Source organism: Enterobacter cloacae complex sp. IR5459, assembly GCF_049238005.1.
GTDB lineage: Bacteria > Pseudomonadota > Gammaproteobacteria > Enterobacterales > Enterobacteriaceae > Enterobacter > Enterobacter hormaechei_C.
On the sequence record NZ_JBMKIG010000002.1, the window covers coordinates 115,344 to 573,864 of the forward strand.

Sequence of the window (458,521 nt, forward strand, 5' to 3'; positions counted from 1 at the left end):
TGAAATATTCCTTTGCGATGGGCAACGCGGCGGAAAGCATCAAAGAAATCAGCCGCTACAGCACTGACGACAACAACCATCAGGGCGCGCTGAACGTCATTCAGGCCGTGCTCGACAACCACTCTCCTTTCGACGTCTGATCCTTTCCTCGCCGGAGTCCTGCTCCGGCACCCTCACTCATTTTCCCGTCCTGTGGCGCAGGTCAAGTTTTTAAACTTGCATTAACTTATTTTTAACTTAAAGTATCGCTTGTAGACATTTTTACTTTCGAATGAAAGATGCGAGGCAGTTATGACCTTTACCAGTGAAACCTTGCCGGCGGATCACAAAGCGGCAATCCGTCAGTTGAAACGTGAGTTACGCGCGCAGATCGGCGACGTGCAGGCGGTGTTCGACAAGCTCAGCGACAGCATTGCCACCCGCGTGGCGGAAATTAACGCCCTCAAAAATAAAGGGGAATCCGTCTGGCCGGTAATTCCGTTTAACGATGTGAAAAACGGCACGATTACCGACGCGCAGCGCGAGGCCGTTAAGCGCCGCGGCTGCGCGGTGATTAAAGGTCACTTCCCGCGCGAGCAGGCGCTGGCGTGGGATCAGTCGATGCTCGACTACCTCGATCTGAACAAGTTTGACGAGGTGTACAAAGGGCCAGGCGATAACTTCTTCGGCACCCTGACCGCCTCCCGTCCGGAGATTTACCCGATCTACTGGTCGCAGGCGCAAATGCAGGCGCGCCAGAGCGAAGAAATGGCGCAGGTGCAGTCGTTCCTGAACCGCTTATGGACGTTCGAGAGCAACGGCAAGCAGTGGTTCGACCCGGACGTGAGCGTGATTTACCCGGATCGTATCCGCCGCCGTCCGCCGGGAACCACCTCGAAGGGACTCGGCGCGCATACCGACTCCGGCGCGCTGGAGCGCTGGCTGCTGCCTGCCTACCAGCAGGTCTTTGCCCGCGTGTTTGACGGCAACGTTGAGAAATACGATCCGTGGAACGCCGCGCATCGTACCGAAGTGGAAGAGTATACCGTCGATAACACCACCAAATGCTCGGTGTTCCGCACCTTCCAGGGCTGGACGGCGCTGTCGGACATGATCCCCGGTCAGGGGCTGCTGCACGTGGTGCCGCTCCCGGAAGCAATGGCCTATATTCTGCTGCGTCCGCTGCTGGACGACGTGCCGGAGGACGAGCTGTGCGGCGTGGCGCCGGGGCGCGTGCTGCCGGTTTCCGAGAAGTGGCACCCGCTGCTTATCGAGGCGCTGACCAGCATTCCTGCGCTGGAGGCGGGTGATTCGGTGTGGTGGCACTGCGATGTGATCCACTCCGTCGCGCCGGTGGATAATCAGCAGGGCTGGGGCAACGTGATGTATATCCCCGCCGCACCGATGTGCGAGAAGAACCTCGCCTATGCGAAGAAGGTCAAGGAAGCGCTGGAGACCGGCGCGTCGCCGGGAGACTTCCCGCGCGAGGATTATGAAAAAACCTGGCAGGACCGCTTTACCGTGAACGATCTCAACATCCACGGCAAACGCGCGCTGGGCATGGTCTAGCTGTCGTACAGCCCTTCCCGCTCCACGGCGGTGCGTCGTTTCCCCTGACGTATCCGCCGTACCGATTCCCGCACGGCCAGCGTGCCGTTCAGCAGCAATGTGCCCACCGGCGCGTCCGGGCGCATGAGCCGCTGCTGGAGCATGTGTACCGCTTCCGTTCCCAGCTCATCGCGGGGAACATGCACGGCCGTTAATGGAACATCCTGAATCGCCGCCAGGTTAAAGCCGTCGATGCTCATCACCGAGACGTCCTGCGGCACGCGCAGGCCGTGGTTTTGTAATGCGCTGATGGTGCCCGCCGCCATAAAGTCGCCGCCAACCAGGAACGCCGTCGGCATGTCTTTTCCCTGCTGCTGATTTAGCCAATCGCTCACCAGCTGCTCCGTCTCTCTGGCGCTGAAGCTCGGCACCACCAGCAGATCGCGCTTGTCGTTGAACGCCAGGTTGTGGGACTGCCACGCGTCGCGGATCCCCGACAGGCGCAGCTCCATCGTGTAGCGACGCAGGCACAGCACGTTCATCACCTCGCGGTGCCCCATCTCGAACAGGTACTCCGCCGCCCGCTCGCCGATGGCGCGGTGATCCGGCGCAACGGCAGGCAGACGCATGCGGCGGTCCCGGCAGTTAATCAGCATGCAGGGTTTGCCCACGTCTACCGCCAGATCGTGGATGTGCGGATCGTCAATACCGAGAAGAATGGCCGCCTGGGTGTCCGGCTCGTTCATCCGCGCCAGAAACAGCTGGGCGTCGCTGTCGTTCTCCTCCAGCGCGCAGTAGCGCAACCGGACCTCGTGGGAGGCAAGTGCTTTGCTCACGCTCTGGATCACGCGGTAGTAAAAGATGTCGGACCGCTCGTCAAACGCCCGCTGCGGGGCAAAAACCACCAGGCTGTTAAGCAGCAGACGCCCTGCCGCCATGCCGTCCATTACCCCCAGCTCGCGCGCGCACGCCAGCACCTTTGCACGCGCTTTTTCGCTGGTATTCGCTTTCCCCGCCAGCACCCGCGACACGGTGCTGATGGAGAGCTGCGTGCGGGACGCGATTTCGGTGATTTTTAGCCTTTTGTCCATTTTGTGATCTGGCTCCATTTGCGAAATGAAAAAATTTTCATAGCGTGTTTGTCAGGAAATAACTGGCATGAATGCCATCATGCCAGAGTGTTTTCGTCGGTTATGAGAAATTTTGCACAAAATCCACTTTTGCCCACTCATTTTCTTCCTTAAGGTGAACTTGTCACACAGCTTCCATACTAGTTGTATAGCAACTTAAGCATTATAAGCGGATAGAAATCAAAGGCATAACAATCTGTGTGACACCTGAAACTCCGTCCCCTTACCGTCCGTCTTGTGGAGAATAAAATGAGTCAGGACATCAATAACACCATTGCGACAAGCAAAACCCGTCGCGTCATCAAGAACCTGCGCTGGTACGTGCTGGTGCTGTTTTTGCTGGGCGTCACCGTTAACTACATCACCCGAAATTCCTTAGGTATTCTCGCTCCGGAGCTAAAAGAGAGCCTCGGGATCACCACAGAGCAGTACTCCTGGATCGTTGGCGCCTTCCAGATCGCCTATACCATTTTCCAGCCCCTGTGCGGCTGGCTGATTGACGTCATTGGCCTGAAGATTGGCTTTATGGTCTGCGCCGGGATCTGGGCGCTGATGTGTATTTTCCACGCGGGCGCCGGAAGCTGGCTGCACCTGGCCATACTGCGCTTCTTTATGGGGGCTTCAGAGGCCGCCGCCACCCCGGCGAACGCCAAAACCATCGGTGAATGGTTCCCGAAATCAGAGCGTCCCGTTGCCGCCGGCTGGGCGGGCGTGGGCTTCTCCATCGGCGCGATGCTGGCTCCGCCTATCATCTACTTTGCTCACGCCTCGTTCGGCTGGCAGGGGGCGTTCATGTTTACCGGCGTGCTGGCGCTGCTGTGGGTGATCCTCTGGTGGGCGTTCTACCACAACCCCGAGCAGCACCCGAACCTGAGCAAGGACGAGCTGGCGTTTATCAAGCAGGATAACGAACCAGCGCCGGTCAAATTGCCCTTCCTGACCGCGCTGAAAACCGTTTCAAAAAACAAACGTTTCTACGGTATCGCCATTCCGGCCTTTATGGCAGAACCCGCCTGGGCGGTGCTGAGCTTCTGGGTGCCGCTGTACCTCGCCAAAGAGCACGGCATGGACCTGAAGCAGATTGCGATGTTTGCCTGGCTGCCGTTCCTCGCCGCCGACCTCGGCAGCGTGGCGAGCGGCTACCTGACGCGTCTGTATACCCGCCTGTTCGGCTGCTCCCGCGTGAACTCGGTTGTCGCCAGCTCCGTGACCGGCGCGTTCCTGATGATCTCGCTGGCCATCGTGGCCATTACCCGCGACCCGTATATCACCATCGTGCTGATCTCCATCGGCGGCTTCGGGCACCAGATCATCTCCTGCATGCTCAGCGCCCTGGTCGTGGAGTCATTCGACAAAGGCCAGATGGCGACCGTCAACGGCATGCGTGGCTCGGCGGCGTGGATCGCCAGCTTCCTGTTCTCGCTGTTAATCGGTGTGACCGCCGACAAAATCGGCTTTAACCCGCTCTTTATCGCCATGGGGTTCTTTGACCTGATTGGCGCTCTCTTCCTGGTAGCATTTATTGCTGAACGTCGCGCGAAGCGCGCCTGATAGTGGATGTATTGCATATGAAAACCCTGAAAAACTGGACCCTTGATACGCAGTCGGCAAACCATCTGGAACTGCTGGTCGATAGCCAGCACCGCCTGTGCCTGTATGTGCTGGAAGAGAACCTGTTCCGCGTGCTGATCAAGCGTAAAGGCGAGCTGGCGCTGGACCGCACCTGGAGCATCGCACCGGAAAAAGACGTGCCGTGGGAAGGTCGCCGTCGTGACGATATCAGCGGCTTCTCCTGCCCCGCCTGGACGCTGACGCAGCAGGACGATACGTTAACCGTGGCAACCGAGCAGCTGCGCGTCACCGTCCACCAGCCGCTGTGGCTGGAGTGGCACTACCGCAATGACGCGGGCGAGTGGCAGCCGCTGGTCAATGACCGCCCGACCAGCGCCTACCTGCTGAACGCCCATGGTGACGGCGTGGCGCACTATCTCAGCCGCCGTAAGGATGAACGTTTTTACGGTCTGGGTGAGAAAGCGGGCGATTTACAGCGCAACGGCAAACGCTACGAGATGCGTAACCTGGACGCGATGGGCTATAACGCGGCCAGCACCGACCCGCTCTACAAGCACATCCCGTTCACCCTCACCCGTCGCGACGACGTGAGCTACGGTCTGTTCTACGATAACCTGAGCAGCTGCTGGCTGGATCTGGGTAACGAGATCGACAACTATCACACCGCCTACCGCCGCTGGCAGGCGGAAGCGGGCGATATCGACTACTACATCTTTACCGGCAGGCGCGTGCTGGACGTCACCAAAGCCTTCGTGCGCCTGACGGGGAAAGCGCTGTTCGGACCGAAATGGAGCCTGGGCTACAGCGGCTCGACCATGCACTACACCGACGCGCCGGACGCGCAAAACCAGCTGATGAACTTCATCCGCCTGTGCGATGAGCATGCCATTCCGTGCGACTCGTTCCAGCTCTCCTCCGGCTATACCTCGATTAACGGCAAGCGCTACGTCTTTAACTGGAACTACGACAAAGTGCCGCAGCCGAAGGTGATGAGCCAGGCGTTCCACGACGCGGGGCTGCGGCTTGCGGCCAACATCAAGCCTTGTCTGTTGCAGGATCATCCCCGCTACGGCGAAGTGGCGGAACGCGGTCTGTTCATTCGTGATTCAGAAACCGATGCGCCTGAACGTTCCAGCTTCTGGGATGACGAAGGATCGCACCTCGACTTCACCAACCCGCAGACGGTGCAGTGGTGGCAGAACGGCGTGACCACGCAGCTGCTGGAGATGGGCATCGACTCCACCTGGAACGACAACAACGAGTATGAAGTGTGGGACGGGGAAGCGCGCTGCTATGGCTTCGGCAAGGAGATAGCCATCAAGCATATTCGCCCGGTGATGCCGCTGCTGATGATGCGCGCCTCGCTGGAAGCGCAGCAGCGCTTTGCGCCGGAAAAGCGTCCGTATCTGATCTCCCGCTCCGGCTGCGCCGGGATGCAGCGCTACGTCCAGACCTGGAGCGGCGACAACCGCACCAACTGGGACACCCTGCGTTATAACATCCGTATGGGGCTGGGCATGAGCCTGTCCGGGCTGTTCAACGTCGGGCACGACGTCGGCGGTTTCTCCGGCGACAAGCCGGACGCCGAGCTGTTCGTGCGCTGGGTGCAGAACGGCGTGATGCACCCGCGCTTTACCATTCACTCGTGGAACGATGACCACACGGTGAACGAGCCGTGGATGTTTCCGGGCGTCACGCCTGCCATCCGCGGCGCGATTGAGCTGCGCTACCGCCTGCTGCCGTATCTTTACACCCTGCTCTGGCAGGCGCACGCCGACGACGAACCGATGCTGCGCCCGACCTTCCTCGACCACGAGCACGATGCGCAAACCTTCAAAGAGTGCGACGACTTCCTGCTGGGCCGCGACCTGCTGGTTGCCAGCGTCGTCGAAGCCGGGCAGCGCGAGCGCCGCGTCTGGCTGCCGGATAACGAAACCGGCTGGTACGATTTTTACACCCACGCGTGGTATGCGGGCGGGCAAGCGATCGTCCTTGATGCGCCGCTGGAAAAACTGCCGCTGCTGGTGCGCGCCGGGGCCGGTCTGCCGCTCAGCGAGCGCATCCGTCACGTGAGCGCCGATAAAGACGATACCCGTGAGCTGAAGCTGTTCCCGGTGAAAGGCGTCGGCACAACCTCGGGGCTGCTGTTTGAAGACGACGGTGAAAGCTGGGGCTACCTGAACGGCAATGCGCTGTGGGTGGAATGGGAAATGGTGTGCGATGGCGCAACCATCAACCTGAAGGTGAACGCTCGCGGCGACTATCGTCCGGCATGGAAGGCGCTGAAGGTATCATTACCGGCGGGGGAAAAACGTACGCTGCGGGTGAATGGAGTTGAAGGGGGCGAGTGGGTGGTGTAGTGCGGCCTGTAGCCCTCACCCTAACCCTCTCCCACAGGGAGAGGGGATAAAATGTAGGCCGGGTAAGGCGAAGCCGCCACCCGGCTATTTTTTAACTCTCGATACCTTTACTGCGCAGGTAATCTTCGTAGTTACCGGTGAAGTCCACCACGCGCTCTGGCGTAATTTCGATCACGCGGGTCGCCAGCGAGCTGACGAACTCACGGTCGTGAGAGACGAAGATCAGGGTGCCCTGATACATCTCCAGCGCCATGTTCAGGGATTCGATCGATTCCATATCCAGGTGGTTAGTCGGTTCGTCCATCACCAGAATATTCGGTTTTTCCATCATCAGCTTGCCGAACAACATACGGCCCTTTTCACCACCGGAGAGCACTTTGGCGGGCTTTTTGATGTCGTCCTGGCTGAACAGCAGACGCCCCAGAATGCTGCGTACCGCCTGCTCATCGTCGCCTTCCTGCTTCCACTGGCTCATCCAGTCGAAGACAGTCAGATCGTTTTCGAATTCATATTCATGGTCCTGCGCGTAGTAACCAATCTGCGCGTTTTCAGACCATTTCACGGTTCCGTTGTCCGGTTGCAGTTCACCCACCAGGGTTTTCAGCATAGTGGATTTACCCACGCCGTTGGCGCCGAGGATGGCAATCTTCTCGCCCACTTCCAGCAGCAGGTTGAAGTTTTTGAACAGCGGGCCTTCATCGAAGCCTTTGGTGAGGGCTTCCACTTCCAGCGCGTTACGGAACAGCTTCTTGTCCTGCTCGAAGCGGATGAACGGGTTCTGACGGCTGGAGGCTTTAACCTCTTCCAGCTTGATTTTGTCGATCTGTCGCGCACGCGAGGTCGCCTGACGCGACTTAGAGGCGTTGGCGCTGAAGCGGCTGACGAAGGATTGCAGGTCCGCAATCTGCGCTTTCTTCTTGGCGTTGTCGGCCAGCAGACGTTCACGTGCCTGGGTTGCCGCCGTCATGTACTCATCGTAGTTGCCCGGATAAACGCGCAGCTCGCCGTAGTCCAGATCCGCCATGTGGGTACATACCATGTTCAGGAAATGACGGTCGTGCGAAATGATGATCATGGTGCTGTCGCGATCGTTCAGCGTCTGCTCCAGCCAGCGGATGGTGTCGATGTCCAGGTTGTTCGTTGGTTCGTCGAGCAGCAGGATGTCCGGGTTAGAGAACAGCGCCTGCGCCAGCAGCACACGCAGCTTCCAGCCTGGCGCGACTTCGCTCATCGGGCCGTAATGCTGTTCAACCGGAATGCCGACGCCCAGCAGCAGCTCGCCCGCACGCGCTTCCGCAGAGTAGCCGTCCATTTCGCCGTATTGCGTTTCCAGGTCGGCCACTTTGTAACCGTCTTCTTCGCTCATCTCAGCGAGACCGTAGATACGATCGCGCTCCTGCTTCACTTCCCACAGCTCCGCGTGCCCCATGATCACGGTGTCGAGCACGGTGAACTCTTCGAAGGCGAACTGATCCTGACGCAGCTTACCGATGCGCTCGTTAGGGTCGAGCGACACGTTACCGAGCGTTGGCTCCAGGTCACCGCCGAGGATCTTCATAAAGGTGGATTTTCCGCTACCGTTGGCACCAATCAGGCCGTAACGGTTGCCGCCGCCAAATTTGACGGAAATATTTTCGAACAGCGGCTTACTGCCAAACTGCATAGTGATATTGTTGCAAAGAAGCAAAATTGATATTCTCTCGTAAGTGATTGAAAGGAATAGATTATGCAAAAACAAAACGGGTTAGCATTCAGTTACATAAGATTCTCAAGCAAGAAGCAAGAACAAGGTGACTCAGTTCGTCGTCAGACTGAACTTGCTGAGAAGTACGCACAGGCGAATAATTTAATTCTATCAGAAAAGAACTTCCAAGACTTGGGGATCTCTGCATTCAAAGAAGGCAACAGAGCATCTTTGGCTGACATGCTTCAAGCTATCGAACAAGGTTCTATCTCTCCAGGCTCAACGATCATTATCGAATCACTCGACCGATTGAGTCGTAGAGGCATCGACGTAACACAACAGATCATCAAGCAGATTCTACAGCATCAAGTTTATATCGCTTCCCTCGTCGATGGGCTTTTGCTGAACAGAGAATCAGTAAACGACTTAGTAAGCGTGATTAGAATCGCGCTGGCTGCTGACCTTGCTCACAAAGAATCCGAGAAGAAATCTCAACGACTGAGAGAGACAAAAGGACAACAACGTCAACGAGCATTGAACGGTGAAGTTATCAACAAATCATTACCATTTTGGTTAGAACGAAAAGACAACGCTTATGTTTTTTCTGACAGACTCGACGCGGTGAAAAGAATAATCGAACTCAAGAAGAAAGGTCTTGGCAATAATAAAATAGCCAAGACTCTGAATGATGAAGAATTTGCCCCGCTACGTTCTGCTGGCTGGAATCATACGACTGTTGCAAAGACGATTAAATCAGTTGCTCTTTACGGTGCATATCAAACAACTGAAACGACAAAAGATCGTAAAGTCATTCTTCTGGATATTGTCGAAGATTATTATCCTGCCGTTATAAGCAAAGAAGAATTCATGTTGCTTCAATCTGATCAGAAACAGAATAAACCCGGATATAAGTCAGAAAAGAACGCTTTCACAGGTTTGCTCAAGCATGAATGTGGAGGTGCTCTTGTTAGAAAATTTCATACAGTCAGTGGCAAAGTATATGAATATCACGTTTGTGCAAACGCTCGCGATGGAAAATGTAGCGTAACGCAGAACTTTAAAAATATTGAAACCGCGATGTTTAAAATTCTTCGTGAACTAAAGATGGAAAAGAAAACATCACTCGACGCAACTTTATTACAAGAACGCTCCGATGTTCAGGAAAAGATTCAAGATCTGAACAATATGCTACTCAGTATGAAGAAAGTTCCTGCAAGTGTTTTGCAGACAATTGGCAGTCTTGAAGATAAGTTACAGGCGCTCGACCAAGCTATTACAGAACAAAACAACAGGGTTATGAACGAGCAATCAGTTGATTTGAACCTGTTGCAGGAGGTGCAAGATCCTGTTGAATTAAACATGATGCTTAAACGTGTGATAAGAGAAATCACCGTTTTCAATCTGAAAAAGTCATGGAGAATAAAAGTGTCGTACATCAATGGACATTCACAGAGCTTCCGATGGGATTCTAAGAATATCAGTTTTAAATCTGACACGGAAAAACTATTGGATTTCATGAACTCCGAAAGGGAAGAAGAATAAAGCCGGGATAATGCTTCACCTCCTCGGCAGGACTTATACGATATCTCCGAGTTAAACAAGGAGATATCATGAGAAGAATTGACTTGATTTTTATTATCAGTCTTGCGTTGTTGTGTAGTATCAATGTTTAATCAAAGGGAGCATATGCTCCCTTTTTCATTTATAGCTATCGTAAGTTCCAGTTCTTAGAACTTCGGTAACACGTCGAGCGCGATTAGGTGTTTGTTTAGCCCATCTGCTGTTCAGTGCTTCGTCTGCTGCATTCTGATAATCACCGATTTCGAGATAACCGATCATTTTCTTGAACTGTAGAACACCTTGAACACCAAGTTGGAAGCACATATTAACCAGTGCTGTTCGTCTGATGATATCAAGAGAAGTATAAACGTTGATAAGCTCGGTTCTTCCGATTTGTTTGATCGTTTGGTTGATATCAATTTCCAGAATCTGACGTGATTCTTGCTTGTTGATATAACCGTAATGACCAGTGCCTACAAGTTTATCAAGTTGTCTGATTGCTTCATCTTTAGACGGAGATTTAGTCAGAAGATGTCCAACTCCGATTGTCCAATATCCTTCGGTATCTTTATAAATCGTGAGTTTTTCACCTTCGTCATAGATAATCATATCTGTTATGTTCATAGAGCCTCTTATAAATAAGTGAATAAACCTATATTTATGAGGATTCTATGCTTAGTAAGAATATCAAAATCACCGATGTTAAATTAACGTCGAACGCACCGTTTTTCTCTAACAGAGCAATCAGCGGTAAATTTCAAAAACGATTCACCGGTGTTCAGTTCTTTGAACTTGAATTCAGTCTGAATTATCAATCAGAACAAACAGCAGAAGTAAAACGCTTTATCGCTATGCATCAACAATCACAACCATTTGAATTTGACTTGAGCTATCAAACGAAATACGAAGGAACAGCCCAAGGACTTCTACGCTCACAACAGAACGCAGCACCAGGAGCGCGTCAGGTGACTCTAGGAACGTTTGCAGGTGTTCTTGAAGCAGGAACAATAGTTCAGTTTCAAAATCACTCCAAGCTTTATACCGTTACGGAGGACGTACAGACTGGAGGTCAGTTAAAACTGTTTCCGAATCTTCGTGCTCAAGTTCAGCTTGGTGAAGAAATCAAATACAGATCTCCTAAAGGTCGATTCGTACTGACTAACGAAAGTTATCCGCTTGATATTAAATCGCTGAGTAAACTTCAACTTAAAGCAACAGAGGTTATCTAATGAATATTAAAGAAAGATTTGCTGAACTCTGCAAAGACGCTGAATTTATCAGCGCTTATAACGATTTTAACGGAACTAATCTTACCGTTCTGGATCAGTCTCAGTTATTCAGTGTAGGCACGTTGTTTCACCTTGTTACGATCAAGATGAAAAACAACACTGAGTTGTTACTTACTGATGCGTATTACGATATCGAATACAAAGCGAAGAATTATATCGCCACTGGTGACTTTACTGATATCAGCACAATCGATGAAGAAAAAGAAATCAACAACAACGGAATGTCAGTTAAGCTAGCTAACGTGAGAACTGAGTATATCAACTTAGTCAGAACGAAACAGCTTGATACAGCCGAAGTTAATATTGATATATGTTTTCTGAGTCCTGAAACAGGCAAAGTAAGAGAGAGTTTTAATCTGTTCAATGGTGAGATCGATAAGCTCACGATTAACATTGACTATGATGATAACGAATCGAAGAACGAAACCGAAGTTCAACTGAACTCTATCTGGGCTGTTCTCGAAAAATCAGCACGAAACCATGCGTCTGATGGTGTTCACAGAAGCTATAAAGGATCAGAGAACGATTCATTCTTTTCAAGAATCGGTAAATGGAATTCCGAGCAAAAGTGGACCAGCAAGAAGTAAGAACGAAAAAAGGGCATATCAATTGATATGCCCTTTTTATTTGGGAATTTGATTATGCACGTTTGCATAAGAAGTTAATGCCGTTGTGCTTATACATCTGATTAGACATACGACCTGCACCTGAATTACCAGATTCAGATATACGGGCGTTATACATGTTATCAGAATGAATTCCTCTGAGAGTCTCAGAGAATTTATAATCATCACGAGTAGGAGTAATACCAGAACGAACGTACATAAAGCTATCGTTATAATCAAATAAACGATAGCTTTTACCGTTAGAGGCATCACAGATATATTCAGAAGGCTTTTCTAAAGAAACAAGAGCGTTTGTTCTACGTTCGAAATTCTCCGTGTGACGTGCTGATACGTTATAAGGGTCGTTGTATTCGTTCCATGATTTAACAGCACTGACACAACAAAGCACAGCTATGCCGACCGCTAGAACACGATAGATAAATTTTTCATGTTTAGGATTATCAAGACTTAGAGTTTTTAGTTTGAGTTTCATTTTTTATTCCTTTGAGTCTGCACTGAGTAACAAACAACTGTCTGTTATCAGATTGAATTATATAACTGGGTGTATTATCAAAATAAGTTCGAAGATAATCGACCCCGTCACGTCTGTTTATACTCGCGTCATAACCGTTTATAACAACGTCATGCAATAGACCACTGAATCGTTCTCTGTTATTAGCACGATAGAAAAAGAACCAGTTATAATCTGCAACTTCTGAGTGAATAAGATTTCTGTCTTGCTTATCGACTCGGTAAATCGTGAAGCAATCGTATCGGACCGCCTGTGAGGACACAAGCAGAAGCCCTACTGACAAGACGGCGCTTATCAAGAAGATAATTTTAAATATTTTTATCATATTATTTTTAAAAAGTTAGATTTTTAGATGATCCTGCTGAGAAAGTGCTTGACAAAAAATTTTTTAGTTTCTTCTAGACGTCCGAAACGCCGAGATGTTTCGAGCGCTCAGCCTTTTTCTCGCGTATGAAAATCCAAATCGTGTTCAGTTCATCATCAATAGACAGGGACTATCCCGGATTCCTCCCGCTGTAGAGATAAATACTGAGATAAACCCTTATTCCCTCTACACTTGGAGATATTTAATGGCTCGTAAAACTTATGTAAGCATGACTGAAATGGCTAAACGTTATGGTTATACCCTCAACGCTATCAAGAGCTGGCGTGCAGAAGGACTGCCCTACTCTGATAACCCTTCTGGTATTCCAGAAGACGAAGGCACTTTATGGATTGTTCAGAACAAAATTAACCCAATGCGAAATATGTCCATCAAGGACGAATTCGAACGAGAAAAACTCCGTGAACAGGTGGCTAAAGCTGACTTGGCAACTTATGCAGCGAAAGAAAAATCTGGTGAATTAATCCCAGTTGATTATGTTCAAGCTGAGTTGAACCGTTTTTGTTCACAACTGAAAGACAAAATCAGGTTAATGCCAAAGAAACACGCTTTGGAGATTCTCGAATCTGCCGTTTCAGTTGAAGAACTTCGTGATTGTCTGAAAGAGAAAATCGACCAGACGTTACGCGAGATTGACAGTTTGTTTGAAGAGCCTGAGTTGCAGGACAACTCCTCAGACGAGTACAAAGATAAGACAGAGAATGATACCGAGATTGACCTTGATTAAGGGAGCGATGCTCCCTTATCGCGTAGCACTTTTGAAGGTCTGTTTAAGACGGTTGATAGGGACGCGATCTGGTAAAAGATGTCGGTTTTGTATACCATAACATTTCATTAAATCATGATTACAAAGGATTTGATGGCAGTTGTAATGAGATTCAACGCGATGCATCATCGTGTAGGTTCTTTTCAAAGCACATTTGCAGTTTGCACACTGATGGTCAAATTTTGTCATAGATACTTCCTCTAAAACTGTATTTATACACTGTGCACGTTGATGAGATATTACTCTGCATAAACTTGATTTCATGCTTTATAAGTTTTATTGAGCCTCACAAAATGATAGATTATCCTATGTGAATACAAACAGTTATAACCGACAGATTAATGGGTTGAGGACGTAATGGACAATGAACTGAAAAAACTTATACACGCATTCAGAAATGCTCTCGTTATGGCTGCGGATACACATTCATTTGGGTGTTTCAATATGCCAAGATGGTCAGAGTTAAACAGTTTTCCGCATGGTTGCTGTGACTTAGCAAGTAATTTTCTGGCTCAATATCTAACAGATCATGGATATGAGCCTGAAATAATTTGGTTTGAATGCTGCGAAGAATTAAACAAATACATCAAATCACACGTAGTAGTTAGGATTAACGATTACTATGTTGATTTAACTCGAAATCAATTTGATGATCATAATGGAAGAGTATTGATTGAAGACAAATTCGGTTCCATTCCACGATTGATTAAACAAATAAAATCAATGAACTCAAATAATGTTGAGGATAGAAATATCAATATTAATACATTTAATTCAAGTGGATATGAACTCTATAACTATATCAAAAAAATTGCGAATAATTTGATTAACTAAGTAAAGTTGTTTTGAAAAGGAAAAGAACCATTATTGGAAGTTTATTAACCATGTTGGTTTTATAATCTAAAAACAATGTGATTGTTGAGAAGAAAATGAACAATAATAAAATGAAGCAACAAATAAATGAATTGTCATCTTATGTTCTGGACAAGACAATCAAAAAAGAGAAGGCATGTCTCTACATGAGTGCATATCTTTGCGCACTTATCAATGACAACATGAAAATAACCGCAAGATTGATTTCTGGGTCACTTGTTATAAGAAACACAAAGATTTTCTCACATGAGCCTATACTGCCGATAATTACTTCGGGGAGCAATTATACGGGAGAATGGGATGGTCATGCTTGGGTTGAGGTCGCTGGATATATATGCGATTTATCAATCTTTTGTACAATTTTTTCCAAAAGTACATCAACTGAATTGCAGAATGTTTTCATGCAAACATTTGATAGATACTATGAATTCTTAATCGCACCAAGAGAAAAACTAGAAGCAGCAGATATTTGCTATAAAGAATGCGAAGAATTAGGTAATGAACAAATAGATATTCTGATTCACTCAGGGATCAAATCAGGTATCTTAGTCAATCCAGAATGATTACAGAGGATAAAATGGAAGCAAATACTTTTATCGACCGTTTTTTTTATAGTTCTTATGAATTGACAGATTTTCGTCACGTTGGCGAACGAGACATTAACTCATTGTATACATTTCTGAATTTACTCCATTCTCTGAATGATCGTTTCAGCAAGGAATTTGGGATAACTCAATTGGCTAAAAGGCCAGAGTTTAAATTATTACGTTTGATACGCAATTACTTTCAACATGTAGGGGATGTGGATGAATTCCGTCTATTTCAGACTCGTGATGCCATTTTGACTTCACATATGGAAATGATCATCATCCCAACAGCTTTAGTAGCTCGTGCCATCGAAAGCTTTCGAAACCAACCACATAATAAGAAAGATCCAGTACGGGCTGAAAAAGAACTTTCATCCATTGCATCAGCTATCAGCGATTTTGAATATCTTTGTGATAATACGGATCTTTTTAGAGAAAACCCTCCTTTTTGTGATACTGATAATACCTATTACTTTGGTTTTGACCTTTATAAATCCGTGTATAATATTACCAATATCGTAGCAGATATATGCAGAGAAACGGATGAGTTTGCAATAAAAAAATGCATTCAAGAGCTTGAAAAAGAATACACCGAAATGAATAACATACCAAAAGAAAATATGTTATTACTTGCGGGAAGTCCACCACCACTACTAACGACACAAGGTTTTGTGTTTCCTAAAAGGGATAGATAAATTAAAGTAATTATAGGTCGCATAGACTTTCTTTTACTAAATATTGTTGATTGCTATTATATTTTAATAGCAATCAACAATTGATTTTCATATTGCTTTGGTCGGCTTTGAAATTTCAATTTTCACAATTAATAGTTCTTCGTCAAAAGATAATTTATCACCCTTCATTACTTTTCTCATAGCGCTGTTCTCATTTTCGAGAGCAGCGTTTTTTAGTTTTAAGGCTTCAATCTCCTTTCTCAATTCTTCCAATTCGTTGGTGATAACATCAACTTTCTGTTCAGTAGGAAATTCAATTTCTTCTTTAATCTCTACAAAACTACCAACATATTGCTGAACAAAGTTATCGGTGTCTTTTTTGTGAATCATAGTCAAGTCTGAACCTAAAGCTTTCCAGTTACGACCTTCACAGCAAACGATCACAGCTTTTGTCATATCACTTGAATAAGCAACGATAGCAGGCTTGTCGTTCAGTTCTGACATACCGATTTGGAATTTACGCATATCTTTTACAGTCAAAGCGTTCTCAACTTTGCTTAACATCTTTGCTCTGATGTTACGGTGAATATCAGTAAAGCTGCCGATAAAAGTTTTCAGCGTGTTACGGTTGTTAGTCATTTCGTTAGTTTTAACGATTTTTTTATTCAAGCTAACGTTAGTAGTTCCGTTCAAGTTTTCAAAGATTGAGAAATTCATTTTATTATCCTTCTTTTTTAGTTGTTCTGATGTTCATGCGGTCGCAATATTTTTTCATACTCGATGGAGAAATATCAAACTCTCGGCAGATTGCTCTGAATGAATCGCCGTTATCAAGTTTCGTTTCGATAACGAGCTTAGATGGATATTTAGATTTTTTCATAGTGTTCACCTTTTTGATGTGTTGAAAAAAGAGCGCTCTTGCGAGCGCTTCAAACTTTAAGGAATTTTAAATGAACTTGCTGTTCACATAGCTATTTTATATCGGCTATTCGATAACGTAAACAAACGAGAGAACATAACGAGGAAAGAAGAAACTCTCATTTGCTTTCATAGACTGTTTATACATCTCGGTGATAGTCGTAAACAACTTGGTAAAATAATTTTCGGTACAGCACTGAATGATCAAAATCAATCGGAGCAAGCGCATCGATGCACTGATAAAACGCATCGATAGCGCATCGATGCATCCCGGAGAAGCGCATGGACCCTAGAAAAAATCGCCCTATAAGAACAATTGGATAAAGATGATATGGAAGGATGTACAAGCAGTAAACACTATAAACCAAAGCGAAGCGACAAAGATGTGAGCGAAGCGAACTGGCGAAGCCATAATTAATAACATTAGCGCGAAGCGCGACAGATAGAAGTTAATCCATATCGCTATGATCATAGATATTGAACTTGATGATCAGTAATTATTACTAGATACGATTATTAGCGCTTCGCGCGTTCGCTGACGCTCACAATATTGTTTTCTGATCATAATCAATAACTTCTAACTGCATTATAACCAGATCTGAAAATCAGATAAACTTAATGATCGTTATTTAAATCAGATAGCGTTAGTGAGTTCTCCTTCGCTATCGCTACGTCGAACGGGCAAGCCCCGTCTTTGATAGAGATCTGGTCGTTATCGTCTTTACTGACCTTATCGTCCCTCCTCGCTTCTCCCTGCTCTACTGACCATCTTGATACACCTGTTCATCTAAACCAGCCAGATTGAACCTGATGCATCCTGCTTTGATACCGACCTTGATTGTTGTCGCTTCGCCTACGGCTCGCTATCACTGTTATTGAATCAGACCAATAGAGATTCCTAGTTTACTAAATACAAGTGTTATTCAGAAAAACATCTGAATGCCAATCACTTACATCAAACTTTAAGGAATCTCAAAATGTACAAAAGAACTATCAACAACATAACTTACAAAACCCGTTCTGAACTGAACTCTGAGCCAACCGGTTTCAGCGTTTATAAAACCGTTTTCAGTATCAACAATGAATCATTCGTTTATTTCGGCAAACAAGCTTTCAACGGTCAGCCTGATATGTCGTATATCGGTTCTGGTTGCAGAGTTCAGGAAAAACTCGCTGAAATGAACGACTCAGATATCGTTTATAAAATCGTTCTACAGAATTTTGAATCTGAACAAGAAGCGTATGACTTCGAATCTGAATGCATTCAATCAGCACGCAAAGCGGAAGTTAATATTTTAAATATCTCTAAAGGAAACTCCGGTGGTAAGGTCTTTGACAAAATGACAGAAGAACAAATTAAACAGCGAAACGCGAAAATCTCCGCTTCTATGATGGGTCACGAAGTCTCTGATGAAACTCGTCGTAAAATCTCAGAAGCAAAATCTGGTCAGACTCGCTCTGATGATACGAAACAAAAAATCGGTGATGCTCTACGCGGTCGCAAAACTGGTCCTAAATCAGAAGAAACCAAACGCAGAATGTCAGAAGCACAGAAAGCACGTCACGCTAACAAGGAGACAGCGAATGTCTAAGACTCAACAATTTCTAAGACCCGTATTAATCGCGCTAGCTATTGTGGGCGCTTTCAGTCTTACAGCTTGCATCAACAGCACAGTAAGCATCAATCAAGTTAAAACACGTTATGTTGTTTGTAATACACAGGATTACAACCCTGCGACTGCCTCAGAAGACATCAAGCTTTGTCGTCTTGGTCTATCAACTAACAAATAAAAAGGGAGCACTAGCTCCCTTTTCGGTATCTATCGTATATCAATTCTCGCGTGATAACTTTTGTTAAGTTCTTCCATCAAATCAATCAAGATTCTCTGAATCTTCCTATCTTTGAACTGAAAACAGTCAAACATAGCTCTAATCGTTATCCTCTTTGCTCTATGACCTAACATCACGGAAACGTTCGGTATAAAGAGTTTCAGCGTTATGAACTTACCACATCGACTAATATCGAAATCGTGATTCCACTCAGGAGGAATCACGAGTTGCATATGATTTTTCATCGACAGTTATCGAATAACCAGACAGTAGTTTTCATCGATTTGTTCACGTTATTTTTATAGACGTAGAAATATCCTGTTTCGTCTTTGCCTTTCGCAAACGATGTCCACGTTGTTCCTTTTGTTTCTTCTGAGAAAATTGTTCCGTTATCTGCTGTTTTATCCAGCGCAGGGGATTTTTCTTCGAGACTAATACCTGAGGAAATAACAAAACTATTCCCTTTATCAATCACAGTTGTATTCTGTTTGAGATTATATTTCTCAAGCATTTCACCTTCGATCTGATGATACAGAGTCATATCGCAAGTTCTTACTTCATTAGCTAATGCTGAACAAGAAGCAAGAGAAAGAGCAATAGAGATTATATGTTTCATTGTGAATCCTTGTTTAAATTAACACAGCGTAAAAATTGGTCTTTGATATATGCAGATGATTTTCCATTCATCTGCTTACTGAATAATGCAAAGTCTCCTTCCGAGCGATTAAAGATAATTACGCTTATATCGGCAGGTTTTTTATTAGCAGATTTTGATTTCAAAAGTTTCTCGATGTTATCGATACCGAAAGCTTGATTAATAATTTTTTTAGCTTCAACAACATCAACAGTTTCGACAACGGTATATTTCTCAATGTTCGCTTTTACACGACGAACAACAGAACAAGGAACTTCATGTTTTTCTGCAAGCTCACGTTCAGAGATTTCAGTCCCAGCGTTTAAATCAAAAGCAATTTTGTTTTCAACAGTCAGTTCAGTTTTCATTTCGTTGTTCCCCGTGTTTCGATGAATTGAACTTTAACAGGCGGAAATCCAGATGCAAGCGACCTCTAAAACAATTTATGGATTATTTCATAAATACAGTCAGAGGTGAATATGACAAACTTAGAAAAACTCAAAAAAATTATAAAGGCATCAAAGACTTTTATTATGCCTCCTGCTGATTACACCCCGTCAGAATGGGTTGAACAGAACTTAATCTTCCCTGATGGACCATACGCTGATCAGCCAATGCGACTTTTCGAATTTCAGCGCGGAATGATTGACGCTATCAAAGGCAAGAAGAAGAAAATCGTTCTTATGACTTCTGCGCAGATCGGCAAAACGACGATTCTGAACGGTGTTCTGTTCTATAAATCAGCTACAGATCCAGGCAATGCGGGGGTTCTACAGTCTACAGCGAAAGAAACGACACAATGGCTCAGTGGTAAAATTAAACCGATGATTGACGCATCCGAAGAGATGCAAAAAATCGTTACTGATAAGAATGACAGAAACGCAGTTAATAACACCAGTCAGATTCAGCTACGAAATGGTGGTTTCTGGTATTTCATGAGTTTGAACTCCCCTTCTCACTTGCGCGGTAAAACTCTGCCATTGCTTCTGCTTGATGAAGTTGATGCTGTCGATACTGATACAGAAGAAGGCAATCCGATAATGATTGCCGAACAGCGTGCAACAACTTTCGGTTCAGACGCCCGAATCTTTATCAGTTCGACGCCTACTGGCAAATACGGTGCTATCAATACCCAATATGAAGCATCCGATAGACGTAAATTCCATATCGATTGTCCTCATTGCGATCATTCTCATGAGATTGTTTGGGAAAACATCAAATTCGATTGGATTAAACAAGATGGCAAATCAGTACCAGATCCAGAAACTGCGCGTCTTGAATGTCCTTCTTGTAATGAAACAATCACAGAAGCACAACGGGCAAGAGCATTAGCAAACGGTAATTGGATTGTGACTAATCCAGAATCTGATACAGCAGGATTCCATGTTAGTCGTTTGTATAGTCCTATGAGTTCAATAAAGTCCGTTGTTGAAGATTTCAAAAATGCTTATCAAACATTCAGTTTGTCAACGTTCTATAACACCGTTTTAGGATTGCCTTTTGATGATCTGAACGAGGATGTGGAAATCAGTAAATTAAACGTACTGAAAACTGATATCGGTATTCGTAATATTCCAGAAGATTGTTTGTTCATGACAGCTGGTGTTGACCAACAGCAAGACCGTTTAGAAATAACTCTGATGGGTCATAACGAACGAACCGTTTATATTCTTGCACATCGTAGCTTTATGACAATGAACGCTGAGGTTATCGATTCTCCTGCTTATAAAGAATTGCTTGCATACGTGAAAGCACCGTTCAGAACAGCTTCGGGAAGAAAGGTTCCTTTAGCGTGGGTAAACGTCGATAGCTCAAACGGTCGAGCGACTAAAACAATCTATCGTTTCTGCTCTCAGTGGACAAACCTGAAAGCAATTAAAGGTGCCAGCTCTGTTGATGCCCCTTATGTTCCAACGAAAATCACGAAAACCGGTGGTTATGAACTTTATATGATTGGTGTTAACCAAGGAAAAAACTTAGTTCGTGAACTGCTAAACAGAAGCGTGAAATCTGGAAATACACCAGTCAGAGTCGAAATCTCTGATGATGTTCCAGATGATTACTGCGAACAGCTTATGTCCGAAGAATTAAAACGCTCTGGTAATACCGTTCGTTGGGTTATTAAACAAGGCGGCGTCCGAAACGAAGGTCTGGACTGTTTCAACTACGGTTATTGTGCTCGCTTACAAGTGCTTGAAAAAATCAAATGGCATGAATGGCGCAAGATGCAAGCAAAAGAGATAGCCAAAAACGAACAGGACGATGCTACTGAAGTTATTGACGATGTTGAATACGAACATAAAGAAGAACAAGAAAACAAGCCACAGCGTGTTAAGGCTCGTCCTCCTGTTCGTCGTCAGAATAAAACTAAGCGTGGATGGCTTAACTAAATAAAGAATATTACAGAGAGGATATCCCATGAAAGAAATTTTCATCGGTGAAAAACTGGAATTAACTAATCCTCAAGGTGCATCTGTTCAAATTGGCTCTAAAGAAACTGTTCTTTTCGAACAAGAAAATTGCCCCGAAAATATCGGGGTTGATTCTTCTGAATTCATTGAAGGTGTTTTCTCTATTGTTATTTTTGAAGATGGCTCCTTGCTGTCTAATGAGTTAATTAAAGTTAAATCGCCGTTTAACGAAAAATCAAAGAAACAACAGCTTCGAGAAATGATTAACGACCTAGACAAAGTTATTCAATATCGTCTGACTTCTAATGAAGAAGCAATTCAGCAAATGAGTATTAACGGAAAATCTTTCGTTTATGAAACTCTTGATTCTCTGCTGAATGCTCGTAAGAAATTTTTATCTCAGCTTAATTCTATTGTTCAAGCTGAAAACGAAGCGAAAGGAAAATCTCCTATCGTTACGATTAAAGCGAGGTTTAAAAATCCATCATGAATTGGAATCCAATGACATGGTTTCGTAATAAACAGAAACTAGTAAAACGTGTAAAACATAAAAAACTGGTCGTTGATAACAGTCAAGCTTTTGGTAATGACCTGAAGAGAATGATTGGTCCTGTAACTTCTCGTCTTGATGATGATTTTCAACAGAACCTGATTCGAACTGCAACGATTAACAACGATATCAGAACAAGCGGTGATAATCTTCGTGCGATGTCTCGAACTATCAGCATTAACACACCTATGGGTAAACGTGCTGTTCAGTATCAAGTTGACAACGTTATCGGTGAAGGTATTAATCCTCAGCCTCGTCTTTTGACAGCTAAAGGAAAACCTAACGTTCAACTGAATACTCTGATTGATGATCACTTTAAAATGTGGTCAAGCAAGCCTAAGAAATTCAGCAAAAACGGACGTATTAACTGGCGTCGTTTTCAAGAACTGGTCGAACGTTCGCGTTTTATCGACGGTGAAGTTTTCATTCAGATTCACGAAACTCCTGTTGATTTTAAAATTAGCATTATCGAATCTGCTCGTTGTAAATTCGGTGATAGAGAGCAAACGGAAGACGGTTATATCTTAGATGGTATTGAATACGACCAAGACGATTGTCCTATTCGTTATTGGTTCTCTGAAATTGATGCAATGACCCAAACAGAGAAAGGCGGTTCATATTCTGTTCCTGCGAACGAGATTATTCACTATTACAGAGAATTATTCCCGGATCAACGCAGAGGCATTCCAGAGGCTGTAGCGAATATTGACACGATGAATCAATATAACGCGTTTACTTTCTCAACTCTGGTGCAAAAACGTGCTGCTGCAAGTTCTATGGGCTTCATCACTCAAGATAAAGACTCACAAGAAAACTTGGATCTTGGTCTTGAAGATAACGAAGGCGATTATGTTGAGCCTGATATTATTCAAGAATTCGAAGCTGGTACGATTAACAAATTGCCTGCTGGTTATGATATTAAGCAATTTAGCTCAACTCAGGGCGGTGATGATTTCTTAAACTTCACAGAACGCTTAGAAGACCATCTGTCTATGGGATACGGTTTCTATAAGCAAGGTTGGAAAGGTGATACCAGTAACATTAACTATTCTGCTGCTCGCTTCGGTGATCAAGCTCAACGTGTAATGTTTAAGTCTGTTCAACGAAATCTGAAAGAGCAAGTTTTTGAAGCTATTTTTGAACGCTGGTTACAATGGATGATTCTGAACGAAGAATTACCAATTCGTATGACTGGTGTTAATTCCGTGATGCTTCAAATCACTTGGACATTCCCTAAATGGGAATCTATCGACCCACTTAAAGATACTCAGAAAGATGTTATGGACGTTGAGAACGGATTTAAATCTGCTGCTGACGTTATTATTAGTCGTAGTGAAGATCCAGAAAGCGTGTTCAGTCAGATTGAACAAGAGAGAACAAGATATGTGCCTAAATACGATAACCAAATTAAAGTGGCTTCTGCGCCTGCTGAATTGGCTGGCGAAGCACAAATAGAAGTTGCTGAAATTAATTCGGATAACACCTCGGAATAATACTAAATACTTTCGTAATCAAAAGAGACTCTTCGGAGTCTCTATTAATTGAGGATAAAAATGCTACGTCTAAAACGTGAATACACAGTTTCCGACGTTACTGAAACCGATGGTATTTTTGAAATTGCATTCAGTTCTGAAACTCCTGTTGAGCGTCAGATTGAAGATGAAAACGGATATCCAATTACTGTTAATGAAATTCTAGTTCACGAGGGTCCTCATAATGCTGACCTGATTCGAATTAATAACGGTGCTGCTTTGCTGTTTAACCATAATTTCGATAATCATCTCGGTAAAGTAATTCCTGGTTCTGTTCGAATCGATGCAGACCGTATCGGTCGTGCAAAAGTCCAATTCAGCAAATTTGGCGAATTGGCAAATGAAGTTCGTGAGAAAGTCAAAGAAGGTACGATTTCTAAAATCTCTTTCGGTTATGACCTGAACGAATATGAACTTCAAGGTGAAAATCTTATGGTGACTCTGTGGTCTCCTTATGAGATTTCGTTTGTAACTGTTCCTGCTGACGATTCCGTTGGTTTGGGAAGACTTCTAAATACAAGTAACAAAAGCGAAGTAAAGATTCGCGAAAAATCTAATTTAACAAATAAAGGAAATAAACGAATGAAACGTTTTGAAGAAATGACCGCAGAAGACATCGTTGAAATGGCGATTGAAGAACTGACTGATATGTCTATCGACGAAATCGAATCTCTGACTGATGAAGCTCGTGCTAAACGCGAAGAAATTCTTGAAGAAGACAAAGTTGAAGCTGAAAACGCTGGTGATGATGCTGTAAATGCAACTGACGATTCTCCTGAAGCTGTTCCTGCTCTTGATGAACTGACAGAAGAAGAACGCGAAGAAGAAACAGAAGAAATTCTGGAAGTAGCAGAACGCTATAAAGTTCCGCAGAAAGATGTTGCAAAAGCAATTGCTAAAGGCATGACCGCTCGCGCATTTAAACGCTCTATTAAACCTAACAAAGCTCCTACGGTGATTCGTAAAATGACTAAAGATACTAAAGTAAATCTGGAAAATAAATTTGACCTTGGTGATGCTGTTCGCTCTATGATGGCTGGTAAAGCTGTTCGCGGTGCTGCTGCTGAATATACTCAGGAAATGACTCGTAAGCGTCTGCAACGTGGTCAGAACGTTTCAACCGGTATCTATCTGCCAGTTAATGCTCTGTCTCAGAAACGCGCTATTAACACTGTTTCTACTGTATCAAGCGTACAACAAGAAGTTCAGCGTTATGATTCATTCGTTGAAATGCTTCTGAAAGATACCGTAGCTGATAAGCTGGGAATGAACTTCCTGACTGGTCTGACTACTCCGATTTCTGTTCCTAAGCAGACTAAATCCTCTGTTGAAGCATTCGGTTTCGTTGACGAAAACGGTGAATCTCCAGAAGGTGAAAGCACTTTCACCAACATTCAGTTCATGCCTAAGACATTTACTGGTGGTAACCCGATTTCTCGTCAAGCTCTGCTGACTATGCCTAATCTGGGAAGCTTCATCTCTGATCACATCGTTAAGCACTCACGCGCTAAACTGGAAGGTCTGATGTTCGGTTCTATTACCGATTCTAAAGCTCCTGAGTCAATCGTTGCTCAGTTAGTCGCTCAGAAAATGGGAATGACCTACAAAGAATTCATCGTTGAAGCTGCAAAAGCTAAAGGCAACGGCGTTTCAATGGACGTTTTCAAATATCTGATTTCTGCTGCTCTTGAAGGTGATCTGAAAACCACTCTGCGTGATGCAAACGTTGCTGGTTATATCATCGACGACATGAACAAAATCGGTGGACAGGACGTTATCGGATCCGGTCTGGTGAAAGATGGTCAGGTTATCGCTGGTGACTTCTCCGCTGTTACTGTTGCTGAGTGGGAAGGTCTTGCACTTGACCTGGACGACACAACTTACCGTAACAAAGGTGCTGTTGTTCCACGTGTTTGGGCTGACATCGACTGGAAAGTTTGTGCTGATGATCGTCTGTTCCTTTACGAAAAAGGTACTCCAGCAGAAGTTAAAGCTGCTCAGAAAGCATCTGCTTAATCTTAATTGATTAACTCAAGGGACTCCGAAAGGGGTCCCTTTTTTCGTTTCTGGACTAAATAAAATAAAAAGGAGACATCATGATTTTCCCATACACAGAAAAACAGAAAAAAGCTTTTCTGACTCGATTTGGTCAGAAAGTTACGATTAATCAAACTGAAAGACTTGCTATCGTAGAAACTCAGATTCTAAACGAAAACGGTCAAGTCAGTGAAACTTTATACATAACGACCGACGCTCTCTGGATCACACAGGATGACATTGTAGAACTTTTTGATAATACGTATCGAGTTGCTTATGTCGTCAGGGACGGCTCTGGTTTAGTCGATGGATATCTATCATTAACAAACGACGAAGGAAGTAAATATGTCTAATATGCCAAGACTCGGTATTAAACGCTCTTTAGAGAAATATCTTCAAAGTCAAAATATCAAATACGTTCAAGACGCTTTCACGACAGGAGTTAAAAAAGAAGTTCAAGTTATGATTCCTGAGATGCAAGAAGAATATACTCGAATTGGTCTTAATTCGAAACTTGCTTGTGTTTTAAATATCACATTTGATGTTTTCTCGGAGATTAATGAAACTGGTGTTCATGAAGCAGTTTATAAAATTGTTACTCTGAGTCCCGACTCTGCTTATCTGAGAGAATTTAAAATCAATAAAATTTACCCAAGTTCGAGTTTCACAAGTTATTCAAATGAAAGTTCCGACGGTAACGTAAGTGCTCAAGTTGTTTTAACTCTCGAATATTTCATGTGAGGATCTATGAAACAAAAAGATATGTTTCTTGGCAATTACGTAAAAGTTGCCGTTAACAAAACAACCGATGTTGAGAATCCGAGCTATTACGATCCTGGATATATCGAAGCTGGGTCTATTGCTTCTTTTCCTCAAATCGGAATTAAAAAAGCTGTAGTCCAAATGGAAGATTACAGAGAAGATTTTACGAATAAACTTTCAAGTGATGTTCAAATTGACGATGTTAATATTGCCGTCTATGAAACGGATGATGAATTTGTTCAAACTCTTGAAGATGCTTTGTTGAATAAGTCCGTAGTTCGTTTACGAGCGCTTTACGTTGTTGACGAAGATGAATATGCCGAACGTTCTCATGCTGGTTTATATCATATCTTCGACACTTACGTTACAAAAAAACAAGTATCAGGCGGTGATAACTCTGCTGTTGTTAAAACCTTTACTCTAAGTCCTGAAGGTAAATTAACAACTGGTTATGCAGAATTCGGACGTCCTCTATATCTTGGTGAATTCGGTGTTGGTGCAGGAACAGAAGATATTCCGGGTGTGGGTGATTTTGGTAAATTATCCGGTAACAGATGGATAACTGTTGATGCTGATAACACTGGAAACCCATTCTCTCAAGATACAGCTTCTATGGCTATTCAGCATCCAACTGGACAAGGTTGGGAACTGATCGGAACGTCTGTCGGTGATTCAGCTCTGAGAGTAAGAAACAAACAGTTTAATCCTGATGGTTCGATTAAACAAAGCAAGTGGATAAAAGTCTATACAGAATCTGAAAAGCCAACAACGAAAGAAATCGGTGCATTGTCTATCGAAGGTGGGACAATCACAGGTTCACTTACGATTAATAATAAACTGACTGTTAAAGAAATCTCCGCTACAACTGCAACAATTAAAACTCTAAATACAACAGTAATCAATTCTGATTCGGTAAAAGTCAAAGGTGCAGAAGTCTATTCACCGAGCAACAAACCGAAACCGATTGATATTAATTGCGTTGCATTAGGTGAAATCCTCGACGCAGGAGAATTCTGATAACACGGAAGTTGTTAATCAACTGGAGACTGAAATGGCTAATAATAAAGTCAAACACTATAGAACAAAAGTTGCAGGACGTAAGCCTGATCCTGCAAAACTTGAAGAAGGTGAAATCGCTATTAACTTAACTGATAAGAAAGTTTTCACGAAAGTGGGAACTTCTATCGTTAATATTGCAAACGGTGCAGATGCTATCGTCGAAGGCGGTCAGACTTTCACAGGCAAAGTAACAGCAAAAGAAACAAACACCGAAAACGCTACTCTGAAAAGTTCCGATGAATCTGCAATTCGATTTTTTGACGAATTCGATAAAGAGAAAGCTACTATCAAAGCTCCTAAACAAACAGACGGTTCAGGCTCTTTAGGAATCACGGTAAAGAACGGTTCAGCAAGTGACACTAAGAACACGTTTATTCTAAACGGTGACGGGACAATCGATCTCCCTGCTTCTCCTAGTAAGAAATCAAACGCTACTCGTAAAGACTATGTTGATTCAGAAGTTAAGAAAGTTTCTGATAAAGTTGACAGTGTTAATAAAACTCTGAATACAAAGATTGACGCTAACGATAAAAAAGCTACAGACAATCTTAATACTGCAAAAACTGAAATTAACGCAAGAATTGATTCATTAGGCGATGGAAATACCGAACTTGCAAAAAATAAAGTAAGCAAAGCTGGCGACACAATGACCGGAAATCTTACTATTGCAACTCCTGGTGATACGATTCTTAAATTGAAACAAACTGAGATTCGTTCAAACGCTGATAACGATTTGGTTATCGGTGCTCCTAAGCGAGGAATTTTCTTTAGACCGGATATTTCAAGCGATAATCAACAGATGGTTCTTGATACTGCGGGAACACTGCAAGTTGACCGTGTTTTGGTTCGTTCTGTACAAAGCACATCGGCAGGCGCTTTAACTCGTAAAGACTATGTTGATGGACAGATTAAACCAGTATCTGATAAAGCCACTGCTGCTGATAAAAAAGCAACTGATGCTTTGAATAACGTTAACGCTGCTGTAAATGGTAAAGTTAATAAAGCTGGTGACACAATGACAGGTCTGTTAACAGCGAATCAGGGTGTTTCTGTGAATTCATCCGGAAACACCAAAACGAACGGTATCTATCCAGGTAACGGTGACGGTTCGACATGGGAAACATGCAACGTTGACATCAAATCATGGTATGGAGTAGGAATTCGCTCCGATCTCGGAGACGGGAAAAGAACTGTAGTTATTAATGCCCGAACGGGTGACGTTAGCACAAAAGGAACATTCGCATCCGATACTAGTGTTAGGTCTCCTCGCGCTGACATTGACGTAATTTATCGCAGAAACGGAACAACGTTTGTTGCTAATGACGGTAACTTGAATCTTGCATTTTCTGGCGGATCACATCCTTCGGGATTTAAAAATGGATATCTTCTTGAACAAATCAAGGGATTCTTGGATACGAAACCGACGTTCAAGCAAAGTTTGGGTGCTAATAGACAGTTAAACGATGTAAGGGAGCCAGGATTCTATTATCAAGACGCAAACGTAAATACGTCCGCAGCGCTGAATTATCCCGAAAATAACGCAGGATCATTAGAAGTTTATCAGGCAGCGGGTATTATTCAGATTTATCGAGTATATAACACCGGACGAAGTTATCAGAGAGCGTTTTATAGTAACGGTCCTTGGACTGCATGGACGAGAAACTTTTCTTATGGTGATCCAGCTCTTGCTGTAGGATATACAGGCGTTTCGGGACTGGGTAATAACTCTATTGCAATCGGTGACAACGATACAGGATTCAGACAAGTCAGCGACGGTGTTCTTGAAGTTGTTTCTAATAGTCAACGTGTTGGACAATTCACAACTGGTCATGCATATTTTGATAAAGATGTAACAGGTCCTGCGATTATTGCTAGAAACGGATCAATTTATTCAAGAGGTGACGGAAACAGTCATTTTTGGTTACAGACAAGTAATGGAACAGAGAAAGGCGTTATCTACGCAGGTGCAGATAAAGTTATTCATTATCGCTGTAATGGTGGTCGTCACGAATTTGAAAACACGATTCAAGCAAACGGTGGTGTTACAGTTCCTAACAACGGTTCGATTAACTTTAACAAAGCGGGTGCAAACCCAAGAAATATGAGAATATTTCATGCTGGTGATGCATCAAGAGGTGGTCGTTTGGAAATTTCAGGCGAATCGTCTTACATTGCATATTTCGAAGAACGTCCTAACAACTCTCATGTTATATCATTTAATGGTGATGTTACAGTGGGCGGCGGAGTGACTGTTCCTAGAATGACATCTAACGGGCAAGTTCTATCAAACGCGAATGGTGCCGCGGTTAGAATAAACTCAAGCGCTGCTAATCAGGCGATTTATCTTCACGGAACAAGAGCCGGTGTTAACGCATTCTATGTCGGTTGTGGTGGTTCTGATAACACGGTGACTTTCCATAACTATGTATGGAACACGACAATTCTTCTTCGTCAGAATGACATTTATTTCAACAGAGATGTCTACGGTGAAGGAAACGGCAACTTTAACAACGTTTATATTCGTTCAGACGAAAGACTGAAAAAGAATTTCAGAACGATTGAAAACGCAGTTGATAAAGTTTCTAAACTTACTGGTTATGTCTATGACAAGAAGAAATCATTAACCGATTCTGAATATTCATCAACAGAAGCTGGTGTTATCGCTCAAGAACTCCAGAAAGTTCTTCCTGAAGCTGTAATAGAAAACAATGATATTCTGAATGTTTCTTCCGCTGGTGTTAACGCTTTGTTAATCAACGCAATCAACGAACTTTCGGCTCGACTGAAAAAACTTGAGGGAGAAAAATAATGGCAGTAGTTAATGCTCCTGGTTGGATTGGTGAATCTGCTGCTCAGGAAACTGGGCAGCGTTGGATGAAAGAAGCTGGTGCTGCATTACGCATCAGTGTTCCTTTCTGGATGTCACAGATGGCCGGACAATCAAAAGAAATTACAATCACGTTGGGTGCCAATCACAACTATGACCGAAACGACCTGATTAATAAACTTCGTGCTTTGGGTGCAACTCCAGCAGTCGTTGTCATTTCTGGTGATCTGGTTGCCCAGAATACGGGAGTTCCTTGTTTAGAATTTCCATCAAATCTTCCAAATGCATATGTAACGCTTCGAGTTAACGCGACAATTTACGGTCGAGGAGGAGCTGGTATTAGTAATGGCCAGACTTCGGGTCAAGCTGGCGGACCTTGTATTCTGAACAGTATCGGAACAAAACTTCGCATCGAAAACAACGGAGCAATATGTGGTGGAGGCGGTGGTGGAGGTGGCGCACGTCCGGGACAGAATATGGTATCTGCCGGTTCTGGTGGTCGTCCATTTGGTCCGGCTGGTATAGCTGGAGGTCGAGATTCAAAAGACGGTTATGCAGCTACATTGACAGCGCCTGGTGCAACTCCACCAAAAACTCGTTACGGAACTACTGGCGGGGCTGGCGGTGACGTAGGACGTCCTGGTGCTTCTGGCACTAATGACGGTGGTAAAATTACAAATTATCCCGGTGGTGCAGCAGGTGCAGCACTATATGGTTCTGCTCCAACTTGGACAAAACTCGGTAATATCTACGGGTCACGTTTATAAATTTTTCTAATAAAAATTCCATATCTAAATATAGTTGTTATTAATTAATAAAGGAAATTAAAATGCAAAAAGATATTTTCGCTGGCTCATACGTTAGCGTTTATTACAACTCTGATATCACCAACTCTGATATCAATTCTCAGGACTTTGTTGAAATTCCTGAAACTGGTGCATTCCCTCAGACTGGTATCGAGCGTGAAGTAATTACTGCTCCTAACTATACTCACAAATATAGTCGTAAACTGCTAGGTCGTGGCTCTGTTCCTGATATCGACTTAACCGTTAACTATATTCCAGGCTCTATTCATGATCAGCTTTTCCAGCTTGCAGAAGATGGCAAACGTGGTCAGTTCAAGATTGTCTATTGGATGGATGCTGGTCGTGAAGTTGGTGTTGCGACTGTTTACAACGGATTCTTGGCTTCTGCAACTCGTTCAGGTGGTGAGACCGAAGTTACTGCACAGCAAATGACTCTGAGTGTTGATGGTGGTCCAGTTGCTTCTGGTATTGTCGATAAGACTTCAACTGGTTCAGAAGAATAATCAGTATATTGGTTAAAAAGGACTCCTCGTGAGTCCTTTTTTTGGTTCTAAATAAAGTCAGAGGTGAAATATGTTCAAATTCCAATCTGACTTATCAAAATTATTAAATCGATATATCAACAAGAAACACCAGTTCGGTCAAAACGACTGCAATATTCTGGTTGCTGATTATATCGATATGCTTTACGGAACAGACTATGTTTCGAAAATGAAAGACCAATACAGCGATATCGTTGAAGGTCTAAGACTTTGTAAAAAACTTGTAGGATTCAATAACGTTCTCGAAGCGTGTGAAAAACATCTTGAGCAATCAGAAACGATTGAAACAGGCTCAGTTATTCTTATCAAACAGAAACACGGCAGACGTATCTATTATTCAGCAAGTATTGTTATTAACGAAAAAGTAATCACGGTTCATGATGATGTCTATCAAGTAATGAATATAAAAGACGTCGATTATGAATTAATTTATAATAGGAGAAAATAATGGCTGTTATTGCTATTGGTGCAATTATCGCGGGTGCTTCTGCTGCTGCTGCTGCATACGTCGCGGGTGCTTCTCTCGCTATTTCCATCGGTATTGGTATTGCTGTTGCTGCTCTGTCAGGCTTAACAAGTTATATGGCGACTCAACAGAACGTTCCTCGAATAGATAGCACAGACACCGCAACGACATTAGGAACGACATCTGATCCGACAACTGTTATTCCTGCTTTGTATGGTTCAACTCGTTCAGGAACAATCAACGTTTGGAAATCTGTTGGTAAAGACACAACTTATCTTGTTCAGATTTTTGCAGTCAGTGAAGGACAAATCGACTGTTTCAGAAACCTGTACATGGATAATAAAAAAATTCTGACTGATTCAGAATACAGAGATGGAATCGTAAGCAAAGGCAATATTCGCGAAGAATACAGAAACTTTGTTGAAGTTGAATTCTCAGTTGGTTCTCCAAATGGTCACGTTTTCAGTCTTGCTCAAAAATACATCGGTAAAGATCCAGATCTTGGCTGGCCTGATACTGCAACTGGTAATAACGTTTCTGCTGTCTGTGTTGTTATGCGCAAACGTAACAAAGATCTGCAAAACCAAGCTGATATCCTTCAGCCTAACAGTCAAGTAGCAGTTGATGTTAATGGTCTATTAGTTAACGATCTGCCTACAGGACGAAGAACAGCTTCAAGAAATGGTCCAAGTCAGTTACTGGATTATATTACTAATGAACGTTACGGTCTGGGAATTCCTCTTGACTTAGTGAATCTTGATTCTTTCAAATACGCTGCTGATTATGCAGTTGCTAATAACATGTTCTCGGATGGTGCTCCTGATCCGAATGCTTCATTCAAAGAGAATATTCTCCAGATGGCTCAGTCGTTCAACGCATTGGTATTTCCATCGTTTGGCAAAATGACTTGTAAGATTGACGGACCTGATGTTGTTGCTTATGACTTTGATGAAAACACAATCACTGCTGGAACTGTTTCGTTATCATCCGGTGGTTCTGAAAATTATTACAACACTCTGAACTTAACTTATCTGAATCCAGAAGCTGATTATTCTCCGACTGTTCTGAGATATCCTTCTGATACTGTGAATGATGCAACGATTGCTAAAGATAAACGTATTATCGCGAAAGACGTGAAATACAACTTTGTGAAATCGAAAGAGCAACTTGATATTCTTGGTTCAATCGAACGTAACAAATCACTGTTGAAACAAACAATCAGTTTCTCAACGTCAGACGCTTATACCGTTCAGATCTGGGACGTTATCAGGGTTAACATGAAAGAACTGAATCTGACAGATTCATTATGGCGTGTTCAGAATATCTCACGTTCAATGGAAAAAGGTTCGTCTGGTCAAATCACGATTACGGCAACTGAGTATATCGAAGAAGTCTATACAAATCTTGACTACGCGAAAGACCCGAATAACAACGGTTCAAATATTCCTAACGAAGGATATCTGATTCCACCTCGTGATCTGAAAGTATCAAGTGTGGCTGAAACTGCTATCGGAAGAACTTTCAAAGTTGAGTGGAATTGTGACGAGGATTATAACCGTTCAGGTTTCTACGTTCAGTATGCAGTTTCTGGAACTGATCAGTGGTATCAAGCGGGCTTCACGTCAAGTTTCTGGTTCATGATTATGAACATGGACATCACTCAGAAATACGATATCAGAGTTTGTTCGGCTGGTGTGTTCTATACGTCTGATTGGGTTTATCTGCGTGATACTAATCCTGAAATCGGTTATGACTTACCAAGCGTAACAGGATTGCGCCTAGTGAACGCTGTTGAAAATGCAACGACCACTACTGCTAATCAGTTTGAATTCGCCTGGGACGACCAGAGCGCTCGGAAATTCACTGTTAACAATACACAGCAGACTTTCAGCGAAGTATTTCAATATTATCTGATTGAAATCACTGGTAAGAAAACTGTTTCGTACAGAACTAAAGACCTGAGTTTCATCTATGATTTCAGAATGAACCAAGCAAATGGTCTGAGTCGTGAGATTACTTTCAAAATCACCGCTGTAGGTCATGGTGGAATGAAATCTCCTGCTGTTCAGTTGAAAGTTCGAAACAATCAAGCTCCAGCGATTAAAGGCTTCCAAGCTTTGTCTGGTCCTGGATTACTGATGTGTTCATGGGAAGACCCATTAGAAAACAATATTCCAGACTACGCTGGAACTGCTGTTCAAGTTGCAAACGATCAGAACTTCACTGATATCGTTGAAAGTTTTCAGAGTTCAAGTCAGTTCTTGGATAACTTCAATCTGAAAGACGGTACTTATTATGCGCGTGCCGCATGGTATGACGTTTTCGGAACAGAAGATGCAATCTGGTCACAGCCTATTTTTGTTGATATGAAATGGCAAGTTGATTGGAATGACCAAGATATTGCTCAGTTGGAAGACTTGCTGAATCTTGATAAGAAACTGCAAGAATCAATTGATGATTCATACGCACTTGCGAAAGAATATACTGATAAAACAGTTGTTCAATCTCAAAAAGACACGTTAGCGCAAGCTGACAAAAACATGAATTCAAAAATTGAAACTCTGCATACAACCGTAACAAACGAACGTGATGGTGCTATTAGTCAGGCTATTAAAAGTGTTCAAGCGGATTATAACGATAAGTTCACAAAGACAAACGCGAAAATAACCGAAGTTGAAAAAACTCAGGCTAATGATCGTCAAGCTACTGCCGAATCTATCAAACAAGTTCGCGCTGAAACTGATTCGAAAGTTGCAACTGTAAGTCAACAATCAAAAGCTGAAATCGACCGTGTTACTGGAACGATTAACAGTAAATGGGCTGTTCAGACTAACGCTGATGGTGTTGTTGCAGGTATTAGCATGTTGGCGACTAACGACCCGAACGGTACTAAGTCCTCAAGCATTATCTTTAACGCTGATAAGATTGCTATTACAAATAATAACACTCGTCCTAATGCTGTTCCTCCTTTCATGGTGCATAACAACAAGGTTTATCTGCAAGATGCAATGATTCGTGATGCTTCTATCGGATCTGCGAAAATTGCTGATGCGTCGATTAATAACGCGAAGATTGCAAACGCAAGTATTAACGATGCGAAGATTCAAAACGCAAGTATCACAGGAGCCAAGATTGTTAACGGTTCTATCGATAACGCGAAAATCGGTAATCAGATTAACTCCGACACATGGAATGGTTCAACTGCTGGTTGGATGATTAACAAAAACGGACAAGCAACGTTTAATAACGTAACTGTTCGAGGACGTGTTGAAGCTAATGAAGGTTATTTCAGAGGCAAAATTGAAGCCAATGATGGTTATTTCAGAGGAACTGTATACGCTGAACACATCGAAGGTGACGTTATGATGGCCGAAGGTGATACTTTCAGTATGGTTTATCAACCAGTTTCAGGAAATAGAGCCGACGCAGGGGATCACCATGTATTTTGGATCACAGGTGAAAACTACGACAGAATTATGGACACGAACTTAACATTGTTCATTCAGTGTGCGGAACGAAACAGATTTAGTCTCGTTGTTAAAACTCCTGGCAAAGCAGATCTTGTGTATTTCTTCAAAGATACCGGAAACAACGGTGGAAACTGGACAAATGGACTTCGAGGAATAACTATTCCAGCTGCTGGTAAAGGACAACGAAATCAGATTGTTGTTCGAATTGATGCAAATCGCGCGGCATCAAAATTTATTGTTGCTCCTCAGTTCGTAACACCTTTGACTAACGATAGACAAGTTCCCGACTATTCAACGTCAGGTGCTGCTAACGCTGCTCGTGAAAAATCATACATAGCTTTCTTCCGTAAAGGTGCGAACCTGATTCAGATGTAACTTCTAAATAAAGACAAGGAGGTCTTTAATAGGAGATTGAAAATGGTTATTGATATTGCAACCGTTATCGCTCTTTTGACTGCTGTAGGTGCTCTTGTAGGATGGGTCTGGAAGGAATTTCAGACCAAGACACAACAAAACATCATACTTGAGAACCGAATTTCTAGAATTGAACGTGACATTTCTATTAATGAAGTTAAACGCGACTTTGTTAATAGCTTCGTCAAAGATTTGAAAAGTGATTTGAAGGAGAGTAAATCAGAAATGAGAAAGCTTGAAGATAAAATTCGTGAGATGAAAGCGGATCGATAAGTGAAACGCAAAGATATACCAAAATATAAACAAGAACTTTTCAAGAAGCAGAAAGGAGTTTGTCCTTTATCGCAATTAAAGATCGAGGACGTCAATAAAGCCCATCTTGACCACGACCATATACTTGAAGGTCCTAACGCAGGACGTTGCAGAGGTTTATTAATCGCTCAAGCAAACGTTCTTGAAGGACGAATCAAACATCAATTTAAACGCTCTGGTCTTGATGGAAAAATTGATTACCTTACGTTCTTGAAAAATCTTGTTCTGTATCTCGAAAAAGATTACAGCATGAATCCTACACATCCACAGTTAATAACAGATTTGAAGAAGCAATTTAGAAGAAAATCGCTTACTGAGATGAAGCAAACACTGAGAGGTTACAACACAGAAAAGAAACAAAAGAAAGAACTCGAAATTCTCTATAACAAACATATAAAGGCGACCTATGAAACCGACGAAATTCGAAAAGTTTCTACAGGTAATGAAAAAGCTCGCTAATAAGCCAAAAGAGTATTTGATAATTTTATTTCTTCTTACTCTGACTTACAACACTGTTCTGGTTCCAATTCTCGTGACTTTTGATATTCAAGCTCCGAAAATGGTGCTTATCACAGAGGAACACGCCAGAACAATAGGCTCATTATTACTCATAGGAACAAACTAATGGCAAAACTTGGTGGAGTTAAAAAAGACCTCGACAAATGGAAAATTAAAGAATCTGATCAGTTCTCAAAACGAGTAACTAAAGCGTCTAAGCTCGCTTCGGTCGAGTTACAGCGAAAGATTAATAGAGATGTTGAAGGTGCTGTTAACTTCACCAAGAACGCTGTCGGATTTAAATTCAAAGTCACCAAAACAGGCACAGAAAACAGAATTTTTATCAAAGATACTCAAGCTGAATATCTAGGTCAGCTTATCGACGATAACAAAGCATTCAATAAGTATGTTCCAACTGGTGTTAGAGGTTCGAAAAACCAATTCGGTAACATTCCCGGATTAAAGACTCGTCGAAATCTCGAATCTGTTAAACAGAACAAAGATGGTAAAACAAGAACGATTCTTATCAAAACGAATGTTAAACAACAGAATAAACGTGTTATCGCTATCTTTAAGCGTCATCAAACCCGTAAGAAAACTATTGGTTCATGGACAAAAATCTCTGATGATATTCACAAAAACGTTCTACGTGTTGCGAAACTGAAACGCTAAATATAAGAAAAGGAGAAAACAATGGAATTCGATTATTACAGCGTTGAAGAACTCAAGAGCATTTTTATCAACGGAAAACACACTGAATCTATGACTGTGCCGTACAACGTTGAAGATATCAAAGAGAAACGTTTTAAAAAGAAACTTCTGAATGAAAATCAAGTTTTCATTCTATCAACTCGCAAAATTAAGCCAGTTCATCACTTCAAAGAAAAGCAGAAAGTCAGCATTCAAGGACCATTCTTAGAAGATACAGCCCAATGTTTCATGAACTTCGAATTTATGCACAAAGGACATCGTATGTTAGGCTATGCTTTTCAATTCATCTAAGGACTCCGCAAGGGGTCCTTTTTTGGTTTATAAATAACGTTAACACTCACTAATTCTAAAGGTATACAAATGAATATTGAAAATATGCTTGGCGCTTTAACTGCAAAGCGTGAACACGTAGAACTGAAAGGTTTTAAATTCTATGCTCGTCCTATGTCTGTTCTCGAATACGGTATGTATTTCGCATCAAATGAAAAAGAATCTGATAAAGATGATCAGATGATTCTACGCTGCATTGAAAATGAATCAGGTGAACCAGTTTTCACAGATATCAAACAAGTTCAGAGTCTTTATACAAACGTTCGTTTTGCTCTGACCGCTCTGATTTCAAAGGTTAGCTTTACTCAACTGACCGCAGAAGAAACAGAAAAGAAATAAGGCAGAATCCGTATAAGACATTTCAGTTAAGAGCAATTCTTCGCAGGGGATTATCTCCTCAAGAAATTAAAGATTTGTCTTTACGAGAATTCTATGAACTTTGGTTTTTCGATACGTATATTGAGCCTCAGAGTCCTATTCTGAATGATTTTTATCAAGCTCGTCTGACTCACACAATTTTTGCTAATAATCCGAATCTTACTTCGGACGGCAGAAAGAAACTGAACATGAAAGATTTCTATATGATTAAAGAAAAAGTTTTCAAGTCTAACGAAGAAATCGAACAAGAACGTAAAGAAGCCGAAGAAGCCAATCGAGAAAAAATATTATCGATGTATGATCCGAAATTAATCGCGAAGGCGAAAAAGAGAACAAAACAAAATGGCTAATTCAAGATATGACGTAACGATTAACGCTGATAATAAGGGTCTATCAACAGCGGTTAATAAATCAATGGACGAACTGAACAAACTGGATTCCGTAGCAAACGGTCTGTTCAGTAATCTTACAGGACCCTTGAATAATCTCAGAGGCGGATTGAACACGATTAACACGATGTCGCCTGCTCTGAGAGGACTAGGACTTGCCGGACTTGCTGCTGGCGCTGGTCTTGCTGCAATTAATAAAGCCTCATCAACTGTTAACACTCTTAATGAAATCAGCACAAACACTGGTGTTTCTATTGAGATGCTTCAAAAACTTCAAAAAGAATTTAAAGCAACAGGAATGGAAGTTGAGAAGTTTGGAGATATTAACAAAGATGCACTTGACCATATTGGCGATTCTCTTCGAAATGCAGGCGGTGGTGTTGCTGACGATCTGAAAGAATGGGGAATCGGTCTTGAAACATTAGCAAAATATTCAAGTGATGCTGAAGGCGGTATTAAAGCTGTTATCGATGTTTACTATAAGATGCAACAAGCAGGAAAATCCAAAGCTGAAATAACAAACGTTATGGAAACTATGGCGTCGGATGCTTCACATCTTATCACAACATTAGAACAATACGGTTCATCACAAGAAGCTCTGAATGCTATTAACAGTCAAGGCGCTGGTATCACATCCGAAATGGCCGAGAAATATGCCGAATTCGATAGAAATGTTAAAACACTTTCTAGCAATGTTGATACTTTAATTGTTGAAGGTGTTACACCTCTTGTTAGTGAACTTAACGAACTTTGGGAAATTGCAAACAGAGATTGGACCGAAGCTGATATTTGGGATGCTCTGAAACATTTCTGGTATGATGGTGATACTCCTCTTGCTAAATTTAACCGTTATGTTGATGGAATTCCTCAAGATGATCCTCGATATTCAACTTCCGCAAAAGCTCAACTTGCACAATTAAAAGCTCAAGCTGACGGATTAAACAAAGATATTAAGAAAGCTGTTGATGATGCCGAACAACAGACAAAAAATCTTAAAGACTTAAAAGAAAAGCAAGATAAAAAAGCTGCTGAGGATGCTAAGACCGCTGCCGATAAAGCTGCAAGAGAACAAGAACAAGCCGCAGCAAAAGCTAAGGCTGCATACGATAAGATGATGTCCGAGCGTGCTAGTTATCTCCAGACTATGACACAAACTGATATTGCTATTATCTCACAGGGCGCTCGTGGTGTTGCTTCACAGATGAATCAGATGCAACAGACGCTTGCGAATATCGATAAGCTTCAATCTAAGGGAATTATCTCTCTTGAACAAGCAACAGCAAGACGTAATCAACTAATGGCAAATTCTTCTAAAGAATTTAAAGACCAGTTGACTATGAATCCTGATGATATAGGTGAAATTGCGCAAGGCGTTGAACAAGCATATCAGATGCAGTTAGAACAGCTTTATGCAAAACAGAAACAGGGTCTTGTAAGCACTCAAGAATATAACAGTCAGTTAGAAGCGATTGAACAGGATCATCAATCGAAAATGTCTGTAATTCAGGATATCGATGCAAACTCAGTTAATACCAAGAATCTTGACGCTTTAGGTTTTGCGACTGATGAACAGATGATGGCTCTAAGAGAACAGCAATTGGAAGAACAGATTGCACGTTACAAAGAACAGAACCAACAGATGTACGATGCAGGATTAATCAGTCATGAAGAATTTTTGAAACAGAAAGAAACTCTTGATAAGGCTTATTCAGTTAAATCAAAAGCTATCGCTCTGGCAGAAATTCAAACCAAAATGCAGATGTATGATGGATTCGCACAAGGTATGTCAGGTGTTATCAGTGGCATCGCTGGTGAAAATAGTAAAGCTGCTCAAGCTGCATTCGCAGTAGCTAAAGGAACGTCTATTGCAACCGGTATGTTAAACGCTTATGAGTCTGCGACTACTGCAATGGCTAAGTATCCAGGACCTCTTGGTTACGCTCTGGCTGCTTCGTCTTATGCTCAAGTTATCGGACAAGTCATGCAGATGAAATCTGTTGGATTAACAGGTATGGCTCACGATGGTCTGAGTGAAGTTCCTCGCGAAGGAACATGGCTGCTTGATGGTGGTGAGCGTGTTGTGGATCAGAGAACCAACGGTGATCTAAAAGATTTCTTGGATAATAACAAGGATACGGGAGGTCAACAGACAATTGACGCTAGTATTCATATCAATGGCAACGTTACCGATCAGAAATGGTTCGCTGAACAATTGAAGAAACAGCAAAAAACAATTTCGTCTATTGTTCAAGACCAGAACAGACGCAAACTGTGATACATCAAAGGGAGCTTTCGCTCCCTTTTTATGGTCTTGATTTTGTCGCTATGAAACTGCATAGTGACGTTGCTGGTAACTAACACGGAGAGATTCCTGCGAAAAGTGTGATAAACGCGGCATTATGCCACAATTCCGAATTGAGATCCCGTGTTGCAGTAATCCACTAAACTTTAACAAAATCGAAAAAAATGTGATTTCGTACACATCTGAATTCCCAGTTAACGGGAATGCACATATAATGCGCTCCCATTACCGATTCAGACTTATCAACTCATCGCCAGAATGGCTTAGATACCTCGCATAACATGAACATGAAATTAACAACGCTTTTTGCGGCGGCGTTAGCCGTAGTAGGTTTTTGTAAGACCGCGTCTGCGGTGACGTATCCCCTGCCGACAGACGGAAGTCGTCTGGTGGGTGAAAACCAGGTGGTGACGGTGCCGGAAGGTAACACTCAGCCGCTGGAATACTTCGCGGCGCAGTATCAGCTCGGCCTGTCTAACATGCTGGAAGCGAACCCGGGCGTTGACCCGTATCTGCCGAAAGCGGGTACCGTACTCAACATTCCACAGCAGCTGATCCTGCCGGATACCGTGCACGAAGGTATCGTAATTAACAGCGCCGAAATGCGTCTGTATTACTACCCGAAAGGCACCAACACCGTGATCGTTCTGCCTATCGGTATCGGTCAGTTGGGTAAAGACACCCCGCTGAACTGGACCACCAAAGTGGAGCGTAAGAAAGCGGGCCCAACCTGGACGCCGACCGCCAAAATGCACGCTGAGTACATTGCTGCCGGTGAACCGCTGCCAGCCGTTGTGCCTGCCGGCCCGGATAACCCGATGGGTCTGTACGCGCTGTACATTGGTCGTCTGTATGCCATCCACGGTACAAACGCCAACTTCGGTATCGGCCTGCGCGTAAGCCACGGCTGCGTGCGTCTGCGTAATGAAGACATCAAATTCCTGTTCGATAACGTGCCGGTTGGTACGCGCGTGCAGTTCATTAACGAACCGGTGAAAGCGACGTCAGAGCCGGACGGCAGCCGTTACATTGAAGTGCATAACCCGCTGTCCACCAGCGAAGATCAGATCAACAACAACGAAATCGTACCGATTAAGCTGACCAGCGCGGTGCAGTCCGTCACCTCTCAGGCGGATGTTGACACGACCATCGTTGACCAGGCGATTCAGAACCGTTCCGGTATGCCGGTGCGTTTAAACTAATCGTGATAATTAAAAAAGCGGACCTTGAAGTCCGCTTTTTTTTATCCGTTATTCACGATAACGATGCCGCCATGGTCATAGCGATAGTGACAATGGGCGTACTCCAGCGGCGTACCATCTTCCAGATAGATCACCTGCTCTACCTCCAGCACCGGGTCGGTTGGCTCGCAGACAAGGTGCTGCATATCCAGCGCACTGGGCTTCAGCGCCCGCACCACACGATACGATCCCATGATCTTCAGCCCCAGCGTCTCCTGCACATACCGGAATACCGAACTTTCAAGATGGGTTTTGTTCAGACCGGGGACCAGATTGAGCGGCATTACCGTGGCGTCCAGAGACATCGGCTCACCGTTCAGTAAACGCAGACGGATAAAGTCATAGATCGGCGTATCCGGATTTATCATCAGCGATGCCTGCTCTTTCTCGTTCGGGAAACGCAGTTCGAAGTGCACAACCTGGCTCGTCACCGTGCCTAAATGTTCCCAGGTTTTGGTCGCCCCGAAGTAGTCGCTGCCGGAGAGATCCCACTGGGAAAGCTGGAGGAAATTTTTGCGGATGAACGTGCCCTGCCCCTGTCGGGTATAGACCAGCCCTTCAACAATCAGCTGGCGCATCGCCTGCTGAATGGTCATCCGGCTGGTGCTGAACTCCGCCGCCAGCGCGAACTGGTCCGGCAGCGGTTCATTGGCGGCGTACTGCTGGCTGATGATGCGTTTTTTAATTTCCCGCGCTATGGTGATGTACTTCGCCGCCATCGTCCTTCCTTAAATTAGTGTTCTGTCCCGCTGTTTTTTAAAGCCACTCGCTCGGCAACTTTGAGGAAAGGCAGGTAGAAGAATACACCAAATACGATGATTGCCAACTGCACCACCACCGCCCGCCAGTCCCCCGCCGTCGCCAGCCAGGCGCTGAGGATCGGCGGGGTCGTCCACGGGATCATCACCACGCAGCGCGACATGAACCCCAGCGTGGTACAGAGCCACGCAAAGTAAATCCCGATAGCAGGCAGCAGCACAAACGGGATCATAAGCGGCAGGTTAAAGACTATCGGCAGGCCGAAAATCACCGGCTCGTTGATGTTAAACAGACCCGGCGCCAGCGACAGACGCGCCACCTGCTTCGCTGATTTCTGTCTTGAGAAGATGAAGATAGCGATCAGCAATGAGATTGTGCTGCCCGTCCCGCCCACCATGCCAAAGGTCGGCACAAAGATGTTGTTGATGATGTGCGGGATCGGCTGGCCGTTGGCGAAGGCCAGCATGTTCTCGTTGGTATTGATCAGCAGGAACGGCTCCAGCACCACGCTGTTGACCACCGACTGATGAATACCGAGCGTGAACAGGAAGTTACCGAAGCTGTAGATGAAAATCGTCCCGGGCAGACTGGTGTTGATCAGCCGCAGCGGCTGCTGAATAAATGTCGTAATGAGATGGATCAGATCCGTGTGCAGCACGTTCGCCAGTATGGCCGCCAGCACCGCAAACAGGGAGAGCGTGAGGATCGTCGGGATCAGCGCGGTAAAGGATTTACTCACCGCTGGCGGTACGTTCTCCCCGAGCGAAATGTGCAGCGCCTTCAGCCGTGAAATGGCGATAAACAGCTCGGTTGAGAGCAGCCCAATCAGCACCCCGGCGAAAATCCCGGTGGAGCCAATATTGGTGAACGTCAGAACCTGGGTGACGTTCACCGTGGCGTCGCTGCCGACGGGAGTAATCTGTAAGCGCATCGGCATCATGATAATGAAACTGCTGACGGCGATAACCACTGCCGAGACCGGATTGTCGAAATCTTTGTTGCGCGCCAGCGACCAGGCGATCATCGGGGCCAGCAGCAGCGCGGCGATGTTCAGCGTGCCGTTGATAATCGCCTCGCCCCACACCTTAAACTGCGTAAGCGTGTCGCCCGCAAAAATCCACGGGAACACCACGTTATTCACCAGCACCGCCAGACCGGCAAGGATGAAAATCGGCATTACCGTGGCGAAGGCATCGCGAAGGGAGCGAAGATGCACCTGGTTTGCCAGGCGCGCCGAGAACTCTACAAATTTATCGACAAAAGACTGCATGTGCGGTGTTATTTTTGTTTCAGACATAGCGGAGTGTTCCCATTAATCAGTCACAAAAACGGCCCGGCAGCGTACGGCTTACATCTCGCGTCCGTTGGTATGGATAACCTGTTTTAACCACGCGTAGCTCTTCTTCGGCACGCGCTTCAGGTCTTTCAGGTCGTGATTTTCACGGTTGACGTAGACCACGCCGTAGCGCTTGCGCATGTCACCCTGCGAGCTGAGAATGTCAATCAACCCCCAGCCGAGATAGCCCATCACCTCTGCCCCATCCTCGAATATTGCCGCTTTCATCGCCTCGATGTGCGCCCGGTGGTAGTCGATGCGGTAGGTATCCTCAATCGGATTCACGCCATCCCAGGACTCAATCACCCCAATACCGTTCTCAATCGGGAATACCGGCATCCGCCAGTCGTTGGCGTAGCGGGTGATGATGGTGCGAAAGCCCAGCGGATCGATCTGCCAGTTCCACTCGGTGGCCTTCAGGTACGGATTGTTTTTCTCGCCGTGCAGCAGGTAATAGTTAACCGGCGTGCCTTCCGGGATGGCATCGCTGTCCAGCGTTTTGCTGGCGTAGTAGCTGAAGGCCATAAAGTCGTTCTTCGTGCGCGCAAACAGCGCGAGATCGTCTGCGCGGTAGATATCGCCGAAGCCCTCCTGCTCCACCACCGCCATTACCGCCGGGCTGTAGCCCTGGCCCGCGAAGACGCGCAGCAGGTTCTGGTTGAGGAATTCGTCGTACTGCTGGGCGCAGAAGATATCGCGCGGTTTGCAGGTGGCCGGATAAATCAGCTGGTGCGCCAGCATGCCGCCCATCAGCTTGCCCGGCTTAGTCTGGTGCAGGTATTCGGTCAGAGTCATGTGCGCCACCATCGCATGGTGCTGAAGCTCATACAGCTCACGCAGGGTTTGCTCACCTTTCATGTAACCGGAAATGCGAAAAGCTTCCGGCATATGGAAAATGTTCTGCTCGTTGAAGGTCAGCCAGTACTTCACCCGGTCAGCGAAGCAGTCGATCATCTTTTTGCCGTAGCGGATAAAGGCGTCCACCACGCGGCGATCGTTGAAGCCGTTGTACTCCTGCGCCAGCGCCAGCGGCATATCGAAGTGGTAGAGACAGACCATCGGCTCGATACCGCGGGCGAGCAAATCGTCAATAAAGCGGTCGTAAAAGGCGATGCCCTCGTCGTTGAACTCGCCGTCACCCTGCGGGCAGATGCGGCTCCAGGAGATCTGGAAGCGGTAGCAGTTCATGCCCAGATCCTGCATCAGGTCGAAATCTTCCCGGTAGCGGTGGTAGGAGTCGGTCGCCACTTTCCAGTCAGAGATGTTTTCACCGGCTTCCCGAATGTCATACACCGACATCCCCTTCCCGCCCTCATTCCAGGCCCCTTCCGTCTGCATGCTGGATACCGAGTTGCCCCATAAAAAGTTGGCTGGCAGTGATTTGTTCATGGTTGCTCCCTTTATGCCTAGTCATTTAAATTTCATGACTAGGCATATAGGCGAAGATGAAATGTCGATCAAAGGTGTGGATCGTTTTTTGTGAGGTTGATGGAAATAAAAAGCCCCGGCAGTTGCCGAGGCTAAGTTCCTGTTTAACGTTTAAAGCCCGCTTTCGGCTGCAACTTTTGCCTGGGCAATTGCTCCGGCATTGAATATGGGATGCTCATAGTTGTCGGTGACATCACGAACCCTGTATATCTTCCATGCGCCAGCCTCACGACGAACGAATACCTGCAACTCTACTTTTCCGCCGTTTTCTCTCCCGATCCAGACTGGCATAACCTCACCTCCCATAAACGATTTGGCTGGCCCGACATTTAACGCCGACACCCAGGCGGGATCATAGTCCTGCGCATAAGCGAAGTAATCAGATCCAAGCAGGTCTTGTTCGGGTATCGACTCTATATCATCCAGTCTCTTAATCGTGTCAGCAGAGACATATACGCGCAGATCAGACGGCGAATATTCATTGTCGCTACTTGTAAGTGACATCAGATACGTGGCGTAAAAAGAATGTACTCGCGTCGGCGCGCTCTGTTCCGGCTTAACTGAGCAAGCTGAGAGCAAGCATACGCCTAACACTATTGCGGCTCGCATCAATTCATCCTGTATATTTTGAAAGTCGGTTGAGCTGCGCGATACCCTGGACCAGGGTACATGCTGCGCTGTCGGAAATCGGAGATCCATTGTGTCCCATCATACATTGTCATATGCCCACTGGAGTTTCCTCCCGGATAAGGTTGGATCACTGCGACATCACCGCTCAATAATGTTGAACCCGGCGGGACTTCACGAAATCCCGCCCGCAATAATGATGGCCCATAATCTTTTGCGTTTAGCGTTCTCTCCAGACGAATGCCGCCTGCCGCTATAGCCTCTCTGGTAAAAGTCGCACATTCGTTATGCGAACGACCAAGAGCGTGTGACCGGAGGTGTGAAATAGCAACATCTTTATTCCAACTCATTCTTAGTTCCCTTAAGTAAGTAAGAACGGAATTATTGTGCCAGTCATTAACCTGATGTTGGTTAAATAATGCTTAAATTTGTCCGGCCAAAATATTAATTTCGCGCCCAATAAAAAGGCCGGATTCGCTGCGCGGATCCGGCCAGAGTCATCGCGGTTAAAAGATTATCCGCGCGGGGCGTCGCCAAAGACGCTGTAGTCTGGCAGCCGCACCTGCTGATACGGCTCCCAGCCGCCGCCGAGGGCTTTGTAGAGCGCCACCAGATCGAGCGCGCTTTGCACCTGCGCCTGCGCGCGCTGCTGCTCGGCCTGCGCCAGCTGCCGCTGGGCGTCCAGCACGTCGATAAAGCTGGCGATCCCCTGACGATAGCTGTCGCTCGCCAGGTCAAAGGCGTTTTGCAGGGCATCAATGATTTTCGCCAGGCCCGCTTCACGCTGCTGGTCGGTGCGATAGCTCACCAGCGCGTTTTCAACGTCGCCGAGCGCCGTCAGCACCGTCTGACGATAGTCCAGCACCGCCGCCCCCTGCTGCGCGCGCGCCACCTTAACGCTGGAGACCAGCCGACCGCCCTGGAAAATCGGTATGGAAACCTGCGGGCCAAAGCTGTAGAAGTGGCTGCTCCAGTCGGTTAGCCAGTTGGATTCGCTGTTGCGCAAGCCAAACTGCCCGGAGAGGGTAAAGCTCGGGAACAGCTCTGCCACCGAGACGCCAATCTGCGCCGTGGCGGCATGGAGATTCGCCTCCGCTTCGCGCACGTCCGGGCGACGGCGTGCGAGGGTGGACGGAATACCGGTCTGCACAATATCCGGCAGGGCAGGCATCGGCTGTACGGATTGCAGTTCGGCATCCAGCGCCCCCGGCGGCTTACCAAGGAGGATCGCCAGCCCGTTCATCGCCTGGCGTTCCTGCGCCTGATACTGCGGCAGCTGCGCTTCAAGATTGCCCAGCTGCGCCCGGGCGTTCTCCACGTCCATCTGCGGCGACAGCCCGCCCCGCTGGCGGCTTTCGGTCAGATCCAGCGTCTGCTGTGCGCTTTCAATTTGCGTATTAAGCGTGGCAATGATGCTCTGCGCCCCACGCAGCTGTAGCCACGCCCGCGCCACTTCGGCTTCCAGCGAGACCAGCGCATCGTTACGCTGCTCGATCGCTGCCCGCTGCTGCGCCTCGGCCGCTTCTACCTGACGGCGCACCTTGCCCCACAGGTCGATTTCCCACTGGGCGTCGAAGCTGCCCTGATAGAGGTTAATCGGCTGCGTCAGCGGGCCTAACGCGCCCCGCAGTTCAGGATCGACATTATTCAACTGGTCGTACACACCGTGGGATTTTAGCTCCCCTTCCAGCCCAAGCTGCTGGCGCGTCGCCTGCACATTGCCATTCACCGACGGGAAAAACGCCCCGCCGTCCTGGTTAATCTGTTCGCGCGCCCCGGCAATGCGTAATACGGTTTGCTGTAGCGTCAGATTTCCGGCGATGGCGCGTTCAATCAGGCTGTCGAGCTGCGGCGAGCCGAAGGTTTTCCACCAGCGCGGGTTAGTGGCGGCGGAGGAAGTTTGCGATTTCACCGCGCTGTCGCCCTTATCGTTCCAGTGCGTGGTGGCGAGCGGTGCAGGCTGTTGGTAGTCCGGCCCGACGGCGCAACCCACCAGCAGCATCATTATCATCAGGGGGTGTAAACGTCTGTGTATCATCAGTGTGCTCCTGCACTCCCCTCGCTCTTAACCGGCGAGAGCAATAAACAAAACGGAATCAGTAATAAGGCCACCGCGCTCAGAATGGTGAAGACGTCAATGTAGGCCAGAAAGCGCGACTGCTCGATCATCGTCTGGTACATCCGTCCGGTGGCAATGCCGGTCGGATCGCCCACCTGAGTGGTGAAGTTCTGGATCGCCTGGGCGCTTTCGCGAATCGCCAGCTGGAACTGCTCGTTAAACGGCGAAGCGTGGTAAGCCAGATGCGCGCTGTGCGCCTGCGAGCGCTCGGTGATCGCCGCCGTCGAGAGCGAAATCCCAATCGAGCCGGCCACGTTGCGGAACATGGTAAACAGCGCCGCCGCGTCGGCGTTAAGCCGCCTCGGGATCGAGATAAAAGCAATGGTGGTAAGGGGCACAAACAGGAACCCCAGTCCAATCGACTGAGCGCTGCGGAATAGCACCAGCGTTTCGAAATCGATATCCGGCGTCAGCGTGCGGGACCAGAAGAACGACACCGCCAGGCAGGTAAAGCCGAAGGCGATGATCCAGCGCGTCTGCACCACCGGCATCAGCTTCAGCACCAGCGGGATGGTCAGCACAATCAGCACCGCGCCGGGCGAGAGCACCAGCCCGGACCAGGTGGCGGTATAGCCCAAATCCTGCTGCGCCAGCTGCGGAATTACCACCGAACTGCCGTACAGGATCATCGCCATCCCCGCCATCAGCAGGTTGGAGATCGCAAAGTTGCGGTCCTTCATACAGTGCAGATCCACCACCGGCTTTCTGGCATACATCAGCCAGTAGATCGCGCCGATAATACCGACCAGCGTCAGTACTGCGAAGGTGCGGATAAAGTTCGAATAAAACCAGTCATCATCTTCGCCCCGGTCGAGCATCACCTGCAAACAGCCAAGACCGAGGGCGATCAGGCCGATCCCCGTCCAGTCGACGGTGAGCTTCTCTTCCGACTTTTTCTCCCACGGCGGATCTTCCAGCAGCTGATAGATGGCCAGCACCGTCACAATCCCTACCGGGATATTGATAAAGAACACCCAGCGCCAGGAGTAGTTATCGGTGATCCAGCCCCCCAGCGTGGGGCCGAGCACCGGCGCGACGATAATGGCAATGGATGAAAGGCCAAAGGCTTTGCCCCTGTCCTCCGGCTTAAAGTAGTCGAGTAGCACCGACTGCTGGGTAGGCTGCAACCCGCCGCCAAAGAACCCCTGCATCACGCGGAACAGGATGATTTGCCATAGCTCGGTGGCGATACCGCACAGGAACGAGCAGATGGTGAACATCACAATGCAGATCAGGAAGAACTGTTTGCGGCCAAACAGGCGGCTGAGAAAGGCCGAAATCGGCAGCACGATGCCGTTCGCCACCAGGTAGCTGGTGAGCACCCAGGTGGATTCGTCATAGCTGGCCGAGAGCGACCCCGCGACGTGGGGCAGCGCCACGTTGACGATGGTGGTGTCCAGAATTTCCATAAACACCGCCAGGGTGACCACAATCGCCACCGCCCACGGGTTACTGGCGGGCTTCCAGTTATCGTGGCTGTGATCCGTCATTCCACGGTGACCTTCGGTTCAACCGACAGCCCCAGCGGCAGCGGCTTGTTCGGATCCAGCCCTTTATCAATGACGATTTTCACCGGCACGCGCTGAACGATCTTCACAAAGTTACCGGTGGCGTTTTCCGACGGGAAGGCGGAGAAGCGCGAGCCGCTGCCCTGCTGGATGCTGTCGATATGGCCTTCCAGCTCCATATCCGGCCAGGCATCGACGGACACGGTCACTTTGTCGCCCGGCTTCATGCGCTCAAGCTGCGACTCCTTGAAGTTCGCCACCACCCACACGTTCGGGGAAACCAGCGAGAACAGCGCCGTACCTGCCTGCACCAGCGTACCGGGCTGGACGTTGCGTTTGGTGACAAAACCGTCGAACGGGGCGCGGACTTCGGTATAAGAGAGATTCAGGTTGGCGGTTTCCAGCTGCGCTCTGGCCTGATCGACCTGGCGTTCGCGCGCTTCGACGTTGGTCTCCTGCTGGCGAATTTGCAGCTGTACCTGCTCCGCCACTTCCAGCTGCGCCTGCGCGCTGGCAAGGCCAGCCTGGGCACTGCGCAGCTGAGCGTTCGCGGCATCGATACTTTGTTGTGTGGTCGCACGCGGGTCAACGCCGCGCTGACGGCGGTACTCCGCCTGCGCGTTGGCCATATCCGCCTGGGCTTTCAGTACCTGGGCTTTGGCTTCATCGCGCTGGGCGGGATATTGCACTTTCGAGAGCGCCAGCTGCGCCTGCGCCTGATGCAGCTGCGCAACCGCCAGCCCAAGCTGGGCCTGGGCCTGATCGCGCTGGGCGGTGGTATCACGCGGATCGATCACCACCAGCACATCCCCTTTCTTCACGCGCTGGTTATCCCGCACGCGAAGTTCGGTGACGTAGCCTGCCGTTTTTGGGGCAATGGTTACAACGTCGCCGTCGGTGAAGGCGTCGTCGGTGGTCTCTTCGTTACGGGTTAAAAACCACCAGACCAGCGCCACGATCACCATCACGATGACCACGATGCCAAGGATAATTAACGGTTTTTTGCCCGGGCGCTTGCGCTCGTTATTGTTTTGATCCTGCTCGTCAGCAGGTGGGTTTTGATCTTCTGCCATAGTTCAGCAACGGTCCTGTCAGTGAGCGGCATCACACTATGCCGTTCACTAAAGCTAGGACGTTGCTATACATTTGCCAGGAAAAACTGACAAATTGCGCACTATATGAGAAGGAATAGTCCGAAACCGACCGCCGCTGACCAGAGCAGCATCGGGATTGACCATACATGGAAGCGCCACCAGATGCGGCGATCGTTGGCCATCCGCAGGGCGATGAGGTTAGCCAGCGAGCCGGGCAGCAGCCCAAAGCCGCCGACGTTGACCGCCCACGCCAGCAGTACCGTAGGGGGAACATAGTTAAGCAGCAAAATGGTGGACGGCACGTTACTGATCACCTGCGAGAGACCAATCGCCGTCAGCCATAATCCCGGCTGCGACAGACCGCCAACGCTATGGAGAACGTTCTGCAATACCGGGAGCTGGATCAGCAGATGGACGTCAATAAACATCGCCATAAACACCAGCAGCAGCGTCCAGTCAACGCTCACCAGCACCCGCCGGGCGAGGAACAGGAAGCCACACGCCACCAGCAGCGCGCCAGCCAGCGCCTGGTTTAACTCCAGCGCGATAAGAAAAACGATATACAGCCCCAGGCAGCTCCAGACGAGACGCGGCTGCCACTGGGGCCCGGTTGTACCGCTGTGGTACTGCAACGATTTATTCGGGAAAGCAAACCAGCCCACCGCCAGCAGCGACGCCACGATCGCCAGCGCCAACGGCGCCATCTGCCCGGTAAATGCGGTAAACGACAGGCCGGAGCGTCCCCACAGCAGAATGTTCTGCGGGTTACCGATCGGCGTGAGCAGCGAGCCCGCATTGACGGCCAGCGCTTCAAAGATAATCAGACGGGTAACCGGTATTTCGCACAGCTTACGCAGCGTGAGCGTAAGCGGCACCACGATAAACAACGCCACGTCATTAGTGAGAAACGTCGACAGCAGCGCCGCCGAAAAGACCATGAACAGGGCCAGCTTGCGCTCGGTGGCGAAGCGGCGCACCATTTTGCGCCCCAGCACGTCAAAATAGCCGCTCAGCTCCACGCCTTTGGTGAGCATCATCAAACCGCTCAGGGTAATAATGGTGCGCCAGTCTATGGCCGCCGGCCAGGTGTGCGGCGTGAAGGGCACAAAGACGCTGAGCCCAACGCCAGTGATAAGTAAAAGATGGAAAAAGCGATCGCGTTTCAGGGCCTGCAAGCCGGGGATGTTCATTCAGCGGAGGGACCGTATTTGAGCGTAAATTCGCGGAACTTCACCAGCGTCTCTTCGCTGACGTGGTGTTCCATACCTTCGGCATCCCGACGGGCAATTTCCGGGCTGACGCCCAGTACCAGTAAAAAATTCTCGACGATCTGATGGCGCTCGCGGCTCTCCTGCGCCAGTTTTTCGCCTTCAGCGGTGAGAAACACCCCGCGCCAGGGGATCATCTCGATCAGCCCGACCGACGCCAGACGTTTTAACATTTTGGCAACGGTTGGCTGCGACACCCCAAGGCGTGCGGCCATATCCACCTGGCGCGCTTCTCCAACCTCACGAATCAGATCAGAGATCAGTTCGACATAATCATCAATCAGCTCCCGGCGATGCGCCTCGCGCACCTGGCGGAAGCCTTCCACATGCTCTTCAACGTTCACCAGTTGCGTCGTTTTTTTTGTTGTTGGCTTACCTGCGCGACGGTTCATTGTGCTTCCTCAATGGGGTTGACGCTTCCAGCGCCCTGTAACGGAGCGCACATTGTAAACCATAGCTCTACAAGCACAAAAAATTAACGAATTAGCCATAGCTATACAATATAGCCTGTGCTATATCTGTATGTAATGCAGTCACCCTTCACGGATCGAAGGGATCATGAATCAGGAGGTCTTATGAATGAATTCAAGAGGTGTATGAACGTGTTTACCCACTCTCCTTTTAAAGTGCGCCTGATGCTGTTGAACATGCTGTGCGATATGTTTAACGCCAAACCCCAGCAGGACGACAACTCTTCCCACTAAGCGGCGTCGCGGTACGCCGCTTCATTTTCCTGTCACACTTTCGCTGTAAGCTGGCCTGTTCCCGATTATTTTTGCGTATTTGCAGCCCCCTTCGCAAAACATCTGTTTAGCAACTGTTGACCTTAATTCACGCTCGCACTATCTTCTTGCAGCCCTGCACAATTTGCGGCTCGCTGAAGCGGACCTCTCATTCCCTTTCCACGCACTGTCCGGCAGGCTTTGACCCTTGACGCCAGGGTGAGCACATGGCGTTTTCGTGATAGTGATCTATGAACGTAACCCTGATTGATACACTTGTTACCCGCAGCCGGGGCTTAAGCCCGTGGACGGGATTCTATTTTTTGCAATCGCTGTTGATTAACTTTGCTCTTGGCTACCCCTTTAGCCTGCTTTATGCCGTCGGGTTCACCTGTATTCTTCACCTTCTCTGGCGAAGCGCACCGCGCGTGCAGAAGGTGCTTATCGGGATTTGTTCTCTGGTTGCTGCCGCCTATTTCCCGTTTGGCCAGGCCTATGGCGCGCCAAACTTTAATACCCTGCTGGCGCTCCACTCCACCAATATGGAAGAGTCCACAGAGATCCTGACGATCTTTCCGTGGTACAACTACGTGGTTGGCCTTTTCATTTTTGCCCTCGGCGTGATTGCGGTTCGCCGTAAGCCCGTCGGGAAAAAGGCATGGGGTAAAATTGAAAGCCTGTGTCTGGCCTTTAGCGTGGTGACGTTTTTTGTTGCGCCGGTACAAAATCTGGCCTGGGGCGGCGTGTTTAAGCTTAAAGATACCGGGTATCCGGTGTTTCGCTTCGTCAAAGACGTGGTGGTGAATAACGAGGAAGTGCTCGACGAGCAGGCACGTATGGCCGAGCTTTCCACCATGAAAGACACCTGGAACGTGCTGGCGGTGAAACCGAAGTATCACACCTACGTGGTGGTGATCGGAGAAAGCGCGCGTCGCGATGCGCTCGGCGCGTTTGGCGGTCACTGGGATAACACGCCGTTTGCCAGCGCCGTTAACGGTACGCTGTTTACCGACTACGTGGCGGCCAGCGGCTCGACGCAGAAATCACTCGGTCTGACGCTCAACCGCGTGGTGGATGGAAAACCGCAGTTTCAGGATAATTTTGTCACCCTGGCCAACCGGGCAGGTTTTCAGACATGGTGGTTCTCTAACCAGGGACAGATCGGCGAATATGATACCGCCATCGCCAGCATCGCGAAGCGTGCCGACGAGGTACAGTTCCTGAAAAGCGGTGATTTCGAAGCCGATAAAAACACAAAAGATGAAGCGTTGCTAAAAATGACGGCGCAGGTCTTTGCTACTCAGCGCACCCAGCCGCAGCTGATTGTCCTGCACCTGATGGGGTCACACCCGCAGGCATGCGATCGTACCGGGGGAAAATATGCGGAGTTTGTGCAATCCAAAGAGACGTCCTGCTACCTCTACACCATGACGCAAACCGACGATCTGCTCAGCAAGCTGTACGGGCAGCTGCGCAACAGCGGCGACAGCTTCTCGATGGTCTATTTCTCTGACCACGGCCTGGCGTTTAAGGAGCGCGGTAAAGAGGTGCAGTATCTGGCCCACGATGACAAGTTCCAGCAGAACTTCCAGGTACCGTTTATGGTGCTGTCGAGTGATGACAAAACGCATCGCATTATAAAAGCGCGCCGTTCCGCGAACGATTTCCTGAAATTCTTCTCACAGTGGACGGGGATTAAGGCGAAAGAGATAAAAAATGATTACCCGTTTATCTCCGGGAAGAAGGGCCCGCCAGTTTACATTACCAACTTTAAGTTACAGAAAGTCGACTATAACCATCTTGGGACGGATATTTTCGATATTAAGAGTAAGTGATCTCTGCCGTTTCGTGCGGGCTGATGCCCTCACCCTGGCCCTCTCCCACGGGGAGAGGGTACAAACAAAAAAAATCCGCCTCAAAGGGCGGATTTTTTACTGGCTCACCGAAGTGATTAGAAGCGGTAACCTACGCCCGCGATCCAGGTACCAACGTCAACGTTGCGGATACGGCTCTGCTCATAGGAGAAGTCCAGAGCAACGTTTTCGATTGGGTTGAACTGCATACCTGCGCCATAGGAGAAACCATAGTCGCTGTTGCTTGCAGTACGGTTCAGACCCTGATTTTCGGTCTGCTGGAATTTACCGTAGCCAACACCTACAACACCGTAGATGCTTGCCCAGTCATTCAGGCGGTAAGCAGGACCCGCGGTGATGCCGTAGTACTGACCTTTATTGTAAGAGCCATTTTCAGTACGATCTTTCTCGGTGTAAGTGAAAGAACCGATCACACCCAGCGGGTTGTTGTCTTGCTCGTAACGGTACTTCAGGTTGAAACCGTTGGTTTTGTTCATCACGCCCTGCATATCGCTCTGAGCGTAACCACCAGTTACAGTAGAAGTTGCCGCTACAGCGGTACCTGCGGAAACAGCCAGAACAGCTGCCAGTGCTGAAAGACATGCAATTTTTTTCATAACCACCTCAAATGTGCTTCAAGTAAGTCCGTAAGTTTTAAATATATCAAAAAAATCTGTGAAACTCTTTGTCATTCACGATGTCTAATGCGACCTTTCCTGTAACAGAACATTTCCAGCACCAGCTATCTTGTTAAAATAACTCCAGATTTTCACCGTCAAACGCTAATAGTGCGCGTCATCGCCAGAAAGTTCATCCAGATTATTCCTAATCTTTCAGGCGATAAAAGCATCAACCTTTCCTCATTTTACGGATTTTCCCTGGATTTTTTTCAACAGTAGCTCAACCGTCGCAGCTTATTTCCATTACACTGCCACTTTTACCTCTTTTGACAAAAATTGACAGGAGAAAGGATGCCAGGTTTACCCCGTAAATCGTCGGTCTGGATGCCGGTGGCAGTCATACTTATCGCGATGATGTCCATACAAAGCGGCGCGTCGCTGGCAAAATCGCTGTTTCCGCTGGTTGGTGCGCCCGGCGTCACGGCGCTGCGTATCGCATTAGGCACCCTCATCCTCGTGGTTATCTTTAAACCCTGGCGGCTACGGTTTAAAAAGGAGCAGCGACTGCCTTTGCTTTTTTATGGGCTGGCACTGGGAGGGATGAACTACATGTTCTATCTCTCTATTCAGACTATCCCGCTGGGGATCGCGGTCGCGCTTGAATTTACCGGCCCGCTGGCGGTTGCCCTCTTATCTTCTCGTCGTCCGGTAGATTTTATCTGGGTCATACTGGCCGTACTGGGGCTATGGTTCCTGCTGCCGCTCGGGCAAAGCGTTTCACAAATCGATTTGACAGGGGCAGCTCTGGCGCTGGGCGCGGGGGCATGCTGGGCGGTGTATATTCTCACTGGCCAGCGTGCGGGCGAAGAGCACGGCCCCGCGACGGTCGCCTTAGGCTCACTAATTGCCGCCGTAATCTTTGTCCCAATCGGAATGGCACAAGCGACAGACTCAATATGGCAGTGGTCAATCCTGCCGGTTGGTCTGGCGGTTGCCATTCTCTCTACGGCCCTGCCCTACTCTCTGGAGATGATCGCCCTGACGCGCCTGCCCACACGCATTTTTGGTACGCTCATGAGCATGGAGCCCGCGCTGGCCGCCATCTCAGGAATGATTTTCCTCGGTGAAACCCTGACCCTGGTACAAACGCTGGCGCTCTGTTCCATTATCGCGGCGTCAATGGGCTCCACCCTGACCATGCGCCCGGAACCTAAAGTGCAAAAAATCGATCTCAACTAGGCCTTAAATTCTGCATGGCTAACCCGCCATGCAGAATATACGCCTCGTCAGTACTTCAAATAATTTCTTACAAACTATCTTGTATTGCCAAAATATTTCACCTGCCCGGCTTCCCGAAGAATGAATTAAGATTGATCTGTATCAACTTTAATAAACTAATTATTTTTCAATCAGTTGATAATACAATCTTATTTTCACTATTAAACCAATAGGCAGAGCCAAACCGCAGAGAAAAAATCCGGTGCTATACTTAGTCCCGTAATTACCTGGGACACAAACATCAAGAGGATATGAGATTATGAGTACCGCTAAACTGGTGAAAACGAAAGCGTCTAATCTGCTTTATACCCGTAACGATGTATCGGATAGCGATAAAAAAGCGACCATTGAGCTGCTGAATCGCCAGGTGGTCCAGTTCATCGATCTTTCGCTGATCACCAAACAGGCTCACTGGAATATGCGCGGTGCAAACTTTATTGCCGTTCATGAAATGCTGGATGGCTTCCGCACAGCACTGGTGACTCACCTGGATACCATGGCCGAACGTGCCGTACAGCTGGGTGGCGTGGCACTGGGTACCACACAGGTGATCAACAGCAAAACGCCATTGAAAAGCTATCCGCTGGATATCCATACCGTTCAGGATCACCTGAAAGAGCTGGCGGACCGCTACGCGATTGTGGCGAACGATGTTCGTAAAGCGATTGGCGAAGCCAAAGATGAAGATACTGCTGATATCTTCACTGCCGCATCACGTGACCTGGATCAGTTCCTGTGGTTCATTGAGTCCAACATCGAATAATCCCTGCGGATTTTCCGAATAACCCTCGCCCCTGGCGGGGGTTTTGCACATTTATGGTGCGCACTTTTGCCCGCAACGGCCGCAAAAGTGAATAAAATGTAATAATCACCTCACACAACCGTTAACGGAAGATTGTTTTTTCGTCAGATTCTGCGCTAAATATCCCCCTGTCAGAAGACCTTAACGAAGCGCACCAAAACGGTGCTCCATTCTGGTGCAACCTGGCAGGATTGCCACGCTTTTCGTGCAATGCGTGACATCATCCCCTTTGCAAAACAACAGCTTGTAAAACTGGCATGATTTTTTCATTGTGCCTGAGGTTCTCGCAGGGGATCGCCCCGTGGATATAAAAGGAAATGCTATGAAGTCTGTATTAAAAGTTTCACTGGCTGCACTTACCCTGGCGTTTGCGGTGTCCTCGCAGGCTGCCGACAAACTGGTTGTGGCGACGGACACGGCGTTCGTACCGTTTGAATTTAAACAGGGTGATAAATACGTTGGTTTTGACGTGGATCTGTGGGCCGCTGTCGCAAAAGAACTCAAACTGGATTACACCCTGAAGCCAATGGACTTCAGCGGCATTATCCCGGCACTGCAAACCAAAAACGTTGACCTGGCGCTGGCAGGCATCACCATTACCGAAGAGCGTAAAAAGGCCATCGATTTCTCTGACGGCTACTACAAAAGCGGCCTGCTGGTGATGGTGAAAGCGGATAACAACGACGTGAAAAGCGTGAAAGATCTCGACGGTAAAGTGGTCGCCGTGAAGAGCGGTACCGGCTCAGTTGATTACGCGAAAGCCAACATCAAAACCAAAGACCTGCGTCAGTTCCCGAACATCGACAACGCTTACATGGAACTGGGCACCAACCGCGCGGATGCGGTGCTGCACGATACGCCTAACATCCTGTACTTCATCAAAACTGCCGGTAACGGCAAGTTCAAAGCGGTAGGTGATTCTCTGGAAGCTCAGCAGTACGGTATTGCATTCCCGAAAGGCAGCGACGACCTGCGTAACAAAGTTAACGGCGCGCTGAAAACCCTGAAAGAGAACGGCACCTATAACGAAATCTACAAAAAATGGTTCGGTACCGAGCCTAAATAATTTCACCTGACTTCAGGTTTGTAACGCCCGGTGGCGCTTAAGCTTACCGGGCCTACGTTTTTCGTTTTTCACCACGGTATACAGGAATACATCATGCAGTTTGACTGGAGCGCCATCTGGCCTGCCATTCCACTCTTGCTTGAAGGCGCTAAAATGACCCTGTGGATTTCGGTCCTCGGTCTGGTTGGCGGGTTGATTATCGGTCTGGTGGCCGGTTTCGCCCGCACCTATGGTGGCTGGATTGCAAATCACATCGCACTGGTTTTCATCGAAGTGATCCGCGGCACACCCATTGTGGTGCAGGTCATGTTCATCTACTTCGCCCTGCCGATGGCCTTCACCGACCTGCGCATCGACCCGTTCAGCGCCGCCGTTGTCACCATCATGATCAACTCCGGCGCCTACATTGCGGAAATTACCCGCGGTGCGGTGCTGTCGATTCATAAAGGATTCAGTGAAGCTGGCCTGGCGTTAGGTCTTTCCCGTCGCGAAACGATCCGCCACGTTATTCTGCCGCTGGCGCTGCGCCGCATGCTGCCGCCGCTGGGTAACCAGTGGATCATCAGCATCAAAGACACCTCGCTGTTTATTGTTATCGGCGTGGCCGAGCTGACCCGTCAGGGCCAGGAGATCATCGCGGGTAACTTCCGCGCCCTGGAAATCTGGAGTGCGGTCGCCGTTGTCTACCTGATTATCACGCTTGTCCTGAGCTTTGTTCTGCGTCGTCTTGAAAGAAGGATGAAAATCCTGTGATTGAATTTAAAAACGTTTCCAAGCACTTTGGCCCAACCCAGGTGTTGCACAATATCGATTTGAACATCAGGCAGGGCGAAGTGGTGGTGATCATCGGGCCGTCCGGTTCCGGTAAATCCACCCTGCTGCGCTGCATTAACAAGCTTGAGGAGATCACCAGCGGCGATTTGATCGTCGATGGTCTGAAGGTTAACGATCCGAAAGTGGACGAGCGCCTGATCCGCCAGGAAGCGGGCATGGTGTTCCAGCAGTTCTACCTGTTCCCGCACCTCACGGCGCTGGAAAACGTGATGTTTGGTCCTCTGCGCGTGCGCGGGGCCAGCAAAGCGGCAGCGGAAGCGCTGGCAAAAGATCTGCTGGCGAAGGTTGGTCTGGCGGAGCGTGCCCACCACTATCCTTCCGAGCTGTCCGGCGGCCAGCAGCAGCGCGTGGCCATTGCCCGTGCGCTGGCGGTGAAGCCAAAGATGATGCTGTTCGATGAGCCAACGTCGGCTCTCGACCCGGAGCTGCGTCACGAAGTGCTGAAAGTTATGCAGGATCTGGCGGAAGAAGGCATGACGATGGTCATCGTTACCCACGAAATCGGCTTTGCCGAAAAAGTGGCGTCCCGTCTGATCTTCATTGATAAGGGCCGCATCGCGGAAGACGGTAATCCGCAGACGCTGATTGCGAGCCCACCAAGCCAGCGCCTTCAGGAGTTCCTGCAACACGTCTCCTGATAACCACACACAGAGCCGGGCATGCCCGGCTTTTTTATGCCGGATTGTTCCCAAAAACTCCCCTCCGCTCCGCGCGCTCTATACTTATCATTTTGCACGATATTTTTGTCGGAGGACGCCGTGCCGTGGATCCTGTTACTCCTGTTTAGCCTGTTTAGCGCGCCGTCGCTCGCCGTAACCCTTCCCGGCGTCACCACCGGAGCCACCGCCAGCCAGCAAAATGCGCCGCCAGAGCCAGACGCTGAAAAGAAAAAAGCCGCTTACGGCGCGCTTGCCGACGTGCTTGAGAACGACACGTCACGGCAGGAGCTGATCGATCAGCTGAGGAAGGTGGCCGCCACGCCGCCTCAGGATCCGGTTCCAGCTGTTGCGCCGCCGGAAGCCGAAGAAGAAAAAACGGTGCTGGAAAACGTCACCGACATCAGTCGCCGCTACGGGGAAGCCCTGTCGTCGCGTTTTGCCCAGCTCTATCGCAACCTGGTTGGCACCTCACATAAGCCTTTTAATCCTCACACCTTTTCCGCCGCCGCCACCCAGTTTGCTATTCTGGCTGGCGCCGTCTTCATTTTTTACTGGCTGTTGCGCCTGTCTGTCTGGCCGCTTTACCGGAAAATGGGACAGTGGGGACGCAAAAAGAATCAGCATAAAAGCAGCTGGCTGCATCTTCCGGCAATGATTACCGGGGCGTTTGTCATCGATTTGCTGCTGCTGGCCCTGACGCTGTTTGTCGGTCAGCTGCTGGCTGACCGCCTTAATACTGGAAACAAAACCATCGCGTTTCAGCAGGGACTGTTCCTCAATGCGTTTGCCCTGATTGAGTTCTTTAAAGCCCTCCTGCGGTTGATCTTCTGCCCGCGCGTGCCGGACCTTCGCCCCTTCGCCATTTCGGATCAGAGCGCCAAATACTGGGCGGTGCGGCTTAGCGTGCTGAGCGGGTTGATCGGTTATGGCTTGTTGGTTGCCGTGCCGATTATTTCCAACCAGGTTAACGTGCAGTTCGGGGCGCTGGCGAACGTGCTGATCATGCTGTGCATTACCGTCTGGGCGCTGTACCTCATCTTCCACAATAAAAAAGCGATCACCGACAGCCTGCTGCACCTGGCCGATCGCTCCCTCTCCTTTTTCAGCCTCTTTATTCGCGCCTTTGCGCTGGTGTGGCACTGGCTGGCCAGCGCCTATTTTATTGTGCTCTGTTTCTTCTCCCTGTTCGACCCGGGCAATAGCCTGAAATTTATGATGGGGGCGACGTTCAAAAGCCTGGCGATTATCGGCATCGCGGCCTTTGTCTCTGGCCTGCTTTCCCGCTGGCTGTCGAAAACGATCACCCTGTCGCCGCAGGTTCAGCGTAACTACCCGGAACTGCAAAAGCGGGTGAATGGCTGGATGACCGTATCCCTGAAGGTGGCGCGTATTCTGACGGTCTGCGTGGCAATTATGCTGCTGTTGAACGCGTGGGGGCTGTTTGATTTCTGGAACTGGCTGCATAACGGCGCGGGGGAAAAGACCGTTGATATTCTTATTCGTATCGCGCTGATCCTGTTTTTCTCCGCCGTCGGCTGGACGCTGCTGGCAAGCCTTATCGAAAACCGTCTGGTGTCGGATGTCCACGGCAGGCCGCTACCGAGCGCCCGCGCCCGCACGCTGCTAACCCTGTGCCGCAACGCGCTGGCGGTGATCATCAGTACCATCACCATCATGATTGTGCTGTCGGAAATCGGCGTGAATATCGCCCCGCTGCTGGCGGGTGCCGGTGCGCTGGGGCTGGCGATCTCCTTCGGTTCTCAGACGCTGGTGAAGGATATTATCACCGGCATTTTTATCCAGTTTGAGAACGGGATGAATACCGGGGATCTGGTGACCATCGGTCCGCTCACCGGCACGGTCGAGAGGATGTCCATTCGCTCCGTCGGCGTGCGTCAGGATACCGGCGCGTACCACATTATTCCGTGGTCATCGATCACCACCTTTGCCAACTTTGTGCGCGGCATTGGTTCGGTGGTGGCGAATTATGATGTCGATCGTCACGAAGATGCAGATAAGGCGAAGCAGGCGCTGCGGGATGCGGTGAACGAACTGATGGAGATGGAGGATATTCGCGGGCTGGTGATTGGTGAACCATCGTTCGCGGGCATCGTCGGGCTGACGAACACTGCCTTTACCCTGCGCGTGTCGTTCACCACCCAGCCGCTGAAGCAGTGGACGGTGCGCTTCGCCCTCGACAGCATGGTGAAAAAACACTTCGATCTGGCGAACGTGAGAGCGCCGGTGCAGACGTATCAGGTATTGTCGCCGCCCGCTTCGCCGCTCCCTCCGCAGGAGCCGACGCTGTAAACGAGCCGGGTGGCGGCTTCGCCTTACCCGGCCAGAGAAACGATTATTTGCGGCGTTTGTTATCGTCCATAAAGGACCAGGCAATAAAGCGGCTCTGCTTCTGGCCCTGCGCCATCTCTTTTTTAACCACTTTCACCGCGCCGACGTCGGTCAGCGCGCGGTAAAGCGGCGGCAGGTTATCGCCACGGGAGACCAGCGTGGTAAACCATTTCACCTGACGACCGAAGCCCTTACTCTCGGCAATCATGCGCAGAATAAATGCCACTTCCCCGCCCTCGCACCACAGCTCCTGCTGCTGGCCGCCAAAGTTCAGCGCGCCATCTTCAGCCTGGCCCAGGTTACGCCGCTTGCGTTCACTTCCCGCACGAGCGGAGGCGGCGGAGTCGTGGAATGGCGGGTTGCACAGGGTGGCATCATATTGTTCGTTCTTATGAATAATGCCGTTGAAAATAGCAGCGGCATCCTTCTGACGACGCAGACGAACGGCCCGGCTTAACCCCGGGTTAGCGTTGATAATGGCCTGCGCGCTGGCGAAGGCCTCGGCACCGATCTCGCTACCGGTAAACCGCCACTGATATTCATGTGCGCCTATCAGGGGGTAGATCAGGTTCGCGCCCGTACCGATATCAAGCACGGTGGCCTGTTTTGGCACCACGCCGCCATTGTCATCCGCCAGCAGATCGGCAAGATGATGGACGTAATCCGCACGTCCTGGCACCGGTGGGCAGAGAAAGCCATCCGGGATGTCCCAGTGCGTAACGCCATAAAAATGGGCCAGCAGCGCTTTGTTCAGCGTCTTAACCGCCAGCGGATCGGCAAAGTTTACCGACGGTTCACCGGCTGGTGTCTGAACAATAAAATCCTGCAATTCCGGGCAGCTCAGGCACAGGGCTTTCATGTCGTAGCGGCTACGGTGGCGGTTACGCGGGTGCAATCCCGGCTTTTGGGAAGTCATGGCATTCTCCTTTAAACAGCCGCGTAAGATACCCTGTGACGGCGCGGGGGTAAATATCTGTCTGAGACGCACAAAAAAACGACAAAAATCAGCGACCTGTATGTCTATGATCTGTCAACAAATTGTCAGAATTTATCGTTCAAAAAATAAGCAGATCATCATCAAATTTTTGCGCTAAATCACACGCGTCAGGCTTCTAAACTTAAGAGGAATCACCTGTTGTTTCCCCTGAGGATGTGATTATGAAAAAATATCTGACCTTTATTATTGCGGGTGCGCTGGCAGGCGCATCGTTCTCAGCCTGGTCCGTTCAACCTCTGACAGACAGCAACGATACCAGCCAGCTACGTGCGGCGGGGACGGTCTCTGTCAGCCGGGCAAGCAACCTTGATGACCTTCAGGACAAGCTGGCCGAAAAAGCGCGTCAGGAAGGGGCTAAAGGCTTCGTGGTGAACGCTGCCGGTGGCGATAACCATATGTACGGCACCGCGACCATCTATAAATAATCGATTTCCTTCCCACACTGCATCTGCCAGGCAGATGCAGTTCTCATTCCCTTCCTTCGCCTTGACTGTGCGTTTTTTAACCCCATATTAAGATGAATGGCTTAAACAGATCAGGAGAACATGATGGCTTCCGGCTGGGCGAATGACGACGCCGTTAACGAACAGATCAACAGTGCTATTGAAGATGCGGTCGCGCGTGCTCGCGGTGAAATTCCACGCGGCGAAAGTTTGACGGAATGCGAAGAGTGCGGAGATCCGATTCCTGAGGCACGGCGTAAAGCCATTCCTGGCGTACGGCTATGTATTGCCTGTCAGCAGGAGAAAGATTCGAAAAATGCGACACATTCAGGATATAATCGCAGAGGATCGAAAGACAGCCAGTTACGTTGACTTTCCTTTACCGAAGTTAACCGCGCCAGCCGTTTACTTTACGCTCACGACTTTTAGCGAAACGCGTAGCAAATCGTGCCCTTCCGATGGCTTCTGTAAAGCGCATCCACAAGAAGTGTCAATTCCGCTTCTGAATTTATTAATAATCAATAAGTTATTTGTCATTCAATTTTTTTGAGCAACCACGTCAATTCTCTTCGATTTTATCTTCCGCTAAAAACCGTGATACTTATCACATCGACGGAACATCGTCCCTTTAACAGAATAACCTGCGAGAATTGACCTATGAAAACCATCAAATATGCTGTTGCCGCTGTTGCCCTGTCCGCTCTCTCTTTCGGCGCTTTCGCCGTAGAGCCAGTCTCCTCTACTCAGGCACAGGATCTGAACAAAATCGGGGTGGTGAGTGCTGAAGGCGCGACCACGCTGGACGGTCTGGAAGCCAAACTGGCGGAAAAAGCAGCCGCTGCCGGCGCAAGTGGATACACCATCACCTCCACTAACGGTAATAACAAACTGAGCGGTACCGCGGTTATCTACAAGTAATCGAACGAATTATGCTCCACCCTCACCCTACCCTCTGGTGAGATGCTCCAACCCTCATTGACCCTGTTGTTGTTACCCTTGTTTGCCCGTCCGCCACTGGACGGGCTTTTTTTGCTTAAAACGACTGCGCCACGCGCTGCAACCCGGCGTCCACGGACGCCACTTCCCCTGCCGCCAGCAGACAGCAGGCCATTTGCAGCTTGATAGACTGCGGAACCGGCACCTTTCCGGCCAGACACTCTACGATCCAGTGCGCGGTGACTTGCGGATCTTTCGACTCAGGCAGGATCACATCGCTGTTCTCTTCCCCACGTTCCAGCACGACCCACGTCCCGGCAGGCTCAATCAGCATCAGCTGTGGACAACGCTGCGGGTTGGCATAAACCTCCCCTTCCGTCCCGTGCATCAGCAGCGCCCGCCCGCCGATTTCGGCAAAAAATTGTCCGACCCGCGTCACGTACTCCGGATGGGAGACGCTGGAAAGACGTAGCGCGGCGTCTTCGGCAAACGGCGTCGCCAGCTTCGCCAGGGTGTGGGCGCTGTTACGTACTCCCATTCGCCATCGCATGTCCAGCTGCTTTTCCAGCGGCGGGCAGAGCGCGCGCACGGGAATATAGACCGGCTGGTTCCCCTCCAGTTTGGCCTGCGCCTGGCCAGCATGGAGAGTAGGTTCGATGCCTAATAATTCCAGAATGGTTTCTGTCAGCACGCGCGTTGGATCTTCGCTCACGCCATGCACCACCACCGGGAAACCGAGTTTCTGCAACAGAATAGCCAGCAGCGGCGTGAGGTTTGCCTGCTTACGCGCGCCATTGTAGGTCGGGATCACTATCGGCATCGGCTTCGTGACGGGCGGGGTTAAACGCATCGTCTGCGACTGCATGGCCTCATAAAAACCCCGCATCTCCGCCTCACCTTCCCCTTTGATGCGCAACGCAATCAGAATGCCGCCCATTTCCAGCTCCGGCACGTCGCCATTCAGCATATGCGTGTACAACGCACGGGCCGTTTCCTGGTCCAGATCGCGAGCATGGTTTTTCCCACGCCCTACCTCTTTGATAATTTTGCGGTAATCCACGACATTTCTCCTGACAGCATCATCTTGTTAACAATATAGCCCGATGGACACGCACCCGATAGTGTTTTGTGATCATTATCAACCTGCTGTTTTCAGATAAAAAAATAAACTCAAGCATTATTTGCAATATTTGTGATTGGGACAAAAGATTCGTCTCTGTCCTTTTTTTGATTAAATAAACATCGAAAAGTCATTAAAGGTCAACGGTGAAAACGTCCAGGCAACGTTTTTGCCAGAAACATATCGGGATTTACTATGAACAAGGTTGCATTAGGGTTGTTTATCGCCGCAACGGTGGGATGTTCTGCATCTGCATTTGCGGCAACCAACGGTGAAGGGCAGATTAATTTCACCGGAGAAATTATCGATTCTGCTTGCCAGGTCGTGAATGGATTAAGTAATCCATTAGATGTTCAGTTGGGAAAAGTATCTAAAACGGTATTTACCGGTGCAGGCTCTACCAGCACATTAACGAAGTTTGATATTAAGTTAACCAATTGTCCGGAAACCGTAACCTCGGCAGCGATTAACTTCGGTGGTACCCCGGATGCGGATAATAATGCCGCGCTGGCGTTAACGCCCGATACCGATGCGGCTACCGGTGTGGCTATTCAGCTGGTTGACACGTCCGGGCAGCCTGTCAGCCTGTATACCCCTTCGAAGCAATATCCTTTAGCCTCCGGCACGGCGGTTAACGATCTGGAGTTCGGTGCGCGTTATATTCAAACCCAGGCGGCAGTCACCGCGGGCCCTGCTAACTCTGTATCAACCTTCACCGTTATTTATAACTGATCTTATCAATCCTGAGATATTAATGCTTTTGCGAGCATTAATATCTCATCTTTTTATTGAGAAATCTTTATGCGCCACGGTTATTTACTGAGCATTCTTTTACTGGTAGCAGCCTCGGCACAGGCGGGGGTCGTGATTAATGGCACCCGGCTGGTCTATCAGGGAGATAAAAAGGAATCATCTCTCGGTCTTTCAAACCCGGATACCACGGATTATCTGGTGCAGTCCTGGGTCGATTCTGGCGGTAAAAACCAGGCCAAAGCCCCGTTCCTGATCACCCCGCCGCTTTTTCGACTGGATGCGAAAGAGGATAACGTCCTGCGCGTAGTCCGTACGGGAGGAAATTTACCGGAAGACAGGGAATCTCTGTACTGGCTGAATATTAAAGCGATCCCGTCCTCGAAGCATGTCGAAGGGGTAAATACGCTGCAAATTGCCATTAATACCCGCATTAAATTGCTCTATCGCCCGTCAGCGGTAAAAGGCAGACCAGAAGATGTGGCCGATAAACTTGAATGGCATCGCGAAGGGAATGATTTAGTGGTGAATAATCCCACACCTTTCTTTATGAATTTTCAGACCGTCACCCTGAATGGACAGAAAGTCAAAAAAGCAACCTGGGCTGTGCCGAAAACTGAAACGCATTTTGCTTTACCTGGCAACGTCGGAGGTTCTACCGTCGCGTATTCCATTATTACCGATTACGGCAGCATCAGTCAGACATGGTCTAAACCCGTTCATTAATCGTATTACCCGGTAATAAAATCATCATGTACAGCCATAAAAAGCCGTTCACCTGCCGATTTTCGTCATTGCTGATGGCTATTTGTTGCCTGGCAATGGCGATCTTTGCGCAGCAGGTTTTGGCTGATGATTATTTTAACCCTGCCCTGCTGGACATTGATAACCCGCAGCAGGGAAAGACCGATCTGTCTGTCTATGAAAAAGGTCCCGGCCAGGCACCAGGTAAATATCAGGTCGCGATCTTTATCAATAACAATAAAATTGATACCCGCGACGTGACCTTCAACTTAGTTAAAGATCCACAGGGCACCAGCACGCTCCAGCCTTGTTTTACACTGGACGAATTAAAGAGCCTCGGGATCAAAACGCAAAAATATCCGCAGCTGAGAGCAGAAGGTCAGTGCGCCGATCTACACGCCATCCCTTCGGCATCCGCGACCTTTCGCGTGCGCAATCAGCAGCTGCTGCTGAGCATTCCGCAAAAGGCGCTCGGTCAGGTACCTCGCGGTTACATCGACCCGAAAGAGTTTGACGAAGGGATCAACGCGGGCCTGCTTAATTACAGCGTCAACGCCAGCCAGAGCCATGCGCGCCAGCAGGGTGAAGAGAATAGCAGCAGCCAGTACGTTAACCTGCGTCCCGGCTTCAACATCGGGGCATGGCGCGTTCGTAACTACTCCACCTGGAATCGCAGCACCACGGGTCATGAGGAGGAACAGAAATTCACCTCCGTTTATACCTATGCGCAACGCGATATTGTGGCGATGAAAAGTGACGTGACGGTGGGCCAAAGCACCTCACCTTCCGACCTTTTTGACAGCGTCCCCTATACCGGCGTGGAGCTAAAATCCGACAGCGACATGCTGCCGGACAGCGAGAAAGGCTATGCCCCTATTATTCGCGGCAGCGCCCACAGTAACGCGCAGGTGGTGGTACGCCAGAACGGTTACATCATTTATCAGAACACGGTCGCCCCCGGCGCGTTCGAAATTAACGATCTCTACCCCACCGGCAGCAGCGGCGATCTCCAGGTCACCGTGAAAGAGACCGACGGCAGCGAAAGCCATTTCGTCGTGCCGTTTGCCTCCGTGCCGGTATTGCAGCGTGAAAAAAATCTGCGCTACAGCGTGACTGCCGGACGCTACCGTTCTTATGACAACGACGTCGAGAAGACCCCGTTTGCCCAGGGCAGCGCCATCTACGGTTTACCCTACGGTTTCACCGCCTACGGTGGCGTGCAGCAGAGCAGCCATTACCAGTCTCAGGCGGCTGGCGTCGGGAAAAACATGGGCGATTTAGGCGCCTTTTCCATTGACGTGACCCGCGCGAAGGCCCTGTTGAAAAAACAGCAGGCCAGCAAAGGCCAGTCGTGGCGCGTGCGCTATAGCAAAGACATCGCCCGGTCAGGCACCAATTTCTCGCTGGCCGGCTATCGCTATAACAGCAAAGGGTTTTACACCCTGGACGACACCATGGAGTCATATACCCGCTCCGACAACTGGTCTGCACCGCAGCAGCGCCGCGCCCGAACCGAAGCCACCATCGACCAGACGCTGCCGGAAGGCTGGGGATCCGTCACCCTGAGCATGGTGAAAGAGACGTACTGGAGTCAGAGCCAGAACATGACCTCGATGAGCGTCAGCTACAACAATAGCTGGCACGGGGTGAGCTACAGCCTCAGCTACAGCATGAACAAAAACACCCAGGACAGCGATGAAGACGGTAACGAGGTGACAAACGACAACCAGTTCTCGCTGAGCGTCTCGGTGCCGCTGGACCGCTGGATGCATAACACCTGGGCCACCTACAACCTGAACAACACCAAAGACGGCACGACGCAGAACATCGGCCTGAACGGCACGGCGCTGAAAGAGGACAACCTGAACTGGAACATCCAGGAAGGGCTGAGCAGCATCGGCAGCGGTAACTCCACCAGCATCAACGCCGATTACAAAGCGACATATGGCGAAGTGAGCGCAGGCGTCAGTCAGGATAAGTATCAGCAGACCCTGAACGTCGGTTTGCAGGGCGGCGTGGTTGCCCATGCGAACGGAATAACCCTGAGCCAGCCGCTCGGTGACACCATCGCGCTGGTGAAAGCGCCGGGCACGCACGGAACCCATATCACAAACCAGACGGGCGTCGAGACCGATTTCCGCGGCTACACCGTCGTGCCGTTTGTTACCGCGTATCGCCACAACACCATCGCGCTGGATACCGAAACGCTACCGGACAACGCCGACGTCACCCACGCGGCGCAGATCGTGACGCCAACCCGCGGGGCCGTGGTGCGCGCCAGCTTTAACACCCGCGTGGGTAACCGCGTCCTGATGACGCTTACGCAAAAGGGTAAACCGCTGCCCTTCGGCGCAACGGTCACCACCGAGGATAAGGACAGCGAATTTATTGTCGGCAATGACGGCCAGACCTACCTCTCTGGTCTGCCGCAGCAAGGGCATCTCAACGTTTCCTGGGGACAGGGGGCGAACGAGCACTGCGTCGCTGACTATGCGCTAACGGATGAGAAAGAGAAAACCAGCATCATTAACGCTGCCGCGCAGTGTCACTGATCCACCGTTCAGGCTAACGATTATGCAAATGATTAAACAGTGCTTTTTCTTACTGGTTCTGGGAACCGCCGCGTTATTTATGCCGCATGCGAAGGCGACCTGTACTACCCCAGACCTGCCGAAAATGATCAACGTGGCCTCTATCTCCGTTCCCACGACGCTGGCCGTTGGCGAAACGATCCCGGGTACAGAGCAGAGCGTTCATGTTGCCGGGCACTGCGATCAGAGTATCGACAGCGGACTGGAAATTGTCTCGTGTTACTACGGTACCGGAGCGGAAATTCCGGGGCTGAAGGGAGTATACGAATCCGGCGTACCGGGTGTCGGGGTCGCATTGATGAACGATCAGGGTCAGCGAATCAGCGGAGCAGGCGGAGTACAGTGCGATTCACGCGGAACGCCTGTTGGCTATGTTTCTGGCGATGGCACACAGTCGTTTAACTTTGACGTCACGCTTGAACTGGTCAAAACAAGCGACGCCGTGACCTCCGGCACGCTGGTGCAGTCTCAGACCGAATTCGGCATTGGCGTTTTCGGTCACGAAGGGATCGGCAGCCCTAACCATATTGCGTATGCAGGTAACGTCATTTTGCATCAGGTCACCTGCTCTGTTTCGCCAAAAAATCTCACCGTTAATTTGGGTGATTTTCCCGTCAGTGATTTTATGAGCGTGGGTTTTTTATCCAGCCCCGCTCAAACGTTTAATATCACCGTTAACTGTGACACAACCGTTCAGCCTGAGCTAAAAATCACCAGTGCTAACGGCTACGAGACGGCATTCGAGGGGGTGATCAAACTGACGAAGCAGACAGGCATGGCAACGGGCGTCGGGGTGAGAATGCTGTTTGATGACCGCATTGCGACCTTTGATACCTACGTCAACACTCAAAGCCAGGCCGTTGCCAATGAAACGCTGGAGATCCCCTTTCAGGTTCGCTACGAGCAGATCAACGATGTGGTGACGCCCGGCCCCGCCAACACCGTAGCAACCATCACTCTCGCCTATAAGTGACCAACATGAAAAAGACAATCGCGTTTCTGACGATGGGCTTACTGGCCCAGGCCCACGCAGACGATATTCAGATCCAGATGACGGGAAATATTTACGCCAATACCTGCATCATTGACAGCGCCAGCCGCAACCTGACGGTGGACTTAGGCCAGACGGTGTCGGGCAGTTTTAAAGACGTGGGGGATACCGGCGAGTGGAAAGACTTTTCCCTGTCAGTATCGCACTGTCCTGCCACGCTGGCGCTTGCCACGGCCTTTTTCTATGGCCAGGCAGACAGCGTGCATCCGACCAAATTTGCCAATATCGGCAGCGCAAAGGGGCTGGCGCTGGAGCTGGCAGACCGGCAGGACAAAATACTGATTGCCCCGCAGGCCGCCTTTAACGCCGCCATCAATCCGAGCGACCACACGGCAACCTTTCCCCTGTCCGCGCGCTACTACGCCACCTCAATGCCCGTCACTGCCGGGACGTTCAGCAGCGTGATTCAGGTGACATTCACTTACCAGTAGGACCGCGCCTCTTTGCACGGATGCTTTTTGTACACCCGGCAGAGGGTTTTGCCGGGCGTTTTTTTACCTCCGGCACTTCTGGCTGCTCAATCGGGAAGATCGGCAGCGCATTCAGCAGCCGTTGGCCGTAGTTTTTGGTGAGCAGTCGTTTGTCATAAATCACCACCTCGCCCCAGCAGCCGTGGCTACGGATCAAACGCCCGACCTGCTGAATAAGGTTAAACGACGCCGCAGGCAGGCTTTGCACTTCAAACGGATAACGGTTCAGGCTTTTCAGCCATTCGCCTTCGGTGATCACCACCGGGCTGTCGATGGGCGGGAAGGCAATTTTATGGATATGCACCTGCGTCAGGTAGTCACCTTTCAAATCAAGCCCTTCCGCAAAGGACTGTAACCCCACCAGTACGCTGCGCTCGCCGTTATCAATGCGTTTACGGTGGGTTTCCACCAGCCGATAGCGCGGCTGATCGCCCTGCACCAGCAGGAGCAAGCGCAGATCGGTGACGTGCTCCAGGAAGCGTTGCATAGCGCGGCCGCTGGCAAACAGCACCAGCATACCGGGGTATTTTTTACTCTCAACCTGCTCGCGGAAGTAGGCCGCCATTTCCGCAATATGCTGCTCTACGTTATCGATAAGCGGCTCATAGTTCATGCGCGGGATCACCAGCTTGCCCTGCTCACAGTGGTTGAACGGCGAGTCCAGGGCCACAAAACGGTCCCCCGCTTTCTCTTTCAGGCCGCTCATTTCCTGCAACCTTGAGAAGCTGTTCAGTGAACGCAGGGTCGCCGATGTCACTACCACGTGCGGCACGCTGCGCCAGATCAGCTTTTCCAGCTGATCGGCCACGCGGATGCCCACGCAGTGGAAGAAAAGATGTACCTGCCCGTCTCGCACTTCGCGGGTGGCCCACTTTGTCACCGGCGCGCCGGACGCCTGCGCCATTGAGGCCAGCCGCCAGAGTTTGCTCTGCGCCTCAAACATGCCCAGCGCGCGGTTCATTTGCAGCAGAATGCGGTGCAAACGCACCACGTCATGGGTACCGGTTTTCTCGCTGAGATCATTTAAGAACATCTCCGCCAGCCCGCGCAGCTTTTCAAGGTGCTTCGCCAGCTGCTGACAAATTTCCATCACTTCCTGCGGCAACTCCCCCATCGCAAAGCGGTGTTCCGCCTCCTGGGTGGCGGGGAGATACAGGTTAAGAATGTTATTCAGCGAGGCGATGAGGCCGTACACCTCTTCACAGTGCTCGCTCAACCGCTCCGGAACCGCCAGCGGCGGCGTGGTTTTCGGGCGGAACTGCTCCATGCAGGTTGCCACCAGCTTACAGAACAGATCCAGTTGCAGGCGAAACCACGGGGCGGTAATTTCCGCGCTCATCTCCAGCGCATCCCGCGCCACGTCGGGCAGATGATGACCTTCATCGAGCACCAGCAGCAGGTTTTTGGGCTCCGGCAGGACCGCTTCACTCTCCAGTGCGGCCATCACCAGCGCATGGTTGGCGACAACCACCTCCGCTTCCTGAATCTCACGCCGGGCAACAAAGAAAGGGCATTCGCGGTAGTAGTGACAGTTGCGGTTCAGGCAGCTCGCTTTATCGGTGCTGAGCCTGCGCCACAGGTCGTCGCCGATCGCCTGGCTGGTGTGATCCCGCAGGCCGTCCCACCTGTAGCTGTCGAGATCGGCCTTCAGCTTTGCGCACTGCTCCTGCTCCGCCTTGTTGTTTGGCGTCAGCTCGTCATCAAGAAACGCGAGCAGATCCTGCTGGGCGGGTTCACTGCTGGCCAGCGCCGCCAGATTTCGCGGGCAGACGTAGCGCCCGCGACCAAAGGCGGCGGTGAAGCGTAAATCGGGGATAATTTTGCGCAGCAGCGGCAAATCTTTGCTGAAGATCTGATCCTGCAAGGCCACGTTGGCGGTGCTGACCACCAGCGTTTTGTCCTCCTCCCGCGCGATGGCGATGCCGGGAATGAGATACGACAGGGTTTTCCCGACGCCGGTCGGGGCTTCAATCGCCAGATGTCGCCCGTCGTCCCCGGCGAGCGTTTTTGCCACGTCGGCAATCATCTGCCGCTGCGGCGCTCGGGGGATAAAATCGGGGATCTGCTGCTGTAGCGCCTTATACCAGGCGCCTATTTGCGCTTTCAGCGCAGCGGTTAAAGCCATCGGAAAACCTGAAATACTGTATAAACAGCCACTATTGTGGCACTTTCTCTCCGCTGCCGCAAAAAGAAAAGCCCGGCTTTACGACCGGGCTTCCAGATTACTGCGGGTTAGCAGGTTTACGCGGGCGGCGTCGGCGCTGCCCCTCGCCTGCCGGTTTCCCTTCGCCGCTACGCCACGGGTTTTCACCGGCTGGTTTGCTGTCGTTATTACGACGCGGCGGTTTGCCCGAAGATTTCGGCGCGCCACCTTCTGAACGACGCGGCTGCTGACCGCGACCACCGCCGCCCTGACCGCGTCCGCCACCCTGACGACCGTTCTGAATTGGCTCGGCTTTGATCGACGGGTCCACTTCATAGCCCGGGGTTTCAATGCGCGGGATCTCTTTCTTCAGCAGGCGTTCAATGTCGCGTAGAAGCTTGTGTTCATCCACGCAAACCAGAGAGAGCGCTTCCCCGGTTGCCGCCGCACGGCCGGTACGGCCGATACGGTGAACGTAATCTTCCGGCACGTTTGGCAGCTCGTAGTTCACCACGTGCGGCAGCTCTTCGATATCCAGACCGCGTGCGGCGATGTCGGTCGCCACCAGCACGCGAATGTCGCCAGATTTAAAGTCCGCCAGCGCGCGGGTACGCGCGCCCTGGCTCTTGTTGCCGTGGATCGCCGCGCTGCGGATGCCGTCTTTATTCAGCTGTTCCGCCAGGTGGTTGGCGCCGTGCTTGGTGCGGGTAAAGACCAGCACCTGCTGCCAGTTGCCCTGACCGATCATCTGAGAGAGCAGTTCCCGCTTGCGCTTCTTATCCACAAAGTGAACGTGCTGCGTCACCTGCTCGGAGGCGGTGTTGCGGCGCGCGACTTCCACTTCCAGCGGGTTATGCAGCAGCTTTTCCGCCAGCGCCTTGATCTCGTCGGAGAAGGTCGCGGAGAAGAGCAGGTTCTGACGACGCGTCGGCAGCTTCGCCAGCACGCGACGAATGTCGTGGATGAAGCCCATGTCCAGCATACGGTCGGCTTCGTCCAGCACCAGGATTTCGATGTTATCGAGCTTCACCGCGTTCTGGTGTTCCAGATCCAGCAGACGTCCCGGTGTTGCCACCAGCACGTCCACGCCGCCGCGCAGCTTCATCATCTGCGGGTTAATGCTTACCCCGCCGAAAACTACCAGCGAACGAATGTTGAGGTAGCGGCTGTATTCACGCACGTTCTCGCCAATCTGGGCCGCCAGCTCGCGGGTTGGGGTGAGGATCAGCGCACGCACCGGACGACGGCCTTTGGCGTGCGGCTGGTTTTTTACCAACAGCTCCAGCAGCGGCAGGGTAAAGCCCGCGGTCTTACCGGTACCGGTCTGCGCGCTTGCCATCAGGTCACGGCCCTGCAAAACGGCCGGTATGGCCTGCTGCTGGATAGGGGTTGGCTCAACGTAGCCCTGCTCTGCGATGGCGCGCAGAATTTCCGGGTTCAGACCAAGGGAATCAAAAGACATAAAAACTCCGAACCGCCCCGACCATCACAGGTGTAGTTTTCAGGGAGATATAACGAATAGAAGGACAAAAACTACAATGTCGCGAAGGTGCGGAGTGTAGCAGCTTTTGTGACGTGGCGCATAAAATATCCCCGGCGATGACTCGACGTTTGCGCAAATCAGGCATAATCTTAATCAATCGATTGATTAATTTTTAATGCTGCTATGAATACAACCCCAACGACAACCAAAGGCGAACAGGCGAAAAGTCAGCTTATCGCCGCCGCGCTGGCGCAGTTTGGCGAGTATGGTCTGCATGCCACCACGCGGGATATCGCCGCTCAGGCCGGGCAGAATATTGCGGCCATCACCTACTATTTTGGCTCAAAAGAGGATTTATACCTCGCCTGCGCCCAGTGGATCGCGGATTTTATCGGCACCAGCTTTCGCCCGCACGTGGAAGAAGCCACCGCGCTGTTCAGCCAGCCAGAGCCTGACCGGGCTGCCATCCGCCAGCTGATCCTTAACGCCTGTCACAACATGATCCGCCTGCTGACGCACGACGATACGCTGAACCTGAGCAAATTTATCTCCCGCGAGCAGCTCTCCCCCACTGCCGCGTACCAGCTGGTGCACGATCAGGTGATCGCCCCGATGCACAGCCATCTGACCCGGCTGATCGCCGCCTATACCGGACGGGACGCCAGCGATACCGACACCATTTTGCATACCCACGCCCTGCTGGGCGAAGTGCTCGCCTTCCGTCTGGGGCGTGAGACCATCCTGTTACGTACGGGCTGGACACAATTCGATGAGGATAAAGCCGCGCAAATTAGCCAGGTCATTACCTGTCACGTTGATCTGATCCTGCAAGGCTTAACGCAAAGGAGCCAGAAGTCATGAAAAAACCTGTCGCCATCATTCTGGTGGTTGTTGTCTTGCTTGCCGCGGGAACAGGCGGCTGGCTGTGGTATCAGAGCCAGCAGGATCGTGGCCTGACGCTGTATGGCAACGTGGATATCCGCACCGTGAACATGAGCTTCCGCGTTGGCGGACGGCTGGCCTCGCTGAACGTTGACGAAGGCGATGCCATCAAAGCCGGGCAGACGCTGGGGATGCTGGACAAAGCCCCGTTTGAGAACGCGCTGATGCAGGCAAAAGCAGGCGTCTCCGTCGCACAGGCGCAATACGACCTGATGCTGGCGGGCTATCGCGACGAAGAGATCTCCCAGGCGGCCGCTGCCGTTAAGCAGGCAAAAGCCGCCTATGACTATGCGCAGAATTTCTATAACCGTCAGCAAGGCTTATGGAAAAGCCGTACTATTTCCGCCAACGACCTGGAAAATGCGCGCTCATCCCGCGACCAGGCACAGGCGACGCTGAAATCTGCCCAGGATAAGCTAAGCCAGTACCGCACCGGTAACCGTGCGCAGGACATTGCCCAGGCGAAGGCCAGCCTTGAGCAGGCGCAGGCGCAGTTAGCCCAGGCGGAGCTGGATCTGCACGACACCACGTTAATCGCCCCGTCTGACGGCACGCTGATGACCCGCGCCGTGGAGCCGGGCAGCATGCTCAGCGCGGGCAGCACCGTGTTAACGCTCTCCTTAACCCGTCCGGTGTGGGTGCGCGCTTACATTGATGAGCCGAATCTTGGCCAGATGCAGCCGGGCCGCGAACTGCTGCTCTATACCGACGGTCGCCCGGACAAGCCTTATCACGGCAAAGTGGGCTTCGTCTCCCCTACCGCCGAGTTCACGCCAAAAACCGTTGAAACCCCGGACCTGCGTACCGACCTGGTGTATCGCCTGCGCATCATCGTCACCGATGCGGACGACGCGCTGCGTCAGGGCATGCCTGTTACCGTGACCTTAAACGACGGGGAACGACATGAATGACGCGGTTATCCAGCTCAACAATCTGGTCAAACGCTTTCCGGGAATGGCTAAACCGGCGGTCGCACCGCTGAATTGTACGATTCAGAAAGGCTATGTGACCGGGCTGGTGGGGCCGGACGGCGCGGGTAAAACCACGCTGATGCGGATGCTGGCGGGATTGCTGAAGCCGGATGAAGGCAGTGCCAGCGTGCTTGGCCTCGATCCGATCAAAGACGACGCGGCGCTCCACGGCATACTCGGCTATATGCCGCAGAAGTTTGGTCTGTACGAAGATCTGACGGTAATGGAAAACCTCAACCTGTACGCCGACCTGCGCAGCGTCACCGGCGAAACCCGGGAGAAAACCTTCGCCCGCCTCCTGGAATTTACCTCGCTCGGCCCGTTCACCGACCGGCTGGCGGGCAAGCTCTCCGGCGGGATGAAGCAGAAACTGGGGCTGGCCTGCACGCTGGTGGGCGAACCGAAGGAGCTGTTGCTGGATGAACCCGGCGTCGGCGTGGACCCGATTTCCCGCCGTGAACTGTGGCAGATGGTGCACGAGCTGGCGGGTGACGGCATGCTGATCCTCTGGAGTACCTCATACCTTGATGAAGCAGAACAGTGCCGCGACGTGCTGCTGATGAATGAAGGCGAACTGCTCTATCAGGGCGAACCCACCGAGCTGACGCAAACCATGGCCGGGCGAAGTTTTCTGCTGCACAGCGCGCAGGAATCCAACCGCACGCTGCTGCAACGGGTGCTGAAGCTGCCCCAGGTGAGCGACGGGATGATTCAGGGCCGTTCGGTGCGCGTGATCCTCAAAAAAGAGGCCACCGCCGACGATATCCGGCGTGCGCAGGGGATGCCTGAGATCGACATGACAGAGACCTCGCCGCGCTTTGAAGATGCGTTTATTGATCTGCTGGGCGGGGCGGGAACCTCAGAATCACCGCTTGGCGCCATTCTGCACACGGTGGAAGGTACGCCGGGCGAAACGGTCATTGAAGCGAAATCGCTCACCAAAAAATTCGGCGATTTCGCCGCCACCGATAACGTCAATTTTGCCGTGAAGCGCGGCGAGATATTTGGCCTGCTCGGGCCGAACGGCGCAGGAAAATCCACCACCTTTAAAATGATGTGCGGTCTGCTGGTACCGACGTCCGGCAAAGCGCTGGTGCTGAACATGGATCTCAAAGTCAGCTCCGGCAAGGCGCGCCAGCACCTGGGCTATATGGCGCAGAAGTTTTCGCTCTACGGCAACCTGACGGTGGAGCAAAATCTGCGATTTTTCTCCGGCGTCTATGGCCTGCGGGGACGGGCGCAGAACCAGAAGATCGGCCGCATGTGCGACGCCTTCGGCCTGACCGATATCGCCTCGCAGGCGACCGACGCGCTGCCGCTTGGCTTCAAACAGCGGCTGGCGCTGGCCTGCTCGTTGATGCACGAGCCGGATATCCTGTTTCTTGATGAACCTACGTCAGGCGTGGATCCCCTCACCCGCCGTGAATTCTGGTTGCATATCAATAGCATGGTGGAAAAAGGCGTGACCGTGATGGTCACCACCCACTTTATGGACGAGGCGGAGTATTGCGACCGTATCGGGCTGGTCTATCGCGGCAAGCTGATTGCCCACGGCACGCCGGATGACCTGAAAGCGCAGGCCGCCGACGACTCGCAGCCAGACCCGACCATGGAGCAGGCGTTTATCACCCTCATCCACGACTGGGATAAGGAGAATACTCATGCGCAGTAACGCCCTCTCCTGGCGCCGGGTGCGCGCCCTGTGCGTTAAAGAGACGCGGCAGATCGTGCGCGATCCCAGCAGCTGGCTGATTGCGGTGGTGATCCCCCTGCTGCTGCTGTTTATTTTCGGCTACGGGATTAACCTCGACTCCAGCAAGCTGCGGGTCGGGATTTTGCTGGAGCAGCAGAGCGAAGAGGCGCTGGACTTCACCCACGCCATGACCGGCTCGCCCTACATCGATGCCACCATCAGCGACAATCGGCAGGAACTGATCCAGAAAATGCAGGCCGGGAAGATTCGCGGTCTGATCGTCATTCCGGTGGATTTTGCCGCCAACATGGCGCGGGCGAATACCGATGCGCCGATCCAGGTCATCACCGACGGCAGCGAGCCAAACACCGCGAACTTTGTGCAGGGCTACGCGGAGGGGATCTGGCAGCTGTGGCAGATGCAGCGCGCCGAGGACCGGGGGGAGGAGTTTGAACCTCTGATTGACGTGCAGACGCGCTACTGGTTTAACCCCGCCGCCATCAGCCAGCACTTTATTATTCCGGGCGCGGTAACGATTATTATGACGGTGATCGGCGCGATTCTGACCTCGCTGGTCATCGCCCGCGAATGGGAGCGCGGCACCATGGAGGCGCTGCTCTCGACCGAAGTGACGCGCGTCGAGCTGCTGCTGTGCAAGCTTATTCCCTACTACTTCCTCGGCATGCTGGCGATGCTGCTCTGCATGCTGGTGTCCGTCTTTATCCTCGGCGTGCCGTACCGCGGCTCGCTGGTGGTGCTGTTCTTTATCACAAGCCTGTTTTTACTCAGCACGCTGGGGATGGGGCTGCTCATCTCCACCATCACCCGCAACCAGTTTAACGCCGCGCAGGTGGCGCTGAACGCCGCTTTCCTGCCGTCAATAATGCTCTCAGGGTTTATCTTCCAGATAGACAGCATGCCTGCCGTCATCCGCGCCGTGACCTACGTGATTCCGGCGCGCTACTTCGTGAGCACGCTGCAAAGCCTGTTCCTGGCGGGGAATATTCCGGTAGTGCTGATTATCAACACGCTGTTTTTAATGGCGTCGGCGGTGATGTTTATCGGGTTGACGTGGATGAAAACCAAACGGCGGTTAGATTAAGGAGCGCGCATGTTTCACCGTTTATGGACGTTAATACGCAAAGAGCTGCAATCCCTACTGCGCGAGCCGCAGACCCGCGCCATTCTGGTGCTGCCGGTGCTGCTTCAGGTTGTACTGTTTCCGTTTGCCGCCACGCTGGAGGTCACCAACGCCACCATCGCCATTTACAACGAAGACAATGGCAAGCATTCCGTCGAGCTGACGCAGCGTTTCGCCCGCGCCAAAGCCTTTACCCATGTCCTGCTGCTGCAAAGCCCGCAGGCGATCCAGCCCACCATCGACACGCAGAAAGCATTATTGCTGGTGCGCTTCCCGGCGGATTTCTCCCGCAATCTGGATACCTTCCAGACCGCGCCGATGCAGCTGATCCTCGACGGGCGTAACTCCAACAGCGCCCAGATTGCGGCGAACTATTTGCAGCAGGTAGTGAAGGACTACCAGCAGGAGCTGATGGCGGGCAAACCCAAACCCAACAACAGCGAACTGGTGGTGCGCAACTGGTATAACCCGAATCTGGACTACAAGTGGTTTGTGGTGCCGTCGCTGATCGCCATGATCACTACCATCGGAGTGATGATTGTGACCTCTCTCTCCGTCGCCCGCGAGCGCGAACAGGGCACGCTGGATCAGCTGCTGGTCTCGCCGCTCGCCACCTGGCAGATATTTGTCGGCAAGGCGGTGCCGGCACTGATTGTCGCGACGTTCCAGGCCACCATCGTGCTGGGGGTGGGAATATGGGCGTACCAGATCCCGTTTGCCGGATCGCTGGCGCTGTTTTACTTCACGATGGTGATTTACGGCCTGTCGCTGGTGGGGTTTGGGCTGCTGATTTCCGCGCTATGCTCAACGCAGCAGCAGGCGTTTATTGGGGTGTTTGTCTTTATGATGCCGGCGATTTTGCTTTCTGGGTACGTTTCGCCAGTGGAGAACATGCCGGTGTGGTTACAGGATTTGACGTGGATAAACCCGATTCGTCACTTCACGGATATCACCAAGCAAATCTATCTGAAGGATGCGAGTCTGGATATTGTGTGGGGAAGTTTGTGGCCGCTACTGGTCATCGCGGCCACTACGGGCTCAGTGGCCTATGCGATGTTTAGACGAAACATCGCGTAGCTTTTTCTCTTTGGTGAGCAACGACACCACCGCGGGTCCTGCGAGGATAGCCAGACCCGCCAGGGCCAGCAGCAGGTTGTTTTGCAGCACGCGTGACAACAGCCACAGGACGATCATTGCCGCACCAAAATACCAGGTGGTGGTGAGCTCTTCGAGCACATCTCCCACTTCGCGCCAGCGCGCGTCGTGATGACGCTGTAAAAACAGCATCGACAGCACGGTCACGCCGTAAACCACGCATAACCCTAAGCCAACACGCACCAGCGTGCCGCTCATCCAGCCCATCACCAGTACGGCCACGACCAGTAAATGCAACATTATCTGCCAGCAACTCAAACCGGTTGCGACACGAACGCGTTGTTGCCACTTCATGGCTTCTCTCCTGAAGGATTTTTCTCTGCTAATTCAGACTACCGCACTTTACGGAAAATTCCGTAACGCCGCATCTTTTTGTGACGCCTACTACACTTTATTTTCATCGGGATAGTCACCCAGGAAGGTGTTTATGAGCAAAAAAACGCAGCATTTCTCGCTTAAGGTGCTGACGATAAACATTCATAAGGGCTTCACAGCATTTAACCGCCGCTTCATTTTACCGGAGCTGCGCGACGCGGTGCGCACCGTCAGCGCCGATATTGTCTGCCTCCAGGAGGTCATGGGCGCGCATGAAGTGCACCCGATGCATTTCGAAAACTGGCCCGACACGCCCCACTACGAGTTTCTGGCGGATACCATGTGGAGCGATTACGCCTACGGGCGCAATGCGGTCTACCCGGAGGGGCATCACGGTAACGCGGTGCTGTCGCGTTTTCCTATCGAGCATTATGAGAACCGGGACGTCTCCATTGGCGAGAGTGAAAAACGCGGGCTGTTATACTGTCGTATCACCCCCCCAGAGCTCGATTTTCCCATTCATGTAGGCTGTGTTCATCTTGGCCTGCGTGAAGCCCACCGTCAGGCCCAGCTACAGATGCTGGCAGACTGGACAAATGCGCTGCCGGAGGGCGAGCCCGTGGTGGTGGCCGGTGATTTCAACGACTGGCGACAGCGTGCCAACCATCCGCTGAAGGTGAATGCGGGGCTGGAGGAGATTTTTACCCGCGCACGCGGTCGTCCCGCGCGAACGTTTCCGGTGCGCTTCCCCGTGCTGCGCCTTGACCGTATCTACGTAAAAAATGCCCACGCCAGCAGCCCGACGGCGCTGGCTTTACTCAACTGGCGACATCTCTCCGACCATGCCCCACTCAGCGCGGAGATCCACTTATGAAATGCACATGGCAGGAAGGTAACCGTATTACGCTGCTGGAAAATGGCGATAACTATTATCCGGCGGTTTTTGAGGCGATTAGCCACGCACAGCAGAAAGTCTTTCTGGAAACGTTTATCTGGTTTGAAGACGACGTGGGCAGGCAGTTGCACAGCGCACTGCTGCATGCCGCTCGTCGCGGTATAAAAATCGAGGTCCTGCTCGACGGATATGGTTCGCCGGATCTCAGCGACGAATTTGTTAACGAGCTCACCGCCGCAGGGGTGGTATTCCGCTATTACGATCCCGGCCCGCGTCTGTTCGGGATGCGCACCAACCTGTTCCGCCGTATGCACCGCAAAATTGTGGTGGTGGATGAAACGGTGGCCTTCGTTGGCGGCATTAACTACTCCGCCGAGCATATGTCGGATTACGGTCCCGAAGCGAAACAGGACTACGCGATCCGTATCGAAGGGCCGGTAGTGCAGGACATCCAGCTGTTCGTGCTGGAAAACTTACCCGGCAAGGAGGCCGTCCGCCGCTGGTGGCGACGCCGTCACCGCCCGGAGGAGAACCGCAAGCCTGGCGAGGCGCAGGCCCTGTTCGTCTGGCGTGATAACGAGGAGCATCGGGACGATATCGAGCGTCATTACCTGAAGATGCTGGCGAACGCGAAGCGCGAGGTGATTATCGCCAACGCCTATTTCTTCCCCGGTTACCGGATTTTGCATGCCATGCGCAACGCGGCCCGACGCGGTGTGAGCGTGAAGCTTATCGTGCAGGGGGAGCCCGATATGCCGATTGTGAAGGTGGGCGCGCGTCTGCTCTATCGCTATCTGGTCAAAAGCGGCGTGCAGATCTATGAATATCGCCGCCGCCCGCTGCACGGCAAAGTCGCCGTGATGGATGACCACTGGGCGACCGTCGGCTCCAGCAACCTTGATCCGCTGAGCTTATCGCTTAATCTGGAAGCGAACCTCATCATCCACGATCGCCAGTTTAATCACACCCTGCGCGATAACCTTCAGGGTCTTATTAATAAAGACTGCGTGCGTGTGGATGAGTCCATGGTGCCGAAACGCAGCTGGTGGAACGTGGGCATCGGCGTGGTGGTGTTCCACTTCCTGCGCCACTTCCCGGCCATGGTGGGCTGGCTGCCCGCGCATACGCCGAAACTGGCGCTGGTGGATCCGCCTGTGCAACCCGAAATGGAAACCCAGGACCGCGTAGAGGCGGAAGATGGAGGGAAAACCTGATGTCGAAATCTCATCCTCGCTGGCGGCTGGCGAAAAAAATCCTGACCTGGCTGTTCTTTATTGCCGTCGCGGTCCTGCTGGTGGTGTATGCCCAGAAGGTGGACTGGGAAGAGGTGTGGAAAGTTATTCGCAACTACAACCGGACAGTCCTGCTGGGTGCCGTTGGGCTGGTGATTGTGAGCTTCCTGATGTACGGCTGCTATGACCTGCTGGGACGCGCCTACTGCGGGCATAAGCTTGCCAAACGGCAGGTTATGCTGGTGTCATTCATCTGCTACGCCTTTAACCTGACGCTGAGCACCTGGGTGGGCGGGATTGGTATGCGCTATCGCCTGTACTCCCGCCTTGGCTTACCGGGCGGCACCATTACGCGTATTTTCTCCTTAAGCATCACCACCAACTGGCTGGGGTATATTCTGCTGGGCGGGGTGATTTTCACCATCGGCGTGGTGCAGCTGCCTGCGCACTGGTACATCGATGAGGCCACTCTGCGCATTCTGGGCATCGTACTGCTGCTGATCATCGCGGCCTACCTGTGGGCCTGCGCCTTTGCCAAACGTCGTCACATGACCATTAAAGGCCAGAAGCTGGTGCTGCCGTCATGGAAGTTTGCCGTCCTGCAAATGGTGGTTTCCAGCGCCAACTGGATGGCGATGGGGGCCATTATCTGGCTGTTAATTGGCGAAGATGTGAATTACTTCTTCGTGCTGGGCGTGTTGCTGGTAAGCAGTATTGCCGGGGTGATTGTGCATATTCCGGCGGGTATTGGCGTACTGGAAGCGGTGTTTATCGCGCTGCTTGCGGGGGAGCATGTGTCTCACGGGACGATTATCGCCGCCCTGCTCGCGTACCGCATGATCTACTACTTCCTGCCGCTGGCGCTGGCAACGGTCTGTTATCTGGTGCTGGAGAGTCGGGCGAAGAAGCTGCGCGCGAAGAACGAGAAGGCGATGGCAAAATAAAAGCAAAACGGCAACTTCGTTGCCGTTTTTAGGGTTTGTTCCCTCTCCCTGTGGGAGAGGGTCAGGGTGAGGGCATCAGACAGCGCCACCCTCACTAACGACGGTTGCCGAAGATACGCAGCAGCATCAGGAACAGGTTGATGAAGTCCAGATAAAGCGTCAACGCGCCCAGAATCGAGTATTTGCGCAGGTTTGAACTGTCACGAACATCAATTTGTTCACCGATGTTTTTCAGCTTCTGGGTGTCGTAGGCGGTTAAGCCCACGAAGATCACCACCCCGATATAGGTCACCGCCCACATCAGCGCGTCACTTTTCAGCCACAGGTTCACCAGCGACGCCAGCACAATCCCAATCAGCCCCATAAACAGCATGTTGCCGAAGCCGCTCAGGTCACGTTTGGTGGTGTAACCGTACAGGCTCATCACACCGAACATCCCGCCGGTCACCACAAAGGTGCTGGCGATGGAGGAGTAGGTGTAAACGATGAAAATACTGGAAAGCGTCAGCCCGGTCAGCGCCGAATAGAGCATAAACAGCGTGGTCGCCATACCCGAGCTGAGCTTGTGCACCAGCCCGGAGAGCACAAATACCAGCGCCAGTTGCGCAATAATCAGCCCAAAGAAGGTGATTTTGCTGGAGAAGATAAACATCATCAGTTCAGGCGTGTTTGCCGCATACCACGCGATAAACGCGGTAAGCAGCAGGCCAACCGTCATCCAGCCATATACCTGAGCCATGTAGGTTTGCAGCCCGCTACGGGTCTGCTGAACTATCGAATCGGAACGCGGAAATCGGTCCATGATTCACTCCTGATTAAGTAAACACACATGTTAAGACTAACACATCCACGTAAACCTGTTACCAACGGCTGGCGGCATGCTTATCGCTGTCGCGTGATTCCACCCAGCGCTCACCTTCCGGCGTCGCTTCACGTTTCCAGAACGGCGCTTTGGTTTTAAGATAATCCATGATGAACTCCCCCGCCGCAAACGCACTCCCGCGATGGGCGCTGGTGACGCCGACAAACACAATCTCTTCGCCGGGCCACATTTCGCCGATGCGATGGATAACCGTAACGCGTCCCAGCGGCCAGCGGCCTCGCGCCTCTTCGACAATGGCCGCCAGTGATTTTTCGGTCATCCCCGGATAGTGCTCCAGCGTCAGCGCTTTTACGCTGTCGCCGAGGTTGTGGTTACGCACTTTTCCGGTAAACGTCACGACCGCGCCGTCTTCATCGCGCTCTGCCAGCCAGCTGTATTCGGTACCGACGCTAAAGCGCTCAGGGCCGACCAGAATTCGGGTTTCCGTCATCTTAACCCCCTGTTACCGGCGGGAAGAAGGCCACTTCGTCCCCATCGGCCAGCGGGTGGGTCAACTCCACCAGCGTCTGATTCACGGCGGCCAGCAGTTTGCCTTCATCCAGCGCCAGCGCCCAACGGTCGCCTTGCGCCGCCAGATGCGCGCGCAGGGCGGCGACGTTTTCGAAAGAGCCGTCCAGCGTCAGGCTGTCGGTATTGACCAGCTCACGGACCTGGGCAAAAAAAAGCACCTTAATCATGGCTTTCTACCTTAAAATCGCCGGATTTGCCGCCGCTTTTTGCCAACAGACGCACCGGGCCAATCACCATATCTTTCTGCACCGCTTTACACATGTCGTAGATGGTCAGCGCCGCCACGGAGGCCGCCGTCAACGCCTCCATCTCCACGCCGGTTTTCCCGGTTAAGCGGCACAAGGACTCGATACGCACGCGATTATGCGCCGGCTGCGCCTGCAAATTTACCTCCACTTTGCTGAGCATCAGCGGATGGCAGAGCGGAATGAGGTCCCAGGTACGTTTAGCGGCCTGAATACCAGCGATACGGGCGGTGGCAAACACATCACCCTTGTGATGGCTGCCGTCGATAATCATCGCCAGCGTCTCCGGCAGCATGGTGATGAACGCTTCAGCACGCGCCTCGCGCACCGTTTCGGCTTTGGCGGAGACATCCACCATATGCGCTTCGCCAGCGGCGTTTATGTGGGTCAGTTGTGACATAGCTTATTTCTTTAAATGGGGATGGAAGTTACACGGACGGGTACGGGCATCCAGCTGCGGGGCAATAATGTTTTCCCACGCGGTGCGGCAGGCTTTGGTCGACCCCGGCATGGCGAAGATCAGCGTCTTGTTCGCCACCCCCGCGACAGCACGGGACTGAAGCGTAGAGGTACCAATCTCTTCAAACGAGAGCATGCGGAACACTTCGCCGAAGCCTTCCACTTCGCGATCGAACAGCGGGAGCAGCGCTTCCGGCGCCTGGTCGCCTGCGGTAAAGCCGGTGCCGCCAGTGATCAGCACCACCTGGACGTCATCGTTCGCAATCCACTGTGAGACCTGAGCGCGAATGGCGTAACGGTTTTCTTTGACGATCGCTTTATCAACAATCTGGTGTCCGGCTTCGTGTGCCGCCTCGCGCAGCCAGTGGCCGGAGGTATCATCCTCTTCACCACGACGTTCGGAAACGGTAAGAATAGCAATGCGTGTCGGGATAAATTCCGCGCTTACTTGACTCATCTTCTGGTTCCTTCTAAAGCCTGATTACCCGCCGATATAGGACAGGTTCTGAGTAATGCCGGTGTTGCCCTGATGCAGGAAATGGGTCTGCTTTTTGTGCGTCAGCGCCTCGGAAATGCGTGCTTCAAGCGCGTCCTGTTGAGCGTCATCTTCCAGCAAATCGCGCAGATCGACGCCGCCATCCCCGAACAGGCAAAGATGGAGCTTGCCAACGGAGGAGACACGCAGGCGGTTGCAGCTGGCACAGAAGTCTTTTTCATAGGGCATGATCAGGCCGATTTCGCCTTCATAATCCGGATGACAAAAAACCTGCGCCGGGCCATCGCTGCGCTGGCGGATCTGATGGATCCAGCCGCGTTTCAGCAGCTCGTCGCGCAACACCATGCCGGAAATATGGTGACGGCGGAACAGCTCGCTGCCCTCGCCCGTTTCCATCAGCTCGATAAAACGCAGTTGAATGGGACGGGATTTAATCCACGCCAGGAAGGTGTCCAACTGATGGTGGTTTACGTCGCGCATCAGCACCGTGTTGACTTTGACTTTTTCGAACCCGGCGGTAAACGCCGCATCGATGCCGTCCATCACCTGGCGGAACTTGTCCTGACCGGTAATGGCGTGAAACTGCCGGGCATCAAGGCTGTCCACGCTGACGTTGATCGCCGTCAGCCCCGCATCGCGCCAGTACGCCACGTCACGCGCCATGCGGTAACCGTTGGTGGTCACCGCGATCTGGCGGATACGTTCGTTTTCACGCACGGCGGCAATAATGTCAGGGAAATCACGACGCAGGGAGGGCTCTCCCCCGGTAAGACGCACTTTTTCCGTGCCGAGTTCCGAGAACGCACGCGTAACGCGGCGTACTTCATCCACGGAGAGAAAGCCATTATTGGTGACGCTGCCCGGCTTGTAGCCATCGGGCAGGCAGTAGGTGCAACGGAAGTTGCACACATCGGTAATCGACAGACGCAAGTAGTAAAACTTACGCGCGAAAGCATCAGTAAGTTGTGAAGCCATGTACACCTTTCCAGATCGGGAGGCACAGTCATTTCTTTCTGTACCCTGGTGGCAAATCCGCCACGGCCAGGGCGCCATATCTCTCGACACAGGCGCCAGGGCTAGAGTGTATGTTTTCAGTTTTGAAAACGTGGTTATGGCGATAGTAGCGTGGAAATCGCCACTTCGCCATTGTCGCTTTTCGCTATATAAATTTATACATAACGATGTTATCGTGCATTTTCACTACAGAATACGCAAAAACAGCGCTTTCGCATTGATATACGTCATTATGGATTGTGAGAGGCATCGTCTTTTAGGAGTAGTTGCGTTACTGTGACGCAAGCTTAACAGGATAAGGAATAGGTATGCGCAATCGCACTTTTGCGGATCTGGACCGCGTGGTCGCTCTTGGCGGAGGTCACGGGCTGGGACGGGTTATGTCGTCGTTATCGTCACTGGGCTCACGCCTGACGGGCATCGTGACAACAACGGACAACGGCGGCTCAACCGGGCGGATCCGACGTGCTGAAGGCGGGATAGCCTGGGGCGACATGCGCAACTGCCTCAACCAGCTCATCACTGAGCCAAGCGTGGCCTCGGCGATGTTTGAGTACCGTTTTGGCGGGAATGGCGAACTTTCAGGCCATAACCTTGGAAATCTGATGTTAAAGGCGCTGGATCACCTGAGCGTGCGCCCTCTGGAAGCGATCAATTTAATTCGTAACCTGCTAAAAGTGGATGCGTTCCTGATCCCAATGTCCGAACAGCCGGTAGATTTGATGGCGATCGATGCTGACGATCACGAAGTGTATGGTGAAGTGAATATCGACCAGCTTCTTCTGCCGCCAAAAGAGCTGATGACCTACCCCAGCGTACCCGCAACGCGTGAAGCGGTAGAAGCGATTGGCGAGGCCGATCTGATCCTGATTGGGCCGGGAAGTTTTTACACCAGCCTGATGCCGATCCTGCTGGTGAAAGAGCTGGCGCAGGCGCTGCGCAGAACGCCTGCGCCCATGGTCTATATCGGTAATTTAGGCCGCGAACTCAGCCCGGCGGCGGCAAGCCTGTCGCTGGCGGATAAGCTGGACCTGATGGAACAGTACGTTGGTAAGAAAATTATCGATGGTGTCGTGGTCGGACCGAAAGTGGATGTATCAGGGATTGGCGATCGCGTGGTGGTACAGGAGCCGCTGGAAGCCAGCGATATTAAATATCGCCACGACCGCCATCTGCTACGCGAGGCGCTGGAGAAGGCGATTCAGGCATTAGGTTAGGTTCGTTTTGTGCGGCCTGATGCCCTCACCCCGGCCCTCTCCCACAGGGAGAGGGAGAAAACGCCACCGGGCAAAAAATTCACGATGCCGCAATAAACAGATCCCGCAGCTGATGCAGCTGATCGCGGATTTGCGCAGCCTCTTCGAACTCCAGGTTCTGCGCATGCTGCATCATCTGCCCTTCCAGCTCGTGGATCTTCTGCTGCAACGCTTTCGGCGTCAGCGCGACGGTATCCTCTTCCACCACTGAACGGGCCTTGCCGCGGCCTTTCGCTTTGGTCTTCGCAATGTTCTGACCCAGCGCCAGGATATCCACCACCTTCTTGTTCAGCCCCTGCGGCGTGATGCCGTGCTCTTCGTTATAGCGCTGCTGCTTCTCGCGACGACGTTCCGTTTCGCCAATCGCTTTGGCCATCGACGGGGTGATTTTATCCCCGTACAGGATCGCCTTCCCGTTGACGTTACGCGCGGCGCGGCCAATAGTCTGGATCAGCGAGCGCTCGGAACGCAGGAAGCCCTCTTTGTCCGCGTCCAGAATCGCCACCAGCGACACCTCCGGCATATCCAGACCTTCTCGCAGAAGGTTAATTCCTACCAGCACGTCGAACTCGCCCAGACGCAGATCGCGGATGATCTCCATACGCTCCACGGTATCGATATCCGAGTGCAGATACCGCACCTTCTCGCCGTGTTCTTCCAGATACTCCGTCAAATCTTCCGCCATACGTTTGGTGAGCGTGGTAACCAGCACGCGCTCGTTGATGGCGGAACGGGCACGTATTTCCGAGAGCAGATCGTCCACCTGCGTCGCCACCGGACGCACCTCGATAATCGGATCCAGCAGCCCGGTCGGACGCACCACCTGGTCCACCACGTCATCACCGGATTTTTCCAGCTCGTAGTTGCCCGGCGTCGCCGATACGTAGATGGTCTGCGGAGCAAGCGCCTCAAATTCTTCAAACTTCATCGGACGGTTGTCCAGCGCTGACGGCAGTCGGAACCCGTACTCCACCAGCGTCTCTTTACGCGCGCGGTCACCGCGGTACATCCCGCCGATCTGGGGGATCGTAACGTGGGATTCGTCGATCACCAGCAGGCCGTCCGCCGGAAGGTAGTCAAACAGCGTCGGCGGCGCTTCGCCCGGCCCGCGCCCGGAGAGGTAGCGCGAGTAGTTTTCGATGCCAGAGCAGTAGCCCAGCTCGTTCATCATCTCCAGATCGAACTGGGTACGCTGGCTCAGGCGTTGCTCTTCCAGCAGCTTATTGTTCGCCAGCAGCACCTTGCGGCGGTCCGCCAGCTCAATTTTGATCTCTTCCATCGCCTGCACGATACGCTCGCGTGGCGTCACGTAGTGCGTTTTCGGGTAGATGGTGAAGCGCTGGATCACCGACTCGACGTGACCGGTCAACGGATCGAACAGCGACAGGCGTTCAACCTCTTCGTCGAACAGCTCCACGCGCAGCGCCATGTCGTCCGATTCCGCCGGGAAGATATCAATCACCTCGCCACGCACGCGGAAGGTCCCGCGCTGGAACGCCTGATCGTTACGGGTGTACTGCAACTCCGCCAGACGGCGCAAAATCGCCCGCTGATCGATGATCATCCCCTGCGTCAGGTGCAGCATCATCTTGAGATAGAGATCCGGATCGCCCAGGCCGTAGATCGCCGACACCGAGGCCACCACCACCACATCACGACGCTCCAGCAGCGCCTTGGTCGCCGACAAACGCATCTGCTCGATATGTTCGTTCACCGAGGCATCTTTCTCGATGAACGTGTCGGAGCTGGGAACGTAGGCTTCCGGCTGGTAGTAGTCGTAGTAGGAGACGAAATACTCCACCGCGTTTTCCGGGAAGAACTCTTTCATCTCACCATACAGCTGCGCCGCCAGCGTTTTGTTCGGCGCGAGGACCATCGTCGGACGCTGGAGATCGGCAATGACGTTGGCAATGGTGAAGGTTTTGCCCGAACCAGTAACCCCCAGCAGGGTCTGGTGCGCCAGCCCGTCCTCCAGCCCCTCTTCCAGGCGACGAATAGCCTCGGGCTGATCCCCGGAAGGACGGAAAGCAGAATTCAGTTTAAACGGTTTACTCATGGGCGACGACCTGATGACAGAATAAGCGGCAGGTGAGTAATTTTACTCGTTGTGGCCAGGATTGCCAGTAAAAAACACTGGATGAAAAACCAGTAGCGTGTCAGGATATTTAGCGTAGCGCAGAGAGGATTAGTGCGTTCGCGAGCCAAATTTCGACTGTGACAAAATAAAACACCAGCCTCAGGGGGTTATCCCCAGAACTATTACTTTTTTAACATTTGTCAAGGGCGGTTATGAAAGTTTTATGGCAACAGGTGTCGCTGGCGTTGAGGGAATTGCTTTTATCTAATTCGTTAAAAAATAAAGACTAATTTATTAAGCCGCGTTTCCCATCAATTTGGTCGTAACCCGCGTATTCTCTCGCTTATCGCGTGTTTTCTAACTCTAATGCACAAGGTTATCCACAGGAATAGTGGATAACTGCCTCCAGCCCGTACAGCATGCACTTCAGCAAATTCCCGGTTTTTCCCACGAAGCGGCAGTAAAAAATTTTTATCACTCTTTTTTGCCTGGAAAACGTTCATTTTTTCATAAGCAACTGGCGAGATCTTAATCACAATTCTGTCATTTCTCCTGCACCACGATTCGACATACGCGGCACCGGGAATGTGCATTTCGTATAAACGTACTGCTTTTGATAGTGAGTTATTCCTAAAAATGGCCTTTTTTAATCATTATGAAGTTCCTGGCAGGCGTTTTGCAGACATCACTCTGTGCATCACCCCCACACATTTTTTAGGAGAGAAAGATGTTGAGTCTGCGTGCTGTAAATCAGTTTTACGGAAGCCAACATACGCTATGGAACGTGAATATCGATTTCCCGCAAGGCATCTGTACGGGCATTGTTGGCCTGCCTGGCATGGGTAAATCCACGCTCATGAACTGCATTACCGGAAAGGTGCCCGTTGAGAGCGGCACCATCATCTGGCATGAGGCTGGCGCGCCGCCGCGTAATTTGCTCAGCCCTGCGTCAGCATTCACGGCGCCGCCGACGATAGGCTACGTCCCGCAGGATCGGCGGATATTTTCCCAGCTGACCGTCGATGAAAATCTGCATATCGCTATGCGGGCGACAGGGAAACCTGACCCGACATCAAAAAGTGACGTGTATGCCCTGTTTCCGGAGCTCTATCCGCTGCGACAGAGCCGTGCCTCTTCGCTGTCCCCTGACGACCAGTATCAGCTGGCCCTCGCCAGTGCGCTGGTTAATCGCCCGCGCGTGTTGATTCTGGATGAGCCCATGCATGGCGCAGGGCACGGTTTCGCGCGCAGGCTGGGGCAGCTGCTGGTGCGGCTGAATCGGGAGCTGGGAATGACGGTGCTGTTAGCTGAGCAACAGCTGTCGTTTATCCGCCGGGTAGCGGATCGTTTCTGCATGCTCTATCGCGGGCGTAACGTGGCACAGGGCCACGTTAACGAGCTGGATGACGACCTTATTGCGCACTGGATGGCGCGGGACATAAGGCGCTAAGGTCAAGATAGCGTCCGGTTTCCGCCTGCTCTGCGCCGTCGGCAAGCCACGGGATCTCGCCGAGAAACGGCGCAGGCAGCCCCCGCTTCAGCGTCGCCAGATACTCAGCATGACGTTTACCCGGCGCAACCACGTCATTGGCAATCCACCCTGCCAGACGCAACCCGGCCTGCTGCACGGCCTGAGCGGTCAGCATGGCGTGATTGATACAGCCAAGCTTCACGCCGACCACCAGAATGACAGGAAGCTGCTCGGCCTGCACCCAGTCAGCAAATGTCTGCTCGTCGGACAGCGGGGTAAACCAGCCGCCAGCCCCCTCCACCAGCACCCAGTCGGCCTGCGTTTCCAGGTCGCGTAACCCGGAAGAGAGCACCGAAAAATCAATCGGACGATCTTCATCGGCGCTGACGATGTGCGGCGAGGTGGGTTCAGCAAAGGTATAGGGGTTCACCGCAGAATAGGCCAGCGCAAGGCTGCTATTACGCTGTAGCGCCAGCGCATCGGTATTGCGTAAGCCTTCCGGCGTCATCTCGCTGCCGGAGGCTACGGGCTTATACCCGGCAGTTGTTTTCCCCAGCAGACGCGCCGCCTGCAACAGCGCGGCGCTGGCAACCGTTTTACCGACTTCAGTGTCCGTGCCGGTAACAAAATAACGTTCAGTCACGTTCAATAATCCCATGAAAAAGATGATAAGAGAGCGGGAACCGGCCCCGCTCCTGCGGCCAGGCCAGCTCGAGACGCTGGAGTTGTCCGCGGGTAAGGGGTTTCTTCTCCCGTCCGGCGTGCAGGTGCGTCGCGCCTATGCCCTTAAGCGATCGCATGGCGCTTAACGCATCGCTAAATTCGAGGGTGACGGTCTGGACCACGCTGCGATAGCGCCAGCCTGCCAGCGCCTGAGTGACCTGTTCGTGCGAGAGAAACCGGTTGGCATGAGGCTGTGCATCCACTGCCCTCCACGCCTGATTCAGCTCCGGCAACGAACTTTCCAGCAGGGTGGTAAAGGCCACCGCTCCGCCGGGCCGCGCCACGCGGTATAACTCGCGTAGGGCCTGCGGCAGGCTGGCGCACCACTGCACCGCCAGATGGCTCCAGACGAGGTCAAACAGCGCATCCTCCAGCGGGATGGCCTCGATATCGGCCACCAGATAACGGTCTGCTGACAGCTGCTGGCGGGCTTCATCCAGCATCTGCGCGGATAAATCCAGCGCCGTGACGTGGCTACCTGTTGCGCGCCAGTAACGGCTATTGCCGCCTGGCCCGCAGCCTGCGTCGAGCACCTGCGCAAAACGCCCGTCACCGAGCGCGGCCAGCAGCCCGCGGGCGCTCAGGCGTTGCAGCTCATCGTGCTGTGAATAGCTTTGCGCTGCCCGGCCAAACGCGGCGGCAACGGCCTGTTTATTGACGAGAGACATACAGTGCCTCCAGAAGCGTATCGATATCCTGCGGCTCATGCTCTGCCGTGAGCGTCAGACGCAAGCGCGCGGTGCCTGGTGGCACGGTGGGTGGGCGGATCGCCGTGACCCACTGCCCGCGTTCTCGTAGCGCCTGTGCCACCATCAGCGCCCGATGGTTTTCACCCACAATTACGGGCTGAATGGCGCTGTGCGAGTCGGTAAGCCGGTAAGACAGCTCGCTTATCCCCCGGCGAAAACGCTGAATATGGTCGGCCAGGCGCGCCCGGCGTTCAGCGCCGTCTTCGCCGCGGATCACCGCAAGCGACGCAGAGAGCGCCACGGCCTGCGCCGGGGGCATGCTGGTGCTGTAGATCAGGTGACGGGCGAACTGCACCAGGTAATCGGCCACCGGCTCGCTGCACAACACCGCGGCGCCGCTGACGCCGAAGCCTTTGCCGAAGGTGACCACCAGCAGTTCCGGCCTGACGCGTTGCTGGTGCGCGCTTCCGCGCCCCTCCTCGCCGGTGACGCCAATGCCGTGGGCATCGTCGACCAGCAGCCAGGCGTTCTGCTGTTTTGCGACGTCATGCAAGGTGGCAAGGGGCGCGCTGTCGCCGTCCATGCTGAATACCCCTTCCGTCACCGCCAGCTGAAGCCCAGAACAGGGTTTACCCAGCAGAACGTTCAGCTGAGAGGCATTGTTATGGGCAAAACGCCGCAGCTGCGCCGGGCTGAGACTGGCCGCTTCAAGCAGAGACGCGTGGCTCAGGCGGTCCGCGACGATGCGGTCATCTTTGCCCATCAGGGCGGCAATCACCGCCTGATTCGCGGCAAAACCGGAGATAAACAGCAGCGCCCGCGGGTAGCCCAGCCAGTCGGCCAGCTCTTCCTCCAGCGCCTGATGCGCCGTGGTGTAGCCGCTGACGTGCCCGGAGCCGCCGCTGCCCACGCCGTAACGATCCGCGCCCTGCTGCCAGGCGCGAACGATCTGCGGGTGCTGGCTCAGTCCCAGATAATCGTTGCTGGAGAAATTACAGAACCGCTCTCCTTCCCGGGTGAGAAAACGGCCTGCACCGTTTTCCACTACCCTGCGCACCCGAAACGCATCCGCCGCCCGCCGCTCGTCGAGCGCGGTCCTGATACGTGCCTGCCAGGTCATACGGCTGCCGCGTTGTAGAACTGGTCGGTGTCGGCGTTAAAAATCTGCTGCTCCAGCTGCTGCTGTTGCTCGTTATCCCCCACCTGTACCCCGGTCTGGTGTGGGTTCAGCCCCAGCTTGCGGAACAGCTGGACATCTTTGTCCTCTTCCGGGTTTGGCGTGGTCAGCAGTTTGCAGCCGTAGAAGATGGAGTTGGCCCCGGCCATGAAGCACATCGCCTGGGTCTGCTCGCTCATCTGCTCACGACCGGCAGAGAGGCGAACGTAAGAGGTCGGCATCATGATGCGCGCCACCGCGATGGTGCGGATGAAATCGAAGGCATCCACGTCCTCGTTATCCGCCAGCGGCGTGCCTTTTACCTTCACCAGCATGTTGATGGGCACGCTTTCCGGCGGGGTCGGCAGGTTTGCCAGCTGTAACAGCAGGCCGGCACGATCTTTTACCGTCTCGCCCAGTCCCACGATCCCGCCGGAACAGACCTTGATCCCCGCATCACGCACTTTATCCAGCGTGTCCAGACGCTCCTGATAGGTACGCGTGGTGATGATGTTGCCGTAGAACTCCGGCGAGGTATCAAGGTTGTGGTTGTAGTAATCCAGCCCCGCCGCCGAGAGACGCTGCGCCTGCTCTTCGTTCAGCGTACCCAGGGTCATGCAGGCTTCAAGCCCCATCTCCTTCACCCCCTTCACCATCTGCTCCAGATAGGGCATGTCGCGGTCATGCGGATTTTTCCACGCCGCGCCCATGCAGAAGCGGGTCGAGCCAGCGTTTTTGGCCTTGCGCGCGGAGTCGAGCACTTGCTCGACTTCCATCAGGCGCTCGGATTCGAGACCGGTTTTATAGCGCGCGCTTTGCGGGCAATATTTGCAGTCTTCCGGGCAAGCCCCGGTTTTGATCGACAGCAGCGTGCTGACCTGAACATGACGCGGATCGAAGTGCTGGCGGTGCACCTGTTGCGCCTCAAACATCAGCTCCAGGAAAGGTTTATTGAATAATTCAGTGACTTGCGACATCGTCCAGCGTGCGTGGTGAGCCATCGGGCTTCTCCAAAGGGTTTTGTTAATTGTCGGTTCGGTTTATACTTGTAAACCTAAAACTTTTCAAAATGGTTTACAAGTCGATTATGACCCAGGACGATCTCGCCTTCGACAAGCAGCATATCTGGCACCCTTACACCTCCACGACCCGCCCCCTTCCCGTCTATCCGGTAGCCTCTGCCCACGGCTGCGAGCTGCATCTCGCCAGCGGCGAGCGGCTTGTTGACGGGATGTCCTCCTGGTGGGCGGCGATCCATGGCTACAACCACCCGCGTCTGAACGCGGCGATGAAAGCGCAGATTGACCAGATGTCACACGTGATGTTTGGCGGGATCACACATCAGCCCGCGGTGGATTTATGCCGTCGCCTGGTAGCGATGACGCCTGAATCGCTGGAGTGTGTTTTCCTGGCCGACTCCGGCTCGGTGGCCGTGGAAGTGGCGATGAAAATGGCGTTGCAGTACTGGCATGCGAAGGGCGAAACGCGCCAGCGGTTCCTCACCTTCCGCAACGGCTATCACGGCGACACCTTCGGGGCAATGTCGGTATGTGATCCGGACAACTCCATGCACAGCCTGTGGAAAGGCTATCTGCCGGAAAACCTGTTTGCGCCAGCCCCGCAGAGCCGCTTCGACGGCGAATGGGACGAGATGGATATGGTGGGCTTCGCGCGGCTGATGGCGGCCCATCGCCACGAGATTGCCGCCGTTATTCTCGAACCGATTGTGCAGGGCGCGGGCGGAATGCGGATCTATCACCCCGAGTGGCTGAAGCGCATTCGGAAGATGTGCGACCGCGAAGGAATTTTGCTGATTGCCGATGAGATCGCCACCGGCTTTGGCCGTACCGGGAAGCTGTTTGCCTGCGAGCATGCGGGGATCGCGCCGGATATTCTGTGCCTGGGGAAAGCGCTCACCGGCGGCACCATGACGCTCTCCGCCACGCTTACCACGCGCCAGGTTGCCGACACCATCAGCGACGGTGACGCGGGCTGCTTTATGCACGGCCCGACGTTTATGGGCAACCCGCTGGCCTGCGCCGTGGCAAGCGAAAGCCTCGCCATTCTGGAGAGCGGCGCGTGGCAGACGCAGGTGGCGGCGATTGAGGCGCAGCTGAAGCAGCAGTTAAGCGCGGCGGCGGAGGCGGAATACGTCGCGGACGTCCGCGTACTGGGCGCCATCGGGGTAATCGAGACAACGCATCCGGTGAACATGGCCGCGTTGCAGCGCTTCTTCGTTGACCAGGGCGTGTGGGTGCGACCTTTCGGTAAGCTGATTTACCTCATGCCGCCGTACAGCATTTCTGCGGATCAGCTCCGCAAGCTGACCGGGGCAGTGGTTGAAGCCGTTAACACTTCAGCGCATTTCGCGATTTAACCCCATGCGTTACACTTTCTGAATGAGTGAGTAACGAGGAAAATCGGATGAAAATCATCAGTAAAGATTTGCGCGACGGCGAAAAGCTGCCGGAACGTCACGTGTTTAACGGGATGGGTTATCAGGGGGATAATATCTCTCCCCATCTGGCGTGGGACGATGTGCCAGCGGGAACCAAAAGTTTTGTTGTGACCTGCTACGATCCGGATGCGCCAACCGGGTCGGGCTGGTGGCACTGGATCGTGGCAAACCTGCCCGCCGACACGCGCGTATTACCGCAGGGCTCCGGTTCCGATCTGGTTGCTCTGCCTGACGGTGCGATTCAGACGCGCACTGACTTTGGCAAAGCGGGCTACGGCGGCGCGGCGCCGCCAAAAGGGGAAACGCACCGCTATATCTTCACCGTGCACGCGCTGGATGTGGACAAGATTGAGGTCGACGAAGGGGCGAGCGGCGCGATGGTAGGCTTTAACGTGCATTTCCATTCGCTGGGTAGCGCGTCGATTACGGCGATGTATTCGTAATCGTGCGGGCTGATGCCCTCACCCCGGCCCTCTCCCACAGGGAGAGGGTTAGGGTGAGGGTAAAAATCACAGCACGGAAGGCAATAACCCCACCAGCCGCCCTTCTTCCAGAAGCTGCATCGCCTTATCAATATCCGGCGCAAAGAAGCGGTCGTCATCGTAGTGCGTAACGTGCTCGCGCAGCGTATGACGCGCCTGCTCCAGCAGCGGGCTGGATGTTAGCCCTTCGCGCAAATCAATACCCTGACACGCCGCCAGCCACTCCACCGCCAGCACGCCGCGGGTGTTAGAGGCCATCTCCCACAGACGACGCCCGGCAGCCGGGGCCATCGACACGTGATCTTCCTGGTTGGCTGAGGTTGGCAGGCTGTCCACGCTGTGCGGGTGCGACAGCGCCTTGTTCTCGCTTGCCAGTGCCGCGGCGGTGACCTGGGCGATCATAAAGCCCGAGTTCACGCCGCCGTTACGCACCAGGAATGGTGGCAGCTGGGACATGTGCTTATCCATCATCAGCGCGATTCGACGCTCAGACAGCGCCCCGATTTCGGCAATCGCCAGCGCGATATTATCTGCCGCCATCGCCACCGGCTCGGCGTGGAAGTTGCCGCCAGAAACCACCTCGTTTTCCTGGGCAAACACCAGCGGGTTATCGGACACCGCATTGGCCTCCACCAGCAGCACTTCTGCCGCCTGGCGCAGCTGAGTCAGGCATGCGCCCATCACCTGCGGCTGGCAGCGCAGGGAATACGGATCCTGCACCTTCTCGCAGTTATGGTGTGATTCGGCAATGTCGCTGGTATCGGTAAGTACGTGGCGGTACATGGCAGCGGCATCAATCTGACCGCGCTGGCCGCGCACCTCGTGGATGCGGGCATCGAACGGACGACGCGAGCCGAGCACCGCCTCAGTGGTCAGTGCACCGCACACCACCGCCGAGGCGAACAGATCTTCCGCTTCAAACAGACCGCGCAGCGCGAAAGCGGTCGACGCCTGCGTGCCGTTGAGCAGCGCCAGCCCCTCTTTTGCCGCGAGGGTGATCGGCGTTAAACCGGCTTTTTTCAGCGCCTCTTTCGCAGGCAGCCACTCCCCTTGCCAGCGCGCCTGGCCTTCACCCAGCAGGAGCAGCGACATATGCGCCAGCGGCGCCAGATCGCCGGAGGCGCCGACGGAGCCCTTCGCCGGGATCCACGGATAAACTTCCGCATTGACCAGCGCCATCAGCGCCTGGATCACGCTCAGACGAATGCCGGAAAACCCACGCGCCAGGCTGTTGATTTTCAACACCATCATCAGGCGGACGATCTCATCGTCCAGCGGCTGGCCAATCCCCGCCGCGTGCGACAGCACCAGCGAACGCTGTAAATTCTCCAGATCGTGCGTGGCGATGCGGGTCTGCGCCAGCAGGCCAAACCCGGTATTGATGCCGTAGGCGGTGCGCCCCTCCGCCACAATCGCCTCCACGCAGGCCACGCTGTCGTTAATGGCACGGTGGGCGCTTTCATCAAGGGAGAGTGTCACCGGCTGACGCCAGATGTGACGCAGCTGTTTGAGCGTCAGCGAGCCGGGAGTAAGTGTTAACGCGTTCATGCAGGCTTTCCTTGTGTGGCGGGGATCATCGGCAGGTTCAGGCCCTGCTCTTTGGCACAATCAATGGCAATCTCGTAACCCGCATCCGCGTGACGCATCACGCCGGTTGCCGGGTCGTTGTGCAGCACGCGAGCGATACGCGCGGCCGCTTCATCAGTTCCGTCACAGACGATGACCATCCCGGAGTGCTGGGAGAAGCCCATCCCGACGCCGCCGCCGTGGTGCAGCGACACCCAGGTCGCGCCGCTGGCGGTGTTCAGCAGGGCATTCAGCAGCGGCCAGTCGGAGACCGCATCCGAGCCGTCGCGCATGGCTTCGGTTTCACGGTTCGGACTGGCGACAGAGCCGGAGTCCAGGTGGTCGCGGCCAATGACGATCGGCGCGGAGACTTCGCCGCTGCGCACCATTTCGTTAAAGGCGAGGCCGAGTTTTTGCCGCCACTCCAGCCCGACCCAGCAGATACGCGCCGGCAGGCCCTGGAAGTTAATGCGCTCGCGCGCCATATCCAGCCAGCGATGCAGGTGTTCGTCATCGGCGACAATCTCTTTCACTCTGGCATCGGTTTTGTAGATATCCTCCGGATCGCCGGACAGGGCAACCCAGCGGAACGGCCCAATGCCGCGGCAGAACAGAGGACGGATATAGGCGGGCACGAAGCCGGGGAAGTCAAAGGCGTTATTCACCCCCATTTCTTTCGCCATCTGGCGGATGTTATTCCCGTAATCAAAGGTCGGAATACCCATCTTACTGAAGGCCAGCATCGCGGAGACGTGTTCCGCCATGGCGCGTTTAGCCGCCAGTACCGTGCCCTCAGGATCGGTTTCCGCTTTTTGCTGGTAGTCTTCCCACGTCCAGCCTTTTGGCAGATAGCCGTGGAGCGGATCGTGAGCGCTGGTCTGGTCGGTGACCAGATCCGGACGCACGCCGCGCGCCACCAGTTCCGGCAGAATATCCGCCGCGTTGCCGCACAGGGCAACCGACACGGCTTTGCCTTCAGCGGTGTACTTTTTGATGCGCGCCAGCGCGTCATCGAGGTTGTCGGCCTGTTCATCGACATAGCGGGTACGCAGACGGAAATCGATGCGGCTCTGCTGGCACTCAATGTTCAGGGAGCACGCGCCCGCCAGCGTCGCGGCCAGCGGCTGCGCGCCGCCCATGCCGCCCAGTCCGGCGGTGAGCACCCAGCGGCCTTTCAGTGAGCCGTTATAGTGCTGACGGCCCGCTTCCACGAAGGTTTCATAGGTGCCCTGCACAATCCCCTGGCTGCCGATGTAGATCCAGCTACCCGCGGTCATCTGGCCGTACATGGCCAGCCCTTTTGCGTCCAGCTCGTTGAAGTGTTCCCACGTCGCCCAGTGCGGCACCAGGTTGGAGTTGGCAATCAGCACGCGGGGCGCATTTTTATGGGTTTTGAATACGCCAACCGGTTTGCCGGATTGCACCAGCAGCGTTTCGTCGTTTTCGAGATTCGTCAAAGACTCGACAATCGCGTCATAGCACGCCCAGTTGCGTGCGGCGCGGCCAATGCCGCCGTAGACCACCAGCTCGTGGGGATTTTCTGCTACCTCAGGATCAAGGTTGTTCATCAACATGCGCAGCGGTGCTTCGGTGAGCCAGCTTTTTGCGGTGAGCGTGGTGCCGCGCGCGGCGCGGACATCCTGCTTGCGGTATTTATCTGACGACATTGTGTGTTCCTCATAAGGGACAGATGATGCATTTAGATATACTTGTATAGACAAGCACACACAAGGTCGGATTTAACAAAAAAGATACAATTTTGCTATATTGCGTTAGCGATCACGCTTATAAAACTTATGACATAAAGTGGCCCTGCAACCGGTAGCGATTTCCCGGGAACAGCAGCTTCGCATGCGACACAATTTGCGAGGACGACCAGGTACGACGGCGGATCAGCAGGCAGGGATCGTGCTCTTTAATACGCAACAGCTCGCATTCCTGCGGCGTGGCGCGCACGGCTTCCACGATATGCTCCCCTTCCGTCAGCGGGGCGACGAGCGAGAGATACGCATGCGGTGTGGTTTGGGTGTAATCCTGATTCAGATAGTCCGGTATCCGCTCCGCATTGACGCAGCGATCTTCAATCTGGACCGGAATGTCGTTCTCATAGTGCACCATCACCGAATGGAAAATCCGGGTGCCCTCGGTAACCTTCAGCTCGATGGCCTGTTCGGCGCTGGCCTGCGTCTCTTCAAGCACCAGCACCTCGCAGTGGTGCTGATGGTTGCGGGCGGCAATTTCATCGGCAATGCTGCGGATTTCAAACAGCGCCGACTGTCCTTTTGGCTCCGCCACAAAAGTCCCGACCCCTTGCAGGCGCACCAGCAACCCTTCATCGGTCAGCTCCCGCAGCGCCCGGTTAATGGTCATTCGACTAAAGCCAAACTGCGCGACCAGTTCGGCTTCGGACGGAATGCGGTCATGCGGGCGCCAGACGCCGGCTGCGATTTTTTCGCTGATCGCCTGCTTCACCTTTTCGTAAAAAGGCGCGGGAGGGCTCGGCTTCGGCAGGGGCGAGCGTGAAAACATCATGACTCCTTGAATGTTGTTATGCCCACCAGTGAGCAATTTGCCAGGCCAGTCGGGCGGCAAGCTTCGCCCCCTGACCGTCCCGATCGTAGTGCGGATTAAATTCCACCAGATCCGCCGCCTGTAGTTTACCGCTTCGGCAGATACGCTCAATCACCGGGAACAGATCCAGCGCCGGGATCCCCAACGCCGCAGGGGCGGACACGGCGGGCATTTCTGCGGCAGGCAGCACATCGAGGTCAACGGTGAGATAAACCCGGTCTGCCTGCGTAAGCACGCTATCCAGCGCGGATAGCGCATCCCGGCGAAAATCGAGATCTTCAACCAGCGTCACGTTCAACCGCTCAGCTTCCTCCCACAGCGCCTGAGTATTCGCCGCACGGCTTACCCCCAGGCAGGCGTAGTGAAACACCCGAGACTGAGACGCGCAGTAGTGCGCCAGCTGGCGGAACGGCGTGCCGGACGTTGCCCGTTCAGCCTTGCGTAAATCGAGGTGCGCATCCAGGTTGATCACCGCAATGCGATCGTTCGGAAAGGCGTCCAGCACGCCGCGCCCGTGCGCCCAGGCGGTTTCATGTCCACCGCCGAAAACCAGAGTACGCATCCCGGATTGCTGGCACGCGGTTATGGCCTCGCTCAGCGCCTGCTGTGCCGCCTCCAGCGCGTGGCCTTCAACATAAACAGAACCCATATCCACGAGGCGCGCATGCCCCTGATGGCTCGCCATATTCGCCAGCGCGCCGCGCAACACATCGGGCGCCTGTGCAGCACCGGGCCTGCCCTGGTTACGCTTAACCCCTTCATCACATTCAAAGCCCAGCAGGGCAATGCCTGACGGCACGGGAGAAAAGTGTTCGCGCTGCTGTATGGTCTGGAAGAGACGTTTCGCGGTGCTGGACTCGGCGCTGTCGTCACGCCCCTGCCAGACCTGCGGGGAGACGGGATGCCACAGTTTCATGCTACCTGCCCCCGAAACACGCGTTGATACAAAGGATTCCGCCCCGGCTCGTAAACCATCTCAACCGGATGATTCGCCTCCCAGACGACGAAATCAGCCACATAACCGGGCTTTAACTGCCCGTGCGTCGCAGCACGTCCTAGCGCCTGCGCCGCATGCCGCGTCACGCCAGCCCAGGCCTCTTCCGGCGTGAGGCCAAACTGGACGCAGGCCATGTTCATTGCCAGATGCAGGCTGGCAAACGGACTGGTGCCCGGGTTGTAGTCGGTAGCCACCGCCATCGGCACACCCTGCTCTCTGAGCTGCGCCACCGGTGGACGCTGGCGCTCCTGAAGAAAATAGAACGCGCCGGGGAGCAATACCGCCACCGTGCCGCTTTGCGCCATCGCCTGAATACCTGCATCATCGAGATACTCAATATGATCGGCCGACAGCCCTTTATACTGGCTGACCAGCGCCGCGCCGCCAAGATTCGACAGTTGTTCTACATGCCCTTTTACCGGGATCCCGAGCGCGGCGGCGGCCCGGAACAGGCGCTCGGTTTGCGCCGGGGTAAAGCCGACGTTTTCACAAAACACGTCCACCGCTTCAAATAACTCTTTTTGCCACAGCGTGGGCATGATCTGCTCACAGACCAGCGCCAGATAGGCATCCGGATCCTGTCGGTACTCGGCAGGAACGGCATGCGCGGCCAGCAGCGTCGGGCTGATATCGACCAGATTATTCAGGCTGAGCTGGCGGGCAACCAGCAGCATTTTCTCTTCGGCTTCGGCATTCAGACCGTATCCTGATTTGATTTCAACGGTCGTTACGCCTTCATTCATCAGCCGCTGGAGTCGCTGCTGCGCCACCGTCAGGAGCGTTTCCGGCGAACTGTTGCGGGTGGCCGTGACCGTGGCGTTAATTCCGCCGCCCTGCGCGCTAATGGTCTGATATGACACGCCGTTAAGCCGTTGCTCCCATTCCGCTGCACGATCGCCGCCGAACACCAGGTGGGTGTGGCAATCGATCAGGCCGGGAGTAACCAGACGCCCGTCGAGATCGACACACTGACGATGCCCGGAGGGGATCTCGGATTCAGGAATAATGGCCAGAATCGTCTGGCCGCGCACAACGAGGGCATGTTGTTCTCTCAGGCCGTAGGGTTCCGCCTCGCCTGTCGCCAGGGTTGCCAGTCGCGCATTTCGCCATATAACATCATCGGGATTAAGCTGCTGCATGTGCCTTCCACTTGTCATGGGTTGTATAGACATTTATTTTCATCTGCCGCCTGCTGTCAACCGCATTGGGGGAAAATGTTATTTATTTGTGATGACTTTCCCGTCGCCTGCGGGCAAAAATGCAACTTTTCCGGTTTTTATCTTCCCGTTTCGCTCAACTTAGTATAAAAAAGCAGGCTATTTCGTCTATCCAGATAAGACTTGCATACCCAGGAGCATTACCTTGAATATTTCCAGGATTTCCCGTCTGGCGTTGGCACTCGCCTTTGGCGTGACTTTATCCGCTTGCAGTTCAACACCACCGGATCAGCAACCTTCTGAGCAGGTTGCTCCGGGCACCGCTTCCCGTCCGATCCTGTCAGCGGCTGAAGCGAAGAACTTCACCCGTGCGCACTATTTCTCGGCGATGGATCCCAATGCAGCCCCGTGGACGCCTTCTTCTATTAACCTGCCGAAACAGCCAGACTTCGTTGTCGGCCCGGCCGGGGCGCAGGGCGTTACACACACCTCTATTCAGGCAGCCGTTGATGCCGCAATCACCAAACACAGCGCATCTCGTCAGTACATTGCCATCCTGCCGGGTGAATACGAAGGAACCGTTTATGTTCCGGCAGCACCGGGAAGCATTACGCTTTACGGCCTGGGCGAAAAAGCGGTCGACGTAAAAATTGGCCTGGCGATTGATTCAGAGATCGACAGCACCACCTGGCGCCATCTGGTGAACCCGGCCGGTAAATACATGCCAGGTAAACCGGCGTGGTATATGTTTGATAACTGCCAGCGCAAGCGTGCCGCCACCATTGGCGTGATGTGTTCGGCGGTATTCTGGTCACAAAACAATGGCCTGCAATTGCAAAACTTGACCATTCAGAACACCCTGGGCGACAGCGTTGACGCAGGTAATCATCAGGCCGTGGCGCTGCGTAGCGATGGCGACAAGGTACAGATTAACAACGTCAATATCCTGGGCCGCCAGAACACCTTCTTCGTGACCAACAGCGGCGTGCAGAATACCCTTCAGAACAACCGTCTGACGCGTACTCTGGTCACCAACAGCTACATTGAAGGCGACGTGGATATGGTCTCTGGCCGCGGCGCGGTGGTATTTGATAACACCGACTTCCGCGTGGTGAATTCACGTACGCAGCAGGAAGGTTACGTCTTTGCACCGGCCACGCAGTCTAACCTGTTCTATGGCTTCCTGGCCGTGAATAGCCGCTTTACTGCTGCTGGCGATGGCGTGGCGCAGCTTGGTCGCTCTCTGGACGTGGACTCCGCCACTAACGGCCAGGTCGTTATCCGCGACAGCGTGATTAACGAAGGCTTTAACATGGCGAAACCGTGGGCGGATGCGGCGATCTCGAAACGTCCTTTCTCCGGCAACACCGGCACGGTGGATGATAAAGACAACGTGCAGCGTAACCTGAACGACGCTAACTTCAACCGCATGTGGGAATACAACAACCGCGGTCTGGGTAGCAAAGTGGTTGCTGAGCCGAAGCAGTAAAATGCCTGCTGCCGGGTGGCGGCTGCGCCTTACCCGGCCTGCCACATGCATTAACCGCGCATAAAAAACCTCGCATTTGCGAGGTTTTTTTCGTCTACGGATCAATGAGCGTTAATCACAACCCACATCGGCCCTTGTCCGACCGCATAGCGTCCTTTCTCTTCCAGTAGCCCCTGCAAGCCCTGGATTTCATAGAGCGCAATGTGGTGGGATTTCTGCCCCGCCGCAATCAGGTATTTGCCGCTGTGGTCGACATTAAAGCCGCGCGGCTGGGTTTCTGTCGGCTGGAAGCCCTCAACTGCCAGAACGCTGCCGTCTTCGGAGACGCTGAAGACGGTGATCAGACTGGAGGTACGGTCACAGGCATACAGGTGACGGCCATCCGGCGTGATGTGAATGTCTGCCGCCCAGCGTGTGTCAGAGAAATCAGATGGCATCATGTCCAGCGTCTGTACGCACTCGATCTGCCCGTTAGGATCGTTCAGCTCCCACACGTCTACCGAGCTGTTCAGCTCGTTAACGACATAGGCATACCGCTGATTCGGGTGGAAGACCATGTGGCGCGGGCCTGCGCCTTCCACGGTGGTGACTTCCGCCGGGCTCTGCGCGACCAGATGGCCGTCATCGCTCAGGGTAAACAGGCAGATGCGGTCCTGCTTAAGCGCTGGCACCCACAGCGTGCGGTTATCCGGCGAAATGTTGGCTGAGTGGCAACCTTCGAGCCCTTCTACCACGTCGACGGTTTCAACGGGAATACCGTCTTCCAGGCGGGTGACGCTCACGCAGCCTGCATTGTAGGAGCCGCTGAAGATAAAGTTGCCTTTATGGTCAGTGGAAATATGGGTCGGGCTGCCCGGCAGCGGGGCTTCTGCGGTATAGGTCAGCGCGCCGTCATCCGGGGAGATGCGGTATGCCAGTACGCGGAATTCGGGGCGTACGCCGACATAAAGAAAACGTTTATCCGGGCTGACGACCATCGGCTGCACCTGGCCTGGCACATCAACAACCTGAACCAGCGTAAGCGAACCTTCTGTATTCAAACGCCAGACATGGATCTGCTGACTTTCAGGACTGGCGGTATAAACGGTTTGTTTCATGAATACTCCTGATTATTTTTAACGGTGAATGCTGAATTGTAGTCCGGGATTTTGCAGGGTTCCGCTCTCGGTGTACCATCCCGACAGACCTTAAATTCAACATTAACCCGGAAGAAAAAATGACCTCGCGAGTGATTGCCCTGGATTTAGACGGAACACTGCTTACCCCTCAGAAAACCCTGCTCCCCTCTTCTCTTGAGGCCCTCAAACGAGCCCAGGAAGCGGGGTATCAACTTCTCATCGTAACGGGTCGACATCACGTAGCCATTCATCCTTTTTATCAGGCACTGGGCTTAGATACACCTGCAATTTGTTGTAATGGCACCTATTTGTATGATTATCAGGCAAAAAAGGTTTTAGCCTCCGATCCGCTTCCCGTTACGCAGGCGCTGCAATTGATTGATTTACTGGATGAGCACGCCATTCACGGCCTGATGTATGTGGATAACGCCATGGTGTATGAACGCCCTACCGGCCATGTGATCCGCACAAGCAATTGGGCCCTGTCTCTGCCGGAAGCGCAGCGTCCGGTGTTTACTCAGGTTTCCTCCCTGCGCCAGGCGGCGGAAGACGTCGAAGCAATCTGGAAATTTGCCCTGACCGATGAAGACACCGCCAAACTGAATACCTTCGCAAAACTTGTCGAGCATACGCTGGGTCTGGAATGTGAATGGTCCTGGCACGATCAGGTGGATATCGCCCGCAAAGGCAACAGCAAAGGAAGGCGTCTGACCCAGTTCGTTGAATCGCAGGGCGGATCAATGCAGGACGTAATTGCTTTCGGCGATAACTATAACGACATCAGCATGCTGGAAGCGGCCGGAACGGGCGTGGCGATGGGTAATGCCGATGACGCGGTGAAAGCGCGCGCTGACGTGGTGATTGGCAATAACACCACCGACAGCATCGCGCAGTATATCTATACCCACCTGCTGTGATCAGGCGGTTATGGAAACGCTCTTGATTTGCGCGTAAAGCCACAGGCCAGGCTTGATACCCAGCTCATCCCTGGCCCACGGGCTGATGCGCGCCCACAGCGTTCTGTTGCCTACTTCCAGCTGCACTTCCACCTGGCCGTTATCATCAAAACACTGCGCCACTTTTGCGCGCAAAATATTGCGGATACTGGTTTGCAGCGGCGGTTGCAGCACCAGGGAGACATCCGACGCCTGAATGCGGATCCGTAACGTGGACTGAATCGGTGTATCGATTTTATTCACCCACAAATGCTGATCGCCCAGCGCCAGCGCGGTCATCGCGTAGTGCGGATGGTGCTCCAGCACGCTCACCTTCAGAATGCTGCTCTGCTGCTCCTTTGGCAGCCATGGATGCATAACGCTGCTGCCCCACACCTCCTCCAGATTGCCGAATGCCTTCACCCTGCCCGCTTCCAGCACCAGCACTTTGTCGGCCAGATGTAAAATCTCATCCAGCGAATGGCTGACGTAGAGCATGGGCACGTTGATTTCCCGCGCCAGACGTTGCAGATACGGCAGCAGCTCGCGCTTGCGCGGAATATCCAGCGAGGCCAGCGGCTCATCCAGCAGCAGCAGTTCCGGCGCGGTTAACAGGGCGCGGCCAATCGCCACGCGCTGTTTTTCACCACCCGACAGCGACGACGGCAGACGATCCAGCAGCGGTTCGATGCCCAGCAGCGCCACCAGCTTATTGAACTGTCCGGCCATGCTTTTTGCCATGCCGTAACGCAGGTTCCCGCGAACGCTGTAGTGCGGAAACAGGCGCGCATCCTGAAACACATAGCCGATACGGCGTTTGTCCGGTGACAGGCAGACCTTCTTCTCCGCGTCATTTAAGACGCGGTTATTTAGCACAATACGGCCAGACTGGGGACGCGTCAGGCCGCTAATCGCATTAATCAGAGACGTTTTCCCCGCCCCGGACACGCCAAAAATGGCGGTGATACCGCTGGCAGGCAGCGTTTCGTTCAGCGTCAGGGTGTGACTGCCCAGGGTTTGCGTAAAGTTGAGTTCCAGCATCACGATTTCCCCATCCGTTCACGGCTGAGGCGCGCCAGCCACTCAGACACCAGCAGCGAGACCAGGGCGAGTACAATCGAAATAATACACAGCCGGGCCGCCGCACCTTCGCCACCCGGGGTCTGAATCAGGGTATACATGGCCGACGGGATGGTCCGCGTCTCGCCGGGAATGTTGGACACAAAGGTGATGGTCGCGCCAAACTCACCCAACGAACGGGCGAAGGCTAACACCGTACCGACGATAATGCCCGGTAACGTAAGCGGAAGCGTAATGGTCAGGAATACCCGCCAGCGGCCTGCGCCCAGCGTGCGGGCGGCCTGTTCTAACCGGATATCCACCCCTTCCAGCGCCAGGCGGATAGCGCGCACCATCAGCGGGAAGGACATTACTGCCGCGGCCAGAACCGCGCCGCGCCAGCTGAAAGCAAAGGTCAGTCCGAACCAGTCGTACAGCCACTCGCCAATAACGCCGCGTCGCCCCATGGAGATCAGCAGCAGATAGCCGACCACCACAGGCGGCAAGACGAGCGGAAGATGAAGAACACTGTCGAGCAGGGCTTTGCCTGGAAACTTCACGCGAACCAGTAACCAGGCAAAGAACACCCCAAAGGGCAAACTCAGCGCAACCGCCAGGGAAGAGACTTTCAGGCTCAGCAGCACGGCCTGCCATTCAGGTTCGGTCAATATCATTCGTGAGTCGTAAATCCGTAACGTTTAAAGATAGCGGACGCTTCCGGCCCCTTCAGGTAGTCAACGAAGGCCGTCACGCTCGCATTTTTATGCCCATCAACTATCGCAACAGGATATTCCACTTTCTTATGCGAGTCTTCCGGGAAGGTACCCACTACCTTCACGCCTTTACTGGCGACGGCATCGGAGCCGTAAACGATCCCGAGTGGCGCTTCGTTACGCTCCACCAGCGCCAGCGCGCCACGCACATCTTCTGCGGGAGCCAGCTTCGGCGATAAGGTTTCCCATGCGCCAAGTTTTTGCAGCGCTTCTTTCGCATAAATCCCGGCAGGAACATGCTCCGGATCGCCCACCGCCAGACGACCACCGTTGAGCAGACGGGTCCAGTCCGTCTGTTTGTTGATGGCGATGTCGCCCTGCTTGCTGTTTGCGGGTGCAACCACCACCAGGCTATTTCCCAGCAGCGTTTCGCGGGTAGCCGTATCAACAGATTTTTTCTCCACCGCGTAATCCATCCATTTCTGATCGGCAGAGATGAACAGATCCGCGGGCGCCCCCGCTTCAATCTGGCGGGCCAGCGTGGACGAGGAGGCAAACGACGAGACCACCTCGACGTTTTTCTCTTTTTTGTATACCGCAGCAATATCCTGCATCGCGTTAGTCAGCGACGCCGCCGCAAAGACCGTGATTTTTCCTTCATCCGCCAGCGCGTGGCCGGTGAGTGAGAGAGTCAGCGTTGCCCCTGCGAAAAGGCGTACCCATGAACGTGCCATTTGAAGCTCCTGTGCGTATCGTTATATACAAATAAATATAACGATATATCGCAGGCGTTCCTAGCGCTAAATCGTACCCATTAATGCGTAAACTCAAGGAACGTTGTAAAAGATATCGGCGGGAGAGGAATAAACTTGAGAGCAAAACGCCCGGGCTGGCCGGGCGTTTTGGAGGAAATCATTGCTGCTTTTTAGGCTGGTCACGACGATGACCAATGTTCGAAAAGACGTTGAACACTTCACCCAGGCCGTAGATGGCACCGAGGATGATAGCCATCACTACTGGCACCATGATTACCGCGAATACCAGACTTTTCAACAACTCTAACATGGTTTTCTCCAGATCTTGTGAACGGCTTATTCTACCCTGAAAAGTAAGAAAAACATCCCCTTTTGTGCGGTGCGCTTTCCGCCCCCGGGCATTTGGGTCACAATAGCCTTTTTGCCGGGACACTGTTATGCAGGCCGAAATTCTCCTCACCCTACGACTTCAGCAGAAGCTTTTCGCCGATCCGCGACGTATCGCCCTGTTAAAACAAATAGAACAAACTGGCTCGATTAGCCAGGGAGCAAAAAACGCCGGCATCAGCTATAAAAGCGCCTGGGATGCGATTAACGACATGAACACCCTGAGTGAACACACGCTGGTTGAGCGCGCCACCGGCGGGAAAGGCGGCGGCGGCGCCGTGTTGACGCGTTACGGGCAACGTCTGATCCAGCTCTACGATTTACTGGCGCAGATCCAGCAAAAAGCATTTGATGTGCTGAGCGATGACGACAACCTGCCGCTGGACAGCCTGCTGGGCGCCATCTCCCGTTTCTCTTTGCAGACCAGCGCCCGTAACCAGTGGTTTGGTACGGTGACGGGGCGCGATCATTCGCAGGTGCAGGAGCATATTGAGATCCTGCTCGCGGACGGCACGACGCGCCTGAAAGCCGCCATCACCGCGCAAAGTGGTCAACGCCTTGGGCTGAACGAAGGTCAGGAGGTGCTGGTATTACTCAAAGCCCCCTGGATCAGCATCACGCTTAACCCTGAGCAGGCCGCAGAGGCCGACAACCAGCTGCGGGGACGCATCAGCCACATCGAGCGCGGCGCAGAACAGTGTGAAGTGCTGATGACCCTGCCGGATGGACAGTTGCTCTGCGCCACCGTTCCGGTGAACGACGCGACCGAATTAGACGAAGGTGCTGTGGTGACCGCATATTTCAATGCAGACAGGGTAATTATCGCCACATTGTGCTAAGCGCATTGACAACCCTGCTTACACTGAGTATCCCTGACATCTGTTGCTGCAAAAAATGGGATAACACATGTCATCATTGCATATTTCGCAAGGCACGTTTCGTCTTAGCGATACCCGTACCTTATCGCTGCCAGAGTTAACCCTTCGCGCCGGAGAAAGCTGGGCGTTTGTGGGCTCTAATGGCAGCGGAAAATCCGCGCTGGCCCGCGCTTTGGCTGGCGAAATAACCCAACTGAAGGGTGAACGTCGGTGCACCTTTACCCGGCTGACGCGCCTTTCCTTCGAACAGCTGCAAAAGCTGGTCAGCGATGAGTGGCAACGTAACAATACCGATTTGCTCAGCCCCGGCGAAGAAGATACCGGCCGCACGACGGCGGAAATTATCCAGGATGAGATAAAAGATCCTGCCCGCTGTCAGCAGCTGGCGGAGCAATTTGGCATTACCGCCCTGCTTAACCGCCGTTTCAAATATCTTTCTACCGGTGAGACGCGCAAAACGCTGCTGTGTCAGGCGCTGATGAGCGAGCCGGAACTCTTGATCCTGGATGAACCGTTTGACGGACTGGATGTACAGTCCCGCGCGCAGCTGGCAGCGTTGCTGGCGTCGCTTAACCAGCAGGGATACACCCTTGTACTGGTCCTGAACCGCTTTGATGAGATCCCGGATTTCGTACATTATGCAGGCGTGCTGGCGGACTGTAGCCTGACCGAAACCGGCGAGAAGGCCGTACTGCTTCGGCAGGCGCTGATTGCGCAGCTGGCCCACAGCGAGAAACTGGACGGTATTGCCCTGCCGGAGCCGGATGCGCCTTCGGCGCGCCACGGGCTGGATCCTGACCAGCCGCGCATTGTGCTGCGCGATGGGGTGGTTGCTTACGACGATCGCCCTATTCTTAATCACCTCAGCTGGACGGTTAATCCTGGTGAGCACTGGCAGATCGTCGGCCCCAACGGGGCGGGTAAATCCACGCTGCTGAGCCTGATCACCGGGGATCACCCGCAGGGATACAGCAACGATCTCACCCTGTTCGGCCGTCGCCGCGGCAGCGGGGAAACCATCTGGGATATCAAAAAGCACATCGGCTATGTCAGCAGCAGCCTGCATCTGGACTACCGGGTGAGCACCACGGTGCGAAACGTGATCCTCTCTGGCTTCTTCGACTCCATTGGTATTTATCAGGCGGTATCCGACAAGCAGCACAAGCTGGCGCAGCAGTGGCTGGATATTCTGGGTATGGATAACCGGGTCGCCGATGCACCCTTCCACAGCCTGTCGTGGGGGCAGCAGCGGCTGGCATTGATCGTCCGCGCGCTGGTTAAGCACCCTACGCTGCTGATTCTGGATGAACCGTTGCAGGGGCTGGATCCGCTCAACCGTCAGCTGATCCGCCGCTTTGTGGATGTCCTGATTAGCGAAGGTGAAACCCAGCTGCTGTTTGTGTCCCACCATGCTGAAGATGCCCCGTCCTGCATCACCCATCGGCTGGAATTTGTCCCTGACGGCGAGCAATACCGCTACCTGCTGAACAAAATCGATTAACGCTCGGAGGGCGCTGCCCTCCGCTTTTCAGACAACCTGCAACAATACATCTCTATCTCTTTGATCTACAATGCACTCAGTCTGAGAAAAAGCGCGTGTGAAAACCAGTGTAAACGATACCACTATTTTATCCCATGTCACACTTTTCGCGTCTCTGATATGCTATGGTTAATTCATACCATAAGCCTAATGGAGCGAAATATGCGAGTTCTGGTAACAGGTGGTAGCGGTTACATAGGAAGTCATACCTGTGTGCAACTGCTGCAAAGCGGCCACGATGTTGTCATTCTTGATAACCTGTGCAACAGTAAGCGCAGCGTGCTGCCGGTCATTGAACGCCTTTCGGGTAAACAGCCGACTTTCGTTGAAGGCGATATCCGCAATGAAGCATTGATGACTGAAATCCTTCACGATCACGCGATTGAAACCGTTATCCACTTCGCGGGCCTGAAAGCGGTTGGCGAATCGGTGGCAAAACCGCTTGAGTACTATGACAACAACGTCAACGGTACCCTGCGTCTGATCTCCGCCATGCGTGCGGCCAACGTTAAAAACTTTATCTTCAGCTCTTCCGCAACCGTCTACGGCGATCAGCCAAAAATTCCTTACGTTGAAAGCTTCCCGACCGGTACGCCGCAAAGCCCGTATGGCAAAAGCAAGCTGATGGTAGAGCAGATCCTGACCGACCTGCAAAAAGCCCAGCCTGAGTGGAGCATCGCGTTGCTGCGCTACTTCAACCCGGTCGGCGCGCATCCTTCAGGTGATATGGGCGAAGATCCGCAGGGCATTCCTAACAACCTGATGCCGTATATCGCGCAGGTTGCCGTAGGGCGTCGCGATTCCCTGGCGATTTTTGGTAACGATTATCCCACCGAAGATGGCACCGGCGTGCGCGATTACATTCACGTCATGGATCTGGCCGACGGCCACGTGGCGGCGATGCAGCAACTGGCGGACAAACCGGGCGTGCATATTTACAACCTCGGCGCCGGGATTGGCAGCAGCGTGCTGGATGTGGTGAATGCTTTCAGTAAAGCCTGCGGCAAGCCGGTGAAGTATCACTTCGCTCCCCGCCGTGATGGCGACCTCCCGGCTTACTGGGCCGATGCCACCAAAGCGGATAAAGAGCTCAACTGGCGTGTCACCCGCACGCTCGATGAAATGGCACAGGATACCTGGCACTGGCAATCACGCCATCCGCAGGGCTATCCGGACTAAGGATTTGTCATGACGCAATTCAATCCCGTCGATCACCCGCATCGTCGTTTTAACCCGCTCAGCGGGCAATGGATTTTAGTTTCACCGCATCGCGCCAAGCGCCCCTGGCAGGGGGCGCAAGAGACGCCTGCCAAACAGACGCTGCCGCAGCATGATCCGGACTGTTTCCTCTGCCCGGGCAATACCCGCGTGACGGGCGATAAAAACCCGGACTACAAAGGCACCTTCGTGTTTACTAACGACTTTGCCGCGCTGATGACCGATACGCCGGACGCGCCGGAAAGCCATGACCCGCTGATGCGCTGCGAAAGCGCCCGCGGCACCAGCCGCGTGATCTGCTTCTCGCCCGATCACAGCAAAACGTTGCCGGAGCTGAGCGTGGATGCCCTGAAAGAGGTGGTCAGCACCTGGCAGGTGCAAACCGCGGAGCTGGGCCAGAGCTATCCGTGGGTGCAGGTGTTTGAAAATAAAGGCGCGGCGATGGGCTGCTCCAACCCACATCCGCACGGTCAGATCTGGGCGAACAGCTTCCTGCCGAACGAAGCCGAGCGTGAGGACCGACTGCAAAAAGCGTATTTCACCCAGAACGGTTCGCCTATGCTGGTGGATTACACCCAGCGTGAGCTGGCGGATGGCAGCCGTACCGTGGTGGAAACCGAACACTGGCTTGCGGTAGTCCCTTACTGGGCGGCGTGGCCATTTGAGACGCTGCTGCTGCCGAAAGCCCATGTTCAGCGCATTACCGAACTCAGCGACGCCCAGCGTGACGACCTGGCGCTGGCGCTGAAAAAACTGACCAGCCGCTACGACAACCTCTTCCAGTGCTCCTTCCCCTACTCCATGGGCTGGCACGGCGCGCCGTTTAACGGCGAAGAGAATCAACACTGGCAGTTACATGCACACTTCTACCCGCCGCTGCTGCGCTCAGCAACGGTACGTAAATTCATGGTGGGCTATGAAATGCTGGCGGAAACCCAGCGCGACCTGACGGCGGAACAGGCGGCAGAACGTCTGCGTGCCGTTAGCGACGTCCATTACCGCGAATCAGGAGTCTAAAAATGAGTCTGAAAGATAAAACACAATCCCTGTTTGCTGAAAAATTTGGCTACCCTGCCACCCATGTTATCCAGGCGCCAGGCCGCGTTAATCTGATCGGCGAACACACCGACTATAACGACGGTTTTGTCCTGCCGTGTGCCATCGACTACCAGACGGTGATCAGCTGTGCGAAACGCGACGATCGTCATGTGCGAGTAATCGCCGCGGATTACGGCAACGAAATTGACGAATTTTCCCTCGATGCGCCGATCGTGACCCACGACAGCCAGCAGTGGTCGAACTATGTTCGCGGCGTGGTGAAGCACCTGCAAAAGCGTAACAAGAATTTCGGCGGGGCCGATCTGGTGATCAGCGGCAACGTGCCGCAGGGGGCGGGATTAAGCTCTTCCGCATCTCTGGAAGTGGCGGTCGGCACCGTGTTCCAGCAGCTTTATCATCTGCCGCTGGACGGGGCGCAGATCGCCCTGAACGGTCAGGAAGCGGAAAACCAGTTCGTGGGCTGCAACTGCGGCATTATGGATCAGCTGATTTCCGCGCTGGGCAAGAAAGAACACGCTTTGCTGATTGACTGTCGCTCCCTCGGGACCAAAGCGGTTCCGCTGCCTAAAGGTGCGGCTGTGGTGATCATCAACAGCAACTTCAAACGCACCCTGGTGGGCAGCGAGTACAACACCCGTCGCGAACAGTGCGAAACCGGCGCGCGCTTCTTCCAGCAGCCAGCCCTGCGTGATGTCTCACTTGATGAATTTAACAAGGTCGCCCACGAGCTGGACCCGGTTGTCACGAAGCGCGTGCGCCATATACTGACCGAAAATGCCCGTACCGTAGAAGCCGCCTCCGCGCTGGCGAAAGGTGACCTGAAACGGATGGGCGAGCTGATGGCCGAATCGCATGCCTCCATGCGTGACGATTTCGAAATCACCGTGCCGCAAATCGACACCCTGGTTGAAATTGTGAAAGCCACGATTGGCGACAAAGGCGGCGTGCGTATGACCGGCGGCGGATTTGGCGGGTGCGTCGTCGCCCTCGTGCCGGAAGAGCTGGTCCCTGCCATTCAGGACGCAGTGGCTAAACAGTACGAAGCCAAAACGGGCATCAAAGAAACTTTCTATGTCTGCAAAGCATCACAAGGAGCCGGACAGTGCTAAACGAAATACCTACACTCGCACCGGATGGTCTGCCGTATCGCCTGTTAACCCTGCGCAACAGCGCCGGGATGGTGGTTACGCTGATGGACTGGGGCGCAACGTTACTTTCTGCCCGCGTACCGATGCCTGACGGCAGCGTGCGCGAAACCCTGCTCGGCTGCGCATCGCCGGAGCAGTATATCGAGCAGACCGCTTTTCTGGGCGCATCCATAGGCCGCTACGCTAACCGCATCGCCAGAAGCCGGTTTACGCTGGACGGCGTAACGTATTCCCTGCTTGCCAGCCAGGGCGAAAATCAGCTGCACGGCGGCCCGGAAGGGTTTGATAAACGTCGCTGGAAGATTGTGCAGCAAAATGACGGTGAGGTCTGGTTCTCTCTGGACTCCCTCGATGGAGACCAGGGTTTCCCGGGCAATCTCACCGCAACGGCGCGCTTCACCCTGACCGAAGATAATCGCATCGCCATTGAGTACCGCGCGACCGTCGATAAGCCGTGCCCGGTCAACCTGACTAACCACGCCTATTTCAACCTTGACGGTAATCAGACCGATGTCCGCAGCCACAAACTCCAGATCCTGTCGGACGAGTATCTGCCGGTCGATGAGATGGGTATCCCTTATCAGGGGCTGAAACCGGTAAGCGGTAATAGCTTTGATTTTCGTCAGCCGAAAACCATCGCCCAGGATTTCCTGAGTGATGACGATCAGCGCAAGGTGAAAGGCTACGACCACGCGTTCCTGTTGCAGGCGAAAGGCGATCTTTCTCAACCTGCCGCACAGGTCTGGTCTGCTGATGAGAAGTTACAGATGACGGTCTACACCACCGCCCCCGCCCTACAGTTCTATTCCGGTAACTATCTGGAGGGTACCACGGCGCGCGAACATGACGCCTACGGCGCCTGGCAAGGCCTGGCGCTGGAGAGCGAGTTCCTGCCAGACAGTCCTAATCATCCTGAATGGCCGCAGCCGGACTGCGTGCTACGTCCGGGTGAAGAGTACGTAAGCGTCACCGAGTATCATTTCATTCCGCGCGCTTAATGTCCGGCGGCGCACGGGCCTACAAATGTAGGCCTGATAAGCGAAGCGCCATCCGGCAAAAAAGCCTGGCCCTCACCGCGAGGGCTTTTTTATCTCCGCCTTGCTGAAAATAGCGGCGATCGCAGACAAAATCATAACCCTGGATTCACATGCATCTTACACTCTCGAACTATTTTCGCTATGGTTAGGGTTAAGCGTTGCTGCTGGCACAGTCACGGCAATATAATGAGAATTGTTATCATTCAAAATGCTTGAGGAGTAAGAAATGGCTAATACTAAGCTTGTCCTGGTGCGCCACGGCGAAAGCCAGTGGAACAACGAAAACCGCTTCACCGGTTGGTATGACGTTGATCTGTCCGAGAAAGGCGTGAGCGAAGCAAAAGCGGCAGGTAAACTGCTGAAAGAAGAAGGCTTCACCTTTGACTTTGCTTACACCTCTGTGCTGAAACGTGCCATCCATACCCTGTGGAACATTCTGGACGAGCTGGATCAGGCCTGGCTGCCGGTTGAGAAATCCTGGAAACTGAACGAGCGTCACTACGGTGCGCTGCAAGGTCTGAACAAAGCGGAAACCGCAGAAAAATACGGTGACGAGCAGGTTAAGCAGTGGCGTCGTGGTTTTGCGGTTACGCCTCCAGAGCTGAGCAAAGATGACGAGCGCTACCCGGGCCACGATCCGCGTTACGCGAAGCTGACTGAGGCTGAACTGCCGCAGACCGAAAGCCTGGCGCTGACCATCGACCGCGTTGTGCCTTACTGGAACGAAACCATTCTGCCACGCCTGAAAAGCGGCGAGCGCGTCATTATCGCTGCTCACGGTAACTCCCTGCGTGCGCTGGTGAAATACCTGGACAACATGGGTGAAGATGAAATCCTCGAGCTGAACATCCCTACCGGCGTGCCGCTGGTGTACGAGTTCGACGAAAACTTCAAGCCAGTTAAACATTACTACCTGGGTAACGCCGACGAAATCGCTGCAAAAGCGGCAGCCGTGGCGAACCAGGGTAAAGCGAAGTAATATTTGCCGGACATAAAAAAAGCGTGGAGAAATCCACGCTTTTTTGTTACCCGCAACAAACTTAGCCGCGACGCGCTTTTACCGCATCCGCCAACTGACGCAGGATCGCATCGGTATCGTCCCAGCCAATGCAGGCATCCGTCACGCTCTTACCGTAGACCAGCGGCTCGCTGCCCTCCAGGTTCTGGTTGCCTTCAACCAGATGGCTCTCAATCATCACCCCAATCACTGCGCGTTCACCGCTGGCGATTTGCTGACAAACATCTGCGCCGACTTCCATCTGCTTTTTGAACTGTTTGCTGGAGTTGGCATGGCTGAAATCGATCATCACCTGCGGTGCCAGACCTGCTTTCTCCAGCCCTGCTTTTACCTCCGCTACGTGTTTAGCGCTATAGTTAGGCTCTTTACCGCCGCGCAGTATGATATGGCAATCGCCATTACCGCTGGTATTCACGATAGCCGAGTGGCCCCACTTGGTCACCGACAGGAAGCAGTGCGGCGCGCCCGCCGCATTAATGGCGTCAATGGCGACCTTGATGGTGCCATCAGTGCCATTTTTGAAACCCACCGGGCATGACAGGCCAGACGCCAGCTCGCGGTGAACCTGAGATTCAGTCGTACGCGCACCAATAGCGCCCCAGCTCATCAGGTCAGCCAGATACTGCGGGGTGATCATATCGAGGAATTCTCCGGCAGCAGGCAGCCCGCTGTCGTTGATCTCCAGCAGCAGCTTACGCGCAATGCGCAGGCCGTCGTTAATCTGGAAACTGTTGTCCATATGCGGATCGTTGATTAACCCTTTCCAGCCCACGGTGGTACGCGGTTTTTCGAAATAAACGCGCATCACGATTTCCAGTTCGCCTTTCAGCTCTTCACGCAGGGCGAGCAGACGCGACGCATACTCTTTGGCCGCAGCAGGATCGTGAATGGAGCATGGCCCGATCACTACCAGAAGACGATCGTCGCTACCTTTCAGGATCTTGTGGATCGCCTTGCGGGCATGAGACACCGTGTTGGCGGCATTTTCGGTGGCGGGGAATTTTTCAAGGAGCGCTACGGGAGGTAATAACTCATTGATCTCTTTAATGCGTAAATCGTCGTTCTGATAATTCATCTTCTTTCCGGCTCTGCCATATCTTTAGTAATGAAAGCAATCCTTTCAATCTAACTTGTCGGCCACAAAGTGTAAACGGGCTTTTACACTTCGCGCAGATAATTCCTGGAATTCGCCTAAAATACGCAACAAAATAGCGAAAAATGAGATCTGGCCTAAGCTTTTTACTTGTAACGACTGTTTTTAAATATTTATACGCGATTCCATCCTGACATAATTCAGGAGTCCGGAATCTTTCGCCACTGAACAAGATGCACTGTTGGAGAATGTTATCCAGCGTAACGATAAGAACAGGAGCACCATGATGAAAATGACGAAACTGACTACGCTTTTCCTGACGGCAACCCTTACCCTGGCAAGCGGTAGCGTACTGGCTGCTGATGCAGGCTCATCCGGCAGCAACGGCGACGCGAATGCCGCTGCCGAAGCAGGCCAGGTTGCGCCGGATGCAAAACAGAATATCGCGCCAAACAATGTTGATAACAGTAATATCAACACGGGCAATACCAATACTGGCGGGACGAACACAGGCACGATGAACCATGAGGGTATGACTACCGACGAGGTGCATAAAAACTCAGTCTGTAAAGACGGGAAATGCCCGGACCCGAATGACAAAGTGGGCAGCGATGCCAATACCAAAACGGACGGTACTACCCAGTAACCTTCCATAAGGTAAAACAGGGAGAGCGAATGCTCTCCTTTTTTATTTAAGCTCTTAAAAACGCTACACTAAAAATAATAATAAATCAGGAACGATACCATGGCGCACTCCCACTCCCATTCCCACTCCACTGGCGATGAAAATGCCAAACGGCTTTTGCTGGCTTTTGGCGTCACTGCCACCTTTATGATTATTGAGGTCACAGGCGGGCTGATATCCGGATCGCTGGCGCTGCTGGCCGATGCCGGGCATATGCTGACCGACGCTGCCGCGCTCCTGTTTGCTCTGCTGGCCGTGCAGTTTGCCCGTCGCCCTCCCAATACCCGCCACACCTTTGGCTGGCTCAGACTGACCACGCTTGCAGCCTTTGTGAATGCGATTGCACTGGTGGTCATTACTATTCTTATCGTCTGGGAGGCTTTTCAGCGCTTTCGGCATCCACAACCGATAGCCGGGACGACAATGATGGTTATCGCCATTGCCGGGTTGGTCGCCAATATTCTGGCGTTCTGGATATTGCACCGCGGCAGCAGTGAAAAAAATCTGAACGTACGGGCCGCGGCGCTTCATGTGCTGGGCGATCTGCTGGGTTCTGTTGGTGCGATTGTGGCCGCGCTGATCATTATGGGCACGGGCTGGACCCCTATCGACCCGATTCTTTCCGTGCTGGTATCGTGCCTGGTATTGCGCAGCGCCTGGCGGCTACTGAAGGAGAGCGTAAATGAGCTACTGGAAGGCGCGCCCACATCACTGGATATTGGCGAACTGAAGCGCAACCTGAGTCGTTCCATTCCTGAAGTCCGTAACGTTCACCACGTTCACGTCTGGCTGGTGGGTGAGAAACCGCTGATGACGCTGCACGTTCAGGTTATTCCGCCCCACGATCACGATGCGTTGCTTGAACGTATTCGGCATTTCCTCGAGCATCACTATGAGATTGCGCACTCCACTATCCAGATGGAGTACCAGCCTTGCAGCGGGCCAGACTGCCACCTTAACGAGGCGCAGTCCGGCCACTCACACGCACATCACCATTAACGGGAAAGCGCGCGAGAGCCACGCTCACGCGCGCTGTTAATCCACATGCGGCTGCCGTTGAGAGCAATGAAGGTCAGGAGCATATACTCCAGCGACATGGCATAAACGCCCTGAAGGGCAAAAATCACCACGCTAATCACGTTAATCACCACCCACAATAGCCAGTTCTCAACGTATTTACGGGTCATCAGGATCATTGCGGCAATCGACAGCACCATCATGCAGGAATCCCAGAACGGGAAGGCATCCGGCTGAAGCTCAGGCATCGTCACGTTCAATCCCAGTCCCGACATCACCGAGACCGCCACGCGCGTCAGGAAGGCAAATACCGGATCAATAAAGACGGTCATAAAGCCGATAGCCACCACGCAGGCCGCGAACCAGGCGATGGCTTTAGGCAACGGCAGCCAGCGGATTTGCAACTCCGCCTCCTGCTGGCTGTTTTGCCGAGACCAGGCGTACCAGCCATAGATATTGGCCGCGAAGAAGAACAGCTGTAGAAGCAGGCTGGCGTAGAGCTGGATCTGGAAGAAGATGATCGCAAACAGCGTGACGTTTATCAGCCCGAACGCATAGTTGCTGATCTTCTCAAGGCTGGCCAGCCAGATACAGAGTAAACCGGCCAGCGTACCCACCGCTTCAATCCACGACAGGTCATAGCCGCCCGCACCAATCGGGATATGAACCAGGATGTTCTGTGTGCTAAAAAAATCCATTTTTTCTCCGGGGCGTAATAAGTTAAGTACGTAGTGTAGCCGCAAAATCCAGCATACGGTTAAGTGGAATTAACGCGCCTTCACGCAGAGCGGCATCCACGTGGATCTCATGCGCTGCGCCACCGTTCTCAAGCGCCTCCGAAATCGCTTTGAGCCCATTCATCGCCATCCACGGGCAATGCGCGCAGCTTCGGCAGCTCGCCCCTTCTCCGGCGGTTGGCGCTTCAAGCAGCTCTTTTTCCGGCACGGCCTGTTGCATTTTGTAGAAGATACCGCGATCGGTCGCCACGATGAGCTGCTTGTGTGGCAGCGTTTTTGCCGCGTTAATTAACTGGCTGGTTGAGCCGACGGCGTCCGCCATGTCGACGATCGACTGCGGAGATTCCGGGTGCACCAGTATCGCGGCCTGCGGGTATAAGCCTTTCATCCGGGTCAGCGCCTGGGTCTTGAACTCATCGTGGACGATACAGGCCCCCTGCCAGCACAGCACATCCGCACCGGTCTGTTTTTGTACGTAGTTTCCCAGGTGACGATCGGGCGCCCAGATGATTTTCTCCCCCAGGCTGTCCAGATGTTCAATCAGCTCAACGGCGATACTGGACGTCACTACCCAGTCCGCCCGGGCTTTCACCGCCGCAGACGTGTTGGCATAGACCACCACGGTACGGTCAGGGTGGGCATCACAGAAGGCGGTGAACTCATCAATCGGGCAACCGAGGTCAAGGGAGCAGTCGGCATTCAGCGTCGGCATCAGTATGGTTTTTTCCGGGCTGAGAATTTTTGCCGTTTCGCCCATGAAGCGCACACCTGCAACCAGCAGGGTGGAGGCAGGATGTTTAGCACCGAAACGCGCCATTTCCAGGGAATCTGAGATACAGCCGCCCGTCTCTTCCGCCAGCTGCTGAATTTCCGGGTCGGTGTAGTAATGCGCCACCATCACCGCATCACGCTCTTTAAGCAGGCGCTTGATTTTCTCTCGATAGAACTGTTTTTCATCCCGGCTTAGCGGAGCAGGCTTTGGCGGGAAGGGATAGATTGCGGTTTCGGGATCAAACATCACACTCATTATGGCTTCTCGTTTTACTGGCTTAACAATATTGCCTTTGTTTTGCATGAGATAACAAAAATGAGGCAATGGTGTTTTGTATACTAAACAAGATAGCGAATTTGAGGGGGAATGTCATCGGGAAATGATGCCGGTAGCATCTGTCGGGTGGCGGCTTCGCCTTACCCGACCTGCAAGGCACTGGCGAACGACAGATAGCAAAAAGGCGCCTTTAGGGCGCCTTTTTACATTGGTGGGTCGTGCAGGATTCGAACCTGCGACCAATTGATTAAAAGTCAACTGCTCTACCAACTGAGCTAACGACCCCTTACGGGATGTACTTCAAATCTATTCAGGCTGGTGGGTCGTGCAGGATTCGAACCTGCGACCAATTGATTAAAAGTCAACTGCTCTACCAACTGAGCTAACGACCCCTTACGGGATGTACTTCAAATCTATTCAGGCTGGTGGGTCGTGCAGGATTCGAACCTGCGACCAATTGATTAAAAGTCAACTGCTCTACCAACTGAGCTAACGACCCATTCGGGTGTTGCCTGAATTATCACTCGGTACCAATAAAATTGGTGGGTCGTGCAGGATTCGAACCTGCGACCAATTGATTAAAAGTCAACTGCTCTACCAACTGAGCTAACGACCCGAGTGGTGGGTGATGACGGGCTCGAACCGCCGACCCCCTCCGTGTAAAGGAGATGCTCTACCAACTGAGCTAATCACCCACTCTGTGCTGCCGGAACTGCTTTAAGTGGTGGGTCGTGCAGGATTCGAACCTGCGACCAATTGATTAAAAGTCAACTGCTCTACCAACTGAGCTAACGACCCACTTTTGCGCTGCTTTCACGTTGTTTGATATCCCGTGGCAACGGCGGCATATATTACTGATTTAAGAATTCTGCGCAACAAAAATTTCGATGAAGATCACTTAACTGCTTAGGAATCATGCTGCACGACCAGAAATAACGCGATTTCTGGTCATGCGATAATCAACCCATCGAACTCAAGCGTTTTTGTGCCTGTTTGGCGCCGTCTGTACCCGGGAATTTCGCAACCACCTGCTGATAAACCGCTTTGGCTTTTGCAGTGTCGCCTTTGTCCTGCATGATCACGCCGACTTTATACATCGCATCAGGCGCTTTCGGTGATTTCGGGTAATTTTTCACCACAGAGGCAAAATAAAACGCCGCATCATCCTTTTTACCCTTGTTGTAATTCAACTGACCCAGCCAGTAGTTCGCATTTGGCTGGTAAGTGGAATCAGGGTACTTCTTAACGAAGTTCTGAAACGCAACGATAGCATCGTCCTGGCGCGATTTGTCCTGCACCAGGGCAATGGCCGCGTTGTAGTCCGTATTCGCGTCACCGCTCTGTACAGGCGCACCAGACGACGCGGAGGCATCTGCCGCAGGTGCAGGCGTCGCCGCACCGCTTTGATCGCCTGCTGCTGGCTGTGCTGCTGCTCCGCCGCTGTTCAGGCTATCCATCTGCAACAAAATTTGCTTCTGGCGCTCCACAACCTGATTAAGCTGATACTGACTCTCCTGGATCTGACCACGAAGGGAATCAATATCATTCTGGTTATCGGAAAGCTGCTGCTGGAGTTGAGTTAAAAGCTGGCTGTGAGCGTTAGAAATACGCTCGAGTTGAGTGACTCGATCTTCTACCGAGCCTGAGCCGACACTACTGATTGGTGCCTGAGCAAAAGCGGCCCAGGGGGCCGCTATTCCAACCAGTAACGACAGACTCATCAGATGATGTCTGAAGTTACTGCTCATGCAATTCTCTTAGTAAACGAGTACGGCACGACGGTTTTTGGAGTAAGCCGCTTCGTCGTGACCCAGTACTGCTGGTTTTTCTTTACCGTAAGAAACGATGGAGATCTGGTCAGCAGAAACGCCTTTACCCTGGAGGTACATTTTAACAGCGTTTGCACGACGTTCACCCAGGGAGATGTTGTACTCCGGAGTACCACGTTCGTCCGCATGACCTTCTACGGTGACTTTGTAAGACGGGTTGCTACGCAGGAAGTTTGCGTGCGCATCCAGCATTGCAGCGAAGTCAGAACGAATGTCGTATTTATCCAGATCGAAGTAAACGATGTTGTTCTGCTGTAACTGCTGCATCTGAAGACGCGCTTGCTCTTCAGAAGACATATTGCCATTGCCGTTAGCGTCCATACCGGTGCCGGCACCCATCATGCCTTCGCCGCTCTGGTCATTGCTTGCGTTCTTGTTAGAAGAACACGCTGCGATTGCCATAACAGGCAGAGCGATCATCAGCCCCTTCAGCACTTTGTTCAGTTGCATTTCTAAGATTCCTTTAGTAATCAATTAATTATTATTACAGATACGGCGACCAGGCAGGTGATTTTACCTGTCCATCAGTTGCCGGAAGACGCGCTTTGAAACGCCCATCTGTAGAAACCAGATTCAGCACGGATCCCATCCCCTGAGAAGAGCTGTAGATTACCATGGTGCCGTTAGGTGCCAGACTTGGCGTTTCATCCAGGAACGTTGACGACAGTACTTGTACGCCCCCCGTTACCAGATCTTGTTTGGCAATGTGCTGCTGACCACCCGCAGTACTGACCATTACCATTGTTTTACCATCGGCACTGACGTCAGCATCCTGGTTCTGAGAACCTTCCCAGGTAATACGCTGCGCTGCTCCGCCGTTGATATTCACTTTATAAACTTGTGGACGACCTGCCTGGTCAGACGTAAATGCCAGATTCTGGCTGTCCGGGAACCAGGTTGGCTCAGTGTTGTTGCTACGACCATCCGTGACCTGACGGATCTGACCAGAACCAATATCCATCACGTACAGGTTCAGGCTACCGGTTTTAGACAGGGCAAACGCCAGTTTGGTACCATCCGGAGAGAACGCAGGCGCACCGTTGTGACGTGGGAATGACGCAACCTGACGCACAGCACCGTTAGACAGTGTCTGGATAACCAGCGCGGAACGGCCGCTTTCGAAGGTCACGTACGCCAGCTTAGAGCCATCCGGAGACCATGCCGGAGACATCAGCGGCTGTGGTGAACGGTGTACGGTGAACTGGTTGTAACCATCGTAGTCAGAGACGCGCAGCTCATAAGGGAACTGGCCGCCGTTGGTCTGTACTACGTACGCGATACGGGTACGGAACGCACCTTTAATACCGGTCAGCTTCTCAAACACTTCGTCACTCGCCGTGTGGCCTGCATAACGCAGCCACTGCTTGTTCACCTTATACGTGTTTTGAGCCAGAACGGTACCCGGCGCACCGCCAGTATCCACCAGCTGATAAGCGACGTTATAGCCGCCGTCTGGCGCAGGAGTAACCTGTCCGACAACCACGGCATCAATACCCAGTGCAGACCATGCAGCAGGTTGAACTTCCTGAGCTGTACCCGGCTGCTGCGGCAGACGAGAACGATCCAGGGGGTTAAATTTACCGCTGTTACGCAGGTCAGCTGCAACAATGCCGCCAATATCTTCAGGCGCAGCGCCCGGGCCTGCCCACTGGAACGGAACGACACCGATTGGACGCGCTGAGTCGTTCCAGTCGGTAATGTCGATGCTTACTGTGGCATGCACTGCTGACGTCAACAGTACTAAAAAACCAAAAGCTAATCGTAATGCCTGCTTCATCATATCTCCCTTATCCGAACAATAAGTCCTGGATAATTTAGCAGAAGGTTAACAAACTCAAATACACAAAACTATCAGAACCCGATAACAGCAGCTCTGCTTATGGCTTAAAGTTCAGCGAAGCGTCTTTGAACACTTCATAGACAGCCTGTGATGGAGGTTTTGGCAGTTTTGCCTGATTCACTGCCACAAGTGCAGCCTGGCATAATGCTTCATCTCCCCCTTCTGACTCAACGCTCAGCACCATACCATCCGTAGCCAGTTTAATATGCAGTCGGCACGTTTTCCCGGTATAGAGCGATTTATCGTTAAGTCTGCTGGCAATAGCCGCGGCAATCTGATTCTTATAGTCGTTGATCTCAGCGCCAGAAGCACCGTTGTTCTTAGTGTTACCACTTCCTGCCGGTGCTGCGTTACTTCCTTTCGCCCCACCGCCCGTTTTCGGTGCATTCTTACCGGAGCTCAGGTCCCCCAGCAGATCGTCAACCCCTGCGGCAGCGGCTTTTTCCGCAGCAGCGGCCTTCTTAGCTGCGGCTTTTTCAGCAGCAGCTTTCTTATCAGCAGCGGCTTTCTCAGCTGCCGCTTTTTTATCAGCAGCGGCTTTTTCCGCAGCGGCGGCTTTTTCTGCCGCAGCTTTCTCGGCCGCGGCCGCTTTTTTCGCAGCATCGGCAGCCGCTTTCTTCTCTGCTTCCTGCGCAGCTTTTTTGGCGGCTTCCGCTTCGGCTTTCTTCTGTGCGTCAGCGGCAGCTTTTTTCGCCGCTTCGGCTTCTGCTTTCTTCTTCGCATCAGCAGCGGCTTTCTTCGCCGCTTCGGCTTCCGCTTTCTTCTGCGCATCAGCAGCAGCTTTCTTCGCGGCTTCTGCGGCTAACTTAGCCTGAGCATCTGCCTGCGCCTTCGCGTCTGCCGCGGCTTTGGCTGCCGCCTCTTCCGCCTGCTTCTGCTGTTCCTGAGCTTTCTTCGCTGCGGCTTCAGCCTGTTTCTGCTGCTCCGCCTGCTCTTTAGCGGCTTCCTGCGCCTGCAAACGCTCTTTCTCAAGCTGCTTCAGACGTTCCTGCTCGGCGGCCTGCTTTTCACGCAGCTCTTCCGCCTGCTGTTGCGCCTGTTTTTCACGCTGTTCTTCCGCGCGTTTTGCGCTCGCCTGCTGCTGTTGCTGGCGATTATAGTTCTGCACTACCGCACCGGGATCCACCATGACGGCGTCGATGGACGAGCCCCCATCGCCGCCTGATGCATCAAGGTGCTCATCGAACGAACTCCATATCAGCGCTGCAAAAAGAATTACGTGCAGCACTGCGGAGACGATTATCGCTCGCTTAAGTTTGTCGTTCTGTTCGGTTGCCTTTGACACTATCGGTTCCCAAAAACTACGCAGATGATCAAATAGGCTGAGTCATTAAGCCAACTGACTTAACGCCCGCGCTATGTAGCAAGTTCAGCGCTTTGATAATTTCATCATATGGTACGTCTTTCGCACCACCGATTAAGAAGACCGTCTTCGGATTTGACTCCAGACGTCGTTGCGCTTCAGCAATAACCTGCTCTGGCGGAAGCTGATCCATACGATCTTTCTCTACCACCACGCTGTACTGCCCTACGCCGGAAACCTCAATGATGACCGGAGGATCGTCATTGGTGCTTACCGCCTGTGATTCTGTCGCATCCGGCAGATCAACTTCCACGCTCTGGGTGATGATGGGCGCTGTCGCCATAAAGATCAGCAGCAGCACCAGCAGCACGTCCAGTAACGGAACGATATTGATTTCGGACTTGAGCTCGCGACGACCTCGTCCACGCGATCTGGCCATGGTTTACCCCTTGTTGCTCTCGGTGCTGGTAAACGCCTGACGATGCAGAATCGCGGTGAACTCTTCCATAAAGTTGTCGTAGTTCAGTTCCAGTTTGTTCACGCGCTGGTTCAGACGGTTGTACGCCATTACCGCCGGAATTGCGGCGAACAGACCGATTGCGGTCGCGATCAGTGCTTCTGCGATACCCGGTGCAACCATCTGCAACGTTGCCTGCTTCACCGCCCCCAGGGCGATAAAGGCGTGCATGATCCCCCACACCGTACCAAACAGGCCGATATACGGGCTGATGGAGCCAACGGTTCCGAGGAAAGGAATATGCGTTTCAAGATTTTCCAGTTCGCGGTTCATGGAGATGCGCATCGCACGCGACGCCCCTTCTACCACGGCTTCCGGCGCATGGCTGTTAGCGCGATGTAAGCGAGCGAACTCTTTGAAACCGCTGTAGAAAATTTGTTCGGAGCCTGAAAGGTTATCACGGCGTCCCTGGCTTTCCTGGTACAGACGAGAAAGCTCAATTCCCGACCAGAACTTATCTTCAAACGCTTCGGCTTCGCGGCCGGCGGCATTAAGGATACGCGTTCTCTGGATGATGATGGCCCAGGATGCGATTGAAAAACCAATCAAAATCAACATGATAAGTTTAACCAGAAGGCTTGCCTTCAGGAACAAATCAAGGATATTCATGTCAGTCACTGCTTAAACTCCGCGACAATAGACTTAGGAAGCGCACGAGGCTTCATTATGGTTGGATCAACACAGACAATCAGGACTTCAGCTGAGTTCAGTACCGTGTTCTCTGCATTGACTATCCGCTGCGTGAAAACCAGTGAAGTTCCGCGCATTGATGTAATTTCTGTTTGAACTTCGAGCATATCGTCGAGTCTGGCAGGCGCAAAATACTCAAGCGTCATCTTGCGTACCACGAAGGCAACTCGCTCAGCCAACAGCACCTGTTGACTAAAGTGATGATGGCGCAGCATCTCTGTGCGTGCCCGTTCATAAAAAGCAACGTAGCTGGCGTGGTAGACCACACCACCGGCATCGGTATCTTCGTAATAGACACGTACCGGCCATCGAAACAGCGTTGTATTCACTTTACATCCCGGTAATACAAGAAAAGTTGGAGCTTTCAAACTTCGCTACTATACGCGCGGGAATGATGGTTTGGAATGGGGGAAAGTAAACGGAGAGTAAATTTTTATGGGCCATGGTAAGCCCATAACGTTAACGGACATTTCTTATTCAGAAGAAGAAGAAAATCAAACCGGCGAGGAGAACCAGATCGGCAATCAGTGGGCAGAAGATGCCCTGCCAGTGTAGCGCTTTCGGACGAAAGCCGACACCGTGAATCACGCCTGCGCACACAGCCCACATAATCAGGAAACCGTGCCAGATTTCAAGCTCGCTGGTTTTCGCCGCGAAGCGCGACGGGTCCCAGAAGATACAGCCTGCCAGCAGTAATGCCATAATGAGGGAAAGCGCCCTCAAGGGGCGCTTATCCATTACCGCATATAAGGTTGCGATAATATTCATTAGTGCTTTTCTTCACCTGCTTTGGTCGCTTCTACATGCTCAAGCGCCAGGGCAGTGATGACACCAAACGCACAGGCAAGAAGCGTCCCTAAAATCCATGCGAAATACCACATATTCAGCTCCTTACTTAGTACATAGAGTGGGTGTTGCTTTCGATATGTTCTTTAGTGATGCGACCGAACATTTTCCAGTAACACCAGGTGGTGTAGAGCAGGATAATCGGTACGAACACGCAAGCAACATAGGTCATTAAGTTCAGCGTCAACTGACTGGACGTTGCATCCCACATGGTCAGGCTGGCATTCATCATGGTGCTGGATGGCATCACGAACGGGAACATCGCAATCCCCGCCGTCAGGATGATGCACGCCAGCGTCAGTGAAGAGAATACGAACGCCAGAGCGCCTTTCTCCAGACGAGACGTCAGCACGGTCAGCAGCGGCAGCAGCACACCCAGAGCCGGGATAGCCCACAGCGCAGGAGTATTGTTGAAGTTCACCAGCCATGCACCGGCCTGACGCGCCACTTCTTTGGTCAGCGGGTTAGACGGTGCAGTATGGTTGATCGCGGAGGTCACCACGTAACCATCAATACCGTACACCACCCACACGCCAGCCAGCGCGAAGCAGACCAGCGTCACCAGCGCCGCCACCTGAGCGGTAGCGCGGGAACGCAGGTGCAGTTCACCTACGGTACGCATCTGGAGATAGGTTGCGCCCTGGGTGATGATCATCGCCACGCTCACCACGCCCGCCAGCAGACCAAACGGATTCAGCAACTGGAAGAAGTTACCGGTGTAGAACAGACGCATATATTCGTCGACGTGGAACGGTACGCCCTGCAACAGGTTACCGAACGCCACACCAATGACCAGCGGTGGAACGAAGCTACCGATGAAGATGCCCCAGTCCCACATGTTACGCCAGCGGGTGTCTTCAATCTTGGAACGGTAGTCGAAACCCACCGGACGGAAGAATAAAGAGGCCAGCACCAGAATCATCGCCACATAGAAGCCGGAGAACGCAGCCGCGTAGACCATCGGCCAGGCAGCGAACAGCGCGCCGCCTGCGGTGATCAGCCACACCTGGTTACCGTCCCAGTGCGGGGCGATGGAGTTGATCATGATTCGACGCTCGGTGTCATTACGACCGAGGAAACGGGTGAGCATGCCCACGCCCATGTCGAAACCATCGGTGACCGCGAAACCAATCAGCAGAACACCGATCAGCAGCCACCAGATAAAACGCAATACTTCATAATCGATCATTTGATGACTCCTGTCTTAGCGTGCCGGCTGAGTAGTCGCAACAGACTGCTCGTAGTGATAGCGACCGGTTTTCAGGCTGCTTGGGCCAAGGCGCGCGAACTTGAACATCAGGAACAGTTCAGCCACCAGGAACAGGGTGTACAGACCGCAAATGAGCAGCATGGAGAAGATCAGGTCGCCTGCGGTCAGGGAGGAGTTCGCTACCGCTGTTGGCAGCACCTCACCGATCGCCCACGGCTGACGGCCATATTCCGCAACAAACCAGCCGGACTCGATAGCAATCCATGGCAGTGGGATACCGTAAAGCGCGGTGCGCAGCAGCCATTTTTTCTCACCGATACGGTTACGAATGACTGACCAGAACGAGGCCGCGATGATCAGCAGCATGATAATGCCGCAACCCACCATGATGCGGAACGCGAAGTACAGCGGCGCAACGCGTGGAATAGAGTCTTTGGTTGCCATCTGAATCTGCGCTTCCGTCGCGTCAGAGACGTTCGGGGTATAGCGTTTCAGCAGCAGACCGTAACCGAGGTCTTTCTTCACGTCGTTAAATTGATCGCGAACGGCCTGGTCGGTAGAGCCGGCGCGCAGCTGTTCCAGCAGCGAGTAAGCTTTCATCCCGTTACGGATACGCTCTTCATGCTGCACCATCAGATCTTTCAGGCCAGTCACCTGTTTGTCGACGGAGCGCGTGGCGATAATACCCAGAGCGTAAGGAATTTGAATGGCGAAGCGGTTTTCCTGCGCTTCCTGGTCAGGCACGCCGAACAGGGTAAACGCTGCCGGTGCCGGCTGGGTTTCCCATTCAGCTTCAATTGCGGCGAGTTTGGTTTTCTGCACGTCGCCCATTTCGTAACCGGATTCATCACCCAGAACAATAACGGACAGAATCGCGGCCATACCGAAGCTTGCTGCAATAGCAAAAGAACGCTTGGCGAACGCGAAGTCACGGCCGCGCAGCATATAGTAGGAGCTGATGCCCAGCACGAACATCGCGCCGCACACATAGCCAGACGCCACGGTGTGAACGAATTTAACCTGGGCAACCGGGTTCAGGACCAGCTCAGCGAAGCTGACCATCTCCATACGCATGGTTTCGAAGTTGAAATCAGATGCGATTGGGTTTTGCATCCAGCCGTTCGCCACCAGGATCCACAGTGCGGACAAGTTGGAGCCTAATGCCACCAGCCAGGTTACCGCCATATGCTGGACTTTACCCAGACGGTCCCAACCGAAGAAGAACAGACCTACAAAGGTGGATTCGAGGAAGAAGGCCATCAGACCTTCAATGGCCAGCGGCGCACCGAAAATATCCCCCACATAGTGGGAATAGTAAGACCAGTTTGTCCCGAACTGGAACTCCATGGTCAGACCGGTTGCCACGCCCAGCGCAAAGTTGATACCAAACAACTTGCCCCAGAACTTGGTCATATCTTTATAAATCTGTTTGCCGGAGAGGACGTAAACCGTTTCCATGATGGCCAGCAGGAACGCCATACCGAGCGTCAGCGGCACAAACAGGAAGTGGTACATCGCGGTCAAGGCAAACTGTAAGCGCGACAGTTCGACTACGTCTAACATTATGACTCCTTGCTCATCGCATGAAGACTCCGAGAGTGAACCCCGTTAGATAAGGATCCACACGCATGCCCCAATACAAAGTTATCTGCTTCCCTTCTTCGTTGCTTATTCTCTACATGAGGAAAAAGCAATGATGAAAGGTTACAAATACGTTAAGAAAAAACCAAATTGATCCCGTAAATATAATACGCTGCAAAACCCTTACAATAAACAGGTTTTTATTCGAACAGATTTACGTTTTTCGACGGCGATCAATTTATAGCAAAATTACCACTTTTCGGCCATTTTGATCGGGAACAATTTAACGCCTTTTAGAGCCTTTTTCCAAGGATTAAACATTGATTTAAATCAAAAACGGCCAGAGCTGTTAATGATGTTTCTTTGTAGTGCGGATAGTAAAAACCTTGTTAATGATATGTACATTTAAAGGCGTTGATGGTTATAAAAGCCAGAAGATAATATAAACAGTTGTGATTTTTATTAACGCGCGTGAAAAAACGCATTTTGCCGGAAGATAAACATATAATGTTATCTGCTTCACAGTATTTTTCTTTCGCTTTGCTACCTGCCGAAACGATTACATTTTATTCACTTTTAATAATCTTAAAATTAACACCCCTTCGTGACTATTTGATGAAATAAAGGCCGCAGGAATGCGGCCTTTATTTTATTTTGAGGATTACCTTTCAATTTTTATGCTGAAGGTACGTGACTGGCCTGGCCGGAAAGACCCCGTAATGGCTGAGCCCTCTTCCCCTTGCGCCTTGTACACCTCATTCATGTCCGTTTCGCAACAGGCCTGGACCTCACGGTTCACAGACAAAGCCACGTCACAGGAGCGGGTCTCCGAAGGGTTGTACAGACGAAGAATCATCTCGTCACGATCCTCCGCTTTTTTCAGCACACTGAGTACGCATCCGTTAGGCGCCAGCGTTAGCAGGCTATAGCTACGGGGTGTGGTGAAAGAGGCACGGTTAAGCTTCATCGCATCCCACGGAATTTTGTTATAACAGTGCACTGGCGTTAACCACGACTTCGCCTGCTGCGCAACGCCAGCACTGACGGGCAAACCATTAAAACTGAACAGGCTAAAGCGACAGGTTAACTGGCCCCGCATCTGCGAATCAGGCACCGGCATTTTGATCCCGGACGGTCTGCCAGGGCGCAGAAGTAAGTCTTCCTTCCCAAGCACCCCCACGCCGCGAAGCAACGTCAGGGCAAACGTTTTTTGACGCTCGCCAGTCACTTCAAATTCGCGTAACCCTTCGGTAAACAGCGCCATCCCGTTACGCCGTTCCTGGAGCACCGCGTAGTTAAGCAGATTCCACACCGGCAGCGGCGCTTCCTTCCAGCCCTCCTCCTGCCAGTTCGCCATCGCTTCATCCTGTACAGGTCGCGTCAGCGAACCGAACTGGGTATCAGCTAACACCGTGTCTGCGGTGAAGGGCGTCGGGATCAGCACCCGAACACGGTGGTCATCCGCGTGATTTCCGAGACGCGCCTCAATGTCGATACGTCGGCTGTTATGGCTGAGCGTGACCGTGAGTTCTGCCTCAAGCGTTCCCGTCTGCTGACGCGCAGAACGTTCAGCGAGATCCGCCGGCACCGCCATGCGATGGCGGATCACCGCCCTGCTCTGCCAGACCTCGTGGATCACCTCAACCTCATGCTCGCCCTGCGCGGAAGTGAGTCTCCACTCTTCCCGTGAAGGCGAGTAGTCGTACTCATCGCCATCATCCGAGCTCTCTTCTATTTCCAGCGCGCGGTCATAGATAAGCCCGGACGCTTTATCGAGCAGACGCAGGGTGCCGTCGTCGTTTAACGTTATTTCCCAGAAAGCATTTTCCAGTAATGCCTCCGACGTTGTTTCTGGCGCCAGCAGCTTGCCAGCCACGTGCGGCTCGATATAGAGCGTGCGGTAACCCATTGATGGCAGGATCTGGTTGAGCTGGATATCAAACTCCATAAAGGGATCGTAGTTGCCGTAATGCACAATCTGCCGGTCTATTAAGCCGGGGTCGATTTCACGCGCGCTGCGCAGGCAGTAAGGGATTTCATTCCCCCTATCGTCCAGCAGGCGGAACTGGCTGGCGCGCAGACGTATCGTAGTGTTAATCACTTCCTCACGCGGCCAGGGCGTGAGGTTAAACATCACCAGTTTGTCTTCCTCGCACTGCGGCATGTTGTCGACAATCTTGCGCATATAGAAGCATGTCAGGTTATCGGCCATGTCTTCCGCCAGCTCGAAGCGTGACATCACCTCACGATGCACTTTGTCACTACAGCAGCAGCCGATACTGTCATGGGCGTGATTCTTGAGGATCTCTTTCCACATTTTTTCCAGCAAGCCGTGGTGATACTCAAAGCCCAGCGTCCAGGCAAGCGTGGCCAGCGGCTCAAGGACATTGACGATTTTATTCTCTATCCGGGCGTGGGCGATTTTGATGTCCATTCGCGTGGAGCCTATTGTCCGGTGCACCCGCATATATTTACCGTCAATAAACTCCCCTTTCAGCGTCGCCAGTTCATCGCGGTGCGCGTCAATGTGGTCAAACACCTCCTCGAAGCGGCTCATCACAAACTGACGCTGCGGATAGATTTCGCGCAGCTTATCCATCACCGCAAAGATGTTCTGCTGGAGCGGCATCTGATCATGGCCGTTAGGCAGCAAAATTTCTTTCGTCACGGAGGCTTTTTCCAGCACCTCGAAGTACGTGTCGAGCCGTTTGCGCAGTCCGGCCTCATCCTCCGGTAAGTACTTACCAATCGCGTAGCCCAGCGGTAGCACCTGTGCCGTCACTTCACTGCCGTCCTGACTTTGCCAGAGAAATTCGGTTTTATCGGTACCATGCCGCTCGGAACACCCGCGCCAGAACATGGTGCGCGTGATGCCAAAACCGTTGTAAATGTGTGGCAGCTGGGAAGACATGCCGAAGGAGTCCGGCAGATAGCCAATTTTCATCGGCTCGCCAAAGGCCAGACAGTCGCGAATGCCGTACATCAGATTTCGGACAATCGACTCGCCGGAGACAAGGGTGGTGTCCGTCTGGGTATACCACGGCCCGATAATCAGCTTCCCGGCCGCCACCAGCGCCTTCACGCGTGGCCTGTTTTCCGGTTTCACGGCAAAATAATCTTCCAGCACCGCCGTCTGGCCGTCGAGAACGTAGTATTTATACTCTGCGTCCTGCTCAAGACGGGTAAGGATCTCTTCCATATTATTGACCAGAAGAATACGTGACGCTTCGGTGGTGAAGTACCACTCCCGGTCCCAGTGCATATGTGGCGTGATATGAACGCGAGATACAGCTTTCATCTTCGTTTCCTGTCAGTGCGCGTTTAGGATGTTATGTCTTCAGTCACGTAGGTGCCGCTCTTCACGGCCTGGCGTCGCCAGAGGAGTAAAATGAGCGTAGAGATTGCGGCACCAATCAGCGCGGCGCCAAACCAGCCGGCAGCGGCCAGCACGCCGCCCAGCCCGGCATCATGCAGTAAGAAGAGAGAGAAAATGCCCGCGCCCGGGGTGGATAGCCCAATCCCCATCGCCCCGACAATCGCTCCGGTCGCCATTGACCCCAGAACAAATGAGCCGATGACCCGCAACGGATCCTCGATAGCCATCGGAATTGCTCCTTCGGTGATGCCCGCCAGCCCCAGCAGCCAGGTGGACTTGCCGGTTTCAATTTCGAACTGTTTGAACAGGTTCGGAGCCAGCATCGTTGATGCCGTCACGGTAAAGGCCGATACCATTTTGACGGAGGCAAAAATCGCATAAGGCCCGTATACGCCATTGGCCATCGCCCCCAGACAGAACGCGTAAGAGGCTTTGTTGACCGGACCGCCCAGATCGAACGAGCACATAAAGCCCAGGATCGCCCCCAGCAGCAGCGCGTTCGCGCCGGACAGACCGTTAAGCCAGGCGGTGAGGGCGTTATTGATCCAGGCCACCGGTTCGCCGATCACAAACAGCATCAGGCTGCCTGCGCCCAGCACGCCAATCACCGGATAAAGATAAAAGGTCAGAAAGCCGTTGTAGCGGCTACTCAGCCGGATGTGGTTTTTCACCCAGCGCATCAGGTAGCCCGCAATCAGCCCGCCGACGATGGCCCCCAGAAAGCCGGAGCCGATCATATTGGCGGCAAGACCCGCCGCAAAGCCTGGCGTTAGCGCAGGTTTATCCGCCAGCGAGTAAGCGGTGTAGGCCGCCAGAACAGGCACCATCAGAATACCGAGCATCCCGCCGCCCAGTTTGCGGTACATCCACAGCCACGAATTTTCCTGATCGAACAGATGCTGCAAGCCCAGGATTTGCGCCAGCAGTACCGACACGGCCAGCACCGTGCCGCCAGCGACAATCAGCGGCACCGCAAAGGAGATACCGCTGAGGAGCGCCTGCTTGAGTTCGGTTTTAACGCACTTTTTCGCGTCCGTGTCGACGTGCGCAGGACGCGCATCGGATACAGGCTGTAGCGCCAGCGCACGCTCAATGAGCGCTTCCGCATGGCGCAAGGGTTCCGCGACGGGCACGGAAATGGCAGGGATACCCTGAAAACGCTCGCGCTCTTTAATCGCCACTTCCGCCGCGAAGATACACGCTTTTGCCTCCTGCAACTGCTGCGCGGTGATGCGCCCCTCAATACCGTTTGCCCCCTGCTTTTCGACCACTACATTGACGCCGAGCTTACGTCCCGCTTTTTCGAGATATTCCGCTGCCATGTAGGTATGGGCGATCCCGGCCGGACAGGCGGTAACGCAGACGATCGTCGGGGCATTCTCTGCGACGGCGGTTTCTTGCGCCTCAGGCGCCGTTTCCAGCGCAGCAAGCACCGCTTCCGCGCTGGTCGCCGTCATCACGCGCGCCCTGAGATCGTCATCCGCCAGGCGAGACGTCAGTTCCGTCAGCACCTGAATATGCGTTGATCCCGCTTGTGCGGGAGGAATGGCGAGCAAAAAAATCAGCTCGACCTCCTCCGGTCCGTCCACGCCTTCCCAGGCCAGCGGCTCGCACAGTGTGGCCACGGCAAAAGCCGCTTCCTTTACCGCCGCTGATTTACCATGGGGTACGGCCAGTCCCTCGCCCAGCGCCGTCGGGCCAAGCGATTCCCGATGGAAAACCTCTGCCAGAAACGTATCGGCGTCGGCTATTTTGCCCAACGCCACCAGCCGCGTCGCAAGCTGGCGGATTGCCTCATCACGGCTGGTAAACTGCGCCTGCACGCAGACAGCACGGGGGTCGGTCAGAGTCGTCAGGTTCATAAAGATCCTCACCTATCCAAAGTTTTTGTCTGGGGAGGATTGTGGCAGAGCCAATAAGACATTTATGTGATCATTTTCACTTACACCGAAATTTGTATCTTATTTGTATTATTTACAAATCCGACACTGAAGGCATAATTCCCTGAAAAGGTATTAAATAGGCGTGACCCAATGGGCAATAAACCGATGTACCGGCAGATCGCCGATGCGTTCCGCGAGAAAATTAATGCCGGTGAGTTAAAACCTGGCGATGCGCTGCCGACAGAATCCAGCCTTCAGGAGGCGTTTAGCGTCAGCCGTGTCACCGTGCGGCAGGCGTTGAAGCTGCTCGCCGACGAGCAGATCATCGAAAGTATTCAGGGCAGCGGCTCGTATGTAAAAGAGGAGCGGGTGAATTACGATATTTATCAGCTCACCGGCTTTTACGAAAAGTTAGCGGATCGCAACGTCGATACGCACAGCGACGTCAGCGTCTTCGAAGTGGTGAAAGCCGATGAGCGGCTCGCGGCAAAACTGGCGCTCAATCCGGATGATAAGGTCTGGCACGTCAAGCGCATACGCTTCATCAGGGAAAAGCCGGTGAATCTGGAAGAGACATGGATGCCGCTGGCGATGTTCCCCGACCTCACCTGGGAAGTGATGGAACAGTCGAAATACCATTACATTGAGCAGATCAAAAAGATGGTTATCGATCGCAGCGAGCAGGAGCTGGTGCCAGTCATGCCATCGGACGAGGCGATTGCCGCCCTGGCGCTCGATCCGGCAAAACCGATTCTGGAAAAAGTCTCCCGTGGCTTTCTGAAAGACGGCCGGATATTTGAATACAGTCGCAACGTGTTTAACTCCGACGACTATAAATTCACTCTGGTGGCTAAACGCAGACAATAAAAAAAGGCCGCTTTACAGCGGCCAACCATGTCGAAACGGACATTTTTTTATACTTCAACGCGCCCCATACGGGGAGCAGAGAGGACTTACTTAATGATGGACTTCAGTGCTTCACCGATATCCGCCAGGCTGCGAACGGTTTTCACGCCTGCGGCTTCCAGTGCTGCGAATTTCTCATCAGCCGTACCTTTACCGCCTGCGATAATCGCGCCCGCGTGACCCATACGTTTGCCTTTCGGCGCGGTCACACCCGCGATGTAACCCACCACCGGCTTGGTCACATGATCTTTGATGTAAGCAGCCGCTTCTTCTTCCGCGCTACCACCGATCTCACCGATCATCACGATCGCTTCGGTCTGTGGATCTTCCTGGAACAGCTTCAGGATGTCGATGAAGTTAGAGCCCGGGATCGGGTCACCGCCGATGCCCACGCAGGTGGACTGGCCGAAACCGTAGTCGGTGGTCTGCTTAACCGCTTCATAGGTCAGGGTACCGGAACGGGACACAATGCCCACTTTGCCTGGGCGATGAATGTGGCCCGGCATGATGCCGATTTTGCATTCGCCCGGGGTGATAACGCCTGGGCAGTTCGGGCCGATCATGCGCACGCCTGCTTCGTCCAGCTTCACCTTCACGGTCAGCATATCCAGCGTCGGGATACCTTCGGTGATGGTGATGATCAGCTTAATGCCTGCGTCGATCGCTTCCAGAATAGAGTCTTTGCAGAACGGCGCCGGAACGTAGATCACGGTCGCGGTCGCGCCCGTCGCTTCTACCGCTTCACGCACGGTGTTGAACACCGGCAGGCCCAGATGCGTGGTGCCGCCTTTACCTGGCGTTACGCCGCCTACCATCTGCGTACCGTAGGCAATTGCCTGTTCGGAGTGGAAAGTCCCCTGGCTACCGGTGAAGCCCTGGCAGATAACCTTGGTATCTTTATTAATTAAAACGGACATTATTTCCCCTCCACTGCGGCAACAACCTGCTGAGCTGCATCCGTCAGACTTTTCGCTGCAATAATATTCAGGCCGCTGTCAGCCAGTTTTTTCGCGCCGAGTTCAGCGTTGTTCCCTTCCAGACGTACAACAACCGGAACGTTAACGCCCACTTCTTCTACCGCGCCGATGATACCGTCGGCGATCAGGTCGCAACGTACGATACCGCCGAAGATGTTCACCAGAACCGCTTTCACGTTGCTGTCAGAGAGAATGATTTTGAACGCTTCGGTTACGCGCTCTTTGGTTGCGCCACCGCCCACGTCGAGGAAGTTCGCTGGCTCACCGCCGTGCAGCTTAACGATGTCCATGGTGCCCATTGCCAGACCCGCACCGTTAACCATGCAGCCGATGTTGCCATCCAGCGCCACGTAGTTCAGTTCCCACTGTGCAGCCTGCGCTTCACGCGGATCTTCCTGAGACTGGTCGCGCATTTCGCGCAGATCGGACTGGCGGAACAGCGCGTTGCCGTCAGCGCCCAGCTTGCCGTCGAGGCAGATCAGGTCACCCTGGGTGGTGATCACCAGCGGGTTGATCTCGATCAGCGCCAGATCGCGCTCCAGGAAGATGGTCGCCAGACCCATGAAGATCTTGGTGAACTGCTGAACCAGCTTGCCTTCCAGACCCAGTTTGAACGCCAGCTCACGACCCTGGTAAGGCATTGGGCCCGCCAGCGGATCGATAGCCACTTTGTGGATCAGGTGTGGGGTCTCTTCCGCCACTTTTTCGATTTCCACACCGCCTTCGGTAGACGCCATGAACACCACGCGACGGGAGCTACGGTCTACGACTGCGCCGAGGTACAGTTCTTTCGCGATGTCGGTCGCCGCTTCAACCAGGATCTGGTTAACCGGCTGGCCGTTCGCATCTGTCTGGTAGGTTACCAGACGCTTGCCGAGCCAATGTTCAGCAAACGCACGGATCTCTTCTTTGCTCTTAACAACCTTCACACCGCCCGCTTTACCACGGCCACCAGCGTGAACCTGACATTTAACTACCCACGGGCCGGCACCGATTTTAGACGCGGCTTCTTCTGCTTCACGCGGGGTAGTACAGGCATAACCCACCGGAGCCGGTAAGCCATACCGGGCAAACAGCTGTTTGGCCTGATATTCATGTAAGTTCATGTGTTCTATCCATCCTTCAGGTAATCGTTAGGTAGTGCTTTTGTAAGCCCGGCAAGCAACGCGCCGCCGGGCAAGACTGCAAAAACTAGACGTCCAGCAGCAGACGCGTTGGATCTTCCAGCAGCTCTTTAATGGCAACCAGGAAGCCCACGGACTCGCGGCCGTCGATCAGGCGGTGATCGTAAGAGAGCGCCAGGTACATCATCGGCAGGATCTCCACTTTACCGTCTACCGCCATTGGACGATCTTTAATGGCGTGCATACCCAGGATCGCGCTCTGCGGCGGGTTGATGATCGGGGTAGACATCAGCGAGCCGAACACGCCGCCGTTGGTAATGGTGAAGTTACCGCCGGTCAGGTCCTCAACGGTCAGCTTGCCGTCGCGGCCTTTCACGGCCAGCTCTTTGATTTTCTTCTCAATGTCAGCCATACCCAGGGTATCTACGTCACGCAGAACCGGGGTTACCAGGCCGCGTGGAGTAGAAACCGCCATGCTGACATCGAAGTAGTTGTGGTAAACCACGTCATCGCCATCGATAGACGCGTTCACTTCCGGGTAGCGTTTCAGCGCTTCAACTACCGCTTTCACGTAGAAGGACATGAAGCCCAGACGGATACCGTGACGTTTTTCAAACGCGTCACCGTACTGCTTGCGCAGGTCCATGATTGGTTTCATGTTGACTTCGTTGAAGGTAGTCAGCATCGCGGTGGAATTTTTCGCTTCCAGCAGACGCTCGGCCACGCGCTTACGCAGGCGGGTCATTGGCACGCGTTTTTCGCTACGTGCGCCCAGAGCGGGCTGTGCCGCTGGTGCTGCCGCAGGGGCTTTCGCTTCCGCTTTCGCCTCAGAAGGCGCTTTTGCCAGATGCTTGTCGATGTCTTCGCGCGTCAGACGGCCACCCACGCCGGTGCCTTTGATGGCTGCCGGATCGAGGCTGTGCTCAGCCAGCAGGCGACGGATCGCCGGGCTGAGCGCGTCGTTGGTCTGATCGGACAGAGACGCCTGCTGGCGCTGGGCCGGGGTAGACGCTTTTTCTTCAGATTTGGCGCTGGACTCTTTGCCCGCACTATTGCCTTCACGCAGGCGCCCCAGGATCTGGCGAGAAGTGACGGTCGTACCTTCATCTTCCAGGACTGCATCCAGAATGCCATCCGCTGAAGCCGGTACTTCCAGTACCACTTTGTCAGTTTCGATTTCTACCAGCACTTCGTCACGGGTTACCGCGTCGCCTGGTTTTTTGTGCCAGGTGGCGACGGTTGCATCTGCTACGGACTCAGGCAGGTCGGGAACAAGAATATCTACGCTACTCATTATGTATCCTTTAATTAATCGACGTTCAGCGCGTCATTGACCAGATCTTGTTGCTGCTTCTGGTGAACGGACATATACCCTACCGCCGGAGAGGCGGAGGCCGGGCGACCTGCATAACGCAGGGCAGACCCAAATGGAATCACTTCACGGAAATGATGCTGGCTGCAATACCATGCGCCCTGGTTGAGCGGCTCTTCCTGGCACCAGACAAAATCATGAACGTGAGCGTACTGTTTCAGCACTTCCTGCATCGCCTGATGCGGGAACGGATAAAGCTGTTCGATACGCACGATGGCGACATCTTTCTGATCGTTCTTACGGCGCTGTTCCAGCAGGTCGTAATAAACCTTACCAGAACACATTACGACACGCTTAACGGCCTGCGGATCCAGCTCGTCAATTTCACCGATGGCCGGCAGGAAGGTGCCGTTTGCCAGCTCTTCCAGGCTGGAGACCGCCAGTGGATGGCGCAGCAGGGATTTTGGCGACATGACTACCAGCGGACGGCGCATACCGCGCAGCGCCTGACGACGCAGCATGTGGTAAACCTGAGCCGGAGTGGACGGCACGCAAACCTGCATGTTCTGCTCGGCGCAGAGTTGCAGATAACGCTCCAGACGCGCGGAGGAGTGCTCCGGCCCTTGTCCTTCATAGCCGTGCGGCAGCAGCATCACCAGACCGCACATACGGCCCCACTTCTGCTCACCGGAGGAGATGAACTGGTCGATAACCACCTGCGCACCGTTGGCGAAGTCACCGAACTGCGCTTCCCAGATAGTCAGGGTGCGGGGTTCTGCGGTGGCATAGCCGTATTCGAAGGCCAGAACCGCTTCTTCTGACAGCACGGAGTCCCAGACCTTGAACTGGCCCTGACCGTTATGCACGTGCTGAAGCGGAGTATACGTTGAACCGTTAGACTGGTTATGCACAACCGCGTGACGGTGGAAGAAGGTGCCACGACCCGCATCTTCACCGGACAGACGAACCGGAATACCTTCGTCAACCAGCGTCGCATAGGCCAGCGTTTCCGCCCCGCCCCAGTCGAACAGCTTCTCACCCGCCGCCATGGCCTGGCGATCGCCATAGATCTTGGCCACGCGGGACTGCATCTCGATCGCTTCCGGCACGGTGCTGATGCGTTTAGCCAGCTCCTGCAAACGCTTCATCTCAACCTTGTTCGGATAGCTCTCGTCCCACTCGTGGTTGAGGTACGGCGACCAGGTAAAGGAGTGCATGTTCATTGGACGCAGCTCTTTGACCACGCATTCACCCGCGTCCAGCGCGTCGCGATAAAGATTGACCATTTCGGTCGCATCTTCCAGCGTCGCCACTTTTTCGCTTTCCAGCTTGTCAGCATAGATTTTACGCGGCGTCGGATGTTTTTTGATTTTCTGGTACATCAGCGGCTGGGTTGCACTTGGCTCATCCGCTTCGTTGTGGCCGTGACGGCGGTAGCAGAAGAGGTCAATGAACACGTCGCGCTTGAAGGTGTTACGGAAGTCCAGCGCCAGACGGGTAACGAAAGCAACGGCTTCAGGATCATCCGCGTTAACGTGGAAAATTGGCGCCTGAACCATTTTACCGATGTCGGTGCAGTACGGGGTGGAACGCGCATCCAGCGGGTTAGAGGTGGTGAAGCCCACCTGGTTGTTGATTACGATGCGAACGGTACCGCCCACTTCATAACCACGCGCTTTCGACATGTTCAGGGTTTCCTGAACCACGCCCTGCCCTGTGACCGCCGCATCACCGTGAATGGTGATTGGCAGCACTTTATTGCTGCTCGGCTCGTCCAGACGATCCAGACGCGCACGCACGGAACCGATAACCACCGGGCTAACGATTTCCAGGTGCGACGGGTTAAATGCCAGCGCCAGGTGAACCTGACCGCCCTCGGTTTCGATATCCGACGAGAAGCCCATGTGGTACTTCACGTCACCGGTGCCGAGGTGCTCTTTATGTTTACCCGCAAATTCGTCGAACAGATCCTGCGGCTTTTTACCCAGCACGTTAACCAGCACGTTAAGGCGTCCACGGTGCGCCATGCCCAGCACCACTTCGCGCGTACCGCTCTTACCGGCATGACGAATCAGCTCTTTCAGCATCGGGACTAACGCATCGCCGCCCTCCAGTGAGAAGCGTTTTGCGCCAGGGAATTTCGCGCCCAGATAGCGCTCAAGGCCTTCCGCTGCGGTCAGTTCGCTGAGGAAACGTTTTTTCTCTTCTGCTGAGAAATTCGCGTGGCCTGCCACGGATTCGATACGCTGCTGGATCCAGCGTTTCTCTTCGGTGGAGGTAATGTGCATATATTCCGCGCCGATGGAGCCGCAGTAGGTTTGCTTGAGCGCGTCAATCAGATCGCCCAGCTTCATCGTGTCTTTGCCGATGGCAAAAGAACCTACGTTAAAGCTTTCCTGGAAATCGGCCTCGGTCAGATCGTGATAAGCCGGATCGAGATCCGCTACACGTTCCTGCTGCCACAGTCCCAGCGGATCGAGATTCGCATGCTGGTGACCACGGAAGCGATAAGCGTTGATAAGTTGCAGGACTTTTACCTGCTTCGCATTGGTGTCAGGGTCGGAAATCGCAGAAGAGTAACGTGAGGCATCCTTCGCCAGACGACGGAAATAATCACGTGTTTTTGAATGGAATTGATCCGGTTTGACCCCTGTACCAGGCAACTGCTGGAACATGGAACGCCAGTTTGCGTCCACTGAGTCAGGATCGGTTAAGAAGTCTTCATAGAGCTGTTCTATCCAGCTCTGGTTTGAACCAGAGAGGTAAGAAGAGTCCAGCCAGGCTTTCATTGCGCCGTTCTGCATCGTGATCCCTTAAGCATTTTTATGCTTACTTTCGCCGTAGAAACTACCACGCACACCACGTGTACGTGCCGGGGTTCACCTGCGAGCTCTTTTCATTTGGCCCGCGAAGGAACCTTTAGAAACTGTCTAAACTTCAGGGCAGTTTTTAAAGGTTTCTGCAATCTGTCCCCTCTCCCTTTGGGAGAGGGTTAGGGTGAGGGGAACAGCGCTCCCCTCTCACTACTTACGCACTGCGCTGCAACAACATCGACTTAATATGGCCGATGGCGCGCGTTGGGTTCAGCCCCTTAGGACACACACTGACGCAGTTCATGATGCTATGGCAGCGGAATACGCTGAAAGCGTCACTTAGCCCTTCCAGACGATTCTCGGTTTCGGTATCGCGGCTGTCGATCAGGAAGCGATAGGCAGCCAGCAGACCCGCAGGGCCGATAAATTTATCCGGATTCCACCAGAACGACGGGCATGACGTTGAACAGCATGCACAGAGAATACACTCGTACAACCCATCGAGTTTTTCACGCTGCTCAGGAGACTGTAAGTGCTCGCGAGCGGGTGGATTTTGCCCATTATTCAATAAGTAAGGCTTAATCTTCTCATATTGTGCATAGAATTGCCCCATGTCCACCACCAAATCACGCACGACCGGCAGGCCAGGCAGAGGACGGATAACAATTTTCTGGCCAGGGCGGTTTAGCGCTGAAATTGGCGTGATGCAGGCCAGGCCATTTTTGCCGTTCATGTTCACACCGTCAGAACCACACACCCCTTCACGGCAGGAGCGACGGAACGACAGCGTAGGATCTTTCTCTTTCAGCTGGATTAAGGCATCCAGCAGCATCATGTCGCGACCTTCTTCCGCTTCGAGGGTGTAATCCTGCATACGCGGAGCATCGTCTACATCCGGGTTATAACGATAAACTGAGAATTCGAGTTTCATTATCCTGTCTCCGCATTAGTAAGTACGAATCTTCGGCGGGAACGCCGGACGCAGTTTCGGTTCCATATTAACGCTACGACGCGTCATGGTTTCCGACTCTGGCAGATACAGGGAATGGCACAGCCAGTTTTCGTCATCACGATCCGGGAAGTCGAAGCGGCTATGGGCGCCACGGCTTTCGGTACGGAAGTTTGCCGACATCGCAGTGGCGAACGCGGTTTCCATCAGGTTATCCAGCTCAAGGCACTCAACGCGCTGGGTGTTGAACTCGCTGGAGGTATCGTCCAGACGGGCATTCTTCAGACGCTCGCGAATCGCTTTCAGCTGCTCAAGCCCTTTGGCCATCGCGTCACCTTCACGGAATACCGAGAAGTTGTGCTGCATACACTCTTGCAGCGCTTTACGAATTTCCACCGGATCTTCGCCGTTACGGTTGCCGTTCCAGCGGTTGAGGCGCTCAAGAGAGGCATCGATTTCGTCGTCGGTCGCATCACGCAGCGCGCCCTGCTCGGCAATAGATTCCTGGAGATGCAGCCCCACCGCACGACCAAATACCACCAGGTCCAGCAGGGAGTTGCCGCCCAGACGGTTTGCGCCGTGCACGGATACGCAGGCGATTTCGCCTACCGCGAACAGGCCAGGGATGACCACGTCTTCGCCCTGCTCGTTCACGGTCAGCGCCTGACCGGTCACTTTGGTCGGAATACCGCCCATCATGTAGTGACAGGTTGGGATAACCGGAATTGGCTCTTTCACCGGGTCGACGTGCGCGAAGGTGCGGGACAGCTCCAGAATGCCCGGCAGACGGGATTCCAGCACTTCTTTACCCAGATGGTCGAGTTTCAGCTTCGCGTGTGGACCCCAAGGGCCGTCACAGCCTCGGCCTTCACGAATTTCGATCATGATGGAACGCGCCACCACGTCACGGCCCGCCAGGTCTTTCGCGTTTGGCGCATAACGCTCCATGAAGCGCTCGCCATGTTTGTTCAGCAGGTAGCCACCTTCACCACGGCAGCCTTCTGTCACCAGTACGCCCGCCCCGGCGATACCGGTTGGGTGGAACTGCCACATCTCCATGTCCTGGACCGGCACGCCCGCGCGGATAGCCATACCGACACCATCACCGGTGTTGATGTGGGCGTTGGTGGTGGACTGGTAAATACGGCCTGCACCGCCGGTCGCCAGCACCGTAGCGCGGGCTTTGAAGTAGACCACTTCACCAGTTTCGATGCACAGGGCGGTACAACCCACCACGGCGCCATCGGCGTTTTTCACCAGATCCAGCGCATACCACTCGGAGAAGATGGTGGTGTGGTTTTTCAGGTTCTGCTGATATAACGTGTGCAGCAGCGCGTGGCCGGTACGGTCAGCCGCCGCTGCGGTACGTGCCGCCTGCTCGCCGCCGAAGTTTTTCGACTGGCCGCCAAACGGACGCTGATAGATGGTGCCATTTTCCAGACGGGAGAACGGCAGACCCATGTGGTCCAGCTCCAGAATCGCTTCCGGGCCGGTTTTACACATATATTCGATGGCATCCTGGTCACCGATGTAATCGGAACCTTTTACCGTATCGTACATGTGCCATTCCCAGTTATCTTCATGGGAATTACCCAGCGCAACGGTGATACCGCCCTGCGCAGACACTGTGTGGGAACGGGTCGGGAATACTTTAGAGAGCAGCGCACAGGTCTGGCCGCTCTGGGAAATTTGCAGTGCGGCGCGCATACCTGCGCCACCCGCACCAATCACAACAGCATCAAATTCTCTGACTGGCAGTTTCATTACACACCCCACACCACAACAAATCCATAAATGACGTAAACCAGCAGAGCAACAACAATAATCAGTTGCAGCGGAAGGCGAATCGCCAGCGGTTTAACGTAATCGGTCAACACCTGCCACATGCCAATCCAGGCATGAATAAGGATGGAGAACAGGGCCAGCAGGGTGAACACTTTGGTGAAGGCCGATCCGAAGAAACCACTCCAGATTTCCCACGTCAGCGTCCCGCTGGTCGCGAAGAAACCGATCATATAGATGATGTAAAGGGTGAGAACGATGGCGGTAGCACGGACCAGGATGAAGTCATGTACGCCGTTGCGTCCTAATGCGGAGGCGTTGCTTACCATACGAGAACTCCTGCGAGAAGTGAAAGCACGACAGTGATCACAAATGAAATGTTAGCGGTACGTTTACCGGCCTCGAACGTCTCTTCCAGGTAGCCAAAGTCCATCAGCATATGGCGAACGCCACCAACCACGTGATAGGCCAGCGCGGTCAGAATGCCCCACATGATAAATTTCACGAAGAAGCTGTTCATGATGGCTGAGGCCTGGAGGAATCCTTCAGGGGATGAGAGGCTGGTTCCCAGTAACCACAGCAAGATACCGACCGCCACAAACGTAATCACACCAGAAACACGGTGCAGAATGGACGCTATTGCTGTTACAGGGAATCGGATCGTTTTGAGATCCAGATTGACAGGTCTTTGTTTTTTCACATTTCTTATCATGAATAACGCCCACATGCTGTTCTTATTGTTTCCTTCCTCCGGACTGCGATGCGGGTCAGACAGCGTTCCTTTTCTATAACTGCGCGTCATGCAAAACATTGCTTCCAAATGCTAAAACGACACGTTACAACGCTGGGTGGCTCGGGATTGCAGGGTGTTCCGGAGACCTGGCGGCAGTATAGGCCGTTCACAAAATCATTACAATTAACCTACATACAGTTTGTTGGGTTTTCTCTGGAACAGTGATCGGGGTCACGATAACAACATCTTTTTAAATTTTAATCATCTGATTTGACAAATGTTAAACAATATTGTTACAAACGTCATCAGAAAAGGCATATAATGCGCAAAAGTTATGAGGTCTCTCTTTCACCTGACAAATAGTTATGTAACAGTGTGATGGTATTGACCGAAGTTATCAGGACAGTTATTAGTGATATACAGGTTTGAATAATTCGGACTGCAAAAACGCTGATTTGCTGTTGTTTCACTGATATTTCATTCGTTTACCTGCAAGGCGCCATAGCTCTGTACCCTGGTTTCTCCTCGTGAGCTGAGCGGTAAGCCAAATAACAATCTGGTAACGATGATTAACAGCTGAAAGCAAATCCGGTAAAGCGCAGTCTTAAGCATAAGGCGCTAAGGAGACCGTAAATGGCTGATACAAAGGCAAAACTCACCCTAAATGGTGATGATGCTATTGAACTGGATGTGCTAAAAGGCACGCTCGGTCAGGATGTTATTGATATCCGTACGCTGGGTTCCAAAGGGGTATTCACCTTTGACCCTGGATTCACCTCCACCGCATCTTGCGAATCCAAAATCACCTACATTGACGGTGACGAAGGTATCCTGCTCCATCGCGGCTTCCCCATCGATCAGTTAGCCACCGAATCCAACTATCTGGAAGTGTGCTACATCCTGCTGAACGGCGAAAAACCGACGCAGGCTCAATACGATGAATTTAAAACCACCGTGACCCGTCACACCATGATCCATGAGCAGATTACCCGTCTGTTCCATGCGTTCCGTCGTGACTCTCATCCGATGGCGGTTATGTGCGGTATTACCGGTGCGCTGGCGGCGTTCTACCACGATTCTCTGGACGTGAATAACCCACGTCACCGTGATATTGCGGCGTTCCGTCTGCTCTCCAAAATGCCTACCATGGCGGCGATGTGTTACAAATACTCTATCGGTCAGCCGTTTGTGTATCCACGCAACGACCTCTCCTACGCGGGTAACTTCCTGCGCATGATGTTCTCCACGCCGTGCGAAGAGTATGAAGTGAACCCGGTGCTGGAACGCGCGATGGACCGTATTCTGATCCTGCACGCTGACCACGAACAGAACGCCTCGACCTCTACCGTCCGTACCGCAGGCTCTTCCGGCGCGAACCCGTTCGCCTGTATCGCTGCGGGTATCGCCTCCCTGTGGGGACCGGCGCACGGCGGCGCGAACGAAGCAGCACTGAAGATGCTGGAAGAGATCAGCTCCGTTGAGCATATTCCTGAGTTCGTGCGCCGCGCGAAAGACAAGAATGACTCCTTCCGTCTGATGGGCTTCGGTCATCGTGTTTACAAAAACTACGACCCTCGCGCGACCGTCATGCGTGAGACCTGCCACGAAGTGCTGAAAGAGCTGGGCACCAAAGATGATCTGCTGGAAGTGGCGATGGAGCTGGAACACATCGCACTGAACGACCCGTACTTCATCGAGAAGAAACTCTACCCGAACGTCGATTTCTACTCTGGCATTATTCTGAAAGCGATGGGCATTCCGTCTTCCATGTTCACCGTGATCTTCGCCATGGCGCGTACCGTGGGCTGGATTGCGCACTGGAACGAAATGCACAGCGAAGGCATGAAAATCGCCCGTCCTCGTCAGCTGTATACCGGCTACGAGCAGCGTGATTTTAAGTCTGACCTGAAGCGCTAAAAGTTAAGCCCGGTGGCGCTACCGCTTACCGGGCCTACAAATGCGAAACGTAGGCCGGGTAAGGCGTAGCCGCCACCCGGCTTTTTTATTTTTGACAATGTGGACACCAGTAAAAGGGTCTCGAAGAGAGCATAATCCTGTCGATAATCCCGCCGCACCGCTCACACTTTTTACCCGCCCGATGAAACACCTTGAACCGGAACAGCGCCCCGTGGTGCTTGTTTTCATCTACGATGCCACGCGTGTTGTACGACAGCCGTGGAATATCCAGCAACGCGTGCGACAGCGCCTCCAGCTTTTCATCGCTTAGCTGCGACGCTTTGTGCTGCGGTGCCAGCCCGACTTCCCAGAGGATCTCCACCCGCAGGTAGTTTCCCAGCCCCGCCAGAAATGCCTGATCGAGCAACAGCCCGGAAAACTGCCGGTTGCGGAATGTGGGCGATAGCAGTCGGGCCTTCACATCGCTCGCCGTCAGGCGCATATCCAGCACGTCCGGCCCAACCCGCTGTAAGAACGGGTGCGTGAGCAACTGCTCCGGCGTTAACATTTCGATATCAGAAGCGCTGTAGAGCAGGATCGCCTTATCCGCCGTTTGTAGCCGCACGCGCAGCACGCGGGTCGTTTGCGGCTGCTCGTCCGCTTCCACCACCCGCCAGACGCCGTAAAGCTGATTATGGCTGTATAACGTCAGGTTATGGGAAAAGTGGGTGAGTAACGCTTTGCCGCGCGTTTCAATGTGGGTCACCGTCTGTCCCACCAGCTGCGCTTCAAACGGTTTGAGTTGAGGAAAGGCAAACCAGACGTGTGTCAGAGGTTTGCCCTTTATCGCCGCCTCCAGGCTATCCGCCGCGCGGCGGATCTCCGGACCTTCTGGCATGTTATTGTCCTTTCATGATTATTCTGCGCTGACAACAATGCCCTCTTCCGAGAACGCCGTCCGCAGGCGTCGCGCAAACTGGAGCGCATGCTCGCCGTCACCGTGTAAGCACACCGTATCAGCCTGAACGTTTGCCGTTGTACCCTCCGTTGAGGTTACTCGCCCGAAGCGCACCATCTCCAGCGTCTGCGCCAGCGCTTTACCTTCGTCGGTGATCAGCGCACCGGCCTGCGTGCGCGGAACCAGGCTGCCGTCCGGCAGGTATCCCCGATCGGCAAACACTTCCTGCCGCGTAATCAGCCCCAGCCGTTCGCCGGCACGGATAAGCTCGCTGCCCGCCAGGCCAACCAGAATCAGTTGCGGATTACAGTCCCGCACCGCACGGGCAATGGCATCCGCCAACACCGGATCTTTCGCCGCCTGGTTATAGAGCATGCCGTGCGGCTTGACGTGGCGCAACACGCCATTCTCAGCGCGCACTATCGCCTCCAGCGCGCCGATCTGGTAGAGCATTTGCGCGTAAACCGTCTCAGGCGGCAGATCCATCGCCGTGCGGCCAAAGTTTTCCCGGTCCGGAAAGCTGGGGTGAGCGCCTATCGCCACGCCGTTTTTCATGGCATTGCGCACGCTCGCCAGCATAGTCTGCGCATCGCCGGCATGAAACCCGCAGGCGATATTCACCGAGGAGACCAGCGTCATCAGCGCCGCATCGGCGCTGCTGCCCTCTCCCAGATCGGCGTTTAAATCAATCTTTACCATCGAGCCTCCACGCCAGCTGTTCGAGATAACGCTGCTGATCCTGCCGGGCTTTCAGTGCCTCCTCCAGCGAACACTGCACAAAATGAATTGGCTGACCGAGAGGAATTTGCGCCAGATGGTAGCGATCCGCTTCGATAATGCAGGCAATACGCGGATATCCTCCCGTGGTTTGCGCATCGTTCATCAGTACAATGGGCTGTCCGTTGCCTGGCACCTGAATCACCCCCGGCAACAGACCATGGGAAAGCAGCTCCCGGTCAGTTGTGCGGGTCAGCGGCTGGCCCTGAAGCCGGTAACCCATGCGGTTACTCTGCGGGCTGATCTTCCACGGCGAGCGCCAGAAAGACTCTTTCGCGGCTTCATCAAACTCCTGGTATTCCGGTCCTGGTAAGGCGCGGATCACGTTCCCCCACAGCAGCTGTTTCACGCCCTGCGTGGTGGTGAAATGGCGCGTTGAGGTCTTTATTCGCAGACGATCGCCGTCGCGCAGCAGCCGTCCTTCATGGCCGCCCATTCCCGCTTTCTGGTCGGTGCTGGATGAGCCCAGCACCTCCGGCACGTCGATCCCCCCCGCTACCGCAAGATAGCTGCGCACGCCGTGCAGAGGACGCTTGAGCGTCAGACGCTGCCCGGCCTTCGCCCGCAGGCGCCAGCCGGTCCACACCGCTTTGCCGTCCAGCGTTGCGTCACAGCCCGCGCCGGTTAAGGCAAACCAGGTTTCCTGACCAAACTCAATCACGCACTGACCCAGCGTAATTTCTAACGCCGCCGTGCTGCCTGCGTTACCTACCAGCAGGTTGGCAATTTCCAGCGAGGGACGATCAAGCGCACCGCAGTAGCTCACGCCCGACTGACGCAGCCCAAAACGCCCGGCATCCTGTACCGAGGTGTAAAGCCCTGCGCGAATAAGCGTTAACATACTCCCTCCTTCTGCGGGATAAAGCGCAGCGTATCCCCCGGCCGCAGGAGTATGGGCGCGTCCTGGCCTGGTTCAAATAACGGCGTGGACGTGTGCCCAATCAGCTGCCAGCCTCCCGGTGAAGCGAGCGGATAAATTCCCGTTTGCTCGCCACCAATCGCCACGCTGCCCGCCGGTACGCTCAGGCGCGGCTCAGCCCGGCGCGGCGTATGCAGCTGGGGCGATAACCCGCCCAGATAGGGGAAACCCGGCTGAAATCCCAAAAACCAGACAACATAGTCGACTGAGCTATGCAGCTCCACAACCTGCTTCTCCGTTAATCCACAGTGCTCGGCCACCACGCCAAGGTCGGGGCCTCCCTTGCCGCCATAGACAACCGGGATCTCAATCGTCCGCGATTCCGGCTCCAGCGCCTCGCTCTCCTCCCACCAGCGTTGCAGACGCTCAATGGCATCCAGCGCCCCCGTGTGCGGATCACGCAGCACCACGGTGATATTATTCATACCCGGAATAGCTTCAACCACGCCGGGTAGCTCGGGCAGTCGCTGAGCCAGACGCCAGATACGCTTTTGCGTAGCAAGCGTCACCGGAGGCTCAAGTTCCAGAACCACTGCGGTTTCACCCAGAAGATAACAACGCGCTCGCTGCACTTAACTACCTCTCATCAGGCCGGATTAGGGATATCAATAAACGTCACATCCAGATCGGTATTTTCCGTCAGCCACTCGCTGAGGGCGCGGATGCCGCCACGCTCGGTGGCGTGATGGCCCGCCGCGTAAAAATGCAGGCCTTGTTCACGGGCTGAGTGGATAGTCTGCTCGGAGACTTCGCCGGTAATGAAGGCATCGACACCAAAACGCGCCGCGCTGTCAATAAAGCCCTGGCCGCCGCCGGTGCACCATGCCACGCGCTTCACGGTATCCGGCCCGGTGTCGCCGCACCACAGCGGACGACGCCCCAGGCGCGCTTCGATCCACGAGGCCAGCTCCAGACCCGGAACCGGCATCGACAGTTCGCCCCACGGCACCAGGGGTTCAATTTCACCCATCACGGTAATCCCCAGCAGCTGCGCAAGCTGAACGTTGTTCCCCAGCTCAGGATGCGCATCGAGCGGCAGGTGATAGCCGTACAGGTTGATGTCATTCGCCAGCAGCGTTTTGAGTCGGTTGCGCTTCATGCCGCGAATAATCGGTGATTCGTTTTTCCAGAAATAACCGTGGTGGACAATCACCGCATCGGCTTCCTGACGCACCGCCTCATCCAGCAGCGCCTGGCTTGCCGTCACGCCGGTGATAATTTTTTGCACCGTCTCGCGCCCCTCCACCTGCAAGCCATTCGGGCCGTAGTCGCTAAACGAAGCCGTGTTGAGTTTTTCGTTAATCAGGCGTTCCAGTTCACTGTTTTTCATCATCATTCTCTCAAACTTTTCGGGCGGCTTCGTACGCCGCCAGCGTGGCGACGCGCGCCTGTTTATGGTCGACAATGGGACGGGGATAGTTCAGGGTAACACGCTGTTTATCCGCCCATACCCAGGGTTCATGAATGGCTTTGGCCGGGACATCCTTAAGCTCAGGCAGCCAGCGGCGGATAAACTCGCCGTCGGCGTCAAATCGTTGTCCCTGCGTGGTCGGATTGAAGATCCGAAAATAGGGAGCCGCATCCGTTCCGGTGGAGGCCGCCCACTGCCAGCCGCCGTTATTCGCCGCCAGATCGCCATCGATCAGCTGAGAGATAAAATAACGCTCTCCGGTTCGCCAGTCGATAAGCAGATCCTTCACCAGGAAGCTGGCGGTAATCATACGCAGACGGTTATGCATCCACCCGGTTTCATTGAGCTGCCGCATAGCTGCATCAACAATCGGGAAGCCGGTAAGCCCATGCTGCCATGCCTTAAGCAGCTTCTCATTCGACTGCCACTGTACCTGTTCGGTCCAACGAATAAAGGGCCGATGTTTACACAAATCAGGATGATACGTCATCAGATGTCGATAGAACTCACGCCAGATCAGTTCGTTCAGCCACACTGCGCCCGCCCCCCCGTCTAACGCCTGAGGCTGTTCCGCCAGCAGGCGATGTAAACACTGGCGCGGAGAGAGCGCGCCCAGCGCTAGACAGGCCGACAAGCGGCTGGTGCCTTCAATCGCTGGAAAATCCCGACGCGCCTCGTACTCAACCGCCCCCTGCGCGCAGAACTGACGCAACCGGGCGATAGCCGCTTTCTCGCTGGCGGGGAATACTGTTTCATCGAACGACTGCTGGGGATAATTCAGCCTGATCGCCGGCAGATCCGTTATCGTTTCCCCTCTCACGGACGGGGCGGTAACGCACTCAGGTAGTCCCTCTTTCAGGCGTTTGATAAAGGCATTTTTAAACGGCGTGAAAACTTTATACATCTCGTGACTGCCGGTCATTACGCTGCCAGGCGCGAGCATCACGCTGTCATCAAAGCCTTCACAGACCACGCCCGCAAGGGATTTCTCCAGCTGACGATCCCGCTGCTGCTCGTTGAATTCATACTGATAGTTGTAATAAAGATGCGTTACTGCGTACTGCTGGCAGATTGCCTGCACCGTCTGACGCTGAGCGGCAAAATCATGGGCCTCTTTATAGATCAGCGGAATGCCTTTTTCGGCCAGTGAATGTTGCAGGTCATTCAGATACGCGCTGAGCAGTGCCGCTTGCCGGGGCGCCATGTCATGCTGCCGCCACTGTTCAGGCGTGGCGATAAACAGGGCCAGCACATTCGCGTCTTTAGCGCGGCAGGCCGCCGCGAGAGCGAAGTTGTCGTGAATGCGTAAATCCGCGCGAAACCAAACCAGATGGGTGGGCATAAAACTCCTGGCAATTGTCCATTATGTCCGTAAGGGCATGCCGTAAAAGGAAAAAGGCATGCATTGAACTACTTTGCCATGAAGTGTAGACGGGATGAAATAAAAAAGGCCGCCCGAGGCGGCCTTAACGCTACTTGTCCTGCACTATCGGGGTAAAGGCAATAAACACATCCGGTTTATCACTCTTTACAACGAGTGCGCTGGCGACAATGAACGCAATGCATAAATAGCGTTTCACTATGCGGTCCCTGCTGCTAACCGCTCCACCTATCACCACCGGTGATAAATCGGTGGACACAAGCCCGGGTAGGCGGGCTGCTTTACGGCTATGGATACATCTTTCCCAGGACCGATGCCCATTTGCGAGATGGCGGAAAGGGACGTGGCATCATAATTAACACCAACGCCAAAAGTAAGTTATTTCAGTAAAATTAGGAATTTATAAAGGTGAAGTGGATTGCGAACTTTTTAAAGAAGGGTATGATAAAAATCCCGGGTAGGGGCTGCAAGATTACCCAACGGACCGCGAATCCCGAGGGACAAAAAAACCGCCACTTTGCTGTAGGCGGTTTTTTTATGGCTAAGATGTCACACCGTATCAGTAGAAATCGCAGGTTGCTTTCTCGGCCTGATCCATCCACACCGGCTTCTCGCTGGTTTTCGCCCAGACGCGATGCAGGTAACTGTAGAAACGTGCGCGATCTTTCCAGAACAGCATCACCGGCAGGGCCAGCACGCCAGCCACAACGGCGAAAGTGCGACGCATGAAAATGATATGAGCCGGAAACTCTTTATAAAGATCCATATTTTTCTCCCCTGTAGTTGGCCGGAAACCGTCTCCGGAAAATGTGAAATCTGTGACCTGGTTAAAATAATACCGCTTTGTTTGTAATTTTACTACTCATCCGACCACTTATTTTCATCCATTTCGTGAATATTTACATTCATGCCTGTAATTAAGTTACAAAAAAGTTAACGATTTACTTACCAATAGTTAAATTGTGGCTTTTCCCTTTTTTATACTTTTTTTACACCTGCCCTTCTGATTTTTGCGAAATCTTTGCGCCACAAATCCTACCGTTTGTACAACAACAAAAGTCACCCGGAGGTGGAGTGTGAGTGCAGGTCTGATTGCCGGCATCGTGCTGGTGTTCCTGTTATTGGGTTATCTGATTTATGCCCTGATTAATGCGGAGGCATTCTGATGGCTGCTCAGGCGTTTTTGCTTATTGCCAGCTTTTTACTGGTACTGTTTGTGCTCGCCAGGCCGCTGGGAACAGCGCTGGCGCGGCTGATAAACAACGTGCCATTGCCGGGCACGCGAAATATTGAAAATGTGCTCTGGCGCATTTCAGGTATCAGCGACCGGGAAATGAACTGGCGCCAATACCTGATGGCGATACTGCTTCTGAATATCGTGGGGCTTATTGCCCTCTTTACGCTGCTAATACTCCAGGGCAGTCTGCCGTTGAACCCGCAGCATTTACCGGGGTTATCCTGGCATCTGGCGCTGAACACGGCGGTCAGCTTTGTCACCAACACCAACTGGCAGTCTTACGCCGGTGAAACCACGCTCAGCTACTTCAGCCAGATGGCCGGGTTAACCGTGCAGAACTTTCTTTCTGCGGCCAGCGGTATCGCGGTGATCTTCGCCCTGACGCGCGCGTTTGCCCGTCAGAATGTCAGCACTCTCGGCAACGCCTGGGTTGATGTCACACGCATCACCCTTTGGATCCTGGTGCCTGTTGCGCTGATTATTGCCCTGTTCTTTATTCAGCAAGGCACTCTGCAAAACCTGCTGCCTTATACCCCTTTCACCTCGCTTGAAGGGGCCAGGGAACTCCTGCCAATGGGGCCGGTGGCGTCGCAGGAAGCAATCAAGATGCTGGGCACCAATGGGGGCGGCTTCTTCAACGCCAATTCATCGCATCCATTTGAAAACCCAACGGCGTTAACCAATTTTGTACAGATGCTGACGATCTTCCTGATCCCCACCGCGCTCTGCTTCGCCTTTGGCGATGTAGTTAACGATCGCCGCCAGGGTCGTACGCTGCTGTGGGCCATGTCGTTAATCTTCGTGGTCTGCGTAGCACTGGTGATGTGGGCCGAATGGAACGGCAACAGCCACTTCATGCAGCTGGGGGCTAACAGCAATATCAACCTGGAAGGCAAAGAGAGCCGCTTCGGCATTCTTGCCAGCAGCCTCTATGCGGTGGTCACCACGGCGGCCTCCTGCGGGGCGGTGAACGCCATGCATGACTCTTTCACCGCGCTCGGCGGCATGATCCCGATGTGGCTGATGCAGATTGGCGAGGTAGTTTTCGGTGGGGTCGGTTCGGGGCTGTACGGCATGCTGTTGTTCGTCCTGCTCGCCGTGTTTATCGCCGGGCTGATGATCGGCCGCACGCCGGAATATCTCGGCAAAAAAATCGACGTCCGCGAAATGAAATTAACCGCGCTGGCGATCCTGGTCACCCCCGCCCTTGTGCTGCTCGGTACCGCGCTGGCGCTGATGACCGACGCCGGGCGCAGCGGCATCTTTAACCCGGGCATTCACGGCTTTAGCGAAGTGCTTTACGCCGTTTCGTCTGCCGCAAACAACAACGGCAGCGCCTTTGCAGGGTTAAGCGCCAACTCACCGCTCTGGAACTGTCTGCTGGCGTTCTGCATGTTCGTCGGTCGTTTCGGCGTGATTATTCCCGTCATGGCGATCGCCGGAACACTGGTGAATAAGAAGATCCAGCCGACCACCACCGGTACGTTACCGACTCACGGCGCGCTGTTCGTCGGCCTGCTGATTGGCACCGTTCTGCTGGTAGGTGCCCTGACCTTTATCCCCGCCCTCGCGTTAGGCCCGGTTGCGGAATATCTCTCTTTACGCTGATTTTGCGGAGAATTTTTCATGAGTCGTAAACAACTGGCCCTGCTCGAACCGACCTTAGTTCGTCAGGCCCTCATGGATGCGGTAAAAAAACTGAGCCCGCGCGTCCAGTGGCACAACCCGGTGATGTTTATTGTCTGGACTGGAAGTTTACTCACCACCGTACTGGCGATTGCCATGGGAACGGGACACCTTTTGGGGAATGCAACCTTTACCGGCGCCATCAGCCTGTGGCTGTGGTTTACCGTGCTGTTCGCCAACTTCGCCGAAGCGCTGGCGGAAGGCCGCAGTAAAGCGCAGGCCAACAGTCTGAAAGGGGTCAAAAAAACCGCCTTTGCGCGCAAATTACGCGAACCTAAATACGGCGCGCAGATGGACCACGTACCGGCGGATGAACTGCGTAAAGGTGACGTGGTGCTGGTGGAAGCCGGCGACATCATCCCCTGCGACGGGGAAGTGATTGAGGGCGGCGCGTCGGTAGACGAAAGCGCCATTACCGGGGAATCCGCACCGGTGATCCGTGAGTCGGGCGGAGATTTCGCCTCAGTTACCGGCGGAACGCGCATTCTTTCCGACTGGCTGGTGATCCAGTGCAGCGTTAACCCGGGCGAAACCTTTCTCGACCGGATGATCGCCATGGTGGAAGGCGCGCAGCGTCGTAAAACGCCGAACGAGATCGCTCTGACCATTCTGCTGGTGGCGCTCACCATTGTCTTCCTGCTGGCAACGGCGACCCTGTGGCCTTTCTCCGCCTACGGCGGTACAGCGGTCAGCATCACCGTACTGATCGCCCTGCTGGTCTGTCTGATCCCCACCACTATTGGTGGCCTGCTTTCCGCGATTGGCGTGGCGGGGATGAGCCGTATGCTGGGCGCTAACGTCATCGCCACCAGCGGACGCGCCGTTGAAGCGGCGGGGGACGTAGACGTGCTGCTGCTGGATAAAACCGGGACCATCACCCTGGGCAATCGTCAGGCCTCTGACTTTTTACCTGCTCCCGGCGTGGATGAAAAAACGCTGGCTGACGCGGCGCAGCTTTCCTCGCTGGCTGATGAAACGCCGGAAGGCCGCAGTATCGTGATCCTCGCCAAGCAGCGCTTTAACCTGCGCCAGCGCGACGTACAAAGCCTGCACGCCACGTTCGTTCCCTTCACGGCGCAAACCCGCATGAGCGGCATTAACATTCAGGACCGGATGATCCGTAAAGGGTCCGTTGATGCCATTCGCCGTCATATTGAAGCCAATAATGGACACTTCCCCCCGGAAGTCGACCATCTGGTGGAAAGCGTGGCGCGTCAGGGGGCAACCCCGCTAGTGGTGGCGGAAGGTGCAAGCGTTCTGGGGGTGATCGCTCTGAAGGATATCGTTAAAGGCGGTATAAAAGAGCGTTTCGCCCAGATGCGTAAGATGGGCATTAAAACGGTGATGATCACCGGGGATAACCGTCTGACTGCGGCGGCCATTGCCGCCGAAGCGGGCGTGGATGATTTCCTTTCCGAAGCGACGCCGGAAGCGAAGCTGGCACTCATTCGCCAGTATCAGGCGGAAGGCCGTCTGGTGGCGATGACCGGCGACGGCACCAACGACGCCCCGGCGCTGGCGCAGGCCGACGTGGCGGTGGCGATGAACTCCGGTACCCAGGCGGCAAAAGAGGCGGGCAACATGGTGGATCTCGACTCGAACCCGACCAAGCTGATCGAAGTGGTACATATCGGGAAGCAGATGCTGATGACGCGCGGCTCGCTGACCACGTTCAGTATCGCCAACGACGTGGCGAAGTATTTCGCCATCATTCCGGCGGCGTTTGCGGCAACCTACCCGCAGTTGAATGCCCTGAACGTGATGCACCTGCACTCTCCGGCCTCGGCCATTCTGAGCGCGGTGATCTTCAACGCGCTGATTATTGTCTTTCTTATTCCGCTGGCGCTGAAAGGGGTGAGCTATAAGCCGCTGACGGCCGCCGCCATGCTGCGCCGTAACCTGTGGATTTACGGTCTGGGTGGGCTGGTGGTGCCCTTTATTGGGATCAAGGTTATCGACATGTTGCTAACGCTGTTCGGGCTGGTTTAAAAGGTGGATCCAATGACGATGTTACGTCCCGCTATACTGTTGTTTACTCTGCTGTCTCTGATTACCGGCGGGCTTTACCCGCTGATGACTACCGCGCTGGGCCAGTGGTGGTTTCAGGATCAGGCCAACGGCTCGCTGATTATCCAGAACGGTGAAAACCGCGGCTCGCGTCTGATTGGGCAGAACTTTACGGACCCACGCTACTTCCAGGGACGCCCTTCCGCCACTGCGGAAAGCCCGTATAATCCAATGGCCTCCGGCGGCAGCAATCTGGCGGGCAGTAACCCTGACCTGGACAAAGCCATTGCTGAACGCGTTGCCGCCCTGCGCGCTGCTAATCCGCAGGCCAGCCGTGAGGTGCCGGTTGAGCTGGTCACCGCCTCCGCGAGCGGGCTGGATTACAGCCTGACGCCGGACGCGGTGGCCTGGCAGATCCCACGCGTGGCCGCCGCCCGTCAGCTGACCGTCGAGCAGGTGAGCCAGCTGGTTGCAGAACATACGCAAAAGCCGCTGGTCAGCTTCATCGGCATGCCGGTAGTGAACATTGTTGAGCTGAATCTGGCGCTGGATGCGCTAAGGAAGAACTAAATGACCGACGAGCCCATGCGCCCGGATCCGGACAGGCTGCTTGAACAGACGGCTGAAGCCCACCGTGGCAAGCTGAAAATTTTTTTCGGCGCCTGCGCGGGTGTCGGGAAAACCTTCGCCATGCTGATGGAAGCCCAGCGGCTTCGGGCGCAGGGGCTTGATATTCTCATCGGCGTGGTGGAAACCCACGGTCGCAAAGAGACGGCTGCGCTGCTGACGGGGCTGGCGACGCAGCCGCCCCAGCGTATCAGCCATCGCGGGCGGCTGGTCACGGAGTTTGATCTTGATGCCGCCCTTGCCCGCCGCCCTGCCCTGATCCTGATGGACGAACTGGCGCACAGCAATGCGCCAGGCTCCCGCCATCCGAAGCGCTGGCAGGATGTTGAGGAGCTGCTTGAGGCAGGCATTGACGTCTTCACCACGGTGAATGTTCAGCATCTGGAAAGCCTGAACGACGTGGTGAGCGGTGTAACCGGTATCCAGGTGCGTGAAACCGTCCCCGATCCGTTTTTTGATTCTGCCGATGAAGTCGTACTGGTTGACCTGCCGCCGGACGATCTGCGCCAGCGCCTGCATGAAGGCAAAGTGTATATTGCCGGCCAGGCCGAACGCGCCATCGAACATTTTTTCCGCAAAGGAAACCTGATTGCCCTGCGCGAGCTGGCCCTGCGCCGCACCGCCGATCGCGTTGATGACCAGATGCGCGCCTGGCGAGACCTACAGGGACAAGAGCGCGTCTGGCACACGCGGGACGCCATTCTGTTATGCATTGGTCACGGCAGCGGCAACGAAAAACTGGTTCGCACCGCCGCCCGGCTTGCAGCGAAGTTTGGCAGCGTCTGGCACGCGGTCTACGTCGAAACGCCGCAGCTGCATGGCCTGCCGGAAAATCAGCGTCGCGCCATTTTGAGCGCGCTGCGGCTGGCGCAGGAGCTGGGCGCCGAAACCGCAACCCTGTCCGATCCGCAGGAAGATAAAGCCATTCTGCGCTACGCGCGCGAGCACAACCTGGGCAAGATTGTCATTGGACGTCGCCAGCACCGCCGCTGGTTTAGCCGCGAATCTTTTGCCGACAGGCTGGCCCGCCGCGCGCCGGATCTTGATTTAGTCATCGTCGCGCTGGATGACAAGCCCGCCCCCCTGCCCAACCGTACGCCGGACGCTCGCACCTTTGGCGATAAATGGCGCATTCAGATCCGGGGCTGCATGGTGGCCGTGGTCCTCTGCGCCCTGATTACGGTGATTGCCAGCCAGTGGCTCATCGCCTTCGACGCCGCCAATCTGGTCATGATTTATCTGCTCGGCGTCGTTGTGGTCGCGCTCTTTTATGGCCGCTGGCCGTCGGTGCTGGCGACGGTGATCAACGTCATCAGCTTCGATCTCTTCTTTATTGCTCCGCGCGGGACGCTTGCTGTCTCGGACGTGCAGTACATTCTGACCTTTGCCGTGATGCTTACCGTCGGCCTGGTGATCGGGAATCTGACGGCAGGCGTGCGCTACCAGGCACGCATTGCCCGCTATCGCGAGCAGCGCACGCGCCATCTGTATGAAATGTCAAAATCGCTGGCGGTTGGCCGCACGCAGCGAGATATCGTGCAGACCAGCGAGCAGTTTATCCGTTCGACCTTTCATGCCAGTAACCTGATTTTGCTCCCCGACGAACAAGGGCGCCTTCGCCCGCTGACCTCCCCTTCGGGGATGACGCCCTGGGATGAAGCGATTGCCCGCTGGAGTTTCGATAAGGGTTTACCTGCCGGCGCCGGCACCGACACGCTGCCCGGCGTGCCTTACCAGATCCTGCCGCTGCGCAGCGCGGATAAAAATCACGGGCTGGTCATCGTCGAGCCGTCTAACCTGCGTCAGCTGATGATCCCCGAGCAGCAGCGCCTGCTTGAAACCTTCACCCTGCTGGTCGCCAGCGCCCTTGAACGGCTGGCGCTCACCGCCAGCGAAGAGCAGGCGCGGCTGGCAAGCGAGCGCGAAAGTATTCGCAACTCGCTGCTGGCAGCGCTGTCTCACGATTTGCGCACGCCGCTTACCGTGCTGTTTGGCCAGTCCGAAATTCTGACGCTGGATCTGGCGGCGGAAGGATCAAAGCACGCGATGCAGGCCAGCGAAATTCGCCAGCACGTGCTGAATACCACGCGCCTGGTGAACAACCTGCTGGACATGGCGCGCATTCAGTCCGGCGGGTTTAACCTCAAAAAAGAGTGGCTCACCCTTGAGGAGGTTGTCGGCAGTGCGCTGAAGATGCTGGAGCCGGGTCTCGGCGGGCGCCATATTGAGCTGGACATGCCGGAACCCCTGACGTTAATCCATGTGGATGGCCCGCTGTTTGAGCGCGTGCTGATTAATCTTCTGGAAAATGCCGCTAAATACGCCGGGGCAAAGGCCCGGCTGGGGATTGCTGCCAGGGTGGATAAACGTGTGCTGCGGCTCGACGTCTGGGATACCGGGCCGGGTATTCCGGCCGGACAGGAGCGCGCTATATTCGAAAAATTTGCGCGCGGTAATAAGGAATCCGCCATTCCTGGCGTTGGGCTGGGGCTGGCGATCTGCCAGGCGATTGTCGACGTGCATGGCGGCACCATTTCCGCAGAGAACCGCCCGGAAGGTGGGGCACGCTTTTGTGTTACACTTCCTCTGGAAAGCCCACCAGAACTTGATGAATTACCAGAGGATTTGTGATTAACGTTCTGATTGTTGAAGATGAGCTCGCTATCAGCCGATTTCTGCGTACCGCGCTGGAAGGCGACGGTTTGCGCGTTCATGAAGCCGGAACGCTTCAACGAGGGTTGATTGAAGCCGCGACCCGCAAGCCAGATCTGGTTATCCTGGATCTGGGACTTCCGGATGGCGACGGCATCGATTTTATTCGTGAGGTGCGTCAGTGGAGCCAGATGCCTATTCTGGTGCTCTCTGCCCGCACCGAAGAGACGGATAAAATCGCCGCGCTGGATGCCGGAGCGGATGATTATCTGATCAAACCGTTTGGCATTGGCGAGTTACAGGCCCGGCTTCGTGTGGCGCTGCGTCGACACAGTGCCACCTCCCCTTCCGACCCGGTGTACGCCTTTGGCGATATCCGCGTCGATCTTGCTGCACGCCGCATCGTAAGAGGAGAAGAAGAGATCCACCTTACGCCTATTGAGTTTCGTCTGCTGGCCGTGCTGCTCAATAACCATGGTAAAGTGTTAACGCAGCGACAGCTGTTAAGCCAGGTCTGGGGGCCGAATGCTGTCGAGCATAGTCACTATTTACGCATTTATATGGGACACCTTCGCCAGAAGCTTGAAGCCGATCCCGCGCGTCCTCGTCATTTATTAACAGAAACCGGTATCGGATATCGGTTTATGATCTGAATAAGTATTCACTTTAATTTTAAATAAAAACTTACCAGCCTGAATATAGCCATGAAAATAACGATGAGATTATGTTCACGGCTATATTCGCCCTCCTTAAACACAATTAAAACATCCATTTAACACCGAACCAACAAAACAGCATTTTGATCTGTGTTATTCACTCAAAACGACTAATTATTTCTGAAATGATCGGTTATTGGTGATCTGTTTCACAGTTAATCCCTTTTCCCTGGATAAAATGACCATGCTTTCAATTACTGAAAGGAAACTGAACATGGAAAACAATAATCGTTTAATGCCCCATATAAGGCGGACAACACATATCATGATGTTTGCCCACCGAAACTGTTTTGACTTTCATCTCTTTAACGCCCGGTAGTCCTTCGACTTCTGGCGCATCTGCTTACAGGTCATCCTGAAAAACGCTATTTTACAGGCTGTTGCCTGTGAACACCTGCGCTCATTCCTTGTGATTCAGATTCTCCGCAACCGGGCGGACTGAATTCTACTCAGCAAAAAAGCAATTAACTGATTTCGTATCAGCGGACACGCTTTGCTTTTTTTCCGGAAATAATCGATTTCTTTACCGCAAGAAGTCGAGGGCCCCATATTGCCTGAAATAAAGAGATAAAGATGAAAACGTTAAAAATTGCCGTCAGCCGTGCCTGCCCTGAATGCTTTACCACTTCGCGCGACATTGTGGATATCACCGCATCGGATTATATTGATGTGGCAGCCGTGGTTCTGGCCGTCAGCGATATTTTCAATGGCGCCATAGAAGAAATAGAAGCCACGGGATTCGGTATTCCGGTGTTTATTGCCACGCATAAAGAAGAAAGGGTTCCGGCTGAATTTCTGTCGCGTATTCACGGCGTTTTTGAGTACTCCGACACCAGCAATGCGTACTACGGACGCCAGCTTGAAGCGGCTGCGCAGAAGTACGAAACCCAGCTCCGCCCGCCGTTCTTCCGCGCGCTGGTCGATTACATCCAGCAGGGGAACAGTGCGTTTGACTGCCCCGGACATCAGGGAGGCCAGTTCTTCCGCCGCCATCCGGCCGGAAACCAGTTTGTCGATTTATTTGGCGAAACGCTTTTCCGCGCCGATCTGTGCAATGCCGACGTGGCAATGGGCGATCTGCTGATCCATGAAGGCGCGCCATGCATCGCCCAACAGCATGCGGCAAAAGTCTTTAATGCGGATAAAACCTACTTCGTGCTGAACGGCACCTCCTCTTCCAACAAAGTGGTGCTCAATGCCCTCCTCACGCCAGGCGATCTGGTGCTGTTCGATCGCAATAACCATAAATCTAATCACCACGGAGCACTGTTACAGGCAGGCGCGACGCCGGTGTATCTGGAAACGGCGCGCAACCCGTACGGGTTTATCGGCGGTATTGACGCACACTGTTTCGACGAGAGTTACCTGCGGGAACTGGTGTCAGAGGTCGCGCCTGGTCGCGCGCGGGATGAACGTCCGTTCCGTCTGGCGGTGATCCAGCTGGGCACCTACGACGGTACCATTTATAACGCCCGTCAGGTGGTGGATAAGATTGGTCACCTGTGCGATTACATTCTGTTTGACTCCGCCTGGGTGGGTTACGAGCAGTTTATCCCGATGATGGCCGACTGCTCACCGCTGCTGCTGGAGCTGAACGAAAACGATCCAGGCATTCTGGTTACCCAGTCGGTGCATAAGCAGCAGGCGGGCTTCTCGCAAACCTCGCAAATCCATAAGAAGGACAGCCATATAAAAGGCCAGGCGCGCTATGTCCCGCATAAGCGCCTCAACAACGCCTTTATGATGCACGCCTCCACCAGCCCGTTCTATCCGCTGTTTGCCGCCCTGGATATCAACGCCCGCATGCACGAGGGGCAAAGTGGGCGCAACATGTGGATGGACTGCGTGGTGACCGGTATCGAAGCACGGAAACTGATCCTTCAGAACTGTCAGTTTATTCGTCCGTTCGTGCCAGAGACGGTGGATGGCCGTCCATGGGAAAGCTGGGATACGGCAGAGATTGCTACCGATCTGCGCTTCTTCCATTTTGTTCCGGGCGAACGCTGGCACGCCTTTGAGGGATATGCCGAGCATCAGTATTTTATCGATCCCTGCAAACTGCTGCTGACCACGCCAGGCATCAACGCCCGCACCGGCGAGTACGATGATTTCGGCGTGCCCGCCACCATCCTCGCCAACTTCCTGCGTGAAAACGGCATCGTGCCGGAAAAATGCGACCTCAACTCCATTCTCTTCCTGCTCACCCCGGCGGAGGACATGGGCAAATTGCAGCAGCTCGTCGCCCAGCTGGTGCGCTTCGAAAAACTGCTCCAGAGCGATGTGCCGCTGAAAGAGGTTCTGCCCTCTCTTTATAAGCAACATCCGGAACGTTATGCGGATTATACCCTGCGTCAGATTTGTCAGGAGATGCACGACCTCTATGCCCGCCATAACGTGAAGCAGCTGCAAAAAGAGATGTTCCGCAGGTCTCACTTCCCGCGCGTCATGATGAACCCGCAGGAGGCGAACTATGCCTATCTGCGCGGTGAGGTCGAGCTGGTGTCCCTGCGCGACGCGGAAGGCCGTATCGCCGCGGAAGGCGCGCTGCCTTACCCACCGGGGGTGTTGTGCGTGGTTCCGGGGGAAGTCTGGGGCGGTTCCGTGCTGCGCTACTTCGCCGCGCTGGAAGACGGGATCAATCTGCTGCCGGGCTTTGCGCCGGAGTTACAGGGGGTTTACGTCGAGGAGTGTGACGGTCGCAAACAGGTGCGCTGCTACGTCATCAAACAACCTGCCGCTCAGCCATCGCTGCTGAAAGGAGAAAAATTATGAGTAAGGCCAACAAGATGGGCGTGGTGCAACTCACTATTCTCACCATGGTGAATATGATGGGTTCGGGGATCATCATGCTGCCCACCAAGCTCGCTGAAGTGGGGACGATTTCGATTATCTCCTGGCTTGTTACCGCCGTGGGTTCGATGGCGCTGGCATGGGCCTTTGCCAAGTGCGGAATGTTCAGCCGCAAGTCCGGCGGGATGGGTGGCTATGCCGAATATGCGTTCGGTAAGTCCGGTAACTTTATGGCGAACTATACCTACGGCGTGTCGCTGCTGATCGCCAACGTGGCGATTGCCATTTCCGCTGTCGGTTACGGCACGGAGCTGTTTGGGGCGACGCTGACCCCGGTGCAGATTGGGCTGGCAACCATCGGCGTGCTGTGGATCTGTACCGTCGCCAACTTTGGCGGCGCGCGCATCACCGGACAACTTAGCAGCATTACCGTCTGGGGCGTGATCATCCCGGTTGTCGGCCTGTGCATCATCGGCTGGTTCTGGTTCAGCCCGACCCTGTACGCCAACTCCTGGAATCCGCATCACGTACCGTTCTTCACTGCCGTGGGATCGTCCATCGCCATGACGCTGTGGGCCTTCCTCGGGCTGGAGTCAGCCTGTGCGAATGCGGAAGTGGTGGAAAACCCGGAGAAAAATGTGCCGATCGCGGTACTCGGCGGGACGCTGGGGGCGGCGGTGATCTATATCGTCTCGACCAACGTGATTGCGGGAATTGTGCCCAACATGGATCTGGCCAACTCCACGGCGCCGTTCGGGCTGGCGTTTGCGCAGATGTTTACGCCGGAGGTAGGGAAAGTGATCATGGGACTGATGGTGATGTCCTGCTGCGGCTCGCTGCTGGGCTGGCAGTTCACCATCGCTCAGGTGTTTAAATCCTCGGCTGACGAAGGTTATTTCCCGAAAATCTTCTCCCGCGTGACCAAAGCGGATGCGCCAGTGCAAGGGATGCTGGCGATTGTCATCTTCCAGAGTGGTTTGTCGCTGATGACTATCAGCCCGTCACTGAACAGCCAGTTTAACGTGCTGGTCAACCTGGCGGTGGTGACGAACATCATTCCGTACATTTTGTCGATGGCGGCGCTGGTGATTATTCAGAAGGTGGCGAAGGTTGATCCGCGCAAAGCCCGTGCGGCCAATATTGTGGCGCTGATTGGTGCAATTTACAGCTTCTATGCGCTCTATTCCTCCGGCCAGGAAGCGATGCTGTATGGTGCGATGGTGACCTTTATGGGCTGGACGCTGTACGGTCTGGTGTCGCCGAGATTTGAATTGAAGAACAAGCACAGTTAGGTAAAAGCAAAACGGCAACCCTGAGGTTGCCGTTTTTAGTGTTTTCTCCCTCTCCCCGTGCGAGAGGGCCGGGGTGAGGGCATCAGCCCGCACCAAACACCACTTACGCGTTTTTCAGCACTTCGCTGACAATCTCTACCGCTTCTTTCTCAATCTGCTGACGATGCTCAGCGCCGAGGAAGCTTTCGCAATAGATTTTGTACGCATCTTCCGTACCGGATGGACGCGCGGCGAACCAGCCGTTTTCGGTCATCACCTTCAGGCCGCCGATGGATGCGCCGTTACCCGGTGCCGCCGTCAGACGCGCGGTGATCGGGTCACCTGCCAGGGTGCTGGCGCTGACCATCTCCGGAGAGAGTTTTGACAGAGCTGCTTTTTGCGCAGACGTGGCGCCAGCCTGGATACGGTTATAGCTTGGCGCACCGAAACGTTCCGCCAGCTCGTTGTAATGTTCCTGCGGGTTCTTACCGGTGACCGCGGTGATTTCCGCCGCCAGCAGGCACATGATGATGCCGTCTTTATCGGTTGACCATGGGGTGCCGTCGAAGCGCAGGAAGGATGCCCCCGCGCTCTCTTCACCGCCAAAGCCGAAGCTGCCGTCGTGCAGACCGTCAACAAACCACTTGAAGCCCACCGGCACTTCCACCAGCTTGCGGCCCAGCGCATCGACCACACGGTCAATCATGGCGGAAGAGACCAGCGTTTTACCCACCGCGACCTCTTTGCCCCACTGCGGACGGTGCTGGAAGAGATAATTAATGGCCACAGCCAGGTAGTGGTTCGGGTTCATCAGCCCAGCCGGGGTGACGATACCGTGACGGTCGTAGTCCGGGTCGTTAGCAAACGCCAGATCGAACTTGTCGCGCAGCGCCAGCAGGCCAGCCATTGCGCATTCGGAGGAGCAGTCCATACGGATCGCGCCGTCTTTGTCCAGGTGCATAAAGCGGAAGGTCTGATCGACGTGATCGTTCACGATGGTCAGATCCAGCTTGTAGTGCTCGGCAATGCGTTTCCAGTATTCAATACCGGAGCCGCCCAGTGGATCCACGCCCAGCTTCAGACCGGCTTTCTGGATAGCGGCCATATCGACGATATCCGCCAGCCCTTCCACGAACGGCTGAACCAGATCCTGCTCTTTAACGTGGCCGGAGGCCATGGCTTCATCCAGTGAGATACGCTTCACGCCGTTCAGACCGTTAGCCAGTAACGCGTTGGCGCGATCTTCCACCACTTTCGTGACGTTGGTATCCGCCGGGCCACCGTTTGGTGGGTTGTACTTGATGCCGCCATCTTCCGGTGGGTTGTGGGACGGGGTGATCAAAATGCCGTCAGCCTGCGCGCCACCTTTTTTGTTGTGTACCAGAATAGCGTTAGACACCGCAGGCGTTGGCGTGAAACCGTTGTTCTCCTGAACAATCACGTCTACGCCGTTCGCCGCCAGCACTTCCAGCACGGAGATAAAAGCAGGTTCAGACAGGGCGTGGGTATCTTTCCCTACATAGCACGGACCGGTGACGCCATTTTTGGCGCGCTCTTCCGCGATGGCCTGAGCAATGGCCAGAATGTGCGGTTCGTTAAAGCTGTGGCGCGCCGCGCTGCCGCGGTGGCCAGATGTACCAAACTTCACTGCGTGTTCTGCGTTGCCCACCACCGGTTTCAGCACGTAGTACTGCGCGGTCAGTTGAGCGACGTTAATCAAATCGCGTTGTTGCGCAGGTTGTCCTGCACGGCTGTGATTTGCCATTGCCTGGTCCTTCTGATGCAAGGGTTAAATTGTACCGCAAACCTTTTCGATCAATTCCGCCGGGAACTGCATGGACTGCATGATATGTTCGATCATGCTGCACTTGCGGCCCGTATTGGTATTAGTGATCACCCAGTATGGCGTACCGGGAACGTGTTTGGGTTTGGTTTGGTTGCCATTTTGCAGCAAGGTCTGCTCGTCGCCTGCGAAATAAACGCGCGTGCGACCGTGCAGCGACTCTGTCGCTTCTGCAAATGCGTTGTTATCCAGTGAGTAAAGTGTAGACAGCACCAGCATAAAGCGGTTAACGGCCTTTTTCTGCTCGGCATATTCATCGGACAGCAGCAGCTCGCGCATCGCGCGCACTTTGTCCTTTGCCGGCATGACGGCAGGTTTTACTTGTGCAACAACGCTCGGCTGAGACACGACATCTTTAGTGACAGGAGTGGGCTGTGAGGCGGCGGAAATTTTAAGCATGCGCCGTAAAATGTCGGACGCGCTCTCCCCAATATGCCGCGTCTGGCTGGCAATATACTGATAGAGTTCGTCATCAACTTCGATTGTTTTCATCTTAATCCAGTGCGATATCTTATCTGAATACAAGTCGTTGAGATTATAAGGTCAAATCCCAACAGCGGATAGCGTCAAACCAGGTTGGCGGCAAAAGTCAGATTAAACTGGATCCTTGCCCCCGGGCGGCAGAATGGTCAACATGATACCCTAACCTGACAAACCTAAAAAAAGAACTTTGCCATGAAATTGAATACCCGAGCGCAAACTGCACAATCGCCGAACAATAATTCTCCCATCGTACTGGTTCACGGCCTGTTTGGTAGCCTGGATAATCTGGGTGTGCTGGCGCGCGATTTAGTGACCGATCACGAGATCCTCCAGGTTGATATGCGCAATCACGGTCTTTCAGGGCGCTCGGAGGAGATGACGTACGCAGCCATGGCGCAGGATCTGCGGGACACCCTCGATGCGAATAATATTCAGAAAGCGACGCTTATCGGGCATTCAATGGGCGGTAAAGCGGTGATGGCGCTCACTGCGCTGGCACCTGAGCGAATTTCCGGGCTGGTGGTCATCGACGTTGCGCCCGTCAATTACGACGTTCGCCGTCACGATGAGATTTTTGCCGCCATCAATGCGGTCACCGAAGCGGGTGTCGCAACCCGCCAACAGGCGGCTGCCGTTATGCGCGAGCATCTTGATGAAGAAGGCGTGGTCCAGTTCCTGCTGAAATCGTTTGTTGACGGGCAATGGCGCTTTAACGTCCCGGTGCTGTGGGATCAGTATTCGCATATTGTGGGCTGGGAAGCCGTCCCCGCCTGGCCGCACCCTACCCTTTTTATTCGCGGCGGCAACTCCCCTTACGTCACTGACGCGTACCGTGACGCGCTGCTGGCGCAATTCCCGCAGGCTCGCGCTCACGTCAGTGCGGGTGCCGGGCACTGGGTACACGCGGAAAAACCGGATGCCGTCCTGCGCGCCATTCGCCGCTATCTTACTGATACAGCGAATTGATTAAAAAGCCAGCGACCGGAAGACGACGGGCTTCCAGTCGTTGGCGTGTGGATTTGGGTGATGTATGATGGCGCGCTTATCGCCCGGGCATTAGCAGGGCGGCGTGTTTCCCCCGAAGTCTCAGAATCATGGCCAAAGAACAAACGGACCGTACGACACTAGATCTGTTCGCGAATGAGCGTCGACCGGGACGACCGAAAACGAATCCGCTTTCGCGCGATGAACAGCTGCGTATCAATAAACGCAACCAGCTTAAACGCGATAAAAATCGTGGGCTTAAGCGTGTCGAACTGAAGCTGAATGCCGATGCCGTCGATGCGCTTAACGAATTAGCTGACGCGCGCAACATCAGCCGCAGCGAATTGATCGAAGAGATGCTGATCGCCCAGCTTGAGACGTTACGCGGCAAGGCGTGAGTCAGAAAATCCCCAATATTACCTTTTTCATGTAGCACAGAGTGCAGTCCTGCGTGATAGCTGTTTCCGCAGGGTTGCCTGTTCTGCTATTATTGCCCTTATCCGTGGACAATTTGCGCCACCATACCATTAAGTTTCAAGAGGTTATTTTACTCATGGCAATCATCGGCATTTTCTTTGGCAGTGATACCGGCAATACTGAAAATATCGCAAAAAACATTCAAAAACAGCTCGGTAAAGACGTTGCTGATGTGCATGACATCGCCAAGAGCAGCAAAGAAGATCTCGAGGGCTATGACATCCTGCTGCTGGGCATCCCCACCTGGTACTACGGTGAAGCACAGTGTGACTGGGACGATTTCTTCCCGACGCTGGAAGAAGTAGACTTCAACGGCAAGCTGGTTGCCCTGTTTGGCTGTGGCGATCAGGAAGACTATGCTGAGTATTTCTGTGATGCGCTGGGCACTATTCGCGACATCATTGAGCCACGCGGTGCGGCGATCGTCGGTCACTGGCCAACGGCGGGTTACCATTTCGAAGCTTCCAAAGGTCTGGCAGATGACGATCACTTCGTTGGCCTGGCCATTGATGAAGACCGTCAGCCAGAGCTGACCGCTGAGCGTGTAGAAAAATGGGTTAAGCAGGTTCGGGAAGAGTTGAACCTGGACGATATCCTTAACGCCTGATATCCCTGCGGCGCAACTCCGGTTGCGCCCGTTTTCCAGGTAAAACCGATTAAATTAATTGCTACAAACTTTTAACTTTTTCGCCCAGACCTGTACAATATCCCCCTGGTAAAAAGTGGGTGCCATCGAACAAGTTTGTTGGTGATACCACGTTTTTATAAGCATACTTTGCTTGAGACTTGCAGTTTTCATTTAGCCATGGCAGTTCTATAATGAGACGCATTATCCCAAGTGCATTTTCTGTCACTTCTTCTTTTGAAGTGAATCGTTTAGCAACAGGACAGATTCCGCATGACTGACAACAATACCGCATTAAAGAAAGCTGGCCTGAAAGTAACGCTTCCTCGGTTAAAAATCCTTGAAGTGCTTCAGGGGCCAGACAATCACCATGTCAGTGCGGAAGACCTTTATAAGCGTCTTATCGATATGGGTGAAGAGATTGGGCTGGCAACCGTCTATCGTGTGCTGAACCAGTTTGATGACGCGGGCATTGTTACTCGTCATAATTTCGAAGGCGGTAAATCCGTGTTCGAGCTGACTCAGCAGCACCACCACGATCACCTGATCTGCCTCGACTGTGGCAAGGTCATTGAATTTAGCGATGATTCCATTGAATCACGCCAGCGTGAAATCGCCGCCCGTCATGGCATCCGCCTGACCAACCACAGCCTGTACCTGTACGGTCACTGCGCTGAAGGTGATTGCCGCGAAAATGAACATGCGCACGACGCAAAATAAGTGAGTGTTCATACTCTGAGCCAGCCGTGAGGTTGGCTTTTTTTTGCCTGGAAAAAGCCCGGTGGCGCTGCGCTTACCGGGCCTACGGGCTGTGACACCGTTGTAGGTCCGGTAAGCGCAGCGCCACCGGGCGTAAAGCAACTTATTTATTGTTATTGCGTATCTCGTTCCAGATCTTATCGCAACGCTTCGCCACTTCCTGATCGTTACCGGTTTTCCGCGCCTGGATACAGGCCTGGTAATCCATCACGCGAACATTTTCCTGCGTCGCAAACTGCTCATGCGCTTTCTCTTTTTTCAGCACATTCAGCACGCTCTGACAGGCTTCAATTTTCTCCGGCGATCCTTCGGCAGTATTAATACAGGCGCTATACGCCTCCTTCAGACGGGAGTCTTCTTTCTGCGCCTGATCATGCGCACACGCCACCATCCCCGATGCCAGCAGCGCAACGGTTACCATTTTTTTCATCATATGCAGTCTCCATGCTGGCGGGATCTCGCCCGCCAGCGTGTTCATCAGAAGATTGTAAATGGCGCAATGACCATGAATTTCACGTCACGTTCATCCTGGAAGATGTTGCCGTAGCCGCCCGCGTAGCTCGGGATATCGGAGTGGTTGTCATACTGGGTGAAGTGCAGTTTGAACATCGTGCCTTTCGCACGGCCCTCCTGAAGGGTATAAATCGCATCCAGACTGTATGAAGACTCTTTCAGACGGTAGTTCGGATCGTAGTACGCGTCTGGCGTTGCCATATCCCCGGGCTTCGCATCCCAGGCGTACGCGTAGGATGCTCCCACTGCCCAGCCGGGCAGGTTCCAGTTTTTCAGGTCATACATTGCCCCGAAGAAGACCGCCTTTTCGCCGTCGGCGTTAAAGTCAGAGCGGTTATCCCACCAGATATCCAGACGACCGTTAGAGGAGGCGTAGGTAGGCGTCATACGTTGCAGGAAGTAACCCTGCTGCCCTTCTGCCTTGACCCATGTTCCCTCCAGACGCAAATCAACCTGACCTACCTTGTAGCCGAAGGTCAGCGCCTGTAACCACGCGGTGCCGTCATAGATATCATTTACGCTGCCATCACTGACCTTGTCGCGCGTACCGTAGAACTGATAGCTGGTGCTCAGCGGGCTACCCGCGATATCAAATTTGTAGCTGGCTTTAGCAAAGTACTGATCGATATAGCCTTCAGCCTGACCAAATGCAGCTTCCAGCACCAGATCGTTTTTAAAGTCGTACTTCGCTCCCAGCGAGTGGAGATAATCAACTTTGGTTTTTTTATCGTTCTGATAGAACTTGTCCATCTCAATGTGCCACGGCGCTTTGTACTCGTTGGTCCACATATAGGAGAAGCTCAACGCCCCCGCATCGCCGTAGTCAAAATTAGCACCGGCTTCCGCCCCCTGATAGGTGCCTGGCATAAAGCTCCAGTGCGGCGCTAACAACGTCTGGCCGGTTGGCTGGATATAACCACCCCGCGCCCAGACCGGGCCATATTTGAATTTTGCAGCCGCTTTATACAGGCTGATACCGCTTTTATCGCCGGACCAGTCTTCGTCGTAGGCTTTATTACTGGAGGAGAACGCAATTTCGTTCGGATGGCCGCTGTCGCCATTTTCGGCCATTTCAATTGCGGTGAATGCGGCAATATCGATCCCGAACATATCGGCGGCATATCCCGACTGGAAATCCAGGTTGGCGTTCCATGTCGAGTGAGAAAGGTTGGTTTTGTATTTATCTTCAGTGACGTCTTTACGGTCACGCTCACGCTGCCAGTAATAAATACCGCCTGTGAGGGTGGAATCTTCAATGAAACCTGCTGCTTTTGCCTCTGGCGCAATCACCAGGCCCGACATTGCTGTCACACTGGCAATAGCCAGCGCCAGCGCACTACGTTTGCCACTAAACGTACGCATAGATTATTCCTCTTTGACGAATTAAAACGCCCTAAACGGCGAAAAACAGAAAAGACCAAATGGTCAGGGGTAGTCAGAAATACCCTCGAATTAACTACCGTCTTTAGGTTATTTTTCGCGACGCGAATTATCAATGGTTTTAATCAGGCAAAAGTCAGGATTATGACGAAGAGCACATATTTCGTAGTGCTTTGTAACATTTACCGGGAAGTGAGTACTGGCGGGGGAATGCGCTAGTTTTCAGTAAGTAACATTGATATTGTGAATATATTTTTCAGTGTTTCTGTTTTTGGAAAACAACAAACTTTTTTTAAATAAAATAAGTAGCACCACATTGACCTGGAATGTTGGGTTTAAATGATTATCCCGATGCTTAACGACATGATCGTTAAATAAAAAAACGCCGCATTACGCGGCGTTTGTTTCTCATTGACCAGAGCAGCGTTATTATTCGCCGATCTTAGTCCAGGTATCACGCAGACCGACGGTACGGTTAAATACCGGTTTTTCTGCCGTGCTGTAACGGCTGTCCAGGCAGAAGTAACCCTCACGTTCAAACTGGAACGCTTTACCGGCTTCAGCGGCTTTCAGAGACGGCTCGGCATACCCCTGCTTGATAATCAGAGACTCAGGGTTAATGACCGCCAGGAAGTCCTCCGCAGCGCCTGGATTAGGCACGCTGAACAGACGATCGTAGAGACGGATCTCAACCGGCAGCGCATGCTGCGCGCTCACCCAGTGGATTACACCTTTTACTTTACGGCCATCCGCCGGATCTTTACTCAGCGTCTCTGCGTCGTACGTACAGAAGATGGTCGTGATGTTACCTTCCGCATCTTTCTCTACGCGCTCGGCTTTGATCACATAGGCGTTACGCAGACGCACTTCTTTGCCCAGCACCAAACGCTTGTACTGCTTGTTCGCTTCTTCGCGGAAGTCGGCGCGATCGATCCAGATTTCACCGCTGAACGGCACGTCGCGGGTGCCCATTTCCGGTTTGTTCGGATGGTTAGGCATCGAGACCTGTTCGCTTCCGCCCTGCGGATAGTTTTCGATAACCAGTTTCACTGGATCGATCACTGCCATCGCGCGCGGCGCGTTTTCGTTCAGGTCTTCACGAATGCAGGATTCCAGAGACGCCATTTCGATGGTGTTGTCCTGCTTGGTGACGCCAATACGTTTGCAGAACTCACGAATGGACGCCGAGGTGTAGCCACGACGACGCAGGCCAGAGATGGTCGGCATACGCGGGTCGTCCCAGCCTTCAACGTGCTTGTCGGTGACCAGCAGGTTCAGCTTACGCTTGGACATCACGGTGTATTCCAGGTTCAGACGAGAGAACTCGTACTGACGCGGATGCACAGGAATGGTGATGTTATCCAGCACCCAGTCGTACAGACGACGGTTGTCCTGGAATTCCAGCGTGCACAGAGAGTGCGTAATGCCTTCCAGCGCATCGCTGATGCAGTGGGTGAAGTCGTACATCGGGTAGATGCACCACTTGTTACCGGTCTGGTGGTGTTCAGCGAACTTAATGCGGTACAGCACCGGATCGCGCATCACGATGAACGGAGACGCCATATCGATTTTGGCACGCAGACACGCTTTACCTTCTTCGAAGCCACCGGCACGCATTTTTTCAAACAGCGCCAGGTTCTCTTCCACGCTACGATCGCGGAACGGGCTGTTTTTACCAGGCTGAGTCAGCGTACCGCGGTATTCACGGATTTCGTCAGCTGACAATTCGTCGACGTATGCCAGACCTTTGTTAATCAGTTCAACCGCGTAGGCATACAGCTGATCGAAATAGTCTGAGGAGTAGCAGATATCGCCAGACCAGTTGAAGCCCAGCCATTGCACGTCGTTTTTTATCGACTCAACGTATTCGATGTCTTCTTTTACTGGGTTGGTGTCATCGAAACGCAGGTTGCACTGCCCCTGGTAATCTTGCGCAATACCAAAGTTCAGGCAGATCGATTTGGCGTGACCAATGTGCAGGTAGCCATTTGGCTCCGGCGGGAAACGCGTGTGGACTGTGGTGTGCTTACCACTGGCCAGATCTTCATCGATGATCTGACGAATAAAGTTACTCGGGCGGGCTTCTGCCTCACTCATCGTGGATTCCTCAAAGCGTAAACAACGTATAACGGCATATGATCTTATAAGCCGGACGTAGTGACAACCCTTAAAACGTCCCGGAAGAAAATAATGGGGGCAATTGCTGCAAAAAAAAGCGGCGGAGGATATCCCCCGCCGCTAAAGGCATAACTCTACTCAGGAGCGATTACTTGCCTTTAATCTCATACAGTGGCGTCTGGCCTGCAACTACCTGCCCCTGCGCCTGGATCACCAGACCGCTGAAGTCGTCGATGTTGCTGCACACGACCGGGCTTATCATGGAGCGCGCGTTAGCATTCAGGAAGTCCAGATCCATTTCCAGAATCGGCTGGCCTGCCGCCACTTCAGCACCCTCTTCCACCAGGCGAGTAAAGCCCTGGCCGTTCAGCGCAACGGTATCGATACCCATATGGACAACGATCTCCGCGCCTTTTTCCGTTTCCAGGCAGAACGCATGGTTGGTGTTGAAGATTTTCACGATAGTACCGGCAGCCGGAGAGACCACGGTTTTGTCCGTTGGTTTTACCGCCACGCCGTCACCGACCGCTTTGCTGGCGAACGCTTCGTCAGGCACCTGTTCAAGCGCAACAACGTCACCTGTCACCGGAGAAACCAGCGCAGCGATGGTCACCGCGTTTGGCACAGCCTGCGGTTTTGCAACCGGCGCGTCAGCCACCGGTGCGTTATCCGTTGAGGCGGCAGCGACCGGCCCACGGGCAACCACTTTTTTCATTTCATCGCCGATAGATTCGGCCTTCGCACCCACGATAACCTGGATGGTTTGTTTGTTCAGTTTCACCACACCAGACGCACCCAGGCGTTTGCACATTGTATCGCTCACGCGCGCGGAGTCGCCTACGGTCAGACGCAGACGGGTAATACAGGCATCGATCGCTTTCAGGTTGTCGGTGCCACCCACAGCGGCAATGTAGCTGGTTGCCAGTTGGGTTAAACCCTCTTCGGTATTGCTGTTGGCTTCACTGGTCACAACATCATCTTTCGTATCTTCGCGACCAGGCGTCTTCAGGTTAAACATACGAATAACCGCGCTGAACAGAACGAAGTAGATAACGAAGAAGATCAGGCCCATCACCATCAGGATCCAGACGTTGCTGCTTGCCGCCGGCAGGTTGTACATCAACACATAGTCGATGGCGCCTGCGGAGAAGGAGAAGCCAGCATGGATACCCAGAAGGGTGGCGACGAACAGGCTGATACCGGTCAGGATCGCGTGCATCAGATACAGCAGCGGAGCCAGGAACATGAACAGGAATTCCAGTGGCTCGGTCACGCCGGTCAGGAAGGCGGTGATCGCAACGGACAGCAGCATCCCGCCAACCATTGGGCGACGCGCTTTCGGCGCAGCCAGGTACATTGCCAGCGCCGCGCCAGGCAGACCAAACATCATGATTGGGAAGAAGCCAGACATGAACATGCCCGCGGTGCCGTCGCCTGCGTAGAAGCGGTTGATATCACCGTGGAATACCGCGCCGGCCGCGTTGGTGAACTCACCAATCTGGAACCAGGCGATGGTGTTTAGTACCTGATGCAGACCGGTTGGGATCAGCAGACGGTTAATGAAACCGAAGATGCCCGCGCCCATTGCGCCCGCAGACACGATCCACTCGCCACCCGCATGGATAGCATGCTGCACCGGTGGCCAAACGTAGCCAAAGATGGCGGCGAGGATCAGACAGAAAAAGCCCGTCGCAATCGGCACAAAACGTTTACCGCCGAAGAAGCTCAGGAAGTCAGGAAGTTTGATACCTGCCCAACGGTTGTACACGGCGCCACCCACCAGGCCAGTAATGATACCTGCCAGCACACCCATGTTGATTTCAGGATTGATGGTTACCATCGCTTTCGTGAGGATGAAGTAACCGACAGCCCCTGCCAGTGCCGCGGCACCCGCGCTGTCTTTTGACCAGCTTGACGCCACACCGATGGCGAAAATCAGCGCCAGGTTGTCAAAAATTGCGCCGCCTGCCTGGGCAATAAACGGCACGTTAAGAAGATCGGGTTGCCCGAATCGCAGCAGCAATGCTGCAACCGGTAGCACGGCGATAGGGAGCTGCAAAGCCCTACCGAGGCGCTGGAAAAAACCTAAAATATTCATCCTATTCCCCCTACGAGACCCTTTGTTAAGACTCGCGCATAAACTATGTTTTTATTGTGTCACGAACGATAGATACAGTTGATGATTCACTGGCAGTGTGAGTGTGTGAAAAATTAATTCGTATCGCAAATTAAACACCTATTTTTTGTGATTATTGTCACCAAATATCGTATTAAACCCTCCCTGTCACTGGCTAACGACGAAAACTTATTTTATCATTCAAAAAATCAAGACGGATTGATCCGGCCTGAAAGGTTCCAGGTTACGCTTAGTTCAGGTTGCACTAATCATCCGCCCACTTTTACTTAAACTTTAGAGGTGAATAATGAGACTGATTCCCCTGGCAACAGCTGAACAAGTCGGAAAATGGGCTGCTCGTCATATCGTTAATCGCATCAACGCGTTCAAACCAACAGCCGATCGTCCTTTCGTTCTCGGTCTTCCAACCGGCGGCACGCCCCTGACCGCGTATAAAGCTCTGGTTGAAATGCACAAAGCGGGCCAGGTTAGCTTTAAACACGTTGTGACCTTCAACATGGACGAATATGTCGGCCTGCCAAAGGAACATCCGGAAAGTTACCACAGCTTTATGCACCGTAATTTCTTCGATCACGTTGATATTCCGGCTGAAAACATTAACCTGCTGAATGGAAACGCGCCTGATATTGACGCAGAATGCCGTCAGTATGAAGAAAAAATCCGTTCCTACGGTAAAATCCACCTGTTTATGGGCGGCGTAGGCAACGATGGTCATATCGCGTTCAACGAACCGGCATCTTCACTGGCTTCCCGTACCCGTATTAAAACGCTGACCCATGATACGCGCGTGGCTAACTCCCGCTTCTTTGACGGAGACGTCAATCAGGTGCCTAAATACGCGCTGACCGTGGGCGTGGGCACGCTGCTGGATGCCGAAGAAGTGATGATTCTGGTGCTGGGCGCGGTGAAAGCGCAAGCGCTTCAGGCTGCCGTTGAAGGCAACGTGAACCATATGTGGACGATCAGCTGCTTACAGCTGCATCCAAAAGCGGTTGTCGTGTGTGACGAACCGTCCACCATGGAGCTGAAAGTGAAAACGCTGAAATACTTCAACGAGCTGGAAGCTGAGAACATCAAAGGTCTGTAATTGAATAACCGCCTCTTTTATCCGGGGCGGTCGCTTTTTTTAACCGGGGGTCGATATGTACGCTTTAACCCACGGTCGGATTTATACCGGCCATGAAATTCTGGATGACCATGCGATTGTAATCGCCAATGGCCTGATTGAACGTGTTTGCCCGCTGGCGGAACTGCCGCCGGAGATCGAACAGCGTTCACTCAATGGAGCTGTAATCTCCCCCGGTTTCATCGACGTACAGCTTAACGGCTGCGGCGGTGTCCAGTTTAACGATACCGCAGAGGCGGTGACGGTTGAAACGCTGGAAATCATGCAGAAAGCCAACGAGAAATCGGGCTGCACCAGCTATCTGCCAACGCTGATCACCAGCAGCGATGACCTGATGAAACAGGGTATCCGCGTCATGCGCGAATACCTGGCAAAACATCCGAATCAGGCGCTGGGGCTGCACCTGGAAGGGCCCTGGCTGAATATGGTCAAGAAAGGCACCCATAACCCAAACTACGTGCGCAAACCGGATGCCGAGCTGGTGGATTACATGTGCGCCAATGCCGATGTGATCACCAAAGTGACGCTGGCCCCGGAAATGACCGGCACGGACGTTATCAGCAAACTGGCCGCCGCCGGGATTGTGGTATCTGCGGGCCATTCGAACGCGACGCTGAAAGAGGCGAAGGCCGGTTTCCGCGCAGGCATTACATTTGCCACACACCTTTATAACGCGATGCCCTATATTACTGGCCGCGAACCGGGACTGGTTGGCGCAATTCTGGATGAACCAGACGTCTACTGCGGCATTATCGCCGACGGCTTGCATGTCGATTATACCAACATCCGCAACGCCAAACGCCTGAAAGGCGACAAGCTCTGCCTGGTGACGGATGCTACCGCTCCGGCAGGAGCGAATATTGACCAGTTCATTTTTGCTGGTAAAACAATATACTACCGGAATGGACTGTGTGTGGATGAGAACGGCACGCTGAGCGGTTCTTCTCTGACGATGATCGAAGGGGTACGTAACCTCGTTGAACATTGCGGCATCGCGCTTGAGGAAGTGCTGCGCATGGCCACGCTTTATCCGGCGCGCGCCATTGGCGTCGATAAACAGCTCGGTGGTATTGCGCCAGGTATGGTTGCAAACCTGACGGCGTTCACACACGATTATAAAATTATTAAGACCATCGTTAATGGTAACGAGGTCGTCACTGAGTAAGTAAAAGTATGACACCAGGCGGACAAGCTCAAATCGGTAATGTCGATCTCGTTAAACAACTTAACAGCGCGGCAGTTTATCGCCTGATTGACCAGCACGGGCCAATCTCACGCATTCAGATAGCCGAACAAAGCCAGCTTGCTCCCGCCAGCGTGACAAAAATTACACGTCAGCTTATTGAGCGCGGCCTGATCAAAGAAGTCGATCAGCAGGCCTCCACCGGGGGCCGCCGCGCGATTTCCATCGTCACGGAAACCCGCAATTTTCAGGCCATTGGCGTTCGCTTAGGACGTCATGACACCACTCTTACGCTCTACGACCTGAGCAGCAAGGCCATTGCCGAAGAGCATTACCCCCTTCCTGAGCGCACGCAGGAGACGCTTGAACATGCGTTACTGAATACCATTGCGCAGTTTATCGAAAGCTGTCAGCGCAAGATCCGTGAACTCATCGCCATCTCGGTGATTTTGCCCGGCCTGGTTGACCCGGAAAGCGGCGTTATTCGCTACATGCCGCATATTAAGGTAGAGAACTGGGGGCTGGTTGAGGCGCTGGAAAAGCGCTTCAAGCTGACCTGCTTTGTTGGTCACGATATTCGCTCGCTGGCGCTGGCGGAGCACTACTTTGGTGCGAGCCAGGACTGCGAAGACTCTATTCTGGTGCGCGTTCACCGTGGTACAGGTGCGGGCATCATCTCGAATGGCCGCATTTTTATTGGTCGTAACGGTAACGTAGGCGAGATTGGTCATATCCAGGTGGAACCGCTTGGCGAGCGTTGCCACTGCGGTAATTTTGGCTGTCTTGAAACCGTTGCCGCCAACGCCGCCATTGAACATCGCGTTCGCCATCTGCTGGAGCAGGGTTACCAGAGCCGCGTCACGCTGGACGATTGTAAGATCGGCACCATCTGCAAAGCGGCAAACAAAGGCGATGCGCTGGCTTGCGAAGTGATCGAACAGGTAGGACGCCATCTGGGTAAGACCATCGCCATTGCCATCAACCTGTTTAATCCGCAAAAGGTGGTGATTGCCGGCGAGATCGTTGAAGCCGAAAAAGTGTTACTGCCCGCCATTGAAGGCTGCATCAATACCCAGGCGCTGAAGGCATTTCGCCAGAATTTGCCGGTGGTGCGATCTACGCTCGATCACCGCTCGGCAATTGGCGCATTCGCCCTGGTAAAACGTGCCATGCTGAACGGGATCCTGCTGCAACATTTGCTGGAATCCTGATCGGATCTTATAGTAACGCCTTCTTTTTTTGATGTCGGATTGTCCATGACCATTAAGAATGTAATTTGTGATATCGACGGCGTGCTGATGCACGACAACGTTGCCGTGCCGGGTGCTGCGGAGTTTCTTCACCGCATCATCGACAAAGGAATGCCACTGGTTCTTCTCACGAACTACCCTTCACAGACTGGTCAGGATCTGGCAAATCGCTTTGCTACTGCGGGCGTCAACGTCCCGGACAGCGTGTTCTATACCTCTGCGATGGCGACCGCGGATTTCCTGAAGCGTCAGGAAGGCAAAAAAGCCTATGTGGTTGGTGAAGGTGCGCTGATCCACGAGCTGTATAAAGCGGGCTTCACCATCACCGACGTGAACCCGGACTTTGTCATCGTGGGCGAAACGCGCTCCTTTAACTGGGAGATGATGCATAAGGCAGCCTACTTTGTCGCCAACGGTGCGCGTTTTATCGCCACCAACCCGGACACGCACGGTCGCGGTTTTTATCCCGCCTGCGGTGCGCTGTGTGCCGGTATCGAAAAAATCTCGGGCCGTAAGCCGTTTGTTGTCGGTAAACCGAGCCCGTGGATTATCCGCGCCGCACTGAATACGATGCAGGCACACTCAGAAGAAACCGTCATTGTGGGCGACAACCTGCGTACCGATATTCTTGCTGGCTTCCAGGCGGGGCTTGAAACCATCCTGGTGCTTTCTGGCGTTTCACAGCTTGATGACATTGATACGATGCCGTTCCGGCCAAGCTGGATTTACCCCTCTGTCGACGAAATCGACGTTATTTGATTCAGAACCACGCCTCAGGGCGTGGTTTTTCATTTCTGCTGTCTTAAAACATCACTTCATCTAACGAAATCAGCTCTTCATTGAGAAATCATCAATATAATTGCTTAAGGCATACACTTTTTTTAAGATTCGGCAATTGCCATTGCACTTTTTACGTTTTCATCGGTAAAACGCTTGCGCCCCCTCCCCTTTTTGCGGCATTTTCATAAGCAAGCAACATCACAACGCAACAGGGTTAACGGAGAAGGTTATGTGTTCTATTTTTGGCGTACTGGATATTAAAACTGACGCGGGCGAACTGCGTAAAAAAGCACTCGAATTGTCCCGCCTGATGCGCCATCGCGGTCCGGACTGGTCAGGCGTTTACGCCAGCGATAAAGCGATTCTGGCTCACGAACGTCTCTCCATTGTTGATGTCAACGCTGGCGCACAGCCGCTGTATAACGAGAAAAAAACGCACGCGCTGGCTGTTAACGGTGAAATTTACAACCATCAGGCGCTGCGCGCTGAGTACGGCGATCGCTACGCGTTTCAGACCGGCTCAGACTGCGAAGTGATCCTGGCGCTGTATCAGGAGAAAGGCCCGGAGTTCCTCGACGACCTGCAAGGTATGTTCGCCTTCGCCCTGTACGACAGCGAAAAAGACGCTTACCTGATTGGCCGCGACCATATTGGTATTATCCCGCTGTACATGGGACACGATGAACACGGTAACTTCTACGTTGCCTCAGAGATGAAAGCCCTGGTACCGGTATGCCGCACCATCAAAGAGTTCCCGGCAGGTAGCTACCTGTGGAGCCAGGACGGCGAGATCCGCCCGTACTACCAGCGCGACTGGTTTGATTATGAAGCGGTGAAAGACAACGTGACGGACAAAGCGGAACTGCGTCAGGCGCTGGAAGAGTCAGTGAAAAGCCACCTGATGTCAGATGTCCCCTACGGTGTACTGCTCTCCGGCGGTCTGGACTCCTCCGTGATCTCCGCGATCACCAAGAAATTCGCCGCACGTCGCGTGGAAGATCAGGAGCGCTCTGAAGCCTGGTGGCCACAACTGCACTCCTTTGCCGTGGGTCTGGAAGGGGCACCTGACCTGAAAGCCGCCCAGGAAGTGGCGAACCATCTTGGCACGGTGCACCATGAAATTCACTTCACCGTACAGGAAGGTCTGGATGCGATCCGCGATGTGATCTATCACATTGAAACCTATGATGTGACCACCATTCGCGCCTCCACGCCGATGTATTTGATGTCGCGGAAGATCAAAGCGATGGGCATCAAGATGGTGCTCTCCGGCGAGGGTTCTGACGAAGTGTTTGGCGGTTACCTCTATTTCCACAAAGCACCGAACGCCAAAGAGCTGCATGAAGAAACGGTGCGTAAGCTACAGGCGCTGCACATGTTTGACTGCGCGCGCGCCAACAAAGCGATGTCAGCCTGGGGTGTAGAAGCCCGCGTGCCGTTCCTCGATAAGAAATTCCTCGATGTGGCGATGCGCATCAACCCACAGGACAAAATGTGCGGCAACGGCAAAATGGAGAAACATATCCTGCGTGAATGTTTTGAATCCTACCTGCCGGCGAGCGTGGCGTGGCGTCAGAAAGAGCAGTTCTCCGATGGCGTAGGCTACAGCTGGATCGACACCCTGAAAGAGGTGGCGGCGAAACAGGTTTCTGATCAACAACTGGAAACTGCGAGCTTCCGTTTCCCGTACAACACGCCAGCCTCGAAAGAGGCGTATTTGTACCGTGAGATCTTTGAGGAGCTGTTCCCGGTTCCAAGCGCAGCCGAGTGCGTACCGGGTGGTCCTTCGGTCGCCTGCTCTTCTGCTAAAGCCATTGAATGGGATGAATCCTTCAAAGCGATGAACGATCCGTCAGGACGCGCGGTGGGCGTTCACCAGTCTGCTTATAAATAATGTCCAGACTATAATCAGGCCCTCCGGGGCCTGATTTTTTTGCCTCTCTTTTCCCGGCATAAAATCGATTAATAACCAATAATTGTCGAATATTCGGCCTCGCTGTTCGCAACCTAACCAAACAGTCACATTCCGGCTATTTTCATTGAAAAAGGTGTTGACGCTGCAAGGGTCTATACGCATAATGCGCCCCGCAACGCCGATAAGGTAACGCGAAAAAAAGATGGCTACGTAGCTCAGTTGGTTAGAGCACATCACTCATAATGATGGGGTCACAGGTTCGAATCCCGTCGTAGCCACCATCTTTTTTGCGGGAGTGGCGAAATTGGTAGACGCACCAGATTTAGGTTCTGGCGCCGCAAGGTGTGCGAGTTCAAGTCTCGCCTCCCGCACCATTCCCAGGTAAGCGTTGCACGGATGGGGTATCGCCAAGCGGTAAGGCACCGGTTTTTGATACCGGCATTCCCTGGTTCGAATCCAGGTACCCCAGCCATATTTCTTCGATCATGCGGTTCTCCGCGGTATTGGGGTATCGCCAAGCGGTAAGGCACCGGTTTTTGATACCGGCATTCCCTGGTTCGAATCCAGGTACCCCAGCCATCGAAGATTGCAGTACTGGCTACGTAGCTCAGTTGGTTAGAGCACATCACTCATAATGATGGGGTCACAGGTTCGAATCCCGTCGTAGCCACCATATTTACGTTATCGAATACGATTCGGTAAACTGAACATTGTTGGGGTATCGCCAAGCGGTAAGGCACCGGATTCTGATTCCGGCATTCCGAGGTTCGAATCCTCGTACCCCAGCCACTTTAAAGTCGTTAAGCAGTTTGTTTAACGCAATTGGGGTGTCGCCAAGCGGTAAGGCTCTGGTTTCTGATACCAGCATTCCGGGGTTCGAATCCCTGCACCCCAGCCACTTTAAACAAACAAGCCCGCTCTGCGGGCTTTTTTGTTTTTGTTGTTCAGAATAGTGCGGCCTGATGCCTTCACCCTAACCCTCTCCCACGGGGAGAGGGAATAAAGATCAGAGTCCGAGGGCGTACTTCAGGGCCTGACGCTTCAGACCACCGGCTCGTTCCGCTGCCATCAATCCAATATTGCGCACTATACGCACCGGACCAACATCATTGCTGAACCCGGCATAGAACAGATCCATCCCCGACTGCATAATGAAGTTATCCGCCATACGGCGCGTCTGGTAACGCTTCAGAACCTGATGGCTGGCCCAGGCTTCCGCGTGGGCGCGAGCGTTACCCAGCACATCCAGTAACGCATCGACGTCACGGTATCCCAGATTCACCCCCTGCCCCGCCAGCGGATGAATGGTGTGCGCCGCGTCCCCCACAAGCACCAGTCCTTCACGGGCATACTGCAACGCATGGCGTCGCATCAGCGGGAATGCGCCGGCGGCAACCGGGGTCACGTTGCCCAGACGGCTCGGGAAGTGCTGGCGGATTTCGCGCTGCAACTGATCCATGGACAGCCCCTGCAACTGTCGAATGCGCGCCGGTTTGTCGTACCACACCAGCGAAGCCCAGTTATCAAACAGCGGTAAGAATGCATGCGGGCCGTTCGGCGTAAAATGCTGCCAGGTGCTTTCGCCCGGCGCGTTTTCTGACTGAACGGTGATCAGCATGCAGGACTGCTGGTACTGCCAGGCATGGATCCCAATGCCTGCCATCTGCCTGACCTGCGAGTTCGCGCCATCCGCCCCCACCACCAGCTTCACGGCCAGCTCATCGTCGTTGTCCAGCGTCAGGAGATACCCGCCCTCATGACGATGCAGGCCTTTCAGCCAGTCCGGCACGCGCAGCGTCACCTTCGGGTGCGCCTCCAGCGCCTGCCAGAGTGCCTGCTGGAGCACGTTGTTTTCCACCATATAGCCCAGGCGCGGCAGTTTCAGCTCGGCGGCATCAAACGACACGTGAGCATTTTCCCACTCCCAGGTTTCGAGACGGCTGTAAGGATGCGCGCGCATCGCCAGCACCGCCTCCCAGACGCCCAGCCCGCGAAGCAGATCAACAGAGGCCGCGCTGATGGCGGAAATACGTACGTCCGGTTGGCTGGCAGGATCGAATGCCGGCGGAGCCGCCTGTTCAATAACGGTTACGTCAAATCCCTGCTGCGCCAGCCCCAGCGCCAGTGCGCCGCCGACCATACCGCCGCCAACAACGGCAACTTCGGTGTTCAGGAGTGTCATGGTCACTATTCCTTATTGAAGAATACCTTAAGTTTACCGGATTTTTGCGGCCCTGAGGTTGACAACCTTCATACTGGTCACAACCGCACCAAAGCATTACAATACGCGGCTTGCAATCCTGAGCTGAGCAAGTCGATGACTAAAAAACTCCATATAAAAACCTGGGGCTGTCAGATGAACGAATACGATTCATCGAAGATGGCCGATCTGCTGGATACCACCCACGGATACCAGCTGACTGAAAATGCGAAAGAAGCCGATGTGCTGCTGCTGAACACCTGTTCAATTCGTGAAAAAGCACAGGAAAAAGTCTTTCATGTGTTAGGCCGCTGGAAGCTTCTCAAACGGAAAAATCCGGACCTGATCATTGGCGTGGGTGGCTGCGTCGCATCGCAGGAAGGTAAGCTGATCCGCCAGAGAGCCCCCTATGTGGATATCGTTTTTGGCCCTCAGACCCTGCACCGCCTGCCAGAAATGATTAATCAGGTTCGCGGCAGCCGTAGCCCGGTGGTTGACGTGAGCTTCCCGGAGATCGAGAAATTTGACCGTCTGCCAGAGCCGCGCGCTGATGGCCCGACCGCCTTCGTCTCCATCATGGAAGGCTGCAACAAATACTGTACTTACTGCGTGGTGCCTTACACCCGCGGTGAAGAAGTGAGCCGCCCGGCAGACGATATCCTGTTTGAAATCGCGCAGCTTGCCGCGCAGGGCGTTCGCGAAGTGAACCTGCTGGGGCAGAACGTGAACGCCTGGCGCGGGGAAAACTACGACGGTACCACCGGCAGCTTTGCTGAACTGCTGCGTCTGGTGGCGGCGATTGACGGCATCGACCGCATTCGTTTTACCACCAGCCATCCGATGGAATTTACCGACGACATTATTGACGTCTATCGCGATACGCCAGAGCTGGTGAGCTTCCTGCACCTGCCTATCCAGTGCGGCTCTGACCGCGTGCTGAACCTGATGGGTCGTCCACATACGGTGCTGGAGTATAAGTCCACCATCCGCAAGCTGCGTGAAGCGCGCCCGGATATCCAGATTAGCTCCGACTTTATCGTCGGCTTCCCTGGCGAAACCGCTGATGACTTCGAGCGCACCATGAAGCTCATCGGCGAGGTGAATTTCGACGTCAGCTACAGCTTTATCTTCTCTGCGCGCCCGGGCACCCCTGCGGCCGATATGGTTGATGATGTACCGGAAGAAGAGAAAAAGCAGCGTCTGTATATTCTACAGGAGCGTATCAACCAGCAGGCCAACGCCTGGAGTCGTCGCATGCTCGGCACTGTCCAGCGTATTCTGGTGGAAGGCACCTCCCGTAAGAGCATCATGGAACTGTCTGGTCGAACCGAAAATAACCGCGTGGTGAATTTTGAAGGCACCCCGGACATGATCGGTAAGTTTGTGGACGTCGAGATTGTCGAAGTGCTCACGAACTCGCTGCGCGGGAAGGTGGTACGCACTGAGGATGAAATGGGTCTGCGAATTGCACAGACTCCGGAATCCGTTATCTCTCGCACCCGCAAGGTCAACGACTCTGGCGTAGGTATTTACCAGCCGTGATCCTCCTGGCCTGCCTGTCCGGCAGGCCTTGTATTTCCTCTCATCACCCCCAATATCTACCGTAACGCTTGCGCCTTTATTCTATGGCGTGAATAATTTCGGTAATGACCGTTTTATTACGCCGTGTGGCCACAGGTCAGTTAACCAATTAAAGAGGAACAGTTTGAACATAGATACGCGTGAAATTAGCCTTGAGCCCGCAGACAACGCTCGCCTGCTGAGCCTGTGCGGGCCGTTTGATGACAATATCAAACAACTGGAGCGACGTCTGGGTATCGAAATCAATCGTCGCGATAACCATTTCAAACTCACCGGACGCCCAATCTGCGTTAACGCCGCGGCAGATATTCTCCGCAGCCTGTATGTTGATACCGCCCCGATGCGCGGTGAGATCCAGGATATTGAACCTGAACAGATCCACCTGGCCATCAAAGAGGCGCGCGTGCTTGAGCAGAGCGCGGAGAGCGTGCCGGACTATGGCAAAGCCATCAACATCAAAACTAAACGCGGCGTGATTAAGCCTCGTACCCCGAACCAGGCGCAGTACATCGCCAATATTCTCGACCATGACATCACCTTCGGCGTGGGCCCGGCGGGTACGGGTAAAACCTATCTGGCCGTTGCTGCTGCGGTCGATGCGCTTGAGCGTCAGGAGATCCGCCGTATCCTGCTGACCCGCCCTGCTGTTGAAGCCGGTGAAAAACTGGGCTTCCTGCCGGGCGATCTGAGCCAGAAGGTCGACCCGTATCTGCGCCCGCTGTATGACGCGCTGTTCGAAATGCTCGGCTTCGAGAAAGTTGAAAAGCTCATCGAGCGTAACGTGATTGAAGTGGCCCCGCTGGCCTACATGCGTGGCCGTACGCTTAACGACGCGTTCATCATTCTGGATGAGAGCCAGAACACCACTATCGAACAGATGAAGATGTTCCTGACGCGTATTGGCTTTAACTCGAAAGCGGTTATCACCGGTGACGTCACCCAGATTGACCTGCCGCGTAACACCAAATCGGGTCTGCGTCACGCCATCGAAGTCCTGGCCGAGGTAGAGGAAATCAGCTTCAACTTCTTCCACAGTGAAGACGTGGTACGCCATCCGGTGGTCGCGCGTATCGTTAACGCTTATGAGGCCTGGGAAGAGGCAGATCAGAAGCGCAGGGCCGAACTGGCCGCAGAACGTAAGCGCGAAGCGCAGGAGCATGAACAGAAATGAGTCAGGTGATCCTCGATTTACAGCTGGCCTGTGAAGATAATTCCGGCATGCCAGAAGAGGCACAGTTTCAGAAATGGCTGGATGCCGTTATCCCCCAGTTTCAGGAAGAATCAGAGGTCACGATTCGCCTGGTGGATGAAGCAGAAAGCCATGAGCTCAACCTGACCTACCGCGGGAAAGATAAGCCGACCAACGTGCTCTCTTTCCCGTTCGAAGCCCCTCCGGGCATTGAGATGCCGCTGCTGGGCGATCTGATCATCTGCCGTCAGGTGGTTGAGCAGGAAGCCAAAGAGCAGCAAAAGCCGCTGGAAGCGCACTGGGCACACATGGTGGTGCACGGTAGCCTGCATCTTCTGGGTTACGACCATATTGAAGATGACGAAGCGGAAGAGATGGAATCCCTCGAGACAGAGATAATGCTTGCTCTGGGCTATGAGGATCCGTACATTGCCGAGAAAGAATAGTCAGTCACTGACTACCATGCCGCCGCGCAGGGACATAGCGCGGCGGTTAACGTTGAACTAACAAGAGAACCCTTAACAAACGCCATGAGCGACGACAATTCACACAGTAGCGACACGACAACCACTAAAAAGGGATTTTTCTCCCTCATTCTGAACCAGCTTTTCCACGGCGAACCGAAAAACCGTGATGAACTGCTGGAGCTGATTCGTGATTCCGGGCAGAACGACCTTATCGACGAAGATACGCGCGAAATGCTCGAAGGGGTGATGGACATCGCCGACCAGCGCGTCCGCGACATCATGATCCCCCGCTCGCAGATGATTACCCTGAAACGCAACCAGACGCTGGACGAGTGCCTCGATGTGATTATCGAATCGGCTCACTCACGTTTCCCGGTCATCAGCGAAGATAAAGATCACATTGAAGGGATTTTGATGGCGAAAGATCTGCTGCCGTTTATGCGCAGCGATGCCGAAGCCTTCAGTATGGAAAAGGTGTTACGCCCGGCCGTGGTTGTGCCGGAAAGTAAGCGTGTGGATCGGATGCTGAAGGAGTTTCGCTCCCAGCGCTATCACATGGCGATTGTTATTGATGAATTTGGTGGCGTTTCCGGTCTGGTCACAATCGAAGACATCCTTGAGCTGATCGTGGGCGAAATCGAAGATGAGTATGACGAAGAAGAGGATATCGACTTCCGTCAGCTGAGCCGCCACACCTGGACCGTGCGCGCGCTGGCCTCCATTGAAGACTTCAACGATACCTTTGGCACCAGCTTCAGCGATGAAGAAGTGGACACCATTGGTGGTCTGGTGATGCAGGCCTTCGGCCATCTTCCGGCCCGCGGTGAAACCGTTGACATCGATGGTTACCAGTTCAAGGTCGCAATGGCTGACAGCCGACGTATTATTCAGGTTCACGTCAGAATGCCGGACGACTCACCGGTGCCAAAACTGGAAGATTAATGTAAATGGCATTTGCCCCACTCTTTGAACGCCAGCGCGTCCGTTTGCTGCTGGCGCTGTTACTCGGAGCCAGCGGTACGCTGGCTTTTTCTCCTTACGATATCTGGCCAGCCGCTATTCTCTCCCTGATGGGGCTACAGGGGCTTACCCTGAACCGTCGTCCGGTACAGGCCGCGGCCATCGGCTACTTCTGGGGGCTGGGACTGTTTGGCTCTGGTATCAACTGGGTCTACGTCAGTATCGCGCAATTTGGCGGAATGCCGGGGCCGGTTAACGTCTTCCTGGTTGTGCTGCTCGCCGCCTATCTTTCGCTCTACACTGGCCTGTTCGCGGGCATCCTGTCTCGCCTGTGGCCAAAAACGACCTGGCTGCGCGTGGCGATAGCGGCACCCGTTGTCTGGCAAATCACCGAATTTCTGCGCGGCTGGGTACTGACCGGCTTCCCGTGGTTGCAGTTCGGCTATAGCCAGGTAGACGGCCCGCTGAAAGGCCTGGCCCCGGTCATGGGCGTGGAAGCCATCAACTTCCTGTTGATGATCGTCAGCGGCCTGCTGGTGCTGGCCCTGGTGACACGTAACTGGAAGCCGCTGGTTGCCGCGTTAATCCTGTTTGCCCTGCCCTTCCCGCTGCGTTATATCCAGTGGTTTACGCTGGAGCCCGCGCGCGCCACGCAGGTTTCTCTGGTCCAGGGCGATATCCCGCAGTCCCTGAAATGGGATGAGAATCAGCTGCTGAACACGCTGAAAATCTACGCCAACGCCACTGAAAAGGTGATGGGCAAATCGCAGCTCATCATCTGGCCTGAGTCTGCGATCCCAGACCTGGAGATCAATCAGCAGCCCTTCCTGAAGATGATGGACGATCTGCTGCGCGCACGCGGCAGTACGCTGATCACCGGAATTGTGGATGCGCGTCTCAATCAGCAGAACCGCTATGACACGTACAACACGATCATTACGCTCGGTAAGGGCAGCGAATACAGCTATACCTCCACCAATCGTTACAACAAAAACCACCTTGTACCGTTTGGCGAATTTGTTCCGCTGGAGTCTATTCTGCGCCCACTGGCACCGTTCTTTGATTTGCCGATGTCCTCATTCAGCCGGGGCCCTTACGTTCAGCCGCAGCTGCATGCGCACGGTTTTGCCCTGACGGCCGCCATTTGCTACGAGATTATCCTCGGCGAGCAGGTGCGCGATAATTTCCGCCCGGACACCGACTATCTGCTGACCATCTCAAACGATGCGTGGTTCGGTAAATCGATTGGTCCGTGGCAGCACTTCCAGATGGCGCGAATGCGTTCTCTGGAGCTGGCGCGTCCGTTGCTGCGCAGCACCAATAACGGCATTACCGCCGTGATTGGTCCGCAGGGTGAAATCCAGGCCATGATCCCGCAATTTACCCGTGAGGTGCTGACTACTAACGTCACGCCAACTACCGGGCTCACCCCTTACGCGCGCACCGGGAACTGGCCGCTGTGGATTTTGACCGTGCTGTTCGGCTTTGGCGCAGTGCTGATGAGCCTGCGTCAGCGTCGTAAATAACCTTATCTTCTGTTGCCGGGTGGCGGCTACGCCTTACCCGGCCTGCTCTCCGGCGCCGGCGCCGCCCGACAATTTCTTCCCAAACTTCAATTCTGGCACGCCTGTTGCTTTGTTTAATTACATCAACGCTGTCTGGCTTAACGTGCAGCCTTGTCGCACCAGCGTAGATCATCGGTAGCACCGAAACGGTGCAACGAGGGATTATTGCCTCTGAATGGTGCGGCGCGCTTCGCAAAAATAAACAATAACGCAGCAAAATCTTTACATTAAGCCAGACTAAATGTTAACAAGCTTGCATAACACTGCACTCGCATTGCGCGAGATATAACAACATCACAATGGGTATCTATGCGTCACTGGCGCTGATAAGAAAGGAGTTGGGTATGCAATTACGTAAACTGGCCACAGCAATGCTGGTTATGGGAATGTCTGCGGGGGTTGTCCACGCTGAAGACGCTCCGGCAGCAGGAAGCACTCTCGACAAGATTGCCAAAAACGGCGTGATCGTGGTCGGCCACCGTGAATCTTCTGTCCCGTTCTCTTACTACGACAACACGCAAAAAGTCGTGGGCTATTCACAGGATTACTCCAACGCCATCGTTGAAGCCGTGAAGAAAAAGCTGAACAAACCTGACCTGCAAGTGAAGCTGATCCCCATCACTTCACAGAACCGTATTCCTCTGCTGCAAAACGGCACATTTGATTTTGAATGTGGCTCAACCACCAACAACCTTGAGCGTCAGAAACAGGCTGCTTTCTCGGACACCATCTTCGTTGTGGGCACCCGCCTGCTGACGAAGAAAGGCGGCGACATCAAAGATTTTGCTGACCTGAAAGGCAAAGCGGTTGTCGTGACCTCCGGTACCACGTCCGAAGTGCTGCTGCACAAGCTGAACGACGAGAAGAAAATGGACATGCGCATCATCAGCGCGAAAGACCATGGCGACTCCTTCCGTACCCTGGAAAGCGGCCGTGCCGTCGCGTTTATGATGGATGACGCTCTGCTGGCAGGCGAGCGCGCCAAGGCGAAGAAACCAGACAACTGGGAAATCGTCGGTACCGCCCAGTCGAAAGAAGCCTACGGCTGTATGCTGCGTAAAGGTGACGAGGACTTCAAGAAACTGATCGATGACACCATCGCTCAGGCGCAAACCTCCGGCGAAGCGGCAAAATGGTTCGACAAATGGTTCAAGAACCCAATTCCACCAAAAAACCTGAACATGAACTTTGAACTGTCTGACGACATGAAAGCGCTGTTCAAATCACCAAACGACAAAGCTCTTAACTAATTAGAACGACAGGGGCGGGATCTCCTGCCCTCTCGATTGTCGGGAAGCATGGACAGACTATACGTTGAGTGGTCGTTCCCCACTCAGCGCAAAAATTGAGCTTCTCACCAATCTTCGAGGGTAGCGCTGCTACCCTTTTTTTTCTGGAGTTTACTATGTCAATTGACTGGAACTGGGGCATCTTTCTGCAACAAGCCCCGTTCGGCAACACCACCTATCTCGGCTGGCTGTGGAGCGGCTTTCAGGTTACCGTTGCGTTATCGATAACGGCGTGGATTATCGCGTTTCTTGTCGGTTCGCTGTTCGGTATTCTGCGTACCGTCCCTAACCGTTTTCTCTCTTCAATTGGCACGCTCTATGTGGAACTGTTCCGTAACGTTCCGCTGATCGTGCAGTTCTTTACCTGGTATCTGGTGATCCCGGAACTGCTGCCGGAAGATCTCGGCATGTGGTTTAAGGCCGAGCTGGATCCTAACGTACAATTTTTTGTCTCCTCTATGCTGTGTCTGGGGCTGTTCACCGCTGCGCGCGTCTGCGAGCAGGTACGTGCCGCCATACAGTCACTGCCGCGCGGGCAAAAGAATGCGGCACTGGCGATGGGCCTGACTCTGCCTCAGGCCTACCGTTACGTACTGCTGCCGAACGCTTACCGCGTCATCGTTCCGCCGATGACCTCCGAGATGATGAACCTGGTAAAAAACTCGGCTATCGCCTCAACCATTGGTCTGGTAGATATGGCGGCGCAGGCGGGCAAACTGCTGGATTATTCCGCTCACGCATGGGAATCCTTCACGGCGATCACGCTCGCCTATGTTCTGATTAACGCATTCATCATGCTGGTGATGAACCTGGTTGAACGCAAAGTACGCCTGCCGGGCAATCTGGGGGGCAAATAAATGTACGATTTTGACTGGAGTTCCATTGTTCCCTCCATGCCCTATCTGCTGGATGGACTGGCAATCACCTTAAAGATCACCGTTATCGCCATTATCGTCGGTATTGTCTGGGGCACCCTGCTGGCTGTGATGCGCCTGTCGAGCTTTAAGCCGCTCGCCTGGTTTGCCACGGCTTACGTTAACGTGTTCCGCTCCATTCCACTGGTCATGGTGCTGCTGTGGTTTTATCTGATTGTTCCCGGCTTTTTACAGAACGTACTGGGACTGTCGCCAAAGACCGATATCCGCCTGATCTCTGCCATGGTGGCGTTTTCCATGTTTGAAGCCGCCTACTACTCAGAGATCATCCGCGCCGGTATTCAGAGTATCTCGCGCGGGCAGTCCAGCGCTGCGCTGGCGCTCGGTATGACGCACTGGCAGTCTATGAAGCTCATTATTCTGCCGCAGGCGTTTCGCGCTATGGTTCCGCTGCTGCTGACGCAGGGCATCGTCCTGTTCCAGGATACCTCCCTGGTCTACGTGCTGAGTCTGGCAGACTTCTTCCGTACCGCCTCCACCATTGGCGAACGTGACGGAACGCAGGTTGAGATGATCCTCTTCGCGGGCGGGGTCTATTTTGTGATTAGTTTAAGCGCATCGCTGTTGGTCAGCTGGCTGAAGAAAAGGACGGTATAATGATTTCCCTGAAAAATGTTTCTAAATGGTATGGGCACTTTCAGGTGCTGACCGACTGCTCAACAGAAGTGAAAAAAGGCGATGTGGTGGTGGTATGCGGTCCGTCCGGTTCCGGTAAGTCCACGCTTATCAAAACCGTTAATGGGCTGGAACCTGTCCAGCAGGGCGAGATTGTCGTTAACGGCACCAAAGTGAATGACCGCAAAACCAACCTTGCCCAGCTTCGCTCCCACGTAGGGATGGTGTTCCAGCATTTTGAGCTGTTCCCTCACCTCTCCATCATTGAGAACCTGACGCTGGCGCAGGTGAAAGTGCTGAAGCGCGACAAAAAAGCGGCGCGCGAAAAGGGGCTGAAGTTGCTGGAACGCGTCGGGCTGTCTGCACATGCGGATAAGTTCCCGGCGCAGCTTTCGGGCGGCCAACAGCAGCGTGTGGCAATCGCGCGTGCGCTGTGCATGGATCCGGTGGCTATGCTGTTTGATGAGCCGACGTCCGCGCTCGATCCTGAGATGATCAACGAAGTACTGGACGTCATGGTGGAGCTGGCGCACGAAGGGATGACCATGATGGTGGTGACGCACGAAATGGGCTTCGCCCGTAAAGTGGCCAACCGCGTGATCTTCATGGATGAAGGGAAAATTGTTGAAGACTCACCAAAAGAAGAGTTCTTCGCAAATCCTAAATCTGAACGTGCAAAAGACTTCCTCGCCAAAATCCTGCATTAATCTTTTTAGTGCGCAATCTGCGGATTGCGCACTGCTTCACGATTTAGATCTCTTTTTCTATTCGGCTTCACATCACAGCGTTAACCTTGTCACAAATAATGCTGAGAATGGAGAACGCTATGGCACAGCCAATTATTCTCGACTGCGATCCGGGTCATGATGACGCGATCGCACTCGTCCTTGCTCTTGCTTCCCCTGAACTGGACGTAAAAGCTGTCACCTCCTCCGCCGGAAACCAGACGCCGGATAAAACCTTGCGAAACGTGTTGCGCATGTTGACGCTGCTGAAACGCACCGATATTCCTGTCGCAGGTGGCGCCGTTAAGCCGCTGATGCGCGAGCTGATCATTGCGGATAACGTTCACGGTGAAAGTGGGCTGGACGGTCCGGCGCTGCCGGAGCCGGATTTCGCACCGCAAAACTGCACTGCCGTCGAGCTCATGGCGAAGGTGCTGCGTGAGAGCGCAGAGCCCGTGACGCTGGTGGCGACCGGCCCGCAGACCAACGTTGCGCTGCTGCTGAACAGCCATCCTGAACTGCACAGCAACATCGCCCGTATCGTCATCATGGGCGGGGCAATGGGGCTGGGGAACTGGACGCCAGCAGCAGAGTTCAACATCTTCGTTGACCCGGAAGCCGCGGAAATAGTCTTCCAGTCGGGCCTGCCGATTGTGATGGCGGGGCTGGACGTTACCCACCGCGCACAAATTATGGCGCAGGACATCGAACGATTCCGTTCTGTGGACAACCCGGTTGCAACGACCGTGGCAGAGCTGCTCGACTTCTTTATGGAGTATCACAAAGCCGAGAAGTGGGGCTTCCACGGCGCCCCGCTGCATGACCCATGCACCATCGCCTGGCTGCTGAAGCCGGAAATGTTTACCACGGTCGAGCGTTGGGTTGGTGTGGAAACACAGGGGAAATATACCCAGGGAATGACGGTGGTGGACTATTACTCGCTAACGGGAAACAAGCCGAATACCACGGTGATGGTGGATATCGATCGGGAAGCGTTTGTGGATTTGCTGGCGGAGCGGCTGGCTTATTATTCTGCGGCCTGATGCCCTCACCCCGACCCTCTCCCACAGGGAGAGGGTGCAAACAGTTTTGCTTTTACCTACGGCTCAAACGGCCGACGCTGGAACTGGTCGTGCCCGCACTTCGGACACAGCGACAACATCTCCGGCGTATAAACGGCGATATGGTGGTGGCACTTCTCACACACCAGGTTCCCCAACCCCACTACTTCGCCGCTGTGATAGACACCGTGGTGGTTTAAATCCTGAAACACCTCACGCCATTCCAGCTGAGTTTTATCGGTAATATCCGCCAGCTCCTGCCACAGGCTCTCTTTGATGACCCGCATAAAAACGCTGTCGGCGATCTCGTCCTGGCTCTCTTCATAGCTTCGCGCGAACTCCTCCAGGTCACGGCGCACGGCGCGCGTCACCTCTTCCACTTCGGTTCGCGTTAACTCACCCGTTTGCGTCACGCGTGCGCGTGCCTGTTCGACCAGCGCGTCGATATCACGCTCGCCGTTACGCAGCCGTTCCGTCAGAGTCGCTACCAGTTCACGGTAAAATTGAGCAACCTTGTTCATCATTTTGCCTCCCGGGTAAGTAACTGTCTCTAATAATAGACCTTATTTCGCCGCCGCTTTGTCAGGTGAAGCACAGACCCGGTAAATTCCTGCAAAGTGCATTTGCGTGAAAGGCTGTTTTGACGCGGGCGTTTGGGCTATGCTATGCGGATCTGAATTACCACATCCATTGGCTACATTTGTAGCTGTATTGAACACAGGACCACTGGCTGCCATGCAAGAGCAATACCGCCCGGAAGAGATAGAATCAAAAGTCCAGCAACACTGGGACGAGAAGCGCACCTTTGAAGTAACCGAAGACGAGAGCAAAGAGAAGTATTACTGCCTGTCGATGCTTCCCTATCCTTCTGGTCGACTACACATGGGCCACGTGCGTAACTACACCATCGGTGACGTGATTGCACGCTACCAGCGCATGCTGGGCAAAAACGTTCTTCAGCCTATCGGCTGGGATGCGTTCGGCCTGCCTGCTGAAGGCGCGGCGGTGAAAAACAACACGGCACCGGCTCCGTGGACGTACGACAACATCGCGTACATGAAAAACCAGCTGAAAATGCTGGGCTTCGGCTATGACTGGAGCCGCGAGCTGGCAACCTGTACCCCGGAATACTACCGCTGGGAGCAGAAGTTCTTCACCGAGCTGTATAAAAAAGGCCTGGTGTACAAGAAGACCTCTGCCGTTAACTGGTGCCCAAATGACCAGACCGTTCTCGCGAACGAACAGGTTATCGATGGCTGCTGCTGGCGCTGCGACACCAAAGTAGAGCGTAAAGAGATCCCGCAGTGGTTTATCAAAATCACCGCCTACGCTGACGAACTGCTGAACGATCTGGACAATCTGGACCACTGGCCAGATACCGTTAAGACCATGCAGCGCAACTGGATCGGCCGTTCCGAAGGTGTGGAAATTACCTTCAACGTTGAGAACTACGATCAGACCCTGACCGTCTACACCACCCGCCCGGACACCTTCATGGGCGCGACCTACCTGGCCGTGGCCGCAGGTCACCCGCTGGCGCAGAAAGCGGCAGAAAACAATCCAGAACTGGCGACCTTTATCGACGAATGCCGCAACACGAAAGTGGCCGAAGCCGACATGGCGACGATGGAGAAAAAAGGCGTTGATACCGGCTTCAAAGCGATCCACCCGCTGACGGGCGAAGCGATCCCTGTCTGGGCCGCCAACTTCGTACTGATGGAATACGGCACAGGCGCCGTGATGGCCGTGCCGGGTCACGACCAGCGCGACTACGAATTTGCCACCAAATACGGCCTGACCATCAAGCCTGTTATTCTTGCTGCTGACGGTTCTGAACCCGATCTCTCTGAGCAAGCGCTGACTGAAAAAGGCACCCTGTTTAACTCCGGTGAGTTCAGCGGCCTGAGCTTTGAAGAGGGCTTCAACGCCATCGCCGACAAGCTGGCCTCCCTGGGCGTGGGCGAGCGTAAAGTGAACTACCGTCTGCGCGACTGGGGCGTTTCCCGTCAGCGTTACTGGGGTGCGCCAATCCCAATGGTGACGCTGGAAGATGGTACCGTGATGCCAACGCCGGAAGATCAGCTGCCGGTGATCCTGCCGGAAGACGTGGTCATGGACGGCATCACCAGCCCGATCAAAGCCGATCCTGAGTGGGCGAAAACCACCGTCAACGGTCAGCCAGCGCTGCGTGAAACCGACACCTTTGACACCTTTATGGAATCCTCCTGGTACTATGCGCGCTACACCTGCCCGCAGTACAAAGAAGGCATGCTGGATTCTGATGCAGCAAACTACTGGCTGCCGGTAGACATTTACATCGGTGGCATTGAACACGCCATCATGCACCTGCTCTACTTCCGCTTCTTCCACAAACTGATGCGTGACGCAGGCCTGGTCAACTCCGACGAGCCGGCAAAACAGCTGCTGTGTCAGGGTATGGTGCTGGCAGATGCGTTCTACTACGTTGGCGCGAACGGCGAGCGTAACTGGGTTTCTCCGGTTGATGCGATTGTCGAGCGCGACGAGAAAGGCCGTATCGTGAAGGCGAAAGACGCTGAAGGTCATGAACTGGTTTATACCGGCATGAGCAAGATGTCCAAGTCTAAAAATAACGGCATCGACCCGCAGGTGATGGTTGAGCGTTATGGTGCGGATACCGTGCGTCTGTTCATGATGTTCGCCTCCCCGGCAGATATGACCCTTGAGTGGCAGGAATCCGGCGTTGAAGGGGCCAACCGCTTCCTGAAGCGCGTCTGGAAACTGGTTTACGAGCACACCTCTCAGGGCGATGCGCCAGCGCTGAACGTAGCTGCACTGACTGAAGATCAACAGGCGCTGCGTCGTGATGTTCATAAAACCATTGCGAAAGTCACCGATGATATTGGTCGTCGTCAGACCTTCAATACCGCAATTGCGGCTATTATGGAACTGATGAACAAGCTGGCGAAAGCCCCGCAGGATGGCGAGCAGGATCGCGCGTTAATGCGTGAAGCGCTGCTGGCGGTCGTTCGCATGCTGAACCCGTTCACGCCGCACGTTAGCTTTACCCTGTGGCAGGAGCTGAAAGGCGAAGGCGATATCGACAATGCGCCGTGGCCAGTGGCGGATGAATCCGCTATGGTGGAAAACACCACGCTGGTGGTGGTGCAGGTTAACGGTAAAGTGCGCGGTAAAATTACCGTCGCGGTCGACGCAACCGAAGAACAGGTTCGCGAGCGCGCAGGCCAGGAGCATCTGGTCGCGAAATACCTTGAGGGCGTTACCGTACGTAAAGTGATCTACGTACCTGGTAAACTGCTGAATCTGGTCGTTGGCTAAGCGCGGGAGGAAACGTGCGACAACTGGCAACAATACTCTTATCTCTGGCGGTGCTTGTCACCGCTGGCTGCGGCTGGCACCTGCGCAACACCACGGCAGTGCCTGCGCAGATGAAAACGATGATCTTCGACTCATCCGATCCGAACGGACCGCTGAGCCGGGCCATTCGTAACCAGCTGCGTTTGAACGATGTTAAGCTGATCGAGAAGGGAACCCTGCGTCAGGATGTTCCTTCGCTTCGCGTTCTGAAATCAACGCTGTCACAAGATACGGCCTCGATCTTCCAGGATGGGCGGACGGCGGAATATCAGATGGTGCTTACCGTTGATGCGGCCGTCTTGATGCCAGGTAAAGATATTTACCCTATCAATACCAAAGTCTACCGCTCGTTCTTCGATAACCCGCAGACGGCGCTGGCAAAAGACGCCGAACAGCAGATTATCATCAAGGAAATGTATGATAAGGCCGCGGAACAGCTGATCCGCAGGCTGCCTGCCATTGCCGCGTCGACGAAAAAAGGCGCTGACGTTATCGAAACACCGGATGCCAGCACGCCGGATATGCCAACGTCTCTGGGTAACTGATGATCAGGTTGTATCCTGAACAACTCCGCGCGCAGCTCAACGAAGGGCTGCGCGCGGCCTATCTGCTACTCGGCAACGACCCCCTGTTACTACAGGAAAGCCTTGATGCGGTTCGCCATGCGGCAGCCGCGCAGGGTTTCGATGAGCATCATACGTTCCAGATCGATAACAGTACCGACTGGAACGCTATCTTCTCGCTTTGTCAGGCCATGAGCCTGTTTGCCTCTCGTCAGACAATCCAGATCCTGCTGCCTGAGAATGGTCCTAACGCTGCCATCAATGAACAGCTGGCTATGCTGGTGAGTTTGTTACACGGCGATCTGCTGCTTATCGTACGCGGCAACAAACTCACAAAAGCGCAGGAAAACGCTGCCTGGTTTACCCGGCTAACCCCCAGTGCGGTGCTTGTCTCCTGCCAGACTCCAGAGCAGGCGCATCTGCCAAAATGGGTTGCCGCGCGAGCAAAGCAGCACAATTTGCAGCTGGATGAGGCCGCCAGTCAGCTCCTGTGCTACTGCTACGAAGGCAACCTTCTGGCACTGGCGCAGGCGCTGGACAGGCTCGCCCTGCTGTGGCCCGATGGCAAGCTGACGCTGCCGCGCGTGGAACAGGCGGTGAATGATGCCGCGCACTTTACCCCCTTCCACTGGGTTGATGCGCTGCTGTCGGCGAAAAGTAAACGTGCTCTGCACATCCTGCAACAGCTGCGCCTGGAAGGGAGTGAGCCGGTCATCCTTCTCCGTACGCTCCAGCGCGAATTACTGCTGCTGAACAACCTTAAACGCCAGTCAGCACACACGCCCCTGCGCGCCTTATTCGACAAACATCGCGTCTGGCAAAACCGTCGGGCGATGACCACGGAGGCGATAAACCGCCTGAGCCAGAAGCAGTTGCGTCAGGCAGTGCAACTTCTGATGCGCGCCGAACTGACGTTAAAACAGGATTACGGTCAGTCTGTCTGGGCGGAGCTGGAGAGTCTCTCTTTGCTGCTCTGCCATAAGGCGCTGGCAGACGTATTTATCGATGGGTGATATGCATTCTTTACAGGCAATGTATGGCGGGACCTTCGACCCGGTACACTATGGGCATCTTAAGCCGGTAGAAATCCTCGCGAATTTGATTGGGTTGCAGCGGGTAATCATCATGCCCAACAATGTTCCGCCGCACCGTCCTCAGCCAGAAGCAACCAGCGAGCAGCGTAAAGCGATGCTCGCGCTGGCTATCGCCGATAAGCCTCTCTTCACGCTGGATGAGCGTGAACTGCGCAGGGATACCCCTTCCTGGACATCGCAAACGCTGCGGGAGTGGCGCGCTGAGCAGGGGCCCATGAAACCGCTGGCGTTTATCATCGGCCAGGATTCCTTGCTCAACTTTCCCAGCTGGTACCAGTACGAAACCATTCTGGAAAACAGTCATCTGCTGGTCTGCCGCCGTCCGGGCTACCCGCTGACCATGCGCGACGCGCAGCATCAGCAGTGGCTTGACGCACATCTGACGGACAATATAGAAGACCTGCACAGTCTCCCCGCCGGGAAAATTTACCTCGCTGAAACGCCGTGGTTTGATATTTCCGCGACCCTCATCCGCGAGCGTCTCCAGCAGGGTTTAGACTGTGACGATCTCCTCCCCTCGCCCGTGCTGGCCTATATCCATGCGCACGGTCTGTATCAGAAAAGTACAGATGTCTGAGCATCGCCGGCGAAATTGTCCGTTAATGATTATCCTGCCTTGACAGGCTAAGCCATACTGATATCCTCCGCTGCCAGACTTTCCCGCCGATCGCTGCTTTACAGAAATTGTTTTACAAAAATGGCGATGCAATCTCAGGCGGAGGGTGGGATGATACCCGCCTTCAAAAGCCGGGCGGTGACATTTGTCCCGCGACTGGCGTCAGTTCAGGTATACTGACTGGCCACGAATTCATAGTTGTACAATCTTATTCACCCAGGGGGAAAACTTGCAGGGTAAAGCACTCCAGGATTTTGTTATCGACAAAATTGATGACCTGAAAGGTCAGGACATCATCGCTATCGACGTTAAGGGTAAATCCAGCATCACCGACTGCATGATCATCTGCACCGGCACCTCAACTCGTCACGTTGTTTCGATTGCTGACCATGTTGTTCAGGAATCGCGCGCGGCAGGGCTGCTTCCGCTGGGCGTTGAAGGTGAAGCGACCGCTGACTGGGTGGTTGTCGATCTCGGCGATGTGATTGTCCACGTCATGCAGGAAGAGAGTCGTCGCCTGTATGAGCTGGAAAAACTCTGGGGTTAATGCGTGAAGTTGCAACTGGTCGCCGTCGGCACCAAAATGCCGGACTGGGTACAAACCGGTTTTACTGAGTATCTGCGTCGTTTCCCAAAAGATATGCCGTTCGAACTGGTGGAGATCCCAGCAGGAAAGCGCGGCAAGAACGCAGATATCAAACGTATTCTCGATAAAGAGGGAGAGCTGATGCTGGCTGCCGCAGGCAAAAACCGCATCGTGACCCTCGATATCCCGGGCAAACCCTGGGATACGCCGCAGCTGGCGCACGAACTGGAGCGCTGGAAGCAGGATGGTCGGGACGTCAGTCTGTTGATTGGCGGACCAGAGGGGTTATCTCCCGCCTGCAAAGCGGCAGCAGAACAAAGTTGGTCACTCTCGGCGCTGACGCTGCCCCACCCGCTTGTACGGGTTCTCGTGGCAGAAAGTTTGTATCGCGCATGGAGCATCACTACCAACCACCCTTATCACCGCGAGTAATGACTGACCAGGGTAATTTAAGCAGCGGATGAAACTACAGAATTCTTTTCGCGACTATACGGCTGAGTCCGCGCTGTTTGTGCGCCGGGCGCTGGTCGCCTTTACGGGGATTTTGCTGCTTACCGGCGTGCTGATCGCCAACCTCTATAATCTGCAAATTGTCCGCTATACCGATTACCAGACCCGCTCAAACGAAAACCGTATCAAGCTGGTGCCCATCGCGCCCAGCCGCGGCATTATCTACGATCGTAACGGCACGCCGCTGGCGCTTAATCGCACCATCTACCAGATAGAGATGATGCCCGAGAAAGTGGATAACGTGCAGGATACCCTGAACGCGCTGAGAAGCGTTGTCGACCTGACTGATGACGATATCGCTGCGTTCAAAAAAGAGCGCGCACGTTCTCACCGCTTCACCTCCATTCCGGTAAAAACCAACCTGACAGAAGTGCAGGTCGCCCGTTTTGCCGTTAACCAGTACCGTTTCCCCGGAGTGGAAGTCAAAGGCTATAAACGCCGCTACTATCCTTACGGCTCCGCGCTGACGCACGTCATTGGTTACGTCTCCAAAATCAACGATAAAGACGTCGAACGCCTTGATAAAGACGGCAAGCTGGCTAACTACGCCGCAACCCATGATATTGGCAAGCTGGGGATCGAACGTTATTACGAAGATGTGCTGCACGGTCAGACCGGGTATGAAGAGGTTGAAGTTAACAACCGTGGCCGCGTGATCCGTCAGCTGAAAGAGGTGCCCCCGCAGGCGGGGCATGACGTCTATCTGACGCTCGACCTGAAGCTACAGCAGTATATCGAGACGCTGCTGGCGGGTAGCCGTGCTGCGGTTATTGTGACCGACCCGCGTACCGGCGGCATTCTGGCGATGGTTTCGATGCCAAGCTACGATCCGAACCTCTTCGTGGATGGCATCTCCAGCAAGGATTACTCCGGCCTGCTCAACGATCCAAACACGCCGCTGGTAAACCGCGCGACGCAGGGGGTTTATCCTCCAGCTTCAACGGTTAAACCGTATGTCGCCGTGTCTGCGCTGAGCGCGGGCGTCATCACCCGTAATACCAGTCTGTTTGACCCCGGCTGGTGGCAGTTGCCTGGCTCTGAGAAACGCTACCGCGACTGGAAAAAATGGGGCCACGGCCATCTGAACGTGACCAAATCACTGGAGGAGTCGGCGGATACCTTCTTCTATCAGGTCGCCTACGACATGGGTATTGACCGTCTGTCTGAATGGATGAGCAAGTTCGGCTACGGGCATTATACCGGTATAGATTTGGCTGAAGAGCGTTCCGGCAACATGCCAACCCGCGAATGGAAGCTGAAGCGCTTTAAAAAACCCTGGTATCAGGGTGACACCATTCCGGTGGGGATCGGCCAGGGCTACTGGACGGCAACGCCGCTGCAAATGAACAAGGCGATGATGATCCTCATCAACGATGGCGTCGTGAAAGTGCCGCACCTGCTGCAAAGCACCGTTGAAGACGGCAAAAAAGTGCCATGGATACAGCCGCACGAGCCGCCGGTGGGTGACATTCATTCCGGATACTGGGAAATCGCGAAAGACGGCATGTACGGTGTAGCCAACCGCCCTAACGGGACGGCGCACAAATATTTCGCTGGCGCACCGTATAAGGTAGCCGCGAAATCAGGTACGGCTCAGGTCTTCGGTCTTAAAGCGAATGAAACTTACAACGCACATAAAATTGCCGAACGTCTGCGTGACCACAAGCTCATGACGGCGTTTGCCCCTTATGATAACCCGCAGGTTGCGGTGGCGATGATTCTGGAGAACGGCGGCGCAGGCCCGGCGGTGGGTACCATCATGCGTCAAATCCTCGACCACATCATGCTGGGTGACAACAACACCGAACTGCCAGCTGAAAACCCGGCAGCCGCTGCGGCGGAGGACCAATAATCATGACGGATAATCCGAATAAAAAATCGCTGTGGGACAAGATCCACATCGACCCAGCCATGCTGCTGATTCTGCTGGCTCTGCTGGTCTATAGCGCCCTCGTTATCTGGAGCGCCAGCGGCCAGGATATCGGCATGATGGAGCGTAAAATCGGCCAGATCGCCATGGGTCTGGTTATTATGGTGGTGATGGCGCAAATACCGCCGCGCGTGTACGAGGGCTGGGCGCCCTATCTCTATATTTTCTGTATCATTTTGTTGGTGGCAGTAGATGCTTTCGGCGCCATCTCGAAGGGGGCACAGCGCTGGCTGGATCTGGGGATTGTCCGCTTCCAGCCGTCGGAAATCGCCAAAATCGCCGTCCCGCTGATGGTGGCGCGCTTTATTAACCGCGACGTCTGCCCGCCGTCGTTGAAAAATACCGCCATTGCGCTGGTGCTGATTTTCCTGCCGACGCTGCTCGTGGCCGCACAGCCGGACCTCGGTACCTCGATTCTTATCGCCCTCTCCGGCCTGTTCGTCCTGTTCCTGTCCGGCCTGAGCTGGCGTCTGATTGGTATCGCCGTGGTGCTGGTTGCCGCGTTTATCCCTATCCTCTGGTTCTTCCTGATGCATGATTACCAGCGTCAGCGCGTTATGATGCTGCTCGATCCCGAGACCGATCCGCTGGGCGCAGGCTATCATATTATTCAGTCGAAGATTGCGATTGGCTCCGGCGGCCTGCGCGGCAAAGGCTGGCTGCACGGTACGCAGTCGCAGCTCGAATTTTTACCGGAACGCCACACCGACTTTATCTTTGCCGTTCTGGCTGAGGAGTTAGGGCTGGTTGGCATCCTGGTTCTGCTTGCACTCTACGTGCTGCTGATCATGCGAGGTTTGTGGATTGCCGCACGCGCCCAAACCACCTTTGGTCGCGTGATGGCAGGCGGATTAATGTTGATTTTGTTCGTTTATGTCTTCGTAAATATTGGTATGGTGAGTGGGATTCTGCCGGTTGTCGGCGTACCGCTGCCGCTGGTGAGTTACGGGGGCTCGGCACTGATCGTGTTGATGGCCGGGTTTGGTATCGTCATGTCGATCCATACCCACAGGAAAATGTTGTCCAAAAGCGTATAAAAATAAGGGGATCGCAATGCGTAAGCAGTGGCTGGGGATCTGCATCGCAGCAAGTTTACTTGCCGCCTGTACAAGTGATGATGGTCAGCAACAGGCAACCGTCGCGCCGCCGCAGCCTGCGGTCTGTAATGGCCCGATTGTCGAGATTAGCGGTGCCGATCCCGTTTATGAACCGCTGAACGCCAGCGTGAATCAGGATTATCAGCGCGACGGTAAAAGCTATAAAATCGTTCAGGATCCTTCCCGTTTCAGCCAGGCTGGCTTTGCTGCCATCTATGACGCTGAGCCCGGCAGCAACCTGACCGCGTCGGGTGAAACCTTCGATCCGATGCAGATCACGGCGGCACACCCGACGTTGCCTGTCCCGAGCTATGCACGCATCACTAACCTGGCGAATGGCCGAATGATCGTGGTGCGTATCAACGATCGCGGTCCTTACGGCACCGATCGCGTGATCTCCCTGTCCCGCGCGGCGGCCGACCGTCTGAACACCTCAAACAATACTAAAGTGCGTATCGACCCAATTATCGTGGCGCAGGATGGTTCGCTGTCTGGCCCGGGCACGGCCTGTACCACGGTCGCGAAACAGACCTATGCCCTGCCCGCTCGCCCGGATCTGAGCGGTGGTATGGGGGGCGCTTCAACGCCGGCAGAGCCCACACAGCCGCAGGGTGAAGTGCGTGCTATCAGCAACGATACGCTGCAAAGTGAAGACGCGACAGGCGCCCCGGTGAAAAGCAGTGGTTTCCTTGGCGCACCCACCACGTTAGCGCCGGGCGTGATTGAATCAAATGAACCTGCCCCAGCGCCTGCGCCCGTCGCTGCTGCACCCGCTGCACAACCCGCCCCGGTGACCGCGCCTGCTGCTACGCAGACTGCGACGGCGAGCGGCAGCTACGTGGTTCAGGTTGGCGCTGTCAGCGATCGGACCCGTGCAGAGCAATATCAGCAGCGTTTAAGCAAACAGTTTGGCGTGCCAGGCCGCGTTGAGCAAAACGGTGCGGTATGGCGTATCCAGATGGGTCCGTTTGCCAGCAAATCGCAGGCAGCATCCCTGCAACAACGTTTGCAGAGCGAGGCGCAGCTCCAGTCGTTTATCGCTGTTGCAAAATAATTATTCGGTGGTATCCGAAATGTCAGTTTGTGTAAACCACGTTAACACTCTCATGATGAAAGTCGGATGCCTGCCCGTATAGCATTTGCTATAGTAAGGCACTTTTTTAATTCCATCACGGATGTCGTAGTTCTGACCATGAAGACCACTTTTTCTGCTCGTTTTGTGCAGCGCATGGCGCTGACCACGGCCCTTTGCGCTGCTGCGTTCTCCGCAGCTCACGCGGATGACCTGAACATCAAGACCATGATCCCTGGCGTTCCGCAGATCGACGCGGAATCCTACATCCTGATTGATTACAACTCCGGCAAAGTTCTGGCAGAACAGAACGCCGATGCCCGCCGCGATCCGGCCAGCCTGACCAAAATGATGACCAGCTATGTTATCGGCCAGGCTATGAAAGCAGGCAAATTCAAAGAAACCGACCTGGTGACTATCGGTAACGATGCGTGGGCAACCGGCAACCCCGTGTTCAAAGGTTCATCGCTGATGTTCCTGAAACCTGGCATGCAGGTTCCGGTCTCTCAGCTTATCCGTGGCATCAACTTGCAGTCCGGTAACGACGCCTGCGTGGCCATGGCTGATTTTGCCGCGGGCAGCCAGGACGCGTTTGTGGGCCTGATGAACAGCTACGTCTCCGCGCTGGGTCTGAAAAACAGCCACTTCCAGACCGTTCACGGCCTGGACGCCGAGGGTCAGTACAGCTCCGCACGTGACATGGCGCTGATCGGTCAGGCGCTGATCCGCGACGTGCCAAACGAGTACTCTATCTACAAAGAGAAAGAGTTCACCTTCAACGGCATTCGTCAGACCAACCGTAACGGCCTGCTGTGGGACAACAGCCTGAACGTCGACGGTATCAAAACCGGCCACACCGATAAAGCTGGCTATAACCTGGTGGCCTCCGCCACTGAAGGCCAGATGCGTCTGATCTCTGCCGTGATGGGGGGGCGTACGTTTAAAGGACGCGAAACGGAAAGCAAAAAACTGCTGACCTGGGGCTTCCGCTTCTTCGAAACCGTGAACCCGCTGAAAGCCGGTAAAGAATTTGCCTCTGAACCTGTCTGGTTTGGCGATAACGACCGCGCTTCCCTGGGCGTGGACAAAGATCTCTATCTGACTATCCCACGCGGTCGTATGAAAGATCTGAAAGCCAGCTATGTGCTGAATACCACCGAGCTGCACGCCCCGCTGCAAAAGAATCAGGTCGTGGGTACTATCAACTTCCAGCTGGATGGCAAAACCATCGATCAACGCCCGCTGGTGGTGCTGGAGGAGATTCCTGAAGGCAATTTCTTCGGCAAAATCATTGATTACATTAAGCTGATGTTCCATCACTGGTTTGGTTAAAAATTGAACACTTGAAAGTGTGATTTTGATCCCCATATACTACGTATCAGTAAAACTCCCGCCCCGTGGCGGGAGTTATTATTTTTTACACACACGCCGGAGCTGACATGAAAACCAAACTTAACGAACTGCTTGAATTCCCTACCCCTTTTACTTACAAAGTAATGGGTCTGGCGAAACCTGAGCTGGTTGATCAGGTGGTTGAAGTGGTACAGCGCCATGCGCCGGGCGACTACTCTCCATCAGTCAAACCGAGCAGCAAAGGTAATTACCACTCGGTCTCAATCACCATCACTGCGACACACATTGAGCAGGTTGAGACGCTGTACGAAGAGCTCGGCAATATCGAAATTGTTCGTATGGTGCTGTAGTCCCTCAGCGGTTACCCGGTTTGCCGGGTAACCCACTTCCCCGCTGTGATATACTCCGCGTTACCTATTCTCCCTTGTCTTCGGAGACGTCCTTTTGTACCAGGATAAAATTCTTGTTCGCCATCTTGGGATACAGCCTTACGAGCCAGTCTCTCAGGCTATGCATGACTTTACCGATATGCGCGATGACACCACCCCTGATGAAATCTGGCTGGTTGAACACATGCCGGTGTTTACTCAGGGCCAGGCAGGAAAAGCCGAACATTTATTGATGACGGGTGATATCCCGGTGATCCAGAGCGATCGCGGTGGACAGGTAACCTACCACGGCCCGGGCCAGCAGGTAATGTATGTCCTGCTTAACCTGAAACGCAGAAAGCTGGGCGTACGTGAGCTCGTGACCTTACTGGAACAGACCGTGGTGAACACGCTCGCTGAGTACGGTATCGACGCTCATCCTCGCGCCGATGCCCCGGGCGTCTACGTGGGAGAGAAGAAAATCTGTTCGCTGGGGCTGCGTATCCGTAAAGGCTGCTCGTTCCACGGGCTGGCGCTGAATATCAATATGGATCTGACCCCTTTCCAGCGCATCAACCCATGCGGGTATGCGGGTATGGAAATGACGCAAATGCGCCAGTGGGTCGCTACCGCCACGCCTGAGAATATCCGCCCCGTGCTTTTGAAGAAGTTTTTAGCGCTGCTTAACAATCCTGACCACGAATATATTGCTGCTTAACACACTTCCGGCAGTGGTTCGGTTATTTGACCAGCCACTGCTTAATTGCCGCATTTACGCTTTACAATAAACCGCATATTCTATATTTTCGAGTCGCCCATATATTAGCGTCCCATATTAATTAGAACCTTAATAGTACCATCACCGGGTATCGTGTAACGTGCGTGATAATCACCCAACTGCTTGTTTTCGATAAACAAGGGAAACTTACGAAACACTTTACGAATCTCTGCAAGCATAATAAATAAATTCAACTATCATTCATATTGTGAATGGATACGGAGTAAGAGCGTGGAGCCTACTAATTTACCAGCCAAACGCCTGAATGAAACCAGCGGCGAAGATAAGCCGCAAATTTTCCGGACTTTACGTAATATTGATCTCAATTTATTGACTATTTTTGAGGCGGTATATGTCCACAAAGGTATCGTTAATGCTGCGAAAATTCTTAATCTCACACCCTCTGCTATTAGCCAGTCAATTCAAAAATTGCGCGCGATATTTCCCGATCCCTTATTTATTCGTAAAGGCCAGGGCGTAACCCCCACCGCGTACGCCACCCATCTGCATGAGTACATCAGCCAGGGTCTGGAATCGATTCTGGGCGCGCTGGATCTCACCGGCAGTTACGATAAGCAACGAACCATCACCATAGGCACCTCTCCCTCTGTGGGCGTTCTGGTCATGCCCGCTATTTACCAGGCTGTTAAACAGCATGCGCCACAGCTGCTGATCCGCAATGTGCCCGTTAACGATCCGGAAACTCAGCTGGCGCAATTCCAGACGGACCTGATCATCGACAGCAACAGCTTCGCGGCCAGAGCATTAGGGCATAACGTTCTCTATACCGACTCTCTGGCGCTCGTTTGTCGTCAGAATCATCCTGTATTGAGCGCACCTTTGACGCCTGAAAATTTGCGTCATTACGAACATGCAACCTTTATGTCCGAGGGGCAGGGCCCGGATCCGCTGCGCCAGCGTATTGACGAACTGTTCCCGGACCGTCTGATCAGCTTCAGCAGTTACAATATGTTTACCCTCGCGGCCCTGATTGGCAGCAGCGATTTGCTCTGTATTATGCCTGTGCGTCTCTTCGCTTTGCTTCAAAAATGCTGGCCGCTGGAGAGGATTCCATTGAGTCAACTTACGACGGAATCTGTTGAAATCTCACTGCATTACAACAAGCTAAGCCTGCGCGATCCGGTGCTGGAAAACGTCATTAACGTGATCCGCCAGGCTTTCTGATCCCGCCTTTCAGCGCAAGCCCCTGCCGCAAGCGGGGCAAAAGGCACAAAACAACAACTATTTTACAAATTGGCGACCTGGCAGGCTGCTTTATCGCCCCTTTAAATGATATACTGCCTGTCGTTCGTTCAAAAATAGTTGATAATTACAACATTCCCTTGAATTGAAACGCTTTCCTTCGATATTCGCAACTGGAACACGCACGCTATGAGTAAACCCATTGTGATGGAACGCGGTGTTAAATACCGCGATGCCGATAAAATGGCCCTTATCCCGGTTAAAAACGTGGCTACAGAGCGCGAGGCGCTGTTAAGAAAACCGGAATGGATGAAAATCAAACTTCCGGCCGACTCTTCGCGTATCCAGGGGATCAAAGCGGCGATGCGCAAAAATGGTCTTCACTCTGTCTGTGAAGAGGCCTCGTGCCCTAACCTTGCTGAATGTTTCAATCACGGTACCGCGACATTTATGATTCTGGGTGCCATCTGCACCCGCCGCTGTCCGTTCTGTGACGTTGCCCATGGCCGTCCTGTTGCGCCAGACGCTAACGAACCGCAAAAACTGGCGCAGACGATTGCCGATATGGCGCTGCGTTATGTTGTTATTACCTCCGTTGACCGTGACGATCTGCGCGATGGCGGTGCTCAGCATTTTGCTGACTGTATTACCGCCATCCGCGAAAAAAGCCCGAACATTAAGATTGAGACGCTGGTGCCGGATTTCCGTGGCCGTATGGATCGCGCGCTCGATATCCTGACCGCGACGCCACCAGACGTGTTCAACCACAACCTGGAGAACGTACCGCGTATCTACCGTCAGGTACGTCCCGGTGCAGACTACAACTGGTCGCTGAAGCTGCTGGAACGCTTTAAAGAAGCCCATCCGCATATTCCAACCAAGTCTGGTCTGATGGTCGGCCTGGGTGAAACCAACGCTGAGATCATTGAAGTGATGCGCGATCTGCGCCGCCACGGCGTCACCATGCTGACGCTGGGCCAGTACCTCCAGCCAAGCCGTCACCACCTGCCTGTACAGCGTTACGTAAGCCCGGATGAGTTCGATGAAATGAAAGCCGAAGCGATGGCGATGGGCTTTACCCATGCCGCGTGCGGTCCGTTTGTTCGCTCCTCTTATCACGCCGATATGCAGGCGAAGGGCGAAGAAGTGAAATAAAGCTGTAAAATTTATTTACAGTAAAACAAAAAACCGGCCTCGTGAGCCGGTTTTTTTATGCAAGCCTTGCAGCATTGCCATTACTCTTTGTGTGAAAGCTTCTGTGCAGTGATGTCATCTTCGGCACTTTTCTTCGCTGCCGCGTCGTCATCGTTCATTGCTTTCTTAAAGCCCTTAATGGCAGCACCCAGGTCTCCACCCAGCGTGCGTAACTTCTTGGTACCGAACAGCAGGACGACCAGTGCGGCAACCACCAGCAGTTTGGTAATACTAATCTCACCCATAAATACCTTCTTTACATGAAACAGGCTGCATTCCGCCAAAAAACCTGAACGTATTAACGGTCATTTGGCGCGTGCACACAATAGCAATCTGTAACAAGGTGAATCAAGCATTGTTGAAAAAAACATCACATTAATTGCGGTGGCGCAAACCTGCGGTTGCGCAGAACAGGTAATTGCTGCCGCGCAAGCGCTATTCGGGCTGAAATTATCTCCGTCAGCAATAACGCAGGCGTCTCCGCTGCCGCAACAACCGTCACCCCCAGCGGATCGACAACCCTGCTCTGCCCAATATTTTTGTTACCACATTCACCCGCGGCTACCACGTAACAGGTGGTATCCAGCGCGCGTGCTGCCAGCAGCGTCGCCCAGTGATGCTCCTTAAGCGGTCCTTTGACCCACGCGGCGGGCAGAACCAGCACCTCCGCCCCCTGCAATGCCAGGTTCAGCGCCAGCTCGGGAAAACGGATATCGTAGCAGGTCATCAGGCCAACCTTAAAACCCTCCACCTCAATCAGCGGCGGAATTACACTCCCCGGATCGACCAGGCGCGACTCCTGAACGCTGAACGCATCATACAGATGAAGTTTGGCGTAGCTCGCGACAATGGCACCCTCACGTATCGCCACCAGCGTGTTCACCGCGCGCCCCGGCGAGGACGGAATATGGACCGTCAATATCGTGGTGAGCGCGCTGCCAACGCTTTCGGCCAGCAGTCGTTTCAGAAACGCCCCTTCCAGCGTTTGCGCAGACTTTACCGACAGGTCCGGATCGCCATCATCACGGGCCAGTAACGCCTCGGGAAGTACCAGCAACGACGCCCCCTTTTGCTTCGCCGCATGCATCAGGGAGACGCATTTTTCCGCGTTTTCATTCCAGTCCGGCGTCACCGCGAACTGCCCTACTGCAACATACATAATTGTCTCCCGGTCAAAAACAGCGTTACACTCGACGCACTTACACAGCAAATAGCAGGTACTGACAGTGTTACAACTACTTATAGCCGTTTTTATTGGTGGAGGCACGGGTAGCGTTGCGCGGTGGCTCTTAAGCATGCGGTTTAACCCTCTGCATCAGGCCATTCCGATGGGGACACTGGCGGCAAATCTGATCGGGGCGTTTATTATTGGGATGGGGCTGGCCTGGTTTAATCGCATGACCAACATCGACCCTATGTGGAAGGTTCTGATTACAACCGGTTTCTGCGGCGGCTTAACAACGTTTTCTACCTTCTCTGCGGAGGTGGTGTTTCTGTTTCAGGAAGGCCGGATGGGCTGGGCGCTGACGAACATTGCCGTTAACATGCTTGGCTCGTTTGCGATGACTGCGATCGCATTCTGGTTATTTTCCTCCGCCAGCGGACATTAAGCACGGCAACCTTAATGTTGGCTTAATTTTTCTCTGTCACTCTTGGCTCAATATTGAACGAGGGTGATAGCATGAAAGAAAATCTCTTAGGCGTGGGTATGGTATTGCTAAGCGTCGCGATCGTCGCCAGCTTCCTGAAGATCTATCTTATCGGTTGATCCAGAACGAAAAAAACCCGCTCATTGAGCGGGTTTTGAAATTCTTGCTGACGCGTCTGAATTACAGAGCGATTACGTTAGCAGCAGAAGGGCCTTTGGCACCGTTAGTGATTTCGAACTCTACGCGCTGACCTTCAGCCAGAGTTTTGAAACCATTAGACTGGATTGCAGAGAAGTGTACGAACACGTCTTTGCTGCCATCTTCAGGAGTAATGAAACCGAATCCTTTGGACTCATTAAACCACTTAACGTTACCTTTAATCTTAGACATCAAAATTACCTTTACATTAAAAAACGACACAAATGCTGTGTCGGGTATCAGTACAACAATTGTGAGGCGTTTTGTCCAGCGGATCTTTGATAAAAAGTGACAAAAGTCGCGTTAATTTTCGCTGTCCGATTTTTATTCTTTACATTTCAATGTCTGTGCATTTTTTGGCCGATTTAGCAGAAAAACTCAGTTAAAACTGAAACCGCATCCAGGCAAAGTAAACGTTACCGTTGTTATAGGTACCCGGTATGTAGGTCATCTGAAACGTCGCCGGACCGTAACCAATGGAGGCAAGCGGCAGCAGTACCGGAACAGGAATGTATTTCCAGTTATCACGCGCCGTAAACCCTGCCGTATAGCCCAGCCCGAGACGGAAGTTGTCGTCCGATAACGGACGCCAGGTTTTTTCCCAGCCGTAACCGCCAATAGGCTCCCATTTATTGTAGGAGTCCTTAAACGCCATCAGGTACAGGCCATGCCAGTTACCTTTTTCATCCCAGCGAGACTGACCGAAGCCGGCCCCCCACGGACGTTCGTTATAACGGTCTGTTTTTTCTTTATCGTAGGCGAAACGTGCATGCCACGTAATGGCCGGAATATAGAGATCGTAATGCTCAGGTTCATTCCATGTTTGCGCGACGTTATCCGTGAAGGTGGTGAACCAGCCTTTATCCGCTGTATTGCTGTCTGCATTAACAGCAGACGCAAACGATAACTGCCCAATAATAAACAACAAAATCAGGGGGAATTTAATTCGTACAATCACAATGCCATTACCATATTTAGTATTCGGTGCAGACCTTAACACAGAATACTTGAATGAACGCTTAACAGCATGGGTGTTATTCCTAATTACCATCCCGTTCCTGGGAATAATCTGAGGATACATAAACTGCATGCCTGAATAAGCACATGCAGTTGACATATTTAACGTTGATGTAACAATTTGTAGAGTGCGGGAATAACTAACATCGACAATAACGGTGCCGTTACCATGCCGCCAATCATCGGCGCGGCAATACGTTGCATCACCTCCGAGCCACTCCCACTGCCCCACATGATGGGCAGCAGTCCTGCCATAATAGTGGCGACCGTCATCACCTTCGGACGCACGCGCAGCACGGCACCTTCGTGGATCGCCCGCATCAGCACCGTATTTCCCTCTTCTGGCTCCAGCCTGTGATATTTATCGATCGCATGATTCAAATAAAGAACCATAATTACGCCGAATTCTGCCGCCACCCCGGAGAGGGCGATAAAGCCAACGCCCCCCGCCACTGACAAATTATATTCAAGCAGCCACAATAACCACACGCCCCCAATAAGCGCGAACGGCAATGTCCCCATTATTATCAGGACATTTGATATCCGCCTGAAGGTTAACCATAAAAGGACGAATATAATCATCAGCGTGACAGGTAAAACTATTTTGAGCCTCTCGGTCGCCCGTTCCAGATATTCAAACTGCCCGGACCAGGAGAGAGACACGCCCTGCGGCAATACCACCTTCTCTCCCACCCGTTTTTGCATTTCATCCACGGCGGACTTCAGATCGCGCCCGCGCAAGTCAACATAGATCCAGCTGGAAAGGCGCGCGTTTTCACTTTTTAGCATCGGTGGGCCTTCCGTCACGACGATATCGGCCAATTCCCCCAGCGCCACCTGGCTACCGCTGGCGGTCACTACCGGCAACACCCGCAACGCGTCGACGTTATCACGCAAATCGCGGGGATAACGCAGGTTGATGGGATACCGCTCGCGTCCCTGGATCACCTCGCCAATGTTATCGCCCCCGACCAGCGTGGAGACCAGGCTTTGCAGTTCATCGACGGAAACGCCGTAGCGCGCGGCTTTTTGCCGATCGATACGAATATCCACGTAGCGTCCGCCTTCCAGACGCTCCGCCAGCGCAGAGGAGACGCCAGGAACGTCCTTCACCACCTGCTCAATCTGCCGGGCCACACGCTCAATGTCGGTAATATTATTGCCGTTCACCTTAATGCCGACCGGGCTTTTGATCCCGGTTGCCAGCATGTCCAGGCGGTTACGGACAGGCGGCACCCACACATTGGCAATACCCGGCAGCGACACGGTTTTATCAAGCTCCTCCACCAGCTTTTGTGGCGTCATTCCTGGCCGCCACTGCTCGCGGGGCTTAAAGTGGATGGTTGTTTCCAGCATGGTTAATGGCGCGGGATCGGTTGCCGACTCTGCCCGACCGGCTTTGCCAAACACGCTCGCCACCTCCGGGACGCTTTTGATCAAGCGGTCGGTCTGCTGAAGCAGCCGTGATGCCTCGCGAGCAGAGATCCCCGGCAGCGTGGAGGGCATATAGAGTAAATCTCCTTCATCCAGCGGCGGCATAAATTCGCTTCCCAGGCGGCTCAGCGGCCAGAGCGTGGCGATCAGCAGCAGACATGCCAGTGCCAGCGTCGTTTTCGGGAAGGTCAGTACCTTGTCCAGCAGCGGCTCATACAGGCGGATCAGGAGGCGGTTGATCGGGTTTGCCTTCTCATCCGGGATTTTCCCGCGAATGAAAAAGCCCATTAGCACCGGCACCAGGGTGATCCCAAGCCCGGCGGCCACGGCCATCGACCAGGTTTTGGTGAACGCCAGCGGCGAGAACATTCTCCCCTCCTGCGCTTCCAGCGAAAAAACCGGTATAAATGACAGCGTGATGATTAACAGGCTGCAAAACAGCGCCGGTCCCACTTCAACCGCCGCCTTTTCCGCCAGACGCCAGTATTCCCCCGGCGCGGGCTCCTTGCCCGGATTATCATGCCGCCACTGCTCCAGCACCTTGTGCATGTTTTCAATCATCACAATTGCGGCATCCACCATCGCCCCGATGGCAATGGCGATCCCGCCGAGCGACATCATATTCGCGTTAATGCCCTGATAGTGCATCACCACAAAAGCCCCGAGGATCCCCAGCGGCAGAGAGACCATCGCCACCAGCGCGGAGCGCAGGTGGAACAGGAACAGCGCACACACCAGTACCACCACGGCAAACTCTTCGAGCAGCTTGTGCGTTAGCGTTTTGACCGAGTCCTCAATCAGCGTGGAACGATCGTAGACCGGAACAATCTCGACGCCCTGCGGCAGCGTTTTTTGCAGCTCGCTCAGTTTCGCTTTTACCGCGCTAAGGGTTTCCAGCGCGTTCTGCCCGTAGCGCATCACGATTACGCCGCCAGCAACCTCCCCTTCACCGTTAAGCTCCGCCACACCCCGGCGGATCTCCGGGCCAATGCCAATGGTGGCGACATCTTTCAGCAGGACAGGTACGCCATCGCGGGTGGCGATCACCACATTGCGAAAATCCTCCAGCGAGCGCAAATAGCCCGTTGTCCGCACCATATACTCCGTTTCGCCCATCTCCAGCAGGGCGCCGCCGCTCTCCTTATTGGCGGCCTGCACCGCGCCGGATAGCTGGCTGTGGGTAATATTCAGCGCGCGCATTTTCGCCGGGTCCGCCACGATCTGATACTGACGCACCATTCCGCCAATACTTGCCACCTCAGATACATTCGGTACCGTCTTAAGCTCGAACTTAAGCGTCCAGTCCTGTAGGGCCCGCAGATCTGCCAGGCTGTGTTTTCCACTACGGTCGATCAGTGCATATTCGTAGATCCAGCCGACGCCCGTCGCATCCGGCCCCAGCGACACCTTCACGCCCGGCGGAAACTGCGCCTGTACCTGGCTTAAATATTCCAGCACCCGGGATCGCGCCCAGTAGAGATCGGTGCCATCCTCAAACAGCACATACACATAAGCGTCACCAAACATTGAAAAACCGCGCACGGTTTTGGCGCCCGGCACAGACAACATGGAGGTTGTCAGCGGCCAGGTCACCTGATCTTCAATCACCTGCGGCGCTTTCCCGGGGTAACTCGCTTTGATAATGACCTGCACATCAGACAGATCGGGCAACGCGTCCAGCGGCGCGCGCTGCACCGCCCACCAGCCCCAGCTGGCCATCATCAGTGCGGCCAGGATCACCAGCAGGCGGTTACGCAACGAGGCGCGAATCACAGCGGCAATCATGGCGTCACCTCCGGCATCACGCTACGCAGGCTGGCTTCGGAATCAATGAGGAATTGCCCGGACGTCACCACCTTATCGCCCTGTTTGACCCCGGACAGGATCGCCGTCCAGCCCTGCGCCGTCAGGCCGGTTGTCACCGTCACAGGCCGGAAATAACCGTCCCCGGTAGCCAGCAGCAGACGCGCAGACTCTCCGCTGTTAATCACCGCCTCTTCCGGCACCGCCAGCACCGGCGGGCCTTTCATCTCTTCCGCACGCCTGACGGAGAGGTACATACCCGGCTTCAGCTTATGTGCGGAATTTTCCAGCACGATACGGGCTTTCAGGGTTCGCGTGGTCGTCTCCATCTGCGGCAGCAATTCGCTGACCGTGCCGTGGAATTGCTCCCCCGGCCAGCTTTCTGACGTTGCGACCACGTTGCTGCCCACTGCCAGAGACTGCGCCTGCGTTTGCGGGTAATCGACCACCAGCCAGACCGGATCGAGCCTGGCGATCTCAAACAGCGGCGCCGTTGCGGTGATTTGCGCCCCTTCCCGCACGTCCAGCTTCACCACATAGCCGGCCCGGTCAGCGCGCAGGATGAGCGTGGTCTGCGGCTTGCCGCTACGCTCCAGCAAACGAATGACCTCTTCCGGCATAAACTGCAACGCCAGCCGCTCGCGTGCGGCGCGGGTCAATGCGGCATCGCCAAGCTGACGAACTGCGAGATACTCCTGCTGGGCGGTGGTCCATTGCGGGATCCACAGTTGCGCCAGCGCCTCTCCGGCTTTCACCTGCTGCTGCGGTGCATTAACAAACAATTTTGACACCACGCCATTGGCCGGAGCTGACACCACCGAGACGTTACGTTCATCCGTTGCAACCGTGGCAAAGGCCGAGAACGGCGAAACCAGCTGGCGCATCTCAACGTTGGCGGTTTTCATCCCCAGGTTTTGCTGCTGTTGAGTGCTGATGGCCACGCCTGACGCCGCCTGCGCTTCATCAGCGTAGCGCGGGACCAGATCCATATCCATAAAGGGGGATTTACCCGGCTTATCGAAGCGCTGACCGGGTACCATGGGGTCGTACCAGTAAAGCACCTTACGTTCAGAGGGTTGTGCAGCCGCAGCCGGCTGATGCGTCTGCTTCTGTCCGACAAAATAGCCGCCAGCGGCAGCTATCGCGATGGCAATCGCCATTAACGTTGTTTTTTTCATTGCGCCAGCTCCTGCGGGATCAGCCAGTTCACGGCAGCCCAGGTTCGCGCCATTTCGCGCTCCGCCTGGTTCACCGCCAGTTCCGTATCCAGTACGCCACGACGCGCCTCCAGCAGGGCCGGAAGCGCCGACTGTCCAGAGCGATATTGCGCCGTCAGTACCGCCAGCCGTTGACGCTGCAACGGGAGTACCTCGTCCCGCTGTCGCTGCCACACCGTTTGCGCAGCCTGATACTGCGCCACCAGCGTTTGCACCTGGGCAATGTGTTCGCGCTTGAGCAGCGTCAGTTGATCCGCCGCCTGCATAGAGCGGGAAACATCGGCGGCGTAATCCTTGTCCTGACGTTTTGACTGGAACAGAGGCAGATCCACGCTGAACATCACGCCAGCCATATCGTCATAGCCTTCAGCGCGGTGGGCGTAATAGACCTCCACATCCACATCGGGTATCGCCGCCACGGCAGATTGCGCTGAACGCGCTTTCGCGGTCTCGGCTTCACGTCGCGCGGCCTCCACTTCCGGGTGCCTGACGATCCCCTCCTGCAACGTTTTTTCATTGGCAGGAAGACGCTGATAACGCGGCAGCGGACCGCGAACCTCCGTTATAGCGTGCCCCGTTAGCTCCAGCAGGCGGCTTTGCGCCAGCTGCACATCCCGCTGCGCCAGCGTCTCTTTGTCGCGCATGGCGCTGAGGATCATTTGCAGGGCCAGTACGCTGTCCGGCATTGCGCTTCCCGCCCCGACGCTCGCCTTCTGCACGCCGCGCTGACGTTCCGTTTCACGGACCAGCGTTCTGGCCGTGTTCAGTGCCTGCTGGGCCAGCGCCAGATCCAGCCAGGCCTGGGCGGTATCACGCTGAAGCGCGGCGCGGACGGCTTCGGATTTTGCCAGCACGCTTCGCGCCTGCGCCTGCAAGGTCTGCGCTTTACGTTCCCGCTTCTCTGAGCTGACGTAGCTTTGCATGATGCCAACCTTCTGCATGGTCATCCCTTCGCGCGTCAGCCGCCGATCGTTGCTGCCCTGTACCGGCACGTTTTCGATGCCGAATTTCAGTTTTGGGTCAGGTAATTGCGTGGCGGAAACCGCCATTGCATCCAGCGCCTGCGCTTCGTTACGGCTGGCGGAGAGTTCTGCTGAGTAGCGCTGGGCTTCGGTCAGGGTGTGTTCGAGCGTCCACGGCTCCGCCTGCGCGGCGGAGGTTAACAGGCCGAACAACACCCCACCGAGCCACAGGCTCAGTGTGTGTTGTTTCATGGTGACCTCGCTTAGCGTGCTGGCGTCAGCGAGATAATCTGGAAACCGTCACCCGCACGCTCAAGCGTAAAGGTCACTTCATCCCCCGGTTTGGCGCCATTCAGCGTGGCGCCGGCAGATAAAGTAAACGGCATGGTCATTGCTGGCCATTTTAGTTCCGGTATGGCCTCGTGCCGGAGCATGACGGCGCTGTCAGAGATCGACTGAACCACGCCGCGGCCCTGCCAGGTCTGGTTTGCCTGGGCGGTATAAGAAGCGAAAGAGACGGACGCGCCAACCAGCGCGGAAAGGAATACGGTACGCATGATAAAACTCCTGTTAAACGTTAAGTAAATAAAATCAACGAATTAACAGGTTTTTACTCCCGAAACCGGCAATAGCGGATCGTTGCCGGCGGCCCCACAGCAGGAGGGGTAACGGACCACGCAGAATGGCTTGCAGACGAGCACTCTGGGGTCGTTAAGGTCAGGGTCATGGCGGCAGGCAGCGCCACCAGATGCGGCTGGGCAGGATCTTTTTGTACCTGATCCGGCACACAATGTTTTTCACACAGCGGTGAAGCACCGGCAGCATAATGCGGCCCCGGTTGCGCCATCATCTCCATGTGCTGGATAGTGGCCACCTCACCGCGCAAATCCATTGAACATTGATGGGAGGCGACGGCCACCTGAGTCTGGATCAACAGCCAGCCAAACGCCAGCAAAAACATCAGCAGATGTTTTTTGATAAAGCGCAGGCGATATGTCCAGCTGGCGTGCATATTCAGATCGTCGGACAGGAGAAAGTGAACCGAGTATAAGTAGGCAAAAGAATGAAAGAGAAGTGGTTTTAAAGAGATTTACGTTTTAAATCGATTGTCGGCAAGTAATACTCAAAACCTTAACACTTCACCATCAATTTAATGACATATAATATCTATTCATCAGGTCAATAACGTCTTAATATAAATGACGCAGGGTTAGCAAAAATATCGTCATCAGTGCCTTTAGTAGTCTCTTTCTTGATTTTAATCAGCAAGGACTGGACATTTATTCGGCACATTTCAGCTTCTTTTTTATTGATTATTTGTCTCTCGGGCAGCAAGGAAACAGGGGAAATCATGCTTACTTTTCTCGAACTCCTCATTGGAGTCGTGGTCATTGTCGGTGTAGCACGCTACATCATTAAAGGTTACTCAGCCACCGGCGTGCTATTTGTCGGCGGCCTGACGCTGCTGATCATTAGCGCGCTAATGGGTCATCAGGTTTTACCCGCCAGCGAAGCCAGTACCGGATATACCGCTACCGATATTGTGGAATATATAAAAATTCTGCTGATGAGCCGCGGCGGCGATCTGGGCATGATGATCATGATGCTCTGCGGATTTGCTGCCTATATGACCCATATCGGCGCGAATGATATGGTGGTAAAGCTGGCTTCTAAGCCGCTGCAATATATTAACTCCCCCTATCTGCTGATGGTCGCGGCCTATTTCCTGGCCTGTCTGATGTCATTAGCCGTTTCCTCAGCAACGGGCCTTGGCGTGCTGTTAATGGCAACGTTGTTCCCGGTAATGGTTAACGTCGGGATCAGCCGTGGTGCAGCGGCGGCTATTTGCGCCTCTCCGGCGGCGATTATTCTCTCCCCTACTTCCGGTGACGTAGTGCTGGCCGCGAAAGCCGCGGAAATGTCGCTAATTGACTTCGCCTTCAAAACCACACTGCCGATCTCCATCACCGCTATTCTCGGCATGGGCGTGGCGCATTTCTTCTGGCAGCGCTATCTCGATAAGAAAGAGAACGTCAGCCACGAAATGATGGACGTCAGCGAAATCACCACTACCGCCCCGGCGTTTTATTCCATCCTGCCCTTCACGCCGATTATTGGCGTGCTTATTTTCGACGGCAAATGGGGCCCGCAGCTGCACATCATCACTATCCTGGTGATCTGTATGCTGCTGGCGGCCATCCTGGAGTTCGTTCGTGGTTTTAACACCCAGAAAGTGTTCACGGGTCTGGAAGTAGCCTTCCGCGGTATGGCGGATGCCTTCGCGGGCGTGGTGATGCTGCTGGTTGCCGCGGGGGTGTTTGCCCAGGGGCTGAGCACCATCGGCTTTATTCAGAGCCTGATCTCTATCGCCACCTCGTTCGGCTCGGCCAGCATTATCCTGATGCTGGTGCTGGTGGTGCTGACCATGCTGGCGGCGATGACCACCGGCTCCGGTAACGCGCCGTTCTACGCCTTTGTTGAGATGATCCCTAAGCTGGCACACTCCTCCGGCATCAACCCGGCTTACCTGTCCATTCCAATGCTTCAGGCCTCCAACCTGGGTCGTACCATTTCTCCGGTATCGGGCGTGGTGGTTGCGGTTGCGGGGATGGCGAAAATCTCTCCGTTTGAAGTGGTAAAACGCACGTCAGTGCCGGTGCTGGTTGGCCTGATTATCGTTATTATCGCCACCGAAGTACTGGTTCCCGGCGCTGCCTAAGCGAAATTCCTGATTTCCAAAAAGCGCCTGCGGGCGCTTTTTGTGCTTTAATAACCCCCAGAAATTAATCGCGCCCAACCAATCAGGAAAGCAAATGTTCAGGAAGGATATCGTTATCCCGTCTGGCGCAGTAGCGCTTGCACTCTGTGTCTTCTCAATTCAGGCAGATCCGCTTAAGCCAACCCAGTACGGCGATTTCGATCGCTACGTTCTGGCCCTTTCCTGGCAAACCGGATTTTGCCAGAGCATGGTCGAACGTAACCGTGACGAACCGGAAGAGTGTCGCCTGCAAAAAGAGAGCAGCAACAAAACCGATTTTCTGACCGTCCACGGCTTATGGCCAGCATTGCCGAAATCGATTGCCGCTCGCGGAGTGGATGAACGCCGCTGGATGCGCTTCGGCTGCGCCACTCGTCCGGTTCCGAATATGCCGGAAGCAAAAGCCAGCCGCAAATGTGACGCCGCAGAGACCGGACTATCGCTAACGGGCGCGGCGAAGCTGAACAGCGTGATGCCCGGCGCGGGCGGCAACTCCTGCCTTGAACGTTATGAATACGCGAAACACGGCGTCTGCTTTGGTTTTGATCCCGACGCTTACTTCGGCACCATGGTGCGCATGAACCAGGAAGTGAAGCACAGCGCGGCAGGAAAATTTCTGGCGGAAAACTATGGCAAAAGCGTCCGCCGCAGCGACTTCGATGCAGCCGTGGCCAAAAGCTGGGGAAAACAGAGCGTAAAAGCGTTCAAGCTTACCTGCCACGGCAATCCGGCTTATCTGACCGAAATGCAGATCTCGCTGAACGCCAGCACCATCAACAACCCACTCTCTGCCGGCTCCTTTGCGCCACAGCCGCATCCGGGCAACTGCGGCAAACAGTTTGTCATTGATAAAGCCGGTTACTGATGCTGCGCCGGGCAACTTTTTGCCCGGTTTTCATTGGTTTCCGTGATATGACGATTAACCTCACACTTCCGCTCACACGCATCATTTTTCCAGCAAAAGCATTATTAATCCGGTAAACATCACTGAAACCTCCCCGTCATAATCGTGGCGTTATCTACAAGAGGAATTTCACATGGCTAAAAAACTGATTGCACTGTGCGCCTGCCCGATGGGCCTGGCACATACCTTCATGGCAGCCCAGGCGCTGGAAGACGCGGCGACGGAAGCCGGTTATGAGGTAAAAATTGAAACCCAGGGCGCGGACGGGATCCAGAATCGCCTGACCCCGCAGGATATTGCCGACGCTGACATTATCATCCACGCCATCGCGATCACCCCGGAAGACAATGAACGCTTCGAAACGCGCGACGTGTATGAGATTACGCTTCAGGACGCCATTAAAAACGCGGCAGGCACCCTGAAAGAGATCGAAGAGATGATTGCAGCAGAACAATAATAATCTTCACATCCAGGGGTTTTCGTCATGGCTATTAAAAAACGCAGCGCGGTTCGCCCGGACAGTCACGAGGGTGACACACTTGCCATCAAATCCGCACCGGTTGCCGCCGGTGCGTCTTTCTGGAAAGAGCTTCCACAGCACATTATGTCGGGGATATCCCGCATGGTGCCAACACTTATCATGGGCGGGGTTATCCTCGCCATTTCACAGCTTATCGCCTACGTCTGGCTGGAGATCCCGCCTGACACCGGTATTCTCGACGCGCTTAACTCAGGCAAATTCACCGGTTTCAATCTCTCGCTATTGAAATTTGGCTATCTGACTGAATCGTTCGGCGGGCTGCTGTTCAGCTTCGCCATCCCAATGTTTGCCGCCTTTGTCGCCAACTCTATCGGCGGAAAACTGGCCTTCCCGGCCGGGTTTATCGGTGGTCTTGTCGCCACGCAGCCGACGCTGGTGCTGAACTTTGATGCGGAAAAACTGACCTGGCTTGCCACCAAACCCGTGCCCTCCACGTTTATTGGCGCGCTGATTATCGCCATAGCCGCAGGCTATCTGGTCAAATGGCTGAATAGCCGCATTAACGTTCCACAGTATCTGCTGGCCTTTAAAAGCACCTTTCTGATCCCAATCCTCTCGGCGCTGTTTGTGATGCTGGCGATGTATTACATCATCACGCCGATTGGCGGCTGGCTGAATGCAGGTATGCGGACCGTACTGCTGGCGGCGGGTCAGGCGGGCTCCATGATGTACGCCATCGGGATGGCGGCGGCCACGGCGATTGATCTTGGCGGCCCCATTAACAAAGCGGCGGGATTTGTTGGCCTGGGGCTGACAACCGATCATGTCCTGCCCATCACCTCCCGCGCCGTGGCGATTGTTATTCCGCCCATTGGTCTGGGGCTGGCCACGCTGATTGACCATCGTCTGACCGGCAAACGCCTGTTTAGTCCGCAGCTTTATCCGCAAGGCAAAACGGCCATGTTCCTCGCCTTTATGGGCATCAGTGAAGGGGCCATCCCGTTCCTGCTGGAAAATCCGCTTGCGACGCTGCCGGCGTATATGGCGGGCGCGATCGCCGGTGCAATGACCGCCACCGCGCTCGGTGCCGTGCAGTGGTTCCCTGAATCGGCGATCTGGGCGTGGCCACTGGTCACCAATCTGGGGGCGTACATGCTCAGTATTGTGGTCGGGGCGGCGATCACCGCGCTGTTGGTAGTGATTATTCGTAACAGTCTGCACAAGCGCGGGAAACTCGCTATCAACACGCTGTAACGGGGAGAAACATGGAATTACTGAGAAGGCTTCGTGCCTGGCTGGCTGCGGAAAAACTGGACGGCGTGCTCATCTCTTCGCGCCAGAATAAACAGCCGCACCTGGGCATTTCAACCGGTTCGGGCTATGTGCTGGTGACACAAACCGCGGCACATATCCTGGTGGATTTCCGTTACTACAGCGATATCGCTTCACGAGCGGCGGGCTATGAGATGCACCTGCTTACCACGGAGAACCCGCTTGCGCAGGCGGTGAATCAGATTATTGCGAAGGAAGCTCTCACCCGTCTTGGCTTTGAGGGTGAATACGTGAGCTGGCAAACAGGCGTGCTGTGGCGCGATACGCTGAATGCCACCCTTTGCAGCACCTCGCTCGACGCGCTGCGGCAGATAAAAACCGCTGACGAAATCGACCGTATCCGTGCAGCATGCGGCATTGCCGACCGCGCCGCACAGCACATCCGGCGTTTCATTCAGCCCGGTATGCGCGAACGTGAAGTCGCTGCCGAGCTGGAGTGGTTTATGAAGCAGGAGGGCGCGGACAAGCCCTCTTTCGACACCATTGTCGCCAGCGGGCCGCGCGGTGCGCTGCCCCACGGCAAAGCCTCTGACAAAGTGATTATGCCTGGCGAGATGATCACCCTTGATTTCGGCGCCCAACACCAGGGGTATTGCTCGGATATGACAAGGACCTTTCTTGTCGCCGGGCAAAACACGCCGCCGGAGGAACACCCTCTCTATGCGGTGTACCAGATCGTTCTGGCGGCACAACAGGCAGCTATTGATGCCATCCGCCCCGGCGTTTCCTGTCATCAGATCGATAGCGCCGCACGTTCCGTGATTGAACGTGCAGGTTACGGTCCGCAGTTCGGGCATAACACCGGCCATGCCATTGGTATTGATGTTCATGAAAATCCACGTTTTTCCCCTACCGACCGCACCCCGTTGCAGCCCGGCATGGTGCTGACCGTTGAGCCGGGGATCTACCTTGAACACCTGGGCGGGGTACGAATTGAAGATGTGGTGCTGGTGACGGAAACGGGTGCGGAGGTGCTTTATACCTTCGACAAACGGCTATTGCTGACGGGAGAATAAGAGTGGACAGAGATTTACTGCGCGCCCTGAGCGAAGCAGACGCCATTGCGGCCTCAGAGCAAGAGGTGCGCGACATCCTGCTCAGTGAGGCGCAAAAATACCATAAAGAGGTTCAGTTTGATGGGCTGGGTTCCGTGCTTATCCGCGTCAACCAGAGCCGGGGCCCGAAGGTGATGGTCTGCGCCCATATGGATGAAGTCGGTTTTATGGTGCGTAGCGTCTCGCGCGAAGGGGCCATTGATGTCCTGCCCATCGGCAACGTGCGCATGATGGCCCGTACCCTTCAGCCGGTGCGCATCACCACGCGTAACGGGGAAAAAATACCGGGACTGCTGGATGGGGATCTGAAAGGAGAAAACGTTGACAATTTGCGTGTCGACATTGGCGCGACGTCGGCGGAGGAGGTGTTCGCCGCCGGTATCGACGCAGGCGACCGCGTGACGTTCGATACACCCTTTCAGACCCTTCCCCACAATCGGGTGATGGGTAAAGCCTTCGACGATCGTCTCGGCTGTTACCTGCTGATTGCGCTACTGCGCGAGCTGCACCAGACGCCGCTCGACTGCGAGCTTTGGCTGGTGGCCAGTTCAAGTGAAGAGGTCGGCCTGCGCGGCGGCCAGACCGCCACGCGCGCCATTCATCCTGATATCGCGCTGGTGCTGGATACCGCCTGCTGGTCAAAAAATTTCGATTATGGCAGCGCCAACCATCGCCAGATCGGTGCGGGCCCGATGCTGGTGCTGTACGACAAAACGCTCATCGCCCCAGCCAAACTGATTGCGCTGGCTGAGACAATCGCGCGCTCGCAGGGGATCCTGCTGCAAAAAGACATGTTCAGCAACGGCGGAACGGACGGCGGGGCGATCCATCTCTCCGGCACTGGCGTGCCGACTCTTGTGCTTGGTCCCCCTACCCGACACGGGCACTGCGCGGCATCCATTGCCGACGAAAAAGACATTCATCACACCCAACAACTGCTTGTCGCGCTTGTGGCAGGCATGAACCGTGAGACCGTGGATCATCTGACGGACTTCAGATGCTGATCTCACGCGGCCAGGAGGAAGTATGCTTTCAATTGAATTTTTCTGCCCACTGCCCAACGGCCTGCATGCGCGTCCGGCCTGGGCGTTAAAAGAGCAGTGCAGCGCATGGCGCAGCGACATCCGTTTTATCAACAGACGGCTTCACACTCACGCGGATGCCAAAAGCTCGCTGGCGCTGATCAGTACCGGTACGCTGTTTAATGACAGCTGCGTGCTGGAAATTAACGGCAGCGACGAGGAGCAGGCCCGACGCGTGCTGGAGGCGTATCTCACCGGCGCGTTTATCGACAGCGACAGTATTCCCTCCGGCGACGCGCCGCACGTTGCGCATCCCCTGCCCCGCTCGCTTGTAAGGCTTGCTCCCCATCTTCAGCACGGCATTACGCTCGCCAGTGGCATCGGGGCTGGCACTCTGCGAGGCTGGCAGAGCGATAACCTCAAACGTTATTGTCAGATCCCCGCCTCGCCGGAAGATATTACCCGCCTGGAACACAGCCTGGCGACGCTGGCCGAACGGCTCAACCACCGCCTGCGCGGGCTCGACGGCGAGAGTAAAACCATTCTTAGCGCGCATCTTTCGCTGATCCAGGATGAGGAGTTTGGCGGCACCATACGCCGACTGATCGCCGAGGAGCGGCTAAGCCTTGCGGAGGCGATCATTCGTAATATGGAGCTGATCTGCGACAAGCTGTCACTCTCCGCCAGCGATTACCTGCGTGAACGCGTCAGCGATATTCGCGACATCAGCGAGCAGCTTCTTAACATTACCTGGCCGGAGTTGCAGCAAACCTCCGCATTCACCCTTAGCGCCCCCACCATTCTGGTGGCGGAAGATCTGACGCCCAGCCAGTTTCTCAGCCTCGACACGCAGTACCTGAAAGGCATGGTGCTTGAAAAAACAGGCCGGACGTCGCATACGCTGATCCTGGCACGCGCGGCCTCCGTGCCTGTGCTGAGTGGTTTAACGGTCGCCTCACTGGCGCCGTTGATGGGAAAAGAGGTCCTTCTGGACGGCATCTGTAGCGTGCTGGTCGTTGAACCCAACGACGCGGTGAATGATTACTACAGCGTGGCGCAGCGCCTTGCCGACCGACGCCACCAGCAGCAGATCAAAGATGCGGGTCTTCCAGCGCTCACCCGCGACAACGTACCGGTAGAGATTGCCGCCAACATCGGCAGCGCGCTGGAAGCGCCCGGGGCGTTTACCTGCGGCGCGCAGGGTATCGGGCTGTTTCGCACTGAAATGCTCTATATGGACAGAGACACCGCGCCGGACGAGCAGGAGCAATTCGAAGCCTATCAGCAGGTGCTGCTCTCCGCGCAGGGCAAGCCGGTCATCTTTCGCACAATGGACATCGGTGGCGATAAGCAGATCCCTTACCTGAACATTCCCCAGGAAGAAAACCCGTTCCTCGGCTATCGCGCCGTTCGCATTTATCCCGAATTTGCCGATCTCTTCCGCACCCAACTGCGCGCGATCTTACGCGCAGGCGCAAGCGGCAATGCGCTGTTGATGATCCCGATGGTGCACAGCCTCGATCAGATTTTATGGATCAAACAGGAGCTGCAAAACGTTCGTGACGCCCTGGCCTCACAGGGGTTACGTCACACCGCGCACCTGCCGCTGGGGATCATGGTTGAAGTGCCTTCAGTCTGCTTTATCATCGATCACTTCTGCGAAGAGGTGGATTTCTTCAGTATCGGCTCGAACGATATGACTCAGTATCTCTACGCTGTCGATCGCAACAACCCGCGCGTTTCGGGGCTGTATAACCCCATCACACCGTCTTTTTTACGCATGGTTCGCCAGATCGTCACCGCAGCGCATCGTCACGGGAAATGGGTCGGCATTTGCGGGGAACTTGGCGGAGAGCAGCGCTACCTCCCTCTTCTGCTTGGGCTGGGCTTAGATGAGTTCAGCATGAGCGGGCCGCGCATCCCTGCGGTAAAAACCCAGTTGCGTCAGCTGGACATGGCGACCTGCCGGGCGCTGGCAGATAAGGCCTGTGACAGCCGCAGCGCAGAGGAGATTGAAGTCCTGCTGGCGGATTTCACACCGGAAGCGCCGCCGCGTCCATTGCTGGCGCTGGAGACTATCGTGGTCAATGAGCCGCTGACCTCAAAAGAGCAGGTGCTTCAATTCTTATGCGGAAATCTTGCGATTCATGGCAGGACCGAAAACCCGCTCGAGCTTGAAGAAGATCTCTGGCAGCGCGAAGAGATTGTCACTACCGCCGTCGGGTTTGGCGTGGCGATCCCTCACACCAAATCGCAATGGATACGCCATTCCAGCATCAGCATTGCCCGTCTGGACAAGGCGATTGACTGGGAGTCGGATTTGGGCGACGTCGAGCTGGTGATCATGCTGACGCTCGGCGCTCAGGAAGGGATTAATCACGTGAAGGTCTTTTCCCAGCTGGCGCGGAAGCTGGTCAATAAAACATTTCGCGAGTCGCTGTTTGCAGCAACGACGCCGCAAAGTATCCTGGATCTGTTGAACGCTGAAATCACGTTCTGACTGTCACTGAAAGCGTGCGCGATACTCCCCCGGCGTCAGGCCAAACTGGCGCCGGAACAGACGGCTAAAATAGTCGCTATCGGCATAGCCACAGCGCTTCGCCACTTCCCCCACCGGCAGGTGGTATTTTTGCAGGATGGTTCTCGCCTTCGCCATACGCACCCAACGAACGTAATCCACAAAACTCATCGTCCCCTGTTGAGAGAACAGGCGTGACAGATGGTTAGCCGAAATATTAAACAGCGAAGCGACGCTGTCCCGCGACAAGGATTCAGCATAGTTTTCCTGCACCCAGTTACAAATGCTCTGATAGAGGAAATCCCCGCGCGACACTCCCGGTTCAGGCAGCGACGACACCACTTTACGGCACCAGTGCAGCAGACTCAGCACCAGTGGTTGAATAATAGCCTGGTCCTGCGGGGAAGCGCTCAGGTGCGTCAGGGCCATCAGCATCGCGGCACACTCACCTCGTTCAGGGTGAGGAAGCTCCACGTGTCGCTGCGCAGGCACGGATCGCCCGTGCCGGGTATCATGAAACACCAGCCCCAGCCACGACGGCGCGAAAAGAATGCTCAGCAGCATGACCGGTCGTTCAAACACCGGGACGCTGGCGGCCTGGGCGGGAAGAAACAGCATTTCCCCCTGGTGGAGGGGCTGCTGCCCGGCAACCAGTCTGTTGCCATATTCCCCGCGAAGAACGACGTCAAGCCGTGGCCAGTCGCGGCTCACGCTTCCGACAGCGTCAGACGCGCCACGATGAGCAAACCAGACTCGCCCCAACTGCTGTGGGTTGAGCACCAGGCCGCTCAACAGATCGGCAAAAAACTGCTGATCGGCGGGCAACAGGGTTGCGCGCATATTACCCCCTGCGCGCATCCGGGCGTACCAGGTCGAAGCGATGGCTATCACTGATGGCATAGTAGGCCGTCGGTCCACCCGCACGCAGAATGGGCTGCGCTTTCGCGGTCTGGTAAATCCCCTCTTCCAGCAAACTCTCGGCGATATGGACGCCCACGACTTCGCCGAGCACCAGCCAGGTATCAATCGGTGTCCCATCCGCGCCGGTAAGCTGAATGCACTGTGACAATCGACACTCGAAATTCACCGGGCTTTCCGCCACGCGCGGCGAGCTCACAAGCTGGCTGGCTACGGGCGTCAGGCCGGCAAAGGTAAATTCATCCTCGCCATGAGGGAGCGTGGCGGAGGTTTCATTCATCGCCTCGGCCAGATCGCGCGTTGCGAGGTTCCAGACAAACTCCCCCGTTTCGGTAATATTCCGCACGCTATCCTTCCAGCCATTGCTGGAAAAACCAATGATCGGTGGGCGATAGTTAAAACAGTTAAAGAAGCTGTACGGGGCAAGGTTCAGTTGACCGGCCTTATCACAGGATGAGATCCAGCCAATTGGACGTGGACCGATAATGGCGTTCAGCGGGTCGTGCGGCAGGCCGTGCCCCTGAGAAGGTTGGTAAAAGTACATATCGCTCTCTCTACGCTGGGGCTGCAACGCGCATTGCCCGGGTTCAGTCTTTCCAGCGTAACGAAATTTCCGTTCAGCGTGAATCGGGACGCCGGGTTTATTGCCAAAAATTCATATGGCGCATGATTGTGACCTTCATCACTTCAAACTTACGGTTTCAGACAGTATCATCAGCTAAGTTAAACCCTCGCTGCCAGACGGCGAGGGTTTTCTTTTGGATTGGTTTCTGCGTTACACGCAGCATTAACGACATGGAGTAAAAATGTCCAGACCTACGATTATCATCAATGAACTCGACGCAGAACGTATTGACCGACTGTTGGAGAAACCAGAATTCGCCTCGCTGCCGGTAGCCGATGCGCTGAACGAAGAGCTAGACCGGGCGCAGATGTGTACGCCTGAGACCATGCCGCATGATGTGGTCACCATGAACAGCCAGGTGAAGTTCCGCAACCTGACCACCGGCGAGGAGCTCACCCGTACGCTGGTCTATCCGGCGCAGATGACCGACAGCAGCACGCAACTGTCGGTGCTGGCACCCGTGGGCGCGGCGCTGCTTGGACTGCGCACAGGCGATACTATCCACTGGGAACTCCCGGGCGGTGCCTCAGCTCACCTGGAAGTGCTTGAGCTGTTCTACCAGCCCGAAGCCGCTGGCGATTACCTGCGTTAATCCCTTCTGAACAAGCGACCCCGCTTTGCACAGAGGATGCACCCGCATCCTCTTTCCGCAAATTCACCCGATTGTGTTATATCGGACAAAAACCGCTTAATCCACGCTTACTCTGTTGTGGTGCCGTGGGGACGGTCATGGGTGAGATACTTGTTATCACACTGGTTTTTCTCATCATCCTGGCGATCCTCGTCGTGGCGGTGCTATACCTTGAGCGCCACTGGTGAGTGAGGAACCTCACACAACGCCGCCGGGGAAGGCATTCACCAGTCCCTTCACTTTCTGCTGCGCTGCCTCCGGGGTGTCTGCACCAGGCACCAGGATCACCTTGCGGCACTCCTCCTCCCGTTTTTCGAAGATTTTATAGGCGCGCTCCGCATCAGCCAGCGGAAGATAGTGGGTGACAATATCTTCCGGTGTAAGCAGCCCTTTTTCGATAAGCGGCAGCAGCTCTCCCAGCCAGGCATGGACGTGGGTCTGCCCCATCTTAAAGCTCAGCCCTTTATCGAAGGCATCGCCAAACAGGAAGCCGTGTATAAAACCGGCATACACGCCCGGCACGCTGACCACGCCTCCGCGCCGCACCGCAGCAATGCACTGGCGCAGGGCTTTGCCGCTGCTGCCTTCAATTTTCAGGTTACTGAGGATCGTTTCCGTGGTGCTGCCTTTGGCCTCAAACCCGACGGCATCAATCACCGCATCCACTCCGCGCTGTCCGGCCGTTTGCTCAATGATTTTCTCCGCCGCGTCGTTATCGTCATCAAAGTTAATCGGGATCGCGCCGTAGCGCTCCTGGGCAAACCGCAGTCGATAGGGATGATGGTCAACCACAAAAATCTGCTCTGCGCCGAGAAGCCGCGCGCAGGCAATGGTCAGTAACCCCACCGGCCCGGCCCCGAATACGGCGACGCTGGAGCCTTTCTGAATCTGCGCATTTTTCGCCGCCTGCCAGGCGGTAGGCAGAATATCTGACAGGAAAAGCGCTTTGTCGTCAGACAGCAGCTGAGGCACTTTAAACGGCCCCACGTTGCCTTTCGGGACGCGCACATACTCCGCCTGTCCGCCCGGCACGCCGCCGTAAAGATGGCTGTAGCCAAACAGCGCGGCAGGGGCGGGAATTTGCTTTTTGTTCAGCGCCGCGCCCTGCCCGCGATTCGTGTTTTCGCAGGCCGCGTACTGTTGCATCTGGCAAAAGAAGCAGTCACCGCAGGCAATTACAAACGGGATCACCACCCGGTCACCTTTCTGCACGTTCTTCACTTCGCTCCCGCACTCCACCACCTCGCCCATAAATTCATGACCAAAGATATCGCCATGCTGGACCTTGGGAATTTTTCCGCGATAAAGATGCAAATCAGAACCACAGATCGCCGTGGCCGTTACGCGCAGGATGATATCGTCAGGCTGTTCGATGCCCGGATCGGGGACATTATCGACCCGAACATGATGTGGACCGTGATAGGTGAGAGCTTTCATGCAACCTCCGAAAGGGTGTGGGTAAGCTTATAAAAGGGTAGCTACCTCTCGGGATCTGCCCCGGAATCCGGCTGTTTTGAGATTTATCCTGGCGAGATAAAAAAGTGCTGTCGGGATTACAGAAACCATTTATATTTTGTGGTTGAATGATTTCAGCGTTTATTAACAAGGAGAAACGGTTATGTATCAAACAATCATTATGCCGGTTGATGTTTTTGAAATGGAACTGAGTGATAAGGCTATACGTCACGCGGAATTTCTCGCGCAGCAGGACGGAATTATTCATCTTCTGCATGTTTTGCCGGGCTCTGCCAGCCTGAGCCTGCATCGTTTCGCTGCTGATGTGCGTCGTTTTGAAGAGCATTTACAGCACGAAGCCGAGACGCGCCTGCAAACCATGGTCGGGCACTTCAGCATCGATCCTTCCCGCATCAAAACCCACGTCCGGTTCGGTAGCGTGCGCGACGCCGTTAATGAGCTTGCCGGGGAATTAAATGCCGACGTGGTAGTGATTGGTTCACGTAACCCTTCCATCACCACTCACCTGCTGGGGTCGAACGCCTCCAGCGTGATCCGCCACACCCACATTCCGGTGATGGTCGTCAGATAAAAAAAGAGGCCACCTTTAGGTGGCCTCTGGCATTGCAGGTGTCGTCTTGCTTTCTTTTATTATGCAGTTTTGGTGCGGATCAGGTAATCAAACGAGCTCAGCGACGCTTTCGCACCTTCACCGGTAGCGATGATGATCTGTTTGTACGGCACGGTGGTGCAGTCGCCCGCCGCAAATACGCCCTTCACGCTGGTTTCGCATTTCGCATCGATGATGATCTCGCCCATGCGGTTACGCTCAATAGCGCCTTCCAGCCAGGTGGTGTTTGGCAGCAGGCCAATCTGAACAAAGATCCCTGCCAGCGCTACGCTGTGGATATCGCCGCTCACGCGGTCACGGTATTCCAGACCAGTCACTTTGCTGCCGTCGCCTTTCACTTCTGTCGTCTGGGCATTGAGCACAATGTCGACGTTATTCAGGCTACGCACCTTATCCTGCAACACCTGGTCCGCTTTCATCTCCGGAGCGAACTCCAGCAGGGTAACGTGTTCCACAATTCCCGCCAGATCGATAGCCGCTTCCACGCCGGAGTTACCGCCGCCGATCACCGCGACGCGTTTACCTTTGAACAGCGGGCCGTCACAGTGGGGGCAATAGGTCACGCCTTTGGTGCGATACTGATCTTCGCCCGGGACGTTCATGTTGCGCCATTTCGCGCCGGTGGCAATGATCACGCTGCGCGCCTTCAGCACCGCGCCGGACGCCGTTTCAATCTGGTGCAAACCACCCTCGACCGCCGCCGGAACCAGTTTGCTGGCGCTCTGGCTGTCAATGACATCCACGTCGTAGTCGCTGACGTGCGCTTTCAACGCACCGGCCAGCTTCTGGCCTTCGGTTTTCGGCACGGAAATGTAGTTTTCAATGTCTACGGTATCCAGAACCTGACCACCGAAACGCTCGCCCATCAGACCGGTACGGATCCCTTTACGTGCGGAGTAGACCGCTGCCGCCGCGCCCGCCGGGCCTGAGCCAACAATCAGCACGTCATAAGCATCGCGTTGGTTCAGCTCTTCCGCCGCGCGTTTTTCTGCGCCGGTATCCACTTTGGCGACGATTTCGGTCAGCGTCATGCGCCCCTGGCCGAACTCCTGGCCATTCAGGTAAACCGCCGGAACGCCCATCACGTTGCGCTCGGTGATTTCGTTCTGGAACGTACCGCCGTCAATCGCCGTGTGCTTAATGCGTGGGTTGAGGACTGACATCAGGTTCAGCGCCTGCACCACGTCCGGGCAGTTGTGGCAGGAGAGCGAGTAATAGGTTTCAAACTCAAAATCACCGTCGATATCGCGGATCTGCTCCAGCAGCGCCTGCGCTTCTTTTGACGGATGACCACCGGTCCACAGCAGCGCCAGCACCAGGGACGTAAATTCGTGCCCCAGCGGAGAGCCCGCGAAACGCGGCCCCTGGTCAGACCCTGGGTTGGCGATCAGGAAAGAAGGCTTACGGACTGCCAGCGTGTTGTCTTCTTTGAAGGTCACTTTCGGCGACAGCTCAGCAATCTCTGTCAGCAGTGCTTTGATTTCTGCCGATTTCGCGCTGTCGTCCAGCGTGGCAATCAGCTCAACAGATTTGGTCAGTTTCTCAAGGTAGGCCTTGAGCTGGGTTTTCATGTTAGTGTCGAGCATTATTCTTCCCTCTCTTAAAACGTCATCATGCAAGCCGCCTTATACGGGCTGCCTGAATGCAACTTGCATCATGGTGCTGGAATGAAATGGGCGCGGGGAGCGCCCATGACTGAAACAATTTCCAAAGTATTTCGCGTCAGAGCGAGGCGGCTAGCCTGAGAATCCCCGGGAACTTACTGAAGTAAGTGACCGGGGTGAGCAGGCGACGCCAACGCAGCTATGGCGTGAAAAACGACAGAAATTTAGATCTTGCCGACCAGGTCCAGAGATGGCGCCAGCGTCGCTTCGCCTTCTTTCCATTTCGCCGGGCACACTTCGCCTGGGTGAGAAGCAACGTACTGAGCCGCTTTCACTTTGCGCAGCAGGTCAGATGCATCACGGCCGATACCTTCAGCGGTAACTTCGATAGCCTGGATAATGCCCTGCGGGTCAACAACGAAGGTCGCGCGGTCTGCCAGGCCTTCATCTTCACGCATGTTGTCGAAGTTACGGGTCAGGGCGCCAGTCGGGTCGCCGATCATCGCGTATTTGATTTTCGCGATAGTTTCAGAGCTGCTGTGCCACGCTTTGTGGGTGAAGTGGGTATCGGTAGAAACAGAGTAAACGTCTACGCCCAGCTTTTGCAGTTCTTCGTAGTGGTCTGCCACGTCGCCCAGTTCGGTCGGGCAAACGAAGGTGAAGTCAGCCGGATAGAAGAAGAACACGCTCCAGCGGCCTTCGATATCTTTCTCGGTTACTTCGATGAACTCACCGTTTTTGAACGCCTGGTTTTTGAAAGGTTTAATTTTAGTGTTAATCAAAGACATCTGTACTTCCTCCGTGTTTTCGTTGAGATGTAAGGTAACCAACTTTATCCATCGGGGCTAATGCGTATGCTTTATCAAATCAATCAGCCAAACCTTACAAAAGCAACAAGACAGCAAGGTGAACCTTTTACAGGAAAGCCTAAAAGTAAAAAGGCCGCCTCAACGGGCGGCCCTGATACCTGAATTCCCCGCAGGTACATTCAGTGCCAGCCGAAGCTGGCGTTGCGTTGCGCTCTACATACCTTGTATCAAGGCCGTAACAGCGCTTTGATTACAGCACCCCTGCGCGCATTGAGCAATGCATAAGAGGGATAGTCCTGCCTATGGCTGTGATAGGCAGTATCGAAGAGGTCTCTGAAAGATTATGAATTTAATTTCATTATGGGTTTCACGCTATATATAAACACCACTTTTCATTCAAATAATTCAATCAAACTTTAAAGATAAAATTATCTTAATTAGTCTTGAAGTTATGTTTCAATAATCCAAAGCCGTGATATATTAAGATCACTTAAATTTTAAATTAAGCGAGTTATTCACACGGATTGTAAAGGGTAACTTCCCTCTGTCGTACTCCAGGATGTGATAACGACAGCAAACTCAACTCACTCAGGACGAAACATGGCAAACCTCTACGACCTAAAAAAATTCGATCTCAATCTGTTAGTCATCTTCGAATGCATTTACCAACACCTCAGTATCAGTAAGGCTGCCGAGGCGCTTTATATCACGCCATCCGCCGTCAGCCAGTCGCTGCAACGCCTGCGCGGTCAGCTTAATGACCCCCTGTTTATCCGTTCAGGGAAGGGAATTACGCCAACCACGGTAGGTACCAACCTGCATCATCATCTGGAAAAAAATCTCAATCAGCTTGAGCAGACGATCAACATGATGCATCACTCGGACATCAAAAAAAAGTTCGTTATCTATTGCTCTCAAATGGTGTCTCCTGGTTCGATGCTCGAACCGTTGAAGCTGTTAATATCTGAAGAGAATTATGAGATAGAGCAAAGAGACATGCTCATTTCCTCCGAATCAGCGGAAGATTTGTTGGCCTATCGTAAGGCCGATCTCATCTTCTCTATCGCACCTATCCACAATCGCTCTGTGGTCTGCACCCACTTCACCACGGTGCCGATAGCCTTAATCTGTAGAGCAGACCACCCAAGGCTCGCTGACGCAGTCACGCTGGAAGTGCTATACCAGGAGAAATTCACTTTTTACCAGAGTGCTCATCCGGGTGTAAAAGAGTTTCAGAGTCGCGCAAATGACGCGTTTCCGGAAAGAAATATTGCTTTTCGTACGGACTCCCTTAGCTCTCTCATCTCCATGGTCTGTTCATCTGATCTGTTAGGCTTCATCCCCGTGTCGATCTATGAAACATATAAAGAACCGTTGAAATTAAAAAGGCTTGAGCCACCGTTTGAGCTGCCTGAATTAAAGATCTATATGCTCTACAGCCGTTCATCACTGAATAGCACTGTTTTTTCAACATTCATTGAAAAAATGCATAAGCTCTGCGTTTCTCCGCCGTCTGCGTAAAATACATTTGCATGGTGAATGCAAATAAGGCAACCCGAAGAAAATGCCCCCGTGAAATTAAGGACAAATAATTCCATAATATCGTTTTGTTTTTTTCCAGACATTTAACACGCAGGACGCGATTAATCATGTCGATCTATAAAATCCCTTTACAGGAAAATGTTTTAGACGCTTCTGCGGAACGCATAGACTGGACGCTTAACAATTTCTCCAGGGTCTGCGTTTCCTTTTCCGGTGGAAAAGATTCTACCGTGATGCTGCATCTCGTTGCCCAGAAAGCACGGCAATTAAAGCGAAAAATAGATGTCATCTTTCTGGACTGGGAAGCGCAATTCTCCTCAACCATTCAGCATGTTGACACGATGAGAACGCTGTATCGGGATGTTATCCATCAGTTCTGGTGGGTAGCGCTTCCGCTCACGACCCAGAACGCCCTGTCACAGTTTCAACCTGAATGGCAGTGCTGGGAACCCGGGACAAACTGGGTTCGCCAGCCACCGGAAGATGCCATTACCGATTACCACTATTTCGATTTTTATCAGCAGGGAATGACGTTTGAAGCCTTCGTGCGCGAGTTTGCCGAATGGTATGCACAAAGACGTCCTGCCGCCGTCATGGTGGGGATCCGCGCCGATGAATCTTACAACCGCTTTCTGGCTATCGCGTCGGCGCGTAAGCAGCGCTTTTCTGACGATAAACCCTGGACGACCGTCGCCCCGGGTGGGCACGCCTGGTATATCTACCCCTTGTACGACTGGAAAACCGCCGACATCTGGACGTGGTTCGCGAAATCAAAATGTTGCTATAACCCGTTATACGACCTGATGTACAAGGCGGGGGTGCCGCCGCGTTATATGCGCATCTGCGAACCGTTTGGCCCGGAACAGCGTCAGGGCTTGTGGCTCTATCATGTCATTGAACCCGAACGCTGGGCGGCGATGTGTGAACGCGCCTGCGGCGTGCGAAGCGGAGGTATTTATGCCGGGCACGATAACCATTTTTATGGCCACCGGAAGATCCTGAAACCAGACCATCTCGGCTGGCGCGAATACGCCATGCTGTTACTCGACAGCATGCCGCAAAATACGGCGGAACATTACCGCAATAAAATCGCGGTTTATCTCCACTGGTATCAAAAGCGAGGCATGAACGATATTCCCGACACGCAGGAGGGTGACATTGGTGCAAAAGATATCCCTTCCTGGCGACGCATTTGTAAGGTTTTACTCAACAATGACTATTGGTGCCGGGCACTTTCGTTTAGCCCAAATAAGCCTAAACACTATCAGCGCTACAGCGACAGAGTGAAAGCAAAACGCAAGGAATGGGGGATTTTATGCAACAACGAATAATCACCGAAATGGAAACGTACCTTCAGGCACTTTCAGAAGAAGAGCGAATAGCCGCTATTAATGCGTTTCGTCAGGCATTACATGAAATCAGCCCTTTTCGCGATCAGCCCGTCGATTGCGTATTGTGGATAAAAAAGACAAACATCACCGCTAACGATTACAACCCAAATAACGTCGCGCCGCCGGAAAAGCGGCTGCTCAGCAAGTCACTGGAGCTGGATGGATTCACACAACCTATCGTTGTGACGGAAAATGCGCCACAGCACTACGAAATTGTCGATGGTTTTCACCGTCATGATATCGGCAGTAACCGGGCGATCCTGAAGCGCCAGCTTAAAGGTTACCTCCCTGTTACCTGCCTGCGTAAAGCGCGCCAGGAAAAGTTCGATCGCATGGCGGCAACTATTCGTCACAACCGCGCGCGTGGACGCCACCAGATCAACGCCATGTCAGAAATCGTGCGAGAACTGGTGCTTATGGGCTGGAGTGAGCAGAAAATTGGCCAGGAGTTGGGTATGGACAGCGATGAAGTGCTGCGTCTGAAGCAGATCAACGGTCTGCTCGAACTCTTCGCAGACCGTCGTTTTTCAGAAGCCTGGACGGTGAAATAGTCAGAGCGTCGCCAGACGCTCTGCCGCAGCGAGCAGCGTCGATTCCTGCTTCGCAAAGCAAAGACGAATCAGCTTATGCGGGAAGGGATCGGCGCAGAACACCGACAGCGGAATGGCCGCCACTCCCACCTCTTTCGTCAACAACTGGCAGAAACTCACGTCGTCCAGATCGGAAATCGCGCTGTAGTCGGCCAGCAGGAAATAGGTTCCTTCAGACGGCAAAATTTCCAGGCGGCTTTTGCTCAGCGCCGCCACAAACAGATCCCGACGTTCACGATAGAAGTGCGGCAGCTCGCGGTAATGCCCGGGTTCCGCACGCAGCATATCCGCCAGCGCCAGCTGGGCCGGTGTGTTCACGGCAAACGTCAGGTACTGATGCACTTTGCGCAGCTCAGCGCTAATGGCCGCCGGGGCCACGCAGTACCCTACCTTCCAGCCGGTCATATGGTAGGTTTTCCCAAATGACGATACCGCGATTGCACGCTCGCGAAGTTGCGGATGCGCCAGCACGCTGGCATGCCCCTCTTCGGCGAAGCAGATATGCTCATACACCTCGTCGCTCAGAACATATATTTCACGTTCGGCGATGGCCTGCCACAGCGCAGCAAAATCGGCTTTTTGCCACACCGTCGCCGACGGATTATGCGGAGTATTCAGGATCACCAGACGGGTTTTGTCACTCAGCAGCGCAGCAAATGCCTGCCAGTCAGGGCGAAAATGCGGTGGCTGGAGCGCCACGCGCTTCACCACGCCGCCGGCCAGTTCAATCGCCGGGGCGTAGCTATCGTAGCTCGGGTCAAAACAAATCACCTCATCACCCGTACGCACCAGGGCGGTTATCGCCGCATACAGCGCTTCGGTCGCCCCTGCCGTCACCGTGATATCGCTGTTCGCGTCAGGCTTATGGCCGTATAACTCCGCCGTTTTATCCGCAATGGCTTCACGCAACGTCTGCACGCCGGTCATCGGCGCATACTGGTTGGCTCCCTGCGCAACGTGGTACGCCAGACGCTCCTGCAAATATTTCGGCCCATCAAAATCCGGGAAACCTTGTGAGAGGTTAATGGCGTTGTGCTGCTGCGCCAGGGCGCTCATCTGCGTAAAAATCGTCGTGCCGAGATTGGGAAGTTTACTCTGCGGGATCAACGGGTTATTGCTCATTGTAGTGTGCCTGCCTGTAATACTTATGTTGCTGACACTATAACACGATGTTAGTCTTTGGCAATCAAGACGCTTAGACGTCTAAACGATATAAATATTCCTGGCCGAGAGGGTAAAAGGAAATGACAGACAACCTGCAACTCACACACCTGGTCGAGGCCTGCCGCTGGATTGGCGCTAAAGGCTGGGCGCCCGCTACCGGCGGCAATATGTCCATGCGTCAGGATGAACACCTGTGCTGGCTGAGCGAATCCGGAAAAGATAAAGGTAGCCTGACCACCGCCGATTTTCTACAGGTTGAAATCGCCACCAACCGTGCGCCGTCTGGCCGTAAACCGTCGGCAGAGACCGGGCTGCATACCCTCATCTATCGCCTGTTCCCCGAAGCTAACGCTGTCCTGCACGTTCACACCGTCAATGCCACGGTGCTGTCGCGGCTGGTGAACGAGGCCGAGCTGAAGATCACCGGTTTCGAGATGCAAAAATCCCTTACCGGGCAGACCACGCATCGGGATACGGTGGCCATCCCGGTGTTTGATAACGACCAGGACATCGACGCCCTCGCCTCGCGCATCGCCCATTACGCGCAGGAACGCCCGCTTAATTATGGTTTTCTTCTGCGCGGCCATGGCTTAACCTGCTGGGGACGCGACGTGGCCGAAGCCCGCCGTCATCTGGAAGGTTTAGAATTCTTATTTGAATGCGAAATGCGTTTACGACAATGGGAGAGAGTATGATTCGCGCGATTGTGACGGATATTGAAGGGACCACCAGCGATATCCGTTTTGTCCATGATGTTTTGTTCCCCTACGCGCGTGAGCGGCTGGCGGCCTTCGTGACCGCGCAGCAGTACGCCGAGCCGGTCAAATCGATTCTGGACAACCTGCGCGATGAAATCAGCGCTCCGCATGCCAGCGTCAGCGATCTCATCAACGTGCTGTTTACCTTTATGGATGAAGACCGCAAATCGACGGCGCTCAAAGCCCTGCAAGGCATCATCTGGCAGGACGGTTACGTCAACGGTGACTTTACCGGACACCTCTATCCTGACGTACTGCCCGCGCTGGAAAAGTGGAAGGCACAAGGGATTGATCTCTATGTTTATTCCTCTGGCTCCGTCGCCGCGCAGAAACTGTTATTTGGCTACAGCGACGAAGGTGATATTACTCATCTGTTCAGCGGCTATTTTGATACCCACATTGGCGCCAAGCGCGAGGTGCAGTCTTATCAAAACATTGCGGCGCAAACGGGCATCGCCCCGTCGCAGATCCTGTTTCTGTCAGATATTCATCAGGAGCTGGACGCAGCGGAACAGGCGGGTTTTCGCACCCTGCAACTGATTCGCGGTGAAGATGACGGCGCAAGCCATCACCATCAGATCCACCAGTTTGACGAGATTAATCCGGAGCAGATCCCTTCATGAGCGCATTGACCATTTATTCCGATAAAGACGCCAGTCAGCACCAGTGGCACAGCACCGACGCCGCCGAGATTGCCCAACAGCTCAACGCAAAAGGCGTGCGGTTTGAACGCTGGGCTGCGGATCGCGATTTAGGGCACGATCCCGCGCCTGAAGCCGTGATCGCTGCGTATCAGCATGCGATCGACAAGCTGGTGGCAGAGAAAGGTTACCAGAGCTGGGATGTGATCAGCCTGCGCGCCGACAATCCGCAGAAAGAGGCGCTGCGCGCGAAGTTCCTGAACGAACACACCCACGGCGAAGACGAAGTACGTTTTTTCGTGGAAGGGGCGGGATTATTCTGCCTGCACATCGGCGATGAGGTATATCAGGTCTTGTGCGAGAAAAACGACCTGATCTCCGTGCCCGCGGGCACGCCGCACTGGTTTGATATGGGCTCAGAGCCGAACTTTACCGCCATTCGTATTTTCGATAACCCGGAGGGTTGGGTGGCGCAGTTTACCGGGGATGCGATTGCGGATGCGTATCCGCGCCTGGCCTGATCTTTTCTCCCTCTCCCTGTGGGAGAGGGTCGGGGTGAGGGCACCAACGCGCACTAAGCGTTAAGCCCTTTCACATACCCCACCAGCTGATCCAGCACAATCCCCCACCCTTCGTGAAATCCCATTTGTTCATGTTGCTCGCGGATATCCTTCGTCGGATGGCGCGCAATCGCCTTATAGCGGGTTTTGCCCTCCCCGGCGTCTTCCAGGAGCAAAATTGCCGTCATAAACGGCTTCTCGGCCGGCTTCCAGCCTTCGGTATAGCCGTCGGTAAAGACCAGCTTTTTCCCCGGATCGATTTCAAGGAATACGCCCCGGTTATCCATCCGCTGCCCGTCCACCTCAAACACGGTATTGAACCGCCCGCCCACGCGCAGGTCGAGGTCGCATTCGGTCACCTTATGGGGAGCAGGAATGAAGAAGTTTTTGATGTGCTCTGGCGTAGTCCAGCAGAGCCACAGCAGATCGCGCGGTGCGTCCACCACGCGCTCCAGTTTTAAGTCTGTTTCAGGATCGAGCGTCACGATGTTGTCCTCTTAAGGGAGCCCCTTAAAGGATAGCCGGACTCAGGCAAATTTCCCTTCCGCCACCTCGTCCGGAGTGACCACGCCCGTATCCAGTACCCAGCCGCTAATCAGCGAGGCGGGGGTGACGTCAAACGCCGGGTTATAGACCTGCGCGTTTTCCGGTGCCCACTGCACCGCGCCAAAGCTTCCGGCGACGCCCGTCACCTCGCTGGCGGCGCGCTGCTCAATCGGGATCGCGTCGCCGTTCGGGCAGTCCGGGTCGAGGGTCGTTTGCGGCGCGGCGACATAGAACGGAATGCCGTGGAATTTCGCCAGCACCGCCAGAGAGTAGGTGCCGATTTTGTTCGCCACGTCGCCGTTGGCGGCAATGCGGTCTGCCCCCACCCACACGGCGTCGACCTGCCCTTTTGCCATCAGGCTGGCGGCCATGGAGTCGGTAATTAGCTGATACGGCACGCCCAGCTCGCCGAGTTCCCACGCGGTCAGCCTGCCGCCCTGCAATAGCGGACGGGTTTCATCCACCCAGACGTTGCTTACCTTGCCTTCCTTATGCGCGCGAGCAATCACCCCCAGCGCGGTACCGACGCCCGCCGTCGCCAGCCCGCCGGTGTTGCAGTGGGTCAGCAGACGGCTGCCGGGCTTCACCAGCGCGCTGCCCGCTTTTGCAATCGCGTCGCAGAGCCGTTTGTCTTCGTCAATCAGGCGCAGCGCCTCAGCCACCAGCGCCGGAACGAAATCCTCTTCCCACAGCGCAAGCTTCATGCGGTCGAGGTTGTTCATCAGGTTTACCGCTGTCGGGCGGGATGCGCGCAGGGTTTCCATCGCCACCGCCAGCTCGTCGCGGCTTTTGCCGCTTTCCGCTAACAGCGCCAGCAGCAGGCTTGCAGAGAGACCAATCAACGGCGCGCCACGTACGCGCAAAGCGTGGATATGCCCGACCAGCGCCTCGACCGTCGAGGCATCCACCCACCGTTTCTCCTGCGGAAGCGCCTGTTGGTCGAGAATAAAGAGCTGATTATTCGCCACCCGCAGGCTGGTCGTCTGTAATGTCTGCATGTCGTTAATTCCCTGTTGCGTTGTTGTAGCACATTGTGTCAGGATGAAATCCAGATGTATAGACGTCTACATGTCTTAATTAGCAAAACTGAGGAGCAGGCCATGTCGCAATACCGTACCTTTACCGCTCAGGACGCCGTGGAGTATGCCAGGCAGTTTGGCGGACTTGAAGATCCGTCATCGCTGGTAGAGGCGCAGGAAGTGGGCGACGGCAACCTCAATCTGGTTTTTAAAATTTTCGACAGCGCGGGCGTCAGCCGCATCGTCGTTAAGCAGGCGCTGCCCTACGTACGCTGCGTCGGCGAATCCTGGCCGCTGACGCTGGATCGTGCCCGTCTTGAAGCGCAAACCCTGGTCGAGCATTACCAGCACAGCCCTCAGCACACCGTGAAAATCCACCACTTTGATCCGGAACTGGCGGTGATGGTGATGGAAGATCTCTCCAGCCATCGCATCTGGCGCGGCGAGCTGATCAGAAATAATTATTACCCACAGGCAGCGCGTCAGCTGGGGGAATATCTGGCTCACACCCTTTTCCACACCAGCGATTTTTATCTGAATCCGCACGAGAAAAAAGCGCAGGTGGCAAAATTCATCAACCCGGAGATGTGCGAGATCACCGAAGATCTGTTCTTCAACGATCCGTACCAGATCCACGCGCGCAACAGCTACCCGGCCGAGCTGGAAAACGATGTTGCCGCCCTGCGCGACGACGCCCAGCTTAAAATCGCCGTGGCCTCCCTCAAGCACCGCTTTTTCGCGCACGCCGAAGCCCTGCTGCACGGAGACATTCACAGCGGCTCGATTTTTGTGGCCGACGGCAGCCTGAAGGCCATCGACGCTGAGTTCGGCTATTTCGGGCCGATGGGCTTTGACGTTGGCACCGCCATCGGCAACCTGCTGCTCAACTTCTGCGGCCTGCCGGGGCATCTGGGCATTCGCGATGCCGCCGCCGCGCGCGAGCAGCGCCTGACCGATATTCAGGAACTGTGGAACACCTTTGCGGAGCGCTTCCAGGTACTGGCAAACGAGAAAGCCCGCGACGCCGCACTCAGCGCACCGGGCTATGCCTCCGCATTCCTGAAAAAGGTCTGGCACGATGCCATCGGATTCTGCGGCACCGAGCTGATTCGCCGCAGCGTCGGGCTTTCCCATGTGGCGGATATCGACACCATTCAGGATGAAGCGATGCGTCACGAATGCCTGCGCCACGCGATATCCCTCGGTAAAGCGCTGATTGTGATTGCCGACCGCATCGACAGCGCGGAAGAGCTGGTGGCACGGGTGCGGCAGTACAGTTGATTTTCTCCCTCTCCCTGTGGGAGAGGGCCGGGGTGAGGGCATCAAACCGCACTCACCCCAGATACTCAATCACCGACAGCCCGCCGTTATAGTCCGTGCTGTAAATAATCCCCTGCGCGTCCACAAACACGTCACACGACTGGATCACCTGCGGGCGATTCGGCCGCGTATCCATCATCCTCTCCGGCGCCGCGGGCACCAGCGCTCCCGTTTCCACCGGGCGATACGGATTGGAAATGTCATACGCGCGCACGCCCGCGTTCTGATACGTCGCGAAGATCAGCGTGGAGCTGACAAAGCTCCCCGGCCGGTTCTCGTGCAGGTTGTGCGGGCCAAAATGCGCCCCTTTCGCCACGTAGTCGATTTCATCCGGCTGCGGGAAGGTAGAGATACTCACCGGGTTCGACGGCTCGCGAATATCAAACAGCCAGATCAGCTTCTCGCCGTCTTCCTGGTTATCGAGCACCGCTTCGTCCAGCACCACCAGCAGATCGCGGTCCGGCAGCGGCAGCGCGGTGTGCGTCCCACCGCCAAACGGCGGGCTCCAGTTACGGTGGCTAATGAGCTTAGGCTGGGTGCGATCCTTCACGTCCAGCAGCGTCAGGCCGCCGTCGCGCCAGCTGCCGTACGCGGTATCCCCCGCAATAATCGCGTGGTGCAGCGCGTAGCGTTTCCCTTCCGGCCAGTCCGGCTGTTCGCCTGCGGCCTGGTTCATCCCCGGCAGCCACCAGCGCCCCGCCACCTCGGGCTTGCGCGGGTCCGCCAGGTCAATGGTCAGGAAAATGTAGTCGGTAAAACCGTCGATCAGCGCCGACACGTACGCCCAGCGGCCACCGACGTACCAGATGCGGTGAATGCCGATGCCGCTCAGCGACAGAAAGCCGATTTCGCGCGGCCTGTCCGGCGTGGAGATATCAAAAACGCGAAGCCCGGCGCTCCAGCCCCTGTCCTGAACGTCGCTGACGGTCTCTCCTACCTGACGGGTGTAGTAGACCTTCTCGTCGGCGAAGCGGGCATCGGCAAACAGATCCCGGGCGTTGATCACCAGCAGCAGGTCGTCATGCGCCTGGAGGTGCACGTTCCAGGTGCCCGGCGGCGCGGGGACATAGCCCGCGGGTTTCGGATTTTTTGGATCGCGCACGTCGACAATCGAAAAGCCCTGCGACACCATATGGCCGATATACGCAAAGCCGCGGTGCACCATCAGCTGCACGCCGTCCGGGCGACCGCCCTGGTCGCTATGGCCAATCAGCCGCATATTGCGGCTGTATTCTGGCGTAGGAAGCATGCTCATTTATTTTTCGCTTCCAGCGTCGCAAACCACGGCGCGATAAAATCTTCCGTCTGGCCCCAGCCCGGAATGATTTTGCCCAGCGACGCCACGTTCACCGCCCCCGGCTGCGCGGTCAGCAGCGCCTGCGGGATCGCAGCGGCTTTGAAGTCGTAGGTGGCAGGCGTGGCTTCACCGGCAATCTTGTTGGCGATCAGGCGTACGTTGGTCGCGCCAATCAGCTTCGGATCTACCGCCACGCTCACCTTCCACGGGCTACCCGGCTCGCGCATCAGCTGTAAATCCTGGTTGGAGATGTCGATGCTGTAGAGTTTGATCTCGGTGCGGCCGTTCTCTTTCAGCGCCTTATACGCGCCCTGGCTGAAGGCATCCCAGGTCCCCCAGATGGCGTCGATTTTGCCTTTCGGGTATTTCGCCAGGATCGCGCCCACCTTGTTGGCGGTGTCGCCCTGCACGTCAGAGGAGACCGCGCCGATGGACTCCAGCTCTTTAATCTCCGGGTATTGCTTTTGCAACTCTTTATACGCCGCCTGACGACGCTCCATCGGCGGGAAGCCCGCTACCCACAGCTTGACGATATTGGCCTTGCCGTTGAAATCTTTCGCCAGCTGGCCGAAGGAGAGATTGGTCAGAGAGGCATCGTCCTGTTGGGTAACGGTCACGCCCGGGATCTCGCCATTGACGGCGGTATCAAATACGGCGACCTTGATCCCGGCATCCACCGCCTTTTTTACCAGCGCGGTGGAGTACGGATCGCGGCCCTGCGACAGGATGATCCCGTCATATTTCTGGCTGATGGCCTGGTTCACGAAGTCCTGGAATTTAGCGTCATCCCCGTTGCTCAAAAAGGTGCTGACCTTAAAGCCGAGCTTTTTCCCTTCCTGAATGGCCCCGGCAACAAACTGCGTGGTGTTGTCGTCTGAGCCGAGGTTGCGGATCACCGCAATGCGAATGGGGCCGTCATGGTTGGCAATGGCCGCCGGGAGCGGTGCGGGCGTGGCCGCGAAGCCAGGCAGAGCGGTGAATAACCCTAATGCCACCAAAGAGAGTGCAATCTTTTTCATTTTTTATCCCGTTGTGTTGTCAGCGTTTTTGTATGTAGGTAATCGCCAGCGCTACCGCGAGCACCAGCCCTTTTATAATGTCCATGGCGTAATACGGCACGGAGAGCATCACCAGCCCGTTCGACAGCACGCCGAGGATCACCGCCCCGACCAGGGTCCCCAGGGCATTCGGCTTGCCGGACCCGGCCAGCGAGAAGCCGATCCACGCCGCCGCCACCGCATCCATCAGGTAACCGCCGCCCGCGTTCACCTGCGATGAGCCAATACGCGAGGCCAGCAAAATCCCGCCCAGGCCCGCCAGCAGGGAGGCAATCACGTAGGCCGCCACCTTGTAGCGCGTGGTGCGAATCCCCGAGAGGCGCGCCGCTTCCGGGTTACCGCCAATGGCGTACATCCGACGACCGTGAGTGGTCAACGAGAGGCCAAGCTGCGCCAGCACCGTCACCACCAGCATGACGATCACGATAGTCGGTACCTGTCCCAGCAGGCTGAACGTCGCAGGGATGGTGCCTTCCGCCATGTCGCCGCTCGGCAGCACCATGTTCTCAGTAATCGACCCGCCGTAGCTGTAGGTCATCGCCACGCCCTGGATGACAAACAGGCTGGCGAGGGTGGCGAGCATGTCCGGAATACGCAGGATGACGATCAGGAAAGCGTTAAACAGGCCGACCAGCGTGCAGAGCGCGAGAGTGATTACAATCGACTCGGTGGTGCCGAAGCCGTGCCAGACGAAGAGCGAAATCACCAGCGCGTTCGCCAGCGACGCGGTGGATCCCACCGAGAGATCGAACCCGCCGACGGTCAGGGAGATCGACACGCCGATGGCAATCACCGTCACGATGGCAATCGAGCGCAGAATGTTGATGATGTTGTTCGGATCGAGGAAGCTGTCCGACGCCAGGCCAAAGACGGCCACCAGCGCGACGACGGTCAGCAGCATGCCCCACTTATAAAGAAAATCGAATAGTTGCTGACGGCCAGACGCCGCCGCGGTCACTGAAAGGGCCTTGCTCACGACGCCATTCCTCCGGTTGAATAATAAAGTAGTGTCTCTTCCCGGGCCTCTGCCCCGGCGATTTCCGCCACGATGCGCCCGTCCCACAGCACGCAGATGCGGTCGCAGAGCCCCACCAGCTCGGCGAACTCGCCGGAGGCGTAAATCACCCCTTTGCCCTCGCGCGCCAGGCCGTCGATAAGCTGAAACAGATCGGTTTTGGCCTTCACGTCCACGCCTTTGGTCGGCTCGTCGAATATCAGCACGCTGGCGTCATTACGCAACCATTTACCGATGGCGACCTTCTGCTGGTTGCCGCCGGAGAGACGTCGCAAAACCTGCCCGGGACCGCGGGCGCGAACGCCGACGCGGGCGATCACCTCCTCCGCCCAGCGCCACGCCTGACGATGGCCGAACAGGCTCCAGCGCGAGAAGCTGTTATCGGCGCACACGGCAAGATTCATGCTCACCGTCTCGTCGATAAAAATGCCCTCTTTGCGCCGCTCTTCCGGCACCAGCGCCAGGCCGCGCAGCACCGAGTCCGCCGGGTCGCGCGGTTTCCAGTCCTGATGGTTCAGCTCGCCGTTCGCGACGCGGCTTTTACTGGCGCCAAACAGCGCCTTACAGAGTTCGGTTTTGCCCGCGCCCGCCAGCCCGGCAATGCCGAGAATTTCGCCCTTGCGCAGGTGCAGAGAGATATCTTTCAGCAGCGCGTCGTCGTGCAGCCCTTCAACCCGCAGCAGCGTTTCGTCGCCGTGCGGCGGGCGCGGGGGCGGATAGATATCGCTCAGCTCGTGGCCGAGCATCTTCTCAACAATCTCTTCACCGCTGAGATCGGCCATCGGGCCAGACTCAATCAGCCTGCCGTCGCGCAGCACCGTGAGGGTGTCGCAGATAGCTTTTAGCTCGTGAATGCGGTGAGAGATAAACACCACGCCGATGCCCTGCTGTTGCAGACGTCTTACCACCGCAAACAGACGCTCGCTCTCGTGCGCGTCCAGCGGCGCGGTGGGCTCGTCAAGAATTAAAAAACGGCAGTGGTGGGACAAAGCGCGTGCCAGCAAAATCTGCTGCTTTTCGGCAAGCGTGCAGCTGTCGATGGAGCGGCGAACGTCGAGCGAAACATCCAGCTGCGCCAGCGCCTGCCGCGCCTGCTGGCGGATGTCGCGCCAGCGGTAGCGGTGCCCTGGCTGCGCCAGCTGGTCGAGCATGATGTTTTCAGCAATGCTTAACCCCGGGATCAGCGCCACGTCCACCTCCTGCTGCACGAGGTGGATGCCCAGCCGTTTGGCGTCCAGCGGCTCGCGGATGCTTACCGGCTGGTTGTTAATGCAGATTTCGCCTTCATAGTGGTCGTGCGTCCCGCACAGCACCGCCATCAGCGTCGATTTCCCCGCGCCGTTGGCGCCGGTCAGCGCATGCACCGACCCGCCGTTCAGGGTGAAATCCACGCGCGACAGCGCCTGAAAGCCGGAAAAGGCCAGGCTGATACCGCGCATCTCAAGGCGACTGGAAACCATCCGCGTAAATCCTTCATTACTCTTCTGATTTAGCGAATTTTTCACAGCTCCGGTTGACTGACAACGACGGAAAAGGCATAAGATAAAGCGAAATATTATTAGCCATCCGGATGTCCAGACATAACATCGGGTTAGCGCTTGCTAAAAAAGGACAACTTCATGAGCAACACCGATATCCGCGTCGTACCCGGCCCGGCGAACTACTTCTCTCATCCGGGAAGCCTTGCACACCTGAATAATTTCTTTACTCCGGAACAACTTTCCCGCGCGGCGTGGATCTACGGCGAGCGGGCAATCGAGGGCGCACGCCCTTATCTGCCGCAGAGTTTTAACGCGACGGGGGCAAAACATCTGTTGTTTAAGGGCCATTGCAGCGAGCGTGACGTCACTCATCTGGTAAACGAGTCGGGAAGTGAAACCAGCGTGGTGATTGGCGTGGGCGGCGGTGCGGTAATGGATACCGTCAAGGCCGTGGCACGTCGTCTGGGCGTGCCGTTCGTGGGCATTCCCACTATCGCCGCCACCTGCGCGGCGTGGACCCCGCTCTCCGTGTGGTACAACGATGCCGGTCAGGCGCTACAGTTTGAGATTTTTGACGACGCCAACTTTCTGGTGCTGGTGGAGCCGCAGATCATCCTTAACGCCCCGGCGGAATACCTGCTGGCGGGCATCGGCGATACGCTGGCGAAGTGGTACGAAGCGGCGGTGCTCGCCCCTCAACCTGAGAGTCTGCCGCTGACCGTGCGTCTTGGCCTGAACGGTGCGCTGGCGATCCGCGACGTGCTGCTGGAACGCAGCGAAGAGGCGCTTGCAGATCAGCAGCGCGGCGAACAGACGCAGGCGTTCCGGGACGTGGTGGATGCGATTATTGCCGGAGGCGGAATGGTCGGCGGTCTGGGTGAGCGCTATACCCGCGTGGCGGCGGCGCACGCGGTGCACAACGGCTTAACCGTGCTGCCGCAGACGGAAAAATACCTGCACGGCACCAAGGTGGCCTACGGCATTCTGGTCCAGAGCGCCCTGCTCGGCCAGGACGACGTGCTGGCGCAGCTGGTGGCGGCATACCAACGCTTTAACCTGCCGATCACGCTTCGCGAGCTGGACGTCGATATTCACAACCGCGACGAGCTGGATAAGGTCATTGCCCACACCCTGCGCCCGGTGGAGTCGATTCACTATCTGCCGGTGACGTTAACGCCTGAGGTGCTGCGCGCCGCGTTTGCGAAGGTGGAATCCTTCAGCCGTTAATTGCGCCGACGGGCTATACCTAATGATGATTCTCTCCACTCTTGCAACGAGGTCATCATGCAGATCGATTTAACAGGTAAAAAGGCGCTGGTTACCGGCGCCAGTCGTGGGCTGGGTCGGGCGATTGCGCTGTCGCTGGCGCGAGCCGGTGCCGATGTGGTTATCACCTACGAAAAATCCGTCGATAAAGCCCAGCAGGTCGTCGATGAGATCAACGCGCTGGGGCGACACGGCGAGGCGATTCAGGATGCGGTCACGCAGGCGGCGCGCTCCCTCGGCGGGCTGGATATTCTGGTCAATAACGCCGGGATAGCGCGCGGCGGCCCGCTGGAGTCCATGACCCTGGCGGACATCGACGCTCTGATCAACGTCAACATCCGCGGCGTGGTGATCGCCATTCAGGAAGCGCTGGTGCATATGTCGGACGGCGGACGCATCATCAACATCGGCAGCTGTCTGGCGAACCGCGTGGCGCAGCCGGGGATCGCCGTCTACTCGATGACCAAGTCTGCCCTTAACTCTCTCACCCGAGGTCTGGCCCGTGATTTAGGCCCGCGTGGCATTACCGTCAACCTGGTCCACCCCGGCCCGACCAACAGCGATATGAACCCGGAAGACGGCGAGCAGGCTGACTCTCAGCGTCAGCTTATTGCCCTGGGCCATTACGGCCAGCCGGAGGATATCGCAGCGGCAGTCACCTTCCTCGCCAGCCCGGCTGCGGGGCAAATTTCCGGCACCGGTCTGGATGTCGACGGCGGTCTGAACGCCTGATCGCAAATTTACTGTATGCCTCTGTCGCCCGGCAGAGGCCTGTTCGAGCCGCCTCGACGATTCGCGTTTTGCCGCTTTCTCGCGGTTATTCTCCGCTCTACAGTACCCCATTAGAAATTCGGAATTTATCTAATAGTCTTATTATTTCCTTATATTTTGTATGGGCGTACAGTGGAGGTACGGATGAAGATTGTGTGGTCTAAAACAGCAGAGAAGCAGTTTTCTAAAATCGATCCTCGATATCAGAACCGCATTAAATTCAGGCTGGAGAAGATGGACGATAAAACATCACCTGTCGCGGATATCAAGAAATTATCTTCTCCCGAAAACCACTACAGGTTGCGATTAGGTGATTACAGGGTCATTTACACCTTCGGAGACCCGCCGGGTGATATCTGCTACGTAGTGGCAGTAAAACGCCGGACAACCACTACCTACCTTCATGAGGAGCATACGGAATATGACTATTCAGTTCATCAAGGATGAAGAAGGAAAAAAACAGTATGTTGTCATACCCTACGGTGAATATTTTCGCATGCGTTTAGCCATGCTTGAGTACGATGACGATGATGAAAACGACTGGGAAGACATCCCTTACGAATCAGACATCTACGATAACGTAGGTTTACCGGGTGAAGTGTGCGACATCATGCATAACGAGAACGTCAGCCTACAGGCCGCCTGGCGCATTTTATGCGGCATGTCCCAGCAGGAGGTGGCGGAGAAGCTTGGCATCAGCCAGTCCGCCGTGTCACAGCTGGAAGCGCTGGACTCCCGACCGCAAAAGCGCACCCGCGAAAAGCTGGCGGCACTTTACGGCTGTAAACAGGAGCAGATCAGCCTCTATTTACCGAAAGAGGGTTAACAGCACTTCGCCCCGCCCTTGCCACCGTAGCGGGCGTCCTGGCGGTCGCGGAAAAATTCTTCGTAGGTCATCGGCGTCTGGTCCGGGTGGTTGACGCGCATATGCTCGACGTAGTTGTCGTAATCCGGCACGCCAATCATCATTTTAGCGGCCTGGCCCAGGTATTTACCTGCTTTGGAAAGGGTGTCGAACATAATCAGTTTCTCGTTTGTATTCCCCTCACCCTGACCCTCTCCCCAAAGGGGAGAAGGAACTTTAACACCCTCTCCCCTTTGGGGAGAGGGCTGGGGTGAGGGGGTTTGGTAATGTTAATGCGCCCCTTTCGCCTGGGTGACAATCTCGTCCAGGTTCTCAGGCATTGGCTCATACGGTGTCTCTTTCGCCGTCGGTTTGTCGACTTTCAACGCCGCCAGCGCGGTTTTCAGAGAATACAACGCCAGCACCACAACCACCACCATAAAGAAGATGGTCAGCCCGGCGTCCAGACGGTTGTTAAACACCAGCTGCGACAGCTGAGATTCGGTGTACTGTGCCGGGATCTTACCGCTGTCGATCATCGCCTGGAACTTGTTGGCGATCGCCAGGAAGCCCACCTTGTTGTCCGGGCTGAAGGCTTTCTGCCAGCCCGCGGTCAGGGTACAGATCAGCAGCCACGCCGTTGGCACCAGCGCCACCCATGCGTAACGCTGGCGCTTCATCTTGAACAGCACTACCGCGCAGAGCATCAGGGCCATGCCCGCCAGCATCTGGTTGGCGATACCGAACAGCGGCCACAGGGTGTTAATCCCGCCCAGCGGGTCGACCACGCCCTGATGCAGGAAGTAGCCCCACGCCAGCACGCACAGCGCTGTCGCCAGCAGGTTAGCCGGGAGTGAATCGGTACGTTTCAGGTTCGGGGAGATCACCCCCAGCAGATCCTGCAACATAAAGCGCGCCGCACGGGTACCGGCATCCACCGCCGTCAGAATAAACAGCGCCTCGAACAGAATGGCGAAGTGATACCAGAACGAGACATCCATCAGCCCGCCCAGCGCGCCGTGCAGGATGTAGGCCATGCCCACCGCCAGCGTTGGCGCCCCGCCTGCGCGGGAGATAATCGACTGCTCGCCGACCTCATTAGCGATATGCTTCAACGTTTCAGGGGTAATCGCAAAGCCCCAGCCGCTCACCACCTGCGCGGCAGAGGCGACCACGTCAACGGTGCCCGCCGGAGCCAGGACCGCCATCGGGCTGTTCATCGCGAAATACACGCCCGGGTCAATAATACAGGCCGAAACCAGCGCCATAATCGCCACGAAGGACTCCATCAGCATGCCGCCGTAGCCAATCAGGCAGGCCTGATTTTCATTCGCCAGCATCTTCGGCGTGGTCCCGGAGGCAATCAGCGCGTGGAAGCCCGACACCGCCCCACAGGCGATGGTGATAAACAGGAACGGGAACAGATTGCCGGTCCAGACCGGGCCGGTGCCGTCAATAAATTTGGTCAGCGCAGGCATGGTCAGGGTCGGGCGCATAATTAAAATGCCGATCGCCAGCCCGACGATGGTGCCGATTTTCAGGAAGGTAGAGAGGTAGTCACGCGGGGCCAGCAGCAGCCATACCGGCAGCACCGCCGCCACAAAGCCGTAGCCCACCAGCATCCAGGTCAGCTGTACGCCGGTAAAGTCGAAGAACGGCGCCCAGGTCGGGCTTTCCGCCACCCAGCCGCCGGAGATAATGGCGAACACGAGGAATACCAGGCCAATCACCGACACTTCACCAATGCGGCCCGGACGCAGGTAACGGATGTAGATCCCCATGAACAGCGCCAGCGGTATGGTGAAGGCGACGGTGTAGGTTCCCCACGGGCTGTGGGTCAAGGCTTTCACCACAATCATCGCCAGCACCGCGAGGATGATCACCATGATCATAAAGGTCGCCACCAGCGCAATCACCCCGGCGGTTGCCCCCATCTCTTCTTTCACCAGCTCACCCAGCGAACGACCGTCGCGACGGGTGGAGACGAACAGCACCATGAAGTCCTGCACCGCGCCCGCCAGCACCACCCCCGCGAGGATCCAGATCATCCCCGGCAGGTAGCCCATCTGCGCGGCCAGTACCGGCCCCACCAGCGGGCCTGCCCCGGCAATCGCCGCGAAATGGTGACCGAACAGCACTTTTTTATCGGTCGGCACGTAGTCCAGACCATCGTTGTGGCGCACGGCAGGCGTCATGCGCGTGCCGTCTACGCCCAGCACCGTCTTTGCGATATAGCGGCCATAAAAACGGTATGCGATCAGATAAATGCAGACGGAGGCGACGACGATCCACAGCGCGTTGATCTGCTCCCCCCGGTTGAGGGCGATATAGCCCAGGGCAAAGGCTCCCACCACGGAGAGCACCGCCCACGTAAGGTATTTCCCTGAGTTGTTCATAGTTGTTGTCCGTTGTTGTGAAACAGTGAGATGTTACATTTTGTTTCTAGAACAACGGATAAAATTTAACAACTTTGAAACTCAATAATGCGTGGTCAAACCAGAGATTTACACCACAGTGTTAAGCCGATCACTTTCAGCTGAATGACTTACCCCAACACCATCGTACTCAACCGACAGGTACAGCACCGCCGCCCCTGCTCGTCGAACACCACGATCTCCCAGCTCTGGCTGGAACGGCCCAGATGCAGCGGCTGACACACGCCGCGTACCTTACCGTGTGAGACTGCGCGGTGGTGCGTGGCATTCAGTTCCGTACCCACCACGTTCTGCCCGTCATGGGTCATCAGAAAACCGGCCATCGAGCCCAGCGTTTCCGCCAGCGCCGCCGAGGCGCCGCCGTGCAGCAGGCCAAACGGCTGATGGGTGCGCGCATCCACCGGCATCTCCGCTTCCAGCGTATCGTCCCCGAGGCGGGTATAGACGATGCCAAGGTGCCCCACCATCGTATTCAGGCTGGTGGCGTTCAGCTCCTCGAGCGTTAAATGACGTTTCCAGATCATTACGCCCCCAGCGTGGAGCCGCCGTCCACCACGATATCCTGCAAGGTGATATGGCTGGCGGCATCGGATGCCAGGAACAGCACGGTCGCAGCAATCTCCTGCGGACGGGCAATTTTACCGAGCGGAATGCCAAGCTTGAACTGCTCGCCAAAGCCGCGAATGCGCCGCTGTTCCGCATCGTCGCTGGTCCACAGGGTGCGCTGCATGTCGGTATCCGTTGAACCCGGCGACACCAGGTTACAGCGTACGCCGCTGCCCGCCAGTTCCAGCCCGACTGTCAGCGCCAGGCTTTTCAGCGCCGCTTTCGACGCGCCGTAGGCGCTCATGCCGATGCGCGGCGTGTGCGCCGCGTCAGAGGCCACCGTCACAATCGCCCCACCCTGCTGACGACGGAACTTGCCCATCGTCTGCTGGAACAGGTTGAACGCGCCGCCGACGTTGACCGCAAAGGTCTGCTGCCAGTCCTCCTGCGAAAGCTGATCCGTCGCGCCCATACGCAGAATGCCCGCTGCGTTAACCAGCACGTCGAGCCGCTCAAGGCTGCTGAGCAAACGCCCGCAGACGTCACTCGCCTGCGCCGCATCCGCCACGTCCAGCGTTTCGGTGGCAAACGGATATTCGCCGTGAGGGAAAGCCAGATCGAACCCGGTCACCTGCGCCCCGGCCTCCACAAATGCCAGCGCGGTCGCATAGCCAATGCCCTTACCCGCGCCCGTCACCCAGACGGTTTTACCGGTAAAATCAAAAGCCATCACTTCACCTCGCGGGAGAGCAGCGCCCACCAGGCATCGAGGGTCGGATTTTTTGCCAGCATCACGAAATCAATGTCGCCGTGCACTTTGCGCCAGCGGGCGGCGAGCGCCATCATCCGTACTGAATCCAGACCGTAGTCGATCAGGTTTTCGTCATCCATCGGCTCGTCGGACTCGTCCAGCAGCGGCAGGATCAGCTCACGCAGCGCGGCTTTCGTTGCCGGAACGGACGGCAGCAGCTCGTCGGTCATCACCACGCGGCCCGAACGTCCGGCCACGTATTTCAGCGACATCAGGTGCTCGTCGCGGGTGAAATCCGCCAGCGCGTCGGCGATAAAGAACGGTTTAATGTCGCGCATAAAGGCGTCGGTGGCGGTGGTCATGCAGCCGATGTGGGCGTATACGCCGGTGATCAAAAGCTGGTTGCGCCCGGTCTCTTTCAGCATCTGCTCCAGCGGCGAGCGGTGAAACGCGCTGTAGCGCCACTTCACCAGCACGGTGTCCGCTTCATCCGGGGTCAGCTCAGCGACGATGCGCTGCTGCTCCGGCGAACGGGTCAGGCCCGGCCCCCACATGTCGTTCAGCAGGGCACGGTCTTCATCGCTCTGATCTTTCGGCTGCGCGGTGTAGTACACCGGAATATTGTGCTCTTTGCAGTACGCGCGCAGTTTAGCGATGTTCGCCACTACCTGCTGCATCATGTCGCTATTTTCGCCCCAGAAGTTCAGGAAGTACTCCTGCATATCGTGGATCAGCAGCGCGGCGCGCTCCGGTTCAAACGCCCAGTTCACTTTACTGGTCGGCAGTTCGGCGGCGGTTGGCAGCGCGTATGCGGTTAATTTTGGAATGGCCATTCTCTGTTCCTCAGCCCCGGGCGCGTTCAGCAAGCCACAGGCGCAACTGTTTCTTATCAACTTTGCCGACCGGCGTGAGCGGAAGCGCATCCACGCTCTCCACGCGGTCCGGCAGCTTAAATTCGGCAACGCCCTGCTCGCGCAGGAAGCGTCGCACCTCCACCGCGCGCAGGGGCTGTTTCACCACCAGGTACGCGCAGCTTTTTTCGCCCAGCAGGCTGTCCTCCATGCTCACCAGCGCGGCGTGGATCACCGCGTCGTGGCGCAGCAGCAGGTTTTCGATCTCTTCGGCGGCGATCTTCTCGCCACCGCGGTTGATCTGATCTTTCTCGCGCCCCTGCACGGTGATGTAACCCTGCTCGTCGATGGCGATCAGATCGCCCGAGCAGTAGAAACCGTTGGCATCAAAGGCGCTGGCGTTGTGTTCCGGGCTGTTGAAATAGCCGCGGAAGGTATACGGGCCGCGCGTCATCAGACGCCCGACTTCCCCGCGCGGCAGCGGGTTGCCGTCCTCATCCGCCACCCACACTTCATCGTCCGGGCACATCGGGCGGCCCTGGGTATTGATGATGCGCTCCGGCGCATCGTCGAGGGCGGTGTAGTTCACCAGCCCTTCCGCCATGCCAAACACCTGCTGAAGCTGGCAGCCAATTTCCGCCGGAATGCGCGCCGCAAGCGTGGCGGAGAGACGTGCGCCGCCTACCTGGAGCAGTTCGAGGGATTTCAGCTGGGCGTTCCCCGCGCCGTCGGCAATCGCCTGCAACCACAGGCTGACCGCGGGCGGCACCAGCGAGGTGACGTTGATCTGATGCTGCTCAATCAGCGGGAAGCAGAGCGTGGCGCTCGGATCGTTCGCCAGCACCACGCAGCCGCCCGCCGTGAAAACGCCTAACGATCCCGGCGAACTCATGGCGTAGTTGTGCGCCGCGGGAAGCGCGTTCAGATAGCGGGTGTGCGCAGTGATACCGCAGATTTCGTTGCTGCGGCGAATGCTGTAGTCGTAGTCGTTGTGCGTACGCGGGATCAGCTTCGGCGTGCCGGTGCTGCCGCCGGAGAGCTGGAAGAACGCCACTTCGTCGGCGGGCGTCGGGTTCGGGATGAAATTGTCCGCCGGGCGTGAAATCGCCGCCTCCAGCGCGTGTTCGCCCTTATCGCCGCGTAGCAGCACAACGCGTACCGAGCGATGCGCATCCACAAAGGTGTTGAGAAAATCATCGCCCGAGAACAGCGCGTGGTCGCGATCGGCAATCAGTACGGCGGGTTTGATCTGCTCCGCGTAGGCGTTGAGTTCACTGCGCTGATGGCTAAAGAGCGCGTTGACCGGCGCGACGCCGATTTGCAGTAGCGCGAAGAAGGTGATGTAGAACTCGGCCACGTTGCCGAGCTGCACCAGCGCGGTCTCGCCGCGATGCAGCCCCTGCGCCTGAAGGGCGGACGCCAGATTCGTCACCGCCTGATTAAACGCGCGGTAGGTAATGCGGCGATCGCCGTCAATTATCGCGACCGCATCGCTGTCCGCATGGTCCGTCAGGATGTGGGTCAGCGGCAGATCCTGCCAGTAGCCTTTTTCACGGTAGCGCCGGGCAAAATCCTCAGGCCAGCGGGTAAAAGGGATGGTCATGAGTATTCCTTAGTGCAAACCAAACACGTTGAGCATGGTGGAGAGCTTCACGCCCGTCTCGCGCCACTCGCCCACCGGGGAGGAAGCAGGCACAATGCCCGCGCCGGCAAACAGGCGAACGGTATTTTGATGCAGCCGCGCGCAGCGGATAGTTACCACCCACTCGCCGTTACCTTCGCTGTCGCACCAGCCAACGATGCCGCCGAACAGTTCGCGGTCGAAGGGCTCCAGCTCGGCAATGAGTTCTTTTGCCGCCTGATGCGGGAAACCGCTCAGGGCCGGGGTCGGGTGCAGCAGGCAGGCCAGCGTCAGGGCGTTCTCGTTTTCACGCGCGTCACCCTCAACCGGCGTGGCCAGATGCCACAGCGTTGGGGTGGTAATGAGCTGCGGGGAAGCCGGCATGCTCAGATGATGGCTGCGCGGTTCCAGAATGGTTTTCATCGCCTGGGTTACCAGGTCGTGCTCGTGACGGTCTTTTTCGGAGGCCAGCAGCTTAGTGCCCGCTTCGCGATCCAGCACATCGTCCGGCTGACGGCGCGCAGAGCCCGCCAGCGGCAGCGAACTAAAGTGCGCGCCCTCTTTACGCAACAGCAGTTCCGGGCTGGCGCCCAGCAGCACGCCGCCGTCTTCCAGCGGTACGTGGAAGTTAAAGCTCGCCGGGTTCTGGGCGATAAGACGCTCCATCAGCGCGCTGCTATCAATCTGTTTGTCGGTGGCAATATCAATCAGGCGCGACAGCACCACCTTATTCACCTGCGGCGTGGCGGTGAGCGACGCGGCGCGAGCAACCATCTCCTCGAAAACCGGCTGCGGCGGGATCTCGGTGCGCTGTTGCACGTTCAGCGTCTGCGCGCCGGAGGCATAGCGTGCGGACTGCTGACGCGCCGGGCGGGAGAAGGTTTGCCAGCGTTGCGGAATAAACAGCGATGACGGTTTGCGGGTATCGAAGGGGATCGCCCCTACCATCACCGGATGGGCAATGCCGCTGTTTTTCGCATTCCGGAAAGCCTGAGCTAATTTCTGCTGAAAGGGACCCGCCGGATCGTCACCGCCGACGGCGGGTTCAGAAAAACGGGCAAAACAGCCGGACGTGGTAAAACTGCGGTAAGGCGACATAAAGAAAAAGCTATCTGCTTGCAGCGTAGTCGCGGTGTGCTGAACTTCCTCAGCCAGGGACGTGTCCATATCATCCTCCTTAAAATGATAAAAGAAGCAATAATGATTATCATTTATATTTTCGTCGGCTAACCTAATCCCACATCGCCCCGCTGTCAACCGTCGGGCAAATAACTTGTGCGACAAACGCTTGCATCCCTTCCCTACAGCCCTGAAAATGAGAAGCATTATCTTCAATAAAATCAGGATGCCGCTCTGTGAAAATCGCTGCCGTTTGCCGCAATGCCCTTCTTTTAACAGGACTTTTTGTTTTAGGACTAACCTCAGCCGCCGCCGACGACTGGCCGCGCCAGGTCTCCGACAGCCGCGGCGTTCACACGCTTGAGAGCAAACCGACGCGCATTGTCTCCACCAGCGTGACCTTAACCGGCTCCCTGCTGGCCATTGACGCGCCGGTCATTGCCAGCGGAGCGACCACGCCGAACAACCGCGTGGCGGATGCGCAGGGCTTTTTACGTCAGTGGGGCGATATCGCGAAGCAGCGTAAGGTTGCCCGGCTGTACATCGGCGAGCCGAGCGCCGAAGCGGTCGCGGCCCAGATGCCGGACCTGATTTTGATCAGCGCCACCGGCGGGGATTCCGCGCTTGCGCTCTACGATCAGCTTTCCGCCATCGCGCCGACGCTTATCATCAATTACGACGACAAAAGCTGGCAGGAACTGCTGACCCAGCTGGGGACGATCACCGGGCAGGAGACACAGGCCGCAGAGCGCATCGCTGCCTTCGATAAACAGCTCGCCCAGGTGAAGCAGCAGATGAAGCTGCCGCCACAGCCGGTGAACGCCATCGTTTACACCGCCGCGGCACACACGGCGAATCTGTGGACGACAGACTCCGCGCAGGGCAAGCTGCTGCACCAGCTGGGCTTTACGCTGGCGGACCTGCCTGCCGGTTTGCAGACCTCAACAAGCCAGGGCAAGCGCCACGACATTATTCAGCTGGGTGGAGAAAATCTGGCGACGGGGCTGAACGGCGAAGGGCTGTTTGTGTTTGCCGGCGACCAGAAAGACGTGAATGCGATTTACGCCAATCCGCTGCTGGCGCATCTGCCGTCGGTCAAGAACAAGCGCGTCTGGGCGCTGGGAACGGAGACGTTCCGCCTGGATTATTACAGCGCGATGCTGGTGTTAGACAGATTGAATGCGTTGTTTAAGTAGGCATTTTCCCTCCCTCTCCCCGTGGGAGAGGGCCGGGGTGAGGGCATCAGGCCGCACCGTCGTTCAACGCGGCCTCCTGCCTGAACCGCCGCAATTCCACCAGCGTCACCAGTAAGATCGCGCCAACCATCGTTAACACAAACCCGCTGCTGCTCGCCGACGCCACCGGGGTCATTATCGCCCCCAGCCCGCCGAGGATCGCCGCGCCAATCGCATCGCCCGTCACGTTCTGCGCGGTCCACAGGCCGTTGATACGCCCCAGCATCCCTTCCGGCGTCTGGGTCTGGATCAGGGTGTACTGTAAAAGTGAGCTGACCGCGCTCAGCCAGCCGAAAATCACCAGACACATCACCCCCAGCGCCCACACCGGCATCAGGCTAAAGAAACCAATGGCGATAAACGAGACCAGCGTCGCCACCAGCATGATCAACCCCGGTCTCGCGCTCTGCGCCAGGTTGCCGCTGGTCAGCGCCCCGAAGGCCGCACCGAGCGGAATGGCGGCGTACAGCACGCCAATCTCTGAGGCGCTCATCTGCCACTCGCCCGCCAGCGCCGGGTAAAGCACGCGCACGGCGCTCGCCATCGTCAGCAGGCCGCCGAGCAGCGCAATGCCGCCAATCAGCGGGTTGCTGAACAGAAAACGAATCGCGGCCATCAGGGACTTCACCGGATGCTCGCGCGGCTGCGGCGGGGGTGGCAGGAGCGGCAGACGCAGCAGCGTCAGGGTGGTGATAAAGGTTCCGGCTGCGGCAAGGCCGTAGTTCCACGCCACGTTGCCGGTCGCCAGCAGCAGGCCGCCCACCATCGGCGAAATCACCGAGCCGAGGCGCACGGTGAGCATGGTGATCGCCCCCGCCTGCATCAGGTTCTCGCGCCCGACCAGCGCGGGCGTGGCCGCCAGCAGTGCCGTCACGCCTAACGAAGCAAAAAAGCCGTCCCACAATCCCAGCACGTAAATGGCCACCAGCGACGGCTCCGGCAGCATGGCGTTCAGGCACAGCCCGACAAAGCCCACCCCGCAGGTGCCGCGCGCCAGCAGGATAAGCTTTTTACGCTCGTAGCGGTCCGCCAGCACGCCGCCCACCATCAGGCCGATAAACATCGCCCCGCCGGTTAAGGTGACGGATAGCCCTACCAGCCAGCTGGAGTGAGTCATGGTCTGGATTTGCACCGGCACGGCCACACCAAGCAAACCGAGGGACAAAATGGAGATAAAGCGAGCGATAAAAACGGCGCGATACGCCGGGTGTGTTTTGAGCAGGCTGAGGTTAAGCAGCCAGGATTTTTGATTCATGACAAAGCCTTGAGTCTATTTCTACCCATTCCATGGGCGCACATGCTAACATAGCCAAATAAGATAGATAACGATAATCACTATCATTATCAAATCATGGATGTTGCTATGTCGTTTTCCTCTTCTGCGGTGCGCGCCCTTGCCGTGCCCGTTTTATTGCTACTGCTAATCCTTGCGATTGCACTCAGCCTGCTGGTCGGCGCAAAACCGCTGCCCGCGTCCGTTATTGTCGATGCGCTATCCGGTACCTGTCAGAGCGCCGACTGCACCATCGTGCTCGACGCTCGCCTGCCCCGCACCCTTGCCGGCCTGCTGGCCGGTGGTGCGCTCGGCCTTGCCGGTGCCCTGATGCAAACCCTCACCCGCAACCCGCTGGCGGACCCTGGCATTCTCGGCGTGAACTCTGGTGCCAGTTTCGCCATTGTGCTCGGCGCGGCGCTGTTTGGTTTCACCTCTCCGTCTGAACAGCTGGTGATGGCCTTCTGCGGCGCGCTGGCCGCCTCGCTGGTGGTGGCGTTTACCGGCAGCCAGGGCGGCGGACAGCTCAGCCCGGTACGCTTAACGCTGGCGGGCGTAGCGCTCGCGGCGGTACTGGAAGGCTTGTCCAACGGCATCGCCCTGCTCAACCCGGACGTGTATGACCAGCTGCGCTTCTGGCAGGCGGGTTCGCTGGATATTCGTACCCTTGAAACCTTAAAAGTGGTGGTGATCCCGGCGAGCGTCGCTGCCGCCGTGGCGCTCTGTTTAAGCCGGGCGCTGAACAGCCTGAGCCTCGGCAGTGACACCGCGACCGCTCTCGGCAACCGCGTGGCGCGTACGCAGCTGACGGGCCTGCTTGCCATCACCGTGCTGTGCGGCAGCGCGACCGCCGTAGTCGGCCCGATTGCCTTTATCGGCCTGATGATGCCGCACATGGCGCGCTGGCTGGTGGGGGCGGATCACCGCTGGTCCCTCCCGGTAACGCTGCTGGCGACCCCTGCCCTGCTGCTATTTGCCGACGTGCTGGGCCGCCTGCTGGTGCCGGGCGAACTGCGTGTCTCGGTGGTCAGCGCCTTTATCGGCGCGCCGGTGCTGATCTTCCTGGTACGACGCAGACGCGGGGGTGGCGCATGATGGCCCCGTCCCGTCGTTTACTCACCAGCGTCGCCCTGCTGGTCGTCGCCTGTCTGCTGCTGGCGGTCTGGAGCCTGCAAAGCGGTGCCGTAACGCTTGATTTCGCGCAGGTCTTTCACGCTCTCACCGGCAGCGCGCCGCGTAACATCACCATGGTGGTCACCGAATGGCGACTGCCGCGCGTGGCAATGGCGATCCTGGTTGGCGCAGCGCTTGGCGTCAGCGGCGCGATATTCCAGTCGCTGATGCGTAACCCCCTCGGCAGCCCGGACGTGATGGGCCTGAATACCGGCGCGTGGAGCGGCGTGCTGGTGGCGATGGTGCTGTTCGGGCAGCATCTCACGGCCATTACCTTTACGGCGATGGCGGGCGGCATTCTCACCTCCCTGCTTATCTGGGCCCTGGCCTGGCGCAACGGCATCGACACCTTCCGCCTGATCATCATCGGGATCGGCATCCGCGCGATGCTGATGGCGTTTAACACCTGGCTTCTGCTACAGGCGTCGCTGGAAACCGCACTCTCCGCCGGGCTGTGGTACGCCGGTTCCCTCAACGGTCTGACGTGGGTAAAAACCTGGCCCGCCGCGCCGCTGATTATCCTGATGTTTATCGGCGCGTTGCTGCTGGTCAGGCGCATGCGGCTGCTGGAGATGGGCGACGACAGCGCCTGCGCGCTGGGCGTGAGCGTAGAGCGCTCGCGCCTGATGCTGATGCTGGTGGCGGTCTTGCTGACCGCAGCGTCTACCGCCATCGCCGGGCCGATCTCGTTTATTGCCCTTGTCGCGCCGCATATCGCGCGGCGACTTAGCGGCACCGCGCGCTGGGGATTAACCCAGGCGGCGCTGTGCGGTGCAGTATTACTGCTGGCCGCCGATCTCTGCGCCCAGCGGCTGTTTACGCCTTATCAACTGCCGGTGGGCGTGGTGACCGTCAGCCTCGGCGGGATTTACCTCATCGTCTTGCTCGTTCAGGAGTCACGCAAGAAATGACAGATTTAACCACCCGCTTGCGCGGCGAAAACTTGACCCTCGGCTACGGCAAAAAAATCATTGCCCGGGACTTATCCGTTGCCATTCCGGACGGCCACTTCACCGCCATTATCGGGCCAAACGGCTGCGGCAAATCAACATTGCTGCGCACGCTGAGCCGCCTGATGTCGCCGGTTGAGGGCTGCGTGTTCCTCGACGGGGAGCAGATCCAGCGCTTCGCCAGCAAAGAGGTGGCGCGCCGAATTGGTCTGCTGGCGCAAAACGCCACCACGCCGGGGGATATTACCGTGCAGGAGCTGGTCTCCCGCGGGCGCTATCCGCACCAGCCGCTGTTTACCCGCTGGCGCAAGGAGGACGACGAGGCCGTGAAGCGCGCGATGCAGGCGACGGGCATCACCGAGCTGGCCCAGCAAAGCGTCGATACCCTCTCCGGCGGACAGCGCCAGCGCGCGTGGATCGCAATGGTGCTGGCGCAGGAAACCTCGATCATGCTGCTGGACGAGCCGACGACCTGGCTGGATATCAGCCATCAGATTGACCTGCTGGAGCTGCTGAGCGAGCTGAACCGTACGCAGGGGTACACCCTGGCGGCGGTGTTGCACGACTTAAACCAGGCGTGCCGCTACGCGACGCATCTGATTGCGCTGCGCGACGGCGAGATTGTGGCGCAGGGCGCGCCGAAGGAGATTGTGACGCCAGAGCTGATCGCGCGGATCTACGGCATGCGCTGCATGATTATTGACGATCCGGTGGCGGGTACGCCGTTGGTGGTGCCGCTTGGAAAACGTGCGGTCTGATGCCCTCACCCCGGCCCTCTCCCACAGGGAGAGGGAGCAAACCATCCCCTCTCCCCGTGGGAGAGGGTTAGGGTGAGGGGCATTTGCACTATCCTAAAATTTCCTTCAGTACCGGCCCAATTTTCTCAAACGCCTGCGGTGAAATAATATCCACGTGGGCGCAGTCCTGGCTGTAGACCTCCAGCTCGCCCACCCACGGCGCCCACGCGGCCTGAGGATCCTGGGTTCGCGTTCGCTCGGCGACAAACAGCGTCGCTTTACCGTCAAAGCGCGCGCTGTGTGCGGTGGTGAGCAGCCGCACCGCGTCGGCGTAGTTGCCCTCAATGGCGTTAAACAGCTCGCTGGAGCCCTGCCCCTGCTGGGCGGCGATAAACGCCTGACGCTCGCGCTCGATCTCTGCCAGCACCGCCGGGTCGAGGCCGTTGGCCTCTTTCTCCGCCCAGTTCTGGGTTTCCGGCGGCCAGGTATCCAGCAGGCCGAGGAACGCCACCGCTTCACCCTGCTCGCGCAGGCGGGCCGCAATGCCCTGCGCCAGCGTGCCGCCGAGGGAATAGCCGAACAGGTAATACGGCCCCTGCGGCTGCTGCTTACGCAACGTGTTCAGATGATGTTCGATCACCCCATCGAGATCCGCGCACTGCTGCATCGGGCCGTTTGGCCGCGGCGACTGAATGCCGACGATGGACCAGCGCGGGCTGAGGTAGCGCGCCAGGACGCTAAACTGCCAGGCAAAGCCGGACGCCGGATGGAAGCAGAACAGCGTCGGGCCGTTGCTTTCACGCAGCGGCAGAAGGGTTTCATACCCCAGACGCTGCGCCTGCTCGTCGCTCATCTGCGAGTCCAGCAGGGCGCTAAGCTTGCTTACCGTCGAGGCGACCATAATCTGCCCCGGCGTGACCTTACGGCTGAACGCACGGCTGAGCTGAGCCGCGAGGCGCATCGCCAGCAGCGAGTGGCCGCCGAGGGCAAAGAAATCGGCCTCGATATCGTTCACCGCGCAGCCCAGCAGGGAAGAAAACGCCTGCGCCACGGCCACTTCGGTTTGCGTCTCAGGTGCGCGACCGGAAGTTTTGCTGGTCAGGTCCGGCAGCGGCAGCGCCTTGCGATCCAGCTTGCCGTTGGCGCTTAACGGCAGCGCGCTGATTTGCAGCAGCACCACCGGCACCATATGCGGTGGCAGCTGGGCTTTGAGTGATGCAAGCAGCGCGTCGCGGTCCAGCGGTAAGCCAGATTCAGAAACCACGTACCCCACCAGCTGTCGGGCATCGCCACCCGTCGCCGCTGCCTGGTTGAACACGCAGGCGTGCGCCACGGCTTGCGCCACGTCCGGCAGCGCAAGCATCGCCCGGTCGATTTCACCCAGCTCGATGCGCTGGCCGCGAATTTTTAGCTGGTCGTCGCTGCGGCCCAGATATTCCACCGCGCCGTTATCCAGCCAGCGGGCAACGTCACCGGTGCGGTACATCCGCTCGCCCGGCGCGAACGGGTCGGCGATAAAGCGGCTGGCGGTAAGGTCGGGGCGTCCCAGATACCCCTGCGCCAGCTGGATGCCGGTGAGATACAGATCCCCCGCCACGCCGAACGGTACCGGGCGCATCATCGCATCCAGAATGCGCAGCCCCGTATTCCATACCGGGAAACCGATCGGCACGCTGTTGCCCTCCACCGCCGCCAGCTCGGGGCCGTACGCCGGATACCAGCTGACGTCCACCGCTGCTTCGGTCGGGCCATAGAGGTTGTGCAGCGGCGCATGGGTGAGCTGTTCCCACTCGCGACACAGCGCAGTCGGCAACGCCTCGCCGCTACAGAACACCTGCTTCAGCGTCCTGCAACAGTGGGCGTTTTCCGGCGTCAGCGAGGCGACGAACGCCGCCAGCATCGACGGCACGAAGTGGGTGGTGGTTACGCCATATTGTGCGAAGAAGCTCTGCATCGCCTGCGGATCGCGGTGCGCGTCCGGCTCGGCCATCACCAGCTTCGCCCCGGCGATAAACGGCCACCAGAACTCCCACACCGACACGTCAAAGCTGCACGGGGTTTTCTGCGCCACCACGTCATGCGCCGTCAGTGGATAATGATCCTGCATCCACTTCAGGCGGTTAACGATGGCGGTATGGCCGACCATCACCCCTTTTGGACGTCCCGTCGAACCGGAGGTAAAGATGATGTACGCGGTTTGCTCCGGCTTCGCCAGGCGCAGCGGTTCAGCACCCGAGGTCGGTAATAGTGTGTTGTAACTAAACGTCTCGACGGAGAGATCGCTAAAGCGCGGAAGCTGCTCGTCGGTGGTAATGAGCAGGGACGGCTTCGCGTCCTCGAGCATCATCCGCAGGCGATCGTCCGGGTAGCCGGTGTCGAGCGGCAGCCACGCGGCGCCCGCCTCCACAATGCCGTGCAAGGCTAACGTCAGGAACACCGAGCGCGGAAGCGCCACCGCCACGCTGTCGCCCGGCTTCACGCCGCGCGCGCGCAGCAGGTTTGCCAGCGCGACCACCTGCTCGCGCATCTGGCGGTAGTTCAGTTCAGTATGGGCATCCGCCAGCGCGGGGGCGTCCGGCGTTTTGCTCGCCTGCTCCGCGACCAGATCCGCCAGCGTGGTGGACGGCAGCGCCAGCCCGGTATCGTTAATGCGCGCCAGCCGGGCGTATTCCTGCTCTGATACGGTTTCCACGTCGCCACAGCGCAGGTCCGGGTTGGCGGCAAACTGCGTCAGCATTGCGTTCAGCCGCACCGCGTGACCCTTTAGCGTCGCCTCGTCGTAACGCTGCCCGTTGGCGAGGATCTCAATGCTCAGTCCGCCCTGCTCGTCCGGGAACAGCGCAAGCTCCAGATCGTTCACCGGGCCGGTCGCCAGCGTGTGGGTAATGGCCTCCACGCCGTCGATATCCAGCTGATAATCGAACACCTTGACGTTCAGCACCGGACCAAACAGGGCTTCATCGCCTGCGGCACGTCCGCTGTCGCGCACGATCTGTTCGGCGTCGTAACGCTGATGGCGACGCATCTTTTTCAGCTGGTTCGCCAGGCGCAGCGCCAGTTCCGGCAGGCTCTCGTGCGGGCGAATATTCACCGCCAGCGGCAGGACGTTGAGCACCGGTCCGGTCGCGGTCAGCGCGGCGGAGCCCATGCGGCGCATAAAGATAAACCCGGCGGCGTAGTCCAGCCGTCCGGTCAGGCGGCCCAGCCACAGCACCACCAGCGCAAGCGCCAGATCGGTACGCTGCGCCTGGCCTGCCATCTGTGCAAGCTGGCTGAAAGCACGTCCGTCCATCGCCATTTTCAGGCGCAGGATGTCGGTGGTGGTGGCGTGTCCAGGCAGGGGCGCGGAAGAGAGCGAGACCGGAGAAGGAAGCTGTTGGCGCTGTTCGGCCCAGAAAGCACCGTCGCGCTGATACGCCTCACTGTCGCGATAGCGCTGGTACTCCTCCACCACCTCGGCGAACGGGGTAAACGGGGAGGCGGGCGCGGGTTCCCCTTTCTGCCACGCAGCGTAAATGGCGGCGATCTGACGCGTAATGGCCGGGAAACTGAAGCCATCTACCACCAGATGATGATACCGCTGATACCAGTACCAGTGGCTTTCTCCCACCTGGATCAGCTGGTGAAACGCCAGCGGCTGACCGCTGTCGACGCGCAGGTTCTGCTTGAGATCGGCTTCCATCAGCGCCACGGCGGCGTCGTGGGAGTCAACGCGCACGATGGACGGCTCCGGCAGGAGCATGGCCTCATCGATCCACTGCCACACCTCACCGTGATCTTCGGCAAAACGCATCCGCAGGGTGTCGGCCTGCATCATGCCTTCAGCGATGGCTTTTGCCAGCAATGGCGCATCGATAGCGCCTTTCAACTCGGTATAGTGCGCGACGCTCCAGGCGTTTGGCAGGGAGGAAAGCTGCTCTGCCATCCAAATCCCCGGCTGGGCGGCGACAAGAGGGAGACGGTTCATGCGCGCTCCCCCGCAAAATAAAACGGCTCAAGCGTCTGCCACTGTTCCGCCAGCCACTGCTGGCACGCCTCCTGAGATTGCGGTTCGCAGACCACGCGCCAGCCCGCGGGCAACTCGCACTGCTGCGGCCACAGGCTGTACTGCCCCTGGTCATTTTGCAAAATGGCGAACTGTCCCTGCGGATTATCGAAAGGATTGCTGAATTCCATACAGACTCCGTTATTGAATAAGCGGCTGCCAGAGGGTCATCAGCCCCTGCGTCAGCCCACCGCGCCAGCAAAGCGCATCGTGTCCGCCGTCAACCTGACGCCAGAAAACCGGTTGCTGAGTGTGTAGTTCGGCGAAGATCGCCTGGTTGGCGCGCAAAATAAGCGGCTCGTTGCGCCCGGCCTCAAGGACAATGCGCAGCCCGCGAGCGGTTTTTTCACCCGCTTTGAGTTGTTCGATGAGCAGCCCGTCCTGCTGCGCGCCGCGGTGCGGCCACCAGTAGGATCCGGACTGGCTGAGGATGCAGCCAAAACGCTGCGGCCAGTTGAGGCCCGCATAGAGGGAAGAGAGTCCGCCGAAGCTCTGACCCGCCACCACGGTATGGTCGGCGCGGTCGCTGAACGGAGCCATGCTTTTCACTTGCGGGAGAAGTTCTTCCTGCACCGCCAGCCAGAAATCAGGGTTGCACGGCAGCTCGCGGCTGCGGTGTGCGGTGTCAATGACGTCAATTAAGACATAAACCGCAGGCGGCAGTTTGCCTTCATGGGTGAGCGACGCCAGAGCAGGCCAGACGGGCATGCTTTCGGCCCAGAACTGCCCGTCAAGGAGCACCGCCAGCGGGCGCTCGGGGCTTTCATCCCCGGTGGTAAAAATCCACACGCGGCGACGGTTCTTCAGACGCGCGCTGTGCCAATCAATACAGACAGGCTTATTGTAAGGGGTATCGGGATGGTTCCAGCCGGGCTGTACGGGCGCCTCCGGCATCTCCAGCGCCGAGACGGCGTGCCCGCGCCCGCCGCGCCAGCTCTGCGGATTCAGCGGGTCGGACACCGCGTGCGGCAACAGTTTACGCCAGCCTTCGCGCAGCGCCATGCGGTCCGGCTGCTCGCCTTCAAACACTGCATCGGCAAAATCGTTTTCGTTATCGGAGGGGATAAAACAGTAGCTGCCGCGCCATTCGGGGCTGAACTCGCCCTGCCACTGCCAGACGTCGGTATCCGGGACACGTTCAAGGGATTGCGGACGGGCATTTTGATGGTGATCGGTCACGCCGGTGACGTAGAGCCAGACGCGTTTCACCGTCGAGGTTTTCTGCGTTCCCGCCGGGTCCCGCCACCAGAATGTTACGCGATAGTTTTCCTGATGACGTTCCCGTTCCGGCCCGTTTTTCGCCTGCCACCACGCTTCACTTCCGGTTGTTAACACCGTCACCCTTATAACCCCATGTTTAACAGTCTTTTTTGTTTCAGAGCAAATTTTATTGATAATATTATTGATAACTATTTGCATTTGCAATAGCGTAATGCCCGCGCTGTGGGAAGCGCGCTCATTAAATAACCATAAAAGCGGGACGTACAATGAATAAGAAGATTCACTCTCTGGCCTTGCTGGTCAATTTAGGGATTTATGGTGTCGCGCTGCCCGCCATGGCAGACGACAACACCGCCTCCGCGCAGCACGAAGACACCATGGTGATCACTGCCGCCGAGCAGAATTTGCAGGCGCCGGGCGTGTCGACCATCACCGCCGATGAGATCCGCAAAAACCCGCCAGCGCGCGACGTGGCGGAAATCATCCGCACCATGCCGGGCGTTAACCTGACCGGCAACTCCACCAGCGGCCAGCGCGGGAACAACCGTCAGATTGACATTCGCGGCATGGGCCCGGAAAACACCCTGATCCTGATCGACGGCAAGCCGGTCACCAGCCGCAACTCCATCCGTCTGGGCTGGCGCGGCGAGCGTGATACCCGCGGCGATACCGGCTGGGTCCCGCCGGAGATGATCGAGCGCATCGAAGTGATCCGTGGCCCGGCTGCTGCCCGCTACGGTAATGGTGCGGCGGGCGGCGTGGTGAACATCATCACCAAAAAATTTGACGACCAGTGGCACGGCTCCTGGAACACCTACCTGAACGCGCCAGAGCATAAAGACGAAGGTTCCACCAAACGCACCAACTTCAGCCTGAGCGGCCCGCTGGGCGGGGATTTCAGCTTCCGCATGTACGGTAACCTGGATAAAACCCAGGCCGACGCGTGGGATATCAACCAGGGTCACCAGTCTGACCGCACGGGCGCTTACGCCAACACCCTGCCCGCAGGCCGTGAAGGTGTGGAAAATAAAGACATCAACGGCGTGGTGCGCTGGGACTTCGCGCCGATGCAGTCGCTGGAGTTTGAAGCGGGCTACAGCCGCCAGAACAACCTGTATGCGGGCGACACGCAGAACACCAACAACGACAACGCGCTGGTGAAGAAGAACTACGGTAAAGAGACTAACCGTATCTATCGTCAGAACTTCGCCGTGACCTGGAACGGCGGCTGGGATAACGGCATCACCACCAGCAACTGGGCGCAGTACGAGCACACCCGCAACTCTCGTCTGGGTGAAGGGTTGGCGGGCGGTCTGGAAGGCCTGTTCAACAGCAATAAATTCACCGATACCGATCTGGCCGACGTGATGCTGCACAGCGAAATCAACCTGCCGATTGATTTCATTGTGAACCAGAACCTGACGCTCGGCACCGAGTGGAACCAGCAGCGCATGAAGGACTCAACCTCCTTTACACAAACCCAGCAGGGGGGCACCATCCCGGGCATGAGCGAAGATCGTAGCCCGTACACGTCAGCGGAGATCTTCTCCCTGTTTGCCGAAAACAACATGGAGCTGACCGACAGCACCATGCTGACCCCTGCCCTGCGCTTCGACCACCATACTATTGTGGGTAATAACTGGAGCCCGTCCCTGAACCTGTCGCAAGGTCTGGGGGATGACTTCACCCTGAAGATGGGCATCGCGCGCGCCTATAAAGCGCCAAGCCTGTATCAGACCAACCCGAACTACCTGCTGTACAGTAAAGGCCAGGGCTGCTACGCCAGCTCCGACGGCGTGGGCTGCTACATGATGGGTAACGACGATCTGAAAGCGGAAACCAGTATCAACAAAGAGATTGGCCTGGAGTGGAAACGCGACGGCTGGCTGGCTGGCGTGACCTGGTTCCGCAACGACTACCGCAACAAGATTGAAGCGGGCTACGCGCCGATTGGCCAGACGTCCACCGGCAAAGTCACCACCGATATCTACCAGTGGGAAAACGTGCCGAAGGCGGTAGTGGAAGGTCTGGAAGGCTCCCTGAACGTGCCGGTCAGCGACACCATCAACTGGACCAACAACATCACCTACATGCTGCAAAGTAAGAACAAGGAGACCGGCGATCGTCTGTCGATCATCCCGGAGTATACGCTGAACTCTACCCTGAGCTGGCAGGTACGTCAGGATGTCTCATTGCAGTCGACCTTCACCTGGTACGGCAAGCAGCAGCCGAAGAAGTACAACTACAAAGGTCAGCCGGTGACCGGGTCTGAGAAAGACGAAGTCAGCCCGTACAGCATCGTTGGCCTGAGCGCGACCTGGGACGTGACCAAAAACGTCAGCCTGACCGGCGGCGTGGACAACGTCTTCGACAAGCGCCAGTGGCGCGCGGGTAACGCCCAGACCACGGGTAATACCACGACGGGTGCGTATATGTACGGCGCGGGTGCGTATACGTATAATGAACCGGGTCGCACCTGGTACATGAGCGTAAATACGAGGTTCTGATACAGGCAGTGACTTCCCCCTCTCCCTGTGGGAGAGGGCCGGGGTGAGGGCGAGGTAAAAGCAAAACGGCAACCCCGTTGCCGTTTTTAGTGTTTGCTCCCTCTCCCTTTGGGAGAGGGCCGGGGTGAGGGCATCAGGCCGCACAATACTGAAGGGAAAACCATGCACACCACCCACAGCACATTTTCTCTCGCTGGCCACACCCTCCACCGCATCACCTTCGACCCCACCACCTTTACGGACGCCGATCTCCTCTGGCTCCCCCACCACGCCCAGTTGGCTAACGCCGGACGCAAACGCAAGGCCGACCACCTCGCAGGCCGCATCGCCGCCGCGCACGCCTTACCTGACTACACCATGCCCGCCATCGGCCCCAGCGGGGAACCGCTCTGGCCGCAAGATATTTCCGGCAGCATCACCCACAGCGGCACGCAGGCGATAGCCGTCGTCACGCAATACCCGGTGCTTATCGGCATCGATTGTGAAACGATCCTCTCCGAAAACGAAGCCAGGGAAATCAAAGACGGCATCATTGATACACAGGAAGAACCTGTGCTTTCCCGCCTGGGATACCCGTTCGCCCTCGCCCTGACGCTGGTCTTCAGCGCCAAAGAGAGCCTGTTTAAGGCCCTCTTTCCGCAGGTACAGGCCTGGATGGGTTTTGACTGCGCCCGCGTTACCATGCTCGACGATAAGACGCTTACGCTGGCATTGACCTGTCAACTAGCAGACTTTCAAGAAGGCACCGCCTTCCCCCTGCACTGGCAGCAGCACGGCGAACAGGTCATCACTCTGCTGTCACACGCTCCTGGCGACGAGCCTTCACGCTGGTCACCACAAACGTCACGATAAACACCATCGCGAACAGGACCACAATGGTCGGCGCAGGCGCGCTGTCGAGATAAAACGAGGCATAAACGCCGCTTACCGACACCAGCGCTGAAACGGCGACCGCCACCAGCAGCGCCATGTGAAAGCGTCGGGTAATCAGCACCGCCACCGCGCCGGGGGCAATCAGCAGGGAAATCGACAGAATGATCCCCACCGCTTTCAGCGTCGCCACGATGGTCAGCGAAACCATGCACAGTAAGCCGTAGTGCAGCCAGCGGGTGCGCAGGCCACTCGCCTGCGCCTGCTGATAGTCAAAGCAGAACAGCAGAAAATCGCGCCACTTCAGGCCAATCACCAGCGCAATCATCCCCGCGACGAGACCGCTTTGCAGAATGTCCATCCCGTTAATACCCAGCATATCGCCGAACAGAATGTGGTCGAGATGCACCTCAGGTTTGACAGCGATATAGAGGATCAGCCCGGCGCCGAACATGCCGGAAAAGACGATCCCCATGACCGTATCCTGTTTGATGCGGCTGTTATCCTTCAGGTATCCGGTGGCGACCGCGCAGAACAGACCGGCCACGAACGCGCCCAGCGCCAGCGGCAGGCCCATCATCCAGGCCAGCACGACGCCGGGAAACACCGCGTGGCTCATGGCGTCGCCCATCAACGCCCAGCCTTTCAGCACCAGAAAAACCGACAGCAGCGCGCAGGGCACGGCCACCAGGAGTGAAATCAGCAGCGCGTTGTTCATAAACGCAAACTGGAAGGGTTCGAGGAGCAGCGTCATCATGGGTGTGCCTCCCGCGCCCGACGACGGCTGGCAAGCAGTCCGTGCTTCGGCGCAAAGACGAACGCTAGCAGGAACAGCAGCGTCTGGGCGACCACGATAATGCCGCCGGTGGCGCCGTCCAGGTAATAGCTGGCCCATGCGCCGAGGAAGCTGGTGATGCTGCCAATGGCGACGGCAATCATCAGCAGGCGCGGGAAGCGGTCGGTCAGCAGCCACGCGGTCGCGCCGGGCGTGACCACCAGACAGATCACTAGAAATGCGCCGACGGTTTGCAGCGCCGCCACGGTAGAGACCGCCAGCAGCGTGAAGAAGAGAATTTTCAGGCGTTCAGGACGCAGACCGATGGCGCGGGCGTGGTTCTCATCAAAAAAGGTCACCATCAGATCTTTCCATTTGAACAGCAGGATAACTATCGACACCACGCCGATAATCGCCAGCTGGACGATATCTTCCGGGTCGATAGCCAGAATATTGCCGAGGACGATGGTCTGAATGTTCACCGAGGTCGGGTTGAGCGAGACCATAAACAGCCCCAGCCCGAAAAAGGAGGAGAAGATCAGCCCGATAATGGCGTCCTCCTTCAGGCGGCTGCGCTGGTTGAGAAACAGCATGCTGCCCGCCGCCAGCCCGCCCGATAAAAACGCCCCCAGCGAGAACGGCAGCCCGAGCATGTAGGCGCCCGCCACGCCGGGCACGATGGAGTGCGACAGCGCATCGCCGATCAGCGACCAGCCTTTGAGCATCAGATAGCAGGAGAGAAACGCGCACAGTCCGCCCACCATTGCCGAGACCCACATCGCATTAAGCATGTACTCGTAGCCGAAGGGTTCGAGAAGCGCGTTCATTTGGCCTCCTGACGGTGCGTGACGAAGGGACGCTCGTCGTCGGTTATGATGCGATCTTCCGAGCCGCTGAGCACCACGTGGCGCAGCACGCCGCTGAAGGCGCGCTCAAGATTCTCGGCGGTAAAGGTGATATCCGTCGGGCCGCTCGCCAGCACGGTGCCTTTGACCATCACCGTGTAATCGCAGAATTCCGTGACCGAGCCCAGATTGTGGGTCGAGACCAGCATCGTTTTACCCTCGTCGCGCAGCTCCCGCAGCAGGCTGATGATCCTGGCTTCGGTTTTGACGTCCACGCCGGTAAACGGCTCGTCGAGCAGGATCACCTCGCCCTGCTGGGCAATCGCACGGGCCAGAAACACGCGCTTCTTCTGCCCGCCGGACAGCTCGCCAATCTGCCGATGACGCAGCTCGAGCATATCCACACGCTTCAGGGCGTCGGTGACGATCTGCTTATCGCATTCTTTGGGACGACGCAGAAACCCCATATGCCCGTAGCGGCCCATCATCACCACGTCCTCGACGAGCACCGGAAACGACCAGTCGACCTCTTCCGACTGCGGCACGTAGGCGACCAGGTTCTGACGCAGCGCCCGGTGAGGCGGCAGCCCCAGAATGGAGATAGTGCCGCTCGCCGCCCGCACAAACCCCATCACCGCCTTAAACAGCGTGGACTTGCCGGAACCGTTCACCCCCACCAGGGCAGCAATCGATCCGCCCGGCACGCTGAACGACGCGTCGCGCAGCGCCGTGTGGCCGTTGCGGTAGGTCACGGTCACGTCGGTTACAACAATACCTTTCTGCATGATTACTCCTTCATCCCGTCGCGGATGCCCTGCACCAGCGTGCGGGTGGTGACGTTCAGCAGATCGATATAGGTTGGCACCGGGCCGTTTTCCGCGCTCAGAGAGTCGACGTACAGCACGCCGCCATAGTGGGCGCCGGTTTCACGCGCTACCTGACGGGCGGGCTTATCGGAGACCGTGCTTTCGCTGAACACCGCCGGAATGTGATGTTTTTTCACCAGATCGATAACCTTGCGCACCTGCTGGGGCGTGCCCTGCTGATCGGCGTTGATCGGCCACAGGTAAAGCTCCTTCAGGCCCAAATCCCGCGCCAGATAGGAAAAAGCCCCTTCGCTGGTCACCATCCAGCGTTTGTCTTCCGGTATCTCCGCGACCTGCTTGCGCAGCGGTTCGAGAGTGGCGGTGATCTTCTGCTTGTAAGCATCAGCGTTGCGCTGATAGGTCTGTGCGTTGGCCGGATCGTACTTCACCAGCGCGTCGCGGATGTTATCAACGTAAATCAGGGCGTTGTCCGGCGACATCCACGCGTGCGGATTGGGCTTGCCGTTATAGGGCCCTTCGCTGATGCCCATCGGGGTGATGCCTTTGGTGACCACCACCTCCGGCACACCGTTCAGATGCTGATAAAAGCGCTGGAACCACAGCTCCAGGTTCATGCCGTTCGCCAGGATCAGCTGCGCCTTCTGCGCGCGTTTGATATCGCCCGGGGTGGGCTGGTATTCGTGAATTTCCGCGCCCGGTTTGGTGATGGAGGTGACCTCTGCGGCATCCCCCGCCACGTTTTTCGCCATATCAGCGATAACGGTAAAAGTGGTTATGACCTGGAACTTTTCAGCCGCCAGCGCGCCCGTGGTGGTCGCGGTCATGAGCAGCGCGCCGAGCAACAGACGCTTCAATCCTTGCCGTGGATGCATCGCAGAAGTCTCCTGAGGTGATTAAATTCAAAGCGAAATTAGCCTGTGCTATAAGGTATAGCACAGGCTATATTTAAATGAAAATAATTATCATTAAAGTTGTGTCAATGAAGGGCGTGCCTGATGGCGCTTCGCTTATCAGGCCTACGGTAAAGCAGATTTGATGGCCGGGTAAGCGCAGCGCCACCCGGCAAGAGGGCTGCCTACTGCCCGGCAAGGGCCTTATAAAATGCAGGATTCTCCCGAATCACGTTAAGTACCTTCGCCGCCAGCCCGGTTGGGTTGCGACGTTTGGACTCCCAGCTTTTTATAGTGTCAACGCTCGTGCCAAGCGCCTTCGCCATTTCGCATTGGGTAATATTGAGCTGTTCTCTGATTGCGCGAACATCTGCAACTTCATAGCGGGTTATTCTGGAAGCTGCTTTCCTTCCGCTGTGGATCTCAACCGCCTCTTCAAGCGAAGTTTTAAGTTCATCAAAGATGCTCATTTTATACCTCGGAACAACATAAAGGCGTACATAGTACACCTCTAGTAAAAGATATAATAAGCACTATTCGAAAAGTACAGGGCCAGATTCATAACAATCTGGCCCCTTAACTTTCACGCACTTTATTCAGATCAAACTTTAGGCATCCGGGAACATCACGCTATTCCCAGGCGCTTCCCTGTGCAGATGGATAAAGTTCAGGTGCCGTTCATACTGGTCCAGAATGTCCGTGATCACCTGCTCCTTGCTGTAATCCATCAAATCATTCCCCTGGCTGCCTTCCAGCAGGAAGGTCTCCAGCCGGTAGTAGGTCGACTTCCCGCTGCGCGCCCGGTAGGTGAACCCGGGCACCGAATACTGCTGCGGCCAGATCTGATAGACAAAGTTCTGCTCGTCGCCCATGTGCACCAGCAGATCCAGGTGCCCCAGATTTTCGCCCTCTTCCGGGGGCAGGTTTTTCAGCTCCACGTAGGCGCCACGCAGCTTCAGCTCCTGGGCCACCTCTTCCATCGCCGGGAAACAGACCGTCTCCATCATCTGTTTGGTGTAGCGCGTACCGGGGTAATTCATCAGGCGCGAGAGGCGTTTTTTCCAGCTCAGCCTGTCCTGCGCGCCCAGCGGACGCGGGGCGGTGTCGCGGCTGGCGCTGACGCGGCGGTAGTCTTCCACCTTAAGCGATTTATACAGCCCGGCCATCACGAAGAAGATCACGAAGCTGAACGGCAGGCCCATGATCACCGTCGTGTTCTGCAACGCCGAGATACCGTTGGTCATCAGCATGCCGAGCGTCAGCAGGCCGATGGCGACGGACCAGAAGATGCGCAGCCAGTTCGGCGCGTCGCTGTTAATGTCCTTGAGCTTCGAGGTGAAGTTCCCCAGCACCAGCGCGCCGGAGTCCGCCGAGGTGACGTAGAACAGCAGGCCGGTGATGGTCGCTACGGACGCGCTAAAGGTGAACGCCGGGTACTGCGCCAGCAGGCTGTAGAAGCCGCGCTCCGGGTGCGCCATCGCTTCCAGGGCAAAAGTCGCATTGCCGTGGATGATCTCGTGCAGCGCGCTGTTGCCGAAAATCGACAGCCACAGCAGGGTAAAGGTGAACGGGATAATCAGCGTGCCCATCACGAACTGACGGATGGTCCGCCCACGCGAAATACGCGCCAGGAACAGGCCGACAAACGGCGACCACGCCACCCACCACGCCCAGAAGAACAGCGTCCAGTTGTTCATCCACTCTGTCGGACGGTCAAAGGCGAAGCTGTTCAGCGTCATGCCCATAAAGCGGTTCACGTAATCACCCACGTTCAGTACTAAGGCATTGAGCAGGAACGAGGTGTCGCCCATAAACAGCACGAACAGGATCAGCCCCAGCGCCAGCGCGACGTTCAGTTCGGAGAGCACGCGAATCCCTTTATCCACGCCGGAGGTCACCGAGATGGTGGCGATAATCACCGACAGCGCAATCAGCGCCGCCTTCGCCGCCATCGAATCCGGGATGTCAAACAGCACGCTCAGCCCGTAGTTGAGCTGCACCACGCCAATTCCGAGCGTGGTGGCGATGCCGAAGATGGTGCCGATCACCGCCGCAATGTCGACGCTGTGGCCAATCGGACCGTTGATCTTTTTGCCGAAAATCGGGTACAGCGCGGAGCGGATGGTAAGGGGCAAATTATAACGATAGCTAAAGTATCCGAGCGCCATGCCCATCAGGGCGTACATCGACCAGCCCGTCAGGCCGTAGTGGAACAGCGTCCAGACCATCGCCTGGCGCGCGGCCTCCATCGTCTGCCCTGCCCCTTCCGGCGGCTGCATATATTGCGTGACCGGTTCCGCCACGGAGAAGAACATCAGGTCGATGCCGATGCCTGCGGCAAACAGCATTGCGGCCCAGCTCAGCAGGCTGAACTCGGGCTTAGACTGCTCTGGCCCGAGCTTTACCGAACCGAAGCGCGAGCAGGCAATGCAGACCACGAACACGATGTAAAGCGTCGCGGCCAGCAGATAGTACCAGCCGAAGGTCTTTGACACCCAGTCCAGAGTGCGCCCAATCCACTCGGCAGAAAAATCACGAAAGAAGATGGTCGTCAGGGAAAACAACAAAATCAGCCCGGCGGACGTATAAAAAACGACCGGGTTGATTTTGTCTTTTTCTCTGTCTTGTGAAAGGTCTGTCATCCAGTATCCCCACTGTTTTTGTAACTATTGAAATCCAAAATCGCAACAATTAAGACACATTTTATATTGAACGTCCAATCAAAAACCGCTTTAATAGATTACCAACGCTGATGAATGGAGTGGCAAAAATGCCCAAAGTGGGGATGCAGCCGATCCGGCGCAGGCAGCTAATCGATGCCACGCTGGAAGCAATTAATGAAGTGGGAATGCATGACGCAACCATCGCGCAGATCGCCCGTCGGGCGGGCGTATCCACGGGGATCATCAGCCACTATTTCAAAGATAAAAACGGTCTGCTGGAAGCGACCATGCGCGACATCACCGGTCAGCTGCGCGACGCGGTATTAAGCCGTTTACGCGCCCTGCCGGACGGCAGTGCAGAGCAGCGCTTGCAGGCGATTGTCGGCGGCAATTTTGATGAAACTCAGGTTAGCGGCGCGGCGATGAAGGCCTGGCTGGCCTTCTGGGCCAGCAGCATGCATCAGCCGATGCTCTACCGTTTGCAGCAGGTCAGCAGCCGTCGGTTGCTCTCAAACCTGGTGTACGAGTTCCGCCGCGAGCTGCCGCGTGAACAGGCTGAAGAGGCGGGCTACGGGCTCGCCGCACTGATTGACGGGCTGTGGCTGCGCGCTGCGCTCAGCGGCAAACCGCTGGATAAAACCCTGGCCCAGTCGCTTACCAGCCACTTTATCAGCCAGCATTTACCGACCGACTAACCGAGGAGAATTTATGTCCCGAATGGCAGAACAGCAGCTTTATATCAATGGTGGTTATACATCCGCCACCAGCGGTCGCACCTTCGAGACCATCAACCCGGCGAACGGTGAAGTTCTGGCGACCGTGCAGGCCGCCGGGCGCGAAGATGTGGACCACGCCGTCGAAAGCGCAAAGCGCGGGCAAAAAATCTGGGCGGCGATGACCGCCATGGAGCGCTCGCGCATCCTGCGTCGCGCCGTCGATATCCTGCGCGAGCGTAACGACGAGCTGGCAACGCTGGAAACCCTCGACACCGGTAAAGCGTATTCCGAAACCTCGACCGTCGACATCGTCACCGGCGCGGACGTGCTGGAGTACTACGCGGGGCTGATCCCGGCGCTGGAGGGCAGCCAGATCCCGCTGCGCGACACCTCGTTCGTCTACACCCGCCGCGAGCCGCTGGGCGTGGTGGCGGGCATCGGCGCGTGGAACTACCCGATCCAGATCGCCCTGTGGAAATCCGCGCCGGCGCTGGCGGCGGGCAACGCGATGATCTTCAAGCCGAGCGAAGTGACGCCGCTTACCGCCCTGAAGCTTGCTGAAATCTACACCGAAGCGGGCCTGCCGGACGGCGTGTTTAACGTCCTGCCTGGCGTGGGCGCAGAGACCGGCCAGTTCCTGACCGAGCATCCGGGCATCGCCAAAGTCTCCTTTACCGGCGGCGTCGCCAGCGGCAAAAAGGTGATGGCCAACTCGGCGGCCTCGTCCCTGAAAGAGGTGACGATGGAGCTGGGCGGTAAATCCCCGCTGATAGTGTTTGACGATGCGGATCTGGATCTCGCGGCAGATATCGCCATGATGGCCAATTTCTTCAGCTCCGGCCAGGTGTGCACCAACGGCACCCGCGTGTTCGTGCCCGCGAAGTTCAAAGCCGCGTTTGAGCAAAAAATCGTTGAGCGCGTGGGCCGCATCCGCGCGGGCGATTTGTTCGATGAAAGCACCAACTTTGGCCCGATGGTTAGCTTCCCGCACCGGGACAGCGTGTTGCGCTACATCACCAAAGGCAAAGAGGAAGGCGCGCGCGTGCTGTGCGGCGGTGACGTGCTGAAGGGTGACGGCTTTGACAACGGCGCGTGGGTGGCCCCGACCGTGTTCACCGACTGCACCGACGAAATGACCATCGTGCGCGAAGAGATCTTCGGCCCGGTGATGTCCATCCTTACCTATGACTCTGACGAAGAGGCCATTCGCCGCGCCAATGACACCGACTACGGTCTGGCGGCGGGCATTGTCACCGCCAATCTGAACCGCGCCCACGGCGCTATTCATCAGCTCGAAGCGGGCATCTGCTGGATCAACACCTGGGGTGAATCCGCCGCAGAGATGCCGGTCGGCGGCTACAAGCACTCCGGCATTGGCCGCGAGAACGGCGTGATGACGCTGCAGAGCTACACCCAGGTGAAGTCCATCCAGGTTGAGATGGGTAAATTCCAGTCCATATTTTAACCGGGAGGTTTATTTGCAATTTGACTACATCATTATCGGGGCCGGCTCTGCCGGCAACGTACTGGCAACACGACTGACTGAAGATCCAAACACCACCGTCCTGCTGCTTGAGGCGGGCGGACCGGATTACCGATTTGACTTCCGCACCCAGATGCCCGCCGCGCTGGCGTTCCCGCTGCAGGGCAAGCGCTACAACTGGGCGTACGAAACCGAGCCAGAGCCCTTCATGAACAACCGCCGCATGGAGTGTGGACGCGGCAAAGGGCTGGGCGGCTCGTCATTGATCAACGGCATGTGCTACATCCGCGGTAACGCGATGGACCTCGACCACTGGGCGAAAGAGCCGGGCCTGGAGCACTGGAGCTACCTCAACTGCCTGCCCTACTACCGCAAGGCAGAGACGCGCGACGTGGGGCCGAACGACTACCACGGCGGCGACGGTCCGGTGAGCGTCACCACCTCTAAGCCGGGCGTGAACCCGCTGTTCGAGGCGATGGTGGAGGCGGGCGTGCAGGCGGGCTATCCGCGCACCGACGATCTCAACGGCTATCAGCAGGAGGGCTTCGGCCCGATGGACCGCACGGTCACGCCGCAGGGCCGACGCGCCAGCACCGCGCGCGGCTATCTGGATCAGGCGAAACCGCGTCCGAACCTGACCATCCGCACCCACGCCATGACCGATCGCATCCTCTTTGAGGGCAAGCGCGCGGTGGGCGTCGAGTGGCTGGAGGGTGAAAGCACCATCCCATCCAAAGCGACGGCAAAAAAAGAAGTGCTGCTGAGCGCCGGGGCGATTGCCTCCCCGCAGATCCTCCAGCGCTCCGGCGTGGGCAACGCTGACCTGCTGAAGCAGTTTGATATCCCGCTGGTGCACGATCTGCCCGGCGTGGGGGAAAACCTGCAGGATCACCTGGAGATGTACCTCCAGTACGAATGTAAAGAGCCGGTCTCCCTCTACCCTGCCCTGCAGTGGTGGAACCAGCCGAAGATTGGCGCGGAGTGGCTGTTTGGCGGCACCGGCATAGGTGCGAGCAACCACTTCGAAGCGGGCGGTTTTATCCGCAGCCGCGAGGAGTTTGAGTGGCCAAACATTCAGTACCACTTCCTGCCGGTGGCGATTAACTACAACGGCTCGAACGCGGTGAAAGAACATGGCTTCCAGTGCCACGTCGGCTCCATGCGCTCCCCGAGCCGCGGACACGTGCGCATCCAGTCGCGCGATCCGCACCAGCATCCGGCGATCCTGTTCAACTATATGTCCCACGAGCAGGACTGGCAGGAGTTTCGCGACGCGATCCGCATCACCCGCGAGATCATGCACCAGCCCGCGCTGGACAAGTACCGCGGCCGCGAAATCAGTCCGGGTATTGACTGCCAGACCGACGAGCAGCTGGACGAGTTCGTGCGCAACCACGCGGAAACCGCCTTCCACCCGTGCGGCACCTGCAAGATGGGCTATGACGAGATGGCGGTGGTCGACGGTGAAGGCCGCGTTCACGGGCTGGAAGGGCTGCGCGTGGTGGATGCATCGATTATGCCGCAGATCATCACCGGCAACCTGAACGCCACCACCATTATGATTGGCGAGAAGATTGCCGATGCCATTCGCGGTCGCGAGCCGCTGGCGAAGAGCACGGCGGCGTATTATGTGGCGAACGGGGCACCGGTTCGCCGCTGAGTGCGAACTTCTCCCCTCACCCTAACCCTCTCCCCAAAGGGGAGAGGGAACTTGAACACCCTCTCTCCTTTGGGGAGAGGGTTGGGGTGAAGGGTAAGGCTTTTACGTCCGAAATTCCTCTAACCGCCTGACCTGCCGCCCTTCCCCGTCAAAATTCTCCGCTGCCAGCCAGGCCCGCAGAGCCGCATCCTTTTCCGGCCATTCGCCGTCAATAATCGAGAGCATATCGCTGTCGCGGTTGCGGCCTTTGCGCACCAGCTTCTGGCGCAGTCGCCCTTCCCAGACAAACCCCAGCCGCTCCGCCGCGTTGCGTGAGGCGATGTTCATCGAATCGCACTTCCACTCCAGCCGGCGATATTGATGCTCAAAGGCATTTTTCAGCAGCAGCCACACCGCTTCGGTACCCACGCGGGTGCCCTTCATTCTGCGCGACCAGGTGACGTGGCCGATCTCAACCGAGCCCTGAAAGCGTTCTATCGCCATATAGCTGACCAGCCCTACCGCCTTTTCGGTGCGCAGATCGATAACGGCAAAGGGCACCAGGTCGTCATCCAGCACCTTTCCCAGCACCCAGTGCGCAGTGGCCTCAACGCTCACAGGCTGGGTGCTGGCAAGCCACGTCCAGTCGCTGTCGTCACCCAGCGCATAGGCTTCAAACAAATCAGCCGAATGGCGGTCAGCATCCAGCGGCTCCAGGCGGCAATACTGGCCGGTGAGCAGAGTACGGGTTAACGCGCGGGCGCATTTCCAGTCCGGGACAATATCGTTAACGGTTTGACCATGTTGATTGATTTCGGGCACGGCAGTGACTCCCTGAAAGGTAAGGATTTTGTTATAGCAGGTTAAAAAGCGAACGAAAAGAGAGGTGACTCATAACCAGACCGAATGCGTTATTCCCGGATGGCATAAGCAAAGCAGAATTTCGACTTTGAGGAAATCCTCAGCCAGCCTACCGTAACGGTGCATAAAACAATCACAATATATTTTCTTCAGGGATCGCTATGACTAAAAAACTGCTGCCGTTACTGGTGCTGGCTGCGCTCTCAAGCGCTGCTCACGCCGCTACCCCGCCCAACACGCTGGTTGTCGCCCAGGGTCTGGATGATATCGTGAGCCTTGACCCGGCCGAAGCCAACGAGCTTTCCAGCATCCAGACCGTGCCGAGCCTGTACCAGCGTCTGGTACAGCCGGACCGCGATAATCCGGAAAAAATCACGCCGGTTCTGGCAGAAAGCTGGGACGCGGACGCGACAGCAAAAACCCTGACCATCAAGCTTAAACCCGATGCGAAATTCTCCTCCGGCAACCCGCTGCGCCCGGAAGACGTGATCTTCTCTTATACCCGCGCCGTGACGCTGAACAAATCCCCGGCGTTTATCCTCAACGTACTGGGCTGGGACGCCAGCAACATCGCCAGCCAGCTAAAGAAAGTGGACGACCATACCCTCACGCTTCACTGGACGGCCGACGTTAGCCCGTCGGTGGCGCTGAATATTCTCTCCACGCCGATTGCCTCAATCGTCGATGAAAAACAGGTTGCGGCGAACGTGAAGGATAACGACTTCGGCAACGCGTGGTTAAAAATGCACTCTGCGGGCAGCGGCGCGTTCAAAATGCGCGTTTACCAGCCGCATCAGGCCATCGTGCTGGAAGCCAACGAATCCGCGCCCGGCGGCGCGCCGAAGCTTAAAAGCATCATCATTAAAAACGTCCCCGATCCCGCTTCCCGCCGCCTGCTGATCCAGCAGGGTGATGCGGACGTGGCGCGCGATCTGGGTGCAGACCAGATAAGCGCCCTCAGCCGCAAGCCGGGCGTGAAGGTGCTTAGCATCCCTTCTGCCGAGCAAAACTATCTGGTGTTTAACACCGGCAACAGCGCTAACCCGCTGCTGAATAATCCAGCGTTCTGGGAAGCCTCGCGCTGGCTGGTGGATTATGAAGGCATCACCAAAGACCTGCTGAAAGGCCAGTATTTTGTTCATCAGAGCTTCCTGCCGGTCGGCCTGCCGGGCGCGCTGGAGGACAATCCGTTCACGTTTGACCCGGCAAAAGCAAAAGCGATCCTCGCCAGGGCGGGCATCAAAGACGCGCATTTCACGCTGGACGTGGAGAATAAACCACCGTTCATCACCATCGCGCAATCCATGCAGGCGAGCTTTGCTCAGGGTGGCGTGAAGGTGGATCTGCTGCCCGCTGCGGGTAGCCAGGTGTACGCCCGCGTGCGCGCTAAGCAGCATCAGGCGGCGATTCGTCTGTGGATCCCGGATTACTTCGATGCGCACTCCAACGCCAGCGCCTTCGCGTGGAACGACGGGAAGTCCAGCACCGTGGCCGGTCTGAACGGCTGGAAAATCCCGGAGCTGAACAAGGCCACGCTGGCGGCGGTTGCCGAGCCGGATCCGGCGAAACGTCTGGATCTGTATAAGAAGATGCAGGAACAGTTACAGCATACCTCGCCGTACGTGTTCGTTGACCAGGGCAAAACTCAGATCGTGGTGCGCGATAACGTCAAGGGGTATCAGCAGGGGCTGAACGCGGATATGGTCTGGTACGATCGCGTTATGAAGTAGCTTTTCCCCCCTCTCCCTCTCCCGTGGGAGAGGGGGTCGTTCGTGCATATTTTCAGGATAACGATTTTCCCATGCCACATCTTTCCACCCGCATGCTTCAGGGTCTGCTGACTCTCCTGCTCACGCTGTTCGGGCTACTGCTGGTCACGTTTGCGCTCTCTGCCTTTTCCCCGGTCGATCGCGTATTGCAGATCGTCGGCGATCACGCCAGCCAATCCACTTACGATCAGGTACGCCACCAGCTTGGGCTGGATCGGCCCCTGCCGGTGCAGTTCTGGCACTACCTGCAAAACCTCGCTCACGGGGATTTAGGCACCGCCAGCGCTACCGGTCAGCCGGTATTGCAGGACCTGCTGCACGCCTTTCCCGCCACGCTGGAACTGGCAACGCTGGCGCTAATTATCGGCACAGTACTCGGCGTGATTGCGGGTGTGCTGTGCGCCGGCTACGCCGGTTCGCCACTGGACTTAGCGATCAGAACGCTCACCCTGCTCGGCAATTCGGTGCCGATATTCTGGCTCGGCCTGCTGATGCTGGCTATGTTCTACGCGAAACTACAGTGGAGCGCTGGCCCCGGCAGGCTGGACGACATCTGGCAATTCACCGTCGAGCCACGAACCGGATTTGCGCTGGTAGATACCTGGCTTTCCGGCGACCGCGAGGCGTTCCGCAACGCCATCAGCCACCTGGTGCTACCGGTGCTGCTGCTGGCCTACTACTCGCTGGCAAGTATCACCCGCCTGACGCGCTCCGCCTGTCTGAGCGAGATGAACAAAGAGTACATATTGCTCGCCCGCGCCAAGGGCGCCGGAGAGATGACCATCCTGCTGCGTCACGTGCTGCCGAACATTCGCAGCACCCTGCTGACGGTGATTGCGCTGGCCTACACAAGCATGCTGGAGGGCGCGGTATTAACCGAAACCGTCTTCTCGTGGCCGGGCATCGGGCGCTACCTCACCACGGCCCTGTTCGCCGGTGACACCACCGCCGTGATGGGCGGCACGCTGCTGATTGGCGTCTGCTTTGTTCTGATCAATAACCTTACCGACCTGCTTGTGCGGGCGACCGATCCCAGGGTGCGCTAATGCCGTTTTATCTCTTCTTACGCCGCCTGCGCCGCTCCCCTGCCGCGTTTTGCGGGCTGATCGCCATCGCGCTGCTGGTGCTTATTGCCCTGTTCGCGCCGTGGCTTGCGCCGCAGGATCCCAACTGGCAGGACGCCGCCGCGCGTCTGCAACCGCCCAACGCGCAGCACTGGCTGGGTACTGACAGCTATGGGCGGGATCTGCTCTCCCGATTAATCTACGGCACCCGTCCGGCACTGGGGCTGGTGGCCTTAGTCACCGTTATTACCCTCCCCGCCGGTCTGCTGGTGGGGATTTTGTCAGGCTACTACGGCGGCTGGATGGAGCGCATCCTGATGCGCTTTACCGACGTGGTGATGTCGATGCCGCGCCTGATCCTCGCCTTCGCGTTTGTCGCGATGCTCGGCCCGGGGCTGGTCAACGGCGCGCTGGCGCTGGCCTTAACGACCTGGCCTGCCTATGCGCGCCAGGCGCGCAGTGAAATCCAGCGTCTGCGCCACAGCGATTATCTGGCCGCCGCGGAGATGATGGGCATTCGCGGCCCGCGCCTGCTGGTCGGCCATATTCTGCCCCTGTGCCTGCCCTCCGCGATTGTGCGACTGGCGCTGGATCTGGCCGGGATTATTCTGGCCGCTGCCGGGCTGGGCTTCCTTGGTCTGGGCGCGCGTCCACCGATGGCGGAATGGGGCGCGATGATTGCCGACGGCATGCAGGTCATTTTTGACCAGTGGTGGATTGCCGCCATTCCAGGCGGGGCGATTCTGTTTGCCAGCCTGGCCTTTAACCTGCTGGGCGATGGCCTGCGCGACGTACTGGAGCCACAGCATGACTGAACACCGCGTCATCGTCGATGCGCTGAATATCGACTACCCCGCCGCGCGCGTGGTCAACAACCTGAGCTTTACGTTGGGCAAAGAGCGGCTGGCGCTGGTGGGAGAATCCGGCTCCGGCAAGTCCATGTCTGCCCGCGCCCTGATGGGGCTGGTGCGCAAGCCCGGCATCGTGAGCGCTAAGCGGCTTAACGTGCTTGGCAACGACCTGCTGACCCTGAACAGCCGCCGCTGGCAGGCGCTGCGCGGCAACGGCATAGCGATGGTTCTACAGGACCCGCGCTACGCGCTAAACCCGGTGAAAACCGTCTCCGCCCAGCTTGATGAGGCGCTGACCCTCCATCAGCGCCTGCCCCGCGCCGAACGACTGGCGCGCATTCACGATATCATCCGCGCCGTGGGGCTGAACGAGCACGTGCTCCAGCGCTATCCCGGCGAACTTTCCGGCGGCATGGGCCAGCGCGTGATGATCGCCATTGCGCTCGTCAACAACCCGCAGGTGCTGATCGCCGACGAACCGACTTCCGCGCTGGACGCACGCCTGCGCAACCAGATCCTGGAGCTGCTGGTACAGCAGTGCGAGGCGCGGCAGATGGCGATGCTGTTAATCAGCCACGACTTGCCGCTCGTCGCGGAACACTGCGACCGCGTGCTGGTGATGTATCAGGGTGAGAACGTTGATGAAATGGCGGCGAGCCAGTTGCCGCAGGCAACCCATCCCTACACGCGCACGCTCTGGACCTGCCGCCCGAACGCCGGGACGTTTGGCAAGATGCTGCCGACGCTCGACCGTTCGCAACCGTGGAAGGAGGACGACAATGGCACTCGTTGAGGTTAACCAGCTCCGGGTGAGTTTTGGTGAAAAAACGGCGGTTTCCGCCGCCAGTTTTGCCATCGAAAAAGGTGAAACCTTCAGCCTGATCGGTGAATCCGGCTGCGGCAAATCGACTCTTCTGCGCGTGCTGGCGGGGCTGCTGCCCGAGTGGAATGGCCACATTTCCGTCCTCGGGGAAAATTTACGGCCAGGACGACGTTTTGAAGGCGCGCTTCGCCGCAACGTGCAGATGGTGTTCCAGGATCCGTGGGCGTCTTTGCACCCGAACCACACCATTGCCCGCACCCTGTCGGAGCCGTTAAACATCCACGGCGAAAGCCAGGTTGCCGAAAAAGTGGCGGATGCGCTGCAACAGGTGGGGCTGGCTGCCGACGCGGGCAGGCGTTACCCGCATCAGCTTTCCGGCGGACAGCGTCAGCGCGTGGCCATTGCCCGCGCGCTGCTGCTGCGCCCGCAGCTTCTGCTGCTGGATGAACCGACCTCGGCGCTGGATATGTCGGTACAGGCGGAGATTCTGAACCTGCTCAACCGCCTGAAGGCGCAGCACGGCATGACCTACCTGCTGGTGAGCCACGATGCGGACGTGATTGCGCATATGTCCGACCGGGCGGCATTTATGGCGCACGGGGAGATCCAGCGGGTATTTGACCGTGAAGCAATGTTGCGGGGCGAGCACAGGATGGGGTAAACCGTGCGGCGGCGAGTGCCGCACGCATTTTGTAGGCCGGGTAAGGCGTAACCGCCACCCGGCAAAACGTTACTTCAGCAGCTTCACCGTGGCATCGATGTCGATCTCATCTTCAGTGAAGATCAGCGTCGTGTTCTGGAAGGTAGTGATCGCCAGCTTCTTCACCGTGCGCATTTCGCCCGGCTTTTTCTCGGTTTTTGGTTTGATGCTGTTCATCAGCAGCCCCACCGACAGCACCGCGTTCTCTTTGTCGATTTTAGTATCAACGGGCTCTTCTTCGCTGAACACCACGAAGGATTTAATTGAGGTAAGCTTCACGCGCTCGCCTGCAATATAGAGGTGCTTACTTTCGGGGATCACCTTCACCGCATACGCGGAAAGGCCTTTGCTGTTGGTGGTTGGCTCGAAGGTCACCGCCGCATCTTTCTTAATCAGATCAGGGTTGGCGACCTTAATCACATGAAAGTAGCGGTTGTCGCCGTTTTCATCTTTGATAAATCCAAAGCCTTTATCTTTAAACCACGTTGTGATTGTACCGTTCATCGCTGTTACCGCCTGTCAGATCTCAAGACTAAAGTTTTGCAGCGCGCAGTGTAATGCACAATGGCTGACGAGACAAAAAAAAGCCCCTGCACGGGAGCAGGGGAAAGTTCATGTCAGAGCTTTTTAGTATTGTGTATTTAGTTGAACACCATCCCACCATCAATCAGCAGCGACTGACCGGTCATGTAGTCGGAATCCGGCCCGGCGAGGTAAGAGACGCAGGCGGCCACGTCTTCCGGCTCGGACAAACGGCCAAGCGTAATGCGTTTGGCAAAGGTTTCCGTCCCGTAGCCAAGCGGTTTACCCGCCGCCTCGGAGACCTGACGGTCGATTTCCGCCCACATCGGCGTTTTGACGATGCCCGGGCAATAGGCGTTAACGGTGATCCCCAGCGGCGCGAGATCCCGCGCGGCGGTCTGGGTTAAGCCACGCACCGCGAACTTGCTGGAGCTGTAGACCGCCAGTTCCGGGTTGCCGGTATGGCCCGCCTGGGAGCAGGCGTTGATGATTTTGCCGCCGTGCCCCTCTTTGCGGAAGGCGTCAATTGCGGCCTGAATGCCCCAGATCACCCCTTTCACGTTGATGTTGTAGACCTTGTCGACAATCTCCGGCGTGATGGATTCGATGGGCGTGGACGGCGCCACCCCGGCGTTATTGACGATGACGTTAAAACCGCCCAGCGCAGTGCGGGCTTTTTCCACCGCCGCGAACACCTGCTCGCGGTCAGAGACGTCCACCTTCACGGCGACGGCCTTCCCGCCGTTGCGGGTGATCTCATCCGCGACCGCTTTCGCCGTCTCTTCGTTATAATCCGCAATAGCAACGGCAAAACCATCCTTCACCAGGCGAAGCGCGATCGCTTTGCCAATCCCCTGGCCGGAGCCGGTTACGAGAGCCACTTTTTGCATTTCTCTGTCCTTATATTGATTCACAAAATCTGGCTGAGATGGAGCTGGCCCATCAGCAGCGGGTTATCGCTGTAGTCGACGGGAATGGCCACCACGGCCGGGCCATCGACATCCATTGCCGCACGCAGCGTCGGTTCGAGCGCATCGGCGCTCTCGACGGCAAAGCCTTTCGCACCGAACGCGTCGGCATAGGCTTTGAAATCGACCGGGCCGAACTCCACGCCGGAGAGACGCTGATATTTTTTCTCCTCCTGGATGGCCACCATGTTGTAGGCGTTATCCACCCAGATGATGTGCAGAATATTGGCGTTGAGGCGTACGGCGGTTTCCAGCTCCATGCTCGACTGCAAAAAGCCGCCGTCCCCGGAGACCGACACCACCTTGCGCCCCGGGTTGACCAGCCACGCGCCAATCGCCCACGGCAGCGCCACGCCCATGGTCTGCTGACCGTTGGAGATCATCACCTGACGCGCGCGGAAGCTGTAGAGGTAGCGGGCGATCCAGATGTGGAAGCTGCCCATGTCGACGGTGAGCGTCACGTCGTTGTTCACGATGTCCTGCATGGCGCGCACGATGCGCAGCGGATGCAGGGCAAACTGGTTAAGCGATGCGCCGCGACGGTCGAGGAGGTCCCGCTGATGCTGGCGATCGACAAGAATTTCCGAGGCGCGCTGGCTGAGTTCAAGCTTGTGCTCGATTCGGCTGGCAAGCAAATTCAGCGTGGCGGCAATATCCCCAACCAGTTCCAGATCGGGAACATACTTGCGCTCCTCATAGGCGGGCAGCACGTCAATGTGCACCAGGGTGGCGTCGCCGCTGTTCCACATGGACGGCTCGTATTCCACCGGGCTGTAACCGATACAGATGATCAGATCCGCCAGATGCAGGAGCCGATCGCCCGCCTGGTTGTTAAACAGACCGACGCGTCCGGCGAAGCGGGTGAAGTGTTCCTGATTCACCGCCCCGGCGGCCTGATAGGTGCTGGTGACCGGAATACGGCTTCTCTCCAGCAGTTTATGCAGCGCGGCGCTGTTGGCGGGCTGGCTGGCCATCAGGCCGAGTAAGATGACCGGGTTTTTGGCCTTCGCGATAAGCTTCGCCACCTCGTTGATGGCTGACTCCGGCGCCGGGCCCATCAGCGCCGCAGTGCTGGCGGGTAAAATCGCCCCCGTGGTGGGCTGGTCGACAATATCCTGCGGCAGGCTGACAAACGCCCCGCCCGGCCTGCCCTGCTCGGCAGCGCGAAACGCGTTCGACACCACCTCGGCAATCGCGTCAGGCGAATTGACCTCCACGGCGTATTTGGTCACCGGGCTGAACATGGCGACGGTATCCATGCTCTGGTGCACCAGCTTCGCTTTATCTGCCCGCTTCACCGCCCCGCCCAGCGCGACCACCGGGTCACCTTCGCTGTTGGCGGTGGCGATGCCGGTGATCAGGTTGGAGCAGCCCGGCCCGGAGGTGACCAGCGCGACTCCGGCCTTGCCGGTTAACCGCCCCACTGCCGCCGCCATAAACGCCGCGTTCGCCTCGTGACGCACCGGGATAATCTCGATGGAGGAGTCCAGCAGGGAGTCAAAGACCTTGTCGATTTTTGCGCCCGGTATGCCGAACACCTGCTTCACACCCTGCGCTTCCAGCTGGCCGACAACCATATCGGCGCCGTGCGCCCACTGACGTGACTGTTTTTCACTGTTCACGGTAGTTCTCCTGTTAGTTTTCGACGGCGCGGATAGCCGCATCAAGGTTGCTGGGGTGCAGGTTGGCCTGTAAAAACGCGCTGTCGGCGGGCAGGTCAATCATCAGCTTGTGGATTTCGCCGAAGGTGAGCACGCCGTTCTCCAGCTGATAGTCGAGCAGATGGCCGCCGCCCTGTCGGTCGTCGGTGATAAAGTGCTCGTGATAGCCCGCCACGTTTATCCCCTGCATATGCTGCGGGGTGCGGAACCCGACCAGCACGCCCTCGCGCTGGTTAAAGCGGAACACCGGCTGGTCATCCAGCACGTCGGTCATCGCCCGGTACGGCGGCGTCTGGCGCGGTACGGTGCGGGTGTGCGCGTGGCGGAAATTGCCGTCGATGCGCAGCGCGCAGAACAGGTTATCGGAGGGGATTTGCTGGTCGATCACGTCGTGGATCTGCTGACGGCTGACCGGCCCGTCGAAGGTTTTGCGGTACTGCGGCTGGAACCAGGTCATCACCGCGAACGGCGTTTTTTGCTCCGGCTTCGCGGCGCGGGCGCTGCCGTCGGCGCGCAGCTGGTACACCTGGCTGCTGAAGGCAATCATTTCACCGTCCAGCTCGTTAAAGGTACCGAGCCCAAAATCGCCGTGCGCCAGCAGGTCGGCGATGGTGGTCTCCCCTTCGTAGACGCCGCTTAGCAGGGCGCTCATTAGCGATGTCTGATAGATCACGCTGTCAGGATGCTGAGCCGAGAACCCGCGCAGGGTCTCGCATAAACTCGCCTCACAGTCGCATGCAGATGAATGCATCATCATGCCCGTCCTCTTCAACTTTATTTATAAAGGTTAAATAAATGTTGACCCGATTCAGCAGAGAGTTCCAATATAGAATCCATGCTGGTTTGAGACGTTTTTGATATGGAACTTCGTTATCTGCGCTATTTTGTCGCGGTAGCACGCGAGCGACACTTCACCAGGGCGGCCAAAGCGCTGGGTATTTCACAGCCTCCTCTGAGTCAGCAGATCAAACGGCTCGAAGAGGAAGTGGGCACGCCGCTGTTCAGGCGCCTGACGCGGGGCGTGGAGCTGACCGAGGCGGGAGAAGCCTTCTATGAGGACGCCTGTAAGATCCTGGCGCTGAGCGACGCCGCGCTGGAGAAAGCCCGGGGCATCGCGCGCGGGCTGAACGGCAGCCTGTCGATTGGCATCACCAGTTCAGATGCTTTTCATCCCAAAATCTTCGCCCTGATACGCCAGTTTCAGGTACAGAACATGGCGGTGCAGGTTCACCAGGTGGAAGCCAATATGTCGTCGCTGACGACGATGCTGGCGGAGGGTGAGCTGGATATCGCCTTTGTGCGCCTGCCGTGCGAGAGCAGCAAGGTGTTCGAGCTAAAAATCCTCGACCGGGAGCCGATGGTGGTGGCGCTGCATCGCGATCATCCCCTGGCGGCGTGTGGCGATCTGGCGCTGGAGGAGCTGCGGGATACGCCGGTGGTGCTGTTTCCCCAGGAGGTCGCGCCGGGGCTGTATGACCGCGTTTACGGCAGCTGCGAGCGGGCCGGGATCGATATGCAACACACGCTGCAATCTTCACAACTTTCCTCTTCCCTGAGCATGGTCTCCGCGGGCGGCGGATTCGCGCTGGTGCCGAAATCCATGGCCGCTATTTCTCCGCCGAATGTCACCTACCATGCGCTGCGCTCACCGGAGCTTTATACCGATATCGCGCTCTGCTGGCGGCGTTTTGAGCGTTCGCGGACGGTGAAGCGGTTTCTGGCGATGATGAGCGAGGGGTAGCTACGGTGTGGCTGTGCCCGGCGGCGCTGCGCTTGCGCGGGCCTACGGTTCGTGTCGCGGGTTGGTTGGCTTGTTGGCGGTTTTGTAGGCCGGGTAAGGCGCAGCCGCCACCCGGCAATGCCCTTTGGAAGCCGCCTCGCAAACTTTTAAGCAACCTTATGTAATTCAGGGGCATCCCTTTTCATCCCTTCTCCGCGGTCGTAAAGTGCCTGCGTTGCGGCACATCCGTAACCGGGCGTAGGAACCCGTTAGCATGACATGACATTTTTTTTGGACAACGAGGATGCTAAATGGCGACTACCCCTGGATTTTCATACGTACACGCTGAAGAAAGCGCTGTTCATCACCTTCTTCACCTGCAACTTCCCGATTCTGCGGATCTCTTTGAACTGGCTGGCACCTGTGCGGCGTACGTGAGCGTACTGGTGGAAATGGACGATGCGGTGACATTTTCTACGCTCTGTAAGCAACTGCTGGGTTGTTAGCGGAGTTTGTGAAGGAGCCTTATATAACGGCTCACTGAGTCGGCCTTACACAAAGGACAACGTTGTTTGATGAATGACGGTTAAGAGCGTTCAGCAGGCTTCGATGCCAGATCGACTTTCAGCCATCTCATGACTAAAAATTACTGTTCGTGCCGGGTGGGGCATGCAATTGTTAGAGGAATGCACAGGAAGGCGGTCACGCCACAGAGGGCGTGACATAAAATCAGGCCTGGTCGTCTTCTTTACCGTAGTAAAGCTTACCGATCTGAATGAGAGGACGGCCCTGGGATTTGCGGTGCAGGTTGCTGTCACGCAGTGAATAAACGCAGCCGCAGTATTCCTGCTGGTAGAACTGCTCGCGCTTGCTGATTTCAATCATGCGCGACGAACCGCCCTGTTTCCGCCAGTTATAGTCCCAATAGACCATACCCGGATAGTGGGCGGCGGCTCGCTGACCGCAGTCGTTGATTTGCTGCATATTTTTCCAGCGAGAGATGCCCAGTGAGCTGCTAATCACGTTGAAGCCATTTTCAGCGGCGTAAAGCGCAGTCCGCTCAAAGCGCATGTCAAAACACATGGTGCAGCGAATGCCGCGCTCGGGTTCCCATTCCATGCCTTTGGCGCGCTCAAACCAGTTATCTGTATCGTAATCCGCATCGATAAACGGTACGCCGTGCTGTTCGGCAAAGCGAATATTCTCATCCTTACGAATCAGATACTCTTTCTGCGGATGAATGTTCGGATTGTAGAAGAAGATGGTGTAGTCGATCCCTGAGGCCTGGATCGCCTCCATTACCTCACCAGAACACGGAGCGCAACAGGAGTGCAGCAGCAGTTTATCAGCCCCGTTTGGGAGTTCTAGTTTAGGGCGTTTGAAATCAGCGGTAGTCATAATTTATTTGATGAGGTAATGAGGACTGAAAACAGTGTAGCATCAGAGCTGTGCTATCGGGAATGGCGGCCAGTCTCATACATATCCCGCAATGCCTGTTATTGACACATAGCGGACGCATCTTTCACACGTTTCTATATAACCTGGTTAGCAAAACTATCTCCGCTGCACTTCTTCTCAGCAAGCAATTCCTGAATACGCTACGCAACTTAAACAAATATTTCAGACCAAGATAGATCAGGCACGTTAACGCTGGATCATATGCGCGCTGGCGAAGCGTTTTGGTTTGCCGGTGAGTGCGTTTGTAGGGAACTGATGCGAGGTTTTCACCCAGACCAATTCCCCAGACGTTAATACCACTATCTCTCTCACCCCGGCCCCTCGCTCCCCGCCGCCAGCAGCGGCACCACCACATCGCTGACGGGCACCGCAATCCCGTGCCTGCGGCCATAGCGCTGGATCACGCCGTTGCGTATGTCCCACTCCATCAGGAGATCCGCCTGACGGTCGGACAGGATCGACAGCATTAAAGATCTGCACTGGGACATTCGCCCCAGCCCGCACATTAGCACCATGCAGGTGCGGTCGACGGATAAGCCGCTGACGCTCAACAACGCGATTAATATCGCCTGGCTGATCCAGGCCACGTCACACTGGCTGCTGACCACGCGGCCTTATAAGCATCAGGAACGGGATTTTCTGCGGTACCTCTTTACCGTTTTCAGGTGTGTCGCTACGGATAGGTGGATATTCAGACGAGCCGTTATGCGTTTTTAAACAATTAATAAAGAGTCAAATAGACAGAATACCCAATAAACATTCAAGTATTTATTACATCTTCAATTAATATTCACTTAATTATTATTTAAGCAAAACCACCGTATTAATCATTAACAATTTATCCAGATCCAAACCATAAGCCCCCATACTTTCTTAATTTGCATCAACGAAACCGCAGATCGTTTTATATCCACCCTGTACAAAATTGACGGCCAATTTTGTACGCGCTAGCGTTGCACTAGTTACGTAACTAGATAAACCATAAGGTCTTTTCAGGATTTCCTTAAATGGAGTTTTAAACAAATGGCTATTCCAGCTTATTTATGGCTTAAAGATGACGGCGGCGCTGATATAAAAGGCTCTGTCGATATATATGGACGTGAAGGAAGCATCGAGATTATCGCCTTAAATCACGGCATAATGCAGCCCACGGACAAGCATAACGGCAAGGCGACAAGTCTTCGCATCCATTCCCCCTATTCTTTCGATAAAGAGATCGACGCTTCCAGCCCCTATTTGTACAAGGCTGTTAGCACGGGCCAGAAGCTAAAATCCGCAGAGATAAAGTTTTACCGTATCAACGATGCTGGTCAGGAAGTGGAATATTTTTCCACCCTTCTGGAAGGCGTGAAGATCGCCAGCGTCTGTCCAATGATGCTTGATATCAAAGATCCTGACTATGAGAAGCATAACCATCTTGAGCTGGTAGAGCTGCTCTATGAAAAAATTACCTGGCGCTACGTGGACGGTAACATCATGCATTCAGATAGCTGGAATGACCGTAAGACGGCATAAGGAGAACATTATGGGATGGAAGTATGAGCAATCAACTGGCAAGATGTATAAAGACGGCAAATTAATTGAGACAGGATATTCCGGTGCCCTTACCAATAAAAATAATCCGGACCGTCAGCATGTGAAGGGTCTGGGTCCATTGCCGCGCGGAACATATAAAATTGCGGGACATTCGAATTCTAAAGGACCCATTACCATTATCCTTGAGCAAACTTCGGGAGAGAGTTTTGGTCGTTCAGAGTTCCGCATTCATGGTGACCATAAGTACGGTCCAGCCGGATTTGCTTCGGAGGGGTGCATTATTCTCTCACTGTCAACGCGACGTAAAATCCTTCGTGACGGCGGTGAGCTTGAGGTAGTGCGATGAAATATCCAATCGTCCTGGTGCTTTGTGCGCTCACTGTCCCAGCCATTGCAGCCTGCACTGACTGGCCATCAGCACTTCATGGAATCGCCTCAGGTGACACACACTGGATTGAGCAAGCCCCAACGCTGGCTGCCACGGCTGACGCCAGGCAGGCGCAACTGCTGGAGGATGCTTTGGCCGCAGCGCTCACAACAAACACCAGCGCCACACTGAAAGCGCTCCAGACCATTGACGCGGGAAAGTGGCCGCACATGGTTGGCAGCGATATCGTCTGCACGCCGCCTCTAGAGAAATCCCCCGCCGAAGTCGACGCGTTCTATCAGCGCACCCGCCGGGCGCTGCTGGATACGGTTGAGGGTGCTCAGTGCCTCTGGATCCTGGAAGCAACAATGGAAGAGCTAAACGCTGAGAAAGCCCGTCAGGGTAAGTAAGAGAGTTACCCGGCGCACAACGGCCGGGTCTTCCTTCTCGCCAGACCCTGGCTCACCCCGGCCCCTCACTCCCCGCCGCCAGCAGCGGCACCACCACGTCGCTGACGGGCACCGCAATCCCGTGCCTGCGGCCATAGCGCTGGATCACGCCGTTGCGGATGTCCCACTCCATCGGGCGATCCGCCTGGCGGTCAGCGAGAATCGACGTACCTAAATCCACGGGCGCGCGTTGGAAGTTCGCCAGGATCTCCTCCGCCACCGCATCGTCCAGCTTCGCCCCTTCGGCGCGGGAGACGGTCAGCCCCTCGCGCAGGTAGGCCAGCGCCAGCTCGCTGATATCCTCGCGCCTGAACATCCCGGCGCGGCGATTGGCCAGCACCATCAGCCCGGCGACCGCGTTTTGCAGCAGCTTGCGCCAGGCAACGGTAGTGAAATCTGTCGAGAACTCAACGTCACAGCGCGTGCCGCGAAGCGCCTCCACCACCCGCTGCGCCTGCGGCACGTCCGGCAGCGTAAGGCGCGGTTTGGCGCGCAGCCAGACGGAGGCATCCGGCTCGCGCTGGGCAGGGAACCAGACCACCGAGGGCAGTACCGTTGCGCCATTAACCAAAGGCGCAAGCTGGGCTTTCTGCTCCACGCCGTTTTGCAGCGCGCAGACCACGGTGTTTTCATCGCACAGGGCACGCAGCCACCCGGCGCTGTCGGCATTTTGTGTCGTTTTGACCGCCAAAAAAACGAGGTCAACGGGGCGCGTAATGACGCTGGGATCGGTGAGTACCGGACCGGGCACCACAGTTTCACCCTCATCATGACGCAGGCGCAGTTCCGGATGCGCGGTGCGACCACACAGCAGCGGCGTGCGGCCCGCTTCATGCAGCACCGCGGCGATGGTGGTCCCAATCGCACCGGGTCCTGTCAGCGCAATGGTTGGATAGTCAGACATGGGTCACTCCCCTTTTGCTAAGCCTGCTATCAGTTATACCACCCTGAAAAGAGCGCGCCACGCCCATTGTCTATACTCAATTCATAACAGACAACGGAGTGCGCCATGCCCTTACCCGACTTCAAATCCTCTGAACCTTATACCCTCGGCATTGAGCTCGAACTCCAGGTGGTTAACCCGCCGGGTTACGATCTGAGCCAGGACTCCTCTGCCCTCATCGCCGCCGTCAAAGACGACATCAAAGGGGGCGAAGTCAAACACGACATCACCGAAAGCATGCTCGAAATCGCCACCGGCGTGTGCCAGACCATCGACCAGGCGGCGGCGCAGTTCTCAGTGATGCAGCAGAGCATCCTGCGCGCGGCGGCGGAGCATCACATCCAGATCTGCGGCGGCGGGACGCATCCGTTCCAGAAGTGGCAGCGTCAGGAGGTGTGTGACGACGAGCGCTATAACGTCACGCTGGAGCGCTTTGGCTATCTGATTTTGCAGGCAACGGTGTTCGGCCAGCACGTACACGTCGGCTGTCGGACCGGGGACGACGCAATTTATCTGCTGCACGGCCTGTCGCGCTTTGTGCCGCACTTTATCGCCCTGGCCGCCGCATCACCGTATATGCAGGGCACGGACACGAAGTTCGCCTCATCGCGTCTCAACATCTTCTCGGGCTTCCCGGATAACGGACAGATGCCGTGGGTCAACAGCTGGCAGGAGTTCGAGGGGCTGTTCCGCCGCCTGAGCTCCACCAGCATGATCGACAGCATTAAGGATCTGCACTGGGACATCCGCCCCAGCCCGCATTTTGGCACCGTGGAGGTGCGGGTAATGGATACGCCGCTGACGCTCGGCCACGCGATTAACATCGCCGGGCTTATTCAGGCGACGTCGCACTGGCTGTTGACCGCGCGGCCGTATAAGCATCAGGAACGGGATTTTCTGCTGTATCGCTTTAACCGTTTTCAGGCCTGTCGCTACGGGCTGGAAGGCATTCTGACAGACGTGCATACCGGCGAGCACAAAACCGTGGCGGAAGATATCGCCTGGCTGCTGGAGCAGGTTGCGCCGTCCGCCGAGAAGCTCGGCGCGACAAGCGCAATCAAGGAAATTGCCCTGCTGTTAAAGCAGGGCAAGAGCGAGGCGCAGCGCATGCGGGACTTTATCGCCGATGGCGGCTCGCTGATTTCTCTGGTGCAGAAGCACTGTGAGCTGTGGGCGACGAGTCCGTAATGCCGTGGCCCCACTCGCGCAGGCGCTGGAACAGCACGAACAGCGCCGGGATGAACACTATCCCCACCACGGTCGCCACCAGCATGCCGCTGAAGACCGTAGTGCCGATGATGCGGCGGCTCTGGGCACCCGCCCCGGTCGCCAGCATCATCGGCAGGACGCCGATAATGAACGACACGGCGGTCATCATTACCGCGCGGAAGCGGCGCGATGCTCCCTCCCGTGCGGCATCGACAATCGCCATTCCGTCCATGCGCCGGGCGCGGGCAAACTCCACGATAAGAATTGCGTTCTTGGCGGCGAGGGCTATCAGTAGCACCAGACCAATCTGCACGTACACGTCGTTGGCATAGCCCGCCAGCCACAGCCAGACCAGCGCCCCGCCGATGGCGAACAGCACCGAGAGCATCACGCTCGCCGGCAGCGTCCAGCTCTCATACTGGGCGACGAGGAACAGCCACGCCATCACCACCGCCGCCAGCACGATCCATATCGCCTGATTGCCGGTCTGCTGCTCCTGATACGACATGCCGCTCCAGGCGTAGTCGTACCCGGCTGGCAGGTTTTCCGCCAAAATCTCGCCCATCGCCGCCATTGCGGTGCTGCTGCTCACCCCTTCCGCTGCCGAGCCGCTCACCGATACCGACGGGAACTGGTTGTACTGCTGAATAAATGGCGCGCCGACGGTCGGCGTGATGGTGACGAGGTTGCTCAGACGCACCCGCTCGCCGCTGTTGCTGCGCACGAACAGCTCGCTGATTTGCTCCGCGCGCTCGCGCCACTGCATTTCGTTCTGCATCACTACGTGGTAGACGCGGTTGTTGACGCTGAAATCCCCGGCGCGCGTGCCGCCAAAGGCGGTTTGCAGGCTGCTGAAGATGCGTGACACCGGCACGTCGAGGCGGGCCGCGCGCTCGCGGTCAACGGTGAGCGTCATCTGCGGCACGTTGCTGCTCCAGGTGGTGAACACGCGGCTCAGCTGCGGGTGCTGGTTGGCTTTCGCCAGCACCTCACGCGTCACGCGCTCCAGCTCCGCCGGGCTTTGCCCCGCCTGCGCCTGAATGCGCAGGTCAAAGCCGGAGGCGTTGCCCAGCCCCGGCAGCGTCGGCGGCGCAAAGGTCATGATGGTGGCTTCCGGCAGGGCCAGCAGCTGGCGCTGAAGGGTGCCCATCACCTCATCCAGCGGCGGACGCTCGCTCCAGTCTTTGAGCATGATGGAGATAAACCCGCCGTTCGATGCGCTGGTGCCGTTGAGGATGTTAAACCCGGAGACCTGAATCACGTCTTCTACCGCCGGGTTTTTAACGATCAGCTCGCGCGCGGTGGTCATCACCGCTTCGGTGCGCTCCAGCGAGGCTGCCTCCGGCAGTTGGACGCTGGCGAAGAAGTAGCCCTGATCCTCCTGGGGCAGGAAGCCCTTTGGCATCGACATAAAGCTGAATACCACCACCGCCGCCGCGCCTGCGGTGGCCAGCAGCGCCAGCCACGGACGGAGGTTGAACACGCTCACGATCCGGGTGTAAAGCATGCGCGTGGCGTCCAGCCCGCGGTTGAACCCACGGAAAACGGCGGCGGGCTGTGCCGGACGCGGGCGCAGCAGCAGCGCGCAGAGCGCGGGCGTCAGGGTCAGCGCCACCAGGCTTGAGAGCGTGACGGCGGTCGAGAGCGTCACCGCAAACTGGCGGTATAGCTCGCCCACTATCCCTGGCAGGAGCGCCACCGGTACAAACACCGCCAGCAGCACCAGCGTGGTGGCAATCACTGGCCCGGCAATCTGGCGCAGCGCCAGCGCGGTCGCCGCCGTGCGGCTCTGCCCTTCCGCCATCAGGGTTTCGACGCTCTCCACCACCACGATGGCGTCATCCACCACCATGGTCAGCGCCAGAATGATGGCGAACAGGCTCAGCGTATTGGCGGAGTAGCCGAGCGTATAGAGCACCGCGAAGGTGCCCACCAGCGACACCGGAATGGCAAGGGCGACAATCAGCGTCGCGCGCCAGCTTTGCAGGAACAGGGACACCACGACCACCACCGCCAGCATCGTCAGCGCCAGCGAGACGCCAATCTCTTTGATGGTGGCGGCCACAAACGAGGTGGTGTCGAATTTGACTTCATAGACCAGATCGTCCGGGAAGCGCGTGGATAACCGTTCCAGCTCCGCGCGCACCGCATCGGCCACGCGCAGGGCGTTGGCGGACGGCGTCGGGTAGATACCCAAATAGGCGGAGTCATGCCCGTTCAGCTGCGCGCCAGAGCTGTAGCTGCGCGAGCCAAGCTCGATGGTGGCGACGTCCTTCAGGCGCACCAGCTGCCCCATCTCCCCGGCGCGGATAATGATATTGGCAAAGTCGTCGGCCTGGTTTAAGCGCCCCAGCCCGTTAATGGTCAGCGTCTGCTGCTGGCCGTTAAACACCGGCGGCGTGCCGACCTGGCCCGCCGCCCCCTGCACGTTCTGCTCGCGCAGCGCCTGCGCCACGTCATCGCTGGTCACGTTCAGGGCGTTCATGCGGTCCGGCCTCAGCCAGATGCGCATGCTGTAGTCACGTGCGCCAAACATCTGTACCTGCCCGACGCCCGGCAGACGCGACAGCGCCTCGCGCACCTGGGTGCTGGCGTAGTTGCTGACGAACAGCGGCGTGTGGGTGTTGTTCGGTGAGTAAAGGCTTACCCCCATCATCAGGTTGGTGGCGCGCTTGCGCACCTGCACGCCGTTTTGCTGTGCCTCGGTCGGCAGCTGCGCCACGGCCTGCGCCACGCGGTTCTGCACGTCGATGGCGGCGAGATCCGGGTCGGTGCCTGCCGCAAAGGTGATGTTCAGGCTGTACGTGCCTTCGTCAGAACTGGTGGACTCCATATAGAGCATATGATCCACCCCGTTCAGCTGCGTCTCCAGCGGCGTGGCGATGGCCTCCGCCACGTCAGCCGAGCTGGCGCCCGGCCATGACGCTGACACATTCACGACCGGCGGGGTGATCTGCGGGTACTGCTCCACCGGAATAATCCTCAGCGCGATGGCCCCCAGCAGGGTGATGACCAGCGCAATCACCATCGCAAAGCGCGGGCGTTTGATGAAAAACGTCAGCATGATGGCTCCTTAATTCAGTATCTGGACGGCAACGCCTGGCTGCACGCGCTGCGCACCGTCAGTAATCGCTCGCTCACCGGGCTTCACGCCGGAGGCAATCTGGAACTGCTGGCCGATCTGCCCGGCGACCTTCAGCGGACGCATTTCGGCTTTATCCTCGGCGTTAATCACCCAGGCGAAGAACCCGTCGCCATTCTGCTGTACGGCAGCGGCGGGCAGAGTCAGCACCGGTAGCTCGCTTGCCGGACGCAGGTAAACGTTCACATTGCCGCCGGGCAGCAGCTGATGGCGCGGGTTGGCGAACTCGGCGCGCAGCATCACGCTGGCGGTACGCGGGTCGATGCGGTTGTCCACGGAGGTGAGTTCCCCGCTGATGCGCTGGCCGTTGCTGTCAATCAGCGCCTGCCAGGCCTGCTTCATGGCGCTGATATCCGCATGCTGTCCGGCTTTGGTGGCAAACGCGCCCTCTTCCAGCGCAAAGGCGATGCGGATCGGATCGAGCTGCACCACCTCCACCAGCACACCGCTGGCAGGATTCACCAGGCTGCCGACGTGAAAGTTGCTGTGCCCCACGCGTCCGTCAATCGGTGAGGTAATGCGCGTGTAGTTGAGGGTGACGCTGCGGGTCTCGAGCCGGGCTTTCGCCTGCTCCAGCGCGGCGCTCGCTACGTCGCGCTGCATGCGGGCGTTGTCCACGTCGTGGCGGCTGATGGCGTTGCTGCTGCCAAGGCTTTCGAAGCGGGACAGCTGCTGCTGCGCCTGACGCAGCGTGGCTTCGGCGCTTCTCACTTCGGCCTGCGCCAGACGCAGGGCGGCGCGCGGCTCGGCGTCGTCCAGTTCGAACAACACGTCGCCTTTTTTCACATACTGGCCATCGCGGAAGTGGATTCTGGTGATGACGCCTTCCGTACGTGCACGCAGTTCAACGGTGTGGATAGCTTCAATGCGGCCCGGAATTTGGCGCTCGGCGGCGTGGGCGGTTTGCTCCACGGTGGCAACACGCACGGGAATGACTGCGGCGAACGCGGGTTGCAGGGTGCAGGCGAGGAGCGCGAACAGGAGTGGGAATTTCATTAAGAAGTACCTCGGCGTTGTTTTCCCTCACCCCGGCCCTCTCCCACAGGGAGAGGGAGGTCAGGGTTCCCTCTCCCTGTGGGAGAGGGTTAGGGTGAGGGCAAAAAGTTATGCAGCCTTACGGAACCTGCGGGTCAGTCGCTTCTCGATTTCGACGACGAAGAACATCACCCCCGCCACCGCCAGCGTCACGAACCAGTAGCGCAGCGGAAGCGCTTCGGTGCCGAACAGCATCTGCATAAACGGCAGGTAGATGATCGCCGCCTGGAGCAGGAACAGCACGCCCGTTACCAGCCAGATCCCTTTGTTCGCCAGCAGGCCGCGGTTCAGGGAGAACCCTTCGGTATTGCGGCAGTTAATCATGTACACCCACTGGGCGCAGACCAGCATCTGGAGCAGCACGGTGCGGATGAACTCCGCGCTGTGCCCGCGCGGGGCCAGCCAGGCTTCCAGCGCAAAGGCGGCGATGGCAATCATGGTGCCGACGAAGGCCACGCGCCAGACGGCGTAGGCGTCCATTACGTGCTGCCCGGTCTGGCGCGGCGGGCGGCGCATGATGTTGCGCTCGGCGGCCTCGAAGGCCAGGCCGAAGGAGAGCGTGGCGGAGGTCGCCATGTTCATCCACAGAATCAGCACCGGCGTCAGCGGAATGATGTTCCCCGCCAGCAGCGCAATCACAATTAAAAGCCCCTGCGCCAGGTTGGTCGGCATGATGAACAGGATGGTCTTCTTCAGGTTGTCGTAAACGCGACGCCCCTCTTTCACCGCGCTGGCGATGGTGGCGAAGTTATCGTCCGTCAGGACCATGTCCGCCGCCTCTTTGGTGACTTCCGTGCCTTTGATGCCCATCGCGATACCCACGTCCGCCTGGCGCAGCGCCGGCGCGTCGTTCACGCCGTCACCGGTCATACCGACGATTTCGCCTTTATCCTGCAATGCTTTCACCAGGCGCAGCTTATGCTCCGGGCTGGTACGGGCGAAGATGTCATATTTTACCGCCGCTTCCGCCAGCTCGGCGTCGTCCATTTTCTCCAGCTGATAGCCGGTAACCGCCTGCTCGCTGTTGGTGATCCCCAGCATCTGGCCGATGCTCATCGCCGTCTGTGGGTGATCCCCGGTGATCATCTTCACGCGGATCCCCGCCTGCTGGCAGGCGTTAATCGCCTCAATCGCTTCCGGACGCGGCGGATCCATCATCCCGGCGATGCCGAGGAAGATCAGGCCGTGGCTCAGATCGTCGTGAGTCAATGCCTGCTCACCGTTCGCTGGCTTGAACGCCGCGGCGACCATGCGCAGCCCCTGACGCGCATAGCGCTCCATCTCCGTTTCCCAGTACGCGCGGTCAAAGGGTTGCGCACCGTTGCGGGTCTGCTGCTGCTCACACAGGGCGAAAATCACGTCCGGCGCGCCGGTGATCAAAATCTGCTCCTCACCGCCAATCTGGTAGTGGGTGCTCATGTACTTGTACTGAGAGTCGAACGGGATCTTGTTAACCAGCGTGGTCACGACCGGCTCGAGGTGGGCTTTGGCCGCCAGCACCTTCAGCGCGCCCTCGGTCGGGCCGCCGGTAATGCCCCACAGGCCGCGCTCGTCCTGAATCAGCTGGCTGTCGTTACACAGGTCGATGGTGCGCAGGTACTGCTCCAGCACGGTGCCCGGCTGGATCTGCACCGGCTCATCGCTGCCTTCGAGATAGATGTTGCCCACCGGCTCGTAGCTGTTGCCGTCCACGCGGTAGCAGGTGTCGGCGGTGATGATGGCTTTCACCGTCATCTCGTTCATGGTCAGGGTGCCGGTTTTATCCGAGCAGACCACGGTCATCGCGCCCAGGGTTTCAACCGTCGGCAGCTTGCGGATAATCGCCCGCTTGCGCGCCATCGCCTGTACGCCCAGAGAGAGGATGATGGAGATAATTGCCGGCAGACCTTCCGGTACGGAGGCGACCGCCAGGCTAATCAGGGAGAGCAGCAGCTCGCCCATCGGGATCTCGCGGAACACCAGGCTGAAGACAAACAGCGCGGCCATCATCGCCAGAATGATGGCGAAGATCGCTTTGCCCAGCTTGTCCATCTGCACCAGCAGCGGGGTGCGGTGTTTTTCAATGCCCGCCATCATCTGGTTGATGTGGCCGAGTTCGGTCTCCTGGCCCGTGGCAATGACCACGCCCACGCCGCCGCCCGCGCTGACCGTCGTACCGGAAAAGACCAGGTTCGTGCGGTCGCCCAGCGGTAATTCGCCGCTCAGCGGGTTCGTGTGTTTATCCACCACGGTGGATTCACCGGTCAGAATAGCCTCTTCCACGCGTAAATTATGCGCTTCGATTAAGCGCATATCCGCCGGAATACGATCTCCTGCGCGCAACACAATAATATCGCCCGGGACGATTTCCGTCGTCGGGATAGTTTCATGGTTGCCGTTACGAATAACGCGCGCCTCGCTGGAGAGCATATTGCGAATACTCTTCAGGGATTTTTCCGCGTTACTTTCCTGAATGTGGCCAATTAAGGCATTGATTACCGCCACGCCCAGAATAACCAGCGTATCAACCCAGTGTCCCATTACTGCCGTTAATACGGCGGCTGCCAGCAGGACGTAAATCAGGACATCGTTAAAATGCGCGAGAAAACGCAGCCAGCCCGGCTTGCCTTTTTTCTCCGGTAGCGCGTTCGGGCCATGTTTCTGCAAACGCGCCTGCACCTCGGCGCGGTCCAGGCCATTAGCCTGGCTCTGCGCCTGAGCAAGCACCTGCTCTACGGTCTGCTGGTACGCCTGCCCGCCTGCGGGTGGCATATTCTGCGAGAAATTTTTTTTGGTCATGGTATTTTTCCTTCAATATCCGGTGGACGGAAGCCGGAATTCCTTTCTGGCTTTAAATAATTCATTTTTAAGTCTTGCGGGTTAAATTGATCTACCGCAATATATTGACTACCCGGTTATTCAAAACTGATTAAAATTATTTCGACGCGTTGATTTTTACAAAATATTTCTAAACCAACACTAAACGAGGAGGAAGCATGTTTGGTATTTATCGCGGACGGCGTCTGGCGTTATACATTGTCGCAGCCATTGTTATTGCGACGTTAATTGGATATAGCACCTATAGCTTTGTAAAATTATTTTCGTGAGAAAGACGTTTATTTACATAACGCGATATTAATTTAATCGCCCCGAAAATATTATTTGTTTTCTGTTATTAATTCGCAGAATAACGGTGGCCTTTCACCCAATTTTGCCCGCGGGGATGATATTGCTTTACGTTTCAGGATGCCGGACAATGACATTTTTAACTGACGATTAACATTACGATGAAACACCCGTTAGAATCGCTGCTCACCGCAGGGGGCATTTTGCTGATGGCCCTGCTCTCCTGCCTGCTGTTACCTGCGCCGTCGCTGGGTCTGGTGCTGGCGCAGAAGCTGGTTCAGACCTTTCATATGGTCGATCTGAATCAGCTGTACACCATTCTGTTCTGTCTGTGGTTTTTGGTGCTCGGCGCCATCGAATTCTTTATCCTGCGTTTCATCTGGCGCCGCTGGTTTTCACTGGCGTCGTAAGCCAGTGAGATCGCGCATCCCGTGGATCAGCGCTTCACACCAGGCCGCGTAGTCGTGGCCGCTGGATGAGGGGTGGAAGCTGACTCGGTAGCCTTTTTTCCTCAGCACCTGTTCAAAATCCTGCGTGGTGCGATAGATGCCGCCGCCCGGCCCCGCGGTTTCAAACTTCCCGGCCTGTAACCAGAAGCGCACCGGATACGGTGGAGACTGTTGGTACTGACGCGTCAGCCAGCCCGGGGCGTCACCTTCCGGCGCCCACCAGTAAGAACCGGAAAGGCTCAGCACGTTGCCAAACAGGCGCGGATAGCGCAGCGCCACCCATGAAGAGGCAATTCCCCCGTAGCTGGATCCTGCCAGTACGGTTTTCTGCCGCTGCATGCCGATGCCCTTCCCCCGCAGCCACGGCAGCAGCTCGTGCGCCATAAAGTCAGCAAAATCCGGGTTCGGCGGCAGCTCGTTGCCGCGACGGGCGTGATCGAGGCTGTCGATAAACACCACGTTAATCGGCGGCAGGTGATGCCGGGCAATCAGACCGTCCAGCACGTTGGCAAAATGGTATTCGTCCTGATAAACCTGTCCGTCGAAAAGGATGAGCGTCCAGCGTGCAGGCTGTGCGCCGCGCGGTTGGTAGATCATCACGTCGCGGGCGTTGCCAAGGATGTGGCTGGAAAAACTCTGACGGCTCAACGTCCCGTGCACCAGCGGCTTTGCAGTGGCCTGAACGGAGCAATAGCGCGCCGGGCTGAGATCGAGCAGAGAAAAGCGATTCCAGCGATCGGTCTTCTGCTCCCCGAAGGTATTCGGGTTAAGCGGATCGGCCTGCGCGCTTACCAGGATGGCGCGGCGTTGATCGCGTGTGGAACCCTCGACGATCGGCACATCGGGCGCGAGCTTGTACTGCATTACCGTATCAGCGGGGACTACATAGCTGCGGAACCAGACGTCGCTGTTGCCCAGGCGGAACAGCGGATCGTGATCCCCCGCCGGAGAGCCGAGAATGAAGACGTTATCCCGCGCGCCGCGCCACAGAAAGGTCACGCGCTTATGGCTCGCATCTACCGGCTCCACCATCGGCGTTCCCTGTCGACGCTGCGCCTGCCAGAACGCCTCGGTACTTCCACCGGCAGAAATGACGCTTGCCAGCGCTTTCAGCGTCGGGCTTTCAGGCGCCAGCATCTGCACGCGTGGTAACGGAGAGGTCTCTTTCATCCGCCACTGAAAACGCCACGGCTTACCGGCTTCTCCGTGTAGCACCAGCGAGGTGTTCTGTTTCACCGGCAGGGCAAACAGCAGCGTGTGTTCCCCGTCCGCAGGACCATTTTCGATCAGCGTGCGGATGCGGCGGTTTTGCCCATCAAGCAGGCGCGCATCCGTCACGCCATTCAGCGTGGCGGAAACGTAGTTTTCACCCAGTTCAGGCAGGGAGAAGCAGACTTCGCCGCTGGCATCAAACTTTCCCTGAATATCGCCCTGCCGGGACGTCTGCTCGCACGTTGCCGCCACGGCGGGCAGCGCGCCGATCCCCAACAGCAACCCACTCCATACCCTCTTCATTACCGCTTGTTCCCCAACGAAATTTGTTAACAACGCTAATGCAAATGGTAATAATTTGCAATATCATCAACGGCGATTTACCGGTGCTTTTATGGCGATAGCAACCAAGGACGTTCAATAAAAATGTTTAAAAATAATAAGATAATGCGGCTCTGGCTACTGAGTCTGGCGACGACCAGCGTCGCGGCTCAGGCAGAAACGAAAGAAGAAACGATTACGGTGACGCAGGGCGTGAGTGAAGAGCCCACTGCGCCCGTAAAAGGCATTGTGGCGACGAAAACGCTCTCCGCCACCAAGACCAGCGCGGAGATCGTGAAGACGCCGCAGTCGGTATCGGTGATCACCCGCGATCAGATGAACATGCAGGACGTCACCTCCGTTTCGCAGGCGCTGCGCTACTCGGCGGGCGTGTTTACCGAGTACCGGGGCTCGTCTAACCGTAACGACGAGGTGTTTGTGCGCGGCTTTAGCTACGTGCCGAAATTCCTCGACGGCTTAAGCTTTGGCGCAACGGCCTCATCACAGACGGGCACAGTTGACCCGTGGCTGCTGGAGCGCGTGGAGCTGGTGCGCGGCCCGGCCTCGGTCCTGTTTGGACAGGTTAATCCTGGCGGGTTAATCAGCATGACCAGCAAGCGCCCGACGGCGGAGGCCATTCACAACGTGCAGTTCCGCACCGGCAATAACGATCTCGCCGAAGGTGCGTTTGATTTCGGCGGCAGGCTGAGCGACGACGGCCGCGTGCTGTATCGCGTGAACGGTATCGCCCGTACGCAGCATAATCAGGTGGACGATTATAAAGAGACGCGGATGGCGATCGCCCCGGCAATCACCTGGTACCCGAACGATCAGACCCGCTTTACGCTGCTGACCAGCTACCAGAAAGATCCGGATGCCGGATACCGCAACTTCCTGCCCGCGTATGGCACGGTGAAAAGTGCCGACGGGAAGTACATCCCGCGCGATTTTAACGTCAGCGATCCGAATTACAATCAATCCTGGCGCGAGCAGACGATGATTGGCTACGAGCTGGAACACCAGTTCGCCGACAACCTCACCTTCCGCCAGAACGCCCGTTACGCCACCATCAAGCAGAAATATCGTTATCTGGTTTACGCCAACAGCGCGGCCAACAGCACGGTGTTGACCCGTCGCGCCCAGCGTGAAGCGCGCACGACCAACGAATTTGGCCTTGATAACCAGCTGGAATATCAGCTGGAGACCGGAAGCGTCAGCCACACCCTGCTCGGCGGGTTTGATTACAAGACCAGCAAGGATAAACAGCTGCTGGCGCGCGGGAGCGGCTCACAGTATGACCTTGACTGGACAAACCCGGTTTACGGCGTGAACGTGGATGAAAGTACCTTCAAAACGGCGTCCGACGAGCAGCAAAATCTCGACCAGATGGGCCTGTATCTTCAGGATCAGATGAGCTGGAATAACTGGGAGTGGCTGGTTTCCGGGCGCTACGACTGGAGCGAAGTGCGTACCAGCGACTTCACCGATAACAGCGTTACGCAGCAGAACGACAGCAAATTTACCTGGCGCACTGGCCTGCTGTACGCGTTTGATTCTGGCCTGTCGCCGTACATCAGCTACAGCACCTCGTTTGAACCGAACCTGCAAACCAACCGTGCGCCGGGCGTTGCGCCCTTCAGGCCTACTACCGGGGAGCAGACCGAGATTGGCGTGAAATATCAGCCGGTCGACACCACGCTGATGACCCTGGCGCTGTACGATTTAACTCAGAACAACGTCGCGACCTATAACAGCGCTGAAGGCTGGTTCGAAAATGCGGGCAAGGTGCGTTCGAAAGGCGCTGAAGCGGAAATCCACGCCACGCTGATGGATAACATCAACCTGATTGGCTCCTACACTTACACCGATGCAAAAACCGAAAGCACCACGGTGGCGGGAACTGAAGGCAAAACGCCTGCGCGCATTCCGGCACATATGGCATCGGCGTTCGCCAGCTATACCGTTCCGGGCGGCGCGCTGAAGAGCCTGACCGCTGGCGTGGGGATGCGCTACATCGGCACCAGCTACGGCGATGCGAAGAATACCTTCAAGGTGCCATCGGTGGATCTGTATGACGCGATGCTGCGCTACGACCTGGGCGAGATGAACCGCAGCCTGAAAGGGGCAAGCGTGCAGTTCAACGTCAATAACGTGGCAGACACAAAGTATGTGGCGTCGTGCGCAAGCGATACGGCGTGCTTCTACGGGATTGGCCGGACGGTGACGGCGACGGTGAATTACAGCTGGTAAGCATGGTGCGGTCTGATCCCCTCACCCTAACCCTCTCCCCAAAGGGGAGAGGGGACGATTACGCCCTCGCCCCTTTGGGGAGAGGGCCGGGGTGAGGGGATGTTTTTCAGTGCGCCCGACCGTGGTTTTCTTTGCGGTACGCCCCGGGCGGCTGGTTGAAGGTGCGGGTAAAGATGCGGGTAAACGTCTGCTGCGAGTCAAACCCGTAGCGCAGGCAGATATCGTACACGCGCTCGTCTGACTCACGCAGATCGCGCGCCGCCATCAGCAGCTTGCGTTCGCGGATGTAGCGCCCCAGACTTTCGCCTTTGTACTGCATAAACAGCCGCTGTAAATGCCATTTTGAGTAACCCGCATGGCGGGCAATCTCTTCGATGCGTAACGGCTGGTGTAGGTTGTCATCGATCCATTCGACAATCGTATCAATGACCTGAGCGGAAATCGTCATACTGCTCTCCCCCTCTGCTTCTCGCTTAAACATTATTCCCACCACTCGCGAAATTGTTGCGTGGTATCACTCACCCGCACGGGCTCGCCCAGCTCCGGCGTCAGCAGCCGGTAGTTTTTATCCTTGCTGGCTTTCGCCAGCTGGATCAGTGGATCGTTCCAGGTATGTTTCGCCAGCACAAAACGCCCGTTATGTCCCGGTACGACCGCTTTGGCATTGAGATCTGCCGAGGCCTGCGCCGTTTCCGCCGGATGCATATGGATGTACTTCCAGTCCTGGTCGTACTGCCCGTTTTCCATAGTGGCTAAGTCCACTCCGCCAAACTGCTCGCCAATAGCCTTGAAGTGCGGGCCGTAACCGGAGTCTCCGCTGTAGTAAACCTTTCGCTCTGGGGTGACAAACATAAAGCTCCCCCACAGGGTCTGGTTACGCTTAATGCCGCGCCCGGAAAAATGGCGCGCGGGCAGAACATGTACCGTCAGCGCATCGCTGATATGCACCGACTGGTTCCAGTCCCGCTCGTCGATTATCTCCGGGGTCATCCCCCAGTAGCGCAGATGCGAACCCACGCCCAGCGGCGTGACCACGCGCTTAACCTTCGGCAGCAGCGCCTTGATGGTGGCGTAATCCAGATGGTCATAATGATCGTGGGAGATAATCAGCAGGTCGATCTCCGGCATGCTCTCCGCACGCCACGGGTACTCCCCCGCAAACGCTTTATTGAGAAACGAGAACGGTGCGGCGTAGCTACTCAGAACCGGATCGATCAGGATGCGTTTCCCTGCCAGCTGCATATACCAGGAGGAGTGGCCGAGCCACACCAGCGTGTCCTGTTCAGGCGACAGGCTCGCCAGATCGGTTTTCACCAGCGGCAGCGGCTGCGCAGGACGGGCGTTTTCGGTTTTACGGGTAAGGAACTGCCACCACGCCACCAGCATATTTTGTTTCCCGGTAAAGCCCGGCGTAGGGAGCGTGTTATGGAATTGCCCGTCGCGATAGTGCGGAGAGGCTTCCACTTCAGAGAGCTGCGCACCCTGCGGTGGCTGGCCAAATCCGGCATTCAGTACAAACGGTAAACTGGCAGCTGAAGCAATAATCATGACTAACACCACGCAGATGAATAGAGGCTTTTTCATTTCCTGACCCGCCTACGCGCCCCATCCGATGGTTTGCGCGGGTGATACTTGATTATGAGTGAGTAAGCACTCATTATAGATAGGATGATTACGCCGTCAAGAAGGTTTTCGATCTTTGACATTCCGCGTTGCAGCGTATCAAGGCTCGTGTTTCAATCAGGGCTTTTACAATTGACGGGAGGAAAAATTTAGTGGCACGTCCGAAGAGTGAAGATAAAAAACAGGCCTTACTGGAAGCAGCAACGGCTGCGTTTGCGCAGTCAGGTATTGCCGCCTCAACGGCGTTAATTGCCCGTAGTGCGGGCGTCGCTGAAGGGACACTGTTTCGCTACTTTGCTACCAAAGACGATCTGCTGAATGCCCTCTACCAGCATCTGAAGCAGGATCTCTGCCAGACCATGCTGGCGAATCTCGATCGCACCATCACCGAGCCAAAAGAGCATACCCGCAATATCTGGAACAGCTATGTGGACTGGGGCATTCGTAACCCCCTGGCGCATGCGGCTATCCGTCAGATTGGCGTCAGTGAAAAGCTGAACGCCGAAACCGAGCAGGCGGTGAAAGACATGTTCCCGGAACTGCATGAACTGTGTCGTCGTTCAATCCGCCCGGTGTTTATGTCTGACGAGTTTAAGACCTTCGGTGATGCAATGTTCTTATCGCTGGCTGAAACCACCATGGAGTTTGCCGCCCGCGATCCGTCCCGTGCCGTCGATTTTAAAGCGCTGGGCTTTGAAGCCATGTGGCGCGGGCTTGCTGAGGAAGATAACCATGGACAGTAAATCCTTGCAGGAACATGCCAGACGCGTCGCGCTGGAGATGCCTTTTACCGAACATTGCTGGCCGTTTGGCCCGGAGTATGACGTGTTTAAGGTGGGCGGGAAAATTTTTATGCTGATGGCGACCGCACACGGTCGGGCCCACGTCAGCCTGAAATCCGATCCGGAAAAATCGCTGCTCAATCAGCAGATCTACCGTGGCGTGGAGCCCGGTTACCATCTGAATAAAAAACACTGGATCTCCCTTTATGGCACGGACGACATCACGCCTGAACTGGTCACCGACCTGATTACGGATTCGTGGAATCTGGTCGTTGATAAACTGCCGAAAAAAGATCAGAAGTGGATTCGACCAGCCTGATTGTTCGTCTCAGACGAACAGAATAAGCGCTCGAATCGCACTTATCTTTTCCCGCTTCGCGCGGTAATCTGCTTTCCTTTCACGCCCGCCCGCGGGCGAATTTCATCACCAGGAGTTGTTATGGATATTATTTCTGTCGCCCTGAAACGCCACTCTACCAAGGCGTTCGACCCAGCCAAAAAACTGACCGCAGAAGAAGCGGAAAAAATCAAAACGCTGCTGCAATACAGCCCGTCCAGCACCAACTCCCAGCCGTGGCACTTTATTGTTGCCAGCACTGAAGAGGGTAAAGCGCGCGTGGCAAAATCCGCGGCGGGCACCTATGTGTTTAACGAACGCAAAATGCTGGATGCCTCTCACGTAGTGGTGTTCTGCGCGAAAACCGCGATGGACGATGCCTGGCTTGAGCGCGTTGTCGATCAGGAAGAGGCTGACGGCCGTTTCGCCACGCCAGAAGCAAAAGCCGCGAACCACAAAGGCCGCTGCTATTTTGCCGACATGCACCGCGTGGATCTGAAAGATGACGACCAGTGGATGGCGAAGCAGGTTTACCTGAACGTCGGCAACTTCCTGCTGGGCGTGGCCGCGATGGGCCTGGATGCGGTACCCATCGAAGGGTTTGACGCCGCGATCCTCGACGAAGAGTTTGGCCTGAAAGAGAAAGGCTTCACCAGCCTGGTGGTGGTCCCGGTCGGGCATCACAGCGTGGAAGATTTCAACGCCACGCTGCCGAAATCTCGCCTGCCGCTGAGCACGATTGTGACTGAGTGCTAAGCGCTTCTGGCACGCCGGCTATCGGCGTGCCCGTTTTCAGTAAATCGTTATCTGCGGATGCTTTACCCCGCACACCAGCGCATAACGCGTTAATGTATCGAGACTCGCCCGGGTAATATTTGCTTCCATTCGTGATACCGTCGGTGCGCTGACGCCCATCCGCTCCGCCACCTGGGCGCGCGTCAGACCAGCATGATTGCGCCATTGCGCCAGCATCTCCTGCAGACGCTCCTTGCGCTCTTCTGCATCAAAGGAAGCCTGAATTTCTGAATCGCTTAACAGTTCAGCTCTGAGTTCATCCCAGTCAATAATCTTCTTGCTCATCCAACATCTCCTGTTGTCGTTTCAGTGCCAGACGGAGTTCAGCAGAGGGCGTTTTTTGCGTCTTCTTGATAAACATCCGCAGGCAATGAGAGGATCTCCTCTCTGACTGCCGCATGAACGATAAGTCTGAACACTGTATTTCATCCCTGATAATATTAGCATGTAAGGCAATTTGCATTAAAGGCTAATTTTGCCTTTCGTTATTCACCTTACCAACTTATTCCAGGCAGGACCGGAGCAGCGTTGATTCCCTGAAAGCCCCTCGCAAAAAATTTATATCCCCTGCTCCGCCAGCCACGCCATCGCCCTCTCCCCTGCCTCATCCACGGGTAAATAGACCAGCAGCCGCGATCCGTTTCGCGGGGCGGAGTACCAGTACATCTGCTGGAGATGAAAATCCCCCAGCTCGGGATGGGTGAACAGCTTGAGCTGGTTCTCCACGCCGCGCACGTCGTTACGCTGGTGCCACAGGGTTTTGAACTCTTCGGACACCGCAAAAAAACGCGCCAGCTTCGCTTCCCAGAGCGGGTCGCCACGGTGCTCAGCCATTGCCGCGCGGAAGTAGGAGACGAAAATCGGCAGCACGTCGTCACGTTTGCCGAGCCGCGCGCGCCACGCCGGATGGGTGAGGAACAGGTAAATACAGTTGCGATCTTCCGGCGGGATAGCGTTGAAATCGACGCCCATCAGGTGTCCGAAGCTGTCGTTCCACGCCACGATATCAAAGTTCGGTTTCTGAATGCTGGCGGGTTTCGGCATCAGGGTATCCAGCAGGCGACGCGTGCCTTCGCTGATCCCCTCACAGCACACCGCCTGCGGGGCTTCGCCCGGCGGCAAACCGGCGAGCACAAAAAGATGCCGGGCTTCGGTCGGGGTGCATTGCAGCGCTTTTGCGATGGCGGCCATCACCGCGCTGGACGGATTGACGTCCCGACCCTGTTCCAGCCAGGTGTACCAGGTCACGCCGACATCCGCGAGCATCGCCACCTCTTCCCGGCGCAGGCCCGGCGTGCGGCGGCGACCGCTGCGCGGTAAGCCGAGGCGCTGCGGATCGAGGCTTTCGCGCCGGGCACGCAAAAACGCGCCCAGCTGCTTGCGGGTGTCATCCTGGAGAGAGGTGACAGGTTCAGACATCAGCGCCATAACATCTCCTGCATGGTAGTGCCAGTACCAGTATAAGTAAGAACTGGTACCCGTTTATCAGATGGTTGATGCTACGACTCTACGCTGTTTGACGCAATGGAGTCACCATGAATACGTCAGTTGTTTCACCGGGTCGTGCGGGCCTGATATTGCTGTTAACCGGCCAGATGCTGCCGTTGATTGATACCTCAATCACCAACGTGGCGCTGGATTCCATCACCCATTCATTACACGCCACCGCCACTGAACTGGAGCTGATCGTCGCCCTCTACGGCGTGGCCTTTGCCGTCTGCCTGGCACCCGGCAGCAAGCTGGGCGATAACCTTGGCCGCCGTCGCCTGTTTATGTGGGGCGTGGCGTGTTTTGGCCTGGCCTCACTGCTGTGCGGCATGGCGGGCAATATCGAACAGTTGCTTGGCGCGCGCATTATTCAGGGTGCGGGCGCCGCGCTGATCATGCCGCAAATTCTCGCGACGTTGCATGTGACGTTAAAAGGAACGGCACACGCCAGAGCGATCAGCCTGTTCGGGGGTATCGGCGGAATTGCGTTTATCGTCGGCCAGATGGGTGGCGGCTGGCTGGTGTCGGCGGACATCGCCGGGCTGGGCTGGCGCAACGCCTTCTTTATCAACGTGCCGATTTGTCTGGTGGTGCTGGCGCTGAGCCGTCGCTACGTGCCGGAAACCCGCCGCGACACGCCGTCGCGCATTGACTGGACCGGGACTGTCCTGCTGACGGCAATACTGTGCTGTCTGCTGTTCCCGATGGCGCTCGGCCCGCAGTGGCACTGGTCGTGGCCGCTGAAGGCCGCACTGCTGGCGATTGTGCCGCTGGTCTGTGTAATGGTGCTGAACGCGCGCAAAAAAGAGCGTGAGAATGCCCACCCGCTCATCGCGCCGCGCCTGTTGCAGCTGCGCAGCATCCGCTTTGGCGTGCTAATCGGGATACTCTTTTTCAGCGTCTGGTCCGGGTTCATGTTCTGTATGGCGCTGACCATGCAAAGCGGTCTGGGGATGGCGCCGTGGCAGTCCGGGAACAGCTTTATCGCGCTTGGCGTCACCTATTTTATTTCTGCCTGGTTCGCCCCACGCCTGATTGCCCGCTACAGCACCAGCGCCATCCTGCTGACCGGACTTGCGATTCAGCTTGTCGGTCTGGTGGCGTTGATCGCCACGTTCCGTCACTGGGGAATGCAGAATGCCGCGCTGACGCTGGCCCCGGCCACCGGGCTGGTGGGTTACGGGCAGGCGCTGATTGTAAACAGCTTCTACCGTATCGGGATGCGTGATATTCAGCCTGACGACGCGGGGGCCGCGAGCGCGATTTTAAGCACGCTGCAACAGGCTGCGCTGGGGCTTGGCCCGGCCATTTTCGGCGCGATTTTGCTGCACGGGCTGCAAAATCATCACGGAGATTACACCCAGGCGGTCAATGTCTTCCTGATGGTGGAAACGGCCATGATGGTGGTGCTGGCGCTGGCCACGCTGCGTATGCGCCATCGTCTGTGTTTACCGGTCGTCAAGGCCTGTCCGGCGACAAAATAAAACTGCCTGAATTTGCATAATAGATCCGCAGCCGCCATTATGGGGCTGCATCAATACAGGAGACGTTATGCAGGAATTAATTGCTCAGGTTGAAGAGTTAGGGATTGAAATTAATCACACCACCTCTTTAGTGATTATCTTTGGTATTATTTTTCTTACGGCCATTATCGTTCATTTTATTCTGCACAAAGTGGTGCTGCGCGCATTCGAGAAACGCGCCCAGGCCAGCAGCCATTTATGGTTGCAGATCATTACGCAGAACAAGTTATTTCACCGTCTGGCGTTTACCCTCCAGGGGATAATCGTCAACGTTCAGGCGGTTCTGTGGCTGCAAAAAGGCAGCGAAGCGGCGGAATTACTTACCACCTGCGCGAAATTGTGGGTGATGGTTTATGCCCTGCTCTCCTTCTTCTCGTTGCTGGACGTGATTTTCAATCTGTCGCAGAAAATGGCCACCGCGTCACAGCTGCCGCTGAAGGGGATATTCCAGGGCATCAAGCTGGTGAGCGCCATTCTGGTGGGGATACTAATTATCTCCCTGCTGATCGGTCAGTCACCCGCCATTCTGATAAGCGGCCTGGGTGCGATGGCTGCCGTTCTGATGCTGGTCTTTAAAGACCCGATACTCGGCCTGGTGGCCGGTATTCAGCTCTCCGCCAACGACATGCTCAAGCTCGGCGACTGGCTGGAGATGCCGAAATACGGCGCCAACGGCACGGTGACCGACATCGGCCTGACCACCGTGAAAGTGCGCAACTTCGATAACACCATCACCACCATCCCGACCTGGGCGCTGGTGTCCGATGCGTTCATCAACTGGAGCGGCATGTCCGCCTCCGGTGGTCGCCGCATCAAGCGCAGCCTGAATATCGATACCACCAGCATTCATTTCCTCGACGAGCAGGAGCAGCAAAAACTGATTCAGGCGAAACTGCTGAAGCCGTATCTGGCGGCGCGTCATGAGGAAATTAACCTGTGGAATCAGCAGAACGGCGAAGGAGAATCGGTATTAAACCTGCGCAAGATGACCAATATCGGCACCTTCCGTGCCTACCTGAATGAATATTTGCGTAACCACCCGCGTATTCGTAAAGATATGACGCTGATGGTGCGCCAGCTCGCGCCGGATGCTAACGGGCTGCCGATTGAAATATATGCCTTTACCAACACGGTGATCTGGGCGGAATACGAAGATATTCAGGCCGACATCTTCGATCATATTTTCGCGGTGGTGGATGAATTTGGCCTGCGTATTCACCAGTCGCCAACCGGAAACGATATTCGCTCCCTGGCTGGCGTCATCGCGCAATAATCAGGTGCTGGCGCGGGAAATAAAGCGCCAGTCCATCATCACCCTTTCCGTGGGCGCGTCCGGGTTGTCGATCTTATTTAAGAGCAGATCGACCGCCTTGCGCCCGATATCCCGCGACGGCTGTTCGATGGTGGTGAGCGAAATCATGTCCGCCAGCTCCGTACCGTCAAAGCCGACCACGGCAATATCCTCCGGCACCCGAAGACCTGCCTGCTGAATGGCGCGCAGCGCGCCCGCCGCCAGCGTATCGGAAACGGCAAATACCGCATCCGGCGGATTATCTTTTAACAGGTTTTGCATCGCCGCCATGCCCGCCCCGGAGCTGAGATCGCTGGCATACTCCACCGCCTGATAGTCCAGATCCCGCAGGTGGATCACGCTCTTGTAGCCGCGTTCGCGCAGGCGGGCATATTTGTAGCTGAGATCGTGGTTGATCATCGCGATACGCTTGCGGCCGCCGTCGGCCAGCTGGCTGACGGCATGCTGTGAAGCGTCCACATCATTGATGCCGACGCAGGAGACCGCGCCCGCATCGGCGTATTCAGCGCACTGTACCCACGGCGCGTTGCCAATCAGCGCGGCCAGTTCCGGCAGTTTCGAGAATGCATCCATGGTGATAATGCCGTCGACGATTTTGCCGGAGAGCAGGCTTAAGCCCGAGCGGGAGCGCTCGATGTCCGAGCCGGAGTTGCACAGCAGAATGCGGTAGCCGTTTTTCTCCGCCTCGGCTTCGATGCCCTTCACCACTTCGGCGCAGAACGGGTTGGCAATGTTGGACACCATCACCAGGATCATATAGCTGCGGGCGGTGCGCAGCTGACGGGCGAGCAGGTTTGGCTGGTAGTTGCTCTCCTGAATCGCCCGCAGAACGCGCTCGCGGTTTTTCGCCTTCACGGTGTCGCTGTTATTCAGCACGCGGGAGACCGTCGCCACGGAGACCCCGGCCAGCTGAGCGATTTTCTGAATTGACATAGCGACGACACATCCTGCGGTTAGCGTTTTGTGCAGGCTACCATAAATTTATTGCCCGGCGAACCGGGCAACGCGTTATTGTTCCACGCGCACCCAGCGCTGCTGCTGATGGCTTTTCACAATGGCATCAATGATATACATCACGTTTGCGCCATCGTGAAACGTCGCAAACTGCGGCGTATCCGGCATCGCGCCCGCCTGCACGGCGCGGTAGAACTGCGCCATCATATTTTTGAAGGCGTCCGGCCAGCCTTCGATATGTCCGCCGGGGAAGTGGGCGCTGTCGGCCACGTCAGGGTTCATCAGGCCTGGATCGTCGGTGAGCGTCTGGTTTGCCCGGGCGCGATGGCCGATCCACAGCTGCTGCGGGATTTCCTGATCCCACGCCACCGACTGCTCGCTGCCGTTAATTTCAAAGGTCAGGCGGTTTTTTCGCCCCGCGCTCACCTGCGAGACGCTAAAGCTGCCCTTGCTGCCGTCGTCAAAGCGGAACAGCACCGAGCCAAAATCTTCGGTGGTGACCGGTTTAACTTCATACTCCGCCTGCTCGTCATGGGAGAAGGTCTGATGACCACCCGCGCTGGCCTTGCGCCTCGGCCAGACGATGGATAAATCAGCCATCACCTCGGTAATGCGCCTGCCTGTCACATACTGTACCGTATCGCACCAGTGGGAACCGATATCCGCCACCGCCCGCGACGCGCCGCCGAGCGCGGCATCCACCCGCCAGTTGTAGTCGGTTTCCAGCAGCATCCAGTCCTGCAAATAGCTGCCGTGCGAGGCGAACAGCCGCCCGAGGGTGCCCGCGCGCATCATGCTCGCCGCCTGTCGCACCATCGCAAACTGACGATAGACAAAGCTCACGCCATGCACCACGCCCGCCTGCTCTGCCAGCGCCACCAGCTCGCGCGCCTCGTCCGGCGTCATGCACAGCGGCTTTTCGGAAAACACGTGCTTGCCCGCGCGCAGGATCTGGCGGTTAATCTCCGCGTGCAGGTAGTTCGGCGTGCAGTTGTGCACCGCATGCAGATTGGGGTGCGCGAGCAGTTCTTCCACGCTGGCGTAAGCATGCGGGACATTTAGCTGGCGCGCCTTTTCCTGCGCCTTAACGAGCGAACCGTCGCAGAGCGCGACCACCTGCACAAACCCGAGACGCCTGAGCGCCTCGATGTGTGCCGGGCCAATAAACCCGCTGCCGATAATCCCGACGTTAATCATGGCTGCCCCCTGCGGCGAAATCATCAAACGCCCGTCCGGAAACGGGAATAATGTGGCGGCGGATAAATTCGCTGCCCTCACTCGCGCCGGTATCGCCATCCTTCAGGCAGCACTCCCACTCCAGCACCGCCCAGCCGTCGTAGTCGTACTGGGTCAGCTTGCTGAAGATGCCCTTAAAGTCGATTTGCCCGTCGCCGGGCGAGCGAAAGCGTCCGGCGCGGTTGATCCACGGCTGGTAGCCGCCGTAGACGCCGCTGCGCCCGCTGGGTCGGAACTCCGCGTCCTTCACGTGGAACGCTTTAATGCGCGCGTGGAAGATATCGATAAAGGCCAGATAGTCCATCTGCTGAAGCAGCATGTGGCTCGGGTCGTAGAGAATGTTGCAGCGCGGATGGTTATCCACCAGCGCCAGAAAACGCTCGAAGGTCACGCCGTCGTGCAGATCTTCCCCCGGATGCAGCTCAAAGCAGACGTCCACCCCCTGCTCGTCGAAGGTATCCAGTATTGGCCGCCAGCGGGTTGCCAGCTCCTCGAACGCTTCCTGAAAACGCTGCTCGTTATGCGGCGGCCACGGATAGAAAAACGGCCACGCCAGCGAGCCGGAGAAGGTCGCGTGCGCCTTCAGCCCTAATCTGGCCGAAGCGACCGCCGCCTGCTTCAGCTTTTCCGTCGCCCACGCCCGGCGCGCCGCCTCGTTACCGCGCACGGCGGCGGGTGCGAAGTGGTCAAACGCCTCGCTGTAAACCGGATTCACCGCCACGAGCTGCCCTTCCAGATGGGTCGACAGCTCGCTGATAACCAGCCCGTGTGCGGCCAGCCTGGCGGTGATGTCGTCGCAGTAGGCCTGGCTCTCTGCGGCTTTCTCGACGTCAAAGATGTGCGGATGGTTGCAGGGGATCTGCACCGCCTTATAACCTTTACCTGCCGCCCATTCAGCAAGCCCGTCGAGCGAATTAAACGGCGCTTCTGCGCCAATAAACTGCGACAGAAAAATGCCCGGTCCTTTCATTGTCCTCATACCACCTCCTGAACGTTACGCCTTGTCATCGTCATACTTAAACGTGAGAAGGAAAATCAGCGCGATCGCCGCGGCAGCCACCGCCGGGATCCACCAGAATGTGACCCACGCCTGCGGCACGGTCTGTCCTGCCACCAGGCGGTTGTAGAGCGCGCCGGAAATCTGAGAGCCGAGCAGCATGCCGATGCCGTAGGTGAACATCACGATCATGCTCTGCGCCTGGCCTTTGACCTTTTCGCCCGCCACGCGGTCGGTATAGATAAAGCCGACGACAAAGAAGAAATCGTAGCAGACGCCGTGCAGCAGAATGCCGAGGTACAGCAGAATGCGCCCCTCTTCGCTGACGCCCAACGCGAACATGGCATAACGCACGAACCACGCCAGCATGCCGATCAGCAGCATGACTTTCACGCCCAGGCGGCGGAACAGCAGAGGAATAACCAACATGAAGACGATCTCAGACATCTGCCCGAAGGACATGGCGGTGCTGACGTCGGCAATGCCGGCATCCGCCAGATACGAGGCGGTGTAGGCGTAATAGGTGCCGAGCGGGACAGAGATCAGCATCGCGCAGACGGAGAAGACGAAGAAGTGGCGGGTTTTAAGCAGCGCGAAGGCGTCCGCGCAGAAGAGATCCCGCACCTTAACCGGCAGGCCTTTTGCCGGCGCTGGCGTGTGCGGCAGCGTCAGGCTGTAGACCGCCAGCAGCACGGAGCTGACCGCCGCCACCTGGAAGATGGTGACGCTGGACGCCACGCCGGTGACGCCGATGAAAATGCCCGCCGCGATCCAGCCGATGGTGCCGAACACGCGCACTACCGGGAAGGTTTTATCCACGTTCGCCAGGCTGTGAAACGCAATGTTGTTGGTCAGCGCCAGTGTCGGCATATAGCAGAGCGTGTAGCCAAACAGCAGGCCAATCAGCAGCGCGCCATTCTCAGCAATCAGCGCCCCCGGCACGAACCAGAGGATCACCGCGCCCGCGAGGTGCATCACCGCCATCACCTTCTGCGAGGCGAAGAAGCGGTCCACCAGCATCCCGAGCACGAACGGCGAAAGAATGGAAGCGATGGGCCCGGCAGAGAACGCGTCGCCAATCAGCAAAGACATGTTGTGCCGGGTCATCACCAGGCCAAGCGTGACCGACCAGCTACCCCAGATAAAAAATTGCAGAAACATCATCAGCGACAGACGCGGCACCAGCAGCCGGTGTTGCGTTATCGCCTTTTCACTACTCTCAGTTGACACCATGATAAGCCTCACCCGGAAAAAGTAATCGATTACAAAACAGTTCAGATAAAAAGTAATCGATTACAAAATAAAGATCCTGTGGATCGAAACGGAATTGGGAGGGGGGTCACGATAAAGGTGGAGTGATACTTTGTAGGCCCGGTAAGCGCAGCGCCACCGGGCGTGAAGGCAGGCAGTGTGGTGCGGTCTGGTTTGGTGCGGTCTGGTGCCCTCACCCCGTCCCTCTCCCACAGGGAGAGGGAGAAAACCGCGCTACTTTTTGCGCGAGAGCTTAAATGCAATAAACAGGAACACCACCCACACCGGCAGCAGCATCGCTGACAGGCGCATCTCATCCATGGTGCACATCAGCACCAGAATCAGGCCGAGGAAGGCGATACAGAGGTAGTTCCCCGCCGGATAGAGCAGCGCTTTGAACTGCGTCTCGCGCCCCTTGCGGCGCATCGCCGCGCGGAAGCGCAGGTGCGCCAGGCAGATCATGATCCAGTTAAGCAGCAGCGTGGCGACAACCAGCGCCATCAGCAGGCCAAACGCCTCTTTCGGCAGCAGATAGTTGATCAGCACCACCAGCGAGGTGATAGCGCCAGAAAGGAACAGCGAGTTGACCGGCACGCCGCGACGGCTGACGCGAGTGAGGAACTTCGGCGCGTTGCCTTGTACGGAGAGGCCAAACAGCATGCGGCTGTTGGAGTAAACCCCGCTGTTGTAGACCGACAGCGACGCCACAAGAATGACGAAGTTCAGCGCCGAAGCGACCACGTTGCTGTTCAAATTGTGGAAGATCATCACGAACGGGCTACTGTCAGATTTCACTTCCACCCACGGGTAGAGCGCCAGCAGCACCACCAGCGAGCCGATGTAAAACAGCAGGATACGGTACACCACCTGGTTGACCGCTTTCGGAATGCTTTTGTGCGGATCGCGCGCTTCAGCCGCGGTGATGCCAATCAGCTCCAGCCCGCCGAAGGAGAACATAATGACCGCCAGCGAGAGGATCAGCCCTTTCCATCCAGTCGCCAAGAAGCCGCCGTGCTGCCACAGGTTATCGATCGTGGCGCGCTCGCCGCCGTGGCCGGAGAACAGCAGCCACAGGCCAAAGCCGATCATGCCGATAATCGCCAGCACCTTGATCAGCGCGAACCAGAACTCGGTCTCGCCATACAGGCGGACGTTCACAAGGTTAACGGCGTTAATGATGATGAAGAAGGCCGCGGCCCAAATCCACGTTGGCACGTCCGGGAGCCAGTACTGCATATAGATGCCGGCGGCGGTCAGCTCGGCCATCCCGACCAGCACGAACATCACCCAGTAGTTCCAGCCGGAGAGGAAACCTGCGAACGGCCCCCAGTATTTATAGGCAAAGTGTGCGAAGGAGCCGGACACCGGCTCTTCAACGACCATCTCGCCGAGCTGGCGCATGATCAGGAAGGCGATAATCCCGGCGATACCGTAACCCAGCAGCACCGCCGGACCGGCCATCTGAATAGCGGGGCCGATGCCGAGAAACAGCCCGGTACCGATTGCGCCGCCAAGGGCAATTAACTGAATATGTCGATTTTGCAAACCACGTTGCAGCGTCGGATTCTGATCCGACGAGGCTTCAGCGCTACCATGGCCTGAAGCGGATGACGCGTCTTTCACGCCCTACCCCTGTCTCTTTTTTAGAAGGGGCACGTTTTAACACTTCATGCTGGTGGTAGCAAGCTTAACGCCGGGCCAGCGCATGCGCCCGGCGGATAAACGTCACGACCCGATGATCCCGCCGTCCGCTTTGGTAATCACCACCGTTGACGATCGCGGACGCCCGTTCGGGCTGGCGTCTGGCCAGTTGGAAACAGCGCGCGGATTGGCCGGGTCGGTAATATCATCCCCGCCCTCCCCCGGATGCTGAATGTTGATAAACAGCGTGCGGTTGTCCGGCGTAAACGCAATGCCGGTGATTTCGCACCCGCGCGGCCCGGTCAGGAAACGGCGATACTCGTTGGTGCCCGGAATGGTGGCCACCATCTGGTTATTGCCCATCCCCTCGTAGGCTTTCTTATTGATGGTGCTGGAGGAAACGTCGGTCTGGATCCACAGCACGCCCTGGTGATCGAACGACAACCCATCCGGGCTGCCAAATGCCGCGCCCTGCATCGAGCCTTTGGCTTTGGGATCGTCGCCGTCGGTGCGCCCGGCCATGACCAGAATATCCCACTTAAAGCGTGCGGCGGCAGGATCGGCACCCTCTTCGTGCCAGTGCATGATGTGACCAAACACGTTATTAGCGCGCGGGTTGGCGGCATCCACCGGCGCCTTGCCCTCTTTACCGCGATCGCTGTTGTTGGTCAGCGTACAGTAGACGCTGCCGCTGGCGTGCGGATCGACGGCTATCCACTCCGGGCGATCCATTTTCGTCGCCCCCACCACGTCGGCCGCCAGACGGGTTTTAATCAGCAGATCGCCCTGGCTTGCAAAACCGTTGCTTTTATCCAGGCCATTTTGCCCGAAGATCAGCGGCAGCCAGTCGCCGCTGCCGTCCTCGTTGAACCTGGCGACGTACAGCGTGCCGGACGTCAGCAGCTGCATATTGGCTTCCCGGTTCGCGGGATCGTATTTTTTATCCGAGACAAACTTATAGATGTACTCAAACTTCTGGTCGTCGCCCATGTAGACCACCACGCGATTATCGGCGGCGAGCGTGACGGCGGCCCCCTCATGCTTGAAGCGGCCGAGCGCGGTGTGCTTGCGCGGGGTGGAGGTCGGGTTGTAGGGATCGATCTCCACCACCCAGCCGAAACGGTTGGGTTCGTTAGGGGTTTTATCAACGCTGAACCGCTCATCCACCTCGTTCCAGCGGTACGATTCATCGCTGTCGCTGATGCCGTAGCGTTTTTCCAGCGGGTTGAGATCGGCTTTTTTGACAAAAATGTCCGACCAGTTCTCCTCGCAGGTGAGATAGGTGCCCCACGGCGTGTGGCCGTTGGCGCAGTTCTGCATGGTGCCCAGAACGCGTTCCCCCTGCGGGTCGGCGGCGGTTTTCATTAAATCCTGATGCCGCGCCGGGCCGGTAAGCTGCATCGGCGTATTGACGGTAATACGCCGGGCGAAGGAAGACGGACGCACCACCTCCCAGCCGCTGCCCGTTTTTTTCACTTCCACCACCGACACGCCCATCGCGTTCTGCCCCTTGCGGGCTTTGTCGAGACTCCAGTTCGCCGTACCGTCGGTAAACAGCATTCCGTTGTCGATGTACTCATGGTTCAGCGCCAGCAGTCCATGCTCCGGGTTTTGCGCCCCCTGCGGCAGGCTAAACCACGCCATGCCGTCGTGGTGCATGCCCGCCTGCACAGCCTGTTCGTCTGTGGTATTGCTGGCGTCCGGCTTAAAGGCCGGCATGTTGTCTTTGATCCCCGTCGGATCGCCCCAGCGATAGAACGGGCGGGCGATATAACCTTCCGGCACCCTGACCGTGTCTTCCGTAGAGACGTCGATGCTGGTAAAGCCCAGGGAAACCGCTTTTGCCAGCGCGGAAGGCTTCGATACCGCGGCAATCGCATTTTCGGGTGTGATCAGATACGGGAATGATACGGCAGCCCCCGCTACGGCCCCCATCTGGAGAAAACGGCGGCGCGAGAGGAACACTTCTGCAACCTCGGAGAATACCGGGTTAGCGCTGCGGTTACTGATATCGTCGCGATGTTCTTTTTTAAATACGGATTTGAGGGGTCTGCCCATAGCGGCTTCCTGTCATTGGCCAAGAGGTAAGGTTGTGGCGACCAGTGTAAGAAGCTTTTATTACAATTTTATAACACGACAACGAAGGGATTGGGGCGTCCCTGCCCCGGATAACGAGGTGGAACGCTTAGAACTCGTAGCCAACCGAGACCTTAAAGGTACGCGGCTCGCCCTGAGTAATGTAAGTACCGGAATCGTCCACGCTTGACCAGTAGTTCTCGTTGGTCACGTTGTCGATACCTGCCCGTACGGTCATCTGATTTTCATTGTGGTTCACCGCGAAGCGATAGCGCATGCCCAGATCCAGCGTGGTGTAGCTGTCCAGCTTTTTGCTGTTCGCAAGATCGGCATACTGCGTGCCGGAGTGGTTAACGCGCGCGGTCGCCGTCAGGCCTTCAATCGGCTTGATATCGTACTCTGCGCCCAGCACGGCGTAGAAGCTCGGAATACCGATCGCATCGTTGCCCTGATTGACGCCGTTTTTGGTTTTGGTCAGCTCGGCCTGCAACCAGGTGGCGCTGGCGTTCAGACGCATCCCGAGCATTGGCTCGCCGAAGACGTTCAGCTCCACGCCGCGGTTACGCTGTTCTGCATCCAGGCCGTAGTGACCGCTGTCGTCAAGGATCGCCGACGGCATTTTGATCTCAAACAGCGCCAGGGAGCCGCCCACGCGGCCAAAGTCCGCCTTTACGCCCACTTCGTTCTGCTTAGAGTGAACGATACCGGTGCTCTGGCCGTAGTTGTTTGCTGAGCGAGGCGCGGTTTCACCGGGCTGTAACGCCTCGGTGTGGTTGGCGTAGAGGGAAATTTCCTCCCACGGTTTATAGACTACGCCGTAGGTGGGCATCCAGCGGCTGCCGTCGAAACCGTCCGCGTCGTTTTCCGCACCGGTGATTTTGTTGTACCCGCGAATCACCACTTTCTGATGCCGCGCGCCTGCGGTGAACAGCAGCTTGTCGTCCAGCACGCCCAGGGTATCGCTCAGCAGCCAACCCTGCGTGCGGGTGCGCCCGCTGGTCAGCGGATCGCTGTATTTGCCGCCTGAGCCGTTGAGGTTGGAGCTGTCCGGCATATCGACGCCGGTGTTGTGGTAGATGTTGGTGGTCGGATTATCCTTCGTCGCCGACATTTTCCACGCGATCTTTTCGTTTTTGGTCATCGCCGAATAGCCAACATTGACCTTGTGCGAGACGAATCCGGTAGTGAAGTTACCGCGAATGCCCGCCATGCCGCTGACAGAATCGCTGATGCGGTTGGTATCAAGACGGCTGACCACCGCATTACCGCTCTTATCGAGGAGCTTCGGCGCGCTGTAGATCCCTTCTTCGTGCGCGTGCTGCGCGCCGAGACCGGTATACGCCGTCCAGCTATCGGTGATGTCATACTCGCTGCGCCACATCCCGAACTCGTTTTCGATATCGCTGTAGGCCCACTTCTGCGAGAAGTTGCGATCGTTCTTCGGCGGTTCAGGCACAAAATCCACCGCCGAGATGTTGACGCTGGTCGGGCTGCCGTGGAAGGTTTTTTTCTGGTAGCCCAGGTCCAGCGAGGTGCGGAAACGGTCGCCCTTGTAATCCAGGCCGGTGGAGAGCAGCGTGGTGCGGCGGCGGTCGTTCGGCACGCCGGTTTCCCCTTCGCGATGCACGAGGTTCACCCGCGCGCCAAACTGGTCGTTATCGCCAAAGCGGCGGCCCGCATCCAGCGTGGTGCCAATCTGGGAATCCGAGGTGTAGTCCACACCCACTTTCGCCTGCGGGGTGTCGCCCGCGTGTTTAGGCTCAAGGTTGATCATCCCGCCCACGCCCGAGCTTGCGGCACCGTTCATCAGGGAGTTGGCCCCTTTGAAGATCTCGATGCGGTCGACCATCTGGGCATCCACCACCTGACGCGGCAGCACCCCGGACAATCCGCCAAAGGTCATGTCGTCGCCGTCAAACTTCAGGCCGCGAATGCGGAAGGTTTCCGCGCTGTTGCCGTAACCCTGAACGAACTGCACGCCCGCGTCGTTGGCAACCACGTCAGCAATGGTTTTTGCCTGCTGATCTTCCACCAGCTTCGAGGTGTAGCTGATGATGTTGAACGGCACGTCCATGGCGTTCTGCTGACCGAGCATACCCATGCGCCCGCCGTTCGCCACCTGCCCGTCAAGGAAGGCGGGCACCAGCTGGTCGCCGCCGGGTTTGAAATCACTCCCCGCCGTGGACTGGACGACGATGGTGTCCTCTTTTTTCTCATCCGCCGCAAAAGCGGAGTGGGTTACCGCGCCGATGGCAATCGCCAGCAGCGTTTTGTGCATTGTGGTGTTGTTCATAATGAGCTCTTAACGTGCGCGCAAAAATGACCCGTTGTCGGGCCTTAAAAGTTATTAAAAGAAATGCAAATGAGAACTATACGCATTATGTATACGTAATCAAGTGTCAACGGCCTCTCTGAGCGAGAAGCGGCAAGAAACAATGTTGGGAGGGAGGTAGGGCGCGCAACCACCCCGAAACAGGGGTGGTTACTAAGGTATTATTTTTTCTTGTAAATATCGGCGGTGCCGTGAATTTTGTTGTTTGTATTACCGGAAGTCAGCACCAGTACATCAGCACCTTCTTTATCGGCCTTTTCGACCAGCTCTTTTTTCGCATCGTCGACAGAGACTTCGTTAGCCGTGCTCACGGTACCGATTTTTTCATACTGAGACTCAACTTTCTCAAACTCGTTTTTCGTCAGCAGTTCAGCCGCAAAGGTATTGGTGGTAAACAGAAATGCAGCGCCCATCAAAATAGCAGTCGTTTTTTTCATAACCTTTTTCCTTGAGATTAATCAGCAACTACAAAAAGCCCCACGAGTGAGAGTGAGGTGATATGAGCATGGTAGAGGAATAATAAAATTGCCACAGCGTAAGAAAAATACTGTTATAACAGTCAATTGTGCTGTCAAAAATGTGCGTTAACGCTACTTTCGCGATGGGTGTTTCATGAAGAAAATCAGGCTGGCTTGAAACTGGCGTAAGCGCCTGTTTTTAAATGGCACGCCCTGTAGGATTCGAACCTACGACCTACGGCTTAGAAGGCCGTTGCTCTATCCAACTGAGCTAAGGGCGCACGGAGAAGAGTGTACTTCGCGGTGGTGAAACGCCTGGAATTATACGGTCAATGCGTAGTGAGTCAATGCCTTTTCCGCCTTCTCTGGCGATAATGACTAGCTGATTGTAAATACGGCTGTTTTTTCAACATTTATCCCTCTTTTACGGGCTGCGAAAAGGCTTAGCCGCTTTTAAGTAACGCCTGCTGTTTTCCTGTTTACTTCACCTTCACACTGTCCTGCGGTATCCCGGCCGCCTGGAGGCTGGAAGTGAACAGGACGACGGAGTGACAGCGCCAGAGCAGACAGGTTTTCCCTCGTGCGTGCAGCACATCTCACACGACATTACAGGCATTAAGCTTGAACCTATTGTCGCCCTCTCCTCTTCACGCGCGGTGGGGGCCGAAGTGCTCAGCGTGCTGTCGCCGCATCAGCAAAGCGAAAGCTTTTTCCAGGACTGGTCAGCCACCCGGGCGCTTGTTTTGCTGGAAGCACAGATCGCCGCGTTAAAAAACCCCTTCCCTTGTGACAACCTTTTCATAAATTTGCCGATAACCGTTCTGACCATACCGGAAATGTTCCAGCGTTTACTGCAACTTAACAGCCCACCGCTGAACATTGAACTCGTGGAACCTGCCTCGTTCTTTTCACTCTCAGACCCGGTACGTCAGAGGGTGAGTTGTGCGCTTCAGCAGTTGACCGCGCGGGGACACCGGATCTGGCTGGATGATATTGATGAAGCGTCAGGGCAAGCATTTTTATCCTGTCGCCTGCCGTTAAGCGGAATAAAAATCGATAAGATCGCTTTCTGGCGTTTACGTGAAACGCCGGCGCTGACACAGCTGGTCACCCTTTGTTCAAAAATTGCTGCAAATGTGCTTATTGAAGGCATTGAAACAGAACGGGACCGTACATGCGCGCTTCATGCTGGCGCGCGCTTCGGTCAGGGATATTATTGGCCATCCTGGAGATGGCAGGAGGACTGAACGGTCATCGCCAAGAGGGAAGCTATGCGAATGACAGTACGCCGTTACCGGCGTCGTCGGACAGGAAGTGATTCACTGGGTTCTACGCACTCGCCTTTTGCTCTCCCATTTTTTGATCGTCTCGAATATTTGAGCCAGTCAATCAACCAGACCCGCAAAACCGATGCTCCCTTTATCATTCTGGTCACACAGGATAATTATTTCCGTTCCGGTTTTCTGAGCGGGCAGTCGCCCCTGAGCAATTGCTGCGACTATTCCACGCTGGATGCCGCTCTCAGTGATTTAAATCACTGGCCTTCATCGCGTCTGGTAGTTGACATTGAAAGCCGCGCCTCGCCGCTCATTGACCTGCTGGACCGATTACGCCGCCACAGCCTGTTCGCCCCCTACCTGACACCCTACCTGCTCGTCCGCGCCGATGATTATGATGCTCGCCTGTTTTGTAAAGCGGCTGGCCCTTTTCATGTGCTTGAACGCCAGCTTACGGCGTTGGGTATGCAACAAACCTTGCTGGAAGCACCGGCACCCGCCGGCAACCGCAAAGAGTGGTTTTCACGGGATGAATGGCCGATCTTACAGGCGCTGTCGCAGGGTAGCTCCTTGCGTCAGATCGCGCAGTTACAGAACCGCCCATATAGCCGCATTATTTACCGTCTCAGCTGCATCCTGGCGAAACTTGGACTGAATCATCGTCATGAGTTGCTACATCTTCTCAACAACCTCTCAGATTTCACGTATTAACGTATTCAGTAACTTCTTAATTCCTAAAGATCTTTAGGAAATTACTTAGGAAACATGTTAAATTTTTGTGTTTTTTAACAAAACTTTCGATTTTATAACTATTCCTAATTCTTGACCTTAAACCATGCGAAATGCTGCTGGTACGCTCAACGAGAGTGATTTTATCCATGCGTTAAGGTTCTGGCGCTTCCGTTAACAGGATGATAATGGTGTAAAAACAAGCGATTTACCTGTAAAAGAATGCGATGAGAGGTGAAGAAAACAGCAGATAGTGCTGTTCTGTTGTTGGGAACGGCAATTTGCCAGGAGACGTTTGAAACGGAGAGATGACGCACGAAATGGCGGATTTCAGGGATGGCGGGCAGGCGGGATGCTGGTTGTCACAGCCCGCTCACTGTTAACATTCATTTAACATACAGTAAAATCGTTTATTTTTTGTTATTACATAAAGATGAAAGTGTGTGGTAAATGCAATATCAGGACATTTTTGCTAATTTTAAAAAGTTAGTGATTCAGATCCAGAACATAATAATCAGCAATATATGGATATTAATTTACAGGCTTTTCGGACAATACTTAAACGGTATAATAAGACGTGTTTGACACGCGAATAAGAAAAATCATTTTGCCATAACCAGCCTTATGAGATAACTGCGCTGAGGCATTGATATCACCACTACGTAAACAAGGATGCTTTCGCTCTTCCCAGGGACATTTACCGTACAAGGATCTGCGCAATTATCCTTCCGGCTTTTCGAGAGTTTTAACAAAACTCAGCATAACGCTTTTAACAATCTGAGGCATAAAAAATGAAACCGGCATCCGTTATCATTATGGACGAACACCCTATCGTCAGAATGTCGATAGAAGTCCTGCTACAGAAAAATAAAAACATCCAGGTCAAACTGAAGTCAGGCGACAGCCACGAAGTGCTTGACTGTATACGCAACCACCCCATTGACCTGGTCATTCTCGATATTGAAATGACGGGCACGGATGGGTTCGTATTACTGAAAAGAATCAGGAACTTAAATAAAGACATTAAGGTTCTTTTCCTCTCTTCAAAATCTGAAGCCTTCTACGCAGGACGCGCCATCCGCGCCGGGGCAAATGGTTTTGTCAGTAAGCGAAAAGATCTGGGGGAAATTTATAACGCGGTGGAAATGATACTGACGGGCTATTCTTTCTTCCCTTCAGAAACATTAAGTTTTATAAACCATCTGGGGTCGCGGACGGGCGCCGCTGTGGATATGCCATTATCGAATCGTGAAGTGACGGTTCTGAGATATCTGGCGAACGGATTATCTAATAAGGAGATTGCGGATCAATTATTACTTAGCAACAAAACAATTAGTGCCCATAAGTCTAATATCTTTTCCAAGCTGGGCGTGCAAAGTATCGTTGAATTAATTGATTACGCGAAAGCGCACGAATTACTGTAATCCCTCTCTCTCCCTGCAACATATAATCGTCACAGGGAGAGTGGATACGATTAATTATAATTGATCATGAACGTTGCATCGGCGTCAGCCCGGCCCGGCTGCGGATTATCCGCCGTGGCGATATAATTGGCATAAAACGACAGTTCTGCATTTCCCTGCGCATCCACCGCCACCGTCTGGCTGGCCTGCTGCAACGCGAGGCGCGTTTTATCCCGGTCAAGGATCTCCACGGCCACGTTGCTGGCCGCGCTGGCATCATTCAGCGCCAGCAGGCTGTTATCATGCCCGTCCATCTTCCCCGTAAATGTGACCGAAGCTGCCCCCGGCGGGCATCCGGTCAGCTTCATGGTGAACGGCACAGGCTGCGTCCGGCTCCCCGTTGTGCGGAGCTGTTTCGTGGGCCAGGTGCCGAGCGTGACGGTTTTATTGCTGTCGTCCCCCTCCGCCACGCAGGTAAAATCCACGATATTGCCGTAGAGCTGAATGTTAATTTCCCCAAGCGCCGTCTCTGCGTGTGCAGGGGAGCAAAGCGCAAAGAGCGCGACGGCTAAATACCGTATTCCGTTTCGCATATCTGCTCCTTAGTCGTAGTCGACGCGTAAATAGCCGCGAGAGGTAAAACGCCCCTCGGCAGGTTTTTTACCGGTCACGCTGACGGGCCACGCGCGGATCCCCACCTGTGCCTGAGCGCTGTCGTCCAGACGGAACGGGATTTTGCTGGTCAGGTTGTTGGGCGTCAGCGGCACGCCATTACTGTTGGCAATCACAAAACCCACATCCGCGTTATCGGAAACCAGCGTACTGCCTGAAACCTTCTCCGCTTCAACACGCATCGTGAGCATGGCGTTCGCCTCGACGTTGGTGCATTTTATGCCGATGGTTTTGCTTTGCGCTGAGATCCCCTCCGGCTTATTCCCGATGCCCGCTTTACTGAACAGGGAGGCGCCGATGTCTCCGAAATCGAACTCCACCACATTCCCGGCATTAATTTCACAGCTCTGAGGCACCTGAATGGTCCCGCTGTAGCTGATGGTATAAACCGGCGTGGTGAGCGGATCCGAGGAGGTCGTGGTGACGTAAACCCGGAACATGGTCGCCCGGGGGATCACCACCATATTAATAAAGCGTCGGGTCACCTTAAGCCGGAAGACGAGGCTGGAATCCTGTACACCAAACGGTTTGTTTTTAGACACGTTCGGATGGCTCCCCATCTGAATGTACTTTCTGGGTGGATAGAAGGTGCCAGCGTAGCTGTCGGTGATTTTCATCGCTCCGTCCAGATAGTCGTTAAGCTTCAGATACTGGTAGCCATCGCTGGTGCCCGTGACCGGGAAATCGGTAACATAGCTGCGCTTGGTGGTGTTCCCGGACGTTCCCTTAGGACAGACGGCGTTAACACCCACCCACTGAGACTTCTCGCTGAGTGTGACAATCTGCCCCACCTGGTTATTGGAGCTGTTGAATTTATCCGTCAGGTCGTAATACACCTCCGTCGGCACGCCATTTTCATTGACGCAGACGGTGGCGAACGCCTGAGATAGCGGCAAAAATGCCAGCAGGGATAGCCCCAGATAATGGATTTTATTCACAGCGGATCCCCTTAAGTGTGATCGCCTGTTGCAGGCTCTGTTCTGGCAGGCTGTAGGGCGCACGACACTGGGACTGCTTCCCGTCTCCCCACTGAATCAGCAGCTCCCCGCTCAGTGGCAGCCCGCTCAGGTAAATCTGACCGTCATCTCCCACCATGCTGGTTACGCCGCTCTGCGTCTCACGCACCACCGCCCCAAACGGCACAGGCTGGTTATCACGCTTAACGGTGAGCAACGCGCGCACGCCGATGCGGGTGTCAAAACTGGCGCGCACCAGCGCACCGTTCGTCGGCACGACGCTGGAAACGTTATTTTCAATGTCGGTGTTGTTGCTCATGGTGTTAGTGTCGAGCGCCACGCGGTTGTAACGGTACACCGTGGCGTACGGCATCACCGCATAGCCACGCCAGTCGGTTTTGACACCGGTCTGGTTTTCGACGCTCACGCCTGACGCGCCCGGCGCTTTGATCAAGACGTTGGTATCGCCCAGCGGCTGACTGAATGTGATGCCGTCTGAATGCCCTACCACACCGCCGGAAAGCTGCCAGTTGAGGTCGTGCTGATCCCGCGTGTAGTTGTAGCCCACGCCCAGCGTACCGTACGTTGCCTGCCAGTTAGCGCTGGCGCTGCCGCTGGCACCGTTATTGCTGGTGTGGCCCTGCGTAACGCTGTAGTTCAGGTTACGATCTTTTAGCAGCGTTCCGCTGATCCCGGTCTGCCAGCTGGTATCACCGTCGCTGTTACGGCTGGCAGAGGCCGTGGCATAGGCCCGGTCGATCGCGTTATCGCGACGGTAGCCGTGACGGGTGAACAGGCTGAACGGGACGGAGACGTTGAACGAGGCGATCCGGTCGGTTCCATCAATGCCGACGGCCTTGTTCCACGACCAGGATAAGGCGTAGCTGACCCCTTTCACCCCGCCCGCGTAGCCGAGCTGATACCAGACGTTGGATTCGCTGGTGCCCCAGTAATTTTGCTGGCTGCCCGACACGTACACCGAGCCGTAATCGCCAAGAGACTGGGAGATATTGAGCTGGAAACGCCCTTTTTTATTCAGCGTCAGGTTGTGATAGCTCTGCACGTCCGGCACGCCGTCATCGTCCTGATCGTCGCCATACTGGTAGCCTTCCATTGTGCGCCAGGCCACATCGTCGAGGGTGTAGAAGCCTTTGGTCGAGTAGCGATAGCCCAGCAGCTGAAAGTTGGTGCCGAATCCGTTAAGGGATTTTGCGTACAGGAACCGCAGGGACTGCCCTTCATGGCGGCTGTCATCGGCAAGCTGGCTGCGGGCATGGGTGAGATCAAGTGAAACCGCCCCCCAGTCACCGAGGTTTTTACCCGCGCCAATGGCGATGGCGGTATAGCGCGAGGCCAGCTGCGTTCCGCCGTACAGCGTGTAGCCGTCGGCAAGACCCGCAATCATCGTACCCTGAGTAAAGAACGGCGTGTCCTGCTCGCTGTTGCCGCTGCGATAGTCCCCTGCCACTAGATCGTATTTCCAGCGTCCTTCACGCTGGAGCAGCGGAACGGTGGAATACGGGACGGTGTAGCGCTGCTGGCTGCCGTCCTTCTCTTCCACCGTCACCTCCAGGTCACCGCTTGAGGAGGTCGGGTTAAGATCAGTTATCGCAAAAGCCCCCGGCTGCACATAGCTCTGGTAAATCACGTATCCGTTCTGGCGGATCACCACTTTGGCAGGGGTGCGGGCGATTCCGCGCACGGTAGGCGCGTAACCTTGCAGACTGTCCGGGTACATACTGTCGGACGAATAGAGGCGACCACCGCGAAAACCGACGCTGTCGAAGACATCGTTACCGGTGTTGCTGTCGCCAAGCACCAGCTCGCTTTTCAGCGGGATGATCGTACGCTGCGCCCAGGTACCAATATTTTGCCAGCTGCTGTGCCGCTGGCCGTTGCTTTCGGTATAACGCCACGCGCCGTTATTGCGTAATCGCCAGGCGCCATAGTTCAACCCGCTTTGCAGGTTCAGATAGTAGCTGTCGTCGTCGCTGCCCCGGTTGCCGGTAAAGCTGTAGTTCAGCAGCGCGGCAGGGATGCCTTCATCCCACTGTTCAGGCGGAATATATCCGCGGGCGCTGTTTTGCATCGCCACCTGAGGCAGGCTGACGTTCAGGCGCAACGAGGCGAAGTTGAACGCTGTTTCGCTGCCCGGAATCGCCGTGGTGAGCGGAACGCAGGTATCACCCTGCACGTTGCTCAGTTCCGGGAAGGCGGCGATATTGACGCCAAAGCGATCGAGCATCGCGCGCGTTATACACGGCGACAAACCGCCCGCGACCGGCGGCGTGTTGTCGGCTTGCTCAAACCGCACGTCCTGCGTGCCAATAAACTCATCGTTACGCCAGATATCGACGCGATAGACGCCCGGTGCCTGCTGGTGGCCTTTTTCAAAACGCGACAAATCCGCGACGTTCGCCGTGTCATCGGAGAGAAACGCCGGGTTAAAGTAGCTTTCGCCCCAGCCAGCGAGCGGCCAGAGCGTTGCCATCAGTGCCAGCGCAACCGGGCAGTAACGCCATTGAGTGTTCATCGCCCTGTCTCTGCTCACAGGCTGACGCTACGCGCCGGCGTAATGGCGCCATAGTCATTCACACTCTGCCAGGAGAGCGTGCCGCTCGTAGCGGCAGGCAGCACCTGCTGCGCCGAGCTTTTAGGAGCAACCATCAGGTTATCCAGCGTCTGTCCGCCGAGCTTCAGATTGACCAGCGTGACGTAATACGGTGAGGCATTGCTCACCTTAAGATGGTTGCCGACGCGCTCAAAGCGCAGCTGTGAGAGCGCCTCTTCCGGCGGCATCGCCAGGTTAGCCGGGCGAACAAACAGCTTGATACGTGACAGAATAGCCAGTTGCAGGACGTTGTTGCCGTCCTGATGTTTTTTGCTGACGGAGGGAATCGCTTTGACGTTCATGTAAAAGAGCGATTCGCGATCGGCAGGCAGCGCCGGGCCTGCGTAGATAATGCGCAGGGTGTTTTCGCTGGCCGGCTCGCTGACAAACAGCGGCGGCGTGACGGCAAAGGTTTTTTCCTTTTGCCCGTTGGCATTTTCTATCCACGCGTTAATTAAATAGCGCTCTTGTTTATTGCTGTTGGTGATCGCCAGCGACGTTTGTTTGGCATCGGCCGGATAAATAACGCGCGTCGCGCCCAGCGCAATTCCGCCGGACGCATTCGCGCTGGCAGAAACCATCATCAAAATAAAAGATAAAAACAGTCCAGGTTTAATCAGGGTGTTCATCACAACCGTACCTTTAATAATTAGTTCGCAGGCGTCAGGGATAAATCAACGTAAACCAGACATTCGACTGAATAGTGCCTGGTACAAGGTGTTCGGAAATTGCCCGGTAGCGGGCGCTGAAATGAAATACCAGCTCGCGGGTGTTAATGGGTAACCAGCTCACCGCCGTCGCGTTCGGGATGATCTGACGTTGCTGTTCGTCAAAAAGCGCCAGCCCGACACCACTGCTGACCGCATTTTCCCCCGGCCGCGATGTCGCCAGGAAAACCTGCGGGTCTTCTGCCGGTGTCACTCCCTGGAACTGGATCCCCACGGTGCGGGAGACGTCCACGCTGCAATCCAGCAGACGTACGGTGAAAGGCACATTAACCGTGGAAAAGCTGCCGACGCCGGAAAAGGCGTTTGTGCGGTATTGCCCCATATCCACGCGCATATTCTGGCTGTCCGGAGCCACGGCGCAACCGCCGTTAACCAGCTCTCCCCTGAGGTGTACTTTGCCGCCGTCAATAACCACGGTATGTGCGTTTACCGCTGGGGCAATCGCAAGGGCGCACAGCAGTATCCCAGTCCTTGTCATCCTTCGCTCCCGGTATAGGCGATCAAAAGACCTCTTCCCTGAGGCCAGCCACATCCCTGTACTCAGGCATTACTCGTATTTCATTACGAATGTTGCGTCCGCGTTTGCCTGGCCTGGCTCGGTGGTCGCCGCCGTGGCTTTGTAGCGCGCGGTGAAGTTCAGGGTGTTAGTCCCTTCAATCAGGTTCTGCGCCGCAGAGAAGGTTGCGCCGTCCGGGGTCAGCGTGGAGGATTTGCTGTCGAGGATCTCAATACCTACGCCCTTCGCGGAGTTGTCGTTGTTACCGGAGCTTACCGCCAGCAGCGTTTTGTCGGTGGCGTCGATCTGGCCGGTAAACGCGACAGCAGCGGTTTTCGCTACCGCAGGATCGCAGTCGTTCAGTTCGATGGTGAACGGAATATTGGAGGTGGTGTCACCCACTTTAGTGAATTTCGCGGTACGGTACTGGCCAAGATTAACCGTCTGCTCTGAAGAGTCAGTATTCACTGAACACGCGGCATTCACTAACTCACCTTTAAAATGCACCGTACCACCGTTTACAGATACAGGCGCTACCGGATCTTCTGCGTGAGCGGCACCCGCGACCAGGGCCAGAGTTGCAATAACAGTAGAAGCAATGTTGCTGAGTTTCATGTCTATTCCTTTAAAATGTAAATAACCCTTCCCGCGCATATTCGGGAATAAGAAATACGTTCAATTAAAAAATTGAAGGCTTATTTCGGAGAGGACAAAGTAGCTCAGGAATCTATTTTGTAATATGTCAAAACGCTGCCATTTAGCCAGGTCACATCCTAATCACCTCTAAGAAATTGACCATGCCCTGAGAAGGGATTTTGCGGGACATCGATGAAATCTCGTAAAGGGTGACTGACAGCGGCGCTCGCTTCTGACAAAATACAGGCAATCCCCCCTTTCTAACGTTACAGACGGAATCTTCTCTCTGATGGCAGCAAAGATTATTGACGGTAAAACGATTGCGCAGCAGGTGCGCTCTGAGGTTGCGGAAAAAGTGAAGGCGCGTAAAGCCGCCGGATTTCGCGCCCCCGGGCTGGCCGTTGTGCTGGTTGGCAGCAACCCGGCTTCGCAAATTTATGTCGGCAGCAAACGCAAAGCGTGTGAAGAGGTGGGGTTCGTCTCCCGCTCTTACGATCTGCCGGAAACCACCAGCGAAGCGGAACTGCTGGAACTGATCGACACCCTGAATGCCGATAAAGAGATCGACGGCATCCTGGTTCAGCTGCCGCTGCCTGCGGGCATCGACAACGTGAAGGTGCTGGAGCGTATCGCGCCGGACAAAGACGTTGACGGTTTCCATCCGTATAACGTAGGCCGCCTGTGCCAGCGCGCGCCGCGCCTGCGTCCATGCACCCCGCGCGGCATCGTGACGCTGCTGGAGCGTTATAACATCGATACCTATGGCCTGAACGCCGTGGTGATTGGCGCCTCCAACATCGTGGGCCGTCCGATGAGCATGGAGCTGCTGCTGGCGGGCTGCACCACCACCGTCACCCACCGCTTCACTAAAAACCTGCGTCACCACGTCGAAAACGCCGATCTGCTGATCGTTGCGGTCGGCAAGCCGGGCTTTATTCCGGGCGAGTGGATCAAAGAGGGCGCAATCGTCGTGGACGTGGGTATTAATCGTCTGGAAAACGGCAAAGTGGTCGGCGACGTGGTGTATGAAGATGCCGCAGCGCGCGCATCCTATATTACTCCGGTCCCGGGCGGCGTTGGCCCGATGACGGTAGCAACACTGATTCAGAATACCTTGCAGGCGTGCGAGGAGTATCACGACGTAGAGGACGCGTAATCATGGCAACTTTTTCTTTAGGTAAACACCCGCACGTTGAGCTGTGCGATCTGCTGAAGCTGGAAGGCTGGAGCGAAAGCGGTGCGCAGGCGAAAATCGTCATCGCCGACGGACAGGTAACAGTAGACGGCGCGGTGGAAACCCGCAAGCGCTGCAAAATTGTCGCGGGTCAGACCGTGAGCTTCGCAGGTCAGAGCGTGACCGTGACGGCCTGAGCTGTCTGATGCCCTCACCCTAACCCTCTCCCACAGGGAGAGGGGATAAACATCCCCTCACACCCATCACGGTTAATTATCGATCAACTTCAAATAATCACTATTCCCTTTGGCGAAATGTGAAATTTAAGTTGCGCGATTTTCAGACTTTCCCCACGATAAGTAGAACGTTCTACTAAAACGTTCTACTTACAATAACAGCGCGAAAAAAGCGCTACTCGGGGGAAATCAGCATGAGCCTGATATCAGGGTTTGTTAAATCGCTGTCTAAGTTATCGATGATTGGTCGCGCCTTAATGCTGCCAATTTCACTGCTTCCCGCTGCGGGCCTGTTGCTGGCCTTCGGCGATAAGTTCCACCTGCCGCTGATGATGAACGCCGGCGGGGTTATCTTTGATAACCTGCCAATGCTCTTCGCCATCGGCTCTGCCGTCGGACTGGCTTCGGAATCCGGCATTGCCGCTCTCTCTGCGGCGGTCTCCGTGTTTGTCACTAACATCACCATCAGCACCGTGCTGAGCATTACGCCGGAAATGGCATCCCAGGGCGGGAAATACGCCATGGTCGTCGGCATTCCGACGTTACAGATGGGCGTCTTTGGCGGCCTGATCTGCGGTATTCTTGCGGCCTGGTGTTACAACCGCTTCCACACCATGCAGCTGCCGGAATTCCTCGGCTTCTTCTCCGGCAAGCGCTTTGTGGCGATTGCGACGGCGTTTCTGTCGTTCCTGCTCGGCCTGCTGCTGCCGTACGTCTGGCAGCATATTCAGTCCGGCATCGACGCCCTGTCCGTGGTGGTGAACGGCGATAACCAGGCGGCCTCGACCTTTATCTTCGGGCTAGTGGAGCGCGCGCTGATCCCGCTCGGCCTGCACCACATCTGGTATCCCTCCTTCTGGTATTCGTTCGGGGATTACACTACCCAGGCGGGTCAGGTGATCCACGGCGACCAGACCATCTGGTTCAAGATGCTGGAAGAGGGAGTGAAATCCTTCAGCAGCGACACCTACCAGAACGCCGGGAAATTCATGCAGGGCGAGTTCCCGCTGATGCTGTTCGCACTGCCCGCGGCGTGTCTGGCGATGTACCACGAAGCGCACACGAAGAATAAGAAAATCGCGGCCGGTATTCTCTTCTCCGCCGCCCTCACCTGCTTCCTGACGGGCATCACCGAGCCGGTAGAGTTCACCTTTATCTTCGTGGCGCCGATCCTTTACGTCTTCAACGCCATCATGGCAGGCCTGGCGTACATGACCATGTACCTGCTGCATGCGCATATCGCCAAGTCGTTCTCGGCGGGCTTTATCGACTACCTGTCGTTCGGGATCCTGCCGTCGTTTAACGGCTATCAGACCAACTTCCTGAGCGCCATTATCATCGGCATTCCGATGGCATTAATCTACTACTTCACCTTCCGCTTCGTGATCCGCCGTTTCGACGTGAAAACGCCGGGCCGCACCGAAGTGACCGCCAGCGCGAATGACAAGTCCGATTCCGAACTTGCCACCGAAATCATCGGCCTGCTGGGCGGTGCGCAGAACATTGATTCCGTCGGCTCCTGCATCACGCGTCTGCGTCTGGAAGTGGCGAAGAGCGAAGCGGTGGACCGGGACGGGCTGAACGGGCTTGGCGCGCGCGGCGTGGTGTTCGTGGGCGATAACGGGATACAGGTGATTTTCGGGGCCAGAGCACAGTTTATCGCCCAGACGATGTCTACGATGATTGGCAAATAATAAGATGCCTGAAGGAGGCGTCTCCTGTACGCTGGGGGTCGCCTCTTATCTGGCTGATAATCGGTAAATTTCAGGGAGCGGTTTTGAAGAAAGTCAGCATTATTGATGTCGCAAAGCATGCGGGCGTGTCGGTTTCTACCGTTTCGCTGGTGCTGCGCCAGAAAGGGAAGATCTCAGAGGCGACGATCGGGAAGGTCAATGCCGCCATCACAACGCTGGGCTATGTTCATAACGTCGCCGCTGCCAATCTTCGCGCCAACACCTCCAACTTAATCGGCCTGATCCTGCGCGACTTCAGCGACAGCTTTTCCATCAAGGTGATGGCGAGTATCGTTCAGGAGCTGGAGAAGCAGGGTTATATGGTTTTTCTCGGTCAGCCGCTGAATGACGGCGAACATCTTGAGCGTACCCTGCTCTCGTTTAAGCAGCAGGGCGTGGCGGGCGTCATCTACCTGGCGTCGGACACCCGCACCGCCTCTCTCCCGGAACACATTCGCCACTGCCCGCTGCCGCTTGTGGCGGTTTCGCAGTCGTTGCTGGAAGAGAAATGCAATCTGGTGATGCGCGATAACCGCCAGGCGGCGAACCTGGCCGCGCGTTATCTTATCGAACGCGGGCACCGCACCATCGCCTATATTGGCGGGCGCGACGGGTGCCGTATCCGCGAGCAGCGCCTGCTCGGTTTTCGCAGCGCGATGACGCAGAACGGTCTGATCTGGCGTGAGGAATATTCTCCAGCCTGCACCGATGACACGCAGGCGGCGGCCATGGCGACTCGCCAGCTGCTGGAGAAGAACAACACGATTACCGCCCTGCTCTGCCATTCACCGGACGCGATGATCGGTTCGATCTCAGGTATTCACCAGGTGGGGCGCACGGTGGGTAAAGACGTGTTTTTAACCCAGCAGGTGGCGCTGATTGGTTTTGAAGATATGCTCCACGTTAATCTCACGTCGCCGTCACTGACTTACGTTTCGTCTGCCAGCGAAGAGACCGGCCGCCAGGCGGCAGGGCTGATGATCCGCAGGCTGAAAGAGCCGGACCTGCAAACGCAGCGCATAACCCTCTCCGGGCAGCTTATCGCGCGGGAATCGGCGTAAAATCAGAATTTAGCATGGGTCTTTTAGCGCGAGATGACTGCTATATTTCCATGATTTGCCATGGATAAATGCAATGCCTACCGTTATCACCCACGCTGCCGTACCTCTGTGTCTGGGCTTAGGGCTCGGAACCAACGTCATCCCACCCCGCCTGCTGTTTGCCGGGATCGTCCTCGCCATGCTGCCCGATGCCGACGTACTGGCGTTTAAATTCGGTGTTGCCTACGGGAATATTTTCGGCCATCGCGGTTTCACTCATTCGCTACTGTTTGCCCTGGTGGTGCCGATACTCTGCGTGCTGGCAGGCCGACGATGGTTCAGGGCCAGCGTGATGCGCTGCTGGCTGTTTTTAACCGTGTCATTGCTGTCGCACAGCCTGCTGGATTCGATCACCACCGGCGGGAAAGGCGTCGGCTGGCTGTGGCCGTGGTCAGATGAGCGCTTCTTTGCGCCGTGGCAGGTGATCAAGGTCGCGCCGTTTGCGCTGTCGCGCTATACCACGCCATACGGGCATGAGGTCATTATCTCAGAACTGCTGTGGGTGTGGCTGCCGGGGATGGTGCTGATGGGGATGTTATGGTGGAGAAAACGTGCGCGCTGATGCCCTCACCCGGCCCTCTCCCACGTGGAGAGGGGGAAAACCTAACAATTCCCTCTCCCTGTGGGAGAGGGTTAGAGTGAGGAGAAAATTACTTACGACGCCAGGTGGTTCCCTGCGGGCCATCTTCCAGAATAATGCCCATCTCGGTCAGACGGTTACGCGCCGCATCCGCCGCCGCCCAGTCTTTCGCCTGACGCGCTTCCAGACGCGCTTTAATTAGTGCTTCAATTTCCGCCACTTCGCCGTCGTCCGCCTGCGCGCCGCTTTGCAGGAACACATCCGGCTCCTGCTCCAGCAGGCCGAGCACGGAAGAGAGCTTACGCAGATGAGACGCCAGCGCATTGGCCGCCGCCATATCTTCTGACTTCAGGCGGTTCACCTCACGCGCCATGTCGAACAGCACGGAGTAGGCTTCCGGGGTGTTGAAGTCGTCGTTCATCACCTCAACGAAGCGGGCTTCGAACGCCTCGCCGCCTGCGGCTGGAACAGACTTGTCGGTGCCGCGCAGTGCGGTATACAGACGCTCCAGCGCAGCGCGCGCCTGCTTCAGGTTCTCTTCGCTGTAGTTCAGCTGGCTGCGATAGTGGCCAGACATCAGGAAGTAACGCACGGTTTCCGCGTCGTAATACTTCAGCACGTCGCGCACGGTGAAGAAGTTACCCAGCGATTTCGACATCTTCTCGCGGTCAACCATCACCATCCCGGAGTGCATCCAGTAGTTCACGTACTCGCCGCCGTGAGCACAGGTGGACTGCGCGATTTCGTTTTCGTGGTGCGGGAACATCAGATCCGAACCGCCGCCGTGGATGTCGAAATGGTTGCCCAGCTGCTTGCAGTTCATCGCGGAACATTCAATGTGCCAGCCCGGACGCCCTTCGCCCCACGGTGATGGCCAGCTTGGTTCGCCCGCTTTGGACATCTTCCACAGCACGAAGTCCATCGGATTACGCTTCACGTCAACCACGTCCACGCGCGCACCGGCCTGGAGCTGGTCCAGATCCTGGCGGGAAAGCGCACCGTAGGTTGGGTCCGTCGGCACCGAGAACATCACATCGCCGTTGTCCGCCACATAGGCGTGACCGCGCTCGATCAGCTTTTGGGTGATATCAATGATTTCATGGATATGGTGGGTCGCACGCGGCTCGCTGTCCGGGCGCAGAATATTTAAGGCGTCAAAATCCTTGTGCATTTCGGCGATCATGCGATCCACCAGCGCGACAAAGCTTTCGCCATTTTCATTAGCACGTTTAATGATTTTGTCGTCGATGTCGGTGATATTGCGCACATACTTCAGGTTGTAGCCCAGGAAGCGCAGGTAGCGTGACACCACGTCGAACGCGACAAAGGTACGGCCATGGCCGATGTGACAGAGATCGTAAACCGTAATACCACACACGTACATGCCGACTTCCCCGGCATGGATAGGTTTAAATTCCTCTTTTTGGCGCGTCATTGTATTAAAGATTTTTAACATCGAAGATTCCATGTAAACACGTGTGTGGATTGTTTGTTCCTTATAATACCCATAATTCGGAGTACGGTCAGCACACAATGCAAGGTGATCGTGTCCTGTGGTTATGCTATAACAAGCCCCTATATGTGACCCGAGCACGGGTCGACGCACCACAATAACGGAACAGGATGCAAAAATGGTTACTTTCCACACTAATCATGGCGATATCGTAATCAAAACCTTTGATGACAAAGCGCCTGAAACAGTTAAAAACTTCCTGGACTACTGCCGCGAAGGTTTCTACAACAACACTATTTTCCACCGTGTGATCAACGGCTTTATGATCCAGGGCGGCGGTTTCGAGCCTGGCATGCGCCAGAAAGAGACGAAAGAAGCGATCAAAAACGAAGCGAACAACGGCCTGAAAAACACCCGTGGTACGCTGGCAATGGCCCGTACTCAGGCGCCACATTCTGCAACCGCACAGTTCTTCATCAACGTAGCGGACAACGACTTCCTGAACTTCTCTGGCGAAAGTCTGCAAGGCTGGGGCTACTGCGTATTCGCAGAAGTGGTTGAAGGGATGGACGTGGTCGACAAGATCAAAGCCGTTTCTACTGGCCGCAGCGGTATGCACCAGGACGTTCCTAAAGAAGACGTTGTGATTACAAGCGTGACCGTCAGCGAGTAATTCGTGGCGACACTCTTTATTGCGGATCTGCATCTGCAAACAGAAGAACCGGCGATAACCGCCGGTTTTCTGCGTTTTTTACGCGGTGAAGCGAAAAACGCCGACGCGCTGTACATTCTGGGCGACCTGTTTGAGGCCTGGATTGGCGACGACGATCCGAACCCGCTGCACCGTGAGATGGCTGCGGCCATTAAAACGCTGGTGGATTCCGGCGTCCCCTGCTATTTCATTCACGGCAACCGTGATTTCCTGATCGGCCAGCGCTACGCCCGCGAGAGCGGCATGACGCTGCTGCCGGAAGAGCAGGTGCTAAACCTCTATGGCCGCAATATTCTGATCATGCACGGCGACACGCTCTGCACTGACGATACCGGCTACCTGGCGTTTCGCGCCAAAGTTCACACCCCGTGGATCCAAAAAGTGTTCCTCGCCCTGCCGCTGTTTATTCGCAACCGCATCGCCGCCAGAATGCGCGCGGGCAGCAAGGCCGCCAACAGCAGCAAATCGATGACCATCATGGACGTCAACCCGCAGGCGGTGGTGAAGGTGATGGAGAAGCATCGCGTTCAGTGGCTGATCCATGGCCATACCCATCGTCCCGATGTTCATTCCCTTATCGCCAACGGCGAGCCCGCCCATCGCGTGGTTTTAGGGGCCTGGCACAGCGAAGGATCGATGGTCAAAGTCACGCCGGAAGGTGTTGAACTGATCGCCTTCCCGTTTTAACCCTCCCCGTCTTTTCGCCCATTTCCCGACCACGCAACCGTTTTCCTTGCCGGTATTACATGCTATTCTCTGTGCCCTCGAAAGCAGTGTGTTCCGCACCACAGGAGTTTTAAGACGCATGTCTTCCCGCAATAATCCGGCGCGTGTCGCCATCGTGATGGGGTCCAAAAGCGACTGGGCTACCATGCAGTTCGCCGCCGAAATCTTTGAAATCCTGAATGTTCCGCACCACGTCGAAGTGGTTTCCGCGCACCGTACGCCGGATAAACTGTTCAGCTTCGCCGAAAGCGCCGAAGAGAACGGTTACGCGGTGATCATTGCCGGTGCGGGCGGCGCAGCACATCTGCCGGGCATGATTGCCGCCAAAACGCTGGTGCCGGTACTGGGTGTTCCTGTGCAAAGCGCCGCGTTAAGCGGGGTTGATAGCCTTTACTCTATCGTCCAGATGCCGCGCGGTATTCCTGTCGGTACGCTGGCGATTGGTAAAGCGGGTGCGGCAAATGCCGCCCTGCTGGCCGCGCAGATCCTGGCGACGCATGATAAAGAGTTACATCAGCGTCTGGCGGAGTGGCGTAAAGCCCAGACCGACGAGGTGCTGGATAACCCGGATCCGCGGGGTGCAGCATGAAGCAGGTTTGCGTTCTTGGTAATGGTCAGCTTGGCCGGATGCTGCGTCAGGCCGGTGAGCCGCTGGGTATTGCCGTCTGGCCCGTCGGGCTGGATGCCGAGCCGGAAGCCGTGCCGTTCCACCAGAGCGTGATCACCGCCGAAATTGAACGCTGGCCGGAAACCGCCCTGACCCGCGAGCTGGCGCGCCATAACGCCTTTGTAAACCGCGACGTGTTTCCGATCATTGCCGACCGCCTGACGCAAAAGCAGCTGTTCGACAAGCTCGGCCTCGCGACCGCGCCGTGGCAGCTGCTTTCCGATAAGCGCGAGTGGGATGACGTTTTTGCGATGCTGGGAGACCTGGCGATTGTGAAGCGTCGCGTCGGCGGCTACGACGGCCGCGGGCAGTGGCGCCTGCGCGCGAACGACACCGCCGAGCTGCCGGATGACTGCTACGGCGAGTGCATCGTTGAGCAGGGCATTAACTTTAGCGGTGAAGTGTCGCTGGTTGGCGCGCGCGGGCATGACGGGCACACCGTTTTTTACCCGCTAACGCATAACCTGCATCAGGACGGGATTCTGCGCACCAGCGTCGCCTTCCCGCAGGCCAATGCTGACCAGCAGGCGCAGGCGGAAGAAATGCTCTCTGCCATCATGCATGAGCTGGGCTATGTGGGCGTAATGGCGATGGAGTGTTTCGTCACGCCGTCGGGTCTGCTGATCAACGAACTTGCGCCGCGCGTGCACAACAGCGGTCACTGGACGCAAAACGGCGCCTCCATCAGCCAGTTCGAGCTGCACCTGCGCGCCATCACTGACCTGCCGCTGCCGCAGCCGGTGGTGACCAGCCCGTCGGTGATGATCAACCTGATCGGCACCGATCTGAACTACAACTGGCTGAAGCTGCCGCTGGTGCACCTGCACTGGTACGACAAAGAGGTACGTCCGGGGCGTAAGGTCGGCCACCTGAACCTGAACGATACCGACACGGACCGCCTGAGCGCTACGCTGGAAGCGATTGTTCCCCTGCTGCCGCCAGAATACGCGAGCGGCATTGTCTGGGCGCAGTCAAAACTGAAGTAAGTATCCCCCGCCGGGGAGTTGACCTTCCCCTTCCCCGGCGTACAATTCCCGCCCATTGCTGCTCAGTTTTCTTCTGGAATCACCATGAACGATGGAACGGACTATCGCGCGATCCTCGCGTCCGATACCCCTTTAATCGACGTTCGCGCGCCGATCGAATTTGCCCAGGGTGCGATGCCCGCCGCACTCAACCTGCCCTTAATGAACGACGACGAGCGTGCCGCCGTCGGCACCTGCTATAAACGCCAGGGTCCGGACGCCGCGCTGGCGCTCGGCCATAGCCTGGTCAACGGCGAGACGCGAGAGGCGCGCATCAACGCCTGGCGGGAAGCCAGCCTGGCCCATCCTGAGGGCTACCTTTGCTGCGCGCGCGGTGGCCAGCGCTCACACATCTCCCAGGCCTGGCTGAAAGAGGCGGGAATCGATTATCCGCTGATCCGCGGCGGCTATAAGGCCCTGCGTCAGACGGCGATTCAGGTGACCATTGAGCAGTCACAAAAACCGATGGTGCTTATCGGCGGCTGTACCGGAAACGGTAAAACGCTGCTGGTTAAGCAGCATGCGCAGGGCATCGATCTGGAAGGGCTGGCGCACCATCGCGGCTCATCATTTGGTCGCACGCTCACCCCGCAGCTTTCCCAGGCCAGTTTTGAAAATCACCTTGCCGTCGAACTGCTAAAAAAAGACGCCGCGCGCTGGGTGCTGGAAGATGAAGGCCGGATGATTGGCTCTAACCACCTGCCGGAATGCCTGCGCGACCGCATGGTTGACGCCCCTGTCGTTGTCGTCGAAGACCCCTTTGAAGACCGCCTGGAGCGCCTGCGCGAAGAGTATTTCGACCATATGTGGGCCGATTTTTCTGCTGCCTACGGCGAGAAAGCGGGCTGGAAAGCGTATAGCGAATATCTGCATCACGGCCTGTACGCCATTCGTCGCCGTCTGGGGCTGCAACGCTTCGCGGAATTTACCGCCCTGCTGGATGCCGCGCTTGTCGAGCAACAGCGTACTGGCAGCACTGACGCGCACTTCAGCTGGCTTGTGCCGCTGCTGAAGGATTATTACGACCCGATGTACGGCTATCAGCTGGAGAAAAAGGCGGAGAAGATTGTGTATCGCGGGACGTACGAAGAAATTGCTGAATGGCTCGATCGCTGAAAAATAAAGCCGGGTGGCGAGGTAAAAGCAAAACGGCAACCTGGGTTGCCGTTTTTAATGTTTTTTCCCTCTCCCCGTGGGAGAGGGTCAGGGTGAGGGCATCAGGCCGCACCCTACATGACAACTTAGAAGTCGTAACGCAGACGCACCAGGTTCATGTCGCCCAGGTTGTCGGTGCTGGAGGTGAACACGTGTTCGTAATCCACGCGGAAACCGTAATCCAGCTGGAAGCTGATACCCACACCGTTGTCGATGCGCTGGTAGTTACGGCCATTCACGTACTCGATACGGTCGCCCATGAAGTACGGCTGGATGGATTTCACCGCATACTGACCAACAGGGAACTTGTAACCCGCAAAGTATTCAATACCCCATGCATCACCGGCGAAGTAGTCGTTAACGGACACTTTTTTGGTGGTCAGGAAGTTTTGATACCAGCCGCCGCCTGCGGAGAAGGTCCAGTTATCCGGCGTCCAGCTCAGGGCGGTACCAAGGATGTTCTGGTCGTAGGATTTGCTGTCGCCGTTGTCCGGGTTACGCATGTCCGCGCGGGTGTAGTTCCACGCTGCGCCCCAGGTCAGATCGGTGGTCAGGTGATAATCGATACCCAGTGAACCGCCGCCTTTACGCTTGTAGCGCAGGCCGTTGCCCGGCAGGTATTCGCTGTCTTCAAACAGGTAAGAGGCGTAGATGTCAGCATCGCCCACGGTTTTCTTGTACTTCAGCATCTGGCGTGAACGGTAAGAGCCGTCGTAGTCGCCATTAATCCCGTTACCTGGCGCCTGACCAATCATGTCGTAGTCCCAGATATCGGTTTTTGCGCCCACCACGTCATAGTACACGCTGTTCTGCTGGCCGAAGGTCAGCGTACCCCAGGTGTCGCTCTTCAGACCGGTGTAGAGCATACGGCGTGAAGTATCGTGCGCGCCGTCGGCGTAGTGGTTATCCCAGTTAAACTGCGCCGGAATGTTCACACCCAGCTCGTAGTAAGTGATCCAGCTGATGTCATCGAACAGGTAGTAGTCTGCCGCGAAACGGAAGCGGGTACCGCCGTCAAAGCCGTTGCGCTTGTAGCCGTTTTTGCCGTCATCGCCGGTCATGTTCTGGAACTGAGGACGAATACTACCGCCAACGGTGAAGTTCAGGCGGCTCAGCGGGTTACCCGCCTGCGGATCCTGTTTCAGAAGGGTGATTTCCGCCTGAGATGCGAAAGAAGCCAACGCCACTGCTGCGCCGATCGTTGTCGCCAGCGCTGTTTTTCTTATAGTCATTCTTTTTCCTTGATAGACACGCTGCTAAATATTTAGCTGGTGAATATTAACCGGAAAAATTCGGGCTGTGTGGGCGGGTTTTTAATGTTTTGTGCTACTAAATGCAGGGGCATTAACGATTTGTGCCGTTAAGCAATGACGCACCAGCAGAAATGCCGGTGCGTCATCATCACGTCAGTAAACTAGCTGACAAACTAGCGGAATAGCGCTTTACCTTTCAACAGCCGGGATCCGAGCCAGCCGCCGCACAGGGACAGCAGCACGGCGCCGCAGACGGGCAGCGTGAGCCACAGCCGCCAGTCGGGCTCCCACGGGAAGTCGAAGACTTTGCTCTGGAGTACCGCCAGCGCCGTTTCCGCCCCGATGGCCGCCACCAGGCCCGCCACCAGCCCGAGCAGGGCAAATTCGCTCCACAGCGTGGCGCGCAGCAGCCGTTTACTGGCCCCCAGCGTGCGGTAGACAACCAGCTCCTGATGACGCTGACGCATGCCGACCTGCACCTGCGCCAGCAGCAGCAATATGCCACAGATCGTCACCAGCACCACCATCACCTCCAGCGCGCGGCTTACCTGCTCCAGCACCTGCCCGACCTGTTTAAGGATCGCGCCGATATCCAGCAGGCTCACCGTCGGAAATTCCCGGTTAAGCTGCGTCAGCATGCCGTTGCCGTTTTCCCAGCGGAAGCTGGTGAGCCAGCTCTGGGGCTGTCCGTCCAGCGCACCCGGCGGGAAGATGAAGAAGAAGTTTGGCCGCAGGCTTTCCCAGTCCACTTTACGCAGGCTGGTAACTTTGGCGGTGAAATCCTGGGTATCACCGGTGAAGGTCACGCTGTCGCCGAGGTTCACGTTCAGGCGTGTCGCCAGCCCCTCCTCCATCGACACTTCCCCCGCTTTCGGCGGCCAGGTGCCAGCAACGATCGGGTTATGGTCCGGACGTTTCGCCTGCCAGGTCAGGTTGAGTTCGCGGTTGAGCGATTCATCCTTATTTCCCTCCGTCGACTGGCCGTTGATCTGCGTCAGTCGGGCGCGCACGATCGGATAGAACGACTCGGGAATAATGTGATGCTCGGACAGGAAGCCCTTAAGCGGCGTCACCTGCTCGGGCGCGATGTTGATCAGGAAATAGTTCGGGCTTTCTGGCGGAAGCTGCTGCTGCCAGCGATCCAGCAGATCCCCGCGCAGCACCAGCAGAAGCGCCAGCAGCATAAACGACAGCGAAAATGCCGAGAGCTGGCTGAGGGTAGACCACGGCTGGTGCAGCAGTCGGTTAACCGCTAACCGTATGGGAAGTGATTTAACTGTCAGCTTTCTCAGCACATTAAGCAGTATCCAGCCCACTACGCCGCACAGCAGCGCCAGCACCACCGCGCCCGCCAGCACCGCCCACAGCAGCGTACTACCGCCCATCAGCCAGGCCAGCAGCCCGACCGCCACCGCAATAATCACCGGCAGGTAGAACTTCAGCGGCCAAACGCTGGCCACCACATCGCGGCGCAGCACGCGCAGCGGCTGGGTGGCGAGCAGCAGTCGGTACGGGCGTAACCCCACCAGCAGGGAGATCGTCGTCATCGCGCCGATTGCCCACAGCCACGGCCAGAGGCTGGCAGGCGGTAATGCGGCGGGCAGTACCGGTTTGAGCAGCACCATCAGCAGCTTTTCAAACAGCAGCCCTATCGCCCCGCCGGTCAGAGCCGACAGCGCCAGCACCATCAGCCACTGGCCGACAATCAGCTTGCGCAGTTGCGCGCGGCCCGCGCCGAGGGTTTTGAGGATCGCCACCAGATCGTAACGGCTGCGGCAGTAGTGCCCCATCGCCACGGCAACCGCCGCAATGGCTAGCAGCAGGGTTAACAGCGCCGACAGCAGCAGGAACTGCTGAGAACGCTCAAGAGATTTGCCGAGCGCCCCGTCATCCTGCTCCAGTCCGTACCAGCGGTGTTCCGGCTTGAGCTGCGGCAGGAGCCATTTTTCGTACGCCTCCAGTTGAGCGGGCGTTCCGCCAAACTTATACCGCCAGGTGACACGGCTTCCCGGCTGGACGGCGTGGGTTTTCGCCACATCCGCGGTGTTCATCAGCAGGCGCGGCGCAAGCTGGAACGGATTAAATCCGGAGTCGGGCTCCTGCACCACTTCCCCGGCAATTTTGAGTGTCGCGTCGCCGACGTCGATACTGTCGCCGGGTTTCAGGTTCAGCAGCGCCATCAGTCGCGATGCCAGCAGGACCGTACCGGCCGTCGGTTTTAGCCCCGGCGGGCTGGTTTGTAAGTCACCGTACATCGGGTAGATGTCATCCACGGCTTTTACGCTGGCAAGCTGCGGCGTGTCGCCCGCAAAGGTCATGGTCTGAAAGGTGATCTGCTCCCCTACTTTCAGCCCCTCTTTGCGCGCTTCCTCTATCCAGCCCGGCGGCACGGGGCGAGAACTTTGCAGAGCCCGGTCTCCGGCCATAAATTCCCGACTCTGCTGGCTAAGCCCTTTCTCCATACGATCGCTGACGCTACCGAGCGCCAGCACGCAGGCCACCGCCAGGCTCAACGCCAGCCAGACAATCAGCAGCGAGGGCGAGCGCCACTCGCGCCAGAACCAGCGGGCAATCATGCTTCCTCCTGAAGAATACCGTTCACCAGCCGCAGGCGGCGGTCGCAGCGGGCGGCCAGCTGCGGGTCGTGGGTAACCAGAATCAGCGTGGTGCCGTGCTCGCGGTTGAGGGAAAACAGCAGATCGGCAATTTTGTCCCCGGTTTTACGGTCGAGATTGCCCGTTGGCTCATCGGCAAACAGCACTTCCGGGCGCCCGTTAAACGCCCTGGCCAGCGCCACGCGCTGCTGCTCACCGCCGGAAAGCTGTGCCGGAAGGTGGTCGAGACGTTTTCCCAGCCCCAGCTGTTCCAGCAACGCCTTCGCGTGATCGCGGCTTTCACGGGTATTTTCACCGCGCAGCAGGCCAGGTAGCTCAACGTTTTCCAGCGCGTTCAGCGTCGGGATCAGCATGAATGACTGAAAGACAAACCCGATATGCCGGGCTCGCAGCGCGGCGCGGGCCTCTTCATCAAGCGCGTGGAGGGGCTGGCCGACCAGGTTCACTTCCCCACTGCTGCCATCGTCCAGACCGGCGAGAATGGCCAGCAGCGTGGACTTACCGGAACCGGATTCACCAATCAGGGCGATGGTTTCGGCACGTTTGACAACGAGTTCAACTCCGGTGAGGATGGAAAGCTCGTGTTCCCCCTGACCGACGGACTTCTTAAGACGATGAACTTCAACAATGTTTTCCGCTGGCATTTGCCCTTCCTGTTTTTGATGCTGATGACCTTCCGCGCGGCGGCTGCGGACACGTTATTGATTCTGGGCGACAGCCTGAGCGCGGGCTATCGTATGGCCGCCAGTGCGGCCTGGCCCGCCCTGCTCAATGATAAATGGCAGTCCCGGGCCTCTGTCGTGAACGGCAGCATCAGCGGCGATACGTCGCAGCAAGGCTTATCGCGCCTGCCTGCCCTGCTTAAGCAGCATCAACCGCGTTGGGTGCTGGTCGAACTGGGCGGTAATGATGGTTTGCGCGGCTTCCAGCCTCAGCAAACGGAGCAAACGCTGCGGACCATTTTGCAGACCATTAAGGCCGCCAATGCCCAGCCGCTGCTGATGCAAATTCGCCTGCCCGCTAACTACGGCCGTCGGTATAATGAGGCGTTTAGCGCGATCTATCCTAAGCTTGCCAAAGAGTTTGATATTCCGCTGCTGCCATTTTTCATGGAAGAGGTCTATCTGAAACCCCAGTGGATGCAGGATGATGGCATTCACCCCAATCGCGATGCCCAGCCGTTTATTGCCGACTGGATGGCAACCCGGCTGGCTCCTTTAGTAAAACATGACTCGTCAAACAGCTGAGAACCTGACAGGTAAAGTTATGCAAAAATCGGTCTTAATAACAGGATGTTCCAGCGGAATTGGCCTTGAAAGCGCCCTTGAACTGAAACGTCAGGGGTTTTGGGTGCTGGCAGCCTGCCGCAAACCCGAGGATGTCGAACGCATGCGAGGGCTGGGATTTACCGGCATTCTGCTGGATCTCGATTCGCCAGAGAGCGTAGAGCAGGCCGCCGATGAGGTTATCGCCCTGACCAACAACCGTCTTTACGGTCTGTTCAACAATGCGGGCTACGGCGTGTACGGCCCGCTACAGACTCTCTCACGGGAACAGCTGGAGCAGCAGTTCTCCGCAAACTTTTTCGGGGCGCATCAGCTTACCATGCGCCTTCTCCCGGCCATGCTGCCGCACGGCGAAGGGCGGATTGTCATGACCTCCTCGGTGATGGGCCTGATCTCCACGCCGGGCCGCGGGGCTTACGCTGCCAGTAAATATGCGCTTGAAGCCTGGTCCGATGCGTTGCGCATGGAGCTGCGCCACAGCGGTATTAAGGTCAGCCTGATTGAACCCGGCCCGATCCGCACCCGCTTTACGGAAAACGTTAACCAGACGCAGGCGGACAAACCGGTCGAAAATCCCGGCATCGCGGCGCGTTTTACGCTTGGGCCAGAAGCCGTCGTTGCCAAAGTGCGCCACGCGTTTGAGAGCGATACCCCTAAAATGCGCTATCCGGTCACGCTGGTGACCCATGCCGTCGGCTGGTTGAAACGCCTGCTGCCGGGGCGGATGATGGACAAAATTTTGCAGGGTTGAGTTGAAGCGACCACGCTTACCCCCATGTAAAGAGTAAACCGATAAAAGAGAATGCCGCATGTCCGTACAGAATATCGTCAACATAACTGAAGCTAACCTGCAACAGACGCTCGAACAGTCAATGACTAAACCGGTGCTGTTCTACTTCTGGTCTGAACGCAGCCAACACTGCCTGCAACTGACGCCGGTCCTGGAAAGCCTTGCCGCGCAGTACAATGGTCAGTTCATTCTGGCGAAGCTGGATTGTGACGCCGAACCGATGGTGGCTTCCCAGTTTGGCCTGCGTGCGATCCCAACCGTCTACCTGTTCCAGAACGGTCAGCCGGTGGATGGCTTCCAGGGGCCGCAGCCCGAAGAGGCGATCCGCGCCCTGCTGGATAAAGTCCTGCCGCGCGAAGAAGAGCTGAAAGCGCAGGAAGCCATGGCGCTAATGCAGGAAGGCAAGTACGACGAGGCGCTGCCGCTGTTAAAAGACGCCTGGCAGCTGTCGAACCAGAACAGCCAGATTGGTCTGCTGCTGGCAGAGACCCAGATTGCACTGCACCGCCCTGAAGACGCGGAAGCCGTGCTGAAAACGGTGCCGATGCAGGATCAGGATACCCGTTATCAGGGTCTGGTGGCGCAGATTGACCTGCTGAAACAGGCGGCGGATACCCCTGAAATTCAACAGCTTCAGCAGCAGGTTGCGGACAACCCGCAGGATGCCGCGCTGGCAAGCCAGCTGGCGCTTCAGCTTCATCAGGTGGGGCGTAACGAAGAGGCGCTGGAGCTGCTGTTTAGCCATCTTCAGAAGGACCTGGGCGCCGCAGACGGACAGGCTCGGAAGATGTTCCAGGAGATCCTGGCCGCGCTGGGTACCGGTGACGCGCTGGCGTCGAAATATCGTCGTCAGCTGTACGCGTTGCTCTACTAGCAAAAAAATGCCCGGTGGCGCTAACGCTTACCGGGCCTACAAAAGCAGATATTACCCCGTCTTTTTCAACTGCGTCACCACCAGCTGGTGGCGAGCGTTGTAAAACTTCCGATAGGTCAGGTAGCAGGCAATGATGGTGGACAGGCTCGCCGTAGAGAGCAGCATAAACGTCACCATAATCTGGTATTTAATGGCTTTTACCGGATCGATACCGGCAAAAATCAGCCCCGACATCATGCCCGGCAGGCTCACCAGACCCACCGTTTTGGCGGAATCCACCGTTGGGATTAGCGAAGAGCGAATGCTGTCGCGGATCAACCTCGCCGAGGCCACCTTCGGCGTCGCGCCAAGGCTTAGCTTCTCCTGAAGCTGCTGCTGTTCACTGCTGAACCGTTGCCCCAGATTGTTGTAGCACAACCCGACCGCCACCATCGCATTGCCCGCAATCATCCCGGAAATGGGGATCACCTGCATCGGCGTAAATTCTATCGAGCCGGAAAGCACCAGCACAGCCAGCGTTAACGCGGTCCCGGTAGTGATGGCGATCAACGACGAAATGAACGCTTTATCGATGTATTTACTGCGTTTCTGCGCGTTCCATGCCGCGTTAAAGCAGATAAACAGCACCATCAACAGGGTCAGCACGGCATGATTGACGTTGAAGATGTATTTCAGCACATAGCCGACGATGATGAGCTGAATGACCGCGCGGGCGATACTCCAAAGAATATCTTTTTCCAGCCCCAGCTTTTCCCGGTAGCTGACCACAATCGCCACCAGCACCAGGACCATCGACAGCGCCAGCGATTCGTTAGTTATGTTATGTTCACCCACGGTGAGCCTCCTCCATTTTCCCGCCCTGCGGCCTGAGCGTGATGACATCATCCGCATGGGTAATTTCATTTGAATCATGCGTCACCCACAGCACGGCAATATTCTGCTCCCGGGCGTAGCGATGGATAATGTCATTGACGTTGCGCTTGTTAGCGTCATCCAGCGCGCTGGTGATTTCGTCCAGCAACAGCGCCTTCGGCAAGAATTGCAGGTTACGGATCAGCGAGACGCGCTGCTTTTCCCCTCCCGACAGTTCGGCGATCGATTTGGTCAGCGTCTCCGGCGAAAGCCCGAACCGGGTCAGATCGTCGGTAAACTTTTTCGGATCAGGCGTTTGGTTGCGGATGTGCCAGGGGAAAACCAGATTGTCGTACACCGTGTCGCCAAACAGGGACGGCGTTTGCACGCAGTATGACACCTGCTGGCGATAGCTTTCCGGTGAAAGCGTGGCGATATCTTTTCCTGCAAACAGGATGGTTCCCTCCGTTGGGCTCAGTAGCGAAGCCACGATTTTCAGGAGGGTGCTTTTGCCGCAGCCGGAGGGACCGGTTATCAGTTTAAATTCGCCCGGAGAGAGACAAAAATCGACGTGCTGAAGGATGGTGTTATCACCCACACGAAAGCCAACATCCCTGATATCCAGAAGATTTTTTTTATTATTCATTCCGATTCCATTAACCGCTGTGATAAGAAGAGCCTTTAGCATAATCCTTTCCGCTACGCAGCGCGAATAGCCTTAACCTATAGCAAGTGTTAAACTTTTTGCCTGTTTATTGTCACCTCTATAACTACAGGAAGTCAGCAACATGACACATATCTTTTATGAGTTCTCCTCCCTGAAGCCTGGTGTTCCTGATGTGGAAACATTAATGGAAGTCATCAATTCTTCTGAACTCACGCGTTTTGTCATGGGTGCAGAGGTGGTCGATTTTGTTAAGAAGGCGCTCATCGTTAACACCACAATCGGTAGCTTTAAAAACTGCTATTTTGCTTTTGATGATGGGGCTTACTTTCTCGAGTTTGACGGCAAGGGTAAATCCAGACGCTTTACTGAGGTGCCTGACTGGTTCGTTTCCCCTGCGGAATTTGCCCGCTCGCAATGGCTGATTAACCATGACCTGGCCGATGTGAAGGCGACGGCGTTTATTGACGTGCTGATGTCCTACCCGCTTAAAGAGCGCCGGGCGCACTGCAATCTGCTGTTTGGTCTGGATCTGCATAAGGTCAATGTGGTTCCGGCACCTACAGCCCCTGCCGGAAAAATGGGCAATAAAAACGGAAAAACTACCAAGCCTCGCGTTACGGATCTCGGCTCTTTTGAGCTTTTTACCGCGTTCTTTGCGCGTATGAAAACCGCCGTCAATGCTAATGAATTCCCTACCCTACAGGTGCTGACCGGCCAGGAGGATCTTACAAAAGCGCCGCACAACTTAAAGCAAGGGATCAGAACCTGGTTTAAAGCGATTACTGGCGATCTGCCGCCGAACAACAAACGTGTCGGAGCGGGCAATGCGGTGCTGTTCTGCGCTCCCGTTCGCGAGCAGATCCAGCAGATAGAGGCCATCGGCCTGGAAAAATACTATCAGGGATTATCAAAAGCCATCGCTGACGCCGGGGATGGGTTTATCACTGACTTCAGCTATACCTTGTCTGAAAAGTAACGCTTTGCGCCCCGCATCCCGAACGGGGCGTTTTATTTCTGCCAGTCCGGTTCCCACCTCTTTACAGGGGCGAAATCCTGTTCGTTAGCCGATATACTTACGTTCAACAAATACGCAGTTTTTCTCGTTACGGCATGCAAAACAGGAGGTTTTTATGCTCATCGTTGTTCCCGTCCTTATTTTCGTTGCGCTGGTTATCGTGGGCGCAGGCGTCAAAATTGTCCCGCAGGGTTACCAGTGGACCGTCGAACGCTTCGGTCGCTACACCAATACCCTTCAGCCGGGTTTAAGCCTGATCGTCCCGTTCATGGACAGAATTGGGCGCAAGATCAACATGATGGAGCAGGTGCTGGATATCCCTTCTCAGGAAGTCATCTCCAAGGATAACGCCAACGTCACCATCGATGCGGTGTGCTTTATTCAGGTGATTGATGCGCCAAAAGCGGCCTATGAGGTGAGCAACCTGGAGCTGGCGATCGTCAACCTGACCATGACCAACATCCGTACCGTGCTTGGCTCGATGGAGCTGGATGAAATGCTCTCCCAGCGCGACAGCATTAATACCCGCCTGTTGCACATTGTGGATGAAGCCACCAATCCGTGGGGGATCAAAGTGACACGCATTGAGATCCGCGACGTGCGCCCACCGGCAGAGCTGATAGCTTCCATGAACGCGCAGATGAAGGCCGAGCGTACCAAGCGTGCCTATATTCTTGAAGCCGAAGGGGTGCGTCAGGCTGAAATCCTGAAAGCGGAAGGGGAAAAACAGTCGCAGATCCTGAAAGCCGAGGGCGACCGTCAGTCTGCCTTCCTCCAGGCGGAAGCGCGTGAACGTTCGGCAGAAGCGGAAGCCCGCGCGACGCAAATGGTCTCCGAGGCGATTGCCGCCGGGGATATCCAGGCCGTGAACTACTTCGTCGCACAAAAATATACCGATGCGCTGAAGGAGATCGGCTCCGCGAACAACAGCAAAGTGGTGATGATGCCGCTGGATGCCAGCAGCCTGATGGGGTCTATCGCCGGAATTGCCGAACTGATCAAAGACGGCGGAAACGAGCGTAAAAAATGATTGAGCTCATCGTTGCACATCCTCATGCGTTCTGGCTAAGCCTTGGCGGACTGCTGCTGGCCGCCGAGATGCTTGGCGGCAACGGTTATCTGCTGTGGAGCGGGGTTGCCGCGGTGATTACCGGGCTGGTCGTCTGGCTGCTGCCTGTCGGCTGGGAGTGGCAGGGCGCGCTGTTTGCCGTGCTGACGCTGCTGGCCGCCTGGCTGTGGTGGCGCTGGCTGAACAAACGGGTGAAGGCGCAGAAGCCGGTCGACGCGCATCTCAACCAGCGTGGGCAGCAGATAGTGGGTAAACGCTTTACGCTTGATAACACGCTAATAAACGGACGCGGTCATATGCGCGTGGGGGACAGTTCGTGGCCGGTGGTGGCCGATGATGACCTCAGCGCCGGCACGCGGGTTGAGGTCATCGCGGTGGAAGGTATTACCCTGCGGGTTAAAGCCTGTTAGGCGTGGGTTTTACGGTGGCAGCAGCCGGAAAGATTGTCGATAATCGGGCACTCGGCGCTGTCATCTCCCGGGCAGGATTCTGCCAGCTGTAACAGTTGGTCACGCATCGCCTGTAATTCGATGATATGGCGTTCGATCTCCGCCACTTTTTCCAGCGTACGTTTTTTCACGTCGGCACTGTGGCGTTTCGGATCGTTAAACAGGTTAACCAGCTCGCCGCACTCTTCAAGGTTAAATCCTACCTGTCTTGCCTGGCGCAGTAACGTCAGTTCATCAAGATGCAGCTGCGTATAGCTGCGGTAGCCGTTCTCACTGCGCAACGGTGGCGTCACCAGCCCTTTTTCCTCATAAAAGCGAATCGCTTTGCTGGTTAAGCCGGTTTTTTTCGCAACATCGCTGATATTCACATTTCCCCCTTGACCTTCCCCTTGATGGAAGGTTTAACCTTCATAACAGTTAGCGAAAAGCAGAGTGAAGGTCAACAATTGACCAGAACATTATACGGGAGTTTTGTTATGTCTCACACTATTGACCTGACACTGGACGGCCTCTCCTGCGGCCACTGTGTCAAACGCGTTAAAGAAAGCCTGGAGCAGCGTCCTGACGTGGAAAGCGCTGAGGTGACTATCGATCATGCCGCCGTGACCGGCAGCGCCAGCGCCGACGCGCTGATTGATACCATTAAACAGGCCGGTTACGGGGCGGAGTTAAGCCACCCAAAGGCTAAACCGCTGGCAGAGTCATCATCCCCGTCGGAAGCACTGACAGCGGCCACTCCTGAGCTTCCGGTAGCTGATGACATTGATGACAGCCAACAACTGCTGATCAACGGCATGAGCTGCGCCAGCTGCGTTTCCCGGGTACAAAACGCCTTACAGGCGGTACCGGGTGTAGCACAGGCACGGGTAAACCTGGCGGAGCGTACTGCGCTGGTGATGGGCAGCGCCTCCGCCGCAGAGTTAGTGCAGGCCGTCGAGAAAGCGGGCTACGGGGCGGAGGCCATCGAAGATGATGCCGAGCGCCGCGAGCGCCAGCAGGAAACGGCTGTCGCCACCATGAAGCGCTTCCGCTGGCAGGCGATTGTCGCCCTGCTGGTCGGTATTCCGGTGATGGTGTGGGGCATGATGGGTGACAACATGATGGTCACCGCTGACAACCGCACCCTGTGGCTGGTGATTGGTCTGATTACCCTTGCGGTGATGGTGTTTGCAGGCGGGCATTTCTATACCAGCGCCTGGAAGAGCCTGAAAAACCGCACCGCGACGATGGATACCCTGGTCGCCCTCGGGACCGGCGCGGCGTGGCTCTATTCGATGAGCGTTAACGTCTGGCCGCAGTGGTTCCCGATGGAGGCGCGCCATCTCTATTATGAAGCGAGTGCGATGATTATCGGTCTGATTAACTTAGGCCATATGCTCGAAGCCCGCGCGCGTCAGCGCTCGTCGAAAGCGCTGGAAAGATTACTCGATTTAACCCCGCCGACGGCCCGCGTGGTCACGGACGACGGGGAAAAAAGCGTTCCGCTCTCAGAGGTACAGCCGGGAATGACGCTGCGCCTGACCACCGGCGACCGCGTGCCCGTCGACGGTGAAATCACCCAGGGCGATGCCTGGCTGGATGAAGCGATGCTGACCGGCGAGCCGATTCCTCAGCAGAAATCTCAGGGCGACGCCGTGCATGCCGGTACGGTCGTGCAGGACGGCAGCGTGCTGTTCCGCGCCAGCGCGGTCGGGAGCCATACCACGCTGTCACGCATCATTCGCATGGTCCGCCAGGCGCAGAGCAGTAAGCCGGAGATTGGTCAGCTTGCCGATAAAATCTCCGCCATTTTTGTGCCGGTGGTCGTCGGTATTGCCCTGCTGAGCGCGGCAATCTGGTATTTCTTCGGCCCGGCGCCGCAGATTGTCTACACCCTGGTGATCGCCACCACGGTACTGATCATCGCCTGCCCTTGTGCCCTTGGCCTGGCCACGCCGATGTCGATTATCTCTGGCGTCGGACGCGCCGCCGAATTTGGCGTACTGGTCCGTGATGCTGACGCCCTGCAACGGGCAAGCACGCTGGACACCCTTGTTTTTGATAAAACCGGCACGCTCACCGAGGGCAAACCGCAGGTGGTAGCCGTCAGTACCGTTGGCTGTACGGAGACGGATGCCCTGCGCCTGGCCGCCGCGCTGGAACAAGGCTCCAGCCACCCGCTGGCGCGCGCCATCCTGGAGAAAGCCGGTGATGCCCGTCTGCCGCAGGTAAGTAACTTCCGCACCCTGCGCGGTTTAGGGGTCAGCGGTGAAGCCGAAGGCCATACGCTGCTGCTGGGAAACCAGGCACTGCTGACTGAACACGGCGTTGATACGTCCGCGCTGGACGCTGAGCTGAACGCGCAGGCCTCTCAGGGCGCGACGCCGGTTCTGCTGGCGAGGGATGGTCAGGTGGCGGCGCTGCTGGCCGTGCGCGATCCGTTACGCCAGGACAGCGTAGATGCCTTACAGCGCCTGCACCGCGCGGGCTATCGTCTGGTGATGCTGACCGGGGACAACCCGACCACCGCCAACGCCATCGCCAAAGAAGCCGGTATTGATGAGGTGATCGCGGGCGTGCTGCCGGACGGCAAAGCGGACGCCATCAAGAACCTGCAAAGTCAGGGTCGCCAGGTGGCGATGGTGGGCGACGGCATCAACGACGCCCCGGCGCTGGCGCAGGCTGACGTAGGAATTGCGATGGGCGGCGGGAGCGATGTCGCCATTGAAACCGCGGCGATCACCCTGATGCGCCACAGCCTGATGGGCGTGGCGGACGCGCTGGCGATTTCGAAAGCCACGTTGCGCAACATGAAGCAGAACCTGCTGGGGGCGTTCGTCTATAACTCGCTCGGCATTCCGATTGCCGCCGGGATTTTGTGGCCGCTGACCGGTACCCTGCTGAACCCGGTTGTTGCGGGTGCGGCGATGGCGCTCTCGTCAATTACCGTGGTGAGCAACGCTAACCGTCTGCTGCGGTTTAAACCGAAGGATTGAACCTTGTACCCGTACGCGCTAGCATGAACCTTTCCGTTTATGGAGCGCGTATGGGTCTGTTTAATCGTATAAAAACATCGTTTCGCGCCCTTTTTCCCCGCCGTTATGCCTGGCCCGGTATGGATATTTCGCTTCCGGGCGGGCAGCATCTGCACCTGGTGGGAAGCATTCATATGGGCACGCAGGATATGTCCCCCCTGCCCTCCGGCCTGATTAAACTGCTGAAGCGCGCCGACGCGCTGATCGTCGAAGCCGACATCTCCGGCCATGAATCGCCGTTTGCCGGGCTGGAAAGCGACCGCCCCCTGGCGGAACGTCTTAACGAGACGCAGCTGGCTGAGCTTACCCGTCTTGCGGATGAGACCGGCGTTTCGCTCTCTATGCTAGACACCCTGCCCCTGTGGCAAATTGCCATGGTGCTACAGGCAACCCAGGCGCAGCGCCTGGGGCTGCGCGGCGATTACGGTATCGATTATCAACTGCTGAATGCGGCAAGGGCGCGCAACCTGTCCATCATTGAACTGGAAGGCACGGACAGCCAGATTGCGCTCCTTCGCCAGCTTCCCGATGACGGCCTGATACTGCTGGATGATACCCTGACCCACTGGCACACCAACGCGCGTCTGCTGCAAACGATGATTGGCTGGTGGCTGGATGCGCCGCCCGCAGACGGTAAGCTGGCGTTACCGTCGACGTTCAGTGAATCGTTGTATGATGTGCTGATGAACGCGCGCAACCAGGCGTGGCGGGAGACGCTATATGCCCTGCCTGCCGGTCGTTATGTTGTCGCGGTTGGCGCGTTGCATTTGTACGGAGAAGGGAATTTGCCGTCGCTGCTGAAATAAAAAAATGGCCAATATTTCTATTGGCCCGTCAAAGAGGAATTTCATCGTTTTTATTATACCGAAGTGACCTTCGGCTACGCCGATTGTCGCTCAAAGTGACCATCACTGCCAATACTATTGCGCAAGATGGTGCTATTTTTTAGACAAACGTCAGGCGTATGCTGCTGGCATGAATCGTCTGTCGTAAGAAGGATAGCCATGACTCCCGCCGTTAAATTACTCGAAAAAAACAAAATTTCTTTCCGGATCCACACCTACGATCACGATCCGAACGAAACCAACTTTGGTGATGAAGTGGTGCGCAAGCTGGGGCTGAACGCGGACCAGGTCTACAAAACGCTGCTGGTCGCGGTGAACGGCGATATGAAGCACCTCGCCGTAGCAGTAACGCCCGTCGCCGGACAGCTTGATCTGAAGAAAGTGGCCAAAGCGCTGGGAGCGAAAAAGGTCGATATGGCAGACCCGATGGTTGCGCAACGCACAACGGGTTATCTGGTCGGCGGGATCAGCCCGCTCGGCCAGAAAAAGCGTCTGCCCACACTGATCGATGCGCCTTCGCAAGAATTTGAAACGATCTATATTTCTGGCGGCAAACGCGGGCTGGATATCGAACTGTCCGCAGGCGATCTGGCGAAAATGCTGGACGCGAAATTTGCGGATATTGCGCGCCGGGATTGAGAAAATTGCCCGGTGGCGCTGCGAGGTAAAAGCAAAACGGTAACAGGCGTTACCGTTTTTTGTGTTCGCGCCCTCTCCCGGTGGGAGAGGGTTGGGGTGAGGGCATCAGGCCGCACAACACTACTGCCAGCTCACCTCACCTTTCGGCTCATACGCGTTCACGTCAATCGGTGAATTTTGCTGGATAAACTGCTTCAACACTTCCGCATCAATAAACCCGGTATTTACATAGCCCGGTTTGTTATCGATATGCGGATAGCCGTCGCCGCCGGTGGCGTTAAAGCTTAACGTTGCCAGGCGGTAGGTTTTCGCCGTATCAACCGGTTCGCCTTTGATTTTGAGATCGTTGAGCTTACCGTCCTTCGCGACGAAGCTGACGTTAGCAAACTGCGGATACGCCCCGGAATCTGGCTTCATCTGCGCCACGGCGGTCAGGTAGTCAATCACCTCCTTCCCGCTCATGTCCGCATAGACCACCACGTTGCCAAACGGCTGCACTTTGAGCACGTCTTTATAGGTGATGTCTCCGCCTTCGATGGAGTCACGAATACCGCCGCCGCTCATCACGGCGAAATCCGCATTCGTGCGCGCCATCTGCGCGGCCAGCACCAGACGCCCCATGTTGGTCTGCACGAAGCGGACTTTGCTGCGGTCCCCTTCCAGTCGTCCGTTAAGCGTGCCAATCTTCACGTCCAGCTGCGCTTTCCCTTTGCTCTGGAACGGCGTCAGCAGAGAGAGCATCTGCTGGTTTTCAGCGATCTCTGGCGTGTAGAGTACCCGCTCGCTTTTGCCGTCCGGGTAGGTCACTTTCTTCTTCAGGTTGACCGGGATGAGCTGATAGTGCACCAGCTTCATCTCGCCGTTACGGAATTCGAAATCCGCGCGGCCAACGTATTTACCCCACTCGTGGGCCTGTACAATCCAGATCCCGTTCTGACGATCCGGCGCGCACGGCGTGCCGGGCACATAATCTACCTGCTTTTTATTCTCAGAAGCCATGCAGACCGGATCCTGCGAATGACCGCCCACAATCATCGCCAGCGAGCCCGCTGGAAGGCTGCGCGCCATCTCCACGTCGCCCGGCGCGTTAGAGCCGTGCTGACCGTTATCGTAATGCCCCATGTGGGTGGTCGCGATAATCACATCCGGTTTTTCATTCTGCTGCAACTCCTGGATCACCAGCTTCGCTTCGTCCGCCGGTTTACGGAATTCGATGTCGGTGAAAAATTCAGGGTTGCCAATTTTGGCCGTATCGTCGGTGGTTAAGCCGATGACCGCGATCTTCAGATCCTGACGCTTGAACAGCGCCCACGGTTTAAACAAGCGCTCGCCGGTGCTTTTCTGATAAATATTGGCGGAAAGGAACGGGAATTTGGACCACTTCTCCTGCTGGCGCAACACGCTCAGCGGATTATCAAACTCGTGGTTTCCGACCGCCATCGCGTCGTAACCAATTAAATTCATGCCGCGGAAATCAGGCTCGGCATCCTGCAAATCAGATTCCGGTACGCCGGTATTAATATCCCCGCCCGACAGCAACAGCACGCTGCCGCCCTGGGCCGCGACCTCTTTACGAATGCCGTCCACCAGCGTTTTTTGCGCCGCCAGGCCATATTCACCGTATTCGCTGCGCCAGAAATGGCCGTGATGATCGTTAGTATGCAGAATGGTAATTTTATAGGTTTTATCTTTTTCATACGCCTGCGCGGGCAGGCTTGTTAGCCCCCATGCGGCGATGAGCGCCAGCGCGACGCCACGCTTCATTAACTTCATCTTCTCTCTCCCTGACCCATAGACAAACGCAAAAATTACAGTGACTCACAAGAATAGACAAATAAGTTTTCAGAATTGCGACTTTCTTCAAATGTCACGGACGGGTATGTTAGTCGGATAATAATTACTCCCTGCATCTCTAATAACAAATCGACGTGGTATTTATGGCAATCAGTGAATCAACCCAGCCCGTCCAGGGCGCTCCGGCGTCGCCGCCGAAATCGCGCACTTCCTTTAAAGTATTAGGCGCAATCAGTCTCTCTCATCTGCTCAACGACATGATCCAGTCGCTGATTCTGGCGATCTACCCGCTGTTGCAGTCTGAGTTCTCATTAACCTTCGTGCAGATCGGGATGATCACCCTGACCTTCCAGCTGGCCTCTTCGCTGCTACAGCCGGTGGTGGGCTATTGGACGGACAAATACCCGATGCCATGGTCGCTGCCCATTGGGATGTGCTTCACCCTGAGCGGGCTGGTGCTGCTGGCCATGGCGGGCAGCTTTGAGGCGGTACTGGTTGCCGCGGCGCTGGTGGGAACCGGTTCATCGGTGTTCCATCCGGAATCGTCCCGCGTGGCGCGTATGGCCTCCGGCGGACGCCACGGGCTGGCGCAGTCTCTGTTCCAGGTGGGGGGGAACTTTGGTAGCTCCCTCGGTCCTCTGCTGGCGGCGGTGATTATCGCGCCCTACGGTAAAGGCAACGTGGCGTGGTTTGTGCTGGCCGCGCTGCTGGCGATTGTCGTCCTGGCGCAAATCAGCCGCTGGTATGCCGCGCAGCATCGCGTAAATAAGGGAAAACCTGCCGTGAAGATAACCAACCCCCTTCCGCGCAATAAGGTGATCCTTGCCGTCAGCGTGCTGCTGGTGCTGATTTTCTCGAAATATTTCTATATGGCGAGCATCAGCAGCTATTACACCTTCTATCTGATGCAAAAATTCGGATTATCGGTACAAAACGCCCAGTTCCATCTCTTTGCCTTCCTGTTTGCGGTGGCGGCAGGCACGGTGATTGGCGGCCCTGTGGGAGATAAAATCGGACGTAAATATGTGATTTGGGGCTCTATCCTCGGCGTTGCGCCGTTTACGCTTGTTTTACCGTACGCAACGCTGGAATGGACCGGAATATTGACGGTGATTATTGGTTTTATTCTCGCGTCGGCGTTTTCAGCCATTCTGGTCTATGCGCAGGAACTGCTGCCGGGACGTATCGGTATGGTTTCCGGCCTCTTTTTCGGTTTTGCCTTTGGCATGGGCGGCCTTGGCGCAGCCGTGTTAGGGATGGTTGCAGACCACACCAGCATCTTCCTCGTCTATAAAATCTGCGCTTTCCTGCCACTTCTGGGGATGTTGACCATATTCCTGCCTGACAACCGTCATAAAGCGTAACTTCACGGCTGCCAAAGTTAAACTTTGGCAGCCGGATAACCTGATGCCATAAGGCTTTCCTCTCCCTCCCCTCAGCAAATTTATCAAAATCTGCCTTTTTTCATGCTTATTGCCTTTTTATTGTGTTTTCAACAATTATTCATAAACATAAGCGTAAAAATTGTCATAAACTATTAATCGGCTTTTTGGTATTTGCACCAAAAATGGATCACCCATCGCAAAAGGAGACGGAATGCACCACGCCACACCGCTTATCACCACCATTGTTGGTGGACTTGTGCTCGCTTTTATTCTCGGCATGATTGCCAATAAACTGCGTATTTCGCCCCTGGTAGGCTATTTGCTGGCGGGCGTGCTGGCAGGGCCCTTTACGCCGGGTTTTGTCGCAGATACCAAACTGGCGCCTGAGCTGGCGGAATTAGGCGTGATCCTGCTGATGTTTGGCGTCGGGCTGCATTTTTCCCTGAAGGATCTGATGGCGGTAAAGTCGATCGCCATACCGGGAGCGATCGCCCAGATAGGGGTGGCGACGCTGCTGGGCATGGCGCTTTCGGCGGTGCTGGGCTGGTCAATCATGACCGGTATCGTATTTGGGCTGTGTCTTTCAACCGCCAGTACCGTGGTGCTGCTGCGCGCGCTTGAAGAGAGGCAGCTGATAGACAGCCAGCGCGGGCAAATCGCGATAGGCTGGCTGATTGTTGAAGATCTGGTAATGGTGTTGACGCTGGTTCTGCTGCCCGCCGTCGCCGGGATGATGGAAAAAGAGAATATCGGCTTCGCCTCGCTGGCACTGGATATGAGCATTACCATCGGTAAGGTTGTGGCGTTTATCGCCATCATGATGCTGGTGGGCCGCCGTCTGGTGCCGTGGATCATGTCCCGCAGCGCCGCCACGGGCTCGCGTGAACTGTTCACGCTTTCAGTCCTTGCGCTGGCGCTGGGCATTGCCTTTGGCGCCGTCGAGCTGTTTGACGTCTCCTTTGCGCTGGGCGCGTTCTTCGCCGGGATGGTGCTGAACGAGTCCGAGCTGAGCCACCGCGCCGCGCACGATACCCTGCCGCTACGTGATGCATTCGCGGTGCTGTTCTTCGTCTCCGTCGGGATGCTGTTCGACCCGTTGATCCTCATCCAGCAGCCGCTGGCCGTGCTGGGTACGCTGGCAATCATCATCTTTGGTAAGTCCGTTGCCGCCTTCTTCCTGGTGCGGATGTTCGGTCACTCGCCGCGCACGGCGCTGACCATCGCCGCCAGCCTGGCGCAGATTGGCGAGTTCGCCTTTATTCTTGCCGGTCTGGGGATGGCCCTGAACCTGCTCCCACAGGCTGGGCAAAATCTGGTGCTGGCGGGGGCGATCCTCTCCATCATGTTGAACCCGGTATTGTTTGCCCTGCTGGAGAAATATCTCGAGAAGACCGAAACCCTCGAAGAGCTGACGCTGGAAGAGGCGACAGAAGAAGAGAAACAGATCCCGGTGGATATCTGCAACCACGCGCTGCTGGTCGGTTTTGGCCGCGTCGGCAGCCTGCTGGGTGAAAAACTGATGGCTCAGGGCATTCCACTTGTAGTGATTGAAACGTCACGCACCCGCGTCGACGAACTTCGCGAGCGTGGCATCCGCGCGGTGCTGGGCAACGCGGCTAACGAAGAGATTATGAATCTGGCGCATCTGGACTGCGCTCGCTGGCTGCTGCTCACTATCCCGAACGGTTACGAGGCTGGTGAAATTGTCGCCACAGCCCGTGAAAAATGCCCGCATATCGAAATCATTGCCCGCGCCCATTATGATGACGAAGTGGAGTACATCACCGAGCGCGGCGCGAATCAGGTGGTGATGGGTGAGCGTGAGATTGCGAATACGATGCTGACAATGCTGACGAAACCGCCGGTTGAAGAGGCAGTAACGGGGTAAGTTTTGTGCTGCCTGATGCCCTCACCCTGACCCTCTCCCGCAGGGAGAGGGAACAAACACTAAAAACGGCAACCACAGGTTGCCGTTTTACTTTTACCTGTCCCAATAAGCCTCTTCGAGGCTGTCTTCCCGTTCCGGCAGCCCCCGCGTTAAGCGCGGAGAATGCTGGTTCAGCACCTGATAACTCACGCGGTTCGCGTACTTACACACCTGCGCCAGCGAGGAATAGGTCAGCCAGTCGAAGGTATGTTTGCTGGAATTCGGCACGTTGGTTTTGTGGTAGGCGTTGGCGGTAATGTCGTGCAGCAGCGCGGCCAGCGCGCCGTCGCCCGCGCCGTTGGTGTTCATGATCTTCTCAGGGCCACCCATATACGGTGCGATGTGAGAGAAGATGCGCAGCGGGTTGATGCAGTCTTTATGACGCATAGCGCGGCTGAACTCGTACTGGTTAAATTCGGCGATTGCACCCGGCAGCAGCGGGTGCTGGGTTTTACGCTTGCTCTCTTCTTCCGTGAAGCCCGCCATGTACAGCCCGACCGGCCCGGCGGTGCAGAGCACCAGGTCCACCCAGTCCAGCGCCTTATCAGACGCCAGCAGCGGATCGCTTTCACCGGTCAGCGCTTCGGCTTCTTCTTCATTCATCGCCAGAATCGAGACGTGTTCTTTCAGGAAGGCCTGCCACCACTCCGGGTTGTCGGCAATGACGAATTTGGTGCCCAGCGTCAGAACCACAGGCACGTTGTATTTCTTCGCGTACTCAATTGCCTTCATGGTTGCGTCCGGCATTGGTTCGCCCGGCTTGCAGCGCACCAGATAGGAGGTCAGTACCAGCGCAGACGCGCCCGCGATCACCTCTTCCGGGATACTTTCAGCGCGCAGCTTATTCATATGGCCGGGGCTGATGGCAAAGGTACGCTCGCCGGAATCGCTTATCAGCGTAAAGCAGCGGCCAATCGGCCCGTCAACGCCCTGTAAATAGTTCAGATCGGTGCGGCTGGAGGTATTGCACAGGTAGCGGTAGGCGTAGCCACCGATTTCGATATTGCTGCACATCACGCCAAGCAGCACCGAGCGGTCGTCTGCCAGTACGGAGTAGTTGTGCATGGTGTTGCCGATAGTGCCGCCGGCAAACTGGTGGGTGATAAGATTTTCGCGCACCAGCTCCTGATACAGCGCTTCAGCAACGTCATCCTCAATCACCAGCGAGTGCCCGGCGCTCAGACCGTAACGTGCGACAAACGCATCATCCACTTTGGCTTCAATGTCCACCAGCGTCTGATCGATACCGACCACCCAGGCAGCGCTGGTTTCGCTTTCCTGCTGAATTTGCTGTAACAGCGGATCGCGGGCATCGACGGGGAAATAGTGTTTGGACTTACGTTTACCGGGAAATTTCATGGTCTGAACTGTGCAAAGAATACGGGCCGGGAATGGTAGCACAAACCCGGCCCGTAACGCGATCAGCGGCGGGTGGTGACCAGTGACACCATCATGTCGATGTGTTCAGGGGAGTCGTTAAGCGCAGGAATGTATTCGTATTTCGTTCCGCCCGCCTCCATAAAGAACTCTTTGTTCTGGACGGCAATTTCTTCCAGCGTTTCCAGACAGTCCGCCGAGAAGCCCGGCGACATCACCTGAATGTGCTTTACGCCCTTCTCGCCCAGCATTTTTAGCGTTTCATCAGTATACGGGGTCAGCCAAGGTTCACGGCCGAAGCGCGACTGGAAGGTCATCATCACCTTCTCAGGCGGCAGGCCGAGGGCGGAGACCAGCTCGCGGGTGGTATCGCGGCAACGCTGGGGGTAATCGTCCCCTTCGTTCGCGAAACGCTGCGGAATACCGTGATAGGAGAGCAGCAGCAGATCCGGCTCGCCGTGTTTTTCAAACGACGCGCGCACGCTGCTGGCAAGCGCCTGAATGTACAGCTCGTTATCGGCGTAGTCGCGGATAAAGGTGATACCCGGTATACGGCGGCGGGTCGCCAGAATGCGCCCCAGTTCGTCCCAGACGGCAGCTACCGTGGAGCACGAATACTGCGGATATAGAGCCAGCACCACAATGTGTTCAACGCCCTGCGCCAGCAGAGAGTCAACGGCGCTTTCCAGGGACGGCTTACCGTAGCTCATGCCGAGCGCAACGGGCATGTCCGGCAGGCGTGCGGCCAGCGCCTTCTCCTGACGACGGCTGTACACCATCAGCGGCGAGCCCTCTTCCATCCACACGGACTGATAGAGCTTTGCCACACGCGGGGAACGAATCGGCAGAATGACGCCACGCAGCAGTGGCCACCACAGCAGTCTTGGGGTATCCACGACGCGCGTGTCGCTTAAAAATTGTCGCAGGTAGCGTTTTACCGCCGCTGGAGTAGGTGCTTCTGGGGTGCCCAGATTGGCAAGCAGGATGCCGGTTTTCGCCTGACTCATTCACGCCTCTTAACCATTTGATAGGCTGTCAATTGTAGCGGAAATGCGTTTAAACGAAACCCATTGCTGCAATAGGTAAGATGAGAATTTTTCTCACCCGGGGCTCCGGGTGAGAGAGGTGCGCTTAGCCGAGAATTTTTTCCAGCTCTGCACGTACGTCAGCCACGGCTTTGGTGCCGTCCACTTTCGCGTATTTGGTGTTACCCGCCTGCGCTTCTTTGGTGTAGTAGCCGATCAGCGGTGCGGTCATCTGATGGTATTCCACCAGGCGTTTACGCACGGTTCCTTCCTGATCGTCTTTACGGGTGGTCAGCTCTTCGCCGGTCACGTCGTCTTTGCCTTCAACCTTAGGTGGGTTGAATTTAATGTGGTAAACGCGGCCAGAAGCAGCGTGTACGCGACGGCCAACGATACGGTCAACGATCAGCTCGTCCGGTACGTCGAACTCCAGCACGTAATCCACGTTGATGCCCGCTTCTTTCATGGCGTCAGCCTGAGGAATGGTGCGCGGGAAGCCGTCCAGCAGGAAACCATTGCGGCAGTCTTCCTGAGCAATGCGCTCTTTTACCAGCGCGATAACCAGTTCGTCGGTCACCAGCTTGCCTGCGTCCATGATGTCTTTAGCTTGTTTGCCCAGCTCGGAGCCAGATTTAACAGCGGCACGCAGCATGTCACCAGTAGAGATTTGCGGAATACCGTATTTCTCCATGATGAACTGAGCCTGAGTTCCCTTACCCGCGCCCGGAGCGCCAAGCAGAATAATACGCATTGCGAAAATCCCCTCAAATGTCGATTCAATTTTTCAAAAGCGCTAAACAATACCACCAGAACGGGTATCGCTCAAGGAAGGCGGGGAGGCTGAAACGGTTAATGAGGGGAGATAATTTGGCTTCGTGCGGTCTGGTGCCCTCACCCTAACCCTCTCCCACAGGGAGAGGGAACTCTTTCACCCTCTCCCTGTGGGAGAGGGCCGGGGTGAGGAAAGATTACGCCAGCAGCAGCGCATTCACACGTTTAATGAACAGGTTAGGATCTTCCAGCGTACCGCGCTCGGCCAGCAGGGACTGATCCAGCAGCAGTTCAACCCACTCCGCAAAGCGGGCGTCGTCCTGGGTATCCGCCGCGCGTTTCACCAGCGGATGATCCGGATTAAGCTCAAAGATATATTTCACTTCCGGCACGGCCTGGCCCGCCGCAGCGAACAGCTTCGCCATCTGGGTGCTCATTTCGTCCGCATCGGTGGTGACAATGGCAGGCGTATCGGTCAGACGGTGCGTGAAGCGCACCTCTTTCACGCGGTCACCCAGCAGGGTTTTCACGCGCTCAATGAACGGCTCCAGCGCCTTCTCGGCTTCTTTCGCGCTTTCGTCCACTTCATCCGCCAGCTTATCGATAGACTCGTCGGCTTTGGCAACGGACTGGAAGGATTTACCGTCGAACTCGGTCAGGTAGTTCATCATCCACTCGTCGATGCGGTCAGACAGCAGCAGCACTTCGATGCCTTTCTTACGCAGCAGCTCCAGGTGCGGGCTGCTGTTCGCTGCCGCATAGCTGTCGGCGGTGATGTAGTAGATCTTCTCCTGCCCTTCTTTCATGCGGGAGACGTACTCTTCCAGCGACACGGTCTGGGCGGAGGAGTCGTTGTGCGTAGAGGCGAAGCGCAGCAGTTTAGCGATAGCTTCCACATTCGCGGTGTCTTCCGCCGGACCTTCTTTCAGCACCAGGCCAAACTGTTTCCAGAAGGTCTGGTATTTTTCCGCATCGTCCTTCGCCAGTTTTTCCAGCATCTGCAACGCACGTTTGGTCAGGGCGTTACGCAGGTTACGGGTGACGGTGCTGTCCTGAAGGATTTCACGCGAGACGTTCAGCGGCAGGTCGTTGGAATCAATCAGGCCGCGCACAAAGCGCAGATAGTTCGGCATGAACTGCTCGGCGTCGTCCATGATGAACACGCGCTGCACGTACAGCTTCAGGCCATGCTTGTGATCGCGGTTCCACATGTCCCACGGCGCCTGTGCCGGGATGTACAGCAGGCTGGTGTACTCCTGCTTACCTTCCACACGGTTGTGGCTCCAGGTCAGCGGGTCGGTAAAGTCGTGGGCGATGTGCTTGTAGAATTCGTTGTACTCGTCGTCTTTAATTTCAGATTTGTTACGCGTCCACAGCGCCTGCGCCTTGTTGATTTTCTCCCAGGAAACCACGGTTTCGCCGTCTTTCTCTTCCTGTTTTTCAATCTCAACCGGCAGCGCGATGTGGTCGGAATACTTGCTGATGATGGAGCGTACGCGCCAGTCGTTCAGGAAATCGTCTTCGCCTTCACGCAGGTGCAGGGTGATTTCGGTGCCGCGATCCGCTTTGGTGATGTCATCAACGGTGTACTCGCCTTCCCCTTTGGATTCCCACAGCACGCCGTTCTCGGCGCTGTCGCCCGCGGCGCGGGTGCGCACGGTGACTTTGTCCGCCACGATGAACGCCGAGTAGAAGCCTACGCCGAACTGACCAATCAGCTGGCTGTCTTTCGCCTGGTCAGAGCCCATGGACTCAAGGAACGCTTTGGTGCCGGATTTGGCGATGGTCCCGAGGTGGTCGATCACCTCGTCGCGGTTCATCCCGATGCCGTTATCGGCAATCGTCAGGGTGCGGTTCTCTTTATTGAACGAGACGCGCACGCGCAGTTCGCCGTCGCCTTCATACAGATCCGGGTTAGACAGCGCGCGGAAGCGCAGCTTGTCCGCCGCATCGGAGGCGTTGGAAATCAGCTCACGCAGGAAAATTTCTTTGTTGGAATACAGGGAATGGATCATCAGGTGCAGAAGCTGTTTTACTTCTGACTGGAAACCACGGGTTTCTTGTCCTTTCATCTAAGTCGACCTCAACAATGCCATTTAATGGGGTTGTAAAACGTTGAGTGAGAGATGGGGATAAGGGGGGAAATTTTCAAGCGGAGGCCGCGCGCGCAGCCTCCGTTTGGTCAGAAAATAATCTTGTGACGTCCGGCCAGCGAGTGCGACAGCGTGGTGCCGTCGACCATCTCCAGCTCACCGCCGACCGGCACGCCGTGGGCGATGCGGCTGGCGTCAACGCCGTACTGCGCGCACAGTTCGGCGATGTAGTTGGCGGTTGCCTCCCCTTCCACCGTGGGGTTGGTGGCGAGGATCACCTCTTTGATGGTTTCCGACTCCAGGCGCTGCTCCAGACGATCGAGACCGATATCGTCCGGGCCGATGCCGTCCAGCGGGGAGAGATGCCCCATCAGCACAAAATAGCGGCCGGAAAACTGCCCGGTTTGTTCGATGGCGTAGATGTCCGCCGGACTCTCCACCACGCAAATCTGACCGTTTTCCTGACGACGCGGGTTCGTGCAGATGTTGCATACGTCCTGCTCGGTAAAGGTACGGCAATCCGCACAGTGACCAATTTCTGACATGGCGCGGGTCAGAGCCTGCGCCAGGCGCATCCCGCCGCTGCGGTCGCGCTGCAATAGCGTAAACGCCATACGCTGCGCCGACTTCGGGCCAACGCCCGGCAGGCAGCGCAGTGCTTCCATTAACTGCGTGAGCAGCGGACTGGTTTGCATCAGAATGGCATCTTAAAGCCCGGCGGCAGTTGCATACCGCTGGAAACAGAGGCCATTTTCTCTTTCTGGGTTTCGTCGATACGGCGAGCGGCATCGTTAAACGCGGCTGCAACCAGATCTTCCAGCATCTCTTTGTCGTCTTCGAGCAGGCTCGGGTCGATTTCCACGCGACGGCAGTTATGCGCACCGTTGATGGTCACCTTGACCAGACCGGCACCGGATTCACCCGTGACTTCCAGTTGAGCGATCTCTTCCTGCATCTTCTGCATTTTTTCCTGCATCTGCTGAGCCTGCTTCATCAGGCCACCCAGACCGCCTTTTCCACCAAACATAGGCTTCTCTCTTCTTTCACGTTAAGGATTACAACCGTAAGTCAGACTCACGATCAAATGGGGCGAATACTCTCTTCATCCAGATCGGCGTCGAAGAACCGGCGCAGGGTCTGGATGTTGTTATCCGCGATAATCGACTCGCGCGCCTGCGCGAGCTTCTCTTCATAAATCGCCTGTCGCCACTCGAGCGGCGTTTTCACCGCCGGATTATCATCTTCAATGATAGTCAATTCAACCGGCACACCCTGTAATGCGGTAAGCGCCTCGGCCAGCGCCTTTTGCGCGCCAGGGGAGTTGAGGTGCCGCTGCCCAGGGCGCAGGTGCAGACGCACCTGATTACCGTCCTGCTCTTTCCAGGCGTTCAGCGCGACCTGCTCAACCAGCTTCGGCAGCTGGAGTTTGCTGACCTCGGCGGCCCAGGCGTCGCGCTCGATGGACTCTTCCGCAAGCTTCGCGGACAGCTCCGGCGTTTTTTCATGCTCCAGCGCCTTTTTCAGCGCTTTTGGCGTGGCGACCACTTCCTTGACCGTTTCAACAACGGTAGTCGCCTTCCAGCGGTATGCCTCTTCTTTCGCCGGGGCTTTTTGCTCGAGCGCGGACGGTGCCGGACGCGACTGCACGCGCTCCGTTACCGAGGCCAGTCGTTCAAGCGCGGCGTTGTTCACCGGCCGCGCTCTTGCAGGCGCTGCCGGTTCACTCTTTTTTGGTTTGGTTGCTCCCTGCGCACGTTGCAACTGGCTTCGTGCGGCAAGCACCGAACTGGTGGCATCCGACAGCGGCACGTTTTGCGGCGGCGGCGATGCCGGTTGCGGTGGCACCTGCTGCGGTGACATTACCGCGGTCGGCGCAACCGGCGCAAAGGACTGCCGGGGCGTTTCCGGCTCCGGCAGTGGCTTGCGCGGATGGAAGGCCAGTGCGCGCAGCAGCGTCATTTCAACGCCCATCCGGCGATCCGGTGCAAACGGCAGCTCTTTGCGGCCGATCAGCAGCGTCTGATAATAAAGCTGAACGTCAGCCGGCGGCACGGTGCGCGCAAGTTCACGCATCCGCTGTTCAATGGTCGCCATGTCCGCGCCAATGGCCGACGGGGACAGTTGCAGCATCGCCACGCGGTGTAGCAGGCTGAGCATCTCGACCAGCAGCGCTTCCCACTCAATGCCACGGGCGGCGGCGTCGTTGACGAGGGTCATTACCCGCTCACCGTTGGCGGCAATCATCGCTTCAATAAGCGACAGCGCCTGATCGTCATCCAGCGTGCCGAGCATGGTGCTGACCGCGTCGGTGGAGAGTTTACCGTCACCGCTGGCAATCGCCTGGTCGGTCAGGCTCAGCGCATCGCGCAGGCTGCCGTCCGCGGCACGGGCCAGCAGTTGCAGCGCGCGCGGTTCATGGACAATGTTCTCTTCATCGAGGATATGCTCAAGCTGAGCGCGGATCTGCTCAACGTCGAGCGCCTTCAGATGGAATTGCAGGCAGCGTGAGAGGATCGTGACCGGCAGCTTTTGCGGATCGGTGGTCGCCAGCAGGAATTTGACATGCGCAGGCGGCTCTTCCAGCGTTTTCAGCAGGGCGTTGAAGCTGTGGCGCGACAGCATGTGCACTTCATCGATCAGATAGACCTTGAAGCGGCCGCGCGCCGGGGCGTACTGCACGTTGTCGAGCAGATCGCGGGTGTCTTCCACTTTGGTGCGCGAGGCGGCGTCGATCTCAATCAGATCGACAAAACGCCCCTGCTCGATCTCACGACAGTTGTCGCACACGCCGCACGGGGTGGCGGTGATCCCGGTTTCGCAGTTCAGACCTTTTGCCAGCAGACGGGCAATAGAGGTTTTACCGACGCCGCGGGTGCCGGAAAAAAGATAGGCGTGATGGATGCGACCTAGCGACAAGCCGTTCGCCAGGGCCGTCAGCACATGTTCCTGACCGACAACGTCAGCAAAGGTTTGTGGTCGCCATTTACGGGCTAACACCTGATAACTCATGGGCAGGCTCTGCAACGCTGGAAGGTGAATTAATGGAGGGGAATGCTATCACAACCTCACCCATTGAGCGAGGTTGTGAGATATGGGATTAATGTCCCGGGAATGGCACCAGGCTGTAGCTGGTAATACCCTGTTTTTCCAGACGCTGCTCGCCGCCGAGATCGAACAGGTTGATGATGAATGCCGCGTCGGTCACTTCCCCGCCCAGACGACGGATCAGCTTCACGGTCGCTTCGATGGTGCCGCCGGTTGCCAGCAGATCGTCCACCACCAGCACTTTGTCGCCTGGCTTGATAGCATCAACGTGAATTTCCAGCTGATCGGTGCCGTATTCCAGCTCATAGCTCTCAGCAATGGTTTCACGCGGCAGTTTGCGCGGCTTACGCACCGGCACAAAACCCACGCCCATCGCCAGCGCAACCGGTGCGCCAAACAGGAAGCCACGGGCTTCAGTACCTACTACTTTGGTGATCCCGGCGTTTTTATAACGCTCAACCAGCAGTTCAATGCTGAGGGCGTACGCTTTCGGGTCTTCCAGCAAGCTGGTGACATCGCGGAAAAGAATGCCAGGTTTTGGATAGTCCTGGATACTTTTGATGCTATTTTTCAGATATTCAAGCTGCTGTGCAGTTGCGGTCATCGGTTTGTGCCTAAATGAAACAGTGTTACTCACGGCGCGCGACGAGTCGGTCAAAGTAACAGTTGTTTAACCTTTGACCAGGCGCACCTGTGCTCGAAAACGGTCGAATTTACTGGCTGTGCGCCATAATTGCAACCGCCATGATGAGGCTTCAGTGCTTTTGTTGCTTTTCATCAACCACGGGGATCCGCCACATAAAGAGCAGCAGGCAAACCAGGATCGCCAGCAGCAGAATGCGCACCCACATCATTTTCACCAGCCATAACGAGACGGCGAAGGTGATCAGGATGAAGGCAATGGCGCGCGGCTTGGCCCCGGGCGGCATAGCCCGGTGTTTTTGCCAGTGCCGCAGGTAGCCGCCGAACCACGAGCGGTACAGAAGCCAGTGGTGAAAACGCGGCGACGAGCGGGCGAAGCACCAGGCGGCCAACAGGATAAACGGGGTGGTCGGCAGCAAGGGCAAAACCACACCCAGCGTACCCAGCACTACCGCGAGCCAGCCAATGATGATTAAAATAGTACGCTGCATAATGCGAATCGTTATCAAACTGAACGGCTACTTTACCACTGGAGAGCGCCTTGAAAACAGCACTGCTTCTTGAGAGGCTGCAAAATCAGCTGATCGCGCTGCGGGCGCAGGCCACACCGCTGATGGGCCACGCCACGCTGAAACCGCGCTTTGACCGGCAGCTCTTCCGCACCCGCAGCACCGTCATTCAGGATTACCTTGCTGAAGCGCAGACCAACCTCGACGAGCTTCGCCACGCGGTTGAGAGTGAACAGCAGGAACAGGTCGCGTGGCTTGCGGAGCATCTTACCGAGCAGATCACCGCCCTGCACCGGGAAATCGCCGCCTGGCCGCTACGGGCGTGGGACAGCGCCTCGCCGGGACTGGGAAAATGGCAGCGCAAGCGGCTGGAGAACCAGGAGTTTGAGCGCCGTCTGTTTGAGATGAAGCGTGAGCGCGAAGCCCGCCTGAACACCAGCGAAACGCTGGAAGAGCAGCAGTTATTAATGCGTGAAATCAGCGCGCTGGAAGGCCGCATCGTTCGCTGCCGTCAGGCGCTGGATGAGATTGAACGCGTCATTGAACGCCTGACCCGTTAACAGGAGCCGCGGATGTCACTGGAAAATGCCCCCGATGAGGTCAAACTGGCCGTCGATTTAATTATGCTGCTGGAGAATCATGCGATCCCGGCTGAGACGGTGCTGAAAGCGCTGGAGATTGTGCGGCGGGATTTTGAGGGGAAACTCCCCCCTAACCCTGCCCTCTCCCCAGTGGGGAGAGGGAAATAATTCAGGCGGGAGTAGGGTCGTCCCCCTTAATCTCGCGCTTCACTTCCGTATGCTCGTCACCTTTCTCGTTACGCAGGTGCACTTCAAGCTGGTTGAAGGCGATATTAATGTTGTTTTCACGACACAGACGGTCAATGGTGCGGTTCAGCTCATCGACGGTGTAGCTGCGATCGCGCAGTTCACGTACGTACAGGCGCAGCTCATGATCCAGCGTGCTTGGCCCGAAGGTGGTGAAGAACACGTCAGGCGCAGGATCGTGCATCACTTTAGGATGTGATTTCGCGGCTTCCAGCAGGACCTCTTTCACTTTATCCAGATCTGAACCGTAGGCCACCCCGAGTCGGATCACCACGCGGGTGGTGGTATCCGAGAGCGACCAGTTGATCAGGCGCTCGGTCACAAAGGCTTTGTTCGGGATGATCACCTCTTTACGATCGAAGTCGGTAATGGTGGTCGCACGGATGCGGATCTTGCTGACGGTCCCGGAGAAGGTGCCGATGGTGACGGTATCGCCGATACGCACCGGACGTTCGAACAGGATAATCAGGCCAGAGACAAAGTTACCGAAGATCTCCTGCAAGCCGAAGCCGAGACCCACCGACAACGCTGCCGCCAGCCACTGGAGTTTATCCCACGAGACGCCCAGCGAACCGAATACCGTCATCGCCCCGACAATAATAATGACGTAGTTCAGGATGGTAGTAATGGCGTACGACGCCCCCTGACGCAGGTTCAGTCTTGAGAGAACCAGCACTTCCAGCAGACCCGGCAGGTTGCGGATCAACGCCCAGGCAACCACTGACGACACCAGCGCAAAGAGCAGGCTGCCCATGGTGACGCTTTTCATTACCGCAGCGCCCGCTTCGGTACCGTTGTATTGCCAGAGCGTGATACTGTCGAGGTAGGCGAAGACGGTAATTAAATCAGACCAGATGGCCCAGAACATCACCGCAAACAGGGCGATCATCACCAGCATGGTAATACGCATCGTTTGCTGGTTGACCTGCTCCAGGGCGATAGTCGGCTCTTCCTGCGGCTCTGCCCCTTCAGCCCCCTCTTTCACCTGATGCTGCCGACGGGCAACAGCACGACGATACGCAATGCGGCGCGCCGCTACGCTCAAACCACGCAGCACGGTCTGGAACAGCAGGTTCCACACAATCACCAGATAAACCGTTTCGATCCAGCGGCCTGACAGACGCAGCGTGGTATAGAAGTAACCCGTCGCCGTCAGCACCATCAGCGCCAGCGGAATGATCGCCAGCACCGTTACGGTAACCAGACGAAGATTATGGGACTCTTTATCCCGCCAGCTGTCGCGGCACATCGGCCACATAAGGACGGCAATCAGCAGCAGGTTCAGCATAATCACCAGTTGCCCCAGTACGTCATCCATCAGATGCAGCGGCGAAAGCTCGGCCACAACTGACCAGAAGTGCAGCGGCAGCAGCGCGAGGCTGATGCGTACAATCTGGCGACGCCAGTGGCTGGTGAGTTTTTCCGGCATGTTGAAGTGGCGGACGGCGACGCCATCTTTTTCCAGCACTTTCCAGCACAGGCCAAACACCAGCCAGAACAGCGCCAGCTTCTTGCTGAACGCCCACAGCAGATCGCTGATATTCAACTGCATGGTCAGCAGGATCAGGCCCACGGCGAGTATCAACAGGCAGACCGGCAGAGCACGGATCAGATCGATCAGGATCGCTTTCGGGGTGTGCAGCTGGCTGTCGTTACGCAGTTGCCCCACTTCCGAGGCCAGCTTCGCCTGGTACTGTTTCAGCCATTTCAAACGCCAGCGTATTACGCCAGCGATGAGCAACAAAGGCAGTCCCGCCAGGAAGGCAATCATTACCGCAGGCCAGGCTTTCTCCCAGTTCACGGTAATTTTCATGCTTTTTATCTGGGATTTCAGCGTTTCCGGGAAAGATTTAAACCAGTCCCAGTCCATGGGTTTATTGCTGTTCACCCAGAAAATCTGCTGGGTCAGGATCTCCTGGAGGCTTTTAGAAACGCTCACCAGCTGCTGCTGGTTGATTTGCAGGTTAATCGCCATCATCAACTGGTTGCCCAGCTGCTTGTTGAGCTGATCGAGCAGTTCGCGGCGCATGTCCACCACCTGCAACAGCGCGTCGTGAACTTCAGCGTTCACTTCACCTGAATGGCCCTCTTCCACTTTGGCAACGAAGGTATCGCTCTGGAATAGCGCATCGCGCTGCTGGTTGACGTCAAACTGTTCAAGACGCAAATCCGCAATGCGATTGGTCATGTCTTCCAGCTCGTCGGCGGACGGCAGCGTCTGCTGTTGCTGGTAGAGAATGCGCGACAGCAGCAGGCTGCCCTTCAGGACGGCAATCTGCTCCTTGACGTTACGCTCGGCCTGCAACGCGCGATCCAGCCAGTTTTTGACCTTGATATTCTGCTGTACCAGCGCGCTGCCGTTTTCAGTCGCCTGGATCAGACGTTCGCTCAGCTGGTGGTTAATCTCCAGCTCCTGCTTCACCAGCGGGTTGGCCTGAATACGCGCCGTCTCGTCTGGCGAGACCGCTTCCTGGGCCGTTTTTTCAGTCAGGGTCAGGCGCTTGCTGTTTACCGCTTCCTGCAACAGCTGAAGTTGATGCTCAAGCCGGTTGATATTCGCGGTCACGTAGTCACGCTGTTTTTGCAGCGCATCCTGTAGCACCGTGTTGCCTTCCAGGCTCTTACGCTGCTGTTCAATCTCCGCGTTTAGCAGCGTCTGCTGGATATTCAGCAGCGTTTGCTGGGTGGGGCGAAGCGCCCCTTCCCCAACGGTGACGCCATTCAGACGGTTACGTATCTGCTGTAGCTGTTGCGATGCGGAGTACATGGCGTTCTGCACGCGCTCAGGCTGGGTTTGCAGCGAAACCAGCTGGCTGTTATAGGTTGAGAGATCGGACTGCGCCGTTTGCAGATCGTCCAGCAGCTGCGCCACGCGCGACTCAAGCTGGCGCAACGACAGCGTGGCAAGCGTTTTTCGGGTTTCATCGTCGTTGTCGACGTCGCTGAGCGCATTCAGCGCCTCCGTAGCCTTACGCATGTTTTCCGGCGCCTGAGCGACCTTCTGCCTCAGCTGGGCCGTTTCGGCTTTGATGCGCTCTATCTTGTCCAGCGTTTCCAGGGTTTCCGTCAGGTCCTGCTGAACAAGTTTTTCCAGGGCGGACAGATCTTTCTGCTTATTCAGGGTGTCGAGTTGCGCCTGAACATCAGCACGCGTGGGAATGTCACTGCCGTTGTCTGCACGGGCCCAGGAAAGCGGCGCGGCTGCAAAGTAAAACAGCAGGATCAAAAACAGGGCCAGAACAAGATGTTGCGAGCGATTGATGTGCAGCATAGTTGTGAATGTGATGTGAGAAATGACCGGAAATAGTCGGGCATGAAGGATATCACGCCCGGCTGAAGCAGAATAGTACGACGGAAAGGGTCTACGATTTTTCCCGTACCCGATCAGGTAGAACGGGGGTGATGCTTACTTTGAAGGGTCGGACAGAGCTGGCACATCTCAAGAAAAATGTCGACATAGCTGCGCGCCTCTGATCTGAGATCGAACGACTCCGGAGCAAAAAGCCAGTTTTCCATCAGGCCGGAAATATAGCTGCGCATCAGGATCGCCGCCCGGCGGGTGAGTAAGGTAGCAGGAAGCATTTTGGCCTGCATGCACTCCGTGAGGACCTGTTCGATGCGATCGTAGCTTTCCAGACACAGGTCGCGTTGCGCCTGCTGAACCACCGCCATTTCGCCAACGAACTCACATTTATGGAAGATGATTTCCATCATCAGACGGCGGCGCTCTTCAACAACTGTCGCTTCAAGGATATATACTAGAATTTCTCTTAACACAGAGAGTGGATCGTGAGGGAATTTTGCCCGATACTCACTCTCAAGATCGCTAATGCTGGACTCTGAAAGCTCCCAGATTTCACCAAACAGATCGGACTTGTCTTTGAAATGCCAGTAAATCGCTCCCCGCGTGACGCCCGCGGCCTGAGCAATCTGTGCCAGCGAGGTTGCCGAAACACCCTGCTGTGAGAACAAACGCATTGCCACATCCAGAATGTGTTGTCGGGTTTCCAGCGCTTGTTGTTTGGTTTTTCGTGCCATACGTTGATGAATTTACAGGAGTCAGATTTACATACATTTATGAATGTATGTACCATAGCATGACGATAATATAAACGCAGCAATGGGTTTTTAGACTCAGGACCCTTGATCAATTTGAAATCGGACACTCGAGGTTTACATATGAACAAAAACAGAGGGTTAACGCCTCTGGCGGTCGTTCTGATGCTCTCAGGCAGCTTAGCGCTTACAGGATGTGACGACAAAGAGGCTCAACAAGGAGCTCAGCAGGTGCCAGAAGTTGGCGTCGTGACGCTCAAATCCGAACCTCTCCAGATGACAACAGAACTACCGGGCCGCACCAGCGCCTATCGCATTGCGGAAGTGCGTCCGCAGGTAAGCGGTATCATCCTGAAACGTAACTTCACCGAAGGCGGTGATGTCAAGGCAGGTGAGTCTCTGTATCAGATTGATCCAGCAACCTACCAGGCGTCTTATGAGAGCGCTAAAGGCGATCTGGCGAAAGCAGAAGCGGCAGCCAAAATTTCGCAGCTGACGTTGAATCGTTACAAGAAGCTGCTCGGCACGCAGTACATCAGCCAACAGGATTATGATTCAGCCCTGGCCGATGCGCAGCAAGCCAACGCGGCCGTTGTGGCGGCGAAAGCGGCGGTAGAAACCGCGCGTATTAACCTGGCCTACACCAAAGTGACCTCCCCTATCAGCGGTCGCATTGGTAAATCTGCCGTCACCGAAGGTGCACTGGTGCAAAACGGTCAGACCAACGCACTGGCCACCGTGCAGCAGCTTGACCCGATCTATGTTGACGTTACCCAGTCCAGCAACGATTTCCTGCGTCTCAAACAGGAGCTGGCAAGCGGTCAACTGAAACAGGAAAACGGTAAAGCCAAGGTTGAACTGGTTACCAACGACGGTATCGAGTTCTCGCAGATCGGTACACTGGAATTTTCTGATGTGACCGTCGATCAGACCACCGGCTCAATCACCATCCGGGCCATTTTCCCGAATCCGGATAAAACCCTGCTGCCGGGTATGTTCGTACGCGCCCGTCTTGAGGAAGGGACTAACCCAAGCGCCATTCTGGTTCCTCAGCAGGGTGTGACCCGTACGCCACGCGGCGATGCGAGCGCGCTGGTTGTGGGTGCCGATAACAAAGTCGAAATGCGCAATATCACTGCAACGCAGGCGATTGGCGATAAGTGGCTGGTGACGGAAGGTCTGAAAGATGGCGATCGCGTGATTATTACTGGTTTGCAAAAAGTTCGTCCTGGCGCGCAGGTCAAAGCGCAGGAAGTGAAATCTGACGACAAACAACAAGCGTCGGCCGCTGGCCAGTCAGAACAAACCAAGTCTTAACTTAAACAGGAGCCGTTAAGACATGCCTAATTTCTTTATCGATCGCCCCATATTTGCGTGGGTGATCGCCATTATCATCATGCTGGCCGGGGGACTTGCGATCCTGAAGCTGCCTGTTGCGCAATATCCAACGATTGCGCCACCGGCAGTAACGATCTCCGCAACCTACCCGGGCGCTGATGCGAAAACGGTGCAGGATACCGTTACGCAGGTTATCGAACAGAACATGAACGGTATCGATAACCTGATGTACATGTCCTCAAACAGTGACTCAACCGGTACGGTTCAGATCACACTGACCTTTGAATCCGGTACGGATGCGGACATTGCGCAGGTTCAGGTGCAGAACAAATTGCAGCTGGCGATGCCTCTGCTGCCGCAGGAAGTACAACAGCAGGGCGTGAGCGTCGAGAAATCGTCCAGTAGCTTCCTGATGGTTGTCGGCGTGATCAACACCAACGGCACCATGACGCAGGAGGATATTTCCGACTACGTGGGCGCCAACATGAAGGACGCCATCAGCCGTACGTCAGGTGTGGGTGACGTTCAGCTGTTTGGTTCCCAGTACGCCATGCGTATCTGGATGGATCCGAATAAACTGAACAACTTCCAGCTGACGCCGGTTGACGTGATTAACGCCATTAAAGCGCAGAACGCCCAGGTGGCAGCCGGTCAGTTAGGCGGTACGCCGCCGGTCAAGGGCCAGCAGCTTAACGCCTCGATCATCGCGCAAACCCGTCTGACCTCCGCGGATGAGTTCAGCAAAATTCTGCTGAAAGTGAATCAGGACGGTTCGCAGGTTCGCCTGCGTGACGTAGCGAAAGTGGAGCTGGGCGGCGAGAACTACGACGTTATCGCGAAGTTCAACGGCAAGCCGGCATCTGGTCTGGGTATCAAACTGGCGACCGGCGCTAACGCCCTGGACACCGCGACGGCTATTCGTGCAGAGCTGAAGAAGATGGAACCGTTCTTCCCGTCAGGTCTGAAAATCGTTTATCCGTATGACACTACGCCGTTCGTAAAAATTTCGATTCACGAAGTGGTAAAAACCCTGGTTGAGGCGATCATCCTCGTCTTCCTGGTAATGTACCTGTTCCTGCAAAACTTCCGCGCGACGCTGATCCCAACCATCGCCGTACCGGTTGTATTGCTTGGGACCTTCGCGGTTCTGGCGATATTTGGCTACTCGATAAACACCCTGACGATGTTCGGGATGGTGCTCGCCATCGGCCTGCTGGTGGATGACGCCATCGTGGTGGTCGAAAACGTCGAGCGTGTGATGGCGGAAGAAGGCCTGCCGCCGAAGGAAGCAACCCGTAAATCTATGGGCCAGATCCAGGGCGCGCTGGTCGGTATCGCGATGGTACTGTCCGCGGTGTTTATCCCGATGGCCTTCTTTGGCGGCTCTACCGGTGCGATTTACCGTCAGTTCTCCATCACCATCGTTTCGGCGATGGCGCTGTCGGTACTGGTTGCACTGATCCTGACGCCAGCCCTGTGCGCGACGATGCTGAAGCCGATTCAGAAAGGCGGACACGGCGAGCATAAAGGGTTCTTCGGCTGGTTCAACCGCATGTTTGATAAGAGCACGCACCACTACACCGACAGCGTGGGTAACATCCTGCGCAGCACCGGTCGTTACCTGCTGCTCTATATCATCATCGTGGTGGGGATGGCATTCCTGTTCGTTCGTCTGCCAAGCTCGTTCCTGCCAGATGAAGACCAGGGCGTGTTCCTGAGTATGGCGCAGCTTCCGGCCGGTGCGACGCAAGAGCGTACGCAGAAAGTGCTGGATGAGATGACCGACTACTTCCTGACCAAAGAGAAAGACAACGTCGAATCCGTGTTTGCGGTTAACGGCTTTGGCTTCGCGGGTCGTGGTCAGAACACCGGTATCGCCTTCGTTTCTCTGAAAGACTGGTCTGAACGTCCAGGTGCAGAGAACAAGGTAGAAGCCATTACCGGCCGCGCGATGGGCACCTTCTCACAGATTAAAGATGCGATGGTCTTCGCCTTTAACCTGCCAGCGATTGTTGAACTGGGTACGGCGACCGGCTTCGACTTCCAGCTGATTGACCAGGGCGGTCTGGGCCACGAAAAACTGACGCAGGCGCGTAACCAGCTGTTTGGCGAGGTGGCAAAACACCCTGACCTGCTGGTGGGCGTACGTCCTAACGGTCTGGAAGATACGCCGCAGTACAAGATCGATATCGACCAGGAAAAAGCGCAGGCGCTGGGTGTTTCCATCAGTGACATTAATACCACGCTGGGCGCCGCCTGGGGCGGTAGCTACGTTAACGACTTCATCGACCGTGGTCGCGTGAAGAAAGTGTACGTGATGTCCGAAGCGCAATACCGCATGCTGCCGAACGATATCAACAACTGGTACGTTCGCGGTAGCGATGGCCAGATGGTGCCGTTCTCCGCCTTCTCAACCTCGCGCTGGGAATACGGTTCGCCGCGTCTGGAGCGTTATAACGGCTTGCCATCGATGGAAATCCTCGGTCAGGCAGCGCCAGGCCGAAGCACCGGTGAAGCCATGAACCTGATGGAAGAACTGGCCAGCAAACTACCTGCGGGTATCGGCTACGACTGGACCGGCATGTCCTATCAGGAACGTCTGTCCGGTAACCAGGCCCCTGCCCTGTACGCCATTTCTCTGATTGTGGTGTTCCTGTGTCTGGCGGCATTGTATGAGAGCTGGTCGATTCCGTTCTCCGTTATGCTGGTGGTTCCGCTGGGGGTTATCGGTGCACTGCTTGCCGCGACCTTCCGTGGGCTGACCAACGACGTTTACTTCCAGGTGGGCCTGCTGACAACCATTGGCTTGTCGGCGAAGAACGCGATACTCATCGTCGAATTCGCCAAAGATCTGATGGAGAAAGAAGGAAAAGGCCTGATTGAAGCCACGCTGGAAGCCGTTCGTATGCGTTTGCGTCCAATCCTGATGACGTCCCTGGCGTTTATCCTCGGCGTTATGCCGCTGGTTATCAGCTCCGGCGCGGGCTCCGGCGCACAGAACGCGGTAGGTACGGGTGTAATGGGTGGTATGGTCACGGCGACCGTTCTCGCCATCTTCTTCGTACCGGTGTTCTTTGTGGTGGTTCGTCGCCGCTTCAGCCGCAAAAATGAAGATGTTGAGCACAATCATTCGGTAGAACATCACTGATACCGGTTTCACATGATAAAAAGGCCGCATTTGCGGCCTTTTTCATTTTCAGAAAAAATCATAAAATAGACCTATTGCTTTTCTATTTATTTTCTTCTTTTTAAATGAGGCCTGGCATAATAGGCCGATAACTTACACCAGGAACTCAGCCTTCTTTTATTATCATTTTGCGGCGTAAATTATTCGGACTATTCCTAAGTAACGGAAATTATCTGAAGATATCTGGTTTCGGACTTCACATGAAACTTTGCGCTAACTCAATGAATTTTAAGGAACCGATAAAAAACGGTTTTTTATTTGATTAACGTGGTTGCTGCAAAAGGTACATTTGCGTAAAGGCTCGCACAGTAACGATTTAATTGTAATTTTTCGTAATAGCGCGGTGAAATCTTGATCAGAGTGGCTTATAGTTAGAGTTATCAGGAACACAGCTCCCATGTGGCTAAGCAAGTTGTATCCATCCCGACATGATGTTCGGTGAGTAAAAAATCACTCAGAAGGGGATGCGCTATGGACGAGTACTCGCCAAAAAGGCATGATATCGCGCAGTTGAAATTTCTCTGCGAATCCTTGTACCATGACTGCCTTGCCAATCTTGAAGAAAGTAACCATGGCTGGGTGAACGATCCAACGTCTGCTATCAATTTACAGCTTAACGAGCTGATCGAGCATATCGCCACCTTCGTACTTAATTATAAAATTAAGTACAATGAAGATAATAAGTTGATAGAGCAAATTGATGAATACCTGGACGACACCTTTATGTTGTTCAGCAGCTACGGCATTAACGCACAGGATTTGCAGAAATGGCGTAAATCAGGAAACCGTCTATTTCGCTGCTTCACTAATGTCAGCAGAGCTAATCCGGTTAGTCTTTCCTGTTAAAATTATTACAATTACTAAGGTGAATTTATGTCTGATAAACCATTAACAAAAGTCGATTATTTGATGCGCCTGCGACGCTGCCAGTCAATTGACACCCTCGAACGTGTTATTGAGAAAAATAAATACGAGCTGTCTGATAATGAACTGGCGGTATTTTATTCAGCTGCCGACCATCGTCTGGCTGAACTAACCATGAATAAACTGTATGACAAGATCCCCTCTTCGGTATGGAAATTTGTTCGTTAATCGTTGAAGAGAGACTGTAAAGGCATTACGCCCGTTGTTAAGCTGAATTTACCTTTCGAATTACGCTTCAAGTGCAAACGCCAGGTTCCCGTATAAAACGTATTTATGCGCATAAATGTTGTGACTCCCGTCACAGCCGCTTTTAGGGAACGTTCCCTTTCTGGTTAATCCTCTTTACGCTGCGTAAAACGATTCCAGAGAGGTTCCCATGAGTGAAGAAAAACAGAAGATGATTGCAGGTGAATATTACCGCCCTGGCGATGACACGCTGAGGGCTGACCGTTTACGCGCGCGTCATCTTGTTCACCGCTATAACCATACCGCACCCGATGAGAAGGCCGAACGTCGCGCCTTATTAGCTGACCTGCTGGGTCAAAGCGAAGGCGCCTATATAGAACCGAGCTTCCGCTGCGACTACGGGTATAACATCTATCTGGGCAAAAATTTTTATGCCAACTTTGACTGCGTCATGCTGGATGTCTGCCCTGTCCGCATTGGCGATAACTGTATGCTTGCGCCGGGGGTGCACATTTATACGGCCACGCATCCTCTGGATGCGACCGAACGTAACAGTGGGCTGGAGTACGGTAAACCGGTCACCATTGGTGATAACGTCTGGATCGGCGGACGTGCGATCATTAACCCGGGCGTAACCATTGGCGATAATGCGGTTATCGCTTCCGGCGCGGTAGTGACCAAAGACGTGCCGGCCAATGCTGTCGTGGGCGGCAATCCGGCGAAAATCATTAAAATGCTCTAAGCGCATCCTGAGTAACTGTTATGCTTTTTCCTGGCATAACTGTTACTTTCATCGCGTAAACCCCTCTCATAAAATAAGCAGATCACCTGTATTTTCAACAATCATAAAGGCAAAAAATGACAGAGATACAGCGCCTGCTTACCGCTACCATCGACGATCTCAATACTCGTGAAAAGCGCGACAATCGCCCGCGCTTTAGCATCAGCTTTATTCGCAAACACCCCGGGTTGTTCGTCGCCATGTACGCCGCCTGGCTGGCAACGCTTATCGTCATGCTGAAATCTGAAACGCTGGTCGATTCCGTCTGGCTGCTGGTAGTGCTGTTCGTGGTGTTTAACGCGTTTTTCTTTTTCGACGTCAATCCGCGTTACCGGTATGAAGATATCGACGTACTCGATTTCCGCGTGTGCTACAACGGGGAGTGGTACAACACGCGTTACGTGCCGAAGGAGCTGATCGACAGCATCCTGCACTCGCCGGCTGTCGAAGCCGGGCAAAAAGAGAAGTTGCAGAAAATGGTCACCACCAAGGGCCAGCTCTCTTTTTATGATGTCTTTACCTTTTCCCGCCCCACTGCTGCGTAATTAACGCCTGAATACGTCGGATACCCGGCGCAAACTGCGAAGCAGAGGTATTGCCGTAACCTAAAACCAGACCGGTTTGCCCCTGCTTCGTCTCAAGGTAATATCCGCTCAGCGCAGCGGGTGCCAGCTGAAACGCTCTTGCCTGCTCCACCAGCCGCTGGTCGTCGATACCGTCAATCGCCAGCGCCAGGTGCATCCCTCCTTCTCCGGCAAGAACACGGTGCGGCGTATGAAGCTCTGCGCTTAGCACCTCTCGCAGTTGGCGGTATCGCTTACGATAAAGTCGGCGCATGGCGGCAAGATGTCGCGCATAGTGGCCTTCCTCAATAAACAGCGCCAGGGTGCGCTGTTCAGCGCGATGCCCGCCGCGCAGCAGCGAGCCGATGGCGGGACGTGCCGCCTTCGCCAGCGCTGGCGGTAACACCATGAACCCCATTCGGAGCGACGGAAACAGCGTTTTGCTGAACGTCCCCAGATACACAACGGGCGCGTTGTTGACCATACCCAGCATCGCCGGGACGGGCTCACCTGTATAACGGAATTCGCTGTCGTAATCGTCCTCAATGATCCACGCGTTGTGCTGCCGGGCCAGTTCCAGCAGCGCCAGACGCCGCCGCGCGCTGAGTACGCTTCCGTAAGGGAACTGATGCGATGGCGAGGTAAAAATCAGCGTGGGTGAAGGCGCACACAGCCCTTCCCAGCACATCCCCTCGTCATCCACCGGTATGCCGGTCATCGCCAGGCCGGTTTTGACAAAAGCGCTTTTGGCGCCGCTATAGCCGGGATTTTCCACCCAGGCGACATCCCCCGGCTCGCTTAACAGCATTGTGCACAGATTGACGCCCTCCAGCGCCCCTTCGGTTATCACTATCTGGCTGGCGTCACAGTCAATGCCGCGGGAGAGCGCAAGATGGCGGGCAATGGCGGCCCGTAACGACGGCTCGCCGGCAGGGTCGCCATACCCTAACAGGGCGCTTCCCTCCTCGCGCAGGACGCGATCGTACAACCGCCGCCACAGCGGCAAGGGGAAATAGTTGATGGCAGGCGTTCCCGGCGTAAACGCCATCACCGGAGTGTCACGCGGCACAGGCGCGGGCAGCCGGGCGACACGTTTTGTCAGCCTGACGTCCGGGTCCGGTAATGTCCGGGCAATCGTACGAGGAGCGAATTGCCCCACCCGCGTGCCCTGGCGGCTACGCAGCAAATAACCTTCGAGCGTGAGCTAGTCCAGCGCCGCGTTGACGGTATTTCGGGACACCGAGATCTGATGCGCCAGCGTTCGTGAGCCGGGCAAATGGCTGCCGGAACGAAGCCTTCCGCACAGTATGGCCTCCCGCAAAGCAAGATAGAGCGCGCGCTGGAGCGTCTCTGTCCCACGTTTTTTCAGCGCAGCATGGAGCAAGGTGTATAGCTCATCACCCGGTATATTCATCATTCCTCCTTGTGGTACCAGAAAAACATAACCTGGTGGTTCTTTTTAAGGAACCAGCAATTCATTAATCTGGAGATCTTCTTAACATCATGGAAATAAAGATGAATACATTCAATGAGTTTGGTCAACCTGTAGGGGAAAGCCTTATCGACTGGCAGCCTCGGCCGCACCCGTCCCGGGTGGTACTTCAGGGTCGCTATTGTCGGCTTGAGCCGCTGCGCATGGAGCATGCCCACGCGTTGTTCTCTGCGTATTCCGTGGCCGGAGATACCCGAAGCTGGACGTGGCTGCTGCGTGAGCCCGATGCCACCGCAGAGGAGTTTGCCGAATGGGTGGCGAGCGTAAGCGAATTAGCCGATCCCATCCACTTTACCGTTATCGATAACCAGACCCAGTCTCCTGTCGGGACGCTGTCCCTGATGCGGATCGATCCTAAAAACGGCGTCGTGGAAGTGGGACATGTTCACTTCTCGTCACTGTTAAGCCGCACGCCCATGTCGACAGAAGCGCAGTATCTGCTGATGCGGTACGTGTTCGATACCCTGGGCTACCGGCGTTATGAATGGAAGTGCAATAGCCTGAACGAACCCTCCCGCAAAGCGGCCCTGCGTCTTGGCTTTCAGTTTGAAGGGCGTTTTCGCCAGGCGCTGGTCATTAAAGGCCGAAACCGGGACACCGACTGGTTTTCAATTCTCGACAAAGAGTGGCCAGCGCTGGCGAGCGCCTTTGAAAGCTGGCTTGCCACCGACAATTTTACTGCCGATGGCAAACAGAAAAGATCCCTGGAAAGCTGGCGAGAAACGCGCGTCTAGCGCCTTTTTTTACGCCCCTGCACCGCCTTAAAGCGCGGGTTAGATTTGCAAATCACGTATAAGCGTCCCTTGCGTTTGACTATCTGGCAATCCGGGTGACGCTGTTTTGCACTGCGCAATGAGTTAAGCACCTGCATGATTAGCCTCGCTTCGCATCAAGAAAGCCGCCAAAACGCTTGCGGAAGCGTGCCGCGCTGCCATCTGTCGAGAAGGTCTTCTGCTTCCCGGTATAAAACGGATGTGATTTAGAGGAGACATCAAGAGTAACGTAAGGATACGTTTTCCCCTCAAGCTCAATTTCACGATCTGTCTTAATCGTTGAGCCAACTTTAAAATATTCATTAGCCGTGGTGTCGTGAAACACAACGGTGCGATAGGTTGGATGGATATTCGGTTTCATCTCTGGCCTTTATGCATTGTTATAACATAACGAAATACTATCTGAGCTTTGCTGCAAAAACAACCCCTGTGACGCACAGACTGTTTTTGAAAGGTTTATTCAGATACCTGTCTGAGACGGTTGCATGCTATAACTATATCATTTACCGATAAAAACTTTTTCCTCTGGCGCGCAAACTCCAGGCCCGGGGCGGGCATATGGGAAGGATAAAACAGCATGCGTACCCGACATCTGGTCAGCCTGGTGACAGGCGTACTGATCTTCTCTGTGCTGGTCCCTGTGTGCCTCAGTATCTGGCTGGCGCATCGTCAGGCTGAGGAGAAATTTGTGGACGCGCTGGACAGCTATGCCTCGCGTGTCCTGATCCGTACCGACAGAGTCGTTGCGCAGGCAAAACAGGCGCTCACGCACCTACAGACATTCCACGCCCCGCCCTGCACTCCCCCGCATTTACGCGAAATGCGCCGGGTCGCGTTCTCATGGCGCTATATCCAGGAAGTGATGTATATCGATAACCTGAAACCGCTCTGCTCATCGCTTGAACAATCCAGTGATACGGCGATCTTACCGCCCCCAATGCGGATCACAGAAGATGGTTATAGCGCGTGGCTCACCTCGCAAAACGACCTCGGCATTCAGCGTTATATGGCCGTTCTGGGGAAAGGACATTATCTGGTAATGGTCGATCCGGCGTCGCTTGTGGATGTTGTTCCGTTTGGTGAAATCTCAATGGATGCCGCCCTGGTGGGCAGCTCAACCCATCATATATTTGCCAGAAGCAATGTTCTCGACCCGTATATTCTCTCTGTCGTTAAGGAGCAGCAGGACGTTACGCGCGTGCAATACAACGGCTCAATGTACGTGATGAAACCTGTACCCGAACTGGGGTTTACGGTGATCGCTTGGGTGTCGTTAAAACCGCTGGCGGCTTCCTGGCACCAGCAACTGATCATCTGGCTACCGGCTGGCATACTGCTAAGCCTGGTTGCTGCCCTTATTGTCCTGCGCATTCTCCGCCGTTTGCTGTCCCCGCGTCACCGCCTGATCGACGCGATCAACAACCGGGAGATCGAGGTTCACTACCAGCCCATCGTGGCGCTGTGTAGTGGAAAACTGGTGGGTGCTGAAGCGCTGATGCGCTGGCCGCAGCCAGATGGCAGTAACCTGTCGCCTAATCTCTTTGTTCCGCTGGCTGAGCAGACAGGGCTTATTTCAACGCTGACGCGGCTAGTGGTAAATGAGGTATTTGAGGATCTAGGCGCCTGGCTACACCATCACCCGGAACTGCATATTTCTGTCAACCTTGCGCCATCGGATTTAACGTCCCCCGAGCTGCCTCGCCAGCTGAGTCAGTTGCTCAACAAATGGGGCGTCCACCCGCGCCAGATCGCCCTTGAATTAACCGAGCGCGGGTTTGCCGATCCTACCGTCAGCGTACCTGCTATCGCTGCATTTCGCCGCGCCGGGCACGCTATCTACATTGATGATTTTGGCACGGGTTACTCCAGCCTGAGCTATTTGCAGGATCTGGATGTCGATACTCTGAAGATTGATAAATCCTTTGTGGATGCGCTGGAGTACAAGCACGTGACTCCCCACATCATCGAAATGGCCAAATCGCTTAAACTGGCGATGGTCGCAGAAGGCATTGAAACTGAAGGGCAGATCGAATGGTTGCATCGCCACGGCGTGCAGTACGGCCAGGGCTGGTATTTCAGCAAGGCGCTGCCTAAAGAGGATTTCATTCTCTGGGCCGCGCACAACCTCAGGAAATAAACCGATTGTGCGGTGTTACGTGCGGCCACGGCAGTGGCCGCACGTTTCGGCTCAGCCGTTCTGCTGCCAGCTAAACGTGTAGCGCAGCCGGCGGTTTTGCAGAATGAAGGCCGGGGCTACGCTCGGGCTCCATGAGTCGTCCCCCCCTACGCCCATCTGAAACGCATCAAGATTCAACCAGCAGCCAGCCTCCTCCCGCAGCAAGTGCTGATGCGTTGTCTCATGCAGCTGCCGCTGGCTATAACGGCTCAGGGAGAAATGGAACTGTCCCTGCAACTGATGGGAGCCAAACGTCAGCTCGCGGGTGTCGCAGCGCAAACCGTTCTCCGTCGGGAAGATATACGGCGTCTGCATCTCTTCCAGCGGTAACGCCCAGCGTCCCTGCTGCGCCGCCAGTTTTCTGTCCGGATAGTTTTCCAGCGGGCCTAGTCCCAGCCAGCGCACCGTTTCCGGGATATCCGCCAGCATAACGCTCAGGCCCACGCGAGCGGGCTCAGGAATGTCAGACGCCACCGTCACCTGCACATCACCGTGCAGCACCCCGTGGTCATCAATCCGCCAGACCTTGCAGCTCATAAATAGCGCTTTACCCTGATGCTCCCAGACGTGCTGCGTGGTCACTATCACCTCACGGTTATGCTGCTCCGCTTCACACTGGAGGAGGCGCGCGGACATCTCATACATCCCTGCCGCTTTCCAGCGTTCCACCCACGCGTTCGGATCGATGCGGGTCGCCTCGCTGACGCCAATGTCATTGTCCAGCGGCGCGCGGGTGAAGTTATCCGTTAGCGGAGAACGGAGCGTTTCAGCGCCCTCGTTCCACCACTGGGTCAAGTTTCCGGTGAGACGGCTAAACTGCCAACGCTGCTGCTGATGAGTAATGTCCAGCGCCTCGTCCTGCACCGTTAGCTGCGGAGGGGTTCCGCCTGCTTTCGGTGGCGCAAGGTACAGCGGCGCCGGGAGCGGCCACTGATCCCAGGCACAACGGTGGCCGGGCGGCGACCACGACGTGGCCTGCGGCTGAACGATCTCCACGTTGAGCCAGACCTCGCCCGGCTCAGCGACAAGTTCAGGCAGCGGGATCTCAACGTGCTGCGTCCCCTCGGGCGCAACAGAAAGGGGTGTTTCGCCGGAAGCCAGTACCGCACAGTCACGCGCCACCGACCATCGCAGATACTCGTTGTCAGTATGACGGAACAGATAATCGCTCTGGATCTCGACGACCAGCGGAGCGGTGCTCACCAGCGTAAAGGTAAAGAACTGCTGGGCACGCTGCGCCTCGTAAAGGGCAGGATGCGGAGTGCGATCGGGAAACACCAGCCCGTTGAGGCAGAACTGACGGTCGTTGGGCTTATCGCCAAAATCGCCGCCGTAGGCCCAGAATACCGTGCCGTCTTCCGCTTTTTTCGTCAGCGCCTGATCGACCCAGTCCCAGACAAAGCCGCCCTGCAACCGGGGATGGCTGCGGAATGCCTGCCAGTAGCTGGCAAAGCCGCCAAAGCTGTTGCCCATCGCGTGGGCATACTCGCACAGGATCAGCGGACGGGTTTCGTCCGGCATACCAATCCACTTTTTAATCGACCACTTTGGCACCGCCGGGAACGGCTGATCCTGATCGACGCGAGCGTACATCGGGCAGACAATATCGGTTGCCGCCGTACTGGCGCCGCCGCCTTCATACTGCACCGGTCGCGTGGGATCGGTGGTTTTCAGCCAGCGGTACAGCGCATCGTGATTCGCCCCATGCCCGGACTCATTCCCCAGGGACCAGATGATGATGGACGGATGATTCCGGTCCCGCTGCACCATACGCGTTACGCGTTCGCTCATGGCAGGCAGCCAGCGCGGATCGTCCGCCAGGCGGCTCATTGGCACCATGCCATGGGTTTCAATATTCGCCTCATCAACCACGTACAGGCCGTAGCGATCGCAAAGCGTGTACCATAGAGGATGGTTCGGATAATGCGAGCAGCGCACGGCGTTGAAGTTATGCTGCTTCATCAGTTCGATGTCGCGGCGCATGGTCGCCTCATCCATCACCTGCCCCTTCTCAGGATGATGTTCGTGACGGTTCACGCCGCGGATCAGCAGCGGTTTGCCGTTAAGCTTCAGCTGGCCGTTGCTGATTTCGACGCGTCTGAAACCGACATTGCAGGCTTCAGTCTCCAGCACGTTACCCTGCGCATCCCGAAGCGACATTGTCAGCCGATAGCATTCCGGTGTTTCAGCGCTCCATAGCGCAGGAGCGTTCACGGGTATCGCCACCCTAAGCCGTTCTGCCCAACTGCCGCGTTCGTCCACGATGGCCGATCCGGGCTGCTGCGTGGTTTGCGCGCAGGCTTCGCCGTTACGCCACAGGGTAAACGCCACCTCGCATTCGGCGTAGCGTGTGCCTTCCAGCGCAACGTCAACCCGGAGTATCGCCCGATCGCATTCGGCATTCAGATCGGTCACGATCTGATAATCGGCAATTCGCGTTTCCGGCTTGTGCAGCAGCGAGACGTCACGGAAAATGCCACTCATCCGCCACATGTCCTGATCTTCCAGATAGCTTCCGTCGCACCAGCGTAACACCATTACCGCCAGGCGGTTCTGCCCCGGTCGCAGCACCGCGCTGAGATCGAACTCCGCAGGCAGACGGCTGTCCTGCGAATAGCCCATCCACTGGCCGTTACACCACAGATGAAAAGCTGAATTCACCCCGTCAAAAATAATGCGGGTTTGCCCGCTGCACATCCAGGCGTCATCCATCTCAAATGTGAGCGAGTAACAACCGGTTGGGTTTTCAGCCGGAACATAGGGCGGGTTCACATTTATCGGATAGGTGACGTTGGTATAGATGGGAGTATCAAATCCCTGCATCTGCCAGTTCGACGGCACGGGCATCTCAACGGCATCAGCCAGATCGTCCGTTATCCATGCCTCCGGAACCTGCTCTGGCGCCGGGAAAAAGCTGAATCGCCAGATGCCGTTAAGCAGACGCTTGCTCCGCGAAGGCTTATCCTCGCGGGCGAAGGTTTCATCGCGCCAGCTATGAAAAAGCGCGTGTGCGGCCAGACGATTCCACTGCGTCACACCCGGGTTTTCCCAGTCACGACGCGCCAGAAGTGCGCTGAGAGTCAGCGGCAATGTAGAAGACATATCAACCTCTTTGCGAAGCGCTCACAATTTTAGCCAACATGCCCTGGTAAACGGTAGCGGTAAAGACTTTGATCGTCACCAGGCGAGCACGATCACAAAAGTGCTAGCTGCGCGCCAGTTTCTCCGCCAGCAGCGCCAGCGTTCTGAGCTGTTGCGCAAGATCTTCACGATCGGCCTGCTGTGCGGCGCGCGGCGCGGTGGAATGACGCACGATCAACATAACGGGAAGTTGTTCCTGCCTGCGTTCGTGGTGATGGGCAGGTGCCATCAGCCACTCCACGCTGCGCTCACCGGCCTCGCGGAACGCCTGCCGAACGGTGGTGAGCGGAGGTGAAAACCACGCGCTGTCAGCCGTATCATCAAACCCGACAACCGAGATCTGCCCCGGTACCGCAACGCCTTTTTCCGCACAGGCGCGTAAAACGCCAAGCGCCATCTGATCGTTAGCGACGAGGATCGCCTCCGGCAGCTGCGCGCCCGCCAGGAGCTGATGCCCTTTCTCATAGCCCGAAGCCGCGCTCCAGTCGCCCTGCGCCACCGCAAACGCCTCCACGCCGGCCTGAGCCAGCGTGGTTTTCCATCCCGCCAGACGAGCCCGGGCAGAGACAGAACTTTCCGGCCCGGCGAGCAGCGCAATTCGCTGGTGCCCCAGCGAAAGCAGATGCTCTGCCCCCAGGGCAGCGCCCTGTTCGGCATTGAAAACGAGACTGTTAACCCGAGCTGTGGGGGACACATCGAGAAAAAGAACCGGGGTCGGCGAGGCCATTTCCTGAAGCATTTCTGCCAGGGCATCTTCCAGCGGAACGTTCACCAGCAGCGCCTCTACGCGCTGCGCCAGTAATTCCTGCAAAGCAGCCTGACACTGCGCGGGTTGCTCCACCATGGAGATGAGTACGCTAGCCCCCTGCTCCACTGCCCGGGATTTTACAGCTGAGGCGATTTGCGACGGCGCATGTAGCGCCAGATCGCTGGTCATCAGCCCCAGCGTGCGGGTGCGTTTCCCGGCCAGCTGCTGCGCGCCACGGTTGGGCACATAGTGTAGCGCCGCCATGGCCTGCCGGACCTTTTCCCGCGTACGGGCAGAAACGTGTTCCGCGTCGTTAATCACCCGGGAAACGGTCTGATAAGAAACGCCTGCCACGCGGGCAACGTCATAAAGAGTGATCGCTTTCATACATTCTGGCGTCGTGAAAAGAGAAGTCTCTATTCTGACACAGTTACGCCATCATAGCCTGTGAGCGCTTCGCAAAATTAAACAATCCGCTCCGGCTGTGGAGCTTTCTGAATGCGCGGTCTCGGGCGAAACCACGGCAAACAAAGCTGGATCAGCGGGCCGATGGTTAATGCATACAGCACGGTTCCAACGCCAAACGCTCCCCCGAGGAGGTAGCCGACGATCAACACAGTCACCTCGATCGCGGTACGCACGCTGCGGATCGACCAGCCCAGCCGGGCGTGTATGCCGGTCATCAGGCCGTCGCGCGGGCCTGCGCCAAAACCCGCGCCGATATACATCCCGGTGGCAAGGGCGTTAACCACAATGCCGGAAACCAGCAGGGTGATGCGCACGGGCAGCGAGGTGAGCTCAGGGATCAGCGCCATTGACGCATCTGCCGCCAGACCAATACAAATCACATTACTGATAGTGCCCAGCCCCGGCAGCTGACGCAGCGGGATCCACAGCAGCAGCACCGCTGCCCCGGTTAAAATAATCACCGTACCGATGCTCATCCCGGTCTGGATGGCGACGCCAAGGTGAAAGACATCCCACGGGTCGACACCCAGATCCGAACGAATAAACATCGCGGTTGAAAGCCCGTACAGGCCTAAACCGACATAAAGTTGTACCAGACGACGTACCATTTTTTCTTCTCCGAAGAACCAGGTTCCATCTTCGGTGAAAATGGCACTATGATTAATGTCCAGTTTTCAAATAGTGGACTGCACATGTCATCACGTCGTTTTGGAAGCCAGTCTCTGGTACGCCTGTTAGGGCACTGGCAGCAAGCCTCTTCCCGTACCCCGCTGTGGCGCCAGCTGGCTGACGCGTTACGCCTGTTGATTCTGGATGGCAGGCTAGCGCTAAACACGCGCCTGCCCGGAGAGCGGGAGCTGGCCACCGCACTGAGCGTAAGCCGCACCACCATCAGCAGCGCGCTGGCGCATCTGCGGGAAGAAGGTTATCTGGAGAGCCGTCACGGCAGCGGTTCGCGGGCGATCCTGCCAGACAGCCGCGCCGTGCCCACGCTTTCCACAGCCAGTGCGGCGCTGGATCTCTCAACCGCCGCGCTCAACGCGGGGCCAGAGATCCACCAGGCCTACGCCCACGCGCTGACGGCCATCACGCCGAATCTGGCGCTGACCGGGTACGATCAGCTTGGGCTTCCGGCGCTGCGTGAAGCTATCGCCGCCCGCTACACCGCACGCGGTCTGCCCACCCGGGCAGACGAAGTGATGGTGGTGAACGGCGCCGTCAGCGGCTTTGCCCTGATCTTAAGAATGATGACCGGTCCCGGGGATCGCGTGGTGGTGGATCATCCCACTTACCCGCTGGCAATAGCCGCCATTCAGGGAGCGCTATGCCGGCCCGTGGGCGTCTCGCTGCCTGAAACGGGTTGGGATACCGACGGTTTTGCCGCAACGCTCGCCCAGACCGCCCCGCGTCTGGCCTATCTGATGCCGGATTTTCATAATCCGACCGGGCGTTGCATGGATGCCGCGACGCGCCAGACCATAACCGACATCGCCGCGCAAACCCGCACCACGCTGGTGGTGGATGAAACCATGGTCGATCTCTGGTTCGATGCTCCCCCGCCGCCGCCGCTGGCCGCCTTTAACCCGGAGGCCGCGGTGATGACGCTGGGTTCCGCAGGCAAAAGTTTCTGGGGTGGGCTGCGTCTCGGCTGGATCCGCGCCTCGTCCCGCACTATCGCCACGCTCGCGCAGACGCGCGACACGCTGGATCTGGGTTCTCCGGTGCTGGAACAACTGGCCACGCTGTGGCTTATCGAAAACAGTGAAACCTTCCTGCCTGCCCGGCGGGAAATGCTGGCAGAACGTCGCGACCGCTGCGGCCAGATGCTGCGGGAACATTTCCCCGAATGGCGGTTTCAGGAAGCGGAGGGAGGGCTCTCATACTGGATTGAATTACCCGGCATGCTGGCGACGCAGCTGGCGGCACGCGCCGAGACGACAGGCATCATTATGGGCACCGGCACGCGCTTTGGGCTTTCAGGCGCGTTTGACCGCTATCTGCGAATGCCCTTCTCACTCAGTCCGCCGGAACTTGAAGAGGCATTATTGCGGATCAAACCGCTGTGGCGTGCGTTAAATAAAAGTGTAGCGCCAGTAAAACGGAGCCTGGTGTAAATTATTCGCCAGAAACAATAAAAACTGCTGACTGTAACGCATGCAGTCAGCAGTTTTCATGAAGAACAGCTTAATGTTGAGGAGGAATCGGGAAGCCTTTCAGCGAAATAATGAAATTATCCCCTTCTTTCTTTATTTTTGCACCGGTATCACACCAGTCAGACGCAATTCGAAAGAACTCATCACTTCCTACATTCCAGCCAAGACGAACATGTTTCACGTAGCCGGAACGTAACAGATTGCAGGCCTCGTTGTAGTCACTGGCAGTCGATAGTTGTTGTTTCATTTTCTCTTCTTCAGAAGTTTACGTAGTGCTTTGATTTCTTTAGGAGTAAATGGAGTTACGCTCTCTTCTTCCGTATGCTGATTATCAACATCCTCTTCCGATACTCCCGCCTCTTCTACTGCTTCAAATGCCAGCAGCAGCAGTTTCTCTGTGGTCACGCTTAAATTCTCATTATTGTCTTCCGCATAGTGGCGAAGTCTTTCTTTTAGCGCTTCATCAATTTTAACGTTTAAAACCGCAGTAACCATGATTGTCACATCCTTTCGGAACACGTGTTTAATTTAATACACGAAGATAAGTTTGTTATCCAGATATATATTTTTTAGCTTATGACAGAATAAAGGCATCCGAAAATAAAATGACAGTCTATTATTACAGGTTTATGACATTATTATTTCAGTTAAATGAAGGCTGTATTACAGAAAATACAATAGTCACATAATTTAGAAGGTTTATTCAGGGGAACAACTGAGAGGATCACAAATGGGTGGGGGCCCTGCCAGCTACATCCCGGCACCCACGTCGTCTGCCCTGGCTGCTTCCTTCCGGACCTGACCTGGTGAACAGAGTAGCGTTGCGGGAGAACCAACAGAGCCCCCATTGAGAGCGTTGATATCCAACGCGCTGGCGCATTATCCCTGTGGAGCACCTCAATTGCAAGCCGCTGGCAACCGGATGCTGGATTATTGCGCAAACTGCCCCGACAATCTTCTTTATCTTCGTATAACATTACCCTTCGCTGATTTCCCGCAGGAGAAACAATGGACGAACATGACACTTTCCCACAGCGAGTGTGGCAAATCGTGGCTTCGATTCCGGAAGGCTGTGTCACGACCTATGGGGAAGTCGCCCGGCTGGCGGGTTCTCCGCGCGCGGCGCGTCAGGTTGGAGGCGTGCTGAGAAGGCTACCGGAGGGAAGCACGTTACCGTGGCACCGGGTCGTCAATCGCCATGGCGCCATTTCCCTCACCGGGCCAGACTTGCAGCGCCAGCGTCAGGCATTACTCTCAGAAGGGGTGCAGGTGTCCGGGGCAGGACAGATTGATATGCAGAAGTATCGCTGGGAGTACTGACGCCCTCTCCCGTCAACATGGAGAGGGCGAAGGAAAATTACATCTGTGTTGGGGGTGTAGGCAGAGTCGGCTGATTGGTTTGCGTTGCAACAGGCACTTCAGTTTGCTGCACCGGTACCAGGGTCAGGTCGATTTTGGTGCCGCCTTTGTTGACCGCTTCCTGTACGGTATCGGTGATAAAGACCAGCTTATCGTTGATCGTTACCGCCGCGCTCAGGAGGATACGCGCGTTAGGCTGGACGTCAGACGGGTTGTACGGCAGCACGAAGCTGAACGGCGCCTGTTTACCCTCTGTACGAACTGCACGCTGAGCAAGGACTTTAGACGGTGCATCCGCCAGAGACGCATCGGATAACGTGACCGTTAAAACCGCGTCCGGCGGCAGAGCGACTTTCTGTTTGATCCAGATGGTACCGGACACGTTAGGCTGTCGAATAGCTTGCTGTGAAAGGGTGTTAATCCCGTTTGGGGTCGCCGTTGGTACCGCTACATCGGCACTCTTATCCGCACAGGCGGACAACGCCACCGCCATTGCAACACCGCTTAACATAGGCACGAGTTTCATTGAAGTCTCCTTATCATCAATGCACCGGCGGGATCGATCCCATCCGATGTCGTTTTATTCACATAACGTAAACAAGTGTGGCACAAATCACGGATTTATGCCTAATTTTGCCCAGGTATTAAGATTATTCTACCCATCGGACCACTATCGTTTCTGCGTTATACTCAGCGTATCTTTCGCCACGGCGTTTATTGAGGACCACTATGAGTCAGGCACTGAACAATCTGCTGACATTGCTTAACCTGGAAAAAATAGAAGAAGGGCTATTTCGCGGACAGAGCGAAGATTTAGGCTTACGCCAGGTTTTTGGGGGCCAGGTCGTGGGGCAAGCGCTGTATGCCGCCAAGGAGACCGTCCCGGCAGACCGTCTGGTGCACTCGTTTCACAGCTACTTTTTACGCCCCGGTGACAGCGCTAAACCGATTGTGTACGACGTGGAAGTTCTGCGTGACGGCCAAAGCTTCAGCGCCCGTCGCGTGGCGGCCATCCAGCATGGGAAACCCATTTTCTACATGACCGCTTCCTTCCAGGCGCCAGAGCCGGGCTATGAGCATCAAAAACAGATGCCGTCTGCCCCGTCGCCGGACGATCTGAAATCGGAAACCGAAATAGCCCGCGCACTCGCGCATCTGTTGCCGCCGCAGGTAAAAGAGAAGTTTCTGTGCGATAAACCGCTGGAGATCCGCCCGGTCGAATTTCATAACCCAATGAAGGGGCATACCGCTGAGCCCACCCGCCAGGTGTGGATCCGCGCCAACGGCAGCGTACCGGCAGACTTGCGCGTGCAGCAGTATCTGCTGGGTTATGCGTCGGATTTCAACTTCCTGCCGGTTGCGCTACAGCCGCACGGCGTGGGATTCCTGGAAAAAGGGATGCAGGTAGCCACAATTGACCATTCCATGTGGTTCCATCGTCCTTTCGATATGAACGAGTGGCTGCTTTACAGCGTGGAAAGTACCTCTGCGTCCAGCGCGCGCGGTTTTGTTCGCGGGGAATTTTACACCCAGGATGGCGTGCTGGTGGCTTCTACCGTGCAGGAAGGTGTGATGCGTAATCGCGGGTGAGGTAAAAAGCCCGGTGGCTATGCTTACCGGGCCTGCAAATTACGCTTTTTCAGGCCGGGTAAGGCGAAGCCGCCGCCCGGCAAGGCACTCAAATTATGCGTTATAGGCATTCTCGCCGTGGCTGTTGACGTCCAGGCCTTCGCGCTCCTGCTCTTCCGGCACGCGCAGCCCAACGGTCATATCAGCCAGCTTGTAACCGATAAAGGCCACAACACCCGACCAGACAACGGTGATCGCGATACTTTCCAGCTGTACAAGCACCTGATGCCCCATGGTTACGCCTTCTGCGTAACCCACACCGCCCAGAGATTGGGCAGCAAAGATACCGGTCATGATACAGCCGACAATGCCGCACACACCATGCACGCCGAATACATCACACGGATCGTCAACGCGCAGAACACGTTTCAGTGCGGTAACGCCCCACAGCCCCGCCAGTCCTGCGACGATACCGATCAGCAGCGCACCGCCTACGCCCACGTAACCGCACGCTGGCGTAATACCTACCAGACCGGCAATCGCCCCGGAACAGGCACCCAGCAGCGATGGCTTGCCGCGAACGGCCCACTCGCCAAATACCCATGAGAGGATAGCGCCGGCGGTTGCCACAACGGTATTCACGAAGGCCAGTGCAGCGATTTCGTTAGCGGCGCTGGCTGAACCTGCGTTGAAGCCGAACCAGCCAAAGTAGAGGATGGCGGTGCCGGTAAAGACCATCGGCAGATTGTGCGGCTTGAATGCTTCCTTCCCGAAGCCCACGCGCTTGCCAATCAGGTAGGCGCCTACCAGGCCTGCTACCGCGGCGTTGATGTGCACAACGGTACCACCCGCAAAGTCCAGCGCGCCATGGGAAGCCAACAGACCACCGCCCCAGACCATATGCGCGATCGGGATATAGGAGAGCGTCAGCCAGACCACCACGAAAATCAGTACCGCAGAGAAGCGGATACGCTCAGCCAGCGCGCCCACAATCAGCCCCACGGTGATGCAGGCGAATGAGCCCTGAAACGCGACATGAATATACTGATAGAAGCTGCCCATTACCGCGGTCAGTTCGATATTTTTCAGCATCGCCCAGTTAACGTTGCCGAAGAAGGCGTTGCCCTCCCCGAAGGCCAGCGAGTAACCGTAAACCACCCACAGCACGCACACCAGCGCGAAAGTGACGGCAACCTGCGTCAGCATGGAGAGTACGTTCTTGCCGCGGATCAGGCCGCCGTAAAACAGCGCGATCCCCGGAATCGTCATGAACAGCACCAGCGCGGTGCAAATCATCATAAAGGCGTTATCGGCTTTGTCTGCCACAGCCGGTGCAGCCATTGCCAGGCCCGGCAGCAGTGCCAGCGACCCCAGACCTGTTTTCATTGTTGCTTTCTTCATTTTCTCGATCCCTATCACTGTGTGCCAGGAGTTACTTACAACGCCGCTTCGTCAGATTCGCCGGTACGGATGCGAATAACGCGCTGTAGTTCGGCAACGAAAATTTTGCCGTCGCCAATTTTTCCGGTATAGGCCGCTTTGCTGACGACATCAATCACCTCATCAAGCTGATCGTCGGCAATCGCCACATCAATTTTCACTTTTGGCAGGAAGTTAACGCTGTATTCCGCCCCGCGATAAAGCTCGGCATGACCTTTCTGACGCCCAAAGCCTTTCACTTCGGTGACAGTCAGTCCCTGAATACCCATGGAAGACAGCGCTTCACGCACGTCTTCGAGTTTGAATGGTTTGATTACCACCGTAACCAGCTTCATATATCCCCTCCAGTCAGAATTCGGTAATGGCCGCAGCTAACACGAGAGTGATATTGCAAAGGGTGTGCCAGAAGTGAAAGGTGAGGAGGAAAGCGCCGCAGCGCGCATGCGCCGGGAAAAAGTGAAAAAAAAACGCACCATGGCAGTGCAGGGTGCGTTTCAGTTTTGCACCAACGGTTAAGTCTGTTAGCGCATTGCCTTGTTATGGTGCATCAGGCGCTGAGTGACTCTTCCTCGCGCACGCTGGCGGCCAGTTCGTCGCCTGCCAGCTGCAACTGATACATCTGCCAGTAGCGTCCTTTTGCCTCAAGCAGCGCTCTGTGTGTACCCCGTTCAACGGCCTGGCCACGGTGCAGCACCAGAATGGTATCGGCATCGACGATCGTTGACAGGCGGTGGGCGATCACCACCAGCGTAGTGTGATCCCGCACGGCAGCCAGCGCCTGCTGGATCGCCTGCTCGGTACCGGAGTCAATGCTTGCTGTCGCTTCATCCAGAATTAACACCTGCGGCGTCTCAATCAGCACGCGCGCCAGCGCCAGAAGTTGCTTTTGCCCGACGGAGAGGTTGTTGCCCTGCTCACCCAGCCGGGTATTGATCCCCTCGCTTAACCCGCGCGCCAGATCCGCCAGCTGCACCGTTTCCAGCACCTCCCATACCTGCTCAGGGGTGAAAGGACGTCCCAGCGTCACGTTGGCATAAAAGGTATCCGCCAGCACCACCGGATCCTGCTGCACCATCGCGACGCCCTTACGCAACGCGTTGTGGCTAAGCGAGGCAAGCGGCCGTCCGTCCAGACGGATCTCCCCCTGCGTCAACGGATAGTAGCCCATCAGCAAACTGGCGAGCGTGCTTTTGCCGCTGCCGGTATGCCCAACCAGGGCGACAAAACCACGCGACGGTACCTCGAGGTTGATATCCTGCAAGACAAGCTGGTCGTCGCGGTAGGCAAACGAGACATGATCAAACACTATGGATCCACTTTCCAGCGGGCGTTCGTCATCGCCATAGGTCTGACGCGGCCTGTCCATGAGCTCGAATACACGTTCGCCCGCGACCACTGCCTGTTGCAGCATCGACTGCTGCGTGGTGAGTTCAATCAGCGGTTCGTTAAGGCGTCCGAGGTAACTGATAAACGCGTACAGTACCCCCACCTCAATGGTTCCGCGCGTCGTCAGGCCGAACAGCATCAGCAGTCCGCACAGCACCAGCGCCGAGAAGAGGCTCAGCAGCGGACGTAACAGGAAACCGTCCAGGCGTAACGTCTGCATCCGCGCCATATAATGCGAGCGGCTGGCTTCCCCCATTCGCTCACCAAAACGCGCCTGCTGGCGAAACTGCTGAATAACGCTCATGCCGTTGATCACTTCGTTGAAGCCATCATTGATATCTGCAAGGTAAGCGCGCACGCGGCGCACGATCGGCGTGCTGTAGCGCTGGTAAATCACCATCACGATCAGCACCGCCGGGAAAATGGTGATTGCCACCAGCGCCATCCGCCAGTCCAGGCTGAACATCGCCACCAGCATCGCGCCAATTAGCGCGGCACTGCGCAGAACCGTTGCAACAACGGTTACATAGAGGTCGCGGATCACCTCGGTGTCATTGGTGACGCGCGAAATAACCTGCCCGACCGGCTGGGTATCAAACTCGCTCAGCGGCTGGCGCAGCGCGGCATCCATCACGTCCGTGCGCAGCTGCTGCACCACGCCCACGGCGGCCCGGTTAAAGAGCAGTGACTGCGCGTAATGCAGCCCTGCCGCCGTCAGCTGTAGCCCGACGTACGCCACGCCCAGCCCGGCGACCAGGCCGAGAGGCAAATAGCTTTTCGCTACCATGTTATCGATGAAATAGCTGATAAGCAGCGGACCGGTCACCTCCGCAATCGCGGCGATCCACAGCAACAGCACGGCGATGGAAAGCGGTTTGCGCCACGGTGAGCCATAGGCCAGCAGCCGTTTTAACGTCGGCCACATCTGTCCAAACTTACGCATCGGCCACCTCCTCATCCAGCGCGGCTTCAAGCTGTTGATAGCGGTACATATCCCGATACCAGCCGGTCTGCCCGGCGAGCTGCTCATGCTGACCACGCTGGGCAATATGTCCGTGCTGAAGCACCAGAATTTCACTGGCTTCGGTAAGCGCCGACAGACGGTGCGCGCTAATGATGACCGTGCGCCCCTCTCCCCACTGGCGAAGGTTATGCAGAATTTGATGTTCAGTACGCCCGTCAACCGCGGACAGCGCATCATCCAGAATCAGGATCTCAGCGTCCAGCAGTAGCGCGCGGGCAATAGAGATACGCTGTTTTTGTCCGCCGGAGAGCATAACGCCCCGCTCACCCACTTCCGTGTCGTAGCCCTGCGGCAGGCGCAGAATATCCTCGTGGACGCTGGCCAGACGCGCCACGTGCTCGATCTGGTCCTGTGTCGCCGTCGGACACCCGAGCGCAATATTGTTGGCAATGGTGTCTGAAAACAAAAACGGCGTCTGGCTGACGACCGCCAGGCGGCTGCGCCAGTCATCCAGCAGCAGACGTGGCAGAGGGATGTCGTGGAAACGGATATCGCCTTCGCTCACGTCAAAATGGCGCTGAATCAGTGACAGAATGGTGCTTTTACCGGAACCCGTCGGGCCGCAGATGCCCAGCATCTGACCAGGACGCAGCGTGAAACTGACGTTCTCAAGCACCGGATGTTCCGTTTGCGGGTAGATAAAGGCGCGGATATCAGCCTTGAGAATACCCGGACCTTCCGGTACCGGCTCGCTGCCATCGTTCACGACCGGCACTTCCGCCAGCATGGCGCGGATACGGCTGTAAGCGGCGCTCCCACGTTCAACGATATTAAACATCCAGGCCAGCGCCAGCATCGGCCAGATCATCAGCCCAAGGTACATCGCAAAGCTGGTTAACTGCCCGAGGGTCATGGTGCCTCGCACCACCATCCAGCTGCCGCCGCCCACCGCCAGCAGGTTCGCCATACCAATCGCAATATAAATTGTCGGATCGAAACGGGCATCAATACGCGCCACGCGCATGTTTTTCGCGCCGGTATCGGCGGCGTCGGCGGCAAACAGCGCGGACTGGCGGTCTTCCAGACCAAACGCTTTGATCATGCGGATGCTGGTCATGCTCTCCTGGGTGCGATCGTTCAGCGACGAGAACGCCGCCTGCGCCAGCTTAAAGCGTTCATGGAGCTGCTCGCCGTAGCGGTTAATTGCCAGCGCCATCAGCGGCATTGGCAGCAGCGCCAGCAGCGTGAGCTCCCAGCTAATTTGCGTAGACATCACAATCAATACCGCACAGCCCATCACCAGGGAATCCACCAGCGTTAACACCCCTTCACCGGCGGCAAACACCACGCGGTCTACATCGTTAGTGGCGCGGGCGATGAGATCCCCGGTACGGTGACGCAGATAAAACTCAGGGTGCTGGCGGCTCAGCTGACGGTAAAAGTCCTCGCGCAGCTCAACGGCAAGCTGATAGGACGCACCGAACAGCAGCACGCGCCAGACATAACGCAGCAGGTAAACCACCACGGCCGTCAGCACCAGCGTACCGACCCACATCATCACCCGTGCGGCGGTGTAATGTTGTTCGGTAACGCCATCCACGACGTAGCCCACCACTTTGGGGGGGATCAGTTGCAGAATGGCAATGATAATAAGCAGGGCCACTGCGCCGAGGTAGCGTTGCCACTCCCGACGAAAGTACCAGCTTAATTGGGCAAATAATCGCACGCGGTCTTTTCCTGAAGGTATTTTAAGAAGTTATTCAATGGGTAACGCTGTGGTGTATTTAATCTGTTCCATGGCGAAGCTGGAGGTGACATCGGACAAGCCCGGTACGCTATTGACCAGCCGCTTGTAAAAATCATCGTAGCGCTTCATGTCTGCCACCTGAACGCGCATCAGATAGTCGTATTCCCCCGCCATGCGCCAGAAGCCGAGCACCTCGGGCATGTCGGAAACCTGCGTGACGAAGCGGCAGTACCATTCGCTGCTGTGATGCTGCGTTTTTATCAGGACGAAGGCGGTCAGTCCAAGCCCCAGTTTTTCGGGATCCAGCAGCGCCACACGTCCCAGCAGAATGCCATCATCTTCCAGCTTCTTGAGGCGCTTCCAGCACGGTGTGGTGGTCAGATTAACGGCATCTGCCAGCGCCTGCAAAGAGAGGGTACAGTCGCTTTGCAGCAAAGAAAGCAGCTTACGGTCAATTTTATCTAACATAGCCACCTCGAAGAGAAAATTATTCTCCTTACATTCTATTTTAAAGGTCAGATAGCAACAATTTTTTCTGTGCTTTTCGCTATGCTGGGCACAAAATGACAAACGGATAACTACGATGAATAGCACCTGGGTTAAACATGCCATCAGCGAAATAAATGCCGACTATCAGCGCTCGGCAGACACCCACTTAATCCGCCTGCCTCTGCCGGGATTTCCCGGTATTCAGCTCTATCTGAAAGATGAAAGTACCCATCCTACCGGTAGCCTGAAGCATCGCCTGGCGCGTTCACTCTTTTTATACGGTTTATGTAACGGCTGGATTAAAGAAGGCACCACGATTATTGAATCGTCGTCCGGATCAACTGCCGTCTCCGAAGCCTACTTTGCCCGCCTGTTGGGTCTGCCGTTTATCGCCGTGATGCCCTCATGCACGGCGAAACGTAAAGTTGAACAGATCGAATTTTACGGCGGACGCTGCCACTTTGTGGACAGTGCCTGCGAAATCTATGCGGCCTCCGAAATGCTGGCCCGCGAGCTGAATGGTCACTATATGGACCAGTTCACCTTCGCCGAACGCGCCACCGACTGGCGCGGCAATAATAACATTGCGGACAGCATTTTCCGCCAGATGACCCATGAGCCGCATCCTGTCCCCTCTTACATTGTCATGAGCGCGGGCACGGGCGGAACCTCCGCCACCATCGGACGTTATATCCGCTGTCAGGGTTATGATACGCAGCTGATGGTGGTTGACCCGCAAAACTCGGTGTTCCTCGATTACTGGCAATCCCGCGATGCGAGCCTGCGCAGCCCCGTGGGGAGCAAGATCGAAGGGATTGGTCGCCCGCGCGTCGAACCCTCATTCATTCCGGACGTTGTGGATGAGATGCTCCGCGTGCCGGATGCCGCCAGCGTCGCGACGGCGCACTGGCTGGAGACACAGCTTGGCCGTAAAGTCGGGGCTTCTACCGGCACCAATATGTGGGGCGCGCTACAGCTGGCCGCGAGGATGCGTGAAGAAGGCCGTACCGGCTCTGTCGTCACGCTGCTGTGCGACAGCGGGGAGCGATACCTGGACACCTATTACAACGCAGAATGGGTGCAGGCCAATATTGGCGATGTTGAGCCGTGGAAAGCGCAGATTTCGCAGCTGGTGAAATAAAAAAAGCCAGGCTTAGCCTGGCTTGCTGGAAGGGTCTCACTATTCGGGGGAATATGGGAGGTTATTTTTGTCCAGCCAATGCGTCAAAAAATGGGACACCGCTTCGTTACGACAGTGTCCGATAACCGGTAAATGCGGGAGCGCGGCGATAAGCTGCGGCATCGCGTTCCCCATAATCAGCCCACGACCTACGTTGCTCAGCATCTCGTGGTCGTTCATGGCGTCACCAAAGGCCATACAGTCCTGCATCGTCAGCCCAAGATGATCGCTCAGCACCGCCAGCGCGGATCCTTTGTTACAGCCCACCGGCAGCACTTCAAGACAGTCCACCGCCGAGAAGGTCAGGTGCGCCCGTTCGCCCAGCGCCTCGTTAAGCTGAATACGCAGACGGCAGAGATCGTCGTGATCGCCACAGAAGCAGATCTTGGTCACCTTGTGTGCCGGAATGCGGCGCAAATCGATAAGCTGATATTTAAAGCCGCTGTAAACGTGTGCGTGCAGCAAGGCCGGGATCTCACGCCCGGTAAACCAGCCTTCATCATTAAAAACATGCACGCTGGCCTGCGTATCCCAGGTGCTGTGCAGGACAATGTCCGCCACCTCCGGATTCAGATCCTGACGGTGCAGCACATCGCCGTCGACGGAGTGAATGCGCGTTCCGTTGCCGGTGATCAAGAACGCATCGAGGGCAAATGTCCCCAGCAGATGGCGCATCTCCAGCACATGACGACCAGTAGCAAACGTCAGGGTAACTTCACGCTCGCGCAGGCGCTTAAGAGTGTTCAGGGTTTTCTCCCCTAAACGGTGATCCGGCATTAACAGCGTGCCGTCCATATCAAATGCAGCGAGCCGAGCCATGATTACTCCCGAAATGTGATGCGGTTAACTTGTGCATCAGTATTACGTGGGATATACGGAAGTAATAGTGAATAGATGATAATTATTGTTCCGGGTTTTTCATGCGCCAGCTTAACCGTCTTAACCAGTATCAGCGTCTGTGGCACCCGTCTGCCGGCGCACCGCAGCAGGTGACCATCAGTGAACTTGCCAGCCGCTGCTTTTGCAGCGAGCGACATGTTCGCACCCTGCTGCGCCAGGCGCAGGAGGCGGGCTGGCTAAGCTGGCACGCCCGCTCCGGACGAGGTAAGCGTGGGGAATTACGCTTTCACGTCACCCCGGATTCGTTGCGTAATACGATGATGGAAGAGGCCCTGAAAAGTGGACAGCAGCACAACGCGCTGGAGCTGGCCCAGCTCGCGCCTGAAGATTTGCGATCGCTGCTGCATCCGTTTATGGGCGGACAGTGGCAGAACGATACGCCGACGCTGCGTATTCCCTACTATCGCTCGCTGGAGCCGCTTCAGCCGGGTTTCTCCCTGGCCGGGCGGAGCAGCATCTGGCGGGACAGGTATTCTCTGGTTTGACGCGTTTTAATGGTAACAGCAGTGAACCCACGGGCGATCTGGCGCATCACTGGGAAGTCTCTGCTAACGGCCTGCGCTGGCATTTCTACATTCGCTCCACCCTGCACTGGCATAACGGCGATAAAATAGAGACGGCACAGCTCCGGCAAAGCCTGACGGCGCTGTTATCGCAGCCCGGCATGGGCACGCTGTTCCGCAGCGTCTTACGTATCGAAACCACGCACCCGCAGTGCCTGACGTTTATTCTCCATCAACCTGACTACTGGCTGGCGCACAGGCTGGCAACCTACTGTAGCCGTCTGGCGCATCCCGATTACCCTGTGGTAGGCAGCGGTCCCTTCCGGCTAAGCGTTTTTGAGCCTGAACTGGTGCGTCTGGAAAGCCACGAGCAGTATCATCTTGGCCATCCGTTGCTTAAGGCTATCGAGTACTGGATCACGCCCCAGCTTTTTGACTACAGTCTGGGCACCAGCTGTCGCCACCCGGTGCAAATCGCCATTGGCGAGGCCGACGAGCTGGCCAGCCTGCGGCTGGTGAGTAACAGCACCAGTCTGGGCTTCTGCTACCTCACGCTGAAACAGAGTCCACGTCTAAGCGAACTTCAGGCAAAGCGGCTGATTAATATCATTCATCTCTCAACGCTGCTGCACACGCTTCCCCTGAACGAAGGGCTCATCACTCCTACCGAGGAACTGCTTCCCGGCTGGGCGATCCCCCAGTGGCCTGATTTAACCGACGTTGCGCTGCCAGAGGCATTGACGCTGGTCTACCACCTGCCGGTTGAGCTTCACACCATGGCCAGCCAGTTAAAAGCATACCTTGCGCGGCAGGGTTGTGAACTGACCGTCATCTTTCACGACGCCAAAACGTGGGACGGGTGCCAGCAGCTTGCCGATGCAGACATCATGATGGGAGACAGACTGATTGGCGAAGCGCCGGCGTACACGCTTGAGCAGTGGCTCCGCTGCGATGCGCTCTGGCCGCATCTGCTGAGCGCACCGGCATTCGCCCATTTGCAGGCCACGCTGGATGCGGTGCAGTCGCAGGCCGACGAGCGTGACCGACACGCAGGACTTCAGGCTATATTCAGCCGGTTAATGGAGACAGCCGTCCTGACGCCGCTCTTTAACTACCAGTATCAAATCAGCGCGCCTCCGGGCGTCAACGGCATACGCCTTAACACTCGCGGCTGGTTTCACTTCACCGAAGCCTGGCTTCCTCCACCAAACGCGTGAAGAAGCTGGTCGCCGCTTTAGCCAGGCGTTAACATGACGCTTTTACTGTAACTGTCGAGATGATCTATGAAACGTGCCGTCGTCGTGTTCAGCGGAGGACAAGATTCCACCACCTGCCTGATTCAGGCGCTTCACCAGTATGATGAAGTGCACTGCGTCACTTTTGATTATGGTCAGCGTCATCGCGCTGAAATCGATGTCGCTCGTGAACTGGCTCTCAAACTGGGCGCCCGCGCTCATAAAGTGCTGGACGTGACGCTGTTAAATGAACTGGCCGTCAGCAGCCTCACCCGCGACAGCATTCCGGTGCCTGATTACGAACCGGATGCCAGCGGCATTCCGAACACCTTCGTACCGGGCCGCAACATTCTCTTCCTGACCCTGACGGCGATCTATGCCTACCAGGTGAAAGCCGAAGCGGTGATCACGGGCGTGTGTGAGACCGACTTCTCTGGCTACCCGGACTGCCGGGATGAATTCGTGAAAGCACTCAATCACGCCGTCGATCTGGGAATGGCAAAAGAGACCCGCTTCGAAACGCCGCTGATGTGGCTGGATAAGGCTGAAACCTGGGCGCTGGCCGACTACTGGGGCAAGCTGGATGTCGTTCGCAACGAGACCCTGACCTGCTACAACGGCATTAAAGGGGACGGCTGTGGGCAGTGTGCCGCCTGTAACCTGCGCGCGAACGGTCTGAATCATTATTTTGCGGATAAAGCGGGCGTTATGGCCGCAATGCAGAAAAAGACCGGGCTGAAATAAGGGCTACCTGACCGTGCTGTCGAACAGTTTTACACCGGCAGCACGGGTAATTTTCATCAGTGTAGTCAGCGTTGGGTTACCATTTTCGGACAGGGTACGGTATAGCTGCTGACGTGAAAGCCCCGCTTTGGCTGAAATCTCTCCAATACCGCCGCGCGCTTCGATAACGCGTCTGAGGGCAATCAAATAGGCTGGGATCCCCTGGTCCTCGTAAATTTCATCCAGTGCAATTTGCAGATAGAGTTGCGCGTAAGAAGGATTTTCGCGCAGCATTTTGACTACAGCTTCATCATGGCTGACGGTACTTGAGAATTTTCGCTCACTTTTGCTCATGGAGTTTATCCTTTTGATGATCTTTCCAGTAATCTATTGCCAGCATCACATCCGCTTTCTGGCTCTTTTTGTCACCGCCGATCAGCAACAATAAGATTTCCCGATGCTGGACCGCAAAATAGACTCGATAACCGGGACCACTATCAACCTTCAACTCCCAGACACCCTCTCTGAGATAACGGTAATCGCCAAAATTCCCCTTCTCAGCGCGGTCGATTCGCAGAAGGATCCGAAACGCCAGCTCCGGATCCTTTCGTCTCAACTTTGCTACCCAATCCTCAAACGGTATTTTTCCGTCGCGGGTTCGGTAACGTTTAACAACGTAGTCCCTGTTCATGATTTTATCCCTGAAAACCCTTCTTGTCTTTTATAAAAGACAAAAATTTACGCGATCATCAGCTCCAGCTTTTCGCGCAACTCCCCTTCCAGCGGCAACGCTTTCTGGGTTTTGAGATCGATACAGACAAAGGTGATCAGCGCATCGGCCACAATCTGCCCTTCTGGCTCCAGCGTAACGACCTGGCTCAATACACCACTTTTGCCATTCAGTTGTTGAACCTCACTGGTCACGGTGAGCACATCCCCCAGCACAGCCGGGCGGCGGTAGTTAATGTTGATATTGACGACCACAAACGCGATGTTGTGTGCGGTTAGCCACAGGAAGCTTTCGCTGTTCTCCAGGCCGTCCCAGCGCGCCTCTTCAAGAAATTCAAGGTAGCGGGCGTTATTGACGTGCTGGTAAACATCGAGGTGATAACCACGGACTTTGATTTGTGTCTGCATAGCGCAATAGCCTTTCGTTGTTATAGGTTCAGAGGTCATAACTGGTATGACCTCTTTATCCTGGCAAATTTTTGCCGCAGTGCAAGTGATTACGCGATTACAGCGTCAGGTGTGCGAGATTGCGCTCAACCAGCGCGCTGCCCATACCCGGCACCTGCTTGAGATCGTCAAGGGTTTTGAAAGGACCATACTCTTCACGATAGCTGACGATGGCCTGCGCTTTTTTGAGGCCCACGCCATTCATTACGCGGGCAAGATCGTCCGCAGAGGCAGTATTAATACTGACCCGCGTACCCTCGTCCTCAATGGCTTTCGTGCTGGCCGTCGCGTTGGCTTTAACCTGACCTTGTGACGTTGCATCGGCCTGAGTTTGTGCAGCCTGGGCTTTAGACGAGGGTGACGCCGCCAGCGCGCCCGCACTCATCCCGGAAGTGGCAATAGCCAGTGTAATTAACAGTGCTTTGATTCCACATTTCATGCTGTTTTCTCCTTGTTTGTTGACAGCCATGCCACGATAGCCGCACGGGAAAACAGGGACAAACAGCAGATTGCAGAAATGGAAAAGGCCGCGAAAGCGGCCTTTAGTTTTTGCAGAACGTTACGAAAATCTGCGAGCAGACACGTAATTATTGCTCCTGAGTGACCACATCACCCAGCTTGATTTTGGCTTCTTTACGCAGGTTGCTCATCAACGCTTCGAAAGCAATCTGGGCATTGTTCTGGGTAATTCCCTGAACCATGGCCTTCTTCTGCGCGTCTGGCAGCGTGCCGGCTTTCACTTCATCCAGCGCCAGAACCACCACGTTACCCTGCATATCGGTCGTGGTGCCAAAGACAGGTTTGTCTTTCGCCGGCAGGCTCAGACCAAACGCCGCCTGGCTGACAGGATCCTGACCGGTACGGCTCAGCGTTTTTGCTTCGCCAAAGCTCAGGCCAGCCGCTTTCAGCGCATCGTTCTTACCGGCTTTCAGGTCGGCCAGAATTTTCTCTGCATCCAGTTTTGCCTGCTGTGCCGCTTTGTTGTGTTTCACCAGCGCCACCACCTGATCTTTCACTTCCGCCAGGGGCTTCACTGCCTCGGCTTTGTGCTCGCTGACGCGCAGTACGAACGCACGATCACCGTCAACGGTAATGATATCTGAGTTGCTGCCCGGCGTACCATTCTCACCGACCAGACCACCATTGAAAATGGCATCTGAAACCGGTTTGAAGTTCAGTTCTTCCGGCAGGTTTTCGTGGCTGAACCAGCCCGTCTCAACCGCTTTCACGCCAGCAGCCTGCTCAGCGCCCGCCAGTGATTCGTTGTCGTTGCTTGCGGCATCGCTCACTTTCTGTTGCAGAGCATAGAAGGCATCCAGCGCTTTCTCCTGCTTCACTTTCGCAGCGATATCATCACGAACGTCAGTCAGCGGCTTGGTTTTCGCCGCCACAACATCGTCCAGACGCGCCACCAGGAAGCCGACGGAGGATTTGATTACACCAGACAGTTGGCCTTTCTCTTTCAGGCCTGCATTTTTCAGCTCATCCGGGGTAGTTGACTCTTCCAGCCAGCCCATATCACCGCCGTTTTTGGCAGAAATAATGTCGGTAGATTTTGCTTTCGCTAAGGTGGCGAAATCAGCGCCTTTGTTCAGCTCGTCCAGCACGGCTTTCGCTTCTGCTTCCGTTTTGGTCTGGATCACGCTGTAACGGTTACGCTGCGGCTGAGTGAACTGATCCTGATGCTGGTCGTAATAAGACTGGATCTCGGCGTCAGTCGCATTTTCCTGCATCGCAGCTGCATCCAGCTTGATATAGCTTACGCGGAACTGTTCCGGAGAGATGAAGTTGTTCTTGTTTTGCTCGTAGTAAGCATTAACTTCAGCGTCGCTAACCTGCTGTTTCGCTGCCAGTGCGTTGACATCAATCGTCGCTTCACGCACCACGCGTTGCTGCGCCACCAGTGCCGCCAGCTCTTCAGTTTCGCCTTTCAGCATGAAATCGGTGCCCACCACCGCGTTGATTAGCTGTTGCGTGGTCAACTGGTTACGCAGTGCCTGAGCGTACTGGTCAGCCGTCATACCCATCTGGTTAACAATGCTGTTGTAACGCGCGTTGTCGAACTTCCCATTAGACTGGAAAGCCTGCGTCGAGAAGATGGCTTTTTTAACCTGCTCATCGCTGATGCCCAGACCCAGGCTTTTCGCGTACTGATCCAGCAGCGCCTCGTCAATAAGGCGGTTTAGCGTCTGCTGACGCAGGTTTTTCATATAGCCTTCGTTGGCTGCAAGTTCAGAGTATTGGTCGCCCAGCTGTTGCTGCATGCGGTTACGTTCACCAGCAAAAGCGTTCTCGAACTGCCCACGGCTAATTTCCTGGCCATTCACTTTTGCGGCGTAGTTCGCGCCACCGCCGATGAGGTAACTACTCACACCGGTCAATATGAACGACACGATAATGATACCGAAAATAATCTTGAGCACGAGACTGTTAGCAGCCGTGCGTAAGCTGTCCATCATGGTGTAACAACACTCCGCTGTAGGTGACTGGTTACCTGACGCTGACGGAAAATCCTGACCGTCGCGCGTAAAGGCGTATTGTGACAAGAAAACAGGGCAATTGTCAGCCCACAACTCGCATAAACTCGCACAAATCAGGTCTGGACAAACAAAAAAGGCACATCAAACGATGCGCCCTTGTACTTTTCAGCTTCCCTGGAGCGGGAAAGCAATCAGTTTACTGCGTCTTTCAGCGCTTTACCTGCACGGAAACCCGGCACTTTAGCGGCAGCAATGGTGATCTCTTTGCCGGTCTGAGGGTTGCGGCCAGTACGGGCTGCACGCTCTTTAACCGCAAAAGTACCGAAGCCTACCAGTGCAACGTCGTCCCCAGCTTGCAGAGATTCAGTAACAGAAGCAATTAAAGCATCTAAAGCACGTCCAGCTGCCGCTTTAGAAATATCAGCACCCGCAGCAATTTTGTCAATCAGTTGAGATTTATTCACTGTTCTCTTCCTCTCTTTATAATTTATATCGCACCTGAATCCTTCACAGCGCGACCGCGCAGCAGTTATATCAGTCCTGCTATGACCTTACAACACCCGTTGTTGATGGCTAACCCAATCAGCAATCTAAATTAGCTATACAAAAAAAGGCTGGCAAGTACGAAATGACTTACCAGCCTTGTTTTTATTGGCGCTCTTTGCGCGAGGTCACTATTTTGCGGTTACAACCTGCATTCCGGACGGTTCATTTTGCAGTGCGAGAGTCAGAACTTCCTCAATGCGTTTCACCGGATGGATCTGCAAATCGGCAATAACGTTGTCCGGAATCTCTTCCAGATCGCGTTTATTCTCGTAAGGGATCAATACGGTTTTGATCCCACCGCGGTGTGCCGCCAGCAGTTTTTCTTTTAACCCGCCGATAGGCAGTACCTGACCACGCAGCGTAATTTCACCGGTCATGGCCACATCAGCACGAACCGGATTACCTGTCAGGCAGGAAACCAGCGCAGTACACATGGCAATACCCGCGCTTGGGCCATCTTTCGGCGTCGCCCCTTCCGGAACGTGAACGTGAATGTCGCGTTTTTCGTAGAAATCCGGGTTGATACCCAGTTTTTCCGCACGCGCGCGCACCACGGTCAGCGCCGCCTGGATGGACTCCTGCATCACTTCACCCAGCGAACCGGTGTAGGTCAGCTTGCCTTTGCCCGGAACACAGGCGGTTTCGATGGTCAGCAGATCGCCGCCCACTTCCGTCCATGCCAGACCGGTCACCTGACCAACACGGTTTTCGTTGTCTGCGCGACCGTAGTCGAAGCGTTGAACGCCCAGGTACGCATGCAGATTGTCGCCGTTAATCACGATGTGCTTCAGGCTCTTATCCAGCAGCAGCTGTTTCACCGCCTTACGGCACAGCTTAGAGATCTCACGTTCGAGGCTACGCACACCCGCTTCACGGGTGTAGTAACGAATAATGCCGACAATGGCGCTGTCCTCAACGGTCAGCTCGTTGGCTTTCAGCGCGTTACGCTCAATCTGCTTCGGCAGCAGGTGCTGTTTGGCAATGTTCAGCTTCTCGTCTTCGGTATAACCTGACAGACGGATCACTTCCATACGGTCCAGCAGCGGCGCCGGAATGTTCATGGAGTTCGACGTCGCCACAAACATCACATCGCTCAGGTCGTAATCCACTTCCAGGTAGTGATCGCTAAACGCCACGTTCTGCTCTGGATCAAGCACTTCCAGTAACGCCGACGCCGGATCGCCACGCATGTCCGAAGACATTTTGTCGATCTCATCGAGCAGGAACAGCGGGTTTTTGACGCCCACTTTCGCCATTTTCTGGATAAGCTTGCCCGGCATGGAACCGATGTAGGTACGGCGGTGACCGCGGATTTCCGCTTCATCACGCACGCCGCCCAGCGCCATACGGATGTACTTACGCCCTGTCGCTTTGGCGATGGACTGGCCCAGAGAGGTTTTACCCACCCCTGGAGGCCCTACCAGGCACAGGATTGGGCCTTTGATTTTGTTCACACGGCTCTGTACCGCGAGGTACTCAAGAATGCGGTCTTTCACACGTTCCAGGCCGTAGTGGTCGGTATCCAGGATCTCCTGGGCCTGACGCAGGTCTTTTTTGACCTTGCTGCGGGCATTCCACGGAACCTGCACCATCCACTCAATGTAGCCGCGTACAACGGTCGCTTCCGCCGACATCGGAGACATCATTTTCAGCTTCTGCAACTCAGCTTCGGCTTTCTCTTTCGCCTCTTTCGGCATCTTCGCCGCGTCGATCTTACGCTTCAGCGCTTCGTTTTCATCCGGCGCATCGTCCATCTCGCCGAGCTCTTTCTGAATGGCTTTCATTTGCTCGTTCAGATAGTACTCACGCTGAGATTTTTCCATCTGCTTTTTGACGCGGTTGCGAATGCGCTTCTCAACCTGGAGCAGATCGATCTCAGACTCCATCATCGCCATCAGGTATTCCAGACGTTCGTTAACGTCGGACATTTCCAGCACGGACTGTTTGTCAGCCAGCTTCAGCGGCATATGCGCAGCGATGGTATCCGCCAGACGTGCAGGATCGTCGATGCTGTTCAGCGACGTCAGCACTTCAGGTGGGATTTTCTTATTCAGCTTGATGTAGCCTTCGAACTGGCTGATCGCGGTGCGTACCAGCACTTCCTGCTCGCGCTCATCAAGTTCCGGTGAATCAAGGTACTCTGCCTTCGCAGAGAAGTGCTCGCCATCGTCTGACAGAGTGGTAATACGCGCACGCTGTAAGCCTTCCACCAGCACCTTCACGGTGCCGTCTGGCAGCTTCAGCATCTGCAAAATAGAGGCCACGGTCCCGACGGTGAAAAGATCGTTTACACCCGGCTCATCCGTTGATGCTTCTTTCTGCGCGACCAACATGATTTTTTTATCATGATCCATGGCGGCTTCGAGGCAACGGATAGATTTTTCCCGCCCTACAAATAAGGGTATGACCATGTGCGGATAAACCACCACATCGCGCAACGGCAATACGGGGATTTCAATGCGTTCAGAACGCTCAGGATTCATAGAGCTCTCTCTTAGTTTAGTGTCCGCCAGGTAAACTGGTCATGTAACTGTGCTTCACACAACCATTAACATGTAATCCAGTATATGGGGATGTTTCCCATACATTCAACGCCATGAATACGGAAAAAGTAAAGGGGAGATAAAATCCCCCCTTTTTGATTAACTGATTGTATGAAATGGTGAATTATTCGCCAGATGCCTGCTGCGCTTCCGGTTTACCGTAAATCAGTAACGGCTTGGTCTGGCCACCAATGACGGACTCGTCGATCACGACTTTTTCGACGTCTTCCATAGAAGGAAGATCGTACATCGTGTCGAGCAATGCTGCTTCCACGATAGAACGCAGGCCACGGGCACCGGTTTTACGCGCCATCGCTTTCTTGGCAATCGCGTCCAACGCTTCGTCACGGAATTCCAGCTCAACGCCTTCCAGATTAAACAGCGCCTGATACTGCTTGGTCAGCGCGTTTTTCGGCTCTTTCAGGATCTGAATCAACGCGTCTTCGCTCAGTTCGTTCAGGGTCGCCACAACCGGCAGACGGCCGATAAATTCCGGAATCAAACCGAATTTGATCAGATCTTCCGGCTCAACCTGCGCCAGCAGCTGGCCTTCGTTTGGTTTTTCAGACGTGGCTTTCACCGTTGCGCCAAAACCAATGCCGGAGCCGGTTTCCACACGGTGAGAGATCACTTTATCCAGGCCTGCAAACGCACCACCACAGATAAACAGGATCTTAGAGGTATCAACCTGCAAGAATTCCTGCTGCGGATGTTTACGCCCACCCTGCGGTGGAACAGCCGCAACCGTACCTTCAATCAGCTTCAGGAGCGCCTGCTGCACGCCCTCGCCCGAGACGTCACGGGTGATGGACGGGTTGTCTGATTTACGAGAGATTTTGTCGATCTCATCGATATAGACGATCCCGCGCTGGGCTTTCTGTACGTCGTAATCGCACTTCTGGAGCAGCTTCTGGATAATATTTTCAACGTCTTCACCCACATAACCGGCTTCGGTCAGGGTGGTGGCATCCGCCATAGTGAACGGAACATCCAGCAGGCGCGCCAGCGTTTCTGCCAGCAGGGTTTTACCGGAACCGGTAGGCCCGATCAGCAAAATGTTACTTTTGCCCAGTTCTACGCCATTGCTGGTATCGCCGTTACGCAGACGTTTGTAGTGGTTGTATACCGCCACCGCCAGCACTTTTTTCGCCTGCTCCTGACCAATAACATAGTCGTCCAGGTGGTGGCGAATCTCGTGTGGCGTTGGTAACGCGCTGCGCTCACGGTGCGGCGCGACTTCTTTAATCTCTTCGCGAATGATGTCGTTACATAAATCGACGCATTCGTCGCAGATATACACGGACGGCCCGGCAATCAGTTTACGCACTTCATGCTGGCTTTTGCCGCAAAAAGAGCAGTACAGCAGTTTGCCCGAACCATCTTTGCGTTTATCTGTCATGAGTCCAAACCTCTTTTTAAGTTCTATGTGCCGCACATGACGACGCAAATGCCATTCTCAGACGCAAGCTGCTTACAGGCAACGTGCCGCCCTACATTAGTATAGCGGCACACTCGCGTCGCGGGCATCAATTACGATGGGTCAAAATGGAGTCGACTAAGCCGTACTCAACTGCCTCTGGCGCAGAGAGGAAGCGATCGCGCTCGGTATCGCGCTCGATCTGCTCGAGAGGTTGACCCGTATGCTGCGCCATAAGTTCATTCATGCGCGCTTTTACTTTCAGAATTTCTCGGGCGTGGATTTCAATATCCGTCGCCTGGCCCTGGTAACCACCCAGCGGCTGGTGAATCATCACGCGGGAGTTAGGCAGGCAGAAACGCTTACCTTTCGCCCCTGCGGTTAACAGGAAAGCCCCCATGGACGCCGCCTGCCCCATACAGATGGTGCTGACATCCGGCTTGATGAATTGCATGGTGTCATAAATAGACATGCCCGCCGTAATCACACCGCCCGGCGAGTTGATATACAGGTAAATGTCTTTTTCCGGGTTTTCCGCTTCCAGGAACAGCATCTGCGCCACGATCAGGTTAGCCATATGGTCTTCCACCTGGCCGGTCAGAAAGATAACGCGTTCCTTGAGCAGACGGGAATAGATATCGAAAGAACGCTCACCGCGTGAGGTCTGTTCAATAACCATTGGCACCAGCGCCATATGGGGTGCAAAGTTATCTCGTTCGCCACTGTATGACATTTCCGTCTCCTGGTTCAAAATTGAAAACACCTGCTGTACTGATTGTAACCTTATGGACGGATTATCAGCCAGTCTCAATCATCGTGATTACATACTAATGGGGGTCGCCATGCCCTATTTCAAGCATAACAACGTTTTGTTGTAACGCTAACACTGAAAGGGCGTTTTAGCACCCTTCCAGGACTAAAGCTGTGATAAAAAAAACCCGTCGCCGGAGGGCAACGGGTTTTTTGTTCAAACTTTAAACCGTTGGGGCGAAATTACGCCTGCTGGTTCATCAGTTCGGTGAAAGAGGTCTCTTTTTCGGTGACTTTCGCTTTCGCCAGTACCGCTTCTACAGCCTGCTCTTCCAGCGCGACGTTGCGCATGTTGTCCATCAGCTCTTTGTTCTTACCGTAGAACTCGATCACTTCTGATGGATCTTCGTATGCAGAAGCCATCTCTTCGATCAGGCCTTTCACACGCTCTTCGTCAGCTTTCAGCTCGTGGGTACGAATCACTTCGCCCAGCAGCAGGCCAACAACAACGCGACGTTTCGCTTGCTCTTCGAACAGCTCGCGTGGCAGTTCCATCGCTTGCTGCTGGTTGCCACCGAAGCGCTGTGCAGCCTGACGGCGCAGAACGTCGATTTCGCTGTCGATCAGGGCAGCAGGAACGTCGATGTCGTTCGCTTTCACCAGACCTTCAATCGCCTGAGACTTCACGCGGTTACGTACAGCGCCGTTCAGCTCGCGCTCCATGTTTTTACGCACTTCGGTACGCAGGCCCGCAACAGAACCGTCTTCCACGCCGAAACGCTTGATGAATTCTTCAGTCAGTTCTGGCAGTTCGCGCTTTTCCACTTTCTTCAGGTTGATAACGAACTTCGCTGCTTTACCTTTCAGGTTTTCAGCGTGGTATTCTTCAGGGAAGGTCACGTCGATGGTGAACTCTTCGCCCGCTTTGTGGCCTTTGATACCGTCTTCGAAGCCTGGGATCATACGACCCTGGCCCATCGCCAGTACGAAATCAGACGCTTTACCGCCTTCGAACTCTTCGCCGTCTACAGAACCGGTGAAGTCGATGGTTACGCGGTCTTCTGCGTCAACAGCGCCTTCTTTCTCTTTCCAGTTCGCCTGCTGCTTACGCAGGGTATCCAGCATGCCGTCAACGTCTTCGTCGGTCACGGAAACGATCGGTTTTTCAACTTCGATAGATTCCAGACCTTTCAGCTCAACTTCCGGGTACACTTCGAACTCTACGGAGTAGGTGAAGTCTTCGCCCTGCTTGTATTCGCCTGGAACGTAGTTCGGCGCACCGGCTGGATTGATTTTTTCTTTGATGATCGCGTCGATAAAGTTGCGGCTCATCAGTTCACCCAGCACATCCTGACGCACGGAAGCGCCATAACGCTGAGCAACAACATTCATTGGTACTTTGCCCTTGCGGAAGCCGTCAATACGTACTTTTTTTGCTACGTTGACCAGCTCGCTTTTCACAGCAGTTTCGATGCTGTCAGCAGCGATAGTAATCGTTACACGGCGGCCAAGGCCTTGAGTGGTTTCAACTGAAACTTGCATCTTGTTACCTCAAAAAAATCACAGTGCTCGGTCAACTCTGAATCTGTCTGTTATACCGGGATGCTCTCTTATGTGCAGATTCACATTCCCTGTCGCCAGAATCATCCCGAAGACATTCAATAAGACGCGGCATTATAGCGGCATCACTTAGGTGAGTCGAGAACGGTTGGAGCATGTTGCTGCGGCTTTTTTCACACTTTAAGGCTATTTTTAGCCTTAAAAACGCGCCATCCGCTCAAAACTCAGACAAAACAAAACGGCCCGAAGGCCGTCTTGACGAAATCTGTAAGCAACATACTGGAAAAACTCCGGCGGTTGCAAATCCGATTTATCAGGCGATGGTGCCTGCACCCCGACAAGGCGGTGATGCGAATACCGTATCCTGTAGCCCTTCCCATTCCTTAATGGTGTAGGTATGCAGCGCCAGCGCATGTACGGTTGTGGAGAGTTCTTCCGTCAAGGTGCTGTAGATCAAGCGGTGTCGGTTCAGGAAACGTTCTCCCGTGAAGCGATCGCTGACCAGAACCACTTTAAAGTGGCTTTCAGAACCTGCCGGCACGTTATGACGATAGCTTTCGTCGACAACTTCGAGAAACACAGGGTTGAACGCTGCCCTTAATTTTTCTTCTATCTGTTCACGTATCATCATGAAATCACTCCTCCGACAACGCTAAGATGTCACCCATCCCTTTAAATATTAGCCGCTTTTACCGGTTCCATTACGCCTTGACAACAAATATTTAGCTTTCGTCTGATTTTCTCACCCAAACGAATGAAGTTCACTATGTGGTTCATACGTTTTGTCACTTACAGGCAGAGAAAAGCGGAAAGGTGGTCAGTTTTCGGACAAGGCGATGAATTTACATGCGTTGACCACTTCCCCTGGCCGTTAGCGATGTTATGATGGCGGCAATTTTTCTCTTTTTGCTTACGATTCGTTGAGAACCCGAAAATGTTAAAAAAACTCTTCTTTCCGTTGGTAGCACTCTTTATGCTCGCCGGCTGCGCGACTCCGCCGACGACCATTGACGTTTCACCAAAAATTACCCTGCCTCAGCAGGATCCAAGCCTGATGGGCGTTACGGTCAGCATTAATGGCGCCGATCAGCGTCAGGACCAGGCGCTGGCGAAAGTGACTCGCGACAACCAGCAGGTCACGCTGACCGCCTCCCGCGACCTGCGCTTCCTGTTGCAGGAAGTGCTGGAGAAACAGATGACCTCCCGCGGCTACATGATTGGCCCAAGCGGCGCGGTTGATCTGCAAATCATCGTGAACAACCTGTACGCTGACGTCTCCCAGGGTAACGTTCGCTACAACATTGCGACTAAAGCCGATATCGCCATCATCGCTACCGCGAAGAACGGCAACAAAATGAACAAAAACTACCGTGCGAGCTATTCCGTTGAAGGCGCATTCCAGGCCTCCAACAAAAATATCGCTGACGCGGTTAACAGCGTGCTGACTGACACCATTGCCGACATGGCACAGGACACCAGCATTCACGACTTCATCAAGCAGAACGCCCGTTAATCCTGCTGACTGACCCGGTGCTTCACCGGGTCAGTTCATAAGAACATGTCCAGTCACTACTTACGCATTTTCCAGCAACCGAAATCAGCTATTCTGCTGATCCTTGGTTTCGCCTCCGGTTTGCCCCTTGCGCTCACCTCCGGCACGTTACAGGCGTGGATGACGGTTGAGAACATCGATCTTAAAACCATTGGTTTCTTCTCGCTCGTCGGCCAGGCTTACGTCTTTAAGTTCCTGTGGTCGCCGGTGATGGATCGCTATACCCCACCGTTCCTCGGGCGCCGTCGCGGTTGGTTAGCGATGACGCAGGTGCTGCTGTTGCTGGCCATTGCCGCAATGGGTTTCCTTGAGCCGTCAACACAGCTGCGCTGGATGGCCGCGCTTGCGGTGGTCATCGCCTTCTGCTCCGCTTCGCAGGACATTGTTTTTGACGCCTGGAAGACGGACGTCCTGCCAGCGGAAGAGCGTGGTGCCGGTGCGGCAATCAGCGTGCTTGGCTACCGCCTGGGTATGCTGGTTTCCGGCGGGCTGGCCCTCTGGCTTGCCGACCGCTATCTCGGCTGGCAGGGAATGTACTGGCTGATGGCCGCTCTGCTGATCCCCTGCATTATTGCCACGCTATTCGCGCCTGAACCGAGCGATGTGATTCCGGTTCCCCGCTCGCTGGAGCAGGCCGTCGCCGCACCGCTCCGCGACTTCTTTGGTCGCAATAATGCCTGGCTTATCCTGCTGCTGATTGTCCTTTATAAGCTCGGCGACGCTTTCGCCATGAGTCTGACCACCACCTTCCTGATCCGCGGCGTCGGGTTTGATGCGGGGGAGGTCGGCGTGGTGAACAAAACCCTGGGGCTGTTTGCCACGATCGTCGGCGCGCTGTACGGCGGCGTATTGATGCAGCGTCTGTCGCTGTTCCGTGCTCTGCTGATCTTCGGCATCCTTCAGGGCGCTTCGAATGCCGGTTACTGGCTGCTGTCGATCACCGACAAGCATATGATCAGCATGGCGACGGCGGTATTCTTTGAAAATCTGTGCGGAGGTATGGGCACAGCGGCATTTGTCGCCCTGCTGATGACGCTGTGCAATAAGTCATTTTCCGCCACGCAGTTCGCGCTGCTCTCGGCGCTCTCTGCCGTCGGGCGCGTGTACGTAGGTCCCGTCGCGGGCTGGTTTGTTGAAGCCCACGGCTGGCCGACATTTTATCTCTTCTCTGTGGTGGCGGCTGTGCCGGGGATTTTATTGTTGCTGGTCTGTCGCCAGACGCTGGAATATACCCAGCGGACGGAACACTTCATGCCGCGCACGGAATATCAGGCTGCCTACCGGTTTGCCCTGCGTCTGCTGATGGCAGGTTGTCTTGCGCTGGTAGTGTGGCTCGCGGTACTCATTATCAATGCGACGACCACCTTGTCGCTTCCTTTTGAAACCCAGCTGCTTGATGCAGGCGTGTTTCTCGCCATCGTGGGTATCCTGACCGGTGGGATGCTGGATTTCATGTCACTGCGGAAAACGCAGATGACATGAAGTAAAAAGCGAAAGGTTATTTCCCGTTGTAATAACGACACGAAATTATAACGGCGAAATAACCGCCATCGGCAAAAAAAATATTTGTTGTTTTGTGCGGGATAGCATTCGGAAATTATTGGAGCTTATTTCGCTACGCTATTTTCCGTTAAACGATTCAGCATTCGAAAGATTGAATTTTCGTTTTTTAGTTGTCTTTTTATTGATAATTAATTGTTAATTATTTGTGTATTTTCCGCAATGGTTATACCAATTGTCCCTTTTGCGGTATGCTGGGGCACCCTTTCGTTATAACGCCCACTCCGTGCGGCTTCCCCCGGAAAACGCGACATAATTTGCAACACTTGTGACATGTGCGGCAGAACCCGGTAACACCTTCCTGACACAGGGCTAATGATGTTTACAGTAATGTAACCTTCCCGTAAAATGCCCCCACACTTTAAACGCCACCAGACTCCCGTGGAATTGAGGTCGTTAAATGAGACTCAGGAAATACAATAAAAGTTTGGGATGGTTGTCATTATTCGCAGGCACTGTATTACTCAGTGGCTGCGATTCTGCACTACTAGACCCCAAAGGACAGATTGGACTGGAACAACGTTCATTGATACTGACGGCTTTTGGCCTGATGTTGATTGTGGTTATTCCTGCCATCTTGATGGCTGTTGGTTTCGCCTGGAAGTATCGTGCGAGCAATAAAGATGCGAAGTATAGCCCTAACTGGTCACACTCCAATAAAGTGGAAGCTGTGGTCTGGACGGTACCTATTCTGATCATCCTGTTCCTTGCTGTACTGACCTGGAAAACCACTCACGCACTTGAGCCGAGCAAACCGCTGGTTCACGATGAAAAACCTATTACCATTGAAGTGGTCTCCATGGACTGGAAATGGTTCTTCATCTATCCAGAACAGGGCATTGCTACCGTGAATGAAATCGCCTTCCCGGCGAACACTCCGGTTCAGTTCAAAGTGACCTCCAACTCCGTAATGAACTCCTTCTTCATCCCACGTCTGGGCAGCCAGATTTACGCGATGGCCGGTATGCAGACTAACCTGCACCTGATCGCGAATGAAGCAGGCACCTACGACGGTATCTCCGCCAGCTATAGTGGCCCGGGCTTCTCGGGTATGAAGTTCAAAGCTATCGCTACGCCAGACCGCGCGACTTTCGACCAGTGGGTTGCAAAAGCGAAGCAGTCTACCAACACCATGTCTGACATGGCGGCGTTCGAAAAAGTGGCTGCACCTAGCGAATACAACAAGGTGGAGTACTTCTCTAACGTGAAACCGAATCTGTTCAAAGATGTTATTGGCAAATTTATGGATCACGGCATGAGCATGGACATGACCCAGCCTGAAGGCGAGCACAACACGCACCAGGGTATGGAAGGCATGGACATGAGCCACGCGGAAACCGCTCACTAAGGGGCCGAGGAAGAAAATGTTCGGAAAATTGACACTGGATGCAGTGCCCTACCATGAACCGATTATTATGGTTACGGTGGCTGCAATTATCATTGGTGGCGCGGCCTTAGTTGGCCTGATCACTTACTTCGGTAAGTGGAGCTACCTGTGGAATGAGTGGCTGACTTCGGTTGACCACAAAAAACTCGGTATCATGTACTGCATCGTCGGTATCGTCATGTTAATTCGTGGCTTTGCGGATGCAATCATGATGCGTAGCCAGCAGGCGCTTGCGTCTGCGGGCGAAGCCGGCTTCCTGCCACCGCACCACTACGATCAGATCTTTACCGCCCACGGCGTTATCATGATCTTCTTCGTGGCGATGCCGCTGGTAATCGGTCTGATGAACGTGGTCGTTCCGCTGCAAATCGGCGCGCGCGACGTTGCGTTCCCGTTCCTCAACAACCTGAGCTTCTGGTTCACGGTTGTCGGCGTTATCCTGGTTAACCTGTCACTGGGTGTGGGCGAATTTGCTCAGACCGGCTGGCTGGCCTACCCGCCGCTGTCGGGAATTGAATACAGTCCGGGCGTGGGCGTTGACTACTGGATTTGGGCGCTTCAGCTCTCCGGTGTCGGTACCACTCTGACCGGTATTAACTTCTTCGTGACCATCCTGAAGATGCGTGCACCAGGTATGACGATGTTCAAGATGCCAGTATTTACCTGGGCATCTCTGTGCGCCAACGTCCTGATTATCGCGTCGTTCCCAATTCTGACCGTCACCATCGCGCTGCTGACCCTGGATCGCTATCTGGGTACCCATTTCTTCACGAATGATATGGGTGGCAACATGATGATGTACATCAACCTGATTTGGGCCTGGGGTCACCCGGAAGTGTACATCCTGGTTCTGCCGGTGTTCGGTGTGTTCTCCGAAATCGCGGCAACCTTCTCGCGTAAACGTCTGTTTGGTTACACCTCTCTGGTGTGGGCAACCGTATGTATTACCGTTCTGTCGTTCATCGTCTGGCTGCACCACTTCTTCACTATGGGTGCGGGCGCCAACGTAAACGCCTTCTTCGGTATTACCACCATGATTATCGCGATCCCGACCGGGGTTAAGATCTTCAACTGGCTGTTCACCATGTACCAGGGCCGTATCGTGTTCCACTCAGCCATGCTGTGGACCATCGGCTTCATCGTGACCTTCTCCGTAGGTGGGATGACCGGGGTACTGCTGGCGGTACCTGGTGCTGACTTCGTTCTGCACAACAGTCTGTTCCTGATTGCGCACTTCCATAACGTTATCATCGGTGGCGTGGTCTTCGGCTGCTTCGCTGGCGTAACCTACTGGTGGCCAAAAGCGTTCGGCTTCACGCTGAACGAGAAATGGGGTAAACGCGCGTTCTGGTTCTGGATCATTGGCTTCTTCGTAGCATTTATGCCGCTGTACGTGCTGGGCTTCATGGGTATGACCCGTCGTCTGAGCCAGCAGATCGATCCGCAGTTCCACCCAATGCTGATGATTGCAGCGGGCGGCGCAGCGCTGATTGCCTGCGGTATTCTGTGCCAGCTGATTCAGTACTACGTGTCTATCCGTGACCGTAACCTGAACCGCGACCTGACCGGTGACCCGTGGGGTGGCCGTACGCTGGAGTGGTCTACCTCTTCTCCACCTCCGTTCTATAACTTTGCCGTAGTGCCGCACATTCATGAGCGTGACGCATTCTGGGAAATGAAAGAAAAAGGTGAAGCGTACAAGCAACCTGAACATTACGAAGAGATCCATATGCCGAAAAACAGCGGTGCGGGCATCGTCATTGCCGCCTTCGCAACGGTATTTGGTTTCGCAATGATCTGGCACATCTGGTGGATGGCGATTGTTGGCTTCGCTGGCATCGTAATCAGCTGGATTGTGAAGAGCTTTGACGAGGACGTGGACTACTACGTACCAGTCCGTGAAGTTGAAAAGCTGGAAAACCAGCATTTTGACGAGATTTCTAAAGCGGGGCTGAAAAATGGCAACTGATACTCTGGCGCACTCGACTGCCCACGCGCATGAACATGCGCACCATGATACAGGACCGACGAAAGTCTTCGGTTTCTGGATCTACCTGATGAGCGACTGCATCCTGTTCTGCTGTCTGTTCGCAACCTATGCCGTTCTGGTGAACGGCACAGCGGGCGGCCCGACCGGTAAGGACATCTTTGAGCTGCCGTTCGTACTGGTTGAAACCGCACTGCTGTTATTCAGCTCCATCACCTACGGCATGGCGGCTATCGCCATGTACAAAAACAACAAGAGCCAGGTTGTCTCCTGGCTGGCGTTGACCTGGCTGTTTGGTGCTGGCTTTATCGGGATGGAAATCTATGAATTCCATCACCTGATCATGGAAGGTTTCGGCCCGGATCGTAGCGGCTTCCTGTCAGCGTTCTTCGCGCTGGTCGGCACCCACGGTCTGCACGTGACCTCGGGTCTGATCTGGATGGCGGTACTGATGTTCCAGATCTCCCGTCGCGGCCTGACCAGTACTAACCGTACCCGTATTATGTGCCTGAGCCTGTTCTGGCACTTCCTGGACGTGGTATGGATCTGTGTGTTCTCTGTTGTCTATCTGATGGGGGCGATGTAATGAGTCATTCTAACGATCATGGCGCTTCCCACGGCAGCGTAAAAACCTACATGACAGGTTTCATCCTGTCGATCATTCTGACGGTGATCCCGTTCTGGATGGTGATGAACGGTTCTGCATCTAAGCCGGTTATCCTGGGCGCAATCCTGGTGACCGCGGTGATTCAGATTCTGGTGCATCTGGTTTGCTTCCTGCACATGAACACCAAGTCCGATGAAGGCTGGAACATGACGGCCTTTATCTTTACCGTGATTATCATCGCTATCCTGGTAGTCGGTTCCATCTGGATTATGTGGAACCTTAACTACAACATGATGGTTCACTAAGAGCGGCGAGTATGTTTAAGCAATACCTGCAAGTCACGAAACCAGGCATCATCTTTGGCAACCTGATCTCCGTAATCGGAGGGTTCCTGCTGGCCTCTAAAGGCAGCATTGATTACACCCTCTTTATTTACACGCTGGTCGGTGTGTCACTGGTGGTTGCGTCCGGTTGTGTATTTAACAACTACATCGACATGGATATCGACAAGAAGATGGAAAGGACCAAAAATCGGGTGCTGGTTAAAGGCCTGATTGCTCCTTCCGTCTCGCTGGTGTACGCCACCTTGCTGGGTATTGCTGGCTTTATGCTGCTGTGGTTTGGTGCTAACCCGCTGGCCTGCTGGCTGGGGGTGATGGGGTTCGTGGTGTATGTGGGCGTCTACAGCCTGTATATGAAACGTCACTCCGTCTACGGCACGCTGATTGGTTCTCTCTCCGGCGCTGCGCCGCCGGTGATTGGCTATTGCGCCGTCACGAACGAGTTCGACAGCGGTGCGCTGATCCTGCTGGCTATCTTTAGCCTGTGGCAGATGCCGCACTCCTACGCCATCGCGATTTTCCGCTTTAAGGATTATCAGGCGGCGAACATTCCGGTTCTGCCGGTCGTGAAAGGCATTTCGGTTGCCAAGAACCACATCACGCTCTACATCATCGCTTTTGCCGTGGCAACGCTGATGCTCTCTCTGGGCGGTTACGCCGGATATAAATATCTGGTGGTAGCAGCTGCGGTGAGCGTCTGGTGGCTCGGTATGGCCCTGCGCGGTTACAAAGTGGAAGATGACAAGGTCTGGGCACGCAAGCTGTTTGTGTTCTCGATTGTCGCCATCACCTCCCTGTCCGTGATGATGTCCGTAGACTTCATGGTGCCTGATTCACAAAACCTGCTGACTTACGTCTGGTAAGCTATAGCAAGGACATAAAGGGGTGCTTCGGCACCCCTTTTTTATTCATGAAATCTATTAGTAACGTATGTAATATTTGTTAAATAACCGATTATTTACCCCGCCCCTTCCCCGCACTACACTATGGCCTGCTTTTGAACTGAGGTGGTAATGAACGATTATAAAATGACGCCAGGCGAACTGCGTGCGACCTGGGGTTTAGGGACTGTTTTCTCGCTGCGGATGCTTGGCATGTTTATGGTCCTGCCCGTTCTGACCACATATGGCATGGCGTTACAGGGTGCCAGCGAAGCGCTGATCGGTCTGGCGATCGGTATCTACGGCCTGGCGCAGGCAATATTCCAGATCCCCTTTGGCTTGCTCTCCGACCGAGTGGGTCGCAAACCGCTGATTGTCGGCGGGCTGCTGGTGTTTGTGCTCGGCAGCATCATCGCCGCCCTCTCCCACTCCATCTGGGGAATTATTCTTGGGCGCGCCCTGCAAGGTTCCGGGGCGATTGCCGCCGCCGTGATGGCGCTGCTGTCAGACTTAACCCGCGAGCAAAACCGCACCAAAGCCATGGCGTTTATCGGCGTCAGCTTTGGCGTCACGTTTGCCATTGCCATGGTGCTGGGGCCCGTTATCACCCATTCACTCGGCCTGCACGCCCTGTTCTGGATGATTGCAGTGCTGGCGACCATCGGGATCGCACTCACGCTGTGGGTTGTACCTGACAGTAAAAACCACGTCCTCAACCGTGAATCCGGGATGGTCAAAGGCTGCTTCAGCAAAGTCATCGCCGAGCCGCGCCTGCTTAAGCTGAACTTCGGCATTATGTGCCTGCACATTCTGCTGATGTCCACCTTTGTCGCCCTGCCCGGTCAACTGGCCTCAGCAGGTTTTCCGGCGGCAGAGCACTGGAAAATTTATCTGGTCACAATGCTGATCTCGTTTGTCTCCGTTGTGCCCTTCATTATTTACGCCGAAGTGAAGCGCAAAATGAAACGCGTCTTCGTGGGCTGCGTGGCGTTACTGCTGATTGCCGAGATTGTGCTGTGGGGCGCCGGCCCGCATTTCTGGGAGCTGATCGCGGGCGTACAACTGTTCTTCCTGGCCTTTAATCTGATGGAAGCCCTGCTGCCGTCGCTTATCAGCAAAGAGTCTCCGGCAGGATACAAAGGCACCGCGATGGGCATTTACTCCACCAGCCAGTTTCTCGGCGTGGCGATCGGCGGGTCACTCGGCGGCTGGGTGGATGGTCTGTTTGACTCCCAGACCGTTTTCCTCGCCGGTGCGCTGCTGGCGATGCTCTGGCTGTTTGTGGCCAGCACCATGAAAGAGCCGCGTTACGTGAGTAGCCTGCGGGTAGAAATTCCCGATGACGTGGCAATCGGTGACGCGTTACAACAGCGTCTGGAAGCGACAGAGGGCGTGAGCGAAGTGCTGATTGTCCCGGAAGAGCGCAGTGCGTATGTCAAAATTGACAGCAAAGTGACTAACCGCTTTGAGGTAGAGCAGGCGCTGAAGGCCTGAAAAAATGCCCGGTTTAGCCGGGCATGATTGTCTTAATCGCGGAAGTTTTTAAACTGGAATGGCTGACCGAGATCGCCGCCACGCACCAGCGCCATCACGGATTGCAGGTCATCACGGGATTTTCCGGTCACGCGGATCTCTTCCCCCTGGATCTGCGCCTGCACTTTGAGCTTACTGTCTTTGATAAGCTTCACGATTTTCTTCTGCACGGCGCTTTCAATCCCCTGCTTCAGCTTCGCTTCCACAAACCAGGTTTTGCCGCTGTGAACAAAATCTTCCGGCACATCGAGTGAGGTCCCTTCAATGCCGCGCTTGAGCAGCTTGGCGCGCAGGATATCCAGCAACTGGTTGACCTGGAAATCAGACTCGCTCAGGACTTTGATCGTCTTGTTCGCGTCGTTCAGTTCAATGGTCGCCTCAACGCCACGAAAATCGAAACGTGACTCAACCTCACGGACAGCATTTTCTACGCCGTTACGCGCTTCCTGCAAATCAACTTCAGAAACAATATCGAAAGATGGCATCTTTTCTTCTCCCTTCATTTTTGTTGCGTTGCATAATACCCGCAACGAGGCATAACTAGAAGCTTAGCTGATGGCGCTATACTTAGCGTCATAGCACCTGGCGCCGTTGCAGGTGAGGAGGAACGATGAAAGTAACAGTGCTTGGATGCGGAGCCCTTGGCCAACTCTGGCTTACAGCGCTATGCAAACAGGGACACGACGTTCAGGGCTGGCTGCGAATTCCCCAGCCCTATTGCAGTGTGAACGTGATGGGTACAGACGGTTCAATTTTTAATGAGTCTTTAACGGCAAACGATCCGGAATTTCTTGCCACCAGCGATTTGCTGCTGGTCACGCTGAAGGCCTGGCAGGTCTCCGATGCGGTGAAAAGCCTGGCCGCCCAGTTACCTGAAAGCACGCCAATCCTGCTGATTCACAACGGTATGGGTACCATTGAAGAGCTAAAATCTGTCCGGCAACCGCTGCTGATGGGGACAACCACCCACGCGGCGCGTCGCGACGGTAACGTCATTATCCATGTTGCCAGTGGTATCACTCATATCGGTCCCGCGCGTGAACAGCCCGGCGATTACAGCTATCTTGCGGATACCCTGCAAAGCACGCTGCCTGACGTCGCCTGGCACAATAACATTCGCGCGGAACTGTGGCGCAAACTGGCGGTGAACTGCGCGATTAATCCGCTGACCGCCCTGCTGGATTGCCCTAACGGTGAACTGCGCCAGCATCCTGATCGGGTAGCGCTGATTTGCCGGGAAGTTGCCGCCGTCATTGAACGCGAAGGCTACCACACCTCAGAGTCCGATTTACGTTATTATGTCGACCAGGTCATTGAGAGTACGGCAGAAAATATCTCCTCAATGTTGCAGGATATCCGGGCTATGCGGCATACCGAAATTGATTACATTACCGGTTATCTGTTAAAACGCGCCCGGGCACACGGCATTACCGTTGCGGAAAACAGCCGTCTGTTTGAGTTAGTAAAACGAAAGGAGAGTGAGTATGAGCGCATCGGCACTGGTATGCCTCGCCCCTGGTAGCGAAGAGACAGAAGCGGTCACCACCATTGATTTGCTGGTACGTGGTGGTATTAAGGTTACTACCGCCAGCGTCGCCAGCGACGGAAGCCTGGCGATTACCTGCTCGCGTGGGGTGAAGATTCTGGCGGATGCACCGCTTGTACAGGTGGCGGACGGTGATTACGACATTATCGTTCTGCCGGGTGGTCTGAAGGGGGCTGAGTGTTTCCGCGACAGCCCGCTGCTGGTTGAAACCGTTCGTCAGTTTCATCTTTCCGGGCGTATCGTCGCGGCAATCTGTGCAGCCGCAGGTACGGTGCTGGTTCCGCACGACATTTTCCCCATCGGCAATATGACCGGCTTCCCTGGTCTGAAGGATACAATTCCGGAAGACCAGTGGGTGGATAAACGCGTGGTCTGGGATCCGCGCGTTAACCTGCTCACCAGCCAGGGGCCGGGCACCGCCATTGATTTTGGCCTGAAGATTATTGACCTGCTGGTTGGGCGCGAAAAAGCGTACGAAGTGGCTTCGTCGCTGGTGATGGCGGCGGGGATTTATAACTACTACGAATAAAAAAGTCGGGTGGCGCAAGGTAAAAGCAAAACGGCAACCCGAGGTTGCCGTTTTTAATGTTTGCGCCCTCTCCCTGTGGGAGAGGGACGGGGTGAGGGCATCAGGCCGCACTCCCCGACAATAAACTACGGGCGATACACCTTCACGTTCGCGAAGCCCTGCTCACGCAGATACAGCGCCTGCAAACGGCTCATGACCCCACGCTCACACCACAGCAGATACGTTTTGCTCTGGTCGAGATCGCCAAACTGGGTGCTCAGCTTGTAGAACGGCAGCGAAACCACCTCCACGCCTTCCACCTGCAACGGCTTGTCATCCTGCTCATCAACAGAACGGATATCCAGAATCGTATCGTTAGCACCAAAGCCGCTGACCGTCTCCACCTCAACCACTTCCTGCTCGGTCTGCTGGGCGATCTCACGGATATCGATGTTGGACGCTTCCGCCACCACTTTTTCCAGGATGCTGAAATCGAAGTTCTCTTCTTCCGCTTCGATCTTCGCCTTCACCGCTTTAATGGTTGGACTTTTTGAGATCACACCGCAATATTCCGGCATGGTACGGGCAAAATCTTCAGTACCGATTTTACGCGCCAGATCGATGATGTGCTCTTTATCGTGAGAGATCAGCGGGCGCAGGATCAGCGTATCAGACACGTTGTCGATAAGACGCAGGTTGGTCAGCGTCTGGCTGGAGACCTGCCCCAGCGCTTCACCGGTGACCAGCGCCTGCACGCCGTAGCGCTCAGCCACTTTGGACGCCGCGCGCACCATCATACGTTTCAGGACCACGCCCATCTGGCCGTCGTCCACTTTTTCGAGGATTTCGCCGACCACCGGCTCAAAGTTGATCGCCACAAAACGCACGCGGTGAGAGCTGCCGAAGCGGTTCCACAGGTAATGCGCCACCTGACGTACGCCGATTTCATGCGCCGCCCCGCCCAGGTTGAAGAAGCAGTAGTGCACGCGGCAGCCGCGACGCATCAGCATGTAGCTGGAGACGCCGGAGTCGAAGCCGCCCGAGATCAGCGACAGCACATCTTCCTGCGTGCCGATCGGGAAACCACCAATACCTTCATAACGACCCTTAACCAGCAGCAGACGATCGTTCTCGATCTCAAGATTAACGGTAACGTCCGGATTAGTCAGGCGCACGCGCGCCGTCTCAACGTGCTGGTTCAGACCGCCGCCAACGTAGCGCTCGACTTCAATCGAGCTGAACTCGTGTTTACCACGACGCTTCACGCGCACGCAGAACGTTTTCCCTTCGATCTGGTCGCGGTACTGTACCAGCGCCTTTTCGAAGATATCGTGCATATCGCTGAACGGAACGTCTTCCACTTCCAGAATATGATGAATACCAGGAATACGGGTCAGCGCGTCGCGAATATCAAGACGTTTGCTTTCGTCTTTCGCGCGGACTTCAACGTGGTCCCAGTGACGCACCACAGCGAGCGTTTCGTCGTAGTGTTTTAATACGTTACGAATGTTCCCGGTGAGAATTTTAATAAAGCGCAAACGCACAGATTGGCTTTTGATGGTGATTTCGGGGAACAATTTAATGATAAACTTCATGGCGGCAATGTTTCTTAGGCAAGCTTATAAAGGCTTGTAGTGGAAAATGATACAGCAGCCCACACCCGTGGCTGCATCCAGGCGCGCAAGTATACCACCATCGCGCCACTCGCGTTATTTGATAATTGCCCCGAGTCCGTTACCATGTTGGGGCGAAGAATATAAGAGTTAATTCACTATGCCGAAGAAGAACGACGCACCGGCCAGTTTTGAAACTGCGCTGAGTGAGCTTGAGCAGATTGTTACCCGCCTCGAGAGCGGCGATTTACCGCTGGAAGATGCCCTCAACGAATTTGAACGCGGTGTGCAGCTTGCGCGCCAGGGGCAGGTAAAGCTTCAGCAGGCCGAGCAGCGTGTGCAGATCCTGCTTTCCGACAGCGAAGACGCTAAAACCACGCCATTCACACCGGACGCCGAGTAAATGGATTTCTCCAACGCGCTTCAGGCGCGCGTCATCCGCGCCAACGATGCGCTGCGCCGATTCATTGAGCCGCAGCCTTTTCAGAACACTCCACTGGTTGAAGCCATGCACTATGGCGCACTCTTGGGGGGTAAACGCCTGCGTCCGTTCCTGGTATATGCCACGGGCAACATGTTCGGTATCAGCGATAACACGCTGGACGCCCCGGCAGCCGCCGTGGAGTGTATCCACGCCTATTCGCTGATCCACGATGATTTGCCAGCCATGGACGATGACGATCTACGTCGCGGTCAGCCAACCTGCCATATCAAATTTGGCGAAGCGAATGCCATTCTGGCGGGTGATGCGCTGCAAACTCTGGCCTTCTCCATTCTGAGCGATGCGCCGATGGTTGAAGTGAGCGATCGCGATCGTCTGGCAATGGTGTCCGAACTGGCAATGGCCAGCGGCGTCGCCGGGATGTGCGGCGGCCAGGCGCTGGATTTAGAGGCTGAAGGTCGTCAGGTTACTCTGGAACAGCTGGAGCGCATCCACCGTCACAAAACGGGCGCACTGATGCGTGCAGCCGTTCGCCTGGGCGCGCTGAGCGCGGGTGAACGCGGGCGTAAAGCCCTGCCGATTCTGGACAGATACGCAGAAAGTATCGGTCTGGCATTCCAGGTTCAGGATGACATTCTGGATGTGGTGGGCGATACTGCAACATTGGGAAAACGTCAGGGTGCGGATCAGCAGCTTGGCAAAAGTACCTATCCCGCCCTGTTGGGCCTTGAGCATGCCCAACGTAAAGCCCGGGATCTGATAGACGATGCCCGCCAGTCGCTGAATGAGCTGGCCGCGCAATCGCTGGATACCTCGGCACTGGAAGCGCTAGCGGACTACATAATCCAGCGTGATAAATAAACTATAAATCTCGATGAGCCTTTGATGAGTTTTGATATTGCCAAATACCCGACACTGGCGTTAGTTGACTCCACTCAGGAGTTACGTCTGTTGCCGAAAGAGAGTCTGCCGAAGCTGTGTGACGAGCTGCGTCGCTACCTGCTCGACAGCGTTAGCCGCTCCAGCGGCCACTTCGCCTCCGGACTTGGCACGGTTGAGCTGACCGTGGCGTTGCATTACGTCTATAACACGCCGTTCGATCAGCTGATCTGGGATGTCGGCCACCAGGCCTATCCGCACAAAATTCTGACCGGACGTCGCGATAAAATTGGCACCATTCGCCAGAAAGGGGGCCTGCACCCGTTCCCGTGGCGCGGCGAGAGTGAATATGACGTGTTAAGCGTCGGCCACTCTTCCACCTCCATTTCTGCGGGCATTGGTATTGCCGTTGCCGCCGAAAAAGAGAATAAACAACGTCGCACTGTCTGCGTGATTGGCGACGGGGCGATCACCGCCGGGATGGCCTTTGAGGCCATGAACCACGCGGGCGATATCAAACCGGACATGCTGGTGATCCTCAACGATAACGAAATGTCGATCTCCGAGAACGTCGGCGCGCTGAATAACCATCTGGCGCAGCTGCTGTCCGGCAAGCTTTACTCCTCACTGCGTGAAGGCGGTAAAAAAGTCTTCTCCGGCGTACCGCCGATCAAAGAGCTGCTTAAGCGTACCGAAGAACACATCAAAGGCATGGTCGTACCGGGTACGCTGTTCGAAGAGCTGGGCTTTAATTATATCGGCCCGGTGGACGGCCACGATGTGCTGGGTCTGGTGACGACGCTTAAAAACATGCGCGACCTGAAAGGCCCTCAGTTCCTGCATATCATGACCAAAAAAGGGCGTGGTTACGAACCGGCGGAGAAAGATCCGATCACCTTCCACGCAGTGCCTAAGTTCGACCATACCAGCGGCTGCCTGCCGAAAAGCAGCGGCGGGATGCCGAGCTACTCAAAAATCTTCGGCGACTGGCTGTGCGAAACGGCGGCGAAAGACAACATGCTGATGGCGGTGACGCCTGCCATGCGTGAAGGCTCCGGCATGGTGGAGTTTTCCAAAAAATACCCGGACCAGTATTTCGACGTCGCCATTGCCGAGCAACACGCGGTAACCTTTGCTGCGGGCCTGGCGATTGGCGGCTACAAGCCGGTGGTAGCGATCTACTCTACCTTCCTGCAACGCGCCTACGATCAGGTTATCCATGACGTTGCCATTCAGAAGCTGCCGGTGCTGTTTGCTATCGATCGCGCGGGCATTGTGGGGGCTGACGGCCAGACGCACCAGGGCGCGTTTGATCTCTCCTTCCTGCGCTGTATCCCGGACATGGTGATCATGACGCCAAGCGACGAAAATGAGTGTCGTCAGATGCTGTATACCGGTTACCACTATCAGGACGGTCCCTGCGCGGTACGCTATCCACGCGGTAATGCCCTTGGCGTTGAATTACAGCCGCTGGAAAAACTGGACATCGGTAAAGGTCTGGTGAAACGTCGCGGTGAAAAAGTGGCGATCCTGAACTTTGGTACGCTGATGCCGGAAGCGGCAAAAGTCGCTGAAAACCTGAATGCGACGCTGGTCGATATGCGCTTCGTGAAGCCGCTCGATGAATCTCTGATTCTGAGCATGGCGGAAAGCCATGACGTGCTGGTCACGCTGGAAGAGAACGCCATCATGGGTGGCGCGGGTAGCGGCGTGAACGAAGTGCTGATGGCGAACCATAAAGCCGTTCCGGTGCTTAATCTCGGCCTGCCGGACCACTTCATCCCGCAAGGCACCCAGGATGAGGCGCGCGCCGACATTGGTCTGGACGCCGCCGGTATCGAAGCCAAAATCCGCACCTGGCTGGCCTGATCTCTCCCCTTTTCTGCTCCTGCTATGCTTAAACGTATTGTTTAAACAGCAGGAGCGGAACCATGCAATACACGACATTAGGAAAAACGGACCTTAAGGTGTCCCGGCTTTGCCTGGGATGCATGACGTTTGGCGAGCCTGACCGGGGAAATCATGCCTGGACGCTGCCGGAAGAGAGCAGCCGCCCCATCATCAAGCGCGCCATTGACGGCGGCATCAACTTCTTCGATACCGCCAACAGCTACTCCGACGGCAGCAGCGAAGAGATTGTTGGCCGCGCCCTGCGAGATTTTGCCCGTCGTGATGACGTTGTGGTTGCCACTAAGGTGTACTACCCGTCAGGCGACCTGGCGGAAGGCCTTTCTCGCGCGCAGATCCTGCGTTCTATTGATGACAGCCTCAGACGCCTGAACATGGATTACGTCGACCTGCTGCAAATCCACCGCTGGGATTACAACACCCCGATCGAAGAGACGCTTGAAGCGTTGAACGACGTCGTGAAAGCCGGTAAAGCGCGCTACATCGGCGCATCGTCCATGCATGCCTCACAGTTTGCCCAGGCGCTCGATCTCCAGGCACAGCACGGCTGGGCGCGCTTTGTCACCATGCAGGATCACTACAACCTGATTTACCGGGAAGAAGAGCGCGAGATGCTGCCGCTCTGCTACCAGGAAGGCGTGGCGGTGATCCCGTGGAGCCCGCTGGCGCGCGGAAGGTTAACCCGTCCGTGGGGCGAAACCACCGCCCGGCTGGTATCGGACGAAGTGGGTAAAAACCTGTATGACGATACAGAAGCCAGCGATGCGTTAATTGCCGAACGCTTAGCCGGGATCGCCGACGATATCGGTGCAACGCGCGCGCAGGTGGCACTGGCGTGGCTGCTGAGCAAGCGCGGTGTCGCCGCGCCGATTGTGGGCACATCGCGGGAAGAACAGCTGGATGAGTTGTTGAGTGCGGTGGACTTATCGTTGACGCCGGAGCAGATTGCCGAGCTGGAGACGCCGTATCAGCAACATCCGGTGGTAGGGTTTAAATAAACAATTCAGGGAACAAAATCCGTAGGCCGGGTAAGCGCAGCGCCACCCGGCAATACAGAGCGCACAAAATTACGCGAAGTGATCGTACCCTTTCCAGTCAAGCGTAACCGGGGCGCCGTCGCGGACAAACAGCAGCCCTTCACTTTCCGGCATCACCTGCCCGATGCAGGTAAATTTCGCCCCCAGATGCGCTAACGCCACATCCAGTGTTCCGCGATTCAGCTCGGGCACCGTGAAGCACAGCTCATAATCTTCTCCACCGGATAACGCCCATCGCAGCGCCTGCTCAGGCTCGGCATGGCGACGCAACGGCTCTGACAGAGGAAACAGATCCAGATCGATCCGCGCGCCCACGCCGCTGGCTTTAAGGATATGGCCGAGATCGGAGATCAGCCCGTCAGACAAATCGATAGCCGAACTGGCCCGCTCGCGCAGCGCCTGGCCGTGCAAAATACGCGGCGTGGGCCGGAGATGGCGCTTCACCAGGTACGCCGCATCGTCAGCATCTTCAACCGTTAAACGGTTCTGAAGGATTGCCAGCCCTGCCGCGCTATCCCCCGGCGTACCGGTCACGTAGATCCAGTCGCCCGGTTTTGCGCCCGAACGTTTCAGCGCGCGCCCGGCAGGCACATAGCCGTGGATTGCCAGGGTCATCGACAGCGGACCGGCAGTGGTATCACCGCCAATCAGCTGCATATCGTAATAATTCAGCTGCTCAAACAGGGCATCGCTGAAGGCTTCAAGCCAGGCTTCATCCACCTCTGGCAAGGTCAGAGCCAGCGTCAGCCAGGCCGGGTCGGCGCCCATTGCCGCCAGATCGCTGACGTTCACCGCCAGCGCTTTATACGCCAGATCGGCAGGATCGATGTCGGGCAGGAAATGTCGCCCACACACTAAGGTGTCGGTGCTGATTGCCAGCGTCTGTTTTTCGGGAATATTGAGAAGTGCGCAGTCATCGCCAATGCCGGTTTCAACATCAAGACGAGAGGTTCTGACACGGTCGAAATAACGGGCAATCAGGGAGAATTCGCCGCATGCCATACGTTATGCCTCAGCAAATAAAAGAAAAAACCGGAGCCGCACTGCCCGTCAGGCAATGCAGAACTCCGGTTTGCGGATCACTTTTTGTGGGGACGGATCGCAGGTGCGGCTTTATCCAGCACGCCGTTAACAAACTTGTGGCTGTCTTCAGCGCCGAAGGTTTTCGCCAGTTCGATCGCTTCGTTGATGGCCACTTTGTACGGCACATCATCACGTTTAGACAGCTCAAACAGCGCGATACGCAACACTGCTTTTTCGACCTGGCCCAGCTCTTCGAGCAGACGGGACAGGTATGGCTTCATCAGACCATCGAGATACGCGCTATTAGTCGCCACTCCCGACAGCAGTTCACGGAAGTACAGAACGTCAACGTCTTTCACGTCCTGTTCTGACAGGAACTGGTATTCAACATCAGCGATGTCGTTCTGGGACAACTGCCAGGAGTAAAGTGCCTGGACGGCACATTCACGGGCGCGGCGACGAGCAGCAGGTTTCACGGAATTCCCCTTACAAAAAAATCAGGCCTTGATGGCTTTCAATACATTGATCATTTCAAGCGCGGTCAGTGCAGCTTCTGCACCTTTGTTACCGGCTTTGGTGCCAGCACGTTCGATGGCTTGTTCAATACTTTCGGTGGTCAGCACGCCGAACGCGACAGGAATTTCAGCATCCTGCGCAACGTGCGCCAGACCATTGCTTGCACCGCCCGCAACGTATTCGAAGTGCGCAGTGCCGCCACGAATAACAGTACCCAGCGCAATCACCGCGTCGTATTTACCGGTTTTCGCCAGCGCGCCCGCTGCCAGTGGCAGTTCGTAAGCACCTGGTACCCAAACGACGGTAATGTTGTCATCTTTAACCTGGCCGATACGTTTCAGGGCGTCAACCGCACCTTCCAGCAGGCTATCATTGATGAAGTTGTTGAAACGCGCAATGGTGATGGCGACGCGAGCGTCCGGGGTAGCTACAGCAGCTTCAATAATGTTCATACTCTTCCTTTACGGGTTCATTTGGCCCCGCAGGGGGGCGGATTTTATCATAATACTTTGCGTACTGCTTCCCTATTTCAGGAGCAATTACGCTGTCGTTAAATGGAGGCAGACATCCGGGCCTACCGGACGAATCTCACTGAATGAGAGTTGCGGCGCATCGGCCAGTTTTTCAAGGCCGGGCAGCACAAACAGGCCGCGCGCGTCGTTACCTAACAGTTTAGGCGCAACGTAGACGAGAAGCTCATCCACCAGCCCCGCCTGAAGCAGTGCGCCGGCGAGCGTCGGACCGGCTTCAACCCAGATACTGTTGACCTGCTGTTTGCCGAGCAACATCATCAGCACCACCAGATCCAGATGCCCGTTATGTTCCGGCACCGTAATGCTGCGCACGCCTTGCGGCCATTCGCGCGTATCTTCTTTGGTGCGTGCAATCCAGGTTTCCCCCGGCTGCTGCACGATGCGGTGCTCCGGCGTCACGCGGTTCTGGCTATCAATAATAATGCGCAGCGGCTGACGCAGGTTCTCCTGCGGATAGAGCGCCTGCGTATCTGCATTCAGCTCTTCCCAGCGTACGGTCATGGCCGGATCGTCAGCCAGTACCGTTTCACTGCTGGTGAGAATAGCATGGCTTTGCGCGCGCAGACGTTGCACATCGCGCCTTGCCTGTGGCGAGGTGATCCACTGGCTCTCGCCGTTCGCCATCGCCGTGCGGCCATCCAGTGACGCGCCAAGCTTAAGCTGGATAAACGGGAAGCCGGTGCGCATACGCTTCAGGAAGCCTTTATTCAGGGCTTCCGCATCCTGCATCATCAGGCCGTGGCTGACGTCGATTCCTTCCTGTTGCAGACGATACAGTCCGCGGCCCGCTACCTGCGGGTTAGGATCCTGCATGGCGGCGACAACGCGCGAGACGCCCGCCGCAATCAGCGCTTCACAGCACGGCGGCGTACGCCCATGGTGGCTGCATGGCTCCAGCGTCACATAGGCCGTCGCGCCACGCGCTTTCTCCCCCGCCATGCGCAAGGCATGCACTTCAGCATGCGGCTCGCCTGCGCGATAGTGAAAACCTTCCCCCACGATCTCACCATCTTTAACAATGACGCACCCGACATTGGGGTTAGGGTGAGTGGTAAACCGACCGCGCTGCGCCAGCTTCATGGCTCGCGCCATGTACATCTCGTCGTGCATGGTCTTAATCCTGTAAGCGGGCGATCTCTTCGCCAAACTCTTTGATGTCTTCGAAGCTGCGGTAAACGGAGGCAAAGCGGATATAGGCGACTTTATCGAGCTTTTTCAGCTGTTCCATCACCAGATTGCCGATCATTTTGCTCGGCACTTCGCGCTCACCTAACCCCCGCAGATAAGATTTAATGTGGTTTAACGCCATTTCGACGTCATCGGAGCTGACGGGCCGTTTTTCCAGCGCCTTGAGCATCCCGCTACGCAGTTTTTCTTCATTGAACGGTTCGCGCACATCGTTACTTTTTACCACGCGCGGCATTACCAGCTCTGCCACCTCGAAGGTGGTAAAACGCTCGTTGCACACCAGACACTGCCGACGACGACGCACGGAAGACCCTTCGCCTACAAGACGTGAGTCGATGACTTTGGTATCCACAGCGGAGCAAAATGGGCAATGCATACGATGTCCCTGTTATCTGGTTAACTGATTTCTATTTTACCCTGAACTGGCCCGACAACAAAGGAAGAGCTTTTTGAGACAAAGGATCTATGCCTGACGGCACTATCCTGTCTACCATTGCAGCAATCTGTGATTTCAAGGAATTAAACGCAATGACAAGACGTTACCTGAAAATAGTGCTGGTGGGGAGCCTGTTCACGCTCAGCGCCTGCGCACAGCAAAGCGAAGTCCGCGAGATGAAACAAAGCGTGAATACGCTTAACGTGGCGATGGACAAACTTAATAAAGAAACCGTGAAGATCACCCAGCAGAACGCGCTAAATGCCAAATCCAGCAATGGCGTTTATTTATTGCCAGGTGCAAACACGCCCGCGCGTCTGAACAGCCAGATTGGCACGCTAAAGATGTCTCTGGTGAATGTTGCAGCGAATGCCGATGGTACTCGCGCAACATTACGCATTCAGGGTGAGTCCAACGATCCGCTGCCCGCGTTCAGCGGCACCGTAGAGTGGGGCCAGATTCAGGGCACCACGGAGAGCTATCAGGAGGTGAACGTGAAGAATCAGCTCTTCACCGCCCCCGCCAGCACGCTGGCGCCGAGCGATGTTGACATTCCGCTCCAGCTGAGCGGACTGACGCCAGAACAGCTGGGCTTTATCCGTATTCACGACATTCAACCCGCCGCGCAATAACCCGCCCTTTTAGCGGAGTGAAATGTCACTCCGCTAACATTTACATTTCGTATGGATTGGCAACATAAATGATTGCCGCTACAATCGCGCCCGTCTAAAGTACGCAAACGTGAACGCAATCGATTACGTATGTGAGAGATATGTGAAACAACACATATTTTTGTGAGCAAGGATTCCTATAATAGGCTCCGCAGAAACACGAAATATTTAGAAACGCAATTCGCGCATTTTTCACTCCCGGAAGGGAATTTCAATCAGTGGCATGATTATGAAAAAAACATTACTCGCAGCCGGTGCAGTTCTGGCACTGTCCTCCTCTTTCACTGTTAACGCAGCGGAAAACGACAAACCACAATACCTCTCCGACTGGTGGCACCAGAGCGTTAACGTGGTAGGCAGCTACCATACCCGTTTCGGACCGCAGATCCGTAACGATACTTACCTCGAGTACGAAGCATTCGCAAAAAAAGACTGGTTTGATTTCTATGGCTACATGGACGCACCGGTATTCTTCGGCGGTAACACCGACGCGAAAGGTATCTGGAACCACGGTTCCCCACTGTTCATGGAGATCGAACCACGCTTCTCCATTGATAAACTGACTGGTACCAGCCTGGCGTTTGGTCCGTTCAAAGAGTGGTATTTCGCAAACAACTACATCTACGACATGGGCCGCAACAAGTCCGGTCGCCAGAGCACCTGGTATATGGGTCTGGGTACAGACATTGAGACTGGCCTGCCGATGAGCCTGTCCATGAACGTCTACGCAAAATACCAGTGGCAGAACTACGGCGCTGCGAACGAGAACGAGTGGGATGGCTACCGTTTCAAAGTGAAATACTTTGTGCCAATTACCCAACTGTGGGGCGGCAACCTGAGCTATATCGGCTTCACCAACTTTGACTGGGGTTCAGACCTGGGCGATAACGATTTCCGCGACCTGAACGGCAGAAAAGCGCGCACTAACGACTCCATCGCGTCCAGCCACATCCTGGCGCTGAACTACGATCACTGGCACTACTCTGTTGTTGCGCGTTACTGGCACAACGGTGGTCAGTGGAACGACGACGCCAGCCTGAACTTCGGCAACGGCGACTTCAGCGTTCGTTCTACCGGTTGGGGCGGTTACCTGGTCGTGGGTTACAACTTCTAATCAGTGCGGGATTGTGCGGGCTGGTGCCCTCACCCCTTCCCTCTCCCACGGGAGAGGGCGCAAACACAAAAAACGGCAACATCGTTGCCGTTTTGCTTTTACCTCGCCACCCGGCTTTTTACTGCTTCACCTTGCGCAAAAAATCCGCCAGCGACCTGTCCGCGCTTTCGCTAAAGTGTCTTTCCGTCAGCGTAATATGCAAACACCGGTCGAGACGGAAGCAGCGATAGTCATCGCGCCGTTCACACCACGCGGCCAGCAGCCAGTGCTCACCCCAGAAGAACAGCCCCAGCGGCTGAACCTCACGCCAGGTTAACTGCCCGGCTTCATCGCGATAGTGCAGCGCCAGCACACGCAGGGCAGAAATTGCCTGGTGGATCACGTCGAAACCACTACGGGAGTGTGGCTGAAGGGCAATATCCGGCGCGTAAATTCGCGTCTGTTCAGCTTTGCGGCGGCTCTCTTCTGGCAGGATCGCCAGCACTTTTTCCTGGGCCGACTCCAGCTCGCGCGACAGCGATTCCCCGCCCCAGGTTTTGAGCAGACGGATCGCCACCATCAGCGCCTCGGACTCCTTGTTGGTCAGCATCAACGGGGGTAAATCAAAACCCGACATTAGCCGATATCCGCTTCCCGCCTCGCCTTCCACCGGCACGCCGGAAAGCGACAGGTCGCGGATATCGCGGTACACCGTGCGCTCGGACACGCCAAGCCTTTCCGCCAGATGCGCTGCCGTTGTCAGACGCCTGCCCCGCAGGATCTGCACAATCTGGAACAAACGGTCAGCGCGTCGGGTCATCGGTTTACTCTCATACCGGTTGATGGAGGCCGACGCGATTACCTTCGCTGTCGGTAAACAGGGCTATAGTGCCAATGCCTTGCGGCAGTTCCAGCGGGCCAAACACGCACTCACCGCCCGCAGAAGCAATACGATCGAGCGTGGCCGCCAGATTGTCAGTATGCAGGTAAATAATAGCGCCCTGCGAAGAGGGTGTAACGCCGTCAAATTTCGCCAGCGCGCCGCCGGTGGCCGGATCCTCGTGCGGGAAAACCGCCAGCTCAGCCACGTCCATCTTCTCGCGCCGCAGCGCGACCTGCATCACCGACTCATAAAATTTGATGGCGCGATCCATATCGGCGACCGGAATTTCAAACCAGTTAATAACACTTTTCATACGTCCTCCTGCCTGTTGTTAGGGTTCAGAAGGAGTCTACGACAGGGCTCCTGACAGCATACTGTCAGGAGTGTTTGTGAGATGCAGACAAAAAAAATCCCGGCCAGCAGGCCGGGATTTCGATACCGCATAAGACGCTTACGGCAGAATGGACGGCTGATCCGCCCCTTCTTTCTCGACTTTCTGCTGGATCAGATGCTCGCGCTTCATGCCCAGCTTCAGCGCCAGCGCGGACGCGACGTAGATAGACGAGGCCGTACCGATAGACACACCGATCAGCATGGTCAGCGAGAAGCCTTCCAGCACCGGGCCACCGAACAGGAACAGCATCAGGATCACCATCAGGGTGGTGCCGGAGGTGATCAACGTACGGTGCAGCGTCTGGGTCAACGACACGTTAAAGATTTCGTACGGCGTGCCGCGACGGATCTTACGGAAGTTTTCACGAATACGGTCAGATACCACGATACTGTCGTTCAGTGAGTAACCGATAACGGACATCAGGGATGCCACAATCGTCAGGTCAATCTCAATGTGGAAGAGGGACAGTATGCCCATGGTGATCACCACGTCGTGCGCCAGGGCGATAACCACGCCTGCCGCCAGTCGCCACTCAAAGCGGAAACCGACGTAAATCAGGATCGAGATCAGCGCCACAAGCAGCGCCATCGCACCGGTCTGCGCCAGGTCAGCACCAACGCTCGGGCCGACAAACTCAATACGCTTAACCGTTGCGTCCTGGCTGGTCGTTTCGTTAATAACCTGAACGACCTTGCTGCCCAACTCCTGGCTGCCGTTGGCATCGTGTACCGGCGGCATACGCACCATGATGTCGCGGCTGCTGCCGAAGTTCTGTAGCAGCGGCTCTTCAAAGCCCGCTTTTTGCAGAGACTCACGCATCTGGTCCATATCGACCGGTTTTTCCAGGGTAATTTCGATCACCGTACCACCGGTGAAATCCAGGCCCCAGTTAAAGCCTTTCACGCCCATAATGACGATGGACAAGATCAGCAGAAAACCTGAAATGCCGAAGGCCCAGTAGTCCCAGCGCATAAAGTCCCAGACTTTACGGCCGTGGTTCAATTGTTCAACAGTATATTCCTGTGCCACAACGCACTCCTCAGATAGACAGCTTTTTGACGCGCTTGCCGCCGTACAGCAGGTTCACGATGGCACGGGTGCCGACAATAGCGGTAAACATCGACGTTGCGACACCGATACCGGTAGTAATCGCAAAGCCTTTGATCGCGCCAGTACCCACTGCATACAGGATAAGAACCTTAATCAGTGTTGTTACGT

The 458,521-nt window shown here is 55.3% G+C and carries 426 protein-coding genes, 14 tRNA genes, 1 other RNA gene, 5 pseudogenes, 1 riboswitch and 1 other annotated feature (2 of these 448 only partly in view); of the genes and pseudogenes, 229 read left to right on the forward strand and 217 right to left on the reverse strand.

Going from position 1 to position 458,521, the window contains the following annotated elements; all coding sequences use genetic code 11:
• Positions 1–140: the 3' portion of a Cof-type HAD-IIB family hydrolase gene (locus ACOTX4_RS03965; RefSeq protein WP_045331551.1), read on the forward strand. Its footprint begins 676 nt before the window's first position; the window shows 140 of its 816 coding nt (coding positions 677–816); its start codon lies beyond the left edge, outside the window; the stop codon is at positions 138–140.
• Between the two features lie 151 nt (positions 141–291).
• Entirely contained in the window at positions 292–1,548 is a 1,257-nt protein-coding gene (locus ACOTX4_RS03970) for a DUF1479 domain-containing protein (RefSeq protein ID WP_045331552.1), read from the forward strand.
• Here ACOTX4_RS03970 and ACOTX4_RS03975 read toward each other — a convergent pair.
• Positions 1,545–2,618, reverse strand: a complete 1,074-nt coding sequence (locus ACOTX4_RS03975) for a LacI family DNA-binding transcriptional regulator (protein ID WP_063938264.1) — start codon at positions 2,616–2,618, stop codon at positions 1,545–1,547. The genes ACOTX4_RS03970 and ACOTX4_RS03975 overlap by 4 nt on opposite strands.
• Positions 2,619–2,906: 288 nt before the next feature.
• On the opposite strand from ACOTX4_RS03975, the gene ACOTX4_RS03980 reads away from it, so the two are divergent.
• Together ACOTX4_RS03980 and ACOTX4_RS03985 are read left to right on the forward strand one after the other, a co-directional pair.
• On the forward strand, positions 2,907–4,208 hold the full coding sequence (locus tag ACOTX4_RS03980) for an MFS transporter (RefSeq protein WP_008501189.1): 1,302 nt from the start codon (positions 2,907–2,909) through the stop codon (positions 4,206–4,208).
• A gap of 17 nt (positions 4,209–4,225) precedes the next feature.
• Complete coding sequence (locus tag ACOTX4_RS03985; RefSeq protein ID WP_063938262.1) at positions 4,226–6,589, forward strand: TIM-barrel domain-containing protein; 2,364 nt, start codon at positions 4,226–4,228, stop codon at positions 6,587–6,589.
• Between the two features lie 91 nt (positions 6,590–6,680).
• Here ACOTX4_RS03985 and ACOTX4_RS03990 read toward each other — a convergent pair whose 3' ends face one another.
• The gene (locus ACOTX4_RS03990; RefSeq protein ID WP_032667121.1) at positions 6,681–8,276 is read right to left on the reverse strand and encodes an ABC-F family ATPase; all 1,596 of its coding nucleotides are present in this window, start codon (positions 8,274–8,276) and stop codon (positions 6,681–6,683) included.
• A 39-nt stretch (positions 8,277–8,315) separates the two neighbouring features.
• On the opposite strand from ACOTX4_RS03990, the gene ACOTX4_RS03995 reads away from it, so the two are divergent.
• On the forward strand, positions 8,316–9,815 hold the full coding sequence (locus ACOTX4_RS03995; RefSeq protein ID WP_045337910.1) for a recombinase family protein: 1,500 nt from the start codon (positions 8,316–8,318) through the stop codon (positions 9,813–9,815).
• A 156-nt stretch (positions 9,816–9,971) separates the two neighbouring features.
• On the opposite strand, the gene ACOTX4_RS04000 is transcribed toward ACOTX4_RS03995, so the two are convergent.
• Positions 9,972–10,457, reverse strand: coding sequence for a glycoside hydrolase family protein (locus ACOTX4_RS04000; protein WP_058670636.1), 486 nt, complete (start codon positions 10,455–10,457; stop codon positions 9,972–9,974).
• A 47-nt stretch (positions 10,458–10,504) separates the two neighbouring features.
• Between ACOTX4_RS04000 and ACOTX4_RS04005 the strand changes: the two genes are divergently transcribed.
• On the forward strand, positions 10,505–11,062 hold the full coding sequence (locus ACOTX4_RS04005) for a hypothetical protein (RefSeq protein ID WP_058670635.1): 558 nt from the start codon (positions 10,505–10,507) through the stop codon (positions 11,060–11,062).
• Positions 11,062–11,709, forward strand: coding sequence for a DUF2163 domain-containing protein (locus ACOTX4_RS04010; RefSeq protein WP_080340008.1), 648 nt, complete (start codon positions 11,062–11,064; stop codon positions 11,707–11,709). Before ACOTX4_RS04005 ends, ACOTX4_RS04010 begins: the two co-directional genes overlap by 1 nt.
• A 52-nt stretch (positions 11,710–11,761) precedes the next feature.
• Here the strand turns inward: ACOTX4_RS04010 and ACOTX4_RS04015 are convergent, their stop codons facing one another.
• A complete protein-coding gene (locus ACOTX4_RS04015; RefSeq protein ID WP_125183038.1) occupies positions 11,762–12,220 on the reverse strand; it encodes a hypothetical protein in 459 nt (152 codons plus the stop codon).
• Between the two features lie 608 nt (positions 12,221–12,828).
• On the opposite strand from ACOTX4_RS04015, the gene ACOTX4_RS04020 reads away from it, so the two are divergent.
• The 4 genes from ACOTX4_RS04020 (at position 12,829) to ACOTX4_RS04035 (ending at position 15,562) form a co-directional block, all read left to right on the forward strand.
• Positions 12,829–13,368 carry a hypothetical protein gene (locus ACOTX4_RS04020; protein ID WP_125183039.1) on the forward strand — a complete coding sequence of 180 codons (540 nt, stop codon included), beginning with the start codon at positions 12,829–12,831 and terminating at the stop codon, positions 13,366–13,368.
• A 396-nt stretch (positions 13,369–13,764) separates the two neighbouring features.
• Positions 13,765–14,241 (forward strand): hypothetical protein, encoded by a 477-nt coding sequence (locus ACOTX4_RS04025; protein ID WP_072204481.1) that lies wholly within the window; start codon positions 13,765–13,767, stop codon positions 14,239–14,241.
• Between the two features lie 95 nt (positions 14,242–14,336).
• Positions 14,337–14,843, forward strand: coding sequence for a hypothetical protein (locus tag ACOTX4_RS04030; protein WP_058670632.1), 507 nt, complete (start codon positions 14,337–14,339; stop codon positions 14,841–14,843).
• A 14-nt stretch (positions 14,844–14,857) separates the two neighbouring features.
• Positions 14,858–15,562, forward strand: a complete 705-nt coding sequence (locus tag ACOTX4_RS04035) for a hypothetical protein (RefSeq protein WP_065189867.1) — start codon at positions 14,858–14,860, stop codon at positions 15,560–15,562.
• An 87-nt stretch (positions 15,563–15,649) separates the two neighbouring features.
• On the opposite strand, the gene ACOTX4_RS04040 is transcribed toward ACOTX4_RS04035, so the two are convergent.
• Positions 15,650–16,258 carry a hypothetical protein gene (locus ACOTX4_RS04040; protein ID WP_058670630.1) on the reverse strand — a complete coding sequence of 203 codons (609 nt, stop codon included), beginning with the start codon at positions 16,256–16,258 and terminating at the stop codon, positions 15,650–15,652.
• A 4-nt stretch (positions 16,259–16,262) separates the two neighbouring features.
• Positions 16,263–16,421: a hypothetical protein gene (locus ACOTX4_RS04045; protein WP_154590041.1), complete on the reverse strand. Its 159-nt coding sequence runs from the start codon at positions 16,419–16,421 to the stop codon at positions 16,263–16,265.
• A 1,015-nt stretch (positions 16,422–17,436) separates the two neighbouring features.
• On the opposite strand from ACOTX4_RS04045, the gene ACOTX4_RS04050 reads away from it, so the two are divergent.
• Both ACOTX4_RS04050 and ACOTX4_RS04055 read left to right on the forward strand, forming a co-directional pair.
• The gene (locus tag ACOTX4_RS04050; RefSeq protein WP_058670629.1) at positions 17,437–18,051 is read left to right on the forward strand and encodes an NUMOD3 domain-containing DNA-binding protein; all 615 of its coding nucleotides are present in this window, start codon (positions 17,437–17,439) and stop codon (positions 18,049–18,051) included.
• On the forward strand, positions 18,044–18,250 hold the full coding sequence (locus tag ACOTX4_RS04055; RefSeq protein ID WP_125183041.1) for a hypothetical protein: 207 nt from the start codon (positions 18,044–18,046) through the stop codon (positions 18,248–18,250). The genes ACOTX4_RS04050 and ACOTX4_RS04055 overlap by 8 nt, the downstream gene beginning before the upstream one ends.
• Before the next feature lie 280 nt (positions 18,251–18,530).
• Here ACOTX4_RS04055 and ACOTX4_RS04060 read toward each other — a convergent pair whose 3' ends face one another.
• Together ACOTX4_RS04060 and ACOTX4_RS04065 are read right to left on the reverse strand one after the other, a co-directional pair.
• Positions 18,531–18,905, reverse strand: a complete 375-nt coding sequence (locus tag ACOTX4_RS04060) for a hypothetical protein (protein ID WP_125183042.1) — start codon at positions 18,903–18,905, stop codon at positions 18,531–18,533.
• Positions 18,902–19,291 (reverse strand): hypothetical protein, encoded by a 390-nt coding sequence (locus ACOTX4_RS04065; protein ID WP_058670626.1) that lies wholly within the window; start codon positions 19,289–19,291, stop codon positions 18,902–18,904. The genes ACOTX4_RS04060 and ACOTX4_RS04065 overlap by 4 nt, the downstream gene beginning before the upstream one ends.
• Before the next feature lie 111 nt (positions 19,292–19,402).
• Here ACOTX4_RS04065 and ACOTX4_RS04070 point away from each other — a divergent pair, with 111 nt between their 5' ends.
• The 20 genes from ACOTX4_RS04070 to ldtB all read left to right on the forward strand — a co-directional run bounded on the left by ACOTX4_RS04070 (position 19,403) and on the right by ldtB (position 41,921).
• On the forward strand, positions 19,403–21,313 hold the full coding sequence (locus tag ACOTX4_RS04070) for a terminase gpA endonuclease subunit (RefSeq protein ID WP_058670625.1): 1,911 nt from the start codon (positions 19,403–19,405) through the stop codon (positions 21,311–21,313).
• A gap of 28 nt (positions 21,314–21,341) precedes the next feature.
• Positions 21,342–21,824: a hypothetical protein gene (locus tag ACOTX4_RS04075; RefSeq protein ID WP_045337897.1), complete on the forward strand. Its 483-nt coding sequence runs from the start codon at positions 21,342–21,344 to the stop codon at positions 21,822–21,824.
• A gap of 11 nt (positions 21,825–21,835) precedes the next feature.
• Entirely contained in the window at positions 21,836–23,377 is a 1,542-nt protein-coding gene (locus tag ACOTX4_RS04080; protein ID WP_045337895.1) for a phage portal protein, read from the forward strand.
• 60 nt (positions 23,378–23,437) lie between these two features.
• Positions 23,438–25,432 carry an HK97 family phage prohead protease gene (locus ACOTX4_RS04085; protein WP_052684850.1) on the forward strand — a complete coding sequence of 665 codons (1,995 nt, stop codon included), beginning with the start codon at positions 23,438–23,440 and terminating at the stop codon, positions 25,430–25,432.
• An 80-nt stretch (positions 25,433–25,512) separates the two neighbouring features.
• Entirely contained in the window at positions 25,513–25,806 is a 294-nt protein-coding gene (locus ACOTX4_RS04090) for a hypothetical protein (protein ID WP_045337894.1), read from the forward strand.
• Positions 25,799–26,194: a hypothetical protein gene (locus ACOTX4_RS04095; RefSeq protein WP_045617251.1), complete on the forward strand. Its 396-nt coding sequence runs from the start codon at positions 25,799–25,801 to the stop codon at positions 26,192–26,194. The genes ACOTX4_RS04090 and ACOTX4_RS04095 overlap by 8 nt, the downstream gene beginning before the upstream one ends.
• Positions 26,195–26,200: 6 nt before the next feature.
• Positions 26,201–27,232: a hypothetical protein gene (locus ACOTX4_RS04100; protein WP_052686694.1), complete on the forward strand. Its 1,032-nt coding sequence runs from the start codon at positions 26,201–26,203 to the stop codon at positions 27,230–27,232.
• 34 nt (positions 27,233–27,266) lie between these two features.
• Positions 27,267–30,083 carry a tail fiber protein gene (locus tag ACOTX4_RS04105; RefSeq protein ID WP_058670623.1) on the forward strand — a complete coding sequence of 939 codons (2,817 nt, stop codon included), beginning with the start codon at positions 27,267–27,269 and terminating at the stop codon, positions 30,081–30,083.
• Positions 30,083–30,868 (forward strand): receptor-recognizing protein, encoded by a 786-nt coding sequence (locus ACOTX4_RS04110; protein WP_072204480.1) that lies wholly within the window; start codon positions 30,083–30,085, stop codon positions 30,866–30,868. The genes ACOTX4_RS04105 and ACOTX4_RS04110 overlap by 1 nt, the downstream gene beginning before the upstream one ends.
• Positions 30,869–30,930: 62 nt before the next feature.
• Positions 30,931–31,410, forward strand: a complete 480-nt coding sequence (locus ACOTX4_RS04115; protein WP_045337892.1) for a hypothetical protein — start codon at positions 30,931–30,933, stop codon at positions 31,408–31,410.
• 70 nt (positions 31,411–31,480) lie between these two features.
• Positions 31,481–31,897: a DUF6950 family protein gene (locus tag ACOTX4_RS04120; protein ID WP_058670622.1), complete on the forward strand. Its 417-nt coding sequence runs from the start codon at positions 31,481–31,483 to the stop codon at positions 31,895–31,897.
• Positions 31,897–35,760, forward strand: coding sequence for a phage tail tip fiber protein (locus ACOTX4_RS04125; RefSeq protein WP_058670621.1), 3,864 nt, complete (start codon positions 31,897–31,899; stop codon positions 35,758–35,760). The genes ACOTX4_RS04120 and ACOTX4_RS04125 overlap by 1 nt, the downstream gene beginning before the upstream one ends.
• A gap of 42 nt (positions 35,761–35,802) precedes the next feature.
• The gene (locus ACOTX4_RS04130; protein WP_045337890.1) at positions 35,803–36,072 is read left to right on the forward strand and encodes a hypothetical protein; all 270 of its coding nucleotides are present in this window, start codon (positions 35,803–35,805) and stop codon (positions 36,070–36,072) included.
• Complete coding sequence (locus ACOTX4_RS04135; protein ID WP_058670620.1) at positions 36,073–36,570, forward strand: endonuclease domain-containing protein; 498 nt, start codon at positions 36,073–36,075, stop codon at positions 36,568–36,570.
• A 165-nt stretch (positions 36,571–36,735) separates the two neighbouring features.
• Complete coding sequence (locus ACOTX4_RS04140) at positions 36,736–37,281, forward strand: hypothetical protein (RefSeq protein ID WP_045617262.1); 546 nt, start codon at positions 36,736–36,738, stop codon at positions 37,279–37,281.
• A 21-nt stretch (positions 37,282–37,302) separates the two neighbouring features.
• Positions 37,303–37,611: a hypothetical protein gene (locus tag ACOTX4_RS04145; RefSeq protein WP_045617264.1), complete on the forward strand. Its 309-nt coding sequence runs from the start codon at positions 37,303–37,305 to the stop codon at positions 37,609–37,611.
• Positions 37,612–37,680: 69 nt separating this feature from the next.
• Positions 37,681–37,989: a phage tail assembly chaperone family protein, TAC gene (locus ACOTX4_RS04150; protein ID WP_045337883.1), complete on the forward strand. Its 309-nt coding sequence runs from the start codon at positions 37,681–37,683 to the stop codon at positions 37,987–37,989.
• Between the two features lie 227 nt (positions 37,990–38,216).
• Positions 38,217–38,378 (forward strand): hypothetical protein, encoded by a 162-nt coding sequence (locus ACOTX4_RS04155; protein WP_154590040.1) that lies wholly within the window; start codon positions 38,217–38,219, stop codon positions 38,376–38,378.
• Positions 38,371–40,692, forward strand: coding sequence for a hypothetical protein (locus ACOTX4_RS04160; protein WP_058670619.1), 2,322 nt, complete (start codon positions 38,371–38,373; stop codon positions 40,690–40,692). Before ACOTX4_RS04155 ends, ACOTX4_RS04160 begins: the two co-directional genes overlap by 8 nt.
• Before the next feature lie 308 nt (positions 40,693–41,000).
• A complete protein-coding gene (gene ldtB / locus ACOTX4_RS04165; protein ID WP_003858435.1) occupies positions 41,001–41,921 on the forward strand; it encodes a L,D-transpeptidase in 921 nt (306 codons plus the stop codon).
• A 41-nt stretch (positions 41,922–41,962) separates the two neighbouring features.
• Here the strand turns inward: ldtB and ACOTX4_RS04170 are convergent, their stop codons facing one another.
• The 10 genes from ACOTX4_RS04170 to mntR all read right to left on the reverse strand — a co-directional run bounded on the left by ACOTX4_RS04170 (position 41,963) and on the right by mntR (position 52,491).
• Positions 41,963–42,679, reverse strand: coding sequence for a GntR family transcriptional regulator (locus ACOTX4_RS04170; RefSeq protein ID WP_048209054.1), 717 nt, complete (start codon positions 42,677–42,679; stop codon positions 41,963–41,965).
• A 14-nt stretch (positions 42,680–42,693) separates the two neighbouring features.
• Positions 42,694–44,016 (reverse strand): PTS sugar transporter subunit IIC, encoded by a 1,323-nt coding sequence (locus ACOTX4_RS04175; protein ID WP_045343616.1) that lies wholly within the window; start codon positions 44,014–44,016, stop codon positions 42,694–42,696.
• A gap of 51 nt (positions 44,017–44,067) precedes the next feature.
• A complete protein-coding gene (locus tag ACOTX4_RS04180) occupies positions 44,068–45,444 on the reverse strand; it encodes a glycoside hydrolase family 1 protein (RefSeq protein ID WP_048243652.1) in 1,377 nt (458 codons plus the stop codon).
• A 150-nt stretch (positions 45,445–45,594) separates the two neighbouring features.
• Positions 45,595–46,182 carry a YbjP/YqhG family protein gene (locus ACOTX4_RS04185; protein ID WP_306768321.1) on the reverse strand — a complete coding sequence of 196 codons (588 nt, stop codon included), beginning with the start codon at positions 46,180–46,182 and terminating at the stop codon, positions 45,595–45,597.
• Positions 46,092–46,460 (reverse strand): NlpC/P60 family protein, encoded by a 369-nt coding sequence (locus ACOTX4_RS04190; protein WP_071787975.1) that lies wholly within the window; start codon positions 46,458–46,460, stop codon positions 46,092–46,094. Before ACOTX4_RS04190 ends, ACOTX4_RS04185 begins: the two co-directional genes overlap by 91 nt.
• A gap of 164 nt (positions 46,461–46,624) precedes the next feature.
• Positions 46,625–48,148 (reverse strand): efflux transporter outer membrane subunit, encoded by a 1,524-nt coding sequence (locus ACOTX4_RS04195; protein WP_045331563.1) that lies wholly within the window; start codon positions 48,146–48,148, stop codon positions 46,625–46,627.
• Complete coding sequence (locus tag ACOTX4_RS04200; protein ID WP_045331565.1) at positions 48,148–49,719, reverse strand: DHA2 family efflux MFS transporter permease subunit; 1,572 nt, start codon at positions 49,717–49,719, stop codon at positions 48,148–48,150. The genes ACOTX4_RS04195 and ACOTX4_RS04200 overlap by 1 nt, the downstream gene beginning before the upstream one ends.
• Entirely contained in the window at positions 49,716–50,810 is a 1,095-nt protein-coding gene (locus ACOTX4_RS04205; RefSeq protein ID WP_015571057.1) for an HlyD family secretion protein, read from the reverse strand. Before ACOTX4_RS04205 ends, ACOTX4_RS04200 begins: the two co-directional genes overlap by 4 nt.
• A gap of 101 nt (positions 50,811–50,911) precedes the next feature.
• Entirely contained in the window at positions 50,912–52,021 is a 1,110-nt protein-coding gene (locus ACOTX4_RS04210; protein ID WP_045331567.1) for an anion transporter, read from the reverse strand.
• Positions 52,018–52,491: a manganese-binding transcriptional regulator MntR gene (mntR, locus tag ACOTX4_RS04215; protein ID WP_022650657.1), complete on the reverse strand. Its 474-nt coding sequence runs from the start codon at positions 52,489–52,491 to the stop codon at positions 52,018–52,020. Before mntR ends, ACOTX4_RS04210 begins: the two co-directional genes overlap by 4 nt.
• Positions 52,492–52,674: 183 nt before the next feature.
• On the opposite strand from mntR, the gene mntS reads away from it, so the two are divergent.
• Together mntS and ACOTX4_RS04225 are read left to right on the forward strand one after the other, a co-directional pair.
• A complete protein-coding gene (mntS, locus tag ACOTX4_RS04220; protein WP_017384915.1) occupies positions 52,675–52,803 on the forward strand; it encodes a manganase accumulation protein MntS in 129 nt (42 codons plus the stop codon).
• Between the two features lie 269 nt (positions 52,804–53,072).
• Positions 53,073–54,656 carry a phosphoethanolamine transferase gene (locus ACOTX4_RS04225; RefSeq protein ID WP_045331569.1) on the forward strand — a complete coding sequence of 528 codons (1,584 nt, stop codon included), beginning with the start codon at positions 53,073–53,075 and terminating at the stop codon, positions 54,654–54,656.
• A 116-nt stretch (positions 54,657–54,772) separates the two neighbouring features.
• Here the strand turns inward: ACOTX4_RS04225 and ompX are convergent, their stop codons facing one another.
• Positions 54,773–55,291 carry an outer membrane protein OmpX gene (ompX, locus tag ACOTX4_RS04230; RefSeq protein WP_003858450.1) on the reverse strand — a complete coding sequence of 173 codons (519 nt, stop codon included), beginning with the start codon at positions 55,289–55,291 and terminating at the stop codon, positions 54,773–54,775.
• A gap of 354 nt (positions 55,292–55,645) precedes the next feature.
• Between ompX and rhtA the strand changes: the two genes are divergently transcribed.
• The 6 genes from rhtA to ybiO all read left to right on the forward strand — a co-directional run bounded on the left by rhtA (position 55,646) and on the right by ybiO (position 62,243).
• Positions 55,646–56,533: a threonine/homoserine exporter RhtA gene (gene rhtA / locus ACOTX4_RS04235; protein ID WP_063937991.1), complete on the forward strand. Its 888-nt coding sequence runs from the start codon at positions 55,646–55,648 to the stop codon at positions 56,531–56,533.
• Positions 56,534–56,831: 298 nt separating this feature from the next.
• Entirely contained in the window at positions 56,832–57,335 is a 504-nt protein-coding gene (gene dps, locus ACOTX4_RS04240) for a DNA starvation/stationary phase protection protein Dps (protein WP_000100801.1), read from the forward strand.
• Positions 57,336–57,696: 361 nt separating this feature from the next.
• The gene (gene glnH / locus ACOTX4_RS04245) at positions 57,697–58,440 is read left to right on the forward strand and encodes a glutamine ABC transporter substrate-binding protein GlnH (protein WP_003858455.1); all 744 of its coding nucleotides are present in this window, start codon (positions 57,697–57,699) and stop codon (positions 58,438–58,440) included.
• Positions 58,441–58,533: 93 nt separating this feature from the next.
• Positions 58,534–59,193, forward strand: a complete 660-nt coding sequence (gene glnP / locus ACOTX4_RS04250; RefSeq protein ID WP_003858462.1) for a glutamine ABC transporter permease GlnP — start codon at positions 58,534–58,536, stop codon at positions 59,191–59,193.
• Complete coding sequence (gene glnQ / locus ACOTX4_RS04255) at positions 59,190–59,912, forward strand: glutamine ABC transporter ATP-binding protein GlnQ (RefSeq protein WP_045331572.1); 723 nt, start codon at positions 59,190–59,192, stop codon at positions 59,910–59,912. Before glnP ends, glnQ begins: the two co-directional genes overlap by 4 nt.
• Before the next feature lie 120 nt (positions 59,913–60,032).
• Positions 60,033–62,243, forward strand: a complete 2,211-nt coding sequence (gene ybiO, locus ACOTX4_RS04260; protein WP_045331575.1) for a mechanosensitive channel protein — start codon at positions 60,033–60,035, stop codon at positions 62,241–62,243.
• Positions 62,244–62,286: 43 nt separating this feature from the next.
• On the opposite strand, the gene rlmF is transcribed toward ybiO, so the two are convergent.
• Complete coding sequence (rlmF, locus tag ACOTX4_RS04265; RefSeq protein WP_023315680.1) at positions 62,287–63,198, reverse strand: 23S rRNA (adenine(1618)-N(6))-methyltransferase RlmF; 912 nt, start codon at positions 63,196–63,198, stop codon at positions 62,287–62,289.
• Between the two features lie 242 nt (positions 63,199–63,440).
• On the opposite strand from rlmF, the gene mcbA reads away from it, so the two are divergent.
• The 3 genes from mcbA (at position 63,441) to ybiJ (ending at position 64,640) form a co-directional block, all read left to right on the forward strand.
• Positions 63,441–63,704, forward strand: coding sequence for a DUF1471 family periplasmic protein McbA (mcbA, locus tag ACOTX4_RS04270; RefSeq protein ID WP_003858470.1), 264 nt, complete (start codon positions 63,441–63,443; stop codon positions 63,702–63,704).
• A gap of 123 nt (positions 63,705–63,827) precedes the next feature.
• Positions 63,828–64,094, forward strand: coding sequence for a DksA/TraR family C4-type zinc finger protein (locus ACOTX4_RS04275; protein WP_045331580.1), 267 nt, complete (start codon positions 63,828–63,830; stop codon positions 64,092–64,094).
• Positions 64,095–64,379: 285 nt separating this feature from the next.
• On the forward strand, positions 64,380–64,640 hold the full coding sequence (gene ybiJ / locus ACOTX4_RS04280; protein ID WP_003858474.1) for a DUF1471 family protein YbiJ: 261 nt from the start codon (positions 64,380–64,382) through the stop codon (positions 64,638–64,640).
• A 115-nt stretch (positions 64,641–64,755) separates the two neighbouring features.
• Here the strand turns inward: ybiJ and ybiB are convergent, their stop codons facing one another.
• Positions 64,756–65,718 carry a DNA-binding protein YbiB gene (ybiB, locus tag ACOTX4_RS04285; RefSeq protein ID WP_063937993.1) on the reverse strand — a complete coding sequence of 321 codons (963 nt, stop codon included), beginning with the start codon at positions 65,716–65,718 and terminating at the stop codon, positions 64,756–64,758.
• Between the two features lie 255 nt (positions 65,719–65,973).
• Here ybiB and ACOTX4_RS04290 point away from each other — a divergent pair, with 255 nt between their 5' ends.
• The 5 genes from ACOTX4_RS04290 to ACOTX4_RS04310 all read left to right on the forward strand — a co-directional run bounded on the left by ACOTX4_RS04290 (position 65,974) and on the right by ACOTX4_RS04310 (position 71,345).
• Entirely contained in the window at positions 65,974–66,510 is a 537-nt protein-coding gene (locus ACOTX4_RS04290) for a fimbrial protein (protein WP_003858476.1), read from the forward strand.
• Positions 66,511–66,579: 69 nt separating this feature from the next.
• The gene (locus ACOTX4_RS04295) at positions 66,580–67,254 is read left to right on the forward strand and encodes a fimbrial biogenesis chaperone (RefSeq protein WP_023324355.1); all 675 of its coding nucleotides are present in this window, start codon (positions 66,580–66,582) and stop codon (positions 67,252–67,254) included.
• Between the two features lie 26 nt (positions 67,255–67,280).
• Positions 67,281–69,824: a fimbria/pilus outer membrane usher protein gene (locus ACOTX4_RS04300; protein ID WP_074167785.1), complete on the forward strand. Its 2,544-nt coding sequence runs from the start codon at positions 67,281–67,283 to the stop codon at positions 69,822–69,824.
• Positions 69,825–69,846: 22 nt separating this feature from the next.
• Entirely contained in the window at positions 69,847–70,836 is a 990-nt protein-coding gene (locus tag ACOTX4_RS04305) for a fimbrial protein (RefSeq protein ID WP_045897306.1), read from the forward strand.
• Positions 70,837–70,841: 5 nt separating this feature from the next.
• On the forward strand, positions 70,842–71,345 hold the full coding sequence (locus tag ACOTX4_RS04310; RefSeq protein ID WP_003858483.1) for a fimbrial protein: 504 nt from the start codon (positions 70,842–70,844) through the stop codon (positions 71,343–71,345).
• On the opposite strand, the gene dinG is transcribed toward ACOTX4_RS04310, so the two are convergent.
• Positions 71,332–73,509, reverse strand: a complete 2,178-nt coding sequence (gene dinG, locus ACOTX4_RS04315) for an ATP-dependent DNA helicase DinG (RefSeq protein WP_063937997.1) — start codon at positions 73,507–73,509, stop codon at positions 71,332–71,334. The two genes, ACOTX4_RS04310 and dinG, sit on opposite strands and share 14 nt — an antisense overlap.
• Before the next feature lie 97 nt (positions 73,510–73,606).
• Positions 73,607–74,989, reverse strand: a complete 1,383-nt coding sequence (rhlE, locus tag ACOTX4_RS04320) for an ATP-dependent RNA helicase RhlE (protein WP_003858487.1) — start codon at positions 74,987–74,989, stop codon at positions 73,607–73,609.
• Between the two features lie 204 nt (positions 74,990–75,193).
• Here rhlE and cecR point away from each other — a divergent pair, with 204 nt between their 5' ends.
• From cecR to ACOTX4_RS04345, 5 genes are read left to right on the forward strand one after another with little or no spacing between them, the layout of a single operon-like run.
• The gene (gene cecR, locus ACOTX4_RS04325) at positions 75,194–75,871 is read left to right on the forward strand and encodes a transcriptional regulator CecR (RefSeq protein ID WP_003858489.1); all 678 of its coding nucleotides are present in this window, start codon (positions 75,194–75,196) and stop codon (positions 75,869–75,871) included.
• Positions 75,868–76,863 carry a secretion protein HlyD gene (gene hlyD / locus ACOTX4_RS04330; protein WP_023315672.1) on the forward strand — a complete coding sequence of 332 codons (996 nt, stop codon included), beginning with the start codon at positions 75,868–75,870 and terminating at the stop codon, positions 76,861–76,863. The genes cecR and hlyD overlap by 4 nt, the downstream gene beginning before the upstream one ends.
• Positions 76,856–78,595, forward strand: coding sequence for an ATP-binding cassette domain-containing protein (locus tag ACOTX4_RS04335; RefSeq protein WP_421635356.1), 1,740 nt, complete (start codon positions 76,856–76,858; stop codon positions 78,593–78,595). The genes hlyD and ACOTX4_RS04335 overlap by 8 nt, the downstream gene beginning before the upstream one ends.
• Positions 78,585–79,718: an ABC transporter permease gene (locus tag ACOTX4_RS04340; RefSeq protein WP_045331596.1), complete on the forward strand. Its 1,134-nt coding sequence runs from the start codon at positions 78,585–78,587 to the stop codon at positions 79,716–79,718. Before ACOTX4_RS04335 ends, ACOTX4_RS04340 begins: the two co-directional genes overlap by 11 nt.
• Positions 79,719–79,727: 9 nt before the next feature.
• On the forward strand, positions 79,728–80,834 hold the full coding sequence (locus ACOTX4_RS04345; protein ID WP_022647506.1) for an ABC transporter permease: 1,107 nt from the start codon (positions 79,728–79,730) through the stop codon (positions 80,832–80,834).
• On the opposite strand, the gene ACOTX4_RS04350 is transcribed toward ACOTX4_RS04345, so the two are convergent.
• A complete protein-coding gene (locus ACOTX4_RS04350; protein ID WP_003858499.1) occupies positions 80,796–81,206 on the reverse strand; it encodes a YbhQ family protein in 411 nt (136 codons plus the stop codon). The two genes, ACOTX4_RS04345 and ACOTX4_RS04350, sit on opposite strands and share 39 nt — an antisense overlap.
• A 133-nt stretch (positions 81,207–81,339) precedes the next feature.
• Here ACOTX4_RS04350 and ACOTX4_RS04355 point away from each other — a divergent pair, with 133 nt between their 5' ends.
• The 3 genes from ACOTX4_RS04355 to ACOTX4_RS04365 are packed head-to-tail and all read left to right on the forward strand — an operon-like array spanning position 81,340 to position 84,298.
• Complete coding sequence (locus ACOTX4_RS04355; RefSeq protein ID WP_045331600.1) at positions 81,340–82,101, forward strand: endonuclease/exonuclease/phosphatase family protein; 762 nt, start codon at positions 81,340–81,342, stop codon at positions 82,099–82,101.
• Positions 82,098–83,336, forward strand: a complete 1,239-nt coding sequence (gene clsB, locus ACOTX4_RS04360; protein WP_003858503.1) for a cardiolipin synthase ClsB — start codon at positions 82,098–82,100, stop codon at positions 83,334–83,336. The genes ACOTX4_RS04355 and clsB overlap by 4 nt, the downstream gene beginning before the upstream one ends.
• Entirely contained in the window at positions 83,336–84,298 is a 963-nt protein-coding gene (locus ACOTX4_RS04365) for a lysylphosphatidylglycerol synthase domain-containing protein (protein WP_045331603.1), read from the forward strand. The genes clsB and ACOTX4_RS04365 overlap by 1 nt, the downstream gene beginning before the upstream one ends.
• Before the next feature lie 94 nt (positions 84,299–84,392).
• Here the strand turns inward: ACOTX4_RS04365 and ACOTX4_RS04370 are convergent, their stop codons facing one another.
• The 6 genes from ACOTX4_RS04370 to moaA form a co-directional block, all read right to left on the reverse strand.
• Positions 84,393–85,100, reverse strand: a complete 708-nt coding sequence (locus ACOTX4_RS04370) for a Bax inhibitor-1/YccA family protein (RefSeq protein ID WP_003858508.1) — start codon at positions 85,098–85,100, stop codon at positions 84,393–84,395.
• 58 nt (positions 85,101–85,158) lie between these two features.
• On the reverse strand, positions 85,159–85,611 hold the full coding sequence (gene moaE, locus ACOTX4_RS04375; RefSeq protein ID WP_003858509.1) for a molybdopterin synthase catalytic subunit MoaE: 453 nt from the start codon (positions 85,609–85,611) through the stop codon (positions 85,159–85,161).
• A 1-nt stretch (position 85,612) separates the two neighbouring features.
• Positions 85,613–85,858, reverse strand: coding sequence for a molybdopterin synthase sulfur carrier subunit (gene moaD / locus ACOTX4_RS04380; protein ID WP_003858510.1), 246 nt, complete (start codon positions 85,856–85,858; stop codon positions 85,613–85,615).
• Entirely contained in the window at positions 85,851–86,336 is a 486-nt protein-coding gene (moaC, locus tag ACOTX4_RS04385; RefSeq protein ID WP_003858511.1) for a cyclic pyranopterin monophosphate synthase MoaC, read from the reverse strand. Before moaC ends, moaD begins: the two co-directional genes overlap by 8 nt.
• 3 nt (positions 86,337–86,339) lie before the next feature.
• Positions 86,340–86,852, reverse strand: coding sequence for a molybdenum cofactor biosynthesis protein B (moaB, locus tag ACOTX4_RS04390; RefSeq protein WP_003858514.1), 513 nt, complete (start codon positions 86,850–86,852; stop codon positions 86,340–86,342).
• Between the two features lie 24 nt (positions 86,853–86,876).
• Positions 86,877–87,866 (reverse strand): GTP 3',8-cyclase MoaA, encoded by a 990-nt coding sequence (moaA, locus tag ACOTX4_RS04395; protein WP_003858516.1) that lies wholly within the window; start codon positions 87,864–87,866, stop codon positions 86,877–86,879.
• Positions 87,854–87,987, reverse strand: a riboswitch (molybdenum cofactor riboswitch). Its footprint overlaps the gene before it by 13 nt.
• Positions 87,988–88,213: 226 nt before the next feature.
• Here moaA and yvcK point away from each other — a divergent pair.
• Positions 88,214–89,122, forward strand: a complete 909-nt coding sequence (yvcK, locus tag ACOTX4_RS04400) for a uridine diphosphate-N-acetylglucosamine-binding protein YvcK (RefSeq protein ID WP_023299636.1) — start codon at positions 88,214–88,216, stop codon at positions 89,120–89,122.
• Positions 89,123–89,201: 79 nt separating this feature from the next.
• Here the strand turns inward: yvcK and uvrB are convergent, their stop codons facing one another.
• Positions 89,202–91,217 carry an excinuclease ABC subunit UvrB gene (uvrB, locus tag ACOTX4_RS04405; protein ID WP_003858519.1) on the reverse strand — a complete coding sequence of 672 codons (2,016 nt, stop codon included), beginning with the start codon at positions 91,215–91,217 and terminating at the stop codon, positions 89,202–89,204.
• Positions 91,218–91,965: 748 nt separating this feature from the next.
• Between uvrB and ACOTX4_RS04410 the strand changes: the two genes are divergently transcribed.
• Positions 91,966–92,688 (forward strand): ABC transporter ATP-binding protein, encoded by a 723-nt coding sequence (locus ACOTX4_RS04410; RefSeq protein ID WP_003858522.1) that lies wholly within the window; start codon positions 91,966–91,968, stop codon positions 92,686–92,688.
• Here ACOTX4_RS04410 and bioD read toward each other — a convergent pair.
• The 4 genes from bioD to bioB are packed head-to-tail and all read right to left on the reverse strand — an operon-like array spanning position 92,651 to position 96,278.
• Positions 92,651–93,352: a dethiobiotin synthase gene (bioD, locus tag ACOTX4_RS04415; protein ID WP_003858523.1), complete on the reverse strand. Its 702-nt coding sequence runs from the start codon at positions 93,350–93,352 to the stop codon at positions 92,651–92,653. The genes ACOTX4_RS04410 and bioD overlap by 38 nt on opposite strands.
• The gene (gene bioC, locus ACOTX4_RS04420; RefSeq protein ID WP_045331609.1) at positions 93,345–94,100 is read right to left on the reverse strand and encodes a malonyl-ACP O-methyltransferase BioC; all 756 of its coding nucleotides are present in this window, start codon (positions 94,098–94,100) and stop codon (positions 93,345–93,347) included. Before bioC ends, bioD begins: the two co-directional genes overlap by 8 nt.
• Positions 94,084–95,241, reverse strand: coding sequence for an 8-amino-7-oxononanoate synthase (bioF, locus tag ACOTX4_RS04425; RefSeq protein ID WP_045331611.1), 1,158 nt, complete (start codon positions 95,239–95,241; stop codon positions 94,084–94,086). Before bioF ends, bioC begins: the two co-directional genes overlap by 17 nt.
• Positions 95,238–96,278, reverse strand: coding sequence for a biotin synthase BioB (gene bioB / locus ACOTX4_RS04430; RefSeq protein WP_003858529.1), 1,041 nt, complete (start codon positions 96,276–96,278; stop codon positions 95,238–95,240). The genes bioF and bioB overlap by 4 nt, the downstream gene beginning before the upstream one ends.
• An 86-nt stretch (positions 96,279–96,364) precedes the next feature.
• On the opposite strand from bioB, the gene bioA reads away from it, so the two are divergent.
• Complete coding sequence (bioA, locus tag ACOTX4_RS04435) at positions 96,365–97,654, forward strand: adenosylmethionine--8-amino-7-oxononanoate transaminase (protein ID WP_032628176.1); 1,290 nt, start codon at positions 96,365–96,367, stop codon at positions 97,652–97,654.
• 47 nt (positions 97,655–97,701) lie between these two features.
• A complete protein-coding gene (locus tag ACOTX4_RS04440; protein WP_003858531.1) occupies positions 97,702–98,178 on the forward strand; it encodes a kinase inhibitor in 477 nt (158 codons plus the stop codon).
• 66 nt (positions 98,179–98,244) lie between these two features.
• On the opposite strand, the gene hutH is transcribed toward ACOTX4_RS04440, so the two are convergent.
• The 5 genes from hutH to hutI form a co-directional block, all read right to left on the reverse strand.
• Positions 98,245–99,765 carry a histidine ammonia-lyase gene (hutH, locus tag ACOTX4_RS04445; RefSeq protein ID WP_045331614.1) on the reverse strand — a complete coding sequence of 507 codons (1,521 nt, stop codon included), beginning with the start codon at positions 99,763–99,765 and terminating at the stop codon, positions 98,245–98,247.
• Positions 99,762–101,450 carry a urocanate hydratase gene (gene hutU / locus ACOTX4_RS04450; protein WP_003858533.1) on the reverse strand — a complete coding sequence of 563 codons (1,689 nt, stop codon included), beginning with the start codon at positions 101,448–101,450 and terminating at the stop codon, positions 99,762–99,764. The genes hutH and hutU overlap by 4 nt, the downstream gene beginning before the upstream one ends.
• Positions 101,451–101,577: 127 nt before the next feature.
• Positions 101,578–102,312: a histidine utilization repressor gene (locus ACOTX4_RS04455; RefSeq protein WP_045331617.1), complete on the reverse strand. Its 735-nt coding sequence runs from the start codon at positions 102,310–102,312 to the stop codon at positions 101,578–101,580.
• Positions 102,313–102,331: 19 nt separating this feature from the next.
• Complete coding sequence (gene hutG, locus ACOTX4_RS04460) at positions 102,332–103,270, reverse strand: formimidoylglutamase (protein WP_003858535.1); 939 nt, start codon at positions 103,268–103,270, stop codon at positions 102,332–102,334.
• Complete coding sequence (hutI, locus tag ACOTX4_RS04465; RefSeq protein ID WP_032657647.1) at positions 103,267–104,490, reverse strand: imidazolonepropionase; 1,224 nt, start codon at positions 104,488–104,490, stop codon at positions 103,267–103,269. The genes hutG and hutI overlap by 4 nt, the downstream gene beginning before the upstream one ends.
• 223 nt (positions 104,491–104,713) lie before the next feature.
• On the opposite strand from hutI, the gene ACOTX4_RS04470 reads away from it, so the two are divergent.
• Positions 104,714–105,997, forward strand: a complete 1,284-nt coding sequence (locus ACOTX4_RS04470) for a putative acyl-CoA thioester hydrolase (RefSeq protein ID WP_003858537.1) — start codon at positions 104,714–104,716, stop codon at positions 105,995–105,997.
• Positions 105,998–106,098: 101 nt separating this feature from the next.
• Here ACOTX4_RS04470 and pgl read toward each other — a convergent pair whose 3' ends face one another.
• Entirely contained in the window at positions 106,099–107,094 is a 996-nt protein-coding gene (gene pgl / locus ACOTX4_RS04475) for a 6-phosphogluconolactonase (protein WP_045331623.1), read from the reverse strand.
• 119 nt (positions 107,095–107,213) lie between these two features.
• On the opposite strand from pgl, the gene ACOTX4_RS04480 reads away from it, so the two are divergent.
• On the forward strand, positions 107,214–108,032 hold the full coding sequence (locus ACOTX4_RS04480) for a pyridoxal phosphatase (protein WP_045331625.1): 819 nt from the start codon (positions 107,214–107,216) through the stop codon (positions 108,030–108,032).
• Here the strand turns inward: ACOTX4_RS04480 and modC are convergent, their stop codons facing one another.
• From modC to ACOTX4_RS04500, 4 genes are all read right to left on the reverse strand, one after another.
• Positions 108,033–109,091 carry a molybdenum ABC transporter ATP-binding protein ModC gene (gene modC, locus ACOTX4_RS04485; protein WP_063938003.1) on the reverse strand — a complete coding sequence of 353 codons (1,059 nt, stop codon included), beginning with the start codon at positions 109,089–109,091 and terminating at the stop codon, positions 108,033–108,035.
• Complete coding sequence (modB, locus tag ACOTX4_RS04490) at positions 109,091–109,783, reverse strand: molybdate ABC transporter permease subunit (protein WP_022650632.1); 693 nt, start codon at positions 109,781–109,783, stop codon at positions 109,091–109,093. The genes modC and modB overlap by 1 nt, the downstream gene beginning before the upstream one ends.
• Entirely contained in the window at positions 109,780–110,556 is a 777-nt protein-coding gene (gene modA / locus ACOTX4_RS04495; RefSeq protein WP_022650631.1) for a molybdate ABC transporter substrate-binding protein, read from the reverse strand. The genes modB and modA overlap by 4 nt, the downstream gene beginning before the upstream one ends.
• A 178-nt stretch (positions 110,557–110,734) precedes the next feature.
• Positions 110,735–110,887 carry an AcrZ family multidrug efflux pump-associated protein gene (locus tag ACOTX4_RS04500; protein WP_003858549.1) on the reverse strand — a complete coding sequence of 51 codons (153 nt, stop codon included), beginning with the start codon at positions 110,885–110,887 and terminating at the stop codon, positions 110,735–110,737.
• A gap of 127 nt (positions 110,888–111,014) precedes the next feature.
• Here ACOTX4_RS04500 and modE point away from each other — a divergent pair, with 127 nt between their 5' ends.
• The 7 genes from modE (at position 111,015) to gpmA (ending at position 118,823) form a co-directional block, all read left to right on the forward strand.
• Positions 111,015–111,803, forward strand: coding sequence for a molybdenum-dependent transcriptional regulator (gene modE, locus ACOTX4_RS04505; RefSeq protein WP_023324338.1), 789 nt, complete (start codon positions 111,015–111,017; stop codon positions 111,801–111,803).
• Positions 111,804–111,870: 67 nt separating this feature from the next.
• Positions 111,871–113,343 carry a molybdate ABC transporter ATP-binding protein ModF gene (gene modF / locus ACOTX4_RS04510; RefSeq protein ID WP_023315655.1) on the forward strand — a complete coding sequence of 491 codons (1,473 nt, stop codon included), beginning with the start codon at positions 111,871–111,873 and terminating at the stop codon, positions 113,341–113,343.
• Between the two features lie 201 nt (positions 113,344–113,544).
• On the forward strand, positions 113,545–114,561 hold the full coding sequence (gene galE / locus ACOTX4_RS04515) for a UDP-glucose 4-epimerase GalE (protein WP_003858554.1): 1,017 nt from the start codon (positions 113,545–113,547) through the stop codon (positions 114,559–114,561).
• 9 nt (positions 114,562–114,570) lie between these two features.
• Positions 114,571–115,617 carry a galactose-1-phosphate uridylyltransferase gene (gene galT, locus ACOTX4_RS04520; RefSeq protein ID WP_022650627.1) on the forward strand — a complete coding sequence of 349 codons (1,047 nt, stop codon included), beginning with the start codon at positions 114,571–114,573 and terminating at the stop codon, positions 115,615–115,617.
• A 2-nt stretch (positions 115,618–115,619) separates the two neighbouring features.
• Positions 115,620–116,768 (forward strand): galactokinase, encoded by a 1,149-nt coding sequence (gene galK, locus ACOTX4_RS04525; RefSeq protein WP_023324336.1) that lies wholly within the window; start codon positions 115,620–115,622, stop codon positions 116,766–116,768.
• Positions 116,762–117,805 (forward strand): galactose-1-epimerase, encoded by a 1,044-nt coding sequence (galM, locus tag ACOTX4_RS04530; protein WP_003858560.1) that lies wholly within the window; start codon positions 116,762–116,764, stop codon positions 117,803–117,805. The genes galK and galM overlap by 7 nt, the downstream gene beginning before the upstream one ends.
• A 265-nt stretch (positions 117,806–118,070) precedes the next feature.
• Entirely contained in the window at positions 118,071–118,823 is a 753-nt protein-coding gene (gene gpmA / locus ACOTX4_RS04535; RefSeq protein WP_003858562.1) for a 2,3-diphosphoglycerate-dependent phosphoglycerate mutase, read from the forward strand.
• A 61-nt stretch (positions 118,824–118,884) separates the two neighbouring features.
• Here the strand turns inward: gpmA and aroG are convergent, their stop codons facing one another.
• On the reverse strand, positions 118,885–119,937 hold the full coding sequence (aroG, locus tag ACOTX4_RS04540; protein ID WP_003858564.1) for a 3-deoxy-7-phosphoheptulonate synthase AroG: 1,053 nt from the start codon (positions 119,935–119,937) through the stop codon (positions 118,885–118,887).
• Positions 119,938–120,241: 304 nt separating this feature from the next.
• Between aroG and ACOTX4_RS04545 the strand changes: the two genes are divergently transcribed.
• Positions 120,242–120,601 (forward strand): protein YbgS, encoded by a 360-nt coding sequence (locus tag ACOTX4_RS04545; RefSeq protein WP_003858566.1) that lies wholly within the window; start codon positions 120,242–120,244, stop codon positions 120,599–120,601.
• A gap of 99 nt (positions 120,602–120,700) precedes the next feature.
• Positions 120,701–121,639 carry a CDF family zinc transporter ZitB gene (gene zitB, locus ACOTX4_RS04550; RefSeq protein WP_022650624.1) on the forward strand — a complete coding sequence of 313 codons (939 nt, stop codon included), beginning with the start codon at positions 120,701–120,703 and terminating at the stop codon, positions 121,637–121,639.
• Here the strand turns inward: zitB and pnuC are convergent.
• The 21 genes from pnuC to mngA form a co-directional block, all read right to left on the reverse strand.
• Positions 121,636–122,355: a nicotinamide riboside transporter PnuC gene (pnuC, locus tag ACOTX4_RS04555; RefSeq protein ID WP_023315654.1), complete on the reverse strand. Its 720-nt coding sequence runs from the start codon at positions 122,353–122,355 to the stop codon at positions 121,636–121,638. The genes zitB and pnuC overlap by 4 nt on opposite strands.
• A gap of 22 nt (positions 122,356–122,377) precedes the next feature.
• Positions 122,378–123,421, reverse strand: a complete 1,044-nt coding sequence (nadA, locus tag ACOTX4_RS04560; protein WP_023315653.1) for a quinolinate synthase NadA — start codon at positions 123,419–123,421, stop codon at positions 122,378–122,380.
• A 230-nt stretch (positions 123,422–123,651) separates the two neighbouring features.
• A tRNA-Lys gene (locus ACOTX4_RS04565) sits at positions 123,652–123,727 on the reverse strand.
• A 31-nt stretch (positions 123,728–123,758) separates the two neighbouring features.
• A tRNA-Lys gene (locus ACOTX4_RS04570) sits at positions 123,759–123,834 on the reverse strand.
• A gap of 31 nt (positions 123,835–123,865) precedes the next feature.
• Positions 123,866–123,941, reverse strand: a tRNA-Lys gene (locus tag ACOTX4_RS04575).
• 41 nt (positions 123,942–123,982) lie between these two features.
• Positions 123,983–124,058: transfer RNA gene (locus tag ACOTX4_RS04580), tRNA-Lys, on the reverse strand.
• A 3-nt stretch (positions 124,059–124,061) separates the two neighbouring features.
• Positions 124,062–124,137, reverse strand: a tRNA-Val gene (locus ACOTX4_RS04585).
• A 27-nt stretch (positions 124,138–124,164) separates the two neighbouring features.
• Positions 124,165–124,240 (reverse strand) — tRNA-Lys (locus ACOTX4_RS04590).
• A 161-nt stretch (positions 124,241–124,401) separates the two neighbouring features.
• Positions 124,402–125,190: a cell division protein CpoB gene (gene cpoB, locus ACOTX4_RS04595; protein WP_003858574.1), complete on the reverse strand. Its 789-nt coding sequence runs from the start codon at positions 125,188–125,190 to the stop codon at positions 124,402–124,404.
• A 9-nt stretch (positions 125,191–125,199) separates the two neighbouring features.
• The gene (pal, locus tag ACOTX4_RS04600) at positions 125,200–125,721 is read right to left on the reverse strand and encodes a peptidoglycan-associated lipoprotein Pal (protein WP_003858578.1); all 522 of its coding nucleotides are present in this window, start codon (positions 125,719–125,721) and stop codon (positions 125,200–125,202) included.
• A gap of 34 nt (positions 125,722–125,755) precedes the next feature.
• Positions 125,756–127,048 carry a Tol-Pal system beta propeller repeat protein TolB gene (gene tolB / locus ACOTX4_RS04605; RefSeq protein ID WP_017384962.1) on the reverse strand — a complete coding sequence of 431 codons (1,293 nt, stop codon included), beginning with the start codon at positions 127,046–127,048 and terminating at the stop codon, positions 125,756–125,758.
• A 100-nt stretch (positions 127,049–127,148) separates the two neighbouring features.
• Positions 127,149–128,396, reverse strand: coding sequence for a cell envelope integrity protein TolA (tolA, locus tag ACOTX4_RS04610; RefSeq protein ID WP_045332349.1), 1,248 nt, complete (start codon positions 128,394–128,396; stop codon positions 127,149–127,151).
• A 28-nt stretch (positions 128,397–128,424) separates the two neighbouring features.
• Positions 128,425–128,853: a colicin uptake protein TolR gene (gene tolR, locus ACOTX4_RS04615; protein ID WP_003858589.1), complete on the reverse strand. Its 429-nt coding sequence runs from the start codon at positions 128,851–128,853 to the stop codon at positions 128,425–128,427.
• Between the two features lie 3 nt (positions 128,854–128,856).
• On the reverse strand, positions 128,857–129,549 hold the full coding sequence (gene tolQ / locus ACOTX4_RS04620) for a Tol-Pal system protein TolQ (protein WP_003858590.1): 693 nt from the start codon (positions 129,547–129,549) through the stop codon (positions 128,857–128,859).
• A complete protein-coding gene (gene ybgC, locus ACOTX4_RS04625; RefSeq protein WP_003858593.1) occupies positions 129,546–129,950 on the reverse strand; it encodes a tol-pal system-associated acyl-CoA thioesterase in 405 nt (134 codons plus the stop codon). The genes tolQ and ybgC overlap by 4 nt, the downstream gene beginning before the upstream one ends.
• Before the next feature lie 148 nt (positions 129,951–130,098).
• Entirely contained in the window at positions 130,099–130,389 is a 291-nt protein-coding gene (gene ybgE, locus ACOTX4_RS04630) for a cyd operon protein YbgE (RefSeq protein ID WP_003858596.1), read from the reverse strand.
• Positions 130,389–130,502 carry a cytochrome bd-I oxidase subunit CydX gene (cydX, locus tag ACOTX4_RS04635; RefSeq protein WP_003858598.1) on the reverse strand — a complete coding sequence of 38 codons (114 nt, stop codon included), beginning with the start codon at positions 130,500–130,502 and terminating at the stop codon, positions 130,389–130,391. The genes ybgE and cydX overlap by 1 nt, the downstream gene beginning before the upstream one ends.
• 14 nt (positions 130,503–130,516) lie before the next feature.
• A complete protein-coding gene (gene cydB, locus ACOTX4_RS04640; RefSeq protein WP_003858599.1) occupies positions 130,517–131,656 on the reverse strand; it encodes a cytochrome d ubiquinol oxidase subunit II in 1,140 nt (379 codons plus the stop codon).
• A gap of 15 nt (positions 131,657–131,671) precedes the next feature.
• On the reverse strand, positions 131,672–133,240 hold the full coding sequence (cydA, locus tag ACOTX4_RS04645; protein ID WP_003858601.1) for a cytochrome ubiquinol oxidase subunit I: 1,569 nt from the start codon (positions 133,238–133,240) through the stop codon (positions 131,672–131,674).
• Positions 133,241–133,919: 679 nt separating this feature from the next.
• Positions 133,920–136,556, reverse strand: coding sequence for a mannosylglycerate hydrolase (gene mngB / locus ACOTX4_RS04650; RefSeq protein WP_063938005.1), 2,637 nt, complete (start codon positions 136,554–136,556; stop codon positions 133,920–133,922).
• Between the two features lie 23 nt (positions 136,557–136,579).
• The gene (gene mngA / locus ACOTX4_RS04655) at positions 136,580–138,496 is read right to left on the reverse strand and encodes a PTS 2-O-a-mannosyl-D-glycerate transporter subunit IIABC (protein WP_045896876.1); all 1,917 of its coding nucleotides are present in this window, start codon (positions 138,494–138,496) and stop codon (positions 136,580–136,582) included.
• A 171-nt stretch (positions 138,497–138,667) separates the two neighbouring features.
• On the opposite strand from mngA, the gene ACOTX4_RS04660 reads away from it, so the two are divergent.
• Positions 138,668–139,384, forward strand: coding sequence for a GntR family transcriptional regulator (locus ACOTX4_RS04660; protein ID WP_063938007.1), 717 nt, complete (start codon positions 138,668–138,670; stop codon positions 139,382–139,384).
• Between the two features lie 86 nt (positions 139,385–139,470).
• Here the strand turns inward: ACOTX4_RS04660 and sucD are convergent, their stop codons facing one another.
• From sucD to sdhC, 8 genes are all read right to left on the reverse strand, one after another.
• The gene (gene sucD / locus ACOTX4_RS04665) at positions 139,471–140,340 is read right to left on the reverse strand and encodes a succinate--CoA ligase subunit alpha (RefSeq protein WP_003858609.1); all 870 of its coding nucleotides are present in this window, start codon (positions 140,338–140,340) and stop codon (positions 139,471–139,473) included.
• Positions 140,340–141,506 carry an ADP-forming succinate--CoA ligase subunit beta gene (gene sucC / locus ACOTX4_RS04670; protein WP_003858611.1) on the reverse strand — a complete coding sequence of 389 codons (1,167 nt, stop codon included), beginning with the start codon at positions 141,504–141,506 and terminating at the stop codon, positions 140,340–140,342. Before sucC ends, sucD begins: the two co-directional genes overlap by 1 nt.
• Positions 141,507–141,591: 85 nt before the next feature.
• Positions 141,592–142,818: a 2-oxoglutarate dehydrogenase complex dihydrolipoyllysine-residue succinyltransferase gene (gene odhB / locus ACOTX4_RS04675; RefSeq protein ID WP_003858613.1), complete on the reverse strand. Its 1,227-nt coding sequence runs from the start codon at positions 142,816–142,818 to the stop codon at positions 141,592–141,594.
• A 14-nt stretch (positions 142,819–142,832) separates the two neighbouring features.
• Positions 142,833–145,640, reverse strand: coding sequence for a 2-oxoglutarate dehydrogenase E1 component (gene sucA / locus ACOTX4_RS04680; protein ID WP_003858615.1), 2,808 nt, complete (start codon positions 145,638–145,640; stop codon positions 142,833–142,835).
• A 223-nt stretch (positions 145,641–145,863) separates the two neighbouring features.
• On the reverse strand, positions 145,864–146,580 hold the full coding sequence (sdhB, locus tag ACOTX4_RS04685; protein ID WP_003858617.1) for a succinate dehydrogenase iron-sulfur subunit SdhB: 717 nt from the start codon (positions 146,578–146,580) through the stop codon (positions 145,864–145,866).
• Between the two features lie 15 nt (positions 146,581–146,595).
• Positions 146,596–148,362, reverse strand: a complete 1,767-nt coding sequence (gene sdhA, locus ACOTX4_RS04690; protein WP_003858619.1) for a succinate dehydrogenase flavoprotein subunit — start codon at positions 148,360–148,362, stop codon at positions 146,596–146,598.
• Positions 148,362–148,709, reverse strand: a complete 348-nt coding sequence (gene sdhD / locus ACOTX4_RS04695) for a succinate dehydrogenase membrane anchor subunit (protein WP_003858621.1) — start codon at positions 148,707–148,709, stop codon at positions 148,362–148,364. The genes sdhA and sdhD overlap by 1 nt, the downstream gene beginning before the upstream one ends.
• Positions 148,703–149,107 (reverse strand): succinate dehydrogenase cytochrome b556 subunit, encoded by a 405-nt coding sequence (gene sdhC / locus ACOTX4_RS04700; protein WP_026080740.1) that lies wholly within the window; start codon positions 149,105–149,107, stop codon positions 148,703–148,705. The genes sdhD and sdhC overlap by 7 nt, the downstream gene beginning before the upstream one ends.
• Positions 149,108–149,746: 639 nt before the next feature.
• On the opposite strand from sdhC, the gene ACOTX4_RS04705 reads away from it, so the two are divergent.
• Positions 149,747–151,030: a citrate synthase gene (locus tag ACOTX4_RS04705; protein WP_003858624.1), complete on the forward strand. Its 1,284-nt coding sequence runs from the start codon at positions 149,747–149,749 to the stop codon at positions 151,028–151,030.
• A gap of 85 nt (positions 151,031–151,115) precedes the next feature.
• Here ACOTX4_RS04705 and nei read toward each other — a convergent pair whose 3' ends face one another.
• The 7 genes from nei to ACOTX4_RS04740 all read right to left on the reverse strand — a co-directional run bounded on the left by nei (position 151,116) and on the right by ACOTX4_RS04740 (position 157,221).
• Positions 151,116–151,907 carry an endonuclease VIII gene (gene nei, locus ACOTX4_RS04710; RefSeq protein WP_023315645.1) on the reverse strand — a complete coding sequence of 264 codons (792 nt, stop codon included), beginning with the start codon at positions 151,905–151,907 and terminating at the stop codon, positions 151,116–151,118.
• An 18-nt stretch (positions 151,908–151,925) separates the two neighbouring features.
• Complete coding sequence (gene pxpA / locus ACOTX4_RS04715) at positions 151,926–152,666, reverse strand: 5-oxoprolinase subunit PxpA (RefSeq protein ID WP_023315644.1); 741 nt, start codon at positions 152,664–152,666, stop codon at positions 151,926–151,928.
• Positions 152,653–153,585, reverse strand: a complete 933-nt coding sequence (gene pxpC / locus ACOTX4_RS04720; RefSeq protein WP_023315643.1) for a 5-oxoprolinase subunit PxpC — start codon at positions 153,583–153,585, stop codon at positions 152,653–152,655. Before pxpC ends, pxpA begins: the two co-directional genes overlap by 14 nt.
• Positions 153,579–154,235, reverse strand: a complete 657-nt coding sequence (pxpB, locus tag ACOTX4_RS04725) for a 5-oxoprolinase subunit PxpB (RefSeq protein ID WP_003858633.1) — start codon at positions 154,233–154,235, stop codon at positions 153,579–153,581. Before pxpB ends, pxpC begins: the two co-directional genes overlap by 7 nt.
• A 14-nt stretch (positions 154,236–154,249) precedes the next feature.
• On the reverse strand, positions 154,250–154,993 hold the full coding sequence (locus ACOTX4_RS04730) for a type 2 GTP cyclohydrolase I (protein ID WP_003858635.1): 744 nt from the start codon (positions 154,991–154,993) through the stop codon (positions 154,250–154,252).
• Between the two features lie 10 nt (positions 154,994–155,003).
• Positions 155,004–156,416, reverse strand: a complete 1,413-nt coding sequence (gene phrB, locus ACOTX4_RS04735) for a deoxyribodipyrimidine photo-lyase (RefSeq protein WP_022650613.1) — start codon at positions 156,414–156,416, stop codon at positions 155,004–155,006.
• 598 nt (positions 156,417–157,014) lie between these two features.
• Complete coding sequence (locus tag ACOTX4_RS04740) at positions 157,015–157,221, reverse strand: YbfA family protein (protein ID WP_003858637.1); 207 nt, start codon at positions 157,219–157,221, stop codon at positions 157,015–157,017.
• Between the two features lie 310 nt (positions 157,222–157,531).
• On the opposite strand from ACOTX4_RS04740, the gene kdpF reads away from it, so the two are divergent.
• From kdpF to potE, 9 genes are all read left to right on the forward strand, one after another.
• Entirely contained in the window at positions 157,532–157,621 is a 90-nt protein-coding gene (kdpF, locus tag ACOTX4_RS04745) for a K(+)-transporting ATPase subunit F (RefSeq protein ID WP_003858638.1), read from the forward strand.
• Positions 157,621–159,300 (forward strand): potassium-transporting ATPase subunit KdpA, encoded by a 1,680-nt coding sequence (kdpA, locus tag ACOTX4_RS04750; RefSeq protein WP_063938009.1) that lies wholly within the window; start codon positions 157,621–157,623, stop codon positions 159,298–159,300. The genes kdpF and kdpA overlap by 1 nt, the downstream gene beginning before the upstream one ends.
• Positions 159,301–159,318: 18 nt before the next feature.
• Entirely contained in the window at positions 159,319–161,367 is a 2,049-nt protein-coding gene (kdpB, locus tag ACOTX4_RS04755) for a potassium-transporting ATPase subunit KdpB (RefSeq protein WP_022650611.1), read from the forward strand.
• Between the two features lie 12 nt (positions 161,368–161,379).
• Positions 161,380–161,955: a potassium-transporting ATPase subunit KdpC gene (kdpC, locus tag ACOTX4_RS04760; RefSeq protein ID WP_063938011.1), complete on the forward strand. Its 576-nt coding sequence runs from the start codon at positions 161,380–161,382 to the stop codon at positions 161,953–161,955.
• A complete protein-coding gene (gene kdpD / locus ACOTX4_RS04765) occupies positions 161,956–164,643 on the forward strand; it encodes a two-component system sensor histidine kinase KdpD (protein WP_045332357.1) in 2,688 nt (895 codons plus the stop codon).
• Positions 164,640–165,317 carry a two-component system response regulator KdpE gene (gene kdpE / locus ACOTX4_RS04770; RefSeq protein ID WP_003858643.1) on the forward strand — a complete coding sequence of 226 codons (678 nt, stop codon included), beginning with the start codon at positions 164,640–164,642 and terminating at the stop codon, positions 165,315–165,317. The genes kdpD and kdpE overlap by 4 nt, the downstream gene beginning before the upstream one ends.
• A 277-nt stretch (positions 165,318–165,594) precedes the next feature.
• Positions 165,595–165,699, forward strand: coding sequence for a leader peptide SpeFL (gene speFL, locus ACOTX4_RS04775; protein WP_003858645.1), 105 nt, complete (start codon positions 165,595–165,597; stop codon positions 165,697–165,699).
• 254 nt (positions 165,700–165,953) lie between these two features.
• Complete coding sequence (gene speF, locus ACOTX4_RS04780) at positions 165,954–168,152, forward strand: ornithine decarboxylase SpeF (protein WP_045332358.1); 2,199 nt, start codon at positions 165,954–165,956, stop codon at positions 168,150–168,152.
• Positions 168,149–169,462: a putrescine-ornithine antiporter gene (gene potE, locus ACOTX4_RS04785; protein WP_003858648.1), complete on the forward strand. Its 1,314-nt coding sequence runs from the start codon at positions 168,149–168,151 to the stop codon at positions 169,460–169,462. The genes speF and potE overlap by 4 nt, the downstream gene beginning before the upstream one ends.
• Before the next feature lie 103 nt (positions 169,463–169,565).
• On the opposite strand, the gene pgm is transcribed toward potE, so the two are convergent.
• Together pgm and seqA are read right to left on the reverse strand one after the other, a co-directional pair.
• A complete protein-coding gene (pgm, locus tag ACOTX4_RS04790) occupies positions 169,566–171,206 on the reverse strand; it encodes a phosphoglucomutase (alpha-D-glucose-1,6-bisphosphate-dependent) (protein WP_045332359.1) in 1,641 nt (546 codons plus the stop codon).
• Between the two features lie 24 nt (positions 171,207–171,230).
• Complete coding sequence (gene seqA / locus ACOTX4_RS04795) at positions 171,231–171,776, reverse strand: replication initiation negative regulator SeqA (RefSeq protein ID WP_003858650.1); 546 nt, start codon at positions 171,774–171,776, stop codon at positions 171,231–171,233.
• Between the two features lie 183 nt (positions 171,777–171,959).
• Between seqA and ybfF the strand changes: the two genes are divergently transcribed.
• The 4 genes from ybfF (at position 171,960) to fur (ending at position 174,573) form a co-directional block, all read left to right on the forward strand.
• A complete protein-coding gene (gene ybfF / locus ACOTX4_RS04800) occupies positions 171,960–172,733 on the forward strand; it encodes an esterase (RefSeq protein WP_023324323.1) in 774 nt (257 codons plus the stop codon).
• A 128-nt stretch (positions 172,734–172,861) separates the two neighbouring features.
• Complete coding sequence (ybfE, locus tag ACOTX4_RS04805) at positions 172,862–173,149, forward strand: LexA regulated protein (RefSeq protein WP_003858652.1); 288 nt, start codon at positions 172,862–172,864, stop codon at positions 173,147–173,149.
• A 155-nt stretch (positions 173,150–173,304) separates the two neighbouring features.
• On the forward strand, positions 173,305–173,835 hold the full coding sequence (gene fldA / locus ACOTX4_RS04810; protein WP_003858653.1) for a flavodoxin FldA: 531 nt from the start codon (positions 173,305–173,307) through the stop codon (positions 173,833–173,835).
• A 291-nt stretch (positions 173,836–174,126) separates the two neighbouring features.
• Complete coding sequence (gene fur / locus ACOTX4_RS04815) at positions 174,127–174,573, forward strand: ferric iron uptake transcriptional regulator (RefSeq protein WP_003858655.1); 447 nt, start codon at positions 174,127–174,129, stop codon at positions 174,571–174,573.
• A gap of 142 nt (positions 174,574–174,715) precedes the next feature.
• On the opposite strand, the gene chiQ is transcribed toward fur, so the two are convergent.
• The 4 genes from chiQ to nagE form a co-directional block, all read right to left on the reverse strand.
• Positions 174,716–175,042, reverse strand: a complete 327-nt coding sequence (gene chiQ / locus ACOTX4_RS04820; protein WP_045332454.1) for a ChiQ/YbfN family lipoprotein — start codon at positions 175,040–175,042, stop codon at positions 174,716–174,718.
• Between the two features lie 47 nt (positions 175,043–175,089).
• Positions 175,090–176,487, reverse strand: a complete 1,398-nt coding sequence (gene chiP, locus ACOTX4_RS04825) for a chitoporin ChiP (RefSeq protein ID WP_045332361.1) — start codon at positions 176,485–176,487, stop codon at positions 175,090–175,092.
• A 447-nt stretch (positions 176,488–176,934) separates the two neighbouring features.
• Positions 176,935–178,602: a glutamine--tRNA ligase gene (gene glnS, locus ACOTX4_RS04830; RefSeq protein ID WP_023315634.1), complete on the reverse strand. Its 1,668-nt coding sequence runs from the start codon at positions 178,600–178,602 to the stop codon at positions 176,935–176,937.
• A 169-nt stretch (positions 178,603–178,771) separates the two neighbouring features.
• Positions 178,772–180,721, reverse strand: coding sequence for a PTS N-acetyl glucosamine transporter subunit IIABC (gene nagE, locus ACOTX4_RS04835; protein ID WP_421635357.1), 1,950 nt, complete (start codon positions 180,719–180,721; stop codon positions 178,772–178,774).
• Positions 180,722–181,046: 325 nt separating this feature from the next.
• On the opposite strand from nagE, the gene nagB reads away from it, so the two are divergent.
• From nagB to ACOTX4_RS04895, 12 genes are all read left to right on the forward strand, one after another.
• Complete coding sequence (gene nagB / locus ACOTX4_RS04840; protein WP_003858663.1) at positions 181,047–181,847, forward strand: glucosamine-6-phosphate deaminase; 801 nt, start codon at positions 181,047–181,049, stop codon at positions 181,845–181,847.
• Positions 181,848–181,902: 55 nt separating this feature from the next.
• Positions 181,903–183,051, forward strand: coding sequence for an N-acetylglucosamine-6-phosphate deacetylase (gene nagA / locus ACOTX4_RS04845; RefSeq protein WP_003858664.1), 1,149 nt, complete (start codon positions 181,903–181,905; stop codon positions 183,049–183,051).
• A gap of 8 nt (positions 183,052–183,059) precedes the next feature.
• Positions 183,060–184,280: a DNA-binding transcriptional regulator NagC gene (gene nagC / locus ACOTX4_RS04850; RefSeq protein WP_003858665.1), complete on the forward strand. Its 1,221-nt coding sequence runs from the start codon at positions 183,060–183,062 to the stop codon at positions 184,278–184,280.
• Positions 184,281–184,325: 45 nt separating this feature from the next.
• Positions 184,326–185,078: a ribonucleotide monophosphatase NagD gene (nagD, locus tag ACOTX4_RS04855; RefSeq protein WP_003858667.1), complete on the forward strand. Its 753-nt coding sequence runs from the start codon at positions 184,326–184,328 to the stop codon at positions 185,076–185,078.
• A gap of 250 nt (positions 185,079–185,328) precedes the next feature.
• Positions 185,329–186,993, forward strand: coding sequence for an asparagine synthase B (gene asnB, locus ACOTX4_RS04860; RefSeq protein WP_003858669.1), 1,665 nt, complete (start codon positions 185,329–185,331; stop codon positions 186,991–186,993).
• A gap of 225 nt (positions 186,994–187,218) precedes the next feature.
• Positions 187,219–187,295: transfer RNA gene (locus tag ACOTX4_RS04865), tRNA-Met, on the forward strand.
• An 8-nt stretch (positions 187,296–187,303) separates the two neighbouring features.
• A tRNA-Leu gene (locus ACOTX4_RS04870) sits at positions 187,304–187,388 on the forward strand.
• Positions 187,389–187,411: 23 nt separating this feature from the next.
• Positions 187,412–187,486 (forward strand) — tRNA-Gln (locus ACOTX4_RS04875).
• A 32-nt stretch (positions 187,487–187,518) separates the two neighbouring features.
• Positions 187,519–187,593, forward strand: a tRNA-Gln gene (locus tag ACOTX4_RS04880).
• 17 nt (positions 187,594–187,610) lie between these two features.
• Positions 187,611–187,687 (forward strand) — tRNA-Met (locus ACOTX4_RS04885).
• A 41-nt stretch (positions 187,688–187,728) separates the two neighbouring features.
• A tRNA-Gln gene (locus ACOTX4_RS04890) sits at positions 187,729–187,803 on the forward strand.
• 34 nt (positions 187,804–187,837) lie between these two features.
• Positions 187,838–187,912: transfer RNA gene (locus tag ACOTX4_RS04895), tRNA-Gln, on the forward strand.
• A 108-nt stretch (positions 187,913–188,020) separates the two neighbouring features.
• Here the strand turns inward: ACOTX4_RS04895 and ubiF are convergent.
• A complete protein-coding gene (gene ubiF, locus ACOTX4_RS04900; RefSeq protein WP_045332365.1) occupies positions 188,021–189,196 on the reverse strand; it encodes a 3-demethoxyubiquinol 3-hydroxylase in 1,176 nt (391 codons plus the stop codon).
• A 135-nt stretch (positions 189,197–189,331) separates the two neighbouring features.
• Between ubiF and miaB the strand changes: the two genes are divergently transcribed.
• The 10 genes from miaB to rihA all read left to right on the forward strand — a co-directional run bounded on the left by miaB (position 189,332) and on the right by rihA (position 199,583).
• Positions 189,332–190,756: a tRNA (N6-isopentenyl adenosine(37)-C2)-methylthiotransferase MiaB gene (gene miaB / locus ACOTX4_RS04905; RefSeq protein WP_003858672.1), complete on the forward strand. Its 1,425-nt coding sequence runs from the start codon at positions 189,332–189,334 to the stop codon at positions 190,754–190,756.
• Positions 190,757–190,919: 163 nt separating this feature from the next.
• The gene (locus tag ACOTX4_RS04910; RefSeq protein ID WP_003858674.1) at positions 190,920–191,966 is read left to right on the forward strand and encodes a PhoH family protein; all 1,047 of its coding nucleotides are present in this window, start codon (positions 190,920–190,922) and stop codon (positions 191,964–191,966) included.
• On the forward strand, positions 191,963–192,430 hold the full coding sequence (gene ybeY, locus ACOTX4_RS04915) for an rRNA maturation RNase YbeY (protein ID WP_003858677.1): 468 nt from the start codon (positions 191,963–191,965) through the stop codon (positions 192,428–192,430). The genes ACOTX4_RS04910 and ybeY overlap by 4 nt, the downstream gene beginning before the upstream one ends.
• Positions 192,431–192,514: 84 nt before the next feature.
• Positions 192,515–193,393, forward strand: a complete 879-nt coding sequence (gene corC / locus ACOTX4_RS04920; RefSeq protein WP_003858679.1) for a CNNM family magnesium/cobalt transport protein CorC — start codon at positions 192,515–192,517, stop codon at positions 193,391–193,393.
• A gap of 5 nt (positions 193,394–193,398) precedes the next feature.
• Positions 193,399–194,937 (forward strand): apolipoprotein N-acyltransferase, encoded by a 1,539-nt coding sequence (gene lnt, locus ACOTX4_RS04925; RefSeq protein WP_023315631.1) that lies wholly within the window; start codon positions 193,399–193,401, stop codon positions 194,935–194,937.
• Between the two features lie 383 nt (positions 194,938–195,320).
• Complete coding sequence (locus ACOTX4_RS04930) at positions 195,321–196,226, forward strand: amino acid ABC transporter substrate-binding protein (RefSeq protein WP_003858681.1); 906 nt, start codon at positions 195,321–195,323, stop codon at positions 196,224–196,226.
• A 155-nt stretch (positions 196,227–196,381) separates the two neighbouring features.
• Positions 196,382–197,122, forward strand: a complete 741-nt coding sequence (gene gltJ, locus ACOTX4_RS04935) for a glutamate/aspartate ABC transporter permease GltJ (protein ID WP_015571133.1) — start codon at positions 196,382–196,384, stop codon at positions 197,120–197,122.
• The gene (gene gltK / locus ACOTX4_RS04940; protein ID WP_003858686.1) at positions 197,123–197,797 is read left to right on the forward strand and encodes a glutamate/aspartate ABC transporter permease GltK; all 675 of its coding nucleotides are present in this window, start codon (positions 197,123–197,125) and stop codon (positions 197,795–197,797) included.
• Positions 197,797–198,522, forward strand: coding sequence for an amino acid ABC transporter ATP-binding protein (locus tag ACOTX4_RS04945; protein WP_006809622.1), 726 nt, complete (start codon positions 197,797–197,799; stop codon positions 198,520–198,522). The genes gltK and ACOTX4_RS04945 overlap by 1 nt, the downstream gene beginning before the upstream one ends.
• A gap of 119 nt (positions 198,523–198,641) precedes the next feature.
• Positions 198,642–199,583, forward strand: coding sequence for a pyrimidine-specific ribonucleoside hydrolase RihA (rihA, locus tag ACOTX4_RS04950; protein ID WP_032608859.1), 942 nt, complete (start codon positions 198,642–198,644; stop codon positions 199,581–199,583).
• Positions 199,584–199,639: 56 nt separating this feature from the next.
• On the opposite strand, the gene ACOTX4_RS04955 is transcribed toward rihA, so the two are convergent.
• On the reverse strand, positions 199,640–200,122 hold the full coding sequence (locus ACOTX4_RS04955) for a zinc ribbon-containing protein (protein ID WP_045332456.1): 483 nt from the start codon (positions 200,120–200,122) through the stop codon (positions 199,640–199,642).
• Between the two features lie 214 nt (positions 200,123–200,336).
• Here ACOTX4_RS04955 and leuS point away from each other — a divergent pair, with 214 nt between their 5' ends.
• From leuS to lipA, 14 genes are all read left to right on the forward strand, one after another.
• A complete protein-coding gene (leuS, locus tag ACOTX4_RS04960) occupies positions 200,337–202,919 on the forward strand; it encodes a leucine--tRNA ligase (protein ID WP_022650605.1) in 2,583 nt (860 codons plus the stop codon).
• A gap of 14 nt (positions 202,920–202,933) precedes the next feature.
• Entirely contained in the window at positions 202,934–203,503 is a 570-nt protein-coding gene (gene lptE / locus ACOTX4_RS04965) for an LPS assembly lipoprotein LptE (RefSeq protein ID WP_022650604.1), read from the forward strand.
• Positions 203,503–204,534 (forward strand): DNA polymerase III subunit delta, encoded by a 1,032-nt coding sequence (gene holA / locus ACOTX4_RS04970; RefSeq protein ID WP_032608858.1) that lies wholly within the window; start codon positions 203,503–203,505, stop codon positions 204,532–204,534. The genes lptE and holA overlap by 1 nt, the downstream gene beginning before the upstream one ends.
• The gene (gene nadD, locus ACOTX4_RS04975) at positions 204,527–205,192 is read left to right on the forward strand and encodes a nicotinate-nucleotide adenylyltransferase (protein ID WP_003858694.1); all 666 of its coding nucleotides are present in this window, start codon (positions 204,527–204,529) and stop codon (positions 205,190–205,192) included. The genes holA and nadD overlap by 8 nt, the downstream gene beginning before the upstream one ends.
• Before the next feature lie 268 nt (positions 205,193–205,460).
• Positions 205,461–205,778 (forward strand): ribosome silencing factor, encoded by a 318-nt coding sequence (gene rsfS, locus ACOTX4_RS04980; protein ID WP_003858696.1) that lies wholly within the window; start codon positions 205,461–205,463, stop codon positions 205,776–205,778.
• Between the two features lie 3 nt (positions 205,779–205,781).
• Entirely contained in the window at positions 205,782–206,249 is a 468-nt protein-coding gene (rlmH, locus tag ACOTX4_RS04985) for a 23S rRNA (pseudouridine(1915)-N(3))-methyltransferase RlmH (RefSeq protein WP_003858701.1), read from the forward strand.
• A 28-nt stretch (positions 206,250–206,277) separates the two neighbouring features.
• Complete coding sequence (gene mrdA / locus ACOTX4_RS04990) at positions 206,278–208,179, forward strand: peptidoglycan DD-transpeptidase MrdA (protein ID WP_015571138.1); 1,902 nt, start codon at positions 206,278–206,280, stop codon at positions 208,177–208,179.
• A gap of 2 nt (positions 208,180–208,181) precedes the next feature.
• A complete protein-coding gene (gene mrdB / locus ACOTX4_RS04995; RefSeq protein WP_015571139.1) occupies positions 208,182–209,294 on the forward strand; it encodes a peptidoglycan glycosyltransferase MrdB in 1,113 nt (370 codons plus the stop codon).
• A 16-nt stretch (positions 209,295–209,310) separates the two neighbouring features.
• Entirely contained in the window at positions 209,311–210,408 is a 1,098-nt protein-coding gene (rlpA, locus tag ACOTX4_RS05000; protein WP_045332372.1) for an endolytic peptidoglycan transglycosylase RlpA, read from the forward strand.
• 138 nt (positions 210,409–210,546) lie between these two features.
• Positions 210,547–211,758, forward strand: a complete 1,212-nt coding sequence (dacA, locus tag ACOTX4_RS05005; protein ID WP_003858714.1) for a D-alanyl-D-alanine carboxypeptidase DacA — start codon at positions 210,547–210,549, stop codon at positions 211,756–211,758.
• Positions 211,759–211,865: 107 nt separating this feature from the next.
• Complete coding sequence (ybeD, locus tag ACOTX4_RS05010; RefSeq protein WP_003858718.1) at positions 211,866–212,129, forward strand: DUF493 family protein YbeD; 264 nt, start codon at positions 211,866–211,868, stop codon at positions 212,127–212,129.
• A gap of 94 nt (positions 212,130–212,223) precedes the next feature.
• Positions 212,224–212,865: a lipoyl(octanoyl) transferase LipB gene (lipB, locus tag ACOTX4_RS05015; protein ID WP_045332374.1), complete on the forward strand. Its 642-nt coding sequence runs from the start codon at positions 212,224–212,226 to the stop codon at positions 212,863–212,865.
• A gap of 291 nt (positions 212,866–213,156) precedes the next feature.
• Positions 213,157–214,110, forward strand: coding sequence for a YbeF family transcriptional regulator (locus tag ACOTX4_RS05020; RefSeq protein WP_022650600.1), 954 nt, complete (start codon positions 213,157–213,159; stop codon positions 214,108–214,110).
• Positions 214,111–214,317: 207 nt separating this feature from the next.
• Complete coding sequence (gene lipA / locus ACOTX4_RS05025) at positions 214,318–215,283, forward strand: lipoyl synthase (protein ID WP_006809637.1); 966 nt, start codon at positions 214,318–214,320, stop codon at positions 215,281–215,283.
• 80 nt (positions 215,284–215,363) lie between these two features.
• Here the strand turns inward: lipA and tatE are convergent, their stop codons facing one another.
• Positions 215,364–215,567: a twin-arginine translocase subunit TatE gene (tatE, locus tag ACOTX4_RS05030; RefSeq protein ID WP_003858723.1), complete on the reverse strand. Its 204-nt coding sequence runs from the start codon at positions 215,565–215,567 to the stop codon at positions 215,364–215,366.
• A gap of 125 nt (positions 215,568–215,692) precedes the next feature.
• Positions 215,693–216,481, reverse strand: coding sequence for a deaminated glutathione amidase (locus tag ACOTX4_RS05035; protein WP_050870439.1), 789 nt, complete (start codon positions 216,479–216,481; stop codon positions 215,693–215,695).
• 67 nt (positions 216,482–216,548) lie between these two features.
• Between ACOTX4_RS05035 and crcB the strand changes: the two genes are divergently transcribed.
• Positions 216,549–216,932: a fluoride efflux transporter CrcB gene (gene crcB / locus ACOTX4_RS05040; RefSeq protein ID WP_017382474.1), complete on the forward strand. Its 384-nt coding sequence runs from the start codon at positions 216,549–216,551 to the stop codon at positions 216,930–216,932.
• A 219-nt stretch (positions 216,933–217,151) separates the two neighbouring features.
• Here crcB and cspE read toward each other — a convergent pair whose 3' ends face one another.
• The 7 genes from cspE to ACOTX4_RS05075 all read right to left on the reverse strand — a co-directional run bounded on the left by cspE (position 217,152) and on the right by ACOTX4_RS05075 (position 224,614).
• Positions 217,152–217,361 carry a transcription antiterminator/RNA stability regulator CspE gene (gene cspE / locus ACOTX4_RS05045; RefSeq protein WP_002439184.1) on the reverse strand — a complete coding sequence of 70 codons (210 nt, stop codon included), beginning with the start codon at positions 217,359–217,361 and terminating at the stop codon, positions 217,152–217,154.
• A 190-nt stretch (positions 217,362–217,551) separates the two neighbouring features.
• The gene (gene pagP / locus ACOTX4_RS05050; RefSeq protein ID WP_017382475.1) at positions 217,552–218,127 is read right to left on the reverse strand and encodes a lipid IV(A) palmitoyltransferase PagP; all 576 of its coding nucleotides are present in this window, start codon (positions 218,125–218,127) and stop codon (positions 217,552–217,554) included.
• 161 nt (positions 218,128–218,288) lie between these two features.
• Positions 218,289–221,405, reverse strand: coding sequence for an efflux RND transporter permease subunit (locus tag ACOTX4_RS05055; RefSeq protein WP_045332378.1), 3,117 nt, complete (start codon positions 221,403–221,405; stop codon positions 218,289–218,291).
• Positions 221,402–222,601 (reverse strand): efflux RND transporter periplasmic adaptor subunit, encoded by a 1,200-nt coding sequence (locus tag ACOTX4_RS05060; RefSeq protein ID WP_023324311.1) that lies wholly within the window; start codon positions 222,599–222,601, stop codon positions 221,402–221,404. The genes ACOTX4_RS05055 and ACOTX4_RS05060 overlap by 4 nt, the downstream gene beginning before the upstream one ends.
• Positions 222,598–223,854, reverse strand: coding sequence for a TolC family protein (locus ACOTX4_RS05065; protein ID WP_045332379.1), 1,257 nt, complete (start codon positions 223,852–223,854; stop codon positions 222,598–222,600). The genes ACOTX4_RS05060 and ACOTX4_RS05065 overlap by 4 nt, the downstream gene beginning before the upstream one ends.
• 11 nt (positions 223,855–223,865) lie before the next feature.
• Positions 223,866–224,159: a copper-binding protein gene (locus ACOTX4_RS05070; RefSeq protein WP_023315617.1), complete on the reverse strand. Its 294-nt coding sequence runs from the start codon at positions 224,157–224,159 to the stop codon at positions 223,866–223,868.
• Between the two features lie 53 nt (positions 224,160–224,212).
• Positions 224,213–224,614 (reverse strand): hypothetical protein, encoded by a 402-nt coding sequence (locus ACOTX4_RS05075; RefSeq protein WP_032657570.1) that lies wholly within the window; start codon positions 224,612–224,614, stop codon positions 224,213–224,215.
• 339 nt (positions 224,615–224,953) lie between these two features.
• On the opposite strand from ACOTX4_RS05075, the gene dcuC reads away from it, so the two are divergent.
• From dcuC to ptsP, 7 genes are all read left to right on the forward strand, one after another.
• Positions 224,954–226,321, forward strand: coding sequence for an anaerobic C4-dicarboxylate transporter DcuC (dcuC, locus tag ACOTX4_RS05080; protein ID WP_017382481.1), 1,368 nt, complete (start codon positions 224,954–224,956; stop codon positions 226,319–226,321).
• A 94-nt stretch (positions 226,322–226,415) separates the two neighbouring features.
• Positions 226,416–227,225 carry a ribonuclease I gene (rna, locus tag ACOTX4_RS05085; protein ID WP_023324308.1) on the forward strand — a complete coding sequence of 270 codons (810 nt, stop codon included), beginning with the start codon at positions 226,416–226,418 and terminating at the stop codon, positions 227,223–227,225.
• A 172-nt stretch (positions 227,226–227,397) separates the two neighbouring features.
• Complete coding sequence (locus ACOTX4_RS05090) at positions 227,398–227,721, forward strand: PTS fructose transporter subunit IIB (protein ID WP_017382483.1); 324 nt, start codon at positions 227,398–227,400, stop codon at positions 227,719–227,721.
• A 27-nt stretch (positions 227,722–227,748) separates the two neighbouring features.
• Positions 227,749–228,999, forward strand: a complete 1,251-nt coding sequence (locus ACOTX4_RS05095; protein ID WP_023315613.1) for a PTS fructose transporter subunit IIC — start codon at positions 227,749–227,751, stop codon at positions 228,997–228,999.
• Between the two features lie 11 nt (positions 229,000–229,010).
• Positions 229,011–230,093 carry an aminopeptidase gene (gene ypdF, locus ACOTX4_RS05100; protein WP_045332381.1) on the forward strand — a complete coding sequence of 361 codons (1,083 nt, stop codon included), beginning with the start codon at positions 229,011–229,013 and terminating at the stop codon, positions 230,091–230,093.
• A gap of 2 nt (positions 230,094–230,095) precedes the next feature.
• Positions 230,096–231,136: an aminopeptidase gene (gene ypdE / locus ACOTX4_RS05105; RefSeq protein ID WP_045332382.1), complete on the forward strand. Its 1,041-nt coding sequence runs from the start codon at positions 230,096–230,098 to the stop codon at positions 231,134–231,136.
• Between the two features lie 22 nt (positions 231,137–231,158).
• Complete coding sequence (ptsP, locus tag ACOTX4_RS05110) at positions 231,159–233,654, forward strand: phosphoenolpyruvate--protein phosphotransferase (protein WP_047654083.1); 2,496 nt, start codon at positions 231,159–231,161, stop codon at positions 233,652–233,654.
• Positions 233,655–233,657: 3 nt separating this feature from the next.
• Here ptsP and ACOTX4_RS05115 read toward each other — a convergent pair whose 3' ends face one another.
• Together ACOTX4_RS05115 and ACOTX4_RS05120 are read right to left on the reverse strand one after the other, a co-directional pair.
• On the reverse strand, positions 233,658–234,512 hold the full coding sequence (locus ACOTX4_RS05115) for a helix-turn-helix domain-containing protein (protein WP_045332385.1): 855 nt from the start codon (positions 234,510–234,512) through the stop codon (positions 233,658–233,660).
• A gap of 1 nt (position 234,513) precedes the next feature.
• Positions 234,514–235,134: a flavin reductase family protein gene (locus ACOTX4_RS05120; protein ID WP_003858756.1), complete on the reverse strand. Its 621-nt coding sequence runs from the start codon at positions 235,132–235,134 to the stop codon at positions 234,514–234,516.
• Between the two features lie 262 nt (positions 235,135–235,396).
• Here ACOTX4_RS05120 and rnk point away from each other — a divergent pair, with 262 nt between their 5' ends.
• Together rnk and yldA are read left to right on the forward strand one after the other, a co-directional pair.
• On the forward strand, positions 235,397–235,807 hold the full coding sequence (gene rnk / locus ACOTX4_RS05125; protein ID WP_032608834.1) for a nucleoside diphosphate kinase regulator: 411 nt from the start codon (positions 235,397–235,399) through the stop codon (positions 235,805–235,807).
• A gap of 137 nt (positions 235,808–235,944) precedes the next feature.
• Positions 235,945–236,034: a small membrane protein YldA gene (gene yldA, locus ACOTX4_RS05130; protein WP_015571155.1), complete on the forward strand. Its 90-nt coding sequence runs from the start codon at positions 235,945–235,947 to the stop codon at positions 236,032–236,034.
• 10 nt (positions 236,035–236,044) lie between these two features.
• Here the strand turns inward: yldA and ACOTX4_RS05135 are convergent, their stop codons facing one another.
• Positions 236,045–237,283 carry a zinc-dependent alcohol dehydrogenase gene (locus tag ACOTX4_RS05135; protein ID WP_015571156.1) on the reverse strand — a complete coding sequence of 413 codons (1,239 nt, stop codon included), beginning with the start codon at positions 237,281–237,283 and terminating at the stop codon, positions 236,045–236,047.
• A 181-nt stretch (positions 237,284–237,464) separates the two neighbouring features.
• On the opposite strand from ACOTX4_RS05135, the gene uspG reads away from it, so the two are divergent.
• Positions 237,465–237,893, forward strand: coding sequence for a universal stress protein UspG (uspG, locus tag ACOTX4_RS05140; protein WP_022650588.1), 429 nt, complete (start codon positions 237,465–237,467; stop codon positions 237,891–237,893).
• Between the two features lie 59 nt (positions 237,894–237,952).
• Here uspG and ahpF read toward each other — a convergent pair whose 3' ends face one another.
• Both ahpF and ahpC read right to left on the reverse strand, forming a co-directional pair.
• A complete protein-coding gene (gene ahpF, locus ACOTX4_RS05145; protein WP_045332387.1) occupies positions 237,953–239,518 on the reverse strand; it encodes an alkyl hydroperoxide reductase subunit F in 1,566 nt (521 codons plus the stop codon).
• A 242-nt stretch (positions 239,519–239,760) separates the two neighbouring features.
• Positions 239,761–240,324 carry an alkyl hydroperoxide reductase subunit C gene (ahpC, locus tag ACOTX4_RS05150; protein ID WP_003858764.1) on the reverse strand — a complete coding sequence of 188 codons (564 nt, stop codon included), beginning with the start codon at positions 240,322–240,324 and terminating at the stop codon, positions 239,761–239,763.
• A gap of 621 nt (positions 240,325–240,945) precedes the next feature.
• On the opposite strand from ahpC, the gene citR reads away from it, so the two are divergent.
• The 3 genes from citR (at position 240,946) to ACOTX4_RS05165 (ending at position 243,829) form a co-directional block, all read left to right on the forward strand.
• Entirely contained in the window at positions 240,946–241,866 is a 921-nt protein-coding gene (gene citR, locus ACOTX4_RS05155; protein ID WP_045332388.1) for a DNA-binding transcriptional repressor CitR, read from the forward strand.
• Positions 241,867–241,994: 128 nt separating this feature from the next.
• On the forward strand, positions 241,995–243,218 hold the full coding sequence (locus tag ACOTX4_RS05160; RefSeq protein ID WP_023324302.1) for a phosphoadenosine phosphosulfate reductase: 1,224 nt from the start codon (positions 241,995–241,997) through the stop codon (positions 243,216–243,218).
• On the forward strand, positions 243,203–243,829 hold the full coding sequence (locus ACOTX4_RS05165; protein ID WP_022650584.1) for an IbrB-like domain-containing protein: 627 nt from the start codon (positions 243,203–243,205) through the stop codon (positions 243,827–243,829). Before ACOTX4_RS05160 ends, ACOTX4_RS05165 begins: the two co-directional genes overlap by 16 nt.
• On the opposite strand, the gene ACOTX4_RS05170 is transcribed toward ACOTX4_RS05165, so the two are convergent.
• Entirely contained in the window at positions 243,830–244,990 is a 1,161-nt protein-coding gene (locus ACOTX4_RS05170) for a pyridoxal phosphate-dependent aminotransferase (RefSeq protein ID WP_023315606.1), read from the reverse strand. It lies immediately after the preceding gene.
• A 122-nt stretch (positions 244,991–245,112) separates the two neighbouring features.
• Here ACOTX4_RS05170 and ACOTX4_RS05175 point away from each other — a divergent pair, with 122 nt between their 5' ends.
• From ACOTX4_RS05175 to ACOTX4_RS05185, 3 genes are read left to right on the forward strand one after another with little or no spacing between them, the layout of a single operon-like run.
• The gene (locus tag ACOTX4_RS05175; protein ID WP_003858775.1) at positions 245,113–245,727 is read left to right on the forward strand and encodes a methylthioribulose 1-phosphate dehydratase; all 615 of its coding nucleotides are present in this window, start codon (positions 245,113–245,115) and stop codon (positions 245,725–245,727) included.
• A complete protein-coding gene (gene mtnC / locus ACOTX4_RS05180) occupies positions 245,724–246,413 on the forward strand; it encodes an acireductone synthase (protein ID WP_006809660.1) in 690 nt (229 codons plus the stop codon). The genes ACOTX4_RS05175 and mtnC overlap by 4 nt, the downstream gene beginning before the upstream one ends.
• Positions 246,410–246,952, forward strand: a complete 543-nt coding sequence (locus ACOTX4_RS05185) for a 1,2-dihydroxy-3-keto-5-methylthiopentene dioxygenase (RefSeq protein WP_023315605.1) — start codon at positions 246,410–246,412, stop codon at positions 246,950–246,952. The genes mtnC and ACOTX4_RS05185 overlap by 4 nt, the downstream gene beginning before the upstream one ends.
• 53 nt (positions 246,953–247,005) lie before the next feature.
• Here ACOTX4_RS05185 and ACOTX4_RS05190 read toward each other — a convergent pair whose 3' ends face one another.
• On the reverse strand, positions 247,006–247,476 hold the full coding sequence (locus ACOTX4_RS05190) for an SRPBCC family protein (RefSeq protein WP_045332390.1): 471 nt from the start codon (positions 247,474–247,476) through the stop codon (positions 247,006–247,008).
• Between the two features lie 42 nt (positions 247,477–247,518).
• Positions 247,519–248,535 carry an S-methyl-5-thioribose-1-phosphate isomerase gene (gene mtnA, locus ACOTX4_RS05195; protein ID WP_023315603.1) on the reverse strand — a complete coding sequence of 339 codons (1,017 nt, stop codon included), beginning with the start codon at positions 248,533–248,535 and terminating at the stop codon, positions 247,519–247,521.
• Positions 248,536–248,637: 102 nt separating this feature from the next.
• Between mtnA and mtnK the strand changes: the two genes are divergently transcribed.
• Positions 248,638–249,837 carry an S-methyl-5-thioribose kinase gene (mtnK, locus tag ACOTX4_RS05200; RefSeq protein ID WP_045332391.1) on the forward strand — a complete coding sequence of 400 codons (1,200 nt, stop codon included), beginning with the start codon at positions 248,638–248,640 and terminating at the stop codon, positions 249,835–249,837.
• Positions 249,838–249,889: 52 nt separating this feature from the next.
• On the opposite strand, the gene ACOTX4_RS05205 is transcribed toward mtnK, so the two are convergent.
• From ACOTX4_RS05205 to ACOTX4_RS05220, 4 genes are read right to left on the reverse strand one after another with little or no spacing between them, the layout of a single operon-like run.
• Positions 249,890–251,131 carry an LVIVD repeat-containing protein gene (locus ACOTX4_RS05205; RefSeq protein WP_045332393.1) on the reverse strand — a complete coding sequence of 414 codons (1,242 nt, stop codon included), beginning with the start codon at positions 251,129–251,131 and terminating at the stop codon, positions 249,890–249,892.
• The gene (locus ACOTX4_RS05210) at positions 251,128–252,192 is read right to left on the reverse strand and encodes a sugar ABC transporter substrate-binding protein (RefSeq protein ID WP_022650577.1); all 1,065 of its coding nucleotides are present in this window, start codon (positions 252,190–252,192) and stop codon (positions 251,128–251,130) included. Before ACOTX4_RS05210 ends, ACOTX4_RS05205 begins: the two co-directional genes overlap by 4 nt.
• Before the next feature lie 19 nt (positions 252,193–252,211).
• Complete coding sequence (locus tag ACOTX4_RS05215) at positions 252,212–253,207, reverse strand: ABC transporter permease (RefSeq protein WP_045332394.1); 996 nt, start codon at positions 253,205–253,207, stop codon at positions 252,212–252,214.
• Positions 253,204–254,706, reverse strand: a complete 1,503-nt coding sequence (locus tag ACOTX4_RS05220; RefSeq protein ID WP_045332395.1) for a sugar ABC transporter ATP-binding protein — start codon at positions 254,704–254,706, stop codon at positions 253,204–253,206. The genes ACOTX4_RS05215 and ACOTX4_RS05220 overlap by 4 nt, the downstream gene beginning before the upstream one ends.
• A 159-nt stretch (positions 254,707–254,865) precedes the next feature.
• Between ACOTX4_RS05220 and ACOTX4_RS05225 the strand changes: the two genes are divergently transcribed.
• The 4 genes from ACOTX4_RS05225 to ACOTX4_RS05240 all read left to right on the forward strand — a co-directional run bounded on the left by ACOTX4_RS05225 (position 254,866) and on the right by ACOTX4_RS05240 (position 257,590).
• Positions 254,866–255,954 (forward strand): oxidoreductase, encoded by a 1,089-nt coding sequence (locus tag ACOTX4_RS05225; protein WP_045332398.1) that lies wholly within the window; start codon positions 254,866–254,868, stop codon positions 255,952–255,954.
• Positions 255,955–256,011: 57 nt separating this feature from the next.
• Positions 256,012–256,725 (forward strand): SDR family NAD(P)-dependent oxidoreductase, encoded by a 714-nt coding sequence (locus tag ACOTX4_RS05230; RefSeq protein WP_063938021.1) that lies wholly within the window; start codon positions 256,012–256,014, stop codon positions 256,723–256,725.
• Positions 256,726–256,908: 183 nt separating this feature from the next.
• Positions 256,909–257,211: a type II toxin-antitoxin system RelE family toxin gene (locus tag ACOTX4_RS05235; RefSeq protein WP_022647393.1), complete on the forward strand. Its 303-nt coding sequence runs from the start codon at positions 256,909–256,911 to the stop codon at positions 257,209–257,211.
• Positions 257,186–257,590 (forward strand): helix-turn-helix domain-containing protein, encoded by a 405-nt coding sequence (locus tag ACOTX4_RS05240; protein ID WP_003858790.1) that lies wholly within the window; start codon positions 257,186–257,188, stop codon positions 257,588–257,590. The genes ACOTX4_RS05235 and ACOTX4_RS05240 overlap by 26 nt, the downstream gene beginning before the upstream one ends.
• On the opposite strand, the gene ACOTX4_RS05245 is transcribed toward ACOTX4_RS05240, so the two are convergent.
• The 7 genes from ACOTX4_RS05245 to entC form a co-directional block, all read right to left on the reverse strand.
• Positions 257,587–257,784 carry a YbdD/YjiX family protein gene (locus ACOTX4_RS05245; RefSeq protein ID WP_006809671.1) on the reverse strand — a complete coding sequence of 66 codons (198 nt, stop codon included), beginning with the start codon at positions 257,782–257,784 and terminating at the stop codon, positions 257,587–257,589. The two genes, ACOTX4_RS05240 and ACOTX4_RS05245, sit on opposite strands and share 4 nt — an antisense overlap.
• A gap of 114 nt (positions 257,785–257,898) precedes the next feature.
• A complete protein-coding gene (gene cstA, locus ACOTX4_RS05250; protein ID WP_045332400.1) occupies positions 257,899–260,004 on the reverse strand; it encodes a pyruvate/proton symporter CstA in 2,106 nt (701 codons plus the stop codon).
• A gap of 149 nt (positions 260,005–260,153) precedes the next feature.
• Positions 260,154–260,567 carry a proofreading thioesterase EntH gene (gene entH / locus ACOTX4_RS05255; RefSeq protein ID WP_045332402.1) on the reverse strand — a complete coding sequence of 138 codons (414 nt, stop codon included), beginning with the start codon at positions 260,565–260,567 and terminating at the stop codon, positions 260,154–260,156.
• Positions 260,567–261,319, reverse strand: coding sequence for a 2,3-dihydro-2,3-dihydroxybenzoate dehydrogenase EntA (gene entA / locus ACOTX4_RS05260; RefSeq protein WP_045332403.1), 753 nt, complete (start codon positions 261,317–261,319; stop codon positions 260,567–260,569). Before entA ends, entH begins: the two co-directional genes overlap by 1 nt.
• Complete coding sequence (locus ACOTX4_RS05265; RefSeq protein WP_017382510.1) at positions 261,319–262,173, reverse strand: isochorismatase; 855 nt, start codon at positions 262,171–262,173, stop codon at positions 261,319–261,321. Before ACOTX4_RS05265 ends, entA begins: the two co-directional genes overlap by 1 nt.
• Positions 262,174–262,183: 10 nt before the next feature.
• Positions 262,184–263,794, reverse strand: a complete 1,611-nt coding sequence (gene entE / locus ACOTX4_RS05270) for a (2,3-dihydroxybenzoyl)adenylate synthase EntE (protein ID WP_023324293.1) — start codon at positions 263,792–263,794, stop codon at positions 262,184–262,186.
• Positions 263,795–263,803: 9 nt separating this feature from the next.
• Positions 263,804–264,979, reverse strand: coding sequence for an isochorismate synthase EntC (gene entC / locus ACOTX4_RS05275; protein WP_032608824.1), 1,176 nt, complete (start codon positions 264,977–264,979; stop codon positions 263,804–263,806).
• 188 nt (positions 264,980–265,167) lie between these two features.
• Here entC and fepB point away from each other — a divergent pair, with 188 nt between their 5' ends.
• Complete coding sequence (gene fepB / locus ACOTX4_RS05280) at positions 265,168–266,127, forward strand: Fe2+-enterobactin ABC transporter substrate-binding protein (protein ID WP_023324291.1); 960 nt, start codon at positions 265,168–265,170, stop codon at positions 266,125–266,127.
• A gap of 46 nt (positions 266,128–266,173) precedes the next feature.
• On the opposite strand, the gene entS is transcribed toward fepB, so the two are convergent.
• Entirely contained in the window at positions 266,174–267,421 is a 1,248-nt protein-coding gene (entS, locus tag ACOTX4_RS05285; RefSeq protein WP_045332405.1) for an enterobactin transporter EntS, read from the reverse strand.
• Positions 267,422–267,529: 108 nt separating this feature from the next.
• Here entS and fepD point away from each other — a divergent pair, with 108 nt between their 5' ends.
• Genes fepD through fepC form a run of 3 tightly spaced genes read left to right on the forward strand, consistent with a single transcriptional unit; the run spans position 267,530 to position 270,320 of the window.
• Complete coding sequence (fepD, locus tag ACOTX4_RS05290; protein ID WP_022650567.1) at positions 267,530–268,534, forward strand: Fe(3+)-siderophore ABC transporter permease; 1,005 nt, start codon at positions 267,530–267,532, stop codon at positions 268,532–268,534.
• Complete coding sequence (gene fepG / locus ACOTX4_RS05295; RefSeq protein WP_072139725.1) at positions 268,534–269,523, forward strand: iron-enterobactin ABC transporter permease; 990 nt, start codon at positions 268,534–268,536, stop codon at positions 269,521–269,523. Before fepD ends, fepG begins: the two co-directional genes overlap by 1 nt.
• A complete protein-coding gene (fepC, locus tag ACOTX4_RS05300) occupies positions 269,520–270,320 on the forward strand; it encodes an iron-enterobactin ABC transporter ATP-binding protein (protein ID WP_045332407.1) in 801 nt (266 codons plus the stop codon). Before fepG ends, fepC begins: the two co-directional genes overlap by 4 nt.
• Positions 270,321–270,408: 88 nt before the next feature.
• Here fepC and entF read toward each other — a convergent pair whose 3' ends face one another.
• The 3 genes from entF to fes are packed head-to-tail and all read right to left on the reverse strand — an operon-like array spanning position 270,409 to position 275,685.
• Positions 270,409–274,266, reverse strand: coding sequence for an enterobactin non-ribosomal peptide synthetase EntF (entF, locus tag ACOTX4_RS05305; RefSeq protein ID WP_045332408.1), 3,858 nt, complete (start codon positions 274,264–274,266; stop codon positions 270,409–270,411).
• Positions 274,263–274,475, reverse strand: a complete 213-nt coding sequence (locus tag ACOTX4_RS05310) for an MbtH family protein (protein ID WP_003858806.1) — start codon at positions 274,473–274,475, stop codon at positions 274,263–274,265. The genes entF and ACOTX4_RS05310 overlap by 4 nt, the downstream gene beginning before the upstream one ends.
• A 10-nt stretch (positions 274,476–274,485) precedes the next feature.
• Entirely contained in the window at positions 274,486–275,685 is a 1,200-nt protein-coding gene (fes, locus tag ACOTX4_RS05315; protein WP_032608817.1) for an enterochelin esterase, read from the reverse strand.
• Between the two features lie 146 nt (positions 275,686–275,831).
• Between fes and ACOTX4_RS05320 the strand changes: the two genes are divergently transcribed.
• Both ACOTX4_RS05320 and entD read left to right on the forward strand, forming a co-directional pair.
• Entirely contained in the window at positions 275,832–278,072 is a 2,241-nt protein-coding gene (locus tag ACOTX4_RS05320) for a TonB-dependent siderophore receptor (protein WP_003858810.1), read from the forward strand.
• Between the two features lie 162 nt (positions 278,073–278,234).
• Positions 278,235–278,924: an enterobactin synthase subunit EntD gene (gene entD / locus ACOTX4_RS05325; RefSeq protein ID WP_045332410.1), complete on the forward strand. Its 690-nt coding sequence runs from the start codon at positions 278,235–278,237 to the stop codon at positions 278,922–278,924.
• Here the strand turns inward: entD and ACOTX4_RS05330 are convergent.
• From ACOTX4_RS05330 to betT, 6 genes are all read right to left on the reverse strand, one after another.
• Positions 278,860–279,699: a metal ABC transporter permease gene (locus ACOTX4_RS05330; protein WP_003858815.1), complete on the reverse strand. Its 840-nt coding sequence runs from the start codon at positions 279,697–279,699 to the stop codon at positions 278,860–278,862. The genes entD and ACOTX4_RS05330 overlap by 65 nt on opposite strands.
• Complete coding sequence (gene sitC, locus ACOTX4_RS05335; protein WP_063938025.1) at positions 279,696–280,544, reverse strand: iron/manganese ABC transporter permease subunit SitC; 849 nt, start codon at positions 280,542–280,544, stop codon at positions 279,696–279,698. The genes ACOTX4_RS05330 and sitC overlap by 4 nt, the downstream gene beginning before the upstream one ends.
• Positions 280,541–281,347: an iron/manganese ABC transporter ATP-binding protein SitB gene (sitB, locus tag ACOTX4_RS05340; protein WP_032657506.1), complete on the reverse strand. Its 807-nt coding sequence runs from the start codon at positions 281,345–281,347 to the stop codon at positions 280,541–280,543. The genes sitC and sitB overlap by 4 nt, the downstream gene beginning before the upstream one ends.
• A gap of 2 nt (positions 281,348–281,349) precedes the next feature.
• Positions 281,350–282,261, reverse strand: a complete 912-nt coding sequence (gene sitA / locus ACOTX4_RS05345) for an iron/manganese ABC transporter substrate-binding protein SitA (RefSeq protein WP_032657503.1) — start codon at positions 282,259–282,261, stop codon at positions 281,350–281,352.
• A 203-nt stretch (positions 282,262–282,464) separates the two neighbouring features.
• Entirely contained in the window at positions 282,465–282,749 is a 285-nt protein-coding gene (gene nadS, locus ACOTX4_RS05350; RefSeq protein ID WP_032652913.1) for a NadS family protein, read from the reverse strand.
• A 138-nt stretch (positions 282,750–282,887) separates the two neighbouring features.
• The gene (gene betT / locus ACOTX4_RS05355) at positions 282,888–284,921 is read right to left on the reverse strand and encodes a choline BCCT transporter BetT (RefSeq protein ID WP_045332416.1); all 2,034 of its coding nucleotides are present in this window, start codon (positions 284,919–284,921) and stop codon (positions 282,888–282,890) included.
• Between the two features lie 128 nt (positions 284,922–285,049).
• Between betT and betI the strand changes: the two genes are divergently transcribed.
• From betI to betA, 3 genes are read left to right on the forward strand one after another with little or no spacing between them, the layout of a single operon-like run.
• Positions 285,050–285,637: a transcriptional regulator BetI gene (gene betI, locus ACOTX4_RS05360; protein ID WP_003858827.1), complete on the forward strand. Its 588-nt coding sequence runs from the start codon at positions 285,050–285,052 to the stop codon at positions 285,635–285,637.
• A 13-nt stretch (positions 285,638–285,650) separates the two neighbouring features.
• On the forward strand, positions 285,651–287,123 hold the full coding sequence (gene betB, locus ACOTX4_RS05365; RefSeq protein WP_045332417.1) for a betaine-aldehyde dehydrogenase: 1,473 nt from the start codon (positions 285,651–285,653) through the stop codon (positions 287,121–287,123).
• Positions 287,124–287,136: 13 nt separating this feature from the next.
• Positions 287,137–288,801, forward strand: a complete 1,665-nt coding sequence (gene betA / locus ACOTX4_RS05370) for a choline dehydrogenase (protein WP_023293075.1) — start codon at positions 287,137–287,139, stop codon at positions 288,799–288,801.
• Positions 288,802–288,903: 102 nt separating this feature from the next.
• On the opposite strand, the gene ACOTX4_RS05375 is transcribed toward betA, so the two are convergent.
• The gene (locus tag ACOTX4_RS05375; RefSeq protein ID WP_003858833.1) at positions 288,904–289,602 is read right to left on the reverse strand and encodes a GNAT family N-acetyltransferase; all 699 of its coding nucleotides are present in this window, start codon (positions 289,600–289,602) and stop codon (positions 288,904–288,906) included.
• A 200-nt stretch (positions 289,603–289,802) separates the two neighbouring features.
• Between ACOTX4_RS05375 and ACOTX4_RS05380 the strand changes: the two genes are divergently transcribed.
• The 5 genes from ACOTX4_RS05380 (at position 289,803) to ACOTX4_RS05400 (ending at position 294,809) form a co-directional block, all read left to right on the forward strand.
• Positions 289,803–291,371 carry an ABC transporter substrate-binding protein gene (locus ACOTX4_RS05380; RefSeq protein WP_045332418.1) on the forward strand — a complete coding sequence of 523 codons (1,569 nt, stop codon included), beginning with the start codon at positions 289,803–289,805 and terminating at the stop codon, positions 291,369–291,371.
• Positions 291,372–291,442: 71 nt separating this feature from the next.
• Positions 291,443–292,456 (forward strand): ABC transporter permease, encoded by a 1,014-nt coding sequence (locus ACOTX4_RS05385; RefSeq protein WP_045332419.1) that lies wholly within the window; start codon positions 291,443–291,445, stop codon positions 292,454–292,456.
• Entirely contained in the window at positions 292,456–293,289 is an 834-nt protein-coding gene (locus ACOTX4_RS05390; RefSeq protein WP_003858839.1) for an ABC transporter permease, read from the forward strand. Before ACOTX4_RS05385 ends, ACOTX4_RS05390 begins: the two co-directional genes overlap by 1 nt.
• Positions 293,282–294,118: an ABC transporter ATP-binding protein gene (locus ACOTX4_RS05395; RefSeq protein ID WP_023315580.1), complete on the forward strand. Its 837-nt coding sequence runs from the start codon at positions 293,282–293,284 to the stop codon at positions 294,116–294,118. The genes ACOTX4_RS05390 and ACOTX4_RS05395 overlap by 8 nt, the downstream gene beginning before the upstream one ends.
• Positions 294,105–294,809, forward strand: a complete 705-nt coding sequence (locus ACOTX4_RS05400) for an ABC transporter ATP-binding protein (RefSeq protein ID WP_045332421.1) — start codon at positions 294,105–294,107, stop codon at positions 294,807–294,809. The genes ACOTX4_RS05395 and ACOTX4_RS05400 overlap by 14 nt, the downstream gene beginning before the upstream one ends.
• Before the next feature lie 69 nt (positions 294,810–294,878).
• Here the strand turns inward: ACOTX4_RS05400 and ACOTX4_RS05405 are convergent, their stop codons facing one another.
• The 4 genes from ACOTX4_RS05405 to budA all read right to left on the reverse strand — a co-directional run bounded on the left by ACOTX4_RS05405 (position 294,879) and on the right by budA (position 298,753).
• Positions 294,879–295,352, reverse strand: a complete 474-nt coding sequence (locus tag ACOTX4_RS05405) for a cold-shock protein (protein WP_032608799.1) — start codon at positions 295,350–295,352, stop codon at positions 294,879–294,881.
• Between the two features lie 137 nt (positions 295,353–295,489).
• On the reverse strand, positions 295,490–296,260 hold the full coding sequence (locus ACOTX4_RS05410; RefSeq protein WP_003858846.1) for a (S)-acetoin forming diacetyl reductase: 771 nt from the start codon (positions 296,258–296,260) through the stop codon (positions 295,490–295,492).
• A 20-nt stretch (positions 296,261–296,280) separates the two neighbouring features.
• On the reverse strand, positions 296,281–297,960 hold the full coding sequence (alsS, locus tag ACOTX4_RS05415) for an acetolactate synthase AlsS (RefSeq protein ID WP_003858847.1): 1,680 nt from the start codon (positions 297,958–297,960) through the stop codon (positions 296,281–296,283).
• A 13-nt stretch (positions 297,961–297,973) separates the two neighbouring features.
• A complete protein-coding gene (gene budA, locus ACOTX4_RS05420) occupies positions 297,974–298,753 on the reverse strand; it encodes an acetolactate decarboxylase (protein ID WP_003858848.1) in 780 nt (259 codons plus the stop codon).
• A gap of 105 nt (positions 298,754–298,858) precedes the next feature.
• On the opposite strand from budA, the gene ACOTX4_RS05425 reads away from it, so the two are divergent.
• Together ACOTX4_RS05425 and ACOTX4_RS05430 are read left to right on the forward strand one after the other, a co-directional pair.
• Complete coding sequence (locus ACOTX4_RS05425) at positions 298,859–299,740, forward strand: LysR family transcriptional regulator (protein WP_022650550.1); 882 nt, start codon at positions 298,859–298,861, stop codon at positions 299,738–299,740.
• Between the two features lie 290 nt (positions 299,741–300,030).
• Positions 300,031–300,225, forward strand: a complete 195-nt coding sequence (locus ACOTX4_RS05430) for a hypothetical protein (RefSeq protein WP_023315576.1) — start codon at positions 300,031–300,033, stop codon at positions 300,223–300,225.
• Between the two features lie 223 nt (positions 300,226–300,448).
• Here ACOTX4_RS05430 and ACOTX4_RS05435 read toward each other — a convergent pair whose 3' ends face one another.
• Complete coding sequence (locus tag ACOTX4_RS05435) at positions 300,449–301,117, reverse strand: epoxyqueuosine reductase QueH (RefSeq protein WP_023296073.1); 669 nt, start codon at positions 301,115–301,117, stop codon at positions 300,449–300,451.
• 368 nt (positions 301,118–301,485) lie between these two features.
• Positions 301,486–301,638 (reverse strand): annotated as a pseudogene (locus tag ACOTX4_RS05440) (ketopantoate reductase C-terminal domain-containing protein); the annotation flags it as partial.
• On the opposite strand from ACOTX4_RS05440, the pseudogene ACOTX4_RS05445 reads away from it, so the two are divergent.
• From ACOTX4_RS05445 to ACOTX4_RS05460, 4 genes and pseudogenes are all read left to right on the forward strand, one after another.
• A pseudogene (locus ACOTX4_RS05445) lies at positions 301,634–301,857 on the forward strand (glutamate-cysteine ligase family protein); the annotation flags it as partial. The pseudogenes ACOTX4_RS05440 and ACOTX4_RS05445 overlap by 5 nt on opposite strands.
• A 343-nt stretch (positions 301,858–302,200) precedes the next feature.
• A complete protein-coding gene (locus ACOTX4_RS05450; RefSeq protein ID WP_003858859.1) occupies positions 302,201–302,692 on the forward strand; it encodes an Hcp family type VI secretion system effector in 492 nt (163 codons plus the stop codon).
• Positions 302,693–302,702: 10 nt separating this feature from the next.
• Positions 302,703–303,059 carry a tlde1 domain-containing protein gene (locus ACOTX4_RS05455; protein ID WP_006809708.1) on the forward strand — a complete coding sequence of 119 codons (357 nt, stop codon included), beginning with the start codon at positions 302,703–302,705 and terminating at the stop codon, positions 303,057–303,059.
• Positions 303,056–303,490, forward strand: coding sequence for a hypothetical protein (locus tag ACOTX4_RS05460; RefSeq protein WP_045332424.1), 435 nt, complete (start codon positions 303,056–303,058; stop codon positions 303,488–303,490). The genes ACOTX4_RS05455 and ACOTX4_RS05460 overlap by 4 nt, the downstream gene beginning before the upstream one ends.
• A gap of 52 nt (positions 303,491–303,542) precedes the next feature.
• Here ACOTX4_RS05460 and ACOTX4_RS05465 read toward each other — a convergent pair whose 3' ends face one another.
• Positions 303,543–304,433: an oxidoreductase gene (locus ACOTX4_RS05465; protein WP_045332425.1), complete on the reverse strand. Its 891-nt coding sequence runs from the start codon at positions 304,431–304,433 to the stop codon at positions 303,543–303,545.
• 105 nt (positions 304,434–304,538) lie between these two features.
• Here ACOTX4_RS05465 and ACOTX4_RS05470 point away from each other — a divergent pair, with 105 nt between their 5' ends.
• Complete coding sequence (locus tag ACOTX4_RS05470) at positions 304,539–305,660, forward strand: YbdK family carboxylate-amine ligase (protein ID WP_003858868.1); 1,122 nt, start codon at positions 304,539–304,541, stop codon at positions 305,658–305,660.
• Here the strand turns inward: ACOTX4_RS05470 and ACOTX4_RS05475 are convergent.
• From ACOTX4_RS05475 to ACOTX4_RS05485, 3 genes are all read right to left on the reverse strand, one after another.
• The gene (locus tag ACOTX4_RS05475; RefSeq protein ID WP_063938031.1) at positions 305,590–308,745 is read right to left on the reverse strand and encodes an efflux RND transporter permease subunit; all 3,156 of its coding nucleotides are present in this window, start codon (positions 308,743–308,745) and stop codon (positions 305,590–305,592) included. The two genes, ACOTX4_RS05470 and ACOTX4_RS05475, sit on opposite strands and share 71 nt — an antisense overlap.
• A 9-nt stretch (positions 308,746–308,754) precedes the next feature.
• Entirely contained in the window at positions 308,755–309,819 is a 1,065-nt protein-coding gene (locus ACOTX4_RS05480; RefSeq protein WP_045332428.1) for an efflux RND transporter periplasmic adaptor subunit, read from the reverse strand.
• Between the two features lie 108 nt (positions 309,820–309,927).
• The gene (locus ACOTX4_RS05485) at positions 309,928–312,636 is read right to left on the reverse strand and encodes a cation-transporting P-type ATPase (RefSeq protein WP_045332429.1); all 2,709 of its coding nucleotides are present in this window, start codon (positions 312,634–312,636) and stop codon (positions 309,928–309,930) included.
• 488 nt (positions 312,637–313,124) lie between these two features.
• On the opposite strand from ACOTX4_RS05485, the gene ACOTX4_RS05490 reads away from it, so the two are divergent.
• Positions 313,125–313,373, forward strand: coding sequence for a DUF1158 domain-containing protein (locus ACOTX4_RS05490; protein WP_003858875.1), 249 nt, complete (start codon positions 313,125–313,127; stop codon positions 313,371–313,373).
• On the opposite strand, the gene ACOTX4_RS05495 is transcribed toward ACOTX4_RS05490, so the two are convergent.
• Positions 313,359–314,927 (reverse strand): alpha/beta hydrolase-fold protein, encoded by a 1,569-nt coding sequence (locus ACOTX4_RS05495; protein WP_045332430.1) that lies wholly within the window; start codon positions 314,925–314,927, stop codon positions 313,359–313,361. The genes ACOTX4_RS05490 and ACOTX4_RS05495 overlap by 15 nt on opposite strands.
• 123 nt (positions 314,928–315,050) lie before the next feature.
• Between ACOTX4_RS05495 and ACOTX4_RS05500 the strand changes: the two genes are divergently transcribed.
• A complete protein-coding gene (locus tag ACOTX4_RS05500; RefSeq protein ID WP_003858878.1) occupies positions 315,051–317,195 on the forward strand; it encodes a TonB-dependent siderophore receptor in 2,145 nt (714 codons plus the stop codon).
• 106 nt (positions 317,196–317,301) lie between these two features.
• Here the strand turns inward: ACOTX4_RS05500 and ACOTX4_RS05505 are convergent, their stop codons facing one another.
• Both ACOTX4_RS05505 and ACOTX4_RS05510 read right to left on the reverse strand, forming a co-directional pair.
• Positions 317,302–317,643, reverse strand: coding sequence for a RamA family antibiotic efflux transcriptional regulator (locus tag ACOTX4_RS05505; RefSeq protein ID WP_003858880.1), 342 nt, complete (start codon positions 317,641–317,643; stop codon positions 317,302–317,304).
• Positions 317,644–317,675: 32 nt separating this feature from the next.
• Entirely contained in the window at positions 317,676–318,779 is a 1,104-nt protein-coding gene (locus ACOTX4_RS05510) for a RomA family MBL fold metallo-hydrolase (protein WP_045332433.1), read from the reverse strand.
• 191 nt (positions 318,780–318,970) lie between these two features.
• Between ACOTX4_RS05510 and ACOTX4_RS05515 the strand changes: the two genes are divergently transcribed.
• The 3 genes from ACOTX4_RS05515 (at position 318,971) to nfsB (ending at position 320,693) form a co-directional block, all read left to right on the forward strand.
• Positions 318,971–319,561 carry a TetR/AcrR family transcriptional regulator gene (locus ACOTX4_RS05515; RefSeq protein WP_421635358.1) on the forward strand — a complete coding sequence of 197 codons (591 nt, stop codon included), beginning with the start codon at positions 318,971–318,973 and terminating at the stop codon, positions 319,559–319,561.
• Positions 319,551–319,919 (forward strand): MmcQ/YjbR family DNA-binding protein, encoded by a 369-nt coding sequence (locus ACOTX4_RS05520; RefSeq protein ID WP_003858883.1) that lies wholly within the window; start codon positions 319,551–319,553, stop codon positions 319,917–319,919. The genes ACOTX4_RS05515 and ACOTX4_RS05520 overlap by 11 nt, the downstream gene beginning before the upstream one ends.
• 120 nt (positions 319,920–320,039) lie before the next feature.
• Positions 320,040–320,693: an oxygen-insensitive NAD(P)H nitroreductase gene (gene nfsB, locus ACOTX4_RS05525; protein ID WP_003858884.1), complete on the forward strand. Its 654-nt coding sequence runs from the start codon at positions 320,040–320,042 to the stop codon at positions 320,691–320,693.
• Positions 320,694–320,729: 36 nt separating this feature from the next.
• Here the strand turns inward: nfsB and ACOTX4_RS05530 are convergent, their stop codons facing one another.
• From ACOTX4_RS05530 to ACOTX4_RS05540, 3 genes and pseudogenes are all read right to left on the reverse strand, one after another.
• The gene (locus ACOTX4_RS05530; protein ID WP_045332435.1) at positions 320,730–321,017 is read right to left on the reverse strand and encodes a helix-turn-helix domain-containing protein; all 288 of its coding nucleotides are present in this window, start codon (positions 321,015–321,017) and stop codon (positions 320,730–320,732) included.
• Positions 320,998–321,099: pseudogene (locus ACOTX4_RS05535) on the reverse strand (type II toxin-antitoxin system RelE/ParE family toxin); the annotation flags it as partial. The gene ACOTX4_RS05530 and the pseudogene ACOTX4_RS05535, both read right to left, overlap by 20 nt.
• 191 nt (positions 321,100–321,290) lie before the next feature.
• A complete protein-coding gene (locus ACOTX4_RS05540) occupies positions 321,291–322,160 on the reverse strand; it encodes a helix-turn-helix transcriptional regulator (RefSeq protein WP_003858886.1) in 870 nt (289 codons plus the stop codon).
• Between the two features lie 107 nt (positions 322,161–322,267).
• Here ACOTX4_RS05540 and ACOTX4_RS05545 point away from each other — a divergent pair, with 107 nt between their 5' ends.
• A complete protein-coding gene (locus tag ACOTX4_RS05545) occupies positions 322,268–323,704 on the forward strand; it encodes an MFS transporter (RefSeq protein WP_421635359.1) in 1,437 nt (478 codons plus the stop codon).
• 67 nt (positions 323,705–323,771) lie between these two features.
• Positions 323,772–325,016, forward strand: coding sequence for a mechanosensitive ion channel family protein (locus tag ACOTX4_RS05550; protein ID WP_023315564.1), 1,245 nt, complete (start codon positions 323,772–323,774; stop codon positions 325,014–325,016).
• Here ACOTX4_RS05550 and ACOTX4_RS05555 read toward each other — a convergent pair whose 3' ends face one another.
• The 9 genes from ACOTX4_RS05555 to ACOTX4_RS05595 form a co-directional block, all read right to left on the reverse strand.
• Positions 325,017–325,988 (reverse strand): LacI family DNA-binding transcriptional regulator, encoded by a 972-nt coding sequence (locus ACOTX4_RS05555; protein ID WP_032608772.1) that lies wholly within the window; start codon positions 325,986–325,988, stop codon positions 325,017–325,019.
• 75 nt (positions 325,989–326,063) lie between these two features.
• Positions 326,064–327,206 carry a Gfo/Idh/MocA family protein gene (locus tag ACOTX4_RS05560; protein ID WP_045332438.1) on the reverse strand — a complete coding sequence of 381 codons (1,143 nt, stop codon included), beginning with the start codon at positions 327,204–327,206 and terminating at the stop codon, positions 326,064–326,066.
• The gene (locus ACOTX4_RS05565; RefSeq protein ID WP_045332440.1) at positions 327,199–328,224 is read right to left on the reverse strand and encodes a sugar phosphate isomerase/epimerase family protein; all 1,026 of its coding nucleotides are present in this window, start codon (positions 328,222–328,224) and stop codon (positions 327,199–327,201) included. The genes ACOTX4_RS05560 and ACOTX4_RS05565 overlap by 8 nt, the downstream gene beginning before the upstream one ends.
• A gap of 15 nt (positions 328,225–328,239) precedes the next feature.
• Positions 328,240–329,475: an MFS transporter gene (locus ACOTX4_RS05570; protein WP_023315560.1), complete on the reverse strand. Its 1,236-nt coding sequence runs from the start codon at positions 329,473–329,475 to the stop codon at positions 328,240–328,242.
• A gap of 252 nt (positions 329,476–329,727) precedes the next feature.
• Positions 329,728–331,116: a phenylalanine transporter gene (pheP, locus tag ACOTX4_RS05575; RefSeq protein WP_045332441.1), complete on the reverse strand. Its 1,389-nt coding sequence runs from the start codon at positions 331,114–331,116 to the stop codon at positions 329,728–329,730.
• Positions 331,117–331,218: 102 nt separating this feature from the next.
• Positions 331,219–333,192: a PhoX family protein gene (locus ACOTX4_RS05580; RefSeq protein ID WP_022650528.1), complete on the reverse strand. Its 1,974-nt coding sequence runs from the start codon at positions 333,190–333,192 to the stop codon at positions 331,219–331,221.
• A gap of 127 nt (positions 333,193–333,319) precedes the next feature.
• The gene (locus ACOTX4_RS05585) at positions 333,320–335,503 is read right to left on the reverse strand and encodes a TonB-dependent receptor (RefSeq protein ID WP_023324262.1); all 2,184 of its coding nucleotides are present in this window, start codon (positions 335,501–335,503) and stop codon (positions 333,320–333,322) included.
• 200 nt (positions 335,504–335,703) lie between these two features.
• On the reverse strand, positions 335,704–335,979 hold the full coding sequence (yahO, locus tag ACOTX4_RS05590; protein ID WP_003858898.1) for a DUF1471 family periplasmic protein YahO: 276 nt from the start codon (positions 335,977–335,979) through the stop codon (positions 335,704–335,706).
• A gap of 225 nt (positions 335,980–336,204) precedes the next feature.
• Positions 336,205–336,281 (reverse strand) — tRNA-Arg (locus ACOTX4_RS05595).
• A gap of 303 nt (positions 336,282–336,584) precedes the next feature.
• Between ACOTX4_RS05595 and ACOTX4_RS05600 the strand changes: the two genes are divergently transcribed.
• The 3 genes from ACOTX4_RS05600 to fimZ all read left to right on the forward strand — a co-directional run bounded on the left by ACOTX4_RS05600 (position 336,585) and on the right by fimZ (position 339,430).
• Positions 336,585–337,247 (forward strand): EAL domain-containing protein, encoded by a 663-nt coding sequence (locus tag ACOTX4_RS05600; protein ID WP_045330287.1) that lies wholly within the window; start codon positions 336,585–336,587, stop codon positions 337,245–337,247.
• Between the two features lie 24 nt (positions 337,248–337,271).
• On the forward strand, positions 337,272–337,988 hold the full coding sequence (locus tag ACOTX4_RS05605) for a helix-turn-helix transcriptional regulator (RefSeq protein WP_045330167.1): 717 nt from the start codon (positions 337,272–337,274) through the stop codon (positions 337,986–337,988).
• An 809-nt stretch (positions 337,989–338,797) separates the two neighbouring features.
• Positions 338,798–339,430 (forward strand): fimbria biosynthesis transcriptional regulator FimZ, encoded by a 633-nt coding sequence (gene fimZ / locus ACOTX4_RS05610; protein WP_003858901.1) that lies wholly within the window; start codon positions 338,798–338,800, stop codon positions 339,428–339,430.
• 50 nt (positions 339,431–339,480) lie between these two features.
• Here the strand turns inward: fimZ and sfmF are convergent, their stop codons facing one another.
• The 6 genes from sfmF to fimA form a co-directional block, all read right to left on the reverse strand.
• Positions 339,481–340,002, reverse strand: coding sequence for a fimbria assembly protein (gene sfmF, locus ACOTX4_RS05615; protein ID WP_003858902.1), 522 nt, complete (start codon positions 340,000–340,002; stop codon positions 339,481–339,483).
• A gap of 9 nt (positions 340,003–340,011) precedes the next feature.
• The gene (fimH, locus tag ACOTX4_RS05620) at positions 340,012–341,019 is read right to left on the reverse strand and encodes a type 1 fimbria D-mannose specific adhesin FimH (RefSeq protein WP_003858903.1); all 1,008 of its coding nucleotides are present in this window, start codon (positions 341,017–341,019) and stop codon (positions 340,012–340,014) included.
• On the reverse strand, positions 341,012–343,570 hold the full coding sequence (locus ACOTX4_RS05625; RefSeq protein ID WP_045330173.1) for a fimbrial biogenesis usher protein: 2,559 nt from the start codon (positions 343,568–343,570) through the stop codon (positions 341,012–341,014). Before ACOTX4_RS05625 ends, fimH begins: the two co-directional genes overlap by 8 nt.
• Positions 343,571–343,584: 14 nt before the next feature.
• Entirely contained in the window at positions 343,585–344,277 is a 693-nt protein-coding gene (fimC, locus tag ACOTX4_RS05630) for a type 1 fimbria chaperone FimC (protein WP_022650522.1), read from the reverse strand.
• A gap of 34 nt (positions 344,278–344,311) precedes the next feature.
• Positions 344,312–344,854: a type 1 fimbrial protein subunit FimI gene (fimI, locus tag ACOTX4_RS05635; RefSeq protein ID WP_003858910.1), complete on the reverse strand. Its 543-nt coding sequence runs from the start codon at positions 344,852–344,854 to the stop codon at positions 344,312–344,314.
• 69 nt (positions 344,855–344,923) lie between these two features.
• Positions 344,924–345,487, reverse strand: a complete 564-nt coding sequence (gene fimA, locus ACOTX4_RS05640; RefSeq protein WP_003858911.1) for a type 1 fimbrial major subunit FimA — start codon at positions 345,485–345,487, stop codon at positions 344,924–344,926.
• Positions 345,488–345,797: 310 nt separating this feature from the next.
• Here fimA and folD point away from each other — a divergent pair, with 310 nt between their 5' ends.
• The 5 genes from folD (at position 345,798) to ACOTX4_RS05665 (ending at position 350,313) form a co-directional block, all read left to right on the forward strand.
• The gene (gene folD / locus ACOTX4_RS05645) at positions 345,798–346,664 is read left to right on the forward strand and encodes a bifunctional methylenetetrahydrofolate dehydrogenase/methenyltetrahydrofolate cyclohydrolase FolD (protein ID WP_006809817.1); all 867 of its coding nucleotides are present in this window, start codon (positions 345,798–345,800) and stop codon (positions 346,662–346,664) included.
• Between the two features lie 2 nt (positions 346,665–346,666).
• Complete coding sequence (ybcJ, locus tag ACOTX4_RS05650) at positions 346,667–346,879, forward strand: ribosome-associated protein YbcJ (RefSeq protein WP_022650521.1); 213 nt, start codon at positions 346,667–346,669, stop codon at positions 346,877–346,879.
• Between the two features lie 233 nt (positions 346,880–347,112).
• Entirely contained in the window at positions 347,113–348,612 is a 1,500-nt protein-coding gene (locus tag ACOTX4_RS05655; protein WP_003858916.1) for a PTS transporter subunit EIIC, read from the forward strand.
• An 83-nt stretch (positions 348,613–348,695) separates the two neighbouring features.
• Positions 348,696–349,712, forward strand: a complete 1,017-nt coding sequence (gene malI, locus ACOTX4_RS05660) for a Mal regulon transcriptional regulator MalI (RefSeq protein WP_022650520.1) — start codon at positions 348,696–348,698, stop codon at positions 349,710–349,712.
• 73 nt (positions 349,713–349,785) lie between these two features.
• Entirely contained in the window at positions 349,786–350,313 is a 528-nt protein-coding gene (locus ACOTX4_RS05665) for a metal-dependent hydrolase (RefSeq protein WP_023324258.1), read from the forward strand.
• Between the two features lie 88 nt (positions 350,314–350,401).
• Here ACOTX4_RS05665 and cysS read toward each other — a convergent pair whose 3' ends face one another.
• Positions 350,402–351,787 (reverse strand): cysteine--tRNA ligase, encoded by a 1,386-nt coding sequence (gene cysS / locus ACOTX4_RS05670; protein ID WP_022650518.1) that lies wholly within the window; start codon positions 351,785–351,787, stop codon positions 350,402–350,404.
• A 175-nt stretch (positions 351,788–351,962) separates the two neighbouring features.
• On the opposite strand from cysS, the gene ppiB reads away from it, so the two are divergent.
• From ppiB to mnmH, 5 genes are all read left to right on the forward strand, one after another.
• Positions 351,963–352,457: a peptidylprolyl isomerase B gene (ppiB, locus tag ACOTX4_RS05675; RefSeq protein ID WP_000256009.1), complete on the forward strand. Its 495-nt coding sequence runs from the start codon at positions 351,963–351,965 to the stop codon at positions 352,455–352,457.
• A 3-nt stretch (positions 352,458–352,460) separates the two neighbouring features.
• Positions 352,461–353,183, forward strand: a complete 723-nt coding sequence (gene lpxH / locus ACOTX4_RS05680; RefSeq protein ID WP_022650517.1) for a UDP-2,3-diacylglucosamine diphosphatase — start codon at positions 352,461–352,463, stop codon at positions 353,181–353,183.
• 118 nt (positions 353,184–353,301) lie between these two features.
• Positions 353,302–353,811, forward strand: coding sequence for a 5-(carboxyamino)imidazole ribonucleotide mutase (purE, locus tag ACOTX4_RS05685; RefSeq protein ID WP_421635360.1), 510 nt, complete (start codon positions 353,302–353,304; stop codon positions 353,809–353,811).
• A complete protein-coding gene (gene purK / locus ACOTX4_RS05690) occupies positions 353,808–354,875 on the forward strand; it encodes a 5-(carboxyamino)imidazole ribonucleotide synthase (protein WP_003858922.1) in 1,068 nt (355 codons plus the stop codon). The genes purE and purK overlap by 4 nt, the downstream gene beginning before the upstream one ends.
• An 84-nt stretch (positions 354,876–354,959) precedes the next feature.
• On the forward strand, positions 354,960–356,030 hold the full coding sequence (gene mnmH / locus ACOTX4_RS05695) for a tRNA 2-selenouridine(34) synthase MnmH (protein WP_045330185.1): 1,071 nt from the start codon (positions 354,960–354,962) through the stop codon (positions 356,028–356,030).
• Positions 356,031–356,155: 125 nt separating this feature from the next.
• Here the strand turns inward: mnmH and ACOTX4_RS05700 are convergent, their stop codons facing one another.
• The 3 genes from ACOTX4_RS05700 to ybbA form a co-directional block, all read right to left on the reverse strand.
• Positions 356,156–357,301 (reverse strand): porin, encoded by a 1,146-nt coding sequence (locus tag ACOTX4_RS05700; protein ID WP_022650515.1) that lies wholly within the window; start codon positions 357,299–357,301, stop codon positions 356,156–356,158.
• 194 nt (positions 357,302–357,495) lie between these two features.
• Complete coding sequence (ybbP, locus tag ACOTX4_RS05705) at positions 357,496–359,898, reverse strand: putative ABC transporter permease subunit YbbP (RefSeq protein WP_045330187.1); 2,403 nt, start codon at positions 359,896–359,898, stop codon at positions 357,496–357,498.
• Positions 359,895–360,581, reverse strand: coding sequence for a putative ABC transporter ATP-binding protein YbbA (ybbA, locus tag ACOTX4_RS05710; protein WP_023315548.1), 687 nt, complete (start codon positions 360,579–360,581; stop codon positions 359,895–359,897). Before ybbA ends, ybbP begins: the two co-directional genes overlap by 4 nt.
• Between ybbA and tesA the strand changes: the two genes are divergently transcribed.
• From tesA to ACOTX4_RS05725, 3 genes are read left to right on the forward strand one after another with little or no spacing between them, the layout of a single operon-like run.
• Positions 360,552–361,184: a multifunctional acyl-CoA thioesterase I/protease I/lysophospholipase L1 gene (tesA, locus tag ACOTX4_RS05715; RefSeq protein ID WP_003858933.1), complete on the forward strand. Its 633-nt coding sequence runs from the start codon at positions 360,552–360,554 to the stop codon at positions 361,182–361,184. The genes ybbA and tesA overlap by 30 nt on opposite strands.
• Positions 361,165–361,974, forward strand: coding sequence for an SDR family oxidoreductase (locus ACOTX4_RS05720; RefSeq protein ID WP_006809829.1), 810 nt, complete (start codon positions 361,165–361,167; stop codon positions 361,972–361,974). The genes tesA and ACOTX4_RS05720 overlap by 20 nt, the downstream gene beginning before the upstream one ends.
• 58 nt (positions 361,975–362,032) lie before the next feature.
• Positions 362,033–362,887, forward strand: coding sequence for a co-chaperone YbbN (locus ACOTX4_RS05725; protein WP_003858935.1), 855 nt, complete (start codon positions 362,033–362,035; stop codon positions 362,885–362,887).
• A 51-nt stretch (positions 362,888–362,938) separates the two neighbouring features.
• Here ACOTX4_RS05725 and fetB read toward each other — a convergent pair whose 3' ends face one another.
• Positions 362,939–363,721, reverse strand: a complete 783-nt coding sequence (fetB, locus tag ACOTX4_RS05730; RefSeq protein ID WP_017383223.1) for an iron efflux ABC transporter permease subunit FetB — start codon at positions 363,719–363,721, stop codon at positions 362,939–362,941.
• A complete protein-coding gene (fetA, locus tag ACOTX4_RS05735; RefSeq protein ID WP_015571235.1) occupies positions 363,714–364,385 on the reverse strand; it encodes an iron efflux ABC transporter ATP-binding subunit FetA in 672 nt (223 codons plus the stop codon). Before fetA ends, fetB begins: the two co-directional genes overlap by 8 nt.
• 142 nt (positions 364,386–364,527) lie before the next feature.
• On the opposite strand from fetA, the gene ACOTX4_RS05740 reads away from it, so the two are divergent.
• The 3 genes from ACOTX4_RS05740 (at position 364,528) to ACOTX4_RS05750 (ending at position 366,900) form a co-directional block, all read left to right on the forward strand.
• Entirely contained in the window at positions 364,528–365,382 is an 855-nt protein-coding gene (locus tag ACOTX4_RS05740; RefSeq protein WP_045330194.1) for a hypothetical protein, read from the forward strand.
• A 154-nt stretch (positions 365,383–365,536) separates the two neighbouring features.
• Positions 365,537–366,451, forward strand: coding sequence for an SPFH domain-containing protein (locus ACOTX4_RS05745; RefSeq protein WP_003858941.1), 915 nt, complete (start codon positions 365,537–365,539; stop codon positions 366,449–366,451).
• The gene (locus tag ACOTX4_RS05750; protein WP_022650512.1) at positions 366,448–366,900 is read left to right on the forward strand and encodes an NfeD family protein; all 453 of its coding nucleotides are present in this window, start codon (positions 366,448–366,450) and stop codon (positions 366,898–366,900) included. The genes ACOTX4_RS05745 and ACOTX4_RS05750 overlap by 4 nt, the downstream gene beginning before the upstream one ends.
• Here ACOTX4_RS05750 and cueR read toward each other — a convergent pair.
• Positions 366,897–367,307, reverse strand: a complete 411-nt coding sequence (gene cueR, locus ACOTX4_RS05755; protein ID WP_045330197.1) for a Cu(I)-responsive transcriptional regulator — start codon at positions 367,305–367,307, stop codon at positions 366,897–366,899. The genes ACOTX4_RS05750 and cueR overlap by 4 nt on opposite strands.
• 108 nt (positions 367,308–367,415) lie before the next feature.
• On the opposite strand from cueR, the gene copA reads away from it, so the two are divergent.
• The 3 genes from copA to ybaK all read left to right on the forward strand — a co-directional run bounded on the left by copA (position 367,416) and on the right by ybaK (position 371,437).
• On the forward strand, positions 367,416–369,914 hold the full coding sequence (gene copA / locus ACOTX4_RS05760; RefSeq protein ID WP_003858946.1) for a copper-exporting P-type ATPase CopA: 2,499 nt from the start codon (positions 367,416–367,418) through the stop codon (positions 369,912–369,914).
• Between the two features lie 50 nt (positions 369,915–369,964).
• A complete protein-coding gene (locus ACOTX4_RS05765) occupies positions 369,965–370,759 on the forward strand; it encodes a TraB/GumN family protein (protein ID WP_045330198.1) in 795 nt (264 codons plus the stop codon).
• 198 nt (positions 370,760–370,957) lie between these two features.
• Complete coding sequence (gene ybaK / locus ACOTX4_RS05770) at positions 370,958–371,437, forward strand: Cys-tRNA(Pro)/Cys-tRNA(Cys) deacylase YbaK (RefSeq protein ID WP_003858950.1); 480 nt, start codon at positions 370,958–370,960, stop codon at positions 371,435–371,437.
• A gap of 120 nt (positions 371,438–371,557) precedes the next feature.
• Here ybaK and ushA read toward each other — a convergent pair whose 3' ends face one another.
• A complete protein-coding gene (gene ushA / locus ACOTX4_RS05775) occupies positions 371,558–373,210 on the reverse strand; it encodes a bifunctional UDP-sugar hydrolase/5'-nucleotidase UshA (RefSeq protein ID WP_022650509.1) in 1,653 nt (550 codons plus the stop codon).
• 164 nt (positions 373,211–373,374) lie between these two features.
• Here ushA and ACOTX4_RS05780 point away from each other — a divergent pair, with 164 nt between their 5' ends.
• Together ACOTX4_RS05780 and ybaL are read left to right on the forward strand one after the other, a co-directional pair.
• Positions 373,375–374,595, forward strand: a complete 1,221-nt coding sequence (locus ACOTX4_RS05780) for an MFS transporter (RefSeq protein WP_022650508.1) — start codon at positions 373,375–373,377, stop codon at positions 374,593–374,595.
• A 232-nt stretch (positions 374,596–374,827) separates the two neighbouring features.
• Entirely contained in the window at positions 374,828–376,504 is a 1,677-nt protein-coding gene (gene ybaL / locus ACOTX4_RS05785; RefSeq protein WP_022650507.1) for a YbaL family putative K(+) efflux transporter, read from the forward strand.
• A gap of 93 nt (positions 376,505–376,597) precedes the next feature.
• On the opposite strand, the gene ACOTX4_RS05790 is transcribed toward ybaL, so the two are convergent.
• From ACOTX4_RS05790 to ACOTX4_RS05830, 9 genes are all read right to left on the reverse strand, one after another.
• Entirely contained in the window at positions 376,598–377,902 is a 1,305-nt protein-coding gene (locus tag ACOTX4_RS05790) for an inosine/guanosine kinase (protein ID WP_022650506.1), read from the reverse strand.
• A 62-nt stretch (positions 377,903–377,964) separates the two neighbouring features.
• Positions 377,965–378,927, reverse strand: a complete 963-nt coding sequence (gene hemH, locus ACOTX4_RS05795) for a ferrochelatase (protein ID WP_003858963.1) — start codon at positions 378,925–378,927, stop codon at positions 377,965–377,967.
• Between the two features lie 124 nt (positions 378,928–379,051).
• The gene (gene adk, locus ACOTX4_RS05800; protein WP_045330202.1) at positions 379,052–379,696 is read right to left on the reverse strand and encodes an adenylate kinase; all 645 of its coding nucleotides are present in this window, start codon (positions 379,694–379,696) and stop codon (positions 379,052–379,054) included.
• A 217-nt stretch (positions 379,697–379,913) separates the two neighbouring features.
• A complete protein-coding gene (gene htpG / locus ACOTX4_RS05805; RefSeq protein ID WP_045330204.1) occupies positions 379,914–381,788 on the reverse strand; it encodes a molecular chaperone HtpG in 1,875 nt (624 codons plus the stop codon).
• A 110-nt stretch (positions 381,789–381,898) separates the two neighbouring features.
• Positions 381,899–382,504 carry a recombination mediator RecR gene (gene recR / locus ACOTX4_RS05810; protein WP_006809843.1) on the reverse strand — a complete coding sequence of 202 codons (606 nt, stop codon included), beginning with the start codon at positions 382,502–382,504 and terminating at the stop codon, positions 381,899–381,901.
• The gene (locus tag ACOTX4_RS05815) at positions 382,504–382,836 is read right to left on the reverse strand and encodes a YbaB/EbfC family nucleoid-associated protein (RefSeq protein ID WP_003858972.1); all 333 of its coding nucleotides are present in this window, start codon (positions 382,834–382,836) and stop codon (positions 382,504–382,506) included. The genes recR and ACOTX4_RS05815 overlap by 1 nt, the downstream gene beginning before the upstream one ends.
• Before the next feature lie 53 nt (positions 382,837–382,889).
• Entirely contained in the window at positions 382,890–384,818 is a 1,929-nt protein-coding gene (gene dnaX / locus ACOTX4_RS05820; protein ID WP_045330208.1) for a DNA polymerase III subunit gamma/tau, read from the reverse strand.
• Positions 383,496–383,560: a sequence feature (DnaX frameshifting element), on the reverse strand. (Overlaps the previous gene by 65 nt.)
• An 88-nt stretch (positions 384,819–384,906) precedes the next feature.
• Positions 384,907–385,458 carry an adenine phosphoribosyltransferase gene (apt, locus tag ACOTX4_RS05825; protein ID WP_000127359.1) on the reverse strand — a complete coding sequence of 184 codons (552 nt, stop codon included), beginning with the start codon at positions 385,456–385,458 and terminating at the stop codon, positions 384,907–384,909.
• Positions 385,459–385,609: 151 nt separating this feature from the next.
• Positions 385,610–385,987, reverse strand: coding sequence for a DUF454 family protein (locus tag ACOTX4_RS05830; protein WP_045330219.1), 378 nt, complete (start codon positions 385,985–385,987; stop codon positions 385,610–385,612).
• A 50-nt stretch (positions 385,988–386,037) separates the two neighbouring features.
• Here ACOTX4_RS05830 and priC point away from each other — a divergent pair, with 50 nt between their 5' ends.
• Positions 386,038–386,565, forward strand: coding sequence for a primosomal replication protein N'' (priC, locus tag ACOTX4_RS05835; protein ID WP_022650502.1), 528 nt, complete (start codon positions 386,038–386,040; stop codon positions 386,563–386,565).
• Between the two features lie 12 nt (positions 386,566–386,577).
• Positions 386,578–386,754 carry a pleiotropic regulatory protein RsmS gene (gene rsmS, locus ACOTX4_RS05840; protein ID WP_063938057.1) on the forward strand — a complete coding sequence of 59 codons (177 nt, stop codon included), beginning with the start codon at positions 386,578–386,580 and terminating at the stop codon, positions 386,752–386,754.
• A gap of 1 nt (position 386,755) precedes the next feature.
• Here rsmS and mscK read toward each other — a convergent pair whose 3' ends face one another.
• Complete coding sequence (gene mscK / locus ACOTX4_RS05845; protein WP_023315539.1) at positions 386,756–390,103, reverse strand: mechanosensitive channel MscK; 3,348 nt, start codon at positions 390,101–390,103, stop codon at positions 386,756–386,758.
• A 113-nt stretch (positions 390,104–390,216) separates the two neighbouring features.
• A complete protein-coding gene (gene acrR, locus ACOTX4_RS05850; RefSeq protein ID WP_032608669.1) occupies positions 390,217–390,870 on the reverse strand; it encodes a multidrug efflux transporter transcriptional repressor AcrR in 654 nt (217 codons plus the stop codon).
• Positions 390,871–391,011: 141 nt separating this feature from the next.
• Between acrR and acrA the strand changes: the two genes are divergently transcribed.
• The 6 genes from acrA to ACOTX4_RS05880 all read left to right on the forward strand — a co-directional run bounded on the left by acrA (position 391,012) and on the right by ACOTX4_RS05880 (position 397,849).
• Positions 391,012–392,205, forward strand: coding sequence for a multidrug efflux RND transporter periplasmic adaptor subunit AcrA (acrA, locus tag ACOTX4_RS05855; protein ID WP_063938055.1), 1,194 nt, complete (start codon positions 391,012–391,014; stop codon positions 392,203–392,205).
• A gap of 22 nt (positions 392,206–392,227) precedes the next feature.
• A complete protein-coding gene (gene acrB / locus ACOTX4_RS05860; RefSeq protein WP_022650497.1) occupies positions 392,228–395,374 on the forward strand; it encodes a multidrug efflux RND transporter permease subunit AcrB in 3,147 nt (1,048 codons plus the stop codon).
• Between the two features lie 510 nt (positions 395,375–395,884).
• Complete coding sequence (tomB, locus tag ACOTX4_RS05865) at positions 395,885–396,259, forward strand: Hha toxicity modulator TomB (RefSeq protein ID WP_063938054.1); 375 nt, start codon at positions 395,885–395,887, stop codon at positions 396,257–396,259.
• Positions 396,260–396,286: 27 nt separating this feature from the next.
• A complete protein-coding gene (locus tag ACOTX4_RS05870; RefSeq protein ID WP_015571250.1) occupies positions 396,287–396,505 on the forward strand; it encodes an HHA domain-containing protein in 219 nt (72 codons plus the stop codon).
• Positions 396,506–396,713: 208 nt separating this feature from the next.
• The gene (gene maa / locus ACOTX4_RS05875) at positions 396,714–397,265 is read left to right on the forward strand and encodes a maltose O-acetyltransferase (protein ID WP_022650496.1); all 552 of its coding nucleotides are present in this window, start codon (positions 396,714–396,716) and stop codon (positions 397,263–397,265) included.
• Positions 397,266–397,381: 116 nt separating this feature from the next.
• The gene (locus ACOTX4_RS05880) at positions 397,382–397,849 is read left to right on the forward strand and encodes a YlaC family protein (protein WP_045330229.1); all 468 of its coding nucleotides are present in this window, start codon (positions 397,382–397,384) and stop codon (positions 397,847–397,849) included.
• Here ACOTX4_RS05880 and ACOTX4_RS05885 read toward each other — a convergent pair.
• A pseudogene (locus tag ACOTX4_RS05885) lies at positions 397,821–399,281 on the reverse strand (PLP-dependent aminotransferase family protein). The gene ACOTX4_RS05880 and the pseudogene ACOTX4_RS05885 overlap by 29 nt on opposite strands.
• A gap of 101 nt (positions 399,282–399,382) precedes the next feature.
• On the opposite strand from ACOTX4_RS05885, the gene ACOTX4_RS05890 reads away from it, so the two are divergent.
• Complete coding sequence (locus tag ACOTX4_RS05890; RefSeq protein ID WP_022650493.1) at positions 399,383–400,093, forward strand: GNAT family N-acetyltransferase; 711 nt, start codon at positions 399,383–399,385, stop codon at positions 400,091–400,093.
• Here the strand turns inward: ACOTX4_RS05890 and ykgO are convergent.
• On the reverse strand, positions 400,090–400,230 hold the full coding sequence (gene ykgO / locus ACOTX4_RS05895) for a type B 50S ribosomal protein L36 (protein ID WP_003859006.1): 141 nt from the start codon (positions 400,228–400,230) through the stop codon (positions 400,090–400,092). The two genes, ACOTX4_RS05890 and ykgO, sit on opposite strands and share 4 nt — an antisense overlap.
• Before the next feature lie 2 nt (positions 400,231–400,232).
• Entirely contained in the window at positions 400,233–400,493 is a 261-nt protein-coding gene (locus tag ACOTX4_RS05900) for a type B 50S ribosomal protein L31 (protein ID WP_015571255.1), read from the reverse strand.
• A 216-nt stretch (positions 400,494–400,709) separates the two neighbouring features.
• On the opposite strand from ACOTX4_RS05900, the gene ACOTX4_RS05905 reads away from it, so the two are divergent.
• On the forward strand, positions 400,710–402,269 hold the full coding sequence (locus ACOTX4_RS05905; protein WP_045330233.1) for an EAL domain-containing protein: 1,560 nt from the start codon (positions 400,710–400,712) through the stop codon (positions 402,267–402,269).
• A gap of 51 nt (positions 402,270–402,320) precedes the next feature.
• On the opposite strand, the gene ACOTX4_RS05910 is transcribed toward ACOTX4_RS05905, so the two are convergent.
• The 3 genes from ACOTX4_RS05910 to ACOTX4_RS05920 form a co-directional block, all read right to left on the reverse strand.
• The gene (locus ACOTX4_RS05910; protein ID WP_421635361.1) at positions 402,321–405,410 is read right to left on the reverse strand and encodes a beta-galactosidase; all 3,090 of its coding nucleotides are present in this window, start codon (positions 405,408–405,410) and stop codon (positions 402,321–402,323) included.
• 103 nt (positions 405,411–405,513) lie between these two features.
• Positions 405,514–406,584, reverse strand: coding sequence for a LacI family DNA-binding transcriptional regulator (locus ACOTX4_RS05915; protein WP_045330239.1), 1,071 nt, complete (start codon positions 406,582–406,584; stop codon positions 405,514–405,516).
• Between the two features lie 77 nt (positions 406,585–406,661).
• Positions 406,662–407,273 (reverse strand): YczE/YyaS/YitT family protein, encoded by a 612-nt coding sequence (locus tag ACOTX4_RS05920; protein WP_032608660.1) that lies wholly within the window; start codon positions 407,271–407,273, stop codon positions 406,662–406,664.
• An 84-nt stretch (positions 407,274–407,357) separates the two neighbouring features.
• Between ACOTX4_RS05920 and ACOTX4_RS05925 the strand changes: the two genes are divergently transcribed.
• Positions 407,358–408,779, forward strand: coding sequence for a PLP-dependent aminotransferase family protein (locus ACOTX4_RS05925; protein WP_022650488.1), 1,422 nt, complete (start codon positions 407,358–407,360; stop codon positions 408,777–408,779).
• 70 nt (positions 408,780–408,849) lie between these two features.
• Here ACOTX4_RS05925 and ACOTX4_RS05930 read toward each other — a convergent pair whose 3' ends face one another.
• The 3 genes from ACOTX4_RS05930 to ffs all read right to left on the reverse strand — a co-directional run bounded on the left by ACOTX4_RS05930 (position 408,850) and on the right by ffs (position 409,656).
• On the reverse strand, positions 408,850–409,065 hold the full coding sequence (locus ACOTX4_RS05930; protein ID WP_015571263.1) for a hypothetical protein: 216 nt from the start codon (positions 409,063–409,065) through the stop codon (positions 408,850–408,852).
• On the reverse strand, positions 409,062–409,313 hold the full coding sequence (locus ACOTX4_RS05935) for a hypothetical protein (RefSeq protein WP_006809862.1): 252 nt from the start codon (positions 409,311–409,313) through the stop codon (positions 409,062–409,064). Before ACOTX4_RS05935 ends, ACOTX4_RS05930 begins: the two co-directional genes overlap by 4 nt.
• Before the next feature lie 246 nt (positions 409,314–409,559).
• An RNA gene (gene ffs, locus ACOTX4_RS05940) (signal recognition particle sRNA small type) lies at positions 409,560–409,656 on the reverse strand.
• Positions 409,657–409,826: 170 nt separating this feature from the next.
• Between ffs and ACOTX4_RS05945 the strand changes: the two genes are divergently transcribed.
• A complete protein-coding gene (locus ACOTX4_RS05945) occupies positions 409,827–410,138 on the forward strand; it encodes an MGMT family protein (protein ID WP_003859016.1) in 312 nt (103 codons plus the stop codon).
• A gap of 37 nt (positions 410,139–410,175) precedes the next feature.
• On the opposite strand, the gene ACOTX4_RS05950 is transcribed toward ACOTX4_RS05945, so the two are convergent.
• Positions 410,176–410,703 carry a YbaY family lipoprotein gene (locus ACOTX4_RS05950; protein WP_003859018.1) on the reverse strand — a complete coding sequence of 176 codons (528 nt, stop codon included), beginning with the start codon at positions 410,701–410,703 and terminating at the stop codon, positions 410,176–410,178.
• A gap of 203 nt (positions 410,704–410,906) precedes the next feature.
• Here ACOTX4_RS05950 and tesB point away from each other — a divergent pair, with 203 nt between their 5' ends.
• Positions 410,907–411,767, forward strand: coding sequence for an acyl-CoA thioesterase II (tesB, locus tag ACOTX4_RS05955; protein ID WP_023324238.1), 861 nt, complete (start codon positions 410,907–410,909; stop codon positions 411,765–411,767).
• A gap of 93 nt (positions 411,768–411,860) precedes the next feature.
• On the opposite strand, the gene amtB is transcribed toward tesB, so the two are convergent.
• From amtB to ACOTX4_RS05980, 5 genes are all read right to left on the reverse strand, one after another.
• Positions 411,861–413,147, reverse strand: coding sequence for an ammonium transporter AmtB (gene amtB, locus ACOTX4_RS05960; RefSeq protein ID WP_022650485.1), 1,287 nt, complete (start codon positions 413,145–413,147; stop codon positions 411,861–411,863).
• 35 nt (positions 413,148–413,182) lie between these two features.
• Positions 413,183–413,521 carry a P-II family nitrogen regulator gene (gene glnK, locus ACOTX4_RS05965; RefSeq protein ID WP_006809867.1) on the reverse strand — a complete coding sequence of 113 codons (339 nt, stop codon included), beginning with the start codon at positions 413,519–413,521 and terminating at the stop codon, positions 413,183–413,185.
• A 212-nt stretch (positions 413,522–413,733) separates the two neighbouring features.
• Positions 413,734–415,515, reverse strand: coding sequence for a SmdB family multidrug efflux ABC transporter permease/ATP-binding protein (locus ACOTX4_RS05970; RefSeq protein ID WP_063938052.1), 1,782 nt, complete (start codon positions 415,513–415,515; stop codon positions 413,734–413,736).
• Positions 415,508–417,262 carry a SmdA family multidrug ABC transporter permease/ATP-binding protein gene (locus tag ACOTX4_RS05975; RefSeq protein WP_023315528.1) on the reverse strand — a complete coding sequence of 585 codons (1,755 nt, stop codon included), beginning with the start codon at positions 417,260–417,262 and terminating at the stop codon, positions 415,508–415,510. Before ACOTX4_RS05975 ends, ACOTX4_RS05970 begins: the two co-directional genes overlap by 8 nt.
• Before the next feature lie 30 nt (positions 417,263–417,292).
• Complete coding sequence (locus ACOTX4_RS05980) at positions 417,293–417,751, reverse strand: Lrp/AsnC family transcriptional regulator (protein ID WP_015571267.1); 459 nt, start codon at positions 417,749–417,751, stop codon at positions 417,293–417,295.
• Positions 417,752–417,866: 115 nt separating this feature from the next.
• On the opposite strand from ACOTX4_RS05980, the gene ACOTX4_RS05985 reads away from it, so the two are divergent.
• The gene (locus ACOTX4_RS05985; RefSeq protein ID WP_003859036.1) at positions 417,867–418,913 is read left to right on the forward strand and encodes a PLP-dependent cysteine synthase family protein; all 1,047 of its coding nucleotides are present in this window, start codon (positions 417,867–417,869) and stop codon (positions 418,911–418,913) included.
• A 39-nt stretch (positions 418,914–418,952) separates the two neighbouring features.
• Here the strand turns inward: ACOTX4_RS05985 and cof are convergent, their stop codons facing one another.
• Positions 418,953–419,771, reverse strand: a complete 819-nt coding sequence (gene cof / locus ACOTX4_RS05990; protein WP_003859037.1) for an HMP-PP phosphatase — start codon at positions 419,769–419,771, stop codon at positions 418,953–418,955.
• A 101-nt stretch (positions 419,772–419,872) separates the two neighbouring features.
• Between cof and ACOTX4_RS05995 the strand changes: the two are divergent.
• Both ACOTX4_RS05995 and queC read left to right on the forward strand, forming a co-directional pair.
• A pseudogene (locus ACOTX4_RS05995) lies at positions 419,873–421,572 on the forward strand (SgrR family transcriptional regulator).
• Between the two features lie 66 nt (positions 421,573–421,638).
• A complete protein-coding gene (queC, locus tag ACOTX4_RS06000; protein WP_015571271.1) occupies positions 421,639–422,334 on the forward strand; it encodes a 7-cyano-7-deazaguanine synthase QueC in 696 nt (231 codons plus the stop codon).
• A gap of 3 nt (positions 422,335–422,337) precedes the next feature.
• On the opposite strand, the gene ACOTX4_RS06005 is transcribed toward queC, so the two are convergent.
• The 11 genes from ACOTX4_RS06005 to bolA form a co-directional block, all read right to left on the reverse strand.
• Entirely contained in the window at positions 422,338–422,667 is a 330-nt protein-coding gene (locus tag ACOTX4_RS06005) for a DNA-binding protein (RefSeq protein WP_022650480.1), read from the reverse strand.
• A complete protein-coding gene (locus ACOTX4_RS06010) occupies positions 422,654–423,004 on the reverse strand; it encodes a type II toxin-antitoxin system RelE/ParE family toxin (RefSeq protein WP_023324235.1) in 351 nt (116 codons plus the stop codon). Before ACOTX4_RS06010 ends, ACOTX4_RS06005 begins: the two co-directional genes overlap by 14 nt.
• A 47-nt stretch (positions 423,005–423,051) precedes the next feature.
• Positions 423,052–423,450, reverse strand: a complete 399-nt coding sequence (locus tag ACOTX4_RS06015; protein ID WP_003859042.1) for a YbgC/FadM family acyl-CoA thioesterase — start codon at positions 423,448–423,450, stop codon at positions 423,052–423,054.
• A gap of 97 nt (positions 423,451–423,547) precedes the next feature.
• Entirely contained in the window at positions 423,548–423,928 is a 381-nt protein-coding gene (locus ACOTX4_RS06020) for a helix-hairpin-helix domain-containing protein (RefSeq protein WP_003859045.1), read from the reverse strand.
• A gap of 148 nt (positions 423,929–424,076) precedes the next feature.
• Positions 424,077–425,948 (reverse strand): peptidylprolyl isomerase, encoded by a 1,872-nt coding sequence (gene ppiD / locus ACOTX4_RS06025; RefSeq protein WP_032657391.1) that lies wholly within the window; start codon positions 425,946–425,948, stop codon positions 424,077–424,079.
• Between the two features lie 212 nt (positions 425,949–426,160).
• Positions 426,161–426,433, reverse strand: coding sequence for a nucleoid-associated protein HU-beta (hupB, locus tag ACOTX4_RS06030; RefSeq protein WP_002444653.1), 273 nt, complete (start codon positions 426,431–426,433; stop codon positions 426,161–426,163).
• 210 nt (positions 426,434–426,643) lie between these two features.
• Positions 426,644–428,998 carry an endopeptidase La gene (gene lon / locus ACOTX4_RS06035; RefSeq protein WP_006809878.1) on the reverse strand — a complete coding sequence of 785 codons (2,355 nt, stop codon included), beginning with the start codon at positions 428,996–428,998 and terminating at the stop codon, positions 426,644–426,646.
• 184 nt (positions 428,999–429,182) lie between these two features.
• Entirely contained in the window at positions 429,183–430,457 is a 1,275-nt protein-coding gene (clpX, locus tag ACOTX4_RS06040) for an ATP-dependent protease ATP-binding subunit ClpX (protein WP_006809879.1), read from the reverse strand.
• Between the two features lie 127 nt (positions 430,458–430,584).
• Entirely contained in the window at positions 430,585–431,208 is a 624-nt protein-coding gene (gene clpP / locus ACOTX4_RS06045; RefSeq protein ID WP_006809880.1) for an ATP-dependent Clp endopeptidase proteolytic subunit ClpP, read from the reverse strand.
• A gap of 260 nt (positions 431,209–431,468) precedes the next feature.
• On the reverse strand, positions 431,469–432,767 hold the full coding sequence (tig, locus tag ACOTX4_RS06050; RefSeq protein ID WP_063938050.1) for a trigger factor: 1,299 nt from the start codon (positions 432,765–432,767) through the stop codon (positions 431,469–431,471).
• Positions 432,768–433,098: 331 nt separating this feature from the next.
• On the reverse strand, positions 433,099–433,416 hold the full coding sequence (gene bolA / locus ACOTX4_RS06055) for a transcriptional regulator BolA (RefSeq protein ID WP_003859051.1): 318 nt from the start codon (positions 433,414–433,416) through the stop codon (positions 433,099–433,101).
• 303 nt (positions 433,417–433,719) lie between these two features.
• Here bolA and ACOTX4_RS06060 point away from each other — a divergent pair, with 303 nt between their 5' ends.
• The 8 genes from ACOTX4_RS06060 (at position 433,720) to ACOTX4_RS06095 (ending at position 442,594) form a co-directional block, all read left to right on the forward strand.
• Positions 433,720–434,298, forward strand: coding sequence for a lipoprotein (locus ACOTX4_RS06060; RefSeq protein ID WP_003859052.1), 579 nt, complete (start codon positions 433,720–433,722; stop codon positions 434,296–434,298).
• Between the two features lie 45 nt (positions 434,299–434,343).
• A complete protein-coding gene (gene ampG / locus ACOTX4_RS06065) occupies positions 434,344–435,819 on the forward strand; it encodes a muropeptide MFS transporter AmpG (RefSeq protein ID WP_023315521.1) in 1,476 nt (491 codons plus the stop codon).
• 478 nt (positions 435,820–436,297) lie between these two features.
• The gene (cyoA, locus tag ACOTX4_RS06070; RefSeq protein ID WP_003859054.1) at positions 436,298–437,245 is read left to right on the forward strand and encodes a cytochrome o ubiquinol oxidase subunit II; all 948 of its coding nucleotides are present in this window, start codon (positions 436,298–436,300) and stop codon (positions 437,243–437,245) included.
• Between the two features lie 16 nt (positions 437,246–437,261).
• Positions 437,262–439,253, forward strand: a complete 1,992-nt coding sequence (gene cyoB / locus ACOTX4_RS06075) for a cytochrome o ubiquinol oxidase subunit I (RefSeq protein WP_022650473.1) — start codon at positions 437,262–437,264, stop codon at positions 439,251–439,253.
• Entirely contained in the window at positions 439,243–439,857 is a 615-nt protein-coding gene (locus ACOTX4_RS06080; protein ID WP_003859057.1) for a cytochrome o ubiquinol oxidase subunit III, read from the forward strand. Before cyoB ends, ACOTX4_RS06080 begins: the two co-directional genes overlap by 11 nt.
• Complete coding sequence (locus ACOTX4_RS06085; protein WP_006809888.1) at positions 439,857–440,183, forward strand: cytochrome o ubiquinol oxidase subunit IV; 327 nt, start codon at positions 439,857–439,859, stop codon at positions 440,181–440,183. The genes ACOTX4_RS06080 and ACOTX4_RS06085 overlap by 1 nt, the downstream gene beginning before the upstream one ends.
• 11 nt (positions 440,184–440,194) lie before the next feature.
• Complete coding sequence (cyoE, locus tag ACOTX4_RS06090; protein ID WP_003859062.1) at positions 440,195–441,082, forward strand: heme o synthase; 888 nt, start codon at positions 440,195–440,197, stop codon at positions 441,080–441,082.
• A gap of 150 nt (positions 441,083–441,232) precedes the next feature.
• Positions 441,233–442,594, forward strand: a complete 1,362-nt coding sequence (locus tag ACOTX4_RS06095; RefSeq protein WP_022650465.1) for an MFS transporter — start codon at positions 441,233–441,235, stop codon at positions 442,592–442,594.
• Between the two features lie 32 nt (positions 442,595–442,626).
• Here ACOTX4_RS06095 and ACOTX4_RS06100 read toward each other — a convergent pair whose 3' ends face one another.
• On the reverse strand, positions 442,627–443,118 hold the full coding sequence (locus ACOTX4_RS06100) for a YajQ family cyclic di-GMP-binding protein (RefSeq protein WP_017383179.1): 492 nt from the start codon (positions 443,116–443,118) through the stop codon (positions 442,627–442,629).
• Positions 443,119–443,243: 125 nt separating this feature from the next.
• On the opposite strand from ACOTX4_RS06100, the gene panE reads away from it, so the two are divergent.
• Positions 443,244–444,155: a 2-dehydropantoate 2-reductase gene (gene panE / locus ACOTX4_RS06105; protein WP_022650464.1), complete on the forward strand. Its 912-nt coding sequence runs from the start codon at positions 443,244–443,246 to the stop codon at positions 444,153–444,155.
• The gene (yajL, locus tag ACOTX4_RS06110) at positions 444,118–444,708 is read left to right on the forward strand and encodes a protein deglycase YajL (RefSeq protein WP_003859085.1); all 591 of its coding nucleotides are present in this window, start codon (positions 444,118–444,120) and stop codon (positions 444,706–444,708) included. Before panE ends, yajL begins: the two co-directional genes overlap by 38 nt.
• Positions 444,709–444,833: 125 nt before the next feature.
• Here yajL and thiI read toward each other — a convergent pair whose 3' ends face one another.
• Positions 444,834–446,282 carry a tRNA uracil 4-sulfurtransferase ThiI gene (gene thiI / locus ACOTX4_RS06115; RefSeq protein WP_022650463.1) on the reverse strand — a complete coding sequence of 483 codons (1,449 nt, stop codon included), beginning with the start codon at positions 446,280–446,282 and terminating at the stop codon, positions 444,834–444,836.
• 178 nt (positions 446,283–446,460) lie between these two features.
• Here thiI and xseB point away from each other — a divergent pair, with 178 nt between their 5' ends.
• From xseB to ACOTX4_RS06135, 4 genes are all read left to right on the forward strand, one after another.
• Positions 446,461–446,703, forward strand: coding sequence for an exodeoxyribonuclease VII small subunit (gene xseB / locus ACOTX4_RS06120; protein ID WP_003859094.1), 243 nt, complete (start codon positions 446,461–446,463; stop codon positions 446,701–446,703).
• Positions 446,704–447,603, forward strand: coding sequence for a (2E,6E)-farnesyl diphosphate synthase (gene ispA, locus ACOTX4_RS06125; RefSeq protein WP_003859095.1), 900 nt, complete (start codon positions 446,704–446,706; stop codon positions 447,601–447,603).
• Between the two features lie 24 nt (positions 447,604–447,627).
• Entirely contained in the window at positions 447,628–449,490 is a 1,863-nt protein-coding gene (dxs, locus tag ACOTX4_RS06130) for a 1-deoxy-D-xylulose-5-phosphate synthase (RefSeq protein WP_045330256.1), read from the forward strand.
• Between the two features lie 62 nt (positions 449,491–449,552).
• Complete coding sequence (locus ACOTX4_RS06135; RefSeq protein ID WP_017383171.1) at positions 449,553–450,527, forward strand: aldo/keto reductase; 975 nt, start codon at positions 449,553–449,555, stop codon at positions 450,525–450,527.
• Between the two features lie 69 nt (positions 450,528–450,596).
• Here ACOTX4_RS06135 and thiL read toward each other — a convergent pair whose 3' ends face one another.
• From thiL to nrdR, 5 genes are all read right to left on the reverse strand, one after another.
• Complete coding sequence (gene thiL / locus ACOTX4_RS06140) at positions 450,597–451,568, reverse strand: thiamine-phosphate kinase (RefSeq protein WP_023315516.1); 972 nt, start codon at positions 451,566–451,568, stop codon at positions 450,597–450,599.
• Positions 451,569–451,645: 77 nt separating this feature from the next.
• Entirely contained in the window at positions 451,646–452,065 is a 420-nt protein-coding gene (nusB, locus tag ACOTX4_RS06145) for a transcription antitermination factor NusB (protein WP_006809908.1), read from the reverse strand.
• A gap of 21 nt (positions 452,066–452,086) precedes the next feature.
• On the reverse strand, positions 452,087–452,557 hold the full coding sequence (gene ribE / locus ACOTX4_RS06150; protein ID WP_003859098.1) for a 6,7-dimethyl-8-ribityllumazine synthase: 471 nt from the start codon (positions 452,555–452,557) through the stop codon (positions 452,087–452,089).
• Positions 452,558–452,644: 87 nt separating this feature from the next.
• Positions 452,645–453,748, reverse strand: coding sequence for a bifunctional diaminohydroxyphosphoribosylaminopyrimidine deaminase/5-amino-6-(5-phosphoribosylamino)uracil reductase RibD (gene ribD, locus ACOTX4_RS06155; RefSeq protein WP_022650459.1), 1,104 nt, complete (start codon positions 453,746–453,748; stop codon positions 452,645–452,647).
• 4 nt (positions 453,749–453,752) lie between these two features.
• On the reverse strand, positions 453,753–454,202 hold the full coding sequence (gene nrdR, locus ACOTX4_RS06160) for a transcriptional regulator NrdR (RefSeq protein WP_003859099.1): 450 nt from the start codon (positions 454,200–454,202) through the stop codon (positions 453,753–453,755).
• A 152-nt stretch (positions 454,203–454,354) separates the two neighbouring features.
• Here nrdR and ACOTX4_RS06165 point away from each other — a divergent pair, with 152 nt between their 5' ends.
• Together ACOTX4_RS06165 and ACOTX4_RS06170 are read left to right on the forward strand one after the other, a co-directional pair.
• Positions 454,355–454,894: a DUF3251 domain-containing protein gene (locus tag ACOTX4_RS06165; RefSeq protein ID WP_003859100.1), complete on the forward strand. Its 540-nt coding sequence runs from the start codon at positions 454,355–454,357 to the stop codon at positions 454,892–454,894.
• A gap of 268 nt (positions 454,895–455,162) precedes the next feature.
• On the forward strand, positions 455,163–456,047 hold the full coding sequence (locus tag ACOTX4_RS06170) for a nucleoside-specific channel-forming protein Tsx (protein WP_032610182.1): 885 nt from the start codon (positions 455,163–455,165) through the stop codon (positions 456,045–456,047).
• 118 nt (positions 456,048–456,165) lie between these two features.
• Here the strand turns inward: ACOTX4_RS06170 and ACOTX4_RS06175 are convergent, their stop codons facing one another.
• From ACOTX4_RS06175 to secD, 4 genes are all read right to left on the reverse strand, one after another.
• Positions 456,166–456,846: a helix-turn-helix transcriptional regulator gene (locus ACOTX4_RS06175; protein WP_022650457.1), complete on the reverse strand. Its 681-nt coding sequence runs from the start codon at positions 456,844–456,846 to the stop codon at positions 456,166–456,168.
• A gap of 10 nt (positions 456,847–456,856) precedes the next feature.
• Positions 456,857–457,222, reverse strand: coding sequence for a VOC family protein (locus ACOTX4_RS06180; RefSeq protein WP_023315514.1), 366 nt, complete (start codon positions 457,220–457,222; stop codon positions 456,857–456,859).
• A 138-nt stretch (positions 457,223–457,360) separates the two neighbouring features.
• Complete coding sequence (gene secF, locus ACOTX4_RS06185; protein ID WP_003859105.1) at positions 457,361–458,332, reverse strand: protein translocase subunit SecF; 972 nt, start codon at positions 458,330–458,332, stop codon at positions 457,361–457,363.
• A gap of 10 nt (positions 458,333–458,342) precedes the next feature.
• Positions 458,343–458,521 carry the final stretch of a protein translocase subunit SecD gene (gene secD / locus ACOTX4_RS06190; RefSeq protein ID WP_003859106.1) on the reverse strand. 1,669 nt of this gene lie beyond the right edge of the window, so 179 of the gene's 1,848 nt are visible here — the last part of the coding sequence; its start codon lies beyond the right edge, outside the window; it ends in the stop codon at positions 458,343–458,345.

Excerpts from the sequence above, each read along its gene's own strand:
- ACOTX4_RS03970 (WP_045331552.1), top strand. The coding sequence starts at position 292 with ATGACCTTTACCAGTGAAACCTTGCCGGCGGATCACAAAGCGGCAATC.
- ACOTX4_RS03975 (WP_063938264.1), bottom strand. The coding sequence starts at position 2,618 with ATGGACAAAAGGCTAAAAATCACCGAAATCGCGTCCCGCACGCAGCTC.
- ACOTX4_RS03980 (WP_008501189.1), top strand. The coding sequence starts at position 2,907 with ATGAGTCAGGACATCAATAACACCATTGCGACAAGCAAAACCCGTCGC.
- ACOTX4_RS03985 (WP_063938262.1), top strand. The coding sequence starts at position 4,226 with ATGAAAACCCTGAAAAACTGGACCCTTGATACGCAGTCGGCAAACCAT.
- ACOTX4_RS03995 (WP_045337910.1), top strand. The coding sequence starts at position 8,316 with ATGCAAAAACAAAACGGGTTAGCATTCAGTTACATAAGATTCTCAAGC.
- ACOTX4_RS04000 (WP_058670636.1), bottom strand. The coding sequence starts at position 10,457 with ATGAACATAACAGATATGATTATCTATGACGAAGGTGAAAAACTCACG.
- ACOTX4_RS04005 (WP_058670635.1), top strand. The coding sequence starts at position 10,505 with ATGCTTAGTAAGAATATCAAAATCACCGATGTTAAATTAACGTCGAAC.
- ACOTX4_RS04010 (WP_080340008.1), top strand. The coding sequence starts at position 11,062 with ATGAATATTAAAGAAAGATTTGCTGAACTCTGCAAAGACGCTGAATTT.
- ACOTX4_RS04015 (WP_125183038.1), bottom strand. The coding sequence starts at position 12,220 with ATGAAACTCAAACTAAAAACTCTAAGTCTTGATAATCCTAAACATGAA.
- ACOTX4_RS04020 (WP_125183039.1), top strand. The coding sequence starts at position 12,829 with ATGGCTCGTAAAACTTATGTAAGCATGACTGAAATGGCTAAACGTTAT.
- ACOTX4_RS04025 (WP_072204481.1), top strand. The coding sequence starts at position 13,765 with ATGGACAATGAACTGAAAAAACTTATACACGCATTCAGAAATGCTCTC.
- ACOTX4_RS04030 (WP_058670632.1), top strand. The coding sequence starts at position 14,337 with ATGAACAATAATAAAATGAAGCAACAAATAAATGAATTGTCATCTTAT.
- ACOTX4_RS04035 (WP_065189867.1), top strand. The coding sequence starts at position 14,858 with ATGGAAGCAAATACTTTTATCGACCGTTTTTTTTATAGTTCTTATGAA.
- ACOTX4_RS04040 (WP_058670630.1), bottom strand. The coding sequence starts at position 16,258 with ATGAATTTCTCAATCTTTGAAAACTTGAACGGAACTACTAACGTTAGC.
- ACOTX4_RS04045 (WP_154590041.1), bottom strand. The coding sequence starts at position 16,421 with ATGAAAAAATCTAAATATCCATCTAAGCTCGTTATCGAAACGAAACTT.
- ACOTX4_RS04050 (WP_058670629.1), top strand. The coding sequence starts at position 17,437 with ATGTACAAAAGAACTATCAACAACATAACTTACAAAACCCGTTCTGAA.
- ACOTX4_RS04055 (WP_125183041.1), top strand. The coding sequence starts at position 18,044 with ATGTCTAAGACTCAACAATTTCTAAGACCCGTATTAATCGCGCTAGCT.
- ACOTX4_RS04060 (WP_125183042.1), bottom strand. The coding sequence starts at position 18,905 with ATGAAACATATAATCTCTATTGCTCTTTCTCTTGCTTCTTGTTCAGCA.
- ACOTX4_RS04065 (WP_058670626.1), bottom strand. The coding sequence starts at position 19,291 with ATGAAAACTGAACTGACTGTTGAAAACAAAATTGCTTTTGATTTAAAC.
- ACOTX4_RS04070 (WP_058670625.1), top strand. The coding sequence starts at position 19,403 with ATGACAAACTTAGAAAAACTCAAAAAAATTATAAAGGCATCAAAGACT.
- ACOTX4_RS04075 (WP_045337897.1), top strand. The coding sequence starts at position 21,342 with ATGAAAGAAATTTTCATCGGTGAAAAACTGGAATTAACTAATCCTCAA.
- ACOTX4_RS04080 (WP_045337895.1), top strand. The coding sequence starts at position 21,836 with ATGACATGGTTTCGTAATAAACAGAAACTAGTAAAACGTGTAAAACAT.
- ACOTX4_RS04085 (WP_052684850.1), top strand. The coding sequence starts at position 23,438 with ATGCTACGTCTAAAACGTGAATACACAGTTTCCGACGTTACTGAAACC.
- ACOTX4_RS04090 (WP_045337894.1), top strand. The coding sequence starts at position 25,513 with ATGATTTTCCCATACACAGAAAAACAGAAAAAAGCTTTTCTGACTCGA.
- ACOTX4_RS04095 (WP_045617251.1), top strand. The coding sequence starts at position 25,799 with ATGTCTAATATGCCAAGACTCGGTATTAAACGCTCTTTAGAGAAATAT.
- ACOTX4_RS04100 (WP_052686694.1), top strand. The coding sequence starts at position 26,201 with ATGAAACAAAAAGATATGTTTCTTGGCAATTACGTAAAAGTTGCCGTT.
- ACOTX4_RS04105 (WP_058670623.1), top strand. The coding sequence starts at position 27,267 with ATGGCTAATAATAAAGTCAAACACTATAGAACAAAAGTTGCAGGACGT.
- ACOTX4_RS04110 (WP_072204480.1), top strand. The coding sequence starts at position 30,083 with ATGGCAGTAGTTAATGCTCCTGGTTGGATTGGTGAATCTGCTGCTCAG.
- ACOTX4_RS04115 (WP_045337892.1), top strand. The coding sequence starts at position 30,931 with ATGCAAAAAGATATTTTCGCTGGCTCATACGTTAGCGTTTATTACAAC.
- ACOTX4_RS04120 (WP_058670622.1), top strand. The coding sequence starts at position 31,481 with ATGTTCAAATTCCAATCTGACTTATCAAAATTATTAAATCGATATATC.
- ACOTX4_RS04125 (WP_058670621.1), top strand. The coding sequence starts at position 31,897 with ATGGCTGTTATTGCTATTGGTGCAATTATCGCGGGTGCTTCTGCTGCT.
- ACOTX4_RS04130 (WP_045337890.1), top strand. The coding sequence starts at position 35,803 with ATGGTTATTGATATTGCAACCGTTATCGCTCTTTTGACTGCTGTAGGT.
- ACOTX4_RS04140 (WP_045617262.1), top strand. The coding sequence starts at position 36,736 with ATGGCAAAACTTGGTGGAGTTAAAAAAGACCTCGACAAATGGAAAATT.
- ACOTX4_RS04145 (WP_045617264.1), top strand. The coding sequence starts at position 37,303 with ATGGAATTCGATTATTACAGCGTTGAAGAACTCAAGAGCATTTTTATC.
- ACOTX4_RS04150 (WP_045337883.1), top strand. The coding sequence starts at position 37,681 with ATGAATATTGAAAATATGCTTGGCGCTTTAACTGCAAAGCGTGAACAC.
- ACOTX4_RS04155 (WP_154590040.1), top strand. The coding sequence starts at position 38,217 with ATGAAAGATTTCTATATGATTAAAGAAAAAGTTTTCAAGTCTAACGAA.
- ACOTX4_RS04160 (WP_058670619.1), top strand. The coding sequence starts at position 38,371 with ATGGCTAATTCAAGATATGACGTAACGATTAACGCTGATAATAAGGGT.
- ldtB (WP_003858435.1), top strand. The coding sequence starts at position 41,001 with ATGAACATGAAATTAACAACGCTTTTTGCGGCGGCGTTAGCCGTAGTA.
- ACOTX4_RS04170 (WP_048209054.1), bottom strand. The coding sequence starts at position 42,679 with ATGGCGGCGAAGTACATCACCATAGCGCGGGAAATTAAAAAACGCATC.
- ACOTX4_RS04175 (WP_045343616.1), bottom strand. The coding sequence starts at position 44,016 with ATGTCTGAAACAAAAATAACACCGCACATGCAGTCTTTTGTCGATAAA.
- ACOTX4_RS04180 (WP_048243652.1), bottom strand. The coding sequence starts at position 45,444 with ATGAACAAATCACTGCCAGCCAACTTTTTATGGGGCAACTCGGTATCC.
- ACOTX4_RS04185 (WP_306768321.1), bottom strand. The coding sequence starts at position 46,182 with ATGGATCTCCGATTTCCGACAGCGCAGCATGTACCCTGGTCCAGGGTA.
- ACOTX4_RS04190 (WP_071787975.1), bottom strand. The coding sequence starts at position 46,460 with ATGAGTTGGAATAAAGATGTTGCTATTTCACACCTCCGGTCACACGCT.
- ACOTX4_RS04195 (WP_045331563.1), bottom strand. The coding sequence starts at position 48,148 with ATGATACACAGACGTTTACACCCCCTGATGATAATGATGCTGCTGGTG.
- ACOTX4_RS04200 (WP_045331565.1), bottom strand. The coding sequence starts at position 49,719 with ATGACGGATCACAGCCACGATAACTGGAAGCCCGCCAGTAACCCGTGG.
- ACOTX4_RS04205 (WP_015571057.1), bottom strand. The coding sequence starts at position 50,810 with ATGGCAGAAGATCAAAACCCACCTGCTGACGAGCAGGATCAAAACAAT.
- ACOTX4_RS04210 (WP_045331567.1), bottom strand. The coding sequence starts at position 52,021 with ATGAACATCCCCGGCTTGCAGGCCCTGAAACGCGATCGCTTTTTCCAT.
- mntR (WP_022650657.1), bottom strand. The coding sequence starts at position 52,491 with ATGAACCGTCGCGCAGGTAAGCCAACAACAAAAAAAACGACGCAACTG.
- mntS (WP_017384915.1), top strand. The coding sequence starts at position 52,675 with ATGAATGAATTCAAGAGGTGTATGAACGTGTTTACCCACTCTCCTTTT.
- ACOTX4_RS04225 (WP_045331569.1), top strand. The coding sequence starts at position 53,073 with ATGAACGTAACCCTGATTGATACACTTGTTACCCGCAGCCGGGGCTTA.
- ompX (WP_003858450.1), bottom strand. The coding sequence starts at position 55,291 with ATGAAAAAAATTGCATGTCTTTCAGCACTGGCAGCTGTTCTGGCTGTT.
- rhtA (WP_063937991.1), top strand. The coding sequence starts at position 55,646 with ATGCCAGGTTTACCCCGTAAATCGTCGGTCTGGATGCCGGTGGCAGTC.
- dps (WP_000100801.1), top strand. The coding sequence starts at position 56,832 with ATGAGTACCGCTAAACTGGTGAAAACGAAAGCGTCTAATCTGCTTTAT.
- glnH (WP_003858455.1), top strand. The coding sequence starts at position 57,697 with ATGAAGTCTGTATTAAAAGTTTCACTGGCTGCACTTACCCTGGCGTTT.
- glnP (WP_003858462.1), top strand. The coding sequence starts at position 58,534 with ATGCAGTTTGACTGGAGCGCCATCTGGCCTGCCATTCCACTCTTGCTT.
- rlmF (WP_023315680.1), bottom strand. The coding sequence starts at position 63,198 with ATGACTTCCCAAAAGCCGGGATTGCACCCGCGTAACCGCCACCGTAGC.
- mcbA (WP_003858470.1), top strand. The coding sequence starts at position 63,441 with ATGAAAAAATATCTGACCTTTATTATTGCGGGTGCGCTGGCAGGCGCA.
- ACOTX4_RS04275 (WP_045331580.1), top strand. The coding sequence starts at position 63,828 with ATGGCTTCCGGCTGGGCGAATGACGACGCCGTTAACGAACAGATCAAC.
- ybiJ (WP_003858474.1), top strand. The coding sequence starts at position 64,380 with ATGAAAACCATCAAATATGCTGTTGCCGCTGTTGCCCTGTCCGCTCTC.
- ACOTX4_RS04290 (WP_003858476.1), top strand. The coding sequence starts at position 65,974 with ATGAACAAGGTTGCATTAGGGTTGTTTATCGCCGCAACGGTGGGATGT.
- ACOTX4_RS04295 (WP_023324355.1), top strand. The coding sequence starts at position 66,580 with ATGCGCCACGGTTATTTACTGAGCATTCTTTTACTGGTAGCAGCCTCG.
- ACOTX4_RS04300 (WP_074167785.1), top strand. The coding sequence starts at position 67,281 with ATGTACAGCCATAAAAAGCCGTTCACCTGCCGATTTTCGTCATTGCTG.
- ACOTX4_RS04305 (WP_045897306.1), top strand. The coding sequence starts at position 69,847 with ATGCAAATGATTAAACAGTGCTTTTTCTTACTGGTTCTGGGAACCGCC.
- ACOTX4_RS04310 (WP_003858483.1), top strand. The coding sequence starts at position 70,842 with ATGAAAAAGACAATCGCGTTTCTGACGATGGGCTTACTGGCCCAGGCC.
- dinG (WP_063937997.1), bottom strand. The coding sequence starts at position 73,509 with ATGGCTTTAACCGCTGCGCTGAAAGCGCAAATAGGCGCCTGGTATAAG.
- rhlE (WP_003858487.1), bottom strand. The coding sequence starts at position 74,989 with ATGTCTTTTGATTCCCTTGGTCTGAACCCGGAAATTCTGCGCGCCATC.
- cecR (WP_003858489.1), top strand. The coding sequence starts at position 75,194 with ATGAATACAACCCCAACGACAACCAAAGGCGAACAGGCGAAAAGTCAG.
- hlyD (WP_023315672.1), top strand. The coding sequence starts at position 75,868 with ATGAAAAAACCTGTCGCCATCATTCTGGTGGTTGTTGTCTTGCTTGCC.
- ACOTX4_RS04335 (WP_421635356.1), top strand. The coding sequence starts at position 76,856 with ATGAATGACGCGGTTATCCAGCTCAACAATCTGGTCAAACGCTTTCCG.
- ACOTX4_RS04340 (WP_045331596.1), top strand. The coding sequence starts at position 78,585 with ATGCGCAGTAACGCCCTCTCCTGGCGCCGGGTGCGCGCCCTGTGCGTT.
- ACOTX4_RS04345 (WP_022647506.1), top strand. The coding sequence starts at position 79,728 with ATGTTTCACCGTTTATGGACGTTAATACGCAAAGAGCTGCAATCCCTA.
- ACOTX4_RS04350 (WP_003858499.1), bottom strand. The coding sequence starts at position 81,206 with ATGAAGTGGCAACAACGCGTTCGTGTCGCAACCGGTTTGAGTTGCTGG.
- ACOTX4_RS04355 (WP_045331600.1), top strand. The coding sequence starts at position 81,340 with ATGAGCAAAAAAACGCAGCATTTCTCGCTTAAGGTGCTGACGATAAAC.
- clsB (WP_003858503.1), top strand. The coding sequence starts at position 82,098 with ATGAAATGCACATGGCAGGAAGGTAACCGTATTACGCTGCTGGAAAAT.
- ACOTX4_RS04365 (WP_045331603.1), top strand. The coding sequence starts at position 83,336 with ATGTCGAAATCTCATCCTCGCTGGCGGCTGGCGAAAAAAATCCTGACC.
- ACOTX4_RS04370 (WP_003858508.1), bottom strand. The coding sequence starts at position 85,100 with ATGGACCGATTTCCGCGTTCCGATTCGATAGTTCAGCAGACCCGTAGC.
- moaE (WP_003858509.1), bottom strand. The coding sequence starts at position 85,611 with ATGACGGAAACCCGAATTCTGGTCGGCCCTGAGCGCTTTAGCGTCGGT.
- moaD (WP_003858510.1), bottom strand. The coding sequence starts at position 85,858 with ATGATTAAGGTGCTTTTTTTTGCCCAGGTCCGTGAGCTGGTCAATACC.
- moaC (WP_003858511.1), bottom strand. The coding sequence starts at position 86,336 with ATGTCACAACTGACCCACATAAACGCCGCTGGCGAAGCGCATATGGTG.
- moaB (WP_003858514.1), bottom strand. The coding sequence starts at position 86,852 with ATGAGTCAAGTAAGCGCGGAATTTATCCCGACACGCATTGCTATTCTT.
- moaA (WP_003858516.1), bottom strand. The coding sequence starts at position 87,866 with ATGGCTTCACAACTTACTGATGCTTTCGCGCGTAAGTTTTACTACTTG.
- yvcK (WP_023299636.1), top strand. The coding sequence starts at position 88,214 with ATGCGCAATCGCACTTTTGCGGATCTGGACCGCGTGGTCGCTCTTGGC.
- uvrB (WP_003858519.1), bottom strand. The coding sequence starts at position 91,217 with ATGAGTAAACCGTTTAAACTGAATTCTGCTTTCCGTCCTTCCGGGGAT.
- ACOTX4_RS04410 (WP_003858522.1), top strand. The coding sequence starts at position 91,966 with ATGTTGAGTCTGCGTGCTGTAAATCAGTTTTACGGAAGCCAACATACG.
- bioC (WP_045331609.1), bottom strand. The coding sequence starts at position 94,100 with ATGTCTCTCGTCAATAAACAGGCCGTTGCCGCCGCGTTTGGCCGGGCA.
- bioF (WP_045331611.1), bottom strand. The coding sequence starts at position 95,241 with ATGACCTGGCAGGCACGTATCAGGACCGCGCTCGACGAGCGGCGGGCG.
- bioB (WP_003858529.1), bottom strand. The coding sequence starts at position 96,278 with ATGGCTCACCACGCACGCTGGACGATGTCGCAAGTCACTGAATTATTC.
- bioA (WP_032628176.1), top strand. The coding sequence starts at position 96,365 with ATGACCCAGGACGATCTCGCCTTCGACAAGCAGCATATCTGGCACCCT.
- ACOTX4_RS04440 (WP_003858531.1), top strand. The coding sequence starts at position 97,702 with ATGAAAATCATCAGTAAAGATTTGCGCGACGGCGAAAAGCTGCCGGAA.
- hutH (WP_045331614.1), bottom strand. The coding sequence starts at position 99,765 with ATGAACGCGTTAACACTTACTCCCGGCTCGCTGACGCTCAAACAGCTG.
- hutU (WP_003858533.1), bottom strand. The coding sequence starts at position 101,450 with ATGTCGTCAGATAAATACCGCAAGCAGGATGTCCGCGCCGCGCGCGGC.
- ACOTX4_RS04455 (WP_045331617.1), bottom strand. The coding sequence starts at position 102,312 with ATGTTTTCACGCTCGCCCCTGCCGAAGCCGAGCCCTCCCGCGCCTTTT.
- hutG (WP_003858535.1), bottom strand. The coding sequence starts at position 103,270 with ATGAAACTGTGGCATCCCGTCTCCCCGCAGGTCTGGCAGGGGCGTGAC.
- hutI (WP_032657647.1), bottom strand. The coding sequence starts at position 104,490 with ATGCAGCAGCTTAATCCCGATGATGTTATATGGCGAAATGCGCGACTG.
- pgl (WP_045331623.1), bottom strand. The coding sequence starts at position 107,094 with ATGAAACAAACCGTTTATACCGCCAGTCCTGAAAGTCAGCAGATCCAT.
- ACOTX4_RS04480 (WP_045331625.1), top strand. The coding sequence starts at position 107,214 with ATGACCTCGCGAGTGATTGCCCTGGATTTAGACGGAACACTGCTTACC.
- modC (WP_063938003.1), bottom strand. The coding sequence starts at position 109,091 with ATGCTGGAACTCAACTTTACGCAAACCCTGGGCAGTCACACCCTGACG.
- modB (WP_022650632.1), bottom strand. The coding sequence starts at position 109,783 with ATGATATTGACCGAACCTGAATGGCAGGCCGTGCTGCTGAGCCTGAAA.
- modA (WP_022650631.1), bottom strand. The coding sequence starts at position 110,556 with ATGGCACGTTCATGGGTACGCCTTTTCGCAGGGGCAACGCTGACTCTC.
- ACOTX4_RS04500 (WP_003858549.1), bottom strand. The coding sequence starts at position 110,887 with ATGTTAGAGTTGTTGAAAAGTCTGGTATTCGCGGTAATCATGGTGCCA.
- modE (WP_023324338.1), top strand. The coding sequence starts at position 111,015 with ATGCAGGCCGAAATTCTCCTCACCCTACGACTTCAGCAGAAGCTTTTC.
- modF (WP_023315655.1), top strand. The coding sequence starts at position 111,871 with ATGTCATCATTGCATATTTCGCAAGGCACGTTTCGTCTTAGCGATACC.
- galE (WP_003858554.1), top strand. The coding sequence starts at position 113,545 with ATGCGAGTTCTGGTAACAGGTGGTAGCGGTTACATAGGAAGTCATACC.
- galT (WP_022650627.1), top strand. The coding sequence starts at position 114,571 with ATGACGCAATTCAATCCCGTCGATCACCCGCATCGTCGTTTTAACCCG.
- galK (WP_023324336.1), top strand. The coding sequence starts at position 115,620 with ATGAGTCTGAAAGATAAAACACAATCCCTGTTTGCTGAAAAATTTGGC.
- gpmA (WP_003858562.1), top strand. The coding sequence starts at position 118,071 with ATGGCTAATACTAAGCTTGTCCTGGTGCGCCACGGCGAAAGCCAGTGG.
- aroG (WP_003858564.1), bottom strand. The coding sequence starts at position 119,937 with ATGAATTATCAGAACGACGATTTACGCATTAAAGAGATCAATGAGTTA.
- ACOTX4_RS04545 (WP_003858566.1), top strand. The coding sequence starts at position 120,242 with ATGAAAATGACGAAACTGACTACGCTTTTCCTGACGGCAACCCTTACC.
- zitB (WP_022650624.1), top strand. The coding sequence starts at position 120,701 with ATGGCGCACTCCCACTCCCATTCCCACTCCACTGGCGATGAAAATGCC.
- pnuC (WP_023315654.1), bottom strand. The coding sequence starts at position 122,355 with ATGGATTTTTTTAGCACACAGAACATCCTGGTTCATATCCCGATTGGT.
- nadA (WP_023315653.1), bottom strand. The coding sequence starts at position 123,421 with ATGAGTGTGATGTTTGATCCCGAAACCGCAATCTATCCCTTCCCGCCA.
- cpoB (WP_003858574.1), bottom strand. The coding sequence starts at position 125,190 with ATGAGCAGTAACTTCAGACATCATCTGATGAGTCTGTCGTTACTGGTT.
- pal (WP_003858578.1), bottom strand. The coding sequence starts at position 125,721 with ATGCAACTGAACAAAGTGCTGAAGGGGCTGATGATCGCTCTGCCTGTT.
- tolB (WP_017384962.1), bottom strand. The coding sequence starts at position 127,048 with ATGAAGCAGGCATTACGATTAGCTTTTGGTTTTTTAGTACTGTTGACG.
- tolR (WP_003858589.1), bottom strand. The coding sequence starts at position 128,853 with ATGGCCAGATCGCGTGGACGAGGTCGTCGCGAGCTCAAGTCCGAAATC.
- ybgE (WP_003858596.1), bottom strand. The coding sequence starts at position 130,389 with ATGAATATTATCGCAACCTTATATGCGGTAATGGATAAGCGCCCCTTG.
- cydX (WP_003858598.1), bottom strand. The coding sequence starts at position 130,502 with ATGTGGTATTTCGCATGGATTTTAGGGACGCTTCTTGCCTGTGCGTTT.
- cydB (WP_003858599.1), bottom strand. The coding sequence starts at position 131,656 with ATGATCGATTATGAAGTATTGCGTTTTATCTGGTGGCTGCTGATCGGT.
- cydA (WP_003858601.1), bottom strand. The coding sequence starts at position 133,240 with ATGTTAGACGTAGTCGAACTGTCGCGCTTACAGTTTGCCTTGACCGCG.
- mngB (WP_063938005.1), bottom strand. The coding sequence starts at position 136,556 with ATGAAAGCTGTATCTCGCGTTCATATCACGCCACATATGCACTGGGAC.
- mngA (WP_045896876.1), bottom strand. The coding sequence starts at position 138,496 with ATGAACCTGACGACTCTGACCGACCCCCGTGCTGTCTGCGTGCAGGCG.
- ACOTX4_RS04660 (WP_063938007.1), top strand. The coding sequence starts at position 138,668 with ATGGGCAATAAACCGATGTACCGGCAGATCGCCGATGCGTTCCGCGAG.
- sucD (WP_003858609.1), bottom strand. The coding sequence starts at position 140,340 with ATGTCCGTTTTAATTAATAAAGATACCAAGGTTATCTGCCAGGGCTTC.
- sucC (WP_003858611.1), bottom strand. The coding sequence starts at position 141,506 with ATGAACTTACATGAATATCAGGCCAAACAGCTGTTTGCCCGGTATGGC.
- odhB (WP_003858613.1), bottom strand. The coding sequence starts at position 142,818 with ATGAGTAGCGTAGATATTCTTGTTCCCGACCTGCCTGAGTCCGTAGCA.
- sucA (WP_003858615.1), bottom strand. The coding sequence starts at position 145,640 with ATGCAGAACGGCGCAATGAAAGCCTGGCTGGACTCTTCTTACCTCTCT.
- sdhB (WP_003858617.1), bottom strand. The coding sequence starts at position 146,580 with ATGAAACTCGAATTCTCAGTTTATCGTTATAACCCGGATGTAGACGAT.
- sdhA (WP_003858619.1), bottom strand. The coding sequence starts at position 148,362 with ATGAAACTGCCAGTCAGAGAATTTGATGCTGTTGTGATTGGTGCGGGT.
- sdhD (WP_003858621.1), bottom strand. The coding sequence starts at position 148,709 with ATGGTAAGCAACGCCTCCGCATTAGGACGCAACGGCGTACATGACTTC.
- sdhC (WP_026080740.1), bottom strand. The coding sequence starts at position 149,107 with ATGTGGGCGTTATTCATGATAAGAAATGTGAAAAAACAAAGACCTGTC.
- ACOTX4_RS04705 (WP_003858624.1), top strand. The coding sequence starts at position 149,747 with ATGGCTGATACAAAGGCAAAACTCACCCTAAATGGTGATGATGCTATT.
- nei (WP_023315645.1), bottom strand. The coding sequence starts at position 151,907 with ATGCCAGAAGGTCCGGAGATCCGCCGCGCGGCGGATAGCCTGGAGGCG.
- pxpA (WP_023315644.1), bottom strand. The coding sequence starts at position 152,666 with ATGGTAAAGATTGATTTAAACGCCGATCTGGGAGAGGGCAGCAGCGCC.
- pxpC (WP_023315643.1), bottom strand. The coding sequence starts at position 153,585 with ATGTTAACGCTTATTCGCGCAGGGCTTTACACCTCGGTACAGGATGCC.
- ACOTX4_RS04730 (WP_003858635.1), bottom strand. The coding sequence starts at position 154,993 with ATGAAAAACAGTGAACTGGAACGCCTGATTAACGAAAAACTCAACACG.
- phrB (WP_022650613.1), bottom strand. The coding sequence starts at position 156,416 with ATGCCCACCCATCTGGTTTGGTTTCGCGCGGATTTACGCATTCACGAC.
- ACOTX4_RS04740 (WP_003858637.1), bottom strand. The coding sequence starts at position 157,221 with ATGGATCTTTATAAAGAGTTTCCGGCTCATATCATTTTCATGCGTCGC.
- kdpA (WP_063938009.1), top strand. The coding sequence starts at position 157,621 with ATGGCTGCTCAGGCGTTTTTGCTTATTGCCAGCTTTTTACTGGTACTG.
- kdpB (WP_022650611.1), top strand. The coding sequence starts at position 159,319 with ATGAGTCGTAAACAACTGGCCCTGCTCGAACCGACCTTAGTTCGTCAG.
- kdpC (WP_063938011.1), top strand. The coding sequence starts at position 161,380 with ATGACGATGTTACGTCCCGCTATACTGTTGTTTACTCTGCTGTCTCTG.
- kdpD (WP_045332357.1), top strand. The coding sequence starts at position 161,956 with ATGACCGACGAGCCCATGCGCCCGGATCCGGACAGGCTGCTTGAACAG.
- speFL (WP_003858645.1), top strand. The coding sequence starts at position 165,595 with ATGGAAAACAATAATCGTTTAATGCCCCATATAAGGCGGACAACACAT.
- speF (WP_045332358.1), top strand. The coding sequence starts at position 165,954 with ATGAAAACGTTAAAAATTGCCGTCAGCCGTGCCTGCCCTGAATGCTTT.
- potE (WP_003858648.1), top strand. The coding sequence starts at position 168,149 with ATGAGTAAGGCCAACAAGATGGGCGTGGTGCAACTCACTATTCTCACC.
- pgm (WP_045332359.1), bottom strand. The coding sequence starts at position 171,206 with ATGGCAAATCACAGCCGTGCAGGACAACCTGCGCAACAACGCGATTTG.
- seqA (WP_003858650.1), bottom strand. The coding sequence starts at position 171,776 with ATGAAAACAATCGAAGTTGATGACGAACTCTATCAGTATATTGCCAGC.
- ybfF (WP_023324323.1), top strand. The coding sequence starts at position 171,960 with ATGAAATTGAATACCCGAGCGCAAACTGCACAATCGCCGAACAATAAT.
- ybfE (WP_003858652.1), top strand. The coding sequence starts at position 172,862 with ATGGCCAAAGAACAAACGGACCGTACGACACTAGATCTGTTCGCGAAT.
- fldA (WP_003858653.1), top strand. The coding sequence starts at position 173,305 with ATGGCAATCATCGGCATTTTCTTTGGCAGTGATACCGGCAATACTGAA.
- fur (WP_003858655.1), top strand. The coding sequence starts at position 174,127 with ATGACTGACAACAATACCGCATTAAAGAAAGCTGGCCTGAAAGTAACG.
- chiQ (WP_045332454.1), bottom strand. The coding sequence starts at position 175,042 with ATGAAAAAAATGGTAACCGTTGCGCTGCTGGCATCGGGGATGGTGGCG.
- chiP (WP_045332361.1), bottom strand. The coding sequence starts at position 176,487 with ATGCGTACGTTTAGTGGCAAACGTAGTGCGCTGGCGCTGGCTATTGCC.
- glnS (WP_023315634.1), bottom strand. The coding sequence starts at position 178,602 with ATGAGTGAGGCAGAAGCCCGCCCGAGTAACTTTATTCGTCAGATCATC.
- nagE (WP_421635357.1), bottom strand. The coding sequence starts at position 180,721 with ATGAATATTTTAGGTTTTTTCCAGCGCCTCGGTAGGGCTTTGCAGCTC.
- nagB (WP_003858663.1), top strand. The coding sequence starts at position 181,047 with ATGAGACTGATTCCCCTGGCAACAGCTGAACAAGTCGGAAAATGGGCT.
- nagA (WP_003858664.1), top strand. The coding sequence starts at position 181,903 with ATGTACGCTTTAACCCACGGTCGGATTTATACCGGCCATGAAATTCTG.
- nagC (WP_003858665.1), top strand. The coding sequence starts at position 183,060 with ATGACACCAGGCGGACAAGCTCAAATCGGTAATGTCGATCTCGTTAAA.
- nagD (WP_003858667.1), top strand. The coding sequence starts at position 184,326 with ATGACCATTAAGAATGTAATTTGTGATATCGACGGCGTGCTGATGCAC.
- asnB (WP_003858669.1), top strand. The coding sequence starts at position 185,329 with ATGTGTTCTATTTTTGGCGTACTGGATATTAAAACTGACGCGGGCGAA.
- ubiF (WP_045332365.1), bottom strand. The coding sequence starts at position 189,196 with ATGACACTCCTGAACACCGAAGTTGCCGTTGTTGGCGGCGGTATGGTC.
- miaB (WP_003858672.1), top strand. The coding sequence starts at position 189,332 with ATGACTAAAAAACTCCATATAAAAACCTGGGGCTGTCAGATGAACGAA.
- ybeY (WP_003858677.1), top strand. The coding sequence starts at position 191,963 with ATGAGTCAGGTGATCCTCGATTTACAGCTGGCCTGTGAAGATAATTCC.
- corC (WP_003858679.1), top strand. The coding sequence starts at position 192,515 with ATGAGCGACGACAATTCACACAGTAGCGACACGACAACCACTAAAAAG.
- lnt (WP_023315631.1), top strand. The coding sequence starts at position 193,399 with ATGGCATTTGCCCCACTCTTTGAACGCCAGCGCGTCCGTTTGCTGCTG.
- ACOTX4_RS04930 (WP_003858681.1), top strand. The coding sequence starts at position 195,321 with ATGCAATTACGTAAACTGGCCACAGCAATGCTGGTTATGGGAATGTCT.
- gltJ (WP_015571133.1), top strand. The coding sequence starts at position 196,382 with ATGTCAATTGACTGGAACTGGGGCATCTTTCTGCAACAAGCCCCGTTC.
- gltK (WP_003858686.1), top strand. The coding sequence starts at position 197,123 with ATGTACGATTTTGACTGGAGTTCCATTGTTCCCTCCATGCCCTATCTG.
- ACOTX4_RS04945 (WP_006809622.1), top strand. The coding sequence starts at position 197,797 with ATGATTTCCCTGAAAAATGTTTCTAAATGGTATGGGCACTTTCAGGTG.
- rihA (WP_032608859.1), top strand. The coding sequence starts at position 198,642 with ATGGCACAGCCAATTATTCTCGACTGCGATCCGGGTCATGATGACGCG.
- ACOTX4_RS04955 (WP_045332456.1), bottom strand. The coding sequence starts at position 200,122 with ATGAACAAGGTTGCTCAATTTTACCGTGAACTGGTAGCGACTCTGACG.
- leuS (WP_022650605.1), top strand. The coding sequence starts at position 200,337 with ATGCAAGAGCAATACCGCCCGGAAGAGATAGAATCAAAAGTCCAGCAA.
- holA (WP_032608858.1), top strand. The coding sequence starts at position 203,503 with ATGATCAGGTTGTATCCTGAACAACTCCGCGCGCAGCTCAACGAAGGG.
- nadD (WP_003858694.1), top strand. The coding sequence starts at position 204,527 with ATGGGTGATATGCATTCTTTACAGGCAATGTATGGCGGGACCTTCGAC.
- mrdA (WP_015571138.1), top strand. The coding sequence starts at position 206,278 with ATGAAACTACAGAATTCTTTTCGCGACTATACGGCTGAGTCCGCGCTG.
- mrdB (WP_015571139.1), top strand. The coding sequence starts at position 208,182 with ATGACGGATAATCCGAATAAAAAATCGCTGTGGGACAAGATCCACATC.
- rlpA (WP_045332372.1), top strand. The coding sequence starts at position 209,311 with ATGCGTAAGCAGTGGCTGGGGATCTGCATCGCAGCAAGTTTACTTGCC.
- dacA (WP_003858714.1), top strand. The coding sequence starts at position 210,547 with ATGAAGACCACTTTTTCTGCTCGTTTTGTGCAGCGCATGGCGCTGACC.
- ybeD (WP_003858718.1), top strand. The coding sequence starts at position 211,866 with ATGAAAACCAAACTTAACGAACTGCTTGAATTCCCTACCCCTTTTACT.
- lipA (WP_006809637.1), top strand. The coding sequence starts at position 214,318 with ATGAGTAAACCCATTGTGATGGAACGCGGTGTTAAATACCGCGATGCC.
- tatE (WP_003858723.1), bottom strand. The coding sequence starts at position 215,567 with ATGGGTGAGATTAGTATTACCAAACTGCTGGTGGTTGCCGCACTGGTC.
- ACOTX4_RS05035 (WP_050870439.1), bottom strand. The coding sequence starts at position 216,481 with ATGTATGTTGCAGTAGGGCAGTTCGCGGTGACGCCGGACTGGAATGAA.
- cspE (WP_002439184.1), bottom strand. The coding sequence starts at position 217,361 with ATGTCTAAGATTAAAGGTAACGTTAAGTGGTTTAATGAGTCCAAAGGA.
- ACOTX4_RS05055 (WP_045332378.1), bottom strand. The coding sequence starts at position 221,405 with ATGATTGCCGCTGTGATTCGCGCCTCGTTGCGTAACCGCCTGCTGGTG.
- ACOTX4_RS05060 (WP_023324311.1), bottom strand. The coding sequence starts at position 222,601 with ATGAAAAAAACAACGTTAATGGCGATTGCCATCGCGATAGCTGCCGCT.
- ACOTX4_RS05065 (WP_045332379.1), bottom strand. The coding sequence starts at position 223,854 with ATGAAACAACACACACTGAGCCTGTGGCTCGGTGGGGTGTTGTTCGGC.
- ACOTX4_RS05070 (WP_023315617.1), bottom strand. The coding sequence starts at position 224,159 with ATGCGTACCGTATTCCTTTCCGCGCTGGTTGGCGCGTCCGTCTCTTTC.
- ACOTX4_RS05075 (WP_032657570.1), bottom strand. The coding sequence starts at position 224,614 with ATGCACGCCAGCTGGACATATCGCCTGCGCTTTATCAAAAAACATCTG.
- dcuC (WP_017382481.1), top strand. The coding sequence starts at position 224,954 with ATGCTTACTTTTCTCGAACTCCTCATTGGAGTCGTGGTCATTGTCGGT.
- rna (WP_023324308.1), top strand. The coding sequence starts at position 226,416 with ATGTTCAGGAAGGATATCGTTATCCCGTCTGGCGCAGTAGCGCTTGCA.
- ACOTX4_RS05090 (WP_017382483.1), top strand. The coding sequence starts at position 227,398 with ATGGCTAAAAAACTGATTGCACTGTGCGCCTGCCCGATGGGCCTGGCA.
- ACOTX4_RS05095 (WP_023315613.1), top strand. The coding sequence starts at position 227,749 with ATGGCTATTAAAAAACGCAGCGCGGTTCGCCCGGACAGTCACGAGGGT.
- ypdF (WP_045332381.1), top strand. The coding sequence starts at position 229,011 with ATGGAATTACTGAGAAGGCTTCGTGCCTGGCTGGCTGCGGAAAAACTG.
- ptsP (WP_047654083.1), top strand. The coding sequence starts at position 231,159 with ATGCTTTCAATTGAATTTTTCTGCCCACTGCCCAACGGCCTGCATGCG.
- ACOTX4_RS05115 (WP_045332385.1), bottom strand. The coding sequence starts at position 234,512 with ATGCGCGCAACCCTGTTGCCCGCCGATCAGCAGTTTTTTGCCGATCTG.
- ACOTX4_RS05120 (WP_003858756.1), bottom strand. The coding sequence starts at position 235,134 with ATGTACTTTTACCAACCTTCTCAGGGGCACGGCCTGCCGCACGACCCG.
- rnk (WP_032608834.1), top strand. The coding sequence starts at position 235,397 with ATGTCCAGACCTACGATTATCATCAATGAACTCGACGCAGAACGTATT.
- yldA (WP_015571155.1), top strand. The coding sequence starts at position 235,945 with ATGGGTGAGATACTTGTTATCACACTGGTTTTTCTCATCATCCTGGCG.
- ACOTX4_RS05135 (WP_015571156.1), bottom strand. The coding sequence starts at position 237,283 with ATGAAAGCTCTCACCTATCACGGTCCACATCATGTTCGGGTCGATAAT.
- uspG (WP_022650588.1), top strand. The coding sequence starts at position 237,465 with ATGTATCAAACAATCATTATGCCGGTTGATGTTTTTGAAATGGAACTG.
- ahpF (WP_045332387.1), bottom strand. The coding sequence starts at position 239,518 with ATGCTCGACACTAACATGAAAACCCAGCTCAAGGCCTACCTTGAGAAA.
- ahpC (WP_003858764.1), bottom strand. The coding sequence starts at position 240,324 with ATGTCTTTGATTAACACTAAAATTAAACCTTTCAAAAACCAGGCGTTC.
- citR (WP_045332388.1), top strand. The coding sequence starts at position 240,946 with ATGGCAAACCTCTACGACCTAAAAAAATTCGATCTCAATCTGTTAGTC.
- ACOTX4_RS05160 (WP_023324302.1), top strand. The coding sequence starts at position 241,995 with ATGTCGATCTATAAAATCCCTTTACAGGAAAATGTTTTAGACGCTTCT.
- ACOTX4_RS05165 (WP_022650584.1), top strand. The coding sequence starts at position 243,203 with ATGCAACAACGAATAATCACCGAAATGGAAACGTACCTTCAGGCACTT.
- ACOTX4_RS05170 (WP_023315606.1), bottom strand. The coding sequence starts at position 244,990 with ATGAGCAATAACCCGTTGATCCCGCAGAGTAAACTTCCCAATCTCGGC.
- ACOTX4_RS05175 (WP_003858775.1), top strand. The coding sequence starts at position 245,113 with ATGACAGACAACCTGCAACTCACACACCTGGTCGAGGCCTGCCGCTGG.
- mtnC (WP_006809660.1), top strand. The coding sequence starts at position 245,724 with ATGATTCGCGCGATTGTGACGGATATTGAAGGGACCACCAGCGATATC.
- ACOTX4_RS05185 (WP_023315605.1), top strand. The coding sequence starts at position 246,410 with ATGAGCGCATTGACCATTTATTCCGATAAAGACGCCAGTCAGCACCAG.
- mtnA (WP_023315603.1), bottom strand. The coding sequence starts at position 248,535 with ATGCAGACATTACAGACGACCAGCCTGCGGGTGGCGAATAATCAGCTC.
- mtnK (WP_045332391.1), top strand. The coding sequence starts at position 248,638 with ATGTCGCAATACCGTACCTTTACCGCTCAGGACGCCGTGGAGTATGCC.
- ACOTX4_RS05205 (WP_045332393.1), bottom strand. The coding sequence starts at position 251,131 with ATGAGCATGCTTCCTACGCCAGAATACAGCCGCAATATGCGGCTGATT.
- ACOTX4_RS05210 (WP_022650577.1), bottom strand. The coding sequence starts at position 252,192 with ATGAAAAAGATTGCACTCTCTTTGGTGGCATTAGGGTTATTCACCGCT.
- ACOTX4_RS05220 (WP_045332395.1), bottom strand. The coding sequence starts at position 254,706 with ATGGTTTCCAGTCGCCTTGAGATGCGCGGTATCAGCCTGGCCTTTTCC.
- ACOTX4_RS05225 (WP_045332398.1), top strand. The coding sequence starts at position 254,866 with ATGAGCAACACCGATATCCGCGTCGTACCCGGCCCGGCGAACTACTTC.
- ACOTX4_RS05230 (WP_063938021.1), top strand. The coding sequence starts at position 256,012 with ATGCAGATCGATTTAACAGGTAAAAAGGCGCTGGTTACCGGCGCCAGT.
- ACOTX4_RS05235 (WP_022647393.1), top strand. The coding sequence starts at position 256,909 with ATGAAGATTGTGTGGTCTAAAACAGCAGAGAAGCAGTTTTCTAAAATC.
- ACOTX4_RS05240 (WP_003858790.1), top strand. The coding sequence starts at position 257,186 with ATGACTATTCAGTTCATCAAGGATGAAGAAGGAAAAAAACAGTATGTT.
- ACOTX4_RS05245 (WP_006809671.1), bottom strand. The coding sequence starts at position 257,784 with ATGTTCGACACCCTTTCCAAAGCAGGTAAATACCTGGGCCAGGCCGCT.
- cstA (WP_045332400.1), bottom strand. The coding sequence starts at position 260,004 with ATGAACAACTCAGGGAAATACCTTACGTGGGCGGTGCTCTCCGTGGTG.
- entH (WP_045332402.1), bottom strand. The coding sequence starts at position 260,567 with ATGATCTGGAAACGTCATTTAACGCTCGAGGAGCTGAACGCCACCAGC.
- entA (WP_045332403.1), bottom strand. The coding sequence starts at position 261,319 with ATGGCTTTTGATTTTACCGGTAAAACCGTCTGGGTGACGGGCGCGGGT.
- ACOTX4_RS05265 (WP_017382510.1), bottom strand. The coding sequence starts at position 262,173 with ATGGCCATTCCAAAATTAACCGCATACGCGCTGCCAACCGCCGCCGAA.
- entE (WP_023324293.1), bottom strand. The coding sequence starts at position 263,794 with ATGACCATCCCTTTTACCCGCTGGCCTGAGGATTTTGCCCGGCGCTAC.
- entC (WP_032608824.1), bottom strand. The coding sequence starts at position 264,979 with ATGGACACGTCCCTGGCTGAGGAAGTTCAGCACACCGCGACTACGCTG.
- entS (WP_045332405.1), bottom strand. The coding sequence starts at position 267,421 with ATGAATCAAAAATCCTGGCTGCTTAACCTCAGCCTGCTCAAAACACAC.
- fepD (WP_022650567.1), top strand. The coding sequence starts at position 267,530 with ATGTCGTTTTCCTCTTCTGCGGTGCGCGCCCTTGCCGTGCCCGTTTTA.
- fepG (WP_072139725.1), top strand. The coding sequence starts at position 268,534 with ATGGCCCCGTCCCGTCGTTTACTCACCAGCGTCGCCCTGCTGGTCGTC.
- fepC (WP_045332407.1), top strand. The coding sequence starts at position 269,520 with ATGACAGATTTAACCACCCGCTTGCGCGGCGAAAACTTGACCCTCGGC.
- entF (WP_045332408.1), bottom strand. The coding sequence starts at position 274,266 with ATGAACCGTCTCCCTCTTGTCGCCGCCCAGCCGGGGATTTGGATGGCA.
- ACOTX4_RS05310 (WP_003858806.1), bottom strand. The coding sequence starts at position 274,475 with ATGGAATTCAGCAATCCTTTCGATAATCCGCAGGGACAGTTCGCCATT.
- ACOTX4_RS05320 (WP_003858810.1), top strand. The coding sequence starts at position 275,832 with ATGAATAAGAAGATTCACTCTCTGGCCTTGCTGGTCAATTTAGGGATT.
- entD (WP_045332410.1), top strand. The coding sequence starts at position 278,235 with ATGCACACCACCCACAGCACATTTTCTCTCGCTGGCCACACCCTCCAC.
- ACOTX4_RS05330 (WP_003858815.1), bottom strand. The coding sequence starts at position 279,699 with ATGATGACGCTGCTCCTCGAACCCTTCCAGTTTGCGTTTATGAACAAC.
- sitC (WP_063938025.1), bottom strand. The coding sequence starts at position 280,544 with ATGAACGCGCTTCTCGAACCCTTCGGCTACGAGTACATGCTTAATGCG.
- sitB (WP_032657506.1), bottom strand. The coding sequence starts at position 281,347 with ATGCAGAAAGGTATTGTTGTAACCGACGTGACCGTGACCTACCGCAAC.
- sitA (WP_032657503.1), bottom strand. The coding sequence starts at position 282,261 with ATGCATCCACGGCAAGGATTGAAGCGTCTGTTGCTCGGCGCGCTGCTC.
- nadS (WP_032652913.1), bottom strand. The coding sequence starts at position 282,749 with ATGAGCATCTTTGATGAACTTAAAACTTCGCTTGAAGAGGCGGTTGAG.
- betT (WP_045332416.1), bottom strand. The coding sequence starts at position 284,921 with ATGACAGACCTTTCACAAGACAGAGAAAAAGACAAAATCAACCCGGTC.
- betI (WP_003858827.1), top strand. The coding sequence starts at position 285,050 with ATGCCCAAAGTGGGGATGCAGCCGATCCGGCGCAGGCAGCTAATCGAT.
- betB (WP_045332417.1), top strand. The coding sequence starts at position 285,651 with ATGTCCCGAATGGCAGAACAGCAGCTTTATATCAATGGTGGTTATACA.
- ACOTX4_RS05380 (WP_045332418.1), top strand. The coding sequence starts at position 289,803 with ATGACTAAAAAACTGCTGCCGTTACTGGTGCTGGCTGCGCTCTCAAGC.
- ACOTX4_RS05385 (WP_045332419.1), top strand. The coding sequence starts at position 291,443 with ATGCCACATCTTTCCACCCGCATGCTTCAGGGTCTGCTGACTCTCCTG.
- ACOTX4_RS05390 (WP_003858839.1), top strand. The coding sequence starts at position 292,456 with ATGCCGTTTTATCTCTTCTTACGCCGCCTGCGCCGCTCCCCTGCCGCG.
- ACOTX4_RS05395 (WP_023315580.1), top strand. The coding sequence starts at position 293,282 with ATGACTGAACACCGCGTCATCGTCGATGCGCTGAATATCGACTACCCC.
- ACOTX4_RS05400 (WP_045332421.1), top strand. The coding sequence starts at position 294,105 with ATGGCACTCGTTGAGGTTAACCAGCTCCGGGTGAGTTTTGGTGAAAAA.
- ACOTX4_RS05405 (WP_032608799.1), bottom strand. The coding sequence starts at position 295,352 with ATGAACGGTACAATCACAACGTGGTTTAAAGATAAAGGCTTTGGATTT.
- ACOTX4_RS05410 (WP_003858846.1), bottom strand. The coding sequence starts at position 296,260 with ATGCAAAAAGTGGCTCTCGTAACCGGCTCCGGCCAGGGGATTGGCAAA.
- budA (WP_003858848.1), bottom strand. The coding sequence starts at position 298,753 with ATGATGCATTCATCTGCATGCGACTGTGAGGCGAGTTTATGCGAGACC.
- ACOTX4_RS05425 (WP_022650550.1), top strand. The coding sequence starts at position 298,859 with ATGGAACTTCGTTATCTGCGCTATTTTGTCGCGGTAGCACGCGAGCGA.
- ACOTX4_RS05430 (WP_023315576.1), top strand. The coding sequence starts at position 300,031 with ATGGCGACTACCCCTGGATTTTCATACGTACACGCTGAAGAAAGCGCT.
- ACOTX4_RS05435 (WP_023296073.1), bottom strand. The coding sequence starts at position 301,117 with ATGACTACCGCTGATTTCAAACGCCCTAAACTAGAACTCCCAAACGGG.
- ACOTX4_RS05450 (WP_003858859.1), top strand. The coding sequence starts at position 302,201 with ATGGCTATTCCAGCTTATTTATGGCTTAAAGATGACGGCGGCGCTGAT.
- ACOTX4_RS05455 (WP_006809708.1), top strand. The coding sequence starts at position 302,703 with ATGGGATGGAAGTATGAGCAATCAACTGGCAAGATGTATAAAGACGGC.
- ACOTX4_RS05460 (WP_045332424.1), top strand. The coding sequence starts at position 303,056 with ATGAAATATCCAATCGTCCTGGTGCTTTGTGCGCTCACTGTCCCAGCC.
- ACOTX4_RS05465 (WP_045332425.1), bottom strand. The coding sequence starts at position 304,433 with ATGTCTGACTATCCAACCATTGCGCTGACAGGACCCGGTGCGATTGGG.
- ACOTX4_RS05470 (WP_003858868.1), top strand. The coding sequence starts at position 304,539 with ATGCCCTTACCCGACTTCAAATCCTCTGAACCTTATACCCTCGGCATT.
- ACOTX4_RS05475 (WP_063938031.1), bottom strand. The coding sequence starts at position 308,745 with ATGCTGACGTTTTTCATCAAACGCCCGCGCTTTGCGATGGTGATTGCG.
- ACOTX4_RS05480 (WP_045332428.1), bottom strand. The coding sequence starts at position 309,819 with ATGAAATTCCCACTCCTGTTCGCGCTCCTCGCCTGCACCCTGCAACCC.
- ACOTX4_RS05485 (WP_045332429.1), bottom strand. The coding sequence starts at position 312,636 with ATGACCAAAAAAAATTTCTCGCAGAATATGCCACCCGCAGGCGGGCAG.
- ACOTX4_RS05490 (WP_003858875.1), top strand. The coding sequence starts at position 313,125 with ATGAAACACCCGTTAGAATCGCTGCTCACCGCAGGGGGCATTTTGCTG.
- ACOTX4_RS05495 (WP_045332430.1), bottom strand. The coding sequence starts at position 314,927 with ATGAAGAGGGTATGGAGTGGGTTGCTGTTGGGGATCGGCGCGCTGCCC.
- ACOTX4_RS05500 (WP_003858878.1), top strand. The coding sequence starts at position 315,051 with ATGTTTAAAAATAATAAGATAATGCGGCTCTGGCTACTGAGTCTGGCG.
- ACOTX4_RS05505 (WP_003858880.1), bottom strand. The coding sequence starts at position 317,643 with ATGACGATTTCCGCTCAGGTCATTGATACGATTGTCGAATGGATCGAT.
- ACOTX4_RS05510 (WP_045332433.1), bottom strand. The coding sequence starts at position 318,779 with ATGAAAAAGCCTCTATTCATCTGCGTGGTGTTAGTCATGATTATTGCT.
- ACOTX4_RS05520 (WP_003858883.1), top strand. The coding sequence starts at position 319,551 with ATGGACAGTAAATCCTTGCAGGAACATGCCAGACGCGTCGCGCTGGAG.
- nfsB (WP_003858884.1), top strand. The coding sequence starts at position 320,040 with ATGGATATTATTTCTGTCGCCCTGAAACGCCACTCTACCAAGGCGTTC.
- ACOTX4_RS05530 (WP_045332435.1), bottom strand. The coding sequence starts at position 321,017 with ATGAGCAAGAAGATTATTGACTGGGATGAACTCAGAGCTGAACTGTTA.
- ACOTX4_RS05540 (WP_003858886.1), bottom strand. The coding sequence starts at position 322,160 with ATGGCGCTGATGTCTGAACCTGTCACCTCTCTCCAGGATGACACCCGC.
- ACOTX4_RS05545 (WP_421635359.1), top strand. The coding sequence starts at position 322,268 with ATGAATACGTCAGTTGTTTCACCGGGTCGTGCGGGCCTGATATTGCTG.
- ACOTX4_RS05550 (WP_023315564.1), top strand. The coding sequence starts at position 323,772 with ATGCAGGAATTAATTGCTCAGGTTGAAGAGTTAGGGATTGAAATTAAT.
- ACOTX4_RS05555 (WP_032608772.1), bottom strand. The coding sequence starts at position 325,988 with ATGTCAATTCAGAAAATCGCTCAGCTGGCCGGGGTCTCCGTGGCGACG.
- ACOTX4_RS05560 (WP_045332438.1), bottom strand. The coding sequence starts at position 327,206 with ATGATTAACGTCGGGATTATCGGCAGCGGGTTTATTGGCCCGGCACAC.
- ACOTX4_RS05565 (WP_045332440.1), bottom strand. The coding sequence starts at position 328,224 with ATGAGGACAATGAAAGGACCGGGCATTTTTCTGTCGCAGTTTATTGGC.
- ACOTX4_RS05570 (WP_023315560.1), bottom strand. The coding sequence starts at position 329,475 with ATGGTGTCAACTGAGAGTAGTGAAAAGGCGATAACGCAACACCGGCTG.
- ACOTX4_RS05580 (WP_022650528.1), bottom strand. The coding sequence starts at position 333,192 with ATGGGCAGACCCCTCAAATCCGTATTTAAAAAAGAACATCGCGACGAT.
- ACOTX4_RS05585 (WP_023324262.1), bottom strand. The coding sequence starts at position 335,503 with ATGAACAACACCACAATGCACAAAACGCTGCTGGCGATTGCCATCGGC.
- yahO (WP_003858898.1), bottom strand. The coding sequence starts at position 335,979 with ATGAAAAAAACGACTGCTATTTTGATGGGCGCTGCATTTCTGTTTACC.
- ACOTX4_RS05605 (WP_045330167.1), top strand. The coding sequence starts at position 337,272 with ATGCGAATGACAGTACGCCGTTACCGGCGTCGTCGGACAGGAAGTGAT.
- fimZ (WP_003858901.1), top strand. The coding sequence starts at position 338,798 with ATGAAACCGGCATCCGTTATCATTATGGACGAACACCCTATCGTCAGA.
- sfmF (WP_003858902.1), bottom strand. The coding sequence starts at position 340,002 with ATGCGAAACGGAATACGGTATTTAGCCGTCGCGCTCTTTGCGCTTTGC.
- ACOTX4_RS05625 (WP_045330173.1), bottom strand. The coding sequence starts at position 343,570 with ATGAACACTCAATGGCGTTACTGCCCGGTTGCGCTGGCACTGATGGCA.
- fimC (WP_022650522.1), bottom strand. The coding sequence starts at position 344,277 with ATGAACACCCTGATTAAACCTGGACTGTTTTTATCTTTTATTTTGATG.
- fimI (WP_003858910.1), bottom strand. The coding sequence starts at position 344,854 with ATGACAAGGACTGGGATACTGCTGTGCGCCCTTGCGATTGCCCCAGCG.
- fimA (WP_003858911.1), bottom strand. The coding sequence starts at position 345,487 with ATGAAACTCAGCAACATTGCTTCTACTGTTATTGCAACTCTGGCCCTG.
- folD (WP_006809817.1), top strand. The coding sequence starts at position 345,798 with ATGGCAGCAAAGATTATTGACGGTAAAACGATTGCGCAGCAGGTGCGC.
- ybcJ (WP_022650521.1), top strand. The coding sequence starts at position 346,667 with ATGGCAACTTTTTCTTTAGGTAAACACCCGCACGTTGAGCTGTGCGAT.
- ACOTX4_RS05655 (WP_003858916.1), top strand. The coding sequence starts at position 347,113 with ATGAGCCTGATATCAGGGTTTGTTAAATCGCTGTCTAAGTTATCGATG.
- ACOTX4_RS05665 (WP_023324258.1), top strand. The coding sequence starts at position 349,786 with ATGCCTACCGTTATCACCCACGCTGCCGTACCTCTGTGTCTGGGCTTA.
- cysS (WP_022650518.1), bottom strand. The coding sequence starts at position 351,787 with ATGTTAAAAATCTTTAATACAATGACGCGCCAAAAAGAGGAATTTAAA.
- ppiB (WP_000256009.1), top strand. The coding sequence starts at position 351,963 with ATGGTTACTTTCCACACTAATCATGGCGATATCGTAATCAAAACCTTT.
- purE (WP_421635360.1), top strand. The coding sequence starts at position 353,302 with ATGTCTTCCCGCAATAATCCGGCGCGTGTCGCCATCGTGATGGGGTCC.
- purK (WP_003858922.1), top strand. The coding sequence starts at position 353,808 with ATGAAGCAGGTTTGCGTTCTTGGTAATGGTCAGCTTGGCCGGATGCTG.
- mnmH (WP_045330185.1), top strand. The coding sequence starts at position 354,960 with ATGAACGATGGAACGGACTATCGCGCGATCCTCGCGTCCGATACCCCT.
- ACOTX4_RS05700 (WP_022650515.1), bottom strand. The coding sequence starts at position 357,301 with ATGACTATAAGAAAAACAGCGCTGGCGACAACGATCGGCGCAGCAGTG.
- ybbP (WP_045330187.1), bottom strand. The coding sequence starts at position 359,898 with ATGATTGCCCGCTGGTTCTGGCGCGAGTGGCGCTCGCCCTCGCTGCTG.
- tesA (WP_003858933.1), top strand. The coding sequence starts at position 360,552 with ATGAACTTCAACAATGTTTTCCGCTGGCATTTGCCCTTCCTGTTTTTG.
- ybbA (WP_023315548.1), bottom strand. The coding sequence starts at position 360,581 with ATGCCAGCGGAAAACATTGTTGAAGTTCATCGTCTTAAGAAGTCCGTC.
- ACOTX4_RS05720 (WP_006809829.1), top strand. The coding sequence starts at position 361,165 with ATGACTCGTCAAACAGCTGAGAACCTGACAGGTAAAGTTATGCAAAAA.
- ACOTX4_RS05725 (WP_003858935.1), top strand. The coding sequence starts at position 362,033 with ATGTCCGTACAGAATATCGTCAACATAACTGAAGCTAACCTGCAACAG.
- fetA (WP_015571235.1), bottom strand. The coding sequence starts at position 364,385 with ATGAATAATAAAAAAAATCTTCTGGATATCAGGGATGTTGGCTTTCGT.
- ACOTX4_RS05740 (WP_045330194.1), top strand. The coding sequence starts at position 364,528 with ATGACACATATCTTTTATGAGTTCTCCTCCCTGAAGCCTGGTGTTCCT.
- ACOTX4_RS05745 (WP_003858941.1), top strand. The coding sequence starts at position 365,537 with ATGCTCATCGTTGTTCCCGTCCTTATTTTCGTTGCGCTGGTTATCGTG.
- ACOTX4_RS05750 (WP_022650512.1), top strand. The coding sequence starts at position 366,448 with ATGATTGAGCTCATCGTTGCACATCCTCATGCGTTCTGGCTAAGCCTT.
- copA (WP_003858946.1), top strand. The coding sequence starts at position 367,416 with ATGTCTCACACTATTGACCTGACACTGGACGGCCTCTCCTGCGGCCAC.
- ACOTX4_RS05765 (WP_045330198.1), top strand. The coding sequence starts at position 369,965 with ATGGGTCTGTTTAATCGTATAAAAACATCGTTTCGCGCCCTTTTTCCC.
- ybaK (WP_003858950.1), top strand. The coding sequence starts at position 370,958 with ATGACTCCCGCCGTTAAATTACTCGAAAAAAACAAAATTTCTTTCCGG.
- ushA (WP_022650509.1), bottom strand. The coding sequence starts at position 373,210 with ATGAAGTTAATGAAGCGTGGCGTCGCGCTGGCGCTCATCGCCGCATGG.
- ACOTX4_RS05780 (WP_022650508.1), top strand. The coding sequence starts at position 373,375 with ATGGCAATCAGTGAATCAACCCAGCCCGTCCAGGGCGCTCCGGCGTCG.
- ybaL (WP_022650507.1), top strand. The coding sequence starts at position 374,828 with ATGCACCACGCCACACCGCTTATCACCACCATTGTTGGTGGACTTGTG.
- ACOTX4_RS05790 (WP_022650506.1), bottom strand. The coding sequence starts at position 377,902 with ATGAAATTTCCCGGTAAACGTAAGTCCAAACACTATTTCCCCGTCGAT.
- hemH (WP_003858963.1), bottom strand. The coding sequence starts at position 378,927 with ATGAGTCAGGCGAAAACCGGCATCCTGCTTGCCAATCTGGGCACCCCA.
- adk (WP_045330202.1), bottom strand. The coding sequence starts at position 379,696 with ATGCGTATTATTCTGCTTGGCGCTCCGGGCGCGGGTAAGGGAACTCAG.
- htpG (WP_045330204.1), bottom strand. The coding sequence starts at position 381,788 with ATGAAAGGACAAGAAACCCGTGGTTTCCAGTCAGAAGTAAAACAGCTT.
- recR (WP_006809843.1), bottom strand. The coding sequence starts at position 382,504 with ATGCAAACCAGTCCGCTGCTCACGCAGTTAATGGAAGCACTGCGCTGC.
- ACOTX4_RS05815 (WP_003858972.1), bottom strand. The coding sequence starts at position 382,836 with ATGTTTGGTGGAAAAGGCGGTCTGGGTGGCCTGATGAAGCAGGCTCAG.
- dnaX (WP_045330208.1), bottom strand. The coding sequence starts at position 384,818 with ATGAGTTATCAGGTGTTAGCCCGTAAATGGCGACCACAAACCTTTGCT.
- apt (WP_000127359.1), bottom strand. The coding sequence starts at position 385,458 with ATGACCGCAACTGCACAGCAGCTTGAATATCTGAAAAATAGCATCAAA.
- ACOTX4_RS05830 (WP_045330219.1), bottom strand. The coding sequence starts at position 385,987 with ATGCAGCGTACTATTTTAATCATCATTGGCTGGCTCGCGGTAGTGCTG.
- rsmS (WP_063938057.1), top strand. The coding sequence starts at position 386,578 with ATGTCACTGGAAAATGCCCCCGATGAGGTCAAACTGGCCGTCGATTTA.
- mscK (WP_023315539.1), bottom strand. The coding sequence starts at position 390,103 with ATGCTGCACATCAATCGCTCGCAACATCTTGTTCTGGCCCTGTTTTTG.
- acrR (WP_032608669.1), bottom strand. The coding sequence starts at position 390,870 with ATGGCACGAAAAACCAAACAACAAGCGCTGGAAACCCGACAACACATT.
- acrA (WP_063938055.1), top strand. The coding sequence starts at position 391,012 with ATGAACAAAAACAGAGGGTTAACGCCTCTGGCGGTCGTTCTGATGCTC.
- acrB (WP_022650497.1), top strand. The coding sequence starts at position 392,228 with ATGCCTAATTTCTTTATCGATCGCCCCATATTTGCGTGGGTGATCGCC.
- tomB (WP_063938054.1), top strand. The coding sequence starts at position 395,885 with ATGGACGAGTACTCGCCAAAAAGGCATGATATCGCGCAGTTGAAATTT.
- ACOTX4_RS05870 (WP_015571250.1), top strand. The coding sequence starts at position 396,287 with ATGTCTGATAAACCATTAACAAAAGTCGATTATTTGATGCGCCTGCGA.
- maa (WP_022650496.1), top strand. The coding sequence starts at position 396,714 with ATGAGTGAAGAAAAACAGAAGATGATTGCAGGTGAATATTACCGCCCT.
- ACOTX4_RS05880 (WP_045330229.1), top strand. The coding sequence starts at position 397,382 with ATGACAGAGATACAGCGCCTGCTTACCGCTACCATCGACGATCTCAAT.
- ACOTX4_RS05890 (WP_022650493.1), top strand. The coding sequence starts at position 399,383 with ATGAATACATTCAATGAGTTTGGTCAACCTGTAGGGGAAAGCCTTATC.
- ykgO (WP_003859006.1), bottom strand. The coding sequence starts at position 400,230 with ATGCAGGTGCTTAACTCATTGCGCAGTGCAAAACAGCGTCACCCGGAT.
- ACOTX4_RS05900 (WP_015571255.1), bottom strand. The coding sequence starts at position 400,493 with ATGAAACCGAATATCCATCCAACCTATCGCACCGTTGTGTTTCACGAC.
- ACOTX4_RS05905 (WP_045330233.1), top strand. The coding sequence starts at position 400,710 with ATGCGTACCCGACATCTGGTCAGCCTGGTGACAGGCGTACTGATCTTC.
- ACOTX4_RS05910 (WP_421635361.1), bottom strand. The coding sequence starts at position 405,410 with ATGTCTTCTACATTGCCGCTGACTCTCAGCGCACTTCTGGCGCGTCGT.
- ACOTX4_RS05915 (WP_045330239.1), bottom strand. The coding sequence starts at position 406,584 with ATGAAAGCGATCACTCTTTATGACGTTGCCCGCGTGGCAGGCGTTTCT.
- ACOTX4_RS05920 (WP_032608660.1), bottom strand. The coding sequence starts at position 407,273 with ATGGTACGTCGTCTGGTACAACTTTATGTCGGTTTAGGCCTGTACGGG.
- ACOTX4_RS05925 (WP_022650488.1), top strand. The coding sequence starts at position 407,358 with ATGTCATCACGTCGTTTTGGAAGCCAGTCTCTGGTACGCCTGTTAGGG.
- ACOTX4_RS05930 (WP_015571263.1), bottom strand. The coding sequence starts at position 409,065 with ATGAAACAACAACTATCGACTGCCAGTGACTACAACGAGGCCTGCAAT.
- ACOTX4_RS05935 (WP_006809862.1), bottom strand. The coding sequence starts at position 409,313 with ATGGTTACTGCGGTTTTAAACGTTAAAATTGATGAAGCGCTAAAAGAA.
- ACOTX4_RS05945 (WP_003859016.1), top strand. The coding sequence starts at position 409,827 with ATGGACGAACATGACACTTTCCCACAGCGAGTGTGGCAAATCGTGGCT.
- ACOTX4_RS05950 (WP_003859018.1), bottom strand. The coding sequence starts at position 410,703 with ATGAAACTCGTGCCTATGTTAAGCGGTGTTGCAATGGCGGTGGCGTTG.
- tesB (WP_023324238.1), top strand. The coding sequence starts at position 410,907 with ATGAGTCAGGCACTGAACAATCTGCTGACATTGCTTAACCTGGAAAAA.
- amtB (WP_022650485.1), bottom strand. The coding sequence starts at position 413,147 with ATGAAGAAAGCAACAATGAAAACAGGTCTGGGGTCGCTGGCACTGCTG.
- glnK (WP_006809867.1), bottom strand. The coding sequence starts at position 413,521 with ATGAAGCTGGTTACGGTGGTAATCAAACCATTCAAACTCGAAGACGTG.
- ACOTX4_RS05970 (WP_063938052.1), bottom strand. The coding sequence starts at position 415,515 with ATGCGTAAGTTTGGACAGATGTGGCCGACGTTAAAACGGCTGCTGGCC.
- ACOTX4_RS05980 (WP_015571267.1), bottom strand. The coding sequence starts at position 417,751 with ATGTTAGATAAAATTGACCGTAAGCTGCTTTCTTTGCTGCAAAGCGAC.
- ACOTX4_RS05985 (WP_003859036.1), top strand. The coding sequence starts at position 417,867 with ATGAATAGCACCTGGGTTAAACATGCCATCAGCGAAATAAATGCCGAC.
- cof (WP_003859037.1), bottom strand. The coding sequence starts at position 419,771 with ATGGCTCGGCTCGCTGCATTTGATATGGACGGCACGCTGTTAATGCCG.
- queC (WP_015571271.1), top strand. The coding sequence starts at position 421,639 with ATGAAACGTGCCGTCGTCGTGTTCAGCGGAGGACAAGATTCCACCACC.
- ACOTX4_RS06005 (WP_022650480.1), bottom strand. The coding sequence starts at position 422,667 with ATGAGCAAAAGTGAGCGAAAATTCTCAAGTACCGTCAGCCATGATGAA.
- ACOTX4_RS06010 (WP_023324235.1), bottom strand. The coding sequence starts at position 423,004 with ATGAACAGGGACTACGTTGTTAAACGTTACCGAACCCGCGACGGAAAA.
- ACOTX4_RS06015 (WP_003859042.1), bottom strand. The coding sequence starts at position 423,450 with ATGCAGACACAAATCAAAGTCCGTGGTTATCACCTCGATGTTTACCAG.
- ACOTX4_RS06020 (WP_003859045.1), bottom strand. The coding sequence starts at position 423,928 with ATGAAATGTGGAATCAAAGCACTGTTAATTACACTGGCTATTGCCACT.
- ppiD (WP_032657391.1), bottom strand. The coding sequence starts at position 425,948 with ATGATGGACAGCTTACGCACGGCTGCTAACAGTCTCGTGCTCAAGATT.
- lon (WP_006809878.1), bottom strand. The coding sequence starts at position 428,998 with ATGAATCCTGAGCGTTCTGAACGCATTGAAATCCCCGTATTGCCGTTG.
- clpX (WP_006809879.1), bottom strand. The coding sequence starts at position 430,457 with ATGACAGATAAACGCAAAGATGGTTCGGGCAAACTGCTGTACTGCTCT.
- clpP (WP_006809880.1), bottom strand. The coding sequence starts at position 431,208 with ATGTCATACAGTGGCGAACGAGATAACTTTGCACCCCATATGGCGCTG.
- tig (WP_063938050.1), bottom strand. The coding sequence starts at position 432,767 with ATGCAAGTTTCAGTTGAAACCACTCAAGGCCTTGGCCGCCGTGTAACG.
- bolA (WP_003859051.1), bottom strand. The coding sequence starts at position 433,416 with ATGATGATACGTGAACAGATAGAAGAAAAATTAAGGGCAGCGTTCAAC.
- ACOTX4_RS06060 (WP_003859052.1), top strand. The coding sequence starts at position 433,720 with ATGTTAAAAAAACTCTTCTTTCCGTTGGTAGCACTCTTTATGCTCGCC.
- ampG (WP_023315521.1), top strand. The coding sequence starts at position 434,344 with ATGTCCAGTCACTACTTACGCATTTTCCAGCAACCGAAATCAGCTATT.
- cyoA (WP_003859054.1), top strand. The coding sequence starts at position 436,298 with ATGAGACTCAGGAAATACAATAAAAGTTTGGGATGGTTGTCATTATTC.
- cyoB (WP_022650473.1), top strand. The coding sequence starts at position 437,262 with ATGTTCGGAAAATTGACACTGGATGCAGTGCCCTACCATGAACCGATT.
- ACOTX4_RS06080 (WP_003859057.1), top strand. The coding sequence starts at position 439,243 with ATGGCAACTGATACTCTGGCGCACTCGACTGCCCACGCGCATGAACAT.
- ACOTX4_RS06085 (WP_006809888.1), top strand. The coding sequence starts at position 439,857 with ATGAGTCATTCTAACGATCATGGCGCTTCCCACGGCAGCGTAAAAACC.
- cyoE (WP_003859062.1), top strand. The coding sequence starts at position 440,195 with ATGTTTAAGCAATACCTGCAAGTCACGAAACCAGGCATCATCTTTGGC.
- ACOTX4_RS06095 (WP_022650465.1), top strand. The coding sequence starts at position 441,233 with ATGAACGATTATAAAATGACGCCAGGCGAACTGCGTGCGACCTGGGGT.
- ACOTX4_RS06100 (WP_017383179.1), bottom strand. The coding sequence starts at position 443,118 with ATGCCATCTTTCGATATTGTTTCTGAAGTTGATTTGCAGGAAGCGCGT.
- panE (WP_022650464.1), top strand. The coding sequence starts at position 443,244 with ATGAAAGTAACAGTGCTTGGATGCGGAGCCCTTGGCCAACTCTGGCTT.
- yajL (WP_003859085.1), top strand. The coding sequence starts at position 444,118 with ATGAGCGCATCGGCACTGGTATGCCTCGCCCCTGGTAGCGAAGAGACA.
- thiI (WP_022650463.1), bottom strand. The coding sequence starts at position 446,282 with ATGAAGTTTATCATTAAATTGTTCCCCGAAATCACCATCAAAAGCCAA.
- xseB (WP_003859094.1), top strand. The coding sequence starts at position 446,461 with ATGCCGAAGAAGAACGACGCACCGGCCAGTTTTGAAACTGCGCTGAGT.
- ispA (WP_003859095.1), top strand. The coding sequence starts at position 446,704 with ATGGATTTCTCCAACGCGCTTCAGGCGCGCGTCATCCGCGCCAACGAT.
- dxs (WP_045330256.1), top strand. The coding sequence starts at position 447,628 with ATGAGTTTTGATATTGCCAAATACCCGACACTGGCGTTAGTTGACTCC.
- ACOTX4_RS06135 (WP_017383171.1), top strand. The coding sequence starts at position 449,553 with ATGCAATACACGACATTAGGAAAAACGGACCTTAAGGTGTCCCGGCTT.
- thiL (WP_023315516.1), bottom strand. The coding sequence starts at position 451,568 with ATGGCATGCGGCGAATTCTCCCTGATTGCCCGTTATTTCGACCGTGTC.
- ribE (WP_003859098.1), bottom strand. The coding sequence starts at position 452,557 with ATGAACATTATTGAAGCTGCTGTAGCTACCCCGGACGCTCGCGTCGCC.
- ribD (WP_022650459.1), bottom strand. The coding sequence starts at position 453,748 with ATGCACGACGAGATGTACATGGCGCGAGCCATGAAGCTGGCGCAGCGC.
- nrdR (WP_003859099.1), bottom strand. The coding sequence starts at position 454,202 with ATGCATTGCCCATTTTGCTCCGCTGTGGATACCAAAGTCATCGACTCA.
- ACOTX4_RS06165 (WP_003859100.1), top strand. The coding sequence starts at position 454,355 with ATGACAAGACGTTACCTGAAAATAGTGCTGGTGGGGAGCCTGTTCACG.
- ACOTX4_RS06170 (WP_032610182.1), top strand. The coding sequence starts at position 455,163 with ATGAAAAAAACATTACTCGCAGCCGGTGCAGTTCTGGCACTGTCCTCC.
- ACOTX4_RS06175 (WP_022650457.1), bottom strand. The coding sequence starts at position 456,846 with ATGACCCGACGCGCTGACCGTTTGTTCCAGATTGTGCAGATCCTGCGG.
- ACOTX4_RS06180 (WP_023315514.1), bottom strand. The coding sequence starts at position 457,222 with ATGAAAAGTGTTATTAACTGGTTTGAAATTCCGGTCGCCGATATGGAT.